The organism is Mucilaginibacter sp. KACC 22773 (assembly GCF_028736215.1).
GTDB lineage: Bacteria > Bacteroidota > Bacteroidia > Sphingobacteriales > Sphingobacteriaceae > Mucilaginibacter.
In genome coordinates this window covers 1153431-1614803 of sequence record NZ_CP117883.1, presented here as the reverse complement: position 1 = coordinate 1614803, position 461373 = coordinate 1153431, and the positions used below count along the sequence as shown (strand labels likewise).

General features: G+C 43.1%; 390 protein-coding genes and 4 tRNA genes (2 of these 394 running past the window's edge). 195 read left to right on the top strand and 199 right to left on the bottom strand.

All coding sequences use genetic code 11. The annotated features are described in order from the left end of the window. Nucleotides 1-239: the end of an AraC family transcriptional regulator gene (locus PQ469_RS07055; RefSeq protein WP_274212314.1), read on the top strand. It extends 688 nt beyond the left edge of the window; 239 of the gene's 927 nt are visible here — the last part of the coding sequence; its start codon lies beyond the left edge, outside the window; it ends in the stop codon at nt 237-239. 100 nt (nt 240-339) lie between these two features. Here the strand turns inward: PQ469_RS07055 and PQ469_RS07050 are convergent, their stop codons facing one another. Then, on the bottom strand, nt 340-576 hold the full coding sequence (locus tag PQ469_RS07050; RefSeq protein ID WP_274212313.1) for a helix-turn-helix domain-containing protein: 237 nt from the start codon (nt 574-576) through the stop codon (nt 340-342). A gap of 247 nt (nt 577-823) precedes the next feature. Here PQ469_RS07050 and PQ469_RS07045 point away from each other — a divergent pair, with 247 nt between their 5' ends. Then, a complete protein-coding gene (locus PQ469_RS07045) occupies nt 824-3223 on the top strand; it encodes an ABC transporter permease (protein ID WP_274212312.1) in 2400 nt (799 codons plus the stop codon). A gap of 153 nt (nt 3224-3376) precedes the next feature. Here the strand turns inward: PQ469_RS07045 and PQ469_RS07040 are convergent, their stop codons facing one another. From PQ469_RS07040 to PQ469_RS07005, 8 genes are all read right to left on the bottom strand, one after another. Continuing rightward, complete coding sequence (locus PQ469_RS07040) at nt 3377-4849, bottom strand: hypothetical protein (RefSeq protein ID WP_274212311.1); 1473 nt, start codon at nt 4847-4849, stop codon at nt 3377-3379. Continuing rightward, nucleotides 4834-6405, bottom strand: coding sequence for a VPA1262 family N-terminal domain-containing protein (locus PQ469_RS07035; RefSeq protein WP_274212310.1), 1572 nt, complete (start codon nt 6403-6405; stop codon nt 4834-4836). The genes PQ469_RS07040 and PQ469_RS07035 overlap by 16 nt, the downstream gene beginning before the upstream one ends. 399 nt (nt 6406-6804) lie before the next feature. Further along, nucleotides 6805-7395 carry a cysteine hydrolase family protein gene (locus tag PQ469_RS07030; protein ID WP_274212309.1) on the bottom strand — a complete coding sequence of 197 codons (591 nt, stop codon included), beginning with the start codon at nt 7393-7395 and terminating at the stop codon, nt 6805-6807. Nucleotides 7396-7566: 171 nt separating this feature from the next. Next, nucleotides 7567-8418 carry a helix-turn-helix domain-containing protein gene (locus tag PQ469_RS07025; protein ID WP_274212308.1) on the bottom strand — a complete coding sequence of 284 codons (852 nt, stop codon included), beginning with the start codon at nt 8416-8418 and terminating at the stop codon, nt 7567-7569. Between the two features lie 161 nt (nt 8419-8579). Continuing rightward, entirely contained in the window at nt 8580-9227 is a 648-nt protein-coding gene (locus tag PQ469_RS07020; protein WP_274212307.1) for a class I SAM-dependent methyltransferase, read from the bottom strand. A gap of 97 nt (nt 9228-9324) precedes the next feature. Further along, nucleotides 9325-9945 carry a helix-turn-helix domain-containing protein gene (locus PQ469_RS07015; RefSeq protein ID WP_274212306.1) on the bottom strand — a complete coding sequence of 207 codons (621 nt, stop codon included), beginning with the start codon at nt 9943-9945 and terminating at the stop codon, nt 9325-9327. Between the two features lie 346 nt (nt 9946-10291). Next, nucleotides 10292-12511, bottom strand: a complete 2220-nt coding sequence (locus PQ469_RS07010) for a tetratricopeptide repeat-containing sensor histidine kinase (RefSeq protein ID WP_274212305.1) — start codon at nt 12509-12511, stop codon at nt 10292-10294. A 337-nt stretch (nt 12512-12848) separates the two neighbouring features. Next, entirely contained in the window at nt 12849-13718 is an 870-nt protein-coding gene (locus tag PQ469_RS07005; protein WP_274212304.1) for a winged helix-turn-helix domain-containing protein, read from the bottom strand. A 132-nt stretch (nt 13719-13850) separates the two neighbouring features. Here PQ469_RS07005 and PQ469_RS07000 point away from each other — a divergent pair, with 132 nt between their 5' ends. The 8 genes from PQ469_RS07000 (at nt 13851) to PQ469_RS06965 (ending at nt 24258) form a co-directional block, all read left to right on the top strand. Next, the gene (locus tag PQ469_RS07000) at nt 13851-14465 is read left to right on the top strand and encodes a YceI family protein (protein ID WP_274212303.1); all 615 of its coding nucleotides are present in this window, start codon (nt 13851-13853) and stop codon (nt 14463-14465) included. A gap of 236 nt (nt 14466-14701) precedes the next feature. Beyond that, a complete protein-coding gene (locus tag PQ469_RS06995) occupies nt 14702-18631 on the top strand; it encodes a response regulator (protein ID WP_274212302.1) in 3930 nt (1309 codons plus the stop codon). Between the two features lie 158 nt (nt 18632-18789). Next, on the top strand, nt 18790-19749 hold the full coding sequence (locus PQ469_RS06990) for a bifunctional helix-turn-helix transcriptional regulator/GNAT family N-acetyltransferase (protein ID WP_274212301.1): 960 nt from the start codon (nt 18790-18792) through the stop codon (nt 19747-19749). A 39-nt stretch (nt 19750-19788) separates the two neighbouring features. After that, entirely contained in the window at nt 19789-20736 is a 948-nt protein-coding gene (locus PQ469_RS06985; RefSeq protein WP_274212300.1) for a ketopantoate reductase family protein, read from the top strand. Nucleotides 20737-20812: 76 nt separating this feature from the next. Beyond that, the gene (locus tag PQ469_RS06980) at nt 20813-21703 is read left to right on the top strand and encodes a helix-turn-helix domain-containing protein (RefSeq protein ID WP_274212299.1); all 891 of its coding nucleotides are present in this window, start codon (nt 20813-20815) and stop codon (nt 21701-21703) included. An 80-nt stretch (nt 21704-21783) separates the two neighbouring features. Further along, nucleotides 21784-22521 carry an SDR family oxidoreductase gene (locus PQ469_RS06975; RefSeq protein ID WP_274212298.1) on the top strand — a complete coding sequence of 246 codons (738 nt, stop codon included), beginning with the start codon at nt 21784-21786 and terminating at the stop codon, nt 22519-22521. A 294-nt stretch (nt 22522-22815) separates the two neighbouring features. Beyond that, complete coding sequence (locus PQ469_RS06970) at nt 22816-23691, top strand: diacylglycerol/lipid kinase family protein (protein ID WP_274212297.1); 876 nt, start codon at nt 22816-22818, stop codon at nt 23689-23691. Nucleotides 23692-23706: 15 nt separating this feature from the next. Continuing rightward, nucleotides 23707-24258: a protein-tyrosine phosphatase family protein gene (locus PQ469_RS06965; protein WP_274212296.1), complete on the top strand. Its 552-nt coding sequence runs from the start codon at nt 23707-23709 to the stop codon at nt 24256-24258. Between the two features lie 244 nt (nt 24259-24502). Here PQ469_RS06965 and galA read toward each other — a convergent pair whose 3' ends face one another. From galA to PQ469_RS06945, 4 genes are all read right to left on the bottom strand, one after another. After that, entirely contained in the window at nt 24503-27355 is a 2853-nt protein-coding gene (gene galA / locus PQ469_RS06960) for a beta-galactosidase GalA (protein WP_274212295.1), read from the bottom strand. A 398-nt stretch (nt 27356-27753) separates the two neighbouring features. Beyond that, nucleotides 27754-28188 (bottom strand): VOC family protein, encoded by a 435-nt coding sequence (locus tag PQ469_RS06955; RefSeq protein WP_274212294.1) that lies wholly within the window; start codon nt 28186-28188, stop codon nt 27754-27756. A gap of 43 nt (nt 28189-28231) precedes the next feature. Next, the gene (locus tag PQ469_RS06950) at nt 28232-28723 is read right to left on the bottom strand and encodes an SRPBCC family protein (RefSeq protein WP_274212293.1); all 492 of its coding nucleotides are present in this window, start codon (nt 28721-28723) and stop codon (nt 28232-28234) included. After that, complete coding sequence (locus PQ469_RS06945; RefSeq protein WP_274212292.1) at nt 28720-29040, bottom strand: ArsR/SmtB family transcription factor; 321 nt, start codon at nt 29038-29040, stop codon at nt 28720-28722. The genes PQ469_RS06950 and PQ469_RS06945 overlap by 4 nt, the downstream gene beginning before the upstream one ends. A gap of 172 nt (nt 29041-29212) precedes the next feature. On the opposite strand from PQ469_RS06945, the gene PQ469_RS06940 reads away from it, so the two are divergent. After that, nucleotides 29213-29719, top strand: coding sequence for a VOC family protein (locus PQ469_RS06940; protein WP_274212291.1), 507 nt, complete (start codon nt 29213-29215; stop codon nt 29717-29719). Between the two features lie 304 nt (nt 29720-30023). Here PQ469_RS06940 and PQ469_RS06935 read toward each other — a convergent pair whose 3' ends face one another. Continuing rightward, the gene (locus PQ469_RS06935) at nt 30024-30845 is read right to left on the bottom strand and encodes a class I SAM-dependent methyltransferase (protein WP_274212290.1); all 822 of its coding nucleotides are present in this window, start codon (nt 30843-30845) and stop codon (nt 30024-30026) included. A 757-nt stretch (nt 30846-31602) separates the two neighbouring features. On the opposite strand from PQ469_RS06935, the gene PQ469_RS06930 reads away from it, so the two are divergent. The 5 genes from PQ469_RS06930 (at nt 31603) to PQ469_RS06910 (ending at nt 36688) form a co-directional block, all read left to right on the top strand. Further along, entirely contained in the window at nt 31603-32421 is an 819-nt protein-coding gene (locus PQ469_RS06930) for an SDR family NAD(P)-dependent oxidoreductase (RefSeq protein WP_274212289.1), read from the top strand. A gap of 69 nt (nt 32422-32490) precedes the next feature. After that, the gene (locus PQ469_RS06925; RefSeq protein ID WP_274212288.1) at nt 32491-33381 is read left to right on the top strand and encodes a helix-turn-helix domain-containing protein; all 891 of its coding nucleotides are present in this window, start codon (nt 32491-32493) and stop codon (nt 33379-33381) included. Nucleotides 33382-33387: 6 nt separating this feature from the next. Beyond that, nucleotides 33388-33963, top strand: a complete 576-nt coding sequence (locus PQ469_RS06920; RefSeq protein ID WP_274212287.1) for a Crp/Fnr family transcriptional regulator — start codon at nt 33388-33390, stop codon at nt 33961-33963. Nucleotides 33964-34030: 67 nt separating this feature from the next. After that, on the top strand, nt 34031-35053 hold the full coding sequence (locus tag PQ469_RS06915) for an NAD-dependent epimerase/dehydratase family protein (RefSeq protein WP_274212286.1): 1023 nt from the start codon (nt 34031-34033) through the stop codon (nt 35051-35053). A gap of 372 nt (nt 35054-35425) precedes the next feature. After that, nucleotides 35426-36688 (top strand): dipeptidase, encoded by a 1263-nt coding sequence (locus tag PQ469_RS06910; RefSeq protein ID WP_274212285.1) that lies wholly within the window; start codon nt 35426-35428, stop codon nt 36686-36688. Nucleotides 36689-36744: 56 nt separating this feature from the next. Here PQ469_RS06910 and PQ469_RS06905 read toward each other — a convergent pair whose 3' ends face one another. Together PQ469_RS06905 and PQ469_RS06900 are read right to left on the bottom strand one after the other, a co-directional pair. Further along, complete coding sequence (locus PQ469_RS06905) at nt 36745-38694, bottom strand: tetratricopeptide repeat-containing sensor histidine kinase (protein ID WP_274212284.1); 1950 nt, start codon at nt 38692-38694, stop codon at nt 36745-36747. Nucleotides 38695-38942: 248 nt separating this feature from the next. After that, nucleotides 38943-40808 (bottom strand): PAS domain-containing sensor histidine kinase, encoded by a 1866-nt coding sequence (locus PQ469_RS06900; protein ID WP_274212283.1) that lies wholly within the window; start codon nt 40806-40808, stop codon nt 38943-38945. A gap of 698 nt (nt 40809-41506) precedes the next feature. Between PQ469_RS06900 and PQ469_RS06895 the strand changes: the two genes are divergently transcribed. The 5 genes from PQ469_RS06895 to PQ469_RS06875 all read left to right on the top strand — a co-directional run bounded on the left by PQ469_RS06895 (nt 41507) and on the right by PQ469_RS06875 (nt 49047). Next, nucleotides 41507-42088 carry an RNA polymerase sigma factor gene (locus tag PQ469_RS06895; protein WP_090644191.1) on the top strand — a complete coding sequence of 194 codons (582 nt, stop codon included), beginning with the start codon at nt 41507-41509 and terminating at the stop codon, nt 42086-42088. A gap of 65 nt (nt 42089-42153) precedes the next feature. Beyond that, complete coding sequence (locus PQ469_RS06890) at nt 42154-43233, top strand: FecR family protein (RefSeq protein ID WP_274212282.1); 1080 nt, start codon at nt 42154-42156, stop codon at nt 43231-43233. 131 nt (nt 43234-43364) lie between these two features. After that, the gene (locus PQ469_RS06885; RefSeq protein WP_274212281.1) at nt 43365-46778 is read left to right on the top strand and encodes a TonB-dependent receptor; all 3414 of its coding nucleotides are present in this window, start codon (nt 43365-43367) and stop codon (nt 46776-46778) included. Between the two features lie 26 nt (nt 46779-46804). After that, complete coding sequence (locus PQ469_RS06880) at nt 46805-48247, top strand: RagB/SusD family nutrient uptake outer membrane protein (protein WP_274212279.1); 1443 nt, start codon at nt 46805-46807, stop codon at nt 48245-48247. 359 nt (nt 48248-48606) lie between these two features. Then, a complete protein-coding gene (locus tag PQ469_RS06875; protein ID WP_090644174.1) occupies nt 48607-49047 on the top strand; it encodes an Hsp20/alpha crystallin family protein in 441 nt (146 codons plus the stop codon). Nucleotides 49048-49196: 149 nt separating this feature from the next. Here PQ469_RS06875 and PQ469_RS06870 read toward each other — a convergent pair whose 3' ends face one another. From PQ469_RS06870 to PQ469_RS06860, 3 genes are all read right to left on the bottom strand, one after another. Continuing rightward, complete coding sequence (locus PQ469_RS06870) at nt 49197-50534, bottom strand: histidine-type phosphatase (protein WP_274212278.1); 1338 nt, start codon at nt 50532-50534, stop codon at nt 49197-49199. A 95-nt stretch (nt 50535-50629) separates the two neighbouring features. Continuing rightward, nucleotides 50630-52012 carry a hypothetical protein gene (locus tag PQ469_RS06865; RefSeq protein ID WP_274212277.1) on the bottom strand — a complete coding sequence of 461 codons (1383 nt, stop codon included), beginning with the start codon at nt 52010-52012 and terminating at the stop codon, nt 50630-50632. Nucleotides 52013-52023: 11 nt separating this feature from the next. Beyond that, nucleotides 52024-54801: a TonB-dependent receptor gene (locus tag PQ469_RS06860; protein WP_274212276.1), complete on the bottom strand. Its 2778-nt coding sequence runs from the start codon at nt 54799-54801 to the stop codon at nt 52024-52026. Between the two features lie 299 nt (nt 54802-55100). On the opposite strand from PQ469_RS06860, the gene PQ469_RS06855 reads away from it, so the two are divergent. The 6 genes from PQ469_RS06855 (at nt 55101) to hppD (ending at nt 62349) form a co-directional block, all read left to right on the top strand. Beyond that, complete coding sequence (locus tag PQ469_RS06855) at nt 55101-56822, top strand: HAD-IIIC family phosphatase (protein ID WP_274212275.1); 1722 nt, start codon at nt 55101-55103, stop codon at nt 56820-56822. Between the two features lie 6 nt (nt 56823-56828). After that, the gene (locus PQ469_RS06850) at nt 56829-57071 is read left to right on the top strand and encodes an acyl carrier protein (RefSeq protein WP_274212274.1); all 243 of its coding nucleotides are present in this window, start codon (nt 56829-56831) and stop codon (nt 57069-57071) included. A 189-nt stretch (nt 57072-57260) separates the two neighbouring features. After that, complete coding sequence (locus tag PQ469_RS06845) at nt 57261-58574, top strand: MBOAT family O-acyltransferase (RefSeq protein WP_274212273.1); 1314 nt, start codon at nt 57261-57263, stop codon at nt 58572-58574. Nucleotide 58575: 1 nt separating this feature from the next. Beyond that, on the top strand, nt 58576-59487 hold the full coding sequence (locus PQ469_RS06840) for a hypothetical protein (protein WP_274212272.1): 912 nt from the start codon (nt 58576-58578) through the stop codon (nt 59485-59487). 404 nt (nt 59488-59891) lie between these two features. Continuing rightward, the gene (locus PQ469_RS06835) at nt 59892-61049 is read left to right on the top strand and encodes a homogentisate 1,2-dioxygenase (RefSeq protein WP_274212270.1); all 1158 of its coding nucleotides are present in this window, start codon (nt 59892-59894) and stop codon (nt 61047-61049) included. A gap of 175 nt (nt 61050-61224) precedes the next feature. After that, complete coding sequence (gene hppD / locus PQ469_RS06830) at nt 61225-62349, top strand: 4-hydroxyphenylpyruvate dioxygenase (RefSeq protein ID WP_274212269.1); 1125 nt, start codon at nt 61225-61227, stop codon at nt 62347-62349. A gap of 142 nt (nt 62350-62491) precedes the next feature. On the opposite strand, the gene PQ469_RS06825 is transcribed toward hppD, so the two are convergent. The 5 genes from PQ469_RS06825 to PQ469_RS06805 form a co-directional block, all read right to left on the bottom strand. Then, nucleotides 62492-63100: a hypothetical protein gene (locus PQ469_RS06825; protein WP_274212268.1), complete on the bottom strand. Its 609-nt coding sequence runs from the start codon at nt 63098-63100 to the stop codon at nt 62492-62494. Nucleotides 63101-63178: 78 nt separating this feature from the next. Beyond that, entirely contained in the window at nt 63179-63778 is a 600-nt protein-coding gene (locus PQ469_RS06820) for a hypothetical protein (protein ID WP_274212267.1), read from the bottom strand. Nucleotides 63779-63930: 152 nt separating this feature from the next. Next, a complete protein-coding gene (locus PQ469_RS06815; protein WP_274212266.1) occupies nt 63931-64548 on the bottom strand; it encodes a hypothetical protein in 618 nt (205 codons plus the stop codon). Nucleotides 64549-64601: 53 nt separating this feature from the next. Continuing rightward, nucleotides 64602-65306 (bottom strand): ATP-binding cassette domain-containing protein, encoded by a 705-nt coding sequence (locus tag PQ469_RS06810; RefSeq protein ID WP_090644134.1) that lies wholly within the window; start codon nt 65304-65306, stop codon nt 64602-64604. Nucleotides 65307-65607: 301 nt separating this feature from the next. Then, on the bottom strand, nt 65608-66276 hold the full coding sequence (locus tag PQ469_RS06805) for an FAD-binding oxidoreductase (RefSeq protein ID WP_274212264.1): 669 nt from the start codon (nt 66274-66276) through the stop codon (nt 65608-65610). Nucleotides 66277-66751: 475 nt separating this feature from the next. Here PQ469_RS06805 and PQ469_RS06800 point away from each other — a divergent pair, with 475 nt between their 5' ends. The 3 genes from PQ469_RS06800 to PQ469_RS06790 all read left to right on the top strand — a co-directional run bounded on the left by PQ469_RS06800 (nt 66752) and on the right by PQ469_RS06790 (nt 69654). After that, the gene (locus tag PQ469_RS06800) at nt 66752-67177 is read left to right on the top strand and encodes a hypothetical protein (protein WP_274212263.1); all 426 of its coding nucleotides are present in this window, start codon (nt 66752-66754) and stop codon (nt 67175-67177) included. Nucleotides 67178-67590: 413 nt separating this feature from the next. After that, nucleotides 67591-67836, top strand: a complete 246-nt coding sequence (locus PQ469_RS06795) for a hypothetical protein (RefSeq protein WP_274212262.1) — start codon at nt 67591-67593, stop codon at nt 67834-67836. A gap of 336 nt (nt 67837-68172) precedes the next feature. Then, nucleotides 68173-69654 (top strand): glycine--tRNA ligase, encoded by a 1482-nt coding sequence (locus tag PQ469_RS06790; protein WP_274212261.1) that lies wholly within the window; start codon nt 68173-68175, stop codon nt 69652-69654. 330 nt (nt 69655-69984) lie between these two features. Here the strand turns inward: PQ469_RS06790 and PQ469_RS06785 are convergent, their stop codons facing one another. Next, on the bottom strand, nt 69985-70992 hold the full coding sequence (locus PQ469_RS06785; RefSeq protein ID WP_274212260.1) for an ABC transporter ATP-binding protein: 1008 nt from the start codon (nt 70990-70992) through the stop codon (nt 69985-69987). Between the two features lie 176 nt (nt 70993-71168). Here PQ469_RS06785 and PQ469_RS06780 point away from each other — a divergent pair, with 176 nt between their 5' ends. Further along, nucleotides 71169-71381, top strand: coding sequence for a hypothetical protein (locus tag PQ469_RS06780; RefSeq protein ID WP_090653067.1), 213 nt, complete (start codon nt 71169-71171; stop codon nt 71379-71381). 2 nt (nt 71382-71383) lie between these two features. Here PQ469_RS06780 and PQ469_RS06775 read toward each other — a convergent pair whose 3' ends face one another. Then, nucleotides 71384-72307: a ChbG/HpnK family deacetylase gene (locus PQ469_RS06775; RefSeq protein ID WP_274212259.1), complete on the bottom strand. Its 924-nt coding sequence runs from the start codon at nt 72305-72307 to the stop codon at nt 71384-71386. A 203-nt stretch (nt 72308-72510) separates the two neighbouring features. On the opposite strand from PQ469_RS06775, the gene PQ469_RS06770 reads away from it, so the two are divergent. Next, entirely contained in the window at nt 72511-74109 is a 1599-nt protein-coding gene (locus PQ469_RS06770) for a PAS domain-containing protein (protein WP_274212258.1), read from the top strand. Nucleotides 74110-74193: 84 nt separating this feature from the next. Here PQ469_RS06770 and PQ469_RS06765 read toward each other — a convergent pair whose 3' ends face one another. Beyond that, nucleotides 74194-75444 carry a DUF2130 domain-containing protein gene (locus PQ469_RS06765; RefSeq protein ID WP_177183952.1) on the bottom strand — a complete coding sequence of 417 codons (1251 nt, stop codon included), beginning with the start codon at nt 75442-75444 and terminating at the stop codon, nt 74194-74196. Nucleotides 75445-75560: 116 nt separating this feature from the next. Between PQ469_RS06765 and PQ469_RS06760 the strand changes: the two genes are divergently transcribed. Further along, a complete protein-coding gene (locus PQ469_RS06760) occupies nt 75561-75953 on the top strand; it encodes a hypothetical protein (RefSeq protein ID WP_090653071.1) in 393 nt (130 codons plus the stop codon). A gap of 203 nt (nt 75954-76156) precedes the next feature. Then, complete coding sequence (locus PQ469_RS06755) at nt 76157-76378, top strand: hypothetical protein (protein WP_274212257.1); 222 nt, start codon at nt 76157-76159, stop codon at nt 76376-76378. Between the two features lie 63 nt (nt 76379-76441). On the opposite strand, the gene PQ469_RS06750 is transcribed toward PQ469_RS06755, so the two are convergent. Next, nucleotides 76442-77017, bottom strand: coding sequence for a YceI family protein (locus PQ469_RS06750; protein WP_274212256.1), 576 nt, complete (start codon nt 77015-77017; stop codon nt 76442-76444). Nucleotides 77018-77476: 459 nt separating this feature from the next. After that, nucleotides 77477-78304, bottom strand: a complete 828-nt coding sequence (locus PQ469_RS06745) for an N-acetylmuramoyl-L-alanine amidase family protein (RefSeq protein WP_274212255.1) — start codon at nt 78302-78304, stop codon at nt 77477-77479. Between the two features lie 234 nt (nt 78305-78538). On the opposite strand from PQ469_RS06745, the gene PQ469_RS06740 reads away from it, so the two are divergent. The 7 genes from PQ469_RS06740 to PQ469_RS06710 all read left to right on the top strand — a co-directional run bounded on the left by PQ469_RS06740 (nt 78539) and on the right by PQ469_RS06710 (nt 86989). Beyond that, nucleotides 78539-79366, top strand: coding sequence for an alpha/beta fold hydrolase (locus PQ469_RS06740; protein ID WP_274212254.1), 828 nt, complete (start codon nt 78539-78541; stop codon nt 79364-79366). Nucleotides 79367-79495: 129 nt separating this feature from the next. Beyond that, entirely contained in the window at nt 79496-79960 is a 465-nt protein-coding gene (locus PQ469_RS06735) for a mobile mystery protein A (protein ID WP_274212253.1), read from the top strand. Next, nucleotides 79951-80547 carry a mobile mystery protein B gene (locus tag PQ469_RS06730; protein WP_274212252.1) on the top strand — a complete coding sequence of 199 codons (597 nt, stop codon included), beginning with the start codon at nt 79951-79953 and terminating at the stop codon, nt 80545-80547. Before PQ469_RS06735 ends, PQ469_RS06730 begins: the two co-directional genes overlap by 10 nt. A gap of 221 nt (nt 80548-80768) precedes the next feature. Beyond that, the gene (gene rhaT / locus PQ469_RS06725; RefSeq protein ID WP_274212251.1) at nt 80769-81848 is read left to right on the top strand and encodes an L-rhamnose/proton symporter RhaT; all 1080 of its coding nucleotides are present in this window, start codon (nt 80769-80771) and stop codon (nt 81846-81848) included. Between the two features lie 159 nt (nt 81849-82007). Further along, a complete protein-coding gene (locus PQ469_RS06720) occupies nt 82008-84128 on the top strand; it encodes a bifunctional aldolase/short-chain dehydrogenase (RefSeq protein ID WP_274212250.1) in 2121 nt (706 codons plus the stop codon). 193 nt (nt 84129-84321) lie between these two features. Continuing rightward, a complete protein-coding gene (locus PQ469_RS06715; RefSeq protein ID WP_274212249.1) occupies nt 84322-85596 on the top strand; it encodes a sugar isomerase in 1275 nt (424 codons plus the stop codon). A 1-nt stretch (nt 85597) separates the two neighbouring features. Next, nucleotides 85598-86989, top strand: coding sequence for an FGGY-family carbohydrate kinase (locus tag PQ469_RS06710; RefSeq protein ID WP_274212248.1), 1392 nt, complete (start codon nt 85598-85600; stop codon nt 86987-86989). Between the two features lie 249 nt (nt 86990-87238). On the opposite strand, the gene PQ469_RS06705 is transcribed toward PQ469_RS06710, so the two are convergent. The 6 genes from PQ469_RS06705 to PQ469_RS06680 all read right to left on the bottom strand — a co-directional run bounded on the left by PQ469_RS06705 (nt 87239) and on the right by PQ469_RS06680 (nt 91178). Further along, complete coding sequence (locus PQ469_RS06705) at nt 87239-88102, bottom strand: alpha/beta hydrolase (RefSeq protein ID WP_274212247.1); 864 nt, start codon at nt 88100-88102, stop codon at nt 87239-87241. Nucleotides 88103-88198: 96 nt separating this feature from the next. After that, nucleotides 88199-89041, bottom strand: coding sequence for a ThuA domain-containing protein (locus PQ469_RS06700; RefSeq protein WP_274212246.1), 843 nt, complete (start codon nt 89039-89041; stop codon nt 88199-88201). 505 nt (nt 89042-89546) lie between these two features. Beyond that, nucleotides 89547-89765, bottom strand: a complete 219-nt coding sequence (locus tag PQ469_RS06695; RefSeq protein ID WP_090651090.1) for a hypothetical protein — start codon at nt 89763-89765, stop codon at nt 89547-89549. A gap of 106 nt (nt 89766-89871) precedes the next feature. After that, nucleotides 89872-90144: a YciI family protein gene (locus PQ469_RS06690; protein ID WP_274212245.1), complete on the bottom strand. Its 273-nt coding sequence runs from the start codon at nt 90142-90144 to the stop codon at nt 89872-89874. A gap of 22 nt (nt 90145-90166) precedes the next feature. Further along, nucleotides 90167-90538: a VOC family protein gene (locus tag PQ469_RS06685; protein WP_274212244.1), complete on the bottom strand. Its 372-nt coding sequence runs from the start codon at nt 90536-90538 to the stop codon at nt 90167-90169. 49 nt (nt 90539-90587) lie between these two features. Then, the gene (locus tag PQ469_RS06680; RefSeq protein WP_090651093.1) at nt 90588-91178 is read right to left on the bottom strand and encodes a TetR/AcrR family transcriptional regulator; all 591 of its coding nucleotides are present in this window, start codon (nt 91176-91178) and stop codon (nt 90588-90590) included. A gap of 94 nt (nt 91179-91272) precedes the next feature. Here PQ469_RS06680 and PQ469_RS06675 point away from each other — a divergent pair, with 94 nt between their 5' ends. The 3 genes from PQ469_RS06675 to PQ469_RS06665 all read left to right on the top strand — a co-directional run bounded on the left by PQ469_RS06675 (nt 91273) and on the right by PQ469_RS06665 (nt 94485). Next, nucleotides 91273-91605, top strand: a complete 333-nt coding sequence (locus PQ469_RS06675; RefSeq protein ID WP_090651094.1) for a YnfA family protein — start codon at nt 91273-91275, stop codon at nt 91603-91605. Between the two features lie 221 nt (nt 91606-91826). Continuing rightward, nucleotides 91827-92033, top strand: a complete 207-nt coding sequence (locus tag PQ469_RS06670; RefSeq protein WP_274212242.1) for a hypothetical protein — start codon at nt 91827-91829, stop codon at nt 92031-92033. Between the two features lie 217 nt (nt 92034-92250). After that, nucleotides 92251-94485 carry a tetratricopeptide repeat protein gene (locus tag PQ469_RS06665; RefSeq protein WP_274212241.1) on the top strand — a complete coding sequence of 745 codons (2235 nt, stop codon included), beginning with the start codon at nt 92251-92253 and terminating at the stop codon, nt 94483-94485. Between the two features lie 117 nt (nt 94486-94602). On the opposite strand, the gene PQ469_RS06660 is transcribed toward PQ469_RS06665, so the two are convergent. Beyond that, nucleotides 94603-95106 (bottom strand): lipocalin-like domain-containing protein, encoded by a 504-nt coding sequence (locus PQ469_RS06660; RefSeq protein ID WP_274212240.1) that lies wholly within the window; start codon nt 95104-95106, stop codon nt 94603-94605. Between the two features lie 152 nt (nt 95107-95258). On the opposite strand from PQ469_RS06660, the gene PQ469_RS06655 reads away from it, so the two are divergent. After that, the gene (locus tag PQ469_RS06655) at nt 95259-96098 is read left to right on the top strand and encodes an AraC family transcriptional regulator (RefSeq protein WP_274212239.1); all 840 of its coding nucleotides are present in this window, start codon (nt 95259-95261) and stop codon (nt 96096-96098) included. Between the two features lie 174 nt (nt 96099-96272). On the opposite strand, the gene PQ469_RS06650 is transcribed toward PQ469_RS06655, so the two are convergent. Beyond that, nucleotides 96273-96635, bottom strand: coding sequence for a helix-turn-helix domain-containing protein (locus tag PQ469_RS06650; RefSeq protein ID WP_090651098.1), 363 nt, complete (start codon nt 96633-96635; stop codon nt 96273-96275). 180 nt (nt 96636-96815) lie between these two features. Beyond that, nucleotides 96816-97127: a hypothetical protein gene (locus PQ469_RS06645; RefSeq protein WP_274212238.1), complete on the bottom strand. Its 312-nt coding sequence runs from the start codon at nt 97125-97127 to the stop codon at nt 96816-96818. Nucleotides 97128-97376: 249 nt separating this feature from the next. Here PQ469_RS06645 and PQ469_RS06640 point away from each other — a divergent pair, with 249 nt between their 5' ends. After that, nucleotides 97377-97715 carry a hypothetical protein gene (locus PQ469_RS06640; RefSeq protein WP_090651100.1) on the top strand — a complete coding sequence of 113 codons (339 nt, stop codon included), beginning with the start codon at nt 97377-97379 and terminating at the stop codon, nt 97713-97715. A 206-nt stretch (nt 97716-97921) separates the two neighbouring features. On the opposite strand, the gene PQ469_RS06635 is transcribed toward PQ469_RS06640, so the two are convergent. Beyond that, the gene (locus PQ469_RS06635; protein WP_274212237.1) at nt 97922-98332 is read right to left on the bottom strand and encodes a hypothetical protein; all 411 of its coding nucleotides are present in this window, start codon (nt 98330-98332) and stop codon (nt 97922-97924) included. A gap of 108 nt (nt 98333-98440) precedes the next feature. Beyond that, nucleotides 98441-98635 (bottom strand): hypothetical protein, encoded by a 195-nt coding sequence (locus PQ469_RS06630; RefSeq protein ID WP_274212236.1) that lies wholly within the window; start codon nt 98633-98635, stop codon nt 98441-98443. A 193-nt stretch (nt 98636-98828) separates the two neighbouring features. Here PQ469_RS06630 and PQ469_RS06625 point away from each other — a divergent pair, with 193 nt between their 5' ends. Continuing rightward, nucleotides 98829-99530, top strand: a complete 702-nt coding sequence (locus tag PQ469_RS06625; protein ID WP_274212235.1) for a S24 family peptidase — start codon at nt 98829-98831, stop codon at nt 99528-99530. Nucleotides 99531-99576: 46 nt separating this feature from the next. Here PQ469_RS06625 and PQ469_RS06620 read toward each other — a convergent pair whose 3' ends face one another. Next, on the bottom strand, nt 99577-99873 hold the full coding sequence (locus PQ469_RS06620; protein WP_274212234.1) for a hypothetical protein: 297 nt from the start codon (nt 99871-99873) through the stop codon (nt 99577-99579). Nucleotides 99874-100353: 480 nt separating this feature from the next. On the opposite strand from PQ469_RS06620, the gene PQ469_RS06615 reads away from it, so the two are divergent. Both PQ469_RS06615 and PQ469_RS06610 read left to right on the top strand, forming a co-directional pair. Continuing rightward, nucleotides 100354-100857, top strand: a complete 504-nt coding sequence (locus PQ469_RS06615) for a GNAT family N-acetyltransferase (protein ID WP_274212233.1) — start codon at nt 100354-100356, stop codon at nt 100855-100857. Nucleotides 100858-101098: 241 nt separating this feature from the next. Further along, nucleotides 101099-101443, top strand: coding sequence for a hypothetical protein (locus PQ469_RS06610; RefSeq protein ID WP_274212232.1), 345 nt, complete (start codon nt 101099-101101; stop codon nt 101441-101443). 68 nt (nt 101444-101511) lie between these two features. Here PQ469_RS06610 and PQ469_RS06605 read toward each other — a convergent pair whose 3' ends face one another. The 6 genes from PQ469_RS06605 to PQ469_RS06580 form a co-directional block, all read right to left on the bottom strand. Beyond that, nucleotides 101512-105084, bottom strand: a complete 3573-nt coding sequence (locus PQ469_RS06605) for a T9SS type B sorting domain-containing protein (protein WP_274212231.1) — start codon at nt 105082-105084, stop codon at nt 101512-101514. Between the two features lie 281 nt (nt 105085-105365). Next, nucleotides 105366-105668, bottom strand: a complete 303-nt coding sequence (locus PQ469_RS06600; protein WP_090651108.1) for an RNA recognition motif domain-containing protein — start codon at nt 105666-105668, stop codon at nt 105366-105368. A gap of 155 nt (nt 105669-105823) precedes the next feature. Next, nucleotides 105824-106417: a hypothetical protein gene (locus PQ469_RS06595; protein WP_274212230.1), complete on the bottom strand. Its 594-nt coding sequence runs from the start codon at nt 106415-106417 to the stop codon at nt 105824-105826. Between the two features lie 192 nt (nt 106418-106609). Then, on the bottom strand, nt 106610-107860 hold the full coding sequence (locus tag PQ469_RS06590; RefSeq protein ID WP_274212229.1) for a BamA/TamA family outer membrane protein: 1251 nt from the start codon (nt 107858-107860) through the stop codon (nt 106610-106612). 90 nt (nt 107861-107950) lie between these two features. Then, nucleotides 107951-108415 (bottom strand): RES family NAD+ phosphorylase, encoded by a 465-nt coding sequence (locus tag PQ469_RS06585; RefSeq protein WP_274212228.1) that lies wholly within the window; start codon nt 108413-108415, stop codon nt 107951-107953. Between the two features lie 134 nt (nt 108416-108549). Then, entirely contained in the window at nt 108550-109053 is a 504-nt protein-coding gene (locus PQ469_RS06580) for an Xre family toxin-antitoxin system antitoxin (RefSeq protein WP_274212227.1), read from the bottom strand. Nucleotides 109054-109346: 293 nt separating this feature from the next. Here PQ469_RS06580 and PQ469_RS06575 point away from each other — a divergent pair, with 293 nt between their 5' ends. The 20 genes from PQ469_RS06575 (at nt 109347) to PQ469_RS06480 (ending at nt 132201) form a co-directional block, all read left to right on the top strand. Further along, entirely contained in the window at nt 109347-109805 is a 459-nt protein-coding gene (locus PQ469_RS06575; RefSeq protein WP_274212226.1) for a terminase small subunit, read from the top strand. Between the two features lie 115 nt (nt 109806-109920). After that, nucleotides 109921-111177 carry a PBSX family phage terminase large subunit gene (locus tag PQ469_RS06570; protein WP_274212225.1) on the top strand — a complete coding sequence of 419 codons (1257 nt, stop codon included), beginning with the start codon at nt 109921-109923 and terminating at the stop codon, nt 111175-111177. 100 nt (nt 111178-111277) lie between these two features. Next, nucleotides 111278-111985, top strand: coding sequence for a hypothetical protein (locus PQ469_RS06565; RefSeq protein WP_274212224.1), 708 nt, complete (start codon nt 111278-111280; stop codon nt 111983-111985). Next, the gene (locus PQ469_RS06560; protein WP_274212223.1) at nt 111928-112125 is read left to right on the top strand and encodes a hypothetical protein; all 198 of its coding nucleotides are present in this window, start codon (nt 111928-111930) and stop codon (nt 112123-112125) included. Before PQ469_RS06565 ends, PQ469_RS06560 begins: the two co-directional genes overlap by 58 nt. Nucleotides 112126-112228: 103 nt before the next feature. After that, nucleotides 112229-112669, top strand: coding sequence for a hypothetical protein (locus PQ469_RS06555; RefSeq protein ID WP_274212222.1), 441 nt, complete (start codon nt 112229-112231; stop codon nt 112667-112669). Between the two features lie 39 nt (nt 112670-112708). Next, entirely contained in the window at nt 112709-114784 is a 2076-nt protein-coding gene (locus PQ469_RS06550) for a hypothetical protein (protein WP_274212221.1), read from the top strand. Nucleotides 114785-115026: 242 nt separating this feature from the next. Continuing rightward, nucleotides 115027-117102: a hypothetical protein gene (locus PQ469_RS06545; RefSeq protein WP_274212220.1), complete on the top strand. Its 2076-nt coding sequence runs from the start codon at nt 115027-115029 to the stop codon at nt 117100-117102. 606 nt (nt 117103-117708) lie between these two features. Continuing rightward, on the top strand, nt 117709-118335 hold the full coding sequence (locus tag PQ469_RS06540; RefSeq protein ID WP_274212219.1) for a hypothetical protein: 627 nt from the start codon (nt 117709-117711) through the stop codon (nt 118333-118335). A 58-nt stretch (nt 118336-118393) separates the two neighbouring features. Then, nucleotides 118394-118684, top strand: coding sequence for a hypothetical protein (locus PQ469_RS06535; RefSeq protein ID WP_274212218.1), 291 nt, complete (start codon nt 118394-118396; stop codon nt 118682-118684). A gap of 67 nt (nt 118685-118751) precedes the next feature. Then, nucleotides 118752-119330: a hypothetical protein gene (locus tag PQ469_RS06530; protein ID WP_274212217.1), complete on the top strand. Its 579-nt coding sequence runs from the start codon at nt 118752-118754 to the stop codon at nt 119328-119330. Nucleotides 119331-119503: 173 nt separating this feature from the next. Beyond that, entirely contained in the window at nt 119504-122206 is a 2703-nt protein-coding gene (locus PQ469_RS06525) for a hypothetical protein (RefSeq protein ID WP_274212216.1), read from the top strand. A 175-nt stretch (nt 122207-122381) separates the two neighbouring features. Next, the gene (locus PQ469_RS06520; protein ID WP_274212215.1) at nt 122382-122612 is read left to right on the top strand and encodes a hypothetical protein; all 231 of its coding nucleotides are present in this window, start codon (nt 122382-122384) and stop codon (nt 122610-122612) included. 474 nt (nt 122613-123086) lie between these two features. Beyond that, nucleotides 123087-124283 (top strand): head maturation protease, ClpP-related, encoded by a 1197-nt coding sequence (locus PQ469_RS06515; protein ID WP_274212214.1) that lies wholly within the window; start codon nt 123087-123089, stop codon nt 124281-124283. Nucleotides 124284-124516: 233 nt separating this feature from the next. Further along, entirely contained in the window at nt 124517-125725 is a 1209-nt protein-coding gene (locus tag PQ469_RS06510; protein ID WP_274212213.1) for a hypothetical protein, read from the top strand. 190 nt (nt 125726-125915) lie between these two features. Continuing rightward, on the top strand, nt 125916-126503 hold the full coding sequence (locus tag PQ469_RS06505) for a hypothetical protein (protein ID WP_274212212.1): 588 nt from the start codon (nt 125916-125918) through the stop codon (nt 126501-126503). Between the two features lie 172 nt (nt 126504-126675). Further along, nucleotides 126676-127959 (top strand): hypothetical protein, encoded by a 1284-nt coding sequence (locus tag PQ469_RS06500; protein WP_274212211.1) that lies wholly within the window; start codon nt 126676-126678, stop codon nt 127957-127959. Nucleotides 127960-128335: 376 nt separating this feature from the next. Continuing rightward, on the top strand, nt 128336-128950 hold the full coding sequence (locus PQ469_RS06495) for a DUF6712 family protein (RefSeq protein WP_274212210.1): 615 nt from the start codon (nt 128336-128338) through the stop codon (nt 128948-128950). Further along, nucleotides 128950-129843, top strand: coding sequence for a hypothetical protein (locus PQ469_RS06490; protein WP_274212209.1), 894 nt, complete (start codon nt 128950-128952; stop codon nt 129841-129843). Before PQ469_RS06495 ends, PQ469_RS06490 begins: the two co-directional genes overlap by 1 nt. Nucleotides 129844-129847: 4 nt before the next feature. Beyond that, nucleotides 129848-131218: a hypothetical protein gene (locus PQ469_RS06485; protein ID WP_274212208.1), complete on the top strand. Its 1371-nt coding sequence runs from the start codon at nt 129848-129850 to the stop codon at nt 131216-131218. A gap of 2 nt (nt 131219-131220) precedes the next feature. Then, on the top strand, nt 131221-132201 hold the full coding sequence (locus tag PQ469_RS06480; protein ID WP_274212207.1) for a glycoside hydrolase family protein: 981 nt from the start codon (nt 131221-131223) through the stop codon (nt 132199-132201). A gap of 57 nt (nt 132202-132258) precedes the next feature. Here PQ469_RS06480 and PQ469_RS06475 read toward each other — a convergent pair whose 3' ends face one another. Continuing rightward, complete coding sequence (locus tag PQ469_RS06475; protein WP_274212205.1) at nt 132259-133341, bottom strand: acyltransferase family protein; 1083 nt, start codon at nt 133339-133341, stop codon at nt 132259-132261. A 129-nt stretch (nt 133342-133470) separates the two neighbouring features. Between PQ469_RS06475 and PQ469_RS06470 the strand changes: the two genes are divergently transcribed. Both PQ469_RS06470 and PQ469_RS06465 read left to right on the top strand, forming a co-directional pair. After that, on the top strand, nt 133471-133704 hold the full coding sequence (locus tag PQ469_RS06470) for a hypothetical protein (protein WP_274212203.1): 234 nt from the start codon (nt 133471-133473) through the stop codon (nt 133702-133704). A gap of 15 nt (nt 133705-133719) precedes the next feature. Further along, nucleotides 133720-133971 carry a hypothetical protein gene (locus PQ469_RS06465; RefSeq protein WP_274212202.1) on the top strand — a complete coding sequence of 84 codons (252 nt, stop codon included), beginning with the start codon at nt 133720-133722 and terminating at the stop codon, nt 133969-133971. Nucleotides 133972-134049: 78 nt separating this feature from the next. Here PQ469_RS06465 and PQ469_RS06460 read toward each other — a convergent pair whose 3' ends face one another. The 8 genes from PQ469_RS06460 to PQ469_RS06425 all read right to left on the bottom strand — a co-directional run bounded on the left by PQ469_RS06460 (nt 134050) and on the right by PQ469_RS06425 (nt 146651). Then, nucleotides 134050-135123 carry a glycoside hydrolase family 76 protein gene (locus PQ469_RS06460; protein ID WP_274212201.1) on the bottom strand — a complete coding sequence of 358 codons (1074 nt, stop codon included), beginning with the start codon at nt 135121-135123 and terminating at the stop codon, nt 134050-134052. 61 nt (nt 135124-135184) lie between these two features. Further along, entirely contained in the window at nt 135185-136345 is a 1161-nt protein-coding gene (locus tag PQ469_RS06455) for a glycoside hydrolase family 76 protein (protein ID WP_274212200.1), read from the bottom strand. Between the two features lie 62 nt (nt 136346-136407). Beyond that, complete coding sequence (locus tag PQ469_RS06450) at nt 136408-137544, bottom strand: SusE domain-containing protein (protein WP_274212199.1); 1137 nt, start codon at nt 137542-137544, stop codon at nt 136408-136410. 41 nt (nt 137545-137585) lie between these two features. Continuing rightward, nucleotides 137586-139217: a RagB/SusD family nutrient uptake outer membrane protein gene (locus tag PQ469_RS06445; RefSeq protein ID WP_274212198.1), complete on the bottom strand. Its 1632-nt coding sequence runs from the start codon at nt 139215-139217 to the stop codon at nt 137586-137588. A gap of 10 nt (nt 139218-139227) precedes the next feature. Further along, nucleotides 139228-142617, bottom strand: a complete 3390-nt coding sequence (locus PQ469_RS06440; protein ID WP_274212197.1) for a TonB-dependent receptor — start codon at nt 142615-142617, stop codon at nt 139228-139230. Nucleotides 142618-142826: 209 nt separating this feature from the next. Beyond that, nucleotides 142827-143783, bottom strand: coding sequence for a FecR family protein (locus tag PQ469_RS06435; protein ID WP_274212196.1), 957 nt, complete (start codon nt 143781-143783; stop codon nt 142827-142829). A gap of 128 nt (nt 143784-143911) precedes the next feature. Further along, nucleotides 143912-145627 carry a tetratricopeptide repeat protein gene (locus tag PQ469_RS06430; protein ID WP_274212195.1) on the bottom strand — a complete coding sequence of 572 codons (1716 nt, stop codon included), beginning with the start codon at nt 145625-145627 and terminating at the stop codon, nt 143912-143914. A 433-nt stretch (nt 145628-146060) separates the two neighbouring features. Next, nucleotides 146061-146651 (bottom strand): RNA polymerase sigma-70 factor, encoded by a 591-nt coding sequence (locus PQ469_RS06425; protein WP_090651140.1) that lies wholly within the window; start codon nt 146649-146651, stop codon nt 146061-146063. Nucleotides 146652-146809: 158 nt separating this feature from the next. On the opposite strand from PQ469_RS06425, the gene PQ469_RS06420 reads away from it, so the two are divergent. Then, a complete protein-coding gene (locus PQ469_RS06420) occupies nt 146810-148114 on the top strand; it encodes a hypothetical protein (protein WP_274212194.1) in 1305 nt (434 codons plus the stop codon). A gap of 69 nt (nt 148115-148183) precedes the next feature. On the opposite strand, the gene PQ469_RS06415 is transcribed toward PQ469_RS06420, so the two are convergent. The 4 genes from PQ469_RS06415 to PQ469_RS06400 form a co-directional block, all read right to left on the bottom strand. Continuing rightward, nucleotides 148184-150721 carry a phosphocholine-specific phospholipase C gene (locus PQ469_RS06415; protein ID WP_274212193.1) on the bottom strand — a complete coding sequence of 846 codons (2538 nt, stop codon included), beginning with the start codon at nt 150719-150721 and terminating at the stop codon, nt 148184-148186. A gap of 138 nt (nt 150722-150859) precedes the next feature. Then, nucleotides 150860-151981 (bottom strand): TIGR03364 family FAD-dependent oxidoreductase, encoded by a 1122-nt coding sequence (locus tag PQ469_RS06410; RefSeq protein ID WP_274212192.1) that lies wholly within the window; start codon nt 151979-151981, stop codon nt 150860-150862. 15 nt (nt 151982-151996) lie between these two features. Then, nucleotides 151997-153331 (bottom strand): DUF5690 family protein, encoded by a 1335-nt coding sequence (locus PQ469_RS06405; protein ID WP_274212191.1) that lies wholly within the window; start codon nt 153329-153331, stop codon nt 151997-151999. 192 nt (nt 153332-153523) lie between these two features. After that, nucleotides 153524-154102 carry a helix-turn-helix domain-containing protein gene (locus PQ469_RS06400; protein WP_274212190.1) on the bottom strand — a complete coding sequence of 193 codons (579 nt, stop codon included), beginning with the start codon at nt 154100-154102 and terminating at the stop codon, nt 153524-153526. Nucleotides 154103-154370: 268 nt separating this feature from the next. On the opposite strand from PQ469_RS06400, the gene PQ469_RS06395 reads away from it, so the two are divergent. From PQ469_RS06395 to PQ469_RS06365, 7 genes are all read left to right on the top strand, one after another. Beyond that, complete coding sequence (locus PQ469_RS06395) at nt 154371-154955, top strand: phosphonate degradation HD-domain oxygenase (protein WP_274212189.1); 585 nt, start codon at nt 154371-154373, stop codon at nt 154953-154955. 180 nt (nt 154956-155135) lie between these two features. Beyond that, complete coding sequence (locus PQ469_RS06390) at nt 155136-158414, top strand: SusC/RagA family TonB-linked outer membrane protein (protein WP_274212188.1); 3279 nt, start codon at nt 155136-155138, stop codon at nt 158412-158414. 14 nt (nt 158415-158428) lie between these two features. Next, nucleotides 158429-160003, top strand: coding sequence for a SusD/RagB family nutrient-binding outer membrane lipoprotein (locus PQ469_RS06385; protein WP_274212187.1), 1575 nt, complete (start codon nt 158429-158431; stop codon nt 160001-160003). Nucleotides 160004-160075: 72 nt separating this feature from the next. After that, entirely contained in the window at nt 160076-162826 is a 2751-nt protein-coding gene (locus PQ469_RS06380; RefSeq protein WP_274212186.1) for a bifunctional YncE family protein/alkaline phosphatase family protein, read from the top strand. Between the two features lie 61 nt (nt 162827-162887). Further along, nucleotides 162888-163703 (top strand): glycerophosphodiester phosphodiesterase, encoded by an 816-nt coding sequence (locus tag PQ469_RS06375; protein WP_274212185.1) that lies wholly within the window; start codon nt 162888-162890, stop codon nt 163701-163703. Nucleotides 163704-163931: 228 nt separating this feature from the next. After that, nucleotides 163932-165323, top strand: a complete 1392-nt coding sequence (locus PQ469_RS06370) for a Gfo/Idh/MocA family protein (protein ID WP_274212184.1) — start codon at nt 163932-163934, stop codon at nt 165321-165323. A gap of 95 nt (nt 165324-165418) precedes the next feature. After that, nucleotides 165419-166588 carry an ATP-binding protein gene (locus tag PQ469_RS06365; protein WP_274212183.1) on the top strand — a complete coding sequence of 390 codons (1170 nt, stop codon included), beginning with the start codon at nt 165419-165421 and terminating at the stop codon, nt 166586-166588. 48 nt (nt 166589-166636) lie between these two features. Here PQ469_RS06365 and PQ469_RS06360 read toward each other — a convergent pair whose 3' ends face one another. The 6 genes from PQ469_RS06360 to PQ469_RS06335 form a co-directional block, all read right to left on the bottom strand. Then, nucleotides 166637-168946 (bottom strand): glycoside hydrolase family 3 N-terminal domain-containing protein, encoded by a 2310-nt coding sequence (locus PQ469_RS06360; protein ID WP_274212182.1) that lies wholly within the window; start codon nt 168944-168946, stop codon nt 166637-166639. Between the two features lie 349 nt (nt 168947-169295). Continuing rightward, nucleotides 169296-171317, bottom strand: coding sequence for an HRDC domain-containing protein (locus PQ469_RS06355; RefSeq protein ID WP_274212181.1), 2022 nt, complete (start codon nt 171315-171317; stop codon nt 169296-169298). A 452-nt stretch (nt 171318-171769) separates the two neighbouring features. Continuing rightward, the gene (locus PQ469_RS06350; RefSeq protein WP_274212180.1) at nt 171770-174952 is read right to left on the bottom strand and encodes an error-prone DNA polymerase; all 3183 of its coding nucleotides are present in this window, start codon (nt 174950-174952) and stop codon (nt 171770-171772) included. 3 nt (nt 174953-174955) lie between these two features. Beyond that, nucleotides 174956-176458, bottom strand: a complete 1503-nt coding sequence (locus PQ469_RS06345) for a Y-family DNA polymerase (protein ID WP_274212179.1) — start codon at nt 176456-176458, stop codon at nt 174956-174958. After that, on the bottom strand, nt 176451-177179 hold the full coding sequence (locus PQ469_RS06340; RefSeq protein WP_274212178.1) for an ImuA family protein: 729 nt from the start codon (nt 177177-177179) through the stop codon (nt 176451-176453). Before PQ469_RS06340 ends, PQ469_RS06345 begins: the two co-directional genes overlap by 8 nt. Nucleotides 177180-177184: 5 nt before the next feature. Then, nucleotides 177185-177562: a hypothetical protein gene (locus PQ469_RS06335; protein WP_090651156.1), complete on the bottom strand. Its 378-nt coding sequence runs from the start codon at nt 177560-177562 to the stop codon at nt 177185-177187. A gap of 394 nt (nt 177563-177956) precedes the next feature. On the opposite strand from PQ469_RS06335, the gene PQ469_RS06330 reads away from it, so the two are divergent. The 8 genes from PQ469_RS06330 to PQ469_RS06295 all read left to right on the top strand — a co-directional run bounded on the left by PQ469_RS06330 (nt 177957) and on the right by PQ469_RS06295 (nt 184489). Then, nucleotides 177957-178565 carry an alpha-ketoglutarate-dependent dioxygenase AlkB family protein gene (locus PQ469_RS06330; RefSeq protein WP_274212177.1) on the top strand — a complete coding sequence of 203 codons (609 nt, stop codon included), beginning with the start codon at nt 177957-177959 and terminating at the stop codon, nt 178563-178565. A 456-nt stretch (nt 178566-179021) separates the two neighbouring features. Next, nucleotides 179022-180185, top strand: a complete 1164-nt coding sequence (locus tag PQ469_RS06325) for a metallophosphoesterase (RefSeq protein WP_274212176.1) — start codon at nt 179022-179024, stop codon at nt 180183-180185. A 14-nt stretch (nt 180186-180199) separates the two neighbouring features. Then, nucleotides 180200-180886: a DUF2461 domain-containing protein gene (locus tag PQ469_RS06320; RefSeq protein ID WP_274212175.1), complete on the top strand. Its 687-nt coding sequence runs from the start codon at nt 180200-180202 to the stop codon at nt 180884-180886. A 347-nt stretch (nt 180887-181233) separates the two neighbouring features. After that, nucleotides 181234-181671: a VOC family protein gene (locus PQ469_RS06315; protein WP_274212174.1), complete on the top strand. Its 438-nt coding sequence runs from the start codon at nt 181234-181236 to the stop codon at nt 181669-181671. Nucleotides 181672-181727: 56 nt separating this feature from the next. Further along, entirely contained in the window at nt 181728-182084 is a 357-nt protein-coding gene (locus tag PQ469_RS06310; RefSeq protein ID WP_274212173.1) for a VOC family protein, read from the top strand. Nucleotides 182085-182153: 69 nt separating this feature from the next. Next, nucleotides 182154-182765, top strand: coding sequence for a hypothetical protein (locus tag PQ469_RS06305; protein WP_274212172.1), 612 nt, complete (start codon nt 182154-182156; stop codon nt 182763-182765). Nucleotides 182766-182861: 96 nt separating this feature from the next. Beyond that, entirely contained in the window at nt 182862-183446 is a 585-nt protein-coding gene (locus PQ469_RS06300) for a Crp/Fnr family transcriptional regulator (RefSeq protein ID WP_274212171.1), read from the top strand. 71 nt (nt 183447-183517) lie between these two features. After that, a complete protein-coding gene (locus PQ469_RS06295) occupies nt 183518-184489 on the top strand; it encodes a quinone oxidoreductase family protein (protein ID WP_274212170.1) in 972 nt (323 codons plus the stop codon). 139 nt (nt 184490-184628) lie between these two features. Here the strand turns inward: PQ469_RS06295 and PQ469_RS06290 are convergent, their stop codons facing one another. Together PQ469_RS06290 and PQ469_RS06285 are read right to left on the bottom strand one after the other, a co-directional pair. Further along, nucleotides 184629-185102: a carboxymuconolactone decarboxylase family protein gene (locus PQ469_RS06290; RefSeq protein WP_090651166.1), complete on the bottom strand. Its 474-nt coding sequence runs from the start codon at nt 185100-185102 to the stop codon at nt 184629-184631. 295 nt (nt 185103-185397) lie between these two features. Then, nucleotides 185398-187131, bottom strand: coding sequence for a glycoside hydrolase family 13 protein (locus PQ469_RS06285; RefSeq protein WP_274212169.1), 1734 nt, complete (start codon nt 187129-187131; stop codon nt 185398-185400). Between the two features lie 210 nt (nt 187132-187341). Between PQ469_RS06285 and treF the strand changes: the two genes are divergently transcribed. Continuing rightward, entirely contained in the window at nt 187342-188934 is a 1593-nt protein-coding gene (gene treF / locus PQ469_RS06280; protein ID WP_274212168.1) for an alpha,alpha-trehalase TreF, read from the top strand. Between the two features lie 119 nt (nt 188935-189053). Here treF and PQ469_RS06275 read toward each other — a convergent pair whose 3' ends face one another. Further along, nucleotides 189054-191096: a kojibiose hydrolase gene (locus PQ469_RS06275; RefSeq protein WP_274212167.1), complete on the bottom strand. Its 2043-nt coding sequence runs from the start codon at nt 191094-191096 to the stop codon at nt 189054-189056. Nucleotides 191097-191110: 14 nt separating this feature from the next. After that, nucleotides 191111-192436 carry a vanadium-dependent haloperoxidase gene (locus tag PQ469_RS06270; protein WP_274212166.1) on the bottom strand — a complete coding sequence of 442 codons (1326 nt, stop codon included), beginning with the start codon at nt 192434-192436 and terminating at the stop codon, nt 191111-191113. 276 nt (nt 192437-192712) lie between these two features. Between PQ469_RS06270 and PQ469_RS06265 the strand changes: the two genes are divergently transcribed. The 3 genes from PQ469_RS06265 (at nt 192713) to PQ469_RS06255 (ending at nt 195547) form a co-directional block, all read left to right on the top strand. Further along, the gene (locus PQ469_RS06265) at nt 192713-193477 is read left to right on the top strand and encodes an SDR family NAD(P)-dependent oxidoreductase (protein ID WP_274212165.1); all 765 of its coding nucleotides are present in this window, start codon (nt 192713-192715) and stop codon (nt 193475-193477) included. A gap of 65 nt (nt 193478-193542) precedes the next feature. Then, entirely contained in the window at nt 193543-194508 is a 966-nt protein-coding gene (locus PQ469_RS06260) for a helix-turn-helix domain-containing protein (protein ID WP_274212164.1), read from the top strand. Nucleotides 194509-194617: 109 nt separating this feature from the next. Further along, nucleotides 194618-195547: a GyrI-like domain-containing protein gene (locus PQ469_RS06255; RefSeq protein WP_274212163.1), complete on the top strand. Its 930-nt coding sequence runs from the start codon at nt 194618-194620 to the stop codon at nt 195545-195547. Nucleotides 195548-195554: 7 nt separating this feature from the next. On the opposite strand, the gene PQ469_RS06250 is transcribed toward PQ469_RS06255, so the two are convergent. The 6 genes from PQ469_RS06250 to PQ469_RS06225 all read right to left on the bottom strand — a co-directional run bounded on the left by PQ469_RS06250 (nt 195555) and on the right by PQ469_RS06225 (nt 210183). After that, the gene (locus PQ469_RS06250; protein ID WP_274212162.1) at nt 195555-198833 is read right to left on the bottom strand and encodes an FG-GAP repeat domain-containing protein; all 3279 of its coding nucleotides are present in this window, start codon (nt 198831-198833) and stop codon (nt 195555-195557) included. Nucleotides 198834-198901: 68 nt separating this feature from the next. Next, nucleotides 198902-202204: a VCBS repeat-containing protein gene (locus PQ469_RS06245; protein WP_274212161.1), complete on the bottom strand. Its 3303-nt coding sequence runs from the start codon at nt 202202-202204 to the stop codon at nt 198902-198904. 73 nt (nt 202205-202277) lie between these two features. Next, entirely contained in the window at nt 202278-203816 is a 1539-nt protein-coding gene (locus tag PQ469_RS06240; protein WP_090651177.1) for a RagB/SusD family nutrient uptake outer membrane protein, read from the bottom strand. Between the two features lie 11 nt (nt 203817-203827). Continuing rightward, on the bottom strand, nt 203828-206842 hold the full coding sequence (locus tag PQ469_RS06235) for a SusC/RagA family TonB-linked outer membrane protein (protein WP_274212160.1): 3015 nt from the start codon (nt 206840-206842) through the stop codon (nt 203828-203830). A 504-nt stretch (nt 206843-207346) separates the two neighbouring features. Beyond that, nucleotides 207347-208957, bottom strand: coding sequence for a SusR family glycan utilization regulator (susR, locus tag PQ469_RS06230; RefSeq protein ID WP_274212159.1), 1611 nt, complete (start codon nt 208955-208957; stop codon nt 207347-207349). Between the two features lie 236 nt (nt 208958-209193). After that, on the bottom strand, nt 209194-210183 hold the full coding sequence (locus PQ469_RS06225; protein ID WP_274212158.1) for a LacI family DNA-binding transcriptional regulator: 990 nt from the start codon (nt 210181-210183) through the stop codon (nt 209194-209196). Nucleotides 210184-210507: 324 nt separating this feature from the next. Here PQ469_RS06225 and PQ469_RS06220 point away from each other — a divergent pair, with 324 nt between their 5' ends. The 9 genes from PQ469_RS06220 (at nt 210508) to PQ469_RS06180 (ending at nt 223209) form a co-directional block, all read left to right on the top strand. After that, the gene (locus PQ469_RS06220; protein ID WP_274212157.1) at nt 210508-211278 is read left to right on the top strand and encodes a DUF6377 domain-containing protein; all 771 of its coding nucleotides are present in this window, start codon (nt 210508-210510) and stop codon (nt 211276-211278) included. A 43-nt stretch (nt 211279-211321) separates the two neighbouring features. Then, nucleotides 211322-212674 carry an MFS transporter gene (locus PQ469_RS06215; protein ID WP_274212156.1) on the top strand — a complete coding sequence of 451 codons (1353 nt, stop codon included), beginning with the start codon at nt 211322-211324 and terminating at the stop codon, nt 212672-212674. Between the two features lie 51 nt (nt 212675-212725). Next, the gene (locus PQ469_RS06210) at nt 212726-214672 is read left to right on the top strand and encodes an alpha-amylase family protein (RefSeq protein WP_274212155.1); all 1947 of its coding nucleotides are present in this window, start codon (nt 212726-212728) and stop codon (nt 214670-214672) included. Between the two features lie 156 nt (nt 214673-214828). Continuing rightward, entirely contained in the window at nt 214829-215683 is an 855-nt protein-coding gene (locus PQ469_RS06205) for a universal stress protein (protein WP_274212154.1), read from the top strand. 606 nt (nt 215684-216289) lie between these two features. Beyond that, on the top strand, nt 216290-217498 hold the full coding sequence (locus tag PQ469_RS06200; protein WP_274212153.1) for an acetate/propionate family kinase: 1209 nt from the start codon (nt 216290-216292) through the stop codon (nt 217496-217498). After that, entirely contained in the window at nt 217480-219864 is a 2385-nt protein-coding gene (locus PQ469_RS06195) for a phosphoketolase family protein (protein WP_274212152.1), read from the top strand. The genes PQ469_RS06200 and PQ469_RS06195 overlap by 19 nt, the downstream gene beginning before the upstream one ends. Continuing rightward, a complete protein-coding gene (locus tag PQ469_RS06190; protein WP_274212151.1) occupies nt 219852-220271 on the top strand; it encodes a hypothetical protein in 420 nt (139 codons plus the stop codon). Before PQ469_RS06195 ends, PQ469_RS06190 begins: the two co-directional genes overlap by 13 nt. Before the next feature lie 2 nt (nt 220272-220273). Continuing rightward, nucleotides 220274-221926: an alpha-glucan family phosphorylase gene (gene glgP / locus PQ469_RS06185; RefSeq protein ID WP_274212150.1), complete on the top strand. Its 1653-nt coding sequence runs from the start codon at nt 220274-220276 to the stop codon at nt 221924-221926. Nucleotides 221927-222054: 128 nt separating this feature from the next. Further along, nucleotides 222055-223209, top strand: a complete 1155-nt coding sequence (locus PQ469_RS06180) for a L,D-transpeptidase scaffold domain-containing protein (protein WP_274212149.1) — start codon at nt 222055-222057, stop codon at nt 223207-223209. Nucleotides 223210-223250: 41 nt separating this feature from the next. Here the strand turns inward: PQ469_RS06180 and PQ469_RS06175 are convergent, their stop codons facing one another. From PQ469_RS06175 to PQ469_RS06150, 6 genes are all read right to left on the bottom strand, one after another. Next, nucleotides 223251-224435, bottom strand: coding sequence for a chromate transporter (locus tag PQ469_RS06175; RefSeq protein WP_274212148.1), 1185 nt, complete (start codon nt 224433-224435; stop codon nt 223251-223253). A gap of 54 nt (nt 224436-224489) precedes the next feature. Beyond that, the gene (locus tag PQ469_RS06170; RefSeq protein WP_274212147.1) at nt 224490-225575 is read right to left on the bottom strand and encodes an efflux RND transporter periplasmic adaptor subunit; all 1086 of its coding nucleotides are present in this window, start codon (nt 225573-225575) and stop codon (nt 224490-224492) included. Continuing rightward, the gene (locus PQ469_RS06165) at nt 225572-228736 is read right to left on the bottom strand and encodes an efflux RND transporter permease subunit (RefSeq protein WP_274212146.1); all 3165 of its coding nucleotides are present in this window, start codon (nt 228734-228736) and stop codon (nt 225572-225574) included. Before PQ469_RS06165 ends, PQ469_RS06170 begins: the two co-directional genes overlap by 4 nt. Beyond that, nucleotides 228733-230130: a TolC family protein gene (locus PQ469_RS06160; RefSeq protein ID WP_274212145.1), complete on the bottom strand. Its 1398-nt coding sequence runs from the start codon at nt 230128-230130 to the stop codon at nt 228733-228735. The genes PQ469_RS06165 and PQ469_RS06160 overlap by 4 nt, the downstream gene beginning before the upstream one ends. A 90-nt stretch (nt 230131-230220) precedes the next feature. Further along, nucleotides 230221-231060, bottom strand: a complete 840-nt coding sequence (locus PQ469_RS06155) for a chromate resistance protein ChrB domain-containing protein (protein ID WP_274212144.1) — start codon at nt 231058-231060, stop codon at nt 230221-230223. Nucleotides 231061-231225: 165 nt separating this feature from the next. After that, nucleotides 231226-231918, bottom strand: coding sequence for a TapB family protein (locus tag PQ469_RS06150; RefSeq protein WP_274212143.1), 693 nt, complete (start codon nt 231916-231918; stop codon nt 231226-231228). 419 nt (nt 231919-232337) lie between these two features. On the opposite strand from PQ469_RS06150, the gene PQ469_RS06145 reads away from it, so the two are divergent. The 3 genes from PQ469_RS06145 to PQ469_RS06135 are packed head-to-tail and all read left to right on the top strand — an operon-like array spanning nt 232338 to nt 233239. Then, complete coding sequence (locus PQ469_RS06145) at nt 232338-232775, top strand: Hsp20/alpha crystallin family protein (protein ID WP_274212142.1); 438 nt, start codon at nt 232338-232340, stop codon at nt 232773-232775. A gap of 58 nt (nt 232776-232833) precedes the next feature. After that, complete coding sequence (locus PQ469_RS06140) at nt 232834-233025, top strand: hypothetical protein (RefSeq protein WP_143065473.1); 192 nt, start codon at nt 232834-232836, stop codon at nt 233023-233025. Between the two features lie 4 nt (nt 233026-233029). Continuing rightward, complete coding sequence (locus PQ469_RS06135) at nt 233030-233239, top strand: SHOCT domain-containing protein (protein ID WP_090651198.1); 210 nt, start codon at nt 233030-233032, stop codon at nt 233237-233239. Between the two features lie 232 nt (nt 233240-233471). Here the strand turns inward: PQ469_RS06135 and PQ469_RS06130 are convergent, their stop codons facing one another. Together PQ469_RS06130 and PQ469_RS06125 are read right to left on the bottom strand one after the other, a co-directional pair. Continuing rightward, nucleotides 233472-234236: a PRC-barrel domain-containing protein gene (locus PQ469_RS06130; RefSeq protein WP_090651199.1), complete on the bottom strand. Its 765-nt coding sequence runs from the start codon at nt 234234-234236 to the stop codon at nt 233472-233474. Between the two features lie 225 nt (nt 234237-234461). Further along, nucleotides 234462-234989 carry a DinB family protein gene (locus PQ469_RS06125; RefSeq protein ID WP_274212141.1) on the bottom strand — a complete coding sequence of 176 codons (528 nt, stop codon included), beginning with the start codon at nt 234987-234989 and terminating at the stop codon, nt 234462-234464. A gap of 309 nt (nt 234990-235298) precedes the next feature. On the opposite strand from PQ469_RS06125, the gene tal reads away from it, so the two are divergent. Together tal and PQ469_RS06115 are read left to right on the top strand one after the other, a co-directional pair. Further along, the gene (gene tal / locus PQ469_RS06120; RefSeq protein ID WP_274212140.1) at nt 235299-236408 is read left to right on the top strand and encodes a transaldolase; all 1110 of its coding nucleotides are present in this window, start codon (nt 235299-235301) and stop codon (nt 236406-236408) included. 247 nt (nt 236409-236655) lie between these two features. Beyond that, nucleotides 236656-237045: a response regulator gene (locus tag PQ469_RS06115; protein WP_274212139.1), complete on the top strand. Its 390-nt coding sequence runs from the start codon at nt 236656-236658 to the stop codon at nt 237043-237045. A 35-nt stretch (nt 237046-237080) separates the two neighbouring features. Here the strand turns inward: PQ469_RS06115 and PQ469_RS06110 are convergent, their stop codons facing one another. Then, on the bottom strand, nt 237081-237788 hold the full coding sequence (locus PQ469_RS06110) for a Crp/Fnr family transcriptional regulator (RefSeq protein ID WP_274212138.1): 708 nt from the start codon (nt 237786-237788) through the stop codon (nt 237081-237083). A 98-nt stretch (nt 237789-237886) separates the two neighbouring features. On the opposite strand from PQ469_RS06110, the gene PQ469_RS06105 reads away from it, so the two are divergent. The 3 genes from PQ469_RS06105 to PQ469_RS06095 are packed head-to-tail and all read left to right on the top strand — an operon-like array spanning nt 237887 to nt 240843. After that, on the top strand, nt 237887-238546 hold the full coding sequence (locus PQ469_RS06105; protein ID WP_274212137.1) for a methyltransferase domain-containing protein: 660 nt from the start codon (nt 237887-237889) through the stop codon (nt 238544-238546). A gap of 4 nt (nt 238547-238550) precedes the next feature. Further along, nucleotides 238551-239204 (top strand): class I SAM-dependent methyltransferase, encoded by a 654-nt coding sequence (locus PQ469_RS06100; RefSeq protein ID WP_274212136.1) that lies wholly within the window; start codon nt 238551-238553, stop codon nt 239202-239204. 4 nt (nt 239205-239208) lie between these two features. After that, complete coding sequence (locus tag PQ469_RS06095) at nt 239209-240843, top strand: SulP family inorganic anion transporter (protein WP_274212135.1); 1635 nt, start codon at nt 239209-239211, stop codon at nt 240841-240843. Between the two features lie 90 nt (nt 240844-240933). Here the strand turns inward: PQ469_RS06095 and PQ469_RS06090 are convergent, their stop codons facing one another. Together PQ469_RS06090 and PQ469_RS06085 are read right to left on the bottom strand one after the other, a co-directional pair. Next, the gene (locus PQ469_RS06090) at nt 240934-242829 is read right to left on the bottom strand and encodes a PAS domain-containing sensor histidine kinase (RefSeq protein ID WP_274212134.1); all 1896 of its coding nucleotides are present in this window, start codon (nt 242827-242829) and stop codon (nt 240934-240936) included. A 209-nt stretch (nt 242830-243038) separates the two neighbouring features. Further along, the gene (locus PQ469_RS06085) at nt 243039-243989 is read right to left on the bottom strand and encodes a helix-turn-helix transcriptional regulator (RefSeq protein WP_274212133.1); all 951 of its coding nucleotides are present in this window, start codon (nt 243987-243989) and stop codon (nt 243039-243041) included. 98 nt (nt 243990-244087) lie between these two features. On the opposite strand from PQ469_RS06085, the gene PQ469_RS06080 reads away from it, so the two are divergent. From PQ469_RS06080 to PQ469_RS06070, 3 genes are read left to right on the top strand one after another with little or no spacing between them, the layout of a single operon-like run. Next, complete coding sequence (locus PQ469_RS06080; protein ID WP_274212132.1) at nt 244088-246187, top strand: TonB-dependent receptor plug domain-containing protein; 2100 nt, start codon at nt 244088-244090, stop codon at nt 246185-246187. A 36-nt stretch (nt 246188-246223) separates the two neighbouring features. Continuing rightward, nucleotides 246224-246832 (top strand): HmuY family protein, encoded by a 609-nt coding sequence (locus PQ469_RS06075; RefSeq protein WP_274212131.1) that lies wholly within the window; start codon nt 246224-246226, stop codon nt 246830-246832. Nucleotides 246833-246879: 47 nt separating this feature from the next. After that, on the top strand, nt 246880-247803 hold the full coding sequence (locus PQ469_RS06070; protein WP_274212130.1) for a DUF6607 family protein: 924 nt from the start codon (nt 246880-246882) through the stop codon (nt 247801-247803). Between the two features lie 155 nt (nt 247804-247958). Here PQ469_RS06070 and PQ469_RS06065 read toward each other — a convergent pair whose 3' ends face one another. From PQ469_RS06065 to PQ469_RS06040, 6 genes are all read right to left on the bottom strand, one after another. Next, nucleotides 247959-248747 (bottom strand): HAD-IIA family hydrolase, encoded by a 789-nt coding sequence (locus tag PQ469_RS06065; RefSeq protein ID WP_090651211.1) that lies wholly within the window; start codon nt 248745-248747, stop codon nt 247959-247961. 246 nt (nt 248748-248993) lie between these two features. Continuing rightward, nucleotides 248994-249542, bottom strand: a complete 549-nt coding sequence (locus tag PQ469_RS06060) for a prolyl hydroxylase family protein (RefSeq protein ID WP_274212129.1) — start codon at nt 249540-249542, stop codon at nt 248994-248996. Nucleotides 249543-249673: 131 nt separating this feature from the next. Next, the gene (locus PQ469_RS06055) at nt 249674-249967 is read right to left on the bottom strand and encodes a hypothetical protein (RefSeq protein WP_274212128.1); all 294 of its coding nucleotides are present in this window, start codon (nt 249965-249967) and stop codon (nt 249674-249676) included. 196 nt (nt 249968-250163) lie between these two features. Continuing rightward, nucleotides 250164-250733 (bottom strand): dihydrofolate reductase family protein, encoded by a 570-nt coding sequence (locus PQ469_RS06050; RefSeq protein ID WP_274212127.1) that lies wholly within the window; start codon nt 250731-250733, stop codon nt 250164-250166. Between the two features lie 71 nt (nt 250734-250804). After that, nucleotides 250805-251680, bottom strand: a complete 876-nt coding sequence (locus PQ469_RS06045) for an alpha/beta fold hydrolase (protein WP_274212126.1) — start codon at nt 251678-251680, stop codon at nt 250805-250807. A gap of 417 nt (nt 251681-252097) precedes the next feature. Further along, nucleotides 252098-255778 (bottom strand): ABC transporter permease, encoded by a 3681-nt coding sequence (locus PQ469_RS06040; protein WP_274212125.1) that lies wholly within the window; start codon nt 255776-255778, stop codon nt 252098-252100. 351 nt (nt 255779-256129) lie between these two features. Between PQ469_RS06040 and PQ469_RS06035 the strand changes: the two genes are divergently transcribed. After that, nucleotides 256130-257458 (top strand): site-specific integrase, encoded by a 1329-nt coding sequence (locus PQ469_RS06035; RefSeq protein ID WP_274212124.1) that lies wholly within the window; start codon nt 256130-256132, stop codon nt 257456-257458. Nucleotides 257459-257520: 62 nt separating this feature from the next. Here the strand turns inward: PQ469_RS06035 and PQ469_RS06030 are convergent, their stop codons facing one another. The 11 genes from PQ469_RS06030 to PQ469_RS05980 all read right to left on the bottom strand — a co-directional run bounded on the left by PQ469_RS06030 (nt 257521) and on the right by PQ469_RS05980 (nt 263845). Then, on the bottom strand, nt 257521-257667 hold the full coding sequence (locus tag PQ469_RS06030; protein ID WP_274212123.1) for a hypothetical protein: 147 nt from the start codon (nt 257665-257667) through the stop codon (nt 257521-257523). 50 nt (nt 257668-257717) lie between these two features. Then, entirely contained in the window at nt 257718-257891 is a 174-nt protein-coding gene (locus PQ469_RS06025; RefSeq protein WP_274212122.1) for a thioredoxin domain-containing protein, read from the bottom strand. Nucleotides 257892-258019: 128 nt separating this feature from the next. Further along, nucleotides 258020-258433 carry a hypothetical protein gene (locus PQ469_RS06020; RefSeq protein ID WP_274212121.1) on the bottom strand — a complete coding sequence of 138 codons (414 nt, stop codon included), beginning with the start codon at nt 258431-258433 and terminating at the stop codon, nt 258020-258022. A 3-nt stretch (nt 258434-258436) separates the two neighbouring features. Then, a complete protein-coding gene (locus PQ469_RS06015) occupies nt 258437-258823 on the bottom strand; it encodes a hypothetical protein (protein ID WP_274212120.1) in 387 nt (128 codons plus the stop codon). Between the two features lie 21 nt (nt 258824-258844). After that, nucleotides 258845-259258 carry a hypothetical protein gene (locus PQ469_RS06010; protein WP_274212119.1) on the bottom strand — a complete coding sequence of 138 codons (414 nt, stop codon included), beginning with the start codon at nt 259256-259258 and terminating at the stop codon, nt 258845-258847. Further along, on the bottom strand, nt 259227-260273 hold the full coding sequence (locus tag PQ469_RS06005) for a DUF6965 family protein (RefSeq protein WP_274212118.1): 1047 nt from the start codon (nt 260271-260273) through the stop codon (nt 259227-259229). The genes PQ469_RS06010 and PQ469_RS06005 overlap by 32 nt, the downstream gene beginning before the upstream one ends. Before the next feature lie 12 nt (nt 260274-260285). Then, nucleotides 260286-262130: a bifunctional DNA primase/helicase gene (locus PQ469_RS06000; RefSeq protein ID WP_274212117.1), complete on the bottom strand. Its 1845-nt coding sequence runs from the start codon at nt 262128-262130 to the stop codon at nt 260286-260288. A 56-nt stretch (nt 262131-262186) separates the two neighbouring features. Further along, complete coding sequence (locus tag PQ469_RS05995; RefSeq protein ID WP_274212116.1) at nt 262187-262948, bottom strand: conserved phage C-terminal domain-containing protein; 762 nt, start codon at nt 262946-262948, stop codon at nt 262187-262189. 7 nt (nt 262949-262955) lie between these two features. Continuing rightward, nucleotides 262956-263306: a hypothetical protein gene (locus PQ469_RS05990; protein ID WP_274212115.1), complete on the bottom strand. Its 351-nt coding sequence runs from the start codon at nt 263304-263306 to the stop codon at nt 262956-262958. Between the two features lie 75 nt (nt 263307-263381). Next, entirely contained in the window at nt 263382-263651 is a 270-nt protein-coding gene (locus PQ469_RS05985; protein WP_274212114.1) for an excisionase family DNA-binding protein, read from the bottom strand. Next, nucleotides 263648-263845: a hypothetical protein gene (locus PQ469_RS05980; protein WP_274212113.1), complete on the bottom strand. Its 198-nt coding sequence runs from the start codon at nt 263843-263845 to the stop codon at nt 263648-263650. The genes PQ469_RS05985 and PQ469_RS05980 overlap by 4 nt, the downstream gene beginning before the upstream one ends. A 2026-nt stretch (nt 263846-265871) precedes the next feature. On the opposite strand from PQ469_RS05980, the gene PQ469_RS05975 reads away from it, so the two are divergent. The 8 genes from PQ469_RS05975 (at nt 265872) to PQ469_RS05940 (ending at nt 273780) form a co-directional block, all read left to right on the top strand. Beyond that, a complete protein-coding gene (locus PQ469_RS05975; RefSeq protein WP_274212112.1) occupies nt 265872-266045 on the top strand; it encodes a DUF5681 domain-containing protein in 174 nt (57 codons plus the stop codon). Next, nucleotides 266042-266455 carry a hypothetical protein gene (locus PQ469_RS05970; protein WP_274212111.1) on the top strand — a complete coding sequence of 138 codons (414 nt, stop codon included), beginning with the start codon at nt 266042-266044 and terminating at the stop codon, nt 266453-266455. The genes PQ469_RS05975 and PQ469_RS05970 overlap by 4 nt, the downstream gene beginning before the upstream one ends. Further along, entirely contained in the window at nt 266448-266663 is a 216-nt protein-coding gene (locus PQ469_RS05965) for a hypothetical protein (protein ID WP_274212110.1), read from the top strand. Before PQ469_RS05970 ends, PQ469_RS05965 begins: the two co-directional genes overlap by 8 nt. A 3-nt stretch (nt 266664-266666) precedes the next feature. Beyond that, nucleotides 266667-267116, top strand: a complete 450-nt coding sequence (locus PQ469_RS05960) for a hypothetical protein (RefSeq protein WP_274212109.1) — start codon at nt 266667-266669, stop codon at nt 267114-267116. Nucleotides 267117-267140: 24 nt separating this feature from the next. Further along, the gene (locus PQ469_RS05955) at nt 267141-269279 is read left to right on the top strand and encodes a hypothetical protein (RefSeq protein WP_274212108.1); all 2139 of its coding nucleotides are present in this window, start codon (nt 267141-267143) and stop codon (nt 269277-269279) included. Between the two features lie 21 nt (nt 269280-269300). Next, nucleotides 269301-272477 (top strand): hypothetical protein, encoded by a 3177-nt coding sequence (locus PQ469_RS05950; RefSeq protein WP_274212107.1) that lies wholly within the window; start codon nt 269301-269303, stop codon nt 272475-272477. Between the two features lie 22 nt (nt 272478-272499). Further along, on the top strand, nt 272500-273180 hold the full coding sequence (locus PQ469_RS05945) for a hypothetical protein (protein ID WP_274212106.1): 681 nt from the start codon (nt 272500-272502) through the stop codon (nt 273178-273180). Between the two features lie 162 nt (nt 273181-273342). Then, nucleotides 273343-273780: a hypothetical protein gene (locus tag PQ469_RS05940; RefSeq protein WP_274212105.1), complete on the top strand. Its 438-nt coding sequence runs from the start codon at nt 273343-273345 to the stop codon at nt 273778-273780. 335 nt (nt 273781-274115) lie between these two features. On the opposite strand, the gene PQ469_RS05935 is transcribed toward PQ469_RS05940, so the two are convergent. Together PQ469_RS05935 and PQ469_RS05930 are read right to left on the bottom strand one after the other, a co-directional pair. Next, nucleotides 274116-274421: a helix-turn-helix domain-containing protein gene (locus tag PQ469_RS05935; protein WP_274212104.1), complete on the bottom strand. Its 306-nt coding sequence runs from the start codon at nt 274419-274421 to the stop codon at nt 274116-274118. A gap of 4 nt (nt 274422-274425) precedes the next feature. Continuing rightward, a complete protein-coding gene (locus tag PQ469_RS05930; RefSeq protein WP_274212103.1) occupies nt 274426-274704 on the bottom strand; it encodes a helix-turn-helix domain-containing protein in 279 nt (92 codons plus the stop codon). Nucleotides 274705-274832: 128 nt separating this feature from the next. Here PQ469_RS05930 and PQ469_RS05925 point away from each other — a divergent pair, with 128 nt between their 5' ends. The 3 genes from PQ469_RS05925 to PQ469_RS05915 are packed head-to-tail and all read left to right on the top strand — an operon-like array spanning nt 274833 to nt 275862. Then, the gene (locus tag PQ469_RS05925) at nt 274833-275150 is read left to right on the top strand and encodes a type II toxin-antitoxin system RelE/ParE family toxin (RefSeq protein WP_274212102.1); all 318 of its coding nucleotides are present in this window, start codon (nt 274833-274835) and stop codon (nt 275148-275150) included. 8 nt (nt 275151-275158) lie between these two features. Then, entirely contained in the window at nt 275159-275452 is a 294-nt protein-coding gene (locus PQ469_RS05920; protein WP_274212101.1) for a HigA family addiction module antitoxin, read from the top strand. A 26-nt stretch (nt 275453-275478) separates the two neighbouring features. Beyond that, nucleotides 275479-275862 carry a helix-turn-helix domain-containing protein gene (locus PQ469_RS05915; RefSeq protein WP_274212100.1) on the top strand — a complete coding sequence of 128 codons (384 nt, stop codon included), beginning with the start codon at nt 275479-275481 and terminating at the stop codon, nt 275860-275862. A gap of 89 nt (nt 275863-275951) precedes the next feature. On the opposite strand, the gene PQ469_RS05910 is transcribed toward PQ469_RS05915, so the two are convergent. From PQ469_RS05910 to PQ469_RS05900, 3 genes are all read right to left on the bottom strand, one after another. Then, nucleotides 275952-276326, bottom strand: coding sequence for a hypothetical protein (locus PQ469_RS05910; RefSeq protein ID WP_274212099.1), 375 nt, complete (start codon nt 276324-276326; stop codon nt 275952-275954). Between the two features lie 155 nt (nt 276327-276481). After that, nucleotides 276482-276889, bottom strand: coding sequence for a helix-turn-helix transcriptional regulator (locus tag PQ469_RS05905; RefSeq protein WP_274212098.1), 408 nt, complete (start codon nt 276887-276889; stop codon nt 276482-276484). A gap of 217 nt (nt 276890-277106) precedes the next feature. Then, nucleotides 277107-277394 carry a helix-turn-helix domain-containing protein gene (locus PQ469_RS05900; protein WP_274212097.1) on the bottom strand — a complete coding sequence of 96 codons (288 nt, stop codon included), beginning with the start codon at nt 277392-277394 and terminating at the stop codon, nt 277107-277109. 135 nt (nt 277395-277529) lie between these two features. On the opposite strand from PQ469_RS05900, the gene PQ469_RS05895 reads away from it, so the two are divergent. The 4 genes from PQ469_RS05895 to PQ469_RS05880 all read left to right on the top strand — a co-directional run bounded on the left by PQ469_RS05895 (nt 277530) and on the right by PQ469_RS05880 (nt 280286). After that, nucleotides 277530-277916, top strand: a complete 387-nt coding sequence (locus PQ469_RS05895; RefSeq protein WP_274212096.1) for a hypothetical protein — start codon at nt 277530-277532, stop codon at nt 277914-277916. Between the two features lie 85 nt (nt 277917-278001). Beyond that, nucleotides 278002-278448 (top strand): hypothetical protein, encoded by a 447-nt coding sequence (locus PQ469_RS05890; RefSeq protein ID WP_274212095.1) that lies wholly within the window; start codon nt 278002-278004, stop codon nt 278446-278448. Between the two features lie 50 nt (nt 278449-278498). Beyond that, entirely contained in the window at nt 278499-278693 is a 195-nt protein-coding gene (locus PQ469_RS05885) for a hypothetical protein (protein WP_274212094.1), read from the top strand. A 1089-nt stretch (nt 278694-279782) separates the two neighbouring features. Next, a complete protein-coding gene (locus PQ469_RS05880) occupies nt 279783-280286 on the top strand; it encodes a DUF8453 domain-containing protein (RefSeq protein WP_274212093.1) in 504 nt (167 codons plus the stop codon). A 438-nt stretch (nt 280287-280724) separates the two neighbouring features. Here the strand turns inward: PQ469_RS05880 and PQ469_RS05875 are convergent. The 3 genes from PQ469_RS05875 to PQ469_RS05865 all read right to left on the bottom strand — a co-directional run bounded on the left by PQ469_RS05875 (nt 280725) and on the right by PQ469_RS05865 (nt 282108). Next, nucleotides 280725-280797: transfer RNA gene (locus tag PQ469_RS05875), tRNA-Lys, on the bottom strand. 95 nt (nt 280798-280892) lie between these two features. Next, a tRNA-Lys gene (locus PQ469_RS05870) sits at nt 280893-280965 on the bottom strand. Nucleotides 280966-281100: 135 nt separating this feature from the next. Beyond that, a complete protein-coding gene (locus PQ469_RS05865; protein WP_274212092.1) occupies nt 281101-282108 on the bottom strand; it encodes a WD40/YVTN/BNR-like repeat-containing protein in 1008 nt (335 codons plus the stop codon). 116 nt (nt 282109-282224) lie between these two features. Between PQ469_RS05865 and PQ469_RS05860 the strand changes: the two genes are divergently transcribed. The 4 genes from PQ469_RS05860 (at nt 282225) to PQ469_RS05845 (ending at nt 283853) form a co-directional block, all read left to right on the top strand. Then, nucleotides 282225-282308 (top strand) — tRNA-Leu (locus PQ469_RS05860). An 85-nt stretch (nt 282309-282393) separates the two neighbouring features. Then, nucleotides 282394-282477: transfer RNA gene (locus tag PQ469_RS05855), tRNA-Leu, on the top strand. A 105-nt stretch (nt 282478-282582) separates the two neighbouring features. Continuing rightward, the gene (locus tag PQ469_RS05850) at nt 282583-283518 is read left to right on the top strand and encodes an alpha/beta hydrolase (protein ID WP_274212091.1); all 936 of its coding nucleotides are present in this window, start codon (nt 282583-282585) and stop codon (nt 283516-283518) included. 62 nt (nt 283519-283580) lie between these two features. Further along, nucleotides 283581-283853 (top strand): hypothetical protein, encoded by a 273-nt coding sequence (locus PQ469_RS05845; RefSeq protein WP_274212090.1) that lies wholly within the window; start codon nt 283581-283583, stop codon nt 283851-283853. A gap of 48 nt (nt 283854-283901) precedes the next feature. Here PQ469_RS05845 and PQ469_RS05840 read toward each other — a convergent pair whose 3' ends face one another. Beyond that, nucleotides 283902-284267 carry a nuclear transport factor 2 family protein gene (locus PQ469_RS05840; protein ID WP_274212089.1) on the bottom strand — a complete coding sequence of 122 codons (366 nt, stop codon included), beginning with the start codon at nt 284265-284267 and terminating at the stop codon, nt 283902-283904. A gap of 325 nt (nt 284268-284592) precedes the next feature. Here PQ469_RS05840 and smc point away from each other — a divergent pair, with 325 nt between their 5' ends. Next, nucleotides 284593-288132 (top strand): chromosome segregation protein SMC, encoded by a 3540-nt coding sequence (gene smc / locus PQ469_RS05835; protein WP_274212088.1) that lies wholly within the window; start codon nt 284593-284595, stop codon nt 288130-288132. A gap of 391 nt (nt 288133-288523) precedes the next feature. Here the strand turns inward: smc and PQ469_RS05830 are convergent, their stop codons facing one another. Genes PQ469_RS05830 through PQ469_RS05815 form a run of 4 tightly spaced genes read right to left on the bottom strand, consistent with a single transcriptional unit; the run spans nt 288524 to nt 291664 of the window. After that, a complete protein-coding gene (locus PQ469_RS05830; RefSeq protein ID WP_274212087.1) occupies nt 288524-290035 on the bottom strand; it encodes a S41 family peptidase in 1512 nt (503 codons plus the stop codon). A gap of 54 nt (nt 290036-290089) precedes the next feature. Then, on the bottom strand, nt 290090-290698 hold the full coding sequence (locus PQ469_RS05825; protein ID WP_274212086.1) for an HAD family hydrolase: 609 nt from the start codon (nt 290696-290698) through the stop codon (nt 290090-290092). Further along, on the bottom strand, nt 290688-290996 hold the full coding sequence (locus PQ469_RS05820) for a hypothetical protein (RefSeq protein ID WP_274212085.1): 309 nt from the start codon (nt 290994-290996) through the stop codon (nt 290688-290690). Before PQ469_RS05820 ends, PQ469_RS05825 begins: the two co-directional genes overlap by 11 nt. A 14-nt stretch (nt 290997-291010) precedes the next feature. Next, on the bottom strand, nt 291011-291664 hold the full coding sequence (locus PQ469_RS05815; protein WP_090651223.1) for an ABC transporter ATP-binding protein: 654 nt from the start codon (nt 291662-291664) through the stop codon (nt 291011-291013). Nucleotides 291665-291840: 176 nt separating this feature from the next. Here PQ469_RS05815 and PQ469_RS05810 point away from each other — a divergent pair, with 176 nt between their 5' ends. Together PQ469_RS05810 and sucC are read left to right on the top strand one after the other, a co-directional pair. Beyond that, nucleotides 291841-294945 (top strand): sensor histidine kinase, encoded by a 3105-nt coding sequence (locus PQ469_RS05810; protein ID WP_274212084.1) that lies wholly within the window; start codon nt 291841-291843, stop codon nt 294943-294945. Between the two features lie 63 nt (nt 294946-295008). Further along, nucleotides 295009-296202: an ADP-forming succinate--CoA ligase subunit beta gene (gene sucC, locus PQ469_RS05805; protein WP_090651225.1), complete on the top strand. Its 1194-nt coding sequence runs from the start codon at nt 295009-295011 to the stop codon at nt 296200-296202. A 295-nt stretch (nt 296203-296497) separates the two neighbouring features. On the opposite strand, the gene PQ469_RS05800 is transcribed toward sucC, so the two are convergent. From PQ469_RS05800 to PQ469_RS05790, 3 genes are all read right to left on the bottom strand, one after another. Beyond that, a complete protein-coding gene (locus tag PQ469_RS05800; protein ID WP_274212083.1) occupies nt 296498-297688 on the bottom strand; it encodes a winged helix-turn-helix domain-containing protein in 1191 nt (396 codons plus the stop codon). A gap of 138 nt (nt 297689-297826) precedes the next feature. After that, on the bottom strand, nt 297827-299722 hold the full coding sequence (locus PQ469_RS05795; protein ID WP_090651227.1) for a DNA topoisomerase IV subunit B: 1896 nt from the start codon (nt 299720-299722) through the stop codon (nt 297827-297829). Nucleotides 299723-299827: 105 nt separating this feature from the next. Continuing rightward, complete coding sequence (locus PQ469_RS05790; protein ID WP_274212082.1) at nt 299828-300493, bottom strand: hypothetical protein; 666 nt, start codon at nt 300491-300493, stop codon at nt 299828-299830. 255 nt (nt 300494-300748) lie between these two features. Here PQ469_RS05790 and PQ469_RS05785 point away from each other — a divergent pair, with 255 nt between their 5' ends. The 6 genes from PQ469_RS05785 (at nt 300749) to lspA (ending at nt 307176) form a co-directional block, all read left to right on the top strand. Continuing rightward, nucleotides 300749-301042, top strand: a complete 294-nt coding sequence (locus tag PQ469_RS05785) for a GNAT family N-acetyltransferase (protein ID WP_274212081.1) — start codon at nt 300749-300751, stop codon at nt 301040-301042. Between the two features lie 701 nt (nt 301043-301743). After that, on the top strand, nt 301744-302508 hold the full coding sequence (locus PQ469_RS05780; protein ID WP_274212080.1) for an ABC transporter ATP-binding protein: 765 nt from the start codon (nt 301744-301746) through the stop codon (nt 302506-302508). Between the two features lie 154 nt (nt 302509-302662). Continuing rightward, entirely contained in the window at nt 302663-303781 is a 1119-nt protein-coding gene (locus PQ469_RS05775) for an ABC transporter permease (RefSeq protein WP_090651232.1), read from the top strand. A gap of 504 nt (nt 303782-304285) precedes the next feature. Further along, nucleotides 304286-305020, top strand: a complete 735-nt coding sequence (locus PQ469_RS05770) for a DUF2490 domain-containing protein (protein ID WP_090651233.1) — start codon at nt 304286-304288, stop codon at nt 305018-305020. A gap of 186 nt (nt 305021-305206) precedes the next feature. Beyond that, nucleotides 305207-306502 (top strand): phosphopyruvate hydratase, encoded by a 1296-nt coding sequence (gene eno, locus PQ469_RS05765; protein WP_090651234.1) that lies wholly within the window; start codon nt 305207-305209, stop codon nt 306500-306502. Between the two features lie 143 nt (nt 306503-306645). Further along, nucleotides 306646-307176, top strand: coding sequence for a signal peptidase II (lspA, locus tag PQ469_RS05760; protein WP_274212079.1), 531 nt, complete (start codon nt 306646-306648; stop codon nt 307174-307176). Here the strand turns inward: lspA and PQ469_RS05755 are convergent. Further along, nucleotides 307173-307589 (bottom strand): hypothetical protein, encoded by a 417-nt coding sequence (locus PQ469_RS05755; RefSeq protein ID WP_274212078.1) that lies wholly within the window; start codon nt 307587-307589, stop codon nt 307173-307175. The genes lspA and PQ469_RS05755 overlap by 4 nt on opposite strands. A 236-nt stretch (nt 307590-307825) precedes the next feature. Between PQ469_RS05755 and PQ469_RS05750 the strand changes: the two genes are divergently transcribed. Continuing rightward, on the top strand, nt 307826-309163 hold the full coding sequence (locus PQ469_RS05750; protein ID WP_274212077.1) for a DEAD/DEAH box helicase: 1338 nt from the start codon (nt 307826-307828) through the stop codon (nt 309161-309163). 126 nt (nt 309164-309289) lie between these two features. After that, nucleotides 309290-309613 (top strand): FtsB family cell division protein, encoded by a 324-nt coding sequence (locus PQ469_RS05745; RefSeq protein WP_337993758.1) that lies wholly within the window; start codon nt 309290-309292, stop codon nt 309611-309613. A gap of 123 nt (nt 309614-309736) precedes the next feature. Here PQ469_RS05745 and PQ469_RS05740 read toward each other — a convergent pair whose 3' ends face one another. The 4 genes from PQ469_RS05740 to fabG form a co-directional block, all read right to left on the bottom strand. After that, nucleotides 309737-310168, bottom strand: a complete 432-nt coding sequence (locus tag PQ469_RS05740) for an endonuclease domain-containing protein (protein WP_274212076.1) — start codon at nt 310166-310168, stop codon at nt 309737-309739. A gap of 107 nt (nt 310169-310275) precedes the next feature. Next, on the bottom strand, nt 310276-312366 hold the full coding sequence (locus PQ469_RS05735; protein ID WP_274212075.1) for a vWA domain-containing protein: 2091 nt from the start codon (nt 312364-312366) through the stop codon (nt 310276-310278). A gap of 76 nt (nt 312367-312442) precedes the next feature. Further along, a complete protein-coding gene (locus PQ469_RS05730) occupies nt 312443-312877 on the bottom strand; it encodes an energy transducer TonB (RefSeq protein WP_274212074.1) in 435 nt (144 codons plus the stop codon). Nucleotides 312878-313115: 238 nt separating this feature from the next. Further along, nucleotides 313116-313859: a 3-oxoacyl-[acyl-carrier-protein] reductase gene (gene fabG, locus PQ469_RS05725; RefSeq protein ID WP_274212073.1), complete on the bottom strand. Its 744-nt coding sequence runs from the start codon at nt 313857-313859 to the stop codon at nt 313116-313118. A 244-nt stretch (nt 313860-314103) separates the two neighbouring features. Between fabG and purH the strand changes: the two genes are divergently transcribed. The 6 genes from purH to rodA all read left to right on the top strand — a co-directional run bounded on the left by purH (nt 314104) and on the right by rodA (nt 321600). After that, a complete protein-coding gene (gene purH / locus PQ469_RS05720) occupies nt 314104-315633 on the top strand; it encodes a bifunctional phosphoribosylaminoimidazolecarboxamide formyltransferase/IMP cyclohydrolase (protein ID WP_274212072.1) in 1530 nt (509 codons plus the stop codon). A 216-nt stretch (nt 315634-315849) separates the two neighbouring features. Continuing rightward, on the top strand, nt 315850-316872 hold the full coding sequence (locus PQ469_RS05715) for a rod shape-determining protein (RefSeq protein ID WP_090651245.1): 1023 nt from the start codon (nt 315850-315852) through the stop codon (nt 316870-316872). 100 nt (nt 316873-316972) lie between these two features. Continuing rightward, complete coding sequence (mreC, locus tag PQ469_RS05710) at nt 316973-317797, top strand: rod shape-determining protein MreC (protein ID WP_274212071.1); 825 nt, start codon at nt 316973-316975, stop codon at nt 317795-317797. Continuing rightward, a complete protein-coding gene (locus PQ469_RS05705; RefSeq protein WP_274212070.1) occupies nt 317797-318315 on the top strand; it encodes a rod shape-determining protein MreD in 519 nt (172 codons plus the stop codon). The genes mreC and PQ469_RS05705 overlap by 1 nt, the downstream gene beginning before the upstream one ends. Continuing rightward, nucleotides 318312-320324 carry a penicillin-binding protein 2 gene (mrdA, locus tag PQ469_RS05700; RefSeq protein WP_274212069.1) on the top strand — a complete coding sequence of 671 codons (2013 nt, stop codon included), beginning with the start codon at nt 318312-318314 and terminating at the stop codon, nt 320322-320324. Before PQ469_RS05705 ends, mrdA begins: the two co-directional genes overlap by 4 nt. Nucleotide 320325: 1 nt before the next feature. Beyond that, nucleotides 320326-321600, top strand: coding sequence for a rod shape-determining protein RodA (gene rodA / locus PQ469_RS05695; protein ID WP_274212068.1), 1275 nt, complete (start codon nt 320326-320328; stop codon nt 321598-321600). A gap of 121 nt (nt 321601-321721) precedes the next feature. Here rodA and arfB read toward each other — a convergent pair whose 3' ends face one another. After that, entirely contained in the window at nt 321722-322132 is a 411-nt protein-coding gene (gene arfB / locus PQ469_RS05690) for an alternative ribosome rescue aminoacyl-tRNA hydrolase ArfB (RefSeq protein WP_274212067.1), read from the bottom strand. A gap of 431 nt (nt 322133-322563) precedes the next feature. On the opposite strand from arfB, the gene cmk reads away from it, so the two are divergent. Continuing rightward, a complete protein-coding gene (cmk, locus tag PQ469_RS05685) occupies nt 322564-323241 on the top strand; it encodes a (d)CMP kinase (protein WP_090651251.1) in 678 nt (225 codons plus the stop codon). A 45-nt stretch (nt 323242-323286) separates the two neighbouring features. On the opposite strand, the gene PQ469_RS05680 is transcribed toward cmk, so the two are convergent. Both PQ469_RS05680 and PQ469_RS05675 read right to left on the bottom strand, forming a co-directional pair. After that, complete coding sequence (locus PQ469_RS05680) at nt 323287-323742, bottom strand: deoxycytidylate deaminase (protein ID WP_177183861.1); 456 nt, start codon at nt 323740-323742, stop codon at nt 323287-323289. Between the two features lie 89 nt (nt 323743-323831). Continuing rightward, nucleotides 323832-325487 (bottom strand): MFS transporter, encoded by a 1656-nt coding sequence (locus tag PQ469_RS05675; RefSeq protein WP_274212066.1) that lies wholly within the window; start codon nt 325485-325487, stop codon nt 323832-323834. Between the two features lie 168 nt (nt 325488-325655). On the opposite strand from PQ469_RS05675, the gene PQ469_RS05670 reads away from it, so the two are divergent. Then, entirely contained in the window at nt 325656-326312 is a 657-nt protein-coding gene (locus PQ469_RS05670) for a LysE family translocator (RefSeq protein WP_090651254.1), read from the top strand. A gap of 699 nt (nt 326313-327011) precedes the next feature. Here the strand turns inward: PQ469_RS05670 and PQ469_RS05665 are convergent. From PQ469_RS05665 to PQ469_RS05535, 27 genes are all read right to left on the bottom strand, one after another. Continuing rightward, complete coding sequence (locus PQ469_RS05665; protein ID WP_090651255.1) at nt 327012-328919, bottom strand: amidophosphoribosyltransferase; 1908 nt, start codon at nt 328917-328919, stop codon at nt 327012-327014. A gap of 146 nt (nt 328920-329065) precedes the next feature. Continuing rightward, complete coding sequence (locus PQ469_RS05660; protein WP_274212065.1) at nt 329066-329431, bottom strand: hypothetical protein; 366 nt, start codon at nt 329429-329431, stop codon at nt 329066-329068. Nucleotides 329432-329629: 198 nt separating this feature from the next. Continuing rightward, nucleotides 329630-331609: an amidohydrolase family protein gene (locus tag PQ469_RS05655; protein WP_274212064.1), complete on the bottom strand. Its 1980-nt coding sequence runs from the start codon at nt 331607-331609 to the stop codon at nt 329630-329632. A 208-nt stretch (nt 331610-331817) separates the two neighbouring features. After that, on the bottom strand, nt 331818-332438 hold the full coding sequence (locus tag PQ469_RS05650; protein WP_274212063.1) for an alpha-ketoglutarate-dependent dioxygenase AlkB family protein: 621 nt from the start codon (nt 332436-332438) through the stop codon (nt 331818-331820). Nucleotides 332439-332673: 235 nt separating this feature from the next. Next, entirely contained in the window at nt 332674-333981 is a 1308-nt protein-coding gene (locus PQ469_RS05645; RefSeq protein ID WP_274212062.1) for an ammonium transporter, read from the bottom strand. Nucleotides 333982-334083: 102 nt separating this feature from the next. Then, nucleotides 334084-335583, bottom strand: a complete 1500-nt coding sequence (locus PQ469_RS05640) for an NADH-quinone oxidoreductase subunit N (protein ID WP_274212061.1) — start codon at nt 335581-335583, stop codon at nt 334084-334086. A gap of 5 nt (nt 335584-335588) precedes the next feature. After that, complete coding sequence (locus PQ469_RS05635; protein ID WP_274212060.1) at nt 335589-337598, bottom strand: DUF4139 domain-containing protein; 2010 nt, start codon at nt 337596-337598, stop codon at nt 335589-335591. A 6-nt stretch (nt 337599-337604) separates the two neighbouring features. Next, nucleotides 337605-339209 carry a complex I subunit 4 family protein gene (locus tag PQ469_RS05630; protein ID WP_274212059.1) on the bottom strand — a complete coding sequence of 535 codons (1605 nt, stop codon included), beginning with the start codon at nt 339207-339209 and terminating at the stop codon, nt 337605-337607. Nucleotides 339210-339214: 5 nt separating this feature from the next. After that, nucleotides 339215-341326, bottom strand: a complete 2112-nt coding sequence (gene nuoL, locus PQ469_RS05625; RefSeq protein ID WP_274212058.1) for an NADH-quinone oxidoreductase subunit L — start codon at nt 341324-341326, stop codon at nt 339215-339217. After that, nucleotides 341319-342104 carry a hypothetical protein gene (locus PQ469_RS05620; RefSeq protein WP_274212057.1) on the bottom strand — a complete coding sequence of 262 codons (786 nt, stop codon included), beginning with the start codon at nt 342102-342104 and terminating at the stop codon, nt 341319-341321. The genes nuoL and PQ469_RS05620 overlap by 8 nt, the downstream gene beginning before the upstream one ends. Next, nucleotides 342104-342409, bottom strand: a complete 306-nt coding sequence (gene nuoK, locus PQ469_RS05615; RefSeq protein WP_274212056.1) for an NADH-quinone oxidoreductase subunit NuoK — start codon at nt 342407-342409, stop codon at nt 342104-342106. The genes PQ469_RS05620 and nuoK overlap by 1 nt, the downstream gene beginning before the upstream one ends. Next, complete coding sequence (locus PQ469_RS05610; protein ID WP_274212055.1) at nt 342406-342954, bottom strand: NADH-quinone oxidoreductase subunit J family protein; 549 nt, start codon at nt 342952-342954, stop codon at nt 342406-342408. Before PQ469_RS05610 ends, nuoK begins: the two co-directional genes overlap by 4 nt. Further along, nucleotides 342951-343541 (bottom strand): 4Fe-4S binding protein, encoded by a 591-nt coding sequence (locus tag PQ469_RS05605; protein WP_274212054.1) that lies wholly within the window; start codon nt 343539-343541, stop codon nt 342951-342953. Before PQ469_RS05605 ends, PQ469_RS05610 begins: the two co-directional genes overlap by 4 nt. 165 nt (nt 343542-343706) lie before the next feature. Next, nucleotides 343707-344777: a complex I subunit 1/NuoH family protein gene (locus PQ469_RS05600; RefSeq protein ID WP_274212053.1), complete on the bottom strand. Its 1071-nt coding sequence runs from the start codon at nt 344775-344777 to the stop codon at nt 343707-343709. Between the two features lie 503 nt (nt 344778-345280). Continuing rightward, a complete protein-coding gene (murI, locus tag PQ469_RS05595) occupies nt 345281-346126 on the bottom strand; it encodes a glutamate racemase (RefSeq protein WP_090651267.1) in 846 nt (281 codons plus the stop codon). Nucleotides 346127-346191: 65 nt separating this feature from the next. Continuing rightward, entirely contained in the window at nt 346192-346704 is a 513-nt protein-coding gene (locus tag PQ469_RS05590) for an OmpH/Skp family outer membrane protein (RefSeq protein WP_274212052.1), read from the bottom strand. A 58-nt stretch (nt 346705-346762) separates the two neighbouring features. Continuing rightward, nucleotides 346763-347293, bottom strand: coding sequence for an OmpH/Skp family outer membrane protein (locus tag PQ469_RS05585; protein ID WP_090651269.1), 531 nt, complete (start codon nt 347291-347293; stop codon nt 346763-346765). A 15-nt stretch (nt 347294-347308) separates the two neighbouring features. Then, nucleotides 347309-349861: an outer membrane protein assembly factor BamA gene (bamA, locus tag PQ469_RS05580; RefSeq protein WP_090651270.1), complete on the bottom strand. Its 2553-nt coding sequence runs from the start codon at nt 349859-349861 to the stop codon at nt 347309-347311. Nucleotides 349862-349924: 63 nt separating this feature from the next. Continuing rightward, complete coding sequence (gene uppS / locus PQ469_RS05575; RefSeq protein WP_090651369.1) at nt 349925-350665, bottom strand: undecaprenyl pyrophosphate synthase; 741 nt, start codon at nt 350663-350665, stop codon at nt 349925-349927. 400 nt (nt 350666-351065) lie between these two features. Further along, nucleotides 351066-351587, bottom strand: a complete 522-nt coding sequence (locus PQ469_RS05570; protein ID WP_274212051.1) for an ExbD/TolR family protein — start codon at nt 351585-351587, stop codon at nt 351066-351068. Nucleotides 351588-351714: 127 nt separating this feature from the next. Then, complete coding sequence (gene porG / locus PQ469_RS05565; RefSeq protein ID WP_274212050.1) at nt 351715-352503, bottom strand: type IX secretion system protein PorG; 789 nt, start codon at nt 352501-352503, stop codon at nt 351715-351717. A gap of 9 nt (nt 352504-352512) precedes the next feature. Beyond that, nucleotides 352513-353394 carry an NAD kinase gene (locus PQ469_RS05560; protein WP_090651273.1) on the bottom strand — a complete coding sequence of 294 codons (882 nt, stop codon included), beginning with the start codon at nt 353392-353394 and terminating at the stop codon, nt 352513-352515. 163 nt (nt 353395-353557) lie between these two features. Then, nucleotides 353558-354220, bottom strand: coding sequence for a CBS domain-containing protein (locus PQ469_RS05555; protein WP_274212049.1), 663 nt, complete (start codon nt 354218-354220; stop codon nt 353558-353560). A gap of 2 nt (nt 354221-354222) precedes the next feature. After that, nucleotides 354223-354987 (bottom strand): alpha/beta fold hydrolase, encoded by a 765-nt coding sequence (locus PQ469_RS05550; RefSeq protein WP_274212048.1) that lies wholly within the window; start codon nt 354985-354987, stop codon nt 354223-354225. A gap of 160 nt (nt 354988-355147) precedes the next feature. After that, nucleotides 355148-355597: a GatB/YqeY domain-containing protein gene (locus tag PQ469_RS05545; RefSeq protein WP_090651276.1), complete on the bottom strand. Its 450-nt coding sequence runs from the start codon at nt 355595-355597 to the stop codon at nt 355148-355150. A 236-nt stretch (nt 355598-355833) separates the two neighbouring features. Further along, on the bottom strand, nt 355834-356592 hold the full coding sequence (locus tag PQ469_RS05540; protein WP_274212047.1) for an SDR family oxidoreductase: 759 nt from the start codon (nt 356590-356592) through the stop codon (nt 355834-355836). Between the two features lie 180 nt (nt 356593-356772). Continuing rightward, the gene (locus PQ469_RS05535; protein WP_274212046.1) at nt 356773-357237 is read right to left on the bottom strand and encodes a T9SS type A sorting domain-containing protein; all 465 of its coding nucleotides are present in this window, start codon (nt 357235-357237) and stop codon (nt 356773-356775) included. 474 nt (nt 357238-357711) lie between these two features. Here PQ469_RS05535 and PQ469_RS05530 point away from each other — a divergent pair, with 474 nt between their 5' ends. Further along, nucleotides 357712-359661, top strand: coding sequence for a KUP/HAK/KT family potassium transporter (locus tag PQ469_RS05530; RefSeq protein ID WP_090651279.1), 1950 nt, complete (start codon nt 357712-357714; stop codon nt 359659-359661). 256 nt (nt 359662-359917) lie between these two features. Continuing rightward, a complete protein-coding gene (locus PQ469_RS05525) occupies nt 359918-360526 on the top strand; it encodes a phosphatase PAP2 family protein (RefSeq protein ID WP_274212045.1) in 609 nt (202 codons plus the stop codon). 409 nt (nt 360527-360935) lie between these two features. Here the strand turns inward: PQ469_RS05525 and PQ469_RS05520 are convergent, their stop codons facing one another. Next, nucleotides 360936-361349 (bottom strand): DUF5655 domain-containing protein, encoded by a 414-nt coding sequence (locus PQ469_RS05520; protein ID WP_274212044.1) that lies wholly within the window; start codon nt 361347-361349, stop codon nt 360936-360938. An 11-nt stretch (nt 361350-361360) separates the two neighbouring features. Next, nucleotides 361361-363295, bottom strand: a complete 1935-nt coding sequence (locus tag PQ469_RS05515; protein WP_274212043.1) for an amino acid permease — start codon at nt 363293-363295, stop codon at nt 361361-361363. 80 nt (nt 363296-363375) lie between these two features. On the opposite strand from PQ469_RS05515, the gene PQ469_RS05510 reads away from it, so the two are divergent. Continuing rightward, complete coding sequence (locus tag PQ469_RS05510; protein WP_274212042.1) at nt 363376-364038, top strand: phosphatase PAP2 family protein; 663 nt, start codon at nt 363376-363378, stop codon at nt 364036-364038. Between the two features lie 3 nt (nt 364039-364041). Here PQ469_RS05510 and PQ469_RS05505 read toward each other — a convergent pair whose 3' ends face one another. The 8 genes from PQ469_RS05505 to yihA form a co-directional block, all read right to left on the bottom strand. Next, nucleotides 364042-364707 carry a hypothetical protein gene (locus PQ469_RS05505; protein ID WP_274212041.1) on the bottom strand — a complete coding sequence of 222 codons (666 nt, stop codon included), beginning with the start codon at nt 364705-364707 and terminating at the stop codon, nt 364042-364044. A 228-nt stretch (nt 364708-364935) separates the two neighbouring features. Continuing rightward, entirely contained in the window at nt 364936-367155 is a 2220-nt protein-coding gene (locus tag PQ469_RS05500; RefSeq protein WP_274212040.1) for an alpha-galactosidase, read from the bottom strand. Between the two features lie 533 nt (nt 367156-367688). Then, the gene (locus PQ469_RS05495) at nt 367689-369392 is read right to left on the bottom strand and encodes a M3 family oligoendopeptidase (protein ID WP_274212039.1); all 1704 of its coding nucleotides are present in this window, start codon (nt 369390-369392) and stop codon (nt 367689-367691) included. A gap of 164 nt (nt 369393-369556) precedes the next feature. After that, on the bottom strand, nt 369557-370489 hold the full coding sequence (locus tag PQ469_RS05490) for an NAD-dependent epimerase/dehydratase family protein (protein ID WP_274212038.1): 933 nt from the start codon (nt 370487-370489) through the stop codon (nt 369557-369559). 227 nt (nt 370490-370716) lie between these two features. Beyond that, nucleotides 370717-371322, bottom strand: a complete 606-nt coding sequence (locus PQ469_RS05485) for a Crp/Fnr family transcriptional regulator (protein ID WP_274212037.1) — start codon at nt 371320-371322, stop codon at nt 370717-370719. Beyond that, nucleotides 371310-372164, bottom strand: coding sequence for a UbiA-like polyprenyltransferase (locus PQ469_RS05480; protein ID WP_090651286.1), 855 nt, complete (start codon nt 372162-372164; stop codon nt 371310-371312). Before PQ469_RS05480 ends, PQ469_RS05485 begins: the two co-directional genes overlap by 13 nt. A 77-nt stretch (nt 372165-372241) precedes the next feature. Further along, the gene (locus PQ469_RS05475) at nt 372242-372655 is read right to left on the bottom strand and encodes an endonuclease domain-containing protein (RefSeq protein ID WP_274212036.1); all 414 of its coding nucleotides are present in this window, start codon (nt 372653-372655) and stop codon (nt 372242-372244) included. Nucleotides 372656-372753: 98 nt separating this feature from the next. Beyond that, the gene (gene yihA / locus PQ469_RS05470; protein WP_274212035.1) at nt 372754-373377 is read right to left on the bottom strand and encodes a ribosome biogenesis GTP-binding protein YihA/YsxC; all 624 of its coding nucleotides are present in this window, start codon (nt 373375-373377) and stop codon (nt 372754-372756) included. A gap of 139 nt (nt 373378-373516) precedes the next feature. Here yihA and PQ469_RS05465 point away from each other — a divergent pair, with 139 nt between their 5' ends. Next, a complete protein-coding gene (locus tag PQ469_RS05465) occupies nt 373517-374008 on the top strand; it encodes a VOC family protein (RefSeq protein WP_274212034.1) in 492 nt (163 codons plus the stop codon). A gap of 102 nt (nt 374009-374110) precedes the next feature. Here the strand turns inward: PQ469_RS05465 and PQ469_RS05460 are convergent, their stop codons facing one another. From PQ469_RS05460 to PQ469_RS05445, 4 genes are all read right to left on the bottom strand, one after another. Next, nucleotides 374111-374851 carry a hypothetical protein gene (locus tag PQ469_RS05460; protein ID WP_274212033.1) on the bottom strand — a complete coding sequence of 247 codons (741 nt, stop codon included), beginning with the start codon at nt 374849-374851 and terminating at the stop codon, nt 374111-374113. A 195-nt stretch (nt 374852-375046) separates the two neighbouring features. Beyond that, on the bottom strand, nt 375047-375532 hold the full coding sequence (locus tag PQ469_RS05455; protein ID WP_274212032.1) for a hypothetical protein: 486 nt from the start codon (nt 375530-375532) through the stop codon (nt 375047-375049). A 38-nt stretch (nt 375533-375570) separates the two neighbouring features. Next, on the bottom strand, nt 375571-376308 hold the full coding sequence (locus PQ469_RS05450) for a 3-keto-disaccharide hydrolase (protein ID WP_274212031.1): 738 nt from the start codon (nt 376306-376308) through the stop codon (nt 375571-375573). A 47-nt stretch (nt 376309-376355) separates the two neighbouring features. Then, a complete protein-coding gene (locus PQ469_RS05445) occupies nt 376356-377729 on the bottom strand; it encodes a Gfo/Idh/MocA family protein (RefSeq protein ID WP_274212030.1) in 1374 nt (457 codons plus the stop codon). Nucleotides 377730-377941: 212 nt separating this feature from the next. Here PQ469_RS05445 and ubiE point away from each other — a divergent pair, with 212 nt between their 5' ends. From ubiE to PQ469_RS05395, 10 genes are all read left to right on the top strand, one after another. Beyond that, nucleotides 377942-378673 (top strand): bifunctional demethylmenaquinone methyltransferase/2-methoxy-6-polyprenyl-1,4-benzoquinol methylase UbiE, encoded by a 732-nt coding sequence (gene ubiE, locus PQ469_RS05440; RefSeq protein WP_090651292.1) that lies wholly within the window; start codon nt 377942-377944, stop codon nt 378671-378673. Beyond that, on the top strand, nt 378670-379404 hold the full coding sequence (gene porT / locus PQ469_RS05435) for a type IX secretion/gliding motility protein PorT/SprT (protein WP_274212029.1): 735 nt from the start codon (nt 378670-378672) through the stop codon (nt 379402-379404). Before ubiE ends, porT begins: the two co-directional genes overlap by 4 nt. A gap of 112 nt (nt 379405-379516) precedes the next feature. Further along, entirely contained in the window at nt 379517-380128 is a 612-nt protein-coding gene (locus PQ469_RS05430; RefSeq protein WP_274212028.1) for a fumarylacetoacetate hydrolase family protein, read from the top strand. 252 nt (nt 380129-380380) lie between these two features. Further along, nucleotides 380381-382102: a M23 family metallopeptidase gene (locus PQ469_RS05425; protein ID WP_274212027.1), complete on the top strand. Its 1722-nt coding sequence runs from the start codon at nt 380381-380383 to the stop codon at nt 382100-382102. A 14-nt stretch (nt 382103-382116) separates the two neighbouring features. Further along, entirely contained in the window at nt 382117-382578 is a 462-nt protein-coding gene (gene bcp, locus PQ469_RS05420; RefSeq protein ID WP_274212026.1) for a thioredoxin-dependent thiol peroxidase, read from the top strand. Nucleotides 382579-382634: 56 nt separating this feature from the next. Further along, entirely contained in the window at nt 382635-383480 is an 846-nt protein-coding gene (locus PQ469_RS05415) for a transketolase (protein ID WP_274212025.1), read from the top strand. A 138-nt stretch (nt 383481-383618) separates the two neighbouring features. Then, nucleotides 383619-384584: a transketolase family protein gene (locus tag PQ469_RS05410; protein WP_090651298.1), complete on the top strand. Its 966-nt coding sequence runs from the start codon at nt 383619-383621 to the stop codon at nt 384582-384584. 27 nt (nt 384585-384611) lie between these two features. Beyond that, nucleotides 384612-385166: an RNA polymerase sigma factor gene (locus tag PQ469_RS05405; RefSeq protein WP_274212024.1), complete on the top strand. Its 555-nt coding sequence runs from the start codon at nt 384612-384614 to the stop codon at nt 385164-385166. A gap of 61 nt (nt 385167-385227) precedes the next feature. Then, a complete protein-coding gene (locus PQ469_RS05400; protein WP_274212023.1) occupies nt 385228-386181 on the top strand; it encodes a hypothetical protein in 954 nt (317 codons plus the stop codon). A 12-nt stretch (nt 386182-386193) separates the two neighbouring features. Then, nucleotides 386194-386673: a hypothetical protein gene (locus PQ469_RS05395; protein ID WP_274212022.1), complete on the top strand. Its 480-nt coding sequence runs from the start codon at nt 386194-386196 to the stop codon at nt 386671-386673. Between the two features lie 151 nt (nt 386674-386824). Here PQ469_RS05395 and PQ469_RS05390 read toward each other — a convergent pair whose 3' ends face one another. From PQ469_RS05390 to PQ469_RS05380, 3 genes are all read right to left on the bottom strand, one after another. Then, the gene (locus PQ469_RS05390) at nt 386825-387391 is read right to left on the bottom strand and encodes an L-threonylcarbamoyladenylate synthase (RefSeq protein WP_090651302.1); all 567 of its coding nucleotides are present in this window, start codon (nt 387389-387391) and stop codon (nt 386825-386827) included. Further along, nucleotides 387384-388511, bottom strand: coding sequence for a glycosyltransferase family 4 protein (locus PQ469_RS05385; RefSeq protein ID WP_274212021.1), 1128 nt, complete (start codon nt 388509-388511; stop codon nt 387384-387386). The genes PQ469_RS05390 and PQ469_RS05385 overlap by 8 nt, the downstream gene beginning before the upstream one ends. A gap of 96 nt (nt 388512-388607) precedes the next feature. Beyond that, on the bottom strand, nt 388608-389423 hold the full coding sequence (locus tag PQ469_RS05380; protein ID WP_090651304.1) for a 2,3,4,5-tetrahydropyridine-2,6-dicarboxylate N-succinyltransferase: 816 nt from the start codon (nt 389421-389423) through the stop codon (nt 388608-388610). A 322-nt stretch (nt 389424-389745) separates the two neighbouring features. On the opposite strand from PQ469_RS05380, the gene PQ469_RS05375 reads away from it, so the two are divergent. From PQ469_RS05375 to PQ469_RS05365, 3 genes are all read left to right on the top strand, one after another. Further along, nucleotides 389746-389904 (top strand): hypothetical protein, encoded by a 159-nt coding sequence (locus PQ469_RS05375; protein WP_274212020.1) that lies wholly within the window; start codon nt 389746-389748, stop codon nt 389902-389904. A gap of 72 nt (nt 389905-389976) precedes the next feature. Further along, nucleotides 389977-390930, top strand: coding sequence for an ADP-ribosylglycohydrolase family protein (locus PQ469_RS05370; protein ID WP_274212019.1), 954 nt, complete (start codon nt 389977-389979; stop codon nt 390928-390930). A 3-nt stretch (nt 390931-390933) separates the two neighbouring features. Further along, nucleotides 390934-391341 carry an RNA-binding S4 domain-containing protein gene (locus PQ469_RS05365; protein WP_274212018.1) on the top strand — a complete coding sequence of 136 codons (408 nt, stop codon included), beginning with the start codon at nt 390934-390936 and terminating at the stop codon, nt 391339-391341. 135 nt (nt 391342-391476) lie between these two features. Here the strand turns inward: PQ469_RS05365 and PQ469_RS05360 are convergent, their stop codons facing one another. Next, nucleotides 391477-391956 carry a nucleoside deaminase gene (locus PQ469_RS05360; RefSeq protein WP_274212017.1) on the bottom strand — a complete coding sequence of 160 codons (480 nt, stop codon included), beginning with the start codon at nt 391954-391956 and terminating at the stop codon, nt 391477-391479. 129 nt (nt 391957-392085) lie between these two features. Next, complete coding sequence (locus PQ469_RS05355) at nt 392086-392682, bottom strand: OmpH/Skp family outer membrane protein (protein ID WP_274212016.1); 597 nt, start codon at nt 392680-392682, stop codon at nt 392086-392088. A gap of 482 nt (nt 392683-393164) precedes the next feature. Here PQ469_RS05355 and PQ469_RS05350 point away from each other — a divergent pair, with 482 nt between their 5' ends. From PQ469_RS05350 to gyrB, 3 genes are all read left to right on the top strand, one after another. Beyond that, nucleotides 393165-393848, top strand: a complete 684-nt coding sequence (locus PQ469_RS05350) for a hypothetical protein (protein WP_274212015.1) — start codon at nt 393165-393167, stop codon at nt 393846-393848. A gap of 11 nt (nt 393849-393859) precedes the next feature. Next, complete coding sequence (locus PQ469_RS05345) at nt 393860-394594, top strand: hypothetical protein (protein ID WP_274212014.1); 735 nt, start codon at nt 393860-393862, stop codon at nt 394592-394594. Nucleotides 394595-394714: 120 nt separating this feature from the next. Continuing rightward, the gene (gene gyrB / locus PQ469_RS05340) at nt 394715-396673 is read left to right on the top strand and encodes a DNA topoisomerase (ATP-hydrolyzing) subunit B (protein WP_274212013.1); all 1959 of its coding nucleotides are present in this window, start codon (nt 394715-394717) and stop codon (nt 396671-396673) included. A 55-nt stretch (nt 396674-396728) separates the two neighbouring features. Here the strand turns inward: gyrB and PQ469_RS05335 are convergent, their stop codons facing one another. The 3 genes from PQ469_RS05335 to PQ469_RS05325 form a co-directional block, all read right to left on the bottom strand. Then, entirely contained in the window at nt 396729-397169 is a 441-nt protein-coding gene (locus tag PQ469_RS05335; protein WP_274212012.1) for an aspartyl protease family protein, read from the bottom strand. 115 nt (nt 397170-397284) lie between these two features. Continuing rightward, on the bottom strand, nt 397285-399570 hold the full coding sequence (tamL, locus tag PQ469_RS05330; RefSeq protein WP_274212011.1) for a translocation and assembly module lipoprotein TamL: 2286 nt from the start codon (nt 399568-399570) through the stop codon (nt 397285-397287). 4 nt (nt 399571-399574) lie between these two features. Beyond that, entirely contained in the window at nt 399575-404749 is a 5175-nt protein-coding gene (locus PQ469_RS05325) for a translocation/assembly module TamB domain-containing protein (RefSeq protein WP_274212010.1), read from the bottom strand. 282 nt (nt 404750-405031) lie between these two features. Here PQ469_RS05325 and dnaE point away from each other — a divergent pair, with 282 nt between their 5' ends. From dnaE to PQ469_RS05300, 5 genes are all read left to right on the top strand, one after another. Beyond that, the gene (gene dnaE, locus PQ469_RS05320; protein WP_274212009.1) at nt 405032-408616 is read left to right on the top strand and encodes a DNA polymerase III subunit alpha; all 3585 of its coding nucleotides are present in this window, start codon (nt 405032-405034) and stop codon (nt 408614-408616) included. Nucleotides 408617-408674: 58 nt separating this feature from the next. Next, a complete protein-coding gene (locus PQ469_RS05315) occupies nt 408675-408911 on the top strand; it encodes an addiction module protein (RefSeq protein WP_090651314.1) in 237 nt (78 codons plus the stop codon). Then, nucleotides 408911-409210: a type II toxin-antitoxin system RelE/ParE family toxin gene (locus PQ469_RS05310; RefSeq protein ID WP_274212008.1), complete on the top strand. Its 300-nt coding sequence runs from the start codon at nt 408911-408913 to the stop codon at nt 409208-409210. The genes PQ469_RS05315 and PQ469_RS05310 overlap by 1 nt, the downstream gene beginning before the upstream one ends. A 168-nt stretch (nt 409211-409378) precedes the next feature. Continuing rightward, nucleotides 409379-409699 carry a thioredoxin gene (trxA, locus tag PQ469_RS05305; protein WP_090651316.1) on the top strand — a complete coding sequence of 107 codons (321 nt, stop codon included), beginning with the start codon at nt 409379-409381 and terminating at the stop codon, nt 409697-409699. A gap of 107 nt (nt 409700-409806) precedes the next feature. Then, nucleotides 409807-410727 carry a DUF58 domain-containing protein gene (locus tag PQ469_RS05300; RefSeq protein WP_274212007.1) on the top strand — a complete coding sequence of 307 codons (921 nt, stop codon included), beginning with the start codon at nt 409807-409809 and terminating at the stop codon, nt 410725-410727. On the opposite strand, the gene PQ469_RS05295 is transcribed toward PQ469_RS05300, so the two are convergent. After that, on the bottom strand, nt 410728-412068 hold the full coding sequence (locus tag PQ469_RS05295; protein ID WP_274212006.1) for a sensor histidine kinase: 1341 nt from the start codon (nt 412066-412068) through the stop codon (nt 410728-410730). Nucleotides 412069-412079: 11 nt separating this feature from the next. Further along, on the bottom strand, nt 412080-412757 hold the full coding sequence (locus PQ469_RS05290) for a response regulator transcription factor (RefSeq protein WP_090651318.1): 678 nt from the start codon (nt 412755-412757) through the stop codon (nt 412080-412082). 183 nt (nt 412758-412940) lie between these two features. Between PQ469_RS05290 and PQ469_RS05285 the strand changes: the two genes are divergently transcribed. Together PQ469_RS05285 and PQ469_RS05280 are read left to right on the top strand one after the other, a co-directional pair. Beyond that, nucleotides 412941-414410: a glycoside hydrolase family 130 protein gene (locus tag PQ469_RS05285; protein WP_274212005.1), complete on the top strand. Its 1470-nt coding sequence runs from the start codon at nt 412941-412943 to the stop codon at nt 414408-414410. Between the two features lie 61 nt (nt 414411-414471). After that, nucleotides 414472-415332 carry an alpha-1,2-fucosyltransferase gene (locus PQ469_RS05280; protein ID WP_274212004.1) on the top strand — a complete coding sequence of 287 codons (861 nt, stop codon included), beginning with the start codon at nt 414472-414474 and terminating at the stop codon, nt 415330-415332. Between the two features lie 9 nt (nt 415333-415341). On the opposite strand, the gene PQ469_RS05275 is transcribed toward PQ469_RS05280, so the two are convergent. Next, the gene (locus tag PQ469_RS05275) at nt 415342-416241 is read right to left on the bottom strand and encodes a hypothetical protein (protein ID WP_274212003.1); all 900 of its coding nucleotides are present in this window, start codon (nt 416239-416241) and stop codon (nt 415342-415344) included. A gap of 407 nt (nt 416242-416648) precedes the next feature. Between PQ469_RS05275 and PQ469_RS05270 the strand changes: the two genes are divergently transcribed. Beyond that, on the top strand, nt 416649-417050 hold the full coding sequence (locus PQ469_RS05270) for a hypothetical protein (RefSeq protein WP_274212002.1): 402 nt from the start codon (nt 416649-416651) through the stop codon (nt 417048-417050). Nucleotides 417051-417135: 85 nt separating this feature from the next. On the opposite strand, the gene PQ469_RS05265 is transcribed toward PQ469_RS05270, so the two are convergent. The 3 genes from PQ469_RS05265 to PQ469_RS05255 form a co-directional block, all read right to left on the bottom strand. Then, nucleotides 417136-418143 (bottom strand): glycosyltransferase family 4 protein, encoded by a 1008-nt coding sequence (locus PQ469_RS05265; protein ID WP_274212001.1) that lies wholly within the window; start codon nt 418141-418143, stop codon nt 417136-417138. Continuing rightward, nucleotides 418144-420420: a glycosyltransferase family 4 protein gene (locus PQ469_RS05260; protein WP_274212000.1), complete on the bottom strand. Its 2277-nt coding sequence runs from the start codon at nt 420418-420420 to the stop codon at nt 418144-418146. It abuts the gene before it with no gap. A gap of 294 nt (nt 420421-420714) precedes the next feature. Then, nucleotides 420715-421905: an aspartate aminotransferase family protein gene (locus PQ469_RS05255; protein WP_274211999.1), complete on the bottom strand. Its 1191-nt coding sequence runs from the start codon at nt 421903-421905 to the stop codon at nt 420715-420717. 398 nt (nt 421906-422303) lie between these two features. On the opposite strand from PQ469_RS05255, the gene PQ469_RS05250 reads away from it, so the two are divergent. The 5 genes from PQ469_RS05250 (at nt 422304) to cysN (ending at nt 427853) form a co-directional block, all read left to right on the top strand. Continuing rightward, a complete protein-coding gene (locus PQ469_RS05250; RefSeq protein WP_274211998.1) occupies nt 422304-423710 on the top strand; it encodes a CCA tRNA nucleotidyltransferase in 1407 nt (468 codons plus the stop codon). A gap of 49 nt (nt 423711-423759) precedes the next feature. Further along, a complete protein-coding gene (locus tag PQ469_RS05245; RefSeq protein WP_274211997.1) occupies nt 423760-424413 on the top strand; it encodes an IS1096 element passenger TnpR family protein in 654 nt (217 codons plus the stop codon). A gap of 145 nt (nt 424414-424558) precedes the next feature. Next, the gene (gene miaA, locus PQ469_RS05240) at nt 424559-425479 is read left to right on the top strand and encodes a tRNA (adenosine(37)-N6)-dimethylallyltransferase MiaA (protein WP_274211996.1); all 921 of its coding nucleotides are present in this window, start codon (nt 424559-424561) and stop codon (nt 425477-425479) included. 141 nt (nt 425480-425620) lie between these two features. Then, the gene (gene cysD, locus PQ469_RS05235; protein ID WP_090651329.1) at nt 425621-426526 is read left to right on the top strand and encodes a sulfate adenylyltransferase subunit CysD; all 906 of its coding nucleotides are present in this window, start codon (nt 425621-425623) and stop codon (nt 426524-426526) included. 73 nt (nt 426527-426599) lie between these two features. After that, the gene (gene cysN / locus PQ469_RS05230; protein WP_274211995.1) at nt 426600-427853 is read left to right on the top strand and encodes a sulfate adenylyltransferase subunit CysN; all 1254 of its coding nucleotides are present in this window, start codon (nt 426600-426602) and stop codon (nt 427851-427853) included. A 153-nt stretch (nt 427854-428006) separates the two neighbouring features. Here the strand turns inward: cysN and PQ469_RS05225 are convergent, their stop codons facing one another. From PQ469_RS05225 to rfbC, 7 genes are all read right to left on the bottom strand, one after another. After that, nucleotides 428007-429092, bottom strand: a complete 1086-nt coding sequence (locus tag PQ469_RS05225; protein ID WP_274211994.1) for a mannose-1-phosphate guanylyltransferase — start codon at nt 429090-429092, stop codon at nt 428007-428009. A 191-nt stretch (nt 429093-429283) separates the two neighbouring features. Beyond that, entirely contained in the window at nt 429284-430558 is a 1275-nt protein-coding gene (locus PQ469_RS05220) for a DUF1501 domain-containing protein (protein WP_274211993.1), read from the bottom strand. Between the two features lie 21 nt (nt 430559-430579). After that, the gene (locus tag PQ469_RS05215; RefSeq protein ID WP_274211992.1) at nt 430580-432478 is read right to left on the bottom strand and encodes a DUF1800 domain-containing protein; all 1899 of its coding nucleotides are present in this window, start codon (nt 432476-432478) and stop codon (nt 430580-430582) included. A gap of 156 nt (nt 432479-432634) precedes the next feature. Further along, nucleotides 432635-433852, bottom strand: coding sequence for an L-2-hydroxyglutarate oxidase (lhgO, locus tag PQ469_RS05210; protein WP_274211991.1), 1218 nt, complete (start codon nt 433850-433852; stop codon nt 432635-432637). Between the two features lie 136 nt (nt 433853-433988). Beyond that, on the bottom strand, nt 433989-434849 hold the full coding sequence (gene rfbA / locus PQ469_RS05205) for a glucose-1-phosphate thymidylyltransferase RfbA (RefSeq protein ID WP_274211990.1): 861 nt from the start codon (nt 434847-434849) through the stop codon (nt 433989-433991). A gap of 18 nt (nt 434850-434867) precedes the next feature. Continuing rightward, on the bottom strand, nt 434868-435731 hold the full coding sequence (gene rfbD / locus PQ469_RS05200) for a dTDP-4-dehydrorhamnose reductase (protein ID WP_274211989.1): 864 nt from the start codon (nt 435729-435731) through the stop codon (nt 434868-434870). Between the two features lie 42 nt (nt 435732-435773). Further along, the gene (gene rfbC, locus PQ469_RS05195; RefSeq protein ID WP_274211988.1) at nt 435774-436328 is read right to left on the bottom strand and encodes a dTDP-4-dehydrorhamnose 3,5-epimerase; all 555 of its coding nucleotides are present in this window, start codon (nt 436326-436328) and stop codon (nt 435774-435776) included. A 496-nt stretch (nt 436329-436824) separates the two neighbouring features. On the opposite strand from rfbC, the gene mnmL reads away from it, so the two are divergent. Beyond that, entirely contained in the window at nt 436825-437778 is a 954-nt protein-coding gene (gene mnmL / locus PQ469_RS05190) for a tRNA modification radical SAM protein MnmL/YtqA (protein ID WP_274211987.1), read from the top strand. A gap of 31 nt (nt 437779-437809) precedes the next feature. On the opposite strand, the gene PQ469_RS05185 is transcribed toward mnmL, so the two are convergent. Then, entirely contained in the window at nt 437810-438682 is an 873-nt protein-coding gene (locus tag PQ469_RS05185) for a hypothetical protein (protein WP_274211986.1), read from the bottom strand. Nucleotides 438683-438846: 164 nt separating this feature from the next. Between PQ469_RS05185 and PQ469_RS05180 the strand changes: the two genes are divergently transcribed. The 4 genes from PQ469_RS05180 to PQ469_RS05165 are packed head-to-tail and all read left to right on the top strand — an operon-like array spanning nt 438847 to nt 443647. Next, nucleotides 438847-440079 (top strand): acyltransferase family protein, encoded by a 1233-nt coding sequence (locus PQ469_RS05180; protein ID WP_274211985.1) that lies wholly within the window; start codon nt 438847-438849, stop codon nt 440077-440079. Next, on the top strand, nt 440054-441412 hold the full coding sequence (locus PQ469_RS05175) for an acetylxylan esterase (protein ID WP_274211984.1): 1359 nt from the start codon (nt 440054-440056) through the stop codon (nt 441410-441412). Before PQ469_RS05180 ends, PQ469_RS05175 begins: the two co-directional genes overlap by 26 nt. Nucleotides 441413-441422: 10 nt before the next feature. Then, complete coding sequence (locus PQ469_RS05170; RefSeq protein WP_274211983.1) at nt 441423-442310, top strand: hypothetical protein; 888 nt, start codon at nt 441423-441425, stop codon at nt 442308-442310. A gap of 26 nt (nt 442311-442336) precedes the next feature. Then, nucleotides 442337-443647, top strand: a complete 1311-nt coding sequence (locus PQ469_RS05165) for an acetylxylan esterase (protein WP_274211982.1) — start codon at nt 442337-442339, stop codon at nt 443645-443647. 385 nt (nt 443648-444032) lie between these two features. On the opposite strand, the gene PQ469_RS05160 is transcribed toward PQ469_RS05165, so the two are convergent. Both PQ469_RS05160 and PQ469_RS05155 read right to left on the bottom strand, forming a co-directional pair. Beyond that, nucleotides 444033-445769, bottom strand: a complete 1737-nt coding sequence (locus PQ469_RS05160; RefSeq protein WP_274211981.1) for a thiamine pyrophosphate-dependent enzyme — start codon at nt 445767-445769, stop codon at nt 444033-444035. 94 nt (nt 445770-445863) lie between these two features. After that, complete coding sequence (locus PQ469_RS05155) at nt 445864-450126, bottom strand: hybrid sensor histidine kinase/response regulator (protein WP_274211980.1); 4263 nt, start codon at nt 450124-450126, stop codon at nt 445864-445866. A gap of 211 nt (nt 450127-450337) precedes the next feature. Here PQ469_RS05155 and PQ469_RS05150 point away from each other — a divergent pair, with 211 nt between their 5' ends. Both PQ469_RS05150 and PQ469_RS05145 read left to right on the top strand, forming a co-directional pair. Further along, on the top strand, nt 450338-450655 hold the full coding sequence (locus tag PQ469_RS05150; RefSeq protein WP_274211979.1) for a hypothetical protein: 318 nt from the start codon (nt 450338-450340) through the stop codon (nt 450653-450655). Between the two features lie 126 nt (nt 450656-450781). Further along, nucleotides 450782-451177: an energy transducer TonB gene (locus PQ469_RS05145; RefSeq protein ID WP_274211978.1), complete on the top strand. Its 396-nt coding sequence runs from the start codon at nt 450782-450784 to the stop codon at nt 451175-451177. Nucleotides 451178-451235: 58 nt separating this feature from the next. Here PQ469_RS05145 and PQ469_RS05140 read toward each other — a convergent pair whose 3' ends face one another. Both PQ469_RS05140 and PQ469_RS05135 read right to left on the bottom strand, forming a co-directional pair. Beyond that, nucleotides 451236-451967, bottom strand: coding sequence for a LytR/AlgR family response regulator transcription factor (locus PQ469_RS05140; RefSeq protein WP_090651348.1), 732 nt, complete (start codon nt 451965-451967; stop codon nt 451236-451238). Further along, on the bottom strand, nt 451942-453075 hold the full coding sequence (locus tag PQ469_RS05135) for a sensor histidine kinase (RefSeq protein WP_274211977.1): 1134 nt from the start codon (nt 453073-453075) through the stop codon (nt 451942-451944). The genes PQ469_RS05140 and PQ469_RS05135 overlap by 26 nt, the downstream gene beginning before the upstream one ends. 240 nt (nt 453076-453315) lie before the next feature. Here PQ469_RS05135 and PQ469_RS05130 point away from each other — a divergent pair, with 240 nt between their 5' ends. Then, on the top strand, nt 453316-453627 hold the full coding sequence (locus PQ469_RS05130) for a hypothetical protein (protein ID WP_274211976.1): 312 nt from the start codon (nt 453316-453318) through the stop codon (nt 453625-453627). A 565-nt stretch (nt 453628-454192) separates the two neighbouring features. Here PQ469_RS05130 and PQ469_RS05125 read toward each other — a convergent pair. From PQ469_RS05125 to PQ469_RS05115, 3 genes are all read right to left on the bottom strand, one after another. Beyond that, entirely contained in the window at nt 454193-455110 is a 918-nt protein-coding gene (locus PQ469_RS05125; RefSeq protein WP_274211975.1) for a helix-turn-helix domain-containing protein, read from the bottom strand. Between the two features lie 9 nt (nt 455111-455119). Then, the gene (gene ispG, locus PQ469_RS05120; protein ID WP_274211974.1) at nt 455120-457195 is read right to left on the bottom strand and encodes a (E)-4-hydroxy-3-methylbut-2-enyl-diphosphate synthase; all 2076 of its coding nucleotides are present in this window, start codon (nt 457193-457195) and stop codon (nt 455120-455122) included. A gap of 140 nt (nt 457196-457335) precedes the next feature. Continuing rightward, the gene (locus tag PQ469_RS05115) at nt 457336-457947 is read right to left on the bottom strand and encodes an RDD family protein (RefSeq protein WP_274211973.1); all 612 of its coding nucleotides are present in this window, start codon (nt 457945-457947) and stop codon (nt 457336-457338) included. Nucleotides 457948-458189: 242 nt separating this feature from the next. Here PQ469_RS05115 and PQ469_RS05110 point away from each other — a divergent pair, with 242 nt between their 5' ends. The 4 genes from PQ469_RS05110 (at nt 458190) to PQ469_RS05095 (ending at nt 460942) form a co-directional block, all read left to right on the top strand. Then, nucleotides 458190-458756 carry a pentapeptide repeat-containing protein gene (locus PQ469_RS05110; RefSeq protein ID WP_147053016.1) on the top strand — a complete coding sequence of 189 codons (567 nt, stop codon included), beginning with the start codon at nt 458190-458192 and terminating at the stop codon, nt 458754-458756. A 42-nt stretch (nt 458757-458798) separates the two neighbouring features. Further along, nucleotides 458799-459797: a M23 family metallopeptidase gene (locus PQ469_RS05105; RefSeq protein ID WP_274211972.1), complete on the top strand. Its 999-nt coding sequence runs from the start codon at nt 458799-458801 to the stop codon at nt 459795-459797. Next, entirely contained in the window at nt 459794-460558 is a 765-nt protein-coding gene (locus tag PQ469_RS05100; RefSeq protein ID WP_274211971.1) for a DUF4846 domain-containing protein, read from the top strand. The genes PQ469_RS05105 and PQ469_RS05100 overlap by 4 nt, the downstream gene beginning before the upstream one ends. Before the next feature lie 120 nt (nt 460559-460678). Continuing rightward, a complete protein-coding gene (locus PQ469_RS05095; RefSeq protein ID WP_274211970.1) occupies nt 460679-460942 on the top strand; it encodes a hypothetical protein in 264 nt (87 codons plus the stop codon). Between the two features lie 160 nt (nt 460943-461102). On the opposite strand, the gene PQ469_RS05090 is transcribed toward PQ469_RS05095, so the two are convergent. Beyond that, a protein-coding gene (locus tag PQ469_RS05090; RefSeq protein WP_274211969.1) for an aldo/keto reductase crosses the window boundary here: on the bottom strand, nt 461103-461373 show its 3' end. 749 nt of this gene lie beyond the right edge of the window; only the last 271 of its 1020 coding nucleotides appear in the window; its start codon lies beyond the right edge, outside the window; its stop codon occupies nt 461103-461105.

Here is a 461373-nt window from a genome sequence, read left to right as displayed (position 1 = left end):
GCAAGGCCAGTTTTTTCAGGGCATTTAAACACGAAATGGGAATTTCGCCGGTTGATTATATTATTAAGGAGCGGATACAGTTTGCTAAACAGCTATTGCATAATCCTTATTGCAGTATTGCCGATGCCTGTTTTAAAGCCGGATTTAACAACCAGCATTATTTCAGCCGGGCATTCCGTAAAATTGCCGGTACAACGCCAAGTTTTTATAAGGCGGGGATTGTAAGGGAGATGAATTAGACTTTGCACTACCCAAGCCCCGGGCTTTCGGTATTCCAGATATAAGACGGCAGACTTTTTCACGACCTAACCCACTGTTATGGATGACAAGGATAACAGCTTACGCTGCCACGCCATCAGCATTAATAATGTCGACCGGATCGATCTCCAATACGCGGCAAATCTTAAAAAACCTTTCTAAGGTCAGTTTAACATAGCCCAATTCAATTTTGCTATAGGTATTTTGCGATACATTCAACTTGGCAGCAAGATATTCCTGCGAGTAAGCCAACTGTATCCTGGTATTACGGATATTTTGGGCTATGGTTTTTACGCTGTGGTTTGCTAAGGCACTCATTGGTTATGGTTTATTATTTATTATATAAACGCAGTAAACAATAAGTTGGATTTTTTTAATGTTAACTTATTTCAATAAAGAGTAACCCTACGGGTTGTACTCTTTTTAAGAGTATCAATAAGTGTATTGTGGAGCTACCTGACGCGCCACTTTGTTTCATAAGCGTACGCAGCTGTACGCTTATGAACGTTTAGGCCGAAATTAAACACACACAAACAACTACTATTCAGCAAGTTATAAAAACGGCATGATTTTACTGCTTTACAACTTCAATTACATTGTGGCTATGCTTAAAAATTACTTTAAAACCGCCTGGCGAAATTTGTTTCGCAACAAGTTCTATTCGTTAATCAATATTGCCGGCCTTACTGCCGGGCTGGCCATTGGCATTTTGATATTGCTTTGGGTACAGGACGAGTTAAGTTTTGATAGCTTCCATAAAAACGCCGACAACATTTACCGCGTAGAACTTTTTGGCGGTACCGGCGCCAGTAAACAAATCTGGCAAACCACTGTAGCGCCTATCGGCCCATTGGCTAAACAGGAACTTACCGACGTGCAGGACCAGGTCCGCCTTATCCCCAACTGGTTCTACTCGTTATATAAATACAAGGAAAAAGTTTTTGGCGAACAAAACGTAGGCTTTGCCGATCCTTCGCTGTTTAGCATCTTCGATTTCCCGCTGATTGAGGGCAATACCGCTAAGCCTTTTTTGAATGATAACTCGGTTGTCATCACCAAAAAAACGGCTCAAAAATATTTTGGTAACGAGAGTGCCCTGGGCAAAGTGATTGTGGCAGAAGGCAAGGAAAACTTTACCGTGAGCGGGGTTATTAACGATTTTCCGCTTAACTCCAGCATCAATTATGATATGATTATGCCCATGAGTTACCACATTAAATATATATTGGAACATGGTAAGCAGGATGCTAACACCGATTTTAATAATTATTCTTATCAAACCTATTTTAAATTAAAGCCCGGCGCATCGTTAAAAAAGCTCTCGGCCGATTTGTTCAAAATCCACATTAAACACCGCGCCGAGGATACCGATGCCGACTACCTGTTGCTGCCCATCAATAAAATGCACTTGTACAACGCCGACTTAACCGATCATGGCATCCAAACGGTACGCATTTTTATTATTATAGCCTTGGTTATTTTACTGATAGCCTGCATCAATTATGTAAACCTTTCTACCGCCCGCGCGCTATTGCGTGCCAAAGAGATCAGCATGCGCAAAATTATAGGGGCTGGCAAAATACAGCTGTTTATGCAATTCCTGGCCGAGACGGGATTGCTGTTCCTTATAGCTACGGTATTTGCCTTGTTTACCATATACCTGCTGATGCCGGTATTTAACCAGCTGGCCGGCAAGCAGTTGGTATTTAACCTGCTCGATCCGCATATCTGGCTCATCATAAGTATAACAGTGGTAGCAACCCTGGCCCTATCAAGTATTTACCCGGCCATGCTGCTATCGTCTTTCGAGCCGTTGAAAGCCCTGAAGGGCAAAATAAGCGGTAGCATTGGCGATGCCCTTTTCCGCAAAATACTCGTGGTGGTGCAGTTTACGTTTTCGGTAGTGCTTATTGTGAGCACGCTGGTTATTACGCGGCAACTAAAATACATCCAATCAAAAAATCTGGGATACGATAAAAGCCATGTTTTTGGTGTTTGGATGCGCGATGCATCAAAACATTATGATGCCGTACGTGCCGAACTTTTAAAGCAGCCCGGTGTAGAAGATGTAACCCGTGCAACCGGCAACATTATCAACAGCGGCGGCATCTCGGGCGACAACTCCTGGGATGGCAAGGCTCCGGGCCAAACCTTTATCCTACATCCTATGGGGATAGATAAAGATTTCATCTCGTTTTTTAAGCTTAAAATGCAGCAGGGCAGCAGCTTCAGCGGAGCAGTGGCCGACTCCACCCATTTTATCCTTAACGAGGCCGCCGTAAAAGAGATAGGCCTTAAAAACCCGATCGGCAAGCGCTTCCGCTTTCAAAGGACCAACGGCACCATTATTGGCGTAATTAAAGATTTCCATTTTGCCAGCATGCGCGAAAAAATTGCACCGGCCATCTTTTTTTACAGACCCGCCGTTTACCAAACCCTATACATAAAAACCAACACCAAAAACGCCGCTGCAGCTATAGCCGCGGCGGGCGACCAGTTTAAACAATACAACGGCGAGTTCCCTTTTAGCTATAACTTCCTGGACGATATATTCAACGACCTTTACCAGGGCGAACAACGCGAGGGCACACTGTTTAACTACTTTGCCGGCATGGCCATACTAATCTCCTGCCTGGGTTTGCTGGGCCTTGCAACGTACACCGCCCAGGTGCGCACCCGCGAAATTGGCGTACGCAAGGTATTAGGCGCATCGGTTGCCGGCGTAGTAAGTCTGCTGGCTAAAGATTTCATCAAACTGGTACTTATTGCCATCGTAGTAGCCTTCCCGCTGGCCTGGTATGCCATGAGCAACTGGCTCAATGGTTTTGCCTACCGCATCCCCATCCATTGGACAGTTTTTGTATTGGCGGCGTTTATCGCCATCGTTATCGCTTTTGTTACCATTAGTTTTCAATCCATCAAAGCAGCGCTGGCCAACCCGGTGAAGACTTTGAGGAGCGAGTAGGGAGGGTTACTATGTATTGGTTGTGCAAATCCCGGATGTTTAATAGTGAAACACCCTGGTACTGGGTGCTACGCCTTCCTCCAGCTGCCGCAAGAGTTTTCGCTGCCGCGAGGCCGGACCTTGCGACAGCGAAAGGTAGTAGACACATACTACCTAAAGATGATGGTTAAAATTCTCAGCGATCTCATTCAAATACTTAAAGTACTTTTCATTCGTAATATATTCGGATAGCGGCGGGTTACCTTTAAGCTTGTCAAATAGTTTTAACGCTTCTTCATCGATCAGCTTCTTATTTTTATAAGCATGGCTTAACAGAAATAACAGGGAAAAATAAAGGTAGAATCTAGTTATCTGCTCCGATTCGTTCTTAACCCACTCGCTATCGATCCAGACAAGTTTTTTCAATGTCAGATTTAATAGCTCCTTGATTTTTGACACATCCTTTTCTTCAGAATAGTAATGGATTATGAAATTGCCGTAACTTGTCATAAATAAATCATTTAGAAATTCTTCGGATTTGAACAAGCGGTCAAATTCCGCTTGCCATCTCAGACGTGCGGTGTTCAGTACTAATTGATATTGGTCATCTGAAGTGTGCAGGCTAATTGAGGTTAGTAATTTTGTTCGCGTCTCCAACAAAGAATTATACCGGTCTATCGGAAGCGAATGTTTCATAACTTTAATCAAATCTTCTTCAGATAGAAATTGCATCTGTTCTCCCAATGCAACATTGAAAACGCTGTTGCTATGGAAAAACGGGATAGCTTGATGATAAATTTTTTCATCTCGAAGATAAAGTTGCTGCAGCAGTAACGCTATTGCCTGGCGACCTTTAATTGCTGGCTCATCGTCCATTCTGTATTTCTTTAGTAACTGCCTGGTCAATTCGAATATTACCCATGGGTTTGATAGCTGTTCTGATTTTTTAGCCAGGATGACCAAAGCACGCTCCGGGAAACTTTGGAGGTAGAAGATATACTCCTCAATAAGCTTCAGGTTGTTTAATCGGAAGATGAATGCCTTTACATTGAGTTGAAATAAAAAAAAGACCAGGTTTTCTAAGTAAAAATTAAAATGAAAGCCTTGCCCGCCACGCTCAATTGCCAAGACGAAATCGTAGATTTTTTTTACTGAATTTTCTTTTGTTCCCTGGTTGGCTACCCTTTCAAGTTCTTTTTCATAGTAAGATCCATTCGCGCGAACACTCACACTCATATTGACAGCGCTCAGGATTTTTTGCACTTGTGTGATTCGTTGATCCTTTGTTGTTTTTGGAAAGGACATGCCTTGTAGAAAATATTTAAGATCGATCTTAAAATAACTATTGACCATTACAAAAATGACAAGGGCGCTTATGTCGCCACCTAAAATAAAACGGTCGAGAAAAGGCTTGATCGTAACAATTACAGAAGCCAACTTATGGTATTCATGGCCTGACATCGCGTTCATTGTTGTAGAACTCAGTTGTTGCGCGAGTCTCCCCAATGCAGGATTATTCTCCCGATTGAAGAGCAGTTGTTCTACATCGTAGTTACTCAACTCCAGTAGCAATTTATCCAGATCATTATTAACGAATATGCCAACGAGGCTAAAGGCCTTTTTAATTAGCGTTACTTCGATCTCCATACCAAACAGTCTTTATGGTCTAACTTTTCCCACAATTCATCAAAAGCGTCGATGACCCTCTGGGGATGAGATACTTCCAATAAAATATGATGACTTAGACCAATGGAATTAATGGAAGTACCGATGGAATAAACCTTTGGTTTCGTGCGCTTGCTCCCAGGGAAAATCAGAAATCGATCATGGAATGACCAGCCATGATTACTATGTTGTAAACGAAATTCAAGCTTCAGTCCATAATTGTTATTCCCCGGATCTTCGAGAATAGCGGATTCCTGCCGGATAATCTGATCTGTGGTATAACCTGTTTTTGACAATATCTTTTTCGAACTCTTTTCAATCGCACCTATGGCCTTTATCTCGACCCCGGCAGTTGGAGAAAAGAATAAGGTGTTCAAGATATCACCTGACCTTAAGTAAGGATCCCATAAGCAAACCCCGTTTTGGTCATGCTGGTTGATCAATTTTCTTAGATCTTGTAATGCCGTCAGTGAACTGCCACTAAAATACTGTTTAAAAGAAAGAGAGGATTCCAGTCTCACTTTTTCGGCGTCATAAAGTGTGTTATGTATAAAAGTGGCGTAATCCTGCACGTCCGAATCTCCGCTGCGCATGCCTTTACTTACAATTTCTACTTTATGCGTCACTCCACCAATTGTAAAAACACGAGGTTCGTGACTTCCTATACTGGTGTTGAGGCTCATACCCCTAAAATATGTTCCGCGAAAATTGGAAAGCAAGAGATTCGGCTCATTACTCCATATCCTGATATTTGTTACCTGGTCAACATGGCCGGTGGTAATCAGCTGAAGTTGTGAAAGATTATAGGGAACATTTACACTGCCTAAGTAATTGCCATCTAAAATAGAATCGACCATTATGGTGCATGCTTTTGGTTCGACTAAATCGAGGTGCCATTTGAATTGTGCCACAACCCCGGTATGATCGGTTAATGATTGCGATGTGGTTTTTAGGATGGTGACCGGGAATTGAAAAATAACATTTCCTAACCGGTCCCTGACCAGCGACAGGTCGATGGGGACAATCTCTTTGATTTGTTCGGTGAGTTTATTAAGTGATTTTACGGCTTTAACATCCAGCAAAAATTCAAGCTGTTGTTTTGATTCGTCAAAAAACTCCAATATATAAGAGCCGTTATGGAAATTATTTTTAAGGACGTGGTTCAGTCTGTTGCCCTCACTCGCCGGGATAAATTGTTTAGCTAAACCGCTCAATTTGCCCATAACTAATTGATCATTTTCGCTGAAGTCCCATTTGTGTTTGTTTACCAATTTTCCAAAAACAGCCTGCGCCTCATTCGGAGAAAGCCAATAACGCTGTATTCCAACAGCAAGTTCTTTATTAACCGGGAGCAATTTGGTCAAATATCGATGGGCAGTGCCTTCAAACTGCTTTTCTTCAAACGAGGCGAGAATAAACAAATTGGTAACTGTTTTATTCTTTTTATGCTGGATAAATAATTGAGTGACCTCGCAACTGTAAAAGAAACCAACATTACCAGGGGCAATCAGGGTTTCAAAATCTTTAAATAGCTGCATGCGGTGTGGTTTAAGAATCTAAGGTACTATCCTATGGTCAGTTAATCAAATGAAGAAATATAGGCAAACGCCATGCTAAGTAATAAATATGCAACACCCGGATGGTTAATCTCATCCGGGTGTTTTTGTATACCCGCAGTTAGCGTTAAGGATTGCAGTGAAAAGCCCACAGCGCGGGCAGGCCGGGGCGGTAATGGCAAAGCGAGGACTTGCAACGAAAAGCCTGACCGCCGCTTCTACCAGCGGTGGGAACGCCCGGGAAAAGAATCAAGAGATTAGAGTCAAGAATCAAGACAGAGACAGCGCTGCCCCTATTTTAGCCATCCTAACAATCACTTCATCACCGACAGCACCTGCGAAACCTGCAAGTACGGCGCCATTAGTTTCCTGATTAAATTGCTAAAGAAAGTCATCGTTTTTTTTAAAAGCCTGGAGTACTTCGTCGGTATTTAAAACGGTGGCAAATTCGTTGTTAATTTGTGCCAGTGCGGTTAAATGGATGGTTTCGGCGTCGTAGTGTTCGCCTTTTATACCGGTTTTGGCAAAGGCGGCGGTAGCATCGGCCACTACAAAGGTGTGGTAGCCAAAATTGCCGGCCATACGGGCCGTGGTAGATACGCAATGCTCGGTGGTAAGCCCAACTATAACCATGGTATCGATGCCCGCAGCATCCAGCTGTTGCTGCAGATTGGTGCCGATAAAGGAGCTGTTTACCGATTTTTTGATCACCGTCTCGCCGGGCAAAGGTTTCACAATCTCTTTGTGCGCATTGCCGGGGTTACCTTCGGCCAGCAGCGAGTTGGGGTTGGCCGAGCAGCGCTGGATGTGGAATAGTGGCAGGTTATTTGCCCGCCAGTAATCAAGCAGTTTGCGGGCATTAACTTCGGCATCGGGGTTATTGCGCTGGCCTCCCCAATAAGGGATATTATCAAAACCCTGCTGTATATCAACGAGTATTAATGCAGGGTTGGTGTTCTGTAATGTTTTCATACCTCAAATTTGCAGCTTTGCAAGGGCCGCAATTTTGCTGTGAGGCTTTATTTGTTTGTTTTTATAAGGCCGGTTAAGTCTAAAGTACTAAGTCGTAAGTCTGAAGTTATTTTTTTGACTTAGAACTTAAGACTTTGGGCTAAAAACTATCCGTCAAATTTATGGATGACACTACACCAGTTCGTTACGCGCACTTTTAGGCGAAGCGCCGAATTTTTGCTTATAAACTTTTGAAAAATGCGAAATATTTTCGAACCCGCTGCTATAAGCTACCAGCGATACCGGATCGTTAGAGTGTTTTAACTGGTACTCGGCATACTCCAGCCGGCGGTTAAACTGCCATTTTACGGGCGTGGTATTAAAACGATCGGTAAACTCTTTTTTAAACGCGCTTACACTCCTGCCGGTGAGTTTGGCCATATCGGCTATGGATAGTTGCCTGTTAAAGTTGGTTTCCATAAAGTAAGCCAGATCAACCTTTTTATTACTTACCAGGTCTTTCAAAAACGAGGCGAAGGTTTTTGATTGATCGCCCGACAAGATTTGCAACAGCACCTGGTGGGCCGCAAACTTAACAATGCACCTGGAGTAGTTTTGTGGTTGTACAATATGCTGCATAACCTGGGCTACGTTGGCCTTTATAAATTCGGAAGTTTTAAAGGTAAACGGCGGCAAATCGGCACTCAATTTTTCCTGTTTAAACTCGGGCACATGGCTTTCTAAAAAGTAATCAACAAACTCATTTTCCATAAAAATAAGCAGGCTGGTATAATCATCAGATGGGAAAAGCTGGTAATTGCCCCGCCGCCTAAACTGGATATCGCCGGCCATTAAGTGCTGTACATAGCTGCCATACCTAACATCAATGGTACCCGTTAAAATTACCTCCAGGCAATGCGCGGTTTGCAGGGTATCATCGCACCTGAAAGGGCGCTTTTTATCAATGATAATTCCGTACATATCAGACAATCGAAGCTTGATATGCGCATGATGATCAAGCAGGTCTTTAGGGATTTGTATCATCGGTACACATTAGTTTTTACTAAGCTACATTTTGAAATTTATCTTTTTTACTTTTTTGATTAATTGTAACAAAGGAATGATAAAAGCCCATGGGTGTTTACCTTAACAAAACAGACGCGCTGGCCAAACAGGTTAATCTGCTGTTTGATAAGTTGGCTTTACTATTTTGACGTTAAAGGCTTCCGGCCGACAAATCTTATCACTAATCCTTTGCCGTTGTGGTAAATACTTTCGTTTAAAATATACTCTTCTTCTTCCAGTAACAGTATCTCGTAATCTTTAAAATCGGCTATAAGATCTTCTTTTGAAAACAGCATATTGATGTCCTTTGGGCCGCCAATATGGGGATTGTTTAACGTAAGTTGAAGGTGATTTTTGCTAAAAGCCTCAAATATAACTACCCCGCCGGGTTTTAGGCACCTATCCAGTTTTTGGTGAAACTGAGATTTTTTTTCGGCAGCAAAGTGTGCAAATATTAACCCGATGGCATCAAAACATTGCTCATCAAAGGCTAATTGCTCCAAATCGCCCACAAGGTAGGCCAGGTTTACACCGCGTTGCTGTGCCAATTGTAAGGCCTTGGCTTTGCCTTCGGCACTCAGGTCAAAGGCAGTTACCTGCCAGTTCAGGGTAGCGGCAAAAACCCCGTTTCGGCCTTCGCCATCGGCAGGCATGAGTATTAGCCCGGGTTCAAATTTTTTAAGCCATTGCTCAAAAAAAGCATCGGGTGCTTTTCCGTAAGCATACTCTTCTTTTTTATAGCGGTCGTCCCATAGTTGTTTGTATTGTTCGTCCCAGGTTGGTTCCATCGTTTTTTATTTTGTTACCCAATTATTTTATTGTGCAGTACAAATATAATTTGTGCGATAGCGGAAGAGATAGGACAAAAACTCAGTTGTGTGGTACTTAACTAAAATTATACCTGAAAGCCTCGGGCGATTGCCCGGTGTGTTTTTTAAAAAACCTGATAAAATAGGAAACATCATCATAGCCAAGCAGGCCGGCAATTTGATTTACCTGGTTGGCAGTGGCCAACAGGTACCGCTTAGCCTCGAGCACGATGTGTTCATTAATAACTTGCGAACAGGTTTTACCCAATGTTGTTGTGGTAATGGTGTTAAGCTGATAGGCGGATAAATTGAGTATATCAGCATAATAGGCTACCTGTTTGTGTGTAAAAACATGGGTATCTAAAAGCGCTAATAATTTTTCAAGCTGTTGCTGCGTGTACAGGCTGGCACCACTGGCAGCATCGGCTGGCTGCTGCCTTACCAATTGTATAAAAAAGATATCCATGTTGGCGCGGATTGCCTCCTGGTAGCGCGGCTGTTTATCGGTATACTCCTGCAGAATGCAACCCAGGCTATTGTACAATTTTTGAAAACCTTTGTCGCCGGGTTGATAATGGTATATACTGCCGGCGCTTTGCAACATAAGGTCAGCTGCCTTACCATTCGCGAAATAAAACTCGCCGCTGAATTGCATTAGGTACCCCGTGCTGCCGGCCTTTAAAACCAGTTTATGCACCTGCCCCGGCCGCATAAAAAAAACGGATTTGTCGCAGATTTCATAATCGGTAAAATCAATATAATGCTGGCCACTTCCATTTTTTAGAGCAAGAACGTAAAAAAATCATGCCGGTGAAGTTCTTGTATCATATCTGTGCCGGCAAGCAAATTATCAAGCTCCCATACATTGAATAAAGCGGGAGTACCGGATTTTTTTTGTGTGGTACTGATTTGTCTTACCGGAATTCTGTCCATTTTGATGATACCAATGCGAAGGGATGCTATTTAACAAATGTAATTACATTTTGAGGAAAATAGATCCAGGTAAAGGCTATAGCTTGCAGTGCAGGCAGTTGTGAAATTTGCTAACCGGCCTCGGTTGTTTCAAGGGTAGCCGCCGGTTGCAGCGGGATAACAAAAAAGAATTTAGTGCCAACGCCTTCTTCGCTGGTTACCCAGATGCGGCCGTTACATTTCTCTACCAGGTCTTTACAAAATAGCAGGCCCATGCCTGTGCCCGATTCATTGAGCGTACCGGTTTTACTGGTCATCTGGCTTTTAAAAAGTTGGTTTACACGCGCAGGCGGCATGCCCATACCTGTGTCGCTTACCGTTACCAGTACGTTGTCGCCCTCCTTAACGGCCGATACTTCGATAACATCGCCCCCGCCCGAAAACTTAATAGCATTGGTAATTAAATTCCTTACAACTATCCTTACCGAGTTAGGATCGGCAAGGGCAAATAGTTCTTTGTTGCCGCCACAAATCATGGTAATACCCTTTCTTGAAGCCTGTTCGGTATGGTTTTCAGATTCTGATTTTACAATATCGTAAATTAAAAAACTTTGGCCCGCGGTGTTGAAGTTTTCCAGCTGGCTGTTGATCCAGAACAGGAGCGTATCCAGAAAATCGGATGTATATTCAAGCTTTTGTATTACAGAGGGGATCATCCGGAGCATTTCCTCGTGGCTTATAGATTCGTCTGACAGCAGATCGAACAGGCCGCGCAATGTGCTTAGTGGCGACCGAAGGTCATGCGCCAATATAGATATCAGCTTGTCTTTTAATTTATTAAGGTCATTCAGCTTTTCGGCCTGTTCATCTATACTAACTTTTTGCTCTACAACTTCCTGGTTTTTGTGTTTAAGCTGGGTATTTATTTTTAACTGCTGCTGCTTTTGCCGGTAATACTGGTATGCTATTAACAATACTGCGGCTATAATGATAAAAAATATGAGGTTTAACAAGTCCTTATCGTGCAGCTTTTGCTGATACAGTAAGGCGCTTGCTTTTTGCTGCAGCATTTGTTGCCGCTGCTTTTCGGCATAGTTATATTGGGTAATATACAGGGTAAATTTTTGAACGCTTTCATCCTTCCGGAAGGTGCGCTTCATTTTGTCGAAATCCTTTTGGGCAACAAATGCTTCCTTGTATAATTTTAAGCCGCCAAGCGTTTCAATCAATTGAACTGCGGCGTTTGTACGCAGCAAAACGCTGCCAAAACGGTCGGCAAGCGTTTTGGCCTGCAGGGCAAAACCGTATGCTTTGGAGTAATCATGGTTTACATTGTAAAACAGGGCAGTATTAATTAAAGCGATGGTTTTATCGTAATCCATTTGATTATCAGTAGCAACTTTTAAAGCCTGCTGCAGGTAACTTAAAGCCTTTGGATTTTGCTTTTTATAAATATAACATACCGCCAAATCACTATAACATGTACTTATACCATCTTTATCATCCTGCTTTTGATTAATAACAAGGGCATCTGTAAGGTATTGAATAGCCTTGTCATACTTTCCCTGGGCCATTAATACTTCGCCAATGTTTTGTTTGGCTACGGCAATCCCACCGTCTGATTTCATTTGTGTCCACGTCTTCAGCGCCTCGGTAAAATAGGATAAGGCCTGCGGGTATATCTCCATACTTTGCAGGATAACACCGATGTTATTATAATCGGCCGATATTTTCTTTTTGTTGTGAAGCTTTGTATCGATATTAAGGGCCTTAAAATAATAATCAAGCGCGGTAGACGGGTGCCCAAGATTATCATAATTATTGCCCATGCTTAAATATAAGCGCGATAAGCCGGGTAAATCATTGGCAGCAAGTTTAATTGGCAGTGCCTTTTTGTAATAGGTTAACGCCTTTTGATAATCGCTTAACTGGTAATACAAATCGCCGTAAAGCCGGTAACAGTTACTAATGCCCAACTGGTTATTAACCCTGGTATAAAGGGCCATACTCTCCTCAAGGTTTTTTATTACCGTTTTGTATTTAGATTGACTGATGTATACTGCAGTAACAGCCAGCAGCCCATCGGCAATGCCGGTGCTGTAGTTTATACGACGCGAAATTTGGGTTGCCTTTTGCCCGTAATAAATGGTACTATCGGGATAGTATGAGGTATAAACGACAGCCAGTTCATTCAAATAGTTTATAAGAGCCGTATCATTTACCTGCTTTTTGGCCGCGATAGATTTGAGTAATTCGTTACGCAGGCTATCCGGTTTTGCTTTATGACGATAGGCCTGGCAAAAATTGCACAAAAAAAGCGACAAAATACTAAGCCATATTTTGGTATTCATTCAATCAAAAAAAAATATAATCAGGGTTATGCAGCAAAGCCATTTTAAGCGGTATTACAAGCACCATTATCTTATTTAGACAGTTGCTTATTAGGTTTTTACGATTAAATGACTTTTAAGTTATAAATATATAATTTAAATTTATTAATTAGTTGGCATTGGCACTATTTGGTTGCAGATAAATAGCTTATAAATGTCGCCGCGAAGGGAGATGGCAGGTAACGGAAAAACGCTGCGCTCCTGACGGCCGTGGCAAAACAATAGCCGCCGCAGCGTAAATTTGCAGTTTTATTTAATATAAATACCTGGGAAAAATGAAAGGAGCCGCAGTATGTAATTACTCACCAATTTCCAGTTTATACCCCCTGCCGTGGATATTTGTCAGCTGGATTGAAGAATCATTTTCCAATTTCTTTCTCAGCTTTGATATAAACATATCCAGGCTTCTGCCTACAATTACGCCCTCGTCTTCCCAAATTTCTTTTTGAAGCCGGCCTCTTTCAATAATTACATTTGGCGACCGGGCGAAGATCAGCAGCAGCTTATTTTCTTTTACGGTGAGTGCGGTTGTAACTCCGGCAGCTATAATTTGCCGGTTACCGGGGTCAAAAATGGAATTGCCAAGTTTAAAACTATCAACACCGGCAAAAGTTGCTGTAACTTTATTTTTCCGGGTTTTAACCGATTGCGAAAATATCAGCCCTATAAAGGCCAGGAAAGGCAAACCGCCTAATAAATAAGCTTTTTGTGCGGCTGTAATACGCCGGCCCTCAAATTTCAGGTTAATAAGGTAACAGCTTTTGGGTTGCCTGCGGCCCAGGCAGGGCACAATATTATCCTGCCGGTTACCAGATATCATATAGCCAAATATGACATCCTTTCCGGTACATTTTAATACAGTCACAATGTAGTTATGTGCCAGCTTATCTTTTGCCAGCGAGCGGCTTATTATTTTTACAAGCGAATCGGGCTCAAAGGCAAACTCGTTTTCAAACCTTACCTGGTATTCGTTTTCGGCTATTTTTTTAACAGGCAACACCCGTGACGTGCTATCGCCCGAATGCAAAAGTACCTCATGCCCTATCTTGCGGAGCATTACCTGCTGCCTGGCCAAATCAAAATCGTCATTACCGGTTAAACTAAAAGCCGCACAAATAGCGGTTGTAAATAGTAGTACCGTAAACCCCAAAAGATACCTGGTTTTCATATTCAAGCTTGTTTTATAACCGGCCATATCCATAAACGGTTGAATTTACAAAGTTTACGCTTTTATTTACAATGTTTATAATCATAAACTTACTGTACGTGAATAGGTTTGCAGCATCAAATTTATAATGCTATGATCAATAAACCCGCAATTATCCTGTTCCTGACTATGTTTCACCTTGCTGCTTACGCGCAGCAAACTTACCAGTTGGACGCTAAGAAAAGTAAAATTTTATGGAATACCCGTAATACCATGGGCGGCCACAACGGCTACCTGCTTTTTAATACCGGCAACCTCAATTATTCGCCCGCGGGCGAACCAACGGACGGCTCCTTGAATATGGATATGAACAGCATACGCAGCGTTGACCATGCAGTTGCAGCCGAAAACCAAAAAGTAGATAAGGAGTTAAGAAAACCGGGATTTTTTGATATAGAAAAACATCCCGGCGCTATCATGAACGTCAGGCAAGTTAACGCTACCGGTAAGGCCGGCATTTATAAAGTATCTGGCAACCTTACCATAAAAGGCATTACCAACCCCATTGAGTTTGTGGCAGCTATCCGGAAAAAAGGGAATACTGTTATTGCAAAAGCCGACCTTGAAATACACCGGCTAAAGTGGAATATCGACCTTCAACCCGAACCCAAAGCATGGGATTTTTTCTCGGCCGTTAAAGATAAAATGATTGCCGATGAAATTGTGGTGTCATTAAACCTGGTATTTAATAACATTGCAGGTAAATAAAAAAATATCCGGTCCAGGTCGGGTTTCTATCCGTAGCCCGAGCTTTTTTTTCTGGTAGCCCCCGGGTTGATGGGCGCCTATTTGGGTATTATTAAATAAAGAAATTACTATAGATTTCACTTATTTAGTTAACCCGCAGCCGGCTTGCCTTCAAATTTAAACAAATGACCTACAGCTAAATTTAGTATTTTTGTCATAGATTTATTGGACGAAAACTACTAAACTTGATAACCGGCATGCCGAATCCCGAACTTAAAAAAGAACAATTGAACAGCCCGGCCCATGATCAGCTGTTCCGTTCTTTTAGCGAACCGGGATTTGAATCTATCGCCCGCCTGGCTTCCATCACGTGCGGAACGCCAATAGCGCTGATTTCTCTGCTCGACGAAAACAACGATTGGACACATGCCAAAACATTCCCCGGGTCACCCGAGGGCCTGGGTTACTTGGCCTTTTGCAACCATATCTTAAAGGAGCAGTCGCTGTTTGAAGTTCAGGATACCCAGCACGATGAATGTTTTAAATCAAACGCGCTGGCAGATGGCAGCCACCCAATCAGGTTTTTCGCAGCGCAGCCTTTGATCGGTCCCGAAGGCAAAACCCTGGGTGCTTTAAGTCTGTTAGGATACGAACCGAAACAGCTTTCGGAGATACAACAGGAATCATTACGCCTGTTGGCGCAAGAGGCAGCCACGTTAGTAACAGACCGCCTGCAAAAACAGGAACTTCAAAGTTTTGAAAAGCTGTTTAATTTATCGGCCGACCTGATTTGCATCGCCGGAACAGATGGATATTTTAAAAGGATTAACCCCGCTTTTGAATCAACTTTTGGATGGGACGATGCCTATATTTTAGCTACCCCCTACCTGGATTTGATCCACCCGGACGACCTGAAAGCCGCGGAAGAAGATGTGACCGGGATGATATCGGATAAAAAAGTACGACAGGTAACCTACCGTACCAGGACTAAATCCGGAATATACAAATCCATCCGCTGGGAAACCACGCCCGACCCCAATACCGGCAACCTGTTTTGCATAGGGCGCGATGTAACCGACGAAGAATTAAAAGAGCAGCAACTGGCCATCAGCGAGGAAAGGCTGCGCGTTTTTTTTGAAAACTCGCAGGGGCTCATGTGCACCCATGACCTGTCTGGCCGTTTCCTGTCGGTAAATATGGCCGGGGCTTCGCTTTTGGGTTATACGCTTGCCGAAATTTTAACTTTAAGTTTGTTTGATATTGTACCACCTAATCGGCATCCGCAGTTAACCGCGTACTTAAAAGAAATAAAGGAAAAAGGGGGCGCCAGGGGCCAGATGGTTACCCGGCACAAGGATGGCAGCCCCCGGATCTGGATGTTTAGCAACATACTTGAACAACAGGGAGACCAACCATACGTAATAGGTAATGCCATTGATATTACCGAAAAACACTTCCTGGAAAGAAACCTGGAGCGCACCCGGCAAATGCTGGAAGAAACCGGCAAGGTAGCCCGTATTGGCGGCTGGGAATATAATGTGCAGCGGCAAAAAATTGAATGGACAACAGTTACCAAACAGATATATGGCGTGCCCGCGGATTATGAACCTGATTTGAGCGGCATCATCAATTTTTATAAAGCAGGCGAAAGCCGGGATAAAATTTCGGCCGCTGCTAACCTTGCCATGGCCGAAGGCCCACCCTGGGACCTGGAGATACAAATTGTAACCCCGGCCGGCGAAGAGCTTTGGGTAAGGAGTTTAGGCCAGGCCGAATTTGCCAACGGCGTTTGCCAGCGGCTGTTTGGCACCATCCAGGATATTGAACAGCAAAAAAAAGCCGAGACCGAATTACTGAACGAAAAAGCCATTTTATCGGCCTTTGTTGAACATTCGCCTTCGCCTATTGCTATGGCCGATACAAATATGCGGTTTATAGCCGTGAGCAGGCAATATTTGCAGGATTATGGCTTAGGAAACCGTAACATTATCGGCTTAACACCCTATGAAGTATTTGGCCCTGCCAGCGAAACAAACCGGGCAACACACCAAAGGGTTTTAAACGGCGAGGTAATAAGGCGCGAGGAAGTGCGGGTTAAATTGCGCGGGATGCCGGAAGAACAATACCTTAACATTGAAATGCGGCCCTGGTACCGGTTTGATGGGGCAATAGGCGGCATCATGACCTCGTCCGAGATTATCACCTCCATTGTGAAGCAAAGGGATGAACTGAAGGAAGCCAAACAACTGGCAGATGAGGCCAGTATTGCCAAATCGGAATTCCTGGCCAATATGAGCCATGAAATCCGGACGCCGTTAAATGGTGTTATCGGATTTACCGACCTTGTTTTAAAAACGCAGCTGAACGAAACCCAGCACCAGTATCTTTCCATTGTCAACCAATCGGCCAATGCCTTATTAAGCATTATTAATGATATCCTGGATTTTTCAAAAATCGAAGCAGGGAAACTGGAACTGGACATCGAAAAATGCGACTTGTACGATATCGGTTCGCAATCAACAGATATAATAACCTACCAGGTTCAAAAAAAGGGGCTGGAAATGCTCCTGAACATATCTTATAACCTCCCCAGATTTATGTGGGTAGATTCGGTGCGGCTGAAACAAATCCTGATTAACCTGCTCAGCAACGCCGCGAAGTTTACAGCAACGGGCGAGATTGAGTTAAAGATAGAGGAAGTAGCACCAGCAACACCGGTACCCGGTACTACGTTACGCTTTAGTGTAAGGGATACCGGTATTGGGATAAAACCCGAAAAACAGGAAAAAATATTTGAAGCCTTTTCACAGGAAGATGGGTCGACCACCAAAAAATATGGCGGCACAGGTTTAGGCCTCACCATTTCTAATAAACTCCTGGGGTTAATGAACAGCAAACTGCAGCTGGAAAGTTCACCGGGTAAAGGCAGCACTTTTTATTTTGATATCCATGTACAAACCGAACAGGGCGAGCCCGTTAGCTGGGAAAACATTGGTCTGATTAAAAAAGTACTTGTTGTTGATGACAACGACAACAACCGGCTAATCATCAAACAAATGCTTTTGTTGCGGCAAATTTTAACCACAGAGGCAAAAAATGGCTTCGAAGCCTTACAGCTACTGGCGGCCGGCGAGTGTTATGATGTAATTGTGATGGATTACCATATGCCCTATATGGATGGGCTGGAAACTATCAAAAAAATTCGCGAAAGCTTTAGCGATTCGCCAACCGGCCAGCCTATTATTTTATTACACAGTTCATCTGACGATGAAAAGATGATCAGGTCGTGCGAAGAATTGAAAGTGAACCACCGGATGGTGAAACCCATCAAAACCGAGGATATATATAACGCCTTATCCCGTTTGCATCAGAAAACTACCATCGAAACTAAGCCTGATGGACCCGCTGAAATTGTTGCAGAATTAACCGGCAACCTAACCATCCTGGTTGCCGAGGATAACGCTGTGAATATGTTGCTTGCCAAAACTATCATCCGCCGGATTGCCCCGAATGCCCTGATCCTGGAAGCGGGGAATGGCATGGAAGCCCTTGCCTGTTGCCGGTTACACCGGCCCGATTTAATTTTAATGGATGTCCAGATGCCTGAGATGAATGGGTACGAAGCCACCCGGCAAATCCGTGCAATACAGCACGGCCGCCAAATACCTATTATTGCCTTAACGGCTGGCAACGTAAAAAGCGAAAGGGAAAAATGCCTGGAAGCAGGGATGGACGATTTTGTTGTTAAGCCAGTAGTTGAAGAAACCATATTGGCTGTGTTTCAAAAGTGGCTGCATTCCTTTGGCTCCTCCGAAGCGCCCGAACCAGGTCCGGATTTACCGGTTAGCACACCTGTACACTTTGACGTACAACATGTAAGGAGCTATTTTGGTGATGACGATGAGATTTTAAAGGAATTACTTAGCCTGACAAAAGTTGAGTTAACAGAGTCAATTTCAATGTTACAATTAGACTTAAAGGCTGGTGATTTGAAGAAATTAAATTTACATGGACATAAACTGTACGGCACCGCGGTAACTGCCGGCTTAAACCACCTGGCCAAACTGGCCAGGGAACTGGAGCATATGCCTGTTTTTATACTGGAAAACACACAAACCCTTGTAAACGAAATTGAGGAAGAAATTAGGCTGATTATTGGCTTGTTAGAGAAGGAAATAATCAGCTAAGCACAATTTCATCTACGCATCCTGTAGGGCGATATGCTCCCCATTTTACAGACGGCCTGATTAAATAAATCTATTTTAAAACTTTATTTTGATACCAGTTAGTTTTCCGTTTTAATTACAGTTTGCAAATTACGTAACTAATTACGTAATTTGTTTTAATGGAAAATTCATTCTTTAATTCAGTTGGGAAAGCGGGCATTGGCAGCAGGCTGCGAATGCTCCAGGAAAAGATTACAGACGATGCCGCAAACATTTACCGGATGTTTGGAATTGACATGCAGCCCAAGTGGTTTCCTGTTTTTTATACCTTATCACAAGGGAGCTTCAACATAACCGAAATTGCCCAGCATATCGGGCACTCCCACCCTTCTGTTAGCAAAATTGTATCCGAGATGGTGAAGAAGGGACTGGTAACGGAAGGCAAAGACGCCAATGACGGCCGCAGGAATGTACTCTCGCTATCTGACAAGGGGAAACAAGTTAATGAAAAACTGCAGTACCAGTTGGTTGATGTCAAAAACGCGGTAGAAGGCATTTTGGATAATACGCGGCACAACCTGTGGGAGGCCATCGGCGAGTGGGAATTTATGCTCGAACAAAAATCGCTGTTAAAGCGGGTTCAGGACGAGAAAAAATTAAGAGAGGGCCGCGACGTTACGATTGTACCTTTTGAAGAGCAATATAGTAAGGCATTCCGCGAACTTAACGTGGAGTGGATAAGCACCTACTTTAAAATGGAAGAAAAAGACTACCAATCGCTCGATCATCCGCAGGAATACATTTTAAACAAGGGCGGCGAAATACTGGTTGCCCTGTACAAAGGCGAACCTGTGGGCGTATGTGCACTGCTTAAAATGGACGATCCCGAATATGATTATGAATTGGCAAAAATGGCGGTTTCGCCCAAAGTACATGGCAAAGGCATAGGTTGGCTGTTGGGCAAGGCCATTGCCCAACGCGCCAAAGCCCGGGGTGGCAACACACTTTATCTTGAAAGCAATACCATGCTTAAACAAGCCATCAGCCTGTATCAAAAATTAGGATTTAAAAAAGTGGTTGGCCGGTTTACGCCTTACGAGCGTTGCAACATCCAGATGGAATTGCAGCTAAATAACTAAATGTGGGTGGTCTGTTAAAACTATACAAATTAAAACGTTATGGAATCAGTATCTGAGCAAACTATAAAGGTTGATACAAACATATACATTATAGGTAATGGCGTTGTTGCCAAGGCTTTGGCAGTGGCCCTAACCCTAAAAGGCAAAAAGGTTACCATACTGCGCGGCAGCGTAGATGATAAGCCCGCCAGCCGCGAATTGCTGGAGATAGAAACGGAAAACAATACACTGCAGGCCGAAGTAACCATCAGCACCCTAAATAATTATAAGCAGCTTGATGGGCTTATCCTGTTAACCAACAAATCATTCGGCAACCAGGAACTGGCAGAAAAACTCAAATTTAAAGCAAAACACTCGCCCATCGTGTTTCTTCAAAACGGCCTTCATATTGAAGATAGTTTTATCGGCGCGGGCTTTACCGAATTATACCGGTGTGTACTGTTTGTAACCAGCCAATCGGTTTCAAACAATAAAGTAAAGTTCAGGCCGGTTGCATCATCACCCATCGGGGTTATTAAAAGCTCATTTGATAACCTGGATAGTATTGTTGATGAACTGAATACCGATGTATTTTCATTTAGGGCCGAGGCGAACATTCAAACGGTGATCTGGAAAAAAGCGATCAGCAATTGCGTATTTAATTCGATATGCCCGTTGCTCGAGATTGATAATGGTGTATTCCACCGCAATGAAGCAGCCTTACAGATAGCCAAAACGGTAATTGCTGAATGCGTTGAGGTAGCCAACCAGAATAACATCCAGTTAACAGAGCACGATGTATTGGAAAACGTGCTGATGATAAGTAAAATGTCCGACGGGCAAAAGATATCTACCTACCAGGATATCCTCAACAAACGGGAAACAGAGATTGAAACGTTAAATTTTGCAGTAGCCAAAGTAGCACAGGTGTCTGGCAGCGCTAAAGTTCCGGTTACCACTTTATTAGGCGAAATGACAAAACTTAAGTCGGAGCTGTTTAGGATGTAGGGCTTGCCTTATCAACATGTGCATAGCTAATATCGCTTAGGTTTGAATTTCATAAATTAGTCAATAGCTTTACATCATGAGCAAAACTAAAATTACAACCCAGCCCTTTAGTGATTTTATCCCCGCTTTGAAAATAACCGACCAGTTTACCGTGTATGAACGTAAAGAATTTGCGCGAAAAACGGTACCGTATAACCGCAGGGACTTTTATAAAGTATCGCTCACGCTAAGTACCGGCACGTTGTACTATGCAGACAAAGCGGTTAACATAGACAGGCCTGCCCTAATATTTTCTAACCCGAGGGTGCCTTATGCCTGGGAAGGAATTTGTGAATCGCAGGAAGGCTTCTTTTGTTTATTTAGCGAAGATTTTTTAAAAGGAAATAACCGAGATTTAAATCTGCAGGATACGCCGCTGTTTAAAATTGGTAGCGACCCGGTTTTCTTTGTCGACTCTGCGCAGCTCGAATATATCAGCGGGATATTTCAAAATATGCTCCGGGAGTTCAAATCAGACTATATTTATAAAATAGATCTGTTACGCAACCACTTGAATTTGTTATTACACGAGGCCCTTAAAATGCAGCCATCGGTTAACTATTTTAAGCCGCAAAATGCATTGGTGCGCGTCGCTTCTCTTTTTATGGAATTATTAGAGCGGCAATTCCCAGTTGATACTCCCCAGTGCCAGTTAAAATTGCGTACCGCCAATGATTACGCGCTGCATTTATCCGTACATGTCAATTACCTGAACCGCGCCGTAAAAGAAGTAACGGGCAAAACAACAACTGAGCATTTAACAGAACGGATGGTGATGGAAGCCAAAGCGCTGTTGCTGCATACAGACTGGAGTATTAATGATATTGCTTACAGCCTGGGTTACGAGTACCCTACTTATTTTAATAATTTTTTCAAAAAGCAAACCAGGGTAACGCCAAGCTCACTAAGGCAGCCAAATTTGGTTTGAATTTCTTAGTTTCTGGTTTGATAACCTTTAACACACCCGCTTAATTAGTGGCGACCTTTGTATGATCAAAACAAAAAATAATGGATCATATTAAAGGAAAAGTAATTGTAATTACCGGTGCAAGCAGCGGCATAGGGCATGCAACCGCCCTGTTGCTTGCCCAAAAAGGCGCCATTGTTGTTCTTGGCGCTCGCAGCCTTGATAAGCTTGAGCAACTGGTCAGCCAAATTAAAGCCGAAGGAGGCCAGGCCACTTATGCAGCTATCGATGTAACCCAACGGCAACACCTGGAAAAACTTGTAGCCCTGGCACTTGCTACCTACGGCAAGCTGGATGTACTTATAAACAATGCAGGCATAGCACCCATCTCCCTGCTGGATGAATTACAGGTTGAGGATTGGGATATGATGATAGACGTTAACATTAAAGGCGTGTTGTACGGCATAGCGGCGGCGCTGCCCGTTTTTCGTAAACAGGGCTTTGGCCATATTATAAATATAGCCTCGACGGCCGCACTAAAAATTACGCCCGCCGCAGCTGTTTACTCCGGAACAAAATTTGCCGTGCGCGCCATCTCGGAGGGATTACGCCAGGAAGCCGGCCCCAATTTACGTGTCACTATAATTACACCTGGAATCATAAAAACCAATCTTGTTGATTCGATAGCCAGCCCCGGCATCAAAGCGCAAATAGCCGAAGCAATGGATAGCATCGCCATCTCGCCGGATGCCATTGCGCGGGCTATGGCCTATGCCATAGAGCAGCCTGCCGATGTTGATATAAGCGAGATTGTGGTGCGCCCCACAGCACAGGTTTAAGACGTTTACAGCAGCAGTTGAAATTTAAAGCATGTTACAAAAGGATAATAGAAAAGGGTCGTTACAAAACCATCCTCTTCTATTACCTTCTATTGTGAAAATTTTACCTAAGCTTAAGCCCAACATTTTTATTGCAGGTGGATTATTGATAGTAATGAGTAGCTTTTACTACTCAGGCCGAATAGGAGATTGAAAAATAATTGCATGGCGTTTTTGATAGCATTCCTTCACTGCTTCCGTCAAATAAATCAAACTATTACCTATCTTCCGTGTTGAAAAGCCGAAGGTTAAGCAATGAAATTTAAACACATCCACTTTATTATCAACCCGGCATCAGGTAAGGAAGAGCCTATACTCAACTACATAAACCAGGTTTTTGATGGTAGTACCACCAAATGGGATATATCCGTTACCCAGCGCCACAAAAACCCCGGCGATATTGCAAAAAAACTTATCGGCAAAACTGATTTAATTGTGGTGTATGGCGGCGATGGGTCTGTAACGGATACGGCCGGCGCTTTACATGGAACAGATACACCAATGGCCATTATTCCTGGCGGCACGGCCAACGTTATGGCAAAACAGCTGCAAATTCCGTTGGATAGCATTTCTGCTCTCGAACTCATAAAAAGCCACCACAAATTAAAAGCCGTTGATATGGGACTGGTAAACGGCCATCCTTTTTTATTACGGGTTAACCTGGGTATTATGGCCGACATGATTTTACAGGCAGGCCGCGGGCTGAAAGATACCATTGGCCAGCTGGCCTACGGTTATACCGCTATTAAAACCATGGTAAATGCCACCCCGGTAAAATACAAGCTGAAGATAGATGGTAAGGAGATAGAAGAAACGGCCGTTTCGCTCACGATAACCAATTCAGGCAATATTGGCATTGCCGGTTTAGATATGCTGCCCGGCATCAGCATAACAGATGGTTTGCTGGATGTAATACTCATGGGCGATAACGATTTAACATCGGTATTAAAAATTGCAGGCAATACCTTGCTGCAAAACCAAACCGAAGCTTTAAAGCATTGGCGGTGCAAAAATATAGTTATACAAATGGATGCCGAACAGGCATTTATCCGTGATGATTGCGAACAAAAGGCAAAAAAGTTAGCCATTAAAGTTGTTCCGGCAGCTATCAATATAGTAGTGCCGCGTTAAAAACAGCAAAACAATATGCTTGCAAAAATTAAAAGTATTTTAAAGGTGGTTTATTTATCGGCCCAAATGGCTTATGATAATGCTTACCGCATAATAACCGGGCTCCCTCAGCTTAAGCGATGCCAGATAACCGCTAACCTGTACTTAGGCAGCCAATATAATTTGGTGGGTTTGCGCAAACTGAAATCTTTGGGTGTTACAGCAATTATAAATATGCGGATGCATTCCATCTATACCGGCGCCCAATATAAGGGTTTTCGTTACCTGCATTTACCCACACCCGATAATACCCCACCGCCACTTGATGTATTAAAGGAAGGCGCCAATTTTGCCGATGCAGCCATAAAAAGCGGCGGCAAGGTATACATCCATTGCCGCCAGGGCCTTGGCCGCGGACCAACAATGACTATTGCCTATTTACTTAAAACGGGGTTAACTTTTGACGATGCCCTTGCGATGGTAAAAAAAGTGCGCACCTTTATTAACCCCCGTAAAAGCCAGGTTGAAGTATTAAAGCAACTGGAACAATTTTACCAGGAGCACCCGGCTGAGCAAAGCATTATTTAAGTAACACAGCCCTGCAAGAGCGTCATCGCGAGTGCCCCATCAGGTGAAATCGTTATGAAGAGCATTTGAGTTAAACCAATGTTCTAACCTACCGTCATTGCGAGGCACGAAGCAATCCCCTACATGCTAAGTCCCACATACTTCGAGATTGCTTCGTACCTCGCAATGACGGATATTAGATATTGATAATAAGATACTTATAAACAAACACTCAGCACTCAAGACTCCCGACTCAAAACTATCTTTACTTATCTGCATTAATAACTATTTTCTTTTCTTTTAACCCCACCGAGGTAGCGGTTAAAGTGATTGGCCCAGCATGGCTTCCGTCTGATTGGATAATAACCTGGGCCAGGCCATTGAACAGCTTTCTTTTCCAGGTGGTAGCAGGGGCCTTAAACTGAATTACGCCGGGGTCTTGGTTAGGGTTATCCCAGGGGTGCAGTTTTTTGATAGGTAAGGCAACAATAACTATGCTGTTTTTCCCTGGCTTTAAAAAGGCTTTGCTGATGTTAAACACATCCTGGTCTTTATGATAATCGACATTGGCAGCCAGCAAATGGCCATTAAAATATATCGATTGCTTGCGGCCAATGCTTTTATAAAAAAAGGTGAGCGGGCTTCGCGTTAAATCATCGGTTAAATTAATACTGCCGCGGTAAACCCAGGCTTTTACGCTGGTATCACTTATATTGGTAAATGCCTTTTTCCAGCTGCTATCATCAAAGGTTTCGGCTGTTTCGTTTTTGCGGATGGTATCGGGTACCGGCAATTCTTTCAAGGCCTCAATGGGCATATTTACAATCGTTTCCAGGTACTTATCGGGCTCAAGCGAGGTCGGGTTGCCATTGCCTACCCCTATAATTCTGCCGGGGCCTTCAATTTTAAAACTTATTTCATTATTGGCATCGGGCACCGCCAGTCCTTTTTTGTCAAGCAGGCTAACCTTAATTACGGCTACATCCTGCGCATCGGCTTTCAGGGTATTTTTATGCGCTTCAAGCGCGATGGCTTGTGGGGTACCGGTAGTTTGCACGGTTTCGGTTAATACCTGTTTGCCGCCGGTATAGCCAATTGCCTTTAGCGTTCCGGAACTGTACGGAACCGTCCATTCCAGGTGCCCTTTTTTGGCCATGGCTTTTTTGCCCTGGGTTTTACCGTTTAAAAACAGTTCCACTTCGTCGCAATTGCTATAGGCCCAAACGTTTATGGGCTGGCCTTCTTTACCTTTCCAGTTCCAATGCGGCAACAGGTGCAGCACCGGCTTGCTGCCCCACCAGGCCTGCAGGTACCAGGCATCATCCTTGGCAAAACCGCACTGATCGAGCATCCCAAAGTACGACCCGATAGATGGCCATCCATAAGGTGTAGGCTCGCCCCGGTAATCAAATCCCGTCCAGATAAACATACCTGCTAAAAATGGCCGTTTGGCATAGTATTGCCAGCCTTCTTCAATGCTATAGGCATTCGGCCTTGGCTTGGCATCGTACGCAGATTTATAATGGAGCGAATCGTTAGAGAAGTAAACCCCACGGGTAGCAAAGGTCGATCCTTCCTCGGTGCCCCAACCCTTTTGCTGCGGGAATTTCTGGTGCTGCGCGTCGGGGTTTTCCTGTGCTATGTAGTTAAAGCCTATTAAATCCATCACACCCGATAAGCCCTGCCCCCAACCGCCGCTAAATGCCGCCGTAACCGCGCGGGTGGTATCCAGGCTTTTTACAAAGGCTTGCATGGTGGTAGCAATCCGTGCGCCTGTCTCCGAGTTTTCTATCCCCCATTCCTCGTTACCTACCGACCAACTGATTACGCTTGGATGGTTGCGGTCGCGGTCAATCATTTTTTTAAGGTTGCCCAGGTGGTAATCATCTATACCCATCAGCCGGTTCTCATCAATCACCAGCATGCCCAAACTATCGCAGGCATCCAGCAATTGGGGCGCTGGCGGGTTATGCGAACAGCGGTAAGCGTTACTGCCCATTTCTTTTAAACGGGCAATTCTATAGTACTGCAGTTCGTCGGGTATGGCTGTACCCACTCCCGCGTGCTCCTGGTGGTTATTGGTGCCCTTTATTTCCAGCCGTTTAGCGTTCAGGTAAAAGCCGCTGTTGGCGTCAAAACGCAGGGTACGTATGCCAAAGCGTGTTACATATTCATCAACAGGTACATTATTTACCAAAATGGTGGTAACCAACCGGTGCAGGTAAGGCGTATCAATCGACCATAATTTAGGGTGCGCTATTTCCAGCTGGCTGCTATACTCTCCCGTTTTAAAAGGTTGCAGGCTATTGCCGTCAGTTTGTTTGGTAGTCAGCAAACGGCCTTGGCGGTCATAAACTTTTTGTACGATGGCAAAATTGTCTGCCCCGGTATCGTAATTGCTTATATTAGTTTTAACGGTTATTTGCGCCTTGCCGTTACCAACAGTGCTGCTCACAAATGTACCGTTGGCGGCAATATGCAGCGGCGATGTTTTATTGAGCCATACATGCCTGTAAATGCCGGCCCCTTCATAAAACCAGCCCTCTTCCATAGTGGCATCTACCCTTACGGCGATGGTATTATCGCCGCCGTAGTTTAAAAGCTGGGTAATATCATATTCAAAACCGTTGTAGCCGCTTAGCTCGGTACCCAGGTAGTGCCCGTTTACCCAAACTGTCGAGTTGCGAAAAACGCCATCAAAAGCAATGGTGATATGCCGGCCATAATCCTCCTTTGTTACAGTAAACTTTTTTCGGTACCAGCCAACGCTGCTTTCCGGAAAATTCCGGCCCAGGGCTTTGAAGCCATGGCTATAGCTCCCTTTTTCGCTAAAGCCAAGTTCGGTGGCCCAATCGTGCGGCAAATCAAGCTTGCGCCAGGGCCTATCATCAAAGTCAGCGGCGGCAGCACCATCGCCATAGCCAGCTTTGGCAAAATAAGAGAAATAGCCGGTGCCGTTGTTAAAATCCTTAGCGGCATCAAACGGATGCCCATAGGCAAACCGCCAGCCGGTATCTATACAAATATGCGCCCTTGATTTTTGCCCGCTGCCGGCTGTTTGTGCTGACACAATAAAAGGGCAAACGGATAACAACAGCAAAAGGCGCAACATTTTCATATATCTATTGGATAAACACTAATTTTTTGAATTGAGGTTGATAATGTGCCCTAAAAATAATTGTTAAAAGCACAGCTATCTAAAAAATGTGCTCTGGTGATATTATTTGAGTATATTTTGGTAAAATAGTATCGATGGGGAGAAGCTAAATGCAAAATGCAAAGCTTAAAGCTACCATATTAATTTGCAATGTGGCAACTAACGTGTTTACACATTTTTTATTAAATGAACCGAATGCCATACGAACGAATAGAGGCGGAAAGAAGTAGTTTCTCCCCGCCCCTTACTTTCCCATACGCCTGCTGGTTCGTATAGCATTTCATAACATTGAAGGGCCCCTGGAGGAACGGCGAACCTCCATGCGACATTGCAAAACAACGGGGTTTTCCCGCCTAATTTTACCCGTTATTACTTGCGTCAAATTCCACAATCCATTCAATACCATATTTGTCCCTGAACATGCCGGCATATGTACCCCATGGGGTATCGCCAATAGGACCTTCCACGTCTCCGCCTGCCGACAGGCCGTTAAATATTTGCTCGGCCTCTTCCCGGCTATCGGCGCTCACATATATTTTCGACCGGTTTTCGGCTTCGCTCACCCGACCCATAAAACCGGGAACATCATTGGCTATTAGCACATTGTTTTTACCCAATGGTAAACCAATGTACATGATTTTATTGGCCTCATTTTCTGCTATCGGCATTTCGGGGCCCGATATGTCTTTGAAACGGATGATCTTTGTAAACTCGCCGCCAAAAACCGATTTGTAAAAAGTGAATGCTTCTTCGGCATTTCCATTGAAGTTGATCCAGGGATTAATTGCTCTCATGATTTTTATGTTTTAATTGTTAATTAGTACGGTTTATAAATTCTTAGGATAAAGTTGATAACAGGTCTTCCAGGTTTTTTAATGTCATGGTAAAGCCTATTTTGAAGCCTTCCAATAATTTCTCCATGCGTTCAAACGATTCATTAAAAATGGTGATGTTCACTTTTGTTATCCCGTTTTGTTCGCTGAAATTGTAATCCCATTCAGAACCCGGCAGTTCGCGATTTTCGTCTTTATCAGCAAACGCGTTGTACATCTTAAAATTGGTTTTCGGGGTAATGGATGTAAATTCCTGCACAGACCAACGCTCCTGCCCATCGGGGCTTATCATCGCGTAAAATCGCCGCCCGCCTACTTCAAAATTCATATACTTAGTTTTGGCGCGCATGGGTGCAGGCGCCCCCCATTGATCCAGTAATTCGGCTTTGGTAAAGGCATCCCATACTAAAGATTGCCCGGCGTTGAATTCCCTGGTTATAAATACCGTTTTCGCTGCTTTGTCAACGTTAAAATCAAATAGCAAATCGTTGTTCATTTTTCTGTTTTTTTAATTGTTGATAATAGTTGGTCCAGTTGATTGAATTGAGTTTCCCAGCTTTGCCTGAACTGGGCTAACCAGTTGTCGAATTCCTGCATTTTTTTTGCGTTAAAGTGATAATAAATCTCCCGGCCACTCTGCTCGGGTTTAATTAAATCACATTCGTGTAATACTTTAATATGTTTTGATACGGCCTGCCGGGTCATATCAAATTTTTGGGCCATGGCATTTGGCGTTAATGCCTGTATGGCAATTAACGTTAAAATAGCCCTGCGTGTCGGGTCGGCTATGGCCTGGAATATGTCTGGTTTCATTTTACAAACGTTCAAATAAGCAACCTACTGGTTGCAAATATATGTGCAACTTTTGAGTTGCGCAAATTTATTTGCTTTTATTTTTTAAAGGGGAATAAATGCAGAGGTTTAGTGATTTGCCATAGGTTCCGATTCGTACAATTTAGTGCGTTTAACTTCATTGAAGTTTGTTATGAACAATTATTTGATGAACATCGTTACTTTTAATTTACAAAGAGATAAAACCATGGCAGAAAACAAATTAATAAGAATGGACAATATGGGCATCGTTGTAGAATCCCTCGATAACGCCATATCCTTTTTTACAGAAATAGGCCTGAAGCTTGAAGGACGGGCTACCGTGGAAGGCGAATGGGCGGGCCGCATTACCGGGCTTGGTTCGCAGCAAGTAGAAATTGCCATGATGGTTACCCCGGATGGTCATAACCGCCTCGAGCTTTCGCGGTTTGTTACCCCTCCTGTAATTTCAGATCATCGTACAGCCCCGGTGAACGCGCTGGGCTACCTGCGTGCGATGTTCACTGTTGAAAACCTCGACGAAATGGTGTCCAGGCTCAGCAAGCACGGCGCTCAGCTTGTAGGCGAGGTAGTTCAGTATGAGAACTCATACCGGCTCTGCTACATTCGCGGAACCGAGGGGCTTCTTATCGGCCTGGCGCAGGAACTGGGGAGTCACTGAGTTTCTCCGCTCTTGTTGAAGGTGACAACATAGGTGTTCGGAAGACTTTTTAGTTCCCTCCCCACGGGAGGGGTGCGGTCGGAAATGAGCGCAAAGGCAGGGAGGGGTCTATACGAGCGGCGAGTTGCAAAGCTGCTTGAACGGCTGATTTAACCCCTACCTCCCCTTCCCCAGGGAAGGAATCGCACATCCCTGCGCTTTTTTTATTTCTTCCGAACACCTATGGAGGTGACAACACCAACAACGGCGGGTACCAGCAAACTAAACCACCTCCGATTTTCTTTCAAACAAAGTTGTTCCCTGACTATTTCCGCGCCTGGCTGATTACAGCACTTATTGGAGCAACCATGGGAGCAGCTCCGAATTTCTCGGCAAGTTCTTTTTCCACTTTAATTTTTATCTCGTCTACCCAGGCCGGGTTGCGCTTTTTAATGTCCTCATAAACAGGGCCCCATGCTACAAGACCATCTGCTGCTTCTTTTGCCGTTGGACTAACGGCAAAAAGTTGTACTTTTTCTATTGATATTTTTGCAAACCCGGCATGCTGTAATAATGGTGTTATTACAGCTTCATCACTCATCGAGGTAGCAAGATTATAAGATTCGGGCAATGGCTCTTCCAGGTATTGCTGTGCGATAGTTCTGCAGGAATATGACGCAGCGTTGTTCTCCAGCTTATCCCATGTTGTAAATAAAAATAAGCCACCCGGTTTTAGCACCCGGTATGCCTCTGCAAACGCCTTTGGCTTATCCGGAACAAACATATACCCGAAGCAACATATAACCATGTCGATGCTATTGTCATCAAAAGGAAGTTGTTGGGCATCTATATTCTGCCAGTCGATATCAAGATGGCTTAATTTACTTTTGGCTACGGCCAACATATCCTCGCTAATATCTGAAGCGATTAGTTTTGCCGCGGGTGGAATACGTTCCCGGATATGGCGGGTAACACGGCCTGTTCCGGCAGCAATTTCCAGTACAATAGAAACCCGGGCTGGGTCAATTCGTTTTGCAACTTCGATGGCATATGGTTCAAAATATAACGGACCAAAAAATTGATCATATTGAATCGCAGTTTCTCCCGGCAAACCAGGGGAAGGTGCTTTAGTCGATATATCATTCATGAAACATTAATTTTATATTTTAAGAAACAGCACAGCCGTTACCTCCGGTTACCATTCCATTTGCATCATTTTCTGTCCCAACGGAATCTCTCCAATGGTATAAAGTTAAGGCAAAACACAGGTAAATAATAATGAATTTCTGTCTTCGCGGGGACAGTAAAGGGCCAAAACATCCCCCGGTGGCAATCTCAATTTCGGTGATCTCGTTGTTCCATCGTGGCTGTTTACTACAAACTGTTAAAAAACTACAGTGATAAAAAAGATTAGGCAGCACTTCATATAGTTATAGGTTGAAGCTAAGTTAGATATTAACTGAGGTTATTATCACCTTAATAAGACGCAATTTTTATCATGGATGAGCAACAAATAAAGCTGCTTTGGTACAACAAATATACTCTGCTTATTGCCGCAGTTTATCAATTATCACGATAAGAAGATATACGGCCCCACCGCCGGTAAGGATTACATCTAATATTACGAACAGGTTACCCAATACAGGTCCAAGCGAAGCATGTGTCCATGCATAAAGAAAGAGGAAATTACCCAACCCGATGATGGCTATTGCAAGTAAAGTCTTATATCTTGTTTTCCAGTTGCGCATTAGCGAATGTACAATATATTGCTTTTCTCCTCATCATGACACTCCCATTACCATCCTCCCCCATCTACGTTAAAATGTATCATTCTTCCCCACTTCCGTATAAATGGTGCGGCAAAAGGCGCTCTACATTTGTGTCATAATTAAAACAACAAAACAATGGCAAAAACAATTTTTATTACCGGCGCCTCACGTGGTTTCGGTAAATTATGGGCCGAAGCATTACTGCAACGCGGCGATAAAGTAGTAGCAACAGCCCGCGACCTAAGTACCCTTGATGACCTGGTAACCGAATACGGCGACAATATTTTACCCCTGCAACTGGATGTTAACGACCGCGCCGCCGGCGTTGCAGCCGTCAACAAAGCAAAAGCACATTTTGGCAGCATAGATGTACTGATTAACAATGCCGGCTACGGTTTATTTGGTACTATTGAAGAAACTACCGAGCAGGAAGCCCGCGGCCAGATAGAGACCAACTTTTTTGGTTTGCTGTGGTTAACCCAGGCCGTATTACCTGTAATGCGCCAGCAGGGCCATGGCCACATCATCCAGGTTTCGAGCGTATTGGGCCATGCTACCCTGCCGGTGCTGGGTTTATATAATGCATCAAAATTTGCCGTGGAAGGCCTGAGCGAAACGCTGGCTACTGAAGTAAGAGGCTTTGGCATTAATGTTACCCTGATTGAACCTAACGGCTTTGCAACTGATTGGGCCGGCGCCTCATCTGCACAAACCGTGGCTATGCCCGAGTATGATGCCGTGCGTGCCGCTTTCCAGGCCGGCATAACCGATGACATTTTTGGTATACCCGAAGCAACCAGCGACGCCGTATTAAAGCTTATTGACAGCGAAAACCCGCCGTTGCGTTTGTTATTGGGCAGCCAGGCTTACCCATGGGTAAAACAGGTTTATGATGGCCGCATTGCCGAGTGGGAAAGCTGGAAAGAGATATCGGCCGCCGCACAGGGCAAATAATTTTAATGGTATTACACTGACATAATTTACGCCGGTTTTCGGCGTAAATTTGTTTTGTTATTTAACGTTATGCAGCATTTTAAAAATTTAGCCGATATGCACCGTGCCAACGGTTACGCCCCGCCCGAGAACCCGCTTATCAGCATACAGCGGTGCACGCAAACCTGCAGCCTTGGCGACAGGGAGTTTACATCCGATTTTTATATGATAGGCTTTAAAAAGCTAAAGTCGGGTATTATCAAATATGGCCGTACCAAATACGATCATGATAACGGCAGCATGATGTTTGTAAAACCCCGGCAAATCATTGAATTTAGCAGCGTGGAGTATGAGGACGATGCTTTTATCATCTTCATCCATGAGGATTTTTTGAACGGCCATGTGTTGCATACCGAGATCAACAAATACCCTTTTTTTGATTACGAAACCAACGAGGCGCTACACCTCTCGCCGCAGGAAGAGCAAATCATCTGGGACCTTTTTTACAAAATAGATACCGAATACCGCAGTAATACCGACGAGTACAGCCGCGATATTATGCTTACGCACATCGATTCGATGCTTAAATATTCGCAGCGGTTTTATAAGCGTCAGTTTATCAACCGGCGCGAGCTATCGGGCAAAACTGTTTCAAAATTCAATGATGCACTGGCCACGTACTTCAAAAAAGGCTTATTAGTTACCCAGGGACTGCCTTCGGTAAGCACGCTGGCATCACGCCTCAACCTGTCGCCACGTTACCTGAGCGATCTGCTGAAACAGGAAACCGGTAAAACAGCCATCGAACTAATCCATATTTACCTGGTAAACGAAGCCAAAAACCGGCTCATGGGCGATGATCAAAGCGTATCTGAAATAGCCTACCAACTCGGTTTTGAAAACCTCCCCTATTTTTCGAGGCTTTTTAAAAAAGAAACGGGTATTAGCCCCAACCAGTTTAAAAAGCAGCTGGTTAACTGATGTGGTATGCACAAGCACTTGCTAAATATAATATCTCAAAAGGGACCGCTAACAGAAGCTGATAATGATTTATGCAAAGCATGTTTTGAGCCGGTGTTGTTGCCTAAAAACAGAATTGTTGAACAAGCCGGATACATACCCCAATACTTGTATTTTGTTGTAAAAGGCTTTATGCGTATTTTTCATTACAATGAAAATGGCGACGAAGTAACAACTCATATTAATTGTCCGCCCGGCTTTTTAACTTCTTACTTTCATTTCATCAATCAAACTAAAGCTGATGAAAGTGTAGAATGCATTACCGAATGTGAATTGCTTAGGATCACAAAAACCAATTTAGACAGGCTAACCAGTAAAAGCGCAGCGTTTAAAGATTTCAGTATTGAAGTATTTCAGCAATCTATAGCTTACAACGAGAACCGTTCAAAAGAACTTGCCACATTAACAGCAGAGCAGCGATATAAAAAACTTATCGAAAACTATCCGGCTATCATTCACCATGTACCGGTGCAATACATAGCTTCGTTTTTGGGCATGAAACCCGAAAGTTTGAGCCGTATCCGCAAACGGATGCTTTCCTAACATTTGTCAAGTGGATTAGCTTTTATTGTCGGCAGATTTGAACCATTAATTATTAAAAAATAAGCAAATGGAAAATCAGCAGCTATCATTGGTTAACGGTGCAAATGGGCATCTCGGCAACAATTTAGTACGACTCCTTATCAGCAAAGGCATTGCGGTACGTGCGTCGGTAAGGAATATTAATGATAAAAAAACTTTTGAAGGATTGGATTGTGAGGTGGTTCAATCAGACATTACTGATAAGCAATCGTTGGTAAGGGCACTGCAAGGTGTAGATACCTTTTATGCAGTAGGCGCTGCGTTTAAGCTTTGGGCCCGAGATCCCCAAAAAGAAATTTATGATGTAAATATCCGGGGCACCAGGAACATGATAGAAGCAGCCGCAGAGGCTGGGGTTAAAAGAATTGTATACGTGAGTTCAATAGCCGCGCTAAATTATACCACCACCCCGGCAAAGGAAAGTTACGGTTATAACCCGGACCGCAGGGATGTGTACTATAACTCAAAAAACGACGGCGAACAACTGGCTTTTAAACTTGCAAAGGAACTTAATATAGAGTTGGTAGCTGTATTACCGTCGGCTATGATAGGAGGTGAGGCTTTTGCGCCATTAAATGTATCGTACAATATTCTCAGGTTAATTCTGCAAAAAGAAATTCCGGTAGAAACAAACATAGCGCTTAACTGGGTAGATGTAAAAGATGTCGCCGAAGGTTGTTATTTAGCGGCAACAAACGGGACCAACGGAGAACGGTATATTCTGGCAAATGAAAAATGTACATCTATTAAAGATACTACCAAAATGGCACAACAGCTTTTCCCCGAATTAAAAATCAAATTACCGGTAGCAGTGCCAAAACTTATTTTATTTGTTATTGCCTGGTTAATGGAATTAGGAAGTAAAATGAATGGGAAAGCACCATTATTGAGCACTAAAGACATTGCTATGTTTTCGGGATTGCAACAGGACTTCTGTTTAACAAAATCGAGAAAAGAATTAGGCTTTAATCCCACAAATACCGACATGGTTGTAAAAGAATCAATGCAATATTTGATCAGCAATCAATTGGTGCAATTAAAGATCTCTTAAACCCGCTCCGCCCTTGGTGGAGTTGTCTCCATAGGTGTCCGGAAGACTTTTTAGTTCCCTCGCAACGGGAGCCGTCGGAAATGAGCACAAAGGCAGGGAGGGGTTTATACGAGCGGCGGGTTGCAAAGCAGCTTGAACGCCTGATTTAACCCCTACCCCCACCTTCCCCAAGGAAGGAATCGCACACTCCCTCCGCTTTTCTGTCCCCGCGCAAGTCATATCCCGAAAGCCGCGTTTATGCGCGATGATTATCTTTATCGGCTCTATCCGCCAATTCGTCTATTCATCCCGGCCAAACGACGATTATAGGAGGCGGTACTCCGGGTAGTTACTACCTTTAAACGATATAAAACAGCCATCCTGTAATTTAAAATGATGAAGAAGTTTCAACCAACCTGGTCGCGGCGGGAATTCCTGGCCGCGGTTACCCTTGCCGGAGCCGGTACCGCCATAATGCTGAACCCACTGGCCGCCTGGGCAATTGATGAGGTAGACCCACGCGTAGCCAAAATAGTAGCCGATACCCTGGGTATTGACACCCACAATCATATCGACCTGCCACTAACAAGCGCAGATGTACCCGGCCCGGATATCAACCTGGCGGGAGAAATGAAAAAGTCGGGCTTAGCCGCCATCTGCATGACATTCGCCGTTGATTATCAAAAACTGCAAAACCCCGGCGATGCCTACGAGCGGTTTAAAAACGGCCTGGCTTCAATGGACAAGCAGCTGGCCCGTAACGGTATGAAGCGCTCCCTGAACATGGCCGATCTTAACTCTGCCCATAAAAAGCACCAGCCCACAGTTATCCAATCGGTAGAGGGTGGTCATTTCCTCGAAGGACACATCGAACGGCTTCAAGAAGCCTATACCCGCGGCCTCAGGCACCTGACACTCCTGCATGACAGCGATGCCGCGGTACCGCTGGGCGACGTTTTTACCAACCCTGCACGCTGGGGAGGCCTTACCGCTTTTGGTGCCGACGTTATCCGCGAGTGCAACCGCCTGGGCATCCTGGTCGACCTGGGGCATGCCAGCGCCGAAACAGTGGCCGCCGCACTTAAAGTGGCCAAACACCCGGTAATCATTTCGCACACCGGCCTTGATACCCAATTGGGGCAAAACGAGAACATGGCCCGCATGATGCGCCCCCGGCTCATCAGCAAGGAGCAAGCTAAAATCGTGGCAGATACCGGGGGCGTTATCGGCGTTTGGACGCACCTGGCCGACTCGGCATCTGAGTATGCCCAAAATATCCGGGCGCTGGTTGATGTTGTGGGGATAGATCATGTTTGCATCGGTACCGATACCAAACTAACCCCGGCTTACAGACCAGCGGGCGGCGGTTTCGGCCCCAAACCGGGCGAACAAGGCCCGCCACCGGGCGGCATGCCCGGCAACCGTCCTGATGGCCCACCTGCGGGCGATAAACCCCATGATGGCCCTGGTGGCGGCCCCAACCGTGGCAAAATGGACGGCGGTACCAACCAAACCTGGCCCGATCAAAAGACAGGGTTTTATTACACCGTAGTAGAGGCGATGCTGAATACTGGTTTTAACGCAGATGAAATAGGCAAAATAGGCGGCGGCAACTTTTGCCGGGTGTTTGATGCAGCCACGGCCGGCAGCCACTAACCTGCAGATGACTGGCCTGGAGCAAAGTACTTAACTTATTGGAAGGCCCTGGGCGGCTATAGTGATGGTAGGCTAAAATAAAACGAGCTGCCAATACCTGCCTTACTTTCAAACCATATGGTACCGTTGTTTTTTTCGACCAGTTCTTTACATAATAAAAGTCCGAGCCCGCTTCCTTTTTCGCTGGCTGTACCATAAGTTGTGTACGACGAAAATTTATCAAATATTTTTGCCTGGGCTTCTTCGGGAATGCCTTTCCCGTTATCTTTTACAGTTATAACGGTAACAGCATCCTTATTTTGGGCGCTCACTGTAACGGTATCACCTGCTTTCGAAAATTTCACGGCATTCTCCACCAAATTCCTGATCACGATATCAATCATTGTTTCGTCGCCATAAACAGTTCCGGGCGTGGTACCCTCCACCCCGGTTACCAGCACTTTCTTTTCGGCGGCCCGTTCTTTCAGCAGGGTTATATTTTGTTCAATTACCTTTTGCACATTAAAGTCGGCGGGATTAGCCTGGATACCATCCATCTGGCTTTTTGCCCAATACAGCAGGTTTTCGACCAGATGTGCGGTTATTGTAAGCGTATCGGATATTTTCTCAATCCAATACTTACCTTCCTCTTCCGATAGGCCATCCTCTTTTATCATATCTATCATATGGCTGATGGTATGGATAGGCCCCCGCAAATCGTGCCCTATAATAGAAAACAGCCTGTCTTTTACATGTACCAGTTCTTCCAGCTGCAGGTTTTGCGCCGATATATCTTTGTTTTGCAGGGCCAGTTGTTCGCTAAGCTTTCGTTTCTGCGCGTAATTTCTGAACAGCACAAAGGCAAATATGAGTAACGAGATAGCCCCTGCCGTTAATAAATCGCGCCTTAGTTTTACCCTTTCCAGCTCTTTTTGCCCTATAACCTTATCTTTACTCAGCAAATCAATTTGCCGTTGCTTTTGTTCCAGTTCATATGACGATTGTATATTCCGGATAACTTTTTCTTTTTCTGCGGTTTTCAGGCTGTCGTTCAAAGCAACTTCAAGGTTCCTGTAATATAGCGCTTCCTTATAACTGCCTTTTTTTTGATTGGTTAGGTACAGTACCTTATAAGCGGTTGCAATAAGTTCAACAATACCCGATTTTTTGCTTTCTTCCAATCCCTTTTGTGCATAGGTCATACTCGCATTGTAATTACCTGTATAATAACTGGTAAGCGCCAGGCCGTTATGGCAATAAGCAATATCCTCATCGTCGCCGTTTTTTTGCGCAATAGCAAGTGCCTTATAAAAATAAACCTGCGCCCGTCCGTACTCTTTTTTGGCAACATAGTTTTCGCCAATATTATACATTGCAACGGTTGTGTTTATAGGATTTTTGCCTCTTTTCGCAATAACCAGCGCCTGGGTATTATATAGTATGGAAGAATCGGGCTGGCCTTTTTTCTTAAAAATTTCGCCTAAGTTTATCAATAAGCTCACTACCCCCTCATGTGTAGGGTCATTTTGTTTCAGGGCTATTTTATACGCTTGCCTGTTGTAATAAAGCGCTTTTGAATAATCCTCAATACTAATGTACATGCCACTGATGTTATTATATTCATTGCCGGTTAATCCTTCCATCCCCAGTTTTTGGCTAATGCGTAAAGACTGAAAATGGCATTCCAGCGCTTCGGGCCACTTGCCTTTGTATCCCAGGGCCACCCCTTTTGAAACATAGGCCAGGGCCACACCTTTTTCAAAATGAATTTTTTGTGCAAGGTCAAGCGATTTTTGCGCCATTAGAAGGGCGCTGTCGGCATTTCGGCCCCAGTATTGCCTGGAAATAGAATAATAGGTATTTACGCGGTCGGTATCGTGTTTGGCTGTTTTTAGTTTCTCAAATAAAACCTTTAAATGATCGGCCTGGGCCAGGCTGGTGGATGGGGCCGCAGTAACCAGTAAACTGCATATAACCAGGTGCCATATATAAAAATACAGGTTATGCGTAAGTAAAGGTTTTCCCATACAGTATAATTTAAATTAATTGGAACTGTTAATATAACGTTAAATGAGCAATCTTAATAAGATATACAGAAATAAGATATTACCATATTTATTAAATATAGTATCATACCAAATGCTTTCATTTATGTATATACTACGGTGGTATAGGAGCGGGCGTTGTCCTTTATCTATACGATATTTCGCTACTGCACCAAATGTGGCTACAATAACAGGAGTGCAAATACGAAATTTCAATATTTATCCCGCTTTCAGTCGCCAGGTTTTGTAAAGGGAAATTCTAAAATAATTTCGGTACCTTCTGTTAGTTTGCTTTTTACTTTTACGTTACCGCCTAAAGCCTCAACCTGGGTTTTAACCATAAAAAGCCCCATGCCCTTGCCTTCCATAGTGGTATCAAAACGTTTGTACAAGCCAAACAGGCTGGCGGCATTTTTGTCAAGATCAATCCCCTTGCCATTGTCTTTAAAAGTCAGTCTTATTTTATCTTTATGCTGATGGCTTTCGATATGAATAAGCGGCACAATGCCAGCCCGGCGATATTTGATGCTGTTTGAAATAATATTGTAAAAAATACTGTACATGAAACTTCGTATGGAAAATATGGCGCTGGCCTCATCAAAAGCGCATTCAAAATAAACGTTTTCATCTGCGATGATATGCTGCATATTAACCTTAATATCATTTACCAGGTTGTTAAAATGCACTGTTTCTTTTTGTTCGTTTACCACCTTGCGGGTTTGCAGGATATGGTTAAGGTCCTGTATAACGGTGTCGATATCTTTTGCAGATTGGGCGGCTTTTTCAAGCACTTCACGCATTTCAGTCAAGGTGCCATCTTTTTCATCAACCAGGTACGAGAGTCCTATTATATTGGCCACAGGCGCGCGCAGATTATGCGATATGATATAAGTAAACTGCTCCAGGTCTTTGTTTTGCTGGATAAGATCGGCTGTTATCCTTTCGCGTTCAAGCCCGGCAATTTTATGCGCGGTAATGTTTTTGTTAGCCACCACAAAACCACAGGGATTTTGCTCACTGTTTTTTATAACAAACCATTGAATATGGTACCATTCAACAGTGCCGTCGTTTTTTGGATAACTTAATTCATACTCGGCGCTTCCGTTCCTGACAACTTTATCCAGCATTTCTTCCATAAAAGCCATTCTTTCTGCCGGAAAATAACCTTTCATGGCCTGGCCTGTCTTCAGTGTTTTATTTCGGCGTTCTTCAGAATACTTTTGCGCCTGCGCGTTAAATGAAACGATGTTCAGCTCGTCATCAAACAGCACATAAGCTATATCGGTGTTGTCGAAAATGGCGCGCAGGTTTGCTTCCGATTTTTGAAGCGCTTCCTGATCTTGTTTACTCTGGGTAATATCTGTAACCATGGCAAGGGCGCCTTTATACCTGCCTGTTTTATCAAAAATTGGATTGGCAGATATATTTGTCCACACATCTTCCCCATTTTTTTTAACGTACCTGATATTTAAATTTTCTTTGGCCCCGTTTCTTCGCCTTTCCATGCAGGCTATAGCGTAGGCCTTCCCCTCTTCGTCCATAAAATCATAAAGTTCCTTTCCCATCATTTCTTCTGCGGAGTAGCCCAAAATTTCGGCTATTTTGATGTTTACAAAATTTGTTTTTTCGTTTTCATCAATTGTCCAGATGCCTTCCTGGGCGGTTTCAACAATTTGCCGGTACAACTCCTCACTTAACCTTAGTGTTTCCTTTTCGGCTTTAACCGAAGTGATATCCCTGATAATCCCCTCGGCCCTTATTAAACTCCCCGAAGGATTCAGTATGGGGATAGTCTTTTTTTCCACCCAGCGCGTCGTTCCGTCTTTATGGATAATGCGGAACTGGCTGCTTGCCTGCTCGCCTTGTTCTAACTTTTTTTGTTCATTAACAACGATGTCGTTATCCTCTGGGTGCACCAAATTAAACCACAGCCCGTTAGCGGCAATAAAATCGGCGGGTTTATAACCGTATAGTTTTTCGCATGCCTGCGAAATTTGCAATACCTGCATATTTACCATATCAACAGAAAAGAAAACTTCATCCATGGCATTAAAAAATGTCATTAAATTATCATGGTTGCTTTCCTGTGTTTGCATCTTGCGGGATGTAGGTTTATTAGGTAATATGAAAGTAATAACGTTTGGTTTAAAAAATACAACTGTATACTGCCCCGGACCTGAAAACGCAATTTTCCGTTTGTTAATCTACGTTAAGTAAAAAAGGCCCGTCATAATTAAAAAGTTCTTTAGCAATAAAAACGAGTTTCGTATTATTTAAACGTGATGGGTGTTATCCATACCGAATGTAATATACGCATATTACAAAAACATATAAAAAGCTATTTTTAAATATATTGTCATCGCTACAAGGCAATGACACTATTACAAGTTACTGATTTTCAATAGGTATTAAAATATTCACTGGTTACCTTACTCGTTTTTCGCTGCCGCGAACCAGTCTTTCGGGAGCATTGGGGCCGGCAGGTCAATATTTAATTAAGCAAAATTGGCTAATCATTCAGCATAATTACCATATCCTTTATTTTTTTAATAAGTTTATTAATTCTCTTTTTTGAATCATCCTGGTTCATTTTACAGGCCAAGTAGTGGAATTGGAAGTGTTTTTTTCAAAATATCCATTGATTTCCGTCTATATAGCATATTAACATATTGTGCCCTGGGTAAGCCCGATATGTAAATGTCATTAGTTTAATACAAATATTTTATTTTAGTTTGTATCATTGGATACCGGTCTTGTATCGCAATAAACCTAATTTAATTATAAGCAATCAAAAATGTCGTGCAATTTGTCTGACTTAACGGATATTGTAAAAGAAATAGCTGTGCACGACAGTTATTCCGCTTACAAAAAGTTATTCGGATTGCTATTTCCACCAATAAAACGCTTTTCATACAGCCTGTTAAAATCACCGGAGCTTGCAGAAGAGGTAGCATCTGACGTATTGATTACTTTGTGGCGAAAGCGGGATTCTATTACCTCCATCAATAATATTAAAGTATATGCTTTTGTAATTGCAAAAAACCTGTGCTTAAATATTTTAAAAAAGAATTCGGGCGGCAGAATAGTTTCACTGGATGATATTGCAGTTAATTTACGGATTGATAACACAACCCCCGAGTGGATCCTGATTAACGACGAATTGAGGATAAGCCTTAATAATGCTATCAACGAATTGCCAACCAGGTGTAAAATAATTTTCAGGCTGGTAAAAGAAGATGGCCTGAGTTATAAAGAAGTTTCTGAAATACTTGACATATCTATAAAAACAGTTGATGCTCAACTTGTTATTGCCACCAGGCGCCTGTCTGTTTCTATTAAAAAGGAGTTTAACCTTAGCCCGGTAAAAAAATATTAAAAATTTTTAGGGAGAATTTCTGGTTTTGTTGTCCTTCGGCTTAATTACCCAACATTTAGTTATTAATGGAGCAGAAAAGGATCATTCAGTTATTAACCAGGAAACTTGCCGGTGAAGCCACCAGCGAGGAACTACTGGAACTGGACGAACTGCTTGCGCTATTTCCCGAAGCCCTGTATTACGAAGAGGTGCTAAACCAAATTACCTTTAAAGATGAACTTCAGGAAGAAATTGATATAGATGAAGCTTTTGCCTTGCATGAGCAAAAATACGCGCATGAGTTTGCCGATGATAACCAGAAAGGCCCAGCCACCAATTTAAAAAGGAGGCTTGTTACACGCTGGCTGGTGGCCGCCTCGCTGATAACGATAACCAGTTTTGCCGTATTCCTGTTATATCGCAATAAAAAAAGCAACAATGTTTCATACACACCAGATACAGAAATTGTATGCGGCAAACGGATGCGCAAAAAAATAGTACTGCCTGACGGCACAAGCGTTTGGCTTAATACCAACAGCAAGCTCCAATATGATGAAGCCATGCTGAATAAGGACCGCCGGGAAGTAAGGCTGTACGGCGAGGCCTTTTTTGATGTAGCTAAAGATAAAAAGCATCCGTTTATTATACATACCGAAAAAATAGCTGTCAAAGTTTTAGGTACGGCTTTTAATATTAAAGCCTATCCTGGCGATGCTGTTACCGAAACAACGCTCATCAGGGGATTAATCGAGCTATCGCTTAACAGCGATCCGCAACGGAAAATATTGCTGCGTGCCAAAGAAAAACTCGCGTTAAATGAAAGCGTGCTAAATGAGCATAACGATAAAAGCGCCGCCCCGCCAATTCATAACCAGTTGGTAATAGAAAACATTGAACCGGTTGAAATATCAAACAAGGATTATATTGAAGAAACCTCATGGCTGCAAAACAAACTGGTTTTCAAAGACGAATCTTTTGAAGAGCTGGTACCCAAGTTAGAAAAATGGTATAACGTAACCTTTAAAATTAATAATAAAACCGCGGCCGGCTATAGGTTTACCGGCATTCTTGAAAACGAAACCCTAACCCAGGCATTAACAGAAATGCAAATTATAAGACCATTTAAATTTAAGATAACCGCCAATGACGTAGTGACCATTAACTAAAGAGAGAAGAGGGTTGCAATAAAAAAGCGGGAAATGCTCGAATATTCCCCGCTGTATTATCGATCCATTAAATCAGTAACAGGATGTTGCTGATAACTAACCGATTGTTTAATTACTAACACCGTAAAATTATGAAAAAAGAAATACTTCATGATAAAGTATTTTCTGTGCCCCATTACCGAAAATTTTTATTGATGCTTAACTGGACTTTTGTTCTCACTTTCCTGTTTTGTTTGAATGTATCGGCAAACAGTTATTCGCAAAACGTTAAGGTTAGCCTTAACCTTAAAGACGCGTCTTTGAGGAAGGCTATTAACACCCTTGAGCAAAAAGGGAAAACCCGTTTTTTATACAGCGAGCAGCTGTTGCCGCAAGACAAGCAGGTTACGCTTGATGTTAACAACGTGCCCCTGCTTGATGTATTAAACAGGATACTTGAAAATACCGGCCTTGATTACCAGACAACTGATAACGGGTTGGTGATTATAGCCCTGAAGGGTTCTGTCATTAAAAACATACAGGTAAAGGGCAGGGTGCTTGATGATAAAGGCAGCCCATTGCCGGGGGTAAGTGTAAAGGTACTTGGTACAAACGGCGGCGCCGTAACTAATGGCAATGGCGAATACGATGTATCGGTGCCCGAAGGGGCTTCCCTGGTATTTTCGTATATCGGCTATCTTACACAAACGGTTGAAGTTGGTACAAAAACACAAATTAACGTAGTTTTAAAAACAGATGAGGCCAGCCAGAAACTGAGCGAAGTAATTGTGGTTGGATACGGCACGCAACGCAAAAGCGATCTTACCGGATCAGTAGCCTCCATAAGCGGGAAAGATTTGGATAAAACGCCGGTACTGGGCGCCGACCAGATGCTGCAGGGAAGGGTTAGCGGTTTGCAGCTTACTCAATCAGACGGGCAGCCGGGCAGTGCCACATCTATCCGCATACGGGGCACCAACTCCATCAACTCGGGTAACGAGCCTTTGTATGTTGTTGATGGTTTTGCAGGTGTTGGCAACCTTACCTCCATCAACCCTAATGATATACAATCTATCGAGGTTTTAAAAGATGCGTCGGCAACCGCAATTTATGGTAGCCGCGGTGCCAATGGGGTAATACTTATTACCACCAAAAAGGGAAAAGCCGGGCAGCACGCTATAAATTTTGAATCGTACGCGGGTGTACAGCGTATAGCCCGCAAACTCCCCCTTATGGACGCCACACAGTTTGGCAAATACCTGAACGAATATTATACCGAATATAACGCAGCTAACCCAGCCACAGCCAAAGCTTTACCTTACACCGACGACCAGATTGCCGGGTTTGGCAAAGGCACCGACTGGCAGAACGCGCTATACCGCACCGCGCCAATACAAAATTATCAGCTTAGCTTTAACGGCGGAACCAACGAAGCTCGATACTACCTCAGCTTAAACCACTTTGACCAGGACGGTATCATGAGGGCCACGGGTTTCAGGCGCGAACTGGTGCGTTTAAACCTGGACAGGAATATAGGCAAGAAGATTAAGATGGGCTTTTCTTCGCAGATTTCCTATAATGTACAGGCGGTTGACCCAAGTATAACCGGGGTAGGATATGGCGCTGCGGGCGGCGCGTTAAGCATGAGCCCAATTACACCATTACGCGATGCCAGCGGGGCATATACATTTGCAAATGCGCCTGCCGCGTATGTTGGCACATATGGAAACCCGGTTGCCGCTGTTGAATTGGCCACAGACCGTATTGCCAATTCGCGGGGGCTTATTAATACTTTTGGCGAGTATGAATTTATCCCCGGCTTTAAATTTAAAAGCAGTTTTGGGGTTGATTATAATACCGCAAACGAAAATTCATACCTGCCTACCACTATTTACATAGGGCAGCAAACCGGCGGAACGGCTTATTCGTCCAATAATACAAGCTATAGCTGGTTAAATGAAAATACATTATCCTTCAATAAACAATTCAACAAAATATACGTAATTGATGCGGTAGCCGGTGTTTCATTACAGGAGTTTAAAACCAAGGCATTCAGCAGCAGTGCACAGGGCTTTTTTACAGATAATTTAGGCACCGACAACCTGGCTTTAGGCGCCAATGTTTTAACGCCCCAATCCAACAAGTACAGGAATACTATTGCCTCCTATTTTGGGCGGATTAATTACCGGCTGATGGAAAAATACCTGTTTACTTTCACCATGCGTTCTGATGGGTCTTCCCGTTTTGGTGCAACAAGAAAATGGGGGTATTTTCCATCCGGAGCGTTCGCGTGGCGGGCATCGGAAGAGAAATTCATTAAAAACATAAAACAAATATCAGACCTGAAAATCAGGGCCAGCTACGGGGTTACCGGTAACCAGGAAATAGGATCATATCAATCATTATCTCAATATGGCATAAACAGCTACACTTTAGGCACGTCGGCAACACGTGTGGTTGGCGTACAGCCAAATAATATTGCTAACCCTAAATTGAGTTGGGAGTCTACAGCTTCTTTTGACGTAGGCGCCGACATGGGATTATTTAATAACCGCATCAGCCTTACTGCCGATTATTATCATAAAACAACCAGCGATCTGCTGCTTAATTTTTCGATACCTCAATCGTCGGGTTTTTCAAGCATCTTGCTTAATGCGGGAAAGGTTGAAAACCACGGTATCGAATTTTCTTTAACTACAAGAAATATTGAATCGCGGAATTTCAACTGGAATACCACCCTTACCTATGCCGCCAACCGGAACAAAGTATTGGATATGAATGGCACCAACAATATACTGGTTGGTAATACCGGTCCATACATTGCAACCAACGGCCTTGCACCTTCTATTTTGCGGGTTGGCCAGCCTATAGGATCGTTTTACGGCTATCATTTTGATGGCATATACCAAACCCAGGCGCAAATTGCTGCAGCAGGCATATCAGGCGTAGTACCGGGCGACGCCATCATTCGAGATGTTGACGGCAATAAAATAATTGACGGTAATGACCGGCAAATTATCGGGCAGGCAGCTCCAAAATTTATTTTCAGCATAAACAATACTTTATCTTACAAAAACTTCGATCTTTCCATTTTTGCCCAGGGGGTACAAGGCAACAAGGTGCTAAACCTTACCAGCTATGCACACAGCAGCGGTACTACAGCAAACGTGTACAGCTATATGGCAAATGCCTGGAACGGCGCCGGCAGCACCAACACCGTTCCAAGGGTACTCAGCACGTCTATACGCAACGCCGGCGTGGTAGATAATTACCTGGAAGACGGGAGTTATTTGAGGATACAAACCATATCGCTGGGATACAATATACCTGTTTCGCCCACATCACGGGTATTTAAAACCTCAACGGTATATGTCACAGTCCAAAACGTACACACTTTCACAAAATACACCGGCTATAACCCCGAAATAAACAGCTTTGGCGCCCAAAACTTAAATGCGGGTACGCAGAACCTGAACCCAGGCAGCCAGAACTTAAACCTTGGGGCCGACGTTAACTCATATCCGCCGCCAAGAACCTTTTTATTGGGAGTGAAAATAGGATTTTAAACAAAAACATATTTAATATCATTCATATGAAGATAAGAATTTTAATGGCTGTGGCGATAGTTACTATCAGCCTTACCTCGTGTAAGAAATTCCTTACCGAACAGCCATATAGCTTTTTAACGCCCTCCAATTTTTATAAAAACCAGGGCGATGCGGTTGCGGCTTTAAACGGAGTTTTCAGCACGATGCAACCTCAAACCTTTTATCAGCGTACGGTTTACATCGTATCTGATAATGCATCGGACCTGATGTATGCGGCACCTGGTTCTTCAACCGACAGGAACTCGCTGACCAACCATACTTTTGCCGCGGTTAATGGCGAAATTGGCAACTGGTACATCAATGATTACAAAATGATCAAGAATGCCAATGATGTTATCAAATACGTTCCGCCGATTTCGATGGACCCGGTTGAGAAGGCAAATATTGTTGGTAATGCCCGCTTTTTGCGTGCATTAGGCTATTTTAATCTGCTTACTGCTTTTGGGGAAGTGCCGCTTATTACAGAACCTGTTACCGCAACCTCGCCCGATCTGTATCCAAAAAAAGCTTCACTTGCGGCTCTTTATGACCAGGTGATTGCCGATCTTCAGTATGCCGAAGCCAATTGCTATGCCGAAAAAAATATTACTGCCGGCAATAAGGGAAGGGTATCTTCGGGCGCAGCATCTGGCCTGTTAGCAAAGGTACTGTTAACACGCGCTAAATCAGGGGCAGCAAAAGCTACTGATAGCCAGGACGCGCTTACCGAATGTAATAAAGTAATTAACGACGGCGGCTCATACAGCTTGCTTACCAATTATGCCAGTATATTCAGCTCGGATAATAAATATAACAAAGAGATAGTTTTTGCGGTACGCTTTGGCACAGCGCCCAATGTTGGTAATATTATATTGCGGATGTTTTATCCAACTGTTTTAGGCGGGTACGGCTCATTTTTTGCCCAGAACAACTTTTTCAATAATGGCTTTCCCGATGGCGACAGAGATATACGCAAAACCTATAGCATATCTAACCAGGCGGTTGATAATAAAGGTGTAACCCAAACGGTAACCCCTTTTATTTATAAATTCAGAGACAGCCAGTGGAAGCAGGATAATAATTCACGGAGTGATTGGTTTGTATTACGCCTGGCCGAAATTTACCTGTTGCAATCAGAGGCCATGAATAACATCAATCCAGCTGACCCCGACAAGTTTAACGGGATAAATATAGTGAGGGCACGGGCGGGTTTATCATTGCCAACAGACCAACTAAATATTACCAATACCCCCACCCCTGATGCGTTTATAGATGCCTTACTGGCCGAACGGGCGCGTGAACTTTGCGGAGAAGGGCAACGCCGCTGGGACCTTTTACGTTTGGGACGGCTGAAAGCCGCTATGGCCAAAGTTAGTGTCACTGTTGATGATAACCATTTACTATTCCCGATTCCACAATCTGAACAGGATGCCAATCCTAATTTTTAATGACATAACCCCCTACGGCGCCGCCCCGATAATTATCGGGGTGCCCTGTTGGCAAAGTAGTTAATATACAAGTCCCGGATGTGGTTTCATCCGGGATTTTGTGTTTTTAGGAGGGGCTATTGGGATAGGCTCCTAATATTTGATTTAGATTATTTATGGACGGTAATGAATAACCCGCGTTATATTTGAATTTGTGACAGCCATAACCTGCAATTTTTTCACAGAATATGAAATTTTTTCAGTCGGTTAAGCCGCTTTAGCTTCTGGCATTTTACTTGTTGGGTTATTATCAGAACGCGAAGTTCTGAAGTTTAATTAATTACAAGTTCAATCATTAAATTTATTTAGGAGGACAACCTATGACATTGGTTAAATTTAATCCCGAAAAAAGGAGCAACTCATTACTGCCAGGCTTTAATGACGTTTTTGATTCCATTTTTAACGACACTTTTTTAAACGACCGTATGGTGGCCCGCGTGCCTGCCGCTAACATTAGCGAAACAGCCGAAAACTACCATATTGAACTGGCTGCACCCGGCTTAAAAAAAGAAGATTTTAAACTAAACCTTGACCGCAATGTATTGAGCATTTCTGTTGAACAATTGTCAGAAAGCAATAACGAGAAAAAAAATTACAGCAAACGCGAGTACAGTTATAGCTCATTCGTGAGATCATTTACCCTTCCTGAAAGCGCAGATGACAATCGCATTGAAGCTACTTACACCGATGGCGTACTTAAGGTAAACATTGCCAAAAAAGAAGAAGCCAAATCTGTAAGCAGGCAAATTGAAATTAAATAACATGTTCTGATTTATAGTTTAAGAGCCTCCTGGATAAGGGGGCTTTTTTGTACTTGTAATTTACCCGCAGGCCAAAAAGGACATAAAAAAACTGAAGAAGTTAACTTAATCCCTGGGGTAACGGCTGCGGGTACCGAGCGTACAAAAAGCTATTTTAACTCCTTTAAAAACGCAGCAGCATCGTCGCCCGGTTTGTAATTTAGCATGGCAAGTTTGGTCATATACAATTGGCGTATATCGGCCCATTTGTAATATGGGAAACCTGTTTTTAACCCGCTGATATGCGCTTCCTTCTCGTTTAGTAGTATCTTGACAAGGTAACTTGCCGATCCCCTTTTTTTATAAAATATCCATTGGATATTTGAGCTTAGCGGGGCTACGTTTGAAGCCCGCCAATTGGCATCAAACTGGTTAATGTTTGGCGATACCTTATCGGCGCCTTTAATTACCAACAATGCCGCAAAAGGCGAAATAGTTTCGGCATGGGCAAAACGGAGGTTGGCGCTAATTGCTCCGGTTTTTATAAAATCATCGCTGGTGGTTATAAAATTGGCTAATAAAGGCGCAGCTATACTTACCTGGATGCCATTGGGTTTTATACCGGGGCCTTTTACCAAAAAATCTTCAGCGGCATCGGCGCGCCCCAAAGCTTTTAGCTCATCACAGGAAAAAAAGTGGGTAAAGTCAAGATCTTTGGGATCGATGCCCTTTTGGTTGATTTCTTCCTTTAACGAATATACTATAGTTGCAAACCCCCAGATATCACTTACTATTTTATCAGCCCATTTTTTATCCTGTACTTTCACAAAATCAGGCGTGAAAAATTTGGCGATAATATTTTTGTTGATCTCTTCAATATGTTCGGCTTTGGCAATAATAGCTTTGTATTTTTCCCAATCGTCGCCGTCTTTATAAGCTGTATAAGCCGGCGATTCATCGTAAAACCGCAGGTTTAAGTCATCATTGGCCTCCGTTATCTGAGCCGAATCTTTTAAACCCGCCTTCAACCCCGACAAAAAAGCATCGGCGCTTTGTTTAGTGCGTACCTCTTTGGTGATTGTTACTTTTAATTTGGGATGGCCGGCAAATATGTTGCTGTAGTTTCGATACATCCTATCCCCTATTTGCTGTAATTCGGTACGGCCCTCGGCAGATATGGATTTGGTGTTTCCTTTCTCTACCTTTTGCAGGTTAAGCACCATTTGTTTAAGCAACCTGCCTTTTTCGGTAAGCATGCCTGCGCTATCGGCCTTTAATAAAATGACGTATATAGCAGTGGTATTTACATCCTTAGTTAAATGCCTTGCCCCGTGCCTGCCCACGTGATTAATAAACACCGGCCGGTAACCTTTTGGCGCAGGTGTATATTTGGCAAGCGGCACTTTATACAAGGTTTTGGTGCCTAAAAAAGCGGTACCACAATCCTGGGCATGAGCATTGAAAGCTGATACAGAAATGAGCAGAAGATATAAGAAAGCTTTTTTCATGGGTTCAAATTAACAAACCCTCCCTAAAAGGGAGGGCTCAGAAATACTAATTAACAGTCTCCCCAACCGGGGGGAGATTTAGAGGGGCTTTAGGCTTAATGCTGGTTACCTGTAAAATCATTCTGATAAGCGCCGGCATCTTTACCCGGAGGGGTAATATTCGTACCGTAAGTACCGGTTGCAGTTACCGCGTGCATTGGTGTAAAATCAGTTTTGCCCGCTTTAAGCGCTTTCGATGTCGATTTTAACCTGAAGTTTGATGTACCAACCATTACCGCGGCCGGTGTCTGTAATGACACCGTCATCGGGCCAGGGTTGGCTGTATAATCAAAAGCACTAAGATCATAGCCATAAAATGAGGGATCATTATCTTTTGGCGTGGTTGAATGCACATCAGCCGATTGAAAAGTGGATACGCCATCAGCTGCATTAAACAGGTCGACTATTTTTTGGGTTTGTCCGTAATAATATTGATTGTTGTACTTAATGTTAATTAAATCCGCATCGCCGGTTAAACGCAGGCCGAACCGGCAGTTGGCAATAATGTTATTATAAACTGTTCCCCGTGCCGCCTTTTCAAAATTGATAGAGCCCCCACGGCCAGATTTTGTTTGCCTGAAACCGCAGTTAACCAGGGTATTGTTGTACATGTTAACATTGGTTTGAGTGCCCGAGCTACCGGCATCAGATGCCTTTAAAGCGTTGGTAGCAGCACCTATCATAAAGTTATAAGCCAAATCGCCCACGGTGCCGCTTTTCATATTAAAAAACTCGCCTCCTGATTGTCCGCAAAGTTCAAAGGTATTTCGCATTACGCTAATCTTGCCGCCTGCTACCCTGATGGCATCATCCTTCGCGCCAAACACCCATGAATCTTCTAAAATAAAGTTCCTGTTGATGTTGGCAAAATAAATGATATACCTGGGGTCGCCGCTGGAGTAAATGCCAGTTTCGTTACCGCTTGCAGGGCCACCCGCAAATTCAAGGTGTGTCCATTTAATAATCAGATCGCCGCCTGGGGTAGCGCTTTTCGATGAAGGGTCGGGCCAGCAAACAATACCACCCCAGTATCCTTTAAAAACGTTGGTATAGTTTTGCGCGTTCGCCTCGGTGTGATAGGTATCGGCATTTTGTACGGTTATATAGTTGGGTTCATCCTTTGTACCCAGGCTGATAAAAGTACCGTGCATGATAATTTCGGGCGCCGTTTGGTAGGTTTTACCATCGCCTATGGCTATCAGCTTTACACCGGCCTCCATTTGCAGGGTGTCGCCCTCATTTACAGTAATATCGCTGCTGAAGTAATAAGTTTTACCGCTGAGCATAGTGCCTTTTACGGCCCCTTTAAGGGTATCAGAAGTGATACCGTTACTCACCTGGTGCAATGGTGGCGAAATAATTGCCAGTTCGGCTTTATGGCATGCACTTAGCGCTAACAGCATAAGGCATGCGGAAAATATTTTGTTTAAGCTTTTCATCTGTAATGTCATTATAATTTATACCGTAAACCAAGTATGTAATATTGTTTGTAAAGGTCTTTACGTACAGCTGTGTTTTCGCCCGCTTTTTGCAGTTCAACATTTACCGCATCTGTTGGGTAAGGCCTCCTGATCTCTAATTCATAGGGGGTATTCAACAGGTTGGTTGCCTTAGCATATACGTACAGGTTGCCAAACAAGCGTTTATCGGCCGATAGATCAAGCGTTGTAAAACCTTTTTGCCAGATATCGTTATTAAGATATGGCGATACGGTATTTAACCTTGCACCGGTGTATACAAATGACAACTGTGCATTAAGCCCGTTTTTAACGCTGCGATACAGTAATGAAAGGTTACCAATATTTTTTGACTGGCCCTGTAACGAACGCGTTTGTTGCACAGTACGGTGTGTTACCTGTCCCTGGTCGTTACGATAATCTTCTTCTTTATCTGTTGTTATTTTAGAGTTGGTGTAGGTGTAGTTTGCACGGATACCAAAACTTCTGAAATATTTGGTGTAATCAACCTCAAAGCCGTAGTTGTGGGCATTGCCAAAGTTTTCCGGCCTTAATACGTAGCTTGTTCCCGATTTTTCGATGGCGTATTCAACCGGGTTGTTTATTGATTTGTAAAACACACCAACCAATAACTGGTCAAGCGCTTTAGGGAATAACTCGTAACGTAAGTCGAAGTTTTCGGCGGTGATACGTTTCAGGTTCGGGTTGCCTAATTCGTCATAAAGTGCATCCGGGTCGCCGGCTGTATGCGGCACCAGCTCATAAAAGTTTGGACGACTGATGGCCGAGTAATACGACAGGCGCAGATCCTGCTTTTCATTAAACTGATATTTAAAGTTTAGGCTTGGTAGTAAATCATAATATCTGATTGTTCCGTCTTTACCTTCTACCGAAGCGTCAGCCTGCGTATGCCAGGCCTGGCTGGTATGCTCATACCTTAAGCCGGCAATAGTTAATAATTTACCTGTGGTAAACTTAACCTGGCCATATCCGGCGCCAACCTTTTCGGTAAAATCGTAATTAAGCGCATTGGTTGGCGTGCCCTGGGTGTTAAATAAATCGAAAGTGTTTAAATCAACATTGCCGTTAAAAGTTTGGGCCGTGTTTGCGGCGCCTGGCCTCAGGTCGTACTCATCGTAGCTGCTGTGCCTTGTTTTATCGCGGTACATACCACCTGCGCTTAATTCAAATTTAGTATCGAACAAAGTTGGTGTATAAATAAAGTTCAGGAAGCCTGTTTTGTCCTCATCAGAGTTTTTGGTGAATGTGCGGCTCTGGGCTTTATTGGCATCAAAAGTAAAAGGGGCCTGTACAATAGTACCGTCTGATTGAACGTTACGGCCGGTATTCAGGTTAAGTTCGGCCCTATCGGGCTCATTGGCGGTAGCTTTTGAGTAAACAGCCGTCCAGTTAATGCTGAAGTTATCGTTTAGCCTATGGTCGCCATGTAAATTGCCGTTTTTTATGGTTTGTATTGTCCTGTCGCTGCGGTAGGTTTGGCCTACACGGCCGGTGCCAATACCTGCGCGGCCAAGTTCTAAACTGGTATCCGAGCTAAACCTGTAGGTATTTTGGGCAAGGTTGATATAATCCAGGTCGAGGGTAATCTTATTGGCATTGTTGATACGGTAATCAAACTTGGTAATAACACCCGTACGCTGTTGCTGGATGTTGTAATTACGTTTTTCAATATCGGTAACCAGCGGCTCGTTATTTGCGGGGTTAACCTCGGTACTAAAAAATGTACCATTGGTTTGCCTGTACGTATTTTGATAGCTTAAAGATAATAAGGCCCCAAACTTTTTATTGGCGCTGCGGCCGCCTATGCTTAAGCCAGCTATAGTAGCTAAAGGCACCTTGTTTTCGCTATAATGAAATGGAGCGGTTGTAAAATCGGCACCGGTAGCTATGCGGCCATCGGCACGTGGCGAGGTTTGTAAGCTACCGCTATGATCAAATTTGGTAAAGCCTTTGTTAAAAAAGTTGGCCGCCAAACCCGTGCCCAGGTTGGCACGAACGGTAAAATCATCCGGCGCGTCTTTCAACACCAGGTTTATGGCGCCGCCAATAGCATCGCCTTCCATATTTGCCGTAAGCGATTTGGAAACGTCTAAACGGTCGACAATATCTGCCGGGAAAATATCAAGCGGTACATAACGGTTTTTATTATCGGGACTGGGGATTTTAACACCATTTACCAATGTATACTGGTAACGCGCATCCATACCGCGAATGATAGCGTATTGTGCCTCGCCGTTGGTGCTGCGGTCAACCGATACACCCGATACACGTTGGGTAACATTAGCTATGGTAATATCGGGTGATGCTTCAATGGTGCGTGCCGATACCACATTTAACAAAGCCGGCGACCTGCGCTGGGCAGTGGTGGCCGACTGATCTGTACTTTTATCGGCGCGGCCATTTATGGCTACTTCGTTTAAGGCGTGTTCTTTTGTTTTTAAAGATAATTTAACGTTTGTTATACCGCCATCCTGCACGGTTACATTGGCTTCATCATCTTCAAAAGAAATGTAGTCTGCCTCAACTTCGTAATTACCCGCGGGTACATTTTTAAATACAAAAGTACCATCAAGGCCAACGCCGGTTGACGCTTTGAAACCTTTATCTTTGCTTTTTAATTTAACGGTGGCACCAACCAGTGGCTCGCCTGTTTTTCTGTCGGTAACGGTTCCTTTAATCGTTCCACTTGCAAAAGCAAAACTGCTGATAGCAAACTGGAAGATAATTAATAGGGGTAGGAGTTTCTTCATTATCATGGGGGATTAAAAATCCCTGCAAAGAAACCCCGGCGGTTTAATGATTAAATAAACCTAACGTTAACATATTGTTAGGCAAGGTTAAAAAACCAATAACAAATAGCTTTTTACGTAACAAAGCTGTTTCAATTTTAAAAAACACAAATTTGCTACAGAATTATTTATCAGCAATAAATTGCTTATGGAATTAGTAAGTAACCATTTATATCCATGAAGCCTTAAAAGCATTATTTAGCAAAATAACTATTTAAAATAAGTTTTTATATTTAGCAACGCTTTATCAGGCATCGTAAATGAAGGTTTTTTCGGAGTTAAAAAAAAATTTAAAGAATAACATTTCAACGTTACCACCTATTAAAGTTGCGTTATTGGGCGACACCGCGACCCAATTTTTATTAACAGCCTTACGCGGCACAGGGTTTGACCAAGGCTTTGACCTTCAAATGTGGGAGGCCGATTTTAACCAGGTGGAGCGCCAGGTTTTTGACCCAACATCTGAGTTGTATCAATTTGCCCCCCAGGTTATTATAATATTTCAATCGGCACATAAGTTACTTGGCAAATACGGCAAATTAAACACACAACAATACCATTGCCTTGCCGAAGATCAGATGGCATTAATTGATAAACTACACTCGGCAATAAATAACAACTCGAAAGCCCGGATTATTTATTACAACTACACCGAAATTGATGATGCCATATTTGGCAGTTATGCCAATAAACTGGAGCAATCTTTTTTGTTTCAGTTGCGTAAGCTGAATTATGAGTTGATGATATACGCCGCAGAAAACGTCAACTTTTATTTATGCGATATGTCGGCCATTCAAAACCAGGTGGGCAAACCGGCCATGTTTCAAACATCAGTGTATATTAATACCGAGATGGTTTTGAGCATTGACGTTTTGCCATTGGTTGCCGCCAGAACAGTTGATTTGATAGGAGCGATATGGGGGAAATTTAAAAAGTGCCTGATTGTTGACCTTGACAATACCATGTGGGGTGGCGTCATTGGCGACGATGGGTTAGAAAATATCCAGGTAGGCAATATCGGCATCGGCAAGGCATTTACAGAATTTCAATATTGGATAAAAAAGCTTAAAAACCGCGGAATAATCATTGCCGTTTGTAGTAAAAACACGCAAGAGACAGCGATGGAGCCTTTTGCAAAACACCCGGACATGGTATTGCACCTGGATGATATTGCAGTTTTTATGGCCAATTGGGACAATAAAGCAGATAACATCCGAAAGATACAGGCTGTATTGAACATTGGGTTTGACACCATGGTTTTTTTAGATGACAACCCATTTGAAAGGGCCATGGTGCGGGATAATATCCCCGGCATTACTGTACCCGAACTGCCCGAAGACCCTGCCGATTACCTGGAGTATTTATATGCATTAAACCTTTTTGAAACGGCATCCTATTCAAATGAAGACATAGAGCGAACAAAGAAATACCAGGTTGAGGCTAAACGCACAGTAGCACAAGCAGGATATACCAATGAGGCTGACTTTTTACAGAGCCTTGATATGGTTTCGATAGTTGAACCTTTTAATAAATTTAACACGCCCAGGGTTTCCCAGTTGTCGCAACGATCAAACCAGTTTAATCTGCGAACGGTGAGGTATACCGATGCCGATATAGCAGCAATGATTGGGCATGAAAGCATTTTTAGCTTCTCGTTTACCTTAGCAGATAAATTTGGGGATAACGGCCTTATAGCCGTAATTATACTAAAAAAAGAAAGTAACGATGTGCTGTTTATTGATACCTGGCTAATGAGTTGCAGGGTGTTAAAAAGGGGGATGGAAATTTTTATATTGAATACCATTATTGTTTTTGCAAGGCAAAATGATTACACATGGTTAAAGGGAGAATATTTACCTACACCCAAAAACGCCATGGTAAAAGATCATTATCATAACCTGGGTTTTGTGCCGGAAGGAAGCCAATGGATGGTCAACGCAAAAGAATATACGCCCCAAAACTGCTTTATACAAAAAAAATAAATTGAAATGGAAAAATCTGAAGTGTTAAAACAACTAAATGAAATTTTTATAGACGAATTGGATAATGATCGTATCGTTTTAAAATATGAAACAACGGCAAACGATGTTGAGGACTGGGATTCGCTAAATCATATCCAGTTAGTTGTAGCTATCGAGAAAAAATACAAGATCAGGTTTTCGACGCAGGAAATACAAGGCTGGAAAAATATTGAGGAGTTAATTGATTCAATAAATGCGAAGCTTAGTTAACCACAATGTTTTCGTACACCATACATTTAAAAAATAGTAGGTGCTACTATTCTAAAAATACATAAATGCAATATGCTATTTAACTCCTTCGAATTTTTAATTTTTTTTCCTGTAGTAACTGCGCTGTATTTCTTATTTCCTTATAAATTCAGGTGGCCGCTTTTACTTATTGCAAGCTGTATTTTTTATATGCTCTTTGTGCCAATTTATATCCTTATACTGCTGGTAACTATTTTAATTGATTATGTAGCTGCCATATATATTGAAAAGACGGAAGGGCACAAGCGGAAGTTTTATCTCGTCATAAGCATTATATCTACTTGTGTAGTGTTGTTCATTTTCAAATATTTTAATTTCTTTAACGATAATATCCGGCTTTTAGCAGAGGTTGCACATTGGAATTATTCCGTTCAGTCGCTAAAAATATTATTGCCTATAGGGCTATCATTCCATACATTTCAAAGCCTTAGCTATGTTATTGAGGTTTATCGGGGCAACCAAAAAGCCGAAAAGCATTTTGGAATTTACGCGCTGTACGTAATGTTTTACCCCCAACTGGTGGCCGGTCCAATTGAGCGGCCGCAAAATATGCTGCATCAGTTTTATGAAAAGCATAATTTTAACTACGATGACGTCACCTACGGACTAAAAAGAATGCTGTGGGGTTATTTCAAAAAGGTAGTAATTGCCGATAGGCTCGCAATTTATGTAAACGCGGTATACAACAACTCCAGCCACCATAATGGTACTACTCTGTTTGTGGCTACTTTATTTTTTGCGCTCCAGATATATTGCGATTTTTCGGGATACTCCGATATTGCCATTGGCAGTGCCCGTGTAATGGGATTTAAACTCATGACAAACTTTAACAGGCCTTTTTTCAGTAAAAACATATCCGAACTTTGGCGGCGCTGGCATATTTCATTATCAACTTGGTTTAACGATTATCTTTTTACGCCCATAGTAGTTGCATTAAGGAGCTGGGGAAAACTTGCAGTAGTGTTTGCAGTATTGGTAACTTTTGCGGTGAGCGGCTTGTGGCACGGCGCCGGCTGGCCGTACGTGGTTTATGGTTTACTACATGGCATTGCTGTAGCGTATGAATTTTTAACAAAAAAAATACGCAAAAAAATATTCAAAAACTTACCAGAACTGGTAGTAAAAGTAACCTCTACCTTTTTAACATTTACGTTTATCTGCTTCACATATATCTTTTTTAGGGCTGCCACATTTACACAGGCCACCAGCATTGTCCACAAAATACTTTTTGATCATGGCAAATTATTTATTGCCGAAAATAATTGGTTAATGATTTACGCTTCAGTATTTCTATCGATACTATTTATAAGCGATTTTATAGAAGAGTACGGGAGTTTGAAAAGCCTGGCCTTTTATAATAACAAGAACTTATTTATAAGACACTTAAGCTATTGCTCGCTGGTGATCATCATATTGCTTTTTGGTGTATTTGATAAAAATCAATTTATTTATTTCCAGTTTTAACATGCAAGATCACCCAAATAGCGATTTGAAAAGGTTTTTTAAAAAGTTTGTCCTGCTTTTGCTGGTGTTGATCATTCTTGATTTTGCTGTTGGCAAAACGCTTAAATTTCTCTTTTTTAAAGAAAAACTCAACAGCACCACCTATGTCATGAATACAACCACCGCCGATTTTTTGGTATTTGGTTCATCAAGGGCCAGCCGCCACTATGTGCCGGCTGTATTTGAAAAAAAGTTTAATACAACTTTTTACAATTGTGGGCGCGATGCTTCTAAAATGATATATAGCCTGGCCGCCATGTCGGCCGTGCTGGAGCGGTACAGGCCCAAACATATAGTGCTTGAGCTGGATCCTGATGATTTTGCCAACTCCGAAGAAAATAGCTTATCAATGTTGCTTCCTTATAGGGATAATCCGGCGGTTGCCAACTTTATAAAATACAACAGCCGGTTTGAGCGTTTTAAATTAATGTCACAAATTTATCCCTACAATTCAATGATAGGCGATATTATTATGGGTAACCTGTCATCGCATAAAGCCGGCTTTGGTATTGATGTGGAAGGATATCTCAAATTTGATGATATGATGGATAACCAACCCGTGAAACCATTTAAATATGAAAAGTTAATACAGCAAAGAGTTAACATTTTAGATGATTTTTTGAGCCAGCTTCATAGACGGGGCATTAAAATAACCGTGGTTATATCTCCAATCTATTTTACCTTTGCCCCACGCAACCAGGTAGTGACCATCATGGGTTCTTTTTGTAAAAAATATTCTAATGTAAGCTTCGTCAACTATGAAAACGACCCGCGTTTTTTTGACCATACCTTATTCCATGATGATTTACATATGAATGATATAGGAGCGCATAAATTCTCCGAAGATTTGGCCGATAAACTAATCAAAAACTGATTTGATATTTATTCCGCACCCCTCCTGTTTACTTAATAAATAAAAGGTTAAAGAGAGGAATTAAAATTGAGATGTTATAAAACAAACCCGTTCTTTTTCTCCAGCTAAAAATTTGCTTTGCAATAATAAACCACCTAACTTCGTATTAAATAAACCATGAGCATACAAAAGCACTTTTATTTTTCCCTGGGGCTTACCTCCATGAGCGATGCATCATCGTTTAGGGATGCTATGCTTGCCAAAGCTGTGCTGGCTCAATACTAACTCCCTTTTCCACTCTTCTTTTTTAATTATTGCCAAAGCCGGTTTACAGCCATATGGCCCATTTGCGCTATAAGCATATTTAAAACTTCCGAAACTATCCTGGTACTTTAAACGTTTTATTATCAACCAATTAAAACACAATGCCTGTATATCATTCATTAGGAGCAATTCCGCCTAAAAGGCATACGCAGTTCCGTAAGCCCGATGGTACCTTATACGCCGAAGAGCTGGTTTCTACCGAAGGTTTTTCGAGCCTTTATTCGTTGGTTTACCACGTATACCCACCTACCATTGTTAAAACCCTTGGCGAGCCGTATAGTGTTGAGCCACAAATAGCCCGCGAAAAACACCTGAAACATACCAGCCTGATAGGCTTTAATGTACCGCCCGAAGATGATTACCTGCAAAGCCGCAAACCTGTACTGGTTAACAGCGATTTGCATATTTCACTGGCCGCGCCACGCCAAAGCATGACCAATTATTTTTACAAAAACAGCCAGGCCGACGAGGTGGTGTTTATCCATGAAGGTACAGGCACTTTAAAAACCGGGTTCGGTAATATTAAATTCGGCTACGGCGATTACCTGGTAATACCACGTGGTACCATTTACCAGATGGAGTTTGATGGCACAGCAAACCGCCTGTTCATCATCGAAAGCTTTAGCCCCATACGTGCGCCTAAACGCTACCGCAACCAATACGGGCAGCTGATGGAACATTCGCCTTATTGCGAGCGCGATATTAAACGCCCGGCCAACCTGGAAACCCATGATGAGCACGGCGATTTCAAAATCCTGATTAAAAAACAAGGCCTTATTTACCCCTACATTTACGGTACACATCCCTTTGATTTTATTGGCTGGGATGGTTTCCATTACCCATGGGCGCTATCTATCCATGACTTTGAACCGATAACAGGCCGCCTGCACCAGCCACCGCCCGTACACCAAACTTTTGAGGGTAACAACTTTGTGATATGCTCATTTGTGCCCCGAAAGTTTGATTATCACCCCCTGTCTATTCCCGCCCCTTACAACCACAGCAATGTAGATAGCGACGAGGTTTTGTATTATGTAGATGGCGATTTTATGAGCCGCAAAAGCGTGGTTAAGGGCCAGATAACCCTGCACCCGGGCGGTATCCCGCATGGCCCGCACCCAGGATCGGTAGAGAAATCAATAGGCAAAGAATCAACCGACGAGCTTGCCGTGATGATTGACCCCTTCAGGCCGCTGATGCTTACCGAAGATGCTATTAAGATTGAGGATGAAAATTATTATAAAAGCTGGCAAATGTAGGTTAGGCGAAAGGTAAAAGCTGAAAGGCAAAAGGTAGCTGCAATCAAGTTAAAATGGGTGAAAGGTTAAAGGCAAAAGCTGCAAGGACTCTCCCCCTTTCAATTCAATAATTCAGGATTAAGCCGCCGCCCTTTTCAAATCAATAATTCAATAACTCACTAATTCACTAATTAAAATGCATACACAAACCATAGATAAACCAACAACCTCAACTGATTTTTTGCCCCTTAACGGTACCGATTATGTTGAGTTTTATGTGGGTAATGCCAAGCAGGCCGCCCATTATTATAAAACCGCCTTCGGCTTTCAAACGCTGGCTTATGCAGGCCCCGAAACCGGTGTGCGCGACAGGGCATCATACGTGTTGCAACAGGGCAAAATAAGGCTGGTGTTAACCACCCCCCTTCACTCCGATCATCCTATTGCCGAGCATATCAAAAAACATGGTGATGGTGTAAAAGTATTGGCCCTTTGGGTTGATGATGCTTATGATGCCTTTAAACAAACCACCAGCCGCGGCGCCGAACCTTACCAGCAGCCACAAACCCTGCGCGATGAATATGGCGAAGTACGCACCAGCGGCATTAAGCTTTATGGCGAAACCGTTCACCTATTTGTAGAGCGTAAAAACTACAAGGGCTTATTTTTGCCCGGCTACCAAAAACTGGAAACCGCCTATAACCCAACCGAGACCGGTTTATTGTACGTAGACCATTGCGTAGGCAATGTTGGCTGGCATAAAATGAACGAGTGGGTTAATTTTTATGAGGAAGTACTGGGCTTTAAAAACATTTTAACCTTTGATGATAAAATGATATCTACCGAGTACTCGGCACTAATGAGTAAGGTGATGAGCAACGGCAACGGTTATGTAAAATTCCCTATCAATGAGCCGGCCGAGGGTAAAAAGAAATCGCAGATTGAAGAGTACCTGGAGTTTTATGAGGGCGAAGGCGTGCAGCACCTGGCACTGGCTACCCACGATATTGTAGCTACCGTTACCGAACTGCAAAATCGCGGGGTAGAGTTTTTAACCGTACCCACCTCCTACTATGATGAGCTTACAGACAGGGTTGGCCACATTGACGAAGACCTGGAACCACTTAAAAAACTGGGTATACTGGTTGACCGGGACGACGAAGGTTACCTGCTGCAAATTTTCACCAAACCTATTGAAGACAGGCCTACCCTTTTCTTCGAGATCATTCAGCGTAAAGGGGCAAAATCATTTGGCGCCGGCAATTTCAAGGCACTGTTTGAAGCCATTGAAAGGGAGCAGGATTTGAGGGGGAATCTTTAAAAGCTGAAAGCAGAATGCTGAAAGCCTAAAGCCACTAGAGCGATCTGTGTCCTCACAGATCGCTATTCTGATTGCAAGCGTTTTAGTCCGGTAAAGGGCGCCAGATAACAGCCGGGATATTTAAAGTATTGAAAACCCAAAATCAATAGCCTATGCTAAAAACTGCGTGTACCGCTATTTGATTGTAACTGCCATAATTACTAAACTCATGAAGCTGGGAATCTTCGGGTCGGGTTTCGTAGCCCAGGCTTAAATCCAGCCCATATTTTTTTGATGTTTTAAACCTGAAGGAATAACCAATATTAGGGGCTATAACCAGGGCCACTTTTTTGCCGGTGTAATTACCGTGGTTTTCATTTAAATTAAACGATACACCGGCGTTGCCTTCGACAAAAAGATTACTCATATACACCCTCACTCCTAATTCCACAGGCGCAAATGAAGCGATATGAACATCGCCGTCATCGACATCATTGTCATTGTAATTATACCTATTTGTGTTGTAAGCGGCCCTTGACAACATAAAAGTATAAGCCCCCGAGGCCATGATACTAACCGGGGTTGATTTGATAGGAAATTCGAATTTAATACCAAAACCACTGGCTACAGGGTATTCATTGCTATGCGGACCTACTGTAGCCCCTAAACCAAAGCCAACCGCTACCCGCGAAAGCGGATTAACATCGGTTTGCGCCATTGCGGTAAAAGTGATAACCGTTAAGAACAATAGGACAAGTAAAGTTTTTTTCATGTGACAGGGTATATTCAAATTTCGCCCTTATTAGGGAATTTTCAGGAAGGCAAAACCATGCCCTGGTTGCAAATACTTTTAAAAGGTATATTTATAAGCAAACCCAATACCCAGCTGCGCCATCTTAAAATCCGAATCGATGTTTTTATAACCGCTTTCGTAACGCACACCAATATCCAGACCATGATGAACACCAAAGGGAATTGCGGCACCTATGCCTCCCGAATATATAAAAGACGATACAGCCTGTTTTTGAACTTTAACCGCGTCGCCAGCCTCTGCAGCTATATAAAGATACTTTGAGTAGTAATAACGCAAACCCACTTTTAGCGGTATATACTTATAAGGCGGCGGGCCTGCCGGGGCCGATGAACTATTAATAGTACCTTGCCAGGGCGTTAAATAAAAATACTTTACATTGGAGTGGTAAACCACATAACCCACACTTGCCGTCAGGTGTAAACCTACGGTGATAGGCAACTCGGCCCTGATGTTACCGCCCAAACCATCCTGGTAAATATCGCGGGTATGCACCTGATAGGTGTGTTCGGTATTAAAGGGAATACCAACATCCGGCCCTATGCTGATATTAATTTTATTACCCGATTGTGCTTTAACCAGGGTGGATGCCCCGCAAAGCATCAATAATAAAAACAAACGGATTGATTTAGCTTGCATACAGATTTGAGGTTATACAACAGTTACGTACCCCGGCAGTTAAATGCGACAGCCTGAGGCCAATAATTTATATTTAAGCCCGGTAAATTTATTATTCAATAAAAAGCCCCGGCAAATCAATCGCCGGGGCCGTTCATTAAATCATTTCGATATTATAATCCTAAGCTGAATGCCACGTGAAAGGCTACCAGGTTATAGCTGCCGTAACCGCTGATATAAGGGCTAACAACCGTAAGATCGGAAGGTGTTTGTGTTTTTTCCAGGCGGGTTTCGTACGACAGGCTTAAATCGAGCCCAATTTTTTGCGACGACCCGAACCTGAAACCATAACCAATACTTGGCGAAAGTATAGGTGCTACCTTTTGGGCTGTGTATGACTTACCAGAATTAAGGTTGAAAGATGCACCAACATCGCCTTCAAAAAAAAGCTTGTTAACATATACCCTTGCGCCAGCCATTACAGGAACAAATGATGCTATAGTGCCGGTGGTGCTTTCACCATAGTTACTATTGTAGCTGTAGTTATAGCCATCGCTCGATACGTAAAACTGGTATGCCACCGATGCTGTAATACATACCGGGCTGCCGGCTATTGGGTATTCCCCTTTTAAGCCAAGGCTGCCCGCTGCCGGAAACCCCGAATGTTGGGGGCCGGTTGTAACGCCAACACCAAAACCTGCGCTAAACCTTGGTAAAAGTTCATCGTCCTGTGCTTTAACAGTAAGTACGGTGCCAAATAAAATAAAAAGGGCGAGTAATGTTTTTTTCATGTTTATTATGATAAGGTTAATTATTGAGGCGAAAATAAAAATATTTACGCCAATTAATTGGTAAGACTGATAAATATTTTCTCCAACGTTTTATTGTTATTACCGGCCCGCAACCCTTGCAGGGTGTCATCAGCAACTATTTTGCCTTTATTGATGATGATCACCTTATCGCAAACGGCTTCAACCTCCTGCATAATATGGGTAGATAGGATGATGGTTTTGGTTTTACCCAAATCGGTAATTAACCGGCGGATGCCTATGAGCTGGTTAGGGTCAAGTCCCGAGGTTGGTTCATCTAAAATCAGCACATCGGGATTGTGCAGTATAGCCTGGGCAAGGCCAACGCGCTGACGATAGCCTTTAGATAGCTGGCCAATTTTTTTATGCTGCTCGGGGCCAAGGCCGGTTTGCTCAATCACTTCGGCAATGCGGGCTTCGGGTTGGGCCATTTTGTGGATGCCTGCTATAAACACCAACGATTCCTTCACGTACATATCCAGGTATAGCGGGTTGCTTTCGGGCAGATAGCCAATACGCCTGCGCACATCTAACGATTGTGTTACCACATCAAACCCGCAAACCGATGCCGAGCCCGATGTTTGGGGTATAAAGCCCGTAAGTATCTTCATCGTGGTTGATTTACCGGCCCCGTTAGGCCCCAAAAAACCCAGCACGCCCGTTTCGGCAGTAAAGCTGATGCTATCAACTGCCTTTTGCTCGCCGTAAATTTTTGTCAATGCTTCTACCCGGATACTCATGCGGTAAAAATAGATGTTAGATATGAGATTTGAGATAGGAGATGGAAGAATTTGTTAGTTGTTCATGGTTCATAGATCATGGTTCATGGTTTTACCGGAATCGGGTATTTCGATTTAGTTTTTTTTGGGTGTCCGTCCGTCCGGAGGTGACCAACACTGCGGACAGATTGTTCATTGGTTAATGGATCATAGTTAATGGTTCATAGCCTAAGATGGCAGGAAATAAGCAACAGTTTCAAACTCCGCCGGGGCCATGAAGCATGAACAATCAACCATGATCCATGATCCATCAACCAAAAACCTACCGCTCAAACACCACCGAATCGGCATCTGCACCCATGCTGGTTAAAATACCGTTAATCTGCTCTACCATCGCATCGGGCCCGCAAACGTAAAAATGTTTGGTAAAATCGCTTACTTCGGCTTTTAAAAAGGCCTCATCTATACGGCGGGTGTCGTGAACGCTATCCTTTTGGCTGCTTATTAAAAACAAGGCATCGGCGCCAAGCATACTTTTCAGCTCATCGGCAAGAATAATGTCGCTATCTGTTTTGTTACTGAAAAACAGTTTGTTTCCTGCCAGCTCTCCTTTCCTGTTCAAATCCCTCAAAATGGCAATAAACGGGGTAATGCCAGCGCCACCCGCTATAAAATAACCGGGGCCTTTATACTCAATGGCACCCCAGGCATCGCGGATAATAAGTTCATCACCAACGGCTAATTTGCTTAATTGATTGGTTACGCCTTCCTCGCTATCGGGATATATTTTTATCGTAAACTCCAGGTAAGGGTCATCGGTTAGGCAGGTAAACGTGAAAGGGTTCTTCTTATCCTTCCAGGTCTGTTGGTTTACAGATAGTTCGGTGGCCTGTCCGGGGGTAAAAGTATAGCCCGCAGGTTTTTCGAGCCTAAACTGTTTTACATTATGGGTTACATATTGGGTTGATATGATTTTTACTATGGTTTCCATGGCAGCAATTAGTTGTATATAGTACAATAAACTTTTGCCCGATAAGTTTTAGCAAATACCCTGTTTTAGTGTCATTTTAAGGGCGTTGCCCACACTGGTAGAAGTGTGGGCCAGGCCCATACACTCATACTGCACAGGCCTTATTCACAGGCCGGTATCCGTTTCTGTCCTTAACGCAAGCTTCCGTTAATCAAAAAGCCCGTCCGTCCGCACAGGTGTGCCGCTCTTTAACGGACAAATCCGGACGGACATGGTTAAAACCAGTTTTGCCAAAAGTTTGCCTGTCCGCCCCTGTCCGTCTTTGCTCTGTTCCCCCTTGCGGACGGACGCTACAAAAGGGCAACCAATGTTTATTTAAGGGCAAAGGAATTTACACAGGCACTGGCAGTGTGTTTATTACGCAGGCAATCAATCGGTCAAACATCCATATATTTGTTATTGGCTGCACTTTAGTAAATTAGCAGCACTTATCGCAATGAAAATAAAGTTTAAACTAACACAGGCTATCCATGTTGCCCCTCGAGTTGTAATTGACAACATAGTATCCCTGTTAGAGGGTGAAGAATACAGGGTTAACAACTTAACAAGCAGTGTTGTTGAATTTGACGATAATCCCTGGAAATTAAGGTGGAGGCACCAAGCTGCAGCACGGCTAAATGGAGGAAAGTTTGAGCTCAGCTTTACGGGAGATGAGGTTTTGGTAACCTTTAGTTATTACACAAGTTTAACTGCACCGCTACTTATATTTATTGCCCTTGCAATAGGCTTAATAAGCCAAGAACAGTATTATGGTATTTTGTTTTTCCTGGTATTTTACATTTTTGCCATATCAATACAATTAATTACCCAAAGAGGTACAGCAAAAGATATGTTAAAGAGTATATTGAGCAACTTACCCTGATTTTTTACTGCCCTTGTTTTTATAAAAACCGAGTTTTTTAAAAATACCTCTCCTTACCTTAAATTTATTTAAAGTGGGGAAAGCGGGCGGGTGCATGCTATCTGGTGTGCTTATGTGGTTGGTTGTGTTTCCGTCCGTCCGCTTTAGGGTCCCGGTACATTTCGGACAGGGCGGACAAGGTGGTGAGGGCCTGTTGTGGTGTCCGTCCGCCCACAGGTGTAGGACAGTATCGGACGGAAGCGGACAGTTTTAGTGCTTTTAAAACAGAACAAGCCCATTACAAATATACAGAAATTTCTTTAAAATAAAGAATAAGGTAGTAAAAAAATGCTTAACCGTTAACATCTGGCCCATTATTTTTTATTTCCAAATTCTGCTTATTTTAGGCTGAAGCTTACGACATGAAAAAAACAATGCCAAAATGGCTCTTAATAATTAGCAATACAGTATTTGCTTATGTATCGGCATCGATGATAGTTAGGCTGTTAATTTTTATACTAAAATCATGCTGGGGTGTTTCGGCAAAACTTTTTGTCGGCAACGACATTAACCCGGTACAACTGATTTTAACATTTGTATTTATATCGTTACTGGTATTTAACTACTGGCTGTTTTCTAAAATAACGCCACGCGTATGGTTACGGCTTAGCAGGCGATAGTTTCTGCCAATTTATGACGGTGAGTATCATTAAAAGCGTCCGCTTTTGTCCGAAATAGAGTGAGGGCACCTGTGCGGACGGACGGCCTCTATCGCTTCCGGGTTTTGCGTTAGGGACAGAAACGGATACCGGCCCGCGCCTAATGCCCTGTGCGCGTATGAGTGTATGGCCCGGCCCGCAGGGAACGCCATTACGAGTAGTAAGTATCAAGACAAAAGTAGATGGTCATTAACCTTTACCTTGACTCGCCGAAAAAAATCTTACTACTTACTACTTACTACTTGCTACTATTCTCCCCTTTCAGCTTTCTGCCTAAATTGTATCTTTGCAGCTATTATGAGCAAATCAACCGACGAACTTTTTAAAAATGTTATATCGCATGCCAAGGAGTATGGCTTTGTTTTCCCATCGAGCGAAATTTATGATGGGTTAAGCGCTGTTTACGATTACGGCCAAAATGGTGCTGAACTGAAGAACAACATTAAAACCTACTGGTGGAAAGCCATGGTGCAAATGCATGACAACATTGTTGGTATTGATAGCGCCATATTTATGCACCCAAAGATCTGGAAAGCCAGCGGCCACGTTGATGGTTTCAGCGACCCGATGATTGACAACAAGGATTCGAAGAAGCGTTACCGCGCCGATCAGCTTTTGGAGGATAAGATTGACCGTTACGATAAAGACGGTAAAACTGATAAAGCCGAGCAGTTACAGCACGATATGGACGAGGCCCTTAAAAATGAGGACTTGCCACGTTTAAAGGAGCTTATTATTGAGCATGAAATTGCCTGCCCGGTAAGCGGTACCCGCAACTGGACAGATGTGCGCCAGTTTAACCTGATGTTTAGCACCCAGATGGGCGCCGTAGCCGATGATGCCGACCTGATTTACCTTCGCCCGGAAACCGCGCAGGGTATTTTTGTGAACTACCTAAACGTGCAAAAATCGGGCAGGATGAAAATTCCTTTCGGTATTGCGCAAATAGGTAAGGCTTTCCGTAACGAGGTGATTGCCCGCCAGTTCATTATCCGCATGCGCGAATTTGAGCAAATGGAAATGCAATACTTTGTACGCCCTGGCACACAAAAAGAATGGTTTGAAAAATGGAAAGCTGCCCGTTTAAAATGGCACCTTGCCCTGGGTACCGATGCCGCCAAATACCGTTATCATGAACACGTAAAGCTGGCCCATTATGCCGATGCCGCTTTTGACATTGAGTTTGAGTTTCCGTTTGGATTTAAAGAGGTAGAGGGCATACACAGCCGTACCGATTTTGACTTGAGCCAGCACGAGAAATTCTCGAACAAAAAGATGCAATACTTTGACCCCGAGGTTGACCCAGAAACAGGCAAACCTTATGGCAACTATGTGCCTTACGTTATTGAAACTTCGATAGGGTTAGACAGGATGTTCCTGCTAACCATGATAAACGCTTTTGAAGAGGAAGACCTGAGCACCGACGAGAAACAGGACAGCCGTACCGTGCTGCACCTGCACCCTTGCCTGGCCCCGGTTAAAGCGGCTATATTCCCGCTTACCAAAAAAGATGGCTTGCCCGAGAAAGCCCGCGAGATTATGGATCGCCTGAAGCTTGACTTTAACATACAGTACGAAGAAAAAGATGCCATTGGCAAGCGCTATCGCCGCCAGGATGCTATTGGTACACCTTTCTGTATAACGGTTGATCACCAGAGTTTGGAGGATGATACCGTAACCATCCGCTACCGCGATACCATGGCCCAGGAACGTGTGGCCAGCGCCGACCTTGAAAAAATCATCGGCGACCAGGTAAGCTGGAAGAATTTGCTGAAGTAAGTCGCCACTCCTTTGATTTAGAACGAGGTACGAGAAAAATCTTATGCGCCCTGTATTCAAAAAAACTATCGAATTGCAGGGCACATAAGCTTTTTCGCTACGCTCAAGAGATAGTTTCTCCTGGCCCCTTCGCTTACATCCACTTCTGATTTGGTAGAAATGGCACCTCCTTTGTTTAGTGATACGTGTTTAAAAACCGTGCATACACGGTAGCCAAACGAGAGGACTTTTGATTTGCAGGATAGATAATATTATTAAGGCTTTAACTTCAATATTTGCTTTAATTTTCAGAACCCTACCACTTTTTTGGTCTTGATTCTTGCCTCTTCATCAATTCTCCCATTTCCCAAACTCGAAGTACCTGGTTATTTTTATGCTCACCTTGCTGCCTACTTTGTATTTGCCCCTCTTGTAATTCATTACACGCAGGGTAACATCATTATGATCAATAATCAACTCTTCAAAAAAACCTTTAAACAGGATCATTTTTATAAGCCATTTTTTGCCAATAGCTGCAATTTTCACATGTTCGGCATATACAACAACAATACCACGCTTGCTTTTAATTCCGCAAACTTTGGCCTTGGTTGATGTAAGCACACTGCTGCTGGCCAGTATTTGCGAGGTATATAGCAATTTGGGCGAGTGGTATAATTTATCGGGCGGGCCATGTTCAACAATTTCGCCTTCTTTTATTACAATAAGTTCATCGGCCATTGATAGTATCTCGGCCGGATCATGCGATACCAGCACCACGGTTGTTTTCCACTCCCGTACAATTTGCCTGATATCGTGCTGCAGGGCTTCCCGGTAATAGGCGTCAACCTGGTTAAAAGGTTCGTCAAGCAGTAAAACCTGCGGCCGGCTGATAAGGGCTTTGGCAATTGTAACCCGCTGCTTTTCGCCCCCGCTTAGCTTACCGAAGGGGTAATCTTTTAGCGGATAAATATTAAGCATATTAAGGGCTTCGGTAACCAGCTTTATTTCGTGGCTGTGGTCTTCAGGAGGCATGCCATCACGCACAGTTTCCCAAACAGTCGATTTGGGGTTCATATCAACACCGTTTTGGGTAACCATCCGCATTACCTGGTGTGCATGTTGTATACCGTGTTCCCGGCTCAATACCCGTTCCTCTTTAAAAAAAACCTCGCCATGATCGGGTTGTAGGGTACCAAACAATAAGTTCAGGAGTGTGGTTTTACCACTGCCGCTTTCGCCAACTATAGCGGTTATCTTCCCTTTGGGCACAAATATGGTTATGTTGTTTACCCCGGTTGATTTATCGCCAAAAAAGTTTTTGGTAACAGATATGGTTTCGAGTATCAAATCATCTTGCATTCCTGTATACTTTTTATTGCTTAAGTTTTGATGAAGGCAAATAACTATGGCCTTAAAAGTACCTAATCTATAAAAAGTTTGCTACCCGCAAAAGCTAAAGCTTATATTTTGTATCCCCGCAAACAATTTACAACTCTGGTCATTCCTATTAAAAGCGAAACATTAAAACTACAAACATGAACAAAACCATTGGTATAGCACTTATCGTTATAGGCGCTATCATGCTCATCTGGACGGGCTTTACTTATACCAAAAAGGAAAAAGTTATTGACGCCGGTCCACTCCAGGTTTCTGTTGATAAGCAAAAAACTGTTAACTGGCCCCCGTATTTAGGCGGCGCATTAATTATAGGAGGCATAGCTGTAATTGCCTTATCAAAAAGTAAATAAGCCTATTTATTATCAACAGCTTTAAGTATGCTTATATCTTTGCCAGCCAATAATTGTGCGTAATTAATCATCCTGAATTTTTTTCCATCCATCGCCCTAAATTCCGGCGATAGCAACATGTTCAGTTCTGTTTGGCGATGAAGGCTGGTGAGGGGTTTACCCTCTTTAGTATTCATCATGTTGCTGTTCATATCTACCAGCGCATCCATTTCGGGGCTGGGCGTGGCTGTATGAATAACCACCAGATTTGGCTTGTTGGGGTTAAGTTTGGTGCTCACGTAATTCAAAAAAACCTTTTTCTTGGTAGCTATCGGTTCGCCCCACATTTCCATATAGGTTTCGCCAAAATAAGTAACACTACTTAGGGTTGATATAGCTAATTTATATTTATGCGCCAGTTTTTCGGTCAGCGCCCGAAGCTCGGGTGTCGAAAGTGCTATGCCCATGTGTGGATCGATATAGGTAATTTTAAGCCCCGAGGCCAATGCACGTTCAATTTGTGCCGATAGTTCTGTTTCTACCTCTTCTATTTTATAACCACTTTTAGCAAATGCCGATGTTGAATGCGGAAAATAGCCAACTTCATCAACCAGGCCCGGCACCGCAGTGCGCCCTGTAACAGGCCCCCAGCGATAGTTTTTCCACTCAGATGTTAAGGTTAAGTGTACCCCTACACTCACGTTTGGATATTTTTTTAAAATCTCCACAGCTTCCTGGTACCATGGGCAGGCAAACTGTAACGATACTGAAAAAGGTAAGCCTGTTTGGGCCATTTTTTCGGCGGCCATATTTACAGAATGGTTCATGCCAATATCGTCAAGTCTTATCAGCAATTGCGGCAATTTATCAACTTGTTGTGCGGCCACCGGGTTCAACCAGGTAACCATCATTAACCCAAACAGGTACCAGAAACGCGTATTTTTCATCAAATCAGGGATTTATCAATAAAAGATTAAACTAAAAATAGCCCGAAAAGGGCAAAAAACCATCGTTAATGGCAATAATAAAATGTAAATATTATAAAAAATCACCCGCTGGGTACATTTATTCGTGTAGTTTTTACGTTTATTTAATATCTTGTCACTCGTAATGCCGGCCCTCCCCTAAATACCGGCATTAACCGCTATTGATGCAATATATATGGCAATACTATAAAACCCTGGTTAACCGCAACTGTTTAGGAAACACCGAACAACTGCATGGACTACCCTACTGGAGCAACAAACTATTTGCAGCAATAATGACTTACCTGCTGCCGCTTTTCGTTATCGCCCTGGTTCCCGGCGGGTACATTAGTATTTCAAATCATTTTTACACGCTTGCTGTTTTTGATTTTTCAATTGTGTTTGCCATTTCGGCCGTAGCATTATTGCATGGTATAAGTATACCGGCCCGTAAATTGTTGCTTATTACATTATTGTACCTGCTTGCCGTGTTTTTGCTTTACTATCTTGGCTGGTACGGGCCGGGTTTGCTTTATTTATTGGGAATAACCATTTTTTGTTTACTTATATTTCCTGGTACACGACCATTTTGTACAGTTTACATCAACATAGGTATTTGCATTTCGGTAGGTATTTGCATTCATTTTAAACTTTTATCTGATGGTATTGCCTTACAATACAGTCTTGGCTCGTGGATAGCGGTATCAGTAAACCTTATTATTTTAAGTGCTGTTACTGCGCAACTTTTACCCACGCTTTTTAACGGGCTACAGCAAAGTAACAACAGGTACGAAACGGTTGCCCAGGCCACGAGCGATACCATCTGGGACTGGGATATCATTAACGACACCATTCAGTACAACTATGGTATGAACCAGGCCTTTGGGTACAAATTAAGCGAAGTTGCCAATGTAACCAACTGGTGGAACACCAAGCTGCACCCCGACGATGCCGAAAAAGTTACCGGGGGCCTTACCCGGGCGTTTACAGGCAAAAACAATCACCTACAGCTTGATTACCGGTTTTTATGCGCCGATGGCAAATACAAACATATACTTGACCGGGCTTTGATAATCAGGGAGGCAAACGGCAAACCTATACGGGTTATTGGCGCCATGCAGGATATTACACGCCAAAAAGAAGAAGAACAATGGCTTCGCCTTACCGAATCGGTGTTGAATTACGCCACAGATGCGGTTTTGATTTTTGAGGCCGAAGCCAATGAAAACCTGCAAAGAAAATTAGTATACGCAAACGAGGCATTTACCAATATTACCGGCTACACCCGGCAGGAAGCGATTGGGGCTGTAACCGATATTTTATGGGGTAATAATGCGGCGGCGGCTGGTCAAACCAACTTAATAAATACCTTCGATCTGCATGCAGCATTTGAAGTTGAGGTAATTAACTTTAAAAAGAATGGCGAACGTTTCTGGAGTAGTAAGTCGGTATCACCAGTTAAGGACTCAGCGGGCAAAACAACCCACTGGATCTCTATCGAGCGCGATGTTACCCAAACAAAAAACCACGTAAATGCTATCGAAAAACAAAATATAAAACTCAAAGAAATAGCCTGGACCCAGGCCCACACTGTACGAACCCCGGTTGCCCGGCTCATGGGCCTGCTTGATTTATTGGTTGATGAAAATACCCAATCAAAGGATTATCATCAGGTACTCCATTTTATTTCCGTATCGGTACATGAACTCGATAGCATCATTTTAGGCATCATCAGAAAATCGGAGGATGAGCAGATAGATTTAATACCTAAGTTGGGCACTTAAAAATCTAATGGCCAAATAAATACTGAAACTATCTTTTTCACCCTGAAAGGTCCTGATAATCTGGCAAATCGCCAAATTGCGTCCCTAATCCAACAACAAAGTATCCTCATCATCTGTAAGGCTTAGCTGAATGCTATCTGCGCCGGCAATACCTTCAATACTGCCTTTAATATGCGCGGCGTTTAACAATACCTTATCCAGCTGCTTCTCGCGCGATTTCCACATTTTTTCCATCGCGTCGCGTTCTTTTTGGATGGATAGGCGCATACTCATATAACCTTCTCTGATGGCCTTCCATTGCTCAGAAAATTCACTGCTGGTTAGGTAATCATACAACAGGTGCATTTTATCGCCTTTATTATCCTGAGATTTGATGAGGTTTGACAGTTTGATTACGCCATCGCGCAGGATATATGATACCGCTTTCACCTCGTCAAAACTACAAATCCAAACTCCATCCTTTTCGCCAAAACAATCCATTCCCTTGGGGTAGCATTGCGTAACAATAACTGCTACATCTACACCAACGCTGCGCATATCTTTTTTGAGTTTGTCAATCCAGTCGGCGCCAAAGGTAGCGGTACGTTTACTTTCGTAAATAATTTTACCGCACTCCTGCCCAAACTGATTACGAACGGTTTGAATACAATCGGCACCGCGAACGCCTTTGCCAACTTCACTTATTAAATCGAAAGGAAAATAATTACGCAATAACTCCTCCAGTATCAGTTCCTGCACTTCGCCCTGTAATTGCATTGACCCCTGCTCGGCCTTGCGTTTCATTTCTTCGGCAAGCTTCTTTTGGTCGTCCAGTTGCTTCTCCAGTTCTTTTACTTTTAACTGGTACTCAATATCCTTTATGCTATGCCGCTCGGCTTCCTGGCGGCGAATCTGCTCGCCCAGTTCATTTCGTTGCTCCTGCAACTTACGTTGCAATGAAAGCTCCATTTCCTCTTCTTTTTGCTGAAGCTGTTTTTCGCGTTGTAAAAACTCAAGCTCTTTCTGGCGCGATAGCTTTAATTTTTCTTCGCTTTCCTGCGCCGAATTTTTAAGCATCAGCACCTGGTTTTCATAATCCTGGCTTATGGATTTACGCAGGTTTTCCTCCAGCACCAGCTGCAGTTGTTTTTTTTCGGCATTCAGGCGCTGTTCAAACTCGGCTTTTTGCTGCCGCTCTTTACTTAAAAACTCCTCGTCTTTTTTACGGTATTCCTCCTCTTTTTGGCGGGTATAATCCTGCATTTTAACCCGGAGCTCTTTTTTATACTCCTCGGCCATCACCTCCTCTATCGGAAAACCAAAACCACAACTGGGGCACTTAACTTCTGTAGCCATACTTTTTATCACGCGAAAAACATTTTCGCACCTCAAATATAGGAATTTATACAGCGCCAAATTTTGACGAAAATGTAATACTTGCAGTTATCAATTATTATTTATACATTACATCAATGCAAATTTTACAAATTGGCAAGGTCTTGTGGAGCTACGATTACGAAATCGCGGCGCTTACACTGATCGACGAAGCCGGAGCCCTTTTTTCGCTAACTCCGCCTCCCCACCATCGTGAGGGTGAAATTATATTGACCCCAACAAGCCTGGTTATTGATGGCTACAACTACTTAAATATCCCTTTAAACAAGCTTGAACAAGTATATCTTGGATTTGATGACGTTTACAAAAGATCGTTGGTCAGAAACAAGGGCCTTTTTTGCCAACCCTTAAGGTTACGTTACAAACAAGGCGACGATACTGCCATAGTTTACCTTATTGTGGATCTTCGGTTCTTCGGCACCAAAAACCAACTTTGGTTTGATACTTTAAAACACCTCCTGGCCGACTGATCCTGCTTTCCCGTCGAAATACTGCCATCTAAAACGGATACCACATGCCAAAACACGTAGTTTAAAATACCAAATTGTGGGTATTTTTTACTAAGTATCAATTTGCCACATTTGTCACCACAAACCATCACTAAAACCTTTATCTCCTGGCCCCCATTTATTTGGCCACCTGTAGCAAAGGCTTACATAATTTAATAATCATTATGAAAAAACTCGGACTACTGCGGTTATTTATTTGTTTACCACTCATCGCCCTCATTATCCCAAACGTTACCGAATCACTAATCAACCCCAATTACCAGGTACCCGTTATGCACATTATTGCCGGTGCGGCATTGGTAGCAGCAATTGCCATATGTACCGTTATCATTTATTACCTGCAAAAGCAGCAGCTTAAAGTACAATACCAGCGCAACAAAAATTAATAAAAAACAAACGGCGTACCCATTTTAACAGGTACGCCGTTTGCACTTTAAACAATATTGTAATTATTTTGCCTTAGCAAATTCGCCATTGGCTTTAATAGTAACTTCATCGCTTAACATAGCCGAACCAAATTTGCTGCCAAAGCCAAAATCAGCACGTTTTATTGTACCTGTTAACTGGAAACCAGCATCATCGGCTTTGCTCATTGGGTTTTGGATAGTGCCACGATACCAAAGGTCAAAAGTTACCGGTTTGGTAACACCAGCTAAAGTAAGGTTACCAGTAACCGCATAATGTTTATCAGATGTTTTTGTGATACCAGTGCTTGTAAAGGTAATTGTTGGCTTATTGGCAACATCAAAAAAATCGGCCGATTTTAAGTGATTATCGCGGTAATCATTATCTGTGCTTACAGATGCTGTTTGTACAGTAAACGCAACTTTAGCGTCGCTAAAATCTGGCTTAGCAGCAACGATGGTGGCATCATAAGTTTTAAAGGTACCATCAACATCATTTACTAATAAGTGGGTAACTGTAAATTTCACATTTGAGTGCGCTTTGTCAACAGTCCAGGTAGTTTGTGCAGATGCAGCAGTATACAAAAATGCCGATGCCAACAGGATAAAGATTTTTTTCATTTTTTTAAATTTTTTTTGAGACTTGATTTTTTCTATGACCCAAAAGTATACAAAGAATTGGAATAACAAGCGATTAAATGTTTAAACATTTAATTATTAAATTGGGATGACAAATCACGACTGATTTAGTGGGGTAAACAATATTTTTGGCGTAACAAACACGTTAAGAGGACTAAGCAAATAACGATAATTTACTTATTGCCAAATACATAAAATAATGAAAGGCCTACATTATTACTAATGAAGCTGGCGTCAATGGTATTTAGTGCTATAATTGTTTGCGGATCCGTCATTACCTTTTGAATGCTGGTAAAAAATATTAGATAGTAATAATAATTTATTGAGCATTTGCAATGGCTTTTACTTGCCATTATTTTGCCAAAAAGTCTATTATGAAATAAATATTTTTCGCGATAATATAAGGTTATAACCGACGTTTAATTTGATTTTAGCACCAAGTTATCTTCCCTCCAAACTATCCCTATACCCCTTAAGCGCCCTTAATATCGAAGTAGCGATGGTGAACTGACCATCTTTTGAGTTCAGGTATTCTTCGTCGGCCGGGTTATTGATAAAGCCTGTTTCAACCAGCACCGCCGGCATACCGCTTTGGGCCAGTACCAGTACACCCTGTTCCTTTACGCCAAAGGTATGGCGGCCATCTGCTTTTTTAACCTGGTGAATAATCATATCGCCAAAATGAATACTTTGCTTACGGTACTTTTGCTGAAAAGCGTTCAGCACAATGGTATTCACCACATTATCTTCGCCGTAACCATTGTATTTGTTTTTGTAGTCATCTTCAATAAAAATGGAAGCGTTCTCGCGCAATGCCTCACGCTGTTCCTGGCTGCGGTGAAAACCATAAACCAATACCAGGGTACCGTGCTCTTTGGCTCTTTTTTGGGGCGATGAATTACAATGGATAGAAATAAACAGGTTACCGTGGTTGCTGTTGGCTATTTCGGTGCGCCGGTGCAACTCAATAAAGGTATCTGTACTGCGGGTCATGATGGTTTTAACACCAGGCATTTCGTTATTTACCAAATCGCGCAGCTTTTTGGCTATGCTAAGCGCAATATCTTTTTCTTTTGAAGTAGCGCCGTGCGCACCGGGGTCTTTACCCCCATGGCCGGCATCAACGATAAGTGTTTTAAACTTAAAGTGATTTGTAACCGGTTTTGATGCGCCGCCTTCTTGCCCGTATAAACTGTTAACAGAAAGTAAACCGAAGAAAAAACAAGTAAATCCAAGTATACGCGTACTTTTTAGGTAGATGGAAAACATGAAGAATTTTGTATATAGGTACTTTAAATATTTTAACTATAAATGCCATAATTAAGATATTGTTTGGCGTACTTAGTTTAAATGTATGTTTAATTAAATTCTGCAAAGGTAGTATTAGTTAACATTTTAACGTTATTTGGGTTCAAAAAATGCCAAAATCACAAAGCGACAAGAGATGTAATGGATATCATGTTTAATTTTTATATTTATGTTTTACTAATTACTATTTGATTTATGCCATTTAAGAAATTGTTGTTTGCCTTGTTCGTTTTCATCTTTCTTGTACAAACCAGTTATAGCCAGGAAAAACAAATACCTTATGGCGACAATGCATTGGTGGGCAAATATTACAACATACGTGGTATTAAGCTGTACACCGAAACTTACGGAAGCGGCAAACCCTTGCTGATGATACACGGCAACGGCGATAAAATGAGCGCTTTCAAAAGCAACATTCCATATTTTGCAAAAAAATATAAAGTTATAGCGGTAGATAGCCGGGCGCATGGCAAATCAACCGATCCTGCCGACTCATTGAGCTTTGAGCAAATGGCCGATGATTTTGCTGCCCTGCTGGATGCCATGCATATCGACTCGGCGTATGTTGTTGGCTGGAGCGATGGTGGCATTAACGCGCTGGAACTTGCTATGCGCCATCCTGATAAAGTCATAAAACTGGCGTCGACAGGTGCAAACCTTTGGCCCGACTCAACCGGGCTAATACCCAGTTTATGGAAAGATATGCAGAAAAACTACGCGGCACATAAAAATGAGGTTTGGAAAACTGCTAAAGAAAAGAATGACTGGAAAATATTCATGCTGGATTATGATCAACCGCACATCAAATTGACCGAACTACACAAAATCAAGTGCCCATCGCTTATTATAGGCGGCGACCACGACCTTATCCCTGTTGAGCATACGGTAATCATTTCCCAAAATATCCCGAAATCCTATTTATGGATTGTACCCAACTCAGGTCATCCTACACTTGTTGAACATAAAGACGAGTTTAACAAATTGGTGGATGACTTTTTTGAACAGTCTTTTAATAAACGATAAAAATCGATTTTAAAAATATCAGCCTTAAGACTGATAAATAATTGTTTTTTTTAAGTCTATAGTCTGAAATAAGTTTGTTTATTTCAGACTATAGACTTAACTTTGTTTGGTAGTAAAGCGACAAAGCGTATGAAAAACAAAAAACAACAGTTGGTTATTGAACAAATGGATAAAAAGCTTATCGTTTTTAAATCAGTTGAGAATGTTATTATACCGTCAAAAGGCTGGTTAAATGCTGTGCGGGTTTCCCTTAAAATGACTTTACAGCAATTGGGCAATCGTTTAAATATTACGGCACAAAGCGCAAATGACCTGGAAATGCGGGAAGCCCTGGGCACTATAAGCTTAAACCGCCTGCGGGAGGCTGCTAATGCTTTAGACATGAAATTGGTATATGGGATAATACCCAAGGATGGCTCTATCGAATTGATGATTGAAAAACGAGCTAAGGAACTTGCCAAAAAGATTGTGCTGCGAACATCTAATTCAATGAAACTGGAAGACCAGGAAAATTCGGGAGAAAGGATAGAGAAAGCTATAAACGAGAAAGCAGAAGAAATCAAAGCAGAGTTGCCCAAATATTTATGGGAATAAATTTCGAATACGAGGATGGGCAAACCCCTTTGGACGAAGAGGAAAAAGAGGGCTTGCTCATTACTACCATCACTACACGCGCAGAACTGGATGAGTTTGAGCAATTGAACATTCAAAAAGCTGTAGAGTGGACCTTAATCCGGAAATTCAAATCGGATAAAGTGTTAACGGAGGGGTTTATTAAAGAACTACATTACCGGATGTTTGGGGATACCTGGGCATGGGCAGGCAAATTCAGAAACACAAATAAAAACCTGGGAGTGGATTACTTTAAAGTGGGCGTAGAGCTTAGAAATCTATTAGATGACACAAGATTCTGGGTAGATAAAGCAATTTATCCACCAAACGAAATAGCCATCCGCTTTAAACATCGAATAGTTAGCATTCACTGTTTTGCAAACGGCAACGGCAGACATTCCAGATTATTAGGCGATATTATAGTTGAACACCTTTTTAAGCTGCCGGTGTATTCATGGGGAAGTTCAAACCTAATAAAAGCAGACCAGAGTAGAAAATTTTACCTAACTGCCATAAGAGCCGCCGATAAAGGTGATATTGAACCGCTTATACGGTTTGCACGTTCTTAAGTCAATACCATTCTCCCAACTTCATTGAGGAAAGCATTAAAAAATTAATTTCGCGCCAAGATGCCAGGACGCTAAGATAAAACAAGCAAATCACTTTGCGTCTCTGCGTCTTTGCGCGAAAATCCTCTACATTGCCGCCCCGCCTAACTCATGACAGTCCATGACAGTTCCCGGATTACTATTGCCTACATTAGCTTTACCAATTTAAACCAGTTAAGAGTATGCAAATTATTTTTGGAGTCTTTTTCCATTTTATCGGCGGGTTCGCTTCGGGGAGTTTTTATATTCCCTACAAAAAAATTAAGGGCTGGGCCTGGGAAAGCTACTGGATAGTAGGTGGCATTTTTTCCTGGTTTATAGTTCCGCCGCTGGCCGCATGGTTAACCATACCTGGCTTTGCCAATATCATCAGCCATACAAGCACATCCGTTATCGGGTGGACTTACTTAATGGGCTTACTATGGGGCATTGGAGGGCTCACCTATGGCTTAGGTGTACGATACCTTGGGGTATCACTGGGCAGTACTATTATATTGGGGCTTTGTTCGGTATTCGGCGCTTTAATACCATCGGTATATTATGACCTGGTTCCAAAAGCGGGCAAGGATACGTTTAGCATGATGCTGCATAACCAATGGGGGCAGCTTGTACTATTAGGCATATTGCTATGCGTTGCAGGTATAATTATATGCGGTAAAGCCGGCATGATGAAGGAGAAAGAGCTATCGTCCGATAAAACCATCGCCAACGAAAACAAAGACTACCGTTTTGGGCTGGGTATCCTGGTAGCTGTAGTATCGGGGGTGTTAAGCGCTTGCTTTAACTTTGGCATCGAAGCGGGTAAATCAATGGCCGATACCGCAAACCACCTTTGGCAGGCCGGGCATCCCGGGCAAGGTAACTTTCTGTACCAAAACAATGTAACGTACATTATTATATTATGGGGTGGTTTAACCACCAACTTTATCTGGTGCATGGTGCTAAACGCCCGCAACAAAACGTTTGGTAATTATACCGATAAAAAAACGCCGCTGCTTAAAAACTACCTTTTTGCTGCACTGGCCGGCACCACCTGGTTTTTACAGTTCTTTTTTTACGGTATGGGCGAAAGCAAAATGGGCAACGGAGCCAGTTCATGGATTTTACACATGGCCTTCATTATCCTGATAGCCAACACCTGGGGCCTGGTGCTAAAAGAATGGAAAGGCGTTAGCAAAAAAGCCTTTACTACGGTTATAGCCGGCATAGCGGTAATTATATTATCTGTGCTTGTGGTAGGCTACGGTAACTCGTTAAAATAATGACTGAATTAGTGAGTTAGTGAATTAGTGAGTTGAACGGCAACGCGGCTTTATCAATAATTGTTAAACAGTAAACATTCACTAACTCAATAATTCAATAAATCACTAACTCAATAATTCAACAATTCACTAATTCGATAATTCAATAATTAAATACATATGTCTGTCAAAACAACACAATTTAAGCACGTAAGCTACCTGTGGGATGATGCCAAAGCAGCCGGGCTCGCCGGCGACGAGGTAGCATTATTAATATACCGATCAAACTTATTAGGTGCCGATTTGCGCTTAACCAATTATGGCGGAGGCAACACTTCGTGCAAAGTAATCTCCAAAGACCCTTTAACCGGCAGTGATGTTGAAGTAATGTGGATTAAAGGATCGGGCGGCGACATTGGCACGTTGAAAAAAAGCGGTTTGGCGGCCCTGTATGTCGACCGGCTGCGCAGCCTTAAAAATGTTTACCGCGGTGTGGAATATGAAGATGAAATGGTGGAATTGTTTAACCATTGCATTTACGATCTTGCCTCCAAAGCTCCGTCTATTGATACTCCTTTACATGGCTTTTTGCCTTTTAAACATATTGACCACCTGCACCCCGATGCAGCTATAGCTATCGCAGCAGCAAAAGATGGTAAAAAAATAACACAAGAGCTTTTTGGAGGTACCATAGGCTGGGTAGAGTGGAAAAAACCGGGCTTTGAGCTGGGCTTGCAATTGAAGCAATGTCTTGACGAAAACCCAGGCATCCGTGGCATCATGTTAGGTTCGCACGGTTTGTTTACCTGGGGCGATACGGCTTATGAAAGCTACGTAAACACATTAGAAGTAATTGAGCGTTGTGCCGAATACCTGGAAGAAAACTATGGCAAAAAAGCCTCTGTTTTTGGCGGTCAAAAAATTGAAAGCCTGGACGAAGCCGCCCGAAAAAAACAGGCTGCCGCTATTGCCCCTATCCTGCGCGGTTTTTGCTCAAGCGAGCGCCATATGGTTGGGCATTTTACAGATGATGCCCGCGTGCTGGAGTTTATCAACTCCAATGATCTTGACCGTTTGGCGCCGTTAGGCACCAGCTGCCCTGACCACTTTTTGCGTACAAAGATTAGTCCACTGGTATTGGATCTTACACCCGGCGAAGATTTGAGCGACGTTAAAGCTTTACAGGAACGCCTGACGCCGGCGTTTGAGGCCTACCGCCAAATGTATACCAATTATTATAATACCTGCAAGCACGACAACAGCCCGGCCATCAGGGATACCAACCCGGTAATTATCCTTTATCCGGGTGTTGGCTTATTCTCCTTTTCAAAAGATAAACAAACCGCCCGTGTTGCAGCAGAGTTTTATACCAACGCCATCAACGTAATGAAGGGTGCCGAGGCAGTATCGGAATATACTTCGCTGCCTCGCCAGGAAGCATTTGACATTGAATACTGGTTATTGGAAGAAGCCAAGCTACAACGCATGCCAAAACCAAAGGCTTTATCGGGCAAAATTGCCTTAATAACCGGCAGCGCCGGCGGCATAGGCAAAGCCATAGCCAAAAAATTTGTTGACGAAGGCGCTGTTGTGATCCTGAACGATATGAATGCCGAACGTTTGGAAAGCGCAGGCGAAGAATTTAAAAAACTGTACGGCAAAGACTCATATGCTACCGCCGTGCTTGATGTTACCAATAGCGAACAAATTGATTCGGCTTTGGCAGTTGCCGCCCTGGCTTTTGGCGGGGTGGATATTGTGATTAACAACGCAGGTTTATCCATCTCCAAATCCATTGGCGATCATACCGAAAAAGATTGGGACTTGTTGTATGATGTTTTGGTGAAAGGCCAGTTCTTTATTACGCAGGCGGCCGTGGCCATCATGAAAAAGCAAGCTATCGGTGGCGATATCATCAATATTGTAAGCAAAAACGCCTTAGTTAGCGGACCGAACAACGCAGGCTATGGCTCTGCCAAGGCCGCGCAACTACACCTGAGCCGCTTAAACGCTGCCGAGTTAGGTACCGATCACATTCGTGTAAACGTAGTTAACCCGGATGCAGTTATCAGCGATAGCAACATATGGGCTGGTGGCTGGGCCGAGGGCCGTGCAAAAGCTTACGGCATCACCGTAGCCGAACTGCCTGCCTACTACGCTAAACGTACCTTATTAAACGAGGTAATTTTACCAGCGGATATTGCCAACGCCTGCTTCGCCTTTACCGGCGGCCTGCTCAACAAATCAACCGGCAACGTGTTGAATGTTGATGGTGGGGTGGCAATGGCGTTTGTTCGTTAAGCAAATGGTTCATAGATCATGGTTCATGGTCTTTAGAGAACTATGTCATTGCGAACGATAGCGTGGCAACCTCGTCGCCAAATGCATTCCGGCCATGCAATCGGCACATGTATGGCTACGAGGTTGCTTCGTCGTTCCTCCTCGCAATGACATAGTTTAGTTTACAAGAGAAGAAAATTATAACCGATAAATAATGCAATTAGAGAAGAGCATAATCGAAGAAACTAACCATCAGCAACAAGCCGCGCACCAGCGTAAGTTTAATTTTGTTGCTGAAGATATAAAAGGGTTGGACACCATCCTGAAAAAACTGGTTGATTTTAACATAGCTATCCCAAGCTGGGCTTTAGGTACCGGTGGTACACGCTTTGGCCGTTTCTCTGGCGGTGGCGAACCACGCAGCCTGGAAGAAAAAATTGAAGATGTGGGTTTAATTCATGCATTAAACCGCAGCAGTAATTCTATTTCGCTGCACATTCCCTGGGATATCCCTAAAAATGCGGATGCTATTAAAGCACACGCCGCACAACTGGGGCTGCATTTTGATGCGGTTAACTCCAATACTTTCCAGGACCAGGCAACGCAGGAGCTGAGCTATAAATATGGCTCGCTCCACCATGTAGATAAGGCTGTGCGCAAGCAGGCTATTGCCCACAATATTGAAGTTATAAAATACGGTGTTGAGCTGGATTCAAAAGCTTTATCGGTTTGGTTATCTGACGGATCAAATTTCCCGGGGCAGCTAAACATGCGCGGCGCTTTTGAGCGTACGCTGGAAAGCCTACAGGAAATTTACGAGGCCCTACCTGCCGATTGGAAAGTTTGGGTGGAATATAAACCTTACGAGCCGAATTTTTATTCGACAACTATTGGCGATTGGGGCCAATCCTACCTGCTGTCGTCCAAATTAGGCAGCAAGGCACAAACCCTCGTCGATTTGGGGCACCATCTGGGCAGCACCAATATTGAGCAAATTGTTTCTTTATTGCTGATGGAAGGCAAGCTGGCCGGTTTCCACTTTAACGACTCTAAATATGGCGATGATGACCTTACTGTTGGCAGCATCAATCCATACCAATTGTTCCTGATATTTAATGAACTGGTAGAGGGCATGGACGCCCGCGGCATGAACCATGCAACAGCCATTGGCTGGATGATTGATGCATCGCATAACGTGAAAGACCCTATCGAGGATCTGATCCAATCGGTAGAAGCCATTAAAATTGCCTACGCACAGGCCTTATTGGTTGATGTCACTGCACTAAAACAAGCGCAACAGGATAATGATGTAGTTAAAGCACAGGAAATATTACAGCATGCTTACCGTACTGATGTACGCCCGTTATTAGCTGAGGCTCGTTTACGCGCCGGTGGGGCGTTGGATCCTCTTGCCTTGTACAGGACACAGGCGGTACGTAACCAATTGATTAAAGAGCGCGGAGCAAAAGCTGTATCAACCGGATTATAACATGGCGCAAATACCTGTCATAGCTATTTTTGATGTGGGTAAAACCAACAAAAAGCTGTTCCTGTTCGACGAGAACTACAAGATAGTTTTTGAACGAACAGCCCGCTTCACGGAAACCCACGACGAAGATGGCGACCCATGCGAAAACCTCGATAGTCTGCGCCTATCAGTATTTGACTCGCTGCGCGAGATTTTTAAGCATAAAGAGTTTGACCTGAAGGCAGTGAACTTTTCAACCTACGGCGCCAGCTTTGTTTATGTAGATGAAGACGGCATGCCCTTAACCCCATTGTATAATTATCTTAAACCATATCCGCCGGAATTAGGCAGGCAGTTTTACCAAACCTATGGCGATGAAGCCCGGTTTGCACGTGAAACCGCCTCGCCGGTTTTGGGTAACCTCAATTCGGGTTTGCAGGTGTACAGGCTTAAATACCAGCAGCCGGAGGTTTTTAAAAAGCTCAAATACGCCCTGCACCTGCCCCAATATATGAGCTACCTGTTAAGCGGCCAAATGGTTACCGATTTAACCAGCATAGGCTGTCATACTGCCCTTTGGGATTTTGCTGCAAATGACTACCACAAATGGGTAAAAGATGAGGCCATACTGCCTAAAATGGCCCCGCTAAAACCGGCAGATAGTGTGCTGCCATCGGTATTTCCGGGTACTACTTTTTGTGTGGGTGTTGGCCTGCATGATAGCTCGGCAGCGCTTATCCCCTACCTGGTAAGTTTTAACATGCCCTTTGTGCTCATATCAACCGGCACGTGGTCTATTAGTTTAAATCCATTTAACCAGACACCCCTTACTGCTGATGAACTAAAAAACGATTGCCTTAACTACCTGCAATACAAAGGCAGCCCGGTAAAAGCATCGCGCCTGTTTACAGGGTACGAATACGAACAACAGGTAAAACGAATAGCAGACCACTTTAGCCGTGATGTTATTATTTACCGTACCATTAATTACGATGCAGCGATTGCAGCAAAGCTAAACCTGCGTAACAATGCCTTAACGAACAGCAAGCAAGATGGAGAACTGCAAAAGTCGGTTTTTCAACAGCGGAATCTAAATGATTTTGCCGATGATATTGAAGCATATCACCAACTGATGATAGATATTGTTAATCAGCAAAGCATATCAACTAACTACGTACTGCAAGGCTGTAAAGTGCAAAGGATTTTTGTAGATGGCGGTTTTAGTAAAAACAGCGTATTCATGCACCTGCTGGCGCTGGCCTACCCCCAACTGGAGGTTTACGCCGCGTCAATGGCCCAGGCTACGGCTGTTGGCACGGCTTTGGCTATCCATTCATGCTGGAATAGTAAAACGCTGCCGCATGATTTGATTGAATTAAAATATTATTCGGGGGTACAAAATGAAGTTGCTTAACACTCCATATGTCATTGCTTACTTATAATGACACAATTGTAAGCTATTGACTATCAATATCAAATATCCGTCATTGCGAGACACGAAGCAATCCCGAACAATGTGGTATTTAGCATGTAGGGGATTGCTTCGTGTCTCGCAATGACGGTAGTTTTGAATATTTGTTTAACTATATCCCTTGCACGTCATAACCATTTTTTTCAGGTTTTACCTGATAGTTCCTCGCAAAAACATATTTTCAAATCTCTTTCACCTATTTTTAATACCTGTCACCAATTCAACAATATCCGCCACAACCCCGGCATCTTTAATAATCCTTTCGTGCCCAAGTCCAAAATATTCGTGCGTAACAATATCCGGGTTAAAGGTCAAAAACTCCTGCAGATAATCATATGGCGATACTTTATCTTCCTTATCAAAAGCCAGCCAATGCTTTAGCGCCCCGGTTATGTGCTTATTGTTGATATCAAAGTAAGAAGCATCCAGTTCAAAAAGTTCCCTAAAACTTTCAAAAAACTTTTCCTGTGCCGATACCGGTACTTCGGCGGCATTCATGGTGGCTTTAAAGTTTTCTTTTAGTTTAATTAACGGGGCAATGCTGATCTGCAGGGCTGGTTTAATATTAGTTTCGTTTATGGCTATAACATTGGCCATAGCGCCCAACGAATGGCCTATCATAACATCCGGTGCGCCATATCGGCTAATAATAGCCTCGGCAGCTTTTGCAAATAATATCAGGTTGGATAGTTCTCCTTCCGAACTGCCATTGCCCGGCGCATCAAAGACGATGATCTGGATATCGTCAATTGCTTTTAACCCGGCTATCACCTCATCAAAATCAATGGCCTTTGAACCCCAGCCATGGGTTATCAAAACCTTTTTACTACCGTTGCCCCAAATAAAACCATTAAAGTTTAATACCAATTTTGCAAAATGCGGATCATCAACCGGCAATGTAAACTTTTGGGCTTCATCTAACAATTGCTGTTGCTGTAACCTTGGCGACATTTTGGGCGAATAGCAGATGAGTTGCCAAAGCATATCGGTTAAATTAACATCTTCTTTATTTTCTAAAGCGAGGATGTGGCGGTGCAATAGTTTTAGTTTTTTCATGAAGTGGGTAGCATGCTCAGAAAGCGAATGTAATAAAAGTGCTGCGGTGATCAGCGTCCTGAAAAGGTTAAACTTCCGCTTTAGGAGACCGAGAAGCTACTTCCCTCGGCCCAGCCACAACAAACTATTAATAAGCAACTGGTTTTGTGTATCGTTATCAAAGGTGTAAGATAAGGTACGGTCGGTGCCCCCGTCATAGTCCATATCATTATGGCCCATATTGAAGTAAACCATGCGGTATTTTTTGTTTGTCCATACAACAGGATAATAGCCGCTGTGCCAAATCTCATGTGGTTTAGGACCATTACCCAGCGGGAAACTGGTTGAATCCACGGATAATAAAATATCGATATCCGGATTTTTACGCAAATCATGCTCCCAGCGATACCACTCGTTGGGTTGTGTTTTAAAAGTTACCGGTATGCCTTTGGTTACCGGGTGTTTGGTATCCTCAACCCTTAAAATAGCGGGTGTAGGGTGCCATGTATTGCTTGCATACTGCCCAGATCCCAGGAACTCGTTGTGATACCAGTTCCAGTTTTGAGGATAATCTGATGGTGTAAGCGCAAAGGCCGAGAAATGAAACCCCATCCAGCAGCCGCCGTTTTTCATATATTGTTCAAACGCGGCACGTTGCGCAGGATCATCCGGCCGGGTATCTAAAAACAGTACTACCTGGTATTTTGCCAGGAAAGCAGCATTCATATTGCTCCAATTGCTGGTAGAATCGTAGGTAAAATTGTATTTTTTACCCATTTCGGGGAAACGTTTATTGGCCTCGTGCATAAAACTGATGTGTGCCTTATCGTTACGGCCGGTATAAAAAGCTATTACTTTAAAAGGCTTGTTCTTTTGCGCGTGTGCCGCATAAAAACCAAGGCAAAATATACAAAGCACAGTTGCCTGTACAGCAAGTTTCGACATACTGCGGATAGTCATGGTTGATGTGTTGGTTTACTACCATAAAACTAATCATTTTATTTAAAATGAACAGACGCCTGCATACTAAGATTTAAAGTAGCCATGCATCAAACCGGTGAAATCTGGTACAATCGCTAAAATATAAAACAAAAAAACAGCCGCTGCATTACTGCTGGCGGCTGCCCCTAAGCTATTGTCCCTGATTACATAACTTATTGTTCAAAAGTATCCTATCTGTATGTTAAAACAATCAGGAATATTACGGATTTACCATGCGGGTTTTACGGTTTTATAACCGGGGAATTTACGTGCAAACACGGATACACCAAATAAAAATGCCTGGCTTTCCGGGCAACCAGGCATGGGATATTAAATATAGGTTTACGGGTTAGTATCTTAGTTACAAGATACTAATTTTTCAATAAAAATCAATTATCATAAGTAAAAAGAAAATATATTTTTAATTATAGTTAATTAATCATCTCCAAATTACCCAAAAAGGGTTATTAAAGCATAATATTAACTATAAACCAAAATAATCGTCGATACGTTTGCCTATTATTTGCAGGGGAATTTTATGATTGCCAAAGCGATGCTCAACCACCTCCCAGCAATCGGCGCCAACCTTAGTTATGGTATGAAATGAAGAGTGGTTAAAGACGCTAAAAACTGTAGTTTTTCCTATAGCCGACTGTATAACCTTATAGGTTCTTTGATCAACTTTTAATTCAAATGACTCCATTGTATAGTTTACCAAAACTATCACCGGCAGCGTTCATATGCAAGTGTAATTACCCCGTGTTTTAACCCATAGCACAATAGGTGTTTTAACGGGGTGCCAGGATAGATTAAAAAGGCATGGCCCGCACCAGCTTTAAAATATTTTGCTTTACCGCCGGGTCATTATCAATAATTTGCTCCAATTCCATGTCAGATGCTACGTGTACAATCACAAAATTACGCGCCTGGTTCCAAAAGTTGCCGCTGAGCAAAACTTTCCCGGCGTTTTTAAGGCGCTGATAATAAATAATGCGCTCGGCCATGCAGGTATCATTAACCTGGTTTTCTTCAAAAAACAACATTACATGGTGTGGGTTCTTATAGTCTGATGCTGGTGTCATAAATGATGAATCGCTTTTTTTATTAAATATTATTACAGGCCACCTCGGTAAGTATATTGCCAGGGGCATTAAAATAAAACCCATAGCCGCCGCGCATACTGGCCGGGGCCTGCCCTACTTCAAAACCACCTTGCGAAAGCCGGTTATGTATCGCTGTCACCTTTTCCCGGCTATCTACAAAAAAACCAATATGAAATGCATCCGGAAATACGGAATTGCCGGCGCGGTTAAAACTATTGGCCATTAATACCAGCGTAAACCCATCGGTTCCCTGCAATATGGCAATCTGGTTGTCTCCCTTTTTGCTGGTACATTCAAAATCAAAATATTGCTCAAAAAAAGCGCAGCTGGCGGCAACATCGGTAACAGGCAGGTTGATATGGTTAAGTTTCATAGGTATTTAGCTTCTTTTTTTGAATATTCTTCTTTAACAAGTCATTTTTTTAGGGCTTAAGCGCTTTTAAAACCAATTGAAGCGTTTGCAACATCAACTCGTCGCTGAGTTTAAAAGTGCTGTTTACATAGGTACGCCCCTGGAAATGGAATTTTATCAGTTGATATAAAGGTGCAAAAGCAATTGACCAGTACACCTCAAACGGCAGCGAAACAAGCTGTTTCTTTTTGATAGCATTTTGCATAAACGGTCCCAACACCGATCCGAAGTTTTTTGTGATGGTTTTAGTTGCCTCTTCATAATACTGGGTATAACGCATAATTTCGATAAACTCCATCTCGAGGGGGAAGTTTATAAAATATGCCATACGGTTGCGCCATTGTATTTGTAATCCTTCGGCAAAATCCATTTCCGGGCTAAAATCTTTAAAGCTGTAATCCATCATTTTGCCGGCAACTTCTATACCCAATTGAACTATTAAATCGTCTTTATCTTTATAATAAATGTAAATGGTAGCCGGCGACACACCCGCAGCCTTAGCAAGTTTATTTACACCAAAACCGTCAACACCATGTTCAACTATCATTTCTATAGCTTTTTGGCGTATCAATAACTCCTTGTTTTCATCGCGCGGTCTCATACAACAAATATAAGTGAGCGTTCGCTTATTTAAAAATATATTTTTCTTTTTTCCAAATATCAAAATCCCTATTCAAAAACTATTATTTTGCACTATGAACATCCTGCGTTCCCTTGTAGTTTTCGTACTTGCCGGTTTATGCGAAATTGGCGGCGGCTATCTTATCTGGCAATGGTTAAAACAAGATAAACCACTTTGGTATGGTATTTTGGGCGGCATTATACTGGCGGGATACGGTATAGTGGCAACATGGCAATCGGCTGGCTTCGGCCGGGTTTATGCTGCCTATGGTGGTATTTTTATACTAATGGCGCTGATATGGGCCTGGCGGGTTGATGGGTTTAAGCCCGACAAGTATGACATAATTGGCGCCATGATAGCTTTGGCAGGCGCCTGTATTATAATTTTCACACCACGCGCTAAATAAATACCGGCAACACCTTTCAAAACACCGGCAGCATACTTTAAGCTGATTAAATTAACGGCATACGGTACTTGTTGGCCGTCAAAAAAAATATTTCATACAAAATGCAACCAACAGGCAAACAAACCTTGGTTTGATTTGTACTACAGTTAAATTTTAATTTTTATTTAAATCATAAAGAAATAATCACTACCTTAGTATTATCATACTAAATGTTAATAATTATGGAAAAATTAATAATATTGAGAATGTTTTTTTGCTTCCCGTTATTCGGGTTGCTATTGCCGGACGCGGGCATTTTACTGACAAAAAACACTGGCAGCATACCTTTAAGCCACATTGGTATCGAAATCGGGCTCATTTTTTGCATCCTGATTTGTACTGCTATCATCAGTTATGGTAAAAAAAGAGGTCAAATATTGGAAGAGTAATACAAAATAAGCCTCTTTGTCCTTAAAAACTACCGGCATCAATTTGGTACAGTCCACGCCGCACAGCTACAAATGGGGCTATTATGCCCCAAATTTCCTCCCCACTTTATTTCCATGGGTATTTTAGCATGAATTTTAATGAATCGGCTTTCGGTATGGCCTTTGCTCTACCGATATCGGTATTTTTGTCGATATTTGATTAGCAGCCATTTCTTAAATGAAAAAAGTCCTATTCCTCTTACTTTTACCTATTACTACATTTGCCCAAACGGCCGGCACCTATATTCAAAACGGAAACGCCAGGGCTAATGAAAAAGATTATAAGGCGGCTGTTCAGAATTTCACCCGTGCCATCGAATTAAACGATAAAAGCAGCGATGCCTATTTTTATCGCGCAAATGCAAACGGCAACCTCCGTGATTTTAAATCGGCCATTGCCGATTACGCCAAAACCGTTGAATTAAAGCCAGATTTTACAACCGCTTATTTTTATAAAGCTAATGCCGAAAGTAATATACAAGATTACCAGGCTGCCATCGACGATTTTAACAAGGCAATTGCATTAGGACCAAAAACGGCCGAAATGTTCCTCTATCGCGGCAACGCAAAATCCAATCTGAAGGACTATGCCGGCGCCATTGCCGATTTTACAATAGCGTTACAGCTATCGCCCGATAAGGCCGAAATTTACGAATACCGCGGCCTTGCTAAAAACAACAAAGGAAACTATGCTGCTGCCATTGACGATTATGATATCGCTATTAAATTAAATCCTAAAAAAAGCGCCGTTTATGGGTACCGGGCCGGCGCAAAAGCCAGCATAGGCGATCAAAGCGGGGCCGTGACCGATTATACAACGGCCATCAGCATGAACCCTCAAAACGCCGAGGCCTACTTATATCGCGCAAACGCCAAAGCCAATTTGCAGGATTTTAAAGGGGCTATTGAAGATTATAAAATGGCCGCATCTATAAACCCCGAGCTCAAAAACGTTTTTCTTTACCTGGCCAACGCCCAAAGCAAAATGGGCGACAACAAAGGTGCGCTTGATTATTTTAATAAATCAATTGAACAACACCCCCGGTTTGGGCTACTATACCTTTACCGCGGTATTGTTGAAAGCAACACGAAAAATTATACCGCTGCTATGGATGACTTTGACAAATCGATTTTGCTGGGTAACAAGACTGCCGAAACCTACCAAAGCCGCTCATACGCAAAGCTATCTGCAGGCGATGCTTCGGGAGCTAAGCTGGATGCCGATACCGCGATAGCTATTGACCCTAAAAATATTAATGGCTACATAAGCCGCAGCAAAGCAAAACTGGCCATGAAGGATACAACCGGCGTAATGGCCGACCTGGCCCTGGCAATAACAATTAACGGCAAAAGCGACGAAGCCTACCTGGTGCGCGGCGATACCCACCGCGATCTTGGCGATATGACAGCCGCCATAAATGATTATACAAAAGCCATACAGGTAAACCCCAATTACACCTACGCCTATTTAAACCGCGCTATTGAAAAGGATAAAATGAATGATAAAAATGGCGCGGTAAAGGATTTCGAAAAACTAATAAACATAGCGCCTAAAAAAGAAGAGGCTTACGTACGCCTGGGCAAGGTGACCGATTTTTATAAATATACAACTAACGGCGTACAACTATTTACAGCAGCCATTGCCTTAAACCCGGCCAACTCAAATTTTTACCTGCACCGTGGCGAGGCCAAAGCAACTGCCGGCGATATTGCCGGCGCCATGGCCGATTATGATACCGGCCTGGCCAAAGATCCAAAAAACACAGCCATATTGCTTAAACGCGGGTTGGTTAAGGCCGGCAAGGAGGATTATACGGGCGCCATGGCCGATTTTAATACATCGTTAAAAATCGATTCTATATCTGATGCTGCCGCGTTACCTTATCAAAACAGGGGTTATATAGAAACCAAGCAGGGCAACTATAAAGCCGCGATGAAAGATCTTGATAAGGCAGTTTCTATATTTTCAAACGAGGAAACATTTTTATTCAGGGGCGATTTAAAACTCATTTTAAAAGATTATACCGGCGCCGCTGATGATTATCATAACGCGGTTTATATTAACCCCGCCTATGTAAAGGCACTGGCCCATAGCGGTATTGCCAAAAGTTACCTGGGCGATGCACAAGGCGTTACCGACGATTTTACAGCAGCCTTAAAAGCCGACCCAAACAACGCAGATACCTATGCCGACCGTGCCGCGGCCAAAGTAAATTTAAAAGATGCCACCGGTGCCGTTGCTGATTGTAACCAGGCCATAAGGCTTAACCTTAAACACGCCCGCGCCTACCTGCAACGTGGCCTGGCCGAAATAGCCCTTAACGACAAGGCTGATGCCTGCGCCGACATGAACAAAGCCGCCGAATTTGGCTCGAAAGACGCGCCTGCCATTATAGCTAAATATTGCAAATAGTTCATGGTTGATGGTTCATTGTTCATGGCAAAAGTTTAAGATAATATCAATTTGCAAGGCTTGAATTGACTTCGGCCTGAAGCTCAAAATAAAAAAGAATGGCTTTTAACCTGTTTATTACAACCTGCGCCAGGCAACCTCGGCAATAACAGCCTGCCCGCCCTGGGTAGTGTGCGTTACCACATATTTAATTTGACTGCCCGTATAGGTGTATGAGCGCTTTTGTACAGTACCCTCCCAATTAGGGAACGATGCATGGGCTATGTTAAAAACAATGGTTTTGCTTTTTTCATCAACCAAATACCTGCCGAAATGCGCGTTGCTACCCTGTACCATTGCCGCATTTTCTTCGGGTGTACTCTTATTTTTATCACCCGATGCAACCTGCGTCCGTAATGCTTTATAAATCTGGATGGCGTAGTTTCCCTGAGCATCAAATATCAGCAGCCCCTGCGGGTTATCGCCATAAGGATGTACCCTGCTGCCATCCGGGTAAATGTTATCAACAGATAAAAGCGTCCAGGTACCTGTTAACTCTTCGGTTAACGGCTTCTTATTTTCCTGGGCATGCAAGTTAGTTGCTGCAAAAACAACCAGCAGCATAAATGTTATTTTTTTCATGATTTTTGTTGATTTTTTATCTCTTAATGTTCTACTTGTATAGCTCAAATGTTTCCGTAGTACATCTAAATTCATTCTGATGATGCAAATTTATACAGACATTGGTATGCATCTCCTGTAAGTTTTTTCACTAATTCTGTATTTTTGAATTGATGAAAAAAGAAAATTTATATCGTCCGTTTGAAGTTGATTTTAAGGTATTGGAGCATTTCCCCAAGGTAACAAGGAGCAACAACTTTTTTGAGCTGATCTATATTGTAGACGGCACGGGCGTGCAATTCATCAATAAAAACAAGTTCAATTATCGTAAGGGTAATTTGTTTTTATTAACCCCACAGGATACACATTCTTTTGAAATAAATACGGTAACCAAATTCTTTTTCCTGCGGTTTAATGAATACTACGTGCAAGGTAATGCATCAAAAGATAAAGCGCTGATACAAAGGATGGAGTATATCCTTCAAAATGCAAGTCACCGGCCGGGCTGTATTTTAAAAAACAAAGTTGATAAGCCCTTTATAGCCAGTTTGGTTGAAAATATTATCCAGGAACAAACAAATCAACAAATTTATTGCGATACCATTATTACCCAGATAGTGAATACCATTATCACGATAGTTGCCCGCAATATAGCACTGAAACTTCCTAAAAACATTAAGGAAAACACCGGCGAAACGGTATTGGAGATTTTGCATTACATACAGGAAAACATATTCGACCCCAAAAAGCTGAGGGCCGAAAACCTGGGGCGGCACTTTGGCATCTCGTTAAGCTACCTGGGCCGTTATTTTAAGAAACAAACCGGCGATACGTTACAGCAGTACATTTCGATGTATAAAATAAGACTGATTGAAATGAGGTTGTTACACAGCGATATGCGTATAAACGAAATTGTTAACGAGCTCAATTTTGCCGATGAAAGCCATCTTAACAAAATATTCAAAAAATATAAAGGCCTGAGTCCCACCGAGTACAAAAAGCAATTTTGCTGATAATGTATAGAAGCTAAAAGCAGAATGCACAAAGCTTAAAGCTAACTCATTGATTTCTATTTGATAAAAGAACATATGTGAAATTAATTAGGAGATCTTATATACTACAGAATATAAAATAAAAAAGCCGGGCATCTTCACGAAGCCCGGCCACTATATTTTTAATTTTACTTGTTAACCCGCTTTTCTATCATTGCCCTGCAGCTGTTGGCGCAATTCTTTTAGCTCCATTTCATAAGCGCGCATCCTGGCCTGAAGAATATCTACTTCGGTGCGCATCATTTGTATTTCGGTAATTAGCTTGGCCGACTCGGGTTTATTGATTTTTTTTTCGCCTGTGCCAAGGATGAGCCATTCGGGCGAGTATTTAAGCTGAAAACAAAGTTTGCGAATAAGGTAATAACTGATGTCCTGTTTTTTGTTTACCACCTTGCTGATAAAACCCTGGTCTACACCAATAGCAGTGGCCAGGCCCATTTGGCCGCCATGCTCCTGTACAATTACTTTTAGCCGTTTTATGATTGCTTCGTCAGACATATTATGCCTGCAATAATAAACAATTTGTTTATTAGTTCATTGGTTCACTGGTTCATTAGTTTATTGGTTCATTGGAACGCGGGTATAGTGAACAAAGGGCTTTTTGGCTGAATGCCTTGTATCTATCTTGCAACCCCGCCAGAAAAGACCAATGAACTAATGAACCAATGAACGAACAAACTAATGAACTTCTAACGTGCGCAGTAATTCGCTAAGATGTTTATTGTAGGTGGTAATATTTATCCGGCCCGATTTATAATCAGAAGTAAATTTATGGAGTTGTTGTTCGATATTTACGGGTGCAGCAGTTTTATTGAGAGCATTATTTAACCTATCCAGCTTTTGGCCGAGGCTTTGCATCAGCAGCAATGGTTCAACATCGCTGGTTTGATGTAGTATTTTATTTACTTTACGGCGTTGTTGTTTATCAAAATGTAATATTAAAAATACAGCAGCCGATCCCAGGATTACGAAAAAGTAAAAAGCGTCCATAACATTAAAATAAATTTGAATACTACTGTTAATACGCTTAATTGAAACTATTGGTTACGGCTTATTTAATAAAAGTTGTTAACAGCTTAATGAATGGTTAAATAAAGGCCCGGCTTTTGACACTTTATAATTGTTTTATTACGCTGTAATTTAGCCCGGGTGCTTTTAAAATTTGATTTAAAAAGCAGTACTTTGTATCGTACTTAATATGGCGAAAACAAAACACCATTTTAAAACGCTTATAACGATATGAAACCAGGAGACAAGGTAATTTGCATTAACGATAAGATAGATCCCGAAAAAAGCGAAGAGATACGCCGCGATTTTGAGATTTGGATAACCCGGGATAAGGAATATACCATTCGCGAGATACTGGATAATAATGGCATTGTCACCGGCGTATTACTGGAAGAAGTGCACAATTTCCCCAAATTTTTTAAACTGATAAATCGTTTCCAGGAGCCCGCATTTGCCCAGTGGCGTTTCCGCAAACTCAATTATGCCAGCCAGCCGGCAGAGGCACTAAGCGAAGTAGAGGAATTGATAGAGCAACTGGAAAAAGAACAACAACAGGTAAAAGTAAAATAAGCCCGCAGAAATCACCTATTACTGGTGATCAAATTATTAAACCGGAAGCGAATTGATGGCAGTTAAAATCAGCACGATAAATGTTAAACGTGCTGATTTTAATTCATTTTTTGGTGCACACTGAAGAATAAACCTCGATAATAGCGTACCGTATTCAAACCGGTTGATGCCATTTTCAATATGTATATAATTCCAAATGGCATAAATCAATCATAGGTACCAGCAGCCTCTGTTTCTACAAGTTGAGTAAGTATAGCTTTTAATGTTGCTTCGCGCGCCCATTGTTGCTCAACGCCCGAAGCATCTTCCTGGTACCATTTAAGCGGGCTGTTAATTTCAATACGGGCTTTGTAAACAAAGTTTTTTGTGGGGTGCATTTTGCTGCCTTCATAGCTGTTAAGATTCTCGGCCCTGATTATTTTTGCAAAATCACGGACCCTTACATCCAGCAGCAAACATTCATCCAGCGAGTTTTTAAAATCCTGTTTGTCCTCCAGCCATAAAACCAAGGCATCATCGGTAAGTTCGTGATCGGCAATAGCTATGCGGCTATAATCATAATCAACAGATATAATCATCCACCATAGCTGGTCTTTTAGTTTTTGTGTAATTTTCATTTTTTGATAGTTTATTGGTTCACTGGTTCATTAGTTCATTGGTTATTATGCCGTTATCGTGTAAACTATTGCAACTTTGCTAACTGCAAACCGGCAACGGCAAGCTGCTTAACGGAAAGCGGGCAGCCAGCCGGGGTTGTATTTTTGAATGGCAATAATTTCTTTGCTTAGCTTTTGGCAGGCGGCCAGGTAAGCCTGGTAACGCAGCAGCGGCTCGGGCAAATCGATATTATCATTATTGGAGTCTGGTGAAAATACCACTGTTGTATTTGGTTGATTTAGTGCAGAGTAGGCAATGTGCATATGTGTAGATTTTGGTTTATTTTAGATTTTCTGTAATTAATCGATTAAATATTTCTGTATTATATTTCTGTAAATTCCACGTAATTAAATTTGTTTTTGATTTAATTTGTTTTAAATTAGCAAAAGAGAACAGGACAAATATAAAGAATTATCTTTAATATAATCAAGAAAAATCTGTAAAAAAATATTCACTATGGATGATGCATTAAAACCAAACAAAATCAAAACCATTCGCCCGGAGACGCTGGAGTTTATTATATTATATACTCAATTGAAGGGGAAAGCATTTGCAGGCAACGCGCAACTTGCAGAAGCGTTAGGTTTTAACTCGCCCAGTTCCATCACCGAAATTGTAAAGAGCAGGCAAAATATCGACCCGGATAAATTCAGAATTTTTAAAGAAAAATACAAAGAGTTTATATCAGGCGAACATAAGATCATAAATAAAGAAAAAAATACAGAAAATAAAGCAAAGGAAGGCATTCCAATGTATGAAATTATTGCAACCGCCTCGGGTGTCGAGGTCTATAATGATATAAATGATTCCCAACCTGTTGGGCGTATGAACTTTCCGGGTATCGAGGATTGCGATTTTGCATTGCCCGTTTGGGGGCACTCCATGTACCCGTACCTGGAGAACGGATGTTGGGTAGCCTTAAAAATTATTCACGATAAGAAAATATTACCCGGAGAGGTATATTACATTGAATGGGGCGATTATCGCATGTATAAAAGGCTGCTGGCCGGCGATAAGCCGGATGAGGTGATAGCACACTCAGATAATACTACCGAGATGGTTGGCAACCGCCTGAAGTACGCCCCCTTCCCTATCAACGTTACCGATATCAAAAAGCTTTGCCTGGTAAAAGACATTCATAAAAAACATAATCATTAATAGGGAAATAATATATATGGAGATTTTGGGTATACAGATATTGCATTCAAGCTATTGGAGCACTCATCCTGAAAATGATACAGTCGAGATCTGTTTTCACGCTCTCAACCAGTTCGTCAACTTCGGCCTGGGATAGGCCTTCCCTGAAGTCATTCCGGCTGGTATCACTCAAATATTGCAGGTAAGGGGCAATCATAAGGTTGTGCTTTTTATTTAAACGATTGCCATCGTAAGCCACCATTTTAAACATCTTATCAAGGTGCGCAAAATAGTTGCGCTTAGTTAAGCCCTCGATATCAGCCGATTCCCTTTTTATTTGCTTCAAAAATTCTTCGGGAATCATATTTTATTATTTACCTTTAATGCCCGCTATTTATATACCCCGGCAAAGATATAAACAAACGGACTACTACCCTGCAATAATCGATTTATATTGCACCGGTATTTGTATTAAAATAAAAGCTTAAACCCTTATAAAATTCCTAAAAGTTGTATAACAATTTAATAAGCACTTCGTTTATCTAATATAGCAACACATTATGGCAAGCAGGGCATCACAATTTATCTCCCACCAACTCAGCGTTGGCAGTGCCTTGCAAAACATTCTCTTTTACGGAATGCTGGCTTTTTTAGTTTGCCTGGTAATAGCGCAGCTGCAAACTAAGCATGCACATGGTCGGCACCGATCAATTTCAAAATAAAACAACAACTATCATTTGCGTGGCGATGGCAATTATCCACTGTAAATTTATTGTGGTGTTTATTCCATATAAGTGTATTAATTTTAATTTCACCAATTAATCTGCCATGCTTAACTTTAATTATGCTTATCAGGCTCGCTACCTTTAATGACATTCCTTTTATAATGCAGCTTATTGCCGGCGTTATCCCGGGCATGATTGCTTCGGGCAACCTTCAGTGGGACAATGCCTACCCCAATACCGGCGTTTTCACCGATGATATAGCACAGGGATGCCTTTGGGTGGCCGAAATAGATAGCCTTATTGCCGGCGTTGCCGCCATAACCACCAACCAGGAGCCCGAATACGCTCAGGCAGGCTGGGATATTACCGAAACTGCAATTGTTACCCACAGGCTTGCAGTACTCCCCCGGTATCGTGACCGGGGTATAGCCGCCGCTTTATTACAACAGGCCGAACTGGAAGCGATTAGCCGCGGTATAAAAACACTACGAATTGATACCAACATGCATAACCAGGCTACACAAAAGCTATTCCCTAAATTAGGATACATTTTTGCCGGAGAAATTAACCTGGGTTTCAGGCCGGGGCTAACATTTTATTGCTACGAAAAAAGGCTTGATTAAAGCATTTGTTGTCACGTAAAAAATTACCGGCAAACGCCAATAAATACCGGAATTATCGGCTATAAACCACTTAATAACTGGCGTTTGCCAAATAGTTATTAACATTTGACCAATTTATTAACACATATTAAACATTCATACACAATAGCCATATATTTATTTCAGCCAATGCCACAGCTAATACTCCAAAGCCGGGCAAACTAAATTATAAACGAAGAGAAGAATAAAGATGGATCCTGTAATGTCGCTTTTAATTAGTGGTATCGTTGCCGCAATTATTTTAGTAATGTTCAACAAACAACAAGTTAGTAAAGTAAGTAACAACATTTATACAGATGATGTGCAACAACTTTACCTGCTTACCGCTGCCGAATATAAAATCAACGCGTTGGAAAATCAGCAACAGCTTAGGCAGGGTACACCAGAAAACAAATCCAACGTTTTGTCAGACATCGAATTTGACATAGCGCAACTGACCCAAGCCTTTAACGAAGGTAAAATTCAGTTAAATGAGCTAAATAGCAAACTCGATAACTTATTGGATAAATTCGGCGTTAATAGTGCCGAATTATCGCAGGCCTGCTAATTTACTTTACCCAAATAAAAAACGACTTGCTTTAAGCAGCGGGCTTTGCTTATTTTGCTTTTATCCTGTTATCTTATAACAACTACATACCCGGATAATTTTGCGTGCCCTTTTTGGGGCTCGATGATATAATAGTACGTTCCGGATGGTACAATACCGCTATTGTAATTTCCGTTCCAGGCCTGTTTATAATCTACCGATCTGAATACCGAAATACCATGACGGTTAAACACGTTTACTATGCATCCCGGATAATTTGCCAGCGCCGGTATGCTCCAGGTATCATTACGGCCATCGCCATTGGGCGTAAATGCATTGGGTATAACTATGGGCGCTATGATACAACCAGCTTCGGGCTTAAGGCTTACATCGATGATGTTTGATTGGGCCGGCGTGGGGGCAACACATTTGCCATACGTAGTCATAACACAATACACCTGGTCGCCATCAGCTAACATCTTAGTAGTATAAGTATCGCTGTTGCTTACCAGTGCGCCATTTAAATACCATAAGTACGTTGGCACACCGCTACCGGTTTGATAGTTTGCCGGTGTAGGTGTAAAAGTTATTTCTTTACCCTGGCATACAGGCATAGGCACTGATGCCGCTATAGTAACCGTACTCACCTGAACAGGATCGGCAATAATATTTGCAACTTCAGATATCGGCGAGGAAACAGGTGTGCAACCATCGCTATTTACAACCACGCACGTTACTTTATCGCCCCCGGCCAACGTACTGGTGGCATACACACTGCCCGGATTATTAATTTGCTGCCCGTTTACCATCCATTGGTAAGTTGGGTTACTACCCGCGTTAGTGGCCATGGCGGTGAAAGAAAGCGCAGCTCCCGAACACGAGCTGACTGTACCGTTCGGATTAATACTAACCGTTGGCAAAATAACCGGCTTTATCAGCACTTTAATTATGTTTGATTGAACAGGTGCAGGCGTAACACATTTACCATACGTAGTCATAAGGCAATATACCTCGTCACCGTCGGTAAGGGTATTAGTTGTATAAGTATCGGCACTGCCAACCGGAGCGCCATTCAAATACCAAACATAGGTAGGTAAGCCTTCAGATGTTTGATAATTGGCAGGCAACGGGGTAAAAGTAACCGTGCTGGCTGCACATATGGGTATAGCAACCGATGAACTAATGGTTACGGTACTTACCTGTACCGGTGTTATAATAATATTTGCCGGTGCCGATACCTGTGAAACAATTGGTGTGCAGCCATCATTGTTGATAACCACACAAGTTATCCTGTCGCCGTTGGCCAAGGTATTAGTGGTATAAGTTTTGCCGGCGTTGTTAACAACCGGCAAGCCGTTTAAAAGCCATTGATAAGTTGGATTAAGGCCTTCATTTACTGCTATAGCCGTAAACACAAAACTACCGCCCGAGCAGCCGCTAATGTCACCTGTCTTATCAATACTTACCGTTGGGGGGGCGGCGTCGGGCTTATAAGATACCCTGAGTGTATTTGACGTAGCTGGTGCACTGCAAAGCAAGTCCGCAGCCGTTACGGTACAGGTAACTGCGTCATTGGCCTGTAAAGTACTACTGTTGAAAACTGCGTTATCGGTTCCTGCATTTGCCCCGTTTACCTGCCATTGATATGCAGGATTGGCACCTGCATTGGCTGCCGTAGCATTAAAAGATACTAACTGACCGGCACACGGTATATTAACCTGGTTGATGACAACCGTTGGCGTTGCCGCGGGGTTAACTTTTATGGTAAAAGTAACCGGTTTACCGGCACACATTGAGCCTGTGGCAGAATTTGGTGTAACCGTTACAGTGGCGATTAAAGGCAGACTGGTTTTATTAATAGCTGTAAAAGATATATTTCCTGTACCGCCAGCCGGCAGGCCAATGGCCGGGTTATTATTTGTCCAGCTATAAACATCGCCGGTACCCGTAAAAACTATGGGCGAAGTTACCGCGCCTTCGCAATAAGGCTGCGGGTTTATAACCGGCTCAACTACTGGTAATTTATTTACCTGGGCGGTAAGCGGCACATTAACATTTTCTGCACCAACTGATGATAATATCAAATTGCCTGCATGTGTTGCGGCAGTCAGATTTTCTTTTAATTTCAGATAAAGTGTTATGGGCTTAACTTTATTGCTCTGCAATACCAGGAACATAAAATCATTATAACCCGCCGCAGGACTTGCGGAAACCTGGAAACCGGCCGGAGGCGCAACATCTATATTTGAAGCTAAATTTGTACCCTCAACCGTAAACTGCAAGTAAGGTGAAGGTGAGCCCTCGCAAATATTTATATCACCGGTTACTGCCGAAGCCGTAATGTTGCCCACAAATTCCCTTACTTCAATGTTTAGCGTAAAGCTGCTGCTCCCTCCGGCGTTGTAAGCTGTAACAACATAATCGGTAGCTGGCCATATCACTGTTGGCGTTCCAGTTATAATGCCCGTTTTAGGATCAAACACCAAACCTGTTGGCAGCGCCTTATCAATAGTGTAGCCAGTAGTTATTACTTTTTTTAAATAATTGCCGTCAAATTCAGATACAATCAAATTCCCATCGGGGCCCAAAGTTATGCCTGCCGGGCTACTAAAATAAACACCTGTTCCAACCCCACTCTGGGTGCCCCTTGGCCCTCCGCCTGCAATGGTAGTAACCACCTGGTCGGGGGTTATTTTCCTTATTGTACCATTACCCCGGTCGGCTACGTACAGGTTTCCAGATTTATCAATTGTGATACCGGTTGGGAAAGCAAACTTTGCTGCCGTACCCGTACCGTCGCCGGCACCAAATGTACCGCTGCCGGCAAAAGTTGTTACATCGCCAAAAGGGCTTACTTTTCTTATAACATTACCTCCTTGTTCGGCAATATATAGGTTGCCTGTAGCATCAACCACAATCCCTGCCGGTTGTTTAAAGCTTGCTGTATTGTATTTTCCATCCACGGTGGCTGCCGTACCGCTACCCACAAATGTATATACATAGCCTGTAGGCGAAATTTTACGAATAAGGTTACTACCGTCAGATACATAAAGGGTACCGGCAGCATCTATAGCTATGGCATTAGGGTTAATAATACTGGCAGCCGTACCTTGCCCATCCAGGGGCGTACCAATTAGTAAGCCGCCTGCAAATACGGTTATTGTACCATCAGGTACTATTTTTAATATATTATGGTTACCATAATTGGCTACAAATAAATTACCGGCGGCGTCCCTTACCACGCCATACGGGAGGTTAAATTTGGGAGAAGCAAAATTTGGCCCTCCCGGAATTCCATCAGGCGCCAGGGTTGACACCATACCCTGCGGGGTAATTTTACGGATACGGTAATTATCGGCATCGGCAAGGTAAATATTGCCTTCAGCATCAGTCGCCATTCCATACGGCTCTGTAAACTGTGCCTGGTTGGCGCTGCCATCCTGCGCGCCATGTAAACCGGTGCCGGCCAGCACATCGGTTTGGCCGTAAATGGTCGCGGGCACCTCGCCGCCGGTATTAGTTGGCTTCAACGCCGTTATAACTGTATTAATCTTGTAAACATTTGGTGTTGGATAACTGATATCCGGGGCCTGGCCAAAAGATATGATTGCCGTAAATAACAGCAAAACTAAAATAGCCGATACTTTTACAGACGCCTGCACTTGTTTAGGCTAATTTGTAAAACAACCAAAGCACTAAGGGCTTATAAGTGCCAAATTTAAAAGATTTGTATAGGTTAGGCATATAATATAATTTAAATATGAAAGCCGAAGAAATTGGTATTATAAGTAATACTAAATTAGGCATTTATCTATCAGATAATCAAATTTAAAACCTTGCATTTAAACAAGAAAAACAGGGCGGGCTTAACCCCAATTTTCGGACACAAAAAAGCCGGACATAGCCCGGCTCATATCTAAAAAAAGAATAAATTTTAAAGCTCTTAGTTGCGCCTGAAACCGCCTTTTCCACCACCAGTGTTGCCACCGCCGTTAAAACCAGGCCCTTTGTCTTCGGCTATGTTAACTGTAATCCTGCGTCCATAATAACTTGCGCCATTCATACACCTTATCGCTTCCTTCGCTTCGTTATCGTTCACCATCTCTACAAACCCAAAACCCTTACTCTCTTTTGTTTCGCGGTCTTTAATGATCCTGAGCGATTTAACCGGCCCAAAATCACCAAAAACTGCTGTTAATTCGGCCTCATCTACTTCTAAAGGAAGCCCTGCAATAAATACTTTCATCAATGTCTTTAAAATTTGCATAAAGGTACAAAAAATAAGGGGTATTTTACCCGCTACCTTTGTAAATAGCTTGGTTGCAACGGCTTTTTTACCTTTAAATTACGCAAGCAATATTAACTCACAATATAAATAAAGGCTATTAAAAGAAATGATAATTATTTAAGCTGGAGCTCGAAACTGCCTTCTACACGATAAAATGGCGAGTTTTCTTTATCGTCTTTGGCCAAAAAGGTAAAGAATGTACCTTTTGCTATCATATTATCCTTGTTGTATTTATCAATAGTTATCTTGCCCGAATCATCCTTGCCAACAAATTTGGTTAGCGTGTATTGCAGCAGTGGCTTTTTTTCATCAACCGTAAACAAAAACTGGCTGCCAGCAACCTTGCTGTTAATATTGGCAGAGGCAAAACCTTCTGAGCTTATTCCAAAACTCATGGTATGCGCCTTGTTGATGGCTGTAATGCCAAAATACTTGTTATCGCCGTTATGTACGTTGATGAATGCTATCGAATCTGTTGCGGCATCAAAAGTATAGGTAGAATCCTCTATGGTTACTTTTAATGTTCCCTTTCCGGCCAAAAAATTACCCGGGTTATTAATAATACCTAAGGCTGTGCTATCAGCAGCCGTTGCCGGTTTGGCAGTCTCCATATCCTTAACACTCTCATCTTTCTGACATGATGAAACCACCACCGAGATAAGTAAAGCATATAAAACAAACCATTTAGTAAACCGGATCCTATTCATAGGTTATTTGATGTATAAAGCTAACAATAAAAATTCCAAATATTTACCAACCGGAATTAATTTAGTAAATATTTAACTTTTTTTAACGCCCATATGATACATAAACACCGCTACGATATTATTTTTCGGAATATTATATATTATACCCATATTTAACTAACAAACACCCTTAAAAAGCTTTGGGGTGGGGCGTTAAAAAACTTCGCCTACATTAATGAACAATCCCCTGGAGCCCTGCCTGCCGAAGCCATAATCAATAGCGATATTTGTTTTTGATACTTTATTAAGCTTGATACGCAAGCCCGGTCCATAGCCAGGTTGTGGTGCCTGCAATCCAGTACCTGGCCCGGCAGAAAACGACTGGCCATTTACAAACAATACACCGCCCAATAAACCGTTACGGATAATTTTAAACCGATACTCCCCTTCAAGATATATCATCTGGGCGCCGCGAAAACGGCCCTGGATATAGCCACGACCGGTAGTAAAATTTTGATCGTTGGCGGTTGAAGGCAATTCCAGGTAAGCCGGACGGCCATTAAGTATCAACCAGTTGTATGACCATATGGCAAAAACATTTTCTGAATTGCCGGGTAAATGATAGTACTTTCTGATATCAATAATAAGCGAACGCCAGGGCCTTGTGCTACCCAAAAAAGTAAAATTATCCCGGTAGGTTATTGCTGTATAAAAACCCCGCGCCGGGTTTATAGAATTATCGCGGCTATCAAATAGTGCATTAAATGTTAAACCGGTTGATATTGCGCGCGGTACCGGGCCATATTTTTCATAATCGGATACGCCGCCATTTAACTGGCCTTTTTCCTGCATGTTCCAGCGGTCGTCAAAAATATAGCCCAGGCCGGCAAAAAAGTTGCCGCCAATATTACGCAAAACCGTTTCATTAATCCTGAAAAAAGAGAAATCAAGCGGATTTTCGTTTACCATGTTTGAATGGCTGCCTAAACCAAAGGTGCTCTGTGGGTATTTAAAATACCTTAAATCGCTGATAATATTAAACTGGTTATTCTTTGTCCAGATGCTGGCCAGCAGTGGTACAATAACTTGTTTTTTTTGAGTATAGGCCGGGTTTATGGTGATGGTAGAGATGCGGGCCTTTGGCGCTGTGCGAAAAGCAATGTTGCCGGATATGGTAGCCGCCAGGGATGTTTGCAATGTGTAGCCGAAAGCCGGCAAAATAGAAAGTACAGGTTTTGTGCCGATGGAATCGACTTTTGCATTTTTATCGGCCTTAACAAAAACTGAGCTGATAACGTCGATAATATCCTTTTCATTGGCCGTATCAGCCGGGGTGGCAACAATAGTATCTTTAAGCTTAGAGTGCCCAAGCGGAATATACCTTTTATCCTGCGCGTATAATACCGAGCAACCAAACATCAGGACAATGAGCGCAAAACTAAAAGTGAATATTTTGCCAGGCATTATTATTTGGCATTTTAAAGTTTGATAAAATTACAAGTATAGCATAATTATACCATTTACCTATTTATATCAATTTAAATACCAGGGCTTTTATTGCGCCTTCAACCTTGGGTCGAAAGTAAATTTGTTTACGCTGCGAATTTTTATTTTTTCAAAATCCGGGTGGGCCGGGTTAAGCAGGTAGTTATATTCCAGGTCAATAATTGCCGATGGTACTTTTAAAATCGCGGTTTCCATTTTATGCAGCCATTCATCGCCCAGCTGTTGGGTAATGGGGTAATTAATCACCTTGGCCCATTGTTCGTTGAGCTTGGTAAGTTGGCTGATCGTTATTTCGGCGATGGGTAGTTTATCCGGAACTTCGATAATGATCACCGAGAAATTGCCGCTTTGTAACGACGTACCAACCGAATGGGCAAGTTTTTCTAAACAGGAAAGCGCCAGGGAACCACCCGTGTAAATAACATACTGGCCCGCCGAGTTCCATCTCCCGTCGATCCCCGAACCTTTACGGTCATGGGCATATTTGGTTTGGCTTATGCGGTAGGTGAGCAAGTTTAATTATTTAATTATCGATTTACTGAATTATTGATTTACTGAATTGTTAATTATTGATTTAGTCGGATTATCTAAATTTGAGGCAACCATGCAAAATCAGTAATTCAGTAAATCGATAATTCTATAATTAATTAAGCCAAAACCCCGTAATCAATACGGATAAGCTGAGCTATCACAATGTTGATACCGGTGATGGTATCGAGCAAATCAAAGGGGATGGCATCAATGCCGGGGTTGTAATGCTTTAACCAGCTTTTAAATTCATCAAGCGTGCCAAAGGTATCAAGGCCTTTATTAAAAAGTTCAAAAAGCTGGATGATGTGCTCGCTCAGGCCCTGGTTTAAATCCCTTGCGCCCTGGATGTGTTTACGCAGGGTTGGCTCGGTGATATCAAGCCATTTGGCAACATCAATTTGCGTTGCGCCCGTAACACGAATTAAATCGGTGAGGGCGGCAGATTGCAAACCGTGTTTTATGGCACCAAGCTTGGCCAGTGGCGATTTAAAATAAGTTTCGTAAGGCACAAACAAATCATGTAACATAAATGCCGATGCATCATGTTCAGGTATTACATACGGTTTTGAAGGCACCTGCTTGGCGCTTGTTGTGGTATACTGCCCTTTTACTGATTTCATACACAAATGTAATTATTTTCTTTTTAAAAAGAAAATAATTTAGTTCACTTTAGTTCATTGGTTCATTGGTTCATTGGTTCATTGGTAAACGCGGGCGTAACGGATACAAGGCTTTAAACTCTCGCTGCCGAACTCCCCTGCCCGGTATACCGCCAGACAAGACCAATGAACTAATGAACAAGTGAACCAATGAATCAATGAACCAAAATATTTTACCAAAAAAATTAGCATAATTAAAAAAATATCCTTACATTTGATTCTACTTTATGCCAATCGGCATTTTAAACATAACAATGAAAACTTCTTATAAATTCAAAAACGCCCAACAGTTGGGCGAGTTGATAGACGATTATTTTTTATACATTAAAGGAGAGTATGAATTAACGCAGCCAAAAGGACGCTCAGCAAAACCAATTCAGAAAATTTATAGCCGTGAGCCAGAATTCCCTACCATTAGCAGCCTGGCTTTATTCCTTGGGTTTGATAGTATGATAGATTTTAAGCAATATGAAGAGATGCGAAAATATTCAAGGCCTTTTAAACATGCCCGATTGCGTATTGAAGCCGCATACCAGCAATTACTTTTTGAAAAACCAACCGCTACCATATTCGCACTGAAAAGCATGGGCTGGAATGACAAGCCAGGAGCAACTAAAACATCAACCGAAACCCACAAAACCCTCAAAGTCGAGATGACCAGCACCGGCCCGAAACCTGCATCTACCGAAAAGGAAGTGGATGTTTTAATTTGAGGATTTTTCGAATTTGAAAATTTGAGGATTTGAAAATTTGAAAATTGATTGCCCGCCATTCAATGACCAATGACAGCACAGCGAAATGACCAATGACCAATGACAGCGTAGCGAAATGACTAATGACCAATTAACCAATGACCCCAAATTTGAAGTATCTATCCTGTTTGGGCAAAATTACAATACCGATGCCCATGTTGTGGTAAACCAGGGCGGCACAAGCTCGGGTAAAACCTACGCCATTGGGCAGGTGCTGTTTTGTATAGCTTGCCAGGCGCCAAAACAGGTTATAACCATAGTAGGCCAGGATATTCCCAACTTAAAAGCAGGCGTGCTGCGCGATGCGTTAAGTATTTACAATAGCTCGGTTGTGTTACAAACAGCGGTAAAAAGCTATAATAAAAGCGACCGGATATTTGAGTTCCATAACGGCACTTTAATCGAATTTAAAAGCTATGCCGATCCGCAGGACGCCAAATCGGGCAAGCGCGATTACCTGTTTATAAACGAAGCCAATGGCATAAGCTACGCGGTCTATGCCGAGCTGGCCTTGCGCACCCGCAAACGTATTTATATAGATTATAACCCCAACAGCACCTTTTGGGTACATGAACAGGTAATAGGCAGGCCGGGAGTGCAAACCATCATATCCGATCACAGGCATAACCCCTTTTTGGATGATACTGTCAGGGCCAAAATAGAATCGTTAAAAACCGAGGATATCGAATTATGGAAAGTGTATGCCCGGGGCCTTACCGGTAAAATATCCGGGCTCATATTCCCCAACTGGTATGTTTGCGAACAAATTCCGCCCGAAGCCAGGTTAATTGCCACCGGCCTGGATTTTGGTTTTACCAACGACCCAACCACCTGCCTGCAGGTTTACCTGCAAAATGGCGAGCTATGGATACACGAATTGATATACCAAACCGGGCTCACCAATACCGATATAGCCACCAGGCTAAAAGCCGAAGGCCTGAGCCTTAAAACCGAGATTATTGCCGATAGCGCCGAGCCAAAATCGATAGAAGAATTTAAGCGCATGGGCTGGTACATCACCGGGGCAAAAAAAGGCGCCGACAGTATCAATAATTCTATTGATATACTTAAACGGTATAAAATAAACGTAACCCGCGCCAGCGTCAACCTGCGCAAGGAGCTCGACCGCTATAAATGGCGTGTTGACCGCAGCGGCAAAACCATCAACGAAGCTGTAGATTCCTACAACCACTTGATAGATGCCCTAAGATATGTGGCTTTAAATAAACTGGCAATAAACAACCGCGACAACAAATTAAGATCGAGGCTGCCGTATAACCCTAAAATAACCAGCCGCAGCATGTTTGATGAACTAATCGGCTCACGTTTTTAACCGACCATTAAAACACCTCCTTCAGGGGGCTAACCAATAACACTATCCCTGTAAATTAACCAATCAAAAACTCCCCCTTCAGGGGGCCGGGGGGCTCATTATGATAGAAAAAACACTAAAAACAACTACGGGCAAACTGCCCATCAAAATCCCCACTCAATTAAGCGATGTCACGCTTGGGCAAATGATGGCCATGCAGGCCAAACCAAACTTAAATGATATTGAAGCCATCAGCATTTTATCGGGCATACCCGTCAGCGAGCTTCAGCAGGTAAAAGATGCCAATGATTTTCTTGTTTTTACTGATAGCGTACTGGCATTGGCTTACCAGATCAAATATCTGTACAACAGCGACGTGATACCCAAACAGATTAGTTTCCTGCTGCCCGGCGAAAACCGGCCAAAAACGGTAAAGGTGTTAGATAACTTATCGGTTGAGCCGGCAGGCGCTTTTATGGCCGCACGGGAAATTATTGCCGATGAGGTAAACAACCACATTAAAAAATTTGGCGAAGAGGACTGGAAAGAAAACTTTAACCCATCATTAAACGCCTGTTGCCAGGTACTGGCCCACTATTTTTATTGCCGGGCAACAGGCAAACCCTATAACGAATACCAGGCCGAAGAATTTAGCAACCATATAAAAAACATGCGGGTAACGGAGGCACTGCCCATCTCAAAGCATTTTTTTTACTGTTATCCCAGCTTATCGAAACCGAAAACAAACTTCTGGCATCGCCTGCAACAATTTTGGAAAAACGGGCTGGCATACAATCGTTCGAAAAATTTAAATACATCAACACCATAAATGCCCTTGCCGATGGCGATATCACCAAATGGGATACTATCCTGAACATGCCCTACGAAAGGGTACTCACCAAACTCCTGCTCAACAAAACCGAAGCAGAATACCAGAAAAGGTACGGCGAAATCAGTCGGGAGTCTTAAGTTCTGAGTTTTGAGTCTTAAACTCTTTGGTTTAACATAATCTCACTCGCAAATTACTTTAAAATCAATAATTCACTAAATCACTAATTCAATAATTGCCTCCATGCGTAACCAAATAGAAACCATCGTACAATCATTAACCGGCGGCCCAACATTTGCCTACGGTACCCAAAACGAATTAAACACCCTGGCAGATGATAAAATTTTTCCGTGTGTGTTTATGTACCCGCTGCAGCCCATCGAGGTATCGCCACAGGTAAACGGATCTGTTGATAACACTTTTACCATCTATCTTGAATTTTTGTTCAAAACAGATTTCGGGCAGTTTACTGCTGATAATGAAACCTTTGTGCAGCAGGCGCTGCAAATGGCCAACCAGTTTATAGTAAAAGCATCAAAGTATCGCGAAGGCGAAGGCAGGTACTTCCGCATCAAGGCTGGCATCAAGGCAAAATGCCTACCGGTATATAATAAGTTTGATGTAAATACTACAGGTGTCGGATTAACCATCACCCTGCCAACCATGTACTACGATACATTTTAAGCCAACTTTTGACCACCTAAAAATCAAAACAATAAAAATATGGCTATAGTAGCAAACATCACCATTACCAACACAACCAGCCCCAGCGAAGACCAGGTTTATGGCGACGGGCACATTTTTTTAACCGATTCTGAAACTAACCAGCCCGTAAACGGCAACAACGTTGTTGTAACCTTTACCCAGAATATTAATGGCAACATTTCCACACGATCGGTAACCATACCAGGGCAAAGCATTAAAATATTCTCGGGCCTTATTGCCGATAAAATAACCGGTTATTTTGTTACTTTCAGCACGCCGCAGCTGGGCACCGTGCCCGATCCGGAGCCACCGGTAAACACTTGCGACCTGAAGATCAATTTTATCCACATAGATAAGCCCGAATCGGCGCCCGGGGCAGCCGACGCCCAGGTGACGGTTAATGCATCGTCAACCTATGGCCCTATCCTGTACAGTATCGACTTTGGCGATACGTGGCAGGCTTCGGCTACATTCTCAAACCTCAGCGGTGGCATACTTTCGGTAGTCGTTAAAGATGCCAACAGTTTGGGCTGTACAGCTAATGGCTCAGTAAACATCCCTACCCTATCCGACTTGCTGATTAATGATCCATCGGTAACCATCGGCGGCAATACCTCCCGCTGGAACGCGGCATTTAATCCCGTGGTGTTCACCTATCAGCGTAAAGACTTTAGCGTATCGGCCGTTACTGCTAATTACGAAGCCGGCTACGCCTGCGTCACGTTAAACACAAACCTCACCAACCTGGCCGGTGACTCCCTGGTAAAAACCGGCGATAAAGTTTACATAAACGCCGGCTCTTACAAAGGTGTTTACGAAATAGTAAAACCCTATACGTATAACCAATTGGTGATTAAAACGCCATTTGTTGGCGATGCAACGGGTTTTATCAACATTAACAATTTGCGGCCCTATTACAAGGTAACTACCCAAATAACCTACATAGATAAACTCACCGGTCGCCAGGAAACCATCACCTCAAACAACCGCCCCGATGGAACGGGGCTGGTAAAGGCCGACCTATCCAACTTTTTGCAAAGCCTTTTATTACCTGCCGATAACAGCGATTATACCCAAACCAATCATCGCGACGACAACCTGAGCGCCAGCTACCAAATACAATATGCCCAGCACTGGGACGATGGCACATCCGAAGGACATACCTCGGAATATGTAAACCTTGTGAACCCTTATTACGTGGTTTACGCGGCAAAGCAATTAGGCGAACAATATGGTGGTAACCTGGCCGCATATGTTCCCTTTGCCCAGGCTAATGATGCTAACCAACGCGCCCGCTGGATAACCGACTTTACCGAACCAGCCTACTCCATCGGCTACCCATTTGATATTGGTTTTATTTACAGCGAAGAAATGGTTGGCCGGCAATTATATTGCGAATTAACTCCACTGGATATAAACCGCCAGCCTTTAACAGGTGAGTCTGGGGTGACAAGCAGCCTGCTTAACGAAGATGGCTCATGGCTATTAAACCAGGATGGCAGCAAATACATTATTGCCGGGCAAAACCAGGTAAGCTTCCCTGTCCCCGGCCAGTTAGGCTTAAACCGGTTGATGATTAATAATAGCTTCCCGCGCGGGGCATTTTACTTTAACCTTACCCTTAAGTATGACGATGAGCATGGCACACATACCGTTACCCAAACACAAACAATAAGGATAGACGATGCGGTTGACGACCAGTCGGTTTACCTGCGCTGGATAGGACTGAGTGGTTCCTTTAACTACTACCGTTTTGTTTTTAACCAGGAATTAAGCCTTGATGTCCAAAATGCCACCATCATCAAAAACTACGTGCACGATTGGGAAAACCAGCAGGGTATTGAAGAAGTGATAAGCAAAACGGCAGGCCAAAAAATGAAGATAATGGCCGAAGACCTGTCGGTAGCTGATATCAAAGGCCTCCAATCCATCAAGTACTCGCCCAAAGTACAAATGCTGGTTAACAAAAACCCGGTTAAGTGGCAAACCATCGTCATCAACACCGCCACCTTCAGTGAGTACGAAACCCGCAACGGCCAGGCCCCATTCAGCATCACGTTTAATATGCCGTCTATCAATATACAAACGCAATAGAATTTGGGATTTCGGATGTTCGATTTCGGATTTACTTTGCCTTGCAAATCATCCAATGACAGCGAAGCGAAATGACAAGCGAAGCGAATGACCAATGACAAGCGCAGCGACAATGACCAATGACAAGCGCAGCGATAATGACCAATGACAAGCGCAGCGATAATGACAAGCGCAGCGACAATGACCAATGACAAGCGCAGCGACAATGACCAATGACAGCGCAGCGATAATGACTAATAAAGATGAACGATTTACAACTATATATTAATGACCAGCAGGTTGATCTGAGCGATGACAGCCCCATCGCGCTTACCTTCCAGATTAACAACCTCGCCGAGGTTAAAAACCAGCAGGGCAATACCAGCAACCAGTTTAAACTGCCGCTTACCCAGCGCAACCGGCAAATATTGGGTTTCCCGGATGATGTGACCTTTACTACCGCCCAACCCTACAGCTACTACGATGCCCGCATTATACAGGATGGGTTAGAGATTGTGCCCTACGGCATTGCCCAGTTAAACACCATCGAACAAAATACAGCCAGCATAACCGTGCTAAGCGGCAATGTTGATTTTTTTGATGCTATTGAAGGTAAAATGTATGATATGGGCGATAGCACTACACCTTATGGCGTAAAACAGCCATTTAAACCATTTCAGCACAAATGGACGGTAGAAAATGCGGCAAAATCGCAGGTAAAAACAGATGGCTGGATTTGGCCCGTTGTTGATTATGGCAGCCTGGTTTACCAAATTACCGGCAATAACGAGATCAATGTACGCCAGCTAAGGCCGGGCTTTTTTATAAAAACAGCTATTGATTTGATGCTGGCGAGTAATGGGTATAAGGCAACGGGCTCGTTACTTAAAAACCCGGTTTACCCGCTGCTGATAGCGCAGTTTAGCAATGATAATTTTGACCATGGCAGTGATTACCAAAATCAGCCGGCAACCAACGGAATCAGCTATTACAACGGAATGGACATTTTTGTGTCGAGGAAGAAAAATTCAGGGGAGGAACCTGGCGGCCCCATTATATTTCCAAACCTGCAATCAGACCCCAACAAACATTATATCGACGGAAAATATACGGCCCGGGAAACCATTACGGTTGATGCTACACTCACCATCCCCACATTTCATTTTCACGGTAGCGGCGGCGATAACAAAAGCGATGTTGAGATCAGCATTGTTTTAGATACGCCTGGCCAGGAAAGAATTACCATGGGAATAAAGAAATTCGACTTTAGCGACGGATTTGATGAGTACGATCATAATACCAGCGGCAAAGGCCTAAAAGTTAGCAAAACCTACACGGGAACGGTTATCACAGCGCCAGATATTGAACTGGCCGAGGGTCAACAACTTTCGGTAGAATATGATTTCCACGGCGCCGCCCCTTACGATTTTACTCTATATGCCGGGGCTAAATTTGAAGTAGCAGTTCAAAACCAAAAAGTACTTTACGGCCAGGACGTGCAATGCGAGCGTATTTTTCCGGATATCAGCCAGAAAGATCTGCTGAAGGACACCTTACAGCGTTTCGGTATCATTTGCCAAACCGACAATACAACCCGTACCATTAATTTCGCGTCGTTTAAGGATATTGTAGGCAATATTCCCAACGCCAAAAACTGGACCGGTAAATGTCTTGATCAAGGCAAAACCGTAAGCTTCCAGCTGGGTGGCTATGCACAGGTAAACAACATGAAATACAAAACCGACGACAATGTGCTGCCCAAAAGCTTTGCCGATGCGCAGATAAAAGTAGCCGATAAAACCCTGCCCGCCACTGCCGATTTGTTTGAAAGCCAGTTTGCCCCCACCCTTAACCGGCCTTATATTGGCGGCACCGTAGCCCAGATAAAAATGATTGACGATACATCCGACGATAACAGTTTCAGCATTGGCGTTACACCCCGGATATTGATAGATCAAAAAGTACGGCTGGCAGGTAAAACCATCAAATTTACAGATGGCGATGCAGCCAACGATATGTTTGTGAACGATTACATATCGGCCCCGTATTTTTACAAGCCCGACGGCGAACACAACCTATGTTTTACTGATATGCAGGGCAACGGCCAGGGCAAAATGCTGCCAGGTTTAAAAACACTGTATTATCCCGAACTGGAAAAAATACTACAACAAACCAAAAAGGTAGTGCGCTACTTTTTACTTACACCGCGCGACATCCTGGATCTTGACTTGCTGATACCCGTTTACCTGGAGCAGGACAGCTGTTACTACTACATCAATAAAATTGACAGCTGGCGCAAAGGGCAGCCAACTAAGGTGGAGCTGGTGAAGCTTGGGTGATGCCTTACGTTTAAGAGAACCACCCATGGGTTATCATTTCAGTCGCTGAATCTGAATAGAAAAAGAGGGTATATCGATCACTACTAACGTTTGTAAAAATATTAGTAATAGATAAAATATCTTCTTTTTTGATGTTATTCTCATTTATAAATTGAGTGAGTTTATCGGCGCTGGAAAATACCGATGACTTTAATATTATCATGATAATTAGGGTAAGTGTTAGTGAAAATGTTAAAATAGCTTTTTTTTTAATAATTGAGTTGTATCTGTATGTCGTTTTGCATTATACTACTGGTTGATGTTTTCAGGCTGATCGAGAATTCAAATTCAATAGTAAAGTATTCGGCCAGGTTTCTGAAACAAATTGCTTTTATGCGATTCAGCCTCTGGTCGGTGTTTTCACCGTACCAGTTCTGCTTTGTTTTTTATTTTATAACCAATAAATCAAATTTGCAATTGATACTTCTGTTTATTATTTTTACCAATAAAATTAGCAAAACATCAATTAACCAAGGCAAAAAAAAATCAAGTATCACTTTTGAGCAAAAGTGAAGAATACATTTCAACCTTTTATATTCAGCAACAAAACCGAAAACTTATATGCACATGAATACCGATAAAGAATCAGAACTAAAGAAAAAGAAACCACGCCGGAGCAGAGGCTGGATCATTGCAGGCGGGATCGCTTTATTGCTATCATGTCTGGTTACCCTTAATTGGAATTTAGTAACCTTAGGATATTATTACATTTTCACTGCCGATCATTTTAACGAAGGTGATAAAGTATACATATCAAAGTCGATGTTCGATGTCCACGTAGATGGTTTCTCGGCGTTTCGGCTTATCCGCCCTTCAAAGCGAAGTGATATTGATACAATGAATGTAGGAGAATATATGAAAAGGGATCTTATAAAAGGTATGGATACAACTTTACAATCATTCGCAAAACCTTTTAATATTACTTTTGACAGGCAGGATATGATCAAACAAAAGTCGGCGTTCATAGGTACATTTGTTAAAACCAGTTTCGTAAACGTTAAAAGTCCGGAGGGCGAGATCTTTTTGACTATGATGTATGTTATTAAGCCCAACAAAAAAGTTTTTCATGTCGAAGATGCTGAGTACAAGCGGCCAATACAATTACCACAAACCTATAACTTAGCCAACGATAATATCTACATGTATCCCCCGTCAGTATCGTCAAAAGAACTCAAAACATTTTCAACTCAATAAAAAGCATTCGCTTTTTATTGAGTTGAAAATATGCCAAATAGCATTTAAAACATAAATAATGTCAGATCAAAAAATTAACGTTGATATAAATATCAATGCCGATAGCCTTAGGCAAATTCCAGAATATAAAGCTGCTTTCGATAATTTAAGCGGCGCTATAAATAACCTTAACAAGGAGGTTTTAAAATACAACACGCAAAATAAAGAATCCGTTAACTGGGGAACCAAAATCAAAACTACCGTAAAAGATCTGGTAGATACCTTTAAGAGCTTTAACGATATCGACATTGCTATAGATACTTTTCCGAGTTACATTTTTTTCTTAACCGAAAAATTTAATTTGCTATAGATAATCTCATTTATTACCTTTACCAATAAAATTAGCAAAAAAAAACTAAACGTTCTAAACCTTAAATATGAAATTACCTTACATTCTTTTTTTATCGATTTTACTTGCCAGTTGCGACCAAAGCTATATGAATAAGCCCATTGATAATCGACCGGCTACCGAGCTATCCCTGATCAAAAGACTGAGTATAGCTGATTCAGCATATGACGCGAGTGAAAATGAGATAAAAAAGACAGAGGCAATTGAAAAAGGAAAGAGTGACATTGCAAAATTCATTATAGATACGCTGCATTCCGATGTAAAGGAATGGCCCGCAATTGTTCACGAAATAAGAGTGGTACAGTATCCAATCAATTATATCGACGTTACATTATTAATCTCAAAAGGAATTACATTAGATGAAAAATATCCAAATTTTAATGCCGTTGTATTGAATGCCAAAGTTGATCAAACAGACAGCGTACTGAAAAATTCGCTTAAAGAATTATTGCGCGGCGATACAGTTTTAGTTAATGGGTTCTTTGAAAAAGATGTTAATGAAAATATTGACTTTACAGGTTATTCAATAGGGCAAGGCGATAAAGAGGCGTTCTCTAACCCATCATTTAACTTTACCCTCAAAAAAATAACAAAAAAAGGCAAGTAATAATATCAAATGGCCGTTAATTGGCCGTTTTTCTTAGACCCAAATATGCTAAATGGCATTTAAAACATATTGCTTAATTGAGCAATATTTGACCCTTTTTACTCTCAATCTAACATTCTCACAATTATTAAATCACACTTCATATTTATTTACAAATAAAATAACTACCAATAATGGCCGATGATAACAAGATATCCATTGATGTTAATATTAACGCTGATGGTCAGAAACAACTTGATCAATACATACAGGCGTTTGATAACCTGCGTAGCTCGATCACAAATCTTTCAAAACCTTTAAATACAATCTCCAACAATTTAAATTCTCTAAGTAATGACCTGTCGAAATTTACCGGTTCGATGGATAAGCTTAATGCCAAAAACCAGGAATTCATCAACTCTGGAGATAAAGCTACAAATAAGCTGGCTGATCTTTCGGGTTCCTTTGCCACGTGGGGCAATATTATAACACTGGTTACCGAAACCTTAAAAGGCTGGCAAATTGCCTTAACTGGAGGACTGGCCGTAATAACAGCTTTTGGTCCCGAAATAATTAAGTGGGTTTCAGCTTTACTGAAAGGAAAAGACGCTATTGACCAAGCTAAGCTTAGTTTGAGTAGCCTAAATAAGGGATTGTCATCTACTGATTATTCTAACGCGATAGAAAATCTAAATCAACTTAAGATAAAAGTAGATCTTGCGAAAAGAGGTATGACTGATAAATCGGAGGTGGTTAAGGAGTACAATAAAACGATTGGGCAAGCCATTGGGCAGGTAAAATCTTTGGACCAGGTTGAAACAATGTTAAAAGATAATGCCAGCAACTACGTAAAAACTATGCTTTTTAAAGCTGCGGCAATGTCGACAATAAAAGAAGCCGCAGAAAATCAAATTTTAGCGCAGAAGGAACTGGCAAAATCGGATGAAGAAAGTGTAGACTATTTAACCAGCGGTCTTGCAAATGCCACAGGAGAGGCCGAAAAAAAAATGTATCAACACAACGCCGCACAAAATAGAAAAAATGCGGCGAAACCATTTGAAGAAAAGGAAAAATCATTGTTAAAAGTTGCGGCTGACTATATGGAAAAAGCTGCTGACATAGAGAAAAATAGCCCCATAAACAAAACCAGAGCCGAGATTGAAAAGTTAAAAAAAGCAACCGATGCCGGGGTTATTGGTTCAAAAACTTTTAAAGAAATTGAAAAACTACAACTAAAGCTCGATATGCTTAATGGCACAGTTCGTGATGTTACGCCGCCAGAAAAAAAAGACCACACAGATTATCTATCCAAGGCCGAAAAACTCCGTAAGGATTCACTTGCGCGGCAGCTCCAAACTATTTTTGACGGTTATGGTGCCGAAGCACAGGCAGAAAACAAGAGATACGAACAGGAACTGGGAGCACTGAGAACACTTTTATCTAAAAAGAAGATCAGCCAGGAAGAGTTTAATAAAGTAAGTAAGCAGCTTACGGCCGAGCACAACGGCAACTTAAGCAAACTTATAGACAAATATAACCGTGAAGACGCCGCCAAAGCAGAACAGGCCCAAAACGAGTTGATTGACCTGCAAAACAAAGGAATGCAGGAGGGCGCCGAAAAACAAAAAAAAGTCCTGATACAGCAGCAGAAAGAAAACTTGCAACAAATTAAAAAAAGCGACGATGAAATAATTGCACAGCAACAAAACCTACAGATTCAGATGGCATTGGCAATAGCTACCGGCGACACCAAAGATGCGGGCCTTTTGGCCCAAAACATAAGTGCAAAGGAAAAGCTACTGGCAACAAACGCAGCTAAACGTATTGAAATTGAAAACCAAACACAAGCGGAATTAGCCAGAATTGATAAAGAAACCACCCAAAAAGAAAAGCTAAAAAAAGACCAGGACAATATCGATGACGACCAATCAAAAGTTGATAACGCCAATAGCCCATCAGCAAAACTAGCCGTACAAAAGAAACTAATATGGGACCAGGCCCAATATGAAATTGATGCGGCTAATGGTAACAGCGTAAAAATATTACAAATTGAAACGAAACGAAATAAAGCCATTGCCGATTTGGATAAACAAAGCCGAAAGCAACGCCAGGACCAAGAGATACAGATAGCCCAGCAAGTTGCCAGCGCCGCTTTCTCCCTCATCAGCAACAGCATCAAATCATCCAGCGAAGCCAAAATACAGGCTTTAGAAAGTGATAAGGCCAAAGAATTAAGCAATACCAACCTCACCAAAAGCCAGAAAGCAGCCATTGAAGCCAAATACAAAAAAAAGGAAAACGACGAAAAAGTAAAAGCCTTTAAAGCCGAGCAAAAGATGCAAATAGCCCAGGCGGTTATTAACGGCGCCATCGCCGTTACAAAAACATTGTCGACCATGGCCCTACCAGCCGCCATTCCTTTTATAGCAGCAGATGTAGCCATGACGGCCATGCAAATAGCAACCATAGCATCGCAAAAGCCGCCAAAATTTGCACGGGGTGGCCAGTTTATTTCTGATGGCCGTGGCGCATTATTACCCGGTTTCAGCCGTACAGATAATACCAACGCGTACTTACGCTCAGGCGAGGCGGTTGTGGTATCCGAAGCCATGCGCAATCCCTGGGCCCGCAACCTGGTAAGCGCCATCAACGTGGCCCATGGCGGCCGCGATTTCTCGGCACCAAACCCGGGCAATGGCTACGCTATCGGCGGCATATTTACCGATGGCGGCAACGCCAACCGCTACTATAACCAACCGGTGAATGATGTAAAAGAGCTGGCCAACACGGTAGCCTACCAGATGATTAACAACTTCCCCCCTATTTATGTAGATGTGAAAGACGTTAACAACCAGCAAAATATACTGGCACAAACGGTGGATAGGGTTAACTTATAGTAGCAAGTAGTTAGTATCAAGTAGCAAGATTTTTTTGTTATGCGGATACTTAAATTACGTCTACCCCAAAAGATACTTACTCTCCTATTCCTGGCGGTCATATCCTGGTAAACTAACTACTTGACAACCAAAAACCTGTCTTGATACTTGATACTAACTACTTGATACTAAACTCATGAACATTAAAACAGCAAACACATTATTTGACGATGGCGTATTTTCGGCCATGTACAAGGCGGGGTTTATCACCACTAAAATTTTCACTTACCGCGAAATTTACCTTTGGATTCACGCGCAGATGCAGATCCGTGATATCACCAAGAACCAGGCAGTGCTGGAAGCCGAAGTAAAATTTGGCAAGGATGAGCGTACTATTTGGCGGGCTTTGAATTGCTTTACGGAATGATCAGTTGCGGCTGTCCGAACCGGAATTCATCGAATTAAAGAATTAACAGAATTTCAAAATTCGAGAAATTCAGCTAATTCGTTTAATTCGAGTTCAGAAGAATTCAACTACTGACAAAGTAGTGTCACCATCAAACTAAACTATTGTACCGATATTTGTATTGTTCAATCGTCAGAATCAGAATTTACAGAATTCAAGGATTAACAAAATTCAAAACCCTGCAAATCAAAATCCAAAAAAATCTGATAAATCCGAAAAATCCCGGTTCAGAAAAAAATCAACCACTGACAAACTACTGTCACCACCAAAACAAAAAATAATCACGATCTTTGAATTATGCCAATCGGCATTGAAAACATTAGCAATAATAATCGAATTCAGGCTTATCTACGCCAAACAAAACTTCCGGACTTTCCGACTTCCCGGACTTCCGGACAAAAAAATCTCATATCTAACATCTCAAATCTAAAAAAGATGAGCTACAAAATCTACTTATACGATACCGAAACCGATTGCATTGGGTCGGGCAGTTTATCATCGGCATACATACAAACGCAGCTGCAGGAGGCCGCCGGGCAGGACCTGGAAGTGCACATCAGCTCGGTAGGCGGCAGCGCGTTTGATGCCATTGCCATATATGATCTGCTTAAAAAATATCCGGGCAATGTAACCACGTATATTGATGCCCTGGCTGCTTCGGCAGCCTCAATAGTGGCTATGGGTGGCAAAACCATTGTGATGAGCAAATATGCGCTGCTCATGATTCACAAACCCATTGTTGGCAGCGGCGGCAATGCCGATGAACTTTTAAAAGATGTGCAGATGTTGAATGTAGTACAATCGCGCCTGGCGCAAATCTACATGGACAAGTCCGGGTTGGACGGAGTAACAGTAAACAGTTTAATAAACTCCGTCACCTGGATGACTGCCGACCAGGCCCTTGACATGGGCTTTATTGACCAGGTAGAGGATTATAGCCTGGCTATTACCAACAGTGCCCTCATTAAAAAATACACCAGTACCGCCCCCGCGGTTTACCAGCGATGCATTAACAAAATCTTAAACAATAAAAACAACATGAACATCGAAAACAAAGAACTTATCGAGAAAACCACGTCGGTTTTGGATAAGATTATGAACTTCTTCAAAAAAGTGGTCAACAAGCAAACCATTACCGACAAAGGCACGCTGCACCATGCCGGCGAACTGGCCGAAGGTGCCGAAGTGTACAACGACGAAGACATGAGCACCCCGGCAGCAACCGACACTTACACCACCGCCGACGGTAAAAAGATTGACGTTAAAGAAGGCCAGGTGCAAAAAGTAGCCCCCGCGCCCGAAGCCGACCCTGAGGCCGAAGATGAGGACGATGATGTACCAACAAGCAAACTTACCCCGGCAAAAAAAGCTACCGAAATTCAAAACCGCCTGCAGCAACTGAAAGCCCGGCTGCATGCCCAAAACGCGCTGTTAACCGAAGCCCGCACAGCACTTGAAGAAGCAAGCAACCGCCTGCAAAAAACCCGCACCGAAGTTAAAAACGAAATAAAATCAACCTACAGCCCCGAAGGCTCCAAACGCAGCAACAAAGCAAAAACCGAAACCACACCCTTCTTCGCCCCGCAAAGCGAACTGGCTAAAAATGCGGTGAAAAGGGCGGTAGCGAAATAGTAGCAAGTAGTTAGTATCAAGTATCAAGACTTTACCTAAATCTGCTAAAGTCGCTTTGATCCTAAATTTTGATACTAACTATTTGACTCTTAAAACATTTAAACAGCAATAACAATACAACCATCAGGTTGTAAAATATCATCGATCAAAAATATCTCAACCTAAACCACTCTATCCGCTCTCCGCAGCTTACTTGATACTTGATACTTACTACTTGATACTAAACAAAAAACATGGCTCAATTTACATTCACCAACAACACCTATGCCGGCGAAGCGCTGGCCGGGTTCATGGCAAGCACGCTGCTGGAAGCCGACTCGGTAAAGCGTGGACTGCTCACCGTTATTAACGACGTTAAAGCCCGCAAAATAATCCTTGATGTGGACGACGACGTGGTACTGCAGGATCCCTCGGGCATTTTCCACGACCAGGGTACCACCACCATGCAAACCGAAAGCTACCTTGACCCTGTAGTTTACGAATTTATGAAGCAGGAACAATGGGACAAACTGGCCCAAAGCTGGGAGGCCCAATCCCTTAAACCCGGCGCCTTTATGGATTACGAAGGCATTGTAGACTTATCCGACTTTATGGTGCAGCGCTATTTAACCAAAATACAAGTAGCCAACGAGCGCCTGTACTGGTTAGGCAAAGGCTCAACTAAAGAAGCCACCTTTAGCGCCCCATTTGCCGGCTTACTGCCAACCATTGCAGCGGCATCGGGCGTGTACAAAGTAGGCCTGGGTAAACCAACAACATCTATGAGTGCTACAGCCATCAGCGCTTTAGGCGTGGTTACCGTGGCCGATACATCAACCTTAGCCGATGGCGATGTAGTAACCATTACCCAGGTTACCGGTACCAGCAAGGATACCACCAACGGCGCGCCGGGTATCGATTTAACCGGCCAGTCGTACTTTATCCAGATGTTAACGCCTACCACCTTCAGGCTGGTGCGCAACTACAACGAGGTTAACAGCCGCAAGCCGGCAACCTTCCTGAATACCTCATCTGCGGCAACCATCAGCTACATTAACGTAAGCAACGTGTTGCAGGTATTGGGGAGCGTTTACGCCCAGCTTGATCCCGCCGACCGGATCCAGGAAGACTTTAACCTGCAAATTCCGTTACACGTAGGTTATGCCTACGCACAGGCACAGGCCAACAAGGCGCTAAACGTTATCAACGCCTTTACGGATATGAAAAAGATGGATTATCTGGGAATCCCATTACAGATCATGAACCACTGGCAGGCTAATACTATACTGGGTGCCCGTTCATCAAACCTGTTTTTAGGGGTCGATTTACTGGGCGATGCTTCCGAACTTTCAACCGTTTACATGAAGCCCTACACCAACGATAACGTAGTACGCATGAAAGCCCGCATGAAAGCAGCCGTAAACTTCAAATTTGCCAACGAGCTGTTTTACCTGAGCGCTTAATAGTAGTGAGTGGTTGATTGGGTTGATTTGGAGAATTGTTTGAAATCTTTACCTTATTGCATAGCCTAACCTGATATCACGTCAGTTCATCAAACAACTCAATCCAACTTAATCAACTCAATCAAACTACTCACTCATTCAACTTAATCAACCCAATCAACCACTCACCTAATCAACTAATAACCAACACATGTCAATTTACAATAAAATAAACGCGGGCTTTAAACTGGGTACAGACGAGCCTGTAACATCGGGGATAGAGGATGTTATTTACATTTTTAACCAGGATGATATCACCCTTACTTACGATGTTACCAATCCCTTGATCATTACCGGCCTGGCAGCGGTAGGCAGCGCCAAAATTTACAAGTTTGAGGGTACCAACAATAGCTTCAACACCATGAGCAAGCTCACCAAAACACAGGTGGGGCCACGCTATACCGAGGAGATAGATTTTAATATTGCCGGCTTATCGGTTGATATTAAAGGCCAGCTAATGGCAATGGGCTACGGCCGGTTACGCGCCATAGCGGTTAACAACTACAAATCGAGCGACTCGGCAATCGAACTTTTTGGCGCCGTGAACGGATTGATCCTTACAGATGCCGAACGCAACGCAGCCGACGAAACGCTGGATGGTGGCTACAAACTAAAATTAACTAATCCGGATAAATTAAAAGAGCCCTACCCTCCCCGCGCCATCTCAATCGCACCCGAATCAGGTTCGGCCACTTACACCAGCACTATTGCAGCAATCGAGGCGCTGTTGGCGGCTTAATTAGTGAATTGGCGAGTTAGTGAATTAGTGATTCATTGAATTATGACTGATTATAAATCCGAGCACTCCATTCACCCTCCCTTATCAATCACTAATTCACTCATTCAATAACTCACTAATTACCCCCCCTTATCAATCAATAATTCAATAATTCACTCATTCAATAATTAAAATGAAAACCTACTTACCGCAAATTGAGCGAAGAATATTGGTAAGGCCCAACCAAACCTACGGGATATTAAATTACGACCTGGATAACGCTTACCCGCAGCGGATGCTGGAACTGGTTGCCGGATCGCCAACGGCTAAGGATTGCTGGAACAAAAGGACCAAATTTATAGGCGGTAATGGGCTTGAAGCCACTGGTTTAGGCAAGCAGATCATCAATCCCAAAGGATTGACCCTGGCTAAGCTTTTGAAAGCGCTGGCAACAGATAAAGCCCTTTTTACCGGCTTCGGCATTCATGTAAATTACAATGCCAACTTTAAAATAGCTTCGGTTAATTACATCAAGTTCGAAGACATCCGCATGGGCGATACCGATTGCCCCGAAACGGCCAATAAGTTTGCCATTTATAACGATTGGGGCCGCAAAACCTGGAAAAACATTATGCGCAGCAAGGTTATATTTTTAGATAAATATGACCCCAACCCCGCGGTTGTGCAGCAGCAGGTTGACGACGCCGGCGGGTGGGACAAATACAAAGGACAGCTGCTTTATTTTAACCCCGAGATTGATGATTACCCCCTGATAGAAGCAGATTCTGTTTGGGAGGATTTTGAAACCGAAGCCGGTATCAAGATTTTTAACAACCGCGAGGTTACCACGGGCTTTTTGCCGTCAACCATGTTGTTCATGAAATCGCGCCGCGAAGAGGCCGATAACAGCAAGCCTGATGCTGACGAATTTGCCGGAATAAATACCCCCTCGCAGCTGGAACAGGATTTAGGTGCTTTCCAGGGAACCAAAAGCGCGCAAAAAATTATTGTTATTGAATATGAGGACGAAAATTCAAAACCGGAGTTTAAAGCCTACCCTATCCAGAATAACGATAAGCTTTTTGAAACAACCGAACGATCTGTTGAAGCCCGCATCATCAAAGGATTTTCGGTACCCAAAGAACTGGTGAACGCCGAAAAATCATCCGGCTTAACCAACGGCGGCGAAAAAAAACAGGCCATCATCGAATTTAACGACAATACCGCGCCCGACAGGCTGGAGCTTGCTGAAACCCTTGCCGAAGTATTCAGTCATTTTTATACCAATATCAATCCGGCCGGTAATTGGGCTATTACACCAGTGCCTGCCATAGCCGCCGATGATAGCCCTGGGATTAAAGCGGGTAATGCTATCAACGAGCTGCTTGCATCTGCCATCCCGTTGCAAAATAAAATAGCTACCCTGGTTTATGCCTATGGCTTTAAACAGGCCGAGGCGGAGGCGATGTGTAAATAGCAGTCAGCCCCTCCTAAATCCTCTCCGAGGAAGGACCATATGTGTTCGGAAGACTTTTTAGTCCCTCCCCACGGGAGGGGTGCGGTCGGAAATGAGCGCAAAGGCAGGGAGCGGTTTACACGAGCGGAGAGTTGCAAAGTGGCTTGAACGCCTGATTTAACCCCTACCTCCTCCTTCCCCAAGGAAGGAATCGCACACCCCGCCGCTTTTTTATTTCTCGCGGACACCCGTGAAGGGAGGAGTTAAAAACAACTATTAATCCATCGGCCAAAAGTCTCCCCTAACGGGGGAGATTTAGAGGGCGGTTACAATTAACTTATCCATTAACATAATCAAAAAGTCTCCCCCTTCAGGGGGAGATTTAGAGGGGGCTACTATGATCTATCTCATCAATCAAACCACATTTCAGCAATACGAGGATATTACTGTAAATATAAAACCCGAACGCCTGAAGGTATTCGTCAAAAAAGCGCAGGAACTGGATTTAAAACCTTTTTTAGGGCATGCCTTGTACTATGATTTTTTAAGCCACTTTAATGAAGATGGCACCCTGCAGGATGATACCCCGCAACCCTACAAAGACCTTTTGAATGGCACTGAGTATCTTGACGATTACGGCCATATTGTATTGTACGAAGGCCTGGCCCCTACGATGGTATACTTCACCTTTGCCCGCTTTATTGAAAACGATGCGGTGCACTATACAGCAACCGGCCCGGTAATTAAACGCCATGAAAACGGCGATGCGCTTACATCGCCCGAAGTGGTAAAACTGGTACAGCAGCAACGCAGCATTGCCAACGCTTACGCCAACGACATTGAAAAGTTTTTGTGGGACAACAAGGCCGACTTCCCGCTATGGCGATATAATGCCAAAAACAAAACCAGCAGGCAGGCCGGCCCCCGGATAAGGGGTGTGGATAAAAATGACTTTAACTACCCTGGCAGCTACAACAATTACAATTTAACCATTACCGAATTTTTAAACTGATGGCAACCGACAAAAAAATAACCGACCTGCCGGTAGCATCCGCCATCGCCGAGTCCGACAGCTCCATCCTGGTAAAAAACGGTACCGATTACCAGTTTGCATTCAGCACCCTGCTGGAGTTTATCGGCACCGGGTTAACCTTTGGCGCGGCCATCTCCTTCGGCACTACCCTGCCCGCCAATATATCGGGCAAAAATGGCGACGTTTTTATTAACACCGCCGCGGGTATCATGGCACAAAAAATAGCAGGCGCCTGGGCAGTGGTTTACACCTTCCCCACCGGAAATGCAGCCGACAGTACTGTTTTGTACGGCACCAGCATCCCGGCAACCGCCACCGGCAAAAATGGCGACACCTATATAAACACGCTCACAGGCATCTTCTACAAAAAATCGGCAGGCGCCTGGGCGCAGGTATTTTCCATGCAAACGGGCCCTGCCGGGGTTGCCGGTCCGCAAGGCGCTACCGGCAACCCCGGTGCCAATGGCAAAACCATTTTAAGCGGCATCACCAACCCATCCAATTTGTATACCGGCACCGATGGCGATTATTATGTTAACACCGCAACCTACACCTTTTTCGGCCCAAAGACAGCCGGTGTTTGGCCGGCCGGATTTTCGTTAGATAATACAGATGCAGAAGCGATAGCCAATGAAGCTGAGTTGAGAAGTGCAGCGGACGAGGAATTGCAGGGGCAGATAGATGCGTTGGCAGGCAGCTTTGATATGCGGGCATTTATATCAACTGCCCCGGTTTGTGCAGATGAGGCAGCAGCGACAACAGCAGGATTGACGGCTTATACATTGTACAAAACCGGCACAGGCGAACTGCGCTATAAACTGCCTGCAGAAGGTGAAGGATTTACTTACACATTACCCCTAATATTAAGCTAAAGACATGGCAAACAACACAGTTGCAACCAAAAACACCGGCGATACCCTAACCGCCGCCGAAATTAACGATATTGCCTCAAAGGCGAACACTAAACAGGAACCTTTAGGCTTTACCCCCGAAAACGTCGCAAACAAAGGTACAGCCAATGGCTATGCAGGGTTAGACGGCACGGGGAAGGTTCCTTTAACGCAATTACCAGCCACAGGCGGCGATGTACCCGACGGTGGAACAACAGGGCAGGTACTAACCAAAGCCAGCAACACAGATCAAGACACCACCTGGGTAACACCATCTGGCGGCGGTAGCGGCTCATTACCCGTCAGTATTGCAGATACTAATAGTATTCCTTTTAATAATATGCTTACCGTGGTTGGCGATCATACCATGAGCGGAGCATTGGTTATAACACCAAATACTGTTGGTGCGGTAGCGGGGTGTGGGGCGGTGCAGAGGATAATCGCAAATGGAATCAATACGCCAGATATCTCGGCATTTAAAAAGTTATCAACATCGTATGAATTTGACCCAACTACAGGTGTGGTTAATATTTTCATGTACTTTTTTGACGGCATTTCTTACAATGTCGGTATTACCCAAAATGGTGAAGCAATTGAACCTCCAGGTCCGGTATATGGGGGCGAAGTTGATGCCTGGGAGGCGAGACTAAACGCTGCGGGTTACATATTACCGTCCGACAGAAAGACGGCTTATCAGAACTTTATAAGCACTTTGCAAACAGATGGATTATACGATTTAATTGAGGAGATGTACATGTTTGAAGGTGGATTAGCTGCTACAAGTAGGTTGGGTTTTAAGGCTTCTCATGATGGCACTTTATCAGGCGGCCTAACACACCTATCCACAGGCATGAAAGGTAACGGGTTGTCCGGGTATATGGATTTAGGGTTTACTATTGATTCCTTTACAAACGGCGGTGACTTGCACCTTGCTGTTTTGTTGCGTGACCCTACAAGCGTAGGTGATGATGTGATTGGTGTTCGGACGCCGCATGAAACTTTCATCTCACCACGTTACGGAGGCCCCAGTTATATAGTTATGGATTCAGCAGGTTGTAACGTATCCGCAGCTGAATGGCCTACGGTAGATGGTAGATATATAACTTCCCGTTTTGGTAATCAATTACGGGTTACAAGAAATGGTGTAGCGCCGTCTACCCTTAACTCAACGCAGCCGCTTACACTGGTACCATACACCGACCCTCTGACAATATTAGCGTCTTATGATGGTGGCCCTCATGATGCATTCAGCACGCAGGAGATAGGGTTTGCCTCTGTAGGAAAGGCTTTGGATGATTCACAAATAGCCGCATTTGATTCGGCTTTAAGTACATTATTTACAGCATTGGGGAGGTAGTTATGAGCATTGTAAAACATTTATTAACACTTGGTTTACCAGCCAAATTGAGATATAAATTCAAGCCATTGGCTGGTTTGCCTAAATTGTTGCCATTGAATATCGACGAAAGTACGCATGGTGTTTTAGAAGCCTCTGTGGTAGTAGAGGATGATGGGAGTGTAAAAATATATTTCACTAAGTGTATGGGGGACACCACGAACGCTATATGTATGGCTACAGCCGCGAGTGTAGACGGTGAATGGACAGTAAATCCAACACCTATTATAGGCTTAGGTGCAGGCGGTGCACCTGCTGACAGACAAGCGCATAGTTCGTACGTTTTTAAAGCCAATGGATTTTATTATTGCACGGCTACCAATGGTTACGGGTTCGGTTCGCCTGGTGAAGATAGGTGCCTATATCTATACAAGTCTGTTGATGGGATAACTTTTACCGATATGGGTAAACTTATTGATAAATCTGCAATTCCAGGTAGTTCTGGTTTTGGTAATAGTTGTGTAGAGCCGATTTTGATTAATGGTAAATATGAAATGTTACTGGAAGGTAACGGGGGAGGTGTGTGGAATGTGCATCGTTTCAATTCGGATAATATTGAAAGTGGGTGGACGCATGTTAATGCACTTCCGGGATTACAAGTAGTAGCAGGCGCGATGTATGGCGGTACCGATTTATTTTACAAAAACGGACTTTGGTATATTTTTTATCATTATGGAGCTGCGGAGGGTAATTTACCCACTTTATTGGGATTTGCAACCAGCACCGATCTCGTATCTATTACAAAAAAAGAAACGCCGCTATTTGGAATTGAGGCTAAGCCGTACGGCGATGCTACTGATCAGATTGCAGATCCATTTATAATTGAGAATAATGGCAAAGTGTTTTTGCTTGCTGAGTACGTTACTAACTCTCCTGTTGTCAAATCAGAGATTTGGATTTGGGAATTTAATGGTACGTTGAATCAATTGTTCGCTAATATTTAAAATTAAGAAATATAAAGCCGCGTTTTTTTACTCGTATTTGGCCGGTTTAAAGCATGTTTAAAGGCGCTCTTTAATTAACTTCCTTCCAACTTTTTGCATAGGTAGTTCAATTGTATAATAAAGTATCGTTGATAATACAATGCTTAATATAAGTACCCAAAAATAGTTTAAGAGAAAGTTGGCAAGTGCCAGCGGTTCATTTTTCGAAGGTAAAAGATTAACGATTTTAAATTTATTGATAAAATAGATCACCGCCCAATGTGATAGGTACAAAGTATAGCTGATAGTCCCGATATAATTAAAAGCTCTATTAAATAATAAACGAGGCTGTTTATCATGCAAAGCCATAACGAATACTAGAAAGGCTAAGCCAAAGTAAAATATTTGTGGCAATAACTGCGCTTGCGGGATTGAAAGCCCAATAATCAAAACAATGAAACATAGAAATAACTGTTTTGATGAAATTTTAATCTTTCCTTTGTCATAGATAAGGTAAAATAACACTACGCCCAAAGCGAACACTGGCAACTGATTGGGGAGGTATAAAAACAAATACTCACTCCATAATCTATAATCGCTTATCATGCAATAGCGGCTAAACAAGAAGAGCAATGCAAATCTTATTGCCAAAGTAATGAGTGTAAAATTTATTGCCTGTTGCATGCTTTTAATCCGCATAAACAAGAGTGGCAACAGGCAATAAAATGCCACCTCAATAGCTACAGACCAACCACCCGGCACAATGCTGGTAATCCAATAAGGGTTAAAACCATTTATAAAAGCAAAGTTAGATAGAATGTTGGCAGTTGAAATGTGCTGTGCATCACCCAGCCAATAACGCGGGCCAAAACCATCTTGCCATAAATAATAAACTATAGCAACATAATACAATGGTGCTATCCTGAAAAAACGCCTAACAAAGTATTGTCCTAAATTGACACCACGTTGGCTAAACGATAAGAACAAAGTAAATGCACTGAGCATGTAGAACAATTGCACACCTCGCGCCCCGTTGTCCATTATTGATAATATATATGGATGAAGGTGTTCTGTGCCTGCCGATTGCTGTTTTACATGTACGACTATAACAGATAATATAGCTATCGCTCTTAAAATAGTGATATAGTCCAGTTTTTTCATATTTAATCGTAAATATCAAATTTTAAGTTCAAAGTATTAAGAGTTGAGTTTTATTTTTAGCAAGCGCTTAAATAATCCCATTTCCCTAATAGCCTATTTTAAAACTAAGGCTATTAAACCCACCCAACCATGGAAAAGAAATATTCGTTCTGGGAACGTATCACCAATGATACGCCTTCATTTTTTAAAAAAGTTCAAATTTTAGGTGCCGGCCTTGTGGCTATTTCGGTTTCACTTACCGGAGTTGGCATTATTCCGGTTACCGTTACGGGCATAATAGCTGCCGTGGGCACAACCATGGGGGCAATTGCCCAGCTTGCAGTAAAACAATCCGAACCCTATACTACAGCTTCGGAAAAATAATTAATTCAACCAGTTATGACAACACTCGATCAACGTGAAATCAGGGGGATTACCCTCAAAAACATCACCGTTACTATTATCAGCACGATAAGTATAGTTGTTTCGGTGATGACAACTTACTTTCAATTAAAGGGGGATATACGCGATGTCCGCTCAACCCAGGAAACTCAAAACAGGGTTAACGAAATCCGCCTCAAAGTTCTCGAGGGGGAAGTGGCTATCCTGCAACAGGAAGTGCGGGAACTAAAAGATAATAAAAAATCGTGACCATGAAGTGGACGCAAAATAAACACATGTCCATTTTTATTAAAAAAATGAACATGTGCTGAACATAGTTGGCTGTAACTATAATTTCAGATTATCCAGCCGGGAATAAATCTCGAGCATAGCGGCCTGGTCTATCAATGATTTTACCTTTTTAGGGCCCAAAAGGTTTTGATCATCTTTTTCCTGGGCCCAGATACGGTTGGCATCGTTTATCATGAACTGCAATTGGGCTTTGTTTTTGTCCACTTTATACAATTCAATGTATCCCCTAAGCAGTACAGCGTTAAACCAGTAGTTGCCCGGTAAGCGGCCGTTCCGGTAAAAATGTTGTTCGGCAGCTTTGGCTACACTTTGTGCATCATTGAGGTACTTTTTGTTTTTGGTAATATTATATAGCATCACACCCGATTGAAGCATTGTCCCCGCATTGTAAGTATAATACGCCGAATCAACTTTCATCGATGGTACCCTCACCGCGTCGTAATAAACGCCATTAGATGATAACAAATGTTTTTTTGCCCAATTGTAAGTTGCGATTGCGGTATCCAAATAAGCTTTTTGATGGGTAGCCTGGTATAATTGCAATGCCACCAATATAGCCGGACCATTAGAACAAGTGTTTTTCCCTTTCTTATCGCCCTCCACCCAATAAAAGCCGCCACCGCCAACCATGTCATGGCCGGAAAGCAGAAAGTGATAGATCATTTGAGAGGTTTCCAGGTATTCCTTTTTATGGTTACGTGCATAAGCATCCAGTAAAGCAATGGCAATCCATTCGTTATCATCATAAAAACGTGAATCAACTTTTTCTTTAACTACCATAGCCTGGTAAGCCGGCACCGGCTGCCTGGCAGAATAGTACTGATCAATAGCTTTCATAACGGGAGCTATGTGATTTTTTGAAGGGTTGCCAGCCTCCATTTCATTGGCGGCCTGCACCATTGCGCACAGGGGCCACAAAAAGGAGTGATTACCTTTATTAGCCGCACTATCATTGGTTTCGAAGTACAGATTTGCCTTGGCATCGTAAAACCCATCATAGACGTTTTTATTAATGATGGAAATACGTTCTTTATAACTGGCAGTAGTTTGAGCGGTAGCATTCAAAACTATTGCCAGGCAAAAGCTGATGGTTAATATTATGTTTTTCATAGGTATATGCAGGGTGATAGAAAATATCTTCCGGTATGAATTCCGGAAGATATTTTCAAAATTAAAACTTACCATCGGCTTTTAAGGCTGCGGCAGCTTCTATCATCATTACGCCACTTAATTGTGTGGTTAAATCTGTGGTGCCCGATGGCAGGCTTTTCCAGTCGGGACTTACAAAAAGCGCCGGCCGGCTAATGCCTTTGGTGTATAAAGTTTGGGCATTAAATTTCAAAAATTTAACAAAGGCATCCCTGTCGGTCGAGCTTACAGCCGGCTCTTCAATCAGCAAAGTAAGATACCTCACCAAAATACCTTTAAACAACCCTCCGTCGCCCTGTCCTTCTGATTTCAGTAAACCACCCGGCGAAATATCCGTGTCGTTAATGGTAGCTTTGGCATTGCGTACGGCGTCGGCAAGGTAATCGGCATTATTAGTCACATGGTAAAGTTCAAGCGCCGCCCCCATATAAACACCCTGATTATAGGTGAATTTATTCTTGCTGATTTGCCCGTCGTGGTTTCCATTAATGCCATCCCAAATTATCCCGCTCGAAGGGTCAACCAGGGTGGCGTTCAGCCAGGTGTAAAGACTTTTTGCTATTGTAAGGTCTGCATCGTTCTTTTTTAAAGTATACAAACGGCAGGCAAATATAATAGCGGGCGCGTTGGCGGGGGTATTCTTATAATCCAGCTGCGATTTGCGCCAGGCTATGCCACCGCCCTGGTTGGTGTTTTGGCCGGTTTTAATATCGGCCCAAAGTGTATTTGCGGCATCAAGGTAATCATTATCATTGGTTGCAGCGTAGGCGCGCAGGCTTGCCAGGGCCAGCCATTCCATATCGTCATAATATTCGTTTTGATATTTATTACCGTTGGTAACGCGGGTACCATTTAACAACGATTTCATTCGTTGTTTATAAACGTCGTTTTTGGTACGTAAAAAGGCATCGGTAAAAATATCCAGCGTATGTGCCTGGGGCCAGTAGTTATAATTGGTATTACCTGCGTTATTTTGCACAAAATAATTTCCATTTGCCGACAGATAGGTGCTGTAAGTTTTTTCCTGCAATGAGTCGGCAGTAGCAGCATATTTATAATCAACGGTTGCCGTTTTATTGTTAGGATAAAGCGGAAAAGGCTTATCCTTTAAGCACGATGTGAGCACAAGCGGTATCAATGCTGCAAATGCCCATTTCTGTATATGTTGGGTTATGATCTTCATAAATTTTATTTTAAATTCTGTACCGGTAAAATGATGCCGGTACAGAATTGATGGTTTATTTATTACTTAACGGTAACAACATGGGTATATGCAGGTACGTCTGCGCTCCAGATAATTTTAATATCCGCTTTACCATTATCGGCACGGTGATCAAATTTAAAGCAGTAATCATATTGCGAATTGTTAACCGGCACCATATAATAATAGGATGCGGCAGTGGTTGCGGTAGCCGGGCTGTTATCTGAATTGGTACTGCCATAGTACTGCGTTGATGTTGTTCCTGCAGCATCTTTAAGCGTAAACATAAACTTGTAACGCTCATCCCTGCCCCATGATTCCTGGTGGAAAACGATGGATGCATTATCAATTTCCCAGCTGCTGCCACCAACGTATGGAAGGTTAAACCAGATTTTGTTATCGGCAGCGAACCATAAACCTACCGATACAACTTCTGTCATCGATGCCGATGCTGTAGTAAAATCAACCACTATCCGCTCAACTTTGGTAGCGCCAGCAATGGTAGTATTGCCATCCTTTAATAGTTTAACGCCATCAATAGAATAAGTTGCAGGTGTACCGGTGTTCCGTTCGGCAAAATGAAGTGCTCCTGCTTTTAATGAAGTATATGCTTCAAAAACGCCGGTTGATGTTTGTTTTAAATGTATGGCCTTGCTCAGATCATCACCACCTTCGGTAGCTGTTCCTGTAATATACAAATCGGCAGGAATTTCGCTAAATCCAGGCGCGCGCTGCACTTCAATAGTGCGCGATAAACTACTTTTTTGTACGTTGATCCCTTTTGATGACATTACCGTCCATTTTAATTTGCCGGTTTCCTGTGGCTGGATGCCTGCCAGGTCGGCAATTTTGTTCAGGTCTTTAAAAGAGATGGTCAGCTTATTATACAAACCATTACCATCGGATGGCAGGGTATAAACCGGCTTTGAAAAATCGCCGGTAGCTTTATCAAAAGCAACCTCGTACATCACCAGGCCGTTATCTTCGGCCTGTGCCTGTTCCCACTCAAATGAAGCCGATCCTGAAGCTGGCTCAAGCTTGATGAATTTGTTATCGACCGGGGCAAAAAAGTTTTTCACTGGCGATACCTGGGTATGCTGTAAGGTTTTATCTTTTTTACATCCCGAAACAATAATAAGTGCCAATATGCCTGCCATGAGGCAGAAAGTAATTTTTTTCATGATCTTAATTGATTATAATTTCTTTATAAATAATTATTGAACTACCAACCTGGGTTTTGTGTAAGATTTGGATCCACAGCACGTTCGTCTCTCGGAACCGGCCATAAATAGGCTTTGCTTTTATCAAAACTGCGTAAATCGGCCCTGATGTATCCGTTATCTACAGAAGCCGGCCCGAATTTGGCACCATGCGACCAGCCGTTTAATACCACTTCGGCAGTTTTCCACCGGCGGATATCAAAAATGCGTAAGCCTTCCATAGCCAACTCGGTACGACGCTCGTTACGGACAATGTTACGCAGATCGGCCTGGGGAGCGCCACTGAAAGTAAGCGCGGCGGGGTCGGTAAAACCGGAACGGCTCCTTAAAGCTTTGATAGTTTTATCCCATACGCCGCCATCCAACTGGCCCAATTCATTTTTAGCTTCAGCATACATAAGTAAAACATCAGCATAACGAATGAGGATAAGGTTTAAACCCGACTGGAAATTTACGGCAGATGTAGGGTCGTAATATTTGCGGATGTAATAACCTGTTGGCGAACTCACTTTACCGGGTGCATATTCATCCAGTTTATCCGTACCAGGATCAGATCCGGGTTTGGTATAAATGGTTTGGGTACTGCCATCCGGTTTTTTCCATTTGTATAAATTGTAAACCAAAGTATTGGTCATCCGCGGATCGCGGTTTACATATGGGTTGTTCTCATCGTAGCCCGATCCTGGATCGCTGATCTTTTTACCATTGGTCATCAGGTAACTGTCTACCAATTCCTGTGTGGGGGCAAGTGCATTAAGGCGTGCACCAACTGCAAGCGGGGCAAAATCAAAAAACTGGCTGTATGTTTTAATAAGCGGTACAAATTCGAGGTCGAGGATTACTTCGCTGTTATACTCGTTTTGCGGTAAAAACACGCCTTCGTACGATGGGAACAGGCTATAGGTGCCATTGCTGTTATCATTTATCAACTTTTCGCAGGTTGTTGCTACATCCTGCCAGCGGCTGTCATAAAGATAAACCCTTGCTTTAAGCGCAATAGCAGCGCCTTTGGTAATACGGCCCCTGTCTGCAGCGGCATAAGCTGTGTTTACAGGTAATGCAGTGGCTGCATCGTCCAGTTCCTTCAATACAAAATCAATCACCTGCGCTTTTGGCGTACGGGCAATGGTTTTGGCATCGGCTATCGAAATATCCTTATCAAACAACGGTACATCGCCAAACCAGGTAGCCAGCTGAAAATAATGATAAGCACGAATAAATTTAGCCTCGGCCTTCATGCGGGCTTTAAGGGCGGCGTCCATTGAGGTTACCCTGTCTACATTCTCTAAAAAAATATTACAGGTTTTGATACCTGAATAATGATATTGCCATTCCTCTTTAATACGCCCCAGCGAAGGATCATAAGTTCCGGCTGCAAGTGACGCCACTCCATTGGCGTCGCCGCGGCCATTGTACGCATTGTCGGATGCGCCTTCATTGTAAAAGAAATAATCTGAGCGAAACATTTGCGAATACGCGGTATTTAATACGCTGTTCGCTTTTTCGGTAGTTGTCCAGAAGTTGATATCGGTAAATTTATTTACCGGTGCCAGATCGAGCTTTTTACAGGCTGAAACCATAACAGTTAACAGGGCTATAAAAAACACGGTTCTATATGTCGTTAATTTCTTCATGTATAATAAATTATAATGTTACATCAATACCAAACCCATAATATATCGGCGTTGGATAGGCCCTGCCGCTATTAGCACCCCGAGCCTGTACATTACCATCAAACTCCGTCGACTCAGGGTCAAGGAATTTTATGCCCGAAAAGGTGAGGATGTTTTGACCTGAAACGTAAGCCCTTACTTTATGAGTGCCTATGGCCTTAGCTACGCTTTGCGGTAACGAATAACCCAGCGTTACGTTTTTAACGCGCAGGTACGAACCATCAAAAATGTACATATCAGATCCGCGCCTGAAATTATTGGTATTTGATTGACTGCCGGCAGCTGCCAGACGCGGATAACGGGCATCAGGATTTTGAGGTGTCCAGTAGTCCAGTTGGTGCTGATAGATCACCTGCGAATAGTTGAAATGGAAGGGCTCAACTTGTTCGCCACGAACAAACATGCTGCGTTTGCCTACGCCCTGCATAAACAGGTTGAAGTCAAAGCCCTTGTAAGTTACGTTATAGGTAAAGCCAAATGTTAAACGCGGGAAGCCATTGCCTAATACAAACCTGTCGTTATCGTCAATTACGCCATCCTTGTTAACATCCACATAACGGTTATCGCCCGGCGACACTGTTAAACCGGCCGGTTTTGGCCCGTTAACAATATCGTTAAGGTTTTGGAAATATCCATCGCGTTTTAACCCAACGTATGAGCCAATTGGCAGGCCAACTTTGTTAATAACCTGCAATTCGTCGTAGGTTTTAATCTGATCGCCACCTTCAAGCGATAATACTTTATTTTTAGTATCGGCTACGTTAAATGAAAACGAATGGTTAAAGTTTTTGCCTGATAAGCGGTAGTTAACAGTCAGTTCCCATCCCCTGTTTTGCACCTTACCGGCGTTATAATCAGGCAGTCCGGCGCCAAACACACCTGGCACTATTGGTGGCAGCAAAATATCCTTTGTTACTTTGTTAAAATAATCGGCAGATATGGTGAGGGTATTTTTTAAAAAGCCCGCATCTATACCTGCATTAAATGTGGCAGCACGCTCCCAGCGAATGTCCGGATTGGCAAATGATATGGCTGCGCCGCCAACGCCGGCATTATTAAACCCATAAGCATTCTGGAATGGGCCGTAAGTACGTTGATATTGGTAATCGCCAACGTTCTGGTTGCCCAAAATACCGTATGATGCACGCAATTTTAAATCGCCATAGTTATCGCGGTAGCTTTGCATAAAATTCTCTTCGGTAACGCGGTAACCTACCGATCCCGATGGGAAGAAAGCGTTGCGGTTTTTTGTATTAAACTTTGATGAGGCGTCTATCCTGAAATCAAACTCACCATATATCTTATTCTGATAATTATAACTTGCTCTTCCAAAAGCTGAGTTCAAACTCGTTTCTGTGGTGTTATTATTGGTGTTTGACGATGCAGGGTCAATTATGGTACCTGTTGTAGGCGTACCCAACTCTGGGTCGGTATATTTCAGGTAAAGGCTGTTGCCCTGGTTAGTTGTCGATTCATTGGCCACTCCCACCAGCACATCTACGTTATGCGATTTATTGAATGTTTTGGTATACTGTGCAATTACCTGTGTATTTAAAAACAGGTTCTTGTTGTTCTCATCATTCGTATTCCTATCTGCACCGTATGTACCTTTCGGGAAATAATCAACTTCTATCACCCTGCCAAACATGTGGTTTGATAATAGGGTACCCCCGAAAACACCTTTCAACTTAAAGTCTTTGGTAATGGCCAACTCGGCATTTAAATTACCGAAAATGTTGTCGTTGTCACGCTTGCGGTAGCCGCCTGCTTCTAAAATCCCAAGTGGGTTAAATTCTGTTAATACATCATTGGTCAAATACCGTCCCTGGTCGTCTTTAATTTTATAATAAGTTGGCGTTCTGCCGGCATCAACTATAAGGGTTGATGTGTTGTAAGAATGCTCTTTAATTTCGGTACGCGAATAAGACAGGATACTGGTCAGTTTCAATTTACCATATTCGGTGCTCAGGTTCATGCGGTAATTGTAACGGCGCAAGCCATAGTTAGGTCCAACAAGGTTACTCCGTTGATCTGTCACTCCGGCCGAAACCAGGTATGATGATGAGGAATTACCACCAGTTAGTGCCAGGTTATGGTTTTGCAGCACGGCATTTTTTAAAATGGCATCTAAAAACCATTGCTGATCGCCTGCCTGTTGAAAATTTCGGATATCCTGCGGGCTGTAAATTGGCTGCAAACCTGCATTTACCACGGCCTCGTTCCTAAGGATGGCGTTTTCATAGCTGTGAACTGGCTTATAACCCACATGTGGTTCCTGTACACCGCCCTGCCCGTTGTAGGTAAGCTGGGTGTTGGAGTTCTTCTTTCCCTTTTTGGTAGTAACCAATATCACACCATTTGCCGATCGTGAACCGTAAATGGCCGCGCTGCCGGCATCTTTCAAAACAGAGACACTTTCAATATCCTGCGGATTAAGCAGGTTAATGTCACCGCCGGTAATACCATCTATAACTACCAGCGGGCTGTTATCGCCTAAAGTACTTACACCACGAATGTTAATGTTTTGATAAGCACCAGGCTCGGAGTTAGTTTGCTGGATGATAAGATTGGGCGATGTGCCCTGTAAAGCCTGTGTTAAATTTACGGATGGTTTGCCTTCAATAGCTTTTGACGAGATCTGATCGACCGCGCCTATAATATTGGCCCGTTTTTGTGTGCCGTAACCAATCACAACTACTTCGTTTAATGAAGTACGCTCGGGCGATAGCTGCACGTTAAAGGTAGTTTGATTATTTACCGGCACGTCCTTTGGTGTGTAACCAATAAAGCTGAATACCAGTACATCGTCGCTGCCTACGTTAGGCAAAGTAAAAGTTCCGTCTACACCGGTAATGGTGCCGGTGGTAGTTCCTTTTATTTTGACGCCAACGCCAGGAAATGGCTGGCCTGTTTCGTCGGTTACTTTACCTGTAATTTTAATGGGGACCGGCGGGGCCTGCTGTATGCCGCCTGTGCTGCTTTCTACCTCGGCTTTTTCATCAATAACAATTACGTCATCAATAATTTTATAGCTAAGGTTAAATGGAGTTAACACCTCATTAAGCACAGTTTTGATGCTTTCATTTTTGGCATTCAAAGTTACCCTGAAATCTGGCTTTAGCACATTATCCGCATAGGCAAATTTAATATGTTTATCGGCCGAGATCTTATCGAGCGCGTCGGTAAGCCTTGCGTTCTTGAGCTTCAGCGTAACCGAAATCTCCAAAAAGCGTTGGCCAAATGAATCATTTGCTACCGCCGAAAGGCACATGAAGCAAACAACAAAGCAGGCGAGCGAGGTAAATTTCATTAATATTAATACATAACGAACTACTCCATTTGAAAATAGAGATATATTCATAGATTTGAGATAATTAAAGTGTTTGAAATTGAGTGCTTTGTTCTGAATTGGACCTCGAAACGTTGCACTTATTAATACGCTGCATTTTAGTAACCCTGTTCAAATCCCTTTGATCAGGGTTTTTTGTATGTATTTATGTTGTCATGCTCTTCTATTTAGGTTAGCTAATAATTGGTTATAATTTTGGATGAATTGGTTTATTTTATTGGTTAACAGCCTTTGCCTTTAAGACGGTAGCCGCCCTTATCCTGTATGGCTTTACCTTTAACAATTTTTGATAAAACCTTCATTACGGTTTCTAACGATTTATTGGTCAGGTCGGCTGTTATTGAACATCTCACAAGATTGATATCTACGTCAACTTTAACATTGAAGCGATGCTCAATTGTACTTATAACCTCCGGCAGTGGCATCCGTTTAAATACCAGGTCGCCGTTTTTCCACCTAACCAATATATCAACGTCAACCATTTGGGTTTTAACGACCTGGTTATTATCCTTGTTAAAAATTACTTCCTGGGCAGGAGTTAAGAAAACGGTTTGCGATTTTTTGGCATTGTTAGCCGCCGCTATTACCCCTACCTTACCGCTCAACACATCTACCTTCACAAAATGATCTTCGGGATAGGCTTTTATATTGAAACTTGTACCCAACACCTGGGTGCGTACAGCGCCGGTATGAATAATGAATGATTGATGATCATCATGCGCTACATCTAAAAAAGCTTCACCTGCTAAAGTGATCTCACGGCGGTCGCCACGGAATTTATCGGGATAAGTAAGTTTACTGCCGCCGTTGAGCCATATCTTGGTTCCATCGGCAAGGGTTATATTAACAATTTTGCCGTTGGCCGCTGCAATTTGCCTGGTAGTTATTGGCGAAACGTAATCAAGTATATTATTGCGGTATATATAAGCCGACAAGCACAAGCCTGCCAGTAGCGAAGCCGCTACCAGCCATTGTTTTTTAAAGGTTTTGATTTTGCCGCCGTCAATTTGCGCGGTAATGCGGCCATATACTTTGTCGCTGTTAAATTCAACACCATGATCGTTTGCTTCGGGTAATTTTCCCAAATCCAAATCATCAAAATACCGATTTACGATTTCCTCCTGCAAAGATTGATCTTTCGCAGAAACTTGTTTTCTCCTGAAATTAAACTTTCTCATGGTTTATATATGCAGGATGCATTGAACATGTCCTACCCCCCAAAGCAGCTGAATTTTTTTTTGAGAAATTTATTTCAACGTGTAAAAATCTAACTACAACAAGTCAAAGTGCCGCCTATTATCACATCTTATTCCATAAAAACCGAACCTGTTGGCACAACATCCGCGTGCGAGAACGAGCGAAGAAAGCCCGATTTATATTCGGCCAGGTTTTGTTTGCGATTTTGTGCTTTAATGCTTTGATACAACCCCAATAACGACCAGCCATTGCCAGGATTACGTACCAGGTCGGCCCGGTAAACCTGCTCCGCCCGGATATTATCATCGTTTTTTAAAAGGTAAGCGCCCAAAAATTGCCTGGCGGGGATGGGCCATTGGGCAGGCTCGGAGTAAATCATGTGATCTTCAACTGTTACGGCTTTGTTAAAGCTGGCTATACCGCTTTCATATTTATTTTGTGCCAATAAAATCGCACCTTCCAATATATTTTCGGCTATGGTAGCGCCTTCAAACGGTGTATTGAAAGGGATATCTCTTATTTTTAATACCGGGGCATTAATTTTATCACGTATTAACCCCAGCTGGCTATTTGCCGAATCCGGCCTACCGGTATAAATAAAGGCCAGTCCTTTTGCAAAATCATGGAGTACTTGCGCGTAAGTCCAATCGGCGGCCGGCGGGTTATTATCCTTCAATATTTCCTCCCATTTACCAAGGCGTATCATCGTGAGCACGGGCATCATATATAAATACTGAGCATAACTATCTGTAGTTGTTGGCTTAACGCTATTGCGGCAACGCAGGGCAACTTCCCGCGCCTTTTCGTACATCCCTCCGCTAAAGGCGCAGTAGGTTTCTACAGCGTACACATGAGGGATTGACTTGGCAAGGGATAGATTCTTCACCATCGAGGCATACAAAATGGAACTTTTGCCCGACTTTTCGTTCGCATCTACCCCCTGAAAATATAGCCCGTTCCGTTGATAAACATGGCTTGCCATATGTACCATATGCCCTACCGCCGGGAAAAGCCGCTTTAAGGCCTCGGCATTGGCTATAGCCACCTCAGGATTATGGGATGCTTCTGTAAGATGAATATAATAATGCAACGCGGCCGGATTATCCGGTTTTGCTTTCAATACGCCTTTACATAAATCCACCAGTTCGGGCGTCCATTGTTTTGCCAGTCCATCAGTAGTCCAAAAATCCCAGGGATGTATCAGCATCATGGCATCTATATATAACATTTTTATGTCCGCGTCATCAGGATATGCCGATACCAGTTTCCGCATGCCTTGCGCATAAGCCTTTTCATCATGATTAGTTTGATCTTTTATCAACGGGTATCTCAGGTTCATGACACTGATAAGTGCTTTTTCTTTCTCAGACGCGTTACCGGCAGTTGTATTTAACCGCTGCAAAACGCCGGGTAGCCCTTGCGGCACTTTATAAAGGTGAACCGCGTTGTAGTACGGGCCCATAGTTAAAGCCTGGCCCCAATAAGTCATTGGCGAAGCCGGGTCAAACCGGGCAGCTTCTTTAAATGATGCCAGCGCTTCCTTCATATGATAGCTATAATACATGGTTAAGCCCTGGTTAAAATAAAACTGAGCGCTATCGTTATGGGTTGATATGGAGTAGCTATAATCGCCCCGTCCGGGTAGTCTTATCATGTATTTTCCATCGGCCGCAGTATCGATATTGTTGGCAGCAAATGATCCACAGGTAACCGGGTAGCTTTTCTTTATAGTTTTTTCACCGGTTGAATTATGCAAATTGAACGCAAGCAAACAGGTCCCCGTTAATATAACAGGGAACACCACAAAAAGCGATACCTTTTTCATTGTAGTTTTTTTAACAGACGTGAACTATAAACAGGCAACCGGTAAAGTTTGTAATTGGAGGCCGATAAAAAGCCGGGCTGCTATCGGTACTAACAAATTTAAATAATAGTTTTTAAATACCCGCCGGATGAATAATCCCTACCAGGGCAAACGCATCTAATTGGGTTAACATAACTTAACACATTTCAAATAAAATACCAATAAGTACCTAATAATCAATTTATTATATTTTACCATGGTTAACACTAAACTGATAGCACAATTTAGGTACATCCAAATATTTGTGCCTGTTGCTGGCCAATAAAAGTCCCTTCGGTACTTCTATCATTTAACCATTATCAGGCAATAAAACAAAGTATCGTTTGATGCATATATCTTCCCGACGACATAAACTCATTCCATTAGCTATTTAGATGTGTCTGCGCTATAACCTCTACCGCATCATATAAACCATTAACAGGGCAACAACCGATGGCAGGTAATCTGTTAACCCGGTACGCAGATAGCGCAAGGCAATGGTCATCTGATTTTCGACGGTTTTGATAGAGATATTTAGCCGAGAGGCTATTTCTTTGTTGGATAGATATTCTTTACGGCTTAGCGTAAAAATCTGGCGGCATTTTTCGGGCAACAGGGCCACATTGTTTTCAAGCAGCTGGCTGATGTCGCTCTGTAACAGTTTGCTGTCTGCCGTATATTTTTCAATCAGCTCTTCAACAACTTCCAAATCAAGCGTGGCTTTTTTGGTGCGGATATAATATATAACGCGATGACGGATGGCCACTTTCAGGTATGACTCAAGCGAGGTGATGTTGAGCTGGCTACGTTTTGTCCATAAATCAATAAACAATTCCTGCACCAGGTCTTCGCAAACATCGCGGTCGCGAAAAAGGTTGTAAGCAGCGTGGAATAGCTTAGCCGAATATCTTTTGTACAGCAATTCAAATGCCTCACGGTCATCCAGCCTTAGTAAATCTAACAATTTAGCATCGGGCCACATTTGATATTCCTCTCCTGGAAGCATAAATGGACGGTAAAACGGTTTCTGAATTGGACAGACATAATTACAAGATTATTTTTAAATAAAAAATTCTTTTTTGTTTCAGGCAATTTCGCGGGCAGCCAAATGACATATCTGTCACTTTTAAATTACTTTTGGGTTGCACGCTATTTTATATCACTATGACTAAAAAACACTACCCTTTGTTCTTGTTGATGATGCTGATTTTCGGCATGATGCAGGTAAAAGCCCAAACCAGTTTAAATGATATCAAAGCCACCCTCCAATCGCCATATTTTGAAAAGCTGTACTCCAACACCTATTATAGCCTTTTGGACAGGATGAGGAAAGATGGCTTTTTACCCGAATCATTAACCGGCGCTTACGAGGGTATGTATTGCCGTACAACCGGAGCCATGGTATCATTGCTGATAGAAACCGGGCGGTTAAAGGAGGCTGAATTAAACATTAAATGCGTACTTGATGCCACCACCCAGAACCATATGGAACGCATACCCCATGTTATAGGGATAAAAGACAATAAATATACCATCATCAGCGATGAGCACCAGATTGATGGGCAGGCACATGTACTACTGGCCTGGGCAAGGCTGGCACTTAAACGGGGCCACACAAATTTTGAAGATAAAACCTGGCCGCTGGTAAGTACGATTATGAAACGTACCTGCGATCGTACATTTTTTCAGCATGGCTGGTGGTCGGTTGAACCAGGCCTGATACGCAATATCTCGTTTGAACATTCAAGGGAAGGCCGACGCTGGGATGTTTGGGATTTACTTACCCAAAGTTTTGTTGGCGCAGCTTTGAATGATATGGCGACCGTAGCCGAACGCCGCAGCGAAACCAAGCTGGCTGCGGACTGGCGTAAAAAAATGGAGATACTGCAACAAGGCATCCGTAAAAACCTGACCACGGTACGTAACAGCGATACCACTTACCTGGAAATGCGGCTGCCCGATTCAAACGGAGGTACACCTTATTTAGGGATGGGATGGGTAACCCTATCGCCTGTTGCCGCACAATGGGAGGGTTTAAACCACCAGGTAATGCGCAATACCGCAAAAGCTATGCAACAGGGCATGCTTAAAAAAACAAACGGACTGGCCTGGATGCCTACAGATAGTTACCCGGACGGCACAGTATCTAACGAAATTATTGGCAAAGGGCAAGCCTGGGAGATGGAATTTGCCCGTACAGAAAAAGATTACAACCGGATAAAAGCAATCCTGGACCTGATAAAAATTGTTAATGCCCCCAAACCAGTGTACATGGAAGGCGGCTGGCTTGACGGCAACGGCCATAAACAATCTGAAAAGATAAGTGATACCGACCTTGCAGCTATGAACAACGCGGTATGGAAAACCAAAGATGCCGGTAATGGCGAACAATGTGCCTGGTGGTGCTGGGCCATGGCACGCCTTAGGGTTGCCGCTGGCCTGCCTGCCGAACCTGCGAGAGTTAAATAAACCCGCTAATAAAAAAGCCCGACAACTTAACAAAGTCACCGGGCTAAAAATAAACGTACAAATGAATCTTTAAACCATTTTGCCCATCAATGGGTCGCTAAAGCTATGTTTACCACTTTCCACCCGGCCGGCATATCTTTTTTCGAAAGCGTGCGACCCGGTTACTTTTATGCTGAAATCGTACCATCCGTGGCTTTTGGAAAGGTCAAGAACTAACGTGCTTTGGCCTTTTTTATTTACTACAACTTTATGATTATTAGTTTTATAACCATGATCGGTTACCTGCACACTGTAGGCCTTATCGTGGCTTAAATTGGCCAGTTTTAAGGCGATATTGGCTTGTTGGTAATCGCAGGTTACATCCAGCAGCGGATCGGCCGCATTGCCTTTATATTCGCGATAGAAACCATTTGGTCCGTACACCCGCAGGTGGTATTCGCCATTTTCAAATTCGTGTAAAGGCCAAATATCTGCAAAGCTATCACCAGCGGTTAGCGCGTATGCCCAGGCGCGCAAGGGCTCCATTTTTTGCGGATCCTTAAAACTGGCGTATTTGCCGGGCGCATATACATTGAACGGCGAGCCCAAAGCTTTATCGCCAAATAATTGTTTGCTCGCATTAAATTTTATCGCGAATGATTTTTTATCGGCACTTAATTTCCCATCAGCATACAACTGGTAAGGCAGGGCCGATGATGGTTTTATTCCCTTCTCCTGCTGTGGCATATAAGGTGAAATATGCGGAGTTTTGTTAATCAGCGCTATCTCTTCGGCTGTCAGCAACTTATAATCTGTTGGTAGCTTTTTAAATTGTGCTTTATGGATGCCTTCTAAAAACACCTCCCTGGCTACAAATTCAGGATTGGGAAGGGTTTCGCCATTGTATGGGCGGAACGTGGTTGAAAGATCGCCACAAACCGTGCGGCGCCAGTTGCTTATATTGGGTTCAACAACCTTTTTGCCGGTTTTATGACTCAGGAATTTTTCTAAAAACTGCAGGGTTGATGTATGGTCAAAAACTTCCGAGTTCACCCAACCTCCCCTGCTCCAGGGTGATGCGATAACTAATGGCACACGGAAGCCAAGGCCAACAGGGCTTTCGCGATCAAAAACTTCGGGGAAGTTGTTTCGTGCTTTTTCCTGTTCGTAGGTTACAAACTCAACGCTGGTATCAATCCCGTCCGATACCTTGCCTGTTCCTGCTTTATGCGGATGCGGGGCAGTAAAAGGTGGCACATGGTCGAAATAGCCATCATTTTCATCGTATGCTAAAATAAAAATGGTCTTTTTCCAAACCTCGGGGTTTTGGGTTAGTATATCCATTACTTCGGATACATACCAGGCGCCATACCAGGCCGAGCTGGGATGATCAGAAAAATGCTCCGGTGCTGATAGCCAGGAAACCGTTGGCAACTGACCACCTTTTATATCTTCCCTAAACTGATGCAGTACATCGCCTTTAGGAACCAGCAATTCGCGTTCGGTGCCGTTGTCGTCATATTTTAACGGGCTTAAAGTACGATAATGCGGATCGGCGGTATTGGTTACAAAACCCTTCTGGTGAAGGTTTTTTTCGCGTTGTGATAATGTGGCAAACTTACCCGGATCAAGGCTGGCCATGTCTTTTTTTACATTCTCCAGGTCGCGACGTTTTTGTTTAAGCTGTTTTTTTAAGTGATCGATATGTGCATCGCCCACTGGCAAAGCGGCAATTTGCTTTTCAATAGCATCTATTTCCCCGGGCAAATCTGTTGATTGTTTTTGCAGGTGGGCGATGTGCCTATCATACAATTTAATATTATACTGGCCAAAAAACTCCAGTGGATTATCCTGGAAGTTGGATAGCCAGGGGTCTTCCTCGCCAACCAAACCGGTATCTATAGCAATCTCGTTTTGGTAATGTTTCCAGGAGATGTTATGATCTTCCAAACGCTCGGGGAATGTGCCCCAGTTGAGCGTGCCGTAATCCATATCATCATTCCAAACGTGGGCTAAGGAATTTTCATGCTGCTCGGCGCGGATGGTGCCCGTAAAAAAGAAAAGCCTGTTGGGATTTGTACCCGTTAAAGCCGAACAAAAATTCTGGTCGCAAACGGTAAAGGCATCGGCAAGGGCGTAATAAAAAGGAATATCCTCGCGGCTGTGGAAACCCATTGTTAAAGGCATATCCGAGTATTCTTTAATACTGTTGCGTTTAACGTTCAGCCATTGATCAAACTTACCATCGTTGCGGGCATTTACCTGGTTGGCCCAGGAATGCGGCAACGAACTCATCCACGTGGCTTTGGTGTTTTTAATATCCAGGTGAAAAGGCACATAAGTTTCGCCTGTATGGTTTGATTGCAGCCAAACTTTGTTTTTATTGGGCAGATCGATAGCCCTCGGATCGTTATAACCACGCACACCTTTCAGCATCCCGTAGGTATGATCGAACGAGCGGTTTTCCTGCATCAGGATCACGATGTGTTCTGCATCAAGGTAAGTGCTGCCGGGTGCAGGGTTAATGGCCATGGCCTTTTGAATAGATTCGGGCAAAAGGCTTGTTAAGCCGGCGGCCCCGGTTAGCAAAGCCGCTTTTTTAAGAAAATCCCGTCTTGAATCGAGCATAATTATTAGGTTGTATGTTTTACGTTATACGTTGTACGTGAAATGGTAAATATAGTATGGTATACCATCTATGGACTATAGACGATGGACCATAGATGATGCACTATCGTCCATGGACTATGGTCCATCAACAATGATCTACCTGGCGGCTATCACCTGCTCGCACAGGCCTAATGAAAGGGTCATCCCGTTACCGCCAAGGCCATTAATAATAGTTACACCCGGCTCCACGTCAACAATAAGTTCGGTTGCACCATTGGTCATCTTTGGTAGTATTCCGTGCCATGATTGCAGCAATTGCCAGTTTTTAAAATTAGCAAAAGTATGTAAGTAGCCTGTAATCATTTCATTAATAAACACTTTGTCAAATGGATCATGCACCAGGCCATATTCGTGCGAATCGCCGATGGTTAGTTCGCCATTGCCGTTTTGGGAAGCCATTACATGGATGCCCCATTTCAAATGTGTAGCGTATTGTTCCTGGTAACGTGCGCGCAAGGCCGGTAGCGAAGCAGCAACCTGGAAGCCGGGATAATGTATCATAGATAAGCCGCCACAAAGCGATGGCCCAATGCGCCAGCCATCAGGCTGACTCACCAGCCGCATCATTTGCAGCTTGCATTTGGTAATATCTGTTTGCGCAAATAACTCCGGATAAAGCGTTTCAAAATCGGCACCACTGCAAACGTAAATTTCATCTGCCTCCCAGGTGCTTTTTCCCGAATATACTTTTGGATGCTCAATACGGCTGATAGCGGTATTCCAATGGAATTCGACGCCATATTTATCGGCCAGGTATGCTGCCACCTGCCCAACAGCTTCCCGAGATTCGATGATCATTTCTTCACCGCTCCATAAAGCGCCTTTTAAACCCTCGGTATTAATTGCCGGTGATTTTACAAATGCCTCGCCTGGGCTTAGCAACGCGCAATCACGATGGGCCTGGTTGGCTTCTACATATTCCTTTATCACCTGTAGTTCATCATCATGGTAAGCCAGGTGCAGGGAGCCAACTTCATCATGCCATATTTTAGCCTCGGTACAAATGGTTTTCCAGATGCTGCGCGATAGCATAGCCCGCTCATACATGGGCCCTGTAGCCTGCCCTATTGGCCATATCATCCCAAAATTGCGGATGGATGCACCAACCGCGCGTTCATTGCGTTCAAATACGGTTACCTTATACCCACGCAAAGCCAGCGCCCGCGAAGTAGCCAGGCCAACTATGCCCGCGCCTATTACTATAGCTTTTTTGTTCATTGGTTCAATGGTTCATTAGTTCATTGGTCCTGTCACCAGGTCAACGCTTTCATTTTGACTTTTTAATTTTGAATTTTGACTTGATTTAGCGCTTTGTAAAAAATACAGCAGCGATAATACACCACATATGCCGCCTACAATCGCCACTATCATTACGCCTTCTTTAAAAAAAGTGCCCCAGCTGATGGTAGGGCGGCCAAGTTCTTTTATAAACAGAATACTTACACTACCAAGGTAACCCATCGAATCGGCTATGTACATGATAAAGCCCACATTGCTGCGGTAATTAAAGGTAGCTATCATCCTGTCGAAAAAGATGGCATTATAAGGTACATAACCCATGTAAAGACCAAGGCCGGCCATCGTCATCCATGTTACAGGGCCAATTATTTTAAGAGAGAAAAGTAAAGTGGCACCACCCACCAATACGCATCCGCCTATGATAAACAGGTGAATGATGCTAAACGCCCTCAAATTCTTTTTAACCAATATCAGCAAGCTTATACCTACCAGTACTATCACCGAGATTATAGAATCAATTCCTGTATAAATGCTGTTGCTTTTGATGCCAAGGTCGGCCCATATTTCCACCTCAAAATTGTCGCGTACGTCGCGCATAATGGTCAGCAATACATAAATGATAATGGTGAGGATAATACCGGGCAAAAAACGCATCAAAAAAGCTTTGCGTTCGGCGGCGTTCATGGGGCTGCGCTCGGCCCGCAGGCTGATATCTTCAGGCGTTGGCGCGGGCATTAACTCCATAAAAAAAACAAACAATAACAGGGGCAAAACAAATATGGCACCCGTTAAAAAAGGCATATGAAATTCGTTTACATGAAATACGGTAAGCAGCGTGCGCCCCACCGTTTTTACAAAACCCGATGCAAATATGAGGCTGATAGATAATACAGCCGCCATAAACTCGGTAGACCGGCGCCCTTCCAGGTAACCGAAAACAAGTCCCCATATCAACCCTAAAGGAAAGCCATTAATGAAAAGGAAAACGATATTCCATGGCGCAGGCACAAAAGCAAAGCAAAGCAATGCCCCCCATGCTATGCCAATTAATGTTAATATGTACCGGCCCCTGTTTTTAGCATTTACCTCGGCAATAAACCTGATGCCATAAAATTTGCTGAAAGTATAACCCACTACCTGCGCTATAACCAGCCAAACCTTATAATCAATATGCAGATATTGCTGCCCGGTAAAAGTACCGGCGGCAAAAGCTTTTCGGAACGCATACATTGATGTATACAACCCAAACGCAGACACGGCCGCCATTACCGACAACAAGGAATAAGGCCATTTGGCAACTTTGCCCCTTAACTGTTCTATTAACACCATGCCTGCTTATTGATTAATTGAATTACAAACTCAAATGTTTAGCAATACTAAACTTATTTCATTAATAACAAACTAAGTTTATGTTAAGGTTTAGTTAATATCAATTTGAGAATTTGAAGATTTGAGAATTTGAAAATTAAACCCAATTATGCAATTTTCAAATCTTCAAATTCTCAAATTTTCAAATCAACCCTATTTCTTTTCCTCAAAAAAATAAACAACCAGCATACTCGCTGTGGCAGTACCCGGATTTTTAGGTGTATGCGGTAGGCGGCCGTCAAACAGCATTGAATCACCCTGTTTTAACAGCACCTTGTAGTCATCAAAATGATACTCCACATCGCCGCTTAAAATATATTTGTATTCAAAGGCTTCGGTGGTAACCATTGGCCGCGATGAACCGGGCATCAGATCAAGCACCACGATATCAACCGTTGACCGGTTAATGGATTGTGTAAATATCCTATGATAATGAAAGCCCGATGCATGCTCTTTTTCAAAATGCTCATACTCGTCTTTACGTTTAATAAGCACAGGAAAATAATTACTTTTCGACCGGATATCTTTAAAAAATTCGTTCATATCTATCTCAAGCGCTTTAATAATATCTATTAATACAATAAGCGATGGTATGGTACGGCTATTTTCAATTTGCGATATCAGTCCCTTACTTACATTAGCGCGTATGGCCAGTTCCTGTACGGTTATATTTTTTTCGCGGCGGCGTTCTTTTATCCGGTTACTGATTTGTATCAGTATATCTTGTTCCATTTTGTTTAGTATTGGTAAACACTCGCAAAGTAAAAAAAAATGTCAAGCCCCCCAACCCCCTGAAGGGGGAGTTTTTGATTTGCATGGTGCTTTGCCCCCATTATTATAATAAACCTGACTGTTCACTTTTTGGTATCTTATACATAAAACAGATAAAAAACGTATCATTCAAAATTTTCCCCCTTCAGGGGGTTAGGGGGCTTTTTTCACAAACATTTAATAATATAGTAACCTCAATCGGCTTAATTTGCACTAAAAACCTACCAACATGACTTATTCTGCTTATGACCCACAGGCTGTAGTGAACGAAATATTTTCACTATATGAAAAATATGGCGACGAAGATTATATAGGCGAACCTGTTTCACAATTGGAGCATATGTCGCAGGCTGCTGCCCTGGCTAAAGCCGAAGGCTTTGACGACGAAGTAGTATTGGCCGCTTTTTTTCATGACATTGGCCATTTATGTGCCGAGGCCGGCGAAACCGAAAGCATGGATGGCATGGGCAATGTAGACCATGAACAAATTGGCGCCGATTTTTTACTGGAACGCGGTTTTTCCGAAAGGGTTGCCAACCTGGTACAGGGCCATGTAATTGCCAAAAGATACCTCACTTTTAAATACCCGGAATACTATAACCGCCTGTCGGACGCCAGTAAAGCTACCCTTAATTTCCAGGGCGGGGTAATGACTGCTGATGAAGCCGCCAACTTTGAACTAAACCCTGATTCTGAGCTGATTATAAGACTCAGGTACTGGGATGATATGGCCAAAGAAATGAATACACCTGTTGATAATATCGACTATTTGAAAGGTATTGCACTTGCTCATTTACAACAGGTTAACCCTTAATGGCCATGTGTTAATTTTCCATAAAGAAGATGTGATATTTTCGTTACAAAAACTACCTGCTTAACACAGGGTAAACAAAAGCTTAAGTATAGCTTAATACTAAATTGGTTTACTAATAATAAACAAAGTTTAGCATTGCTGTATGAAAAAACTACATGTTTCACCCTTAAATTTTAGCAGATGAATAAGTTTTACCAGAGACTAAAAACCGTTATTACGGTTTTGTTATTTTGTATTGCGCCATCTATATTATTAGCTCAAAGCAAAATAAGCGGTACAGTTACCGACGAGAACCACTTACCAGTACCCGGTGTAAGTGTACGCATTAAAGAACAAAACAAAGGTACGGTTACCGATATTGAGGGCCGTTACATTATTTCGGCAAGTGCAGGTCAAACACTTACATTTTCGTTTATTGGCTACACCCCACAAAACATTGTGGTTGCCGATAAAAATGTAATTAATGTAAGCTTAAACGGCGACAACAAGGTATTAAATGAGGTAGTTGTTACAGCCCTTGGTATTAAAAAAGAAACCAGGCGCATTGGTTACGCTATACAAACTGTACAAGGCGACGCCTTAACAACTGCCCGCGATCCTAACCCGATCACAGGCTTAATAGGTAAAGTTGCCGGCGTATCTGTTGGCCCATCTGCCGAGTTATTAGGTAACCCTAACGTACTGATCAGGGGTAGCCAGGTATCATTATATGTTGTTGATGGTTTCCCTATCAATACAGATACTTATAACATTAGCCCTGATGATATTGAAACTTACACCGTATTAAAAGGCCCTGCCGCCGCTGCACTTTACGGTAGCCGCGCACAATATGGTGCCATTTTAATCACCACAAAAAAAGGTGCCAAAAACAAAAAAGGTTTAACTGTTGATATCAACAGCAGTACTGTATTAAACAGTGGTTTCCTTGCTTTCCCACGTACTCAAAATTCTTTCGGGCCGGGCGAAAATACCTTTTACGAATTTGTTGATGGTAAAGGTGGTGCACCAGGCGGTGTAGACGGCGACTACGATGTTTGGGGCCCTTATTTTAACGGCCAGTTAATCCCGCAATATGATAGCCCTATTGTTAACGGTGTGCGCCAGGGAACGCCCTGGACAGCACGAGGTAAAGACAACCTGAAAAACTTTTTGAAAGTAGGTTCGCAAACCAATAATAACGTTGCATTAGGCGTTGTTGGAGATACTTACACAACTCGTTTTTCGGTTTCACAGCAACACCAAACCAGCTACATTCCATCGCAATATCTGAATATCGCTAATGCCAATTTATACGCGTCATTTACGCCAACTCCTAAATTGACTTTTGAGGGTAACGTTGATTTCAACAGGCAATCAACAGATAACTTCCCAGACGTTCAATATGGTCCTAATAGTATCATTTATAACATCTCGATATGGACAGGTGCAGATTGGGATATCAACGCACCAGACATTAAAGCCATTTGGCAACCTGGTAAAGTTGGTGTTCAATCGCAATTTGAGGAGTATCAGCGTTACCATAACCCATATTTGTTAACTCAAAAATGGACCCGTGGCCATTACAAAAATGACACTTACGGTTACCTGGGTGGAACTTACAAATTCAATGATAATTTGAATTTAAGGTTACGTTCACAAATTGACACCTACAATATTTTACGCACAGAAGACCTGCCTTTTAGCGCCCACCCTTACGGACGTGAAGGCAACCAGGGTGACTATCGTGAAGATCGCCGTAATTTGTTTGATAACAACACCGAGTTAATTTTAAACTACAACTACACGGTTAAGAATTTTTTAAATTTATCTGGTTTAGTAGGTTCAAACCTGCGTACCATGAGCTACAATTCAAGCTGGGTATCTACAGATTACTTGAACGTACCTGAGGTTTATGCTTTCAGCAACTCAAAAAATCCAATCCAGGCCACCAGCTTTAACGCATCTGAAAGAGTATTGAGTTTTTATGCGTCGTTAGATATGTCGTTCGGTAAATATGCCACCTTATCCGGAACTTATCGTAGAGACAAATCAAGCGCTTTCCAAAACGCAACTACTTATAATTATCCAAGTGTATCGGCAGCAACTGTAATTTCTGATTACCTTAAACTGCCCGAAGCCATTTCATTCCTGAAGGCACGCGGATCATACGCCAATGTAAGAGCCGATGTATCAAGCCCAACTATTGGCCCTGCTCCATTTAGCTCAATTACCGCTTTCGGTGGCAGTACCGGCCCATCATTGTTTAATAATCCGCTGGGGTATGGTTCTACTTATACTTCGCCATACAATGGGCCCGATTATTCGCTAAACCCATCTTATTCAACAAGCAAACCATACAACAATACAACGGCTGGTTATGCAACCAATTCGTTATATATCAATAACATTAAAACATCTACCCGCGTAAACTACGAGGAAGGTTTTGATATTAAATTTTTGCAAAACAGGTTGGGCCTAAGCGCTACTGCGTTCCAGTATATTGATGGTCCAAGAGTATTCGCAAGCCAAATTTCTACCGCCACAGGTTACACCACACTATACTTAAACGCTTTAAAAACTAAACGTTCAGGTTATGAAGGATCATTAGAAGGTACACCTATTAAAAATCTGGGTGGCTTTACGTGGAATGTGTTGGTTAACGTATCGAACAATAAAGAAGTATACAAAGAATTGCCTCCGGGTCAAAACGGCACCTACTTAAATTACTACAGCGTAGGCGATCGCACCGATATATTACGCGGCAGCAAATTTTTAAGAACAAAAGAAGGCCAGATTATTAATGACGCAGCAGGCAAACCACTATCAGTTGGTGGCCAGGTATTAGGTCATGAAAATGCTAATTACAACTGGAGCATTGCCAACAAAATCCGTTACAAAAATTTCAGCATGGGCTTCCAGTTTGATGGAGCTGTTGGTGGTGTTATTATCGATTATATGCACAATAAAACTATGCGTGGTGGCGCTAATATCGAAACTGCAACAGGCGCCCTTGGCGATGCCCGTTACCAGGATTGGAAAAACTTTGGTGTAGCTGGTTACAACGGTACTTATGTTGGTCCGGGTGTAAACGTATCAAACGGTACAGCAATCAACCTTGATTCAAAAACAGGAGCTATCTTAAACTATTCTGCCTTGCAATTTTCACAAAACAAGCAAACAGCATTGGTGCAGGATTATGTAAGTAAATATTACAACGTAGACGAATCAAACCTGATGGATAAAACCTTCAGCAAACTGCGCGAAGTAACTTTTAGCTACGATTTCCCTAAAGCCTGGTTGCAAAAATCGTTTATCCAAAAGATCTCTGCATCGCTTTATGGCCGTAACCTGTTGTACTTCTATAAAGATAAACGCTTTAAGGATGTGGATCTTGACCAATACAACGGCGCTCAGGCTCAAACTGTATTGCAATCGCCAACAGTACGCAGCTACGGCTTCAACTTAAATTTATCATTCTAAAATAACAGATGAATATGAAAAAGATATTTAGAATTTATTTACTGCCGGTATTCATGATACTTACAGTAACCAGCTGTAAAAAGAGTTTCCAGGAGTTATCTGTTAACCCAAACGTACCAAATGCGGTTCCGGCTTCGCTTCTTTTTAATGGCATATTGAATACCATGGCAGATTTTCCTGATGGTTCAAATGAAATTTATGCCCAGTATTATATTTACAACTACGATTATTACGGTAACAACCGTTATGATTTTGGCAGCGGCGACAACTACTACACTACCTTAAAAAACGTGTTGGCCATGGAAAACCAGGCTGTTAAAGCAGGTGCGCCCGCAGTTAACCCATACAGCGCTCTGGGGAAATTTTTCAGAGCATATTTTTTCAGTAAGATGAGTATGGAAGAAGGCGATATCCCAATGACTCAAGCATTACAAGGTCTTTCTAACTTAACCCCGGCTTATGATTCGCAAAAAACCGTGATGACCCAATCATTGGCCTGGTTAGAGAGTGCCAACACCGATTTAGCTGCTTTGATAGGCAAAGGCGATAACACCCTTGCGGGCGATATCTACCTAAGCAATAGCTTAACAGCATGGCAAAAAGTGGTAAATACTTTCCGGATCAGGTTATTGGTCCAATTAAGTAAAAAGAATGGCGATATTGATGTTGCTAATCAATTTGCCACTATCGTTAATAACCCAACTAAATATCCGGTTATGACAAGTGCCGCTGATAACCTGCAATACACTTTCTTGAGCCCAACAAACTATTACCCACAAACACCGGATAACTTTGGCCAAAATGGTTCAAGGCAAAACACATCGGCTACTTACATCGGTTTATTAACCAGCTTAAAAGACCCACGTGTTTTTGTAACTGCTGAACCTGCACGTTACAACGTTGATAACCTGCATCAAAGCCCTGCAGCGTTTTCGTCGTTCATTGGTGCCGATCCGGGTTTGGACTTAGGTGTAATGTATAACAACGCAGGCTTACAGAAATACTCATTCCTGAACAGGAAACGTTATTACTCAACCTACACCGGCGAGCCGGCTATTCAAATAGGTTATGCCGAATTGATGTTTAACATTGCCGAAGGTATTAACCGTGGCTGGGCAACAGGTAACGCCGAAGATTATTATATCAAAGGCATCCAAACTTCTTTTGCTTATTATGGCATACCTACAGGTGCTGGTAGCTTTACCGCATACTTTTACCGCCCGGGTTCAACCAGTACAGCAAATTTAGCTAACTATGATACTTATCCCATCAATGTTGATTGGGCTACCTACTACGCACAATCAGGTGTTAAGTATACTGCTGATGCGGCTGGCCTTACCAAAATTTTAACACAAAAATACCTGGCATTGTTCCGTCACTCAGGATTGGAATCTTACTTTACCTACCGCCGTACCGGTGTACCTAACTTTACAACTGGTCCGGGTACGGGTAATAGCGGTCGTATAGCATTGCGTTTCCAGTACCCTGGTTCCGAGCGTACTTCAAATGCTGTTAATTATAACAAAGCATTAGCCGATCAATATAGCGGCAATGACGACATTAACGGTAAAATGTACATTCTTAAATAAAAATTATTAACCTCAACTTTGCAAAGGCCCTCATCAAACGGGGGCCTTTATTTGGTTAAAAACAATTTATCTATGCCAGTTAAAAACAAGTTTCTTTTATCATTCGCAATCGGCATTGGGCTTATGCCATGCGCCTTTGCCCAAAAGCAGCAGGTAAGCATTTTACAGGTACCAGGGATTAATCAATACTGTAAAATAGATACTGCCGGCGCATCTGTTTTACCCAGCGGCAGGTTAATAACACCAGCCGGCCAAACCATCCGCATAACGCATGATCCTTTCGGGTTATCCATATCTCCCGACGGCAAAAAAGCGGTAACGCTGCATAACGGTGTTATCACCCTTATTGATATTGCCACCATGGGCAGCTCAAGGGTACCATCATACGATAAAAAGATCGCTTCTCCTTTATTTAATGGTTCGTTTTTGGGTGTAGCCTTTTCGCCCGATTCAAAAACACTGTACCTGAGTGGTGGCGATAATGGCGCCGTGATTATTTACGATGCTGAAAAATTTATAAAAACAGATTCGCTATCGTTAAATGGCCGCGTTGGCAATAAAGATTATGACGACAGCTTCACATCCGATCTGCTTTTTAATGCGGATAAAAACGAGTTATTGGTACTGGATAGGGGAAACTTCCGCATGGTGCGGATAGACCTGGCAACAAAAAAAATAACCGCATCTATCAATGTAGGCCGCCAGCCTTTTGGCCTGGCTTTAAGTCCTGATAAAAAGACCGCCTTTGTGGCCAACGTGGGTATGTATTCCTATCCATTAATAACCGGGGCTACCCCCAAAAATGCCGATTCGATCATGATCTCGCGGCACCCTTATGGCGATAACACCAAAGAATCGCGCGAGGGAACTGTTGTTGAAGGCCGAAAGATTCCCGGTGTTGGCAGCCCTTCATCGCCCGAGGCTATGAGCGTTTTCACCATCGATCTGGCAACCAACAAGGTGATCAATAAATTTAAAACCGGCCACCAGGTTGGCCAGATGCTGGAAGATGCCGAAGTAACCGGCGGCGCAAGCCCAAACTCAATAGCTGTTGGCAGCCAATATGCTTATGTTACCAATGCCACAAATGATAATATCACCATTATCGATTACAAAAATCATAAGCTGCTGGGCGACATCCCAATTAAAGTTGATGCCCGTATCGATAAATTCCGAGGACTGTTACCTTTCGGCATTAGCTTAAGTAAAAATGAAAAAACACTTTACGTAGCGCTTTTAGGTTTCAATGCCGTTGCGGTAATTGATATCCCCACCCAAACCACCAAAGGCCTTATCCCAACCGGCTGGGGAACATCAAGGGTAAAGTTATCTGCCGATGAAAAAGAACTTTATATTACATCGTGCCGTGGTTACGGCGCCGGGCCCAACGGTGGCCATGGTTTTGTTGCCCCGCCGCAGGGCACCTACATCGGCGATATTCAGTTAGGCACCTTTCAAAAAGTTACCATGCCCGATAATGCGCAGCTGGCCGGGTACACTCAACAAGTAATCAGCAATACATTTATAAGTAAAACTATTGATGCTGCTACCAACAACCCATTACCTGTACTGCCGGGCACATCGCCCACGCCTATCAAATACATTGTTTACATTACCAAAGAGAACCGCACCTACGACGAAGTTTTAGGCCAGTTGCCCAACGCCAAAGGCGACAGTACCCTGGCCCGCTTTGGTGTACATTGCGAGTATACTTTGCCCGATGCTACCCGGATGCAGTTCCCTAACCTTAATGTATCGCCCAACCATATTAAGGTAGCCACGCAGTACGCTTTCAGTGATAATTATTATTGCGATAGTGATGCATCTATCCACGGCCACCATTGGATGATGGGTGTTATCCCCAACGAATGGGTGGAAGCAAACTCCAACGTGAGCAAAACCGCTAAACTATTTTCAAACGCCCCCGGTCGCCGTTTTCCCGGTTCAACAGGCAGTATGGACCCTGAAGACTATGCCGAAACAGGGGGCCTGTGGGAAGCCCTGGAGCGCAAGCATGTAGACTTTTACAATTTTGGCGAGGCCAACGAAACCGCACACGTGCGCGAAGAATGGGAAGATACCAACACCGGTGCAGCCCATATTGTTATGGTGCCTATGCAAAAGGCTTTATACACACGTACCAGCCATAACTACGCCGGCTTTAATACCAACATTCCCGACCAATTCCGTGTTGAGCAGTTTAAAAGCGAGTTTACCAAGATGTGGATCACCGGTAAAAAGAAAATGCCTTCGCTGATAACCATGCAGGTCCCTAATGACCACGGAGCCGATGTAAGGCCTAAAGACGGCTACCCGTACAGGCAATCGTACATGGCCGATAACGACCTTGCTGTTGGCCGCATGCTCGATTTCCTGTCGCACACTAAATACTGGAAAAACATGCTGGTAATTATTACCGAGGATGATCCGCAGGGCGGGGTTGATCATATAGACGCCCACCGGTCTATCCTGATGCTGGCTGGCCCGTATGTTAAAAAAGGCTATGTAAGCCACACTCATGCCAATTTTGGTTCGATATTAAAAACCATTTATAACGTGCTGGATGTGCCTTATGTAAACCAGTACGACGTTACCGCATCGTTATTACAAGATTTTTTTACCGATAAGCCCGACTATACCCCATATACTTTTATACCAAGCGATACGCGCATATTTGATACCAAAAAGGCAATGGCGCGTTACAGCAAAAACACCAACTGGCGCAAAATTAAAAAAGGTGTTGATATGGACGATGAAGACCGCGAGCGCAACGACCATTACAAGCAAAAAGGTAAAAAAACATCGGGCACAATAGTTAACTAACACTTATTAGCCAAAAAGCCCGGTTAAACCCGGGCTTTACTATCTTACTAAATCAATAATCATGAATTTTTCGTTTATCACCATTATAGCCTTCATAGCAGGCCTAACTTCGTTTGCGCCTAACCCGGCCCCAAAATCAAAACATAAATTTATTATAGCGGCCCACCGCGGAGACCATGTTATTTATCCTGAAAACACCTTAGCAGCCTATGAGGAGGCCATCAGGAACGAGGCTGACTATGTAGAGATTGACCTGCGCACTACTAAAGACGGCGAGCTGGTTAGCATGCACGATGGCACTATCAACCGCATGACCGACGGCAAAGGCAACGTTAAAGATTTTACCCTTGACGAGCTGGAACAGCTAAAAGTAAAAAGCAAGGATACCACAGATAAAACCGTATACCATATCCCTACCTTTAAGCAGATACTTACTACATGCAAAAACAAGATCAATATTTACCTTGATTTTAAAGCCGCCGACCAAGAGCAAGCCTACCAGATGATAAAACAATACGGCATGGAAAAACAAGTGCTGGTATACATCAATAGCGCAACCCAGTTTACCGGCTGGCGCAAGGCCGCGCCAAAAATGCCCCTGATGCTGAGCATGCCCGATAGCGTTAAAACGGTAGCGGCAATGGAAAGCTTTATTAATAAATATCAGCCCGATATCCTTGACGGCTCATATAATCAATACACCAGTGAGATGGTAGCCCTTGCAGCCAAATACAACATCCCCGCCTGGCCTGATATCCAAAGTGCAGGCGAGGGTCCGGCCGATTGGAACAAAGCGTTAGACAAAGGCTTAAAGGGCCTGCAGACAGATCATCCGGCCCTATTAATAAAATTTTTGAAGGAGAAAGGGTTGAGATAAAAGGCACCAAACGTGATTGAAAAGCTCACAAAAAAACGACAACAAATACAGAAGTTTATTTGTTGCCGTTTTATCATTAACCACCATCGATTTTCAGCCCTCCCTACCGATTTAAGGATTAAATAAATTTTGATTGCATTTTAGTTTTGGTTTGCTAAATTGCCTCTCGCAAACCTATGTAACCGCCCCTTGCGGTTTGTGCCAACATTATTTAAAACTTAATTTACCATGTCAACCGACCGCAGAAAATTCATTAAGCACCTGGGTGCTTCCGTTTTGCTTACTTCGGCTACGCTTAATAGCCTGGCCGCCAAAGAAGAAAATGAACTCCGCATCCTGAGTGCCGAAAAGCGCGTGGGGCCTAATGATAAAATCCGGATTGCTACCATAGGCATGGGCATTATGGGTTTTGCCGATACCAGGGCCGCATTAACAGTACCCGGTGTTGAGTTGGTGGCCTGCTGCGACCTTTACAAAGGCCGCCTTGACAGGGCTAAAGAACTTTACGGATCTACCCTGTTCACCACCGGCGATCATCGCGAAATACTGGCCCGCAAGGATATAGATGCCGTGATTATAGCAACCAGCGATAACTGGCACAGCCAGATAGCCATTGATGCCATGCGCAGCGGCAAAGCCGTTTATAGCGAAAAACCCATGGTACACCAGATAAGCCAGGGCCTGGCCGAGATTAAGGCGCAGCAGGAAACAAAAATGGTTTTACAGGTTGGCAGCCAGCGGGTAAGCAGCGTTACCTATAAAAAAGCAAAGGAGTTATATGAAGCCGGCGCCATAGGCAAAATCAACTCTATCGAGGCATCGTTTAACAGGCAAAGCGCGCTTGGGGCCTGGCAATATACCATTCCCTTTGATGCATCGCCGCAAACTGTAGATTGGGCAAGGTTTCAATCAAACGCCAAATCGAAATATGATTATGATAGCAAGCGCTTTTTCAGGTGGCGTAATTACCGCGAGTATGGTACCGGGGTTGCAGGCGATCTTTTTGTTCACCTGCTAAGCGGCATTCACTTTATAACCGGCTCCAAAGGCCCCGAAAGAATCTATTCCATCGGCGACCTGGCGTACTGGAAGGATGGCCGCAACGTGCCGGATGTAATGAGCGCGGTAATCCATTATGGCGAAACCAAAGAACATCCTGCTTTCCAGGTAACGCTACGGGTAAACTTCATCAGCGGCGAGGGCGATCATAGTACTACCAAAATAGTAGGGTCGGAAGGTGTTATGGACCTGATGGGCGATGATAGTTTTTCCATCCGTAAAAACAAAATGCCGGTGGCTACGGGTATCGGTGGCTGGGATTCGTTATCAACTTTTACCGAAGCCCAGCAAAAAGCGTTAATGGACGATTATAACAAACGCTTTTCGCAGGCCGATCAGCAGCAGCCCACTCTCCCTGGCGAAAGCTACCGCGCCCCGGAAGGGTATAATGCGTCAAACGATCACTTTGCCAACTTCTTTGACTCCATACGTACAGGTAAACCTGTTGTAGAAGACGCCGTATTTGGTTTCAGGGCTGCGGCACCTTGCCTGGCCTGTAACGACAGCTATTTTGAAAACAAGGTAATTAAGTGGAATGCAGAAGAGATGAAGATAGTGTAGGTATAATTTTGCTTACCAAATAATTTAGCCAAGCATTTTACCATGAAATATTAAAGTTTAATTTTAATATTTCATGGTAAATACTAACTTTGAATATGATTAAACGTAGATTAGAAAAGGAGTTAAATCATTTATTAGCAGAATTTCCGGCAATTGCTTTATTAGGACCCAGGCAGGTTGGCAAAACTACACTGGCGAAAGAACTGGGTAATAAAGAAGATAAAGCCGTTTTGTATCTCGACCTTGAAAATGATGAAGACATAGCGAGATTACAGAATGCTGCATTTATTTTTGAGCAATACACCGATAGTTGCATTGTTTTGGACGAAGTGCAACGCCAGCCTGATATATTCAGGCAATTAAGACCTGCGATAGACAAGAACCGCCAACCAGGCCGTTTTATCCTGACGGGGTCTGCATCACCGGCATTGGTTAAAGGCGTATCTGAGTCACTTGCCGGCCGGGTAGCTTTTGTAGAATTATCTCCGATAAATTTACTGGAAGCTTTAGAAAGTGGCATCGGCCAGGAACAACATTGGTTTAGGGGAGGATTTCCAAATGCGCTCACAAGCAAAACTGACCACGCTTTTAGCCGATGGGCAGAACATTTTATCCGGGCTTATATCGAACGCGACCTTGCCTTACTGTTTGGCTTCAATCTTTCAGAAAAGCTTATTCGCAATTTTTGGTACATGCTGGCATCAAATAACGGAGGTATCTGGATGGCAGAAAGCTATGCAAGAGCTTTAGGTGTAAGCGGTGTGACGATAAAAAGGTACCTTGACTTTCTGGAAGGCGCTTTTATGATAAGACAATTATCTGCATGGTACGTTAACGTTAAAAAACGTGTAGTAAAAGCACCTAAAGTTTATATACGGGATAGTGGATTACTGCATGAATTAAATCGCATTAGAAATAGCCACGAATTGCCATTACATTTAATTGTGGGTAGTTCATGGGAAGGTTATGTAATCGAACAAATTTATCAATTGAAACCCAGGCACATGGACATGTATTATTACCGCACCCATAATGGTGCAGAATGCGATCTGGTACTTGTAAATGGCATCAAACCACTGGCCGCCATCGAAATTAAATATGCAACTACTCCGTCCCTTTCTAAAGGTTTCTATAATGTGCTTGATGACTTGCAGGTAACCAGGGCTTTTATAATAACTCCTGGCGAAAAGCATTACAGCCTGGATGAAAAAACAATTGTTAGTGGCTTACAATTTTTTCTGGAAAATATTTTGGGTGAGTTATAAAACCTCCTAAAGGCATTTTTAATAAGCTTTCGGCTTAACCTTAAATGGTTATCTATATTCCAACTGCTTTTTCAGCACCACGTTATCGGCAGCTTTTGCTATCATTACATCAAAAGTTCCCGGCTCGGTAACCAGGTTCATTTGCCTGTTCCAAATTGCTAAATCCTTATAGCTAATGGTAAAACTCACCGTTTTTACCTCACCCGGGGCAAGGGCTATTTTGCTAAATCGCGTTAAGCTCATTTCGGGCGTACTTACTGAGTTAATTTTGTTGCCCAGGTACAATTGCACCACCTCTTTGCCCACAACTGCACCTGTATTTTTAACATCTACCGAAACAGTTACCTGTTCATTTTTACTAAATACGGGTTTAGATACCTTTAAGTTATCGTATTGAAAAGTGGTGTAACTTAAGCCATACCCGAAAGCAAACAAAGGATCGGTTGACGAATACACATAATCCTGCCCTGGCTTTTCAACGGTGCCATGCTGGCGGTTAATTCCTTTTGATGAATTAACGTAGTTATAAAATATCGGGATATGTCCAGTTGATTGTGGCACGCTCATGTTTAACCTGCCGGATGGGTTTACTTTCCCGAAAAGAATATTAGCAATGGCAGTCCCGCCTTTTTCGCCAGGGTACCAGGCTTCTAAAATAGCCGGGATACTCTCCTTTTCCCAGCTAATACTCCACGGGCGGCCGTGCACCAACACCAATATTACCGGCTTACCGGTTTTATAAACGGCCTGCAACAACTCACGCTGAACACCTTGCGGGTTAATGTCGGTTACATCATAACCCTCGCCGCAGGTAAAAGGATCTTTAGGCTCGTTACCCGGAGCCTGCCCGTTCCACCCCACACCCGACCATACTACACTTGTAGTACCCAACACCACAACAACCGCGTCGCTTTCATTGGCGGTTTTTACAGCTTCATCAAAGCCGCTTTTATCCAGGCCGGATAGCTCGCAGCCTTTAGCATAATTTACTTTTAAGTTATTCCCTGCAAATTGCTTTATCCCCTCCAAAACGGTTACGCCCGATAAGTTATCGCGGGTAAAGCTATAATCGCCGTATTGCACTTTATTAGCATTGGGGCCAATAACAGCTATCGATTTCAACTTACTGATATTTAAAGGCAACAGGCTTTTTTCATTTTTTAACAGGATGATAGACTCCTCGGCTATTTGCTGCGAGAGTTTGATATGTTCCCCGGTATGTAACCTGCTTTTAATGCGTGCAGTATCGGGCAGCGGCTTTTCAAAAAGGCCAGCTTTAAATTTCATGGTCAGGATACGCGCTACAGCAGTATCTATCTGTGCTTCTTTAACTTTACCTGCTTTTACCAATTCAACCAAGTGGCTGTATACATCGGGGCGCGAAGCTTCCAGGTCTACCCCGGCTTTGATACCCAAAAGTGCCGCATCTGAGGCAGTTTTGGCCACCTTGTGGAAATTATACAGTTGACTTAGGCCGCCATAATCCGAAAAAACATAACCTTTAAAATCCCATTCCTTGCGTAAAATTTGTTTTAGCAAAAACTCATTACTATGGGCCGGAATGCCGTCAATCTCGTTATATGATGGCATAATAGCCGCCATATTGGCCTCTTGTACCGCTGCTTTAAACGGTGGTAAAAACATTGATCGCAGCTCACGCTCACCAAGCTCAGATGGGGCAAGGTTAATACCGGCAATTGGCTTGCTATAAGCCGCAAAATGTTTGCCTGTACACATTACTTTATCAAAGGCAAAGCTTGTTTTTGTTTTGGCCGGATCGCCTTGCATGCCCCGTACAAATGCCGAACCCAACTGGCCAACCAGGTAAGGGTCTTCGGCAAAACATTCCTCAACCCGGCCGTATCGGGCATCCCTGATCAAATCAAAAAGCGGCGAAAGCGCTTCATCAACACCCGATGTTGATGCCTCGTAAGCAATGGTAGCGCCCATTTGCTCAATCAGTACCGGGTTCCAGGTGCTTCCCTGCGCTATGGCTTGCGGGAATGTAGTAGCGCCGGCCGACAATTGCCCATGCAGGCATTCGCCAATTTGTATAGGTGGGATACCAAGCCGGGTATGCTCGCGCGAGTATTTCTTGGCGGCAATCGATTGTTGGGCAATATCATAAACATTGGTAAAAGGGCTCTCCAATACACCGTAAGCAATCTTGCTTTTGCTTGCCTCGCTTAGCGACGACATGCTCATCTGCCCAACTTTTTCTTCCAGTGTCATCCTTTTTAACAAATCGGCTACGCGAGCATGTACCGGCGCTTTAGGATTTTTATAAAGCTGTGCCTGAACACCGGCAGATAAAATTAAAGCAATAGGAATAATGGCAAATATTTTTTTGCTGACCATCTTTTAAAGAAGTTTGTTTTTATAGATGTAGTATTGAAATATGGTATTTTGTATCATTTTTCAATAGTCTAAGATACTTTAAACATTATAATCCGGCGGAGTGTTTTGTCAGATTTCAGGGACATCTCTTGTAAATTCCTGTAGGCGAAATTTTGCTAAAGCCATCCGGCTCTTATATGTGAACCGTTGGCTGAAGCCAACGGCAATGAAAAGTTTAATTTTAACTGAATTATCAATTCATTGCCGTCCCATTTATGGGGCGGTAAAATGCACAAAACATGCCGGCTTTAGCCAAAATGAGTCAAGGGTTTTAAATCGATTTCTTTGAGTCAGCTCTTCAATTACATCTCTAAAACAAATTCCCCTGCTCCATTTCAGCACCCATTGTTTCCTGCAGATATGACCGGATCATGGCGATAAGCTGCGGGCCATATTGTGTCGCTTTTTGCGGTCCCACTCCTTTTATACCCCCCAAAGCTTTGATGGTAGGTGGCAATTTTTCGGCAACAGTGGCAACCGTCTTCTCTGATAATACCATTCCCGGCATTATATTTTCCCTCTCAGCTGCGGTATCGCGCCAAATCATCAGTTGGTCAAAAAGTTGCTGATTTGGCTTTTCGTTCAAAGCCTTAACGTAGGAGTTTGATTGGTTTGAACCAGCCTGATCTTGTGCCTTCCGCTTTTCTTCAAGATATGTAGTTGCGGTAAAAGTATTTCCAGAAAAATGGTCCATTAACGCGATTCGGGTCATCATCCATTGAATCAGTTTATCTGCTTTAGCTGCTTTGGTTTCTTTATCTTTAGATAAGCCCATAAGCACCGGGATTTGCTGATGGAGGTTTCCGGTGGCTTCAGCCAGCTTATCTTTGAAATAGAGGGCCGCTTTTTGGATGCGTTCGGGCTGATAAGTGGCTAATTGCTGGGAAAGCTTTTCGGACACGTTAAAAATATCTTTTTCCATGTCTGGCGTCGCCTCTTCAAACCCGGTAACCCGGTTTTGTAAACCGCTGAAATTGAACAACTCGGCCAGTAACGATTGGCGATATAGCTCGCGATCGCGTTCCAGTCTTTCCTCATCCGGTTTAAGGGACTTTGCCTGCTCATTAAAACGGGCAACGGCGGGGTCGCCAATAATATTATTTGCAGCAATAGGGTTACGCAATACCATTCCCGACAAGGTTCGGCAACGGCTGAGCGCTACGTATGCCTGCCCGTGGGCAAAAGCCTCGCTTACATCAATAATGGCTTTATCAAAACTCAGGCCCTGGCTTTTATGAATGGTGATAGACCAGGCCAGTTTAAGCGGGATCTGGGCAAAGCTGCCTGCATTGGTCTCGTTAATTTGCTGATCTTCCAGCTGGTATTTAATATTGGTCCACTCCAAAGCCTGTACGGCAATTTCGCGTTCTTCCTGCCCGCAGCGCACAAAAACAGTATCGGGTTCTATCCGGGTGATCACCCCTATTTTGCCATTATAAAAAAGCTTTTCGGCCGAGCTATCGTTTTTCACAAACATTACCTGTGCACCTATCTTAAGCTTCAGGTTGGTTTCAGTTGGATAAGCATCCTTAGGGAACTCGCCGCGGATAGTAGCCGCAAATTCAAACTCCTGCCCCTCCAATGCTTCCACAAATTCGTTGTTCAGTTGCTGGGCAATGGAGTTATGTGTAGTAAGGGTGATGTAAGGCTCTTCGGCCGTTGGCCGAAAGCCGGGCTGGTGCCGGGCATTCAGCAACTCCAGGTTACCGGGGCTGATAGTTTGGTTACGCACTTCGTTCAAGATATCAACAAAGGCCTGTTCTTTTTGCCTGTACACATGATCCAGTTCAATTTTTACATAGGGTGCTTTTTGCATCACCAGGCTGCTGAAGAAATAGGGGGTACTATAATACCGCCCAAGCATCATCCATTCCTCATCGCGGATGATGGGGCTTAGCTGCGACAGATCGCCTATGAGCAAAAGCTGTACACCGCCAAAAGGTTGGGTGGTACCTTTCAGGTTTCGTAGTATGAGGTCTATCTGGTCAAGCACATCGGGCCGAACCATACTTACTTCATCAATGATAAGCAGCTCCAGGCTGGAAAGCAATTCCTTTTTTTCCGGGCTATAATGCATCTCGGGCCGGGTATTCCCTGCCGGGATGATGGGGCCGAAGGCGATCTGGAACAGCGAATGAATAGTCATGCCGCCCGCATTAATAGCAGCTACGCCCGTAGGCGCTACAACAGCCATTTTCTTTTTTGATTCCTGCCGTACCCGCTGCAAAAAAGTGGTTTTACCCGTGCCTGCCTTACCCGTTAAAAAAACAACCGTATTGGTTGTTTCCAGGTAATCAAAAGCCATCTGCATTGCCGGGTTTGTCTCGTTCATATTTTCGGTTGCAATGTTAATATAAATTTTATTTGAGCCGGATATTAAAGTCATGAATTATGGCAAACGCATATAAATTGGGTTAACATAACTTAACACATTTTTAAAAAATTAAATTATAAATAATTGATAATTAACATATTATAAATATCCATGGTTAACACTCAACTTCAATTAACAAACAGCTTTTTCAGGAGCATTTAGTATTGGTAGCAATGGCGGTTTTGAACGCCGGTCACGACTCACCCCGGTTACGCTGCGCTGGCCGGCCCTATTCCCGCGAGGTTAGCGCAGTGTAACTCGTGAGTATACCCGGTGCAAGTTTGTAGCTTGCAGAGTTCAGCTGAAAGCTGAAACCAGCCTTTTATCACGGGTTATAACCCCGCGATGGTTTAATTTTCATGCTTAGGCATTTTTTGTCTTGAATCCTGATTCTTGCATCCTGACTCTTCCTATTTAAAATTCCTGCCTTTGTGAAAAACCTCCTTGACCGGCGTAACCGGCGAGGTTATCTCATCGCTGCGCGATAAGGTTAATACCGGCAAATCTTCGGTATTGGCGGCGGTAAGGCCACGCAATAAGGGTGACAGGTTAAAAAACCGGTGCGCTATCACGTGGATCACCAAACCCTCTATCTGCAATTTACCCTCTACCATCAGCAGGCGCGATTGTAAGATCTCTTTACGATATTTATCAAATACCTTTTCAAAAGCCACCAGGTTGGCAAACCCGGTTTCGTCTTCAATCGTTATAAACAAAATGCCTTTGGCCGTACCGGGGCGCTGACGTACTGTTACCAGGCCGGTAACTTTAACGGCATCGCCATCTTTTAAATTTACCAGTTGGCCCGTGGGGGTTACTTTCAATAAATCAAGCTTCTCACGTACAAAACTAACGGGATGCGCTTTTAATGATAAACCGGTAGATGCATAATCCTGTACCACATGCTCGGCCTGGCTCATTAAGGGTAACGTAACCTGGGCTTCCATCGCGCTTTCGGATGGCTGGCCGGCAAACAGGCCGATGGGTTTATCATTCAACGCGGGTACTTCCCATAAAGCTTCGCGGCGATCAAGTTTCAGGGAACGGAAGGCATCGGCATCGGTAAGCTTTTCAATAGCCGCTTGTGGCACACCGGCATCGCTTAACCGGCTAATGCTGGTATAACCGCCCCCGCGACCGGCTATCAGCGCCTGCATGTCGTCCTCACGCAGGCCGTTCACCTGCCTGAAGCCCAAACGTACGGCACAAAACTTACCATCTTTTTCTTCGAGTGTGTTATCCCACATAGAGTGGTTTACATCTGCCGGGCGTACAACTACCCCATGCCTTTCGGCATCTATCACTATCTGCGCCGGCTGGTAAAAACCCATAGGCTGGCTGTTAAGCAACGATGCTGCAAATACATCCGGATAATACCACTTAAGCCATGATGAGATGTATACCAAATGGGCAAATGAAGTAGCATGGCTTTCGGGGAAGCCATAGCTGCCAAAGCCCTCCAACTGCTTAAAAATACGCCTGGCAAAATCTTCGGTATAGCCTTTACCCATCATACCGGCCACCAGTTTATCACGAAAGTTACTTACTAATCCTTTGGCCTTAAACGTAGCCATACTGCGGCGTAACTGGTCGGCTTCGGCAGCGGTGAAATTTGCCGCCACCATGGCAATCTCCATAGCTTGCTCCTGGAATAAGGGAACACCTTTTGTTCGTTCCAGTATTTTTTTTAATTCTTCCGAAGGATATTCAACTTTATCTATCCCATCGCGCCTGCGTAAATAAGGGTGCACCATATCGCCCTGTATGGGGCCGGGGCGTACAATGGCTACTTCTATCACCAGGTCATAAAATACCCTTGGTTTCAATCGCGGCAGCATTGACATTTGTGCGCGACTTTCTATCTGGAAAACGCCGAGTGTATCGGCATGGCAAATCATTTCATATACCGCCGGGTCGTCTTGCGGCACGTTTGCCAGGGTCAGCTCTTCCCCATAATGCTGCTTAACCAGGTCAAACGCCTTGCGAATGCAGGTAAGCATACCCAAAGCCAGTACATCTACCTTTAAAATGCCCAAATCTTCCAGGTCATCTTTATTCCATTCCAGTTGGGTGCGGTCTTCCATGCGGGCATTCATTACGGGGCAAAGGTCTGAAAGCTTGCATTGGGTAATCACAAAACCGCCGGTATGCTGCCCCAACTGTCGGGGAAAGCCCATCAGTTCTTCGGTTAGTTGCAGTACTTTTTTCAAGAGCGGATCATCAGGGTTCAGCCCCTGTGCAATAATACACTCACGGTCAAAATCATCATCCGAAAAGTCACGGATAGCGCCCGAAAGCCTGTTAATGGTATCTACCGAAATACCCATAGCCTTACCCACATCGCGGATTGCGCCTTTATGCCGCTCCTGTGTAACCGTGGCAACAATAGCCGCATGTTCCCTTCCATAGGTTTCATATATCCATTGAATAATTTCCTCCCGGCGCTCATGTTCAAAATCAACATCCACATCGGGCCATTCCTCCCGCGAATCGGACATAAAGCGTGAAAACAACAAGTTAGATTTAGCAGGATTAACGGGAGTTATCCCCAGGCAAAAACAAACCGCGCAATTTGCCGCCGAGCCCCTTCCCTGGTGCAGAATTTTCAACTCCTCGGCCTTTTGGGTATATTCAAAAATCCGTAAAAAATAAGGGGCCAGTTTTCGCTTCTTAAAAAAATCAAGCTCAAACTGAATCTGTTTCTTTTGTAATTCAAATTCCGCATCGGTAAACATTTTTTTGGCACCGGCCCAGGTATGTGATGCCAGGTGCTCATCTGCCGTGCGCCCATCGGGACTAATCCACTCCGGCTCCAGGTATTTTAAAGTATCTAACGAAAAATGACAGGCATTGGCAATTTCCTGGCTACGTGCCAAAGCATCAGGGTATTGCTTAAACAAGCGTTCCATCTCTTCAATAGGTTTCAGGTGTCTTTCAGCATTGGCATGCAGCCGGAAACCGGCGTTATGAATGGTGCACTTTTCGCGTACACAGGTTACTATATCCTGTAACTCGCGTCTTTCGGCCTCATGATAATGCACATCATTGGTAGCCACCATAGGGATAGTTAATTGCGAAAGCCGGTAAAAGCGTTTAGCATCATCGCCATGGTATGAGCGCGTTGCGGCTATATACAAATCATTACCCAATGCAGCTTGGTATTCCTTTAACTCCTGCTTAAATGAATCGTCAAAATCGAACCGGGAATTTAATTCATCAGGAGGGATCACTATAAATTTAATGCTTCCGGCATGCTCAAACACATCGTTTTTATACAATTCGCATTGCCCTTTTTCGATACGCAGGTTACCCTTGGTTAGCAAAGCGCACAAACGCCCCCAGGCTGTAATATCGGTAGGATAAGCCAGCAGACTGGGACCATCAACCAAATCGAGCCGGCAGGCGGGGATAAAACGGATACCTGTATCTTTTGTAGCGGCATACCCACGCACCACACCGGCCACGGTATTACGGTCAGTAAGGGCAATGGCAGTATAACCCAGCTTAACTGCGGCCTCAACCAGCTCGGCAGGATGCGATCCGCCGCGCAGGAAGCTAAAATTGCTGGTAACCTGTAATTCCGTATACTCCATAACCTATGCAAAAAAGCCATGAATAAACCATTGATTTGTTTCACCGGCCACATAGGCCCCCAGGCGAAAGATCCAGTAACGCTTGCCATCCATATCTTCAACATGGTAATAATCACGGCGTTCGCCGTTTTCAAGCCACCATTCGCGCTCAATGCGTTCAGGGCCATCTGCCTTTTTAATGTTGTGCACCTTATCCTGGTAAATAAAAAGCATGGGGGGATAATCGGGCACCAGCGAAGTTACATGTACAGGCTGCGGCCGGGCCAAAAGCTGTGTGGGACGCGGCCTGCTGATGCGCCAGGCGGTAGTTGGTTTCTCCAGTATAGTAGCCGCTTTTCTGACAGATCGCTCGGGCCAGTAATGCTCATCAGGCAGGTAACGGTGAATAACATTGGTATTTATTTTACCGGCAATCCTGTCCAGCAGCTCGGCTACTCCTGTATCATCCAGGCCGCCAACCTCGCCCCAAAGGCGCTCCTGTACCGGATCGGCATCATCTACTTTGGGGGCATCCAGTACAAAAAGCTCGATACCCAGGGCAGGCTCTATCGTGGCTATTTTAAGCTCGAATAATTTAAAAAGGTGCTCCACATGGTGCGATGCCCGGTTGGTGCCTATCTGTACCTGCTCTACCTTACCATCCACCCGGTAGCACCTCAGTACACCCGTTCGTAACCCTTTGCCATCCTGTTGCAGCCGTTTACATATACTTTCCAGTAACCGCCTGATCGCTATCTCTATCCCGGTGGCGGTATTGATGGGTTCCATGCAGGGCAGGCGTTCCTGGTAGGGTTCAACGGGCTGTAATAATTGCATCGGTTCATTCTCGTTGCCCAAAGCCTGGTTAAGTCGTAGCAGCAAATGCTCCCCAAACCGGCGGCGCAGTACCGACCGTGGCATGCGGATAAAACTGCCGATGGTACGCAGCCCCAGTTTTTGCAAACGTTCGGTAATAACCGGCTCCAGCCGCAAGGCCACCGGCGGTAGCGGCAGCAATGCCGTTGCCTGCCCATAACTTTCAATAATGGGGCTCAGCCTGCCAAAACGCGCAATGGCCCAGGCCGCGCCAATGCTATCGGCCATGGCGGCGCGGGCATCGTAGCCCTTGCTCCGTAATTTCAACACAATAGTTTTCAGGTATTCCCGCTCGCCGCCCCAAAGATGGGTACAGCCGGATACATCAAGGATCAGCCCATCGGGCAAATCAATGGCGATGGTGGGCGTATAGCGGATGCACCACTCGCCTAAGGCATGTAATAATTTGGCGGCCCTATCAGGTTGTTCATCTATCACCTGCAGGCCAACTATTATGGCTTTGGCATCGGCAGCAACCATGCCTGCTTTTACTCCATGCACTTCGGCGGCACGGTTGGTGGCGGTTATTAGCATACGGCCGTGATCTTTTATCGCAAAAACAAAAGGCACATCTTTCAGCTCCGGCTGCTTCAAGGTAAGCCAGTCGGTAGTTAAATGACGGAACCATATGGACATGTACCGTTTAGGCATATTGATGGTATGCTATTTCTGTTACCGCCTTCTCTTCAACAACCAGCGTAAAGCTGCCGGCCACCCATTCCACCTGCCAGCAGCCGGGGTTGCCGTTACGCACCTTTAAAAGTTCCACCTGCCAGCGCGGGAAGCCTACGCCGGGTAAACCATCTTCCAACTCGCTGGGCAGGTGCGTTATTTGCCAGCGGGATACACAGGCGGTGGTACTTAGCTTTTTAGCATCGGTGCGTAAAACAAAGCCGGTAACCTTACTACTTTCAACCGCCAGCTGCAAACGGCGCGACTGGGTAAAGTTGATGCCCGGCAATTCGGCAATAACGGCTGCCAGGCCATCGCATTTCAGGGCTTCTTCGGTTGCCCAAAGCAAATCTTTTTCGCGCTGCAGGTCTATAAATATCACCCGCTCGGGCGGTACTCCAAATACCTTAAGCGCGGGCGGGAAAACCGTACGCGCTTTGCTTATCCACAAACAAACCCCATTGTTACGCATCAGTTGGGCCAGTATGCCGCCAATAAAGCCGTTGGTAGCCGCGGCATGCTCCGGCTCGGTAGTTAAAAACTCATGCACTGCCCCTACCGGGAAAATCCCATTTGGAAAAGCAGCCTCAATAGGCCCCAGGCCAAAGCTATCGTCGGCCCCGGCAATGGGCGCTTTAAAGCCCTCCCACAATAAAATATCTTTTTTCAGCTGGCTGATAATATCCTTTTTTGCTTCCATGAATTTCAGTTTAAAGTTGGTTCACGAAAAACAGGTATAAATAACCCCATATAAACCGTTAGGTGCACTACCATGTGCCTGCTGATAGCCTGCCCAATTTCATGGATGGCCTGTACACTTAACGGGCTTTCATAATCGGCATTACGCGGGTCGGGCACAGGCTCAAAATAACGCTGTATATCGTCATCCTGTACACGGGCGTTACGGTCGTACCACTCACCCTGTTCCAGTTGCAGCATCATGGTGATAAATTCCCGGCCATTATAAAACTCGATGATAAATTGCGGCGCATAGGGCAAATCCCATTGCTCAGGCGGCACCTCGTCCACCTGTATCCGGGTCATGCCCCGGCTGAGCTCCACATCGATATAAAATTCTTCCATCAGAAACAGATTACAAATCTAATACTAAAAATATTAGCATTTTAATATCTTTGTAAAAAAAATTTAGCACTGAAGGGACAATGACGTATATCGCATGGCGGTGAAGACTCACCCGGCGAGGCTGCGCCCGCCACCCTCTCTTCGGCTTCGCCGGAAAGAGGGACTTGAAATTTTATCACTTGTTTTTTTGATAAACTTTTGATATTCAACGTTCAAACCCCTCTTTCCACCGCAGGTGAAGAGAGGGTGGCCAGCGTAGCGTACCCGGGTGAGTCTTAGCCAGCGTTCATGCGAATGTTTATGTAAATTTTAGTGCGCAATGGATAGGGACGAAGCAATAACGGTCTGTTTTATATTTTTAGACAGATCTTCTTAGAAAAAATTGGAGGTTGATATGGAACAGCTATGTTTTTTTCCCGATGCCGGGCAAAGTAAGGGCCTGCCCACCCATTTATTAGATTACCGCCCCGGCCTTTTTAGTGAGCAGGAAAGCGACAGCCTGCTCCAAAAGTTTATTGCCGAAACTCCCTGGAAACAGCGCATGCAAAGGATTTATGATAAAGACGTGATTACCCCACGCCTCACCGCCTGGTACGGCGACCCGGAGGTTTATGATTATGCTTCCCTAACCCAAAGCACACCCAATTACTGGACGCCCGAACTGCTGATGATTAAAAATAAAATAGAACCATTGGCCGGCATCCAATTCAACAGCGTATTGCTCAATTATTACCGCGATGGCAACGACTCGGTAGCCTGGCACAGCGACAGCGAAGATGTACTGGGTAAAAACCCCGTCATTGCATCGGTAAGTTTTGGGCAGGTACGCAGCTTTGATATCCGCAGCAAACAGCATCACCATGAAAAATATTCTGTACGGCTGGAGCATGGCTCATTTTTGCTGATGAAGACCGGCCTGCAGGAGCATTGGGAACACCGCATAGCAAAATCGGTAAAACCGATGAAGGCCAGGGTTAATTTGACGTTTAGGGTGGTAATATGATCCGTTTTTTTGTGGAGACGTATAATTGCGTCTGCCTGAGTTGTAAAATTTCGCAAAATTCTGAAAGTAAAAATGGCGTATATCGCATGGAGGTGAAGACTCACCCGCCGGCGCTACGCGCGGCACCCTCTCTTCGGCTTCGCCGGAAAGAGGGGCTTGAAAATTCATTATTTTTTTCTCTATAATATATTGATATTGAGCATTCAAGCCCCTCTTTCCACCGCAGGTGAAGAGAGAGGGTGGCGGGCGTAGCCTCGCCAGGTGAGTCTTAGCCCGCATGCAAATCACACATGCAAGGTCCGACCTGTAAATCCGACCATGAAAATTCTGAATATCCTACGGGAGACGCAATTATGCGTCTCTACAATTTTAAAGGAATAAACCCCTTTTGTCATCTTAACGCAATGAAGTTTAAATGGTTAAAATCTTTTTGATACTTGTTCGTCTAACCTAAGTATGAAGAAAAGAGTACTTGCCATTGTATTGCTATGGCTTATTATTGATGTTTATTTTTTTGCGGCGGTACAAACGCTTACCGCCAATACAACGGTTTACCTGGCCTACTGGCTTTTTGATGGCTTGCTGGGCGCCACTATCGTTTTAAGCGCCTTTACCGGTAAAACCAAAGTTATATCGTGGTTAATGGCATTAATGCTGTTATCATTTGTGCCTAAACTTATTGGCAGCATTGTTTTATTACTGGAAGATGTTACGCGCCTGTTCCGTGGCTTTCCGCCGCATAGCGTGGGCGTAAGCCAGTTTGTGCTCATCATAGCCGGGGTGTTTTTCCTGCTGCTGTTGTTTGGTGTTACCCGCGGCCGCCACTATTACAAAGTAAGGCGCGAGACGTTGTACTTCCCCGACCTGCCCGAAGAATTTGATGGTTTTACCATCACCCAGTTATCTGATATTCATTCCGGCAGTTTCAGCGATGCCGAGGGTGTGCAAAAAGGCCTCGACCTGGTGAACGCCCAACAGAGCGATATGATATTATTTACGGGCGACCTTGTAAATAACCACGCTGCCGAAATGGATCCCTGGATACCGGCCTTTGCCAAACTGGAAGCCCCTTATGGCAAATATTCGGTATTGGGCAACCATGATTATGGCGATTATATGCGCTGGGATAATGTGAACGATAAGCATGACAACCTTGTACGCCTGAAAAATGTGCATAAGGAAATAGGTTTCCGCCTGCTTTTAAACGAATCGTTAACTATTGATAAAAATGGCGAGTCGCTGGCGCTTATCGGCGTAGAGAACTGGGGCAAGGGCGGTTTCCACAAATATGGCGATTTGGAAAAAGCCGCCGCACGCGTGCCCGATGATGCATTTAAAGTACTGATGTCGCATGACCCATCGCATTGGGATGCGGTAACTATGGGGCATCACCAGCATGTTCACCTTACTTTATCCGGCCACACCCATGGTGCGCAATTTGGCTTTGAATTGTTTGGCTTTAAGTGGAGCCCCATTAAGTATGTGTACAAACAATGGGCGGGCCTGTATGAGCAAAGCGGCAAATATTTATACGTAAACCGTGGCTTCGGTTTCCTTGGGCTGAAAGGCCGTATAGGCATCTGGCCCGAAATTGCAGTGCTTACTTTAAGGCGTAAATAGTTATTTTTGACGGCATGAGCCAACCTGTATTGCCCCTTTCTGCTATCAATTTTTTAACCGACCTAAAAAATAACAATAACCGGGAATGGTTTACCGCGCATAAGGAGTTTTACCAGCAACAGCTTGGTTTTGTAGAGGGTTTTGTAGATGCCATGCTGGCCAACTTAAACCTGCACGATGTTATTGAAACACCAACCGGCAAAAAAAGCATGCACCGCATTTACCGCGATACCCGGTTTGGTAAAGATAAAACGCCTTATAAAACCAATTGGAGCGGCAGTTTCAGGCGTGCCACCAAATACAGGCGCGGCGGGTACTATTACCATTTTGAGCCCGGGAATGCCTTTATTGCCTGCGGTTTTTGGGCGCCTAATCCGCAAGATTTAAAACGCATCAGGGATGATATTGCTTTTGATGCTAAGCCCTTGCGCAATATCCTCAACAGCGCAGCTTTTATCAAAAGCTTTGGCACGCTGCGTGGTGAAACTGTAAAAACCGCACCAAAAGGTTACCCTGCCGACCATGAAGCTATCGACTTGTTGCGGTACAAGCAATACCTGGTAGTGCACCACTTTGCCGACGAGGAATTTTTGAGTGCCGGCTTTTTTGAAAGCATTTGCCAGGCATTACGGGATATGCGCCCCTTTTTAGATTATATGAGCGAGGCGCTGGTGACTGATATTAATGGGGTGATTGATTAGGGCGGGTGTATTCGCCCACTTATTTAGTGTCAATTTGGCTAAAGCCACCTCGTGTATTCAGCTATCCGTCGACTAAAGTCGACGGCAATGAATTTCAATTCTATCTATTTCAATCTTCATTTTCGTCGACTTTCGGCATCATTCCTGAAGAAGAATTAATTTCACCTCCATTTATTCCTGGCTCATTGCCGTCGACTTTAGTCGACGGATAAATACAGAATCACAATCTGGCTTTAGCCTAAACAGGCGGTATTTCAATAAAGTTATGTTGATTTGATTAAAAATACTCAACCATAAAATCCCACACCTTAACTTTGTGATACACACCTCAATTAACCATCCCCGCTATGGCCAGTCAAACCACCAAATCCCAAAACATTACACAAGCGGTACCTTTTTTCATGATTACCGAAATGGAACGCTCATTACACTTTTATGTGGAAGGATTAGGCTTTACGCTGGTTAATCAATGGGTACCAAAAGATAAAATAGAATGGTGCTGGCTTCAGCGCGGCGGCGGTGCCCTTATGCTGCAAACCCTGCATAAGGACATGCCCGTGCGCGGTTTGGGGGTATCTGTTTGCTTTCAGTGCCAGGATGCGCTGGCATTGTATCACGAGTTTGTGGAACATGGTCTTAAACCCAATGAGCCTTTTGTTGGAAACAATATGTGGGTAGTTACCATAAAGGATCCCGACGGCTATAACCTGGATTTTGAAAGCCCGACAGACGTACCGGAGGAGACTAAATATTCGGACTGGAGCAAGAGTAATAACACGGTATGATGCGGTTGGCGCTCTATCGATAAAACATAGTATATTTATATACATATCCTTTCCTCATGAAAATAGAATCCGTTATCCCCGTGCTTTATTCCGACGATGTTTCGCGCAGCCTGGCTTATTATACCCAGGTATTGGGCTTTGAAGAACAGTGGACATGGGACGATATCCCTACATTTGGAGGTGTACTGGTTGGCAATACCACCATCTTTTTTTGCAAAGGCAACCAGGGCCATGCCGGAACATGGCTTTGCCTCAATGTTGATAATGTGGATGAATATTATGCAGCTATTAAAGAAAAAGGCGCTGTAATTTTATCGCCCCCCGAAGATAAACCCTGGTTTATGCGCGAGATGCTGGTAAAAGATCCCGATGGGCACATTTTGCGGGTAGGCCACAATATTGAGTGCGATTAGCGAAGGATCTGAAGGCAGAAAGCAGAAAGCAAAAAAACAGACTCTTTTGGTAAATTTCAATTATTTAATATGCTGCAAAACCGTGTAAGCCCTCATGGCGATATTATCAAAACCAGTGCACGTGGTGCCTGGATAGGTAACCGTGGTCAGCTGCATGGTAATACCAAAACCATACTGCGCCCTTTTAAGCTTAAAGCCTGGATTACCTGCCTGCTGCAGTTTAAAGGCAGGCATCGCGAGGTGATGTCGCCGGGGTTGTGGACAGAACTGTTCTTTTTGGATGAGGCCACCGCTTTTGCCGCCGGTCACCGCCCCTGTTTTGAATGCCGCCGCGATGATGCCAACAAGTTTAAAACAGCCTGGCTTAAGGGCAATCCCGAATATGGGTTCGACAAAAAAACGGCTATCGGAAAAATTGACGAGATTACACACCAGGAAAGGATTGATAAAAGCGGCAACAAAGTAACTTTCGATGCCGATGTACAGGGCCTGCCCAACGGTACTTTTATACAAGTTGACGGCGAATCCTACCTTGTATCCAATAGTCAACTTTATCATTGGACGCCTGCCGGCTATGAAAAACCGGGCTTATCAATAAAGGCGGGGCAGGTTACTGTACTTACACCCCGATCAACAGTCAACGCGTTTAGTGCGGGCTATCTGCCGCAAATCGCTCTTTAAGCCTCTTGATCAGTAATGCCGGGTTTCACACTTCGTTTTTTTAATATCCCTGTTTTATAGGAAGGGGCTTATCTTAGCATATTAATTATACAGGTTATGATTTTCCATTTCAAAAATAAATTCCCCCAATTGAACCCTTTTTGGGATAAGTACCTGGAATATCAGAAACGGCTGGAGGTACCTGCTAAAACAATTTTGCTGGAAGAAGGAAAGGTATCGCAGCATTATATTTTTATTGAGAAAGGCTGTGTGCGCGCGTTTTTTTATAACAAGGGGGATGACAAAACTGTACAGTTCTTTTTTGAGGATGAAGGCCTCGCTTCGCTCGAAAGTTTTGTCAATAATACGCCAAGCGCGTTCACTGTTGAAACGATAGAGCCTTCCATAGTTTATTTGCTTCCCAAACAATACGTAACTCAATTGATGGATGAACTAAGCCGGGAACCCGATTTTTCACAATTGACCCTTCGGCTATCTGCCGCCAGGCAATCCCATTACATCAATGAACTTGTTTCTTTCATCAGGGATACGCCCGAAGAGCGTTATCAAAAACTGCTGAACGAAAGACCTCATATTGTGCAGCGGGTACCGCAACATTACATCGCATCATACCTGGGTATCAGCAAAGTACACTTAAGCCGTATTAAAAGCAAGCTTGCAAAAGGCAAATTACATTTCTGAACTTGATAACATATGTTATCGTTGCGGTGCTACGTTGCGGGCTAATTTTGTCTTAACAAAAAAATAAAAAGATGAAAGCAGCAGTAATGTATCAAAAAGGGGAATTACCTCAATATGTTGATTTTCCGGAGCCGGCAATTCAAAATAGCGATGAGCTATTGGTAACGGTAAAAGCCGTGGCCATTAAACACTTTGATAAGGGGCGTGCCGCCGGCAAACACTATTCAAGTGATGCGCCTGCGGCAAGCGGCCGGGTAATTGGAGGCGATGGCGTTTGCCTGTTGGAAGATGGAACCCGGGTTTATGGCATGGGTGTGAGTGGTATGCTGGCCGAAAAAGCAACCATTAACAAAGACCGGATAGTAAAAATACCCGAGGGACTTGATGATACGGCAGCAGCAGCCTTGCCTAACGCCGTAATAGGCGCGGCAATGGGTTTACGGTTTAAAGCGGGTATTAAGCCGGGCGATGTGGTACTGGTAAATGGCGCTACCGGTTTTACAGGCCGGGTGGCCGTGCAAATTGCCAAACATTATGGCGCAAAAAAGGTGATTGTAACCGGCAGAAATCAAAAATCGCTTGATGACCTGCTGACGATGGGTGGCGATGAGGCGGTTTCTGTTTTGCAGGATGATGAACAATTTAAGGCCCGTATTAAAGCCATCCATTCACAGACACCTATTGACATTATTATAGATTACCTGTGGGGCCACACCGCCGAAATGATACTTGCTTGTTTAAAGGGCGATGGTTCATTTACAAACAAGGTACGGTATGTATCGGTTGGCAGCATGGCGGGCGATATCATACAGCTCTCCGCCGCCAATTTAAGGAGCGTCGATCTCCAGCTCACCGGGTCGGGGCTTGGCGCATGGTCAAAGCAGGAGGTTGGCCAACTTTTTACCACTATACTGCCCGAAATGTTTGCCCTTGCGTCCGAAGGAAAACTCAAAGTAGATACCATCGCTGTTAAACTGGAAGACATTGCCGAACTTTGGAATTTAGACGTTCCGGACGGGCAGCGCCTGGTTGTAACCATTTGATGCTATCCCGTTGATACAGAAGCCCAAACAGGCAGAACGCCTGTTTGAAATTGTATTTATAAGCCCGGATATTTCAAAAAGATAATAACCGGGCTTATTTAATTAAGGTGTTCAATTTGTTACCTTATGCTTTGCCAATTTATTGAACGGCGTGCGCGCCAACTTTGTACGTACCAACAGCAGCCACATTAGGGAATGCAAGGTTAACGCGGTTGTAGCTGTTAATGGTGATAACAGCCAAAGTTAAATCAACCAATTCTTCTTCAGTAAACTGTTCGCGGGCTGCCACGTAAATTTCGTCGGGTACGGGACCACCTGCAATTTTTGTCAAAGCTTCGGCCCATGCAAATGCAGCGCGTTCCCTATCGGTATAAAATGGAGCTTCCCGCCAGGCATTTAACATATACAGGCGTTGTTCGGTTTCGCCGTTGGCACGTAAATCTTTCGAGTGCATATCCAGGCAATAGGCGCAACCGTTAACCTGTGATACCCGGAAATAAATTAAATTTAAAAGCCTTTGCTCAACCGGCGACTTAGCCAGGTAGATGCCCAAACCATACAAAGCTTTCATAGCGCCCTGGCCTTTTTCAAAAACATTGAGTCGTTGTTTCATGGTGTTATTTATTGATGTTTTACTTATGCCCTAATAGCGATTGAGATGTGCGGAATAGGACATATGCTTAAAAAAATATGGCTATCCCCAATTAATTACATCCACCTGTTTTCCAATACCTGGACCTATAATCATGACACCGGCAAAGGCGACGGTGATTATCCAATAAATTTTTGTGGAGTTTATAGATCTCTAAAGGGCTGCAACGGAGACCCTGCCATTAGGTATAATCACATAAAATCCATGGCCGCCATAATCGCAGCCATGGGCAATCAAATAACTGATTTCAAATACTTTATTTCAGTTCGTAAACTACTGCTTCATAAGGTTTAAGCGTTCCGTTTGTTGAAGATTGGGGATAATTACCCAATAAAACACTGGCTTTGCTAAAATCTACCCCGGTGTTGGTTGTGGCCGCCTTGCTTGTAAAATTTAATAATACCAGCAATTTTTTACCATCCAGTTCCCTGGTATAGCTGTAAGTATCGGGGTTTTGGCCATCAAGCAGGGTGTATTTGCCATATACAAGCACCAGGTTGTCTTTACGCAGTTTTACAACCTTCCTGAAATAGTTAAGGGCACTATTGGGATCCTTTTCCTCGGCAGCCACATTAATGGTGGTGTAATTAGGATTTACCGCAATCCATGGTTTTCCGGTCGAAAAGCCGGCATTTTTGCGGTTGTTCCATTGAAAGGGTGTGCGGCTATTGTCCCTGCTTTCAAAACTCATACGTTGTAAATACTTTTGCATATCGGTGCCAAGATTTTTCTGGCGCTGGTATTCGTTCAGGGTTTGCACGTCACGATAGTCTTCTGCTTTACTAAATCCGGCATTGGTCATTCCCAGTTCGTCGCCATTATAGTAATAAGGGGTACCGCGCATGGTCATTAAAAACGTGGTCAGCATTTTTGACGATACCGCCCTAAACTCCGGGCTATCGTTGCCAAACCGGGTAACCAGCCTTGCCTGGTCATGATTGGCCAGGAAAATGGAGAGCCATCCTTTTGCAGCAAACGCGCTATCCCATTTGGTAAATATCTGCTTTAAATGCAACACGCTATAACCATCGGGTTTGGCTATGTCTACTGCTTCAAACGCATAAGCCATATTCAACTCATTCCTGTCGGCATCAACCAAATTGTGTGCATCTTCAAAAGTATTGCCGGCCCCTTCGGCTACGCTCATTACATTGTATTTGCTTAAAACCTGCCGGTTCATCTCCTGCAGGTAACCATGCAGGTTGCCCTGCATGCCGTAATACTGGGTAAAGTTTTTTTCGAACCCATTCGGGAAAGCCGGGAAGGTGGTATCTTTTGCCGCAAACTGGAAAGCATCCAGCCTGAAACCATCGATGCCTTTGTCGCCCCAAAACTTCATGATATTGTATACTTCCTGCCTTAGTTTGGGGTTTTCCCAGTTAAGATCCGGCTGCTTGCGCGAAAAATAATGCAGGTAATAGGCATTGGTAAGCGAATCATACCGCCACGCATCGTGGTTTACATCAAAAAGGCTGTAACGGTAAGGCGGCTTGCCTTTTTCGGCATTCCACCAATGGTAATATTCGCGGTAAGGGCTGTTGCGCGAGCTGCGGCTTTTTTTAAACCATTCGTGTTCATCGCTGCTATGGTTTACTACCAGGTCCATCACCAGTTTTATTCCGCGGGCGTGCATGCCCTTAAGCATGGCATCAAAATCGGCCATGGTGCCAAAATCTTTCATAATATCGCGGTAGTCGCTTACATCGTAACCGTTATCGTCATTTGGCGACCCATATATCGGGTTAAGCCAAACCGCATCAACCCCTAAACTTTTGATGTAATCAAGTTTGGCAATTATTCCCTTTAAATCGCCAATGCCGTCGCCATCTACATCATTAAAACTGCGCGGATAAAGCTGGTAAACCACAGCCTCTTTCCACCATTTACGAACAAGGCTATCTTTACTGGGCAGGTTGTTTTGGGCACAGCTGTAATTACTGCCCAATAGCAAAAAGGCAGCACTTATGATAAGCGTGTTAAAAATTTTCATGATGAGCAAATAACTAAACAGCAGCAGGTTAAATTGGCGTTCCTGGTAATAATGTTCAAGTTATAACATTTTATGCATGCTACAAAATATGTTTAAAAAACACAGCAAATTAATAGTGTTAACAATACACATTTATCCTTAAAAACATTAAATTTATACATTATTATAAACCAATTGCCTTATCCTAAAAAAGGCACATCAATACGTTAAATGAGAAGACTTTTTTTACTCGCGTTTTTATTTTTCAACCTTGGCGTTAAAGCACAAACGCTAACACCGCGACAGCAGTTTCCGGGCTTGTTTGAAGCCGTTCAGCTTGGCCAGATTTTTCCGGACAATAAAACTTTTGTAGATGCTGTGCCCAAACAGGATCCGGCCATGATCATGAAAGCCTACCAGGACGAAAAGGATAAACCTGGCTTTGATATTAAAACATTTGTACTGGCACATTTTGATATGCCGGTTAGCCATAGCTCGTTCCAGACCGATATTGAGGCGGGTATCCGCAAACACATTGATACCTTATGGCATGTTTTACAACGCCATCCGGATGAGGCCAAACCATTTTCGTCATCACTGGCTTTGCCAAACCCATATATAGTGCCGGGTGGCAGGTTCAGGGAAATTTACTACTGGGATTCGTACTTTACCATGCTGGGCCTGCAGGAAAGTCACCAGGTAAAGGTAATTCACAATATGGTTGAGAATTTTGCTTACCTGATTGATAAATATGGTTTTATACCCAATGGTAACCGGGCTTATTACCTCACGCGGTCGCAACCGCCATTTTTTGCCATGATGGTAAACCTGCTGGCAAAAAACGAAGGAGAGAAAGTATTGGTCCATTTCAGGCCGCAGTTAATCAAAGAATATGAATACTGGATGCGGGGCTGGGAAGGTTTGGCCGCTAACCAGGCCTCGCACAGGGTTGTGAAAATGGCAGGCGGCGAACTTTTGAACCGTTACTGGGACGAGAGCGACCAGCCACGCGAGGAATCATTTGTGCAGGATGTAACCGCCGGTAAAGAAACCCAACAACCGCTGCCACAATTTTACCATAACATCAGGGCGGCAGCAGCCTCGGGCTGGGATTTCAGCACGCGTTGGTTTGATGCGTCGGGCAAGCTGCCAACCATACAAACAACCGACCTGGTACCGGTCGACCTGAACTGTTTGCTGTATAACCTTGAACTTACCATAGCCCGCAGCCTTAACCAAATTCAAAACGCCAAGCTGGCCAAGCTATACAGCAAACGCGCCGCCCGCCGTAAAGCCGCCATTTTAAAATACTGCTGGAACCAGAAAACAGGCTGGTTTGATGATTATAACTGGCAGCTAAACCAGCTATCAACCGTACCTACCCTGGCTGCCGAATTTCCGCTGGAATTTAAGATTGCAACTGTTGAACAGGCCCGCCTGGTAGCCGAAGGATTAAAGAACAACTTCCTGAAAGCCGGTGGATTGGTTACCACCCTTAACTTTTCGGGTCAGCAATGGGATGCACCAAATGGCTGGGCGCCATTACAGTACATGGCCATTGATGGTCTGGAAAACTACCACTACAACACCCTGGCCAAAGAAATTGCCACACGATGGTTAAGGCTAAACATCCGGGTATTTAAACAAACCGGCAAGCTGCTTGAAAAATATAATGTAGTTGATACCAAACTTACCGCCGGCGGCGGCGAGTACCCCCTGCAGGATGGCTTCGGCTGGACCAACGGCGTGCTGCTGCACCTGATTAACCGGTACCATATTGATACCGAACATGAAAGCAAAGATTTGCCGGAAAATCAGAATTGATGATCTTACGATACCTGTTGCTAATCGATAATTATGAATGTAGCTACAAAGTGATGAAAGACTTACGAAGTTTTAAAAACTTCGTAAGTCTGCTAATTTTTGCAATCTAAAGTTGTCTTTTACTTTATTGTATAAGTCGCCTTGTTAACTCCAACGCCGGTTATCTTTAGCGATTTCCAGTTGGATGGCAGCTTGCTTTTTAACTGTGTAATACCTGTGGGGGTTATATCCAACCCGCCAAAACCCATGAGTAAGCTTTGGATAATACCGCCAGCGCCTGTTGCAAAATAGGGATTGGTACCTCCCTTGGTTTCGGCAATTACTCGGAATGGCGGGTTAAGGTTTGGCTCGTAAGCATCCTTAAAAAAATGATATGCTTTATCACCGTTACCCAGGCGGGCATATAGCAGGGCAAAAACAGCCTGGGTCATGGCCGGGGTCCCTTCGTTGGGTACACGGGTTTCGTAGTATTCCAGGTCTTTTTTAATCTGCCCGGCATCGGTTATCGTTTTCAGCGGATAGGCCAACAGGTTAACATCTGCCTGTTTAATACCTTCGCCGTTATAGGTGGCATGTTCGCGGGTTACGCCGTTATCCATTTTCAGGATAGGGATATTTTGCGCTACCAGCTGCCAGTCGGCGTCCGCTTTTTCTCCCAATATTTTGGCAGCGGCGGTTGCGTTTTGCAGGTTGGCAATGGCGGCAGCATTTGTAAAGGCATTGTTATCAATATTTTCGGCCCACTCATCGGCGGCTACCACATTTTTGATATCGTAATGGCCAGTGCCGTTACGCTCAACCCGGCTTGCCCAAAAATCGGCAGTTGCCGATAGTATGGGCCAGCCTTTTTCGCGCAGCCATTGCTTGTCCTGGGTTACGCAATAATAATTCCAGGCAGCCAGGGCAACATCGGCAGTAATATGGTGCTCAAACGGCCCACTCAAGGCCCAAACGGGGGTTTCTTCTACCCCGCTATCGGCACTTTCCCAGGGGAACATAGCCCCTTTATAACCATGCGAAAAAGCATTTTTACGGGCGGCATCCAGCCGCTCAAAACGGTATTCGACCATAGATTTGGCAATCTCGGGGTGCAGCACCAGCATGGCGGGATACATCCAGATATCGCAGTCCCAAAAAATGTGGCCGTTATAGCCCAAACCCGAAAGCCCCATTGGCGACGGCGAGTAAGCAGTACCCGCGCGCGAAAACGAATACAGATGATACAGCATGCTGTGTACATCCTGCTGCGCCTGCGCGTCGCCTTCAATCTGGATATCGCTGGCCCAAAGGTCGTCCCAGGCTTTGTTGTGGAATTTGATCAGGCGGTCGCGGCCTTCCAGTTTGGCAAAAATAGTGAGGCGCTCGGCCTCGTTTAACGGATCAGCATGGTGTACCGACGTTATGGATGAGCCCGTAACCGCGTATTTATAAGTTTCGCCGGCGGCAACGGCTTTGCTGAATTTCATCAGGTGCATGTTATTATCCCACATTTCGTGAATAATACGCGGCTCCTGGCCGTGCGGCTCGTTAAATAAAAACGAAGTGGATGCACATAACTGCATTTTACCGGTGGGACTTTTTGCTGTAGATGTTAACAGGCTAATGGTTACATGCGGCCTGTCAATCTCGTTATAATAGTTTTGAACTTCCTTTAAGGCATCCGGCGCTTCCATTACGCTGGCCGATGTAATGTTGATGGCCTTTTTGGCTATAACGGCCACGTCCATCAATACGGTAAATGGCAATTGTCGCAGGGAATAGTAAGTGTATTTGATAGTTGCTTTATCACCATAATCAAACGTGGTGGTAAAGGCGGCATGCTGCATATCCAGTTCCTGCTTAAAATTGCTGATATTTTTGGCATCAATACGTCGGCCATCAATCTCCAGGTACATGTTCAGCAGGTTAAAACTGTTTAAAAAATTGCTCACCCTACCCCTGCCGTACAGGTCATATGCCCCTGCAAGCACCACATTTTTCACCTTAAAAGGCTCAGGTGCCGATACAATACCTATCATCCCGTTGGCAACGGTGATGCCGTAATAATTTGCCGGGTCTATTTTATCTGCTTTAACCGTCCATGGGTCGGCACCCTGGGCATTTGCTGCAACAGGAACAACAAAGGCCAGTAACATGAGCCATTTTGATAGCTTATTCATCATCAATATCGTATATATTATTTTTTTAATTGCAGTTTTTTTACCACCAGCTGCCCAATTTCGGCACCTTGTTCATTGCCCACAACACAGGCGTTTTTAAAGTGGATGCCACCCAACACCCGAGACATGGCTGCTGACTTTGCGGCTTCCCTGAATGACTTGAAGGAGAGCGGCGCTATCCCAAATTCCATCTCCGACGAATCGGTATAGGCAAAATTATCGCCAAACTTGCTGGTGAGTACCTCAGCAGCGGCCGATGATATTACCGCGTGCCCGCTGCTGTATTCGGGAAAAGGTGGGGTTTGGATATACGGCCGCCAATCAGCATTAATGTATTTGGTGATAATAGTTTCGGGGCGTACGTAGTTTGAGCGGTATTTTAAATACCAGCAATTGATAAAACCATCAAATAAAGCAATGGCAGTTTCGGTGTAAACACTCACTGTGGTGTTAAAATCAAGCTTTTTGGCGCGGGTAACTGTTCCGGTAATATTCATCCAGTGGCCTCCCGGCGAAAACTTTTTGGTGGCAAATGAGGCATGGCCCACTACGTTCAGCTTAAATGCGTTGTCGTCCCAAAAATCGGCCTGGTGCTTTTGTTCGGTGGTAAGGCTGTCGACAATGTTTTTCACTTCAAGCGCCTGCAGGTAAAACCTTCCGTTTTTGTTTTTAACGTCAAAAGCCGGGGGATCCGGCGGGATTAATTGCGACGCAGAATCCAAAACCATTGGCCTTATCTCGCCCCAGTGTGCTTCCAGTGCCTGGGCATACATAGGCGGCGTCGGGATCCAGCGGCCATCCTGCTGTTTCACCGTAAATTTACTTGCCGACCGGGTTTTTAAATAATTATCGCCTTTGCTCCACTTCATGATAGATTTGGCCACTTTATTGGCATAATTTACCGATCCTTCAAACAAATCATCGGGCATGCCGGCATCTTTTGCTTTTTGCTTAAGCCCATCTACATACTGGTCCATACTGCCTTCCGGAAACGTTACCGCATTACCCACAAAGCAAAATGCCAGCAGCGATGCAAACTGGTAATCAACCGTGGTATCTTTTGAAGGTTTTGGTGTTGGCGGCAAATGTTTGATTTGGCCGGCTAACGACCTGAAATGCGCCGGATCGCCGGCCGCGATAACCTGGTAGGCTGCGATATTGGCATACACATAATTACGTGAAGCAGTAACCGGCGGAAAGTTGTTCTCCAGCACAATATCGTTTAATTTCTTTACGGTAACACGATACAGTTCAGGATCGTGCATTATTTTTTGGTACTCGGGCTTTTTGCAGGAGGAGAGTAAAAATAGCCCGCCCGCAATACAAATTAGAAAGGATCTCATAAATTATAAAATAGGTTGAAAAACAAGCCGGACAAAGAGGATAATCCTGCTGTTTTTTGCATTGATTGACAGCTAATATAGGCTTTTATATCCTATACTACGCTATAAAAAGGGGGTTTTTATGTGATTTTTTGCTGGAATTTAAGCTACCCAAATTTAATTAACCATTACAAAGCTGCAGCATCAATATCATTTGAATTGTACAAGTAACGGATTGATTATTACAAACGATTGCAATACTAATAATGGCAATTTTGTATCATAAAAATTATCAAAATGGAGAGTAAAAATAAAATAGCCTTAGTTACCGGTGGCAGCCGGGGCTTAGGTAAAGATATGGCGCTTCGGCTTGCCGAAAAGGGTATTGATGTGATACTTACCTACAACAGCAAACTGGCAGAGGCGCAAGATGTGGTTAACCAAATTCAACAAAGCGGCAGAAAAGCGGCAACGCTACAACTCAATGCCGGCGACATTAAAAGCTTTGCCGCTTTTACTGATCAGGTTAAAGATATTTTAACCAATACTTTTGGTGCAAACCGCATTGATTTTTTGATTAATAACGCCGGCATCGGGGGATATAAATTGATTGAAGAGGTTACCGACGAGTTTTTTGATGAGCTGCTAAACATTCATTTTAAAGGCGTTTATTTTTTAACGCAAGGCTTAATCCCACTGATGAATGACGGCGGGGGCATTGTTAACATATCCAGCGGTTTAACCAGGGTATCTTTTCCACGGTCGTCGGTTTACGCTGCTATGAAAGGAGCCGTTGAAGTATTTACCCGTTACCTCGCCAAAGAGTTAGGTTCAAGGGGCATCAGGGCCAACACTGTGGCACCCGGCGCGGTAATGACAGATTTTGGCGGCGGGCACTTCCGGGCAAGTGAAGAAACACAAAAACAAGTAAGCTCGGTAACGGCATTAGGCCGGCCGGCTGTGGCCGAAGATATTGGCGGCGTAGTAGCCTTTTTATGTACCGAAGATGCGCGGTGGGTAAACGGGCAGCGTATTGAAGCTTCGGGCGGCATGCTGGTATAATAAAACTGAGTAAAAAGCAGGGCAGTACTTGATTGAATGGTGCGTCCTGCTTTTACCTGCCGCTAATGGCAATTGCTGATAACAATGCATTAATTGCTAACTTTAAATTTCGGAAAAGCAGTATGATTACCAATACATCTCTCGAAGATTTTTACCACCGGAACGGCGCGCCGTTTCATGGTGGGACGAGTAAAGAGCTTGGCCATTTCAATGTATTTGAAGCCGAAAAGTTGTTTGATAAAGCGACCGGAGAAAGAATAATGCCTTACAGCCGCAGGGCGTACTACAAAATTAGCTGGTTGAGAGGCAAAAGCAAGGCCGAGTATGCCGATAAGGTAATAGATATACAGAAAAACGCCCTGCTGTTTGCCACACCAAAAATCCCCTATCGCTGGCTGCCCAAAGATGGCAACCAAACCGGTATGTTTTGCATTTTCACGCCCGATTTTCTTTCGCCAGGCAAGTCGGCGGTATTGTTGGATGAATTGCCCATATTTCAACCGGGGCAGGTACCGGTTTTCCAGGTTTCCGAGACAGAGATAAACGAAATTGAATACATTTTCAGAAAGATGCAGCGGGAGCTTGATGCCGATTACCAGTACAAATATGACCTTTTACGCACCCTGGTTTTAGAGCTTATACATTACGGGCAAAAATTACAGCCGATGCTGGCCATAAGTACCGCGCAAAACGCGTCTGAACGGATATCTTCCCTGTTTATCGAATTGCTGGAACGGCAATTCCCGCTTGAGCCCCCGCACCAAAAACTTGGTTTGCGAACCGCCAAAGATTATGCCGACCGCCTGGCTGTGCATGTTAATCACCTGAACAAGGTACTAAAAGAGGTTACAGGCAGTACCACAACCGAAATTATTGGTAACAGGATAATACAGGAGGCTAAAATATTGTTGAAACAAACCCATTGGAGCATAAGCGAAATTGCCTATGCACTGGGTTATGATGACCCTGCCCATTTTTCTAAATACTTTAAAAAACAAACATCGTTTACCCCTGTGGCGTTCAGATCATAGGGAAAAATATTTGCCTGCTTTTTATTTGGGTATACCATCGCTTATTTGCGTTTCGAATGCCGCGCATTGGTCCATTATATTTAAATTTGGACGCCCCTTTATAACCCAAATGAAGAAAACCGTACTGATAATTTTTGCCGCTGTTGTAGTTATTGCAGCCCCTATATATTTTATAATCCCATCTACTCTAACCGTAAGCAACCAGCTAACCATCGAAGCATCGGATGGCGTGGTGGCCAAATTCCTTACCCATCAACAACGTTGGGACAAATGGTGGCCTGGCACAAAAATCAATGAAAACCAGTTTGCTTATGACGGGGTACAGCTCACCATCAATAAAACCACCAACGGCGGTGTAAATGTAGATTTGCAACAGGGCAGTTTTAAAATTAATGCTGATATTAATTATTTAGCGGGAGATTTTTCGGCAAAAGTAACTTTGGGGGGCAAAAAACAAAGCAGCATGAATCCGGTACAACGGGTAATGAATTATTTTGCAGCACGCGATCTTCAAAACAAAACAGGGCAGGTTTTAGCCCGCTTCAAAACATTTTTAGAGGATCAGAAAAACGCCTACGGTTATAAAATTTACATAAATAAAGTTACAGACCCGTTTTTACTGACAACAACGGCAAGCGCCGCTACCTACCCCGATATGGAAAGTATATATAGCAGTATTGAAAACCTGAAAAAGGAAGCTATAGCTAAAGGAGCCAAAATGACTAATTTCCCGATGTTGAATATCACCCAGGTGGGCAGTAAAGAATACCAGGTTAGCTATGCTATCCCCATTGATAAAAAAATAACGCCGGGTAAAGGATCGATTATCAACAACCTGGTAATGGGTGGCAATTTACTGATAGCCGATGTAAAGGGCGGCCCCAATACGGTAAACGATGCCTTTGAAGAAGTAAGGATGTATATGAAAGATCATAAACTGGTAGCTCCTGCCATGCCTTTTGAATCGATGGTGACCGATAGGTATCTTGAAAAGGACACCTCAAAATGGGTTACCAAAATATACTACCCCATATTTTAAAGGATAATTATTGAGTAACCAGCATCAGCCTGCCATCATAAGTGACGATGAGGTAATTGTTGGATGTGGCCCTTTTTATAGTACTGATGAACGGGAGCTCCTGGAAATTAAAGGCCGCATTCACCATATAGCCGGGTGCCGAAAACTTTTTTTGATTTTTATCATAGTGCAGACCAACCAGGCCTAACGCATCGTACTTACCTTCGTAAGGTACCACGCCCCAAAAGTTGCCATTCAACAGCAAATCCCCGGCTTTATTATTCGCACGCATAATTGACCGAATGGGCGCCTGCTGGTATTGATAAGGCAAGGGCTCAAATTTGGTGGCATGCAGCACATCGCTCACAAAAATACTGCTGAACTGATTGGCGGTTAAACGGTTTTCTTCATCCAGTTTATCTTTAAATATTTCGGCGGTGGTTTTATCGGCCATTTTTTGGTAGCTCAGCCATTCCTTTTTCAGATAAGGCAGCTCCTGCTCCAAATCGTTTTTAGGGCGAAATGGATAGTATTGTCCTTTTACACAATAGGATAGTATCAAATCGTTTTTACCATCTTTATCCAAATCGCTATTGTAAGCATACAAGGGCTGTTCGGGGGTTACATTGTATTTATTGTTGGTTCCCCAATTACCTGCTACGAGGTCGGCTTTGCCATCGCCATCCACATCGGCCACCATTACCGATTGCCACCAGCCTTTTTGGGCTTCCAGCACCGGTGATGAAAATTTATTCAGCTTTTTGCCATCATTCAAAAATAGCTGTACGGGCTGCCACTCGGCGGTGATTACCAAATCGGGTTTACCATTGTGGTCAATATCGGCTGTAACTATATCCGTTACGTACTGAATGGCAGTAATATCATTGTACTGTTTATCATGACTCACCTCGAAATTTCCATTACCCTTGTTAATCAAAATGGTCGACGGGCGCGGTGCGGTATAGTTGGTATAAGAAATGCTGCCCGTTAATAAAACATCATTCCGTCCATCTCCATTAAAATCAAACACGGCTATTTTAGCAGTTTGATTAACTATTTTGGGTAATGCCTTATACTCGAACCGGAAATTTCCTTTGTTAATGTACAAACGTGGCGGCAGCAGTTTATCACTTTCCTGTAAGGGGTGATTGGTGCTAATCACCAGTAAATCGGGTTTGCCATCATTATTAACATCGGCCCAAACAGCCTGTCCATCGCCGTAATCTTTAACCTGGTTAAATTGCGGCACCAAAATTTTGGTATAGCCACCGTTTTTTTCGCCTGCCAGCAGGTATTTTTCTTCGCCGGCAAAGCCGCCCACGTAAATATCATCAATACCATCGCCATTAACATCGGCCACGGCAACAGCAGGTGTATGCGGCAAATAAGTATGCGGCAACAATGAATAGTAATTAAAATCGGGCGTATCAAAAGGCTTTAACCTTGCCAATAACTTAGCCTGAACCGGCGTATAATCAAAGGGTTGCTTATTACTGATAAATGTATTTATTACCGAGGACACATCGCCGGTTGATTGCGTTTGGTCGCTGTCAAATTTTATTACTGTTTTAGTGCCCGGCTTAAAATCCCTTATCAACTGCCAGCTGTTATCCGGCCATATTACCAACATTTCCTGCGGCTTATCGCCCGGCAGAAAGGTAAAAAGCAACTCGCTGCTCAGGTTGCTCGCATAAGCATTACTGGTTTGAATTTCCTGGTGGTCCAGTTGCTTACCCGATTTCAGGAAAAACCTGGTACCAATACCATCCGGATTAGCTTTGGTATATTTAACAGCATATTTTAAATAAGCCGGGTTATCTTTCCCCCTACCTTCCATGGTGGTGTTATTGTAAATGTAAGCCTGCTCATCCATGTTGTTGGTCACAATTTCCAGGTCGCCGTCATTATCCAGATCGACGGCTACCGAGCCCGCCGAGATAGAGGGCTTTTGCATATCGTTGTTAAAAGATGCATCGGTGAATTTTAGCAGGTCATCACCGTGGTAAAAAAAATTGTGCACTGCACCATCAGGCATCATATTAATTTTATCCTTATCAAATACCCGGCTGGTTTTGTATTCCTGCATCACTTCAGGATTGCCCAGGTATTTCAGGTAATCCATATCGTTAAGGCGTTTTTTTATCCCGTTGCTAAAAAACATATCCTTGCGGCCATCCATATCAAAATCCTGCACCAGGGGCGACCACGTCCAATCGGTAGCCGATACCCCACCGTATAAGCTCATATCAACAAACTTATTGCCATTGCCAACATTAAGCTGCAGGCAATTTTTTGAGTACTGGTAATAATACCCGGCATTAACTTCCTGGTTGTAAATATCCAGTGGCTCGTCATTTATGGTCGACCGCAGTGCTTTCAAATCCTCGGGCAACATATCGGTGGTGAGCACGTCCAGGTGGCCGTCCTTATTGATATCGCTGATGGTGTTACCCATCGAGAAGAGGCTGGTATGGCCAAAAGCACTTTTTAGCTGTTCCTTAAAAGTGCCATCGTGCTGGTTGATGTAGTAATAATCCTGTTCAAAAAAATCGTTGCTTACATAAATATCGTCCCAGCCATCATTGTTCAAATCGCCAATGCTAAGGCCAAGGCCATAGCCTATCGGGGCGCTGTAAATGCCCGATTTGGCAGTAACATCGGTAAAATGCCCGTTATCGTTCCTAAAAAGATGGTCGCCTGCATCGTGGCTGTACTTAAACCTTAGGGTAGAATCGCCATAGGTATCGTTGCTATGTACCGATGAAGTAAGCAGGAACATATCCAGATCGCCATCTTTATCATAATCAAAAAAAGAAACCTGGGTGGAGAAGCCCGCAAAATCGAGCCCGTATTTGGCGGCAGATTCGGTAAACGTCAAATCGCCGTTGTTAATGTAAAGCTGATTTTTACCTTTAAAGCCTTTATAGCCCGATACTACCGATACATAAATATCTTTAAGCCCATCGCCATTGATATCAACAACTGTTACGCCGGTTTTCCAGTTACCTGTACCCGCTACGCCCGCTTTGGCGGTAATATCCTGAAACTTTAATTTCCCTTTGTTAAGGTAAAGTTTATTGGAACCCTGGTTAGATACAAAATACAGATCCTGCAGGCCATCGTTATTAAAATCGGCAGCAGCTACGCCAGCGCCGTTATAGAAATACAGGTAATCAAGAATGTTAACAGAATCGGAAACGATATTTTTGTTTACAAAATCCAACCCGGTTTCATTAGCAGGTAATAACTTAAAAACGCCCTCGCCCGCCTTTTTAGGTTTGCAGGCCGATAAAAAAACCGTCATCATAAAACAGTTCCACAACAAAAACCTCGCCGGCAATGATCTGTATATTTTGTAAAACAACATTTTGAATATTAACGGAGTTTATAAGCTTTTAAAGGTTCGTCATTGATACCAAACAGGTAGTATTTGCTTCCCACTGAATTTTTAATAACCAGCGACGACCGTACCTGCCCGCGCAAATCAAACCCTGTTTTTGCCGGGGGCAGATAGGTAAAGCCATTTTTGTTATATTGATAAACCAGGCCGCGGTTGGCATCAAGCCGGCCTATCTCGGGCTTAAAGCCATAAAAATTGCCGGCCAAAATTATTTTAGTGTTACCGGCGCTACCCATATCATCGCACAAAATGGTGTTCACCATAGATAACTGTGCGTCGGCAGGCAGCAATTTACAGGTAAATTTTTTGCCGTTATTTAAAAATACGGCCGATGCTAAAAAGTTCATCTCATGGGTTTCGGCACCTTCCAGCATCTCGGGGGTAAATACTTCATTAAAAGGTTTACCGGCATAATCCACATATTGCAGGAAGCGTTTTTTCAATATCGGCAGTTGCCCAACCAAATCGGGCTTCATATGAAAAACATAGCTGATATCATCGCTGCGGTACATGGATGTTACGCATTCTTTTGTGCCATTGTTATCAAAATCTTTAATATAAATCTTCATCGGCTCGGTAAACGATGCCCTGAATTTGGAGTTTAACCCGATGTTGCCGCCAATAATATCCAAGTGGCCATCACCATCTACATCGGCTACTTCCAGGCTGCTCCACCAACCTTTGTAATTTGCCAGTTGCGTATCTTCAGTAAATTTGCCCTTGTTGTTCCTGAAAATGCGGATGCCCATCCAGTCACCGGCTACAATTAAATCGGGGTAACCATCTTTATCCAGGTCGGCCCATTTGGCCGATGTAACCATGCCCAGTTTGGTATCCTTGCCTAATACCGAAGCAGATACATCGGTGAAATGGCCATTACCATCGTTATGAAAAACATATGATTGTGGTGAACAGCCGTAAAGCCCGGGCACACTCCTGCCGCCAATAAATAAATCGGGGTGGCCATCGCCATCATAATCTGCCGATACAATCATCGACGCATTAACCGCTGCATGTAATGTACGGCTTGCATCACGATGGAAGTTCCCTTTGCCATCGTTTTCATAAAACCGGGGGAAATATACAGGTGTACCTGCTTCATCGGCATTGCCCCCTACCCCAATGATGAGATCCTGGTCGCCATCGCCGTCAAAATCGGCAAATACGGCACCGGCATTTTCAAGGTAGCTTTGTTTAGCTAAATCATCGGGGATGGTTTGTTTAAAACTGCCGTTTTTTTGTTGTATGTAGATGGCCGCAAATCCGTTTTTCGAACTGCCAAAATAAAAATCAGTTAAGCCATCGCCATTCACATCGGCACTTGCCATGTAAGGATTTTCGGTAGATAGCATTTGCAGCATCAGCCGCTCGTTATCAAAATCGATAAAATCATCTTCCTTGTGTTTGGGGATGCTATCAAACACGGCTTTGGTTACATCGGCAAATAATGATTTAATTACCGGCTTGTTCCAGTTATAATTCAAATTTGCGTTGACTTGTTTGCATGTATAAACGCTATCGCCTTTAAGATTTTTAATGAGCTGGTATTTACCGCCCGGCCAGATTACCTGAAGCGAATCGACCTGTTTATACTTCCCTATACCAATAGTAAGCAAATTGGGCGATGTGCAGCTTTGAAAACCACGGGTGGGCTGGTTATAATAAATAAGCGCGCTGCCTTTCATAAAGGCTTTGATGGTTGTGCCCACACCAAAAGTATTTAACCCACTACCTTTTAGTTTTAATTGAATAAAGTGGTTGCCGTTCCTTTCGGCGTTGCTTTTATACACATATAAAGGCATGTTTACGTTATTAACCACCAGGTCATTATCGCCATCGTTATCCAGATCGGCATAGGCAGCACCATTACTGAAGGAAGGTTTATCTAAACCAAAATCGGCAGCTTTATTGCTGAATGTAAGGTTGTGGTTATTGAGGTAGGCGTAATTTGACAAAGGCGTTGATACCATTTTATCTGTAAAATCCTTAAAATCGAACTTTTTACGCCCCGCGGCTATTTTGGCCATGTTATCCCGATTGCCCAAAAATTCGATATAATCCTGGTCGGTAAGGTCTTTGTAAATCCCGTTGGAGATAAAAATATCTTTCCAGCCGTCGTTATCCATATCAAACATAAGCGCGCCCCAGCTCCAGTCGGTAGCGGCTATGCCCGAGTAAAAGGCCGTTTCGGAAAAAGTTCCATCGCCGTTATTTACCTGCAGGCAGTTTTGCATGTACTGGTTATAATAGCCATCGTGCTGTTTGGCCTTGATCACATCGTACGATTCAAACGAGGTCATTTTTTTAAGGCGCTTATCACCTTCGGGTAGCATCTCGGTAGTAAAAATATCATACTGCCCATCGTTATTAATATCGGCAATGTCCGAGCCCATAGATGCCAGGCTCAGGTGGCCGGTCTCGTTTTGGATATCCTCTTTAAAAGTTCCGTTTTTTTGGTTGATGTAGAGGTAATCGCGTTCAAAAAAATCGTTTGATACATAAATATCCGGGTAACCATCCTGGTTAACATCGGCCACGGATACCCCAAGGCCAAAACCTATATCGCTTGAAAAAATACCGGCCTGTTGGGTTACATTAGTAAAATGGCTGCCATCATTACGGTACAAACGCGCGCCACCCAGTGGGTCAACTACCTCGCGCAGGTTCTTGCTGAAATCAAAAGAGCCAATTGGCCTGAACGAGTTATTCAACACAAAGCAATCCAGGTCGCCATCGTTATCATAGTCAAAAAATATGGCCTGGGTTGATAAGCCATTATCTACCAGGCCATATTTTTCGGCCTCCTCTTTAAACGTGCCATTGTGCTGGTTAATAAATAATTCGTTCCCTTTTTCTTTACCACGGGCGTTGCCGCTGTGGCAAACATAAATATCCAGCCAGCCATCGCCATTAATATCAACCATGGTTGCGCCGGTGCTCCAGTATTTGGTGCCTTTTATACCTGCTTTGGCTGTAACGTTTTCAAATTTCCAGTTGCCTTTATTTATAAAAAGCTGGTTACCCCCGGTATTTGAAGTAAGGTAAACATCATTAAGCCCATCGTTATTAACATCGCCAATGGCAACGCCGCCGCCGTTATAATAGTTGCGGTAGCTAAATACGTTGGTGCGGTCCTGATCGGTTAACTGGTTTATAAAAGTTATGCCTGTTTCATCGTTGGGTTGTAATGAAAACAACGTGTTTTTTCCACCACCGTTACAACTCCATAATAACACAACTCCTGCAAAAACAAAAGACCACTTTTTAAATAGCATCATATCATCAGCAAAAAACAAACGTAGCGGAAAATTTCCGCTACGTTCTGTTATAAATCAAATAAACCCCAATATATTAATAACCTGGATTTTGTTTAAGATTAGGGTTGGTATCCACAGCACGCTGAGGGATAGGGTACAAAGTTTTTGATTTATCTGTCTTTAACGGACGCTGATCAACCGGATCATTGAATTTTTCAAAACGGATCAGGTCATTCCTTCTCCAACCTTCGTAATAAAGTTCGCGACCACGTTCGGCCAGCATAGCTGCAGCATCAACACTTGCCAATGGAGTAGCTCCGCGCGGTACGCGAATAGCGTTTACGATAGCCAGTGCAGTTTGCCCGCTTGGATCGGTACCACCACGCATAATGGCTTCTGCTTTCTCAAGCATAACATCGGCGTAACGTAATATTACATAGTCATTATCTTCGCCGCTGTCGGTAACTGTTCCATCAGCATTCGGGTGCGGAAAGTATTTGAATACCCTGATACCTTGTGCTTCTGTTGAATAATTAAGATTTACATCGGGAGTAAAAACAAGTGGTTTTCCACCGCGTTGCTTTAAAGCTACGCCCTTAGGGCCATATTGCTGGCCAACAGCAAACCCTGCTCTTAAACCAACTTTGTCGGTAAGTCCCGGATAATCAACACCTCTACGCTCGTCTGTAGCTTCAAATGATTTGTAAAAATCGGCCAGCGTAGTAAAGCCATTCCATCCATCTGGTGTTTGGTTGTAATGCAAGCCCATCTTCCAACGATTTTTGGCCGAGCCTTGTACTTTATCTACTGTATTATAGATACCAAAGATGTTTTCATGCGATTGAGTAGTGTTATCCCAGGCAAAGTCCTGGAAGTATTTGCCGGCCGGTTCCAAAGAATAACCAGCAGCAGTAACTTTGTTTGCATACTCAATAACTTTATCCATATCGGCTTTTGCAAACGTAAAGGGCCCGCCAACTGTAGTTGCTGTATATACAGCTTTATTTAAATAAACTTTGGCTAAAAGCGCCTCTGCTGCGGCTTTGCTGGCAATGCCGATATTGGCAGACGCACCTAATTTTGATTCCGCAAACTCCAGGTCGGCTATAATAAATGCGGTAGCTTCTGAGCGGCTGTAAACTTTAGGAATAGACGAGTTTGAAGCATTGGGATCGCGAAAAGGGGCCTGGCCATACAAGTCAACTATCTGGAACATAAAGTATGCACGCAAAAAGCTGGCTTCAGCCTTAATCTGGTCTGTAGTTGCTCTTGAAATAACCTGCGTAGCACGAAACACACCGATATTTAATTGGTCCCAGGTATCATTAACCTGGTTGTGCGATGGTGTCCAGGTATGCGTGTGAAGTTTGCGCCACGTACCAAAGTCTCCCCAATCGGTACCACGTGTCGGCCCCATCATTTCATCTGTAGGATGCTCTTGTAGAGCATAAGTATTTGCCTGATCTGATTGTCCGAATAATTGTGAATAAACGCCGTTAAGATCGGCAGCGCTTGCCGCTCCGCCATTGTCAATAGACTTGGAACCGTAAACGGTCTCGTCTAACTTTTTGCAGCCCATAGTGCTCAAAAGTAGGAGACTACAGGTAACTGCTATTGATGTAATTTTTTTCATACTAATTTATATTAAAAACTTGCATTTAAACTTAATGTAAATGTGCGTGCGCTTGGATAAGAAGTATAATCTATCCCTCTTGAAGGCACACCATTTCGTTCCTTATTGGTATTAATTTCCGGGTCAAGGCCACTATAACCGGTTATCAGGAAAAGATTTTGGCCGGTGACTGCAACACGCAGTGATTTGATTGCCATTCGCTTAACCGGGAATGTGTAACCCAGAGACGCGTTGCTCATTCTTAAAAAATCGCCTTTTTCAAGGAAGCGTGATGATACTTCGCCAGAGTTTAAAGGATTTTCATTGGTTGAAGCAACTGCTTTTGTCACGTTACGGCCGCTAACAAGGTTACCTTTGTAAAAGAATGCGTTGGCTGTGTTATTGTAAATATAAAAGCCTGTTTGTGCATTCAGGAAGAAACTTAACATCCAGTTACCATATGTAAAAGTGTTATTGATACCAGCAAGGAAGGTTGGAAGCGGGCTACCATGAGGTGTTGCCGCATCAATACCATTTGGATAGATACCAAATCCATTAGCGTCCAAGCCATTATACTGAGATACGTTAAACTCATACAACGGATATCCGTTTCCGAAAAACTGTGCATATGCACCAGATAAGCCCTGGCCATCTATGTTACCGGTTATTACGTTGCGGTTACCAAAGTTTTCAATGCGGTTTTTAACAAACGTCATGTTATAATTAATATCCCAGCTGAATTTTTTACCCTGAACAGCTTGCAAAAGCAAACCTACTTCTACACCTGTGTTACGCACGTTACCTGGCAAATTAACCCAATACCTTGTACTGGCAGCTGGCTGTGCTAAATCCTGTAAGAAAAGGAGGTTTTTTTGAGATTTATTAAAATAATCAACCGTACCAGATATCCTGCCGTTAAGTATGCTGAAGTCTATACCGGCGCCATAGGCTGTTTGGGTCTCCCATTTCAAATCGGGGTTTGCAGCATTTAGTGGCGTGCTTGACGTACCGTAATAATTAAGTTGCCTTAAAGCAAGCGATGCATATGACGGAAACTCCTGGTTACCTGTTTGTCCATAATTCAGCCTAAGGCTTAAATCGTCAAATATACCTTTGGGAGCAAAGCTTTCATTGCTGATACGCCATTTTGCTGCCAACGCCGGAAAATTACCATATTTATGATTGTTGCCAAAACGGCTTGAACCGTCTCTTCTGAGTGTACCTGTTAAGATATATTTATCTTTATATGAGTAGTTAACACGTGCAAAAAACGATTGTAACCTGTAACTACTACTATCACCAACCGGGTAAGCTAAATGATTTTTGAAATCATTGTAGTTTTTAACAAACTGGCCAGAAGTTGCAGTTCCCCAGCCAAAATCGTTACGGCTGTAGTTTTTATAGTTTGAATATGAATAACCGGCCAATGCAGTTAAACTACTATTATCAGAAAACTTCTTTTCGTAGTTTAACGTGTGTTCGGTAATAATACTGGTAAGTTCGGTATGCTGCAGAATACCCCGGCCATTACCGGTAGCAGACGGTACATTAAAATCCCTGATGTTGGTTTGATCTGTAAAACCAACTATTGTTGGATCATAAAATGTTTTTCTTAAACCACGGGAAAGATCCAGCCCTATATTTCCCTTATATGTTAAGCCCTGTACAAGTCTTACAGTAAGCGTTAGGTTGTTAAGAAAACGGTTAATATTGTCCCTGTCATCTATCTGGTTAAGCATTGATACAGGGTTTCTGAAACTGTTATTTTTCGGAAATCCCTGGTCATCGTATCCGTTGATATCAAAATACCTTCCCTTATCATCATAAACAGGGATAGTAGGGTTAGTTTGCAAAGCAGCACCTATTAAGCTTCCGTTAAAACCGGCGTTATTGGTGATAGGCGCAAACTGATCCTTTACATTTGAATACAATGATTGCAGATCGAACTTGATACGGCCGCTAAATAATGATTGAGAAGCATTTAAACGTGCATTAAAACGCTTTAAATCGGTTTTTTTAACGATACCTTGCTGATCATCATATCCTGCAGAAAAACGGTAATTACCTGTGTTATTAGCCCCGCCAAATGCTATGTTATAGTTTTGAGAAATAGCTGTTCTCAAAATTTGATCTTGCCAGTTGGTGTTGCCTTTGTAATCAACCGAAGTAGCGTCCGCACCAACACTCGCAACGGCTGTCAGGAAATCTTCCCTGCCAAGCAAGTCATAACGTTTTGCCGCATTGGAAACGCTTGTACTTGCGCCAAATTGAATACCTGCACCTTTACGGCCCTTACGGGTTGTAATTAAAATAACGCCGTTTGCACCGCGCGAACCATAAATAGCAGCAGAGGATGCATCTTTTAATATACTGATATTCTCGATATCGGCAGGATTAATAAAGGCTAAAGGGTTACGGGCTGAAGAACTACCTGCGCCGCTATCATAACCACCTGCTGTGCCACCGTTATCAAGAGGAACACCATCCACTACGTATAACGGATTATTACTTGAACGAATAGAACTTGCGCCACGGATGTTAATAGTTGCACCGGCACCTGGCTCGCCACTTGAAGGGGTAACCTGTACACCGGCAATTCTACCTTGTAACAATTGTTCAGGTGTTGCAATAACACCCTTGTTGAAATCCTTAGTGCTTAACGAAGCAACAGAACCTGTTGCATCCTTTACTCTTTGCGATCCGTATCCAATAACCACAACCTCGTTTAATGCTTTACTGGAAGCATCCATCGTAACATTAACTGTTGTGCGGCCATCAATATTAACAGTTTGACTAACATAGCCAACATATGTTAGTACCAAAACGGTAGCGTTCCCGGGAACTGAAATACGATATTCGCCCTCGGTGTTGGTTATCGCGCCACCCGGGGAGGTTAATGAAGTTTTAACTGATACCCCTATTAACGGAGATCCATCTTTCTTGTCAGTTACTTTTCCGGTAATTATCTTATTCTGGGCCATAACTGGCACCGAGAAAAGATAAATTACGGCAAAGAAACATACTTTGAGTAAGTGTTTAAATTGCATAATTACAGAGATTTAGTTGAATTGGTTTAATTAACTGGTTTAGACTTTTTGGGCTGATAAAAATGACCTTTCAAATTAGCAACCGGTATATATTGTAAGTATTTTCAATTGAGATCTTGAAAAAAAAATACTTAATTAAACGTTAAAAATTCTCGTTTAAAACCAATTCAAAATGGCATCACCGAGAACTTAACTAACAATACTGGTTACTGAAAATGTAATGGTTTATAATATTACACCTAAAAATCTTATGCAATTTAGTTATTAAAGCAGTAGAAAAATGTGATGTAGGACACAAGATTGGTAAAACGCGGATAATTTTAAATTTATATAAACATTTTCGCTGTTTTTATTTTTTATATTCCTTATTATCAGGAATTTAAAAAACAATGCCCCGATAAAAATATAAAGTTTTTATTACCTCTATTTTAACAAATTTTGGTACTAAATTACCTGATGAGCGGTTTTTAAACTTCATAAACACCTATTAAAGCTTAAAAAAAATTAACTGATGTCAAATGGTTTGATGTTCATGATGCGCTGCTCAAATTGTTCGGGGTGCAGCGATTTGGCTTTGATACGCATTTTATAAACGTAGATGGTATTCACAGAATATTCTAATATTTTGGCAATAGTATCGTTATCAGCAATACCCATTCTGATAAGCGCAAATATTCTTAAATCGGTATTCAATAACTCATCTTCCTGTGGCCAAATCTGATCTTTTTCGTCAAACAGGCTGTTAAATACATTAATAAAGTTTGGAAATATTTTCACAAAAATATGGTCAAAACTATAGTATAAATTCTCCCGCTCTTTTTTAATATCTATATTATTGATGAGTGAGGTAATGGCATCGTACTTTTTCATCGAGATTTTAGCCTCGATAGATACCTTCAGGTTTTCGAGCTTTAGTATATATCCCGATATCGCTTTAAAAAACTGCCCGATATATTCTTCTTTAATCTTTGCATCTACAAGGAGTTTGCCATTTATATCATTAAGCTGTGCATTTTTCCCTTCTATTATCTTTTCCTTAGTTTTCAGTTTTCTAAGCTGCTTAACAATCATCACCAGGAAAAACACCACCAGTAAGGCCAGGGCCGTTAGCGTAATCAACAGGATGAGAAAGCGGTTTTTCTGATGTTCGGAGTTATTGAGTTCGGCGGCGGCAATAATTGGCAATATTGATCCTATCTGGATTTTTCGTTGCCTTGCTCCATAAAAATCGGCATCTTCTTTGGCCAATTGTATAAAACTATAAGCGTCTTTTATATTTCCTTTTTTATATAAAAGGTCGGCAAGGGTATAAAGGGCAACGGTTTCGCGCGTAGAAGATTTGATATCGGCGATGGCCGATTGGATCATCAGGTTAATGCCCTCCTCTTTTTGATTTTCCTGTAAGTAAATCATTCCCAATGAGCAGGAAACCATTGCCCTTAAGTGCATGGTTATTACCATGTTTTTTTCGAGCAGCTTACCAAACCAAACTTTGCCCTGAACGTAGTTACGTTCCTGCAGCTTTTGCAAACCCAGCAGATAATTACGGCTCACAAAGTCATCGCCGCAAAAAGATATGGCCGAATCGATAGATTTATTGCCCGCTGTAATGTAACCGGGCGTAAAATATTTGTCGTTGCTATAATTAGCTATATCGTAATAACACCTGCCCAAAAAAAAATAATAATCAATTTTGGCCGGGGTCTCCAAAACCTTAACATCAACCTTATGCAAATAATCAAAAGCTTCGTGAAACATGCCCGATGACAGCAGGATAAAAGCCATTTTAACGTAGCTGTAATATTCGCCTTGCTTATCGCCACGTTGTTTACTTAAGGCTATCATCTTATCCACATAAACATATGCCGAATCAAACTGGTAGCCTTTATATTCGCTGTAGATACTGTTTAATGTAGAAAACTGCCCATCATAATCATTTTTGGATAGCCTTGCCCTATATACTTTCAGCCTGTTAATCCGCGACTCCTTAATACGCTCGTAAGCACCTTTTTTTCCAATCTCCGTTTTTAATTCTTCAAGTAAATTATTTGTTGCATCAGATGCAAATGTTGATAAAGAACTTAATAACAATAAGAAACAGAAAAAATACTTCATGCTTATATAATTCAAAGGTTTAAACACATTAACTAACCCGCCCTTCACAGAACAATATTCAAATAAGCTGCAACGATAAAAACAGCGTCCGGTACAGATCTTCTTTTATTTTACTACTATGAAATTGAAATTACGGGTTTATATCTCAAAGATATATAAAGGAGCAGTCTTTATGGCTTACTTTATTAACATAATTAAACCATACGGGCATATTGCGGTGCTGCCCGTGCAGCATATTAAAGCGAACCACCTTCTACAAGGACAGCGTTAATTTTTATTTCCTGCATACCGGTACTTCCGGCTATGCAGGCCATCATTTTTACAAAAGCGCTTTTTGCCAGCTTAAAGCCACTGGTTTCAATAAAGGTAATTTGCGGGTAATAAAATGTAGGTACCTGGCCCTCGCTTATAGCTATAACACCAACATCGCCGGGTATACGTAACTGCAGGGTTTGTATAGCTTTCATTACCCCTATCAGCACCTCGTCGCTCATGCAAAAAATAGCGTCTGGCTGTTGATGCGTTAAGGCATTCATTACAACATTAAAAGATTCATTTATTGAGCTTGCATGATGAATGGTTAACCTGGCCCCCGGATTATCCGCCTCCAATGTTTCGGTAAAAGCGCTTAGCCTTTTTTTGGTGATGGATAACTCTTCATTTCCAAAAACGCCCAGGATATTTTGTTTGCTTTTAGCCATTAATGTTTTGGCGGCTATAGTTGCTGCCATTACATCATCAACACATATTTTAATACAATTTTCAAACGCGGGCACCTTATCAAAAAAAATAATGGGGATAGGGTGGTCGCCTTGTTTAAAAAAGCTGCTGATATCTGTAGTTTTAGTAGTTATCGAAATAAATATACCCGAAACCCTCCCCTGCCTGCACCGCTTCAGGTTTTGCTGCTCAATAAGCGGATCGTCTCCGGATTGCAGCATGATCAACGAATAACCATACAACCGCACTTCTTCTTCAAGCGAACTGATGAACGACTGGTAAAAATCATTGGCTATTGTTGGTATAATTACTGCCAATTCCTTGCTTTGGTTGGTCCGCAGGTTAATGGCGTAGGTATTAGGCTCATATTCGGCAACGGCAGCAAGCTCTTTAACCTTTTGCCTGGTTTCTTTTGAGATGTCCGGATGGTCTTTAAGTGCCCGCGAAACCGTAGAGATACTTAAATTAAGCATTTCGGCAAGTTTTTTCAAAGTTATATCGGGCATAGCATTGGTTGTTTATAATCGATTATTAAAAGTAGTACATTTTTTTGTTTCAATTCAGGTGCCTGCTTTTAAACCGTGCCGCTTATTGCTATTATCCTGTTAAACAACACCCATATTCAATTTATCACTCCATTTAGCCAACACTTAAAACGGTATTTCCTTAACTATTTTTCAACAACAAACATTATCGCAAACGTTTGCAGGTTATTACAAACCTTATTTTGTTTGCTATGCGTATAAAACATGAAAGCTAAAGCCTACTTTTAAAAAGTATTACCAATTATAACCCAGTTTCCTTTTTTGTCAGTCAAAATTACCAAAGAGATGAGCATACACCATACTGCCGCCGTTTTTGTATTTTTTTGCTATACGTATCTTTTAGAGATAGGCGGAACATCTTTTTTAAAAGATATTCCAGCACTTATGTTTCATGTGCCGCAAATAAATACCGGCATCGCTATAACCCTGGCAATATCGGTATTGGTATCGGCTGCCTGTATACTAAGAGCTTATGCATTATCAAAACAAATAAAGTTTCAGCAGGATATTATAGCGGAGCAGCAATCGCGCTTGCTTAGTTTAAATGAAATAATAGAGCAGAACGGGCAAAGCAAGGCCGATCATATAGGGCACTTTGTTTGCCTGGTATCAAACTATATTACCAAATTTGAAAAACTACACAGGAGCATAAAACGCCACTTAGCTGTAAAAAACTACCGCGATATACTTCCCTGTTTTGACGACATAGACGTTAAATACGAACGCAAATCGCTTTGCCGCGACTTTGACAAGTACTTTTTAAAAGCCTTCCCCAATTTTGTTATGGAATTTAACGCGATGCTGAAAAAGGAAGACCAGATATGGCCCAAACGCATCGGGCAGTTAAATACCGAACTGCGCATTTTTGCCCTCATGAAACTGGGCATTACCGATTGCGAAACCATCGCCGGTATTTTAGAATATTCGGCCAATACCATCTATGTTTATAAAATGCGCGTTAAGGCCAGGCTTAATATGCCTGCCGATGACACGGAGGGGGGTACTTTGTTTAAAGCTTCATTTGATGAAGCCGGCCGTTATGTGAAATCAGCTTAAATATACTATACGTTCTTAACTCATCACAATTTAACAACCATCCATGTCCGTTTTAAAACCCCGTTTAAGTTTCTGGCAAATCATTAACATGAATGTCGGTTTTTTTGGTATCCAGTATAGTTTCGGGCTTCAGCAAACGGCTATAAACCCGTTGTATACTTTTTTGCACGCCCGGCCCGAAGACCTGCCACTGCTCAATTTAGCAGGGCCAATGACAGGTTTGCTCATCCAGCCACTTATTGGTGCACTGAGCGACAGGACATGGCACCCGCGCTGGGGCCGGCGTAAGCCTTTCTTTTTAGTAGGCGCCATTTTTTGCAGCCTTTGCCTGTTTGCATTCCCCTTTAGCCGGGCGCTATGGATGGCGGTTGGTTTACTATGGATATTAGACGCAGCCAATAATACCGCCATGGAACCTTACCGGGCTTTTATTGCCGATAAACTGCCCGAAAAGCAACGGGCCTTTGGCTTTTTAACACAAAGTTTTTTTACCGGCCTGGGTATTACCCTGGCCAACTTATCCCTTGGCTTTTTTAAAAATATCATATCGGGCAGTACAAAAACCAGCGATGGGCAGTCAGGTATCCCCTACTGGGTTTTCGGGTCGTTTTTTGTGGGTGCCATCTGCTCTATCGTTTCGGTCATCTGGTCGGTAACCACTACGCCCGAGATCCCGCCTACCGAAGCAGAATTGGCCGAACTAAGGAGCAGGAAGAGAGGCCTTTTCGAACCGGTAAAAGAAATTTTTGCAGCTATTAAAGATATGCCTGGCACTATGTGGAAACTGGCATTGGTGTACCTGTTTCAATGGTATGCCATGTTTTGCTACTGGCAGTTTGTATCGTTAAGTATAGCTAAATCGGTATTTCATACCACGCCCGATGGTAACAAAGAGTTGTATGAGCAGGCCGTAGTATGGGCGGGCAAGGTAAACGGATTTTATAATATAGTTACCTTTTGTTCGGCGTTTGGTTTGGTTTGGCTTGCACACAAGTTCAGCGCCAAGTACGTGCATATTGGTTGTCTGCTGATGGCCGGTGCCGCCTTGCTGATATTCCCGCACCTTACCGACAGAAATTTGCTTTTTGCACCAATGGTGGGTTTTGGCATAGCCTGGGCCAGCATGATGGGCGTACCTTACATTATGGTAATAGGCAGCATCCCCAAAGAGCGTTATGGCGTTTACATGGGCATCATCAACATGATGATTGTTATACCTATGATATTACAAACCATCAGTTTTGGCTTTATTTATAAAAATTTCCTGGGCGATAACCCCTTAAATGCCATCACTTTTGCAGGGGTGCTATTATTAATTGCAGCCGCAGCAACCATACGCATTAAAAAAGATACCATTACAGATGATGTGATAGTACCAGCCGGAGCAGTGCATTAACGATATGGACAACTTCTTTTATCAACCCATTTTTGGATAAAAATTATAATCGTGTACAACCATCAATTACATCAGCAGGTTAACAGTATTTTAAACCAATACAAACTTGATATAGCCGGCACCGACAATGCATTTTACATACGGCTGATGACCAGCGCCGATACCATCCAGGACCTTTATAAGGAGATCTACGGCAGCCACCCGGCCGCTGCACCTGTGTTTGAACAACTGTTCTTAAATATCATCAAAGCCTATTCAAAAAGGCCGGCGGCGTTTAAAAATAAAGATGAAGCAAAAGCTGCAGAGGGCAACTGGTTTTTAAGCAACCAAATTACCGGCATGAGTTTATATGTCGACAGGTTTTGCGGCACATTAGGCAACCTGGGCAATAAACTGGCCTATTTTGAAAAACTGGGGGTAAACTTTTTGCACCTGATGCCCCTGTTTGAAAGCCCGCCGGCTGCAAGCGATGGCGGGTACGCGGTATCCGATTTCAGGAAGATAGATGAACGGTTTGGATCATTGGCCGATTTAAAACGGCTGCGACGGAAGATGGACACCAAACAAATGTACCTCATGACGGATATTGTGCTTAACCATACATCCAACCAGCATGAATGGGCGTTAAAGGCAAAAAATGGCGACCCTAAATACCAGGACTATTTTTACATGTATGATGACAGGGCAATTCCAGATCAATACGACCAAAGCATGCCCGAAATTTTTCCGGAAAGCTCACCCGGGAATTTTACTTACGTGCCGGAGTGTAATAAATGGGTAATGACGGTTTTTCATCACTACCAATGGGATTTAAATTATGCCAATCCGGCTGTGTTCCTGGAGATGCTGGATATCGTACTTTTTTATGCCAACCTGGGTGTAGATATTCTGCGGATTGACGCACCCGCGTTTATCTGGAAGCAATTGGGCACCAATTGCCAAAACCTGCCGCAGGCACATGCCTTGTTGCGCCTTATTAAGCAATGCGTATTGGTAGCCTCGCCCGGGATGGCGCTGCTTGGTGAAGCCATTGTGGCCCCCGCCGAGATTATGAAGTACTTTGGCAGTGGCCGGTTTGCCGCCAAAGAATGTGATTTTGCTTATAACGCCACCCAAATGGCACTACAGTGGGATATGCTGGCCACCGGCGATACCCGTGTAATGCTTGCAGCGCAAAATCAATTGCAACAAAAACCATACGGCGCCTCTTGGATTACTTATACCAGGTGCCATGACGATATTGGTTTAGGTTACGATGATGAAATGATCAGGAGGGCTGGTTATGACCCGTACCGCCATCGCCGGTTTTTGCAGGATTATTATACAGGCAATTTTGTATCGAGCCCATCCGCAGGCGCTTTATTTTCGGCCAACCCCCAAACCGGCGATGCCCGCATCAGCGGTTCGCTGGCTTCATTATGCGGCCTTGAAAAGGCAATACAACGTAACGATACAGGAGCAATAAACACGGCCATTCAAAAAATTTTACTGATGCAGGCGCACAGCTTTTTTCTTGGCGGCATACCCATGATTTTTTATGGTGATGAAGCCGGCTATACAAACGACTACTCCTATTTAACCGATGAGACTAAAAGTTATGATAACCGGTGGATGCACCGCCCGGTAATTGACTGGCATAAAAACGAGCTTATAAACACCCCCGGAACAGTTGAAAATATTATTTTTTCGGGCACTCAAAAGTTAATCTCCATCCGCAAAAAATTACCGGCCGTGGCCGATCATAATAACCTGGCTTGGTTTAAGCCATATAACATTCATGTGGCAGGCTACGCCAGGACTTATGAAAACAAAACCTTTTACGGTGTATTTAATTTCAGTAACGAGGTATGCTATCTTGCATGGGCGGCTTTCGGGTTAAATGAGGGTACTACAACACAGCTAACTGACCATTGGACCGGCATTGAATACGACATCGCCGGTAGTGGGGGATACCTGATTATCGAGCCCTTTGGTTTTCATTTAATGGAGGTTTTATAACCCCGATCCATCAATATTTTTGATAGTTATTGGGCGGCCTATGTTCCAACCATTTGTCCTTTTCATTTTGTAGCACATATCATTTTGTGCAGTGACCATCGTCATACTTTTGCCCGGGTACTTTAGCCAATTTTACTCCCGGTTAAACGGCAAAAAATGAAAACATTATTAATTCCTACCGATTTTTCAGACAGCGCCCGGCATGCAGCCGAATATGGCTATTACCTGGCTAAACAAATGAGGGCAAATGTATTGCTGTGCAATGCAGTAATTGTACCGGCAGAAATGCCGCAAGCGGGATTTACAGGCTGGCCGATAGAAGAAAATGAATTGCTGATAGATGATAGTACCGTTGAATTACAGCGTTTAAAAGCCCATCTTGAACTTACTGACCAAACAGACACCTTCAGGCCCGAGGTTGGTTATGTAAATGAAGCAGGCCGGGTTACTGATGTAGTGAACGCAAACTGCGCAACCGCCGATGTTGGCCTTGTTGTTATCGGCAGGCATGGTAATAGCGGGTGGGGCGGCTTTTTATTAGCAAACCATTGCAGCGCCCTCATTGATGCAGCTAAGAAGCCACTCTTGGTCGTTCCGCCCGAGGCGGGTGTAAGGATGGTGAAAAAGATCGCTTTCGCTACTGATTTTAACAAAATCGGGAAAGACATGAAATCTATATATAAACTTATAACATTGGCCAGGCAGCTTAATGCCGAAATTCTGTTAACCCATGTTTATACCGATAAGCACCATTCTGCGGCACTTCAGTTGCTGATAGATCAGTTGCTCACCGAACTATCTAACAAAGCCGATTATCCCCACATTTATTACCGTGCGCTGGAGGATACCAATGCCGAAAAAGGCCTTACCTGGCTATGTGAGCATGGGCAGGTAGATATCCTGGCTATGAACCATGGCCCCTATAGTTTTATTGATGATATTTTAAGCTTAAGCCATACGAAAAAAATGGCTGCCCACCTTTCGGTCCCTTTACTGGTTTTCCGGGCGTAATTGATTTGGAAACCAGCTAACTAAACAAAACACTGCCTGCACTCCAGGCTGCGTTTTGCTATTTATGGTAAGGAAAAACAACTTCTACCGCCAGCGCAAATGCGTTTACTTGGGTTAACATAACTTAACACATTTCAGATATATTTTTTATAAGTATTTGATAATAAATATTTTATATTTTAACATGGTTAACACTAAACTGATCGTGCAATTTAGAAGCATCCAATATTTGTGCCTGTTGTTGGTCAATACAAGTCCCTTTGGTACCTGGATCACTTAACCACGATCAGCCAATAAAAACAAGGTATCGTTTGATGCTTATATCTCTCCGACCCCATAAGCTTATACCGTTAGCGATTATTAAATGACAGCTTATTGCCGTTAAGTATTAAGATGCGTTTGCCCTACTTCTACCTCCTTAATATTTACCACAAAATTCTATCACAAATACACCGGGAAAATTCAAAACATTTTAATACCCATCGGGTTGTGCCTAAGGATATGATATACATCACTATTTATGGTCATGAACGTCATTCCCCGAGCCGGTAGTAAGCTATAGCTTCGCATTGTAGTCCATTTTTAAACTACACGATTAAAACAGGTATGGCGGTCTCCTTAAATACTTTTCTGTTAACCATTAATTGCGGTTCATCAAGCCTTAAATTTAGTTTGTACCATACGGGTTCGCTGCAGCAGGAGTTATTGGGCAGTGTAAACGCTATTGGCAGTGCATCAAGCAAACTTGTGATAAACAAGCAGGAACAAGCGCTGCCCGACCACCCCGCCGGATTTAAAAACCTGGATACAGCAGTAAAAGCCGTAATCCGTTGGGTTAAAAAAAGCCCATACAACAATAGGCTGCTGGCCATAGGGCACCGATTGGTGCAGGGCGGGCCAAACCACCGGGCACCGCAACTCATAACAGACGATTTACTGAAAACCCTGCACCAATATATTTACCTGGCGCCTAACCACCTGCCCGATGAAATAAAAGCTATCAAAGCATTCCAACAAGCTTTTGCGCAGTTGCCACAGGTAGCCTGCTTTGATACGGCCTTCCACGCTGATATGCCGGATGAAGCTAAATATTACCCCCTGCCCGATAAATACCGGGAACAAGGCCTGCTGCATTATGGCTTTCATGGCCTTTCGTACCAATACATTATGCAAAAACTGGCCGCCGATGGTATTAATGTGAATAAACAAAATATCATTATAGCTCATTTGGGCAATGGCGCCAGCATGGCCGCTGTAAAAAATGGTATTAGCGTAGAAACTACCATGGGCCTTAGCCCTATTGGCGGCCTGGTAATGGGTACCCGTTCCGGTGATCTTGACCCCGGCGTTGTGCTGTTCCTGCTGAAACAAGGGCGGCTCACTACTACACAGCTGGATACTTTACTTAGTAAACAATCTGGGTTAAAGGCCATTGCCGGCAAAAACGATGTGCAGGAATTGCTGGGCCTGGCTGCCCATGACGCCAAAGCCCGCGCGGCCATTACCACATTTTGTTACCAGGCACGCAAGTTTATCGGTTCGCTGGCAGCGGCGATGGGCGGGTTAGACCTGCTGGTTTTTACCGGCGGCATAGGCGAGCATTCGGCCGCTATCAGGGAACGGATTTGCCGCGACCTGGATTTTTTAGGCATCCGCATCGACGAAAAATTGAACAACCATCACAACGAAAACATATCGTCACCAACAGGCAAGGTAAAGGTTATGGTACTAAAAACCAATGAAGAAGCAATGATTGCACAACATACACAAACCATTATTTTAAAACAAAACTCACCATGGAAACCGAAATTTTAGATATAGAACAGGCTGAATTATCGCCCGAACTATTAAGAAAAATACATGCCTACTGGCGCGCTGCAAATTACATATCGGTAGGGCAATTGTACCTGCACCACAACCCATTGTTAAAAGAACCGCTTAAGCTGGGGCATGTAAAAAATATGCTGCTGGGGCATTGGGGCACTACGCCGGGGCAAAACTTTATTTATACACACCTAAACCGTATCATCAATAAATATGATCTGAATATGATCTATGTTTCTGGTCCGGGGCATGGCGGGCCGGCTGTTGTTGCCGGCACCTACCTGGAAGGAACATACACAGAAGTTTATCCTGATATTACACAAGATGAAGACGGCCTGCGCAAACTGTTCACCCGGTTTTCATATCCCGGCGGCATATCCAGTCACGCTTCGCCGCAAACCCCGGGCTCTATCCACGAAGGTGGCGAACTGGGTTATTCCTTAAGCCATTCATTTGGCGCTGTGCTGGATAATCCCGACCTGGTGGTTGCCTGTGTTGTAGGCGATGGCGAAGCTGAAACCGGCCCTTTGGCAACAGCCTGGCATTCCAATAAATTCCTGAACCCGCTTACCGACGGAACTGTACTGCCTATACTGCACCTGAACGGTTATAAGATCTCGAACCCAACGGTTTTAGCCCGCATCACCCATGAAGAGTTGGAGCAACTATTCCGCGGCTACGGCTGGAACCCCATTTTTGTAGAAGGCGAAGACCCTGAGCAAATGCACAAGGACATGGCGGCCGCGCTTGACTATGCGGTTGACCGCATTAAACAAATAAAATATGATGCCGAACAACCCAATACCGAACGCCCGCGCTGGCCGATGATCGTGTTACGGTCGCCCAAAGGCTGGACAGGGCCTAAGGAAGTGGATGGCCATAAAATTGAAGGCAACTTCCGTTCGCACCAGATCCCGCTGGCAGTTTCCGCCTCGGCACCGCCCGAACATTTACAAATGCTGGAAGACTGGATGAAAAGTTACCAGCCCGAAGAATTATTTGACGAACAGGGCAAACTGGTGCCCGAACTGGCCGAGCTTGCGCCAAAAGGCGACCGCCGGATGGGTGCCAATCCGCATACCAATGGCGGTAATTTACTGCGCGATTTGCGACTGCCCGATTTTAGGGACTACGCCACCACGGTGGAAAGCCCCGGCGTTAACGGCGAAGGTGATACTTACGTAAGCGGGCGCTTTTTACGCGATGTGATCAAGGCAAACCAGGAAAAACGAAACTTCAGGATATTTGGCCCGGATGAAACGGTATCAAACCGGCTGGATGCAGTGTTTGAGGTAACCAACCGCCAATGGGACGCGCCGATAATTCCGTACGATGAATTCCTGGCAGCAGATGGCAGCGTAATGGAAATGCTGAGCGAGCACCAATGCGAAGGCTGGCTGGAAGGCTACCTGCTTACCGGAAGGCATGGCCTGTTTAACTGTTACGAAGCCTTTATTCATATTGTCGATTCGATGTTTAACCAGCATGCCAAATGGTTAAAAACAACGCTCGAACTGCCCTGGCGCAGGCGCATAGCATCCCTTAATATTTTATTAACATCTACCGTTTGGCGGCAGGACCATAACGGCTTCACTCACCAGGACCCCGGCTTTATTGACCATGTGGTAAACAAAAAAGCCAACATTGTGCGGGTTTATTTACCGCCCGATGCCAACTGCCTGTTATCGGTAATGGACCATTGCCTGCGCAGCTATCATTATGTAAATGTTATTGTAGCCGGCAAACACCCAGCGCCGCAATGGCTTAATATGCAGCAGGCGGTTGAGCATTGTACCCGCGGCATAGGTATCTGGGATTTTGCCAGCAACGACCAGGAAGCCGGACCGGATGTGGTGATGGCCTGCAGCGGCGATGTGCCAACTTTAGAAACACTTGCAGCGGTATCGATTTTAAGGGAACACATGCCCGAGCTAAAAATAAGGGTTGTTAACGTTGTAGACCTGTTTAAACTTCAAAAAAGCACCGAACATACGCATGGCCTCAGCGATAAAGATTATGACGCGTTGTTCACCATTGATAAGCCCGTGGTGTTTGCTTTCCATGGCTATCCATGGCTGGTACACCGCTTAACCTATAACCGCGCCAACAATGCCAATATGCATGTGCGGGGTTATAAAGAGGAAGGCACCATCACCACCTCTTTTGACATGACCGTACTTAACGAAATGGACCGCTTTCACCTGGTAATGGATGTTATTGACCGCCTGCCGCAAACGGGCAGCAAAGGCGTTTATCTTAAACAGTACCTAACAGATAAGCTTACCAAACACAAGCAATATATTAAAGCCAACGGCAAGGATATGCCCGAAATACTTAACTGGAAATGGAAACAATAGAACAAGAGGTAGTTGTAAGGCCCGATATGCATACCTATTACCGCAGCTATCGCGTTGATAAAAATGACACCGGAATAAAAATGATACCGGCAAATGACTTTAGTCTGGTTGGTGCCCGATTGACAGACCGGCATAATGTTATTTATACTTTACAGCCGGATTATGAGCAATATTATCAAACAACCAGTTTGGTAAAAGCTATGGAAAAAGCCAAGGAAGGTGCCCTGACATCCATAAATGAGTTAATTAAACGCGGCGACGACGGTGTGGCCGCATTATTGCAATACAGGATAGACCATTACGAAGATTTACATGTAAATCTGGTTGATGCCAATATCCAATTGGTTGAACAGCAGATAGTGGAAGATAGGTATTTTAAATGGACACCTTATAGGATTAAAAGTTAAATATGCTGAATAAACAAGATATTTTTGGCTATGAGCCGGATCAGAAATACAAAACATCCGTTGCTTATTTTTCAATGGAATTCGCGGTTGACCAGGCTTTAAAAATTTATAGCGGCGGATTGGGTTTCTTATCCGGCTCGCATTTAAGAAGTGCTTATGAGTTAAAGCAAAACATGGTAGGCATAGGTATGCTGTGGAAATACGGTTATTATGACCAGGTGAGGGATGGCAACGCCTTTATGAAGCCGGAATTTATTGAAAAGCAGTATTCCTTTTTACAGGATACCGGTATAGTTTTTACTGTACAGGTGCATGACGCGCCTGTACATGTTAAAGCCTGGTTGTTAAAACCCGAAACATTTGGTACGGCGCCCATATTTTTATTGAGTACCAATGTTCCGGAAAACGATGAAGTTTCTAAGTCGATTACCTATAGGCTATACGATTCAAACGAGGCAACCCGGATAGCGCAAACCATTATTTTAGGCGTTGGCGGCGCTATGTTGCTGGACATTTTAGGCTTTGAACCGGATATTTACCACATGAACGAAGGGCACTCGGTATCATTAAACTTTTACCTGTACGCTAAATATAAAAGCCTGAAAGAAGTGAAGAAAAGAGTGGTTTTTACCACCCATACTCCCGAAATGGCCGGTAACGAAGCACATAGATATGACCTGCTAAAAAAAATGTCGTTTTTTTATCATTTACAGGAGCACGAGGCAAAATCGTTGTTAGGGATGGACGGAGATAGTTTTAACTACACCCTCGCGGCGCTTAAGTTCTCGGGTAAAGCAAATGGCGTATCTAAACTTCATGGCGAAGTAGCGCGGCAAATGTGGGGCAATAATCCCGGTGTTTGCGAAATTATAGCCATTACCAACGCACAAAATAAAGCCTATTGGCGAGATGTCGCTTTAGATGAGGCCATCGCTGCGAATAATGCAGAAGCTATTGTTGCCCGTAAAAAGGCGATGAAGCTTGATCTGTTCCGGGTGATAGCAGACCAGTGCGGAAAATTGTTTGACCCCAATGTGCTGACTATTGTATGGGCCCGCCGTTTTGCCGGCTATAAACGCGCCGACCTGGTAATGCAGGACTGGGAAAGGTTTGTGGCCATGGTAAATAATGCTAAATATCCTGTACAAATCATTTGGGCGGGCAAGCCCTACCCGGAGGATGAAGGCTCTATCGCCTTATTCAACCAGATCATCGCACGTACGCGGGCATTTGCTAACTGTGCGGTGTTAACCGGTTACGAGCTGCATTTATCGGCCTTGCTAAAAAAAGGATCGGATGTTTGGCTTAACAATCCGCGGATGTACCGCGAGGCATCGGGCACCAGCGGCATGACTGCGGCCATGAATGGCAGCATTAACCTCTCCCTGCCAGATGGCTGGGTACCTGAGTTTGCCAAAGACATGAAAAACTGTTTCCTGGTTCAGCCCGCATCCAACGAGCTGCAGGCGCATGAAAAAGATAACCAGGAAAACAGGAACCTGATGGACGTACTGGAAAAAACGGTACTGCCCATGTATTATGGCGCTCCAAAAAAGTGGTTAGGCATCATGAAACAGGCAGCCGCAGATGTGGTACCCACATTTGAAGCCGGACGGCTGGCAGCCGAATATTACGAGAAAATGTATAGCCTGTAACAAGGTATCTGTATATTAGTTGTTAATTGATTGGCCGTTTTGTGCCCAATGTCAGTTTTTTCCATGACGGCCATCATGAACAATGGCAGGTTTTAGCACGATCTTTATAAAGCTAAAACCAGATAAAGATGCAAAAATATCACCGCTTGTTTTTCTTTTCGGCAGGAGTAACTTTGTTGTTATTGTTAATCGGCGCTGCACCAGAGGCCGCGGCATACAGTGCCCGAAAAGATACATCCATAGCAACAGCTATAAAAGCCCAGCTGGCGATACACCGCAAAGAATTATACTTCCCAAACAGTGTTCAGCGCGTTTACCGGCAAACCGGCTTCAAGCTGGCCTGGATAGCGCCAGACACCGTTAAAACTCATGCTACCGATGCTATGCTGTTGCTTGATTGTGTGGTTACCTACGGGCTAAAACACGCCGATTATCATCCAGATCAGTTATTATACGATAAGTTGAAGCTACTCAGATCAAGCTCAAGCCCGGTTAGCAACAGGCAAAAAGCGATGTTCGACATCCTGTTAACCGATGCCATAATTGCTTTTGAAAACAACCTGCATTATGGCCGGCTTAACCCGAATTACCCTACCGCAAAAATCGACTCGGGAATTAAAAGCGAGTTTAATGCCGAAAAGGTGCTGATCAATGCACTTAAAAGCCAGCAATTTGAAAAAGAGATCAGCAAGGTGCAACCTCAATCCAAAGCTTACGCGTCCCTGAAACATCAAATGTATTTGATGAAAGGACTTTATGAACTGGATTGTTACGAGTTTAGTGAAGCCGACGTGCAACGGGTAGCCATCAATATGGAGCGCCTGCGCTGGTACAGCAACAGGAAAAAAACACCTGTTGATATCAACATCCCTTCAGGTATATTAACTGTGCATACCAAAACCGGCGATCAATACTTCAAAATAAAAATAGACAAACCGGGTATGGATCTGTTGGCGACAGGCCTGGATTATTCGGCAATCAACATCACCACAGCTAAAGGGCATGTATTTTTGCAGGTAAGCAGGCCGGGCTATCAAAAGCAAGGAGAACCGGTTATAATAACACCCGTTGTTGGCCAGGATACAGCCATTATCCAGGTTAATGTTGTCCGCGGCGCTAAGCTTTTGGCCTTGCTAACAAACATCGGCAAAAAGCAGTCCATTCCAGTCTCGCTTACTTACCTCACCTGCGATATCCGGAACGGGCAGCTGGTTACTTATAAAGATATTTTTTATGCCGATCAAAGATTGAAAAAAGCATTATACAAGGTTAGCAAGCCTTGATCACGCCACCTCACCGAAAATTTGATACCGGTTTTAGCATTTTAACTACTGATTTTGATGATTAACCCAATAACGGCAGCTATACCAATAATATAAGGTTCCTGTATTTTTTTGATATAAATAAGTGCAACTACGGTAGCTAAAGCAATCAGCGCTGTAGGGATATCAACAATTGACCGTAACCCGATAATAATTACCGACCCTACCAGGGCGCCTATTACCGATGCGGTGATGCCCTCTACAAATGCTTTGATGCTGATATTTTTGGCGATCTTTTTAAAAGATGGCGCTAAAGCGACAGTGAATAAATAACAAGGCAAAAAAGTAGCTAACGCGGCCACACATGCTCCCGGAAAACCGGCAACAAGATAACCGATAAACCCAACCGTGATAACCACGGGTCCCGGCGTGATCATAGCTACGGCAACCGCATCTACAAATTGATTTTCTGTTAGCCAGCCAAACTCCTTTACCACACCGCCATGCAAAAACGGCACAATGGCCAGGCCGCTGCCAAATACAAACGCACCCGCTTTTGCAAAAAACCAGGCAATCTCCTGCAAAGTCTTTCCGTCATATTTCCAGAAACCGGTACTTATCAATATTCCGGCCGGCAGTACCGCCGGCTTTTTGACCCACCGGGGCGGCGCTTTGATAACCATATACATGATGCCGCAACCCAGGAACAATAATATTTCTTCTCTTTCGGTAATAATCGTAATTACAACACCGGCTATATAAAAAAGCCACAACAGCCATTTGGATTTCATGGCAGCCGGTTCAAACTTGCTGATAGATTTAACAGTTAGTTTATAGGCGCTCATGGCGATGATACCAATAACCGCTGCACCTACTCCATAAAATACTGCCTGCATCCAGGTTAAGCCGCCATAAAGCTTGTATGCCATGCCTAACAGCACCACCATGATAAAGGAAGGCAGTACAAAAGCCAGGCCTGTAAGCGTTGCACCGATAAGGCCATAGTGAACAAAGCCTATATAGATACCCAACTGAGCCGCTAAAGGCCCGGGAGCCAGCTGCGCTAAAGCCAATCCTTCTTTATATTCTTCGGCCGTTAGCCAGTCTTTTTGCTCAACAAGGTCGCGTTGCATATACCCTACCAAAGCTACCGGGCCGCCAAAACCCCAGGTGCCCAGTTTTAAAAAGTATTTTGTAATATCCAGCAATGAATAAGCCGGTTGTTGTTTGGTTAATTGCTCTTCCATGGGTATTTCTCCTCGTTGTGCATATTTGCCAGGCTACAATATTTGCCTTTTTAGCTAATGCTTTACCTGCACCGTTGTGCCTTCTTTCAGTTCCTCATTGGCCTGTGCCACCAGCTGGTCGCCAGGCATCAAATCGCCGGCTATCTCGGTCTTTTCCTTGCCGGTAAAACCGGTCTTTACATCTACCCATTGGGTTTTTCCGTTTACCACCCTGATCACAAACTTGCGTTCCTGGGTAGATACCACTGCTTTAAATGGCACCAGGAAGCCCTCTTTGGGACGGCTGACCGGCAATACGATTTGGGCGAACATGCCGGGTTTAAGTAAACCGTTTGCATTTGGAAAGGTAAGCTCCCAGGTTTCACTTCGCGTTTGCGGGTCAATGGCATCTGATTTTCGTGCCAGTTTGGCTTTAAACACCTGGCCGGGATTGGCCGATACCGTAAAACTTGCTTCATTATCTTTTAGCGTGGTGGAATTATATGCCTCCGGCACGGCCACATCAACCCTTAACGACGAATTATCCTCAACACGGAACAGCAACGTTTTACCGGTATTATCTACAAAATCTCCTTTAAATATGTTCCTGGCTGTAACCACACCGTTAAAAGGCGACCGGATCACCAGGTAATCTTCTATCGCTTTATTGGCCTGGGTAGCCGAACGGGAAGCCTGGTAAACAGCACTATCTGTCCGCATTTGGTTGTGTGCAATTTCCAGTTCGTTATCGGCAACAGCGCCGGGCGTTTGCGCAGCCTTTAACAACCTTAAATAAGTTGATTTGCTGGATTCATATTTTGACTTTGTGCCCATGCTGTTACTTTGGCTTTGCGCCTGTGCCGCTTTTAATTCGGGAGCATCAAGGACGCATAAAACCTGGCCTTTAGTAACTTTTGAGCCGATATCAACCTTTACTTCCTTCACATAGCCCGGTGTACGGGCATAAATATTGGCGCGATCGAAGGGGATAATTTCACCGGTGAGGTTCAGTTTGTTGGCAATGGGTTCTGGTTTCAGGGTTAACAGTTTAACCACCGGCTTTTCCGGCAAGCCCTGGGGGGCTGCTTTTTCGGCCTGGTTGCCACCACAGGCCGCCAAAAGGCAAACAGGGACTAAGAATATATAATTGATAGCTTTCATGATTGATTTTCGGTTAGGGGTTGATATTTGCTTTGCGGATCATCCGGATCTAAAGAGATAACAGGCACCGGCCGGTTACCTATGGAGAACTGGTACATTAACGGCAAAATAACCAGGCTGGAGAAGATGGAAAAGATAAGGCCGCCTATTACAGCTGTACCTAAGGGCGATGTTTGGTCGCCCCCCTCGCCTAAGCCTAAGGCCATTGGCACCATTCCGGCAATCATCGCTAAGCTGGTCATCAGGATAGGTCTTATCCGGTCTTTAATTCCCTGCAAATAGGGCTCCTGTAATTTTTCACTTCTATATTTTTCTGCCTGCGTCACAAACAGGATGGCATTGGCCACGGCCACACCTACAGCCATGATACAGCCCATATAGGATTGTATATTCAGTGTTTTACCGCAGATCCATAGCAACAGCAGGCTCCCAGCTAATATGCCCGGTATAACCGAGATAATGACCAGCGATAACCTGAACGACTGGAAGTTTACTGCTAACAAAAGGAAAATTACCACGATAGCCAGCAAAATACCATTCTGCAACTCCTGAAAAGTTTGTAAAAAAACTTCGGCCTGGCCCGGCTGCTGTATTTTCATGCCTTCGGGCAGTTTGCCGGTTTCACTGATAATCTTATCGATATCGTTAATGGCCGAACCCAGCGCTTTGCCCTGCAAATTGGCAGTTATGGTAATAAAGCGTTTTTGGTTTAAGCGGTCAAATTCGCCTTCGGTATTGCCCATTTTCCAGGTTGCTACATCGCGCATGTAAACCTGTTTGCCATTATTGGAGCTCAACAAAATATTATCCACCTGCGCTGGGTCGTTCATCACCAGCTCCGGTATCTGCACCTGTACCTGGTAAGCTGTTCCGGCTGTTTTATCTACCCAATAATTGGGCTGCGTAAAACGGCTGGATGAAGTTGCTGCAGCCAGCGATTTCCCGGCATCCTCAACAGTTAAGCCTAACTGACCCAGCTTTACCCGGTCAAATTCAATTTTCATGGCCGGGTAACCTTGCGGGGCGCTATAAGCCACATCGCGCAGGTAAGGCAGGGTTTTCAAACGCTCAACAATCTTTTTTCCAAACTGGCGGTCCTGTGCCAGGCTTTTACCTAAAACCTGTACCTGTATAGGGGTGCCCGTTCCCTGGCTCATCACCTGGCCCACCAAATCTGCCGGCTCAAAAGAAATATGCGCCCCGGGCATTTGCACACTTACCGCCTGGCGTACCTTTTCCCTGAAATCATCTATTTTGATGCCCGAACCTGAGATAAATTTAACTTTTAACAGGGCCTCCTCGGGCCCACTCGTCCACAAGTGGATAACGCTCACCGGGTAACTTGAACCCACTAAACCAACATAGGCAGATGATATCGCAATTTTATTGCCACCCGACAGGCTATCAACCAGGTGCAGCAGTTGTTTTGTTTTTGCTTCTGTCCGTTCAATACGTGTTCCTTCGGGCAACCTTAGCCTTACCTGGAACTGCCCGGCATCAACTTTCGGAAATAATTCTTTACCAACTGTTAAAAAAAGCAACGCCACCAGGCCAAATGAAAGGACCAGGTAAACGGGTATTAGTATGTTTCTGCCGGGCGAAAGCCGCAGGATCAGCCTTCCATGTCGTTCTTTAAAACGGGCCATGCGCTTGCCTTCTTTTGCGGTTTCGGCCGGCTGGTCTTTAAACAACCAATTGGCAACAACCGGCACAAATGATTGTGACAACAGGAAAGAAGCTATCATGGCAAAACCAACAGCCAGCGAAAGCGGCAGGAACATGGCTTTAGGAATACCCGACATAAAGAAAGCCGGGAAGAATACCGCCAGGATACAAAGAAGGATTAACAATTTAGGCAAGGCAATTTCTTTACAGGCTTCTAAAATGGCGCGCCCCTTCAGCTCGCCTTTTTCCTGGTGATGGTGGATGTTTTCTATTGTTACGGTGGCTTCATCTACCAAAATACCTATGGCCAGTGCCAGGCCGCCAAGAGTCATAATGTTGATGGATTGCCCAAAAAGTTTGAGGCAGATAACCGCCGAAAGCAAGGCCAGCGGGATAGTTAAAACCACGATGAGCGAACCGCGCCAGTCGCGCAAAAATAGCAGTACCATAAGGCCGGTAAGTAAAGCGCCTAAAATGCCCTCGGTCATTAAGCTTTTTAATGAATTGATAACATAGCCCGATTGATCAAACTCATAACTTACTTTGATATCTGGCGGAATGGCGGCCTGCATATCGGGCAAGGCTGCTTTCACCTTTTGTACCACATCCCAGGTGGAGGCATCGGCCCTTTTGGTAACAGGGATATAAACAGAACGTTTGCCGTTAATTAACGCATAACCTGCTGTAATATCGGCTCCATTATCCACCTGCGCCAGGTCATGTACGTAAATGGCCGGACCGCTGCCCGTTTTTACGGGGATGTTGCCCAAATCCTGTATATTATCTACAACCGTATTTTGGGGGGCAATGAGCATCTGATCGCCCACACGAAGGTTACCCGCCGGGAGGATGGTGTTCCCTTTGGCAATGGCCGTTACCAGTTCCTCGGGACTGACACCATAACTACGCAATTTATTCGGATCTGCTTTAATCAATACCGAACGTTGATTACCGCCAAACGGCGGCGGCGCCGAAACACCGGGCAGGGTGGAAAACATGGGTCGTACCTTAAATAAAGCCAGATCTGATACCTCGCCTAATGACCTGGTAGGGCTGCTGAAAACCAGCTGGCCGACCGCCACGCTTCCCCCGTCAAAGCGGGTTACAAATGGCGATACCGTGCCGGGAGGCATAAATGCCCGCGCGCGGTTTACCATTGATACAACCTCGCCGGTGGCCTGCCCCATATCGGTGCCCTCGTAAAAATTCAATTTTAATAAAGTAACCCCCTGGATGGTTTTGCTTTCTACAGATTTAATGCCGGTTACATACAAAAAGTGGTACTCATAATAGGAGGTTACAAACCCTTCAATCTGTTCGGCTGATAGCCCGCCGTAAGTTTGCGCCACATAAATAGTGGGGGTACCCAGCTTCGGGAAAATATCTACCGGCATGGTACGTATAGATACCACCGCGAAAAAAACGATGGCAATAACGGCTACAACAATGGTGACCGGTTTTCTTAATGAGGCGTATAAAAACTGGATAATGTTCATTTGCCGTATTGATTTAAAAACAGGTTGAGGTTGCCACTGTAAGCCGCTTCACTTAATAATGCCCGCCATGTACTGTAATAGGCGATGCTGACTGTAGCTGCCGACTGAAATAATAATTGCTGTGCCTGGATCACATCGTAATAATTAATAAGGCCCGACTTATATCTTGATTGAATACCCTTGTAGGTATACTCGGCGGAGTGTAATTGCTGCGGTGCAAGCTGCGCCGATTGCAGCGCCCTTTTAAAATTGGATGCTGCAATTTCTTTTTGGGTATTAAGGTGTAATTCGGTTTGCAAAAGTTGCTCACGGCTTGATGCGGTGATAAGTTCCTGTTGTTTCCATACGGGCTCGTGCCTGAAAACTTCCAGTATCGGAAAAGCAATTTGTGCCCCCACACCATAATTATAACGCTGAAAGCGCCAGCCGTCGCCGGAGTTTACCGAACCATCTGCGGCAATGCCCGATCCCCGACCGTAACCGGTGCTCCATAAGGTTAATTTGGGCAGGATACTTCGCTTTAATGATTTTAACGCCAGTTCATTGGCATTTAGGTTGGCCTGTCCCAATTGCACTTCGGGGTGGCTGGTTGTTATAGTATCGCTTAAAGCAATTACGGGGAGAGTTTTAAAAAGTGAAGTATCAACCACTAGGCCGGCTGGTAGCGTACCACCTACCAGTTCCTTAAGCGCTATCAACGTGGAATCCTGTTGCCTTTCAAAAGTAATTAATTGCATTTGGGCCCGTGTATACTCCGATTGAAAGGACGAAGAGTCGGTTCCGGGCCGCAAACCGCTTATTACCAGGGTTTGGGCCTGTTTTAAATTAAAAGCTGCTCTATCAATATTTGACCGGTAAACTTTAATCAACTCGCTAACCAGCAAATAATTTAACCAGGCGCCAATTACATTTACCTGGTGCTGAAACAGGGTTAAGTTCTCGTCTGCCTGCCCGTATTTCAATCTGCCCTTAGCCAGGTCAACTTCGGCACGGCGCTGACCAAAAGTAATGGGTTCCCATTGCAGGTTAAGTGCGGCCGCGCTGCCCGGCACGCCGCTATAATCATTACCCTTGCTTGGCGGACCGCTGATAGGTGTAATAAACTGCGGATAAACCATGCCGGTTATATTATTGGCGGTTGCATAATCTACCTGGTACGATGCGTTAAGCAACGGAATAATGCCATTCTGCTTATACTTCACAGCATATTGTAAAGATTGTGTTTGCAATCTCTTGGCTTTTATCAAGGGATAATTAGCTGTTGCGGTATGCAGCAGGGAATCAAGATAGGGCTTACTTTGCTGCCCCAAAGTTTGCCTGGGGAATAAAAAACAAAGAAGCACACCTGCAAGCACGCTGATTTTTGGAAGGGCGGGTAAGTCGGGATATTTCATAGCTGGAAATCCAGTGCTGTATATGTAAGCGCAATACTATGGCAATTTACTATTTTAAAATAGAACAGATTTTACCGAATAGAATCTGCTTTACTTTTTTACCACGTTTTTTTTGTACTCAGACGCCCTCATCCCCATTTGTTTTTTGAAAATCCGGTTAAAATGGCTTTGGTCCGAAAATCCGGTGAGGTAAGCAATCTCCGTTAAAGAGTAGTCGGTGGTTTCCATCAGGTTTATTGATTTTTCGATGCGCATTTTACGGATATAGTCGCCGAAGGATAAATTTTCGAAGTACCTTGAAAACTCCCGCGACAGGTAGGCCGGGTTAATCTTTAGTTCTTCCGACACCTGTTGCAAGCTTAAGCTCATATTGGTATCAATTTGGTCCTGAATCATCTCCTTAATCTCTTTTGCCCATACCGGTGCTTTTTTTGATCCCTGCTGCTTCAGGTATTTATTAAAAACCTCCAGTAAAAGGAATTCTACAGGCTCCTGTATATGTTTTTGCTCGTACAGATATTTGGCCCAGGTGTATAAGCCGTCATATACTTTTATACCCAGTTCCAGCAGTTCGTGGTCATCAGGGATATTTTTTGATAACCCTAAAAAAATGGCCGACAAACCCGATGCCTGAGGGGCGAAATCATGTCTATCCGTATCGGCCCCCCGAACAATGGCAGCTATGCGGTCGAGCGCGATATCCTTGAGCTGATGCTTTTTTATAAAATAATCAAAGGTACACTGGTCGTCGTAGTGCGTGTACTCCACACCCGGAAGGTCAAAGGGAATAGCATTCAAGGCTGCGGCCTGCGAAATCACCTGGTCTACCGGTACATAAATAATCTCAGCCTCGGAATCGATAAAGCGTTTGATTAGCCAGGGACAGGCAATACGGTCTATCTTCGGATGTTCGCGGGTAATCCATTTCATTTCGTTACCAAAGTTAGAAATCTAATCCTTTTTATGGCAACGAATTCCTTGGCAGCTGTCCATAGGTAATCGTAACAAATTTGTTCAAGTCAACAGAGATAGGCTAAGAAAGCGGGTAACGTTTATTCCCGAAATTTGTAAAGTAAAAAAGCCACTAATGTTTGATCAGTTAATAGACTCCAGTGTCATGGTGCCCATTAGCTTGCCATTTTTACTATAGGTTTCCGACTTTACAAAACGCCCCAGTTTTGGCGCGAACCACTCGATTACTTTCATCCTGAAAGGTATACTGATCCCCATCATCTTCATCGTGGTTGTAGCATCGTACGTTATTTTAAAGCAATCAAAACTACCGCCCCCCGTGGTTACTGTTTCGGTTGCTTCTACTTTACGGTTAACAATGTCCATTTGCATCTCCCCTTTTGCCGCGCCGCCATTATTCAGGCTGATAGTTACCGATCCATCATCAAGCGTTTGCCCGGCTTTAATATCGGCAGGGTAACTAAGGTACCTGGCTTCGCCATTCACCTGCATGTCCCCGTATTGTTTCATAGAGGCGGCCGGGATAAACGATTTCATATCAATCTTAATCGCGTCCCCACTGCAAATCATCTCCGAATCGCCGGTGCCCATAACCTTGCCATTATGGTCGCTGATAACGGCATGTACCGCCACGGTCGACGCGTCTTTTTTGGTGCTGGTATAAACAGCGGTCATTTGTGGCTGTCCCTTGGCATCGTGGTTAATATAACTGAGTTTTTTGCCGTTGACGTTGTTAACAAACTGGTTACAACTTTGGGCGTTAACTGCATGCCCGCCAATAGCAGCGCATAGCAGCAGGATGATCAATTTTTTCATAACGTTTACAGATGATTAAACCGGGAGTAAATATCCTGCCTAAAGCACAGATATACAATCGTATAAATACGTCATCATGATGCGGCAGTTACGTAATCTGAAATGTTAAAAACGAGGGATATTTTAAAACAAGGGGTAAGTTCGGATTTTACAATACAATTCGGCCCCCAAAAACCTAACATGGTAACTGTATAATGCTTATTGACAAGTAGCCGTGAAAGTACATGTTAATAAGCGGGCCTGCAAAATCATGGTTTAAATGATTTCCCGGCATCAATTCCTTATTGGGCTTTTGACATACAATTATGGGAGCATTTAGTTGGGTCAAAATAAAAAAATGACAAACCACCCGCATTCCCCTTTGTTGTAACAGTAAGCCGGATATTCCGGCAGATCAAAAATCAAGAGGAGGAAGCATCATGACACTTGTAAAGTTTAATGACGGCAAAAGCAATATGCTGCGCCCGGGGTTCGACGACATTTTTGAATCTATCATGAACGACACTTTTTTATCCGACCGTATGGTGTCGCGCGTGCCGGCGGTTAACATTTCAGAAACGGATGGCTATTACCATATTGAACTGGCCGCGCCGGGGCTAAGCAAAGAAGATTTTAAAGTAAGCCTTGACCGCGACGTACTCACCATTTCGGCCGAAAAACAAAGCGGGCAACCGGCTAACGACAAAAAGTACAACAAATGCGAATATAATTATACCTCATTTGTACGCTCATTTACACTGCCCGATTCTGTGGATAACGAGGGTATCAATGCGGAATACACCGACGGCTTACTGAAGGTTAATGTGGCCAAAAAAGAAGAAACCAGGACGGCCAGCCGCCAGATAGAGATTAAATAAGCCACAACTGCGGCAATTGTTAACAGGCGCCGTACCAGGCGCCTTTATTTTTTTAGTTATGTTGGCCAGTATAGATCAAAGCAAGCAAAATGATGCCGGGCAACCGGCACCCGAGCTTAAAACGGAAGGTCCGCTTGCCGAAAAAGATCAGCAGGGACAAGCGGCAGAGCGTGCCAGGAAACTCGCGCAGGAAGCGCTGGCAAAATGGCGGCGTTTGCAGGAAAAAATTCAACATCCATTTAAAAAATAAAGTCATGTGGTATTATCAATATTACTGGGGAATGAACTGGATTTGGTGGATAGTTTGGGGCCTGATAGTCATTTGGATATTTGCCCTGCCTATTGGCATACCCGGGCAGCGGTATCAGCGGGAAAGACCGCTGGATATCCTAAAAAAACGTTTTGCCAGGGGCGAGATTGACCAAAAAGAATACCGGGAAAGAAAAGCGGAACTGGAAAAGTAAATAGTTTTTATAGTTTTTAACCAAAAAATTGCCGGGCCGGGGATTGGCCCCGGGGTTGTTATTCCTTGCCCGGCAAGTGATGCATGTACAGTTGTTTATAAGGAATGTCCAATATCGGGTAATGAAGGAAAAAACTTCGGTGTTGGGCATTCAAAATTCAATGTTCAATATTATTTATCTTTCTGCTTTTTTTAACTTAATGATATTAAGCCCGATGGGGCAATGTGATGAATCAATAGCTGTTTTCTGCCTCGTTACCGTAGTGCCTGTAAAATTCATTTTCATTGGTTTCGGGCAGCGGCACCGAGGGGTCGTATTCAGGACTGTTCTTTACGGCGTTAACCGTGATATCTACATAAACCGCGTCTTCTTCCCATTTTACATGGGTGATCCATTTGGGTGATACCAGCACCTTTTTTCCCGGAAACCAATGACCGGTATCCACTACCAGGAAATGGATGCGCCAACTTTGATCGTCAACAATAAAATCTTCCACATCGCCAATTTCGCCGTTAGTGGCATGAATGCGGTAACCTGTAACTTCGCGGGTGCTGCGCAGATGTGGGTTGACGTGCTTATCGCCGGTTGTTGTTGCCAAAATGCTTTCTTCAAACGGTACCCGGGACTCCATCATGCCCGACATACCCATGCCCCCATAAAATCCTGCTCCGGCGGAACCCATGTATGGCCAGCCGTAGTGACTATACAGGTCGATTTCCTGCTGCCGGGAAACTGTTCTTTCCGTATCAATATCAGGGCTGTGTTCAATTTGCTTTTTGGTTAGGTTCACCGGGAAAACTTTATTTTCCCAATCGGGCGTTTTTAATGCAGCAGGCGAAATCAGCACCCTGCGGCCAAACAGCCAACCCCCCGTTTTAACAATCAGGTAACGTATAGTCCAGGTTTCATCGTCAAAATAAAACTCTTCCAGTTTTCCAAATTCACCATCGGTTGCCCCCATACTGAAGCCAGCCAAACTTTTTACATTCCGTTTCATGATTTTTTCGGTTTATCGCAGCATCTGCTTCTTAATTACCCACAAAAATCATGCTGAAAAGCGGAATATCTGCGGGATAATCCATTGTTAAGTCAACAGTCTTTAGCCGGAAGTCTCAAGTCATATTTTGCTTGTCTTTTATTTAGAAGCTGTTTAAAAACAGCCTCATGGAACTTAAGACTTTCGACTCAAGACTAACCCTCACCTAATCATTACAGGACACTTTTACAGATACTGTACACCACTTGCCGAAGTAAAACTCCTGTCGTCTGCCGAAGGCCCATATATTGATGGCACCTCAATATCGTTCAGGCGCATATAAACTGTTAGTTGCCCGCGGTGGTGCACCATATGGTTAATCGTCGATTCTACCTGCTCTTTTTTGGATGACCGGAGCAATTCCCGGCCACCTGTTTTAAGATAAAAGGTTTCTGCCAATTCACCTTCGCCGACATTTAACAGGGTTGCTTTAGCCCCTGCCACGTTTTGTTTAAAATAATTTACCAGGCCTTGCGTATCATCCGGTTTAAAATGCTGAAAGGTAGCAAAGTCGATCTCGGAATGTTTGATGATATGTGTAATCCATAAGGGTATCTCGGCCACAAGCAACGCCAGGTAACCCATTTCCATAGATCTTTCATGCGGTTTCCAGCCAAACAGCCGGAGTGGGATCCGCTCCAGGCATTTGAGACTGGCCGGCGATTCGGCCTCCAGTTCCCTGGCAAATTCACTTGCAAACAATGTGTCGTTCATGAGCTTGAATTTTATTGATGACCAATAACTCAAAAACAAGTGTGTTTTAAAAAAGTTTAACCCAGGTTTCGTTTTTTCAATTTGGTTGAAATTTTTCCCTGTCAATTAAAAAAAATGCAAACCAATAAAAATGAGCTTTGTTCTATAAGTATTGTATAGGGACCTGTTAATTAATTTCACCACATAACACCTTTATAAATCGAAAGCCAAGGCATAGTGTTTAATCCTTGTGCATCTCATTTTCGGCTTCTATATAATACCATACTGACGATAGCGGGCCCAGGGTCCCGCTGTTTAAAATATTGAATTATGGAAACTAATAAAATCAAACAAATTCAGGAGTTCGGCCAAAGCATTTGGCTGGATTTGCTGGACAGGGGGCTCATCCGCTCGGGCAGGTTAAAAAAAATGATTGAAGAAGACGGCCTGCGGGGCATGACCTCGAACCCGGCCATTTTTGAAAAAGCCATTAGCGGTAGCGCTGATTACGACGAGCAGATCAGGGAACTGGCAGAAAAGTACCAAAACAACGAGGCCATTTTTTATGAGCTGGCAATTACAGATATCCGGGAGGCGGCCGACCTGTTCGAACCCGTTTTCAGAACCGGGCATGACGGTTTTGTCAGCCTGGAGGTTTCGCCACACCTGGCGCGGGATACCAGCAGGACCATAAGGCAGGCAACGGAACTTTGGCGAAAGACGGACCGGAAAAACGTAATGATCAAAATACCCGCCACCGCCGAAGGTTTACCCGCCATCCGCAGGGCTATCTGCGAGGGGATTAATATCAATATCACGCTGCTGTTTGGGCTGGATCGCTATGAAGCCGTTACCGACGCTTACCTGTCGGGACTGGAAGACCGTTTGGCCGATGGCCAGCCAATTGACCAAATTGCTTCGGTAGCCAGCTTTTTCCTAAGCCGCATTGATGTACTGGTAGACCCTATGCTGGAAAAAAAGGGCTATCCCGAATTAAGGGGTGAAATAGCGATTGCCTGCGCCAAACAGGCTTACCAGATATATAAAAGGGTTTTCGGCAGCGACCGCTTTAAAAAATTGCAGGAAAACGGCGCCCACCCGCAACGCGTGTTATGGGCCAGCACCGGCGCCAAAGATCCATCTTTCGCGGATACCAAGTATATAGAGGCCCTTATTGGCCCCGAAACCGTGAATACCGTGCCACTGGAAACGCTGGACGCCTACCGCGATCATGGGCAGCCGGAAAGCAGGTTGGAACAGGGCACAGACGAAGCTGTGCAGGCGCTGGCCCGCCTGAAAAAGATAGGGATCAATATTGATGAGGTTACCGCACAATTGGAAACCGAGGCAATCGAAAAGTTTAACAAGCCATATGACCAGTTATTGCAGGCTATCGAAGAGAAAAAAGCACGGTCCCGGGCCAGGTCTTACGCTCTTTAAAGCTCGTAAGGGAAAAACTATTCAGTAGCAAGTTTAGTAAGATATGGCTATTTAAGTTATTAACAGGATGCATGGACGGGCATTCGACAGTTTAGCGCTTTACCCGGTGGTTGCTAATTTAATACAGCAAAAATTAAAAAAGCACCATCGGGGAAAGCACAATTTATGCTTAACTTTATTTACCTTTTTGCTGGCTACTTATACGTTTGTTCCGGTTTCTATCTTTTCATCTAAAAATTAAAAGTTTATGGAAACAATTATGGTACAAGAAGCGGATGCCGCTACCCTGGATGTGGTAGCCACTGCTTTACAAATGGAAGGCTACCGGGTTTGCAGCCTGGACGATACGAACGAAAATGCGTTGGAAATGATCAGGCGCCATCACCCCAAACTGGTTTTACTTGACTGTTGGCTCAGCCACAATTCGGCGGGGCAGGTTAGCCAGTGGATAAAAGCGCATTTCCCACACCTGCCGGTAATCGCTTTTAGCTGTGATAACCAAATTGAAGCAAAATACCGGCAATTTGGCTTTGATGATTATATCCAAAAGCCGTTTGAGCTGCATAAACTATACCAGGTAATCAGAAAATATTTACCCCAACGCCATAAGCGCCGGGAAACTACCGACCACGCTTAACCCGTCAGCATAAAGCAACCGGTTAGGTGGCCGGCTTATTTATAGTTTGATTTTTTGATCAGCCGCTGTAAGTCTTTAACCCATATTTTACGGCCATCAGTTTCTACGATGCCTTCTGCTTTAAACTCCTTTAATAAGCGAATTACGTTTTCTTGTGCAATGCCCGCCATATTAGCCAGATCGAGCCTGGTGATATTTAAAACAATATTTTTTTCATCGGCACCTTCTACTTTATATTTCTCCCGGAGCACGATAAGGGCTATGGCCAGCCGTTCTGAGGCTGTGCGCTGCGCGATTACCGAAATACTGTTGGTTAATACTGTAAATTCATGGCTTAACGCCTTGAGCAGCCGCCAGGTAAAAGCCGGTGACCTGTGTAAAATGCTGATAAAATCTTCCTTGGGTATAAAACTTATCAGGCTATCTTCAATAGCCGCCGCCGAGTCTGGGTACCGTTCATCAGACAGCACTGCGTGGTAACCGAATAACTCGCCCTGGTTGGCTACATAAAAGATTTGTTCTTTCGCGGTATTATCAACCTTGTATTTTTTGACTTTGCCCCTTTTAATTAAAAATATGCCCGAGGGTACGGTACCTTCCCTGAAAATCACGTCGCCTTTCTGGTAATGCTGATCGCTGTGGTGCGCAAGTAAATCTGCATGGTCGGCTTCGGAAAGCACATGAAGCGTTGATTGCGTGGTAAAATTCCACCTGTCGATTGGAAAAATTCCGGATAGGCTCATATGCTAAGGTACGGATTTTTTAAAAACTGATAAATATCAGTTCCTGCGTTGATCTGGTACGGAAAACCGGGTTACCTAAGCATTTAAATTTACCGGCAATGGAAGCTTACCCTTTTTTCCCTTTCTTCCCGTCGGCAGATGACGTCAACAAAGGCCTGGTAAAACAAAAAAAAATTAATCCGAATGCGGGCTTGTTCAGTAATGATGCCGCATTTGACTGGCTGTACCCTGAACATTTTCAGCTGCTATCGCCGAAACATTGGACACCATTGGCCATTGCGCATACCGCTGCCAATTTTTTGGCCGAGCCTGGCGCCCGGGTACTGGATATAGGCAGTGGCGCCGGTAAATTTTGCCTGGCTGCAGCCTACCATTTTCCCGAAACCTATTTTTATGGCGTTGAACAACGGCACGAGCTGATATGCCTGTCTGAAGAAGCCAAAGGATATACCAAATTGACCAATGTAAATTTCATCTATGCCAATATTACCCAGGTGAATTTTAGGGAGTTTGATCATTTTTATTTCTATAATTCCTTTTATGAAAATATCGATTCCGAAAACAAAATAGATGATAGCCTGGAATTATCGCAAAGCCTTTATGCCTACTATAACCAGTACCTGTGCGCCGAACTGGATAAAAAGCCATTGGGAACAAGGCTGGTTACCTTTCATAGCCTGGAGCAGGAAATACCATCCGGCTTCAGGCTGGCAGATATAGCCTGCAATGGCCTGATGAAAATGTGGATTAAAGCCTGACCCGATGGAAACTCCAATTTTTACCCCCGTTTTTAAAAATTTTTATCCTTCCAAAAATAAAAGAATGCTTAATGAGCTATTAAACCCATCCCTGTTTTACCATGACAGTGCTTTTGACGAGTTGTATCCCGAACATATCCGGAAGCTGTCGCAAATGCACTGGACACCCGTGGAGATTGCCAAAATAGCGGGCAATTTCCTGGCCATTCCTAATACCAGGGTTTTGGATATCGGCAGCGGCGTTGGCAAATTTTGTATCACCGCCGGTTTTTTCCATCCCGAAACAACGTTCTCGGGTATTGAACAGCGGCGCGAACTATACAATTTTGCCGAGGCAGCCAAAGCCGGGATAGATTTGCCCAATGTAACTTTTACACACGGGAACCTGACTGAACTGGAATTTAACAACTACGATCATTTTTATTTCTACAACCCATTCTACGAAAATATTGAACCCGATAGCCGCATAGATTATGCTGTTGAAACTTCCTTTGAACTGTATGACCAGTATAGCAGGCTGGTTTACCAAATGCTGGCCGAAAAGCCTTCAAAAACGCGGCTGGTTACCTTTCATACCCCCGGCGGCCAGGTTCCGCCTGGTTATCAGCTGGTAAACAATTCCTACAGCAGGCTATTAAAAATGTGGATTAAAGAATAAGCCGATGTTTAAGCCCAAACTCATAGATACCCTAAAGCATTACCGGAAAGAACAATTCTTTAAAGATTTGATTGCCGGGACCATTGTGGGCATTGTGGCCCTGCCTTTGGCTATAGCGTTTGCCATCGCCTCCGGCGTATCGCCCGAGAAGGGAATTTTCACAGCCATTATCGCCGGGCTAATCATTTCGGCACTGGGTGGAAGCCGGGTACAGATAGGCGGGCCAACAGGGGCTTTTATCGTGGTAGTTTATGGCATTGTACAGCAATTTGGCATCAACGGACTAATCATCGCCACTTTTATGGCCGGTGTATTGTTAATTGTTATGGGTGTTACCAAATTAGGCAATGCCATCAAATATGTCCCCTACCCCTTAATTACCGGCTTCACTACGGGCATAGCGCTCATTATTTTTTCCTCGGAGGTTAAGGATTTCCTGGGACTGCATATGGGCAGCGTTCCCGCCGATTTTATCAGCAAATGGCTGGCTTTTGGCCAGCATATTTCTTCGGTCAATCCATACGCGGCCGGTATCGGGGTGGTTACCCTGGGCCTGGTTTTGCTTTGGCCCAGGGTAACACACAGGGTGCCTGGTTCGCTGATTGCCATCCTGGTTACCACCTTTGCCGTAAGTTTTTTTCATTTACCTGTCGAAACCATCGGCAGCCGTTTTGGCGCTATACCGTCATCCCTGCCCCGGCCGGTAATTCCCGGTGTCAGTTTCGCTACCATTCAGCAATTAATAAGGCCGGCCATTACCATTGCATTGCTGGGCAGCATCGAATCCTTGTTATCGGCAGTAGTGGCCGATGGCATGACCGGCGGAAACCACCGATCCAATACAGAATTGATTGCCCAGGGGCTGGCCAATATTTGTTCATCGCTGTTTGGGGGGATACCTGCCACCGGGGCTATAGCACGGACGGCCACTAATATAAAAAACGGCGGCAGAACGCCGGTGGCCGGGATTGTTCATGCACTCACTTTGTTAATTATTATGCTGTTTGCGGGCAAATGGGCTGCCTTGATCCCGATGCCGACATTGGCCGGAATATTGGTTGTGGTTGCCTGGAATATGAGCGAGCTGGAGAGTTTCAAATCGGTACTTAAGGGCTCCAAAAGCGATGCCGTAGTTTTAATTACCACTTTTGCGCTAACTGTATTGGTTGACCTGACAGTGGCAATCGAAATCGGCATGATCCTGGCCGCGTTCCTGTTTATGCGGAAAATGATGCAGGCCAGTTCTGTACAACAAGCGGATGTTTTGCCAGGCGAGTTATTTAATCAGGATGATATGCCTGAAGGCCTGGATGTTTTTGAGATTAACGGCCCTTTATTTTTTGGCGCGGCTTATAAGTTTAAGGATGCAATGAAGGTTATTGAAAACCCGGCCCGTGTGCTGATCATCCGGATGCGGAACGTGCCGGTTATTGATGCTACCGGCATCAGGGTGTTGCACGAAGTACATGCAACAACAAAAAACAACGGAACAAAACTGGTTTTAGCCGAGGTTGCCAGCGGACAGGTTATGAATGAGCTGAAAAAAGCGCGTTTATTATTTCAAATTGGTAAGGGAAACGTTAAAGATACTTTTGAAAACGCATTAAAGCGCGCCAACAGTATTTTGGAAGCCGGTTAAAATCAGCAATAAGGGCCGACCTGTGTTTGCTAAGATTGTAAAACCTATCGGGTATAAAGGCACGCTAAAACAAAAACTGTTATTATTTCCTTAGGCCAGCGGCAGCGTAAAATAAAACGTAGAGCCTTTGCCGCTTTCGCTTTCTGCCCATATTTTGCCATCATGCCTTTTAATAATTTCGGCGCTTAGATACAGGCCGATGCCGAAACCGGAAATATGACGTAAATCGCGATTTTCAACGCGATAGTACCTGTCAAATACCCGGTCAATTTCTGATGCTTTAATGCCTATCCCTTCATCTTTTACACTCACAACCACCATTTTTCCTTCAGTTTGGCATCGAATGTCAATTAATTTTCCCCGGGGCGAATACTTTACCGCATTGCTGATGAGGTTGGAGATAACAGAACTGATTTTATCGCGATCAGCATTCACCGTGATATCGTTACATTCATTGAGGCTAAAAATATGACTGCTCACGGTGAGTTTAGTTTCTTCCAGGGTTTCGCGCAGTAGTTCATCAAGCCTGAAAGGTTCTTTTTCGATAAGCAGTTGCCCCGATTCCAGCCGCGAAATATTCAGAAAACTATTGATCATACTGGTCATCTTTTTAACCTGGCGGCTGGCGTTTTCCATGGCGCCGGATAAAAATTCGTCCTCGCTGTTCCTGAGCTTAGTGGTGCCCATTTGGATGATAGCACTAAGCGAGGTGAGCGGTGTTTTAAGTTCATGGCTAACCATCCCGATAAAATCATTCTTCCGCTGCTCTTCCTGTTTTTTTTCGGTAATATCCCGGGCTATTTTAGATAAACCAATAATATTGCCCTGCGCATCTTTAATGGGAGAAATTGTTAATGAAATATCCAGTAAGCGCCCGTCTTTGGTTAGGCGTTTGGTTTCAAAATGATCTACCCGCTCTCCTTTTTTTAAACGGGCCAGTATTTGAGGCTCTTCATCCTGGCGGTCAGAAGGGATAATCTTATAAATTGTCTGGCCTATCATCTCGTCTTCCGTATAGCCAAATATCCGTTCGGCTGCTGCATTCCAACTGGTTATCACGCTTTCCAGTGTTTTGCCAACGATAGCATCGTCAGATGATTGGACGATTGCGGCCAGCTTCGCGCTTTTTTCTTCGGCCTGCTTAATGCCGGTAATATCAAGGGTAATGATCAGGCCGGCATCTACTTCGTTTCGTTCGTTTTTTAACGGTACAAAATGTACAATATAAAATTCGCCGTCCTCAGTTTTCCATTCAATCGAAAACTGGTCGCCGTTTATCACCCTTTCATATAGGTGGCGGGAGGCTTCATAGCGTTCGGGCGAAACCTCCGAGGGATGCCTGCCTTCATATTTCTGCCGGTCAAAACCCATCTTTTCCATGATATCGCCCTCAATGGTTATATACCGGTGGTTCCTGTCAATCACCATAATCAGCGACCCGGGAATATTCAGGGCAATTGACCGGAACAATTTCTCGCTCCGCTGAAGGTTGGCCTGGGTTTCAATCAACGCGTCATTGGTGGCCGCCAGCTCTTCATTAGCCGCGGCAAGTTCTTCATTGGCGGCAGCAAATTCTTCGTTGGTAGCGGCCAGTTCTTCATTCAGTCCGTGCGCGGTATTCTCCAGCAGCCATACAGCTAAGCTGGTAACACTACCTTTGCTGTTTTTTATTGGAGAGTAAACAAAACTAACCATTACCATTTCTTTCTCACCGTCATGTAACTGCAGCATCTCCCTTTCCCTGGCGGTATATGGGCGACCTTCCTGGACGGCTTTATTAAGGATCATTTCATCCTGATCAAGCCTGTCCAAAGGAAATATTTCCCGGTAATGCTTCCCCAAAACCGCCTCTTCCGGCTTACCGGTCAATTTCAAAAAATGAGCATTAGCCATTTCGACCACCAGGGTGGCTGCATCCACTATGCAAATACCTACCGGCGCATTTCGCAATATATAGGATAAATTGTATTCGTTGATGATTTGCATAAAGTCACAACATTTTCCTCAAAAATAAAGATAAGTGAATATCAGTTAGATTATTCTTAAATAATTTGCCAATCCGTTAACTAATAACAAATTCTGAATACCTGACGATATTTTACCGCCAACGTGGCCGGTTTAGATAATATCATCGCATTTTTTGCATTCGGAGTTCTTTTTGTTTTTGCTGCCTGACACCCGGAATGGCTGTAACATTAATCAGTAAGCGAAAGCATAAAAACCAACAGCCCCAAAAGCTTATTAATTTTGCTGGGCAGGTAACCAAACTTCTTTTTAAATGCCGTTGTAAAATGATGGGCATTTTTATACCCCACCTCAAAAGCCACTTCCCTTACCGGCTTTCCATCTTTTAAAAGCAATTTCGCTTTGTCCATCCGTAAATCATATAAATAGCCAAAAACCGTTGTCCCAAAAACTTCTCTAAAACCTTTTTTTAGTTTAAAATCGTTAAAGCCTACCTTGTGCGCCAGTTCAATAAGCGAACAGGGGTTTAACAAATTTTCCTCCACTATGGTTTTGGCCTGGTTAATGCGCTCCAGGTCGTGCATTTTCAAAAATGAATTGGCCGGTTGTTCCGCTAAGGCAGCTACCTGTTCCAATTCAAGGAAAAGTAACTCCAATGCCTTCGCTTCAAAATAAATGTGATGGTTCCCCTTTTTTTCAATATTAGCCATTATACCCTGAATAGCCTGGCTCATTTGCAGCGTGGTTGGCCTGTTTACCTGCAGCAACTCCAGCTGTTCGGGGCTCAATGCACCCGGTAAACTTTTTTTCAAACTATCTCCAAGGAAACAGACCACAAACAGCAATAAATGGCCCTGAAGGCGGGTCTTAAATTTTAACTGGCCGGGCGAAAAAAGGCTATTGTGTTCTCCTTCACTAAATGGGAAGCCCGCTAAACCTGGTTGTGTTGGCCCTGATAAGGTAAAGCTCATCATCAGGCATAAGGTATCAATCTCCACCGTGACCGGGGATATTTTATCACCTTCGAAATCGATTACAAAGAAACAGATATCAGGCAGTTTTACCGTGATGATGCTTACACGGCCCCAGTTCCCGGTTTGATTAAACGCGGCTTTATCCCTTAAAACATCATCAAAATGGTAAACATCATCATCCAATAAAGCAGAAGTAATTCTGATCATTATTAATCCGTATCGCGTTTATTAAAATCCCGCTGGCGTTATCATACTGTTAGTAAATCGCTCAAATTTGCATCATTATTTTTAATTAGTCTAAATAAATGCAAATAAAATATATCCTTTGCGCTTTTGCCACGTCATTTACATTACATATGGCCTATGCGCAAAAGCGGGATACTTTAAAAAAGGATACAACAAATATTAAGCAGCTGAAAGAAGTGGTGGTTACCGGAACCCGCACCCAGAAAAGCCTGCAACAGGTGCCAATACCAATTACCCGCATCACAGCCGACGAAATAAAGAAAAAAGGCCTGGTACGGCTGAACGAGATTTTGGCCGAGCAAACCGGGATGACCATTTTAGATGACCCGCACGGACAAGGCATACAGATTCAGGGCTTTGACCCTGCCTATACCATGATTTTGATAGACGGGCTACCTTTAATTGGCCGCAATACGGGTATCCTGGAGCTTTCCAGGATCACCATTAATAATATCGACCGGATTGAGATTGTAAAAGGCCCAACATCTTCCCTGTACGGCAGCGAAGCGATGGCCGGGGTTGTAAATATCATTACTGCCGATCCGGTAAAGGGAATATCGGGCGGGGCGGCAGCCAGGTACGGTACCAATAATACCGCAGATATTAGCTTAAATTCGGCCTATAAAAATGACCGGTTCTACATTTCGGGCTTTGCCAACCGTTACAGCAGCGGCGGTTATACATTGCAGCCTTCATCAGGCCTGCCAACTGTTTCCCCCTTCGCAGGCTATACGCTTAATGGTAAAACATCCTACAGAATAGACGGTAGGACAACAATCAAACTTTCGGTAAGGTATTATACTAATGATCAGGACAGCAGGTATCTTGTAGAAAACCGGTATGCAGCCGGAACGGGTACCGAAAAAGATTTTAATATAGCCCCGGTAATTACGCACCATTTCACCGATAAACTGCTTTCTACCTTGCAGCTTTACCGCTCAACCTATAAAACCAAATCGGACGTAAGGTATGAGGATGACCAATCAGTATACGACCAGACCTATTTTAACCAGGCCTTTAACCGTGCCGAACTGCAAAATGATTATGCTTTAAAGGATAACCTGAAACTAACCGGCGGTGCAGGTGGTCAGTATGAAACGGTTGAGGCTACACGCTACACCAAACTACAATCGTTCACATCCGGCTACAGCTACTTCCAGGCCGACTGGCTGCCGGTAAAAAAACTGGATATTATTGCCGGTGGCAGGTATGATGTGCACAGCGTTTATAAATCGCAGTTAAGCCCCAAACTGGCGGCAAGCTATGCACTTAGTCCAAAATTTACAGTATTAGGGTCGGTTGGTAAAGGTTATAAGGCCCCCGACTTTCGGCAGCTTTATTTAAACTTTACTAATGCCGAGGTTGGCTACAGTGTTTTTGGTTACGAAGAAGCAAGTGCAGGCATAGAGCGCTTACAGCAGGCCGGGCAAATTGAAACCATATTGATAGATCCCACTACGCTGAAAAGGTTAAATGCCGAAAGTTCCACCGCTTTTAATTTAGGTTACCGGTACAAACCAACAGGCAAACTCTATTGGACAGCCAACCTTTTCCGCAACAACATCACCAACCTCATCGAAACAGCGGCCATAGCTATAAAAACCAATGGTCAATCTGTTTTCTCTTACTTCAACCTCAATAAAGTTTACACGCAGGGTGCTGAAACCGATCTGAGCTACCAGGTATTTAAGTCGCTACAGTTGGCAGGCGGCTTTCAATACCTGGAAGCATATGACCAGGAAGTGCTGGACCAGATAGTCGCGGGTAAGGTTTTTACCAAAGATCCCGAAACCAATCTTACTAAAGTTATTAAAAGAAGCGACTACGGCGGGTTGCTCGGCCGGTCAAAATACACGTACAATATCCGTGTAAACTACCAGGAAAATAAAACAGGCATCAACGCCTCCATAAGGGCCATCTATCGCGGCAGGTACGGCTATAAGGATACCGATGGAAATGGCATTGTAAACCGCGATGATGAATATACAAAAGGATACGTACTGATTAACGCATCGCTATCAAAGCCTTTCCTGAGCGATGCCATCAGGGTACAGCTTACCGCGCAAAACCTGCTGAACTATAAAGACACCCAGGTTGTCCTTAACCTGCCGGGCAGGCTCATTTACGCCGGGGTAGCCTACAATTTCAATAAAAAATAACACACAAATCAAATAACAATTCAAACAATAAAACACATGAACAAATTTGCAACTTTATTATTGGCATTAAGCAGCGCTATCATTTTACTAACATCATCGTGCAGTAAAAACGGCGATGACGTTACTCCGGCAGTAAGTAAACTCACCACAAAAACAGTTACCGATCTTGACGGTTCAACTGCCACCGTTTATTACAGCCTTTCAACCGGCGCGCAAATTACCGGCGCCGATACAGCCACAACCAAATGGGATATTAAATTTAAGGGGACAAGCATATTTATAAACGGCGGCACATCGGGCGCCGGAACTACCCAGGCCCAAATAGTAAGCAGCACCTTTGAAACTTTGGCTACCGCGCCAACCGCCGGTTATAAAACAGATGCAGCGGGCGCACCTGCCATATCGGGATGGTACACCTACACGGCCACCACCGAGCCACAGCACGCCATCCTTACTGTGCCAGGGAAGATCATCGTGATTAAAACATCGGCGGGCAACTATGCCAAGGTTGAAATGATAAGTTATTACAAGGGTAACCCAAACACAACAACTGCCGAATTTGCCAACCTGGCCACCAGGCCGGCATCGCGCTATTATACCTTCCGTTTTGCTTACCAGGGCGATGGCACAACCAGTTTACAATAGGTATTGAATAACCTGATTAAAAAACAAATAAAACACTTCAAATCATCATGAAAAAACAAATATGTTTAACATTTGGCCTGCTGATACTGGCTACAGCCGGCCTTTACGCGCAATCAAAAATGGAGCAGGACCGCGCGGCCATCCGTTCGCTCGGCGGTTTTTATAAAGTAACCTTTGACTATGCGGAAACTTTTGCGTCCGATACCGCTTACAAAAACCATCCTAAATATCATTCATCCGGTTATGAGTGGGCTGTGGTTGAGGATGAATCGCCAAAAAAAATTGTGATCCAGCATATCCTGGTTACCGGCGATACTTCTGTAATTAAGCATTGGCGGGAGGATTGGGTTTATGAAGAAAGCACCCTGGTAACGTTCGACAAGGATAATACCTGGAAAAAAGTGAACTTAAAACCAGCCGAAGTAAAAGGCCGCTGGGTGCAAAAAGTATTCCAGGTAGATGACAGCCCACGCTATGAAAGTATAGGCACATGGGTACATGCTGATAGCAGGCATGAGTGGCACAGCGAATGTGATGCGCCCCTGCCCCGCCGGGAGTTTACCAAGCGCAACGATTATAACGTACTCAGGAGGGGAAACCGGATTTACCTGACAGCCAACGGCTGGATGTTTGAGCAGGATAACCAAAAAATTATCCGCTCGGTCACCGAAGATAAATTACTGGTACGAGAAAAGGGCTACGAAGAATTTACCAAAGCGGATGAAAGTAAATTTAATTATGCTAAAGGCTGGTGGAAAACCCGGAAACCTTATTGGACATCAGTCCGGCAGGTTTGGGACCAGGTTTATGCGCAGCATGCACAGGTAAAACTAAAAGGAAAAACTGATGGAAAGCTCCTGTATGAAAGGCTGTTTGATCTGGCCGACCAGTCGGCAAAAGAAAAATGGGATACCGCCAAAAATAAATTGGAAATCAGCAAGGTGATCGAAAATTATTTAGCGGCAATTTAAGAAACAAAGCCCTGGGCTTACCGCCAGATTTATCCGGAAAATGCGGTAAGGCAGGCACTAATTTTTCAAATTCGGCAGCATAAACATCAGCTATTCCTTACCAAAAGCAGGCATCGGGGGTTCATGATTAAGCCCCCGATGGCATGCACCAATATTTAACCGGGAACTTTATCCCACCATTTTAACGGGAATTTTATTTCGTCGACTGAACTTGCAACCATATCCGGCTTAAATGCATAATGCGCAAGCCTGTCTTTAGTAGATATCCCCGACAAAACCAGGATTGTTTTGTAACCCATTTGCACGCCCCCCTGTATATCGGTTTCCATCGTATCGCCTATTACAGTGGTTTCGGCTGTTTCCAACCCCAGGAATTTACGTGCAGAGCGCATCATTACCGGGCTTGGCTTGCCTGTAACAAAAGCTTTCCGGCCGGTTGCCTCTTCAATCATGGCGGTAGTTGCCGCAATCCCTAAATTGTTCCATCCTGGTTTTTTGGGAGAGGGGTCGCGGTTGGTGGTAATAAATTTGGCTCCCGCCAAAATCATATCTACCGCACGCTGAACCATCTCCAGCGTAAAATTGCGGCCCTCGCCCAAAACCACAAACTCCGGATCGGTATTTACCAGTGTAATGCCATTTTCATGCAAACTGCTCAATAAACCTCCTTCGCCCAAAACGTAGGCTGTTCCGTTAGGGCTCTGATCGCCCAAAAACTTCCCGGTAGCCATAGCACTGGTATAAACATGCTTGTCCTGAACCTCAATTCCCAAACCTTTCAATTTACGCACAACTTCCAGGCTTGTCCGCTGACTGTTGTTGGTCATAAAAGCAAAAGGTATATCGCTGTCAATTAAATATTTGATAAATTTATCCGCCCCGTATATCAGTTCCTCGCCGCTATAGATAACACCATCCATATCGATTAAAAGTCCTTGTTTCATATTATGTTTTTTAAATTATAAGTTGTAAGAAGACCGGCTTCTACACATCCAAATGTACGACATTAATAACAAAATGAATATTTTATTAAAAATTCAATAACGATTTTCTTTATTTATTAACAATTTATCAATACGGTTAAGGTTTAGAAAAACACTCCAGGCATATTAAACCTTCAATGCCACAAAACTTTGGGACATTGATTAATTGCATGGCCAGGCTGTTTTTCTGACTTAACAGGTCAGGTTCTATTCGTCCAGGCGAAACATGATGTCTGTACGTAAAACATACTTTGTACCTTTTGTTACCGGCCTGCCTTCGTGTTCTAAACTGTGTAAGAAAACGAGTGCCAAACCTTTTTTTGGTTGAATAACCAGGTTACCAAAATTTGTTTCCCCTCCTTCATAATCTTCATTCAAATAAATCATAAAGGTGTAATAGCTGGCTTCACCATCACTCCTGATGTAACTTTGATCTCTGTGACGTTTAAATTCCTGCCCTGGCTGATATTTGTAAAATCTAAAAAGTTCATTTAATCCGACGGCTTTACTATAACCAATCTGTTTCGGCGCAAATGGTTTTAGTTGCAGCCATAATATATCGGCAAGCTCATAGTCTTTATAAATAACCCTGTTATTATTACGAACACTTGTAACAACTTTTTGCCCGCCTTCTGTTTCAATAGTCGCAGGTTCGTAACCAATGGCTTCACTTTTAAAAATAAAGTCGTCACATTCTTCGAGATTCCAAAAATCTTCAATTATGAAAATATCATTTGTCAGAACGCGGAGTTGCATCACGTAGTTGTTAAATCTCGGCTTATCGTTTATGGTTTTTGTAGCGGGACAGCATTCCGCCCGTCAAATATAGTACAAAAGCTCGTCAACACCTTACTGATTATAACGGTTCCCTTCTGGCGGCTCCTGATTTATTTATTAAGAAATTGTAATACCAACCGTTCCCATTCCTCTTCCAAAGACAGGTCGGGGCGCATTTGCCGTGCTTTACGATACCAATAGTCCGCATTCGAAATATCCCCTTCTTTACGATGCAGGTAAGCATGTACCAATGCCGATGCCTCATCGCTTAAATGATCAACCTGGGCATGCGCCTTTGGCCAATCGCCTTTGCCATCATACCAAAGGCTTTTTAACTGCACAGGCAACCCGGTAGCTGGTTGTGCTAAGTTTAATGATGCTTTAAAGTCGGCTAAAGTTTTCATAGGTATCATTTTGGGGCTCAAAATACAAAACATTATCTTACGCTTAATAACAGAAAAGCCACCTTTGCGTTAACAAGGTGGCTACAGAATTATTTGTATCACGGCTTTTACTTAAAGAATTTGGTAATATAGCGGCCAGACTGAACAAGCTACTAATAAAAATACAGAAAGCTCAGCCGACTAAGCCGGTGAAATATTAAGATTTTAGCGGACCAACATGCCGGTAAGTGTTGATGAGCAAGCCCGTGGGCGTAGTTTTCGAGTCAACAAAAGCAAGCTCCCGGGCGTCAATACTATCCGACAATAAGCGTTTGCCCCGGCCAAGCAAAACCGGGTAGGTAATGAGTACAACCTCGTCAGCCAGTCCCTGGTCAAGCAACACGGAGGTTAGCGTCGAACTCCCCACTACGATCAGATCGGGCCCTTCTGTTGACTTGAGATCACGAATCGCCTTTATAACGTCCTCGCCCAAATTCTCTATAGGGCCCCATTCCAGGCTGTCGGGCCTGTGGGTTACAATGTATTTGGTTGCAGCGTTGATAGCATTTGCCATAGGGAAATTTCCGGCATTAGGCCAAAAATTACTAAATATATCGTAGGTGTGGCGGGCAAGCAGCAGGTCAAATTTCGGCCCGTATGCCTCCAGGAGGGTTGCCGCGCCGGCAGGGCTGCGATAGGGTGTTGTCCAAGCGCCATAGGTGTAGTCTCCGTCATGTTCTATCACGCCATCCAGCGAGATGTGTTCAAAAATTCTGATTTTTCTCATTTTTTTATAGTTAGTTCATAGATAAATCTGACATTAAAATTCCTCTCTTAAAAATACCAGGGTCGATTTGGTTACTTTAAAAAGTCGTCCAGGTAACCTGCTATTGTTTTCGTCTGCATCATCAGGCTCACGTGACTCTGCGCAGGCACAATGGCTAAATGTGATTTTGGCATCGGCCCCAAATCGGCAGATACGCCACCTCCCAGTAACTGGTACGTTTTCATCAACTCCACTTTGTCCAGGCCATCATTGTCGCCCGAGATAAGCAATACCGGCGATGTGATTTTTTTAATATTGGCTTCCCCCACGTCAAATGGAACGGCGGCAAAAGCAATCATTTGTTCAATAAACTTTCTCCATTTTGTTTTGTCGGGCGCTACTGCATCATATGCGGTTTTTATAGGCGTATTGTCAAAAAAATCAGGTTTAAAATCTTTAAACCCACTATTGATAACCGGCAGCCAGCCGTTAGTTTTGTAGGTGGAAGATATGATCACTAATTTTCGTACCCGTTTAGGGCTTTTCGCCGCCAACTGGTAAGCTATAGAGCCGCCCATGCTATATCCTGCCACATCGGCGCTATCAAGTTTTAAAAAATCCATTACCCCTTCCACATCACTTGCCAGGGTAGCAATGTCTAATTTCCTGTCCGAAAACGGGGTGTGCCCATGTCCCTGCAATTCTACGGCAATTACCTTTCTTGTTTTTGACAACTCGGGTATTAATTGCCCCCAATTCATCTCAATGGTATAAAATGCACCATGCAGTAAAACAAGGGGCTTACCCTCACCATATACCTCATAGTAAACTTTAATGCCATTAACAGGCGCATAGCCACTTTCGGCAGGTTTAAGCTGTTGGCCCTTAGACTGAAATACCGTAAAAAAAAGCATAGCGATTATTAACACCAGGTTTAGGACATTATATCCTTTAGATACTCTTTTCATGATGCGTTATTTAAATTATTGATTTTAGTGATAAAACAAAGATAGAAGGCATTTCAGGATTTTGGGCTGTGTAAAAAAGACATTTTGAGGGGCGGATCGCGACAAAAGCATTACCGTTATATGGGATTAAGACCGGATCAAAACCATCCCCGCCGGAAAGGAAACTAAAGCAATTCAGCTGATTAGCAGGAAATTACAATGCAAAAAAAATGGGGCAACCGATTTTCTTCTCAGTTGTCCCATCAGGTGATCCCTACTTTACAAATTTCGAACTATTTCCCATCTGATTTATGCTTATTTGCGGATTTAGACTTCTGGCCTTGATGAACATCGCAGCAAAGAACGTAAGCTCATAAAGAGTGATATAGAACTAATTTGGTTTCAAATAATATGTTAATTAATGCTGGCAATATAAATTTATTCATTTCGCAAACTCTTCACCGGGTTGGCCATACCAGCCCTAATTGTTCGGAAACTTAAGGTAAATAATCCTGTTAGCAGCATCCCTACGCCGCTGATAACAAATACCCACCAGCTAATAGCTACGTGGTCGGCAAAGCTTTCCATCCATTTATTTACGGCGTACCATGCAATCGGCGTTACGATGATAAAAGCCAGTAAAATAAGCGATATCAGTTCGGTTGATAGTAGGGTTACTATTTGAGCAACGCTTGCGCCAAATACTTTGCGTATGCCAATTTCCTTTGTTCGTTGATTGGTGGTGTAAATGGCAAGCCCTAACAGCCCGAGGCAGCTAATCAATATCGATACACTTGTTGCCCAGGTGAGCAGGGTTGATGTGTGTTGTTCCTGGTCGTAAAATCTGGCTATCGTGTCATCATAAAAATGGCAATCGAAATCATCGTCGGGATAAGCCTTCTTCCAGGCCTTTCCCATATTTGTAATTGCGGTTTTCCATTCGTTGCCGCCTGCGGTTTCAGGTTTCAGGCTAACATGTAACGTCATCATTGGCCGGGGGATTGGACTGCCCGATGTTATGATTAATGGATAAATGGCGGAATGCAGCGACCGCTGATTAAAATCGGCAACTACGCCAATAATATTAATATTTCGGCCACCAAACCAATTCAACTGCTTCCCGATAGCTTCATGAGGGTTAGTAAACCCTAATAATTTAGCGTAAGTATTGTTAATGATGATGGCTTTCCCGGTGTCGGCTTCGGTTATGTTTCTGCCGGCAAGTAATTTTAGCTGATATATTTTAATGTAGTTCTCATCGCCAGACTTAATTATTATTTCTTCTGTTGTAATTTGTTTTTTTCCATCGTTATAAGTAATGCGCGTCCTGTTAAATGCATCAGCCGAAGGCGGGTCATTACCTAAACCCACAAGGGCAACCTGGGGCATTAGCCTGAATTCGTTCAGCAGTACCTGGTTGGTGCTGGCCTTACTGGTTTGCCAGGGCGTATTAATAAGCAGGATGGCATCCTTTTTAAACCCGAGGTTTTTATGTAAGGCGTAATAAATTTGCTGACTTACCAAAATGGTAGCCATTATAAAAAATTGGGCTACAACAAACTGCGAAACCGTAAGCGACTTACGCAGCCACGCATTTCGCGTTTTATTACTATTGCCCTGCACCTGGTTTTTTAGCACCGATGCGGGCTTGTAGCCCGATAACACAATTGCTGGATAAAAACCCGACAAAATACTTATCACAATAGTTAAAATCAACAGGAAGATTATGACATCCGGCCTTAGCATATTGGCATGAATATCCGGGGATATAACATCGGCAAACATTTTTAAAATAACTGGCGCAAGCAATATCGATATGCAAACCGCGAAGAATGTTATAAAAAATGTTTCGCTTAAAAACTGAACTACTAATTGCATCCGGCTGCTACCCAAAGTTTTGCGGATCCCAATTTCTTTTGCCCTTTGTGCGGCATGGGCGGTAGTTAAATTCACATAATTGATACATGCCAGCAACAACAAAAAGATACCGGAAGTCAATAATCCGTAAAGAGTTGTTTTGCTGGCCGGCGATGAGAAATAAAAAATATTATAGTCGGGATTGAAGTGAATATCATCTAAGGGCTGCAAGGCCAGGTCTACAATGGGCGCAGGCATTTTTTGTTCGGCACGCGGCAGATTATTTTTTCTGAAAATGGTAGTGATCTGTTTTACAAGCCCGGATGCCACGGTGCGAGGCGCCAGCTTTACAAAAACCTCTGATGCCGAAGATATTCTGCCCCAATTATTTATATGCAGATCGTCAGCTAACCGTTTATTAGTTGTGGCGGTACTAAAGGAAATAAAATCATGAAAGGTAAAGTCGCTATTCTCGGTAAACGTTTCAACTACGCCGCTAACGGTTGTCTTAAGGGTATCATAGGTAACTACTTTGCCAATCATTTCATGGTATGATAAAGACGGGAAGTAAAGCCTGGCTTGTTGGGATGTTAATACTACCTGGTCGGGTGCATCAAGCGCGTGTTGCGATGAGCCGGCAAGCCATACATAATTAAAAATTTTAAAATATTGCTGATCGGCAAGAGTTATCCTGTCCGGGTCTTTAAACCGCTTTTGTGCCTTTTTGTCTTTGTCGATATAGACAAAATGTGGTGACAACGTGTATATAGGCGTAATTTCCTCTATTCCGGTGGCCTGGCTTTTAATCGCCTCAGCCAGCGGGCCGGGTCCGCCACTCGAATAGATTTTATGTCCCTGAGATGATATGTTCATCACAACGCGGTAAATCCGGTCGCTGTCCTTGTGGAATTTATCAAAGGTAAAATCGTAGTGTACAACAAGGTAAATGACCAGGAAAGCGCTTATACCGATGGATAAACCGATAATATTTATCAGTGTAAATAGTTTATGCCTCCAAAATCCGCGGAATGCAATTTTAAAATAAGTTTTAAACATACGACTACCGGTTAATTTTTCATGCGTCCACCCCGGAGGGTTTACATGGCTCAATATTAGCGGCATAGTTTGGGTAAAACCTCTCAAGTTATAAGATGGGAGAACTTTTTGAAGGTGACTTTTATATTCTAAAGGGGTTTTGCCTGTAAATTGCTTAAAAATACGATGAAAGCTGCTTTGTGAATTAAAGCCAGATTCATACGCAAGACCAAGCAGCGTGATATGATTATAGGACGGGTCCTGCATTTTGAGCGCAACTTCGCGAACCCGGTATTCATTGATAAAATCGTTGAAGCTTTTTTTGAAAACTGTATTAATAATCCGGGACAACTCATGGGTAGTAAGTCCAAGTTTTTCAGCAAGAGAGCTCAGGCTTAATTCCGCATCCCGGTAGTGCCCTTTTTCCTTTACTTCCATTTTTAACCAGGATCCTTTTTGCTTCAGATCTGCCGGTAATAATGGTTTTAAGATCATATGGGGCCGTTCAACATATTCTGTTTTTATATGGCTTTTTGCCGCTATCCAAATGATCATGGATATTAAAAGAAGGTACAAGGGATAATAATGTTGTACGCTTAATTCATAATGGTAATAAAAATAGTCTATAGCTGTAAACGGTATCCATAATAACCACAACATGCCCAGGCCGGCAAGCAAGCGATCTAACCAAAGCAACTCGTTCCTGTAACGGTCGCTCCCGTGGAATTTTTTGCTTCGGTAAAAATTGTCAATCTGTGTATAGGAAAAATATAAATAAATAGCGACCGACAGGAATGCGGATAACTGCAATACGGGATTAGATTTGTCATAAATAGTGTTGCCTGTAGTTATATTTTGTATTGAATTAAATAACTGAAAGCTTATTTCAAGCAGCGCAGGTATGAAGTGTAGCAGGTCTTTGCGACGGAAGATATCCTTCGGCTGAATTATTTGACGTACGTAAAAGTAAATCAAGGGACCGAATCCCATTGAAAACCGTAATGGCAGACGGTTCAATAATGGATTATATTTTGTCAGACCGATATCGGCCGATAAAATCTTGAACATCCACAAGGCAGCAATGATCATTAGGATAGCCAGCAAACGATTAGCAGAGCGGTTCTCTTTAGGGGCGATCCATAAAAATAGCGATAGTGTTAAGCTGATAATTGCAGCAGCGAAGAACACGATATCGTAAAAAGTAATATGGAATGTAAGTGGTGTCAATTGAGTTTAGGTGCTGTGCCCCCATCCCAAACCTAAGAAAATCCTGGTACAAATTCAAAGATCACCTTAGTAAAACACCTAAATTCGGTGTGATTCGAAACATTTCTTGATGCTCAGGTATACCGGTTTGTTATGTGCGAAGTCATAAAAAAAGTTGTCAACTTAGTTGACAACTTGCCTAAAAAAGTGATCCCGCTGGGATCATAACCTTTTATATCCCGATATATTTCTATGATTATTTAATCACAAAACGTCGATTTTGAATTGCCAATATGCTTTAATGTATTTTAAAGTGTTTTTTATCCTTACAAAATCCTTACAGATTAGTATATTTGATGTAAATAAAAGCACATGGGCAGGTTAAGGCATAATTACAGCTTCAGGTTAGAGCAAAAAACAGAAGATGTTGAAACAGCGATCAGGGTTTGGTTTGTGTATAACAATAAAACCGTTGCTATATCTACCGGCGTTAAAATAAGGCCGAAATATTGGGATGAAGAGAAAAAGCCTAAGATCAAAATACTCAACAAGCCTAAAACGGTAGAGTTGACAAGCGCCATTGAAACCCTGGGTAAAATAGAAGTTTGGATTATTAAGGCCTTTGACGAAACGTGCGCCGAGGCGGCCGGGTTCCCCGCTCCCGAAGATTTCAGACAGCGGTGCAAGGAATATATCACCGGAAACGGAAAAAGGCCCGAGAAAAAGAAAGAGGTAAGCAAAATTACCCTGTTCGATTATATTGAAAAAATGATCGAAGATACCAAATCCGGTGCACGGGTTAAACCAGACGGCTCCGGGTATGCAGAAGATAGCCACAAACCTTATAGTAGCGCGTATGGGGTTTTAAAACGGTTTGCCACTTACAATAATAAAAAATCTTTAGTCTTTGAAGATGTAACAATGGCGATGTACCTGGATTTAAAAGAATATTGCTATGAGATAGAAAAACTTTCAGATAATTATTTTGGCGCGGTCGTAAAATTCATAAAAACCGCCATGAATGAAGCTAAAGAAGAAAAGCTTCATACCAATGAAGAGCATAACAATAAAAGGTTTTTAAAAATTCAGGTTGATGTGGAAAACGTTTATCTGGATGAGGGCCAACTGGTAGAACTTGCCGAACTTGATTTATCCGAAAATACCAAACTTGAAAGGGTCAGGGACCTGTTTTTGGTTGGATGCTGGACCGGGCTGCGATTCAGTGACTTTAACAATATAAAGCCAGAAAACATACAGGGGGATTTTATAGAAATCAAAACACAAAAGACCGGCGAACTGGTTTCGATACCAATTCATAAAACGATATTCGAAATAATGGCCAGGTATAAAGGCAAAACAGTAAACAGCCTCCCGCCGCCAATCTCAAATGTAAAATTAAATGAATACGTCAAAGAAGTGGGAGAGAAAGCCGGGTTTAAACAATTGGTCAGCCTCGAAAAATCAAAGGCCGGCAAAAAGATAATTCTTACCGTGCCCTTAAAGGATCTGATCACTACGCACACAGCGAGGCGGGCCTTCGCCTCCAACATGTTTAAGGCAGGAATACCAAGTATAATAATCATGGGTATTACTGGACATACAACCGAAAAATCATTTTTGAATTACATCAAGGTCACATCACGTGAAAAAGCTATTATCATGAAAGAAATGTGGGCGCGAAAAGAGATGAAAGCGGTTTAGGTTTGGTTAAACTTTTGGATACCTAAAAACTCACGAATTATTGTTTTTGGCCGCATAGTGTCTTATAAGTCGGTCCTAAATGTTTGCATGGTAATTTGCGAATAAATTTTTTTAAGTATTTTCCTGGTCGCTGCATGGCGGCCACCGTGGTGTATGGCGTGGTAAAGCTTGTGATCCAAAGTAAATTTCCATTTCCTTGATATGGCCATGATTTAAGTTTTTTTAGTGTGAGGTGGTCCGAAATGCTGGTATGGTAATATTAACGTTTTCGGTAACTTATAAAGTTGTTCCATGATGAAAAATCAGCCTGTTTGGCAACGATATCTAACGCATCCCTATAAACTACTCCCTGTTCTTTTTGTACGGCCTTAGCTACCTTTTTAAGATACTTAGGTGTGTGCCCTCCAATAATCACGTGTTTTGATTTTGCCATAATTTTAACTCTTTTTTATAGTGTAAGAAAACCCCGGCACCATTCTTTTTATGGACTCGGAAAACTTCGACCTATCCCTTTTTTATGGCGGCGGAAAACCTACCTAATTTAGTTTCTAACAAATTGATTTATAAATAGGTGTTATAGGAATACAGCCGGTATATTTCAATTAATTTTTCGATTTTTTTTGTTGATTTATCAAGCCGCGGGATCAACTCATAAAACTCACATTCAAGGGCAATATCCCTGATGTCCTTAATTAATTCGTTAATTGATTCACCGGGGTACCCTTTTTGTAAATACTCCCTAACCTCAAAAAATACACGGTGAAGTGTTTTCTTTCGGTCGGCAACGTATCGCCTAAAATGAAAATCAATAAAATCCAGATGACAACAAAGGCTTTGTATTTCGCCCTGGTTTTCCATGTATACCGCAACGTCCAGCCTTTTAGGAATGTAATCAATGAAATTTTTAATAAACTCTTCAGGATTGTGTTGCGTTTCGATACCCAATTTTTTAAGTGTGCTTTGTGATGCTCTCATATTTTAGCTAACTACTTTTAATCTTACTGGGGGCCTTTCATTAAGATCGTAAACAAAATAATACCATTCAATTTCGCCTTCTTCGTCGGTTTCTTCTTCTTTATACAGCTCTACGTATAAAAACGGGCTGCTAACGTCCCATTTCCCGCCTTCCGGGTAAAAATCGAATTTCGTTTTTATCAGTAAATCCTTTTCGATTAATCCAGGCACGCAATCAGTCGAACAATACAAATCATTTTTTTGCGCGAAGTGTTCAAATTCAAAATGCCTGGGGTGCCCTTCATCAAAAGGGTTTACAGGTCGGCCGGCCATTGCTGGCCCGCCATTAATCAACCTGATATTGTAGTGTGTAAACTCGTCTTCTATTTTTTTTCTTATTGCTTTACTCATTTTTTGATTTTAAAATTGGTTTTAATTTTTTTTTAACGGCCATTCGCCGGTAGCTTTTTTATATTGATTTAATTTGTCGAGTACCTGATCGTTACTCAACATTTCGTGTGTGTCTTTAAAACCAAGAGCCTTAGCAACACCCTCTGCACACATAGAAATTTCGTCTGTTTTTTTATCCTTTTTGAACTTCATTAAATTACCCTGGAAGTAGCCTATTCCCGTGGTGTGGGTTTCTGTGTCTTCAATAATTTGCATGACTGATGTAGCGCCCGTACTATCAAAGATTCCGTTGAGGTATCCCATAGGGGTCGGCACTATCTGAGAACCTTCAATTGTAATAAAATGGCCATTTACCAGAATTTTAGCTAACTCTTCCATGTCGATATCGATCTCATATGCTAATTCAATTATTCTTTCTGCTGCGCTTTTGATCATTATTTTTGTTTGTTTTAAGTTGTTTGTTTTTTAAAATCGTCATCAGGTCAATTAGCCTGTCTAAATATGGGAGGTAAGCCGGATTACCGTCATTGGAGTTTATTATTTCCAGGTGACTGCCTACCATTAGCCTTACATCGATAACTTTAATAGCCCTATTCATTATAACACTGGGCGGCAAGTCGGCTGTTTTAAAAAACGTTTCGACCTCTGTTATCCCCCATGGCCTGAACGGACCACGGTTTATATTTCCGATAGGGGGGCTTTTCCGACTGATAGGGATGACTTCGGTATTCGTCTTGATAGTAACCCTGTCTTTTTTGTTAAACTCAACCAGGGAGAATTTAACAAGGTAATCGGCGAGATCGTGGCCATGTTGCCGTTCCTGGTCAGAGGCGCACCGCTCCAACAATTCCGAAACAGTAAAATTACCCGTGTCTTTTAGGGCAGCGGCTACCGATAGGCATTTATCATAATGGTTGACAGCTGGGCATAAAATAACATTTCGGCCTTTAAGGATCCTGTAATTCGATATCGAAAGGTTTTCGAAATCCCCGATGGCCAGCCAAATAAACTCAGGCATATAAACGGTTGCTACCAGCGCGGATTTTTCGTTGTCAACTATTGCAACATTTTTATTGTTGCCCGTAAGCAGGTGTTCACCAAAAAAGCACTGCTTTAAGTTGAAATTTACCGTTTTTAATTTTTTATGTACAAACTCCGTATGCTCTGAAATATATTTACCGGTTATCGGATCGAAAAGCATTATTTTACCAGTTCTGATCCGCGATGAAGTATCTATTTGCCAAAATATAGAAGCGCCCGGCCAGTGTACAGATGTGCCAACATTGTAAGCGGCAAACACCTGCAGCATTGTATTTTCATCGAAAAGCTTCAAAAAATATCTTGCGAAATTATTTTGTTCATAGAAACCCAACGTTTTTTCCATCAGGTCGCCGCCAATATAACTTGGCTGAAAAATGTCTTTAGTTGGCACTTCTATTAATTCAGGCATAGTAAAAATATTTTAAAAAGGGGGTTTGTCTCGCTCTGTAGCTGTCAATTCAGATTGATCTTCAATCTGACGCTGGCTAAAAAATAATTCGTTTTGATTTTTTTTCTCGTTTGGCGTTTCACCTATACCAGGCAGCCAGCATTTAAAATCATCGGAGCCGTGCCCGGCTGAAATTTCGCTTTGCTTGGTTAGTTTCGGCAACAGCCTGGTATTCTCAGGGCAAAAACGCAGCTCAAACATTCCCTTTTTACCCAAATGCTCCCACTTTACTTTTTGGATATATATTTCAGTATAACCAGTTTCGTCATTCCTAAAAACAGTAAGTCCGTTTTGTGTTAAATTAAAAAAATGAGCAGAGCCCGAAATGCTATAAAGGTTGGGCACCTGGTAATTTATGCCGCCCGCATCTTTTTGCATCTTAGTTGGATGGGCTACCAAAAACACATGTACCCCGCAGGATTGAGCGAATTTTGTAATCTTGATAAGCTGCTCAATAGTGTATTTACCTTCATTGTAGCCGTTTGGTATGCCCGATTCAATTCTATTCCAGGGGTCGATTATAAGCCCCTTAATGCCTTTGCGTAATACAAGCTGTTTGGCCTTTTCAAGTATGGTGTCAAGTAAAAAATTTTCTTCGTCCGGTGAAATGATGTAAAAAACGGAGTTTAGATAATCCAATATCCTGTGTAAATCAGGCTCGGTTATGTTTTTCGGTATAGCCGGCCGGCCGAATACTTTTTTAATCAGCCTCATTAAGAACATCGTTTTTGGGTATGTTTCCGGCGAAAATGCCGCAAAGGACCAACCCGCATTTATGCATAGCATTAAACTAAGCTGCTCCAGGTAGATTGATTTTCCGTGTGATGGTACACCGGTAACCATCGTCATTTCACCCGGCATAAAACGCAGGTGTTCGTCCAGTTGTTCGTCTCCGGTGCGGTCGCCGTCCGGCAAGCCATTGTAATAAATGTCTAATATGTCGGTGCGCAGGTCATCAACGGTAAAAACGCCGGTAATTTCAAACTCTTTTGCTTCGCTGATCCTGGAAAAAAGTTTTTCGGGACCATGCGCTTTTAAGTAGTCATTAGCATCTTTAAGCCCTTCAAGGTCGATTTTTAAGCAACGCTCAATACCGAGACGCCGGGCCAGTTCATCGCGCAGGGCCCGGCCGGGGATGTCGTCATCATTTGAAATGTAAATCTTCGTTTTGTTGTCAAAATATTCGATACAGTTGTCAAAGTATTCAAGTTTCTGGTTTGGGCTTGCGCCGTTGGGTACGCTTAAAACATATTTGTAACCGGCTTCATACCATGACAAAGCATCTGGTTCACCCTCGCAAATCAAACACTCTTTACTATCCTTTACGGCGTCCAGGTTATAAAAAATTAGCTCCGCGTTTTTAGCAAGCTTAAAATTCTTTTTTGCGTCCCTATATTTTACGTTTATAAGATCGCCGTTCCTGAAATAATTAAATTGAATTGTATTGACCTTGGCCCCCTGGTTGGCTTCGGCCCTCGCAGCATCTTCGCTTTTTCCTTGTTTAACCAACTTATCAAATATCTCACTGAATACTTGCGGCATCCATTCAGGCCCTTCGGTTACTTTAAAATCGATGAGAGTTTGCTGGCTTACGCAGCGGGTGGCGAACCAGTCAACTGCCTTTTTTGATAATTCGGTTCTGTTATTGAAAACAGGTTTTATGTAAGCCTTTTTTTCATATATCGGCTTTTCAAACACCCTGCCTTTCCAACCGCAATTATGGCATTTGTAGGTACCATCTATGACATTTACATTTAAACAAGGTTCGTTTTTCTTTTTTCGGCTCGCCGAACATTTGGGGCACGTTTTTTTGCCCATTATTTTTATCCCTTTTATGTCAATTCCCAGGGCTTCTAAAAGTTGTTTTATCTCGCTCAATATACCATCCTCCCTGTTTTTTTCACCTGGTTAGCGGGCACCTGATTTAAATAACCTTCGAATTTGGTCCCAAAAAGTGTTTCAGGACGCAAAAATTTATTTTGGTCGGCATCATTTAGCCATTCGTTTGTTTTTACGTCGATGACCTTTTTAAAATCCTCAATGGAAAAGCCCTCTTTTGCTCTTGCGCTAATTAGTTGCAAGGTTTTTGGCGTTGTAGGTAAGTAAGCCTTGGAGGCTTTCAGATTCAAATAAAGGATAACATCTGTGGCCAAATCATTATTATTGTTTTTATCCTTTACTGTAATATCCTTTACTGTAATATCCTTTACTATATTATCCTTTATAGCATTGCCATCGCTATCCGTTTGCAATGCGAACGCATCTTCATTTGATGCGTTCGCATCTTCCTGCCCTTTATCCCATCTTTTATTAGCACTTGCGGCGGCCTTTTTAGACTTTTCAGCGCGTGCGTTCAATCTTCTATTTACGCTTTCTGACCAAAAAAAAGTGCCGTCATTTTTAAAAAGGTCAAAGTCTGTTATAAGCTTGTTTATGCATTCGGCATCCGCCCGCAATGCGAACGCATAATTATCAATTTCAACCATTTCTAATTTACCACCTTGCTCATATAGTAATTCGATTAGGTCCCAGAAAACTCCCTTTCCAGCTTGGCCTAACACCCGCAATACTTTGATAAGTTTCGGATCGTTACGCGCTCCGTAATCATGTGAGAAGTAAAAAGTTTCTTTACTCATAAAGAGTTTATAATGCGTTAAAAAGATTAGGAGTTTCCGATATTCTGAGCATACCGGTGCGAAGCTCTACAGGCAGCAATATTGGCATAGACCGAAGATTCAAAGTTAACTTGTTATAGTCAGCCACAAGTATATTTAACTGTTCTACGTATGCCATAACATTGCTGTTATAGATTTGGATATCCTGCGGAAATGTATACTGGTTTTCGTCAGAAATGGTATGAAGCTCGGTTAATACCCTGGTGATTTTTCCAATTGCATCAACAGCGCGGGTATGTGTCTGTAATGCAGTTGATAAATCAATCTCTTTTTGAGAAAACAATAGTTGTTTCTCCTTTAAATTATTTAAATTTGCCATCGCTCTCCAATAAAGTATTTGAAAAAGCCAGTATGTTTCCAACCGCACTGGTTTTTTCTTTTTTATAAAATTTGGTTAGTTGGATTTTTTATTGACGAACGCTTCCAGGTCGGTCCAGTTGATCCGTACACTTCGGCCAATATTAAAACTTGGTAGTTCGTTTAACCGAAGTAGTTCGTTTAACTTAGATAGCGAAATGCCCAAATATGCAGCTGCCTCCTTTTTTTTCGCTGGCTGCTTAATGGCCGGAAGGCTGCTAAATGGTGTGATTTGCCCGAAAACGTTTTTAACTGCCTGCTCAAAGTAGCCAACAATTTCCGCTTCAGTTGCTAATATCATTTTCATGCTGTGACTGTTTGGCTTAATAATTTTTCCCTATTTTCTATTACCATGGTGAGTGCCTTTAAAACCCTTTGATGGTGTGGGCTTCCTTCCCTCATAAAGGCGTTTCTTGCGTTTGCACTGGAAACCCCGACCAAACGACCTGCCATTGCAAAATCAGCCCAAATAAGCTTTATTTTGATTTCTTCTATTCCCATGAAGCTATGTTTATACTTTTAACAAAGATATAAAAATATATTCCACAATAGTCAATGAGGGATAAATTTTTTTTAAAACTTTTGTTGCCAAGTCTTTTGTATCCCCAAAAAGGACCGGGCATAAACAAGGCTTTTTAATTGTTGACGGCTATTGCTGTTGCCGGTAAACATTCAGTGTCACTGTCTGCCTTTTATTCGATCATTAAGTAATTTAAAGCTAATAAACAGAATAGTACAACTGTTAATTTCAAAGCGCTTTGTTATACAAAGCTTATACTGCTTAATAGCTGACTAACTTCGGGTTAGTCAGCTGTTAAGCAATTGCCCGGCTTAAAAGATTTCCACCTTTTGGTGGAAAAGTTGAAAACCAATGAGTTAAAAGCGTCATTATTTTTACGTGGCCAGCCAAACACTATTCTCCTTCATTTTGGGGATAATAACCCACTTAATTTTCAGGACGTTACTTTGTGTCATTTTTGACGTATAGTTTTATTTGGTCCCCTTAAAATTGAGGAAGTCTAACAAATTATTAACTGCCTATAGATCAACGAAGTCGATTTTCCGCCTATCGGTCTCCTGAAAATTAAGGAGACGTTCAACATTGTGTTGACCTCTAAATTTCGCAGCTAAATTTTAAGCCGCCACATTCCATAAAATTGTGGAGCAGGTATTTGAATTCATTGAACGCAATTTTGCGTTGATACTGATAGACAGCAACTTAGGCGATGGCTCAAAATTGAGCTGTGGGATTTCCCCATAGGTGGCCAGCGCTCAATCCAAAATTGGACCACCAAACGGGCTAAATTATCCGCTGGTTAACCATGGTAACATTTCTTGATAACTTCATCAAAAAGTGTTTTGGACAGCTTCAAAATCAGCCGTCGCAATCTCGCTCCTCAAAATTGAGGAGCGAACAAACCAAACAGTCCCCATGCGCTGGCGGGGAATCCCCCGGCTGATATTTACCTTACAAAACTAACAGTCCCTAAAAGGCTGCAAAATCCGACCTTTCCGACTACTATAAAAAAGGCCGGTATCCGAATAGCGGACACCGGCAGGACCGTTTTTTATAACTTTTAACCAGGCTGTAAAGCAAAATCATACAAATCATACCCCCCCCTCTGCATCTATAAAATGTTAAAATAGTATATAAAATCTTACTTTTCTTACTCCTATAAAAAAGGCCAGAATAACATAATCTGACAAATCTGACAACCCCATGAGCGTAATTTAGGCAAAACACCCCCTTAAAAAGGCTCAAAAGTGCGAAACCTTGCAATAATTTGGTAAAATCCAACGAATCCGACAACCCCCTGAGCTTAAAAAGTGACCAAGGTAACCCCTTAAAAAGAGCGAAATGTCCGAAAATCCGACAAATCAGACAACCCCCTGAGGGTTATTTATAGCTAAAACCTGACTAATCTGACTCCTATAAAAAGGGGATTATAGCTAAAAGTTGACAAAAGTTGACATCTGTCATTTTTACTGACACATAAAAATAAAAAAAACTAACCTTTGGCTCCAAAAGCAGAAATCTGCCTTTACAAATGGCCATTATAAATATTGTTTAATCAGATATGGGAGAAAATCTCCCATATGCCTGCAATCCTTATGAAATTTAGCACTATCCCAAGTGGCTTTTTCTCACTTCGGGTCTTTGTTCTGTGTAAAACCTTACTAAACCTTACCTGCGTTAAGCCCTGGATATAACAAAACTTAACATCTATCCGATTTTCGGATATAACAAAACTTCACAAAACTTCACCCTCGACATAATGTCGAACCTCACAAAACCTCACCTGCGATCATCGCCGACTTAATAAAACTTAATATGCGATCAGTTGAAAACCTTATAAAACCTTATATGCGTTTTTTGTAAAGCCCTGATAATGGCATTACTGTCATTTTGGGAACCTGACAAAACCTGACATGTATTTACCTACTATGGGCAAATCGAAAATATTTCTCATTGACTATTGCGGAATATTTCTATCTTTGTTAAAAACAATCATAATCAAGAAAAACAATGGCATTTAAAGCAGGTCAAAGCGGCAACCCTAATGGCAGGCCGCCAGGAACAAAGAATAAGCCTAAAAATCAGATCAGCGTTATACTGATAGGCGAATCCATTGACACGATATCACCCGAGGTCTTAAAAAACGCTATAAATTCATTTCAAAATAAATTAGCTAAGGCATGAGGCAGATATTAAATTTTGAATATCAACTTAATGGCTTTAAAAAAGCGGCTGAAAAGCACGGATTAACCCCGAAAACAGTTGATTTCGAAATATATCAGGACTTATTAAGGGCAAATCGGACGCATCAAAATACAGATTTACAAATCGACCTAAATATCATAGCTAAATCAGTTGGACTATCAGCGGACCAGGTTAAACAGCGACTGTACGCCATGGTCCAGGCTGACGTTTTCGAGAATCTTTATATAGTAAATGGGGTGTTTAATATCTCCCTAAAAATGCTTTATGATCCCCGGGAAATGGAGTTTATCAAAAGCGCCGATAAATCACCACAAAGATTTTTACCACATCACTACACGCACGCGTTGGTCCCTGAACTGGATGGAAAAAAATGCAATTACAATGCTTAAGAGTACTATAAATGTTATTCACGAAGACGGTACTTATTACCTTAAAATAACCAAGCGTTTTTTGGGTGTTGAAATTTATACGTTAAAAGAGGAGCTATTGGAAATCAACCTCGACGAAGGTTTTTCTAACATCATTATACACGTGCGTGCGCATACAGTAAAGGATTCTTGCAGACCTGAAGTACTAAGGCAAGTAATTAATAATTAAAAAATGAAAAGATTAACACTATCAGACCTTAAAAAAAGGGGATTGGAATTAACAAGAGAGGAAACAAATTGGCTACTCCCTAAAATAAGCCAGCATTCACAACACCACCCCGAGCACGGAATTGTTTTTACAGGAGAAGATCCCGGCGAAGATGACAGCAGCTTAGACGAAGATTTGGACCAAATAACGGGAAGTGATTTTGAAAATGCCGCGGATAATACCGAAGGTACCGCCGCCGCGAAAAGCCAGCCGCCCGCGAAAAATTTTGAATTAGCTAATGAAAATAGCAATGTTAATAATGTGGTCCCGGTCGACGACAAGCCTGTTAAACCTAATACTGCATCCCTTATGGCCACGACAAATAAACAGCCAAAAGCAGCCGCACCGGTTGAAAGCGCCTATATGAGGAAAAAGCGGGAAGCGGCAGAGGCGGCAACTAAGGGTAATTTATAGTAGTTCGTAAGCACAAAATTACAGATGCAAAATTTACAGCTTTATATCGATGACCAGCTGGCAGACCTGCCAGACGAACCGCTGCAATTTAGTTGGCAGGTAAACAACCTGGCAGACGTTCAAAATCAGAACGGCAGCTTTTCTAAGCAGTTCAAACTCCCGTACTCACAGAACAATAAAGCAATATTAGGGTTTCCCCAGGTTATCCAATTAAAGAGCAGGGCACCTTACAGGCGCTACAGTGTAAAATTAATTGTAAACGGTATCGAAGTATTGCCCGCGGGTTTCGGAGAGCTTCAAGCCTCGAATAATGACGGCTTTGATTTCATAATCTTATCAGGCAACACCGATTTTTTTGAATCAATCGGCGGCAACATTTACGACATGGGCGATAGCTCGAGCGTTTGGACTGATTACGGTAAATCATTGGTTTGGGATCAATACAGCATGCCGTACCCGGAAACCCCGCTGCATCCTGATAATTGCATTTTTGACCTATCACACGTTGCAAACTCACAAGAGAAAACCGAGGGGTGGATATGGCCCGTTGTTGATTATGGTCACGTTGATCTGGCAGATTTTAGCAAGTGGATAAACGTGAGGCAATGCCGGCCGGGCTTTTTCTTACATAGCGCCATTGATTTACTTATTGAATCAACCGGCTACACAGTAGACACCGAACGATCAACATTGATACGTGACCCGATGTACAATAAAATGATTGTGCAATTTGCTAACGATTCATTTGAACATGGCGCCGATTACCAGAACGCCCCGGATAATTTGGGAATGTATGCTATTATGGCCGCCAATACTTCAGCATCTCATACATCAATCTCAGACACCTACGGCAAAGGGGTTTTTTCTTTTGCCAATATCCAAAGCGATCCATCACACCAATTTAACGGGCAATACTTCACAGCGAAGCAAAGAATGTCGGCGGTGGTTACTGTAGTGATCCCGAAGCTCTACTTTAAGGGCAAGGTATCAAGCCCTATGTCAAATATCAAGCTGCAAGTAAAATATCATTCAGTAGCCGGCGATCAGCTTGATATTGCAGAACAGCTATATGACCTAACTGATTTCAACAACCGAGAAGGTGACGGCGGGCACCTGTTTGGCGATTATGTGTTTGCAAAAAAGACGCTATCCGGAACGGTAGAATTACAACCTGGTGACCGCATAAATTTAGCGTGGGAATTTTTTGATTCGAGACCCGAATCGTTCATTTGTTATGCCGGTGCGTCACTAATGATTAAAACCGACACCGTAAACGTTCTTTACAGCCAGCCTATTCAATGCGAAAGGATCCTGCCCGATATCAGCCAAAAAGATTTCCTAAAGGACACCCTGCAGCGCTTCGGGATCATCTGCCAAACCGATAACATTAAAAAAACGATAGCCCTTTTTAGCATGCGCGATATTGTCGCCAACATTCCCAAAGCGTTAAACTGGACATCTAAAATTTTAGATCAGGGATTTCAGGCCACCTATGTTTTGGGTACCGGGTACAGCCGTATTAACTGGATGAGATTTCAGGATGACCCGGATATCCCCCGCGAGATATTGCCTAAGTATTTTGCAGATGACAAAATTATTATTGATAGCGATGTTATCAACCCGTCAAACCCTCAAACCGATATAATCACCTCAATATACGGCCCAAGCCCCAACAGGCCATACTACGGGGGCACCATTGCACAAATTCTAAAGATCGATACTACTTCAAGCCTAACGGATTTTAGCATCACCACAAAGCCCCGCATCCTGATTGATCAGAAGCTTGATTTGCGCAAGATCGGCGGCAAGACGGTTGTTTTCGCGGACGGTGACCAGGATCAGCCCGGCACAAACACCATATCGGTTAACGGCATTATTTCAACCCCTTACTTTTGGAAGCATGACGGGGAATTTAACCCCGTGTTTTGCGATAAGGAGGGCCAGCCGGGCATAAGGACGAAGTATTACCCCGAGGTCGAAAGGATATTGCAGAATACCCAAAAGATTGTCAGGTACGCGCTATTGACCCCGCGCGACATTTCAGGACTTGATTTTACTATACCCATTTATTTGGAACAAGACAGCTGTTACTATTACCTAAACAAAGTTGATTCATGGTCCCCGGGCAACCCCTGTAAAATCGAGTTGGTTGCATTAGCATAATTATTTAATACCCCTATAAAAATGGCAGATTCAGAAGATTTTCAAAAAAGAATATTACTTGAAGTTACGGCGAAGACCGACACCCTTAAACAGGACGCGGCAAATCTAAACATTGAACTGGATAAACTTAAAGCCGGGCTTAAGGCGGTCGAGGTAGAAAACACGAAGGGTTCAAAGGCTTATGTTGAACATGCGTCAAAAATTAGGTTAACCGCTGAAGAACTAAGGAAAACCAATAAGGAAATTGACAATGCGACAAAGGCTCTAAAGGCCGAATCCGGGTCAATGGATCAAAATAAAGCTCTGGTGGCAACCCTAACGGCTGAGTATTCAAAACTTAAGCAAACAGAGGGCGAAACGTCACAGGCTACCAAACAGATGGAGGCCGACCTGAAAAAGGTCAATGAAACCTTAAAGGACCAGAAAGAAAAAATCGGTTCCACATCAAGACTATTCAAGGACCTTGAATCAAACCTTAAAAATGCCCTGTCATCATTAGGCGGCGCTGTACCGGGCCTGCAAGGTGTTGGCGGCGCAATGGGGCAAGTGGTTAAAATTGGCGGGTTTTTAGGTCCCGTTTTGAAAGTTACCGAATCGGCGTTTGGTGGTGTTGCTAAATCAATAACAAACCTTGTGGGCAATTCTGGCCGTACTCAGGTAGGCGGTTTCTTTGAAGGTACAGCAGCGGCGGCCAAAACGGCCACGGTTGCCACCGAAGAAACAGCAGTAGCGGTTGAGGGTGTAGGAGCTGCAGCCGGCGAAGCAACCCCGGCAATCGGTGGCCTCGCCGGGGTTGTTAGCGGCGTTGCCATTGCCTTTGTTGCGGTTGCCGCCGTGGCCATTGGTGTTGCCGCCTGGTTTGCAAAGCTAACCCCAAATGCAGAATCGTTAAAACGTGGCTTTGCCGGTGTTGGTGGTGCGTTCACGGCCTTTATGTCTGATATCGGGAAAGGTGTTGGTTTTAGTGAGTTGTTTAGTGATATGGGCAAAGCCTATACAGAGGCAAAGAACCTAACTCAGGGCCTGCAAGACCTTGCCAGGGCGGCCGATGTGTTGGCGGTATCTAACACCAGGGTTGACGCTGAAATACAGCTATTGCAGCTTAAATTAAGGAACAAGTCTAACACCGCCGAACAGGAAGCATCCTATTTTAAGCAGATCGAAGACAAGCTGCAAAAGAAATACCAGGTAAATAAGGATTATGCTGATAAAGAGTATGATTTAGCGGTCAAGCAGGCCGTCAACGGGCGTAAATTCAGTGAACAGGAAATAGAGCTACTGCGTAAAAATGGTATTGAACAGGCTGTTATTTTAGATAAAAAGTACGGTTTACACGGTGGTGATGATGCGCTAAAGGCTATTATCAAAGCGCAAAACGACCAGATACAGGCGCAAGCATTCAGGGACCAAAAAGAACAAGTAGCGCAAAACAAAAAAGATGCGTTTGATGCCAGGCAGGAAAGGAAGCAACAGGCCGCCGTCGATAAAGCCCAAAGATTAAAGGAGCAAGCGGATCACGACAAGGCTGAAGCTAAACGCGCCTATGATGAAGCGCTAAGCGAGCGGCAAGCATCCGCCGCCCGGATGCTGCAATTTCAGGCCAATTCCTTTGCAAATGAACTTTCAGCCAATGACGAGCATTACCGCCAGCTGATTTTTAAAGAGCGCACCTTTATAGCCAAACAGGAGGAATTAAGGAACAAGTCTAAAAGCCCCGAGGCCAAAGCAAATTTCAATAAGGCTATTGGTATCGCCCACGGCAATATAAAAGAGCTACAGGACGAAAGGGGCCTTTCAAAGCTTCAGCTTATTGAAGACAATAACAAAAAGACCGCCGACCTGATTGAAAAATCAAACAACGAATTAAAGGCGCTTGAGATTGCCAATAATAAAGACACCCTTTCCCGCCAGATTGCAGAAATAAACCAGCACCACGAAGCGCAATTAGATGCAAACCAAAAGGAGCGTGAAGATCTGGCCATTAATATTAGCAGGCTTAAAGCGGCCCGCGATGCAGCGCACGGCCAGGAGAAAAAAGATTTAAGCAAACACCTGTCAGACCTCGAAAATCTGGAAGACCTGGCCGGAAAAAAAGCCCTGCAAATCAATAAAGCGGCGGCGGATGCGATTAAAAAGGCTAAACAGGATGCCGCTAACGCTGAAATAAAAGCCATTGACCAGGCGGCTGTTATTGATACCGGCAAAGGTGGTGAGCATGAAAACGCTAAAAAACACAGGGACGCCCTGCTTGCCCAGGAAGATGATGAATTTTCAATTGCAATAAATCAGGAGGGGCTAACCGAGGCTGCAAAATTTCTAATCTATACCTCGCACCTGGCTAAACGCAAGGCTATCACCCAAGCGTACAATAAGGAGATTATGGGCGAAGCTATCCAGGTCGAGCAGTTGTTACAAAATGCCGCTGAAAAGATTATCAGCAATTCAATACAACATTCGTTACAAAGCAAGCTTAGCGCCCTTGATAAACAGCATACAAGCGAGTTGCGAAATACTTCTTTGACAGTTACCCAAAAACAGGTAATTGAAGACAAATACCAAAAAAAGGTACAGCAGGCCAAAATAAAGGCATTCAAGCAAGAGCAGGAAATGGCAATTATTAAAGCTATAATTAATACCGCTATCGGGGTTACCGAGGCCATTCCAAACCCTTTTTATATGGCCTTCGCCCTTGCGTCTGGTATTGCAGAAACGGCCATTATAGCCTCACAAAAACCGCCTGCAGCATACGCCACCGGTGGTTTATATCGATCAGACAACAAGGGGGCAATATTGAACGGTCCTGGTACCGGTACATCTGATTCAATAAATGCCAGGTTGAGCCACGGAGAGGCCGTTATCAATGCAAAATCTACTGCTATGTATGCACCATTGCTTTCAGCTTTAAACGAAGCTGGCGGCGGCCGTGCTTTTGCCAAATCAAGCAACGGGCAATCAGCATTTGCAACAGGCGGCGTATTTTCTAATAATATGTATTTACCAACAGCTGATAATGGCTTAAGGCCCGCCGGTATCAGTATTCACAATAACGTCGATTTAAGCGGCATAGAAGGCACCCTAAATAATTTACCTGGCCATATATCAAATGCAATGTCAGGGGTTAGTCTGGCAGTCGATGTAAAGGACATAAACCACGCCCAGGGCCTTATCTCAAAGGTTGAAGACAGATCAATACATTAAATAAGTATCTTTAAATAACATTATGAACCAAATAACACTAAGTCACATCGATGGCCCGATATTAATTAATTTCCCCTCAAACGCAAAAGAAATAACTTTTGGACAGTTTATTGACCTTAGTGGGCATAATTCCCCATTAGAAAAGTTGTCAATCATCAGCGGGCACCCGGTCGAATATCTTTATGGATTGACGGACCTGCATTTGGGCTTGCCTGAGTTGGATGACTACTATAAATCGTTAGAGTATCAAATGACCATGACGCTTTATACCTTGCCGGCAAGGGTTAAATTTTATTATGCGGGCAAAAACTGGAAAATAAATCTTGTTAACAACATGGAAATTATACCGGTAAGTAATTTTCTTGAAGTTCAAAATATGATAACCGCCAACAGAAATGCCTATATCGACCTTTACGGAGAGGAGTATTTTGAAAATTACTTTTGGCCCCATTTGGATGTTATAAGCGCCGTGGTTGACAGGTTTATCTATTCAAAGCATCATAAAAAGGTAAAGCAAAACCAACTATTTTTTAATGATGCATGCAGGGCGCTGTCTGCTTATGATGCGATAGCCATTGGAAAACACTTTTTTAATGTTTATCCGGATTTAAACAAGGCCTGTATACCTGGCTTTTGGGATCAGGTAAAGCACAATATCAGGCTATATAAAAATAAAATGCCCGGACGACTTGCCCGAGCATAAATAACTTCGAATTGTTCATTAAGTCCAAAGTCGGAATTCCGACTTTGGACATTCATTTGTTTGTTGGAATCGCCCGGGTTAGAAGGACTGGGCGATTATTTTTTTTTGATAGGCAATAATTGGACAGATATTTTATATTTTGCCCCCCTAAATCAATCACTTATGAAAAGCACTCTATTCTTTATTTTATTGGCTACCATTGGCCTCATTGCATGTAAAAAGGAGAATACCAAGGTAACTCAAAGCTCTGCGATTGTGGGCCGCTGGAGCTATATAAAGGATACTGTTTGGGTGTATAAAAATGGAGCCACCTCGTTTATGGAAGGCTATAAATATACATCAGGGGAATATGTTCAGTTTAACGCTGATGGAACCGGTAGGGATTATAGAACAACTTTTACCTATTTATTTGCAGGCGATAAGCTAACTATCAAATACGCTTCTTTCACGAAGGGGGGCACGCCATACGATGCAGAAACGGAAGTTTCGCAGGTTACCGGTATTACTGGCAACAATATGGTATTATTCTACGACTATAGAAACTACAGCAATGGAAAATTAACAGACGGTAATAAAGTCATTGAGTATTTGTCAAAATAACATTATAAAGAACCATTTAAATTATGGACAAAGCACGTCGGCACGAACTAAAAATGTTAAAATTTAAAAGGAGAATAACAAATCGGGGGTATAAACCAGGGCCATCCGTAAATTTATTCAGCTTCCGAACAACAGGAAAACCATGTTCATGTTATCGCTGCAGTATCGGATCCTATAAGGAAAATGGACAAAAGAAAGCTGAATTTAAGATTATCAAAGAACACTTGGCTGAATTATCAGCCGACTAAACACTTTCGCCAAAACCCAATTTATTAAACTCCTGATCACACAGACATATTGATCCATTGTAGCATCTCAAAAATGCAGCATGAACATTAATGCAATTTTGCGCCACCTGTAATCTTGCGCCCGCTTCTCACCCATGCTATTAAATCTGACTTAAGGAAATACAATCGCTTTCCCGGCTTGCAAACTGGTATCTTTGATTGATTCACCAAGGTATACATGGTTGAAACTGGAAGATTTAAGTATTCTGCGGCTTTTTGAATGTTTAAAGGCTCGTCTAAGGTCGCGCCACCAATGTTTTCTATAACGGATGCCAGCTCATCACGTATCACCGGCCTGAGCCTTGCTATCAGCTCTGTTAGGAAGTCTTGCTCCCATTGTTGGAGTGGATGCATAAACTTAATTGCCTTTAGAGTTTACATAAGCCTCGATGTCACGCCATTTAAAGCGCACCTTCCGGCCGATCTTAAAATACGGGATGGTGCCAACCGATATCATGGTGTTAAGGGTTGATTCGGAGATACCCAGGTAAGCTGCAGCTTCCTTTTTATTTGCTGGCTGGCGAATAGTGGGTGTGCTTTGGTTACCTAAAGCAGCGGCCAATTCCTCACGGATTAACTCCCTGAAGATTTCCTTTAGTTCAGCCAGATCGTATTGTTCTAATATTATCTTTTCCATCGCTTATTGTTGATGTGAGTGATTATAAAAACTTATACCTGTCAAATGACTAACGATTTTATTTTAGCTTAATTTATCAAATTTTGATAAATTAATTATTTTATCTACTTTTGATAAAATTAATAACAATGCGAATCATTATTGAAGATGATTATTTGAAAAGCTTATATAAGAATGGCGAAACCGTGGGGAAACCCAAATTTGGCCCCTTAATAGAAAGGGCGTTTATCAAAAGGGTACTTCAAATAGAGCAATCTTTAGACACTAATTCGTTAAGAAAAATAAAATCACTACATTTTGAGCAGCTCAAAGGAGACTTAAAAGGTAAACTATCGATCAGGGTTATTGATGGCTTCAGGTTAATATTTAGAATTGAAAATGACGGGGCTAACAACAGAGTTGAAATAATTGCAATTGAAGAACTTAGTAATCACTATTCAAAATAATTTATATCATGGGAAACGTATTTGACAAAGAGGGTAATCAGCTGAGAACGCCGATAGCCTTCCACCCTGGAGAATTACTTTTAGAGGAAATTGAGGAAAGGGGGTTGAAGAAAATAGATTTCGCCAAAGCCATAGGCCAGAAGCCTGGTAATTTAAGCGATTTGTTTAAAGGTAAACGTCATATCAGTGCGCAAATGGCCATTAAGATTGAAAAGGCATTGGATATCAGCGCTGAATATTGGCTGGGGCTTCAATCGGCCTATGATTTAACAATTGCCCGTAGGCTTGAGCACGCGTGTTGAATAACACCGAAAACTATAACTAATTAATGGGTACCAACACAATAATAGTATCGCCCGAATCGGGCAAGCGCGTAAAAGCGATAAGGGAGGCCTTAGGCCTTACCCAGGTTGAATTGGCTAATGAATACAAATGCGGACAATCAACCATCTTCAGGTATGAGAATGGGGTAAGGGAGCCCAGCGGGGCGTTTATCAAATTCCTGCATGATAAATACCGGGTAAGCCTGGAATATTACACAACCGGTAAGGGGCCAAAATTTGAAACAGGTAAAAAAACAAGCGGACCAACAGATGTTATCTCCCTTAAAAATACTATCGAATTACAAGAAGGCAGGATAAACGAACTGGAACGCAAAGTAAACGGTCTGATACGTGAGGTATATGTTTTAAAGCATGGGGTTAAAGAATAACTTTAGCCACTATAAACTTTATTAATTAAAATATCCTTTTTGAAATAAACCCGTTTCATTCAAGCCCAGGCGCCATGTCGTGGTCTAAATTAATTCATGTTCAAATTACCAGGTATATCACTTATAATGTTGTCATAAAGCCTGAATTTTGAGTCATCGAAGGATGGATCCTTTAATTTCAATTCCCTTGCTTCATTGGATAAAATAACATACTCAACCATTTCGCCAAACAACTTATTAAGAGCCTCGTTTTTGTCAACATGGTCCGGGTTGGTCGATAAGTTCTTATAAATCAACTGCACAGCGTCGGTAAGTTTCTGGTCCGATACCTCGATCAGGTTTGCCCGCGGCATTGCAGCCAACTTATTCAAAGTTTTTAAAAAAACCTTGTTATTTTGATTTTCCTGATCTGAAAAAATCAGCATCTGTGTTTTTTCTATATAGCTATTTAATAATTCTCTCATAGTCTGTTTTTGCTTTATAATTTACTTTACATTTTCTAACCATCCACCAGCGGCTAATTTTGAATAACCCGGCGTAACTGTTGCAAAACAAATGTGACCCTGAGAAGGTATATTTATTCAGTTACGACCGGTAGTATTTTTAATAAAAAGCCAAGTTAAGACATAAACCTGCCGCTGCTCGGCTGTTCATAGATAAAATGACCCTGAAGCTTTTCGTTCCATCCATCCGGAGCGGTGCCATTTTTATCTAAAGCTATATTATCATTCAGCCATTTTTTCAAATCAGCCCTTTTAAAAAGCAGTTTTTTAGGACCTTGTTTACTGTATGGTATTTTATTGGCACCAACCATTTTATAAATTGTGGATTTTGACAGCCCCAATACCTCGACCGCTGTATTTATATCTACAAATTCATTTTCGGCCGGCAATGGCCTGTTTTGCCCACGTGTATCTAAATCCTGGACACTTACGTTAAATCCGGTTGATTGCATTGACAAAGTTACTTCATCCCTTATAATGGTCCGTAACTCGCTTACGGTTAAATCTGCTACTTTTGTTTCCATGGTCAAATGTAAATAATTCCACAAAAAGAAACAATAGGAAATAAAAAGAAACAAAAATATTATTTAACAGCCTAAACACTTCGATCTGGACATAACCTATTTTAACGACCGCGCTAAAAAATAAAATCCTTATTCACTACCTTTGTCGCTGACCAGGGGGGCGTTTTAGAAACGCATTTGAAAAAGTGTAATATTTTTTTGGGTTTGCATCCCCTGGTTATTTTTGTTCCCCATTGCCTTGCAATAGCCACGCGTCCAATTCCGATTTTTTGAACAATACCCGTTTCCCGTTTTTGTAAAACGGTATTTTATTTTGTGATACCAAATTATATAGTGTGCCCGGTACTATTTTTAAAAGGTCAGCAGCTTCTTTTATTCCTATGTAACCTTCGTCAACATTTACATAAGGCAGGCCCGGAACCCCGTTTAAAACGTTTTGTAACTCTTCTCTAACTAACTGCCTAAATTCTAAGTCGGTGTAACTGGTTTTTACTGTCTTTTTCATGTGATTGATTTTTGTTTCGACAAATATAAAATTAAATATCATTAAATAAGAATGAAATATAATTAAATAAAATTTGCATTTATTGTTTTTTGTTGTACCTTAGCTGATGCAAACCCAATACTAAATATTAATTTTATGAACACTTTATCAAACACCACTGCCGCCACATTGCTACCTTTAGCAGGGGGCCTTTTATTACCAGTATTTAACAATCAGGTTGTAAACAAACCAGCCCGCACGATCTATTACGTAGATGCGGCCATTTTCTGCGGGGATAGCATCGAGGTTGATTATACCTTAAATGATGAATGGTTTAACACCTCAATTGAATTTCAAACATTACGCGCCTTTATTTTATCTGCCGGCCTTAATGATTATTGCTTTGATAGCTCTGATCATGCCGGTGAGCACGTACAAACCAGCGGATCAATCGATCTGGACATTTACACCGATGTTTATTTAAATGACGCTGTAAAGGCTTATTTACAGTCAATCAAAGCAGGTCAATACAACCTGAACTAAGCATCAATTTTAAATTCCAATTGGCCCGGTATCTTCCGGGCCGTTCTTAACCAATTTCCCTACACCAATTTTAAAGACTAAAAAAATGAACTTACCTAAGTATACCACCGCCGATATGCAAGCAGTTAAAGGCTTATATAATGCTTTTCAACACGAAGAAAAATCAATAAGGGACCACGAAAACAAAATGGCAAAACAAGATCCTACTTACCACGTAGGTGATTTTCATATAGAAAATATAAATCTGGAAGACCTTTTTTCAAGTTTAGAAGACATCATTAATACCTGGTGCCCGAACAGTATGTCAAGCCCTCTAACATTCTATACCCTGGAAAACGTTTTTCTAACGTATCTAAAGCATGAACCTAACCACGCGGCGGATGCCTTCAAGTTATTTTCAACGCTTATGGAATTGGTTGCAAAACTATTGGAACATAAAAACCTGGTCATTAAACAACTGGTTAAATATCAAAGGTTAAATGAGATAGTTGACGGAAACGAAAACGAAATAGTATCAACCAACGCAGCGTAAAAAAACAGGTCGGCGGCTTAAATGTCGCCGACCTTCAAAATTAACACACCATGACATCGATTAATATACAAGCCATACAGGCCACCACAGCAACACCGGAAATGCCAATGATCCTAACAACTCAGGTTAAAGCTAAAAAGCTACAAAAAGCCTTAAATGAGTTAGGTGACAAGTATCCGGGCGAAATTGGGTTATTCCTTGCCAATCAGTTTTTTCAGGTATGGTTTAGCGAGGAACTTGAATAGTAAAAAAAATGCCCGGCTAAAAACCGGGCTTAATCACAAACCGCCCCGCCTAACACGCGGGGTTTTGGCGGTATAAAACAAATAGAGTTTGGTGTTATTTTACATCAGCCAGGCAAAGAAGATACACTATTCAGCGTATCGTTAAATGACGCGAAGGAATTAGCCAGGGCGATACTGGGCCACTGAGTAAGCAGCCCTTACTTAGTCAAGAGGATATTTGTCCTCTTGCTTTTTAGTGCACCATGCTTTTTAATCCCCTCCGTAAGTGACTGATATATAACGAGCCCTGAAAATTAAGGGCTCGCAACTCGTCATTACACTCAAGGTTTTTACGCCACTGACCAAGTTGAACTTAGTCAGTGGGAGAGCCAAAAGCATCCAACTTAGTGACCGAAGTGATAAAAAGCACTTCGGTCACTAAGTTACTGTCTGTCAACTTTTCACCTTTTTGGGTGGAAAGGTTATTTCCCATTTGGGAAAAAACCCCTTGCCGAATTTAGCAGGTCTGATAATCAACTAATTGCCCGTTTTGGTCAAATAGGTCCGTCTTTATGACGAGCGGTTAGGCTACAAAGAATTCTCGCGGCTCAAAATTGAGCCGCGAGAATACATAGACGGCAGAGGGAAAATATACCCCGAATACATCATTCTACAACCAGGGTTAGCCACAAGAACAAACGTCCCGGTAGGACAATTATCCTACCGGCTATTCCCACTTAGTGGGAGTTTGCAAGTAAGTACAGCTTACCAGCAATTTAGCGAGTCTGATAAGTAGGCTCTTAGTCGATATTTGGCCGAAGTCCGAAAATCGGACTTCGCTGGCCATAAATAAAAAATATCGCCCTCGGGCAGCCCTGACAGGCAAGGCGAAGCCATAAAAATACCGAATTAAGCCACGGGTATAAATTCATTTAATAAAAGGCTGCGAAGATTTTTCCGACATCATCTACGCGCGTGCGTGCGTGAGTAAAGCGCCGTTTTGCTTTTTGCCATCAGGCCGGTGTATGGCGTTGCGTACTTGCTTTTTTATTTGGGGTTGGTTACCTTGTTATCCATTAGAATTATGTTTAACATTTTATTTCAACCATTATGGCAATTAACAACTTCGGCCCCTTTCAGTCTGATGTTTGGGGTACTGTTTCCGATTGGATAACAATTTTAGTTTATTTGATAACGGCATATTTTATCTACAAAACATTAAGATCACAATTAGCAATTCAACGCATAGAATCTAACAGAGCATCACGGGAAATAAGGCCTTATTTTTCACTTGAAACGCGTATCGATGAAAATAAAACCGGGCTAAAGCTTGTTTGTCATAACCATACTGCGTTTGATGTATATACAGGAGTGAATATCGATGCATCTTTAAACCCTACTGGTGATTTAAACCTGCAATCAAAAAATTATTTCCATTTTATCAAACCAGGTCAAGACAGTTGGTATACTAACCCAATGTGGGGTAACCCTTTCGTTAATGGGTGTTTACAAATTAATTATAAAGATGAAGATGGCCGGGAATACGAGCAGAAAATTTACTTCTCAGACGATTATTCTGTAAAAAATGACCTGCCAACTGTTTTGCAAGGCTGATCTGCCGGCAAGTTGATCCGTTACCTGGATTACTGGTAACGTGCGAGGCCAGCAAGGTTTTTACGACCTCATTTACGCGGGCGTGGGGATAGTTTTCCGAAGTCATTAACGCGCGTGGCGGGACCAACATTTTAAACGACACTTACAACCGGCAGTTTAATAAAACGGCCTTAAGCCCGGTTAAATGGCCCGCAATCGACTGCCTGCCGCGGGGATATCATAGGCCTGTAAGGATTTTGTAAGGGTAGCAAATGAGCTTATTTAAGGCCTGGATTAGTGGTAAGATTGGCAGACGCTAAGAAAAAATATCATTATTGGCCCGCATCGACTAAAAACGAAAAAAAAGTAGTTGAAATACTTAGCACTATCCTTTTCCTTTCAGAATCCTTACAGAAAAAATAAAAAACCCTCTCTGTATTAAACAGAGAGGGTTTTAAGTGATCCCGCTGGGATTCGAACCCAGGACCCCAACATTAAAAGTGTTATGCTCTACCAGCTGAGCTACGGAATCATACTTTTTAACTTTACCGGTACTGCTACCGTTTCTGTTTAAAGAGATTCAATTATGGTTTAAAATAAGAAAAGCCTTCTTTCAAAGGCTTTTCGTGATCCCGCTGGGATTCGAACCCAGGACCCCAACATTAAAAGTGTTATGCTCTACCAGCTGAGCTACGGAATCATTACTTTTCAACTTTCCCGGTACTGCTACCGTTTCCGTTTAAAGTGGTGCAAATATAGGGCGATTAATTATATGATGCAAGTGGTATTTACAATTAATTGTAAAGTATTTGTTAAGCTATTAATTGCCAATAAACTACATTTTAAATATCGCTATTTTACCCTTGTCGCCAGCCAATAAAACCAGCTTTCCGTGTTTAGCCCTGCGGCAAACATTAAAGCTGGTGCTATCAATTTTTTTCCAGGACTCGCCGTAGGCTGCCGATAAGCTGGTGCCAGATGTCCCTGTTGATAAATATGTCCGCCCTTGTATGCGCTCCACACATGACTGAAACCCGGTATCGCCTGCAGGCAAAACCTTATATAAGTTGCTTTTTTTGTCGTACTTACAAATTACAGAATCCGTTGCTTTATCTTTTGAATAGTTACCACCTACAGCCACCAGCAAATCATCAGATATTGAAAAAGAGCCTTTACTGCCTGCATTTTGTGCAAGGGGTAACCTTTTTGTTTGCCATTGCGGTTTATTGCAATTACATAATTGTAAAAAACGGGCTGCCATGCCGCCGCTTGCTATAACCACACCCAAATCTTTATTAACCCTTAAGCAGGTACCGCTTGCTGCAAAGGCGGCCTCGCCGGGTAAGGCATCGGGCGTGTTTTGCATCTCGGCCCAGGTTTCGCCGCCATCGTTGGTTTCCATCAGCAGGAATTTATTTTTTATAGGGTCGCCTAAAATATAGCCGTGTTTGGCGTCGGCAAAGTCCATAGCATCAAAAAAGTATATACTATCGGTTTTGCGGCATTTTTCCTGCCAGGTTTTACCGCCATCAGTAGTTTTTAAAACCAAGGCGGGAGTACCCGAGCTCATAATCACAGCCTCTTTATCATTAAATGCTTCAATATCCCTAAAATCGGCTTTTTCATAGCCGGCAACCTGCTGCCAGGCCCAGGTTATGCCGCCATCGGTAGTAATAGCTATGTGTCCTTTGCTGCCGCTTATCCACGCGGTTTTATCATCAACAACCGATAAACCACGAATGCTGGTTGGCTTATCCTGCTGTAAAATGGTGATGGTTTGCGCTGCCGAAATAAATGGCGTAAACAGTAAAACTGTAATTATTAGCTGGTAAAAACGTTTCATGAAGCCTAAATTAAGCCTAAACCGGGCAAGTAACAACTGCCCGCCAATTTTTTAATTTATTATAAGGCTTTTTGACAGAAACGCTTATATTTGCACGCTTGTTAATAAAACAACAGGCCCGGATGGCGAAATTGGTAAACGTTGCGGTCTCAGAAGCCGTTGAGAATTGTCTCTTGAGAGTTCGAGTCTCTCTTCGGGCACGCCGGAAATGAAGTTGAAAGTCTTAAGTCTACAGTCTAAAGTGAAATACTTAAGGCTTAGAACTTAAGACTTTAAACTTAAAATGCCCAGGTGGCGAAATTGGTAGACGCACCATCTTGAGGGGGTGGCATTCGTAAGGATGTACGAGTTCGAATCTCGTTCTGGGCACTTCGCAAAAATTCAAATCATTTCCTTCACAACCCCAGGTTATAACAAGCGTGCTTGCAAACATCTGATGATATTGGTTGTAACGTATATACGTTAAACAAGCAAATGTATAAATACACCCTATCTATTTTCATTATTATAGCAGTTGCCTGCAACCTGCGGGCGCAAAACCAGCCTATCTATCAATATAAAGATCATGTTTTCCCTAATATCGACATAGCAGAAAACTTAACTTATAATCCCGCTGCAAAGCCTGCCGACGCTATTTCATACCTCTTCGATCTATATCAGCCCAAGGGTGATCATGCCGCAGCCAGGCCGCTTATTATCTGGATGCATGGCGGTGGTTTTAAATATGGCTCAAAAGCCGACAAGGGCATCAAAATATGGAGTAATGATTTTGCTGAGCGTGGCTATGTATGCGCGGCTATTAACTACCGGCTAAGCAAAAATAACCCGGTATTCCATTTTGATGAATTGCAAAAAAGCTGCTATTACGCCGTACAGGATGTAAAAACGGCTATAGCTTATTTTAAAAAGCACCGGGCAGAATATCATATCGACACCAACAAAATAATTCTTGCAGGCAATTCTGCGGGCGGCATTATAGCCTTGCAAGCCGCTTATAGCAGCAACGCCGAACTATCAAGACGTACAGGCGTAGTTGACTCGACAGCCTTACTTAAACCCGACGATAGGGCTAAAATTGCCGGCATCATTAACTTTTGGGGAGGCATTCTTGACATCCGCTGGTTAAAAAATGCGCGGGTACCTATTGTAAGTGTCTATGGCTCGCATGACCGCATTTTAAACCCCATACAGGCCGATACAGGGATGTATGGCAGTATCACCATCCATCACCGCGCGGATGACCTGCATATTAAAAATAGCGTAAAAGTATTTGAGGGATTCGGGCACGAATTGCAAAGGCATTTCAATCCGCTTTTTGATGCCGGCAAACCCACGCAGAAAAGATGGCTTGAGGCAGCACAGTTTGCATCCGTTTTTTACTACGAACTATTATTTAACAAACCCGAGTAAACAATTGTTGCTTTTTGCAGTTATAATGTTGAAATTGCTTTGATCCAATTAATTACAAGTATATGAGAATCACAAAAATTATCACGATTGCAACCATAGCGTTAATGAGCTTTGAGGCTTTTGATGCCACAGCCGAAGCATTACCCGCTGTTGCGGCAACATCTGTTTTACAAATCAAGCTTCCGCCACCGCCACCACGTCCGCCTGCACCGCCAAATCCGTTCAGGAGGCGTCACCGTCGCATCCACAGGCACCGCAGGCTGCATATCAAATTGCCGCCGCGTCCGCCTGCACCGCCAAACCCTTTGAATTTGCCAACGCCGCCGCGCCCATAATTAAAAAGCCCTCCCGATAGTACATCCGGAGGGCTTTAACGTTTAGGTTTATTGCGGAAGGTTATAAAAAAATGTTTCGGTTACAATTTTACCGGCTTTAACTTCGTAAACGCAAACTTCGCTCATCATGCTGCGGCCCTGGCCTTTATAGGTTACATCCATATCCATGGTTACTGCAAAAAAGTTACCGCTTACAATCGGGTCAGATACCTGGCCGCTGTGAACCTCTTCAACCATATCATACCATTGCTGGTTTTTGGCTATCGCGGCTTCCTTACCCTCTGAAAGCTCCATGTGCGAACCTTTTGGTTCGTGGCTTACCACATCATCAGCATACAGCTCACTTATGGCATCTAAATTTTTGCCTTCGCGGCAAAACTCAACTAATTTTTCAGCTACTTCCTGTGTGTTCATCTCAATTGGTTTTATTGGTTAATGCTGATATAAAGTTACTCAGTATTATAAAAACTATGGCATTATTTGTTTTAAGTTTAGGTTAAGCTTTATTAAGTTTCTGAGGTCGGATATCTGGGGTCTGGGCTCAGAGATCTGAGGCTGGAAGCCTGGGAGGCTGAAATCTGTCATCTGATTACAGAGTACAAACCTGTTAAAAGCTAAAAACTCTGACCTCAGACCTCATAACCCAGCCCTCAGACAATTCGTCTAAAAAAGTTTAATAAAATCATTTTTTTATGATTACTTTGAAGGTTAAATTTTTGCAAGGGATACAACAAATTAAATGCAGCTTACCCGCTTAGAAATCAAGGGCTTTAAGAGTTTTGGAGATAAGATCACCATTAATTTTAATGAGGGTGTAACTGCTATTGTTGGGCCCAATGGCTGCGGTAAATCAAACGTCGTCGACTCTATCCGCTGGGTACTGGGCGAACAAAGCACCAAGATGCTCCGGTCGGAGAAGATGGATAACGTGATATTTAACGGTACCAAAACCCGTAAAGCAGCCAACCTTGCCGAAGTTTCCCTTACTTTTGATAATACCAAAAACGTACTGCCCACTGATTACTCGCAGGTTACCCTTACCCGCAAGCTTTACCGCACCGGCGAAAGCGAGTACCGGTTGAATGATGTGCAATGCCGCTTAAAAGACATTACCGATCTTTTCCTGGACACGGGTATCGGCTCAGATTCGTACTCCATCATCGAGCTGCGGATGATTGACGAGATCATCACCAACAAGGAAGGCTCTCGCCGCAATTTATTCGAGGAAGCATCCGGCATATCTAAGTACAAACTGCGCAAAAAACAAACTTTTAATAAGCTAAAAGATACCGAAGCCGATTTAGAACGTGTTGAAGACCTGCTTTTCGAGATTGAAAAGAACCTGAAAACACTGGAGAACCAGGCCAAAAAAACCGAGCGCTATTACCGGATAAAGGATCAGTATAAATCGCTGAGCATTATGCTGGCCTCATTTAGGATAGTATCTTTCAGCGAATCGTTGGCAAAAATTCAGGACCAGGAGCAAAAGCAAAAAGCCGATAAAGGCGGCATTGTTGCCCAGATAGATACTTTGGAGGCTGCCCTGCAACAACAAAAGCTGGATAGCATTACCAAAGAGAAAAACCTATCGGTACAGCAAAAAACCACCAACGAGTTTGTATCGAAGATTCGCGCTTACGAAAGCGAGAAAAAGATTAAGAACGAGCAGCTAAAATTTCAGCAGGATAAGGAAGCTCGGTTAACCGAGGAACTTGACAAAGATAAAAACCAGTTAAACCACGTTTTTTACAACATCAAACGCCTGTCAGAAGAAAAGGCGCTTGAAGATGAAACCCTGCAAACTATTAAAACCCGCCTGGCCGATTTAAAAGAAGCGGTTGACGAGTTACGCCTGCAGCAAACATCGGCCCGAAACGAATTGACCGAAATAACCGGCATTAACACCCGCCTGCAAAACCAGGCCTATAAGGCAGAAAAGGATATCGATATCCTGCAAATTCAGCAACAGGCGCTGGAGCAGGAAAGCCAGCGCAACATGGAAGATACCACCAATAAAGAGGTGGAACTTTCGCACTTTAACCAGGTGGTTGCCGAGCTGCAAAACAGGAAGGAAACGCTGGATTTTGATTACCAGCAGGCCCTTGATTTTGAAAACAAGTTAAAGGAGCAGATAGCCGAAACGGATGCCGAACTGAGTTTGGTAAAAGATACCATCATTAAAGAAAGCCGCAAGCTGGATGCCAAACAAAACGAGTACAACCTTACCAAAAGCATGGTTGATAACCTGGAAGGTTTCCCTGAGTCTATCCGCTTTTTAAAGAAAAATACCGACTGGGCAAAAAATGCCCCCTTGTTTAGCGATGTACTGTTTTGTAAAGAGGAATACCGCGTAGCTATTGAAAACTACCTGGAGCCGCTGATGAACTACTACGTAGTTGAAAATTATGATGAAGCTATAAAGGCTATCCAGCTATTGAGCAATTCGTCGCGTGGCCGCGCGCATTTCTTTATCCTTGAAAATTATAACGAGATAAACCCGACTAACCCTGCTTTTGAAAATGCGGGTGCGGTATCGGCCCTTAAGGTTATCGAGGTTGATAAACGCTACATTAACCTGTGCAACCATCTGTTGAAAGATGTATTCCTGGTTGATGACGATAAAGACCAGCAAATTAACAACGCTGCCCTGCCCGATGGCGTGGTGCTGATTGGCAAAAGCGGCAAATTCAACAAATCCAGGCATACCATGGCCGGCGGATCGGTAGGTTTGTTTGAGGGGAAAAGGATTGGGCGCGCCAAAAATCTGGAAAACCTGGCTAAAGAAATTAAAGGCATCGAAAGCCTGGTTAACACGCAGAAAAGCAAATCCGACGAATTACAGAGCAGATTATCTGCCTTAAGATCATCAACTAAAAACACCGAGATCAATGAGCAGCAAATGATCATCAACCGGCTAAATACCGAACTGATCACGGTAAAAACCCGGCAGGAGCAGTACCAAACATTTATTGAAAACAGCCTTAATCGTAAGGATGATATAGCCCGCAAAATTGAAGGCATTAAAGCCGAAATGGAAGCCCTGCACCCACAATTGGCCGATTTAAAAGCCCAGAAGCAAATTCAAAGCGAACTGCTGGTTGACAAACAGGCCGAATTTAACGAACTGAACGAATATGTATCGGTACAGTCAAACGCCTTTAACCAGGAGAATATCCGTTTTCACCAACAGCAAAACAAGGTATCAGGCCTGGTAAAAGACCTGGAATACCGCGATAATCAGCAGGAAAACCTGGAGGCCCGCATAAAACAAAACAGCGCCGAACTGGAAAAAGTAAAAATTGCCATCCAGGATAACCTGAAGCAATCTGACAACTCCGACGATGACCTGCTGGAGATGTACGAGCAGAAGGAAAACCTGGAAAAAGCCACCCAACAGGCCGAGCAGGAATACTATCAATGGCGTGGCATCATTACCGAAAACGAAAACGAGATAACCGCGCTTCGCCGTAAAAAAGACAACCACGAGGTGATTGAAAATGAGCTTCGCGATGAGCGTAATAACCTGAAACTGGAACTAAACGCGCTTAAAGAACGCCTCTCGGTTGAGTTTAATATCGATATTGAAGACCTGCCGGAAACCGAAACACCGGCCGAAAGCGAACAGGAACTGCGCGAAAAGGCCGAAAAACTAAAAAAACAGCTGGACGATTTTGGTGCCATCAACCCTATGGCGGTTGAGGCATACAATGAGATGAATGAGCGTTACACCTTCATCCAAGCCCAAAAGAAGGACCTGAGCGAAGCTAAGGCATCGCTGCTGGCCACCATCCAGGAGATTGATGATACCGCTAAAGAAAAATTTATGCACGCCTTTGTCATGGTGCGCGAAAACTTCATCAAAGTATTCCGCTCATTGTTTAATGACGAAGATTCATGCGATTTGATCCTGACCGACCCAAGCCACCCGCTGGAATCGGACATTGACATCATCGCAAAGCCAAAAGGGAAACGCCCGTTATCCATCAACCAGCTATCCGGGGGAGAAAAAACACTTACAGCAACAGCCATACTGTTTTCACTTTACCTGTTAAAGCCTGCCCCCTTTTGTATTTTTGATGAGGTGGATGCCCCGCTTGATGATACCAATATTGATAAATTTAACAACATCATCCGCACCTTTTCCAAAGATTCGCAATTCATCATTGTATCGCACAATAAACGCACCATTGCCAGTACCGATGTCATTTATGGCGTAACCATGGTTGAGCAGGGAATATCGCGCGTAGTCGCTGTTGATTTGCGGGAACTTGCTGATTAAATGTATTTCGCTAAAAGTAGGCAGGGCAGTTTGTTTCCCCCAAACATATAGCACCAACGGCGCACGCCGCTATCGCTTTATCCTCCCCTCCACCGTGTTTACACCTTTGGGTATATTATGTAAGAAATAGTTATCATTTCGACGGGCGAAGGTGACCATTGGGTAGGGTATGAAGAAATTCTATACGAGCGATATGCACAGTTGGGTATGGCATAGAAGATTTCTCACCATTACCCCCGAACGGGTCACCCCTCCAAGGAATTCGAAGTTACAGAAGATACTAAACATCAATGCCGCAAATTTTGTAAAAGCAGATATTACAACTTAAATTAAAAAGGGGCAAAAGATAAATATCCCTTGCCCCTTTTTAATAAGATTCAATGCTTTCCGCTTATCTATGGCGAAGTTCCTTCTTTCCTCCTACCATTCCTTTAAACTTACGTTCGTCCAGTTTTAGTGTCATGTCTGAAACCTGCTGTGCCGACATAGTTTTAGTTTTTGACAAGCTTTGAACTTTCGGGCCAGACACGTCATAAACGCCCGTAGTAATATAGTTTAGGGCATGTTGCAATAATACTTCTGTACTATCGCCAAAATCCTTGGTAACATCATCATAATCAAGTTTACCCGGGTAATCTGTTGAACCTGGCGTCATCCCCGAATAATACCCACCCTGGTTGGCCGAGTTTTTGGTTTCAAACTGCGGCACATATAATTGGTATTTATTGATATCGATAGCAAAAAAACCTACCGGTTTACCGTAACTGGTGCGACCTATAAGTTTAACTTCCATTTCGGGGCGCAGGTTATTAATAGTTAGTTCACTTGCCGATGCAGTTGAGCCGGTTACTATAAAAAACACTTTACTTACATTCAGCGAACCACTTTTGGCGAAATTAACCCGGTTGTTAGCCGGTAAAAAATCGCCTTTATTAATATCATATATAGCGCTTAGCAATGGGTGGTTATCGGCTTGCAGCTTATTATTATAATAATAAGTAAACATCTGGGTGCCGCTTTTTGCAGCAGGTACAATCAGGTTATCCAGGTATTCGGCTGTTTCAACACTTCCACCGCCATTATAGCGCAGGTCAACAACCAGGTCAGTAACACCTGCAGCGCTAAAGGCATTAAAGGCTTTTAATAATTGGGGGCGGGCGTTAGCTATTACTGTAAAAGTATTAAAAACAACATACCCTATTTTTTTATCACCCATAGTAAAAACCTTGTATTTTAAAACCGGGTTAATGGTATAATCGGCCACACTTAACGACACGTCAGCTGTAGTATTGTTGGCCTTTTTAAGTGTCATAGTAATTGGGCTGGTGCCAAAAATCGCATTTACTACAAAGTTTACATTGGCGCCGTTATCATAATCCAAACTGGTGCGGCTATTAAGTTTTACTATCTGATCGCCCCTTTTTATGCCTGCACTATCAGCAGGCGAACCAGGATATACATATTTTACGCGCAGATCGTTGGTTTCCTGGTACAACACCGAGAATCCAAAATCGCCGCTTACACCGCCCAGTTCTGAAGAAACAGACCCATCATCAATAAACGAGTATTTAGCCGAGCCAGGATCGGCCGCATAGTATTCATATGGAAGGCTTGTTGCCGGGTTAATTTTATATTGCGATAGTTTATCCACCTCGCTGGTAAGTGCGGCTATTTCGTTAGTTCCCGTGAATGAACGTGGAGCAAATGTTTTATAATCCGGAATAGCATCATACCATAAATAGGTTTCTTTAGTATACAGGTAAACCGAATCCTTGATCAGGTTAGATATTTCTAATTTGATTGCGGTAGAATCGGTACCGTTGACGATTATTTTTTTATCCTTATGACAAGCTGATAACAAACCGGCGGCAAGGATGATGATCAAGTATAATATTTTTTTCATGTACAACAAATATAATGTGTTAACGAAATAAAAATAAGTATGTTACAACAGGTGTTACAAAAATTTGTCTACGCTTAAATAGTCAATTCCAACAGTTTCGGCGCATAAGCTATCTACCTCAGAACTGCCTATCATCAAAATATCCCTTCGTTGCAGGTTATGCTCCTGCATTAACAGGTGTATTACATCTGGCTCGGGTTTTGGGGCGGTTTCATCGGCCAGGTAGCAAATTAGGTATGGTTCAAGTTTATGCCACTCTACCTGCCTTATCTTATTTACCTGCTGCGTAACTTTCCCGTTGGTTACAATGAATAGCTTTTTACGGTCGACAACAATTTCCTGAAGTAAGGTAAGCATATTCTGGTACAAAAGCAATTTCAGGGGCAGCTTCGCGGTATCAAAAAGGTTGTAAAACTTGTCCCGGTACTGCGCCGCGACAGGAAATTCCTTTTCAAGCTTATCAAATACAAAGTCGGGCCCTTCGGCAACATAGGTATCTGTCATCAAGCTAATTACTTGTTTGGCATCAACCAGTTCAACATACTCCAGCATGTTTGCAAACAGGTAGTAAACCTGGTATATATAATCTTTGGCCGGGTATAACACATCATCCAGCTCCAGTACAAACGCGGTTTTGCGCTTATCAATATCCTTATACTTCATCGTTGCCGGCAATGATTGTTATATTATATTCGTTAAATAACACTTCCGATTGTTTTAACAGGCCGGTTTCCTGTTCGCGGAAAAGATAAACTTTGTCTACCCCCAAGTCAAGGCATAAAGCCAGCATTTCATGCGTGTAACTGGGCGATGCAGGATTAGGCAGGCGAATGAGTTGGCCGGGCTTCAACATAAAATCCGGCAATTCCATATAATCGCCCATAATAATATCGGCGCCGTTTAATTTATTTTTTTGCTTATAAGCTTGTGCAGCAGTTGCTGCTGTTATCAGTATCTTCAATTTAATAGCTAAGCTTATGGTACAATTAAACCGTCTTTCATAATAACCGTACGGTCAGATAGGTCGGCAAGTTCTTCATTATGAGTAACAATAACAAAAGTTTGATTAAAATCATTACGCAACTTAATGAAAAGTTCATGCAACTCCAGCGCGTTTACTGAATCGAGGTTGCCCGATGGTTCGTCGGCAAATATTAATGCAGGGTTATTAATAAGGGCACGGGCAACGGCTACCCGTTGTTGTTCGCCGCCCGAAAGTTGGTTGGGTTTATGGCTCAGCCTATCGCTCAATCCCAGCAAATCCAGTAACTCTTTGGCTTTTTTTTCGGCATTTGACTTTGATACACCAGCAATAAATGCCGGTATACATACATTTTCCAGCGCCGTAAACTCGGCCAGCAAATGATGAAACTGGAAGATAAAGCCAATTTTACGGTTTCTGAAATCGCTTAAGTTTTTATTATTAAGCTTGCTTAACTCAATATCGTTAATATATAACTCCCCCGAATCCGGCCTGTCTAACGTGCCTAAAATATTAAGCAGGCTACTTTTGCCGGCCCCTGATGCGCCAACGATAGTTACAATTTCGCCTCGTTTAACCTCCAGGTCAACACCCTTTAATATCTGTAACTGCCCGTATGATTTATAAATGGATTTAGCTTTAAGCATAACGCAAAGTTAATATTTTGGTTGATTTTATCGGGGCGCTACAAACCTGCAGAATATGATTAAATTTAAAGCTGATAATGTTAAAATAGTATAACAAAACAGTTAATATGCCGTATACACCCCTGTGAAATAAAACCTTAAGGAGTAATATTATTGCAATCACCTAAATATAAAATATGCGCCTTCTGATAGTTTGCTGCATTTTACTTATCAATGTACCGTTTATTAATGCCCAGCAGCTATTTGTTGAAAAATATCCCATGAACGTTTACGGCGCCGGCATACAAAGCTGGACGATGGCACAGGATAACCAGGGGGTATTATATATTGCCAATAACGATGGTGTTGTTAAATACGATGGCCTTACATGGGATTTAATGCCCATTGCCAACCAAAACTATGTGTTTTCGCTGGGCCTTGATTCAAAAAACAAGATTTTTGTAGGCTCCTATAACGAGCTCGGTTACTTCAGGAAAGATAGCGCAGCAAATTATAAGTATCATACTTTATTGCCCCTGCTTCCCAAAACGTACAAAAACCTGAATGATATACGCCAAACAATAGTTTTTAATGACGAGGTATTTTTTAATAACAACAAAAACATTTTCCGGTACAGCCAGGGCACCCTTAAAATACTCAATATTACCGATAACTGGTTATTTCGGCTAAAAAAGCAATTGTTTTCGTTAGGTAGCAATGGCTTGTTAGTATATAAAAATGACCGATTTGCAGATGCCGGTTTTGGCAAACAAATAGCCGGGCTACATTTGAAACGAATTGCCGACTACGAAAATGACAAATACCTTTTGCTCGACGATAACAACCGGATATGGTTATTAAACCCGCTGGAGGCAGACAGCAATAAAAAAATGCTGCTCCTCACCAAAAATCCGGTTACCACCACCAAAAACGTTCCTGTACGAAGTCTGCTTTACCTGGATATGGGAAAAATAGCCCTGGTTGCCGAAGAAGGTGTTTATCTTTTAAACAAAGATGGCGAAACGGTAAACTTTAACTCAAAAGATATGCTGGGGCTTAACCTCAACACAGGTTTTTGTTTCCTGGATAAGGCCCAAAACATTTGGCTTGGTGCTGATACCTATATTACGCAACTGGTTTCAAGTTCGCCCTTATCTATTTATGACAATAATAATGGCCTGGACGGTACCATATTGTCCCTTGGTAAAAAAAACAACGATTTATATGTGGGTACCGATAAAGCGCTTTTTTATAAAAATGGTAATTCAACTTTTTCTGCCATCCCGGGAACCGAAAGTGAAAACTGGAATATGTTTAATTTTGGCAGCAAACTATATTTAGCTCATCGTAAAGGGGTTTTTGAAATACAAGGCAAAAAAGCTATTCCGCTCATTCATCATTGGTTTATCCAAACCCTTGGCGAGATAAAAAACAAGCCCGATTGTATGATCATGGGCACCTATAACACGGGCATCTGGCTTTTATCAAAAGAAGGCAATACCTGGCACGAAAAAAAGATCAGGGGCTTTGAACAGGAAACCCGCTATATACAACAAGATGATGAAGGTAACGTATGGATAAGCCACTACAATAAAGGTATTTATAAACTAAGGCTAAACGCGCAAATGGATTCAGTAATCAGCACGGCCTTTTATGATACAAAAAACGGATTACCATCAACCCTCAACAACCGTATTTACCGGTTAAACAACCGCATTGTAGCCACCACCACCAACGGTTTTTATAGCTACAACAAAATAAAAAACAGGTTTGAACCCGATGCCATACTTGGTAAGGTGAGCCGGGGCGTTTGCATTTACACCGCTACACAAACTACCCGGGGCGATATTTACTTTTGGGGAGCCCCATCAAAAAAAGTGCAAAATGCTGGTGTCTTTATAAAACAAGCTGATGGTTCGTTCAGGTTGTTGTTTACTCCATTTAAAAAAATCGGGCTGGCTACACATGGCCTGTTACCTGTTGACGTAGATGCACCAGTACTTGCAGCAGGTACCAATGAAATATGGATTGGCAATTTAAAGCGGGTTGTAAATTACAGCCCCAATCAGCCAACCTATTATCATAAACCATTGCCGGTATACATCAAAACCGTAAAAGCGGCAGATTCAACCATTTTTGCTTCAGGCGCCGGGCTGCCACAAAACGATATCCCCTTTTCAAAAAACAGGTTGAAATTTATTTTCACAAGCCCGTTTTTTGAGGATGCTGACAAGATGCAATACCAATATCAATTAAACGGATTTGAAGATAAATGGTCGGGCTGGAGCCATGACCGCGAAGTTTCATTTACCAACCTTGCCGATGGCGATTACACCTTTTTTGTACGGGCCAAAAACATTTACGGGCAAATAAGCAGCACAGATGCTTATTCGTTTCATGTTAACGCCCCCTGGTTTAAAACCTGGTGGGCTTATTTGTTTTATGCATTTACAGGCTCGTTATTGTTTTACCTGTTCAGTATATTTAACAATGGCCGTATTAGAAGGCAAAAACTGGCCCTTGAACGAAAGGTAACGGAAAAAACCAGGGAATTACGCCAAAAAACCGACGAAATTTTGGCGCAAAGCAAAGCGCTGCAAGAGTCAAACTTAACCAAAGACAAACTTTTTTCCATCATATCGCACGATTTAAGAGGGCCAATAGGCCAACTCAAACAAACCCTTGATCTGGTAAAATCCGGTTCGATCTCGCTGGAAGAACTGGAGGAGCTTATCCCGCATCTCGACGAAAATATAGGCTCTGCGTTTAGCCTTACAGATAACCTGCTTTACTGGGCAAAAAGCCAGATGGACGGCATCCAGGTGCACCAGGTTTTGTTTGATGTAATGGAAATTGCCGACGAAAACTATCACCTGTTTAAACTGAACACCGATAACAAACACATCGAACTGGTTAACAACATCAACAAAAGCATTGGTGTTTACGGCGATAGGGATATGATAAAGCTGGTATTGCGCAACCTGATTGGCAATGCCACTAAATTCACACCTGTTAACGGCAAAATAACCCTGGGATACAGTACTAAACCCGGCTTTGTTGAAGTGTATGTAGAAGATACCGGCGGCGGAATGTCTGCCGAGGATATTGCCAAAATATTCCGCAGGGAAAATTTTCATAAAGATGGCACTTCGGGCGAAAAGGGCTCGGGGCTGGGGCTCTCGCTTTGCCAGGATTTTATCGAAAAAAATGGGGGTAAACTAACCATCCAAAGCCAATTGGGTAAAGGAAGTAAAATTTCTTTCTGGCTTAAAAGCGATGATAAAATAAGTCCTGTCAAATAAACGCTACAATCCTCCCCTACTTTAAACAAAAATTGTAGATTTACCGCAAATTCTTCAAAAAACATGAATATCCACGAATATCAGGGCAAAGCGATATTAAAAAGCTTTGGCGTACGAGTACAGGAAGGCATTGTTGCTGATACACCCGAAGAGGCTGTTGCAGCTGCCCAAAAATTGAAAGAAGACCTGGGATCAAGCTGGGTGGTTATAAAAGCCCAGATCCATGCCGGTGGCCGTGGTAAAGGCGGTGGCGTAAAGCTGGCCAAAAATCACGATCAGGTTAAAGAAATTGCAGGCAATATTATTGGCATGCAACTGGTTACCCCACAAACCGGCCCCGAAGGTAAAAAAGTAAAAAAAGTTTTAGTTGCCCAGGATGTTTACTATCCTGGCGAAAGCGAAACTAAAGAGTTTTATATGAGTGTACTGCTTGATAGGGCCAAAGGCCGTAACATTATCATGTACAGCACCGAAGGCGGTATGGATATCGAAGAAGTTGCACACTCAACCCCCGAACTGATATTTAAAGAAGAAATTGATCCTAAAGTTGGGCTGCAGGCTTTCCAAACCCGCAAAATTGCTTTCAACTTAGGCTTATCGGGCGAGGCATTTAAGGATATGACCAAATTCATCGCGGCATTGTACAAAGCTTACGATGCAACCGATTCATCGCAGTTTGAAATTAACCCGGTATTAAAAACATCTGATAACAAAATTTTAGCTGTTGATGCCAAAGTCAACATTGATGATAACGCCCTATACCGTCACCCGGATTACGCTGCTATGCGCGATACCGACGAGGAAGACCCTACTGAAGTTGAAGCCAGCAAATCAAACCTTAACTATGTAAAGCTTGATGGCAACGTAGGCTGTATGGTTAATGGTGCCGGCTTAGCGATGGCCACCATGGATATTATTAAAATTGCCGGCGGCGAGCCTGCCAACTTCCTTGACGTTGGTGGTACTGCCAATGCCGAAACCGTAAAAGCAGGTTTCAACATCATCCTGAGCGATCCGAACGTTAAAGCCATCCTGATCAACATCTTTGGCGGTATCGTTCGTTGCGACCGTGTTGCACAGGGTGTTATTGACGCCTACAAAGAAATTGGCAACATCCCTGTACCTATCATTGTTCGTTTACAAGGCACCAACGCCGCCGAAGCAAAAGAATTGATAGATAACTCAGGTTTAAAAGTATACTCGGCTATCTTATTAAAAGAAGCTGCTGAAAGAGTGAAAGAAGTATTGGCTTTGTAATTAAAGTCGATTGAAATATAAAAAGAGGCGATGGGTGTAAAACTCATCGCCTCTTTATTTTCTTACAGAGGCGCATCACATGCGTCTCCCCCATGCAATTCATGCATCATGTTATATCCACAAGCATCATTTAAAACAAAATGTCATTTCGAACGAACCAGCGGTGGAATTGCGAGGGGGTGAGGAGAAATCTTTTACGCCCTGCATTCCAAGGTGCTTTCGTAATGCAGGGCGTAAAAGATTTCTCCTCGTACCTCGTTCGAAATGACATTTTTTTAGTTTTACCCCTCCCCCATCAAAAAGCAGCCCCAATAACCTCCATATAATCCGCCCTGTTGCATTTTTTAAAAACAATATCCCGGCAGTTATTAAATAGAATAAATGCTTTTAGCGCTGCTGTTATCTTCCCTATCATGGCCTCGTCAAGCTCTACCTCCTCAAAATGCAGGTTGTGTACAATCAGTACTTTTTGTTTCCTGTCGGCTTTGGCATCCATGCGGGCTACAAAGGTGTCGCCTACCAGTACCGGTAAACAGAAATAGCCGTACTTGCGTTTGGGCGCGGGCACAAAGCATTCAATCTGATAGTCAAAGTCAAAAAAGTCCCTCAAGCGGTGCCTGAATACATTCAGGATATCAAAGGGCGAAAGGATAAAAGCATCACCCGCCAGTTCAACCTCGGTTTGCTGGCCAGGCAACATATAAAGCGGGGCGCTTTTTAACCCTTCTACCTGTACGATGCGCACTTCGCCTGTGGCTACCATTTTCTCCAGTTCTTTTTTAACCAGGTTGCCCTTTACATAACGGGCGCGCCAGGCCATTTCTTTAACGTAAGCTATCCCCAATCCACCCAGCGTGCGCCTGATAACGAAGCGGGCAAATTCTTCTGCAGTGGGCATGGTTAAATCCGTATCCGGCGGAATTAAATTCATCGGCACATCATATACTTTATGAAAACTTTTAGTGCGGGTGATGGTCAGTTTGCCATCCAGGTACAACCGTTCGAGCGCCACTTTGGCCGGGCGCCAATCCCACCAGCCCGAGCTGGCCTCCAGCCGGTCGTTCTCAAAATCGCCAACCATCAGGGGGCCTTCACGTTCCACCCGGTCAAGCACCTGTTTCATGAGGCGGGTTTCTGCTGGTGTCAGGGGCTTCCGGTTTACCGAAAACCCTTCCTTAACAGGCAACGAAAAGCGAAAATCCCTCATTGGGATATAACCCGCGTCGGAAGTAAAATATTCAAATATCCGGCCGTCGGCTACCAGTTCGCTCAGCCAATCCGGCTCATAATCCGGCACCCGCGCGGCCATCACGTGGTGGTGCGCCCTTTCAACCACGTAATTGGTATCCAGCTGCACAAAACCCAGGTGATCAATAAGCCGGTAAACTGCCTCAATCCCCGATCCAAACTGCGCCTTTCTGGCTAATCCGGCTGCGCGAAGGATGATTTTTCGGGCCTGTGGTTTTGATAGTATCAGAGGTTCCATACCAATTCGTTTTTCAGCAGAGGCACATCACATAAACCTCCGCAAAAATTCCGTTCGCAATTAGGTCATTACCATTTTTCGGCCTGACGACATTACCCGCAATGGGGCGTGCATTATGTATTATGATAACAAATCGGGTTAAACTGCAACCGGCAATGCCACCCCATCGGCCTCTTCGGCAACCAGCGGGTTAATGCTTTCATCATCTTTTTCAACCCGCAGGTTGTTTACAATGTGCATCTGGCGGGTTGGCGTGTTTTTGCCCATAAAATATTCCAACAGACCTTTAATATTGGCGTCTTTCAGGATCACGGGATCAAGGCGGATATCTTTACCTATAAACAAGCCAAATTCATCGGGCGAAATCTCGCCCAATCCTTTAAAGCGGGTTATCTCGGGCTTGTTGCCTAATTTGGCTATGGCGTTGCGGCGTTCCTCGTCGCTGTAGCAGTAAATGGTTTCCTTTTTATTTCGTACCCGGAATAATGGCGTTTGCAGGATAAAAACGTGACCAGCCTTTACCAGGTCGGGAAAAAACTGCAAAAAGAAGGTCATGAGCAGCAGGCGGATGTGCATACCATCCACATCGGCATCGGTGGCTATTACAATATTGTTATAGCGCAGGGCATCCAGGCCGTCCTCAATATTAAGGGCATGCTGCAGCAGGTTAAATTCCTCATTTTCGTACACCACTTTTTTGGTTAGGCCAAAGCAGTTAAGCGGTTTACCTTTCAGGCTGAATACAGCCTGGGTCATTACATCGCGCGATTTGGTGATGCTTCCGCTGGCCGAATCACCCTCGGTAATAAATAGGGTGGTATCCTGGCGGCGCTCGTGGGTATCTTCAAAATGCAGTTTGCAATCGCGCAGCTTGCGGTTATGTAATGATGCTTTTTTGGCGCGCTCATTGGCCAGCTTTTTGATACCGGCAATATCTTTACGCTCCCGCTCTGATTGCAGAATGCGTTTTAATAATGCATCGGCAGCAGCCGGATTTTTATGCAGGTAATTATCCAGTTCCTTTTTCAGGAAATCGTTGATGAAACCACGCACCGATGGCCCTTCGGGGCCAATATTTTGCGAGCCCAGTTTGGTTTTAGTTTGCGATTCAAAAACCGGCTCCTGTACCTTAATGGCTATAGCCGCAACTATAGATGCGCGGATATCGGCAGCATCAAATTCCTTTTTATAAAACTCGCGGATGGTTTTAACAACTGCCTCGCGGAAAGCAGCCTGGTGGGTACCTCCTTGTGTAGTGTTCTGGCCGTTTACAAACGAGTAATATTCCTCGCCATATTGTTGCCCGTGGGTCATGGCTATTTCAATATCCTCGCCTTTAAGGTGGATGATAGGATAGCGTAATGTTTCTACATCCGTGTTACGGGTAAGCAAGTCATATAGCCCGCGTTCCGAAAAATATTTTTGACCATTAAAGTTTATAGTAAGGCCCGAGTTAAGGAACACATAATTCCATATCATACTCTCAACAAACTCCGGGATAAAACGGTAATGCCTGAAAATGGTATCGTCGGGTATAAAGTTAATAGCCGTACCGTTGCGTTGCGTGGTTTCCTTTTCGGGTTCGTCCCGAATCAGTTCGCCTTTGGCAAATTCGGCCAATTTGGTACGGCCGTCGCGGTATGATTGTACAATGAAATTGTTCGACAGCGCGTTTACCGCCTTGGTACCCACACCATTTAACCCTACCGACTTTTGGAAAGCCTTGCTATCATATTTACCGCCGGTATTTATTTTACTTACGCAATCAATAACCTTACCCAGCGGGATACCGCGGCCATAATCGCGCACCGATACTTTATGATCGCTCATATTTACCTCAATGGTGCGGCCGCTGCCCATTACAAACTCATCTATCGAGTTATCAACAATCTCTTTAAGCAATACATATACCCCATCATCATAAGCCGAGCCATCGCCCAGTTTACCAATATACATACCTGGGCGTAAACGGATGTGCTCCTTCCAATCGAGCGAGCGGATACTATCTTCACTGTAATTAACTGGTTCTGCCATTTATAAAGTAGAATTTTAAAGCAGGTGTTACTATGCACCTATTTGCAAAAATAAAGTTTCGGTAATGAATTGAGTATCCAAAACTGTTAACTTACTAACATAATGTTAATGAATCTTAAACTTAAGGCAATTGCTGGCCCTATCGGCGTTCCGGAAAAATTCGGGATCTTTTTCGTTGGTAAAGCAAACCGCCATAATTGTACCGGTATGGTTACGCTGCAAAATAATGAGTAAGGCGTATTTGTAGCTTTTGGTTTCGGGCATGTCCATTAGGGTTAGCAGGTACGATTTACCGGCATCGGCATTATAACGCGCCAGCACATTGGCCGGAATGGGCCTTACAAAATTGTCCTGTTCGCCAGAAAAATTAGTTGCCTGTGCTTTACCAACCTCCAGGTATGACGAATCGGGATTTTGCTGTTCATGGTTGCGCTCCAAACTCAGCCAGTTTTGTTTTAAGGATTTTACCTGGAACCATATCTCAAACTCACGCCCTGGAATTTCCATAGCATAGTCAAACGAAAAATTCTCGTTATTTACGGCCGGAATCTCTCTGAAACCTTTTGGGAAGGTAAAAGTAACATTGGCATTGGCCAAAATTTTTGAAAACTCGCGAAATTCCGCGCTACCCTTAACCGGCTTAACCGTTACAGCAGGCAGGGGCTTTTTCCTGTGTGCGGCCAAATATAACGGACGCTTTGCCTGTGCAAAAACATCTGTAATGCATAGCAATAGTATAGCCTGAAGTAAAATACATTTAAGCTGCTTCACAATAGTTTTCATTAACTCGAAACCAGGGCTGTTTCTTTATGTAATTCTATAAAAATAGAACCACAAATCAAAATTAATTATAATTTAAAAACACAAACAACTAAGTTAATATCAGCTATTTGCATTAGTTAAATGCATCTTACACCACTTTCCTCTTTTTATTTAGCCGGATAAAAAATCAGCCAAAAATACTGCAACAAAATAGCTTTATAAATTTTGTTACTAATTTAGTTTCGGCACAAATTTAAAAAAAACATGAAATACCAGGACATCCCACTTATTAATAACGAAGCCATACACAATTTTGAACTTATGGTAGATGGCAATAGGGCCTTTATTGATTACAAATTAAAGGGCGATAAAATTTACCTCATACATACAGAAGTACCCGTAGAAATGGAGGGCAATGGTGTTGCTGCCGCCCTTGTTGAAAAGGCCTTTAATTATATTGAAGAACACCACCTGAAAATTGTGCCGCTTTGCGCATATATCATTGCTTATTTAAAACGGCATCCCGAGTGGAAGCGTTTACTTGCAATAGCAGAATAAGCTTAAACAAACCGCCTGGAAATATCAGGTTTCCGGGCGGTTTGTTTTTATGGCTGCAGCCAACCTTTTTAAAAATCGATCGGCAGCCAATTACCCGCCGCTTTTATTATTTAAACTCTCACCGACTAACCGCCGTTTCAACTCCTCATTCATCGGTAATTTTCCGCCGTTTACCGGAAGTTTGCTTTGCTTCGCCTAATAACCATAGTTAAAAGGCCACTCTGTTTGCATTTTTGAATCAACAAACGCAATCACCATGAAAACTTTACTTGCTATACAAATCATCCACCTGATAGTTAAAGCTGCCGAACACGCCGAAGCTATCATTAATTCCATCGGTCACCTGATAAAATAAGCCCCCCAGCCCCCTTGAGGGGAGCTTTTGATTGTCAGGTTCTATATATATATCAACGTTACTCCCATAATGCTATTAATAAACGGCAACGCCATGCAAAAAGGGAGATAAAACAAACGGGAACTGGGCAAAATCGGCAGCCGAAGATAAAACGGTTAAAAGCACGATGAGCCCGTAACCCCAAATATAAAGAGCCTCACCCTGCCTTCTGCAAAGGAGAGGGTTCTGAAAGCCAGCGCTTTTAGAGCTTTTTTTGATGTATAAAACCCAACCCTCTCCTTTGGAGAGGGTTGGGTGAGGCTAAATAATTCATTGATATTTCATTATTCTGTTGCATTTTTACCCTATGGCAAAACCACCCATTATCACTGTAAAAAACCTGGTAAAAAACTACGGCGATTTTGCAGCCGTAAAAGGCATCAGCTTTGAAGTTTATGAGGGCGAGATCTTCGGCTTACTTGGCCCCAATGGCGCCGGGAAAACTACTACGCTTGAAGTTATTGAAACCCTGCGCGAAAAAACATCGGGCGAAATCACTGTTGACGGCTTTAATATTGATACCGATAAAGACAGCATTAAACAACGCATAGGTGTGCAGTTACAGGCGGCCGGTTATTATCCCAACCTTAACCTATCGGAGTTGATAGAACTGTTTACCGGCTTATATGGGGTTGACAAAACACCCACCGAAATGCTGGAAAAAGTTGCGCTTGTTGATAAAGCCAAAGCAAAATATAAAGATCTTTCAGGCGGGCAAAAACAGCGGTTCTCTATCGCCACCACGCTTATTAATAACCCAAGGATCATTTTTTTGGATGAGCCCACAACCGGCCTTGACCCGCAAGCCCGCCGTAACCTTTGGGACCTGATCCGCGAAATACGCGACCAGGGCACAACCATTGTGATAACCACTCATTACATGGACGAGGCCGAGGTGTTATGCGACCGTGTTGCCTTTGTTGATGGCGGCCACATCATTGGCATAGATACCCCCGATCACTTTATTGACCAACTGGTTGAAACCGGTTTCGAACGTAAAAAACAGGTAAAACTGGCCAACCTGGAGGATGTTTTTATTAACCTTACAGGTAAAGAATGGCGGGAAGGGTGATCAGTTGGCAGTTTTGAGTTTGCAGTTATCAGTTAATACCGGCCGATAACTTAAGCCACCCTCCAAACAATGACCTAATGACGCCGCAGGCAAATGGCTCAATAACCAATAACGCCGCCAGAAAAGACCAATGAACTAATGAACAAGTGAACTAATGAACCAAAAGAAATATAGCAATACTAAAGCGACCCTGGCGATTGCCAAAGCAAGTTTCAGGGCCATACTGCGCAGCCCCTCGGCGGTTGTGTTTACGCTGGCCTTCCCTTTAATATTTATAATTGTTTTTGCCAATATTGGCGGCGGGGCCCCTTCTGTTGATGTTGGTGTTGCCAAAGGCTGCGATACTACCGGAAAACTTTATCAGCAACTTAAACAAAAGCAGTTGATAAATTTTATTACCGATCAGTCGGCTGATGAAATGAATAAGAACCTGGCAAAAGGGCAAATAGATGCTATTATAGATATTAAACCGCTGGTGCCTATGCAACCCTTGAATATAAAGGTGCAATACAGCAAGGCTTCAAACAAAGGAGGCATTTTACGATCGATACTGAACAATGCTTCTTATAACGCGCAACTGGCCGAGTTAGCCAAAATACAATCGGTATCGGGCTTTAAAATACCCGAGGCTGTGCACCTGGAGGAAACTACCGTATCAGGCCGCGCTTATAAATACATCGATTTTATTTTACCCGGGCAGTTAGGTTTTTCCATTTTAAGCAGCGGCGTTTTTGGTACTGCCTTTGTTTTCCTGAGTTTACGTTTAACGTTGGTTATCAAGCGTTTTTTTGCTACACCGGTAAAACGATCAAGCATTGTTTTGGGTGAGGCTTTGGCCAGGATAACCTTCTCGTTACTGGGTGCGTTGTTCATCATTTTAGTTGGCCATTACCTGTTTGGCTTTACACTAATTCACGGGGTTATCACAGTTGTAAATATGCTGGTACTCTCGGCTTTCGGTCTCATTATATTTATGGGCTTTGGATTCATCATTTCGGGCATTGCCAAAAACGAGGGTACGGTACCTCCCCTGTCTAACATTATTACCATGCCGCAGTTTTTACTGTCGGGCACTTTCTTTTCAGTAACAGCTTTCCCTAAATGGCTGCAGGCCATCAGTAACGCTTTGCCTTTAACACATTTAAACAATGCTATGCGCAAGGTGGCTTTTGAAGGTGCGGGCCTGGCAGATGTAACACATCAACTCCTGATCCTTTTAATTTGGTTTGTGATTGTTTATGCTGTGGCGATTAAAACTTTTAAATGGGAATAGTTTTTTAGTAGCAAATAGTTAGTATCAAGCAGTAAGATTGATTGCCCCCAGAGCTAACGCATCTTAGTTGGGTTAACATAACTTAACACATTTTAGATTATTTTCTTATAAGTGCCTAACAATCAATATTTTATTTTTTTCAAGGTTAACACTAAACTGATATCTTCTGCTCATTCTTTAAATCCGCAAACGGCGTAGCCTTCTTGAACACCTCCTAAAAACAAACAAAAGGTGAAAAATGCTGATTCAGACAATTCGCGATAGGGATAAAAGCGGATACCGGCCCGCGCCTAATGCCATGTGCGCGTATGAGCGGTTAGCCCGGGCCGCAGGCATCGCCTTAAATCGACAAATTTTAAATCTCACTACATTAACAAAATAAACTTTTCTTTTCCATCGGTCCTCTTATTGATAAAATTTAACATTAACTTAACATTAAGGCGCTGTAACTTAACACTAACGTAACATTAAGGAAATATATTTGCACAATTAAACCCCTAAGTTATGTTCAAAATCAACATTGGTGCCGTTTTAGTTTTTATTTTGTTAACAGTATGTTCATTCGCCGTTAAAGCCCAGGACACCAAAGTAGGTACATGGGGCATAGCCACCGTGGTATTACCGGGCGATAGCGCTCATAAATGGGGCGGATACTCCGAAATTCAAACCCGAACAAACGGCGCGTTTACACAGTTTCAGTACTACGAGGCAAAAGCGGGCGTAAGTTACGATCTGGATAAAAATTTTACCGCCCTGCTTGGTACCGGAACTTACCATACTTATGATTATACCGATCTCGACAAAGGCCCAACAACCAATGAATTCAGGTTTTGGGAGCAAATGACGGTTAACCAGTTTCTGGACCGCTTTAAATTCGAACATCGTTACCGTATAGAGCAGCGCTGGGTAAATGGCGATTATCGCAACCGCTTCAGATATCGCCTAAACATGTTTATCCCGTTAAATCACAAAAAAATTATTGCCAACACCTGGTTTATCTCAGTTTTCGACGAGGTGTTTTTTAATAACAGGGTACCCAATTTCGAGCGCAACCGAATATCTGCTGCTTTGGGTTACCAGGTGGATAAAAGCTGGATAGTACAAGCCGGCTGGATAAACCAACGTAATTATACAACCATACAAAGCAGCGCCAAACACAATATTATGCTCATGTTGATGTATCGTATTAACCGCAAAAACGCTGTGCAGCGTGAACATGTGCCTACCACGACCGATTAAGGCCGGAATTTTTCCTTTTAAAGACAAAATCAGCATAAAAACATTTTAATTTCATGTTAAATTGCTGTTACCCTTTGGCATTATTGATTAATAATGATAACAAATACAAAATTTCGATTGTGATTTCTTGATTTTGCTGTTAACTTAGCCGCCGTTTACAATTTACAAATATCTGACAATAAAAAAATGAGCTTAATAATTGACGTACACGCCCGCCAGATTTTAGATTCGCGCGGTAACCCTACTATCGAAGTAGAAGTATTAACTGAAAATGGTGCGTTCGGTCGCGCTGCGGTACCTTCTGGTGCATCAACCGGTGTGCACGAAGCTGTTGAACTTCGCGATGACGATAAAACAAAATACATGGGTAAAGGCGTGTTAAAAGCTGTTGCCAACGTAAATGACATTTTAGCTCCCGAATTAAAAGGCATTGATGTATTTGATCAAAACAGCATCGACGCCCTGATGATTGAAATTGATGGTACCGAAAATAAAGGCAAAATTGGCGCCAACGCTATATTAGGTGTTTCATTGGCCGTTGCAAAAGCAGCAGCACAGGAAAGCCGCCAGCCTTTATACCGTTACATTGGCGGTGTAAATGCCAATACTTTACCTATCCCGATGATGAACATCATCAACGGTGGTTCGCACTCTGATGCACCTATCGCTTTCCAGGAATTTATGATTATGCCGGTTGGCGCCCCTTCTTTCTCTGAGGCATTGCGTTGGGGTACCGAAGTATTTCATAACCTGAAAAAAATTCTGCACGACCGTGGCTTATCAACAGCTGTAGGCGACGAAGGTGGTTTTGCTCCTACTTTTGAAGGTACCGAAGATGGTGTTGAAACCATTTTAAAAGCTATTGAAAAAGCAGGCTACAAACCAGGCGAAGATATCTTTATCGCTTTTGACTGTGCTGCATCTGAATTTTACAAAGACGGCAAATACGACTACACCAAATTTGAGGGCGAAAAAGGTGCTATCCGCACCAGCGCCGAGCAGGTTGAATACCTTGCCGAACTTGTTGCCAAATACCCTGTTATTTCGATTGAAGACGGCATGGCCGAGGACGATTGGGATGGCTGGAAATTATTAACCGAAAAACTGGGCAAAACTGTACAGCTGGTGGGTGATGATTTATTTGTAACCAACACCAAACGTTTACAACGTGGTATTAACGAGGATACTGCAAACTCCATCCTGGTAAAAGTAAACCAGATTGGTTCATTAACCGAAACCATCAACGCTGTAACTTTAGCACAAACCAACGGTTATACATCAGTAATGAGCCACCGCTCTGGCGAAACTGAAGATGCTACCATTGCCGATTTAGCTGTAGCATTAAATTGCGGTCAAATCAAAACCGGTTCGGCTTCACGTTCAGACAGGATCGCTAAATACAACCAATTGCTTCGTATTGAAGAAGAATTAGGCGCAAACGCAAAATTCATTGGTAAAGATTTTAAATTCTACAAAAAATAATTTCGACCGATATAATGAGCCATCTGTAAACAAACGGATGGCTCTTTTTTATAAATGACCAATATTTGGGGCCGCAATTTATGTGAGCCTACAACTTAAGTAACGCCTGTTACGTTATAAACAAATACCAGTACTAAATTTTGATGGATAAGAAAAGGGTTTCGAGGGGATTGTGGTTGTTATTGCTTTTAGCATTAGTTATTGGGGCCGACAGGATCAGCAAGATATATGTACGTGATCATATCCATTTTTCCATTGTTATTACGGTTGTGAAAAACTTTCTGACCATTACCAGGGTAGAAAATACAGGTGCATTTTTAAGTATCGGCGATAAGCTGGCCAATCCATGGCATTTTATCCTGCTTTCGGTTTTACCAGCCGCGGCATTGGCCTGGGGTTTATTATACGTGCTATTAAAACGTGGTTTAACACTGCTTAACCAGGCCGGCATTATTGTAATACTGGCAGGTGGCATAGGCAACCTGTATGATAGGGCCGTTTATGGCAGCGTAACCGATTTTGTACACATGAACTTTGGCATTTTTGAAACCGGCATATTCAACATTGCCGATGTAGCCATTATGGTTGGTGTAGGCATGCTGCTATTGAACGCCTTTATGCGCGAGCGCGAACAGAAAAGGCAAGCGGCCGCCGGGAAAGCGGTTACGGCTTAATCCTTGATCTCTATTTTATACTTCAAGCTATCCAACTGCCCTACTGTTAAATCAATTCTTTTATAGATGTTTTTATAGGTAAGTGGTGTATTCTCCGGCAATTGCTGAATATCTCTTCTATAAAACAAAAAAGTTAACCCACCCTTATCCACTGCCTTAATTTTCCAACTCGAGGCGTTAATTGCAGGGTGGATGGTATCATGAGGTAATAACTGATTACCATTAATGTTATAAGCTATATCATGCCGCCTTTTAGCTGTATCATTTGCTGCTATTGAATCATAAGCAAAGTTAAAAGTATATTCATTTTCTGATTGATAACCATGCACATAATAATATAATGAGTCGGTAGTGTTGTTAATGATAGTGATGTCATTATTTCCGGGATCATAAATGCATGAAAACATAAACATAACGAAACAGCTAATTGTGACTACGGTACATTTTTTCATTTTTAGATAACTGAGTTATTATTGATACCATTTTATTAGCAAAGTAACCTTTGGTTTGTTCAAATTAATCTTAATATAAAAAGCGTATCTTTGCAGAAATTAGTGTGCTGTTACAAATAAGTGCATTAATAGTCTATAATAATATTACAAGCATATCTGCACATCTGAAATTTGCACATCTGCACATTCAAACAAACATGTCATTCGAAAATTTAAAATTAATTGAGCCTATCCTCAAGGCCTTAAAAACCGAGGGATATACAACACCTACTCCTATCCAGGCGCAAGCCATTCCTATTGTACTAAATCACCGCGATTTATTGGGTTGCGCACAAACAGGTACCGGTAAAACCGCCGCCTTTGCGCTGCCTACGCTGCAGTTACTGTTCCAGGACAGGATGGCCCATAAAGAGCAAAAAGCTATTAAGGCGCTTGTGCTTACCCCAACCCGCGAGCTGGCCATACAGATTGCCGAAAGCTTTACAGCTTATGGCAAACATACCGGCTTAAAAAACCTGGTTATATTTGGCGGTGTATCGCAAAACCCCCAGGTTGATGCCTTACGCCGTGGTGTTGATATTTTGATAGCAACCCCGGGGCGCCTACTGGATTTAATGAACCAGCGTTTTGTACACCTTGACCAGGTTAGAATGCTGATACTGGACGAAGCTGACCGCATGCTGGATATGGGCTTTGTAAACGATGTAAAAAAGATCATCGCCAAAGTACCATCAAAAAGGCAAACGCTGTTTTTCTCGGCTACCATGCCTGCCGAAATAACATCATTAGCCAATACCATCTTAACCAATCCCGAACGGATAGAAGTAACCCCGGTATCGTCTACAGCCGATACTATACAACAGGCTTTGTATTATGTAGAAAAAAATGATAAAAAATCATTGCTGATCCACATACTTAAAGATAAAGGAATTAAAACCGCGCTGGTATTTACCCGTACCAAACATGGCGCCGATAAAGTGGTTAAAGACCTGAACAAGGTTGGCATCACTGCCGAGGCCATTCACGGCAATAAATCACAAAATGCGCGCCAGCGGGCTTTAACCAACTTTAAAAACCGTACCACCCGCGTGCTGATAGCTACAGATATTGCTGCCCGTGGTATTGATATTGATGAGCTTACACACGTTGTAAATTACGAATTGCCTAACATCCCCGAAACTTATGTACACCGTATCGGTCGTACAGGCAGGGCCGGTGCCGACGGCATAGCCATGTCGTTCTGCGATTCGGAAGAGATCCTGTTTTTACGCGACATCCATAAACTGATAGGGAAAGAAATCCCTGTTGAGGAGGGTCACCCTTACCCGATGAGCCCTGTGGCGATGGCAGCAAACTTAGTGGCAGGCCAATCCAAAAAAGGATCGGGCAGCTTTAAACGCGAAGGCGGCCGTGGCGGTAGTGGCCGCAAACCATCCGGCGGCGGCAGATCAGGTGGCGGTCGCTCGGGAGGCAACAAATCAACCGGCGGCGGCAGCGGCATGAGCGGAGCCAGCCGTTCATCGGGCAGGAGATAGTTGATTAGGTGAGTGGTTGATTGGGTGAGTGGTTGATTTAGTTAAACGTCAACCACTCACTTAATCACCCCAATCAACCACTCACCAAAAATATTTGCAACCTTCAAGAAAAATAAATAGCTTTAAATGAAATTCAAAGAACCCATATCGATGAAACGCCTCATTAACCTTTTTAAGAATAAATTCTTTCTGGTTACACTGGCTTTTGTAGTGTGGATGATTTTTTTCGATAAAAACGACCTCTTCTCGCAATACGAATACCGTACCCAGGTAAACAAGCTTAAAAAAGAACGCGATTTTTATAAAGCCCAAACAGACCAGGTTACCAAAGAGCTAAACGAACTAACATCCAACCGGCAACAATTAGAAAAATTTGCCCGCGAAAAATACCTGATGAAAAAGGACAACGAAGATGTTTATCTGATTGTCCCGGAGAAAAAGGAAAAATAGAGGCAAGATATTTGATAGCGGTGAATTGTTCATCGCTATTTTTTTGCAGCAAAAACTGTGGGCTCGTGCGATTCCCTCCCAACGGGAGGGTGCAGGGAGGGGTTGCTTCACACTAATAAAGCACTATGTAGTTAGTAACTCCAGATCAAAATCCTTCGGCAATTTAATAGTACTATAATTTTTGATAATCTCAATTACAGTAGTTTCTATTGTTCTGAGCACGTTAAACATATCATTTTTCATTTCGGCCTCAGTAAATCTCAAAAACTTTATCCCGAAGTTCTCCAATTTTTGCTGACGTATTTGGTCTTTGACAAAGGCCACCTCGTTGTTATTCGACATGCCATCAATTTCAATGGTCAGCATTAAATCTCGACAATAAAAATCAACGATATACTCGTCTATAAAACGCTGTCTGTCAAAGTCGAATCCCAGTAGTTTATCACGTTTCAATTCATTCCAAAGCAGCAATTCGCCATCGGTCATGGTTTTGCGTAGTTTGCGAGCTAAGGCTTTTAGCGCCGGGTTGTATGGAATGATCTTTCTGTTCGCCATTTTGTCGCTTTAATTTAATAAACCCCTCCCTGCACCCTCCCGTTGGGAGGGAATCGCACAGCCCGCCGCTTTTTTTAATTCAATATGCAACTATCTTGAGTCTTTCCCTAAACCTCGCCTTCTCTTTTCCTTGAAAACCATTCGCCACTTAATAGCAACAATATCAGCACAAACAGCCATTTTACATCAATGACATCGCTGTAGCGCTTATCTTCATAAACCACAGTCTTAATATTGTCGTTCTTGCGGATCAAATCTGCAAGCTGGCTGATTTGCGATGGATACAGCATTTTCCCGCCGCTTTGTTGGGCAAGTGTTTTTAACAACTGGTGATTGGCGGCGCTTTGGCGGGTTTCCAGGTTCAGGGCTTTAACGGTAATCTGGCCGGATGCCTTAAACTGGCTTTTCCCGTTTTGGGTTGATGCAGTATAGCTATACTCGCCAACAGGTAAGGCTCCGGCATCTAATTGGTAACTTGGTCCGCTGCGACTGAAAAGGAAACTGTAGTTTTTACCAGAGCTGCTTTTCAGGTCGATTTTCACATCTGGCGTGTTAATCAATTCAAGCGCATCATTGTATAACTCGGCGTTCAGGATCACGTTTTCGCCCTCGTCAAATACGTTGCGGGCCGGGTAAACGCGGAAGCGCTGCCTGTTGGTGTTGGCCGTTAAATACTGTACCGTTTGGCTCAACAACTCATCCGTAGCATTTCGGTTGCCGAAGTTTTGAAACTCGGATAGCTGCCACCGCCAGATGCCTTCGCCGGTTAAAACAGCGGTGCGGTGGCCACCTTCATCACCAAAAGCCAGTAAGGGGTAGCTTGTGCCAATAGCGCCAATTTTTTGCTTTAATAAAATGGAGGTGCCTGCCGCCGTTCCGTAGCTACCAAACGGCGCCAGTAATGGAGGCAAATTACTGATCTTTTTACGCGACGAATCAGACAAGGTAAAAGCGGCAAAACCCGCTTCGGGCAAGGCATAAACTTCCTGCGTTTCGCTGCGGCCGGCACTTATTTTCACAACGCCTTGCTCAGTATTAAATGCCGGCAAGTCGCTTTGCGAACCTAAGACGTACCAAACCGGGATTTTGCTTTGGGCGATGAATTTTTTCCCGGGTGCAAAGGTGCCTGCACTAATTTGATATAATATGATAAGGCTGCAATCGGGCAGTTTTATGCCGGTCATGTCGGCCAGTAGCGCTGTTTTTACCTCATAATTTTTATTTGTCTCGATGGCTTGTTTGATGACCGTGATATCGGGGTGCGCACTTTGATAAAGCACCAATACCTTTTGGCGGGCATCCAAAACATCTACATAAATAACTTCGGTGTTATTTTGGGTTGATAGTTCGTTTTTAACCGGGGCTATGTTGATGGTGAATTTACGAACGCCTTTTTTATCGGCCGTTAACTTAACAGGCACAAGCTTTTTAAAATCGGTGCCGGTTACCGGGATAGTTTGCGAGAATACTTGCCTGCCATCTTCGGCGACAGATAGATGAATGTTTTCGCCTTTGCTTTGGTAGGCGGCGGTTAAAACCTCCACCTCAAAATCGTTACCTAAAAAGGCGGTTTTGTTATAGTTTACATTGCCAATCAACAGGTCGCGTTTGGCCACCGTGTCACCAAGGGCAATGGTATAAATACTCGTCTTGATGTTTTTAGCCTCATATTGCGGGTCGTTCCCCTGGTTGTATAAACCATCGGTGGCTAAAACCAGTGCGCCAATGTTTTGGTTTACAAATTTATTGTTTAGCTGGTGGAGGGCATTTGCTAAATCGGTTTGCTTACCGTTGAATTTATTGGACAGCCCATTGTACAGATCTTTATCAAAATTAAACGCCTGCACATCGTATTTATCGCCCAGCTGTTCCTTAAGTTTAGCAAGATCAGTTACCAGCATATCAGCATTAAAACCCGGAGATTTAAATGTATTTACGGATGATGAATTATCCTGCGCTATCAATACCAATGGTTTCTGAGGATCGTATTTGATGGACTTCACCAATGGAGATACCAGCAGCATCGCTATAAAAAATACCACCGCCGCGCGGATAACCGACAGCCCATACCTGAAATATTTACCAAGGTTTACCGGTTGCCGGTAAAGCAGCCAGGCGTATACAATTCCTAACAGCAAACAGGCGGGTACCCACCATCCCGAAACCGAACCCCATGTAAGTGAAAATAGAAATAGCATATTGTAAGTGATACGTATTACGTTGTACGTGTTACGTTATGGTGCAATATCAGAAAATATGCCGAATTGCAGGGAATTAATCATCACTTCCCAGGCAGATTGTAAGCGGAAGAGAATACCGGGTAGCTACCGGTTTGCCGTTCATCTTGCCAGGTGTCCACTTTGTTTTTTTGACTATATCAAACAGTCTGTTCGAAAGTAAATGTTCGTTACCGCAGGGATCTCTTACAACGGTTTCATTATCAATTGTTCCGTCTGCCTCGACAACAAAGGCAATAATTATCCTTCCGCCGGGTAATTCACAGCTATCGGGATAATGCAGCTTCCTGGCAATAGTACCGACAAGGTTTTCTACTCCACCCTTTGGCCTTGGCATTTCCTCTACAGACTCGTAAATGTGTCGTTGTGGTATTGGAAGAACTACCTTCTTATGCGCCACCACCTTTTTACTTTGGGCATGGCTGCTTGCAAAGGCAAAACATGTGACTAAAGTAAGCAGGAATATCTTCACGGTTTAAAGCATGGTTGGCGATATTTAAAGTTAACTACTTTTTATCACCAAATTGCATGAGGGTGGCATAAAACAAATAAGGCAAGCTAAATGCCTGCCTTATTAAATATGAGTTGTCATTAGTCCCTTTGCTATCGTCGAATTCCAGACTTACGAAGTAAACACTTCGTAAGTCTCCCGTCGTTTAATTCCGACGCAAAAGCTTTTTGACTTTTAACTTTTGAATTTTGACTTACAATTATAGCATCCCCCCATCAACCGGAATAACCTGCCCGGTAATATAGGTTGCCATATCTGATGCCAGGAAAACGCAGGCATTGGCCACATCTTCTGTTTCGCCGGCACGTTTAAGCGGGATGGCTGCAGCCCAGCCTTCAACAACTTTAGGATCTAAAACTTCGGTCATCTCGGTTCTGATGAATCCCGGTGCAACAACATTGGTACGGATATTACGTGAACCCAATTCTTTAGCCATTGATTTGGAGAAACCAATGATACCTGCTTTTGAAGCGGCATAGTTACCCTGCCCGGCATTACCCTGCACACCTACAACCGAACTCATGTTGATGAATACCCCGTTACGGTTTTTCATCATGATTTTTGAAGCAGCTTTGGTTACGTTGAAGATAGATTTCAGGTTAACGTTCATTACTTCGTCCCAGGCTTCTTCGGTCATGCGCATCAGTAAACCGTCTTTGGTGATGCCTGCGTTGTTAACCACGATATGAAGGGTGCCAAAATCGGCAATGATATCAGCTATCAATTTTTCGGCTTCGTCGTATTTTGAGGCATCGGAGCGATAGCCTTTAACCTGTGTGCCAAAGCTTTGCAATTCCTGCTCTAAAGCCTGCCCTTTTTCAACAGACGACAGGTAAGTAAAAGCTACATTAGCGCCGTGCTCGGCAAATTTTTCGGCTATTTTACGGCCTATTCCTTTTGATGCACCGGTGATAAGTGCGGTTTTTCCTTCTAATAATTTCATTTATGTACTATTTCGGGCGGTGAAGTTAGTTGTTTTAGTATCAAGTATCAAGTAGTTAGTATCAAGACTGGTTAGCGGCAGGTAACTGATGGATAACAATGGTGTTAGGGCAGCTTGCCATTCAATTTAAGCCACTAAAAATGAGCATAGTTGTGCCCTACATCTTTTTTTAATTTGTCTTGCTACTTGATACTTACTACTTGATACTATTTCACTACCTTTGCGGCTTAAAAAATCGCTGTAAATGAGCCAGTCTGTTCAAATAAAAAATGCTTTAATTTCTGTTTACTACAAAGACAATTTAGAGCCAATAATTCTCGAGTTAAACCGCCTTGGTGTTAATATATATTCTACCGGTGGTACCGAAACTTTTATCCGCAATTTAGGGGTAAATGTAATACCTGTTGAAGACCTTACCTCGTACCCGTCTATATTAGGCGGCCGTGTTAAAACCCTGCACCCTAAGGTGTTTGGCGGCATTTTGGCCCGCCGTAGCTTTGATAGCGACGAGAAACAGCTGGCCGAATACGAAATTCCTGAATTGGATTTGGTTATTGTAGATCTTTACCCGTTTGAAGAAACTGTACAATCTGGCGCAGGTGCCGAAGATGTGATCGAAAAAATTGACATCGGTGGTATTTCCCTGATCCGTGCCGGTGCAAAAAACTTTAAAGATGTAACCATCGTTGCTTCAAAAGACGACTACGGCATACTGGAAGACATCCTGAAAACACAGGACGGCGTTACCACTATCGATCAGCGTAAATCATTTGCGCAAAAGGCATTCAACATTACTTCAAACTACGATACGCACATTTTCCAGTATTTTAACCAGGAAGAGCCGCTGCCTGTATTTAAGCAAAGCATCCTTACCAGCCAAACCTTGCGTTACGGCGAAAACCCGCACCAGAAAGGCACTTTTTATGGTAACCTGGATGCCATGTTTAACAAACTGAACGGTAAAGAGCTTTCATACAACAACCTGGTAGATGTTGACGCCGCTGTTGCGCTAATTGACGAGTTTACCGGCGAGCCAACCATCGCCATATTAAAACATACCAATGCCTGCGGTATTGCTTCCCGCTCGTTCATTAAAGAAGCCTGGATAGATGCATTGGCTTGCGACCCGGTTTCGGCTTTTGGTGGTGTAATTATCGCTAACGATGAGATAGACGCCGCTACCGCTACCGAAATTGACAAGATATTTTACGAAGTGCTGATTGCGCCTGCCTATACAGACGAAGCAGTTAAAATATTGCAGGCTAAAAAGAACCGTATTATCTTAGTTCGCCAACCGGTTGAATTACCTGTTAAGCAGTTTAAAACCTTGCTGAACGGTGTTATTGAGCAGGATAAAGACGCAGTTATTGAAGGCCCGGCACAAATGACCCCGGTTACCAACCGCAAACCAACTGAGCAGGAGCTGAAAGATTTGTTTTTTGCCAATAAAGTGGTAAAACACACCAAATCAAACACCATCATATTTGCCAAAAACGGCCAGCTGATGTCAAGTGGCGTTGGGCAAACCTCAAGGGTTGATTCATTGAAGCAGGCTGTTATTAAAGCCAACAGCTTCGGCTTCGATCTGAATGGTGCAGTGATGGCGTCTGATGCGTTTTTCCCGTTCCCTGATTGTGTGGAACTGGCTGCCGAAGCTGGTGTTACTGCTGTATTACAACCAGGCGGATCAATAAACGATAAACTATCTGTAGCCATGTGCGATGAAAAAAACATCTCGATGGTAACAACAGGAGTGCGTCATTTTAAGCATTAAAGTTTGAGTTGATTAGGTTGATTGAGTTGGATTAAGTGAGTGGTTTAAAAAAAACAAGAGCGAGTATAACAACTCAATCAACCTAATCAACCCAATCCAACTTAATCAACCCACGCAAACAATAAATATTAATTTTTAACGCTTTTAATTGCAAGTATGTAATTTTATTAAGCGTATTTTTATAAACTTTGCAGATTATTTCAAGGGAAACATTAGATGGGTTTATTTAACTTTTTTACACAGGAAATTGCTATAGATTTGGGTACTGCCAATACCCTCATTATACATAATGATAAAGTTGTTGTTGACGAACCGTCCATCGTGGCGTTCGACAGGACTACCAACAAGGTTATTGCCATTGGGCGCCAGGCCATGCAAATGGAGGGTAAAACACATGATAATATCCGTACTGTTCGCCCGCTTAAAGATGGTGTAATTGCCGACTTTAACGCTGCCGAACACATGATACGCGGTATGATCAAAATGATAAACCAGGGTAAAGGATGGTTCTTCCCATCGTTGCGTATGGTTATCTGTATCCCATCGGGTATTACCGAGGTTGAGAAACGCGCGGTGCGCGACTCGGCCGAGATTGCAGGCGCCAAAGAGGTTTACCTGATACATGAGCCAATGGCTGCCGCGGTAGGTATAGGCATTGATGTGGAAGAGCCTATGGGTAATATGATCATCGATATTGGTGGTGGTACTACCGAGATTGCGGTTATCGCGTTATCGGGTATCGTGTGCGATCAGTCTATCCGCGTAGCGGGTGATAACTTCGACTCGGATATTGTACAATACATCCGCCGCCAGCACAACATCATGATTGGCGACCGTACTGCCGAGAAAATTAAAATTGAAGTTGGCGCAGCACTGCCCGAACTGGCAGATCCACCGGCTGATTTTGCAGTACAAGGCCGCGATTTGATGACCGGCGTGCCAAAACAGATCATGGTATCGTATACCGAAATTGCACATTGCCTTGATAAATCTATCTCCAAAATAGAAGAAGCGATATTAAAAGCGCTGGAAATTACCCCGCCCGAGCTTTCGGCAGATATTTACCAGACTGGTATTTACCTAACTGGTGGTGGTGCCCTATTGCGCGGCCTTGATAAACGTGTAGCAGCCAAAACCAAACTGCCCGTTCACGTAGCCGAAGACCCCCTACGGGCCGTAGTACGTGGCACAGGAACCGCCCTTAAAAACATAGGTAATTTTAAATTTTTAATGCAATAGTTGATCAATGACTGAATTATTGAGTTAGTGAATTAGTGATTTTTAATTGCTTTTTCAATTCAATAATTCAGTTATTCACTAATTCACTAATTATAAAGCGATGCGTAACCTCTTGATATTTATCACTAAGTATAACGCGTTTTTTTTATTCCTGATTTTTGAGGTGAGCGCGCTGCTTATCTACATCAAATACAACTCTTTTCAAAAGGCTACTTTTATCAGTTCGCAAAACCAGGTTACCGGCAGTTTATACGGGCAGGTAAGCGAGTTTAAGGGATATTTATCTTTAAAGGACGTAAACGACAGTCTTGCACGTGAAAATGCAAGATTACGGGGAATGCTTAAAACATCATTTTATGTTGATACTACCGAAAAGCATAAAGTTGTTGATACTGTTTACAAGCAGCAATATACTTACCTGGTAGCCCGTGTTATCAATAATTCAACCAATCAATCCAATAATTACATCACCATAAACAAGGGCAGCAGGGATGGCATAGCCAAAGATATGGGTGTAATTTGTGGTGCCGGTGTAGTGGGTATGATAGCCGACGTAACAGACCATTACGCTATTGTAAAATCATTGCTGCATTCAAAAAGCCAGTTTAGCGCTATGCTGGTAAAAGATAAATCTGTTGGCTCATTTATATGGGGAAACGATCTTAATCCGCGTAAGGGTTTACTAAGCCTGCAAAATGATGCCAAACCCACCCTGGGCGAAATGGTAGTAACATCAGGTTATTCGCTTTTCCCAACCGGGATCCCTTTTGGCAAGGTAACCAACCTCCATGCCAAAGAAGGTGGCTTGCTGCTTAATGTAGAGGTTGGCCTTTCGGTTGATTTTAGCAAACTGCAATACATATACGTAGTAGTTAACAAATACGCACAGGAACAAGCCGGATTGGAGGCCGCAGAAGTCAAATAATGGGCCGCACTATCATCATCAATGTAATCCGCTTTTTGTTATTGGTGTTTATGCAGGCATTCCTGCTCAAAAACATCACTTTTTACAACCTGTCTACTCCTTACTTTTATATCCTGTTTATATTGCTGCTTCCGTTCGAGACACCGAATGTGTTGCTGTTTGTATTATCATTCCTGTTAGGCCTTACAGTAGATGCATTTTACGATACTCCCGGTCTGCACGCCGCCGCTTGTGTGGTGCTTGCCCTGGTGCGCATCCTTTTCATCAATATAACCGTGCAAAAAGAAGGGTTTGACAACGAGCCTGAACCAACCCTGAGCATTATGGGCTTCAGGTGGTTTTTCACTTATGCGGTGATACTTACGTTTGCCCATCATTTTTTCCTGCTAACCCTGGAAGTATTCCGGTTTTCTGAAATACAATACACACTAAGCCGTGTTGTTTTAAGTTCAATATTTACGGTATTTTTGATACTTGTTTCGAGCCTGCTATTTTTCAAAAGGAAAGAACGTAAATGAATAATTTTTTCGAGCGTCGCTACGTTATAACCGGCATTTTTGTTACTATAATTTTTACGCTGCTGGCCAGGCTTTACTATATCCAGATAGTTGACGACCGCTACGCTATTTACGCTACCAAAAACGTTATCCGTAGTTTTATCCAATACCCGGCCCGCGGGCCCATTTTAGATAGAAATGGTAAAATACTAGTACAAAACGTGCCTATTTACGATATCATGGTAACGCCCAAAGATGTAAAGCCCTTTGATACCGTTGCATTTTGTAACCTGTTGGGTATTGATAAAGCCGGCTTTGACAAGCGCTGGATAAAAGCCATCAAATATTCGCCAAATAAAGACTCCCCTTTTGAAAAACAAATATCGGCCGAGCGCTTTGCTTCGATACAGGAAAAAATAAATGATTTTGTTGGCTTTTATGCCTTGCCCCGCACAGTACGTACCTATCCCGATTCGGTTGCAGCGCAGTTTTTAGGTTATATTGGTGAGGCACAGGACCGCGATATCAAGCGCTCAAATGGCTATTACCGGCTGGGCGATTATATTGGTATAACCGGTGTGGAGAAAGCTTACGAAAATGTTTTACGCGGGCAGCGCGGTGTTAAAAACATGATGGTTGATTCGCGCGGCATACAAAAAGGCTCTTTCGCAAATGGCGCTTTTGATACGGTAGCCCGTACCGGCGAGCGGCTTACGTCCTCGTTAGATATAGAATTACAAAAGCTGGGCGAACAGCTGATGCAAAATAAGCTGGGCAGTATTGTAGCCATTGAACCATCAAGCGGCGAGATCCTGGCTTATGTAAGCAGCCCCAGTTACGACCCTAACCTGATGGTTGGCCGTGAGCGCGGTAACAACGCTGCTAAAATGTATAACAATCCGTATAAGCCATTTTTCATCAGGCCTATACAGGCTCAGTATCCGCCAGGCTCATCATTTAAGCCGTTAAGTGCTTTGATAGCTTTGCAGGAAAATATCATCTCCCCCTCAGAAACATACTATTGCACCGGGCATTACAGGGCTGGCAACCGGCTGGTGCCATGTAACAATGGCGAAGCTCACGGTACCGTTAACATGGGCAGGGCCGTAGCCGAATCCTGTAATGGTTATTTTTCGATGGTGTTTCAGCGGATATTGGAACGCAGCGGAGCAAAATATACTGAAGCCGAATTTACAAAATGGAGGGCCAACGTGATGAAATTTGGTTTAGGTGCCCGGCTGGACCTGGATATGCCTGCCGAAAGCCGCGGAAACGTACCAACACCCTTACATTACGACAATGTTTATAAAAAAGGTGGATGGCGTGCCAGCACCATCATTTCTTTAGCAATAGGCCAGGGCGAGCTATTGGCGACCCCATTACAAATGGCCAACCTGGAGTGTACCATTGCCAACCATGGTTTTTTTTACAAACCACACCTCATTAAAGCCATTGGTACCGAAAACGTAATTAAGGCCGAGTATACCAAAAGAAACTATGTGGGCATAGATTCGCAGTATTTTGAACCCGTTATTAACGGGATGCAGGCCGTGGTTGAAGATGGAACCGCCCGCCGGTCAAAAATCCCTGGCATTATCATGTGCGGTAAAACGGGTACAGCGCAAAATCCCCGAGGCGAGGCTAACTCGGTATTTGTGGCTTTTGCACCTCGCGAGAACCCTAAAATAGCCATTGCCGTTGTTGTAGAAAACTCGGGCGAGGGAGCACACTGGGCTGCCCCTATTGCCAGCTTTATTGTCGAAAAATATTTAAGAGGTAAGATAACACCGCGTGAATCAGGTATTACGGTTGATTATTTTGCCAATGCCAACCGCATGCCCGATTTGACGCTTTACGCCCTGGATTTGAAAAAGGAACGCATGCGCGATAGCATCCGCGCGGTGAAGGCCGACTCGATAAAAAAATTCAAAGCCGATTCCATAAAAAAGGCAGCGCGCTTAAAAACGGCAAACAATAACAAACCGAATAGCTGGGGCAGTTTATTAGCAGGCAGGGGGGCTGGCAAATAGCATGAACAACAACAATAATAATCAGCGCAGCTTCTTTTTTAATGTTGATTGGGTAACGGTGTTCCTATATCTTATCCTATGCACTATAGGTTGGTTCAACATTCATGCCGCCGTTTTTGATGAAAGGCATCCAAGCATAATAGATGGGGCCACTAATTATGGCAAGCAATTTATATACATCATTGTGGCTGTAGTAATTGGTATGATCATCCTGCTGTTAGAAAGCCGCTTTTTTAGCGCCCTGTCTCCGGCTTTTTATGCCGTAACTGTGCTTTTGTTAATAGTTGTACTGGTTGTTGGCCGCAATGTTGGCGGTAACCAGGCCTGGATAAGCCTTGGCGGTGGTTTCAGGCTTCAGCCGTCGGAGTTTGCCAAGTTTGCTACCTGCCTATTATTGGCCCGGTACCTGAGCGGGCCGAATATCCGCGTTACCGATCCAAAATCTTTTATGGCGGCGGGGGCTATCATTGGCTTGCCGATGATATTGATTATGCTGCAGCCGGATACTGGCTCAACACTGGTATTTTGTTCGCTTATCTTTGTACTCTACCGGGAAGGTTTATCACCGTACTTCCTCATCGTAACCGGTTTGCTGATCACACTTTTTGTGGTGGCCCTACTGTTTAATCCCTTGCATATCATCATTGCATTGGTGGCATTTACTGCCCTGGTTATCTTTTTATTCAGGCGTAACCGCAAACTCATCAGTACCATGCTAATAGGGCTTGCTATCTCCATCACGTTTGTATTTAGCGTAAAGTTTATTTACACCAATGTTTTAAAACCCCACCAAACAGACCGTATCAATATCATTTTGGGCATCACTACCGATTTAAGGGGCAAAGGATATAATGTAAACCAATCAAAAATTGCCATAGGGTCGGGTAAAATGTGGGGCAAGGGTTATTTACATGGTACCCAAACCAAATACTCGTTTGTGCCCGAGCAAAGTACCGATTTTATTTTTTGCACCATAGGCGAGGAATGGGGCTTTGCGGGCTCGCTTGTGTTATTAGGCCTCTATATTTTCCTCATTCTCCGGGTTATCTTTATCGCCGAGCGACAGCGATCTCCATTTTCGCGCATCTATGGTTATGGCGTGGCATCAGTACTCTTTTTCCACGTGGTGATCAATATTGGTATGACAATAGGGATAGTGCCGGTTATAGGGATCCCGCTGCCATTTATAAGTTACGGGGGGTCGTCGTTATTAAGCTTTACCATCCTGCTTTTCGTACTCATTAAGTTCGATTCCAACAGGATGGGGATTATTTAAACTGCAAAAAAAGCGTTTGGATAACGAAAGCGTACTAATAACACATATTTTCAGTATTCTTAAAATTTCTAATCAAAAAACATCTGCACACCTGAAATTTGCATATCTGTACATCGAAAAACTATTCTTCATAATTTTTTCCCCTGTTTTCCTTTTTTGCCGATTGTCTCTTTTTGTTGTCAAGGCGGGCGGCTTTGGCGGCCTTGCTTACTTTGGTGGGTTTACGCACTTTTTGTACCTGCAGGGCGCGACCTAAAAGGGCAATCAGCCTTTCAACCGCTTTTTCTTTATTAAGGTATTGGCTGCGCTCTTCATCGCAAATTACTTGCACCAGGCCATCTTTATTTGATCGGTTTTGCAATTTGCCCGTAAGCAACGCTTTCTCATCTTCAGTAAATAATGCCGAACTGGCAACATCAAACAAAAGTTCAACCTTGCTTGATACTTTGTTAACGTTTTGGCCCCCCTTACCCCCGCTGCGTGACGTTTTGTAGTTTATTTCTTTTTGTAAATCGGCTTTATTCAGGTTCATTTTTCAAATGTAGCTTTTTTAGGTTGATTAGGTTGATTAGGTTGATTAGGTTGATTAGGTTGATTAGGTTGATTAGGTTGATTAGGTTGATTAGGTTGATTAGGTTGATTAGGTTGATTAGGTTGATTAGGTTGATTAGGTTGATTAGGTTGATTAGGTTGATTAGGTTGATTAGGTTGATTAGGTTGATTAGGTTGATTAGGTTGATTAGGTTGATTAGGTTGATTAGGTTGATTAGGTTGATTAGGTTGATTAGGTTGATTAGGTTAGAATGCGCCAAAGCCGGCATTGTTTTAAATTTTTGAACTTTTTTAACTTAGTCAACCATTCACTAAATCAACTCAATCAACCTAATCAACTACTCACTCAATCAACTTATTCAACCATTCAACAACCAACAATCAACAAAAATCGTTATTTTAGCCACTCTTATGAACAACAATATCGTAGTAGCAATTGATGGTTATTCATCATGTGGTAAAAGCACTTTAGCAAAGGCTTTAGCAAAAAAACTTCATTTTATTTATGTAGATAGCGGCGCAATGTACCGTGCCGTGGCTTTGTATTTTCTGCGTAATAACATCGACCTGACCAATCATGAACAGATTGCCGAAGCGCTGAACAACATCCACCTTAACTTTCACTCAAGGGATTACAAAACACATATCACCCTTAACGATGAAGAAGTATCTGACGAGATACGCCAGATGCATGTGGCCGACAAGGTAAGCACCATAGCGGCAATACATGAAGTGCGCGTTGCTATGGTAAAACAACAGCAGCGCATGGGCAAATCAAAAAACATCATTATGGATGGCCGCGATATTGGCACCGTTGTGTTCCCGAATGCGCAGGTAAAGCTGTTTATGACTGCCGACCCAAAGATTCGCGCCGAGCGCCGGTATAAAGAACTGTTGCCTACCAACCCCGAAATAACCTTAGAAGAAATTTTTGATAACCTGGCCCACCGCGATTATCAGGACACCACCCGCAAGGAAAGCCCGCTGACACGTGCCGAAGATGCTATTATTTTGGATAATACAGACCTGAGCCCAGACGAACAACTACTGTTTGCCCTGAGCCATATTGAGCCTTTCCTGGCCGATTAAATATTGACATTAGCATTGTCCGGAACAAAAATTGGCCGGGCAATGCTAATCTTCTGTAAACCTCACCGTTGGTACCCCAAAACGGTTTAAAAAATCAACGCCTTCGTCGCTGCCAATGCCTTTATATTCGGCGTACGATTTATCAAAATAAACCTTAGTTATGCCCGCCGAATAAATAAGTCGCGCACAAGCAATACATGGCGATAGTGTGGTATACAACGTTGCCCCTTCCAGCTTTGCGCCGCTTTTAACGGCATATAAAATCGCATTTTCTTCGGCATGCAACGCCAAGGAGCAACTTCCTTTTGAATCGCGTGCGCAGCCTTGTTCCGGCCATTCCTCGTCGCAGTTATGCGTACCCGCAGGCGGGCCATTGTAGCCTATGGATATAATACGGGTATCACGGGTTAAAACAGCGCCCACGTGGGCTTTAACGCAGTGTGAACGCTTAGCCAGATCGGTTGCCAGGTTCATGAATATCGAATCGAAACTTGGTTTCATAGTTAAGTCATTAGGTCATTAATGCCATTGGGTCATTAAATCATCTGAAAATGACTTAATGACCCAATGGTTTATGACGGTTTTAAAAATTAGTGGCCTGCTGCAACCTCAACATGGTCAAGGTCGATACCCTGGCTACGCAGCTCGCGGCTTACTTTCCAGGCAAAATAAGCAAGGTAAGCAAAGCCTAACACAGGTACAATATAGGAGAAGTGAATACCGCTCATGCCCGGTATAACGTTACCTGCGCCATCAGCTACTTTGCCTTGTAGCGGAGGGATAATAGAGCCACCTAAAATCATCATGATCAGGAATGCAGATCCCTGACTGGTGTATTTTCCTAAGCCGGTAATAGCTAAAGAGAATATGGAAGGCCACATGATAGAGCAGCACAACCCACCGCTGATGAAAGAGAATGTTGCAACTTTACCCGTTGTAAATAACCCAACCAACATAAATGCAACGCCTAATAAACCTAATACAGACAGGGTACGTGTAGGTTTTTGCTGACCGATAAAGAAGGCAACAATCAAGATGGCTACACAAGCCGCATAACCATACAGGTTGCTCACATTTACACCAGTGGCGGCATTTACTAATAGTACTATACCAAATGCTATAAAAGGAATAAGAACTGTTAACACATATTTAACCGTTTTAGAAAGGTTAAACGCGCCTATCGCACCGGCGAAACGGCCGATCATTAAGCTACCCCAGTACAATGAAATATAAGGCGCAATGTCCGATTCTTTGAACGATCCAAACTCAGGTGTTTTTAATAACGATCCCATATTGCTTTGAATAGTAACCTCGGTACCTACATAAGTAAATATAGCCAGCATACCCAAAATCAATTGCGGATACTGCATAGCGCCCCAGCCCTCTTTACTTTGTTTAGCGGCAAAAATAGTCCCCACCAACGTCAATACAATAATAGCCAATGAAGCATACACAAAATACTGACTTTTTATATAATCTGAAGATAGCAGCTTATTAAGATAGGTACTCAACGGATCGGCGGCTAAAATTAAACAGAATGCCAAAAACATAATTAAAAGCGGTGTATTTGCCTTGGGGCTTGCCTCAATTTTTTCATCGCTGGTAACCTTTGGCAAATTTGAAAACCAAAAGAAGATAGCTACAGCAATAAATAAACCGGCAAGCATGTAGTAAAGGTTGTTCACAGAAGAAATTTGTACATTCTTTGCCTCTATTTTGGCCGCTGCCGAGCCAAATAAAATAATACCCACTACTACGGGGCCTAATAAACCACCAATGTTATTAATACTACCTGCAAAATTTAACCGGTTTGAACCTGTTTCGGGCGGCCCCAAAGCAACTACAAAAGGATTGGCAGCTGTTTGCTGTAATGAAAAACCAACCGCTATAATAAAAAACACCGTTAATATTAAACCAAATGATCCCGATGCAATAGCCGGAATCATGCCGATTGCGCCAATCGCAGAAATTACCAGGCCTAATATGATACCATTTTTATACCCCATTTTATTCATGATATCAACTTTGCTGAAAGATGAAGCAAAGTACAGGATCAATGAACCTATGAAGTAACCACCATAAAATGTAAAATCAATCAACTGCGATTCAAATTGGGTTAAATGAAAGTGTTCTTTACAAAAAGGTATGAATACACCGTTGGAGGCAGCTAAAAAGCCCCAAAAGAAAAATACAGTTATAAGCGTATAAAGAGCCGAACTGTAACTTTTAGCATTGTTTTGTTCCATTTTTAAATTAGGTTATACAGAATAGATTTTGAATCGTTAAACATAATTGATTTTTTGTAAAACTGGTCATACTATTTTAAATTAAAATAAATCACAATTTTAAGTTTCGTTGTTTATGAGATAAAATTGCATATTCGCATTGTTCAAAAATGAACAAAGCCTAACTTAATGATAAAAGCCATTATTTCGGGAATTGGGTTTGGATTGGTGTTGACGGTTATTACTGGCCCGGTCTTTTTTGCTCTTATTAAAACCAGCATCGAAAAAGGTTTTCATGCGGGTGTAGCCCTTGCCCTCGGTGTTGTTACCAGCGATGTAGTATTTGTTGGCGCCTTACTTTTCGGTTCGCAATATATAGATGTATCTGATCATACTAAACTGATTGCAGGCGTTGTTGGCGCCGTAATATTGTTTACCCTTGGTTTATACTATTTGTTTAAAAAGGCCGAAGTAAACTACGACAATAAAGTACCAACCGGCATCAACCGCGCAGGCTACTTTTTAAAGGGCTTTTTGATGTGCATCTTTAACCCCACCCTGTTATTCCACTGGACAGTTGTTATCGGCGCTGCCAGTACTACTTTCCTGGTTGGCACCCCCCACCGCTCATTCCACATAGCCGTTATGTTTTTAACTATCCTTATTGTGCAGTTTGGCATGGATACCACTAAAGCCTTTTACGCCGATAAGCTGCGCGATAAAATATCGGTTAAACTCATCCACCGCCTCAACGAAGTGGCCGGCATAGCGCTTATAATAGCCTCGCTGGTATTGATTGATAAGTTGGTTACCCACTTTGTTTTCGCGGCACCGCCAGGGTCGTGAAGCCCCCCAGCCCCCTGAAGGGGGAGTTTTTGAATTGCGAAGTGTCCTATCAAACACCATTACCGGGGCAATTCAAACACTGAAAAATATCCTTGAACTCTTGCCGGTTACTAAATGGCTCGAAACCAGCATTTTTAATATCCATGGAAACGATATACCGTTTCAACTCCTTGTAGTTACTGTGATAGAACTCGGAAAGCTTCGCTATTTTCTTAGAACCTACCATCAAATATAAGTACTCATAACTGCCGCTTTTTGAGGATAAGATCGACGTCTTAAAACCGGAGATATCACCCAAATCAAAGCGTCTGCTGGTTCCCAATCCCAAATATCTTTTTATAACAAAAGTTCGGCCCTTTATTTCAATACTTATTGTCTTAGTCCGTAATTCACCAAAAATCAACCAAACCCATACGAATACAAAAAACGAACTGAAAAATATAAATGGGATTAAACTCATCGTTGAATTTAATACTTTCCCAGATAGCACCATAACCACGAGAACTGTAGACAGCGGCCCCAAAAAGCCTAACAAGTAGGCTATGAATCTAAATTTTGATTTCATTAAAAATTCAATTCAATAAATAGACCACAATATAGATAATTAAGATTTAACGCCTTCAACAAAAAAAGGCGATGAATCTAAACTCATCGCCTCTATTATATTTCCTCCCCCTTCAGGGGGCCGGGGGGCTGCTCTTACATATAAGCCCTTTGGTTTTTACCTTCCATCCAGTTAACAAAAGCGCGGTTAACAACTTTATTGCCGCCTGGGGTTGGATAATCGCCGCTAAAGTACCAGTCGCCGGTATGGTCGGGGCAGGCAATATGCAGGTTATCTAAAGTTTGATAGATAACTTTCACTTCGCATTTTATTTCTTTAGGAGTAATGATCTGCGCTATACGGTCAGATACCTGCTGATCGGTAAATAGCTCGTATATCGCCTTTACGTGGTTCTGTACTTTTTCTTTCGGCAACTTAATGCTGTCTTTACATTTCTGGTAAACGTCAAGGATAACATCTTCCCTGTCCATTTCCTTTAACAAGCTGATGGCTGCTTCAAAAGCAACAAACTCACCCATGCGCGACATATCTATACCATAACAATCCGGGTAACGGATTTGCGGCGCCGATGATACCACTACAACCTTGGTTGGGCCAAGCCTGTCCAATATCTTCAGGATACTTTGTTTAAGTGTAGTACCGCGAACAATCGAGTCGTCCAGAACAACCAGGGTATCGGTGTTACGTTTTATTAAACCATAAGTGGTGTCATAAACGTGGGCAACCATTTCGCTGCGGTCGGCATCCTGGGTAATAAAGGTGCGCAGCTTAACATCTTTAATAGCAATTTTTTCAACCCTTGGGGCCATTGCCAGTATTTCGGTAAGCTCTTCGTCGCTAATTTTATCCTCGCGGCTCAGTAGCTTGTCGCGCTGGTATTTTTTTACGTATTTGTGCACGCCCTCAACCATGCCATAAAAGGCAACTTCGGCAGTATTGGGGATGTAGGAGAACACGGTATTTTTGATATCATTGTTAACAGCGTCCAATATTTGCGGGCAAAGCAGCCTGCCTAATTGTTTACGCTCACGGTAGATAGATGCATCGCTGCCACGCGAAAAGTAAATACGCTCAAACGAGCAGGATTTCTTCTCTTTAGGCTCACTAAACATAGTCTCGGTTATCTTCCCGTTCTTTTTAACAATAAGCGCGTGGCCAGGTTTAATCTCCCTGATCTCCTCCATAGGCACGTTAAATGCGGTTTGGATAGCAGGGCGTTCTGATGCTGCTACAACAATTTCATCGTTGTAGTAATAAAATGCCGGGCGAATGCCAACCGGGTCGCGCATTACAAAGGCATCGCCATGGCCCAGTATACCGGCTATGGTATAACCACCATCCCAGTTTTTGGCCGATTTTGTTAAAATTTTGGCAACGTCCATGTCATTAGCAATCAGTTTGCTAATCTCCACGTTATCGTCTAATCCTTCGCGTTTGTACTGGTCAAACAAGCCCTGGTTTTCGGTATCAATAAAGTGGCCCATTTTTTCGAGCACTGTAATGGTATCGGCTTGCTCTTTCGGGTGCTGGCCCAGGTCGTAAAGTTGCTGCAAAAGCTCATCAACATTGGTCATGTTAAAGTTGCCTGCAATAACCAGGTTCCTGGTTTGCCAGTTGTTTTGGCGCAGGAACGGATGGCAGCTTTCGATAGAGTTTTTACCATGGGTACCATAACGCAGATGCCCTAATAAAACCTCGCCGGTAAAGCTTACATGTTCTTTGAGCCACTCGGCATCCAACATTTTTTCGGGGGTTTCTTTCTGAATCTCCGCGAATTTCTTCTGGATGTATTCAAAAATATCAGCAACGGCGTTTGAAGCCATTGACCGGTGACGACTGATGTACCGCTTGCCCGGGGCAATATCTAATTTAATGGTAGCAACACCTGCGCCATCCTGGCCGCGGTTATGTTGTTTCTCCATTAAAAGGTAAAGCTTGTTCAGGCCGTACAGCGCAGTTCCGTACTTTTTCTGATAAAAAGATAGTGGCTTTAATAAGCGGATAAATGCCACACCGCATTCATGTTTAATCTGATCGCTCATGATTCGGAATGAGGCTGCAAAGGTATCATTTATAATGGACTCTTTATAAAATCATTTGTCATTAAATAGTAGTTTAAACATCTTTTTAGATGTGCAGATTTTAGATTACAGATGTGCAGGTGTTTTTGGCTGATTATTCGTCAGAATCATTCTTTTTCAGCAGGGTAAAATGATTGCGTGACCTCAATCAACCCTACAATATGATCGTTAAATTCTTCCAGCTCTTCGGCAGGCACCCAAAGTTCGTTATGGATTGGGCCTCCAACATTTTCAACATTATATTTTGCCAGGAATACGGCAGGTAAACTAAACTTAGTTACAAAACCCGAACCGGATGCGGGTACATTCCAATCCCTTGCTATCTGAATAGCATAAGCTTCATTCATCACCGGGTAAAAAATAGGCTGCTGGGCCAATCGCTTCGGAAACCTCTTAAATCCTGATTCTTCTATCAGCTTTAATTCCCTTGGCCCCACCGGACGCCATAATGTTGCGAGTTCTTCTTTTTGCACAAGGTAAATTTAGGGAATTTTGTCTGAATCAGAATTTACAGAATTTTAGAATTTTCAAAATAACGCGGCATTCTGTTAATTTTTTAATTCTGTAAACGGCGTAGCCCTCTTGAACTCCTTAAAAAAAAATTAAATGTGAAAAATTCTGATTCAGACAACATCCGCACATCTAAAATCTGTAATCTGCACATCTATCATCTACCTCGAAAAACCTACCATCCTATGTAAAGCCACCGGGTCATAAACCCTGCCAGCTTTAATCACAACCGATACTTTGCGGATATCGCTGATATTTTTTAAAGGATCGCCATCTACCAGTATAATATCCGCCTGCTTACCCGCTTCAATTGAGCCGGTTTGTTTATCAATGCCCATGGCCTGGGCAGGTGTAATGGTAGCTGTTTTAATGGCCTGGGCGGGCGTTAAACCCGCCAATGCGTATAGTTCCAGTTCCCTGTACAGGCTAAAACCAGGGAAACCCATATCGGTACCAGCTACGATAATAACGCCTGCATCATACAGTTTTTTTACAGATGTAACCATGCCTTGCATCACAGGCCGAAATTTTGTCGCATTGGCCGGTTCCATCCCCATGTTTTTAAACAGCGTTTGCAATGGGGGCGGTAATGTGTTGTATGCCGGCTCCAGGTTTGTGATGCTATCTTTTACATTTCGAAAGGCAAGTTCAAAGACACCCAAAGTGGGGTCTATCACCACATGATGGTCTTTAATAAATTTGATTGCCGCCACGCTTACCGAATCATCAAAATCTACAGATCTGTCTTTATTTCTTTTTAAAATGGCGTAAACATATTGCTCGTGGTTTACCATGTTCATGCCCGAGTCTACCCCCTGCTGCAAGGTCATTCCGTTAGGGATGTGGCCGGTTACTGTTAAGCCCACTTTATGGGCTTCATCGCAAATAGCCTTTACTATTGAAGGTTTTACCGAGCTGTAAATTTTTATCTGCGCAAATCCATTTTCTTTATAACGGTCAACCGCTTTTATGGCTTCTTCCTTTGTATCTGCCTGTATAATACCCAGCGACATTGGACCCTTGCCGTCAATAATACCTGCTTTCAGGATATTTGGCCCAACACCTTTGCCGCCATCTATGGCACTTTTTATAGCATTAATATATTCAAATTCGTTGCCGCAGTCCCTAACCGTTGTTACACCGGCTGCCAGGTAGGCCGGGCCCCACTCTGCCTGTTCAAAATGCGAATGCATATCCCATAAGCCAGGTAAAATACTTTTACCGTTGGCGTTTATTACTTTGGCGCCGGCAGGTATTTTAACACTGCCCGCTTTACCTGTCATTTTTATCAGGCCATCTTCTATCAATACTACTGCGTTGGGCATACTGGTGCCGGTATTTACATCAACCAGGTTCCCCCCGGTAATGGCAATCACCTTATTAACCACCCCCGTAGGCGCTGCTGCCTTAGCGAAGATCTGCATACCGTAAACCGCCGCTTTGCTAATCAGTTCGGGCAACAGGCTCTCATATTCCTTACGCACCGACTCCAGTTTGTCGCCTTCGGCATCATTGGTGATGAGGCAAATGAGTTTACCACCGGCATCCGCCCAAATCAGTTCGTTGCCCCAAACCAGGCCGCTTACGGTATATCTCTCAAGCAGCAATTGCTTACCGTTAAAAGTCAATTGATCTGTACCGTCTTTCTTTATTTGTACCGAGCCAAAGGGCAGGGTTTTCATAGTTTCCGGCTGCTTATTCTTTTTCCAGTATTGCAGCATTGCTTGTTGTACCAATGTAGGTGAGTAACCGGCCACGGGAAAGCTAAGGCGCCGATGCGTTTTATAGCTGGTAAGTTTTTCATCAACCTTAAATACAACACCGTCATTTAAAACCCTTACCGAATCGTCAATTGTCGAAAACCTGGATGTTTTTCCTTTTACAACCAGTTCGAGCGGGTTACCTGTAGCAGTTAACTTTAAACTGGCTTTCAACGGCACAGGGGAACCCCGGTCGACAAACTTAAAATCGACGGCATACTTAATGGAGTCCTTATATTTAGTTACCCAATAGGTTTCTTTACCAATATGCTGCGCAAATTTATGCAGGAAGAAAGTCCCGCTATCAGTTGGTAAAACAGTTTGAGCCTTTACATTAAAAGCCAGCGCTAAAAGCGGGACAAACACAATGTTTTTTTTCATACGGCAGGTGGATTCAGATAAACTAAGTTATTACTTAATCCCTGATGTTGCAATGATTGAAAAGCAATACAGATGTGCAGATGCCCCGTCTGTCATTTATTTCTGAATCAGAATTTACCGAATTTTAGAATTTTCAAAATAACGCTGCATCGTGCTAATTTTAAAATTCTGTAAATTCTGATTCAGGCAACATCTGTAATCTGCACATCTAATACTTAATATCCCTGAAAGTTATATTGATCCTGGGCCCTGGCTGCCTAGCAGTTTTGGGTACCTGGTGCAGCCAGTTATGCTGCGTAGCGCCCTGCATTATAAGCAAGCTGCCGTTATTAAGGGCGATAGAAACTTTAGCGCTCTTTTGTTGCTTGTGTTTAAATTGGAAAGTGCGGGTAGCACCAAACGATGCCGAGGCTATAACAGGATTGCCGCTCAATTCTTCTTCATCGTCGCTGTGCCAGCCCATACTGTCGCCGCCATGGCGGTAGTAGTTAAGCAGGGCCGAGTTAAATTGTTTACCGCATTGTTGCTCAGCAGCCTCCTTTATCTGCCTTAACAATGGCGTAAATGGAATGGGTGTATTTACTACGCCGGAGTAGGTGTATTCCTGGTCGCCATCGGCATACCAGGAAGTAAGCCGCGGGAAGTTGACCATTTTACCATAGATCTTCATCTTGTCCTGCTTCCAAAGGATGCTGTGTTTTAGCTGTTCAAAGATATCGAGGCTACCCTCCTCTTCATAAAAATTGGGATACAGATAAACCTCACCATCAAAAGGTAGCATATTTTGATGAGCCGCTGTAAACATTCCTAATTGATTATCTGAAAACATATTTTTAAAATTGAGTCAAGAGCTAAGAATCAAGAGTTAAGACAAAAACACGTATTAACACCACTTTATAGACAAGTGTATTGTCAATACGTTTAATAACATAATATTTTTATGACTACGCGGCAATCATCGCCCCCTGTGTCTTGACTCTTGACTCCCTCGCCGCCACTAAATAAAAAAAATCCGGCTTCTCAGCCGGGCTTTCGGGTTTATAGATTTGGTTTGAAATTCAAGATTAAAGTTTTTCGCCGTGCTGGCTGATATCCAGCCCCACAATTTCATCCTCGGCAGATACCCGGAGAGGCGAGATCATATCTGTTATTTTAAGTAATAACAACGATCCGAAAAACGCGAAGACAGATACGCCTACCAGCGCTAATAACTGCACCAAAAACAAGTGCGTTTCGCCAAAGAAAAGGCCGTTGCCGGTAGTATTTGCAGCATTTACGTGCTGATTGGCAAAAACACCGGTTAGCAGCATACCCACCATACCACCTACCCCATGGCAAGGGAATACATCAAGTGTATCATCAATGGTAGTGCGTGTACGCCACTCCACAACCAGGTTACTGATTACGGCCGATATAATACCGATAGCCAGCGAATGGGGAACAGTTACATAACCTGCAGCCGGTGTAATGGCCACAAGGCCTACTACCGCTCCTATACAGGTACCCATAGCCGATGGCTTGCGGCCAAGCAGCATATCAAAAAATATCCAAGTAATACCACCCGCAGCCGAAGCTGTTGTGCTGGTTGCTAAAGCGGTTACTGCCAAAGCATTGGCACCAAAGGCCGAACCGGCATTAAAACCAAACCAGCCAAACCATAAAAGCCCGGTGCCTATCATTACATAAGTAATACGGGCAGGCGAATGATTGGCCTCATTGCGGCGTTTTAAATATAATGCAGAAGCCAGGGCGGCCCATCCGGCCGACATGTGGACTACCGTACCGCCAGCAAAGTCAAGCACGCCCAGTTTGGCCAGTATTCCATCGGGATGCCAGGTGCAATGCGCCAGCGGCGAGAATATTAAGATGGAGAACAATACCAAAAAAATAATGTACGAGTTAAAACGGATCCGCTCGGCAAAGGCACCGGTAATTAGCGCCGGGGTAATAATGGCGAATTTTAACTGGTACATAGCAAACAATAACAAAGGTATGGTTGGCGCGGCTTTCCAGGTGGCGTTGCCCAGCATCCCCTTCATCATAAAATAAGTAGCAGGGTTGCCAATCAGCCCATGAAAACTCTCGCCAAAGGCCAGGCTAAAACCAAAAATGCCCCAAAGTACCGTGATGATAACCATACAAACAATGCTTTGCAGCATGGTCGAGATCACGTTTTTTTTGTTGACCATACCGCCGTAAAAGAAAGCAAGCCCCGGTGTCATGATCAAAACAAGCGCTGTCGACATCAACATCCAGGCTATATCCCCGGTATTAAAATTGGGGTTTCCGGAGTTTTTAAACTCGACTGATGGAAATAGAAAAGTAAGCGTAAGAATTATAAGTATAATTAGAAAAGGAATATACCGCTTCATTTAATTTAAGACTTGTTAAAAAACAGCCTAAATTAATATTTTTCCGCCTATAAAAAGAAGATTATGTTAATTTTATATTAAATAGATAATAAAAAATTAAGTTTACAGGTATTTTAAAACGAAATCCGGAAAAACTCCCAGCAAAATCAATATAAAGCTTATAATTACAACTAAAATGAGCAGATTATAGGATTTTCTATATTCAATATCCTGATTTTCTGACCTTTTCAGGAATAAATTAAGCGGAATTTTAATGTAGTAAAACAAGCTTACTACTGTTGTTAAAGCCCCGGTAGCCATCATCAGCATCAGCCAGATGCTATGATTTTGCTGATATAGCCCGTACACCGCCGAAAACACAAACACCTTACCTGTAAAACCGGCACTCACCGGCAAACCTGTAAGCGATATTAATATAATAGTGAAACAAACACCGGCAACAGGGTACTTTAAACCAAGGCCTTTATAGTCGTCCAGGTTTTCGGCGCCCATTACATTGGTAAAATAAGTTGCCAGCACCAAGGCGCCAATATTGGCCAATGCATAAACTAACAGGTAATAAGTTAAAGCCGAGATCCCTTGCTGGTTAAGTACCACTACTGCCATCAGTGCGAAACCGGTATGGCCAATGCTGGAGTAAGCCAGCATCCGTTTAATATTGCTTTGCAATACCGCGGCAAAGTTCCCCGCTATCATGCTGATAATACCCGCCGCTGACAGCACAATAACCAGATCGAACCCAGTATTGGTACCCAATAGCATAAAAGGAGGTAAAAGGTTGACCAATAAAGCAAACGCGGCAATTTTGGGTAAAGTTGACAGGTATGCCGTAACCGGCGTTGGTGCGCCCTGGTATACATCGGGCACCCAAAAATGAACAGGAACAAATGACAGTTTAAACCCTATGCCCACCAACACCAGCACAATTGCAAAGGCCGAACTGAGGTGATTAACCTTTAAAAGCTCCATAACGGTATTGTGCTGCAAAATATCCAGCGAACCGCTAAACGCATATAACAACGACATACCATAAAGCATAATGGCCGACGATGCTGCCCCAAACAGTACATATTTTAAGCCCGCCTCGGTACTAAAGGCGTTCTCGCTACGATAAGCTACCATCAGGTATGATGCGATAGAAACCATCTCTATCGCGAGGTAAACCGACAGCAGGTTTACCGCCATCACCATTAAATGCAGCCCGAATATGGATGCTATGGTGATGGAATACAAATCTGATAAGCCTTTTTGGTGGCTTTTCAGCTTCTCATCCCACGTAAAATATAACAGCAGGATAAAGGCAAGCAAATCGATGATTACTTTAAACCACAGTCCGCTCCGGCTAAGGAGCATCATTTGGCTAAACAGCAGGTGCGGGCCATCCAATATCAGCCCAAATTGCTTTAAATCGGCAAATACAACCAACAGTACGCCTGTGACGGCTACCATGCGGCAATAACCGGCAGATGTTTTACCAAACAGCAAATCGGTTATCATCACAAACACAAACAGCAAACCCAGGTATGCTTCGGGCATAAAATAGTGCAGGCTGATAATTACCTGGGTTAGCTGTTCGGATATGTTACTGAGCAGTTGGTGCATTTATATTATTGAACTATTACTGATTGATTTTTGGGGTACTTAACCTGGTACTTTAACTGCACCTTTTTATCATCCTGCGAATTTAACACGAAATTCCATGAAAGTTTGCCCGTATGCGCATCCAATTTTGCACCGGATGTTTCCTGCACATCCACCTGGATATCGGAATTTTGCGAAACGGGCACCTGGTCTTCTACCAATAAATTAACCGGCTGGCTTTTGCGGTTTTTAGCTTCAATGAGCCAGTTGCGGGTCTCTTTTTTGTTAGATCCAAATACCTGCCTGCCGGCCATTTCTTTTTGCAGGGTCCGGGTAACCACTATATTTTTATCGTTACCCAACGAAAGATTAAGCGTATCGGTAGTGGCTTGAGTGTTAATTAACGATTTACCGATGAAAGTTCCTTCAAAAAACAAACTGGCTTCGCCGGATAAGAAATTGTATTTATTCCAGTTGGTAAGCTGAGCGGTTAAAAACACATCGGTGCTTATTTTGGGTGCAACGTAGTACTGGTAACTGGCTTCCAGGTCAAACTGGCCGATCTCTACCATATATTGCTTGCCATCGGTTGGCACGGTGTACAGGTTGGCGATGGCAAATTCTACGTTGGTTTGGTTTTCGATTTTTTGAACCTCTATCGGTGTAGTAGCGTAGGTAGCTGCGCCCCTGATCCGTAGTTTATCCTTTGATCCCGGCGTAACACTCACTCCGGCAGCCCGTCCCTCAAGGGAGTTTGAAACACTGCCATACCCAACAACCACAACTTCGTTCAGCGCATTATTGGCAGGTTTTAGCGCCACACTTATTACTGCCGCATTAGCCTGCCGCTCCATTGTTTCAAAGCCAATGTAACTATAAGTAAGCGTTGGGTTACCGGCCGGTACCTGGATATCGTAATTACCGTCTTTATCGCTTATCGTCCCTATCGATGTTCCTTTTACTCTTATAGCTACACCAGGCAAGGGTTGCCCACCATCCTGCTCAACAATTCTGCCCGTTACTTTAGTAATATTGCCGGCAGCGCCTGAATAATACATGCCAAAATTTAAATAATCCGGACTAAGCTCAGGCTTACTGCCGCTCAGGGTCGGGTTACCTGTTGACAGGGTGATTTTGATGTTTTTCCATTCTTCGCCGCTTTGCTGCGATACATTGGCTTTATAAGTTATGCTGATAGGGCTGTTTACATTTTTGGCCCTGATATCATAAACCGGGTACCAGCTGGCGGTATGTACCACATAGTTGATGGTAAATGCAGACTGCAGATCGGTTTTAGACGATACCGTAACCAACACATTACTGGTAGTGCTGCGGCGGCCTTTAACAATATCGACAATTTGCTTATCATATTTTTGAAGCTCGAGGTTTAGCAGTGCAACCTGGTCGGCCACAGCTTGTTGTTTTTGTTTGATCTCGGTTAGGCGGGCTGTTTGAAAATCAAGCGCCTGTTTGAGTTTTATAATGTCGAGCCCATTTTTTTCTCCGCTGCCAACTTGGTTTTTTGATAGCATATCGGCCTCTTCCTGGTAAATAGGGAGCAGGCTGTTTTGTAGGGATATTTTATCCCTGATGAGTTTTTGCTGGGCTTGCAGGTCGGTAATTTGTTTTTGCTTTAGTTCTTCGTTTAAAAAATCAAGCTCGTGCTTAACCGAAAGGATGGTAAAGTTGCCACCGGCGCTCACCTGTAAGCTTTGCACATCCATATCTGCCGATAGGTTGTTGACTACCAGGGTAGATGTGCCCGCGCTTATGTTTACCTGCGCGGTACGTCTTACCTGCGCACCGCTTAAAAACACGGTAACTTTTTGAACTTTCGAGGCAATTTTTTGCCCTTCGTCGGCTTTGGAGGCAATAGCTATAAATAAAAAAATAGCGGTTGATAGTTTTTTTAACATAACGTCTTCGGTTAAATGGATACTTGCTGTTAGTTTTCCCCCATCAGCCTCAAAGGGCGTTGGGTAAACTAAAGATGCAGCGGTATGCATTTTTCCATAAAAGAATTTATGCTGATACACTATCAATTATTTGGTATGTAAAAATTGTATAAAAGCCAATACCGAATCGTTGATCTTATCAAAAACCAATGATGGCATTATACCCAATGTCAGGGCGATGATGGCCAGTGGGGCAAGGGTAAGTTTCTCCCGCAGGTTTAAATCTGTAAGCGCGGTCTTCCAAACGGCCCCGCCTTTTAATGATTCTTTACCTAAGAACATGCGTTGCAGTGTCCATAAAAAGTAGGCCGCGCCAAACAGTATGCCCAGCGTTCCAAAAACGGCCATCCAATAAGGTAATAAACCATTTTCTGAATGCGATTTAAATACGCCGGCTAATGTAAACGCCTCTGCAACAAATGCCGAAAAGCCCGGCAGCCCCAACGAGGCGAAAAACGCGATCATGACAAAGGCCGTATATTTTGGCATCAGGGTAGCCAGGCCACGGAAATGGTAAATATCCCTATCGTGCACCCGGTTGTAGATAACCCCTACCAGGAAAAACAGCATGGTTGATAAAAAGCCGTGGCTCACCATCTGCATTACTGCGCCACTTACGCCCTCGGCAGTTTGCGAGGCGATGCCCAGCAGCACAAAGCCCATATGCGATACTGAGGAATAAGCGATCATCCGTTTCAGATCGCGCTGGGCAAGGGCATTGAACGCGCCATATAAAATAGAAATAACGCCAAGTAAGCCCAGCCAGAACGCATGCGCCGTAGCAACCTCGGGGAAGATGCCTATACAGATGCGGATAATACCGTAGCCACCTATTTTTAACAGGATACCGGCCAGGATAATAGATACCGGCGTAGGTGCCTCCACGTGCGCATCCGGCAGCCAGGTGTGTAAGGGCACTACAGGCACTTTAATAGCAAAGGCGATAAACAATACCACAAAACCCACGGTGCGCGCAGGCATGCCCAAAATGGGTTGGTGGCTTGCCAGTGAAAATACCGAACCTACATTGAAGTTGGCCGGGTTCATCATCTGCACCATGTTAAAAGTATGGTTCCCGGTGGCCGGGTCGGTAACCGAGAGGTATAAACCCACCATCACCAATAACATAAATACCGAACCAAAGAGGGTATACAAAAAGAATTTGATGGAAGCATACTCGCGCCTTGCACCGCCCCACATCCCGATCAGGAAGTATAGCGGTAGCAGCATCAGCTCATAAAACATGTAAAACAAGAAGAAATCCAGCGCGCAAAACACACCGATAACGGCCATATCCAGCAATAAAAACAACAGGAAAAAACCTTTAAGGTTGCTCTTGATTTCCCAGCAGGCCAATGTTGCTATTACCAATACCAGCGATGTCATGACCAGCAGGGTGATGGAAATGCCATCTATCCCCACAAAATAATCAATCTGCATTTTGCCAAGGCTGCCCAGGTTAAGGCTTATCCAGGGTAGTTTTTGTACAAACTGAAATTGTTCTTCGTGGTTAATACCTCCAAAACCGGCGCCTGTTTTAAAGTTAAGGTACATCCAGATGCTGATGCCCAGCTGGATCAAAGTAGCGCCAAGGGTAATATATTTAAAGCTGTTACGCATGCTTGATGGCAACAGCATAATGATAATGCCAAACAGTACAGGTATAAATATGAGTAGCGTTAATATATTCATCAGGTTTATATCAGTATTTTTAAAATAAACAGCAGCAGCACAATGGCCAGCATGCTAAACAAATAATATTGCACCTTACCCCCCTGGAATTTACGTGCAAAATTGCCAATACTTTGTACAATGGCCGCCACCAGGTGCAAAAATCCGTCGACAATATATTTATCGGCCCAGGCGGCAAAGCTTGCAACACATCTGCTCATAGTGGCAAGCAGGTGGATGAAGCCATCAATAATATTTTTATCAAACCAGTACAGGAATTTACCCAAACCCAACACCGGTTTTACGAATACACGCTTATATATTTTATCGAAATACCATTGGTTGTAGGATAAGCGGTACAAGAGCCCGGTTTGCGGGAATGCAAAACTGCTTTGCTTTATATAGATGGCATAAGCAGCGTAAATGACCAGTAGGCTGAAAATATTTACCAGCGCCGGGATGGTAAGGTGATAAATGCTCTCGAACTTGCTGATCGGCGAAATATTGGTTCCTTGAAATAACCAGCTTTTTTGGTAAGAAAACGGGGTAAACGAGAACAGCGGAAAAAAGCAGCAAACTGCCAAAAGTACCAAAGGCAGTTTGTATTGCCAGCCACCATCTGCCATATGAAACTTTAAGTTCGGGTAGGTTTTGCTCAGCCTGAATTCGCCAAAGAAAACTTTGAAGATCAGCCGGGCCACATAGAAAGCCGTAAGCCAGCTGGTTAATAGCGCCATGATCGGGATTATCTTAAACCAGGCAGCTTTGCCGTCGCTCCATTCAAAAGCCTGGATCAGGATACCATCTTTAGATAGATAGCCCGATGTAAGCGGCAAGCCTATCAACGCCAAACCACCAATAAGGGCGACGACGAAAGTTAGCGGCAATTTTTTTCGCAGGCCACCCATTAACGAAATATCCTGCGGATCGATATCAAGGTTGTTTTCTTCTTTAACATGCTGCATTTCGTGGATCACGATACCGGCCACCAGGAAAAGCAAACATTTAAAAAAAGCATGCGTAGCCAAATGGAACAGCGACGATGAGTAAGCACCTACCCCCATACCCAAAACCATAAAGCCTAATTGTGATATGGTAGAATATGCCAGCACCCGTTTTAAATCATTTTGCGTAAGCGCAATGGTAGCCGCCATAAAAGCAGTAAAGCAACCAATGCAGGCGAGTATGGTAAGCTCTGTTTGAGTAAACATTGGATATACCCTGCCTAACAGGAACACACCTGCCGCAACCATAGTAGCAGCGTGTATTAACGCCGATACCGATGTTGGCCCTTCCATAGCATCGGGCAGCCAGGTGTGCAATGGAAACTGTGCCGATTTAGCAGCGACTGCTAAAACGATACCTGCGACGGCGATGTATTGCCAGATGGCTGGCAGTGACCCCGAGGCCCCACCGGATAGCCATATCGACCCGTAAGACGTTGGCAGCAAATCGGGCTGTATAGCCCATTGCCCATCCCTTATGGCAGAAATACTGAGCATGCCCTGATGCCCAAACAACGCATTAATATCAAAAGTGCCATAAACGGTAAACAGGATAATAATAGCGCTTAGCAAGCCAATATCACCTATCCTATTCATGATAAAGGCTTTTTTATTGGCCTGTACCGCTTTATCTTTTGTAAACCAAAAACCGATTAAAAGGTACGATGAAAAGCCCACCAGTTCCCAGAAAGCGTAAAACAGCACCAGGTTATCCACCACTACCAAAGCCAGCATGCTGAAACAGAAGAAGCTGAGGTAGGTAAAGTAGCGGCTATACCTGTCATCATGCTTCATATACGCCGTAGAGTAAATATGCACCGGCAATGCAATAACCGACACCAGCAATAACATCAAAGCCGATAAATTATTGAGCAGAAGGCCCGCATAAACTTTAGTATGCCCAATAGTAAACCAAACCTGCTTTACATGTACCTGCGGATTATTCCATACCCCGGCGAATACTTTGGCCGCCAAAACACAGCTCAACAAAATAGCCACGGCAGATACCCAACCCGCAACCTTGCTTTTTACCGGCAGGCAAAAGTTTACCAAAGCAGCAAGCAAGGGCAACGCTACCGCTGCGAGGGTGCAGGCGATGAGGGTGAGATTGGTATGGGATAGTTGGTTAATCAATCTTTTTAGTTGTTATAGATAATACCTTGGGTTTCCAACCTGCGGCGTTTGGTGCTCTCGGAGAAAAATCAACCTTTACAATATCATCTACAGATAATTTATAAAGAAGATTGATACCATCTTTTGTCAGTTGCCTATATTCAATACCATTTACAGTATTCATATAAACGATATTGCTGTCATTAAAGTGATTAATCTGGAGAAAGGCATTGTATTCTTGTGAAAACTGGCTTAACTTTTTCTGATAGCTATCAATTGCAGCACGTTTAGTTAAAACTACAACTAATCCATTTTTAGGTACTGTGTTAAATATTTCAGCGACTTTAATCTTACCAATGCTATCCCGACTAAATATATCCCCGGCTTGCAGACCATTTAGATTCTTATCAGAAATTAATCCATCCAAAATATATAAAATGCTGTCGTTGGCGGGTAATTTTTGTTTGGCTAACTTTTTGATTAAACCATGATTATACTGTTTAGTATAAATATTCAAAACACAATTGTCGGCTCGGCTACCATAAACTGCTAAAGCTGCTACACCTGTAAATACTTGAATTGACGCTATATTTTTAGGGTCGAGGTTTTTAATATCTGCACTATAAAGTTTGTCATTCACTACTATTAATGTTTTGTAGAAATTACGTTTCGTACTGGCGCAGATTAATCTATCGACATTTTTTGTAGAATCAGCAGGCACCCTCTGGGCAGACGCTAATCCAGCTAAGAAACTTAATGGAAAAAAAAGCAAAATTATCATCACCAACCTTCTCATCATTAATCCCTCAAATTATTAATCTTACCCGGATCAATAGTTTTATACTTCCTATACACGTTCAAAATAATAGCCAGCGCAACCGCAGTTGTGGCCGCAGCCAGTACAATGGCAAACAGGGCGAAAACCTGGCCGCTGTTGTTGGCAGCATCATGTTTACCAAAGGCAACCAGGTTTAATATGGCGGCATTTAATATCAGTTCGATGCCGATCAATATCTGGATGGCGTTACGTTTGGATACGATCATGTACAGGCCGATGCAAAACAGCATTACACTCACAATCAAAAAATCGGTTAAGGTAATCATGCGTCGGCCTCCTTACGTGACAGGTGTGCTGCGCCAACCAGCGCCATCAATAGTAAAATGGAAATAGCCTCAAAAGGCAGCAGGTAGCGGGTCATTAAGTTAACACCAATATTATCAATCATCACCGCGTTTGGGGTAATGGTATTATTATTGGCGATGGAATCCTTTACCCAGCCCAGGTTATCTACATCAGCCTTTAAGGCTACGTTAATCATCACGATAAAAAACAAGGCAGCAAGTAGTATTGCGGGCAATTTGCCTATGCTGAAGAATTTACCTTTTTGTTGCTGCAAAACATCCAACGTTTCTTTACCGGATAGCATAAAAGCAAATAATATAAGTACCAATATTCCGCCTACATAGATCACCACCTGCGTAACAGCCACAAAATCGGCCAGGGCCAAAACGTACAGGCCGGCCAGGGCAAACAGGGTGACAAAAAATACAAATATGCTGCGCACCAAATTGGTGGTTGATGCCGCATAAAGCGCCGAACCCACCGCTATAAAACTCATCAAATAAAACAGCACACGGACTAAGCTCATGCCCCGCCCTCCTTTTTTTGCATGGCGGCGAGTTTGGCAGCTTGCTTTTCGGCCTGTTGCTTATCAAACAAGGCACGTTTTTCGGCAGCAACTTCGGGTGGCATGTCCGAGAATTCGTAAACCAGGTCACTCAGTTCAAAAACGGTTTTATCATATTGGTTGGTCATTACAATGCACTCGGTTGGGCACACGATGGTGCACAGGCCGCAGTACATGCATTTGGCCATATCAATATCAAACTTAGCTGCGTAAAGCCGTTTGGTGGTGCCATCAGATGTTTGGCCAATGGCTTCCGTAGCTTTTATGGCTTCAATATCAATACAATCTACGGGGCATACTTTGGCGCATAAATCGCACACAATGCAATCGTCCATCTCCACATCCAGCTGGTACCGGCCAATTTCGGGCACCGGCAATTGCTGCGTGGGGTACTGGATGGTGTTGGTGCCTTTTTCCAGTTGTTTAAAGTAGTTACTATCACTTACGGTTGTTATCTTCCGCGCAGAATTATTGGCAAACAAGTGCTTCACGGTAAGGCTTAAACCTTTCCATGCCGTTGTAAAACCGTTGATTAACTTAGTTAACAAATCTAATACTGTTGAAATTCTAAACTCTAAATTCTAAACTCTAAATTCTAAAAAAATCGTCTGAACCGGGATTTATCAGATTAAGGGATTTACCCGATTTTGACTTTTCGATGTCCGAAATTGCTTTGTTCCTTTTACCTTTCGCCTTTAACCTTTCATCCCAAATTACATCAGCCACACTCTCCATACACCCGATATCAGCACACATAAAAATGCCAGCGGGGTGAGTACTTTCCAGCAAAGGTTCATCAGTTGATCTACCCGGAAACGGGGCAGTGTCCACCTGATCCACATTTGGATGGCTACCAACCCTAAAGTTTTTAGGCTTACCCATAAAATGCCCCACCACATGCCGGTTGTCCATGTTGCCAAATGCACCGGGCCCATATTTGGTAACGGTGTATTCCAGGCGCCTAAAAAAAGGATCACCCCTATCATGCTCACCAAAAACATCATCGAATATTCGGCCAAAAAAACCAGCGCGAACCGGATGCCTGTAAACTCGGTATGGAAACCTGCCACCAGCTCTGATTCCGCTTCGGGAATATCAAAGGGCGCGCGGTTACTTTCGGCCAATGAGGCTATAAAATAAATTACAAAAGCGATGATGAGATGTGGAGCACGGAATATATTCCAGCTCAACAAACCGCCTGTCGTAGTTACATCCCAAAAACCGGCAAATTTTATTTTCTCTGGCGATAACACACCTTGCTGCATGGCCACAGCCTGCAGATCCAATGTTTGAGCGATCATCACTACGGATATAATGGCAAATCCGGCAGGAATTTCGTAAGATATGATTTGCGCGGCGGAGCGCATGGCGCCTAATATTGAATACTTGTTATTTGATCCCCAGCCAGCCATCAGGATCCCCAATGTTTCGATAGAGATAATGGCGAAGATATAGTAGATGCCTAAATTTATTTTTGATGGGATGAGTCCCGGTCCCCAGGGCAGGGCGGCGAAGCCCATATATACCGCTATAAATATTACAGCAGGTGCCAGCATAAACAGCCATTTATCGGCAGCAGCCGGGATAATGAGCTCTTTTTGGATCATCTTCATAATATCGGCCAGGGTTTGTAGCGAGCCGAATTTACCCGTTTCGGTAGGGCCAAGCCTGTCTTGTATAAATGCCGAGATCTTCCGCTCGGCATAAACGCCAAACAACGCAAAAAAGGCCGAAAAACTGAACAACCCTATAGCAACAATAAAATATGTGATATAATAATTCAAGCGCTTTTTTGATGAAGCTGCAAACTTACTAAATGTTGAGTTATTTTAGACGACAAGTTTGGTATATTAAATTGGTTAGCGGTTGATTGGGTGGCATTAGGTTGAATAAGTTGGATTGGGTTGATTAGGTGAGGGGTTGGTTATACACTTAACCGTCATTGCGAGTAATCACCAGCTTGGCTGGAAAAAACAGAAATGACATTGCTGCAAATAGGGCTGTTGTAGAGACGCATAATTGCGTCTCCCGCAGGACATTCAGGATTTGCAAGGTGCGATTGCAAGGCCGATTTGCATGTGTGATTTGCATGCGGGAGACGCAATTATGCGTCTCTACAAAAAAACAATATTGATAATCAATAATTTACAATGATGTCATTATAAGGCACGAAGCAATCTTTGACATGCTTAAGTCCCACATAGTTCGGGATTGCTTCGTACATCGCAATGACGATTGTATTTTACGATTTCGGCTCACCAACCACTCACCTAATCAACCCAATCACTCACTTACACGTAACCAAATCATTGGCCGAAATAAAAGTCGACTTTACCGGCTGCGAGAAAAACAGCGAGGCGTGATGATCAAAATCGGCGGTATCATCTGTGGTGGTGAAAAACTGGTTGGTGCCGTTTTTACTGAGCCTGGCCTCCATTTCGGGGTGGCGTTGCAGGTAATCGACCAGGCTTCTGGCTACAATATCGCCCTGGGCTATCACTTTAACATGGGCAGGCAACAGGGCTTCAATTTTATCCTGAATAATGGGATAGTGCGTACAGGCTAATAAAATGGTATCAATTGCCGGCGACTGTGCCATCACTTCATCAAGATATAACTTTACAAAATAATCGGCACCAGGCTGATCATACTCGCCATTCTCTATCAGCGGTACCCAAAGCGGGCAGGCCTGCTGGTAAACTTTTACATCCGGAAAAAAATTTTGGATCTCGATAAGGTATGAGCCCGACTGTACCGTTCCTTTGGTGCCCAGCACCCCTATTTCCTTGCTTTTGGTATAATTACCAATAATTTCGGCAGTAGGTCTTATAACGCCTAATACGCGTTTTGTAGGGTCGGCGTTTTTTAAATCCTGTTGCTGAATGGTACGCAGCGCTTTAGCTGATGCTGTATTGCAGGCCAGCACTACCAGCGGGCAACCCTGTGCAAACATCCATTGCACACACTCCCAGGTATACTCATGAATGGTTTTAAAAGAGCGGTTGCCATAAGGGGCGCGGGCGTTATCGCCCAGGTAAAGATAATCGTAACCCGGCAGCTGGCCGATGATTGATTTAAAAACCGTAAGGCCCCCAAAGCCCGAATCAAAAATACCTATAGGTTGATTGTGCATATACAAACATAAAAAAAGCGCCCCGTAGTACGGAGCGCTTTTTTATAAATGACTAAAGGTTGATATTATTTTAAACCTAATTTTAATTTTACAGCTGCCATCAAATCGTCAGCATCTGGTGATACCAACAGGCTAACCTGTGATGAATCCAATACATAAGCGTAACCTTTTTCTTTGGCAACAGCTTGTACTGCGGCAGTAGCTTTGTCAAAAAGCGGTTTGCCCAATTCATTCTTTTTAGCTTCAACTTTTTGCTGAGCGTCTGTTTGATAATCAGACATACGTTTTTGCATATCCTGTAACTCTGCACCTTTTTGGCTACGTATAGCATCGGTCATAGTGGCCTGGTTTCTTTGAAAATCAGTGCCTTTTGTAGTGTACTCATTGTTCATGTTGGTAAGTACATCAATAAAGGTTTTCTGGTAAGCCTGGATTTGGGCCGAAACGGTTTTGGTTTCGGGCATAGCATCAATAACCGCATTAAAATTAATATGGCCAATTTTGGTCTGCGCATTGGCAAAGTTGCCGGCAAATATCATTCCTACTGCAACTAAAGCAACTTTAAATAGTTTTTTCATTTTTCTTGTCCTGTGTTTAATAATAGTTTTGTTCTGTTCTTATTTTTATTCAAAAAATTTATTTGGCTAATACACCGGGTTTAAGCCCTAATTTGGTTATCACCTCTGCACTTTTGTCAAACCTTGGGTTTGCGTACAGCATAATTACCTCACTGTTTTTATCAAAAATGATATCTAAATCATTGCTTTCGGCTACAGCCTGTACAGCTTTAGATACTCTATCCTGAATTGGTTTAACCAACGAGGTACTTTTTTGTGAAAGCTCGCCATCAGGTCCGAATTTTTGACGCTGAAAATCCTTGGCTGCTTTTTCCTTATCTACAATTTCGGCCTCGCGGCGTTTCTTCATATCAGCTGTCATCAGCACCTGGTCGGCCTGGTAGGCTTTATATAAACGGTCAATTTCCTGGAAACGGCCATCAACCTCTTTTTGCCATTGATCAGACAAAGCGGCCAGTTGCTTTTGCGATGATGCGTATTCGGGCATATGTTTCAATATATAATCCGAATCTACATATGCAACACGTTGCGCATATGCCCCTGCAAATGCAGTTAACGTTAAAAAGGCTACTAAAATTATCTTTTTCATATATCGCGGTGCAAATTAATTAAATCCGCCGGATAAACTCTGAGAAATTGTAAAATGGAACTGCCCCCTGTTTGCATCAGGCGCACCCGGTATTTTATCAAATCCGTAACCATAATCTAATCCAAGCAAGCCAAATATAGGTAAAAATATCCTTGCACCCACACCTACAGAGCGACGTACGTTAAACGGATTGAACTGGCTAAAATTGTTCCAAACGTTTCCACCCTCGGCAAATGCTAACAAAAATATGGTTGCCGACTGGCTGGCGATAACCGGATGGCGCAGCTCCATGGTGTACTTATTATAGATGGTACTACCTGTATTAGTGTTTTGATTTTCATTTGATCCTTCTGGCACAATTGAGAAGTTTTGGTAACCCCTTAAGCCGATGATCTCGCTACCCTGTAAAAACTGGTAGCTCTGCATACCATCGCCGCCTAATTTAAAGCGCTCAAACGGTGAAGGGCCCACTTCTTTATTATACATACCCAGGAAACCAAACCTTACCTGGCTCATCAGCACAAATTTACCCACAATTTTGTTGAACCATTGCGCGTCGTATTTGAATTTATAGTACTCAACAAAGTGGTAACGCTCCTGCGGGGTAGCTACTTTATAGTTCACGTTGTTAAACATAGAATACGGAGGCGTAGCCTGTACCGTAAATTTAATGTTTGAACCCTGTGTAGGGAATATAGGCGCATCAATAGAGTTACGTGTTAATTCCTGTGTTAATTTGATGTTGAACGATGTACCATTGCTAAACAGGTAACCGGTATAGTTGTCCAGGTTATAGTGGTCAAAGTTTAATGAGTAGTTAAGCTGGAAATAGTTATCCGGCCATTTTAAACGTTTACCCAAAGTAATACCAACACCGTTAATACGCAGGTTATTGTAGTAAGGGCTTGTTTTTGCATAATACTGGCCTGTTGAACTACCTTGTGTATAGGCCGATAAAGCAAAGTAAATTGGCTTTTTACCGCCCAACCATGGCTCACTGAATGTGAACGAGAAGTTTTGATAGGTACGGCCGCTTGACTGGCCTCTTAAGCTTAGCTTTTGTCCATCGCCTTTTGGCAGCGGCTTGTAGGCTTTAAGATTAAAGATATTACGTAACGAGAAATTGTTGAAAGTAAGCCCCAATGTGCCCACCAACTGCCCGCCGCCAAAACCGCCCGAAAGCTCGATCTGGTCTGAAGGTTTTTCAACTACGTTATAAACAATATCTACCGTACCATCCTGCGGATTGATGTTGGTTGGCTTAGGCTCTGTCTTCTGCTCGTCAAAATTACCCAGCTGGCCAATTTCACGCGCACTGCGAATCAGCAACTCTTTATTGAATTTTTGGCCTGGCTTGGTCTGGATTTCGCGCAACACAACCTTATCGTTGGTTACATCATTACCTTTAAGGCTTACACGGTTAATAGTGTATTGCGGGCCTTCGTAGATACGAATATCCAGGTCAACAGTATCATTATAAACCCTTGTTTGTACCGGGTCGGCGTTGAAAGTTAAATAACCATCATTCAGGTAAAGCGATGAAACGTCGTCATTACTTGGTGTTGGGCCGCTTAAGCGTTTGTTTAACTCATCTTCGCTAAACACATCGCCTTTTTTAATGTGCAGGATCCTTTCCAATATATCGGCCGGATACTTGGCATTACCGCTCCACTGTACTTTACCAAAATAGTATTTAGGGCCTTCGTAAACTTTTATTTTTACATTAACTGTTTGATCGTCGTGTTTCCAAACAGAATCGCTTACCAATTCAGCGTCGCGATAGCCCTTGGCCTGCATTTTTTCGATAAGGTTTAACTTATCTTCTTCGTATTTATCCTGTTTAAATTTCTTCGATCCAAAAAGATTATACCAATGTCTTCTGCGGGTTTTGCTTAAATAACCACGCAAATCACCTTGCGAAAAGGCTTTGTTCCCCTCAAAAGTAACGTCGTTAATTTTAACTTTGGTTTTTTTATCAATTTTAACATCCAATATCACACTGTTAGCATCTCCCGGGTCTTTACGCTGGGTCATGGTTACGGTGGTATTTAAAAACCCTTTTTCGTTAAAATGTTTTTTGATAATGGCCGATGTTGTGCTCAGTAAATTTTCGTTTACTATTTTACCAGTTTTATCTGTCAGCTTTTTCTGAACGTCTTCTATTTCGCCTTTACGGATACCTGTAATATGCAGGCGCGACAAACGTGGCCGCTCTACAACAACAATCTCCAGGTAAACGGTATCCATGTTAATTTTGGTGATATTTAACTGTACATCGTCAAATAAACCCTGCTCGTATAATTTCTTTATTACCTCGGCATTACGCTCGCCCGGCAGGTTAATACGATCACCTTTGGTTAGTTTAGATAACAATATCAGGTTGTCTTTATCAAGGTATTTTACGCCACTTACACTAATACCACCAATAATATAATCGCGCGGATTGAGGTAACTTAAACTATCGGCCGGTATCTGTTTGGTGAGCTGTGGCCTTGGCGCATTTGAAACCTGGGCCAGTGCAGCAGTACCAAAAACAGTGAAAAGAATAGCAAAAAGAAATTTATACATTCGAATATTTTAGTGGGCTAAAATTAATTTATACAGTTGTTAAAATTTGTTAAAAGAAAAAATTTAGTTAACCTGCTCACTGGTCTTACCAAAACGGCGTTCGCGTTTTTGATAATCAAGTATAGCTTCGTACAAATCTTCCTTCCTGAAATCGGGCCACAGCTTGGTTGTAAAATACAATTCGGCATAGGCAATTTGCCATAATAAATAGTTGCTTATCCTATACTCGCCGCCGGTACGTATCAATAGTTCGGGGTCGGGCATATCATTGGTAAATAAGTTGCGTTCAAAAACAGCTTCGTCAATATCTTCAATCTCCAGTTCGCCGCTTTTTACCTGCGCTGCTATATTTTTGGCAGCATGTAAAATTTCGCGCCTCGAGCCGTAGCTTAAAGCCAGTGTAAGAATCACTCCGGTGTTATCCTTTGTGGTTTCCATGGCGTTGTTAAGTTCTTTTAAACATTTGGAGGGCAGCAGATCCAGATCGCCAATGGCATTAAGCTTAATGTTGTTTTTCATAAAGCCGGCTATCTCTTTATGGATGGTGCTTACCATCAACTCCATAATGGCCATTACCTCAAACTTAGGGCGGTTCCAGTTTTCAGATGAGAAGGTATATAGTGTGATATATTTTACACCCAGTTTATCGCATCCTTCAACAACATCCCTTACAGATATTACACCATTGTGATGACCAAATACGCGTAATTTGCCTTTTTCTTTGGCCCAGCGTCCATTGCCATCCATAATGATAGCTACGTGCTTAGGTAGTTTCAACAAATCAATCTGATCCAAATATTCCATATTGCTCATTATCAAAAGCCGGTGTTATGGCTATAAAAAAGACATGCTTGTTTTAAATGTCGTCAATGCTATGTCTAATAAATATTTGTTTTTTAGACTAATCCGCTTTTACTAAATCAGCCGTCAACAGCAATAGTTAAATGCCACGTTGCCGGTTTTTTCAGGGTACAAAGGTAAAACTTACTTTGTATTTTTTTAGTATGCCGCAATAAAAGAAAATGTTATTGTAAATAATGTTAATAAATGTCATAAAAAACACATAAATGGCATTTTATACCGCTGTTTATTTTCATTTATAAATCAACAAAACGCAAAAAAGGGCATCAACGATCAGTTAAATGGTCGTGATGCCCGTCAAAAGTATATGTGTAAGGTTAGGTGGAATTACTTGAATATCATTTTAATAAATACCTTTTTGCTTTAAGGCATCTATATCGGGTGTGGCAATATCAACAATCGAATATCTGTCTGTTTTGGTGATGGTAAGTTCGTCCAACGTACTCACCAAACTGCTGTAAACAGAATGGTTACTGGGTTTAACTAAAACAATCATGTCTTTACCATATTTATCATGGATCATTTTATTGGTTTCGATAAGCACTCTTCGCAAGCCGTTGTGTCCAAAGCCTGCCACCGTGGGCGCTATTACAGGATTCTTAAGTTCGCCCAGGTAATACACAACCTTATCATTTTTTCCAAGGCAAATGGTAAGGCTTCGGCTGGCGGGTACAGGCACGTCTATCTCGCCTACCGGCATGGCTAAATCCATTGCCTTTGGCTTGGCCAGTGTTGTGGTCATAATAAAAAAGGTAATGAGCAGGAAAGCCAGGTCGACCATTGCGGTAAGATCAACCCTGAGGTTTTGTTTTTTGCGCCCGCGGGCTGCGCCTGATTTTTGGGGAGAAGCAGTTAATTCGGCCATGACATTATAGATTAAGGTTAAATTTAATACCAGTATTAAATACTGATTTTAATATCAAAACGAACTATAAGATCATTTATTGCGATAATAACAAAATTTAATTTGTTAAATTCTCTTAAATTAAAATTTAATTTTGAAAATAACAGCGCTTGGTAACAAAGGTATACGAGATGGTAAGCCCAACTATAAAATAACTGTCGCGTGGCTTAAGGTCGCCACGCTGGGTACCGGCCGAGCCAATGTAGATACCGGTTTTCTCGCCCGACCGATCAGATAATGCCCGGGCGACACCGGTTAATTTACTTTTATCGGCATACATACCGCTTACATCATCAAGGTAGTCGGTAAAGGTGTAGCGGTAGCCCATATCTGCCGCCAGGCTAAACTTTCCGCCGATATTGTATTTTATGCCTATCCCGTACGGAATTACTATCGTATTATCGCCATACTGGGTATTCTGCCCTTCGGTTTTCAATTGCCTGAGCGATCCGGCACTGCCGTTATAAACCGTACGCGGGTCATAAGCAGTGATGCCTACACCTGCGTATATAAAAGGCGTAAATTTATTAGGCCCGGCATCTGGTATATATTTCAGGAAATTAAACTCGCCGATAACGGCAAGCTCCATCACCCCATCGGTAAAACTCAGGTTACGGTCACGAAATTGCTGGCTGGAAGATGTACTGTCGGCCGCGCCAAATTTAGCGTAACTAAAGTTTAGTTTTGCCGAAAAGTAACCATCAAAATTGCGTTTAACATATAAGCCTGCAGATGCCCCGCTTACTTTAACCGGATTATCGGGGTTTAAATCGCCAATATAACCTGCCCCGCCAACAGAGCCGCCTACCTCCCAGGTTTGGGCCTGTACATGATAAGAAAATAGGAAGAGTAGTGCAAAAAGTACAAATTTGGGCATCAAGCAAAATTAATAATTACGGGCATCCAATCCCCATAATAGTTTGTTTCTTAACGTGGTTAAGTAACTTTCATTATTTAACCTGATTAAATTTAGCTGGAAGTTTGCTTTTTGCACCAGGAATTTCATGGTTTCGTCCATAACAGCCATCCGCGAATCGCACGATACCAGGTATTTAGAGCTGCGGGTTTCGACCTCGAAACATAGCTTGCTGTTATCGGGCAGTATAATTGGCCGCACATTCAGGTTATGCGGCGATACCGGGGTAACCACAATACTGTTTGATTGCGGGAATATAATTGGGCCGCCGCAGCTTAGCGAATAAGCGGTTGAGCCGGTGGAAGTTGATATAATCAATCCATCGCCCCAATAGGAGTTTAAAAACTCGTCGTTTAAAAACACATGGGTGATAATCATTGCCGCATCATCGCGTTTATGGATGGTTACATCATTAAGCGCGAAGTTATCATTGCCAAACACATTGGTTTTTGAATCGATGCTGAGCAGTTCGCGGCAATCCAGCGTAAACTCCCTGTTTACCACGGCGTGTATAGCCGCGTTAATGTCGCTTTTATTTACACTTGCCAAAAAGCCCAGCCTGCCAAAATTGATACCGATGACTGGGATGCCGGAGTCGCGGATAACGGTTACCATATCCAGCAAGGTGCCATCGCCGCCAAGGGTTATAAAAATATCTATAAAACCCTTTAATGAGTCAGTGGCTTGCAGTATGTTATATTTTACCCCGTTTATTTTATCCTGCAGATACTCATGAAGTTGGTAGTGCACATAAATATCTACATTGTGCAGCGCCAGGTTATCAAATACCTGCTGTATATAAGGTATAACCGAAGGTTCATTAAATGGCCTGCCGTAAACTGCTATCTTCATGCTTTACATTTTGGGTGGTGAATTTGTTCATGGTTCATAGATCATGGTTCATGGCCGGTTTTCAAATGATATCATGTTATGCCAATAACTTTCTGCTATGAACTATGAACCATGAATTATGAACTTTTTATAATGATCCATGAACCCGTGAACCAATGAACGATCAAAGATTGAGATAATTCATGAGCGAATCGTACCGGTCGCGGGCGTTATCGTTGTTGTCGGTATGGTTAAAGGTTGCTTTAATATCATACTCATAACGGAGGAATGTGGCTACAATGGTTGATATATCCTGCTTGTTTATTTTTAACGTTACCTCCATCCGGGTTGAATCGGGGAAGGTTTGTACATATGAACTTAGCACCTGGGCATTATCCGATTCGACAATTTGCGACATGTGTGCCAGGGAATTATTTTTATTATTGATTTCGAGCACGATTATACCACCCGGCTGCGATACCGCTGTGATTTTAGCAAAATATTCGGTAATGGCATTTATAGATATCATGCCCAGGTAATTATGCTTGGCATCAAGCACGGGCACTATGGTAAGCTGGCGTTCATAAAACAGGCGGATAACATCATAAATATGCTGATCTTCCAGCACATAAGGGTTAACCAACGATAATGCCAATGCGCCAACAGGCACCTGGTTATCACTTTCGTTAACCATATCGTCCTCGGATATAAGGCCCAGGAACTGCTCTTCGTTTACAATTGGCAAATGGCGCACACGAAACTCCACCATACGGTCATAAACCTTCTGTATCGGGTCAGAAGTGTGTACCGGTGGTATCGCGTTAGCTATCAACTCAATTGCAACCATGTTTACTTATCCTTTACTTTCTCTAAAAATGCGCCCAGCAACACGTTAAACTCTTCGGGCCGCTCCATCATAGGGGCATGGCCACATTTATCAAGCCAGTGCAACTCGGCATTGGGTAATAATTCGTTAAACTCCACCGCTACCTCGGGCGGGGTTATTTTATCGTCCTTGCCCCATATTAAACAAACCGGCATTTGCATTTTATGAAGGTCTTTTTTCATATTATGCCTGATAGCCGATTTTGCCATAGCCAGTAACCTTATAACGCTATGCCTGTCGTTTACTAACTTGTATACGTCATTAACCAGCTCATCTGTTGCAATAGCAGGGTCATAAAATGTATATTGTACCTTTTCTCTTACAAAATCAATACTCTCGCGTCTCGGGAACGACCCCCCAAAGGCGTTTTCATATAAACCCGAGCTGCCGGTTAGCACCATGGCCTTTATATTTTCGGGATGAGCCAAAACATATACCAAAGCCACGTGCCCGCCAAGCGAGTTACCAAGCACAGTAATATTGCTTAGTTTTTTAAACTTGATAAACTTATGCACAAATTTCGACAGGCTTTTAACACCTGTAGTAATAAGCGGCATATCATAAATAGGCAATATAGGTATTAATACGCGGTATTTTGATTTAAATTGATTAACCACGCCATCCCAGTTGCTCAACGAACCCATTAAACCGTGCAGTAGTAACAGCACCTCGCCTTCGCCCTCATCGATGTAACTAAAACCGTGTTCCTCTTTAAGCACGAAATCCATATAAATAATTAGTATTAATTTTCAATTAACTATACCAAAACCCGTTTTAGTATATAAAATGTGTTAATCCGCTGTAAAATTAGTTTACTGCGAACGAGTTGCAACAATTATAGCAATAATTTATTAATGTAGATGTTAACGTTATATTGATTAACCGTTACTATCCTAATAATTGGCGTACAACTTCTGATATAGTTTTGCCATCGGCCTGGCCCGCAAGCTCCTTATTGGCCATACCCATAACACGGCCTAAATCTTTTGTTGATGTGGCACCTATACGGCCTATCAATTCTTCTAAGTAGCCTTCAATTTCAAAACGGGTCATTTGTTGTGGCAAATAAGGTTCAATTACGCGCATTTCTTCCATCTCAATCTCGTACAGATCTTCGCGGTTTTGCGTACGGTAAATATCTGCCGATTCTTTACGCTGTTTTATCAGTTTTTGCAGCACTTTAATTTCAGCCTCTTCGGTAAGTTCCTCGGCGGCACCTTTTTCAGTTTTGGCTAATAACAAGGCCGATTTTATAGCCCGCAGCCCCCTTAAACGATCTGGCTGTTTGGCCAGCATAGCCAGCTTTATATCCTGGTCTATTTGTGTGATTAGTGACATTATTTAATTAATGAATTATTGAGTTAGTGAATTATTGAATTTTGATGTGCAGCCTGGTTAGATGTGCAGATTTCAAATGTGTTTCCAGATGTGCAGATTTCAGATGTGCAAATGTGCAGATTAATATTTATATGATTGGATGATTAAGTCGCTGAGCGTAATCTGAACATTTTCAAATCTTCAAATCCTCAAATTTTCAAATCAATTAATCATCTGCACATCTGAAATCTGCATATCTACTTCCTAAATATATTCCCGGCCGTGGCTTGTGCTGTTGGCATAATTACCAGGTCGTTGATGTTTACATGGGGCGGGCGCGATGCTACAAACCAAATGGTTTCGGCAATATCCTGTGCTACCAGGGGTTCAAAGCCATCATACACTTTTTTGGCCCTTTCCTTATCCCCTTTAAAGCGCACTTCCGAAAACTCGGTTTCTACGGCGCCGGGATGCACTGCTGTAACCCTGATGCCGTGAGGCAGCAAATCAATACGCATCCCTTTGTTTAAAGCATCAACGGCATGTTTGGTAGCGCAATATACGTTTCCGTTAAGATAAACCTCTTTGCCCGCTATCGAGCCTAAATTAATGATATGGCCTTTACCGTTTTCAATCATCCAGTTTGATACGATGCGGCTTACATATAATAAACCTTTAACATTGGTATCAATCATGGTTTCCCAGTCATCAATATTACCGTTTTGTATCGGATCGAGTCCCTGGCTTAGCCCGGCATTATTAATCAATACATCAACATTTTTCCATTGGGCGGGTATGCCATCAAGGTTTTCCTGCACCTGGGCACGGTCGCTCACATCAAATGACGATATGGCTATCTCCGTATCATATTTTTTATTTAAATGACCGGCCAGTTTCTCCAGTCTTTCCAGTCTGCGGCCGGTAAGTACCAGACTATATCCTTCGCGGGCAAATACGTGTGCGCATGCCTCGCCTATGCCCGATGTTGCGCCTGTGATTAATGCAATTTTACTCATAATAGAAGTATAACTATGAGTGCGAAATTATGTTTTTTACTTTGGATTATTGTCGTGTGTGGGTAAGGATAGTTTTGGGAGGGAAAGCTGCAAAACGCACCCGGCGAGGCTACGGACTCTTCGCTTCGCAGAAAAATAAAACAATAAAAGGCGTGGTCAATTCCCGCTGATCAGCAATGATTATAAAACAGAAATCCGCTTGATAACCGATTCGGTACCGGCTACTACACGTACAAAGTAAAAGCCGCGGGTAAGCTTGTTGTTAATCTGATAGTTAATATTATGGTCGCCGCCCTCAACACGCTGGTTAAATACGGTGGTAATATCGTTGCCCAAAACATCCATTATTTTAACGGTAACATTGGTGTTACGGCTAATTGTGTATTTGAGGTTAAGCTGATCAGTTACCGGGTTGGGATATAATTGCACATCATTTAACAATTTATCATCGGGCCGGGATACATTTACTTTTATGGTTGATGTTACCGCAGGCTTTAACGGCGGCAGCGCCAGGTGAAGCCCGTTTTTTAAATAGGAAGGTTTACCGCTCTTAGTTTTGGTTACGTGGTATACGGTGTCACTTTTAAATTTGTTAGCATCGGCTTTTTGAGGAGACCTGATCCCTTTGGCAAATGCAAAATTCATAAAAATTGCTATCGCAATTAATACGGACCACGCATAAGTGTAAGTAAAAGGGTAAGTAATTTTTCGCCTCATTTTTAAGTTTCCGTACAAAAGTATAAATAATGCCCTCACGGCCTAAGTAATTGACGTTTTTGTTAATATTTTTAACAAAATTTAACAATGAGGACTGTTTTTATAGTATAGACTGATTAATTGGTTATACGTTTAATGCTAATTTATGTTTGTATGGATTATTGTTTTTTTTACATTTATTAAAACTAACCAAAAGACGGCTCTTTTACAGCTTGTTTAACTTTATTTTTTATTATTTATATCAATACATGTCATTGGTTTTCAATTAATTCATTTATATTAACTAATTGCTTGTAAAATTTACGTTATTTATAAAAAACCTTCTAATTCTTCATGAACTCTTAATAATTTGACTTTGAAATGTAAAAAATTAATATTTTTGCCGTCTCAAACTAACACATAGTGTCAAATCATAAAGATCTGCAAAAACTGTCGGCAGCCGGCCTGCTCATCAGTTTAGGAATAATTTACGGTGATATTGGTACCTCGCCATTATACGTATTTAAGGCCATTGTTGGTACCAACCACATTTCAGAAACATTAATACTGGGAGGTGTTTCCCTTATTTTTTGGACTTTAACGCTTCAAACCACCCTGAAATATGTGGTAATAACGTTACGGGCAGATAACAAGGGCGAAGGTGGCATTTTCTCGCTGTTTTCATTAGTACGCCGTAAAGCCAAATGGCTGATAGTGCCTGCGGTGATAGGCGGCTGCGCACTGCTTGCCGATGGTATTATTACCCCACCCATTACTATTTCGTCGGCTATTGAGGGTTTACAAACGTATTACCCCAATTTGCCAACCGTAAAAATTGTTATAGCCATTATTACAGCGCTGTTTATTATACAGCAGTTTGGCACATCGTTGGTTGGTAAGGCATTTGGGCCAATAATGTTTATCTGGTTTACTATGATGGGCGTACTTGGTATCTCCTATATAGTGCATTCGCCTGGTATAATCAGGGCGCTTAATCCTTATTATGCTTATGAATTATTAAGCTCAACCGGCAGCCACAACGCTTTTATCATATTAGGCGCCGTATTTTTGTGTACTACCGGGGCCGAGGCGTTATATTCAGACCTGGGGCACTGCGGAAAATCAAACATTCGCATCAGCTGGATTTATGTTAAGGCGTGTTTAATCTTAAACTACCTTGGCCAGGCGGTTTGGTTACTGCAAAGTAACGGATCGGTAATGGACCTTAACGTGAACAACCCCTTTTATAAAATAATGCCGGAGTGGTTTTTGATATTCGGTATCGGTATCGCTACCGTAGCTGCTATTATTGCCAGCCAGGCTTTAATATCCGGGTCGTTCACACTAATTGCCGAGGCGGTTAGGCTTAACCTGTGGCCAAAAGTAAAAATCAATTATCCATCTGAGCAAAAGGGGCAATTATATGTGCCCAGCGTTAACTGGCTGCTTTGGGCCGGCTGTTTAGGTGTGGTGCTAATATTCCGCCATTCGGATAAAATGGAGGCGGCTTATGGTTTAAGTATCACCGTAGCCATGTTGATGACCACAATACTGGTATCAAAATTCCTGAAACGTAAAAAAGTGCCAAACTACATCATCAATACATTTTTGGCAATTTACCTGGTTATTGAAGGCACCTTCCTTACAGGTAACCTGGTTAAGTTTTTGCATGGCGGCTGGTTTACACTTTCGATAGGCTTTTTATTGTTCACAGTGATGTGGACATGGCATACTGCCCGTAAGATCAGGAACCGGTATGTTAAATTTGTTGGAATTGATGATTATTACAACATCATTAACGAGTTAAGCGCCGATGAAAGCGTGCCCAAATATGCATCACAGCTGGTGTATTTAACCAGCGCCAACTTCAATTCTGAAATTGAGTCAAAAATTGTTTACTCAATTTTACAAAAGCAACCCAAACGGGCCGATGTATACTGGCTGGTTCACGTTGATGTAGTGGACGAACCTTACAAACGCGAATACGAAGTAGACTTTTTGATCCCTAACAAACTGATCCGTATCGATTTTAAACTGGGTTTTAGGGTTGAGCAGCAAATTAACCTGTTGTTCCGTAGAGTGGTTGAAGACCTGGTGAAAAAAGGCGAAGTTGATATCACCAGTCATTACAAATCATTGAATAAGCATAAAATTGTTGGCGATTTTAGGTTTGTGGTTATCGAGAAAATTTTCTCCCGTTCGCATAGCTTATCATTTTATGAGCGCTTTATCATGGATTTTTATGTTTACCTGAAACATTTAAGCCTTTCGGAAGAACGTGGCTTTGGTTTGGATTTAAGCTTTGTCACGGTGGAAAAAGTACCGTTGATGTTATCGATACCTGATGCCATTGAAATTCATAGGGTAAATTAGCTTTCACCCCGCCCTTTCCAAAGGAGAAGGGGCCAGATATAAGATATTTTTACGTAAGTGGAAATTAAATAAGGCCCCTCCTATTGGGGTTTTATTGTTTTACACCTTTTAAGCTGATTTGCGAAGTATTATTATCGCGAGGATACCTGGCGCACATTTTTTTAACGGCCTCCTTTAGAGCGGACATAGCGAGGCAAATAAATTCAGTATTACTACAGATTGTTTTCACATATTTACAACGCTGAAGTAATATCCTGTGAAAAAAAAATTACAATTAACCCTGTTATCTCTGCTTTTTGCCACGGGTTTATTTGCCCAGGGGGCCGATCTTAACCTGCTTAAAAGTATTAACGGGCCACCAAACGGTGCCGATAGTAAATGGAAGTTTATAAGCGATAAAGCTGTTATAGTAAACGTGGCGGCCCCTATAAGTTTAGTTGTTGCCGGCTATATTAAACACGATGACAACCTCAAAATAAGCGGTTTACAAACAGCCGCGTCATTTATTGTTGCCGGTGGTGCAACCTTCGTAGCTAAAAAGGTATTTAACCGCGAACGGCCTTTTGTTACCCATCCCGACGTAATATATGCCAAAGAATATCCAACAGACCCGTCATTCCCATCAGGACATACTGCTTTTGCGTTTTCAACGGCCACATCGTTAAGTTTGGCTATTCCTAAGTGGTACGTTATAGCGCCATCGTTTGCATTTGCCGGCGCGGTAGGCTATTCAAGAATGTATCTGGGCGTGCACTACCCCAGTGATGTTTTGGGCGGGGCAATAGTTGGCGCCGGCTCGGCATACCTTACCTGGAAGCTGCAGAAATGGATTGTGGGGAAAAAGCCTAAGGAAATGGTTCATTAGGAGCCATAATGAAACGCGTCATCGCTTCGTTCCGACTCACTATTTATAATAAACTCTGATGCGTAACGCCTGTTAGTCTGAGCTTGTCGAAGACTCGCGGGGAAGGCCTTGCCTAAGATACTTCGGTAAGCTACCCATAACATGTTCAATTTTCCTGTCATGCTGAGGTACGAAGCATCTATTAGCTATGTATGATAGATAGAAAAGTTTGCGAATAGATACTTCGTACCTCAGCATGACAATCTTTTATTTCTGAATGTCATTACCCTTCAGAATTTCGTGAAATTTTACAACTCAGCATGACAGCACTGTTAGTAGGGCATTCTCATTTTCAGAGGCAATTGGGTTTTACATTTCGTAACGGCAATCTATAGGTTACATAATAATAACACATCTTAGGCGACAAGTGCTATCTCCCATTTGCTATTGCAAGGAGTATATACTTTCTCACCTCTTCATTAATATCACCCTTCAAATACATCCTGAAGTAATGGTTGTGCTGGTTAGTACCGGGTACGGTTTTTATTTTGCTGAAACAGAGGTTATCGGCATGTATTTCATTAAACGGAAAAACCACATCAATAAAGTTTTTGCCTAATTGGGTTACGTAGGCAAAATTGGTATGCAGACCAAGTGCTATCATACTTTTAGTAGGATAAACTTTGATGGGCGCCATGGCTAAAAACTCTTCTACCAGGTAATCAAACAACTCAACCGTTTGGGCAGATTTACCATTCAAAAAATCGCCCAGGTTGCGTTCGCGACAGGAGTGTACCTGGTTGGTATTTGTAAATTCGCGGCTGCAAATGGGGCATATCCACATAAAGTTATTAGTTAGGCCGTTTTAACCTCCCTGCCTAATACACTGTTTTTGTAGCTGTAGGTAAAGTAGATAACCAGACCTATTACCAGCCATATCAGGAACCGGAGCCAATTGGTATAACCAAGCTCGGTCATTAGGTAAAAGCAGCTCATGAGCCCTAAAACGGGTATCAGCGAAAAGTTTTTGAGGAAACTATATATAGCAATTATAATAATGAGGATAAAGAACAGGTAATTAGGAAAATTGTACAGGAAGCCATCAAAACCAAGATGGTATTTTTTAAGCTCACTGATTGGTGTTAACCGTAAGGCGCTGTTAAATTTATCTTCTTCCAGATCTTTAAAATATTTTTTTTGCGAAGCAGTGTCAGCCAAGGCGGGTGTCCCGGCGTTGAGTTTAACTACAGAAGCATATATGGCCTTTATTTCGCCTGCGTTAAGGGCGTCAATTATGACAGGTTTTTCTCTCAGTTTTTTAAACTGCATCATTTCAACCTGGGGGGCAGGTTTAAAGTAAACTATCGAGCCCAGGATAATGATAGTTATCAATGGCACTATGTATTTGCCATTGGCGTATGGCAAATGAAATTTGCCTTTAACCGCCTCTTCGCGCGGAAGCAATAAAACACCGCCGCAAACCAGTACAAAGGCAAACAAGGTGCCTATGCTTGTTAAATCAGTCACCTCGGTAAGGTTCATGAATAAGGCAGGTATTGCCACCACAAAACCTGTAATTACTGTAGCAAAGGCAGGTGTATGATATTTGGGGTGAATGCGGGAAAACGCTTTTGGTAATAAACCATCGCGGCTCATGCTCATCCAGATACGGGGCTGCCCTAACTGGAATATTAATAATACACTTGCCGTTGCAATTACCGCGCTTATGGATATTACGTAGCTTACCTTATGCAAGCCAACTTTGGCAAATACAAAAGCCAGCGGGTCGCCTACCTGTAAGTCTTTATAACTTACCATCCCGGTAAGCACCAATGCTATCAGGATATATAAAACCGTGCAAATAATAAGGGAATATATCATGCCGCGGGGTAAGTCGCGCTGCGGTTTTTCACATTCTTCGGCCGTGGTCGAAATAGCATCAAACCCGATATAAGCAAAAAACACACCCGAAACGCCCTTCATAACACCGCCAAAGCCATTAGGCATAAAAGGGTGCCAGTTGGCCGGGGTAACATAAAAAAAGCCCACTACAATAACGGCAATAACAATCAGTACCTTTAGGATAACCATGGCATTGGTGGCCTTTTTTGTTTCGCGGATACCAATATAAACCAGATACGTAATAATAAAAACAATACCCAGGGCCGGCAAATTGGCTATCAGCTTTAAATTACCTACGCCGGGCGCATTATCCCAGGCAATTGCCCCGGCTTTTAGCCTGTCGGCAATATCTGCAAGTACTGCCCCATGTTTGGTTACAGCTTCGTGCCCCCTTAGTGCCGAAACGTAATCCATGGTAAGGTATTTAGGTAAATGAATATTAAAGCCTTCAAGCAGGTTTACAAAATATTCGCTCCATGATATAGCTACAGCGATGTTGCCAATAGCATATTCCATTAATAAATCCCAGCCAATTATCCAGGCTATCAGTTCGCCAAAAGAAGCGTATGCGTAAGTATAGGCGCTGCCTGCTACCGGTATGCGCGATGCAAATTCGGCATAGCATAGTGCCGAAAAACCGCAGGTAACGGCCGTAACAATAAATAACAGAGAAACGGCCGGTCCGCCGTGAAACGAGGCTTCGCCGATGGTGCTGAAAATGCCCGCGCCAACTACGGCGGCTATCCCCATCAGGGTTAAATCTTTTACGTTTAATTCTTTTTTTAGTTGGGAGTTTACTGTGCCGGGATGTTCACTATCGCTGAAACCGCATTCAACATCATGTAATATTTTCGAGACTGATTTTTTACGAAATATGCTTTTCGACATTTAATTTAAATAATAAGTGCAACCTATTCCCAAACATAATCATTTTTTTGCATTAGATAAGTATATGCTTACTTTGCATCATGAAGATAGGGGTACGAGATGTTTTATACAGGATAAGGCCATTTTTTTTACTTTACCTTATTGTTTTGTGCGCCTGTTTGGTTATCAAACTGATATATACCCGCGAGCAGATTTTTTTTGCGGTAAACGGGTGGAACAGCCCCTGGGGCGATTATATTGAACCCTATATGACCGACCTTGGCGACGGCCTTACCGCGGTTACACTTTCATTGGTTTTTCTGTTATTTAGCTATCGTAAATTCCTGTTGCTGGCATCAAGCTATCTTTTAACCGGGTTTGTGGCCCAGGTAATTAAATATTTTGCCGATGCACCAAGGCCGAGTTTATATTTTAAAGACCAATGGGCGCCGGTACATACAGTTAAAGGAGTAGAAATACTAACGTATAATAGTTTCCCTTCAGGACACACTACCAGTGCGTTTTCGGCAGCGGTAGTACTGGCTTACCTGGCAACAAAAAAAGGCTGGGGTATCCCAGCCTTACTCATAGCCATATTAATTGGCTATTCAAGAATGTACCTTACCGAACACTTTTTTGAAGATGTTATAGGTGGCTCGGCCATCGGGGTTATCGTTACTGTTTTGTGGATTACCTGGCTGGAAAACAAGCAGTTTATCCATACCGAAAAATGGCGTACCGGGTTAATTAAAACAGTTTTTTAATAATTACCCTTCGGCAGCAAGTCTTTTTTTGCGGCGAATGGTTACCAGTACAATAATAATAATGAGTGGCAGCCCGCCATATAACCCAATTTTTACCGGGGTTGATAAACCTTTCGCGTTTGAAATATACTGATCGTTACGTTTCAAATCGGGCGCTACTTTAATCGAGTTCGAAAATTCGTTCAGCTCGGCTTTGGCAAGCTCGGTCCTGGCTTCGGGGTAGTAATATTCAAAAGTATAAGTTACATCCTGCGTGTAAAGCAAAATAAACTTTCTTAACTGGGCCGCTTCACCGGTCGATCCACTGTTATCAATCCTTAAGGTAAATACCCTTGCTTCAAGGTTGCCAATGGTAGTGTCGCGCGGGTTCATAATACTACCGTTGCGCGATTGCTTCCTGATACCATCGGCAAAAGTATTAAATACCTTTTTCAGGTCTTTTTCCTTATTTAGCGGTTTGTTGTTGGCTGCATTTTGAACGCGTATTACACTTATAAAGCCAAGGGAGGCTGTACCCTGGAAAATTTGTTGACCTAATGTATCTTTCTTGGTAAAGTTTGCAGGTAAAGAGACCGTAACCAAACTATCAATCTTGACTGGCTTAAGTACCTGACTAAAGCCTAAAGTTGCAAACAGGATGAAGCTTAAACTTAAAATTGTCTTTTTCATAGATTGTTTAACTCTAAAAAGAGCAAACGGTTTTAAAAAAGAATCGAAAGAGAGTCTTTTGCTGATTATAAAAGAATGATAATTGCTTGTTTTTTAACAGGTTGATAACTGGTTGATTAACTATTCAATAAAGCTATAACGATAATTGCCTGTTATTGTATAGTGTTTTTAATTGTACATGGCCAGATATATTATCGATTTTCCTGTTGCTTTGTGCTAATAGCATGGCTACTCCACCAAAAACCAGGTATAGCTTTCTGCATCTATTGTAAAGGTTAATTTGGCGGTATAATCGCGGTTAAGTTTTACGTTGATTTTCGATTTTCCCTGCTCCAAAAATGTTGCTGATTGCGTAAGCCCCGTGTAATAAAGCGGTACTTTGATAGTCCGCGTTATTTTTTGTTTCAGCGGATTATACAGCATAACAAGCCCTTTAACGGGTAACTGCGGGTTAACATGCATGATGCCGTCCCAATCACGTCCATCGGCGCGCCTTAAATGAATGATATCTGAGTTAAGAATATCGCGGTACTTTTTATACCAGTTAATTACCCCGGTTACTGTTTGCTTGGTTGCCGGGCTATCATACAAACGCGGGCCGCGGTAGCAAGCCTGTACACCGGCGCCATAATATTGCATCATTAAGGCTTTATAATCCTTTAGATGATCTTTTAGTGGTTCAAGCACGGCCTCGGGGCCGCCTCCCTGGTATTTTGTAAGCGGCACAAATCCCCACACCATTGATGGAATTTCGTTCCAAAGGCCATCAAAAATGTTTTGCCTGTTCAATATCACCTGCTGCCCGCGCGAAAGCGAAAAATTCACTTCGCAGTAGCCAATGGCAATTTTGTTGGTTCCATCTAAAAAATACCAATCAGGCGCGTTAATGTAAACACCCCGGTTGTTTAGCCAGTGGTACAGTTCTTTCTGAATAGCCATTTGCTGCCATTGGCTATCTTCTAAACCTTTATGCCCCGGATGAGTGGTTGATGCACAAACATCGCCGGGGTATGGACCATCGTTTTCCCAAATATCAAAGCCGGTTGTGGCATAAAACTTTTTAATTTTATCGCGGTAGCCCAATCCCCATTTGCTGCCATAGCAAGGTGCGTTCCCAAAAAGCGCACCGCCCGGTTTGCCGGTTTTAGGGTCGATAACATCATCCGAATCGCTGATGCGACGGGAGCTGAATAACGAATAGCCGCCAATTTTAATATTTTTACTATGCGCGTAATCGGCGAGTGTTTTCCACCGGTTTAAATTTTGCACGGTGGTATCTTCCTGGTTTACCTGGCTGCCAAAACTTATAATCAAAGCTTCGTACCCGGTGGCGGCGCATTGATCAATAGCACTCCGTACCTCATCGTCGCTTTTGCTTACCAGGTGCATAAAAATTGGATTGGCGGTAACCCAGGGTGCAATGGTACGGTACATTTTGCGTATGGCCAGGCCGCGGCGCTCGCGGTCATAACTATCCATCAGCAATTCATAGGTTTGTATCGATGTAAAATCTTCGCCGGGCCTTAGCTGTAGGCCCAATACCCTTTCTGGATATACCTCAAGCAGGCAAGGTGTTTGATAATCATAGTTAACCTGCGATGTGTAGACTGGGTCGGCTTTCCAGTGCGTGGTTTGGTCGCTAAGAATATAGCGCATGGCGTTGTTAAACGCGTAATTGCTTTCAAAATAGATACCGCGCGGCGGCTGCATTTGGGTTGTGCTGCCAACTACGGCGGTTTCTTCTTCTACCATGCCCAGTATTTCGTTAGCCACCTGGCCAATTGTTATGCTGCCTGTTGACTGGTTTTGAACGCTAACCCATTTACTGATAAGCGGCAGGCCATCATAAATGCTGTAATGTACGTTTACAACAATGCCTTTTAAATCATGAAGTGCCGATTGGTAAACAAAAGTAATTGTTTTGCCGGTAGCTTGTTTTTTATTAGTGGCCCACCAGTCATCACTTTTCCAGTTGATAATAGTTTTTATAGGGCCTACCTGGTAGTGGCTGAATTTGAAATCGCTATCATTGACTTTAAGCTCGTCCAACTGTCCGGGAACCAGGTAGGCATTTTCCTTTTGACCATACAAGCCGCCAACGTTATAGCTTTTACCATTTACCTGGATGCGCGCTTCGGGTTTTACCGAACGTAATAGCTGCTGATGGTTTTGCAGGTTAATAAAATCGTAACAGGCAACATTGGGCGTAATGCGGAAACTTCGCTTTAGCAAGCCATTGTATAAAATAATGTTTTTGCCATCGGCACTTTGGTATATGGCAGCTTTTTCAAGTGCAGGCTTAACCAGCCAATCTGCCGGTTCATCCTGCCTGGTTGCGGTATTCCAAACGGGCAATGATTGTGCATACAATGGGGCGGTACTTTGGAAAGTGCCGATAAGCAGGAATAGCGTGATTAACCTACCCCAAAATGAGTTAGCTGATTTCAAGTGTTTAGTAATTGGTTGCCATAAAAATAAGACATGTTTAGCGCATTAAGCAAGCTGCTTGCTTTACAAAGAGGTATTTAGATGCTGTTGCGCTTCAGGCGCGTTAATCTTGCCCGGTTGTATTGCTGCAATAGTATAGCGCAAACGTTGTATGATTTGTACGAAGGAGACGCAATTATGCGATTTCTACCTTGGGAGAGATAAATTTGACCATCAATACCTCGCAATGATACATTTGTAAGTTATTGACTGTCAGTATAAAATATCCGTCATTGCGAGGTACGAAGCAATCCCCGACATGCTAAGTCCCATATAGTTTGGGATTGCTTCGTGCCTCGCAATGACGGTAGTTTAGAACATTGTTTAACTATATCCGTTGCGCGTCATAACGATTTTTTTCAGGGATATCCTGATGGGTACTCGCAATGACGGTAGTTTAGAACATTCGTTTAACTATATTCGTTGCACGTCATAACGCTTTTTTCAGCTTTGCCTAATGGATACTCGCAACGACGGTTTTAATAAGAACTCTTTTACCCAATCTTATCCATTTCGCCCTTTACAAACTCCGCCAGTTCCTTTACATATCCGGCGCTGAAATCAAACTTAATTCCGGCGGTTTCGTAAATTTCTTTGATGGTTTTGGTATAGCCAAGTTTCAGGGCATCCAGGTATTGCTGTAAGCCTTTTTCGGGGTTTTCTTTATAGTTTTTCCACACCGCTATGGCGCCTAATTGGGCCATGCCATACTCAATATAGTAAAACGGCACTTCAAAAATGTGCAATTGCTTTTGCCATAGGTTTGCTTCAGCATCGGGATGTTCGCTCCAATCTACAAAGCCTGCACCAAATGGCTCATAAATTTCCATCCAGGCGGCACGTCGGTCGGCATCGGTATGGTTGGGGTTGGTATAAATCCAGTGCTGAAACTGATCGACCACGGCCACCCACGGCAGGGTTTTCAATACGTCAAACAATTGATCGCGTTTGGCACGTTTCAGGTCTTCTTCGTTATCAAAAAACACATTCCAGTTATCCATCGAGATCAGCTCCATCGACATAGAAGCCAGCTCGGCAACTTCGGATGGGCAATGTTTAAAATCGTTTAACTCCAGGTCGGCAGTAAGGAAGGTATGTACCGCGTGCCCGCCCTCGTGTACCATGGTGGTTAAATCGCGGAAGGTATTGGCCGAATTCATGAAAATGAAAGGCGCGCCGGTTTCTGATAGCGGGTAGTTGTAACCGCCCGGTGCTTTGCCTTTGCGGCTTTCCACATCAAACAGGTTATTATCTTTCATGATCTCTAAACGCTCGCCCAGGTAACGGTTGATGTTACTGAAACACTGGATTGATTTTTCGATCAGGTCATTACCATTCTGAAACGGTTTTAACCCCGGTTTTCCCGATACATCAACATCCATATCCCAGGGTTTTAAAGCAGGTAAACTAAGGGCTTTCTGCCGTTTTTCGGCCTGCTCGCGCAGGATAGGAACAATCTCCTTTTCAATGGCCTCGTGGAATGCATAGCAATCCTGCGGGGTATAATCAAAACGACCTAATGCCTGGAACATGTAATCCCTGAAGTTTTCGAAGCCCGTGTTTAGCGCTACTTTATGACGCAATTTGCGCAAGTGGTCAAAAAGCGTATCCAGTGTGTCTTTTTCCTGCAAACGGCGATTGGTTATCTTTTCCCAAACCTCCTGGCGCTTAGCGCGGTCTGTTCCTTTTAAAAACACCGATGCCTGCTCCAGGGTATATTCCTTATCGTCAATATGAACCGACATAGCGCCCGTTATCGACTGGTATTTTTGCTGCTCTACCTGGATTTCGGTTTGTACCGGGATATTCTCTTCGCGGAAAAGCTCTAAGCTTTTTTTGATCGCCCGTAAAAACACGAAATATTTTTCGCTATCCAACTGATCGATATAAGGACTTGCAACCAGCTTTTTGTTCAACCCGTTATCATAAGGCGCGATTTTTGGTGAAATTTCGGTTGCAAAATACTGGAAGCTTTGTAGCAATTCTTCGCTGGTGGTATCGCAGGTCATGCGAATATAGCGCCAGGCCGAATCTTCTTCTAAAGCGGCTTCCAGTTCACTCCTGTCATGCAGCCATTTTTCCAGTTCCTGAACCGAGTTTATGGGGCGGTCCAATAATTCTTTGTAAAACGGTTCAAGCGTTTCCCAGTTAATGTCAAGCGTAGCCGGGATATATTTTCTTGTTTTTTTGTGGATCATAATTTTCAGATGTACAGATATGCAAATATGCGGATTTAGTTGGAAAGACCGGAAGTCGGAAAGTCCGAAAGTCTTGGAGTTGGAAAGCTGGAAAGACAGGGAGTCCGAAAAGGCCAGAGAAGCTACTTTCGGACTTTACTGACTTTCCGGCTTCCGGACTTTCTCTACTTCGCCTTATACAACGTTTCAGACAATTCTTTTAACCCCTGTTCATAGCTTGTAGGTTTAAAATTAAAAGCCCTTTCAAATTTGCTGCTGTCAAAAATATAGTCATGATCGTATTGGTAGTACATCTCCACAGTACCCATCACCACTTTTTGAAACAGGCCTATCAGCCACAACATATACTTTCGTAAAACAAAGAATTTAGGTTTTACACCATAAACCCGGGCGGCAATAGTCATAAACTCTTTGCCGGTTATAGCCGGCGGGGTGGGCATGTGCCATACCTGGTTATCACTATCGGGGTTTTGGCCAAGCAGGAACATCGCTTTGCCGGCATCGGGAATGTAAATAAAGTTGTGTTTTTTGTTTGGATTGCCAATCCACTGGGCGGTTTGTTTAGCAGCATACTTGGTTATCACCATCATATCCACAAAGCTGTTTAACGAGTCGGTGCCATAAAAATCGGGGGCACGGGCAATGGAAGCGCGGATAGTGCCAGCCTTAACTTCATCCATCAGCATATTGGCAATGCCTGCGCGTACCTGCCCTTTTTTGCTGCAGGGGTTGTAAGGGGTATCCTCTGTCATGGGGCCATCAACCAGGCCATACATGTATACGTTATCAAAAAATATTAATCGTGCCCCGGTGGCTTTGGTAACGTTGATGACATTTTGCATAATAACCGGCCATTGCGCCTGCCAAATAACTGCATCATAAACAATGCCCGCCACCAGGTAAATAACTGTTGATCCCTGGGCAGCCGCCAAAACTTCGTCATAATTTAACAGATCGGCCTTTTGCCAGGTTACATTTTTACCTGTAATGTTTACCGGTTTGCGGCTCACCAAACGAACGGTTTGGTTTGCGTTAATCAATTCGCGGGTGAGTACGTTTGCTACTGTACCGCCGGCTCCTAATATAGTGTGCATCATCTTTTCGTTTTTGTTTATCCAAAGGTATGGTGGCTATGAATATCAAAACGTTAACAAAAGATAATAAAAACACGATTTGAGGATTACACAGGATTGACAGGATTTGATGTGCAGATTTCAGATTAACTGCGTTGAAGGCTGCGCCGTTTCAGATGTGCAGACGATTTATGTATTTAGCTGAATTGCGGAACTTAGCTTTTGGCCTTAAGCCTTCCGCTTTAAGCTCATCAGGCGCTTATCTTCATAATCCTTCTCCTGATCCGCGAAAGCGAAACCGGGGTAATGCCTAAAAAGTTGGCTATATAATGTTGCGGGATGCGCTGCATTACTTCGCCGCCGGTTTCAAGTAATTTATGGTAGCGTTCTTCGGGCGTTTGGGTGATGAAAGAGGCTACACGGTCTTCATAGCAAATAAGATAGTGTTCTGCCATTAGCCGGCCAAAGCGCTCCATTTTGAAACTCATTATTTGGTTGGCGCAAACTTCCTGTAGGGCATTATGGCTCAAGGTAACAATTTGCGAATCTTCCAAAGCCTGGATATAGAATAAACCTGGTTGGCGGGTAAGGAAACTTTTGTAGGAGCTGAGCATCTCATCCTCGAAACTAAAATAACCGGTTATTTCTTCGCCATCTTTAACATGAAAATACCTTACTGCACCCTTTACAACCAAACCAATGTGGTTGCATACTTTTCCCGGCTCGGCAAAGTTTTTTTTCTTTTTTAGGGCGGTTACTTCCAGGTACCCGGAAAGTATACTCCATTCGTCATCAGTAAGCACTACATATAAATGAAAATGCTCCCTGAATTTGTTGAGGGCCGTTAGCGCGTCCATATTCTATCTAACAGGAATAACACCGCAAATACAACACTGGCAATGCCGTTGGTAGTCATAAAGGCAAAGTTTACCCGGCTCAAATCGTTTGGTTTTACCAACAGGTGCTGGTAAATTAACATGGCGCAGAAAAACGCTATGCCTACGTAATATAAGATACCAACATGGGTAAATAACACCGGCATCATTATAAATAAAGCCGACAACACATGCAAAAACGTTGACAGCCGTAATGCATTTACTTTACCCAGATAAGCGGGGATAGAATGCAGGTTTTGGCTGCGGTCGAAATCTTCATCCTGCAGGGCATAAATAATATCAAATCCGCTAACCCAGCATAAAACCGAAAGTGAGAAAAATATGGGTGTTAACGCAAATTCGCCCGTCACTACCAGGTAAGCGCCGATGGGAGCTAAGGATAAGCCCAGGCCTAAAACCAAATGGCATAATGCTGTAAAACGTTTGGTAGCACTGTAGCCCATTACCACAAATAAAGCAACTGGCGACAGGTAAAAGCACAAAGGGTTGATAAAAAATGTGGCTGCTATAAACAGGCCGCAGTTGATCAATGTAAAGGTTAAAGCCGAGGCCGCGCTGATACGCCCCGCCGGGATATCCCGTTGTTTAGTGCGTGGGTTTTGGGCATCGATATCTCTATCCAGATAGCGGTTAAAAGCCATGGCCGAGTTGCGGGCGAAGATCATGCACAGCACCATTAACACCAGCTTGCGCCAATCGAAAGTGTGTTGCGTAGTGGTTACCGCCAAAAAAAAGCCGATAAATGCAAACGGCATGGCAAAGATGGTGTGGGTAAATGTTACTAATGAAAGGTATTTTTTCATGTTATATGTATCCCTTTTTATGGGGTTATTTTCGATGTTTATTTTAGATGTACACTGCGTTTACAAATGAAAGCAGATCAAAAAAGCGCTGGCCCCGTGCGATTCCCCTCTTGAGAGGGGGGAGGGGTGTGTTCTGCAACATAGCTCTCAATTGTTCTTAAAACATTAGCGATATCTTTTCTTACTTCCTGTTCGGTAAAACGAATTACTGTTAAATCATATTTTGCAAGTTCCTGGTCCCGTAAATTATCTGCCTCAGCTTTTTCTTCGTGATTATGATAATGTCCGTCAACCTCAATCACCAAATTTAACTCACTGCAATAAAAGTCTACAATATAATTTAACAACGGTTTTTGCCTATGAAAATCAAAACCAAAGCCTTTTCCCTTTATTTCATTCCAAAGCAATACTTCGCCCAGGGTACTATCGTTTCTTAGCTTGCGGGCTAAGTCTTTCAGGTTTGGGTTGTATGGTGTTATTTTGCGTGGCATAAATACGTATCGCTTTGCTTTAATGGCGTACAACACACCCCTGCAGCCGCACTTTCTTTCGCGCCCCCTCTCGAGAGGGGATTTAAAAAAGCGACATTTTAATCCCTCGGTTCATAATGTGGTACCACAAAACTCTTATTAATATTATCTATAAAACCCAAAATCTCATCCCTGCCCGTTTGTAACTCGGCCGAGGTGATGAAGTATTGCGGGGCTTCTTCAAAAGTTTCCAGCAGGGCTTTTTTAAATTTGGCTATGTTCTGGTCGGTTTTAACGCTCGATTGTTTGTCGGCTTTGGTAAAAACCAGTACAAACGACAGGCCTTTTTCGCCCAGCCAGTTACAAAATTCGATATCTATTTTTTGTGGTTCCAGGCGGCTATCTATCAATACCATAACGCATTGCAGGCTTTCGCGCTTATCAAGGTAGTTATGGATAAATTTATTCCAGTTGGCTTTATTTGTTTTTGAAGCCCGGGCATATCCGTAGCCGGGTAAATCAACAATATACCAGTTGTCGTTAATAAAAAAGTGGTTTATCAACTGGGTTTTGCCTGGTGTTTGCGATGTTTTGGCCAATCCTTTTTTTTGCGTGAGCATATTGATCAGCGAAGATTTGCCTACGTTTGAGCGCCCTATAAAAGCATACTCGGCCTTAATGGGCGGCGGTAGCTTCGAAATTTGGGTATTGCTGCAAATAAATTCGGCCGTTTTAACAATCATGCTGTAAAGGTAATTATTTTTAACTGCAAGCACGTGGCAGCCTTAGGCTTGATGAACCAATGCACTTTAGCTTGTTTACAATAGGTAAACAAATGTAAATGCAATAATACTTAAATTTGATGTTTAAACATGTAAAAAAATGAGCGATTATAAAATACCAGCCCAAACCCGCATTGGCCATGTACATTTAAAGGTAAGCGACCTGCAAAAATCCCTTGATTTTTATTGTGGTTTGCTTGGTTTTGATAAAATGGCGATGTATGGCGACCAGGCCGCGTTTATATCTGCCGGGGGGTATCATCACCATATCGGTTTAAATACCTGGCACAGTAACGGCGCTTCGCCCGCGCCGGAATATGCACCCGGTTTATACCATACTGCTATACTTTACCCCGAACGTAAGGATCTTGCTGCAATTTTGCAGCGGCTGATTGATGCCAAATACCCCATCACCGGCGCATCAGATCATGGCGTATCCGAAGCCATCTACCTGAATGATCCCGACCAGAATGGTGTTGAACTTTACTGGGACAGGCCAAAAGAAAACTGGCCACTCGATGAAAATGGCGACCTGACCATGTTTACCAGGAGGCTGGATATTGAAGGGCTTTTGGCTACAATTAAAGGGTAAGCTGCAAGGCCGCAACTACCATTTAGCACTTGTACTTGATATATTTTGAATGTAACAGGCCGGATAATATTTGACCTGTTACATTTAAATCGCTTTTCGTTGTTATTTTCCGGCTGTATTTTTTGAATTATATTCGTTAATAGCAGCTACCAACGATTCCCATTGCATATGCGAGTAAGTGGCTTTTTTGGCCATGTTCATCATTTTTGCAGCAAAGCCTTTTTTTTCCGAGATAGGCTCGTTACCATATCCGCCTTTTTTATACTTTTCCCATATTTCGGGCGTATCGCCAAAAAGTTTTTGCAAATCGTAATCAAATGCATCCCGGTACTTTTTTTCATCATCTTTTTGCGTGAGCATCTTCCAATGACTTAACAGATCGTCGGTGTTATTCTGGATTTGCTTTTTTACGTCGTCTTCGGTACCAAAGGTTACGTAAACATCCTGTGGATAGGCATAAAACCGGTAAGCCTTAATTCGGCCTAATGCCAGCACTTCCAGCATATGATCGTTTGAGCCAAGGCTTTTTGCCTGTAAATTTTCTAAATCAACATAATGGATCCTGGTAAAAGTACGGTCGCCAACTTTATAGTATTTAAGGTCATCGGCCACGTATTTTTTTGATTTTACGTCTTTACCCGGGTTAGCGGCAACAGTCGCCGAATCTTTTAGGTAAATAAAGCGCTGATTGTACCATGGCGCCTTTTCATATAATGATATCAGGCCGCTTACCCGTGTTCCGTCGTTCAAAATGGCAAAACCGGGTTGATAACTGTCCTGGGCTTTTAAGCCAACCGCTGTAAAAAGCAAAAAGCATATGACAAGCAGATTTTTTCTGTTCATGTGAAAAAGATTTAGTGTTTGTTCACAAACTTATCATATTCTTGCTGGTAATACAAGAAAAACCTAACCTGCAGATAATATTTAAGTTGGAGGATTGAAGCGGTAAGCGTTTAATGTGGGGAGGCCGGTAATATTAATAAAAGTCAATTACATCCCTATAGCCGGCGGTTATTAAATTTTACATTCAATGGGATATCACAAAACATTGAACAGATTTTTTATGCCGGCATCATCGGGCGTTTCGGTTAGAATGATAAAAACGCTGGTACCAATTTGTAAAGGTTTAAATTTGATATAGACCTCTGATAAAGAACTGCGCTCGTTTGATTTAAGATACTTAAACACTTTGTTGGCCAATGCCTTATTTTGATAAATGAATTCGCTTACCCCAAGGTGTTGATTTTTGGGGATGGTGGTAAAATTACAGCATCTAAATGCATCATACTTATAAAGTAGTTTGTTTGTTAAAGTTTGTTTGAAAAAACCGATCTCGTAGCCGACAGAGAAGCTTCCATTTTTAATTTCCTTTGTACTATACCTCAGTTTAGCGCGACAAGTATTTAGTATCCGGTCAATCCTACTCCCGGCATGGTTGGTTACCCGCACACTGTCGTATATAACCTGTGCGCGGGCATTGCCAAAACCCAAACCGAGGCAGCAAATCAGAATCAACTTCCTCATTATGTTAAACTATCAATATTGCAAATTGCTAAAACGTTTTATAACTCTTTTATCCTGATGTTCCGGAAATAAGCCTTATGCCCATGGTCCTGCAGGGCAATTAAACCGGTTTTAGCGGTGCCGTAGTCGGGGTAATCTTTCCATTTACCTTCGGTTTTTTTCTTGTTCCATTCGTCGGTCCAGGCCTCAAAAGCAATTATTTTCGATCCGTTTAGCCAATGTTCTACATGCCCATTGTTGAATACTATTTTGCTGATGTTCCATTTACCAACGGGCTCCAGCTTTTTAAGCGTGTTAGGCAGGTGCATGGCATAATCGCAGCCCGTTTTTTGCCACTCTTCCAATTTGTCGGGCCAGCCTTCATCGTCGATGATCTGGTATTCGGGACCGGTGTTATAGGTAGCATGATATTTGGGGTCTTCAATTACGTGGTATAGTACGCCGCTGTTACTGCCTTTATCAATTTTCCACTCCCACTCCAGTTCAAAGTTGGTATACGCTTTGTCAGTTACAATATCGCCGCCGGTATCGCCTTCGGCCGCGCCCAGGCAAACCAGGGCGCCATCAACTATGGTCCAGTTTTTAACCTCGCCTTTTTTGTTGAAGCTATGCCAGCCATTTAAAGTTTTACCATCAAAAAGGTTTACCCATGGGCCCTTTTTAACAGCCGCTTTTTTTACGTGCGGCGGTACTTTCACACTAACCGCCGATGTTTGCACACAAACCAAAGCCGCCGCAGCCATTACCAACCCCAGTTTTTTCAATTGTTGTTTCATTAGATTTGATTGAATTTTCTTCCGTCTTGATTCTTGACTCTTGAGTCTTAACTCTTCTTCGAAACCTGCATTTTCTCCGGATCCCAAAACATGGGACTATTATTATAATAGCTATCGTTGCATAACAGGGCGGGCGCGGCAGCGCGATAACCAAATACGGCATCTTCGGTTACCTTGCCATTATTACGGATGGCAGTAAAAAAGTTGACCATGTGATCATAAGGACCGCCCATATAACCCTTATCGGCATCATACGTAATTTCTTCAGGCGGCAACATCTTTTTACGTTCGGCATACCCAACACCGGCTTTCTTCAATTTATCTAAATAAAAGGGATCGTCGGATGCAAAAGTTTTGTTGCGTTTAAGGGTTACCTTGTCCCAGGTAATATCCATCGAGCCTTCGCTGCCTACAAGTTTTAAATAGGTAGTGCCGCTGGTGCCATCCACAAAATTGCAACGCAGCGAAAGGTTAAACGCGGGGTGTGCTTGTGTTTTGCCGTAATCAAAAGTACCTAATAATACATCGGGCACTTCGCGGCCATCATTCCAGAAACGTAGCCCACCCGATGCATAAATTTTATTCGGCCCCATCGAGTCGGTTATAAAGTGCAGGCTCGAAAACAGGTGCACAAATAAATCGCCGGCCATGCCGGTGCCATAGTCGGTATAGTTTCTCCAGCGGAAAAACCTTTTTTCATCAAACGGGCGTTTTTTGGTATTGCTGATGTAGGTTTCCCAATCCAGCGTTTGGGGCGATGCATCTGCCGGGATGGGGTATTGCCAAACCTCCAACGGTTCGCGGCGCGCCCAAAATCCTTCTGCATAATTCAGCTGACCGATAGCGCCGCTTTTTAACAGTTCATGCGCTTTCTCGTTACCTAACGATGATACGCCCTGGCTGCCCACCTGGAAAATTTTCCCGGTTTCCTGTTGGGCTTTTATCACTGCCGGGCCCTCGGTAATGGCATGTACCATGGGTTTTTCGCAATATACATGTTTGCCGGCATGCATGGCATCAACAGATATTTGCTGATGCCAATGATCGGGCGTGGCAATTATTACGGCATCAATGTCTTTACGGTTCAGGATTTCTTTATAAACCCTGGTGGTAAAAATATCGGCCCCGTATTTGGCTTTGGCATCTTTAAGGCGGCCATCATACAAATCGCAAACAGCTACCAGCTTTACGCCGGGAACTTTTAGCGCTGTATCGGTATCGCTGTTGCCCATACCACCGGCACCTATCAAGGCAATGTTAATCTGATCGTTAAGCTCATAACCCAATTGCCTTTTTAATATGGCGAAGGGTTTAACGGTACTTTGCGATGCAAACAGGCTGTTGCCAACCGCAACGGCGGCAGTGGTTGTGGTTAATTTTCTAATAAAACTCCGGCGCGAGGATTCTTGTTTTTCTTTCATAGATAAGGGACAATCAATTGATGTATAATTTTAATTTAAAGAAAGCCTGAAAAATTGTTCTCCTTTTAAAGGATAGCCTTGCTGCATTTGCTTAACCTTAAATTGGTTTTTAAAATTAGCGAATTGACTTAACATTTACACAAGCCTGTCAACTTAATCCAACCAGATAAAATCAATCAACATACAATCATTATCTTTGCGCACATTATAAAATGAGCAAAACCATAACTCCGTACAATAATGAGCAGGCCACCAAGAAAGAACAGGTGGCTGATATGTTCAATAATATATCAAAAACTTACGATTTTTTGAACCATTTCATGTCGTTAGGCATCGACATCATCTGGCGCAAAAAAGCTATCAACGAATTAAAAAAAGATCGGCCCAAACTGATCCTCGACGTGGCTACCGGCACCGGCGATTTTGCCTTTGAAGCTTTGAAAATACTGAAGCCCGAAAAAATTGTTGGTGTAGATATTTCACGGGGAATGCTTGACATTGCTGAGCAAAAAATTGCTAAACGTGGTCTGGGCGATAAATTTGGCGTAAAACTGGGCGATTCGGAGAAGCTGCCTTTTGCCAATAATGAATTTGACGCAGTTACGGTAGCATACGGTGTGCGCAATTTCGAGAACCTGGAAGTTGGCCTGGCCGATATTCAACGGGTTTTAAAACCTGGTGGCAAAGCGGTGGTATTGGAGTTTTCAAAACCGAAAGCATTCCCTATAAAACAGTTGTACAATTTTTACTTTAACTATATAACGCCGGGTATTGGCAAGTTATTCAGTAAAGATTCCCGCGCATATAGCTACCTGCCTGAATCTGTCGCGGCCTTTCCCGATGGCAAAAACTTTGTGGCTTTAATGGATAAAGTAGGTTTTAAAAATACCAAACACAGGCCGTTGGCGTTTGGAATTTGTTCGATATACACAGGCGTTAAATGATCAAAAAACGGTACCTCTTACTTTTATGCCTTTTATTTTGCAGCAAAATTTCGCTGGCACAATACGTACCGGCATGGGGCGGAGGTGCCGATCAGCAGGACCTGAGCTTTGGTTTTAGCTTTAGTTATGTAAGCAGCGACCTGCGGATAGTTAAAAAGCCCGACTGGCGCAAACCCTTTTTTGATGCTTCCACCAACAAAAACATCACCGACTCGGTAAACAGCATAAGCTCGAAAAGCCAGCCCGGCTTTGCTATTGGCTTTTTAACCCGGTACACCTTAACCGAACATTTTGAAGTACGTGTAACCCCGTCACTGGTTTTTGCCGACCGGAACCTGAGTTATACTTACGCCAATCCCGACCAGAACCAGGTAAAACAAATTCAGACCACCTCGGTAGAGGTGCCGCTTTCATTCAAGCTAAAATCTGACAGGCTGGGCGATTTTCGCGCTTATATTTTGGGTGGAGTAAAATACACCAAGGCTATCGGCACCAAAAAGGATGAAACCAATCTTGACCCTTTAGATAAGATGGTAAAAAACGTTGGCGGGTTTAGCTCCTACGAAGCGGGCCTGGGCTGCGATATCTATTTCGAGTTTTTTAAGTTGTCGCCACAAATCAAAGTATCCAACTCCTTTGGCAATATCCTGGTGCCCGAAAATCACCCGTTTTCGGCACCTATCAGTAAGTTGTCGTTACATACGGTAATGTTCAGTTTGTTTTTTGAGTAAAACCGTTTATTGCCCGGGTGGCTAAAACCCGCGTACCGGCGCCCTCATCTACACGCGAAGCAAACGAACTCAACCTTTTTTTTTAGCTTTGGCGTTTAAGCATATCGTATATATGAAAATTATTGCCATAGGCCGCAACTATGCCGAACATGCCAAAGAGTTAAATAACCCGGTGCCAACTGTCCCGGTTATTTTCATGAAGCCCGACACCGCACTTTTAAAAGATAATAAGCCATTTTACCATCCAGATTTTTCGGAAGATATTCACCACGAGATTGAACTGGTGCTCAAGGTGAGCAAGGAAGGCAAGCACATAGGCGAAAAATTTGCCGCCGGTTATTATGACGAGATAGGCCTGGGAGTTGATTTTACCGCCCGCGATATCCAGGCCCGCCATAAAGAAAAAGGGTTACCCTGGGAACTGGCCAAGGCTTTTGATGGCTCGGCGCCTATCAGCAGCTTTGTACCCAAATCAAAATTTGCCGATATTTATAATATTAATTTCAAGCTGGATATCAACGGTGAAACCCGCCAGCAGGGTAATACCAACATGCTGATTTTCAGCTTCGAGAGTATTATCGCCTTTGTGTCCCGCTACATCACCCTAAAAAAGGGCGACCTGATATTTACCGGCACACCTGCAGGCGTAGGCCGGGTAAAGGTTGGCGACAGGCTTGAAGGATATATCGGGGATGAAAAAATGCTGGATTTTTGGGTGAAGTAGGATCCCTCCTGTCATTCTGAATAGTAAATCCTGCGGACTCTGAAGGGGAAATGACATGCAATTAAAAACTGTCATGCTGAGGTACGAAGCATCTATTCGCGAACTTTGTGGGCTGTAAGCATGGTGAAAAATAGATCCTTCGTTCCTCAGGATGACAGAGAGATTAAACATGTTATAGGTAGAAACTCAGCATGACAGGATTATTACGATGTCATTTTATATTATCTAATTAAAATTATTCCGCTATCAAGCATGGTAAAAAAAACAATTGTCCTCCTCTCGATATTATTTTTAGGCATATACACACAGCTACCGGCGCAAACAGCCACCATTCAAAGCAGAACTTATCCTCAAAATTATTTCCGCTACCCGCTCGATTTATTGCCGCACACTACCGCTGGCTCATTTGGCGAACTAAGGCCCGCACATTTTCACTCCGGGCTCGATTTTAAAACTAACCAGCGTACGGGCTACCCGGTATACGCTGTAAACGATGGGTATATCTCGCGGGTGCGGGTTCAATTTGGCGGCTTCGGGCGGGCTATTTACATTACGCACCCTAATGGGTATACAACAGTATACGGTCACTTACAAGCTTTTACGCCTGCCGTCGCGGCGCTGGTTAAAGCCTATCAATACGAGCATCAAACTTACGAGGCCGATTTTAAATTGCCCCCTGCCCAGGTTACAGTTTGCAAAAATGATGTAGTGGCTCTCTCCGGTAATGCGGGCGCATCTGCCGGCCCGCATGTGCATTTCGAAATCAGGGATACCCAAACGGAAGAAACTATCAACCCACAATTGTTTGGATTGACAATTCCAGACCAGGTACCGCCTACCATTAGCTCCATCGGCATTTATCACTTAAATGGCAATCCGTTCAGCGAAAAAACACCGCGCGAGTTTATAGCGGTAAGTGGCGCTGCCGGTAATTACCACCCGACTAAACCACAAGTGCTCCATTTAAGCGGCAACATCGGTTTTGGCATCAATACAACCGACATGAACAGTACATCGGCCAACCACAACGGCATCTATTCACTGGAATTAAAGCTGGATGGCCAAACGGTGTACACCTTCGCGGTCGAGCGCTTCGCGTTCGATCAAACACATGCCATTAACGCATATATCGATTATCCATCATATACGCTGGAGCGACGATGGATGCAAAAATGCTTCATAATGCCGGGCAGCCATATTTCGCTTTATCCGCAATCTGTTAACAGGGGCATCATCACCTTTAATGATAATTCACTACACGAGGTTGAATACATTGTTAAAGATGTTGCCGGCAACACATCAACCTTAAAGTTAAAAATACAGGCAAGCCCTTTTAATGCAGTGGCCAATAAAGTAGCAGGGACGCTTTTTCACTATGATACAAAAAGCGAGTTTGGTACCGATAAGGTAAAGGTTATTGTAATGCCCGGCAATTTGTATGACGACCTTGATTTTATCTACTCCATTTCGGCAAAGCCAATGGGCGCCTACTCGTCATTACATCATATCCATAACCGCCTTACCCCTATTCATGAAAATTATGAGTTGTGGATAAAACCAGAAGCCGACCTGGGCAAGTATGCTGATAAGGCCGTTATTGTAAGCACTACCATGGGCTGCGTAGGCGGTTACTACCAGGACGGCTGGGTAAAAAGCCAGACCAGCACCTTTGGCGATTATTTTATTAAACTGGATACCGTGCCACCGGTTATCCACCCGCTTAACATCCGCGATGGCAGCAATATGAAAGCTGCCCGTACCATCAGCTTCAGGATGAGTGATAACCTATCGGGCATCAAAACTTACACCGGAACCATTGATAATAAGTGGGTTTTAATGGAATTGGATTATAAAACTAAAATTCTAAATTATACCTTTGGCGGCGATATCGCACCGGGTAAGCATACATTTAAATTGGTGCTGGTAGATAACAAAAATAATTTTACAGATTTTACCGCGAATTTTTACCGATAACACTTCAAAAACTTATGTCAACATTAAAAGAAGGCGATAAAGCCCCGGATTTTACAGCAAAAGATCAAAACGGAAATACCGTATCGTTATCTGATTATAAGGGCAAAAATGTGATCCTATATTTCTACCCTAAAGATGATACCCCTGGCTGCACGGCAGAATCGTGCGATTTCAGGGATAACTACCAATCATTACTTAGCAAGGGTTACGAAGTGATTGGCGTAAGCACCGACGACGAAAAATCGCATAAAAAATTCGAAACCAAGTATAGCCTTCCCTTTACCCTTATTGCCGATGAAGAAAAATCTATTGTAGAAGCCTACGGGGTTTGGGTAGAGAAGAACATGTACGGCAAGCAATATATGGGCACCGCCCGCACTACCTTCATTATTGACGGCGATGGCAATATTAGCCACGTTATCAGCAAGGTAGACACCAAGAACTCATCACAACAAGTACTCGACTTAGTAAAATAAGTGTTAAAAGAACAATAATTATTTTTACTTTAGCCGTTCAGTTTCCTAAATTTATAATGAAATCAACAATTCAAGACTTAGAAAAAACCGCGTCGCAAATCAGGCGCGACATTGTACGTATGGTACATGGTTGTCAATCGGGCCACCCTGGTGGATCATTAGGTTGCACAGATTTTTTTACCGCCCTATACTTTGAGGCGATGAACCACGATCCTAAATTCAACATGGATGGTATTGGCGAAGACCTTTTCTTTTTATCAAACGGCCATATTTCGCCGGTGTTTTACAGCACCCTGGCACATGCCGGTTATTATGATAAGGCAGAACTGGCAACTTTCCGCAAACTAAATACACGCTTACAAGGTCACCCTACCACCCACGAGCACTTACCGGGAGTACGCATTGCATCGGGTTCATTAGGCCAGGGTTTATCTGTTGCCATCGGCGCGGCTTTGGCCAAGAAACTGAATGGAGATAAATCGCTTGTATATACCTTACATGGTGATGGCGAATTACAGGAAGGACAAATTTGGGAAGCAGCCATGTTTGCACCGCACAACAAGGTTGATAATTTAATTTCGACCATTGACGTTAACGGACAGCAAATTGATGGGCCAACCAACTTAGTGTTGTCGTTAGGCGATCTGCATGCCAAATGGGTAGCTTTTGGATGGGACGTTTTGGAAATGAAAGGTAACGATATGGCCGATGTTGTTAAAACATTGGAATTGGCTAAAAGCCGCACAGGCCAGGGTAAACCTATTATGATATTGATGCACACCGAAATGGGTTACGGTGTAGATTTTATGGCAGGCAGCCACAAATGGCACGGTATCGCACCAAATGATGAACAGCTTAAATTAGCTTTAGCACAATTGGAAGAAACTTTGGGCGACTATTAGGCCGTGCATGCTTTTTTAGGTTGTACGTTGGACGTTTTACGTTCTACGTTTTCCGGGAAATAAGCACATCAGAAGCACACCATTCAAAATAACACGCAGAACGTAAAACGTACCACGTAAAACCCTATCTCAACTCAAATGAAAAAGTATACTTATACAGATAAAAAAGATACCCGCTCGGGCTTTGGCGCCGGGTTGCTGGAAGCCGGCAGAAAAAACGACCAGGTGGTTGCACTTTGCGCCGACCTTATCGGATCGTTAAAAATGAATGATTTCATAAAGGAATTCCCTGAGCGTTTTGTTCAGGTTGGTATTGCCGAAGCAAACATGATGTGTATTGCCGCAGGTATGACCATTGGCGGTAAAATACCTTTTACCGGTACTTTTGCCAATTTTTCAACAGGCAGGGTTTATGATCAAATTCGCCAGTCGATAGCTTACTCTAACAAAAACGTTAAAATTTGCGCATCACACGCCGGCTTAACTTTAGGCGAAGACGGTGCCACCCACCAAATACTGGAAGACATAGGCATGATGAAAATGCTGCCTGGAATGACCGTAATTAACCCTTGCGATTATAACCAAACCAAAGCGGCCACCATGGCTATTGCCGAATATGAAGGTCCGGTTTACCTGCGTTTTGGCCGTCCGGTTGTTCCTATTTTTACCGATCCAGATCAAAAATTCGAGATTGGCAAAGCGTGGATGGTGAACGAAGGCGCAGATGTTACTATATTTGCTACTGGTCACCTTGTTTGGGAAGCTATTTTAGCCGGCGAAAAACTGGCAGAAGAAGGTATTGATGCCGAGATTATTAACATTCACACCATCAAACCTTTGGATGCCGAAGCTGTATTAAAATCGGTAGCCAAAACAGGCTGCGTGGTTACTGCCGAAGAGCATAACCGCCTTGGTGGCTTGGGCGATAGCATAGCGCAATTGCTGGCTGTTAACAACCCTACCCCACAAGAATTTGTAGCGGTGAACGATAGCTTTGGCGAAAGCGGCACACCTGCGCAATTGATGACTAAATATGGTTTAGATGCAGAACATATTGTGCTGGCGGCCAAAAAGGTGATCGAAAGAAAAAACAAAAATGCTTAAATAGCATTTAACTATAAAAATTATAAAATGTTGGTGCAGGTAGAAGATTCAGAGATTTTAAGCAAATTCCAGGACGAAAAAACGCGTAACGAAGCGTTTAACCTGTTGCTTAAAAAATACCAGCAAAAAATTTACTGGCACGTAAGGCGTATGGTTATTGATCATGACGATGCAGACGACCTTACCCAGGATGTTTTTGTAAAAGTTTGGAAAAACCTGTTAGGCTTCAGAAATGACGCTCAGCTGTATACCTGGATGTACCGCATAGCATCCAACGAATGCATTACTTTTTTGAATAAGAAAAAACTTAAAAATAATGTTTCGTTGGATGATGTTGCTTATGAACTTGCTGATACGCTGGCCGATTCAACCTATTTTAACGGAGATGCGGCACAGCGTAAATTGCAGGAGGCTTTGCTTACCCTGCCCGAAAAGCAGAAGCTTGTATTCAATATGAAATATTATGAGGATATGAAGTATGAAGAAATTTCGGCAGTATTGGGTACAAGCGTAGGTGCTTTAAAAGCCTCTTTTCACCTGGCAGTCAAGAAGATAGAAGCATATTTAATCTCGAAAGATTAAATTCAGAATTAATTCAGAATTACGTTAAACCTTTTAGCACTTTGTTCATCTATAGTTATGTATGAAAAGCGATATGGACAATAGGGAATGGCTGGATGACTATAAGTCACTAAAGCAGGTTGGCGCAAACAACCCGTTTTTAGTGCCTGCTGGCTATTTCGACGAATTAGCGCAGCACATAACATCACGCATCAGGCTGGAAGAGCTTAAAAGCTCATCCGAAGGGTTTACTATTCCTGAAAATTACTTTGAACAATTAAACAGCAACATACAAAGCCGCATTAATATCCAGGCAGCTTTAGATACTGAAGAGACTGGTTTTACTACGCCCGAAAATTTTTTTGACGAACAAGCCGGCCAAATCCAAAGCAGAATTGCCATTGAGCAGTACGTGAATAATGAAGCTGAAAGCTTTAGCGTTCCCGAAAATTATTTCGAGGAATTGAATAATAACATCCAAAGCAGGGTGGCCATCGAAGAATACCTGGATGGCCAGGATGAAGGTTTTGCTGTACCTGAAAATTATTTCGACGAGTTAAGCAGCAACATCCAAAGCCGCATAGCGGTAGAGGAGCTGATGAATAATGATGCCGAAACCTTTACCGTGCCGGCAAATTATTTTGAGCAGCTAAGCCAAAACATTTTAGATAAAACAGTTAACGAGGTTATAACGGTTGAGATTGAAGAAACCGACAATGTTATCAGCTTTAAACAAACTGTTGACAAACGCAGTATTGTGCGCAAGATGCTGGCATCGGGCACTTTCAGGTATGCCACCGCTGCCTGTTTTGCGGTTTTAATAAGCATTACTGTTTTGCTTAAAGGCAATTCTGTGCCAGATCATAACCACTCGTTTTTACATGAGCAGGTTTCTTCTGTGCCTGTAGATGAAATAAAAAGCTACCTGGAATTGCACAGCGACGCAAGTGACACCCGCACATTGATAGATGCCAACCAAAAAAGTAACAGTTCAAACGTGGACGAAAATCTGTCGGATTATATAGATGCTAATTAATAAGGAGTTTTAATGGTTAAATTGATCAGGCATATTTTTATAGTACTCTTTTTTATAGCGGTGGGCTATCAATCACGTGCGCAAGCACAACTGGTGCCGGGCGGACGGGTTACCCCTAATACAAAGCTTAAAAAAGGAACAGGTGCCAAGCTTGAGGCAGCCCGTAACAACTACATTAGCAGGCAGCTTGATTTAAGCGACGAGGAAGGCCGAAAATTTTGGCCACTATACCGCTCGTATCAGCAGGAATTGACAGCTGTACGCATCTTAAAACGCCTAAATAACTCCAAAGCAGCATCAAACGGTACCGAACAGATAGACAAGGAAATTTATTACGAAAGTCAACTGGTAGCTATCCGCAAACGTTACAGAGATGCCTTTGCCAAAATTCTGCCCCCCGAAAAGGTGAGCATGCTTTACAAAAGCGAGCAGGAGTTTAATGACGAGCTGATTAAACGCCTAAGCGAAAGCAGCGAAAGAGCGGGGAATTAGTCATTAGTCATTAGTCATTAGTCATTAGTCATTAGTCATTAGTCATTAGTCATTAGTGGGAAATACTTTTGGGAATCTTTGGTTTGATTATTTTTCAAAAGTCTTTTCTAAAATCTTGACGCCTGATACTGATTACTTGATACTATCCCCCCTACCTGCGTATAAACTCAAAACTCCCGTCGGGTGCCAGCTTCATGATGGTTGATGGATTGCGGATCTCTTTGCTGTGTTGTTCCAGGTCAACTACGTAGTCTACCCCATCAATGATTTCCTGGTCAATCTGCGAAAAATATTGAGGCGATGGCTTACCGCTGATGTTGGCCGATGTAGATACCAGGGGCTTGCGCAGCCGCTGTATGAGTTGCTTGCAAAATTCATGATTGCTTACCCGGATAGCTACGCTCCCATCGGCAGCTATTACCGCTGGCGATAAGTTTTTTGCACCGGGCATCACCAGCGTTAGTGGATTTTCGGCATATTCAATCAGGTCATAAGCCAAGGGGTTAACTTCCTGTACATAGCTTTCCAGCTTATTTTCGGTATCAACCAATATCACCATACTTTTGGCCTCATCGCGTTGTTTCAGGCGAAAAATTTTTTTGATGGCTTCGGTATTGGTGGCATCGCAACCTATGCCCCAAATAGTATCTGTTGGGTACAGGATAATGCCTCCCTCCTGCAGTACTTTAAATGCGTTGGCAACTTCGTCTCTAAGCATTGTTCAATATATTAGTGTACAGCTGCTGCAATTGCAGCGCCAGTTTATCATCGTTAAAGTTGGCGGCATGCTCGATGCCACGGTTAATCATTGTATGCCTTAAAATATCATCGCCAAGTATCTGGTTCACCTCTTTAGCCAGGCCAACCGCATCATCAGGATCGACATATCGGCTGCCCGGCCCGCCGGCCTCTTCCAGGCATGAGCCGGTTGCGGCTATAACCGGGGTGCCGGAGTTTAAAGCTTCCAATACAGGGATGCCAAAACCTTCATACCTCGACGGATAAATAAATACCGATGCTAACTGATAAATGACCGGCAGTTCATCAAACGGAATATCCCTTAAAAAAATCACACGGCTGACTAAATTACCGGCAGTAATGTAGGCGTTTACTTCGTCTGCGTATTTTGTTGGCTTACCAATTACCACTAAAGGGATCTCGCCATCAATGTTTTTTAAAGCTACTACCGTTAATAATAGGTTTTTGCGTTCTTCTATAGTGCCTACGCTCAACAAAAATTTATCGGGCAGGTTGTATTTTAGCTTTACTGCGGCTTTTTGATCGGGCGTTTTTGTAACGTCAAATATAACGTCGCAACCCTGGTAAACTATTTCTATTTTCCGGGGATCGATATCAAGCAGCTCTACCAAATCGACCTTGGTTTTCGCACTTATGGCGATGATTTTATCAGCTACCTTGCAGGCGTATTTTACTTTGGCCAGGTAAATACGGTAATTAAACCAGCCAAATTGCTTAGGGTAGCGCATAAAGATCAAATCATGTATGGTAACAACCGACCGTATGCCACTATCGGCAATGCCCGAAGGCAACTCATGGCTAAGGCCATGATACAATTGGATACCATCGCGCAATAAATCCTTAACAATACCTTTGCTACGCCACCAGGAAGTAAAAAATTTGCTGGCAGGCGTTAAAGTAAAAACATTGCCATGATCACCCAAAAACTTAAGCCTTACATTTGGTTTGGCCTTTGGCGTATATAAAAAATAGGTGTTTTCGGGATGGAAATATGCCAGCGTTTTAATAAGCCAGCGGCTGTAGTTGCCCAGGCCCGTGTTATTAAAAAAAGCCCGCTTGGCATCGTATCCTATTTTCATGTTGTAGATGTAAGATGTGAGATATGAGATATGAGATGAAAACAGCCGCGTTTGAAGCTATCTCAAATCTCATATCCAACAGCTCATATCTAATCTTTAAACCGCTACATTATTTTCTCTCAACGCATCGTTTAGAGAAGTTTTTTTATCAGTCGACTCCTTACGGGTACCGATGATAAGTGCGCAAGGCACCTGGTAATCGCCGGCAGGAAATTTCTTGGTATATGAACCTGGTATAACTACCGAACGGGCAGGCACACGGCCTTTATATTCAACCGGGGTCGATTGGGTTACATCAATAATTTTGGTTGATGCGGTTAACACAACGTTGGCGCCCAACACGGCTTCATGCTCAACGTGTACACCCTCAACAACAATAGCCCTTGAGCCAAGGAAGCAATTATCTTCAATGATAACAGGAGCAGCTTGTAAAGGCTCCAAAACGCCGCCAATACCTACGCCGCCACTTAAGTGTACATGCTTACCAATTTGCGCGCACGAGCCCACTGTAGCCCAGGTATCAACCATGGTCCCTTCATCAACGTATGCGCCAATGTTTACGTACGATGGCATCATGATAACACCTTTTGCAAGGTATGCGCCATAACGGGCAATACCGTGCGGAACTACGCGAACACCGTTTGCCTTATAATCGGTTTTCAAATCCATTTTGTCATGAAAAACAAAAGGACCAACCTTAATTTCTTTCATGCTGCGGGTAGGGAAATAAAGGATAACAGCCTTTTTTATCCACTCGTTCACATGCCAGCGGGTACCAATCATTTCGGCCACGCGGATCTCGCCTTTATCTAACCGTTCAACTACGGTTTCAATAGCGGTGATATATTCGTTATAATTCAGCAGATTCCTGTCTTCCCAGGCATCTTCAATCATTTTTTTAAGATCTTGCATCGGTAAAATTAACTTTTGGCAAATTAAAGGATTTTTAGGGGAAAAATACAGGATTAGCTTCAATAACTTGTTAGCCCATTGCTTTTGCACCAGTCCAGTAAACCTATCTTCAATTATTAAAAAATAAACCTTAAGGAAAAAATATATTAACTATTACAACCAAAGTTAAATGCACTGATTTTTAATAACATAAGTTATATAATTATGATAAATTAAATTTATCATTGCCATTATAAAACACAAATACACCAACCTAATCTCCCCCCTGATTATGAACATTATGGCTTTCTTTTGCATCGCTTTGCTGACAATCTCTTTCCTTATGATTTCCGGAATCGCATTTTTTAGCTTCTTAAAGTGGATCAAAAAGACTTATTATCCAAACTGGAAATTCCCGGATTATATCAGCGTTGGTTATGCCGAATATCTGTATCACAAATTCATTAAAAAGGACCTGGAGGCCTGGCAAAACAACCAGTAGCATTATTAGTTGGATTGCTTAATTTTGCGCAAGTGCCGGCCAAAACTATAATAACTGGACCAGTGTAAATTAATGTCCCATCATCTCAATTTTTGTAAAGATATACTGTTTGGCGTTGCTGTCGGCGATGCCATAGGCGTTCCTGTTGAGTTTAAATCACGAGAAGAAATTGCAAAAAAACCGGTTATCGACATGGTCGGGTTTGGTACTTATGACCAATTGCCGGGCACATGGTCTGACGATAGCTCACTTACTTTTTGCCTTGCCGAATCGTTAACCAATGGTTACGATATACATGATATTGCCAACAATTTTGTAAGATGGCGTTGCGACAATTATTGGACGGCCCGGGGCGAAGTTTTTGATGTTGGAATTACTACCCATGAAGCTATTGAAAGAATAGTAAGGGGTGTGCAACCAAACCTTGCCGGCGGATTTGATTCATGGTCGAACGGGAATGGTTCGCTGATGCGGATTTTACCTCTGTTGGCTTACATTAACGATTTGCCTGTGGCAGAGCGTTTTGCTATAACCAAAGATGTATCCTCTATTACCCACGGCCATATCCGGTCGGCAATTGCCTGTTTTTATTACCTTGAATTTGCGGCGAAACTGCTAAAGAATAATGATCTGCGGGTTATTTATGACGAAGTAAAACAAGAAGTAACCGCCTTTCTGGATACAACCAGTATCAGCAGAGATGAGCTTAAACTATTTGACCGACTTTTAGTGGGCAATATTTATGAAGCTGCAGAAAGTGAAATAGATAGCAGTGGCTACGTATTACATACGCTGGAAGCAAGTATCTGGTGCCTTTTAAATACAAAAACGTATAAAGAAGCTATACTTAAAGCTGTAAATTTGGGGCAGGATACTGATACCACCGGCGCGGTAACCGGCGGCCTTGCCGGTTTATACTATGGGTTTGAAACAATACCCGAAGACTGGGTGCTTAAACTTGCCCGTAAAAATGATATAGATAATTTAGCCGCCCGGCTGGCTAAGCATTGGAGTGTAATTGAATAAACAATGGCCGAAAAAGAAAAACTAAGAATTGATAAATACCTGTGGGCTATTCGCGTTTTTAAAACCCGTACCCTGGCATCTGATGCCTGTAAAGCCGGACGCGTAAAGCTTGACGGCAAAAACATAAAACCTTCATACGAGGTAAAAATTGGTGATACCTACCAGGTAGCAAAAGGTCCCGACCGGAAGGTGATTCGGGTAACCGGCTTGCTGGAGAACAGGGTTGATGCAAAAAAAGCGGTTGATTATTACCTGGATATAACCCCGGTTGAACAAACCCCGGCTTTTAAATCCATGTTCCACGCTCCAATACTTAAGCGTGACAGAGGCACCGGCCGTCCCACTAAACTTGATCGCCGCGAGATAGACGATTTAAAAGATAATTTTTTTGAAACGGAGGAGGAGGAATGATTTGAAGATTTGAGAATTTGAAAATTTGAAAATGAAAAAGACAATTTGAGAATTTTAAAAAACCAATCTAAAAATAAGTCAAATGAGCCTGGCCAGACAAGCATTTTCAAATTCTCAAATCTTCAAATTCTCAAATTAATATTTCGTCTTATTCTCCTCTATTTCCCACAGCTTAAAAACAGCCATCGCTTCATCGCGGAGTAATTGAACAAAAGGCAACTTCCTGTCGGCCATGGGGCTTTCCAGTTCATCGTATATATCATGGTCATCGAAACCGATAGCTGCGGCATCAGCTTTGGTGTTGGCATAGTAAACTTTATCAATGCGGGCCCAATATATGGCGCCAAGACACATAGGGCAGGGTTCGCAACTGGTATAAATTTCGCACCCGGATAAGTCATATGTCCCTAACTCCTGGCAGGCCAGGCGGATAACCGATACTTCGGCATGCGCGGTTGGATCATTGGTAGGCACAACCCGGTTTGCACTACGGGCCAGGATCATGCCATCTTTTGTTATAACGGCTCCAAAGGGGCCACCCATCCCCTGCTTTACATTATACTCGGATAGTTCAATTGCTATCCGCATGAATTTTTCGTGTGCCGTATTTTCCATAGTCCTCTAAATTAAAAAACCTCAGCCGGAGTTGAGGTTTTATTTGAAATTTGAGAATTCGGCAATTTGAAAAATTTGAAGATGCTTTTCATTTTCAAATCTTCAAATTCTCAAATTTTCAAATCGATTTTATTTTTTCTCTTTCGCGTAAGCGTCGTTAAGTCTTTTAACTACGTCGGTGGTTACATCTAACGATGGATCGCCATATAATACAGTTGGATTTGCTTTTGAGTATAACAACACCAGTTTGTACCCTTTTTCTTTGGCGTAAGCTTTGGCAAAGTCTGCAATTTTATCGTACTGCTTAGTGGCTTCAGTAGACTGCAGGTTTTGGAACTCGGCAGTAGCATTTTGCTGGTAACCTTGTAACTCTTGTTGTTTACGTTGTAAGCGTTGCTCGGTGGCCTGGCGCTGGTCGGCTGATAGTGTAGCCTGGCTTTTTTGATATTCGGCAACTTCACGCTGAAATGCCTGGCCTTTGTTTTGTAAATCGCCTTGCGAGGCTTTGCCTTTTTCTTCCAGGCGTTTGTTCATATCTTTTGTATACTCATATTTACTTAATAAGGTATCAGAATTGATATAAACAATTGCTTCTTTGCTATCACCCACAGTAGTAGCGGCTGTGGCTGGTTTATCACCAGTTTTATTTTGGTTACAAGCAGCAATGCTGCCCGCAATTAATATCCCGCAGGCGAATTTTGTTAAAGTTGAAACAGTAGTTTTCATTATCTCACGTAAAAATTTAAAAAAGTTTGACAAAGATAAACTTTCATTGCAAGTATCCTAATGGATGTGTATATTAACTTCGATGAGGGCTTCGCTGTTTTAGATTTCGTATATGCTGATGCGTTTCGCAGACGTTCCGTATTGACTGTAAAAGTTTGGACGCCCATTAACGGCCCAAGATAAACTAAGCCGCATTGCGGTACTGAAACAAACCAGTATCCAATAAACAGCACTGCTTTTTGAATGCCTTTGCGAATTAAAAGTGGCGCAAATGCATTTATGTGTAAACCCAGGAAACCTTTTTATCCTTGTTTCGTAAAAATCAATTATTATCTATTAATTTAATTATTTTCCTGTAAATAAATAATATCCATCAATCATTTCCGTTACCGAACTTTTAGCTATTGATATATGCCGTTGAAACTCCAAACGCAACTTCTAACCGTAGAAATAATCCCTCTGATTAATTTAAAATTTGCTGCATGAAAAAAGTACTGCTTCTTTCCACATTACTATTGTTTGTATTTATTGCAAGCACCCTGGCACAAATCCCCCCGTTGCAGGGGCCCATTCTAAACCAAAAATCGATACATATTAACGCGGGCACGCAAGGCGCTGGTGCCGAATTTGCTTACGGCATTTCTCAAAAAACGGCCTTACGGCTGGGCATAAACATTATCCCGGTATCGGCCAACAATGTGTTCAGTATCTCGGGGTTTAACTCCACTTCAAAATTTTCGGCCTCGTTTTCAAACATTCATTTACTAACCGACTATTCGCCATTTAAAAAAGCTGCAGGTTTCAGGCTGGTGGGTGGCGCGGCTTATTTTATGAATGCCAACGGCAACATGCAGGTACAATCTGCCGACGGTTATAAATACGGCGATATTGTGCTGAATAAAGATGAGGCCGGCAATCTGAACATGAATGTAACCTGGAAAGGGTTTGCGCCTTATTTAGGTATTGGTTTGCTAAAAGCTTTCCCCCAACGCGCCTTTAATATCAACCTTGACCTTGGCAGCTATTATTTAAGGCGGCCAGATGCCAAAATTACCGGCACAGGTTTATTAGAAGGTAACTCATCACAATCTGCCCAGTTAAAAGAAAACTTAAAAAACTACAGATTTTTACCGGTAGTACAGCTCAACTTCAATTTCAAACTTTAATTTGATTGATCATGAACAACATAAAAATAACATTCCTGATATTGATAATGGCAATTGCGGCCTGTAAAAAACCAACCGAAAATTTAAAAATAGTAGTTGATACCAATATTATTAAATACACCGCCCTGATACAGGTTACCGATGCTGTTAACGGCTCAACAACACCCGCCAACGCAACTTTAACCATTGGTGGCACCAACGCCGCCGATATATATGAAATATCGGGCAAAAAGCAGTTTAAGCTTATCAACGGTATTATAACAATAGGCCCCGGCCCGGCCGCTATGCCAACTGCCGATAAACCTGCAAGTTGTACAATACAAGTTACCGCCCCCGGCTATAATGCCGCCGCGCAAACCATCACCTTTACAGCAGATAAAAAACAGCAGCTAATAAATGTATACCTGGTTAAAACCGGCAGTACAGCTACCGGCACACCAACAATAAAACCGCTGCCTGTTTATGATGCTGTCAGCCTGACCTTTACAGGCACCTGCGCAAACAAGCAAGACCTGGAGATCAGGCCGAGCATGTATGTATTTTATCGTGAAAACGCATCGGGAGACGACTATCGATACCTGGGGTATATGGATAAAGGCGATATTACGACAACAGCGCTTGCCAAGGGCAAAACTTACGATTTTCAACTCACCTATGGCGGCAAAAACTATACTACAACCCAGCAAATCAATCAATCGGGTTATAATTTAAAGGTTGATATGGGCACGGCTTGCAATAGTTTTTAAACACAGATGGGGAATATTACAGATTAACCGCACATCTATCCACACCTCCTTTTTTATCCACAATCATTCGTCATTACCATCAAAATTTCGTACTTTTGAAGGTTGTTGTACTAAATAAATATGAGCGAAGAAAATCAGGACAAATCCAATTATTCAGCAGATAATATACAGGTATTAGAAGGTTTAGAGGCGGTACGTAAGCGTCCGTCCATGTACATTGGTGATACAGGCGTTAAAGGTTTGCACCATTTGGTATATGAGGTTGTTGATAACTCTATCGACGAAGCCCTTGCCGGCCACTGCGACACAATTAAGGTTTTTATACTAAAAGATAACTCGATAAGGGTTGAAGATAATGGTCGCGGTATCCCAACCGCTATGCACACTAAAGAGAAAAAATCGGCTTTAGAGGTGGTAATGACCGTATTACACGCCGGTGGTAAATTTGATAAGGATACTTACAAGGTATCCGGCGGTTTGCATGGTGTGGGTGTAAGTTGCGTTAACGCGTTATCTATTCACCTTACCGCTTTAGTTTACCGCGAAGGTAAGGTGTGGACACAGGAATACTCTGAAGGCAAACCTTTGTTTGAGGTTAAAACTATTGGCGACACGGATAAAAGAGGTACTACCATTATATTTAAACCGGATGCTACCATTTTTACCCTTACAACCGAGTATAAATACGATACCCTTGCCGGCCGCCTGCGCGAACTTTCATTCTTAAATAAAGGCATCCGCCTTAGTTTAACCGATGAGCGCATCCCTAACGAGGATGGATCATTCCCTACCGAAGAGTTTTACTCTGAAGGTGGCTTACGCGAGTTTGTTAAGTTTTTAGATGGCACCCGTACTTCTATCATTCCGGAACCTATCTATTTGGATGGTGTAAAGAATGGTATCCCTGTTGAGCTTGCCTTTCAGTATAATGATACGTACTCCGAGAACGTATTCTCGTACGTAAATAACATCAATACTATTGAGGGCGGTACACACGTAGCAGGTTTTCGCCGCGGACTGACCCGTACGCTAAAGGCATATGCCGATAAATCGGGATTGCTGAAAAATATGAAGATGGAAATTACCGGCGATGACTTCCGCGAGGGATTAACCGCTGTAATTTCTGTTAAAGTACAAGAGCCGCAGTTTGAAGGCCAAACCAAAACCAAATTGGGTAACAACGAGGTGATGGGCGCCGTTGATATGGCAGTAGGCGAAATATTGGGCAACTTCCTCGAAGAAAACCCGAAAGAGGCTAAACTAATTGTAAATAAAGTAATACTTGCTGCTACAGCACGTGCCGCTGCCCGTAAAGCCCGCGAACTGGTACAGCGTAAGAGTGTAATGACCGGCTCTGGCCTGCCAGGTAAATTATCTGATTGTGCCAATAACGATCCATCGTTGTGCGAACTGTACCTGGTAGAGGGTGACTCGGCGGGTGGTACCGCCAAACAGGGCCGCGACCGCGAATACCAGGCTATTTTACCTTTACGTGGTAAAATCCTGAACGTGGAGAAAGCCATGGAGCACAAAATTTACGAAAACGAAGAGATAAAGAACATGTTTACCGGCCTGGGCGTAAGCCGCGGTACGCCTGATGATGATAAGGCGCTTAACTTAACCAAACTACGTTACCACAAAATCATCATCATGACGGATGCCGACGTGGATGGATCGCACATTACCACACTGATACTTACGTTCTTCTTCCGTTATATGAAGGAATTGGTTGAAGCGGGTTATGTTTACATTGCATCGCCGCCATTATACCAGGTTAAAAAAGGTAAAGAGTTTGAATACTGCTGGAATGATGTACAGCGCGACGCCGCTATACAACGCCTAAAAGGTGCCGGTAAAGAAGATAGCGTACACGTACAACGTTACAAAGGTTTGGGCGAGATGAACGATATCCAGCTTTGGGATACCACCATGAACCCGGCCACCCGTACCCTAAAACGCGCCACCATCGAAAACGCCGCCGAGTGTGATCATACCTTTAGCATGCTCATGGGCGATGAAGTAGCACCGCGCCGCGAGTTTATTGAGCGCAATGCTAAATACGCCAAGATAGATACATAGGAAGATGTGCAAATTTGCAGATTACAAATGTGCAGATGCCATTTGAAGATAAGAATCAGCCTCGCTTAACGCGGGGCTTTTTCAGTTTAATAACCTGTTTACCATAGTCAATCACCGCTCTGTATTTCATCAATATATCGCCGCCTAAAACGCCCAACACCTGCGGATGCCCCAGCTGGCCGTAAGCTATATTGATAGTGGACAAATCCAATACGGCAACTTCAAAATCAGCAACCAATACACTGCCGATTTGCATACCGCTGATTAAAGCGGTGAACGACTGCATAGTATTGGTACCCAAACCTGTTGATAGCCTGTCGCTCTCGGATATAAAAGTTGCCTCACTTGCTTCGGCCAGCATGGTTTGGTCAAAGGCGGTTTTTGATGCGCCGGTATCTAAAACCATAATAAATGCTTTGCCAAACAGGATCACCTCAATTAACGGATGGTAACCATCGTCATGCAGGTCGATGATCTGGAGTGGAATGGATGTCATTTTAGATGTGCAGATTACAGATGTGCAAATATGCAGATTATAATTATTGATAACTGAATTAGTAGGTTTTCAACTACCCTTAACTCAATAATTCAGTAAATCAATAATTCAATAATTAAAAAGGATATCCTATTGCCAGGTTAAATACGCTCCTGTGCCAGTCAAGGTTCCATTGGGGCTCGCCGGGGCGAACGTATGGGGTGCGGAGCGGCACGCCCAGGTCTGTACGCAATACCAGTACCGTAATATCAAAGCGCAAACCAAAGCCAACATCAACCGCTATATCATTAATAAATTTCTTACCAAAAGCCCCACCAGGCTGGCCTCTGTTTGAATTGAGCAGCCAGATATTACCGGCATCGGCAAACAATGCGCCGCGAACAATACTGAATAGTTTTGGCCGGTACTCAATGTTGGCTTCAAGCTTAATATCGCCAGATTCATCGGGGAAGAAATTGTTCTGCGCCACGGTTGCTGTTAGGTTAAAGTGACCCGGACCAATTGACCTGGCCTGGAAACCCCGCAAACTATTAGGCCCGCCTATGAAAAACTGCTGACTGTAAGGAAGTTGGGTGGAGTTACCGTAGGGCAACCCTACACCAACAATAACCCTGGATGCTATGGTACTACTGGGCGCCGTTTTATGAAAATATCGAATTTCGTTTTCAAATTTTACATACTGATTAAAAGTGGCACCGAATACCTTACGCACTTTACCTGCAGTTGTATCGGCACCGGTAATTAATCCGTACAAATTATTGGATAAACTTACCTTTCCGTTATAGTACATGGTGTTGGTTCGATAGTCGTCGGTGGTGTTGGTATAGGTATAACTATAGCTTGGCCCCAATATCAATTGCTTATCAATAACATGCTTTAAAGCCGGGTTTGGCAATACTCCGGGATGCTTCACACCGCTTATGCTATCAAGGTATAGCTGGGATACACTCAAGGGGTTTACAAATGTAAAATTCAATACATTCAATTCATGGGTCCGATGCGCGTTTTCTTTCCAGTTGTAGCCAAATGTGGCATTGTATGAATTTAGGTTATAAAGCTTTTGCCTGTTAACAATGGTATAGCCCAAAGTTAAATTGGTATGCGGTATATAGGCATTATCGGCCCGGGGCTCAATAGGGCTAATAAATCGCGGCCACGACAAAGTGGTTTGAATACCAAACTGGTATACGTTAAAACCATTGTTGCCCCCTCCTACCTGTACATCAGAGCTACCAAAAAGTGTAACGCCCAACGCCTCGGCCCCCATAAAGGCGTTCCGGTGTTTCCAGCTCAGGTTTACCTGGGTACCGGTATAATTGGCAGATGTAGTGCGGCCCAGGATCTCAAATTGTAATGATTTACGCTTGTACGGCGTTAAAAAATAATACACATCCAGCTTAGGCGAATCGGGGGTTACATCTTCAAACCTGTTTTTTACAAATTTATAAGGCCCCAGGTTTACAAACCTGTTCAGGGAGTTATTATGAACCGTCCGGCTGTAAACATCATTAGGATGCAGCAATACCGTATTGGCAAATGCAAAGCTGCTGATGGTTTTTCGTCTTTCTACTATGTTATACCAGCGGTAATGTTTTGCTTTGTCGAGCATCAGCGAAGTATCTGTTAACGAATAATTGGGATACACATAAATATTCCGGATGGTGTAAACCTCCTTAGCCCGTTCAACGGTGCTGTTTTTTATTTTAACAAACAAGTCAACCTGGTGATTAGCAACTGTACTATCATACCTTACAATAATATCATCGGGCGAAAAAAAGAAAAAACCCTCCTCTTTCAATTTCGCGTCAATCCGCAGGCGCTCGTTTTTTATAACATCAAGGTTAAACTTATCGCCCGGTTTCAACAATGTTTTGGCGGCCGTTCCGGCAATGGCCGTATCGGCATCCTCGCCTTCTTTAGGAAATCCCACTTTCCTGATCTTATAAGAAGGGCCTGCATACACGGTGTACACTGCCTTAGCTGTTTTGCCTTTGCTAACCGTATCACCATTAACCTGCGCCTGAAAATAGCTTATATTTTGCATACGGTTTTGGAGTATGCTGCCATTTTTATCGACATCTACCGCGCTTATCAAAACCGGCGGCTCGCCAAATTTGGTATTAAGCCAATGTGCAAGGCCTTTTGTTTTTTTTGTTTTGGTGATGTTGTAGATATATAGTTTTACCCTCAGTCCTAAAACAGATCCATTAGGATAAGGTCTTAGCAACGATGTTAAATCGTCGGTAATTAAGTCCCGGTCACTTTTGCTGATCGAATCTTTATCGGCAATTTTAACCTCGCTACCCGTATACAATTTTTGACCAGGCGCAAGGTATTTTGTATTACTACAGGCGTTTAGTAAAACAGTTAATATCAATATATATCTTAAATGTTTGCTCATGGGCTTAGCTTGTAGGTGTATTTTGTGCTTTTTCGGCGGCTGCTTTGTCGGCCGCCTCTTTGGCTTTATCTTTTTCCTTTTGTTCCTGCTTATATTTGCGGCGTAGTTCTTTTTCTTCCTCGGTACGCTTACGGAAGATTTCCCTGAAGCGGTTATAATCTACGGTTAGCGTAAAGCCCAAACCTGTTTCAATAACCTGGCCCTGTATCACAATAAATTCGTCCTTACGGTAGGCGCGTAACGCATAACGGCCATCCTTGCTCAGTTTATAACCCACCGAAACATCACCGGCAATGTTGGTGGCTTTTTGCCCCTGCTGTGCGCCTTCAAGGTTAAAATTATTACCTACGGATACCGTGAGCCTGTCGTTCAGGAAACGTTTGGATAGGCCAACGTTTAAATCGGTACGGTTTGTTGCCGTACCTGATGAATAATCCTCGCCCGATGTTAATCCAAAATTCAGGTCAACGCCCGAGATCAGGCTCCCGGCCAATTTATTCAGCTGGTCTGATAACAAGCTGCTCACGCTATTGCGGATGGCACCTTCAACGCCACCACCGCCACCCTGGCTTTGCAGTGGGTTATCCCCAATAAAGTGGCCCAGCACCAGTACACCCAATACTTGTTTATTAAGCTCGTTAGGGTCCTGCCTTACCTGGGCAAGCCGCGTATTAACGTTGTTTACTACATCTGATGATACCGTGTAATTACCCTCGGGCAACACAATATCAAAGCTGATATCTGGCGTTAACAGCTGGTTTTTAAGGCTCAGGTTAACATTAAATGGCAGCTTCTGCTTATACATCACCGAATTATCATTTGCTGATAGTTGGTTTTCTACCAGGTCTATCGGGGGCACGTTTGCTACATATACCGCGGTCAAATCGATGTTGGCGCTGGTGGGGTCACCTGTCCACACAATAGTGCTGCCCTTTTTAAACTGGAAGGTGCGCTTTACAGTAGCATAAGCCAGGTTGTATGAACCCGAATTAACCACATAAGTACCTGTTAAATTTATTTTCCCACTCGGGTCAATACCACCGTTTAAATTGGCTTCGCCCTTCAAATGCACTATATCGCCATTGCGTTCGTCAACCACAATAGTGAAAGCTGCGTCCTTATCTATTTTTATATTGGCCGATACATCCAGCCCTTTTACATCCGCTTTTTTGAGCGAATCCAGCTGCCTGGCCAACAGTATCGAATCCAGCTTCGGCGCATTTTGATCAATAGCTTCAACTACGCCCGCCCTGTCCTCAATACCCGGATCGGTAGTTGGCAGCACAAAGGTCATATCCGTTTTGGGGTTTACGGTAAGGGTGGCATCAACCACGGGCTTTATCATATTACCGCGAATTGTGATGCGGCTGTCAACGTAAAGCTTTCCGTAAAACAGCTTATTATCTGCCTGCGTAGAGTTTACAGCCCTGAAGTTGGTTGAGTTGATATCCAGGCCGAACGCAAAGTCGGTATAGGTTTTGGTGTACACGCTGCCGGTAACAATAGCCTTGTTCCCGGTTGAATCAACCAGTGTAAAATCATTAAAGCGGATACCCTGGTCATTAAAAGTAATGCTCTCCTTAGGCATAGTAAAATAGGAGTTGAGCATAGCAACATTAAAACCCACTTTGTTAAAATTAACATCGCCGCGAATTGACGGAGCTGTAGTTGTTCCTGATATTTTTAACTGACCGCTGATGATACCGGATGCGTTGCGGATACTACCAAATGCAAAACCTTCGATGCTTTTCATGTTTAAGGTTACAATGTTCAGGTTAAGATCAAACTTACTTTCCGGATTGGTATAGTAAATGCCATCTAATTTAACCTGGTTCCCTTTGCCCGTAATATCCACATTGGCGGCATAAGCATCGGCCGTTTGGTTATTTACCTTTAAGGCAATATTACCTACGGTATCTCCTTTAAAATTAAAATCGTTAATGTTGATTGCTGCAGTAAATACCGGCGAAGCCTGGAAATTACTAATCTCCGCATCTCCGTTAATAACGCCCCCTACCTGCAGGCTATCCTGTTTGGCCATCTTGGCAAGGCCCTCTATTTTAAAATTGCTGAACTTAACATCAACCGGCGCATTCATTTCCTGCGTTTTGCTATTAATACTAAGCACCTGGTTATTGTTGGTTATAGTAAAATTATGGGCTAATATTCCTTTCGGCCCATATTGCAAAAAGTTATCGGCATTAACCGCCCAGGGCATATAATCCAGCAGCAGGCCATCCTGGTTAAAGCTAAACCGGTATTCATCCGGCAAAACACTCAAGGCGCCTGCTACACGAAAACGCTCTTTTTTTGCAACATCCTTTACCTGTAAGCTTACGCCCAGCTTATTGTTTTGGGCGCTGCCAGATAGGCTGGTATACAACAGATCAACCGACGAGCCAACTTTAACTTCATCTACAGATAGATTATAATTAAGCGCATTGTTGCCTGTATTTATTTTTAGGCTTCCCTTGTTAATGGTATTGGTACCGTAAACCACTTTTGGTATCGATCCGTTTACAATCAGTTCGCCGCTATCGCTATTAAAACTACCTTTTAACAGTACCGGGTCAAGTTGTTTTAAATCGGGGGCAAACTGGGTAAGCAAAGGTGTTTTAACCAGTTTAGCATCAAACACAAATTGCTGCGGCGAATATTTGGCGGCTACGGCAGGTTTAACTTTGCGTGTTTTAACCAATTTACCTTTTGCATCCTTTTTGGTAACGGCGACCTGCTGCCCACCTGCAATGGCGGTGTTAAAGTATTTATTAATTACATCCTGCACAGCATCGCCAACCTGGGTTAGCTTGTATTTACCGGCCATGTGGGCACTCAATACGGGCGTTGTCAAGCGCAGGGTGCTGCTATCGGCATTAGCGGTAGATATAAGGCTTATGGTATCCAATTTTATGCGTTGGGTTCCGTTAACCACCAGCAAATCGGTAGCCTCAACATCGGCGTTCAGGTAATCAGGATCGGCGGTTGGTACATCAGCCACTATCTTGCCATGAAAGCGCATTTCGCCCGTTGTAAAATTAAGTTTCTTAAGGTTGATGCTGTCAACGGTTAACGTGCCCGAAGCCGAAGGATATTTTTTATTCAGATTGGCTTTGGCATCCAGGCTAAAATCAATATTAGGGTCCTTCATCCGGGCTACAGCGGTGTAAGCCCCATTGTGCGAACTGCCTTTCAAGGCCAGGTTTTTATAGGTATAACCTTTTACGTACGCATTGGCCAGGTTACCATCAAACTTAATATTGGCCGTTTTAGGGTCAAGGCCATAACCATCCACATTAGCGGTTAAAGTAATTTTACCTACGGTTTGTGGTTGTTTGGTAAGCGCGCCTACGTTTAGCTCGTTAACTTTAATATTGGCCTTATAACTCGCCTTTTGCTTGTTTTGTAAGTTTTTTACCGACGCAATAACATCCGCGGCACCAAGGCTCGATCTCAAACCAAGTTTGGTGTTAAAAGTATACATCCCCCCCTTAAAGTTCCCTTTAAGGTTCATATTTTCGGGGATGGTTATGTTTGCCGGGATGCTGCCTGCCGGTGCCAGTTTGGCAATATCGGCACTGCTGGTGTTAAAATCGTTTATAGTAACATCAAAATAAGCCTTGTTGATATCGGGCAGGCCTTTAAGCTTTGCCGATGCCTTAATGCGGGTGTTACTTAGGCCGGCAATATCCAGGCTGGGGATATCCAGGTTATTTACCTGCCCCCTTACTTTGCCGTTTATTTTAAATACTGCCCCCGGCGATGATTTAAATGGTTCCATAGCAGCCATTGTTGGCATCAGCAATAACACATCTTTTAATCCCAGGCGGCTGCCATTCAAATCGGCATTAATACCTAACGAGCCAATGTTTTTACTGATAGCAGCGATAGAAGGGTACCGCACCTGCACCGACTTTTGCAGTGTGGTTTGTGGTGTTTGCAATAACAAATCATTCATGTAGGCGTTGGTTGGCCCATAAAAGAACGCGGTATGGAATTTATTGATCTTCAATCCGCTTTTTTCGGCGAAAGAAAAGTCGTTTATTTTACCAGAGATAGTATCCGATGTATAGGCAATATTCTCTGCTTCAACATTCAGATCGCTAATGTCCATGTGGGCATAATCCAGGCCTTTGGCAATAGCCTTTTGCGCGTTATTATCAAACTTAACATTATTGTTATTTAAGCTGATTTTACCCAGCGTAACGGCCCACCGCGACGATTGCGGAGCGGCCACAAGGGTATCCAGCTTTTTGGCAGTTTTAACAATAGCTTTTGCAACCGTTTGAGGTTTGGCAAAGCTTAGGGCAGCTTTGGTATCATTCAATTCGATATCCTTAATACCCACCTTTTGATGTTTCAGGTCTATCTTATCCATATTAACCAACAGCTTGTTGAGGTTAATATTGGCTGTCATTTCGCTGCTTTGGTAATCAACTTTTATTTTAGACAGATCTATCTGGCCTAAACTCAAATCCAGGTTCAGGGGCTGCACCGCGGTATCAACTTTGGCTGCCTGTGCTATTGATGATCCTGCCGGTGTTTGAATGATACGTGCATTTACGCCCGACAAAGTAATTTTAGGTATGGTAAACTTCATTTTATCCATATCAAAATCCTTTATCCGGGTATCAAAATGGCCGAGGAGGAAGCTCACATCGTTGCCTGTAGTTAAATCCTTATATTTTACATTAATCCTGTCCAGGTTCACCTTATCAACAGAAAATTTCATGGTCGAGGTTGTATCCTCAGGCGTAACTTCCTTTTTTTGTTCGCCTGCGAAAGCCTTGATAATGTAATCGAAATTAAAAACGCTGTCGGCGCCACGGTTTATGTTGGCTGTGATACCTTGCAGGTTAATTTCGTTAACCTCTACCTGGTTGTGCAGCAGCTTAAGCATGCTGATATCAACCTTTAATTTTTCGCCTGCTATAAGGGTGTCTTTCTTCTGGTCTTCAAAGTATACATCTTCCAACACCAGCAGCTTGGGAAGGCCGAGGCTGATGTGGCCAATTTTAACTTTAGTATGGATTTTGTTTTGCAAAAAAGTTACCGCTTTATCTTTTGCAAAATTTTGTACGGCAGGCACCTGTATCAAAATAACTACAAGAATAACCAGTAAAACTACACTCACCAGTATCCAAAGTATCGTTTTGAGGGTTATTCGTAGTATTTTTTTCAATTGTATTAATTTTTCAAAGGTGAAGATCGATGCGCTTAATATAGTCAAATAATGTGCTAAAGTCAGCCCGGCCCCCTCTAAACGGCGAAGCCTTCATTAGTTCCTTTTAAAAAAAACAACACTAATAATCTCCCCCGGTAGGGGAGACTTTAATGAAATGCGTTAGAAGCCCTCCCTTCCGGGAAGGGTTGGGAGGGGCTTTTGTTTTTTCAACACTCAACCCAGCGAACTTGTTTTTTAATAACTTTGTATTTCTACAGATTTTGTTGAAACGGATTTACTATGCCAGATTTTTCTCACTTACACGTTCATACCCAGTTCTCATTACTTGATGGTGCCGCCGACATCTCTAAACTGTACAAAAAGGCCGCAGCTGACGGGATGAAAGCCCTGGCCATTACCGATCATGGAAACATGTTTGGTGTATTTAAATTTGTGGCCGAGGCTGGCAAACACAACGTAAAACCCATTGTGGGCTGCGAGTTTTATGTGGTTGATGATCGGCATAAGAAAACTTTTACCAAGGAGAAAAAAGACATCCGTCGCCACCAGCTGATGCTGGCCAAAAACCCCGAAGGTTATAAAAACCTGGTTAAGCTATGTTCATACGGTTACATGGAAGGCCTGTATAGCAAATGGCCCCGTATTGATAAAGAGCTGATTTTAAAACATCATAAAGGCATCATTGCCACCACCTGCTGCATTGGCGCATCGGTGCCCCAGGCTATATTAAGGGATACCCCCGAAGCCGCAGAAACCGAGTTTAAATGGTGGCTTGATTTGTTTGGCGAAGATTATTACATCGAACTGCAGCGCCATGATATCCCCGACCAAAACACCGTAAACAAAGTGTTGCTGGAGTACGCCAAAAAGTATAATGTAAAGGTAATTTGTTCCAACGATTCGCATTACGTAGATCAGCAGGACTCCAACGCTCATGATATTTTGCTTTGCGTAAACACCGGCGATATGCAAAGCACCCCGATAGCTACCGACGAAGAGGGTGGCCGTGGCTATCGGTTTGGGTTCCCTAACGATCAGTTTTATTTTAAAACCCAGCAGGAAATGAGCCACCTGTTTAGCGACCTACCCGAATCATTGGATAACACCAACGAGATTGTGGACAAGGTGGAAGTTTTAAAGCTTAAACGGGATATCCTGTTACCCAATTACGTAATACCCGAAGAGTTTAAAATTCACAATACCGGTGATGCCGATACGCTGAACCAGTGGGAATACCTGAAGCACCTTACCTTTATGGGTGCCAAGGAACGTTACATTGATATATCGCCCGAAACTGAGGAGCGCATTAACTTTGAGTTGTTCACCATCAGAACGATGGGCTTTGCCGGCTACTTTTTGATTGTGGCCGACTTTATAAAAGCAGGCCGGGATATGGGCGTATTTATAGGTCCGGGCCGTGGTTCGGCCGCCGGATCGGTAGTAGCGTATTGTACCGGGATCACCAACATCGACCCGATGAAGTACAACCTCCTGTTCGAGAGGTTCCTGAACCCCGACCGTAAATCGATGCCCGATATTGATACGGACTTTGACGATGCAGGCCGCCAGAAGGTTATTGATTACGTGGTAGATAAGTATGGCAAAAACCAGGTAGCACAGATCATCACTTACGGCTCGATGGCTGCCCGTACCAGTATCCAGGATGTGGGGCGTGTATTGGATATGCCGCTATCCGAAATGAACTTAATTAAAAAGCTGGTGCCCGATACCCTTGGCATTACCCTTAAAGATGCCATTGAACAGGTACCCGAACTTAAAGAAATATTAAACGGCAACGACCTGCGCAGCCAGGTGCTGCGCGAGGCAGCCAAGCTGGAAGGCTCGGTGCGTAACACTGGCGTACACGCGGCGGGCATCATCATCGCCCCTTATGATTTAACAGATATTGTACCCGTTGCCGTTGCCAAAGACTCCGACCTGCTGGTTACCCAATATGATGGCCGTGTAATTGAAGATGCAGGTGTAATTAAGATGGACTTTTTGGGCCTGAAAACCCTGACCATTATTAAAGATGCGCTACGGATGATCAAACAAAATCATGGTGTACACATCGATATTGATTATATACCGCTTGATGATTTGCAAACTTATGAGCTTTACCAGCGTGGCGACACCAATGGTACTTTCCAGTTTGAAAGTGACGGCATGCAAATGTACCTGCGCGAGCTTAAGCCCGATAAGTTTGAAGATTTAATTGCCATGAACGCCCTGTACCGCCCGGGACCAATTGAGTATATACCAAACTTTATCAGCCGTAAACACGGCCGCGAACCTATCGTGTTCGATTTACCCGACATGGAGGAATACCTGGGCGAAACTTATGGTATTACCGTGTACCAGGAGCAGGTGATGCTTTTATCGCAAAAACTGGCCGGCTTTAGTAAAGGCGATGCCGATGTTTTGCGTAAAGCGATGGGTAAAAAACAAATTGAGGTACTTAATAAGATGGAAGCCCAGTTTATGGATGGTGCCATGGCCAAAGGCCACCCCAAAGATAAACTGACTAAAATATGGACCGACTGGAAGGCTTTTGCGCAGTACGCCTTCAATAAATCGCACTCTACCTGTTATGCCTTTGTGGCCTATCAAACGGCTTATTTAAAGGCACACTATCCATCCGAGTACATGGCAGCGGTTTTAAACAACCAGAACAACATGGAAAAGATTACCTTTTTTATGGAGGAGTGCCGCAGGATGGGTGTAGAGGTGTTAGGCCCGGATATCAATGAGTCGGACATGGCGTTTGCTGTGAACAAAAAAGGCCAGGTACGCTTTGGATTAACCGGCGTTAAAGGTGTGGGAGATAAAGCGGTTGAAAGTATTATTGAGGAACGGGCTGCCAACGGACCTTACGTATCTGTTTATGATTTTGCCCGCCGGTCGAATACCCGCAGTGTAAACCGAAAATCATACGAGAACCTGGTTTACGGCGGCGCCTTTGACGAGTTTGGCTATAACCGCGCCCAGTTTTTTGCAAAAACAGATGTTGGTGTATTAACTGGTATTGAACGCCTTACCAAATACGCCAATGATTACCAGAATGTGCAAAGCAGCTCACAATCATCGCTATTTGGTGGCTCGGTAGCATCATATGTACCTGAACCGGCCATGCCCGAGGCTGAAGAATGGCCATTGATAGAGAAGCTGAAATACGAAAAAACGGTGATCGGAATTTACCTCACCGGCCACCCGCTGGATAACTATAAGGTAGAACTGGACCGCTTTTGCAACAGCACCATCAGCGATTTGAAACTGATGCAAAAAGCACGCTCGGGCGAAGGTGGCGAAGAGATCATGGGTGCCTTTAACGAGTTACGTAAACGCGGCGAAATCCGGATAGGCGGGCTGGTAAGCAGTGTTCAGCATAAAATAACCAAAACCGGTAAACCCTTTGGCACCTTCGTGTTGGAGGACTACAATGAATCGTACGAGTTTGCCTTGTTTGGCGATGATTATGTGAAATTCCGTAACATGATGATGGATGGTTATTTTTTACATATCAAAGGCACCATTGAAGAAAAATTCCGCCAAAAGGATAACTGGGATCTGCGCATCCTGGTGATGGATTTACTGTCCGAAATGCGCGATAAGCTCACCAAATCATTAACAGTTTGTATAGATGTGAGCATGCTCAGCAGTAAATTACTTGACGATATACAACACATCATCGACGAGAATAACCAAAAATACCCGGTAAAAAACTGCAAACTACGCTTCAAGATCAATAACCGCGAAGAGGCCATGCATGTGGAGCTATCATCCAAAAATTTTAAAGTAAACCCAAGCGATGATTTGATTGAGGGGATATTTAACATTACGAATACGCAGCCTTTGTTGGGGTAAGGGCTCTTGTAATATTTGAATTAATAAGTTAAATTTGATTGACAACATAATCGTTATTATGGAAACGGAAGTAATCAGAGAAAGACTACAGGAGTATATTCGCTTCGCTGAAGATAAAAAAGTGAGGGCAATATATACTATGGTGGAAAGTGAGATTAAGATGGATATTGATCTGTGGGAAGACGAAGACTTTTTGAACGAGATAAATGCTCGTGTAGATGATTATGAAAGCGGAAAGGTACAGGGTATATCTTGGGAAGAAGTTAAGAAGCGGGCGAGAAATCATCGATCATAGTGGAATACGATATTGAATATTTGCCTAAAGCGCAAGTTGAATATCTTGAAGCCTATTTGTGGTACGAAGAGCAATTGGCCGGATTGGGAAGTCGTTTTGAGACGGCTGTAGAAAGAAAATTAAACCGCATTAGTAAATATCCACTGTTATATCCCAATAAAAACAAAAACTTACGTGAGGCTACAATAGATAATTTTCCTTTTTTAATTATTTACAAGGTTTACCCTCAAAACAATGTGATATTTATTTATGCTATTTTTCACACAAGCAGGCGGCCGGGAAAAAAATACGGAGCATAATCAGTTGCCAATAACTATTTTGATTTGATCTCTTGTTAAAAACTTACAGTCACGCCAGCGTTAAGTGGATAACTTATATCAATATAATTGTCACATTGTCAGGTGTGGTTTGTGGCAAGCTATTTGAATAGTATATATTTGTACAACAAAATTTAAAAAATAGAAATCATGGCTTTAGAAATAACTGATGCAAACTTTGACGAACTTGTCCTGAAATCAGACAAACCCGTACTTATTGACTTTTGGGCTGAATGGTGCGGTCCGTGTAGGATGGTTGGTCCGGTAGTTGAAGATATTGCAAAAGAATACGAAGGCAGAGCTGTTGTTGGTAAAGTTGATGTCGACAACAACCCAGGTATATCTGTAAAATTCGGTATCCGTAATATCCCTGCTTTATTGTTCTTTAAAAATGGCGAAATAGTGGATAAACAAATTGGTGCAGTTCCAAAATCAGTATTAACTGATAAATTAGCTAAGCAATTAGCTTAATCCGTACAGGCATAAATTAAGTTTATTAATAACTTAATCAACCATATTTTACTTTAAAAAGCGTTGCTAATGTTGGCAACGCTTTTTTTATGCCCTATATTAGCCCTATGCCCAAATTAAACGACGATCAGCAAATACGGCAGTTAGCCAACCTTGAACTGTTGGCCCGGCAGGTAGTTGAAGGTTTTATAACCGGCCTGCATCAAAGCCCTTTCCATGGCTTTTCGGTCGAGTTTGCCGAGCATCGCTTATACAACAACGGCGAATCGGTAAAAAACATCGATTGGAAGTTGCTGGCCCGTACCGATAAACTGTTTGTAAAACAATTTGAGGAAGAAACCAACCTGCGCTGCTACCTGCTGCTGGATACGTCGTCGTCCATGAACTTCCCCGAAAAAGGGACCAGCAAGCTGCAGTTTTCTATCTATGCCATTGCATCATTAATGCATTTGTTTAAAAAACAAAGAGATGCGTTTGGGCTCTGCCTTTTTTCGGACAAGGTAGATTGGCTGAGTTCGGCAAAATCAACTACAACACACCTGTTTCATTTATACGCCGAACTGGAGAAGGCTTATAATAATCCCAAAGCCAATACAGTTACCAACATAACACAGGTATTGCACCATGTTGCCAACGAGATTCATCAGCGATCCATGGTCATTATTTTTAGCGATATGCTGGAAAATAGCCTTAACCCCGATAAGGTGCAAGCCTTGTTCGCGGCAGTTCAGCACCTGAAGTTCAGCAAACACGAAGTAATTATTTTTAACGTTAGCGATAAGCAAAAAGAAGTAGACTTTAACTTTGATAACCGCCCACATCATTTTATCGATATAGAAAGCGGTGCCGAAGTAAAGGTGCACCCCGGCAAAGTACGGGATGCCTACAAAGCAGCCTTAACCGAATATCGGCACCAACTTGAGCTTAAATGTGCCCAATACCATATTGACCTGGTTGATGTTGATATTAATGAAGGCTATGATAACATGCTAAAAACTTACCTGGCTAAAAGAAATAAAATGGTGTAGTTAATTGGTTATTAAATTAGGATTAGGTGTGTTAAAGACAAGTGTAACCGTAGTGCCCTCCCCTTTTATCGAATTTATTTGAACCTTGATATCATGGAAACTGGTTATACTTTTAACTATAGCCAAACCTAAGCCGTAACTTTCCTTTTCGTCCGTATCCAGTTTTTCGAAACGGTTGAAGGCATTTTCAATTTGCTTTTTGTCCATACCAGTACCTGTATCAGAAATAATAATTTTGTAGATACCGTCCTTCAGTTCATCATTAATACTTATCAGCCCGCCTGCATTATTATACTTTATAGCGTTATTAATTAAATTAAACAGCAACGTATGCATAAGCGGCCGGTTGCCCTGTATGGTATAAATGTATTTGAGATTATTGGTAAACTTCAACTGCTTTTCTTCAATACGATCTTCCAGTTCCTCCCGTATTTCCATAACTATGGCCGCAATCATTACCATATCCGCTTTATCATACTGGTTGTTTTCAACTTTCGATATTAGTAACAAACTATTGATGATAGACTTAAGCCTGTTAAGCGTTTTTAACGAGGCATGCATTTTATTTTCGCTGCCCTCACTTAATTCCTCATGCAATAAAATATTCTCCAGCCTTGAACTGATAATGGATATCGGCGTAAGCAATTCATGCGATACATTGGCAATAAATTGTTTTTCGAGGATGAAAAGGTTCGAGATCTTTTTCATAAGCGAACTGATACTGTCATCCAGCAATTCAAAATCCTGCGTAGTGGTCTTTATTTTTCCATAATCAAAATTCATCGGATCGTTCACCTTAATCAATTTCCGGTCGATGATCTGGTAAAAAGGCGCCAGCAGGAATTTGGTGAACACAAGGTCGCTTAACAGGGTTAAAACCAATGCTATAATCAACACCACAATGGTGAATTTTTTAATGATGGATTTTAATTCCTCAACCGATTCAATGGCCACCCCAACCTCCAGCATGTAAGTATGGTTTTTAAGATTAAAACGGTGCGATAACACCCGGTAATCCTGCATATTGCGGTCTATTTCGCGTCGCTCAGTGGTAAATCCGCCGTTGGGGGCCAATACGGGTTCATATTTCACAGGCTTAATAGAGATAAACTCCTCCTTAAGAATGTTATAATCGGTATAAATTTTTTGAGTGCTCAGATATCCGCTGATTTCTTTGGATGACAGGCTTCTTAATATTTCCCGCTTATCATTCTGCAGCCGCAATTCAATATGGTTATAAGAGATCTTCTCGATAGATAACAGGATGAACAACCCTGTAAACAGGATGATAGCTACCTTGGTTAAAGTATTATACAGGGCCAGTTTTACCTGCAGTTTCATTGGCGGTTTGTTTAAATATTCACGCGGTAACCTATACTCCGTACCGTCTCAAACCAATCGATAGAGATGTATTGCGACAGCTTTTTGCGCAGGTTTTTTACGTGTACATCAACAAAATTCGAGTCGCTGTTTATTTCAAGTACATCGCCCCAAACATGTTCGGTAAGATTGGTACGGGATATCACCCTGTTTTTATTGAGCACTAAATAATTCAAAATCTCAAATTCCTTTTTGGTGAGGTTTATACGTTCATCGTTAAACATTACCGTGCGGTTTTGAATATTTATTTTAAGGCCTTTTATATTAATGTCGTTACTCTCCAGCCTATGTTTTCGTCGGGTTATGGCGTGCATCCGGGCCAGCAACTCGTTTAATGAGAACGGTTTGGCCAGGTAATCGTCTGCGCCTTGCTCCAGGCCCGATACCCTGTCGTCAACCGCCCCACGGGCGGTTAGGATAATAACAGCATCATCGCGCTTGTCAAGCCCTTTCAGCATTTTTAACAGGTCGAAACCGTCGCCATCGGGCAGTCCGAGATCAAGCAGGATAAAATCGTAATTATTAACAAAGATCTTTTCTTCGGCCGATTTTTTAGTGCGGGCGTGCTCAACAGTGAACCCTTCGTGACTTAAAAATTCGTCAACCTCAAGGGCTAAGCCCTTTTCGTCTTCAACAATCAAAACATTCATAAGTGTGCAAGTTACGAGATTTTAGAGTCAAGAGCCAAGAATCAGGAATCAAGACAAAAAATTTACATTCAGGCCTATCAATGAAAATTTGTTTTAATTCTTAACCCTTGATTCTCTTTTTAAAAAATAGCTAAATCAATTTCTGCTTAATGGTGTTACCAAATAAATACTACTATTGTATATATGAGACTTTCCATCGAACGAAAACCAATAAGAGTTAACCCCGATCCTAAACGCGTTATTGCCAGATTTTTTTTCAATGGGAACGATCGTGCAAAAGAAGTAATTGAACGCGTTATGCAAATAAGCGAAGAGGTAGCCTTCGGCATTGTGTCGCCGCTATTGCAGGAATACTCCAAACGGCACCGTAATATAACCAGGGTTTTAAACCGGCACTGCAGCAAATTAAAGCCGCTTTTTTTAGAGTTAAATATCGATTACGATACATTAACTATTAACCGCAAGCTGCTTATAGGCTCCTATTTTACCCATGAGTATTCTATTGAATCGGCTGCTTTTTTCAATCCGTCTATCGTGGAAGATCCCGACCAAACCGAGTTGGAAGATGGGCAGCGCAGGGTAATTATTAGTTTCAGGGCCGTGGGCGAAGGGCATATCTCGTCCATTACCTTTCGCAGAGGGATGATAGATAAATATAACAACATCACCATTTTACCTGCCGGCAGTTATATTGACGAAGCCGAAATTGTAAGGAACGCGGTATACAATAAAAAGCTATTTTTTGATAAAGCCGCCGTCACGCAGATCAATATTGATATTTTACACGAACTGGAATCCAAGCTGGATCACCATTTTGAATACGCCAACCTGCGCCGCATCATTATCGATTCGCAAAAACTGCAGGAAAGCGATATGAAGAAACTGGAGTACGACAAAGTATTGTGGCTGGCCGACTCGTACTACGAAATAGTTTTTTCGCTGGATACAGATATCTCCGACAGGGTAATATTCCCAATATCGGAGTATGAGCGCAAAGGTATTGAGGATGCCCGTTTTGTACAGTTCAGAAACGACGACGATACTTCGGTTTATTATGCAACTTATACGGCATATGACGGGGCGCTTATTATGCCAAAACTGTTACAAACCACCGATTTTTATAATTTTAAAATAATGCCATTATATGGTGCGGGGGCCCAAAATAAAAACCTGGCATTGTTTCCGCGTAAGGTGAATGGCAAGTTTGTAATGATTTCGCGTATTGATGGTTGTAATAATTATATCATGTACGCCGATAAAATTAATATTTGGGAAAAACCAATTATATTGCAACAACCCCGCTTTAGCTGGGAGTTTGTACAGATAGGCAACTGCGGATCGCCGATTGAAACCAAAGATGGCTGGCTGATGATAACCCACGGTGTAGGCCCCATGCGCCGCTATGTACTGGGTGCCAGCTTATTAAAACTGGACGACCCTGCCATCGAAATTGGCCGTCTGCGCGAGCCCTTGCTTATCCCCAACAGTGACGAGCGCGAGGGCTATGTGCCCAATGTGCTATATTCATGCGGGGCGATAATTCATAATGAAAAACTGATAATACCTTATGGCGTATCCGATTCATCAACCGCGTTTGCAGAGGTTTGCTTGCAGGAGTTATTAGATAAATTGAAGAACGATCAAAGCGAATAATGCCGCTTTTGTTATCAGCTTAAATAATATTAATTTAACCACTTAAATAAAGCGTTATTAGGTGGTTATTATTAAACGGATAAATGGCCAGCTGGCCAACAGGCTGCACTTTCTGTCATACTTTATAGCCAACAGTAAGGCTTACAGTTATCCATTGCTTGTAACATGTTTCCCGGAGTATTACAACTGGTTTACCCCTGCCGGTGATGACGCGCTTACTGTAACGTTTACAAGGCCGGGAATAAAGCAAAAAGCGTTAAATAAAATTTTAGATAAGCTTCATGCGCTTGTTTTAAAACTCAGGATTAAACTGCCGGGTATTATCTTTCATTCAATCGCCGAAAATGATCAGAGGCTTTCGCAATACGATATCAACAATCCCGAATTTGTTAAATTGGCACAGCACCAGGTTGTGATACCCGAAGGCTGGGTTTACCGCGATTACGTTAATTTTAAAAAATACCTGCCGCAAATTAAAAATCTATTTTCGCCCAAACAGGAATTCAGGGATGCAATACAACAGGAAGTTAACCGTGCACGAAACATGGGCGATATCCTGATTGGCGTACACATCAGGCGTGGCGATTACATTGATTTTAACGGTGGCAAATGGTTTTACAGCAACGAGGTATATATTAACAAAATGCGGGAAACAGAACAGCTTTTCGGAGCGAGACAATGTGTGTTTATGATATGTTCGCAGGAAAAACTGGGTACCAACGAGTTTAGCGGTTTTAAAACTGTAGTTGCCGAACGGCCGGCAATTGTAGATTTATATTTACTTGCCGAATGCAACTATATTTTTGGCCCGCCAAGCACGTTTACAGCCTGGGCATCCTTGTACAATACCGTACCTGCTTATTACATCGAGTCGGCCAACGAAAAGATAACGATCAATTCTTTTAAGGAGTTTTTTGATTAGCAATAAACGCTATCGCCAACTGGTGCTGATTTTTTTAAGAGTAAACTTTTCAAAAATCCTGACAGCAATTTCTTTGTGATCACCCTTTTCTGATTTACGTACGTAATTAGTTAAATTCAGGAGCTTTAGCTGCGATGTATTATTGTTACCGCTGATGTTCAGGCTGGCATACATCGTTTTTAAAACTATGGTATCCGCATTTTTTACCCGTTCATAATCAATAAGCATGGCCAACGTATCTCTTTTGTTTTTGATCAACGACGAACTGTAATAGAAAATATTGCTCCTGCTGTCAAAATCAACCCTTGCAGTATCTTTGTAAAGCGCGCCGTAACTGTGTTTATTATTGTCCTGAACGTATTTATTAAAATCATGAACGTAATTAAGTTGCAGGGCATTAATCCTGGAAACCAGTTCACGCTTAGAAAAATTGAAGGTGTATACTTTATTGATATTATTAAACCTCATATAAGTACCCGGAGGCATGGTGGTAGCTATGAAAGATACTAAAGAACATACCATCAACATATTAAGGATTACCGGTTTGAAGTGATATTCTGCCTGCTTGTTAAACTGATAAAAAGACACAGGCAAAATGAGCAGTGCTATATAATCGGTATAATCAATTGTGCGGTGAATTGGCACGCCGGCACCATTTAATGTATTGATAACAGGCTGCATTAAAGGCGATTTCCAAACTATAAAAAACAGTAATGTAAAAAAGTAAACCAGCTTTATTTTCCGCGGAAATAAAGCACTCAACAAAAATGGCAACGCAAACAAGCCGGCAAAATCAGAAAGTTTGCCGGTTAAATCGTTATGAAACGTTTGTTTAAAGTACCAATCGTTTACAATTAGCAACAAAACCGCGGCTATAAATACCGGGTTACCTAATTTATGCTTTGCCATTGCTGCAGGTTAATTAACAGCAAGTTATGAAAATAATTAATTCAGGTGTCCGCCAAACTTATTAAGTTTTTGAAACTTCCTAAGTTTCTCTGCACTACCGCCAGGGCATTTTTATAAAATGTTTATTGAAGCTGTATAAACTGCCCCATAAATCTGCTTGTTCGTCATTTTATTGGCCTCCAATAAACGACAAACCGTCCTAAATAATAAGCGAATTATTTGGCGCTCCATTCCTGTTTCTCTGTGGTTCATATGCAAAAAGAGCCGTTGCGAATTAATACAACAGGTTATTAAAAAGATTTGAAAAAAAAGGAGTCTGGCATGTCCATTGAATATAAATAATTTAGTATATTTAATTGGTATAATGAACGTTACAAATTATTATATGATAAAAAACTTATAAAGCCATGGATCATTTCAGAGAAATAAAAAACAGCTTAACCTGGCACAATGAGGGCAAATTTGAAGTTGAGCTGATTAATGGTATTATTACCAAACTTAATTTTTGTGAGCCGGGCAAAGGCCCCGAAGATGTAGGCAAAAGCCTTACGTCAACCAACTATAAATATTTACAGTCGGTTTATTCGTGCCTTGGCGATTTGTTTAATTTTATTGAGGAAGAAAACAAAAGGTTAGGCTATAGCTATGCCCGCGCAAACGAGGTTTTACCACAACAGCAGGAAGAAGTTACTGAGAACACTTACCCGCTGCTTGGCGAAACCAAAATAAGACCGCTAAGTGATTATGCAAATCAGCCGGAGCCAGGCAATTCTTCCCAGGAAAACGAATTGATAAGGGATGCCGGCTGATAGCTTCGGGCAAGAAGCTGATGCCTTTTCGGTGTTGTGTGGTGCTTAAAGTACCGCATAGGCTTCTTTATGTGATTACTCTCAGTTATCTATCCAGTATCTTCTTATATAGTTTTAAATAGTCTTCAACCATTTTATCTCTCGAAAATTGCGAAACCGCCCAGTTACAGCAATTAATTCTGTTAATTTCGGCTAACCTGCCCACAGCCTCAACAGCCTCATCAACACTATCTACCAAAAATCCGGTTTGGGCATCTTTAATCAATTCCGGCATCGATCCCTTGTTAAAGGCTATTACAGGCGTTCCGCAAAGCATGGCTTCGGCTACGCTCATACCAAAAGGTTCATTAAACCTGATGGGGTGTAGCAAGGCAATAGCGTTGCCTAACAATTTTTTCCGCTCATCGGGTCCGGCATGGCCAATATATTTTATTTGATCTGATAAAAAAGGTTCAACTCGTTCACGGTAGTAATTCCCATCCTGGATAATACCTGCAATTAACAGCTTCCGTTTACTTTTTTGGGCTATATCAATGGCTTCGGCAGTGCCTTTATCGGGATGGATGCGGCCAAAGTACAAAAGGTAATCTTCCGGCTGTTTATAAAACTCAAAATCGCGGGTATCCAAACCGTTGTAAACAGTAGCCAGGTAATCCAGCTGGGGGCTGCGATCTGAATTACTGATGGATACATAATACCCCCTGTCGTTATATTTTTTATAAACCGGGATAATCTTCTGCGACGAAAAACCATGTATAGTGGTGATAACAGGCGTTTTAATGAGCCCGGAATAAGTGAGCGGCAAAAAATCGAAATTATTATGAATAATATCAAACTCAGCTGCTTTCTCCATCAGGTTACTAATGTGCAAACATTCCAACACTTTGGCATCCTGGCTCCGGTCTTCCTCGTAGCCGGTTGCACAAATTGCATCCAGTTTACCGGTGGTTGTCGAATCGCCGGTAGCAAAGAGCGTTACCTCAATACCCAGTTGTACCAGGCCTTCGGCAATGTTAGATGCAATTTGTTCCCACGGACCGTAATGCCGGGGTGGTGTACGCCAGGCTACGGGGGCTAAAACAGCTACCTTCATTTAGCAGATCTCCAGTTTCTGACCGTATTTATTGTACTCGTATTCCAGCTCAAAAGCCTTCAATACCGTCAAATGCGAAATCAGGTAAGCCAGCGTGCTTTCGGCGCCCTGGTTGCGGTTAATGCCGCCAGGCAACAAGCCATCGCAACAACCTTTGGTTTCGTGGTCGTAAAGCGGGGCACGCAGGGTATTTTCGCCCAGGAACCATTTGTAGCACAGAAACATTTTCTCCACATACTGTGGCACCCTGAAAATGTGGTAAGCCTGAAAATGCATCAATACCATAGCCATGGTTTCGATAGCCTGCTGATCGAACATTGGGAAAGTGCCGCCACGGTGGTACCAGCCATCGTTGCCCACAGGGCTTAAATAACCATTTGATAAAGTCAGCTTATCTAAAAACGCCATCGAAGCCAGGGCAATCCGTTTGGCATCCTCGTTCCCGGTTATTTCGCAGGAGTGTAATAAGGCCAGGGGAAGTATCGCGTTGTCATAAGTCATCTTATCTTCAAACCATTGCCAGTCATCCGATTGTGTTTTTTCAAATGCATCGATCAGTGGTTGGGTTAAATCATTTAAAATCCTGATCATGCCGTCATCGGTAGGTACAGCCTGCAGGTAAAGGCTAATACCTATAATTGTGTTTGCTATGCCCCTTAGATGTTTTAAAGCAGCAAAATGGGGTACCGATTTGTGAAAAATCTCTAAGGCAAACTCCCTGTATGAGTTACTGGCAGCGCACCCAATCAAATGCCCTAACGACCAGATGGTTCGCCCAAATGAATCCTCAGAACCAACCTCATCCAGGTAACGCCTGTCAAAACTCAAAAAGTTACGGAAGTTACCGTCATCAGTTTGCATATAATGAATATAGCTGAGGTAAATGGGCAACAGTTCAAAGGCCTCCTTGCTTCCGCTGCGCTGGTAAGCCATCAGGGCCATGATAAGCGCGCGGGCGTTATCATCCAGGCAGTAACCCTCTTTTAAATTAGGAATGCCATATTTGGCGTGTTGAACAATCCCCGTATCGTCAGTTAGCCGCAAAACATGTGTCAGGCTGAATTTTGGTAATACCTCGGGGTCAACAATGCTGTTTTTTAATATCTTATCACTAAAATCAAACCGTAAAATAGCCTCCTTGGCAGCTTTTATAAATTCGCCCCCAACTACCGGCCATCGCAGGTGCAGGCCGTATTGGTAGGCATTTTCTTTCAATTCCTTTAAAACCCTGTCTTGATCAAGCAGTTCAATTACCGTATCGGCAAGGGCATCAGAATTTTTAAAGTCGAACAGTCTGCCGCGGCCATCTGCCAACAATTCAGTAGCATGCCAGTAAGGTGTTGAAACAACTGCGGCACCCGCGCCAACGGCATAAGATAAGGTACCACTGGTAATTTGAGCCTCGTTAAGGTAGGGGGTTACGTAAATATCGCAGGCCGTAAGGTAATCCACCAGCTCCTGTTCAGATACAAATTTATTAATGAACGATAGGTTTTTAGATACCCCCAGTTGCGCAGCCAACGATTTCAGGTGATCGCGGTACTCCTCTCCCGAATTTTTTATAACGCCCGGGTGAGTGTTACCTAATACAACATACATTACGTCGGGATGCTTTTCAACAATTTTGGGCAAAGCTCTAACTACGGTTTCCAATCCCTTATTACGGCTGATCAGTCCGAAAGTAAGCATCACCTGGTGATTTTTAAACGAGCTTAACGTTTTTACGGAATTTTCTTCAGAAGCTTCAACATCAGGTACACCGTGCTCTATAATCTGGATCTTATCAGCAGGAATTTCATAAATAGTGGTTAAAAATTCCACCGCACGCTGGCTCATCACGATAATCTTTGATGATTGTTCTGCAATTTCGCGGATGATAATGCGCTGCACGTAGCTGGGGTCTTTTAATATAGTGTGTAATATTGATATCAGTGGTTTTTCCAGCCTGTTTATCAATGGCAATATGTAAATACCGCTCTCGCCACCATAAATACCAAATTCATGTTCCATAATACAAACATCAGCGGCACTGGTGTTAATGTAATTGGCCGCGCGGATATAGTCCTTTTGATGGTTTTGGCGAATAACATATTTTACTTCATCCGGGTATTCGTACTCATGCAGGTCTTCAGAGTCATTAAGCGCTACTACAAAACCACCTTGCAATAATGATTTGCGTTCAGGATAATTAGCACTGATAGCGCACATTAAATTGTAATTGAATGTGGCTAAGCCGCACTCGCGGGGCGGGTAAGTTGATATATAAGCGATTTTCATAATTCGATAGAAATATTAAAACCCGTAGTTGTATAAGTAAACAGCAATATGGAGGCACTTGTTTAGTCAAACGACCACAAAAAAGTGCATTTGTATGCAAATTCTTCTGATTAAAGGCCACTAAGACACTTTCTACTACGGTTATGTGATAGTTGCATAAACCATACCAGTTTAACTAAAAATAAATATTATGAGATATTATTTAATACAGATACCGTAAAAGTTACATAACAGCACCTGCAAACCTGGTTATTAAGATAATTTCGGACGCTATCTCTGCAAAATTTTGTCAAATTATAGGGTGTAGTATCCTATTGCTTCGATGATCACCGCGCAGGCCTGCTCTATCTCCTGGGGTTGGATAATGAGCGGCGGCGCAAGCCGCATGGAGTTGCTGCAATGTAAAAACCAATCGGTTATTACACCGCTTTCAATACAGCGGTCTATTATTCTCTTGTTCAGGTCGAAATTTTCCAGTTCAACGGCCAGCATCAAGCCTTTACCGCGCACCGCTTTAATAGCCGGGTGCACCAGTAGTTGCCGGAACAAAGCCTCTTTTTGGGCTACACCAGGTATAAGGTTGTCATTAATCAATACCTCCAATGCTGCTAAGCCCGCCGCGCAGCATACCGGGTGGCCCCCAAACGTGGTTATGTGGCCAAGTATGGGATTATCCTTTAACGCACCCATAATTTGGGTTGATGCTATAAATGCCCCTATCGGCATACCACCGCCCAGCGCCTTGGCCAGCAACAAAATATCGGGTGCTATACCAAAGTGATCAAAAGCAAACAACTTCCCGGTACGGCCAAATGCCGCCTGAATTTCATCCAAAATTAATAACGCACCCGTTTCATCACACCGCTTACGCAAAGCTTGCATATAGGCGATGTCAGGTACCCGCACTCCGGCCTCGCCCTGCACGGTTTCTATGATAACGCATGCGGTTTGGTCGGTTATCAATTGCAGGTCATCGGTGTTGTTAAAGTTGATGAACCCTACCCCGGGTAGTAACGGGCGATAGGCTTGCTTAAACTCCTCGTTACCCATTACGCTTAAAGCGCCATGGGTACTGCCATGGTACGAGTTGTGGCAGGCGATGATCTGTTGCCTGCCGCTAAATCGTTTAGCTAACTTCAACGCGCCCTCCACCGCCTCGGTACCCGAATTGGTAAAATAAACCGATTGCAAATTATCTGGCAACAACGATGCAAGTTTCTGTGCAAACATTACCTGCGGTGTTTGCACAAATTCGCCGTAAACCATCAGGTGCATGTATTTATCAACCTGCTGCTTAATGGCCTCTTTTACATAAGGGTTACCATGCCCAAGGCTGCTTACGCCAATGCCCGATATCAGGTCAATAAACGCCCTGCCTGATGCATCGTACATATAAATACCCTCGGCGCGCTCAAACTCCAGCATTAAAGGAAAGTTGGTAGTTTGCGCGTTATTAGCCAAAAAAAGCTGACGGAGAGTAGGCATGGGAAAGTTGTATGTTATGAGTTATAAGTTGTATGTATGGCAATAGCGCAAAGATAATGTTAATGCCGCAAAATGATCATTTTTCAAAAATCAGGAATTATGTGTTTTCAAATTGCGATGAGGTCAAACAGGCACAAATATTTTGATGCGCCTGAATTACACTATACATCAGTTTTCATGTTAACCATGCAAAAATACAAAACACTGATTACAAGATAGATACAAAATAAACATCTGAAATATGTTAAGTTATGTTAACCCACTTTAGGTGCGTTTGCCCTGCAGCTTTTAACGTTTAAAATTTAGAGTTTAGATTTTAGCATTACCTTTGTGTTTACTTAACGGCCATCTAAACAAAACACTGTCATTGCGATGGCCGATAAGAATTTTATTACACTATGAAAGATCACCTGCGGCATCCTGTATTTTCTGTTATTTCAAAACTTGCTGCGCAGCATAATGTTCAGGTGTATGCTATTGGCGGCTTTGTGCGCGATATTTTTTTAGATCGCCCGTCAAAAGATATTGATATTGTAATTATAGGCAACGGAATTGAATTTGCCGAGGCCGTAGGCGCCAAGCTGAAGGTGAAAGTTGCTGTTTATAAAAATTTTGGCACTGCATCGCTCAAATACCAGGACCTTGAGGTTGAGTTTGTGGGCGCCCGTAAAGAATCGTACCGTCGCGACTCACGCAAGCCTATTGTTGAAAATGGTACACTGGAAGACGATCAAAAACGCCGCGACCTTACCATCAACGCGTTGGCCATATCCCTTAACCCGGAAACCTTTGGCCAACTGCTTGACCCATTTGGCGGCATTACCGATTTGCAAAAAAAATTGATCCGCACACCACTGAACCCGGTTGAAACTTTCTCCGACGACCCTCTGCGCATGATGCGTGCCATCAGGTTTGCATCGCAGCTTAATTTCAGGATAGACGACGAGGCCGTTACCGCTATAAAAAACAATGTAGATAGAATTAGCATTATATCGCAGGAGCGTATAACCGATGAGCTGAATAAAATCATCCTGTCGAAAGTTCCTTCCATTGGTTTCAATTATTTGTTTGATACCGGCTTGCTGCATAAAATATTCCCGCTGATGGCCGGCCTTTACGGCGTTGATTATATTGACGGCAAAGGCCACAAGGATAATTTTTACCATACCCTGCAGGTGCTTGATAACATTTGCGAAACCACCAACGATCTTTGGCTGCGCTGGGCGGCTATTTTGCACGATATTGCCAAGCCCGCCACCAAGCGCTTTGAACCCGGCCACGGCTGGACATTTCACGGCCATGAAGACCGCGGCGCGCGCATGGTGCCAAAAATATTTGCCCAGTTAAAGCTGCCGCTTAACGAAAAAATGAAGCAGGTGCAAAAACTGGTACAGCTGCATTTAAGGCCCATAGTTTTGTCACAATCTATCGTGACAGATTCGGCAGTGCGGCGCTTGCTTTTCGAGGCCGGGGATGACATTGAGGGCCTTATGTTGTTGTGTAAAGCAGACATTACCACAAAAAACGAATACAAGGTTAAAAAATACCGTAACAATTTTGAGCTTGTTCAACAAAAATTAAAAGATGTTGAAGAGCGCGACAGCATCAGAAACTGGCAACCGCCGGTTACAGGACTGGATATTATGGAGCTTTTTGGTATAAAAGAGGGCCGGGAGGTTGGAATTATCAAAAACCAGATCCGCGAAGCTATACTGGAAGGCGAAATTCCGAACGAACGGGAGGCTGCCATCAACTACACAATTGCCAAAGGTTTAGAAATTGGCTTAAAAGTTGTGGCAAGCTGAAATTGAATTAAAACACTATTTTTGTCCCCATTAAAAATTTACTAACAAAATGGCACTATACAGGTTCAGGGTTACTTTCGAAGATTATGATGATGTGATGCGTGAAATTGATGTAAAATCGAATCAAACATTCGAAGATTTACACCGCGCAATACACCAGTCAACCGGTTATAATCCCGAATTCCCATCGTCTTTTTATATCAGTAACGATCAATGGATGAAAGGCGAAGAAATTACCTATTTGCCAAATCAAAAAAGAAAAGATCGTGGTATCTCGCTCATGACCAATGTAAAGCTCCTGAGCTTTATTGACGATCCGCATCAAAAATTTTATTACACGTTTAACTTCGATCGCCCTTTTGATTTTCATGTCGAACTAATGAAAATCATTCTCGACGAAACACCGGGCACTACATACCCCGCAGTTATAAAATCAGTAGGCGAAGCGCCAAAGCAATTTGGCAATGTATTTACGCCGGCTGCAACAGCTGCTGCTCCTGATGAAGATTTTGACTTTTTAAATGAAATGGCCTATAACCCGGAAGATGCCGAGGATTTTTCGGAAGTAACCGACATTGACGCCGACCTTCCTGAAGAAAAAGCAGCAGAGGACGAAGAAGACGATGAATTTGGCAACGAATTTGCCGATGATGAAGGCTTCGACGAAGATGACAAACCACATCGCGGTGGTGATGATTATTAATTGCTTCGCAGATCATGGTTTATTGATCATGGTTAATGGTCATAACAAACAATAGGGTTGATGGTTCATAGTTCATGGCCAGATCTATAAAACGGAAATGTTTTTTAACCATGATCAATGAACCATGAACTATGATCAATGAACTATGAACTTCCCAAAAACCAAAACCCTAATTGTAATTGCCGGCCCTACAGCGGTTGGTAAAACGGCGGCAGCTATTGAGGTGGCAAAACGTTTCAATACTGTGGTGGTATCGGCCGATTCAAGGCAGTTTTTCAGGGAAATGAGTATTGGTACGGCCAAACCCGACGCCAATGAACTGGCCCAGGTAAAACACTATTTTATCGATTCCCATTCTATAACCGAGCCATTTTCGGTGGGTGATTTTGAGAGGGAATGCCTGATGTTACTCGACGACCTTTTTAAAAAGCACGACTATGTCGTTTTGGCAGGTGGCTCTGGCCTGTACATCAAAGCTATTTGTGAAGGCTTTGATGATTTGCCAACGGCCGATCCGGCCATCCGCAAACAATTAAATCTTGAACTGGAAGAAAAAGGACTAAGTTATTTGCAAGAGAAGTTAAAACAGGCCGATCTCATTTACTATAACCAGGTTGACCTGGGCAACCCGCAACGCATCATCAGGGCGCTGGAAGTTTTTGAAAGCACCGGCAATCCCATTTCATCTTATCGCCAGGCAACGGTTAACAAACGCCCGTTCCATATCATCAAGCTGGCCCTTAACATGCCGCGAGAAGTGTTATATTGCCGCATTAACCACCGGGTTGATATAATGATGCAGCACGGCTTGTTAGCAGAGGCGACTTCATTACTCCCCTACCGCCATTTAAACGCCTTGAATACGGTAGGCTACGCTGAGATTTTTGATTATTTGGACGGTGCCACCACGCTTGATAAAGCAGTTGAAATGATTAAGCAAAATACCAGGCGATTTGCCAAAAGACAACTTACCTGGTTTCGTAAGGATCAACAGTTTATTTGGTTTGATGCCGGAGCGCCAAACCTGACCGAAAAACTGGTTGAGGCGGTGGAAAATGTCTCTTAAAATTCCATCGCCTGCCCCTCTATTGTATAGCTTGGTCAAAATCCATTTAATACCCTCAACATTAGTATAAATTTGCTAATATTGCAGTTTAAATGCTAAGTACTACTATTTAGGTGGATTTAGCGGGTTTTTTAAATTAGCATGCACAAATATTATCTTACCCATCTGCAGGAATTGGAATCTGAAGCCATTTACGTGATACGCGAAGTGGTTGCCCAGTTTGATCGCCCTGCAATACTGTTTTCGGGCGGTAAAGACTCCATTGTTGTTACTCATCTGGCCCAAAAGGCTTTTTGGCCTGCCAAAATACCAATGCCACTTATCCACATTGATACCGGGCATAATTTCCCCGAGACTATGGAGTTCAGGGACCAACTGGTTGAAAAACTTGGTGTACAACTGATTGTAGGATCGGTACAGGAAGCCATAAACAAAGGCCGCGCAGTTGAAGAAAGCGGTATTAACGCCAGCCGGAACGAATTGCAAATCGTATCGTTATTAGATACCATAGAGCATCATAAAATTGATGCGGCTATTGGCGGCGCACGCCGCGATGAGGAAAAAGCCCGTTCAAAAGAACGCTTCTTTTCGCATCGCGATGAGTTTGGCCAGTGGGACCCTAAAAATCAACGGCCCGAACTGTGGAATATTTTTAACGGCCGTAAACGCATGGGCGAACATTTCAGAGTATTTCCGATTAGTAACTGGACGGAAATGGATATATGGAATTACATTCTGCAGGAAAACATTGCTATCCCGTCGCTGTACTTTGCACATAACCGTAACGCCGTTTACCGCGACGGTACCTGGCTGCCTGCATCGGAGTTTTTATCATTACGCGATGGCGAATTTGTAGAAAACAAGCTAATGCGTTTCCGTACCCTGGGCGATATCACCATTACCGGCGGTATTGAATCGGACGCAGACACGCTGGAGAAAATTGTTGCCGAGGTATCGGCCACGCGCAGCACCGAACGCGGTAACCGCAGCGACGACAAACGCTCGGATACATCAATGGAAGACAGGAAAAAACAAGGTTATTTTTAAATTGAATTAACAGGCTTTTTGGCCAACAATATACTACGCCAACCTGGCAACAGGCCACACGTACCTCATTATTATGGAACTATTACGTTTTACAACAGCCGGCAGTGTAGATGATGGGAAAAGCACCCTCATAGGGCGGTTACTATACGACTCCAAATCTATTTTTGAAGACCAGATGGAGGCCGTAAAACAATCGAGCGAAAGGAAAGGCTTACAGCACGTGGATCTTTCGCTTCTTACTGATGGTTTGCGATCTGAAAGGGAACAAGGCATCACTATTGACGTAGCTTACCGCTATTTTGCCACACCAAAACGTAAATTTATTATCGCCGATACCCCCGGGCACATCCAATACACCCGTAACATGGTTACCGGGGCCTCAACCGCTAACTTAGCCTTGGTACTTATTGATGCCCGCAAAGGAGTTGTTGAACAAACCTGCCGTCACTCGTTTATCGCTTCGTTATTAAAAATCCCTCATATCATTGTTTGTATCAACAAAATGGATTTGGTTGATTACTCTGAAGAGGTATTTAATAATGTAGTTGAGCAATACAAAGCCTTTGCCGCCAAAATAGATGTTAGTGATATCCGTTTTGTGCCTATCAGCGCACTTGAAGGCGACAACGTAGTTAACGATTCTGTTAACATGCCGTGGTACAAAGGCGAAAGTTTGTTACACACTTTAGAAACCATTCATATTGCAAGCGATGAAAACCATGCCGATGCCCGTTTCCCGGTACAAACCGTGATTCGCCCGCATGCTGCCGAATACCATGACTACCGCGGCTATGCCGGCCGTATTGCCGGTGGTATATTTAAACCCGGTGATAAAATAACGGTATTGCCTTCAGGACTAACGTCGGCTATTAAATCAATCGATACATTTTCGGGGCCGGTTGAAGAGGCTTTTGCGCCAATGTCGGTGTCTATTACTTTGGAGGATGACATTGATGTAAGCCGTGGCGATATGATTGTTAAAAACGAAAACGAACCATTTGTAAGCCAGGATTTGGAGGTGATGCTTTGCTGGATGGGTACCCGGGGCCCGCGTCCGGGAGCTAAATATCACCTTAAAAATACAACCCGCGAGGTGATGGCCATTATAAAGGAAGTTTATTACAAGCTGGACATTAACACCATGGAGAAGCTTGAAAATGCCGGGGATATTAAAATGAACGAGATGGCCCGTGTACGCTTGCGTACCACTCAGCCACTTGTTTTTGATGAATATCGCAAAAACCGTATTACCGGCTCATTAATTTTGGTTGACGAAGCCACCAATGAAACTGTAGCCGCCGGAACGCTGGCCCCTCCCGCCCTGTAATTGCAGATTTCAGATGTGCAAATTTTTTTAAATTTCAGATGATAAAAACAGGGTCCGGCTTCTTTTGAAACCGGACCCTGTTAAGTTAGCAAGCTATTATCTTATCATTTAAAATCTACACATCTGAAATCTGCACATTTGCACATCTGCAACCTAAATATACTTCGCCCCAAACTTACTCTTCACATCGGCAACTACCTGCTTAACGTTTTGCTCCTCACTTCGCGGGCAAATCATCAGGGTATTATTGGATTCAACTACGATAAAATCATGCAGGCCCTTTAAAATCACCAGTTTTTCGCCAGGTACATTTACCATACAGTTTGAAGAATCGTACATGATCACTTTCTCTGAGGGGATTACTGCGTTGCCTACGTAATCCTTTTCGGACAGGTCGTAAATGGATGCCCAGGTGCCCAGGTCGCTCCAGCCAAATTCCGATGGCAATACATAAACGTTATTAGCTTTTTCCATTATCCCATAGTCAATGGATATGTTAACACATTGCTGATAAGCTTTGTGTATATGATTTTTTTCGGCATCCGTATTATAAACCGGCCTGGCATCAGCAAAAATTTCATGCATTTCGGGCAAAAAGGAATCAAAAGCTTTCACGATTTCCTTGGCCGACCATACAAAAATACCCGCGTTCCATAAAAAATCACCGCTTTGGATAAAAGTTTTTGCTATATCAAGCGTTGGCTTTTCAGTAAAGGTTTTCACCTTGTGGAAGTCTGAATTTATGGTATTATCGGTGTATTGAATATAACCATAGCCGGTATCTGGCCTCGATGGCTTGATGCCCAAAGTTACAAGGCAATTATTGGAGGTGGCAGTCTCTAACGATTTAATGATGGCCGTTACAAAAGCGTCTTCATCTAATATCTGCTGATCCGAAGGGGCTACAACAATTGCGGCATTAGGGTTGAGGCTTTCTATTTTAAAACATCCATAAGCTACGCAAGGGGCGGTATTACGCATAACCGGCTCGGTAAGTATTTGCTGGTCTTCCATATCCGGAAGCTGTGTTTTTACAAGTTTGGTATAATTTTCGTTGGTTACAACGTAAATATTTTCTTTAGGACAAACTTTCAAAAAGCGTTCGTAAGTATTTTGAATAAGCGTTTTTCCGGTTCCAAGAATATCAATGAATTGTTTAGGATGCGATGTGCGGCTTATAGGCCAAAAACGGCTACCTATTCCGCCTGCCATGATGATGGCATAGTAGTTTTTGTTCATGTGTAATTTTAAGAATTAAGCTGAATATATCATAATCGAAAATTAGCAACTTTGAGCACTAAAATACATTAACAATTCAATAAACAAGTAGTTTTATTATAAATTATTTAACAATTAAACTACTTGTTTTTAAGCACAAAAATCCCAGCCAATTTAATAACCAGAACTACTTTAAAAATAAAATGCAATTATCAGGCCTTAAATACACCTATTGGTTTAGCGGTAAAATCAGGAAAGAGGACTTTATCATTGCTGATCCTGAGGTGCTTATCGGCCACTTCGCTAAACACGTTTCTAAAATCAGTTGTAACGGCAAGGTCGCGGCCATCTTCCAGGTTTTCTGTTGCGAGTGGCTGCATATTGCCGTGCACCAGGCCACCGTTTACACTGTTGCCTAAAATAAAGTTACACGATGCGCGGCCATGATCGGTACCGCCAGTTCCATTTTGATGAACGGTGCGGCCAAATTCGGTCATTGTCATTACCGTTACATCATCCTGGTAGGTACTGCCAATGTCCGTCCAGAAAGCCATCATGCTATTGCTCAGATCTGCTACGTTGCGGGCAAATATGCCATTCGCCGTTCCCTGGTTAAAGTGCGTATCCCAACCATTTGATTCGGCAAAAGCTACTTCCATACCCACATTCATTTTTATCAACTGCGCAATTTGCTTTAAAGAATTACCTAAAGCCGAGTTTGGATAAACGGCGCCGTTGGCGGGTACATAATTTTTAATATTGGCCTTTTGCAGCATTTTTAAGGCATCAAAACTCTCCTTGCCAGTATCTTTTAATAAACCGGGAGCGGTTCTGTCATAAAGCTCTTCAAAGCTTTTTGCGGCCAGGTTGGTACCTGCAGGGTTACCACGCATTTGCAATGCAAAATCCTGCAGGTTGCTGATTGCAACGGCCGGGTTATCGCCATAAAAAGAACGGGGCATAGCCGATGTTAAGCTTACTGCTGTAAAAGGTGTAAGCGCATCATGGCCTAACAATCCAACAGCACGGTTAAGCCAACCACTTGCAGTACCTTTATTAAAGGGTGTGCCGCTTTCCATGTAATCCTGCGCATCAAAATGCGAGCGGGTGTTATTTGGCGAGCCGATACCATGAACTATGCCCAGCCTTTTTTCGCGAAACATAGGTTCAAAAGCCTTCATTGACGGGTGTAATCCAAACCTGCCATCGAGGTCTATCAATGGGTTATCGTTACCTGTTTTGGCAGCATCCATAAATAAGCCGGGGCGGGCCTCCTTAAGGTATTGATCGGTAAACGGGGTTACGGCCATCAATCCATCCATTGCACCACGCTGAAAAATGCACACCAGCGTTTTTCCTTTTTTATAAGGGGTTATTATCTTATCCTGCGCGGCAGCTTCGGCTATAAATGCCGGTATGCCTCCCATAAGCCCAACGCCAAAAAGGGCAAGGCCACCTGTTTTTAAAAATCCTCGTCTTGATAACATAATCTTTTGCAATTTATCAAATTAACGTCGTTGGTATTCCGGCGATCCAATGATAATACCAACTACCTGGGCCATCATTGATTTTGCCTCATCGGGTTTAGGCATTACCTGTGTCCTGGCTTTTTTGCCCGTGGTGTCGCCCACCATTGATAAGGCATCTTTAACCGGCGGCGTAGTAATATTACTTGCCTTATCTACCTTTACCACCAGTTGCGGATCATTGAGCATTGGGGTGAGTTGTTTTATAGTGTTATCCAACGGCCGTTCGGGCATAATAAGTTTGCTATAGGTAATAAGTGCTGCCTGGCTGCTTTCGGGCTCGTGGCCTCTGTTTAATTTTAATAAGTCGAATTTTATGCCGGGAATTCTACCTGTTGCAAAAGCCAGCCCAAAATTCATCCGGCTAAGTAAAGCCCCTGTGTTGATCCAGTACTGGCCCTTATCCGGGAAGCCGGTTGGCGCCTGGTAATAATATACCTTTTCGCCCATGCGGTTTATCCAGGTATATAACTGGTATGGCTGTGTCACCTGGGCGTTTAAGCTACGCACTGTATTTATGGCCAGTTCAAACGGCGATTTTGTTTTTTCGCGCAAGGCAGATGCCGACCAAAACTCCGGCGCCGATACCATCGTGATTAACACCTGTTTGATATCACCATCACTGTTTAAAAACGTTTTGGCCATTTTATCAATTAAACTCTGTGGTGGAGCATCGCTCACAAACCTTACCGCCAGCTTGCGCGATATGAATTTTGCGGTTGAGGGGTGATGTGCCAGCATACTCAATAATTGTACACCTTCATCGTAACCGCGATTGGGGCCAAAGTGCCGGCCTAATACAATCTTCTCGCTATTATCATGGCGGCCCGGGGTGAATAAAAAATCGCCGTCATGCACCATTCCCTCAGCAATAATGCCCTTATCTATAACTTTTGATATAATATCGTTTCCCTTGCTAAAATCACCCATAGGGTATACTGACCAACCTGTAAGCACCTTAGCCGCCTGGGTAACATCCTGCTGGCTGTACCCGCCATCAACACCCAGCGTATGCAGTTCCATTACTTCTCGGGCGTAGTTTTCGTTAAGGCCACGTTGCTGCCTTGCTTTTTTTAATTGGTTAAGTGCCATGGCTTGCTTAGTTGTATCAGCAAACACCAATTTGAGTGTTATTTTAGGCTTCTCTGGCAGGGCAGATGCGCTGCTAAAATTATCCAGGTAATACAACATAGCCGGCGATTTGGCTGTGGCTAACAACAAATCATTAAACTTACCCAATGCATCAGGCCTGATAACATCGCGCTCATAATCAGGTATAAACTGGGCGCATTCATTTTTAGTAATAGATACGTTGAAATGGTTAAACCAAAAACTGGTCATTACCTCCTGCAGCTGGTTATTTGTATAGGCTGCCCTTAGTATTTTTTGATTGATGAACTGCCTGAATAGCTCCTGCTGTGGTTTCATGCCCTTTTGAACCATATACTCCTGTAGCATCTTTTTATATTCGGGCTTATTATTTTGAATTGAATCTTTATTGATAATCCCATCTTTTATAGCCCGCCGTGCTACAATCCCCGGCCGGGGATAGGTATCAACAATTTGGCTGTTGCTTAGTTTAAGAGCATCAAAGCTATCCAGCGTATGGTTAAGGGAATCATCCGGTAGTTTGGCATCCAATTGCTCGCTAAACCATTTTTCCAAACCCTCGCGGGCTACGGCTTCAACCTGGCCTGGCGTGGCGCCATAGGTAAAACGGCTTAGTAAATGTGCCGCAGCCTGATTTTTACTCAAACCAGCCTGTTTATAGGGGAACTTATGAATCTCGTTTGGATTATTGCGGTCATAAAACGATGAAAAAAACAGCAAACCGCCAATGAGCGCAAACACCGGCAGCATCAACCCTTTTAATGATTTCATAAATGAATTATTTTTCGTTTACAATTCTATGACCAAGATGAGCAGGGATAGTTTAATCCAAATGTAACGGGACATTGTAACAAATATGTGCAGGAATTGTAAAAACTAAAAAGCCCGCAAATAGTTTGCCGGCTTTTTATGGAAGTTTTTAAAATGCTAATAAAAACCAAACTGCCCGGCAGCCATATCGGCAATTGCATTGCCAATAGCTAACGATGCTGTTGCCGCCGGCGATGGGGCGTTGATAACATGCAGCATATTATCCTTGGCTTCAATTTTAAAATCATCAAGAGTTTCGCCTTCGGCAGATATGGCCATTGCCCTTACGCCGGCACGGCCCGGCTGTAAATCGTCCATAGTAAGGCTGGGGATAAGCTGTTGCAGGCCGGTTAAAAAACGTTTTTTTGAAAACGCACGCCGGTACTCATCAAGCCCAAAACGCCAATGTTTTGTAAACAGGTTCCAGGTTCCTTTAAATTTCAAAGCCTCGATAGTATCGCCTAACGAAAAATCGGTTTTGCCGTATCCTTCGCGCTTAAATACAAATACGGCGTTGGGGCCGCACTCTACGGTACCGTCAATCATCCGCGTAAAATGTACGCCAAGGAAAGGGAACTCGGGATTTGGTACCGGGTAGATAAGGTTTTTCACTTTGCTTTTCCCCTGTTCGGTCAAATCAAAATAATCGCCCCGGAAGCCAACTATATGGGCCTCGCTTGGCGCACCGGCACCGGCTGCCAACCTGTCGGCTTGTAATCCGCCCGCGGTAATTAAATATTTTGTATTAAAGGTACCTTTGCTGGCAACAACTGTGGTATAATCGGCATGGTGTTCAAATGCTTTGGCAGCGCAATTGGTAAGTACTTTGCTTTGGGGGAATTTAGCCTCAAACAGTTCGCGGTATTTACGCGTAACGGCAGCAAAGCCAATAATGCCGGTGCAAGGCACCCAGATGCCTTCAATCCCTTCACAATAAGGTTCAATTTCTTTAATCTGCACACTGTTTATACGTTCAATCCCTTCTACCCCGTTGGCCAGGCCGTTATTAAAAACCTTGTTCATGTGGGCCAATTCCGATTGTTTGGTAGCTACAATGACTTTTCCGCAAATGTCATGAGGTACGTTATGCTCTTTTGCGAACGCAACCAGTTCCCGGCGGCCATTTACGCATAATTTAGCCTTATATGAATTGGGTTTGTAGTAGATACCCGAATGAATAACGCCCGAATTATGCCCCGTTTGGTGGGCCGCCACCTCGCCTTCCTTCTCCAGCACAAGGATTTTTTTATCAGGATTGCGTGTATTGATTTTATAGGCTGTCGCCATCCCAACAATGCCGCCACCTACAACAATAAGATCATATAGGTTTTCCATTGCTTGAGTATTCCATGTTACTTTAATAACGTTAATTTACGCCTAAACTTTTAAGTCCGTCCAAAAATACAAAAAACGGATTGGCGCAGTCAATCCGTTTTCATTTTAAAACCCTATATAATTGGGTACTATGCTGCTATTCTTGTATTCCTTGGATATATTTCCCGTACCCGCTTTTAATATATTTTTGAGCTAACACTTGCAGCTGTTCATATGTTATAAAGCCCATCCTGTAAGCCACTTCTTCAATGCAGCCTATTTTGGTACACTGTCGTTTTTCAATAACCCTCACAAATTCCGACGCATCGCTTAGCGAATCAAAAGTACCGGTATCAAGCCACGCGGTACCGCGGTCCATTACACCAACCTGGAGTTCTCCTTTTTCAAGATAGATCCTGTTTACATCGGTAATTTCAAATTCGCCCCTCGGTGATGCCGGGATGTTCTTTGCAATTTCTACAACCTGGTTGTCATAAAAATACAAGCCGGGCACGGCATAATTTGATTTTGGCTTTAAAGGCTTCTCTTCGATAGACAGCGCTTTAAAGTTTTTGTCAAACTCAACTACGCCATATCTTTCAGGATCAGCAACGGGGTAAGCAAATATAGCTGCACCATTTACGTCGTTAAAACTTTGCAACAACTTGCTAAAGCCCGATCCATAAAATATATTGTCGCCAAGTACCAAAGCTACCTTATCAGTGCCAATAAAATCAGCTCCAATTACAAAAGCCTGCGCAAGCCCATTAGGTACTTCCTGCACTGCAAACTCAAACCGGCAACCAAGTTCGCTGCCATCGCCCAGCAAACGCACAAAACCAGGCTGATCTTCGGGAGTTGTTATTATTAATATCTCGTTTATCCCGGCAAGCATCAATACCGATAAGGGATAATAAATCATTGGTTTATCGTAAATAGGCATCAGTTGCTTGCTGATGGCTTTGGTAATTGGGTAAAGACGGGTTCCGGAGCCGCCTGCCAGGATAATTCCTTTCATATGAGGGTTGTTTAGATTTTATTGTCCAGATTCAAGCGCTTCAATACAAACTTTAAGACTGTCACGCCAGTACGGGATACTAATGCCAAATGTTTTCTTAATCTTTGATTTATCCATTACAGAAAAAGCGGGCCTTGTTGCCCTTGTAGGATATTCGCTTGTACGTATGGGATAAACTTTCACCTGGGTATTTGATATATCAAATATGCCTTTCGCAAAATCGTACCACGAGGTAACGCCTTCATTGCTGTAATGATAGGTACCGTAGTTGCCTTGTCCCGAAGCAATGATATCCAATATAGCGCCCGCCAGGTCAATAGCGTATGTGGGGGTACCCACCTGGTCGACAATGATCTTCAACTCGTCCCTTTCGGCACCAAGCTTAAGCATAGTTTTAACAAAATTATTGGCAAATTCAGAATACAACCAGCTGGTACGGATAATGTAATGCGCCGGCAAAATTGTGGCAACCTCCTGCTCGCCTTCTAATTTTGTAAGGCCATAAATGCTTATTGGTTCGGCAATATCATCTTCTGCAAGTGGGCTGGGTACGTCCCCCCTGAAAACAAAATCGGTTGAGATTTGTACCAATACCGCATCGTGTACCTTACACTGAATTGCCAGGTTTTCGGCACCGGTCTTGTTTATTTTGCGGGCAAGGTCAATATCGTCTTCTGCTTTATCCACAGCGGTGTAAGCTGCGCAATTAATAACATAAGCAGGTTTATATTGTTCAAATACCTTATTTAGTAACCCTGCGTCCAGGATATTGGCTTCAGATTCGGGAGGAAAAAACATGAAAGTGATACCTTTAACGGCGGCTACCTTTTTCAAACACTGCCCCAACTGGCCAGAAGCACCGAATACTACTATATTTTGCATATCGAAATTTTATAATTTAAGTACTGGCGATAAATGTAATTATTAAAAACCCAGCTCACCTGCATCTTTTAAAAATGGCAGTTCAAGGTCCTTTTCAGATACTAACAATTCGCTTGCCGGCATACCCCAATCAATATTCAACTCCGGATCAGCATAATGTAACCCGCCTTCGGCCGCTTTATGGTAATAATTATCGCATTTGTATTGAAAAACCGCAATATCGCTCAATACGATGAAGCCATGTGCAAAGCCACGGGGAATAAAAAGCTGCTGGTTATTTTCTTCAGATAGCCTTACCGAGAAGTGCTGGGCATAAGTGGGCGAGCCTGTGCGCAAATCGACAGCTACATCCAACACCTCACCTTTAGTTACCCTCACCAGCTTTGCTTGCGCATATTCGCCTTTTTGCAGATGCAACCCCCTGAATACGCCTTTTGTTGAATACGATTGATTATCCTGAACAAAATTCACCTCGTAACCTACTGCATTGTTAAAGTTTTGCGTGTTATAGGATTCAAAAAAGTATCCCCGGGCATCATTAAAAATCCTGGGGGTTATAATTATGCATCCTTCGAGCGGAGTGGGTGTGATTAGCATCGTGTATGGAAATGATTATTTGTCGGTTAAAGTTTTATATTTTGTATAATATAAGTAATTATAGCTTGTATCCTTATTAATGCAATATTATTGGTTATTTTGATGTTCGGGATGGCCTTTCAAAATAAGCATTGCCCATTTGTTTATTTATGTGTAACTTCTTTTTAATTTTGTAAAGGTACAAAATCAAAAATTTCAATACGGCTGCTTTACCAGTCCCGGCTGTATATTTAATCACCTATAAATAATTTCAACAATATTTTCTGCCCGCCAGGTGCAGGAGACCACGCCATCGAAATAGCACAATGTGTGTATCAAAATAAATAATCTTTTTTGTCCAAACATCGCAAATACTTTACTTTAAACATCCCCACACAAAAAAATGTTTTTCAGCAGAGCTGGCAGCTATTTCATCCAAGCTATCCAAAAGGATTACTTCCGGGCTAATCAACCCTAAAAAGCACACCTGCAACAAATTCATTATCTTTGCGGCACAATGCAATTAACAGGAGAGAAAACAGCGGTTTGGGAAAAGGGTTATAACAATTATGGCCCCTGGCTTAAGGAAAAATACAAAGGTCACCGGGTATTTAAAGTTATTGTTGATGGCGGCTTTACCTGCCCCAATCGCGACGGCAGCAAAGGCTATGGCGGCTGCACCTATTGCAATGTCGATTCGTTTACGCCATCTGTAAGCCGTAATGCCCCAACCGTACGCCAACAGGTTATAGAAGGCATGGAGCGCGCCCGCAAAGGCAACAAGGCCGATAAATTCATCATCTACTTTCAGCCTAACACTAATACTTATGCTCCCGCGCATTATTTAAAAATGATGTACGACGAGGCGCTGAGCTACGGTACCGAAGACATTGTTGGTTTGAGCGTTGGCACCCGTCCCGACTGTATTGATGCCGAAAAAATTGCCCTGCTTGAAAGTTATACCGACAGGTTTGACGTAGACCTGGAAATGGGTATGGAATCGATATATAACGAAACCCTGGGCCAGATAAACCGTGGCTGCAGTCACGAGGAATTGGTAAAAGCCCTTAAACTGGTTGAGAACAGCAAACTGGATATTTGTGTGCATACCATTTTTGGTTTCCCATGGGAAACCCACGAAATGATGCTTAAATATGCCGATGAGATAAACCGTTTCCCGCAGATAAAATTTGTAAAATTCCACCATCTGCATATTGTAGAAGGATCGGTAATGGGCGTAAAATACAAACGTGAGCCATTTAAACTTTTCGGTATCGATGAATACGCCGACTTTTTATGCGAGCTTCTCCCCCGAGTTCGTCCTGATATCGTAATCCAGCGCCTGTTTGGCTTAAGCGACCGCGAACTGCTGATAGCTCCAAACTGGGGCTTAAAAAAATCGGAGATCCAGTATTATATTGATCAAAGAATTTTGAGCCGGGGTGTGGTGCAGGGGAGTGCGTTAGGTTAAACCTCATCATCATATTAGTACAAGCTCATTGCTATTTATGGTAGTAAAACTTATACATCCTGTCCATCTTTTTGTTGATATAAAAAATCATGGTATACAAAGTGCCGTCTGAGTTGTATATTAGTTTTTCGGTGTATTTGGTTCTCTGCAAACCAACAACTTCAAAACCTATTATTTCAGTACACTGATTATAGCGGTTAAATTTGTAGGTACACCAATAATCCTCGTCTTTTCCAGGTACAATTTTAGATATATTGATGATTTTATCTCCATACGCAGTTGTATCCGTTTTCATATTATAGCTAAAATCAGGCGTAGTTTGTTTGTAGAAGTAGTCTATCACTTCCAGGTTATTATCATCATTATAACTGGCCATATTGGAGACATATGGAGGTAAATTATTTGTCGTCTTTGTAATCCGGTAAAGACGTCCCTTCGTATCATAATCTCTTCTATCGCGGTTTACAAACAATGTATCCTGATTATAACTTACATGATATTGCAACCTGCCGATACTATCATACGCAAACTCATGCGTCATTTTTAAACTTTTGGGATACAACTTTCGCTTGGGGTATTCGTATTCGACCTTTTTACTAATCAAACCAAAATCATAGTAAAAATACACGTATTTTTCGTCTAAATAATTGTCTTTATCAAAGTGAACCTGGTCGGTCAACCGCCCTTCACTGTTATAATTAAAATTTATCGATCCCATATAAGTAGAATCAGCAATACCATGGCGATTCAGTTTATACTCATAGTTGACCCTTCGTACAATCTTGTTTGCGATAATAAATTTATTGGGGAAATTATCAATGCCCAAAAACTGTTCTATGATTTCCTGCCCCCGCAGGTTATTAAAACAAAAAAGCAAAAGCAGCGATAGTAAAAGTTTATGCATAAAGTTTAGTATGCTTCTAAAATATAAAATATTTTCTATTTACAATCTTGCGATTGCTATTTTGGTTGGATAACAAATCTACGGGCATTAAATTTCCCTTTGGTACCAGTTTTGTTAACCCATAGTTGAAAAATCCCGTATAAAAATTTTAACTTAGATACGTTTTGTCACAAAGAGCGCAACAAAATTACATTCCAGCATTAACCGGTGTACGCGCAATGGCTGCTTACCTGGTTTTTATATCGCATTTTGCGTATATTTTTGATGAAAAATTTCCTCACTCTGTGCAACGCTTTTTTAATGAGTTCCACATTGGGGTTACAATTTTCTTTGTATTATCGGGTTTTTTAATTGCTTTCAGGTATTTTGATAGCTTTAAGCTTACTAAAGATTGGTTTAAGCAGTACCTTAAAAACAGGGTGGCGCGCATATACCCCATGTATGCCATTTTAACCATCGGCGCTTTCATTGCCTTTTATTTTACCAATAATCAAATTGTTACCGCCGGGCATAACCCTATAGCCATGTTCCTGATGAACATTGTTTTTTTGCGGGGCTTTTTTGATCAGCTTAAATTTACCGGGGTGGCGCAGGGCTGGTCGTTAACGGTCGAAGAATGCTTTTACTTTTCGGCGCCTTTCATTTTCCTGATAGCTACCAAATACAAAAGGTTTTATATTCAGCCCATTGCTGTTACCGGCCTGGGCGTTGTGCTTGTGCTAATATTCAGCCATGTTAACTGGTATGGCTTTTTTGGCAACTTCACTTTTATGATGTTGTATACCTTTTTGGGCAGGTGCTTTGAGTTTTTTGCAGGCATACAGCTTGCCCTTATAGTACGCAGGCAAAAGCCGGAGGGTAACAGCAAAAAGAAACTTACCTATCTGGGTTTTTTCCTGATTTTCGTTTGCGTATGGATTATGTCGGTACTACCTATTCCGAAAGGCCAGGAAGCCGGCTTGCATAACCCTTTGGGTATTATCACCAATAACTACCTGCTGGCCTTATCAATTACGTTGTTTTTTTATGGCATACTAACCGAGACAACTTTGCTGAAAAAAATCCTGGCCACCCGGTTTGTTGAACTATTAGGCAAAAGTTCGTATATATTTTACCTGGTACACCTGGGCTACATGTACAACTTTTTACATTTTGGTTTTAACTGGCTTAACGATTATACTTTTACACTTTATGACAAATGGGGGGTCGACTGGCATTCGCCGTTTCAGTATGATAGCTTAAACCTTCTGTATGCTTTTATCGTTTTAAATATAATTTCTATCACCTTATTTAAGTTAATTGAGGAACCGTTAAACCATTATATCCGAAAATCAGATTTTCTGATCAAAAACAAATTACCCAAGCCCGAAAATGAACCGGCAAATATCAATGCTTAATGAATATATTATGGTGCGTAAATTAAAAAGATACCTGATTTTAATCGGGGCGTTATTGGCTTTTCAGCAGGTACTTGCGCAGCACGATTCGCCGGTTAACCCTAAAAAAGAAGATGAAGAAAGCGTATCAACTATATTAAATATTAATAACAAAGACGGTATATTTAATTCGGTTGCGTCATTTACCTTCGACGTAAAAAACACCTATGATACCCAACAGGAAGGCACTGTATCATACCTGATTACCGACGAAAAAGGTGTAAAAGTTAAAGCCCTTTCAAAACCTGTAAAAATTGAAAGAAAAAGCACAGAGCACTACAGCTTTGAAATCCCTGCGCTTAAAACCGGGTTTTATAAGCTTAACATGATGATCAATGTATCTGACTATGACGATACCACCCGCCGGGCTTTTGGCATCAGGGCCGATGAGATCAAATCAGCGTATCCTAAGCCGGCAGATTTCGACAGTTTTTGGGCCAATGCCAAAGCCGAGCTGGCTAAAGTAAAACCACAATTTAAGGTAACTGAGGATCCATCCCAAAACACCGATAACCGCAGGGTTTTCCTCATCGAAATGAAATCATTAGATAACCTGACTATCCGGGGTTGGATGACGGTTCCCAAAAACAATAATAAAAACAAGCAATTTTCAGTACTTTTAGGTTTACCAGGTTACCAGGTTAGTTTGCAACCCATTGTAGGGCGCGATGATGATTTAGTAATTATCACCTTAAATACCAGGGGACAGGGTAATAGCCGCGATGTTATACATACCGAACGCGATGCCTTTATATCATACAACATTGAAGACAGGGATAAATATGTAATGCGGGGCGTAATTATGGATTGCGTACGTGCGGTTGACTTTATTTACTCGCGTAAAGAGTTAAGGCACGATCAAATCCTGGCTACCGGCGGCAGTATGGGCGGCTATCTGGCCATTGCCCTTGCTGCATTAGATAAGAGGATAACTATTTGCTCGGCCCAAAACCCTATCCTGAGCGATGTGCACAATTTGGTTGGTACCGTGGAATGGCCAATAAAGGATATCAGAAAATATGTAGCAGGCAGGCCTGGCGTAAACTTTGACCAGGTACTGCATAATATGGAATATTACGACACTAAAAACTTTGCAACTGATATTAAGTGCCCTATTCTGCTGGGTTTAGGCCTGCTTGATCCCTATGTGCCGCCGGGCAACGGCTTTGCGGTTTACAACTCTTTAAATACCAATAAAAAAGTAATGGTGTTTAAAGACCTGGGACACGAGGTAAGCCAAAAATACAAAGATTACGAGGGTGCCTGGATGCGCGATACCTTTGGATTATTTTAACTATACACCTATGGATAAAAACATAACCGCAAACAAAAAATTATTCAAATACCTGCTTGCAGCGGCAATACTCATGGCTTTTTCACCACGCTATAGCTATGCCGATGGCTTTCCGGTAAGGCCGGGCCGGTTTATTTTATCACCGTCGGTAAGTTATTTTTTTGCCAACAAACAATTCGATTCAACAAGCCATAGGCGGGCGTTTGATGATAACGGGCGTTTTCATTCTGTTAGCTACTCGTTTTATAGCGAATATGGTATCAGCAGGAAGTTTACACTATCTGCCCTGGTGCCTTATTCCATGAACTACTTTAATACCGACAGTTTAACACATGCCATCACCACATCGGGTTTGCAGGATATTGAAATTGGCCTTAAATATTACCTGGCCAACATCAACTACAAATATTATTTCAGCATAAAAGCTACCGGTATTATACCTACCTACCGTAATAATGCAAGCCTGGGTTATGGTTATTATGGCTCCGAACTTAAGCTTGCCTTTGCGGGCAGCGGGCATTTATTTGGTAAGCAAAGCTATTTTGTTGCCGAAAATGCCGTTCGCGAATATTTTGGAAGCGAATCTGTTTTCCAGGACAGGTATAACCTTACTTATGGCTTAACACTCGATAAAAAATTCAAGGAGCAGTTCTCGATAAGTATCGGCGGCTTTTACGCAACAAGCAGTAATTCATTTATAAATCCTAATCCTATTATTTCGGCCAATCCTAATACCAGCAAAAACTTTGCGTTTAACCAGGTGTCGGCAAGCTACGGGCATGCTTTTACTAAAAATTTATCGTTGTTTTTAACCGGCGGAACCTTTATAACCGGCCGCAATACAGGTGCAGGAACCAGCCTTTCGGCATCGTTGAATTACCGGTTAGATACCCGATAGTTTTAATACATATTTGAAACAGAATTATGAACGGCCTAAAATCCTTTATCCTCGTGTTACAACTTGTCCTGCTTTTAATAACAGGCAGCGCGAATGCAATAACAACTGTTCATAAGGCTGATCAGGAGATATCAACCACGCTCATAGCCGGCAGTAAAGATGCCATTTTTAATGGCCTCGCCAGTTATACCTTTAACGTAAAAAATGCGACGGATGTGCCGCAAACCGGCACTGTATCGTACATAGCAGTTACGCCTACAGGGGTTACGGTTGCAAAAGAAAGCAGGAAGGTAAATCTATCCAAACATAGCAGCGCCAGCTATGACTTTACCGTACCGGAGCAAAAACCAGGATTTTACAAGATCAATTTTATGATCAATGTATCTGACTATGATGATACAACACGCCGCGTGTTTGGCATCCGCCCGGAAGAGATTCAATCGCAACATGGCCGCCCTGCCGATTTTGACAGTTTTTGGCAAAATACCAAAAGCGAATTGGCCACGGTTAAGCCGCAATTTAAGATGACCGAAAAAGCCGAGCAGGAAACAGAAAACCGCAAGGTTTATTTGATAGAGATGCGCTCGCTGGATAATATCACTGTACGGGGCTGGTTAACAATTCCTAAAACCAGCATCAGGAACAGACGCTTTAGCACCCTTTTGGCATTGCCGGGCTACCAGGTTGATTTAAAACCCATGTTAGGCGAAGACAATGATATCGCCATTATTACTCTTAATGTGCGCGGCCAGGGCAACAGCCGCGATGTAATTCATCCTAAAAGACCAGATTATATTAGCCTAAACGCCGAGGATAAAAACAAATATGTACTTCGCGGCGCCATTATGGATTGTATCCGCGCTATTGATTTCATTTATTCGCGTCCCGAGCTCGATCCTAAGCGTATTGAGGTATCGGGTGGCAGCCTGGGCGGTTTTCTCGCTGCTGCGGTAGCGGGGCTGGATAATCGTGTGCAACTCGTTTCATCACAAAATCCTATCCTGAGCGATATCCGTAATCTTCCCGACCAGGAAGACTGGCCTTTGTATGATTTGCACAAATACGCAGGCGAAAAAGGGATTAAATTTGATAAAATATTGGATAACCTGGATTACTTCGACATCAAAAACTTTGCGCAAAATATTCAAATTCCCATCCTGTTGGGTATCGGTTTGCTTGACCACCTGGCACCGCCCAATAATGAGTACGCTTTTTACAACCTCATTCCCCAAAAGCACCGCGGCATTATGGTTTTTAAAGACCTTGGCCACGAAGTACCAATGACCTACGTGCTGAAAGATGGCCATATGATGCGGGATAAGTTTGGCTTATTTTAAAATGCTGCCGCGGGTTTAACGAAGCGTAACCCGTGGTAAAAATAATATAAGCATCAAACGCTACCTTGTTTTATTACCCGATACTGATTAAATGATCGAGGTATCCAAGGGACTGGTATTGGTCAAAAACAGGCACAAATATTTGGATGCGCCTAAATTGCGCTATCAGTTTAATGTCAACCATGATTAAATATAAAATATTGAATATCAGATATTTATAATATTTTATCTAAAAAGTGTTAAGTTATGTTAACCCAATCAGATGCGCCCTGGGGATTGATTTAATGTTGATTTAAATCGTGTTTATTAATTTAAGCTGGAAGCTTAAATTAAGCCTTACCACGGGTTACGCTTCGCTAAACCCGCGGCAGCTTGTTTTAAAACGTTACAACAAATCCTTCAGATGTTTATAGTTGGCCTTAACGGTGTCCAATACCTCGTCCATATGGCCGTTAAGCATTAGTTTGGTCATGGAAACCGCCATGCCTGCAACCTGTTTCAGTTCAATTTTCGGCGGCATGGCCAGGGCATTAGGGTCGGTAAAAACGTTTAACAACGCGGGGCCGTCAAAAGCAAGGGCATCACTTACAGCCTGTCTTACCTCGCCGGGTTCGGTAACGGTGAAGCCTTTAATGCCCATAGCCTGGGCAACCAGTGCAAAATCGGGGTTGTACATATCGGTTTGCCAATCGGGCAGGCCGGCAACTTCCATCTCCAGCTTTACCATGCCCAATGAGCGGTTATTAAAAACTACAATTTTAACCGGTAATTTATACTGAACGATTGTTGCCAGATCGCCCAAAAGCATCGAGAGGCCGCCATCGCCGCAAAGTGCTATCACCTGCTGCCCTGGCCGCGAAAGCGCCGCGCCTATGGCCTGGGGCATGGCATTGGCCATCGATCCGTGGTTAAAGGAACCTATCATTTGTCGCTTGCCAGTAGCATTAATATAACGCGAGCCCCATACGCACGACATCCCCGTATCTACCGTAAAAATCGCATCCTCGGCGGCGAGTTTATCCAGTACATGAGCCACAAACTCGGGGTGAATTTTGTCGGTTTCGCCGCTATCGTCAACATAAGTTTGCATTTTATCTTTAACATCGGCATACACTTTTAGCTGGGCCTGCAAGAAGATGTCATCTTGTTTTTGGGCGATGAGGGGCAGCAGCGCTGTTAAAGTATCTTTCACAGTTCCGCATAAACCAATATCAACTTTGGCGCGGCGGCCAAGCCGTTCGGGCTTAATATCTACCTGCACTATTTTACAATCTGCAGGCATAAATGGTGTATACGGAAAATCGGTGCCCAGTAGTATCAGCAGGTCGCACTCATGCATGCTGTGGTAGGCCGATGGCAGGCCAAGCAGGCCCGTCATGCCCACTTCATTAGGATTATCATACTGGATATCCATTTTAGCACGAAACGAATAGGCAACCGTAGCATTCAGTTTTTGCGATAACTCCACCACTTCGTCATGCGCGTCGGCAGCGCCGATACCGCAAAATATAGTAATTTTATTATTACGGTTAATTAATTCGGCCAGCTGCTGCAAATCGGCATCTGTAGGGCGGATAATAGGAGCCGGATTAAAGTTTTGGATTGATGTTTCGATATCAACGGCATCCATGCCGGATAAATCGCCCGGCAGGCCAATTACGGCAACACCCTTTTGATGCAACGCGCTTTGGATACCGGCCTGCAGCATGCGCGGCAATTGTTTTGGCGTGGTGACTATCTGGTTATAGTAACTACAATCATCAAACAGCTTAATAGTATTGGTTTCCTGGAAATAGTTTGTACCAAACTCAAAACTGGCAATTGTTGACGCAATGGCTATAACGGGCGCGCCCGAGCGGTGGGCATCATATAATCCGTTTATCAAATGTACATGACCTGGCCCGCTGCTGCCTGCACAACAGGCAAGGCCGTTCAGCTGTGCTTCGGCACCGGCAGCGTAGGCGCCGGCTTCTTCATGTCGGACGTGGACCCACTGAATGCTGCCTTCGCGCCTTACGGCATCATTTACTTCGTTAAGGCTATCGCCTGTTACCGCGTAAATTCTTTTGATGCCGGCATCTACCAGCATCTTTACCAATTGGTCTGCAACTTTTTTTGCCATTGTAATTTTGATTATCTCCGTATAGCTTAACCAAATTACAAGGCAAGGGTTTTCAGTTTATCCCTTATTGCAAATAAAATATTTTAAAGTGCCGTTAGGCTTTTTGTTTATAAGCCACCGAAACATTTTTTAACTTCTCTATAATTTCGTTCAGTTTCATCGGCTTTGCTATGTAATTATCCATACCGGCCTGCAGGCAAATTTCTTTATCTTCGGCCATGGCATTAGCCGTCATGGCTATTATATAAGGCTGCGGCCTGCCGTTTCTCCGGATATGGGAAGTTGCTTCAAGCCCGTCCATGCCGGGCATTTGGATATCCATTAATACTACATCAAAATCATTTTTCTCCATTTCATTCAAAACTTCAATACCATTTTGAACCATTTCGGGCATATAGCCCAGCTTATTTAAAACACGCTGTATCAACTTTTGATTTACAGGATTATCTTCGGCAACAAGTATTTTAAGCGGGTTTTCCGTTGCAAAATCAACCGAAAGCATTTGTTTACTTTTATCTTCAAACAACGGGTTGTTATTATTTAAATTTAAAGCTACCTGCAGGCTGCTAAATAAGTACTGCTGCTTGACAGGTTTTGTCAAAATGGCCGCGAATAATCCCGGGAACTTCTTTCTGCTCTCGTCGCCTATCGAGCTGAGCATAATAACAGGTATTAGCGGATTAATACTTTTTACCGCTTTGGTTAGGCCTACTCCGTCCATTTCGGGCATCTCCATATCCGTTATAACCAGTTGTATGCTATTTTCTGTTAATAATTGGTCAAGGGCATCTTTGGCCGAAGTAGTTGCTGTAACCTTCATACCCCAGTTTTCGAGCTGGTTTTTCAAAATTTTAAGGTTTGTTTTATTGTCATCAACAATCAATACCCGCCCCCCCTTAAAACCCACGGTAGTATACATATCGTCGCGGGGTGCTTTGGCATTACTTACCCCGGCGTTAATGGTAAAATTAAAAACCGAGCCTTCTGACGGCAGGCTTTGAACCCAGATTTCGCCGCCCATAAACTCAACCAGCTTTTTGCTGATTACCAAACCAAGCCCGGTACCCCCATATTTGCGCGTGGTTGAAGAATCAACCTGGCTAAAAGGTTTAAATAAATTTGATAACTTATTTTCCGGAACTCCAATACCGGTATCCTTCACGCTAAAACCAATTGGTATGTTACCCTCGTGAGGTTTAGAGGCAGCAAATACCCTTATAAATATTTCTCCTTTCTCGGTAAATTTGATGGCGTTACTCACCAGGTTTATCAATACTTGTTTAAGCCTAAGCTCATCGCCTACAATACATGCCGGTACATCTGTATCTATTTCATAAATTAAATCAATATGTTTTTCGGCAATTTTGGTCGAGAACACATCCATCACATTTTCTATGCTTTTGCGAAGCACAAAATCCTCATGTTCAATTTCAATTTTTCCCGATTCTATTTTAGAAAAATCAAGGATGTCATTAATCACATTCAACAAGCTTTCGCCGCAATTGATAATCGTATCGGTATACTCGCGCTGCTCGCTGTCAAGGTTGGTTTCGGCCAGTAATGATCCCATTCCTATTACACCATTCATTGGTGTGCGTATTTCATGGCTCATGGTGGCCAGAAAAGTACTTTTTGCCAGGTTGGCTTTTTCGGCTTCTTCGCGGGCCAGGTGCTCCTGGTGTTTTTGTTCGGTAAGCTGCTGGTTAAGTATTTTCAGGTCATCGGCCTGCTCAAGCAGTTTATCTGATTTGATGGTCAATTCAGTATTTAGCGAATGTAATTCTTCTGATTGTGCCTGCAGTTCCTCGGCCTGTGCCTGTAACGCTTCTGATTGCGTTTGCAGTTCTTCGGCCTTATTGGCAATATCGGCAGTCCGTTCTTTAACCTGCTTTTCAAGCTCTGTTTTTTGCTTGTTGATACCGTTGATACGGTGGCGGTAATAGGAATAAATACCAACAATAAAAGTTAGTCCGGCCAAAATCCGGAACCAAAGCGTTTGCCAGTACGGAGGCTTAATAATAACTTGAACCGAAGCAGTTTTGGGGTTCCAAAAGCCATCGTTATTTGACGCTTTTACCCTAAACGTATACGTACCTGGGTCAAGGTTGGTATAAGTGGCTTTTTTTGTAGCATCGGCATTTGTCCAACTGGTATCAAATCCTTCCAGCTTATAAGCATAGTTGTTATTTTCGGGGATTACATAATTTAACGCGTTAAATTCAAACGTAAGTGAAGTTTGCCGGTAGTTTAAATGCAGCTGCTTTGTTAAAGAGATATCGGTTTTTAATATCGAATCCTTTTGCCCCGGAACAATAGTTTTATTAAAAACTTGAAGCCCGGTAATAAAAACTGGCGGAAGAAAGGTGTTGATTTTGATATTTTTAGGATAAAAAGTGGTAAGCCCTTTGGTGCCGCCAAAAAACATTTCGCCATCTTTTGCCCTTAAAAACGAATTGGATTCAAATTCAATCCCCTGCAGGCCATCATGAATATTAAATTTTTTGTAGGTGTGCTTATCCGGATTAAACATAGACAGGCCATCATTTGCGGATACCCATAGGTTGCCAAATTCATCTTCGGTTATGCCTTTAATCACATCATCAAGCAGCCCTGGCTGTTGGCTGTAAGGTGCAAACACATTTTTTTTTGCATCAAAAAGATACAAGCCTGTTTGACCTATCCACAAACGCCCTTTATGGTCGGTAAATATTACCCTTATATCGGGTTTCCTGGCAAATTCATTAAAATAGTGCGAGAAGCGCCTGCTTTTTAAATTATAGCAGTTTAAGCCACCATCGTCGCCGCCAAACCAAACATTGCCGGCTTTATCCTGGTTAATTACAAACACGTTATTGCCCAGGAAGCTGGTAACCCCATCGGGATCTTTGGTAACACGCCTGAATTGGTGAGTTTTAGCATTCAGCAGGTTAAGGCCCCCGCCAAAAGTGCCCACCCACAGGTTGCCCTCGCTATCCTGGAATGTTTTAAATACCATATCCGAACTAATGGTTGTTTTGTCATTCGGATTATTTTTAAAACGGGTAAACCTGGTGCTCCCCGGGCGGAGCAGGTTTAACCCGCCGGCCCAGGTACTTATCCATAGGTTTTTATCCAGGTCTTCGGTAATATCAAGCACTGCGTCCGAGCCAATGCTGGCCGGGTCGGCCTCGTTATATCTGAAATGTTTAAACGATGCTTTTTCCCTGTTAAAAAGGTTTAACCCACCCCCATCGGTGCCAATCCAGATATTGCCCCTCCTATCTTCACAAAACGATTTAACATCGCTAAAACTTAAACTATTGGGATCTTTTTCCTGCCGGTAAACGTTAAACCTGTTGGCAGCAGGCGTGTATAAGCTAATGCCTCCACGGCCCGTACCAACCCATAAGTTGCCCTGGTTATCCTCAAATAAACCCGATGCCGAGGTTTGTGCAAGGCTTGTCGGGTCGTAAAACTTATGGGTATAGTGATAAAAGCTGTCATCAGCCGGATTATAAAGATTAAGCCCTTCGTTTATCGTACCTATCCAAACATGGCCTTCGTGATCAATGAGCAAACCGGAAAGCGCTATCTCGTTACCCGATAGGCTACCCGCCTCGCCGGTGATATGTTGATACTGTTTAAAGGAACCATTTTGCGGATCGAAAACCAGCACCCCCGCGGTTTTAGTGGCCAGCCAAAGTTTGCCATCCCGGGCCAGCTGCATTGATTGTATATTGTTAGCCGCGGATCCGAACTTGTTTTTTATCAGGTTAAATTTTCTGGCAGAGTGGTTGTAAACATTTAAACCAGAATCAGTTGCTATCCAAAGCCTGTTCTGCCTGTCTTCTAAAATATAATGAACGGCTCCTGCACTAATGCTGTTGCCATCCTTCTTGCTGTGGGCAAAATGTAAAAACTGTTTTGTTTGACGGTTAAAAATATCAAGACCACCATCTTCAGAAACCACCCATAAAACATGCTGTGTATCTTCAAAAATGCAGGCAATCATGCTTCCGCTAACGCTATTCTTATCTGTAACATCATGAGTGTAACGTGTAAATGAATTGCTATATGGGTTAAAGCTATTGAGCCCGTTTGCAGTTCCAATCCATAAAATTTTATTGCTGTCTTCGTAAATATACTTGATCAGGTTGTCACTCAAACTATGATTATCGCCCGGTATGTTGCGATAAACAATCATTTGTTGCCCATCATAACGGTTTAAGCCATCCTGTGTACCAAACCACATAAAACCCCGGCTGTCCTGCCACGTTGCAAAAACATAACTGTTTGATAAGCCTTGCTCGATACTAATTTGCTTGAATTTTATTTCGGGCGCTTGTGTTTTACCATCTGTTGGATATAAAAGACACACAAGCACTGCAATCCCAGAAACCCAACATGTAAACCATCTGTGCGGTTTAATCATCACTATATAAAAATTGGTTTAGCTATATACTTTTTTATACGATTGCTTTTAAGTAAAGTTGGCATTAAGTAACATTTTATATATTTATTAAAAAATTGATTCATAGGCATATATCCATATTAAAATCTGTTCATATTATTGCATTAATAAAACCCTTATGGCACGCATAGTTATTATAGCTTACAAACCAAAGCCCGGCAAAGCACTGGAGTTGAAAGAACTCACCAAAACCCATGTACCGCGTTTAAGGGCCGAAGGACTTGTTACTAACCGTGAAGCTGTAATTATGGAAGCCGTTGATGGCACCGTGATAGAAGTTTTTGAGTGGTTATCGGCCGATGCCATCAGGAAAGCGCATGCCAACCCTGTTGTACACCAGTTGTGGGCCGAGTATGCAGAGGTATGCGACTATGTAAAACTAAACAGCCTTGCCGAGGCCGGCAACATGTTTGCAGAATTTAACGCAGTTGATTAACCAGCTAAATAACATACTATCCAATTAAACAAATTACCCGTATGCCAACAAAGCGCGTGTTTTGTTGTTATGGTAGGGTTTTACAGATAAAATATCAATGCAGAATTTACTTTAATACCAGTGAATATGAAATTTAACCTTGCGCCAATCATCACAATTTTTACCTTTTGTCTTATAGCGCAAAACTCATTTGCCCTTGTACAAAAGGATACAGTTAAAACCAACACCGTTACAGTGGCACCAGTTGAAGTGTTGCCGCAATTTCCAGGCGGGCAAGAAAAGCTTACCGCGTTTATTAAATCGAAATTACACCCTGTAAAAGGTGCATCAGGCAAAGTTTTAGTTTATTTTGTTGTGGAGAAGACCGGAAAACTAAACCATATTAAAGTAATTAAAGGGCTGAGCGCCGAGGCCAATAAAGAGGCGGTACGTGTTATCAAACTTTCGCCCAAATGGAAGCCTGGCTCACAAAACGGCGTTGCGCGCAGGGTAGCCTATACCACGCCGGTTACTTTCAGTTAAAAGCTGGTTCATGACAGGCTTTATTAGCGCCGGTAGTCAATACAAAAGTGTGATACCCTTATCTAAAATGAAAATTATCGGCCTTTAACCGCTTCTGCATTTCCTGTTTATAGTTGCGGCCAATGGGCAATTCGTGCCCGTTCACTTCTACACTGTAGGCGTAAAAGGAACTGATATGCGCAATGGCTATAATAAAAGACCGGTGCGCACGCACAAACTTATTTTCAGGCAACATCCCTTCCAGCAGGCTTATTTTTTGTTTGCTGATATAAGCGTTACCCGTAGTTATTACCTTAACATAATCACGCAAACTTTCCACCCATAAAATATCGTTTACATTTATTTTAATGGTTTTACGTTCAACCTTCAGGTACAGGAATGCCTCGGTATCGCCAACGTTTTTTTCATAGTTGTCGCCTGCGCTGGCTTTGTTGCCATTAAGCTGGTAAACCTTATCAATAGCGCGCATAAACCTGTCAAGCGGTATGGGCTTAACCAAATAATCAACCACATTTAACTCAAAGCCATCAAGGGCATACTGGCTGTAGGCGGTGGTAAAAATAGTTTTGGGTGGATTTTTAAGGGTCTTTAAAAAATCAATACCTGTTATTCCAGGCATCTGAATATCTAAAAACATTAAATCAACAGTTTTTTGCTGCAACAACTGGAAGGCCTGGATGGCGTTACTACATTTACCTACAATCTCCATATCATCAAAGTTGCGCAGGTAATTCTCCATCACTTCAATGGCATAAGGCTCGTCGTCAACTATGAGTATACGCAATTTCATGAGTGTTTATTTTAGATGGGCTTTGAGGTGCAAAATTAAGCCTGAGATCGAGCACGGCCAGAAAAGTATCATTGTCATCCATTATTTTAAGACTGTGGGTGATTGGGTATATCAGTTCAAGCCGTTTCCTAAGGTTTTGCAGCCCGATGTTGCCGGTTTTGCCGGCACCTTTATTTGCGCCCGCTGCTTTACTGTTTGATATTTTGAGCTTAAGCTCATCGCGCATAACATATAAATTGATGTTAATCCACGCATCGCCCATTTGCTCGCCGGCACCATGTTTAAACGCATTTTCAACAAGGGGCAACATTAGCAATGGAGCTATCAGCTTTCCATCAGTATCGCCATAAATATTAAAATTGATATCCAGCCTATCTTCATAACGCAGTTTTTCAAGGCTTATAAACTGTTGCAGCATTGTAATCTCCTGGCTTAACAATACCTCGCCGGTATTACATTCATATAACATGTAACGCAGAATATTACTCAGGTTAAGGATCAGCTGCGGCGACTTTGCAGATTGGTTTAAACTTAAAGCGTAAAGATTATTTAGCGTATTAAATAAAAAGTGAGGGTGTACCTGCGCTTTCAGCGCATTTAGTTCTGCCTGTAAAGTAGCCTGTTTACGCTTATACCACATTTTAAAAAGCTTAATGGCCAATACAAAGCCTATTACCAGGTTGGTGCCTTTTAATGCGTTGATCATGTTTTGTAAATCGAACAGCTTCACTAAAAACGGCCGCCGTGAGGCTTCAAAATAGTCGCCTTCGGTAAGGTGCATCATACGAATGGTATAGGGCGTTACAAACAAAATACCAACAATGCGGGTAACAACAACCGACAATACAAACACCCCCAATGCCAGTAAACAAAACTTCAGGTACTTGCCCGGGAACAGGTATTTAGGGATAAGCCAGCCAGCTATAGCGTAATAGTAGGCTATCTGGATAGACATAAAAATAAAATTGTTACGTAGCGATACCATGAAATTGGTTGGTACCGAATACATCAGTGTTATGATAAAGCTCACGATTAGCCAAAACAATATGTGCTGCATGGGCCTTGGCATTTTAAATTGGGCAACATCAAAATCGGCAAGCTGTTTCATATAGCTAAATTACTTATAGTCAATCAAAAGGATGAACCATTTAGTACACTCATCGACGGATGACACGCCGGCGTCGACAAAACGCATTTCAACAGGTTTATCCGGCATGTTTTTGCACATTAATGCAATTTATGTATGCCACAAGGCTGTTTGTATCCGGTATCCTGCTATATGACGCTATTGGTTTATAAAGTGTTACCCGGCCTGTAATTTAGTTACCAGATTTAAAAAATAAACGACATGAAAAAGACCATATTAACACTTGCCATTATTTGTATGGCGGCTGCAGGCAGCATAGCCCAAACAAAAATCAATAACACCGCTACCTGGGTTGTGGAAAGCAACATTAACAACCCGGGCATCCAAACGGTAAGGTTTTATAATAATGATAAGCACCTTATTTACAGCGAAACCATTAAAGCCCGTATAAATGTGAGCAACAAAAAAGTACAACAAAAGCTCAATAGCATGCTGGACCTTTTAATGACAACTGGCAAACCAATAAGCGACGGCAACATGCTTGCTGCATCCTTCAAAGTAAAAAAGAGCTAAACGTGAAAAACAGAATTGAGGGGTGTTCATTTGCACTAAATCAAAAATTATATAAAGATGCTTTTTAATTATACTCAGGGGAGCGCGAGGTGACCCTGTTTATTTTTACAGATGCCATCAATTAAACAAAAAAGGCAAACTTGTTATAAGTCTGCCCCTTTTTTATGTACCAATATATAGTGAAGCCTTTTAACGGCTGCTTGTTTTTGTAGTGTTTGTTACCTATAGTTCTTAATTATCTGATGCCTTAATATATAAACCGCTGTCCCAACAGGATATCGGCTTTCAGCCTTGAGCATTGTGCTTTAAGCTTTACTATTACCTGTAAATGATAGTTAATATCTGGTAAGTACCAAAGTACAATTGCAGTAACCTGCTTTTTATGAGTTCGATGTTTTCCTTTTTCATGACCGTATTGTTTGATTGACATATCAAAGGTACTGCGCTTAGCAGGGCGCATCAATCTCAATAAATCGGTTTTAACAACCAATTTTTCCTGAGGCCGGTTATTACCGTCAGCCGATAGTCATAACGGTGATTTGGGCAAGATAAATTGGAGAGGATTTTATTGAAGCTGCTTAAACTCCGAAGGATTATTACCTGCAAAACGTTTGAAAAAACGGCTGAAATGCGAACTGTTATCAAAGTTCAGCCGCTCGGCAATTTCTTTGATACTCAAACCGGATGACGAGAGCAGGTATTGCGCCTCCAGGTACATCCGGTTATGGATAACATGCAGGGCATTTTGGCCAGTCTCGGCCTTTACAATTTCCGTTAAATATTTTGCTGAAATAAACAAGGCATCGGCATATTCCTGCACCGTTTTAAGGGTGAGAAACTGATCCTCCACCAGTTTTTTAAATTTATAAACCAGCTGATATTGTTTGCTAAGGTGGCGGGTTGAATGCAGCAGGCAGTTTTCGCAAGCCCGGTTCATTTCGTAAAGCAAATCCGTTAACAGCAATCGTAGGATGGGTAAGTGAAAAGCGCCTTTATCCCGACTTTCGTCGCTTATTTTTTCGTAAAGGGCTTTTAGCGAAGCGCAGCTTTTTTGCGACAGGCCATAGATTGGCGGATAATCGGGATTTACTTCCAGCAGGTTATCCAGTATGTTTTCTTTAAGCAGGTTATTGGTCAGGAATTCTTTTTTAAATAACACCTCGTACAATAACAAATCGGGCGAGGCATCTTCATAGGAAGTTATAAACTGGGGCGATACCAGGTGGATGGAATTGGTATACACCTCGAACACAAAATGGCCGATTGTTTTTTTACAGCTGCCCCTTAAACATAAAATCACCGAGTAATAATCTGTTTTAACAGGCAGGCCATGTGTAAGCCCCGGTTGATTATTGAGCACTGCAAAATCGTCCTGGTTCCAGCCATCGTTAATAATTCCAAAATCGGGCGCATGATCACCTGCCGATGCCAGGTGCTTTTTTAGCGTTGATGGGATATCTAAAACGGTGATCTTATCGCTCATACATTAGGTTTATTCCTGCTCAACCCAGTTACCGTCGTCTTTAATGATGCCTATAAGCTCATCTAAAGCGTTTGCTGCGCTGATGTTTTTCTTTACGGCTTCTTTACCACGGTAAAGGGTGATTTTATCTGTGCCCGAACCAACATAGCCATAATCAGCATCCGCCATTTCGCCGGGACCATTTACGATGCAGCCCATAATACCAATCTTCAAGCCTTTAAGGTGACTTGTGCGGCTGCGGATCATCTGCGTAGTAATCATCAAATCAAACAAGGTACGCCCGCAGCTTGGGCAACTGATATATTCTGTTTTGGAAATACGTGAACGCGTAGCCTGCAAAACACCAAAGGCGGTAGAAGTGATCACTTTGGTATCAACCTCAGGTGCCTCAATCCAGATACCGTCACCAAAGCCATCAACTAACAAAGCGCCAAGGTCGGTGGCGGCGTAGAGCTGCAGTTTAGATGTGAGATTTGAGATTTGAGATCTGAGATCAGCTTCACTTTCGGACTTTCCGACTTCCGGACTTTCGGACTCAAATGCATAACTCCTTTTCACAATCACCGGCACATCCAATCCCAGTTCTTCCATTTTGAAGAAGAAGCTGCGTTGATCGGCCATACCATGCAGGGCGTTGGTTTCTAAAACAAACACCAGCGAATTATCAAACGGTAACGAGCCAAATTCTTCCGAATCAATATCTTCCGGAAACAGCGTCACCAGGTTTAACACTGACGTTTTGTTGGTGGCCCCGATATATTCTTTCAGTGTAAATAATGGATGACAAAGGGTTTTATCGGCCAGTTTTAACCAGGTTTGGTAGTTATACAACTGCTTTAAGTTACCGGGTAGGTTAAACGACGGTAACTCATCAGCCAGGTAAACAAAATCAACCGACTGCTCGGCCATGTTATATTTATCCAGCAAGGGCGAGTAGATATAACCGGCATCGGCCATAATACCCGGATCTTTCAGGTTCTTTTTTGACAGATCAAGCACCACCCTTGGCACCATATGCCCGCCAATGAAAGCATTAGCTTCGTAGGTGTGGCGTTTTTTGTATTCGTAGGGATTATGGGTTTGAGGCGAAAGGTGAAAGGTGAAAGGTGAAAGGTTCTTATCGGTAATATTCTCATTGCCTTTTGCCTTTAACCTTTCGCCTTTAACCTCCTTCTCCCTCAAAGAGTAGCGCTTCACCAACTCGATAGCCACGGGCGCTTCTGCCTCAGGTTCTTCGGTTAATGATACGCGGACGGTATCGCCAAGGCCATCTTCCAATAAGGTGCCTATACCTACGGCTGATTTTATGCGGCCGTCTTCGCCGTCGCCGGCTTCGGTTACGCCAAGGTGCAGGGGATAGTTCATGCCTTCGGCAACCATGGTTTCAACTAACAAACGATAGGCCTGCACCATTACCTGCGGATTGCTCGATTTCATGCTGATCACCAAATTATAATAATTCAGCGTTTCGCACATGCGCATAAACTCCATAGCCGATTCAACCATCCCTTGCGGGGTATCGCCATAACGGCTCATGATCCTGTCGCTTAAACTACCGTGGTTGGTGCCAATGCGCATGGCGGTGCCATACTCTTTACAGATGTTTACCAGCGGCGCAAACTTTTGGTAAATGCGTTCCAGTTCGCCCTGGTACTCCAGGTCGGTATAATCAATCTGGTCGAATTTCTTTTTATCGGCATAGTTGCCTGGGTTAACGCGTACTTTTTCGACAATACGGGCGGCCACTTCTGCGGCGTTTGGTGTAAAGTGGATATCGGCCACCAAGGGTACATTGTAACCACGGGCGCGAAGCTGTTTTTTTATCTCGGCCAGGTTTTTGGCCTCTTTAATGCTGGGCGCGGTAATGCGCACGTACTCGCAGCCCGCATCAACCATACGGATAGATTGCTCAACGGTACCCATGGTATCCATGGTATCGGTAGTGGTCATGCTTTGTATGCGGATGGGGTTATTGCCGCCCATGGGCACATCGCCAATATTTACCTCGCGGGTAACAAAACGCGAATATTGGGTTAACGAATTACAATAACGGCCTTGCAGCAATTTAACAGCATCAGTATTCATGCAGCGGATAATTAATAAGCTGCAAATTTAACGATTATGTTGGGGAATAAGTTGTTTGGACGTAAATGATAAATTAATGGGCGGTTAAGTTATGGTGAGGATAAAATTTATATTTTAGGGGGCGAACCAATGCCCCTCCCTCAAAACAACCTCTCCTTAATCACCAGCGTGCCGGCCATCATATCATGTAAACATTGCTGTTTCTTGTTAAAAAAGGCCAGCAGGTAGCCGATAAAAAACGTAAGTACCGAAAATATTTTGCACAGGTTACGGGTTACGGCTTTACCAAAAGTAATGCGTTCGCCATTCATGTCAACCACTTTTATTTTAAGCATCTGCTTGCCGTAGGTGGCCTGGTTGCCCGAGCTCTCCATCACCATATGGTAAATAATTTTGGCAAATGGTACGCAGGCCAATAAGCCAAAGCTGGCAGCCATACGCGTTTCTTTATCCTGCAATATCAATAATACCACCACAAAAATAACCACCACAAATGCGCCGAAAACGATAAACCAATCTAAAAACGAAGCCAGCAATCGCTGGTCGAAACTGCCGAAATATTGCATAAGCAGGGCGGGTTTGGCAAAGCCGAAAAGGTCCCGCAGTTCGGCAATTTCCTGGGCTTCCTTGTAATCGGGCATTTCGGGCGTTTTTACAAAGTCGGCAGGTTTTATTTTTCTGGCTTTTAGTTCATCAATACTGAAAGGCCCTTCGGGCTTACCATTGATCACTAAAATGTAGTTTGGATGCATGTGCAGGAGCTTTTCTGTTAAGAATACTTTTGGTGCGAAAAGTTACAAATAAATTAGTATCAAGTAGCAAGTATCAAGTATCAAGACTTTTAAAAAGTATTGTCATTTAATTCAATTTTCCCCATCAAGCACCTTGCATTTTATTTAAGATTTTGCGCTCGGATATCCAAAAAAATCTTGATACTTGATACTTCTCAAGATACTTCTCAAGATACTTGATACTAAATACTTGCTACTATCCTATGCATTACGAGGACGAAACATTTACCAAAGCCCCTGCCGCGCAGCTTACGGGGCGCAACCATACGTACGAAAATTGTAAGTTCATCAGCTGTGATCTGTCGCATGCCAACCTGTACGGTTTGGTTTTTATCGACTGTGTATTTGATGGCTGCAACCTGGCGCTGGCCGATGCCACTGATACAGGCTTTCAAAACATCAGGTTTAAAGATTGCAAACTAAGCGGACTAAACTTTGGCAAAGCCCGCGACTTTCTGTTCGAGGTGTACTTTGAGAACTGCATTTTAGATAACGCCATCTTCTACAAAAAGAAAAACAAAAAAGGCCGGTTTACCGATTGCTCTATGACGGAGACCGACCTCACCGAAGCAGATTTAACTGAAGCTAAATTCATCAACTGCAACCTTAACCGGGCCTTTTTCAGCCGCACCATATTGAAGGGGGCCGACCTGCGCAGCTCCTACAACTACACCATCGACCCGGATGATAATATGATTAAAAAAGCCATGTTCTCGCTCCACGGTTTGCCTGGCCTGCTGGCCAAATACGATATTAAAATTGAGGGATAATATTCTGGCAGATATTTAGTTATATCTTTCGAGATAAACCTTATGCGAAAAATTGTATTGTTTGTTGGATTACTTTTGTATTGGTATTGCGGTTTTGCGCAAACACATGATACAACTGAATTAAGATACAAATTAACCAGTTGCTGGGCGCGTGAAATAGATACGATGGCCTACCCATCGTTAGTACTTGCCCCTGCAAGGAAACGCAAAAGTGTGTTCCGCAATCCGTGGAACATTCAAAAGATTTCATTTAATTTGGGGGAAGTCAAAAATTACGACCCCTACCCTGTTATATCAGTGCAAGAGGAACAATATGCCGAACGGATGGATACTATTCCAGTTTATCGGAATTTTGACAATCTCAACACCAAAGTTTTGCGTGGAGGCGTAAAAAAAGAGGAAGTTCAAAAAGCTGTCAAACAGCTGACGCACCATATTACACAATGGCTTCTTTTGCGCAGCCAGATAGATGAGTTAAATGACACGTGGATATTTCCGTTAAAGGGATACAATTACCATGCGATTGGAGGCAATGGCGATGGCTATTCAGATAAAGGCTACCATTACCTTGATGGCAACAAACACGGTGCTCACCCCGCACATGATATATTTATAAATGATAAAAACCAGGATTGTATCGACGACCACTCTCATAAACCGGTAGATGTACTTGCCATAGATCACGGTATTGTGATCGCCTGCAGCAACACATGGGAGACCAATAGCGATCTTCGTGGTGGGAAATATATCTGGATCTACCATTTTGTTTATGGTTCCCGTAAAAATGGAAATGCCTCAATGGAAGATTTTTTCGCGAGATCAGGAGTAATTACCTATTACGCACATAACAGTAAAATTTTTGTGTCTCCTGGACAAGAAGTTAAACCCGGCCAAAAAATAGCCGAAGTTGGCCGCACCGGCTACAACGCTTATAAAAAACGCTCGCCAACACATTTGCATTTTTCGGCATTCAGGCTGGTTGATGATATCCCTGTGCCTTTTAACCCCTATCAGCAATTAAAAAAAGCTAAAACATTATGAGAGTTATTTTAATGCTCATGGTATTGGGGTTGATGAGCAGCCCGGTAAAAACCGACAATGTTATTACCCGTTTTAAGCCCCCTGCTGGTTATAAACAAAGTGCAGTGTCACCCGGTAGCTTCAGTGCCTGGCTGCAGACGGTACCGCTTAAACCTTACGGGTCGCAATGCCTCACCTATCAAGGTAAGGTGGCCCGCACCGAAGCTTATACTGCGGGCATAGTTGATTTGAGCGTTGGCCAGTACGACCTGCAGCAATGCGCCGATGCTGTGATGCGCCTCCGCGGCGAGTACCTATATAGCCAAAAGAAGTACGATAAAATCTCCTTCAACTTTACCAGTGGTTTCCGTTGCGATTTTGTGCATTATGCCAATGGCTACCGTTACAGTAATGATCATTGGATACTGAAAGCAAAAAAAGACTATGGCTACGATAACTTTATGCGGTATATGACCCTGGTATTTAGTTATGCCGGCACCCTATCGCTGCAAAAAGAATTAAAAACCGTAAGTAATCCATCATCCTTAAAAACAGGCGATGTGTTTATTAAAGGCGGTTCGCCGGGGCATTGTTTTATAGTGATGAATGTGGTAGAAGATGCGGCCCATCATAAAAAATTCCTGCTGGCACAAAGCTATATGCCTGCGCAAAGCATCCAACTGCTCCAATACCAGGAAAACCCCTGGTTTAGCCTTGATGAACCAGCCTACATCCTTTATGGCGAATTGGTAAGTCCCGGATATTTAAAACGTTTTGAGTGATCATGGTCATTTATTAGTGTATATCCCGGCTGTACTTTTACACGCACTATTAAGGCAATTGCATTTGCAAAAAAGGGGCATGTGTATTGCTATTGAATGTACAGTTAACTAATAATGATCATGAGAGATTTTTTTATAAACGGCCTGCATGTTTTTGTTATTGTAATTGTGGGTGGTTTCTTCATATTCGGGACCATGGCATTAATGGGTAAGTTTGATCATTGGGATTCGCGTTTTATCAAAAAAGCACAACATGCTTTCAATCGCCTAAGGCGCTACCTCGACCGGAAACACACCAGGCAACAAGATGAAAACGTCGATGTGCGTCGTGAGCACCATGCACATCACGAAACTCATACAAACGACAATGAAACCATTAAGTAACCCCATGCTATATTATAAATACCACTAAATTATGGGATTACGAACAATTTAAATATTGAACACTGAATGCCCAATATCGAATAATGAAGGAAAAACTTCGATGTTGGACATTCAAAATTTATTATTCGATATTATTTGGCCATCTGTTTTTGTTAACCTACTACCTTTTCTCCACCTTGTCATAAAACCCGCCAAAGCTGTTATTTTTAACTGCTTCTTCGTTAAAAAAATCGCCGGGGAAACCTAATTCAATGGCGCTGGCATCACTCAGGCGTTTCATCTGATCTGCGTTTAAAACTACATCAACGGTTTTTAAATTATCAAACAACTGATCTACCTTGGTGGCGCCCACAATTGGGATACACGAAAAATATTGCTGGCGGGTCCAGTTCAGGGCAACGTGGCTTTCGGATACGCCCAGTTCGGCGGCA

Excerpts from the sequence above, each read along its gene's own strand:
- PQ469_RS06915 (WP_274212286.1), top strand. The coding sequence starts at position 34,031 with ATGGAAAATCAGCAGCTATCATTGGTTAACGGTGCAAATGGGCATCTC.
- PQ469_RS05935 (WP_274212104.1), bottom strand. The coding sequence starts at position 274,421 with ATGCATCCACTCCAACAATGGGAGCAAGACTTCCTAACAGAGCTGATA.
- PQ469_RS05645 (WP_274212062.1), bottom strand. The coding sequence starts at position 333,981 with ATGAAGCGGTATATTCCTTTTCTAATTATACTTATAATTCTTACGCTT.
- PQ469_RS06895 (WP_090644191.1), top strand. The coding sequence starts at position 41,507 with ATGTCGTGCAATTTGTCTGACTTAACGGATATTGTAAAAGAAATAGCT.
- PQ469_RS06430 (WP_274212195.1), bottom strand. The coding sequence starts at position 145,627 with ATGAAAAAGGTATCGCTTTTTGTGGTGTTCCCTGTTATATTAACGGGG.
- PQ469_RS06475 (WP_274212205.1), bottom strand. The coding sequence starts at position 133,341 with ATGAAAAAACTGGACTATATCACTATTTTAAGAGCGATAGCTATATTA.
- PQ469_RS05545 (WP_090651276.1), bottom strand. The coding sequence starts at position 355,597 with ATGTCACTAATCACACAAATAGACCAGGATATAAAGCTGGCTATGCTG.
- PQ469_RS06015 (WP_274212120.1), bottom strand. The coding sequence starts at position 258,823 with ATGAGTAAAGCAATAAGAAAAAAAATAGAAGACGAGTTTACACACTAC.
- yihA (WP_274212035.1), bottom strand. The coding sequence starts at position 373,377 with ATGATTGTTAAAACGGCCGAATTTATTTGCAGCAATACCCAAATTTCG.
- PQ469_RS06290 (WP_090651166.1), bottom strand. The coding sequence starts at position 185,102 with ATGAAACAACGACTCAATGTTTTTGAAAAAGGCCAGGGCGCTATGAAA.
- PQ469_RS05170 (WP_274211983.1), top strand. The coding sequence starts at position 441,423 with ATGGATAAAAACATAACCGCAAACAAAAAATTATTCAAATACCTGCTT.
- PQ469_RS05540 (WP_274212047.1), bottom strand. The coding sequence starts at position 356,592 with ATGAGTAAAATTGCATTAATCACAGGCGCAACATCGGGCATAGGCGAG.
- PQ469_RS06765 (WP_177183952.1), bottom strand. The coding sequence starts at position 75,444 with ATGGCTACAGAAGTTAAGTGCCCCAGTTGTGGTTTTGGTTTTCCGATA.
- PQ469_RS06165 (WP_274212146.1), bottom strand. The coding sequence starts at position 228,736 with ATGAACATTATCCAGTTTTTATACGCCTCATTAAGAAAACCGGTCACC.
- hppD (WP_274212269.1), top strand. The coding sequence starts at position 61,225 with ATGCATACACAAACCATAGATAAACCAACAACCTCAACTGATTTTTTG.
- PQ469_RS06930 (WP_274212289.1), top strand. The coding sequence starts at position 31,603 with ATGGCAAAAACAATTTTTATTACCGGCGCCTCACGTGGTTTCGGTAAA.
- PQ469_RS06485 (WP_274212208.1), top strand. The coding sequence starts at position 129,848 with ATGGCAAACAACACAGTTGCAACCAAAAACACCGGCGATACCCTAACC.
- PQ469_RS05815 (WP_090651223.1), bottom strand. The coding sequence starts at position 291,664 with ATGCTTAAAGCTAAATCCATTTATAAATCATACGGGCAGTTACAGATA.
- rhaT (WP_274212251.1), top strand. The coding sequence starts at position 80,769 with ATGCAAATTATTTTTGGAGTCTTTTTCCATTTTATCGGCGGGTTCGCT.
- PQ469_RS05465 (WP_274212034.1), top strand. The coding sequence starts at position 373,517 with ATGAGCGATTATAAAATACCAGCCCAAACCCGCATTGGCCATGTACAT.
- PQ469_RS06625 (WP_274212235.1), top strand. The coding sequence starts at position 98,829 with ATGGATGATGCATTAAAACCAAACAAAATCAAAACCATTCGCCCGGAG.
- PQ469_RS06630 (WP_274212236.1), bottom strand. The coding sequence starts at position 98,635 with ATGCACATTGCCTACTCTGCACTAAATCAACCAAATACAACAGTGGTA.
- PQ469_RS06300 (WP_274212171.1), top strand. The coding sequence starts at position 182,862 with ATGATTTTCCATTTCAAAAATAAATTCCCCCAATTGAACCCTTTTTGG.
- porT (WP_274212029.1), top strand. The coding sequence starts at position 378,670 with ATGATCAAAAAACGGTACCTCTTACTTTTATGCCTTTTATTTTGCAGC.
- PQ469_RS05475 (WP_274212036.1), bottom strand. The coding sequence starts at position 372,655 with ATGCCACGCAAAATAACACCATACAACCCAAACCTGAAAGACTTAGCC.
- PQ469_RS06155 (WP_274212144.1), bottom strand. The coding sequence starts at position 231,060 with ATGAAATGGATTACCCGCGAACATCCGAAGATAGACCGTATTGCCTGT.
- PQ469_RS06980 (WP_274212299.1), top strand. The coding sequence starts at position 20,813 with ATGAGCAAAACTAAAATTACAACCCAGCCCTTTAGTGATTTTATCCCC.
- PQ469_RS06060 (WP_274212129.1), bottom strand. The coding sequence starts at position 249,542 with ATGCAACTCCGCGTTCTGACAAATGATATTTTCATAATTGAAGATTTT.
- PQ469_RS06635 (WP_274212237.1), bottom strand. The coding sequence starts at position 98,332 with ATGAAAATTACACAAAAACTAAAAGACCAGCTATGGTGGATGATTATA.
- tamL (WP_274212011.1), bottom strand. The coding sequence starts at position 399,570 with ATGAGCAAACATTTAAGATATATATTGATATTAACTGTTTTACTAAAC.
- PQ469_RS05780 (WP_274212080.1), top strand. The coding sequence starts at position 301,744 with ATGGCAAAACCACCCATTATCACTGTAAAAAACCTGGTAAAAAACTAC.
- PQ469_RS06520 (WP_274212215.1), top strand. The coding sequence starts at position 122,382 with ATGAACATTAAAACAGCAAACACATTATTTGACGATGGCGTATTTTCG.
- PQ469_RS06780 (WP_090653067.1), top strand. The coding sequence starts at position 71,169 with ATGAACAAAACCATTGGTATAGCACTTATCGTTATAGGCGCTATCATG.
- smc (WP_274212088.1), top strand. The coding sequence starts at position 284,593 with ATGCAGCTTACCCGCTTAGAAATCAAGGGCTTTAAGAGTTTTGGAGAT.
- PQ469_RS05450 (WP_274212031.1), bottom strand. The coding sequence starts at position 376,308 with ATGAAACAACAATTGAAAAAACTGGGGTTGGTAATGGCTGCGGCGGCT.
- PQ469_RS05260 (WP_274212000.1), bottom strand. The coding sequence starts at position 420,420 with ATGAAAATCGCTTATATATCAACTTACCCGCCCCGCGAGTGCGGCTTA.
- PQ469_RS06065 (WP_090651211.1), bottom strand. The coding sequence starts at position 248,747 with ATGAAACAAGGACTTTTAATCGATATGGATGGTGTTATCTATAGCGGC.
- PQ469_RS05185 (WP_274211986.1), bottom strand. The coding sequence starts at position 438,682 with ATGCATAAACTTTTACTATCGCTGCTTTTGCTTTTTTGTTTTAATAAC.
- PQ469_RS05350 (WP_274212015.1), top strand. The coding sequence starts at position 393,165 with ATGAAAAAAGTACTGCTTCTTTCCACATTACTATTGTTTGTATTTATT.
- PQ469_RS06655 (WP_274212239.1), top strand. The coding sequence starts at position 95,259 with ATGAAAAAAGAAAATTTATATCGTCCGTTTGAAGTTGATTTTAAGGTA.
- murI (WP_090651267.1), bottom strand. The coding sequence starts at position 346,126 with ATGCACAATCAACCTATAGGTATTTTTGATTCGGGCTTTGGGGGCCTT.
- PQ469_RS05135 (WP_274211977.1), bottom strand. The coding sequence starts at position 453,075 with ATGAAACAGCTTGCCGATTTTGATGTTGCCCAATTTAAAATGCCAAGG.
- PQ469_RS05250 (WP_274211998.1), top strand. The coding sequence starts at position 422,304 with ATGAAAGATCACCTGCGGCATCCTGTATTTTCTGTTATTTCAAAACTT.
- PQ469_RS05650 (WP_274212063.1), bottom strand. The coding sequence starts at position 332,438 with ATGTTTTCAGATAATCAATTAGGAATGTTTACAGCGGCTCATCAAAAT.
- PQ469_RS05925 (WP_274212102.1), top strand. The coding sequence starts at position 274,833 with ATGCGAATCATTATTGAAGATGATTATTTGAAAAGCTTATATAAGAAT.
- galA (WP_274212295.1), bottom strand. The coding sequence starts at position 27,355 with ATGAAAATGTTGCGCCTTTTGCTGTTGTTATCCGTTTGCCCTTTTATT.
- PQ469_RS06620 (WP_274212234.1), bottom strand. The coding sequence starts at position 99,873 with ATGATTCCCGAAGAATTTTTGAAGCAAATAAAAAGGGAATCGGCTGAT.
- dnaE (WP_274212009.1), top strand. The coding sequence starts at position 405,032 with ATGCCAGATTTTTCTCACTTACACGTTCATACCCAGTTCTCATTACTT.
- PQ469_RS06595 (WP_274212230.1), bottom strand. The coding sequence starts at position 106,417 with ATGAATAGGATCCGGTTTACTAAATGGTTTGTTTTATATGCTTTACTT.
- PQ469_RS06460 (WP_274212201.1), bottom strand. The coding sequence starts at position 135,123 with ATGAAAAACATAATATTAACCATCAGCTTTTGCCTGGCAATAGTTTTG.
- PQ469_RS07035 (WP_274212310.1), bottom strand. The coding sequence starts at position 6,405 with ATGCAGCTATTTAAAGATTTTGAAACCCTGATTGCCCCTGGTAATGTT.
- PQ469_RS05770 (WP_090651233.1), top strand. The coding sequence starts at position 304,286 with ATGTTCAAAATCAACATTGGTGCCGTTTTAGTTTTTATTTTGTTAACA.
- PQ469_RS05360 (WP_274212017.1), bottom strand. The coding sequence starts at position 391,956 with ATGGAAAATACGGCACACGAAAAATTCATGCGGATAGCAATTGAACTA.
- PQ469_RS06670 (WP_274212242.1), top strand. The coding sequence starts at position 91,827 with ATGGAAAAATTAATAATATTGAGAATGTTTTTTTGCTTCCCGTTATTC.
- PQ469_RS06905 (WP_274212284.1), bottom strand. The coding sequence starts at position 38,694 with ATGGGAAAACCTTTACTTACGCATAACCTGTATTTTTATATATGGCAC.
- PQ469_RS06850 (WP_274212274.1), top strand. The coding sequence starts at position 56,829 with ATGGAAAAATCTGAAGTGTTAAAACAACTAAATGAAATTTTTATAGAC.
- porG (WP_274212050.1), bottom strand. The coding sequence starts at position 352,503 with ATGCCCAAATTTGTACTTTTTGCACTACTCTTCCTATTTTCTTATCAT.
- PQ469_RS07030 (WP_274212309.1), bottom strand. The coding sequence starts at position 7,395 with ATGAAAACATTACAGAACACCAACCCTGCATTAATACTCGTTGATATA.
- eno (WP_090651234.1), top strand. The coding sequence starts at position 305,207 with ATGAGCTTAATAATTGACGTACACGCCCGCCAGATTTTAGATTCGCGC.
- PQ469_RS06020 (WP_274212121.1), bottom strand. The coding sequence starts at position 258,433 with ATGAGAGCATCACAAAGCACACTTAAAAAATTGGGTATCGAAACGCAA.
- PQ469_RS05345 (WP_274212014.1), top strand. The coding sequence starts at position 393,860 with ATGAACAACATAAAAATAACATTCCTGATATTGATAATGGCAATTGCG.
- PQ469_RS06875 (WP_090644174.1), top strand. The coding sequence starts at position 48,607 with ATGACATTGGTTAAATTTAATCCCGAAAAAAGGAGCAACTCATTACTG.
- PQ469_RS05335 (WP_274212012.1), bottom strand. The coding sequence starts at position 397,169 with ATGACATCCATTCCACTCCAGATCATCGACCTGCATGACGATGGTTAC.
- PQ469_RS06305 (WP_274212172.1), top strand. The coding sequence starts at position 182,154 with ATGCTGCAAAACCGTGTAAGCCCTCATGGCGATATTATCAAAACCAGT.
- PQ469_RS06125 (WP_274212141.1), bottom strand. The coding sequence starts at position 234,989 with ATGAACGACACATTGTTTGCAAGTGAATTTGCCAGGGAACTGGAGGCC.
- PQ469_RS05165 (WP_274211982.1), top strand. The coding sequence starts at position 442,337 with ATGAACGGCCTAAAATCCTTTATCCTCGTGTTACAACTTGTCCTGCTT.
- PQ469_RS06105 (WP_274212137.1), top strand. The coding sequence starts at position 237,887 with ATGGAAGCTTACCCTTTTTTCCCTTTCTTCCCGTCGGCAGATGACGTC.
- PQ469_RS06110 (WP_274212138.1), bottom strand. The coding sequence starts at position 237,788 with ATGAGCCTATCCGGAATTTTTCCAATCGACAGGTGGAATTTTACCACG.
- PQ469_RS06650 (WP_090651098.1), bottom strand. The coding sequence starts at position 96,635 with ATGTCTGACGAAGCAATCATAAAACGGCTAAAAGTAATTGTACAGGAG.
- PQ469_RS05610 (WP_274212055.1), bottom strand. The coding sequence starts at position 342,954 with ATGAGCTTAGTCCGTGTGCTGTTTTATTTGATGAGTTTTATAGCGGTG.
- PQ469_RS06380 (WP_274212186.1), top strand. The coding sequence starts at position 160,076 with ATGCCAGTTAAAAACAAGTTTCTTTTATCATTCGCAATCGGCATTGGG.
- PQ469_RS06815 (WP_274212266.1), bottom strand. The coding sequence starts at position 64,548 with ATGAAAAAAACATTACTCGCCCTTTTTATTTTATTTGGCACCGTACTT.
- PQ469_RS05775 (WP_090651232.1), top strand. The coding sequence starts at position 302,663 with ATGAACCAAAAGAAATATAGCAATACTAAAGCGACCCTGGCGATTGCC.
- PQ469_RS06705 (WP_274212247.1), bottom strand. The coding sequence starts at position 88,102 with ATGAAAAAACTAAAACTATTGCACCGCCACATCCTCGCTTTAGAAAAT.
- PQ469_RS06730 (WP_274212252.1), top strand. The coding sequence starts at position 79,951 with ATGGGAATAAATTTCGAATACGAGGATGGGCAAACCCCTTTGGACGAA.
- mreC (WP_274212071.1), top strand. The coding sequence starts at position 316,973 with ATGCGTAACCTCTTGATATTTATCACTAAGTATAACGCGTTTTTTTTA.
- PQ469_RS05990 (WP_274212115.1), bottom strand. The coding sequence starts at position 263,306 with ATGGCAAATTTAAATAATTTAAAGGAGAAACAACTATTGTTTTCTCAA.
- treF (WP_274212168.1), top strand. The coding sequence starts at position 187,342 with ATGAGAAGACTTTTTTTACTCGCGTTTTTATTTTTCAACCTTGGCGTT.
- PQ469_RS06890 (WP_274212282.1), top strand. The coding sequence starts at position 42,154 with ATGGAGCAGAAAAGGATCATTCAGTTATTAACCAGGAAACTTGCCGGT.
- rodA (WP_274212068.1), top strand. The coding sequence starts at position 320,326 with ATGAACAACAACAATAATAATCAGCGCAGCTTCTTTTTTAATGTTGAT.
- cysN (WP_274211995.1), top strand. The coding sequence starts at position 426,600 with ATGGAACTATTACGTTTTACAACAGCCGGCAGTGTAGATGATGGGAAA.
- PQ469_RS05265 (WP_274212001.1), bottom strand. The coding sequence starts at position 418,143 with ATGAAGGTAGCTGTTTTAGCCCCCGTAGCCTGGCGTACACCACCCCGG.
- PQ469_RS05100 (WP_274211971.1), top strand. The coding sequence starts at position 459,794 with ATGAGAGTTATTTTAATGCTCATGGTATTGGGGTTGATGAGCAGCCCG.
- PQ469_RS06880 (WP_274212279.1), top strand. The coding sequence starts at position 46,805 with ATGAAGATAAGAATTTTAATGGCTGTGGCGATAGTTACTATCAGCCTT.
- PQ469_RS05365 (WP_274212018.1), top strand. The coding sequence starts at position 390,934 with ATGGCCGAAAAAGAAAAACTAAGAATTGATAAATACCTGTGGGCTATT.
- PQ469_RS06530 (WP_274212217.1), top strand. The coding sequence starts at position 118,752 with ATGAAATTACCTTACATTCTTTTTTTATCGATTTTACTTGCCAGTTGC.
- PQ469_RS06175 (WP_274212148.1), bottom strand. The coding sequence starts at position 224,435 with ATGGAAGAGCAATTAACCAAACAACAACCGGCTTATTCATTGCTGGAT.
- PQ469_RS05825 (WP_274212086.1), bottom strand. The coding sequence starts at position 290,698 with ATGAAGTATAAGGATATTGATAAGCGCAAAACCGCGTTTGTACTGGAG.
- arfB (WP_274212067.1), bottom strand. The coding sequence starts at position 322,132 with ATGAACCTGAATAAAGCCGATTTACAAAAAGAAATAAACTACAAAACG.
- PQ469_RS06395 (WP_274212189.1), top strand. The coding sequence starts at position 154,371 with ATGACTTATTCTGCTTATGACCCACAGGCTGTAGTGAACGAAATATTT.
- PQ469_RS06770 (WP_274212258.1), top strand. The coding sequence starts at position 72,511 with ATGCAATATATATGGCAATACTATAAAACCCTGGTTAACCGCAACTGT.
- PQ469_RS06070 (WP_274212130.1), top strand. The coding sequence starts at position 246,880 with ATGAAAAAACAAATATGTTTAACATTTGGCCTGCTGATACTGGCTACA.
- PQ469_RS05840 (WP_274212089.1), bottom strand. The coding sequence starts at position 284,267 with ATGAACACACAGGAAGTAGCTGAAAAATTAGTTGAGTTTTGCCGCGAA.
- PQ469_RS06435 (WP_274212196.1), bottom strand. The coding sequence starts at position 143,783 with ATGAGAAAGTTTAATTTCAGGAGAAAACAAGTTTCTGCGAAAGATCAA.
- gyrB (WP_274212013.1), top strand. The coding sequence starts at position 394,715 with ATGAGCGAAGAAAATCAGGACAAATCCAATTATTCAGCAGATAATATA.
- PQ469_RS06215 (WP_274212156.1), top strand. The coding sequence starts at position 211,322 with ATGTCCGTTTTAAAACCCCGTTTAAGTTTCTGGCAAATCATTAACATG.
- rfbA (WP_274211990.1), bottom strand. The coding sequence starts at position 434,849 with ATGAAAGGAATTATCCTGGCAGGCGGCTCCGGAACCCGTCTTTACCCA.
- PQ469_RS05095 (WP_274211970.1), top strand. The coding sequence starts at position 460,679 with ATGAGAGATTTTTTTATAAACGGCCTGCATGTTTTTGTTATTGTAATT.
- PQ469_RS06990 (WP_274212301.1), top strand. The coding sequence starts at position 18,790 with ATGGAAAATTCATTCTTTAATTCAGTTGGGAAAGCGGGCATTGGCAGC.
- PQ469_RS05680 (WP_177183861.1), bottom strand. The coding sequence starts at position 323,742 with ATGAAACCAAGTTTCGATTCGATATTCATGAACCTGGCAACCGATCTG.
- PQ469_RS06260 (WP_274212164.1), top strand. The coding sequence starts at position 193,543 with ATGGCAATTGCTGATAACAATGCATTAATTGCTAACTTTAAATTTCGG.
- trxA (WP_090651316.1), top strand. The coding sequence starts at position 409,379 with ATGGCTTTAGAAATAACTGATGCAAACTTTGACGAACTTGTCCTGAAA.
- PQ469_RS05945 (WP_274212106.1), top strand. The coding sequence starts at position 272,500 with ATGAACCAAATAACACTAAGTCACATCGATGGCCCGATATTAATTAAT.
- PQ469_RS06565 (WP_274212224.1), top strand. The coding sequence starts at position 111,278 with ATGATAGAAAAAACACTAAAAACAACTACGGGCAAACTGCCCATCAAA.
- PQ469_RS06005 (WP_274212118.1), bottom strand. The coding sequence starts at position 260,273 with ATGCCTGAATTAATAGAAGTGCCAACTAAAGACATTTTTCAGCCAAGT.
- PQ469_RS06575 (WP_274212226.1), top strand. The coding sequence starts at position 109,347 with ATGAAAACTTCTTATAAATTCAAAAACGCCCAACAGTTGGGCGAGTTG.
- susR (WP_274212159.1), bottom strand. The coding sequence starts at position 208,957 with ATGAAGTATTTTTTCTGTTTCTTATTGTTATTAAGTTCTTTATCAACA.
- PQ469_RS06810 (WP_090644134.1), bottom strand. The coding sequence starts at position 65,306 with ATGAGTATCCGGGTAGAAGCATTGACAAAAATTTACGGCGAGCAAAAG.
- PQ469_RS06135 (WP_090651198.1), top strand. The coding sequence starts at position 233,030 with ATGTGGTATTATCAATATTACTGGGGAATGAACTGGATTTGGTGGATA.
- PQ469_RS06535 (WP_274212218.1), top strand. The coding sequence starts at position 118,394 with ATGTCAGATCAAAAAATTAACGTTGATATAAATATCAATGCCGATAGC.
- PQ469_RS06900 (WP_274212283.1), bottom strand. The coding sequence starts at position 40,808 with ATGCAAACACAGGAAAGCAACCATGATAATTTAATGACATTTTTTAAT.
- glgP (WP_274212150.1), top strand. The coding sequence starts at position 220,274 with ATGCTGAATAAACAAGATATTTTTGGCTATGAGCCGGATCAGAAATAC.
- PQ469_RS06970 (WP_274212297.1), top strand. The coding sequence starts at position 22,816 with ATGAAATTTAAACACATCCACTTTATTATCAACCCGGCATCAGGTAAG.
- PQ469_RS06715 (WP_274212249.1), top strand. The coding sequence starts at position 84,322 with ATGCAATTAGAGAAGAGCATAATCGAAGAAACTAACCATCAGCAACAA.
- PQ469_RS06680 (WP_090651093.1), bottom strand. The coding sequence starts at position 91,178 with ATGAGACCGCGCGATGAAAACAAGGAGTTATTGATACGCCAAAAAGCT.
- PQ469_RS06925 (WP_274212288.1), top strand. The coding sequence starts at position 32,491 with ATGCAGCATTTTAAAAATTTAGCCGATATGCACCGTGCCAACGGTTAC.
- PQ469_RS05950 (WP_274212107.1), top strand. The coding sequence starts at position 269,301 with ATGGCAGATTCAGAAGATTTTCAAAAAAGAATATTACTTGAAGTTACG.
- PQ469_RS05880 (WP_274212093.1), top strand. The coding sequence starts at position 279,783 with ATGGCAATTAACAACTTCGGCCCCTTTCAGTCTGATGTTTGGGGTACT.
- PQ469_RS06200 (WP_274212153.1), top strand. The coding sequence starts at position 216,290 with ATGGCGGTCTCCTTAAATACTTTTCTGTTAACCATTAATTGCGGTTCA.
- PQ469_RS05285 (WP_274212005.1), top strand. The coding sequence starts at position 412,941 with ATGAGACTTTCCATCGAACGAAAACCAATAAGAGTTAACCCCGATCCT.
- PQ469_RS06045 (WP_274212126.1), bottom strand. The coding sequence starts at position 251,680 with ATGAAAAGAGTATCTAAAGGATATAATGTCCTAAACCTGGTGTTAATA.
- PQ469_RS06265 (WP_274212165.1), top strand. The coding sequence starts at position 192,713 with ATGGAGAGTAAAAATAAAATAGCCTTAGTTACCGGTGGCAGCCGGGGC.
- PQ469_RS05315 (WP_090651314.1), top strand. The coding sequence starts at position 408,675 with ATGGAAACGGAAGTAATCAGAGAAAGACTACAGGAGTATATTCGCTTC.
- PQ469_RS06995 (WP_274212302.1), top strand. The coding sequence starts at position 14,702 with ATGCCGAATCCCGAACTTAAAAAAGAACAATTGAACAGCCCGGCCCAT.
- PQ469_RS05965 (WP_274212110.1), top strand. The coding sequence starts at position 266,448 with ATGCTTAAGAGTACTATAAATGTTATTCACGAAGACGGTACTTATTAC.
- PQ469_RS05145 (WP_274211978.1), top strand. The coding sequence starts at position 450,782 with ATGAAATTTAACCTTGCGCCAATCATCACAATTTTTACCTTTTGTCTT.
- PQ469_RS06285 (WP_274212169.1), bottom strand. The coding sequence starts at position 187,131 with ATGAAAATTTTTAACACGCTTATCATAAGTGCTGCCTTTTTGCTATTG.
- PQ469_RS06785 (WP_274212260.1), bottom strand. The coding sequence starts at position 70,992 with ATGCAAGATGATTTGATACTCGAAACCATATCTGTTACCAAAAACTTT.
- PQ469_RS05110 (WP_147053016.1), top strand. The coding sequence starts at position 458,190 with ATGCATTACGAGGACGAAACATTTACCAAAGCCCCTGCCGCGCAGCTT.
- PQ469_RS06515 (WP_274212214.1), top strand. The coding sequence starts at position 123,087 with ATGAGCTACAAAATCTACTTATACGATACCGAAACCGATTGCATTGGG.
- PQ469_RS07045 (WP_274212312.1), top strand. The coding sequence starts at position 824 with ATGATTTTACTGCTTTACAACTTCAATTACATTGTGGCTATGCTTAAA.
- PQ469_RS05930 (WP_274212103.1), bottom strand. The coding sequence starts at position 274,704 with ATGGAAAAGATAATATTAGAACAATACGATCTGGCTGAACTAAAGGAA.
- PQ469_RS06225 (WP_274212158.1), bottom strand. The coding sequence starts at position 210,183 with ATGCCCGATATAACTTTGAAAAAACTTGCCGAAATGCTTAATTTAAGT.
- PQ469_RS05845 (WP_274212090.1), top strand. The coding sequence starts at position 283,581 with ATGAGAATCACAAAAATTATCACGATTGCAACCATAGCGTTAATGAGC.
- PQ469_RS05380 (WP_090651304.1), bottom strand. The coding sequence starts at position 389,423 with ATGCAAGATCTTAAAAAAATGATTGAAGATGCCTGGGAAGACAGGAAT.
- PQ469_RS05735 (WP_274212075.1), bottom strand. The coding sequence starts at position 312,366 with ATGCTATTTCTATTTTCACTTACATGGGGTTCGGTTTCGGGATGGTGG.
- PQ469_RS06735 (WP_274212253.1), top strand. The coding sequence starts at position 79,496 with ATGAAAAACAAAAAACAACAGTTGGTTATTGAACAAATGGATAAAAAG.
- PQ469_RS06800 (WP_274212263.1), top strand. The coding sequence starts at position 66,752 with ATGAAAATAAAGTTTAAACTAACACAGGCTATCCATGTTGCCCCTCGA.
- PQ469_RS05740 (WP_274212076.1), bottom strand. The coding sequence starts at position 310,168 with ATGGCGAACAGAAAGATCATTCCATACAACCCGGCGCTAAAAGCCTTA.
- PQ469_RS05395 (WP_274212022.1), top strand. The coding sequence starts at position 386,194 with ATGGTTAAATTGATCAGGCATATTTTTATAGTACTCTTTTTTATAGCG.
- PQ469_RS06500 (WP_274212211.1), top strand. The coding sequence starts at position 126,676 with ATGAAAACCTACTTACCGCAAATTGAGCGAAGAATATTGGTAAGGCCC.
- PQ469_RS06600 (WP_090651108.1), bottom strand. The coding sequence starts at position 105,668 with ATGAAAGTATTTATTGCAGGGCTTCCTTTAGAAGTAGATGAGGCCGAA.
- PQ469_RS06180 (WP_274212149.1), top strand. The coding sequence starts at position 222,055 with ATGCAAAAATATCACCGCTTGTTTTTCTTTTCGGCAGGAGTAACTTTG.
- PQ469_RS06490 (WP_274212209.1), top strand. The coding sequence starts at position 128,950 with ATGGCAACCGACAAAAAAATAACCGACCTGCCGGTAGCATCCGCCATC.
- uppS (WP_090651369.1), bottom strand. The coding sequence starts at position 350,665 with ATGGAATATTTGGATCAGATTGATTTGTTGAAACTACCTAAGCACGTA.
- PQ469_RS06695 (WP_090651090.1), bottom strand. The coding sequence starts at position 89,765 with ATGGAGTCATTTGAATTAAAAGTTGATCAAAGAACCTATAAGGTTATA.
- PQ469_RS05555 (WP_274212049.1), bottom strand. The coding sequence starts at position 354,220 with ATGGTTGCAATTGAGTTGATAGCTAACGCGATACCACCGGTACACACT.
- PQ469_RS06145 (WP_274212142.1), top strand. The coding sequence starts at position 232,338 with ATGACACTTGTAAAGTTTAATGACGGCAAAAGCAATATGCTGCGCCCG.
- PQ469_RS06685 (WP_274212244.1), bottom strand. The coding sequence starts at position 90,538 with ATGAAACTTAACCATATCAACCTGCCTGTTACCGATGTTGCCGCCAGC.
- PQ469_RS06400 (WP_274212190.1), bottom strand. The coding sequence starts at position 154,102 with ATGGAACAAGATATACTGATACAAATCAGTAACCGGATAAAAGAACGC.
- PQ469_RS06865 (WP_274212277.1), bottom strand. The coding sequence starts at position 52,012 with ATGAAAAGCTTAAACAAAATATTTTCCGCATGCCTTATGCTGTTAGCG.
- PQ469_RS05745 (WP_337993758.1), top strand. The coding sequence starts at position 309,290 with ATGAAATTCAAAGAACCCATATCGATGAAACGCCTCATTAACCTTTTT.
- PQ469_RS06025 (WP_274212122.1), bottom strand. The coding sequence starts at position 257,891 with ATGGCAAAATCAAAACACGTGATTATTGGAGGGCACACACCTAAGTAT.
- PQ469_RS05715 (WP_090651245.1), top strand. The coding sequence starts at position 315,850 with ATGGGTTTATTTAACTTTTTTACACAGGAAATTGCTATAGATTTGGGT.
- PQ469_RS05955 (WP_274212108.1), top strand. The coding sequence starts at position 267,141 with ATGCAAAATTTACAGCTTTATATCGATGACCAGCTGGCAGACCTGCCA.
- PQ469_RS06445 (WP_274212198.1), bottom strand. The coding sequence starts at position 139,217 with ATGAAGAAATTAACGACATATAGAACCGTGTTTTTTATAGCCCTGTTA.
- PQ469_RS06415 (WP_274212193.1), bottom strand. The coding sequence starts at position 150,721 with ATGCTCGATTCAAGACGGGATTTTCTTAAAAAAGCGGCTTTGCTAACC.
- PQ469_RS06375 (WP_274212185.1), top strand. The coding sequence starts at position 162,888 with ATGAATTTTTCGTTTATCACCATTATAGCCTTCATAGCAGGCCTAACT.
- PQ469_RS05415 (WP_274212025.1), top strand. The coding sequence starts at position 382,635 with ATGAAATCAACAATTCAAGACTTAGAAAAAACCGCGTCGCAAATCAGG.
- PQ469_RS06245 (WP_274212161.1), bottom strand. The coding sequence starts at position 202,204 with ATGATGCTATTTAAAAAGTGGTCTTTTGTTTTTGCAGGAGTTGTGTTA.
- PQ469_RS06320 (WP_274212175.1), top strand. The coding sequence starts at position 180,200 with ATGAGCCAACCTGTATTGCCCCTTTCTGCTATCAATTTTTTAACCGAC.
- PQ469_RS06420 (WP_274212194.1), top strand. The coding sequence starts at position 146,810 with ATGACTAAAAAACACTACCCTTTGTTCTTGTTGATGATGCTGATTTTC.
- PQ469_RS06835 (WP_274212270.1), top strand. The coding sequence starts at position 59,892 with ATGCCTGTATATCATTCATTAGGAGCAATTCCGCCTAAAAGGCATACG.
- PQ469_RS06950 (WP_274212293.1), bottom strand. The coding sequence starts at position 28,723 with ATGAACAACGATTTGCTATTTGATTTTAACGTTGACAAAGCAGCGAAA.
- cysD (WP_090651329.1), top strand. The coding sequence starts at position 425,621 with ATGCACAAATATTATCTTACCCATCTGCAGGAATTGGAATCTGAAGCC.
- PQ469_RS05430 (WP_274212028.1), top strand. The coding sequence starts at position 379,517 with ATGAAAATTATTGCCATAGGCCGCAACTATGCCGAACATGCCAAAGAG.
- PQ469_RS06885 (WP_274212281.1), top strand. The coding sequence starts at position 43,365 with ATGAAAAAAGAAATACTTCATGATAAAGTATTTTCTGTGCCCCATTAC.
- PQ469_RS06030 (WP_274212123.1), bottom strand. The coding sequence starts at position 257,667 with ATGGCCATATCAAGGAAATGGAAATTTACTTTGGATCACAAGCTTTAC.
- PQ469_RS05655 (WP_274212064.1), bottom strand. The coding sequence starts at position 331,609 with ATGAAAAAAAACATTGTGTTTGTCCCGCTTTTAGCGCTGGCTTTTAAT.
- PQ469_RS05850 (WP_274212091.1), top strand. The coding sequence starts at position 282,583 with ATGTATAAATACACCCTATCTATTTTCATTATTATAGCAGTTGCCTGC.
- PQ469_RS05275 (WP_274212003.1), bottom strand. The coding sequence starts at position 416,241 with ATGGCAAAGCATAAATTAGGTAACCCGGTATTTATAGCCGCGGTTTTG.
- PQ469_RS05885 (WP_274212094.1), top strand. The coding sequence starts at position 278,499 with ATGACATCGATTAATATACAAGCCATACAGGCCACCACAGCAACACCG.
- PQ469_RS07020 (WP_274212307.1), bottom strand. The coding sequence starts at position 9,227 with ATGGAACCAACCTGGGACGAACAATACAAACAACTATGGGACGACCGC.
- PQ469_RS05375 (WP_274212020.1), top strand. The coding sequence starts at position 389,746 with ATGATTTCCGGAATCGCATTTTTTAGCTTCTTAAAGTGGATCAAAAAG.
- PQ469_RS06240 (WP_090651177.1), bottom strand. The coding sequence starts at position 203,816 with ATGAAAAAAATTACATCAATAGCAGTTACCTGTAGTCTCCTACTTTTG.
- PQ469_RS05975 (WP_274212112.1), top strand. The coding sequence starts at position 265,872 with ATGGCATTTAAAGCAGGTCAAAGCGGCAACCCTAATGGCAGGCCGCCA.
- PQ469_RS06115 (WP_274212139.1), top strand. The coding sequence starts at position 236,656 with ATGGAAACAATTATGGTACAAGAAGCGGATGCCGCTACCCTGGATGTG.
- PQ469_RS06000 (WP_274212117.1), bottom strand. The coding sequence starts at position 262,130 with ATGGGCAAAAAAACGTGCCCCAAATGTTCGGCGAGCCGAAAAAAGAAA.
- PQ469_RS06755 (WP_274212257.1), top strand. The coding sequence starts at position 76,157 with ATGAAAAAACTCGGACTACTGCGGTTATTTATTTGTTTACCACTCATC.
- PQ469_RS05705 (WP_274212070.1), top strand. The coding sequence starts at position 317,797 with ATGGGCCGCACTATCATCATCAATGTAATCCGCTTTTTGTTATTGGTG.
- PQ469_RS06250 (WP_274212162.1), bottom strand. The coding sequence starts at position 198,833 with ATGATGACGGTTTTTTTATCGGCCTGCAAACCTAAAAAGGCGGGCGAG.
- PQ469_RS06955 (WP_274212294.1), bottom strand. The coding sequence starts at position 28,188 with ATGAGAGCAATTAATCCCTGGATCAACTTCAATGGAAATGCCGAAGAA.
- ispG (WP_274211974.1), bottom strand. The coding sequence starts at position 457,195 with ATGAATACTGATGCTGTTAAATTGCTGCAAGGCCGTTATTGTAATTCG.
- PQ469_RS05830 (WP_274212087.1), bottom strand. The coding sequence starts at position 290,035 with ATGAAAAAAATATTATACTTGATCATCATCCTTGCCGCCGGTTTGTTA.
- PQ469_RS06255 (WP_274212163.1), top strand. The coding sequence starts at position 194,618 with ATGAAGAAAACCGTACTGATAATTTTTGCCGCTGTTGTAGTTATTGCA.
- PQ469_RS07025 (WP_274212308.1), bottom strand. The coding sequence starts at position 8,418 with ATGATACAAATCCCTAAAGACCTGCTTGATCATCATGCGCATATCAAG.
- PQ469_RS06295 (WP_274212170.1), top strand. The coding sequence starts at position 183,518 with ATGAAAGCAGCAGTAATGTATCAAAAAGGGGAATTACCTCAATATGTT.
- PQ469_RS06615 (WP_274212233.1), top strand. The coding sequence starts at position 100,354 with ATGCTTATCAGGCTCGCTACCTTTAATGACATTCCTTTTATAATGCAG.
- PQ469_RS05505 (WP_274212041.1), bottom strand. The coding sequence starts at position 364,707 with ATGAAAAAGACAATTTTAAGTTTAAGCTTCATCCTGTTTGCAACTTTA.
- PQ469_RS06740 (WP_274212254.1), top strand. The coding sequence starts at position 78,539 with ATGCCATTTAAGAAATTGTTGTTTGCCTTGTTCGTTTTCATCTTTCTT.
- PQ469_RS05140 (WP_090651348.1), bottom strand. The coding sequence starts at position 451,967 with ATGAAATTGCGTATACTCATAGTTGACGACGAGCCTTATGCCATTGAA.
- PQ469_RS06385 (WP_274212187.1), top strand. The coding sequence starts at position 158,429 with ATGAAAAAGATATTTAGAATTTATTTACTGCCGGTATTCATGATACTT.
- PQ469_RS05535 (WP_274212046.1), bottom strand. The coding sequence starts at position 357,237 with ATGAATTTTGCATTTGCCAAAGGGATCAGGTCTCCTCAAAAAGCCGAT.
- PQ469_RS05810 (WP_274212084.1), top strand. The coding sequence starts at position 291,841 with ATGCGCCTTCTGATAGTTTGCTGCATTTTACTTATCAATGTACCGTTT.
- PQ469_RS05105 (WP_274211972.1), top strand. The coding sequence starts at position 458,799 with ATGCGAAAAATTGTATTGTTTGTTGGATTACTTTTGTATTGGTATTGC.
- PQ469_RS05960 (WP_274212109.1), top strand. The coding sequence starts at position 266,667 with ATGAAAAGATTAACACTATCAGACCTTAAAAAAAGGGGATTGGAATTA.
- PQ469_RS05270 (WP_274212002.1), top strand. The coding sequence starts at position 416,649 with ATGGATCATTTCAGAGAAATAAAAAACAGCTTAACCTGGCACAATGAG.
- PQ469_RS06405 (WP_274212191.1), bottom strand. The coding sequence starts at position 153,331 with ATGGTGTTAATAGAACAGTTAAGGGGCAAAGTTGCCAAATGGCCTTAT.
- PQ469_RS06935 (WP_274212290.1), bottom strand. The coding sequence starts at position 30,845 with ATGAATGATATATCGACTAAAGCACCTTCCCCTGGTTTGCCGGGAGAA.
- PQ469_RS05115 (WP_274211973.1), bottom strand. The coding sequence starts at position 457,947 with ATGCATCCAAACTACATTTTAGTGATCAATGGTAAGCCCGAAGGGCCT.
- PQ469_RS06220 (WP_274212157.1), top strand. The coding sequence starts at position 210,508 with ATGAGCATACACCATACTGCCGCCGTTTTTGTATTTTTTTGCTATACG.
- PQ469_RS05410 (WP_090651298.1), top strand. The coding sequence starts at position 383,619 with ATGAAAAAGTATACTTATACAGATAAAAAAGATACCCGCTCGGGCTTT.
- PQ469_RS05175 (WP_274211984.1), top strand. The coding sequence starts at position 440,054 with ATGAACCGGCAAATATCAATGCTTAATGAATATATTATGGTGCGTAAA.
- PQ469_RS05245 (WP_274211997.1), top strand. The coding sequence starts at position 423,760 with ATGGCACTATACAGGTTCAGGGTTACTTTCGAAGATTATGATGATGTG.
- PQ469_RS05495 (WP_274212039.1), bottom strand. The coding sequence starts at position 369,392 with ATGATCCACAAAAAAACAAGAAAATATATCCCGGCTACGCTTGACATT.
- PQ469_RS05370 (WP_274212019.1), top strand. The coding sequence starts at position 389,977 with ATGTCCCATCATCTCAATTTTTGTAAAGATATACTGTTTGGCGTTGCT.
- PQ469_RS06085 (WP_274212133.1), bottom strand. The coding sequence starts at position 243,989 with ATGATCAGAATTACTTCTGCTTTATTGGATGATGATGTTTACCATTTT.
- PQ469_RS05590 (WP_274212052.1), bottom strand. The coding sequence starts at position 346,704 with ATGAAAAAACTATTTAAAGTTGCTTTAGTTGCAGTAGGAATGATATTT.
- PQ469_RS05620 (WP_274212057.1), bottom strand. The coding sequence starts at position 342,104 with ATGATGAGAAGGTTGGTGATGATAATTTTGCTTTTTTTTCCATTAAGT.
- PQ469_RS06855 (WP_274212275.1), top strand. The coding sequence starts at position 55,101 with ATGAAGGTTTTTTCGGAGTTAAAAAAAAATTTAAAGAATAACATTTCA.
- PQ469_RS05385 (WP_274212021.1), bottom strand. The coding sequence starts at position 388,511 with ATGAAAATAGGATACGATGCCAAGCGGGCTTTTTTTAATAACACGGGC.
- PQ469_RS05665 (WP_090651255.1), bottom strand. The coding sequence starts at position 328,919 with ATGAGCGATCAGATTAAACATGAATGCGGTGTGGCATTTATCCGCTTA.
- PQ469_RS06840 (WP_274212272.1), top strand. The coding sequence starts at position 58,576 with ATGCAAGATCACCCAAATAGCGATTTGAAAAGGTTTTTTAAAAAGTTT.
- PQ469_RS06080 (WP_274212132.1), top strand. The coding sequence starts at position 244,088 with ATGCAAATAAAATATATCCTTTGCGCTTTTGCCACGTCATTTACATTA.
- PQ469_RS05550 (WP_274212048.1), bottom strand. The coding sequence starts at position 354,987 with ATGGATTTCGTGCTTAAAGAGGAACACGGTTTTAGTTACATCGATGAG.
- PQ469_RS06640 (WP_090651100.1), top strand. The coding sequence starts at position 97,377 with ATGAAACCAGGAGACAAGGTAATTTGCATTAACGATAAGATAGATCCC.
- PQ469_RS06675 (WP_090651094.1), top strand. The coding sequence starts at position 91,273 with ATGAACATCCTGCGTTCCCTTGTAGTTTTCGTACTTGCCGGTTTATGC.
- PQ469_RS05125 (WP_274211975.1), bottom strand. The coding sequence starts at position 455,110 with ATGAGCGATAAGATCACCGTTTTAGATATCCCATCAACGCTAAAAAAG.
- PQ469_RS07050 (WP_274212313.1), bottom strand. The coding sequence starts at position 576 with ATGAGTGCCTTAGCAAACCACAGCGTAAAAACCATAGCCCAAAATATC.
- PQ469_RS05670 (WP_090651254.1), top strand. The coding sequence starts at position 325,656 with ATGATAAAAGCCATTATTTCGGGAATTGGGTTTGGATTGGTGTTGACG.
- PQ469_RS06160 (WP_274212145.1), bottom strand. The coding sequence starts at position 230,130 with ATGAAATATCCCGACTTACCCGCCCTTCCAAAAATCAGCGTGCTTGCA.
- PQ469_RS06920 (WP_274212287.1), top strand. The coding sequence starts at position 33,388 with ATGCACAAGCACTTGCTAAATATAATATCTCAAAAGGGACCGCTAACA.
- PQ469_RS05570 (WP_274212051.1), bottom strand. The coding sequence starts at position 351,587 with ATGGCCGAATTAACTGCTTCTCCCCAAAAATCAGGCGCAGCCCGCGGG.
- PQ469_RS06090 (WP_274212134.1), bottom strand. The coding sequence starts at position 242,829 with ATGCAAATCATCAACGAATACAATTTATCCTATATATTGCGAAATGCG.
- PQ469_RS05560 (WP_090651273.1), bottom strand. The coding sequence starts at position 353,394 with ATGAAGATAGCAGTTTACGGCAGGCCATTTAATGAACCTTCGGTTATA.
- PQ469_RS06235 (WP_274212160.1), bottom strand. The coding sequence starts at position 206,842 with ATGCAATTTAAACACTTACTCAAAGTATGTTTCTTTGCCGTAATTTAT.
- PQ469_RS06775 (WP_274212259.1), bottom strand. The coding sequence starts at position 72,307 with ATGAAAAATACGCGTTTCTGGTACCTGTTTGGGTTAATGATGGTTACC.
- PQ469_RS07040 (WP_274212311.1), bottom strand. The coding sequence starts at position 4,849 with ATGGAGATCGAAGTAACGCTAATTAAAAAGGCCTTTAGCCTCGTTGGC.
- ubiE (WP_090651292.1), top strand. The coding sequence starts at position 377,942 with ATGAGCAAAACCATAACTCCGTACAATAATGAGCAGGCCACCAAGAAA.
- PQ469_RS06470 (WP_274212203.1), top strand. The coding sequence starts at position 133,471 with ATGGAAAAGAAATATTCGTTCTGGGAACGTATCACCAATGATACGCCT.
- PQ469_RS05290 (WP_090651318.1), bottom strand. The coding sequence starts at position 412,757 with ATGAATGTTTTGATTGTTGAAGACGAAAAGGGCTTAGCCCTTGAGGTT.
- PQ469_RS05750 (WP_274212077.1), top strand. The coding sequence starts at position 307,826 with ATGTCATTCGAAAATTTAAAATTAATTGAGCCTATCCTCAAGGCCTTA.
- PQ469_RS05890 (WP_274212095.1), top strand. The coding sequence starts at position 278,002 with ATGAACTTACCTAAGTATACCACCGCCGATATGCAAGCAGTTAAAGGC.
- PQ469_RS06820 (WP_274212267.1), bottom strand. The coding sequence starts at position 63,778 with ATGCAAGCTAAATCAATCCGTTTGTTTTTATTATTGATGCTTTGCGGG.
- PQ469_RS06940 (WP_274212291.1), top strand. The coding sequence starts at position 29,213 with ATGAACAATTATTTGATGAACATCGTTACTTTTAATTTACAAAGAGAT.
- PQ469_RS06140 (WP_143065473.1), top strand. The coding sequence starts at position 232,834 with ATGTTGGCCAGTATAGATCAAAGCAAGCAAAATGATGCCGGGCAACCG.
- PQ469_RS05520 (WP_274212044.1), bottom strand. The coding sequence starts at position 361,349 with ATGTGGATATGCCCCATTTGCAGCCGCGAATTTACAAATACCAACCAG.
- PQ469_RS06170 (WP_274212147.1), bottom strand. The coding sequence starts at position 225,575 with ATGAAAGCTATCAATTATATATTCTTAGTCCCTGTTTGCCTTTTGGCG.
- PQ469_RS06570 (WP_274212225.1), top strand. The coding sequence starts at position 109,921 with ATGACTAATGACCAATTAACCAATGACCCCAAATTTGAAGTATCTATC.
- PQ469_RS05300 (WP_274212007.1), top strand. The coding sequence starts at position 409,807 with ATGCCCAAATTAAACGACGATCAGCAAATACGGCAGTTAGCCAACCTT.
- PQ469_RS06910 (WP_274212285.1), top strand. The coding sequence starts at position 35,426 with ATGATGAAGAAGTTTCAACCAACCTGGTCGCGGCGGGAATTCCTGGCC.
- PQ469_RS05400 (WP_274212023.1), top strand. The coding sequence starts at position 385,228 with ATGAAAAGCGATATGGACAATAGGGAATGGCTGGATGACTATAAGTCA.
- PQ469_RS05980 (WP_274212113.1), bottom strand. The coding sequence starts at position 263,845 with ATGGGAATAGAAGAAATCAAAATAAAGCTTATTTGGGCTGATTTTGCA.
- PQ469_RS05630 (WP_274212059.1), bottom strand. The coding sequence starts at position 339,209 with ATGAATATATTAACGCTACTCATATTTATACCTGTACTGTTTGGCATT.
- PQ469_RS06270 (WP_274212166.1), bottom strand. The coding sequence starts at position 192,436 with ATGAGATCCTTTCTAATTTGTATTGCGGGCGGGCTATTTTTACTCTCC.
- PQ469_RS06055 (WP_274212128.1), bottom strand. The coding sequence starts at position 249,967 with ATGAAAACTTTAGCCGACTTTAAAGCATCATTAAACTTAGCACAACCA.
- PQ469_RS06710 (WP_274212248.1), top strand. The coding sequence starts at position 85,598 with ATGGCGCAAATACCTGTCATAGCTATTTTTGATGTGGGTAAAACCAAC.
- PQ469_RS05755 (WP_274212078.1), bottom strand. The coding sequence starts at position 307,589 with ATGTTTATGTTTTCATGCATTTATGATCCCGGAAATAATGACATCACT.
- PQ469_RS06205 (WP_274212154.1), top strand. The coding sequence starts at position 214,829 with ATGAAAACATTATTAATTCCTACCGATTTTTCAGACAGCGCCCGGCAT.
- PQ469_RS05985 (WP_274212114.1), bottom strand. The coding sequence starts at position 263,651 with ATGAAAATGATATTAGCAACTGAAGCGGAAATTGTTGGCTACTTTGAG.
- PQ469_RS06310 (WP_274212173.1), top strand. The coding sequence starts at position 181,728 with ATGAAAATAGAATCCGTTATCCCCGTGCTTTATTCCGACGATGTTTCG.
- PQ469_RS06355 (WP_274212181.1), bottom strand. The coding sequence starts at position 171,317 with ATGAACGAGACAAACCCGGCAATGCAGATGGCTTTTGATTACCTGGAA.
- PQ469_RS06550 (WP_274212221.1), top strand. The coding sequence starts at position 112,709 with ATGGCTATAGTAGCAAACATCACCATTACCAACACAACCAGCCCCAGC.
- PQ469_RS05445 (WP_274212030.1), bottom strand. The coding sequence starts at position 377,729 with ATGAAAGAAAAACAAGAATCCTCGCGCCGGAGTTTTATTAGAAAATTA.
- PQ469_RS06540 (WP_274212219.1), top strand. The coding sequence starts at position 117,709 with ATGAATACCGATAAAGAATCAGAACTAAAGAAAAAGAAACCACGCCGG.
- PQ469_RS05510 (WP_274212042.1), top strand. The coding sequence starts at position 363,376 with ATGAAGATAGGGGTACGAGATGTTTTATACAGGATAAGGCCATTTTTT.
- PQ469_RS07000 (WP_274212303.1), top strand. The coding sequence starts at position 13,851 with ATGATCAATAAACCCGCAATTATCCTGTTCCTGACTATGTTTCACCTT.
- PQ469_RS06580 (WP_274212227.1), bottom strand. The coding sequence starts at position 109,053 with ATGAAATCAGTAAAAGGGCAGTATACCACAACAAGCGCCAAGCAGGTG.
- PQ469_RS05785 (WP_274212081.1), top strand. The coding sequence starts at position 300,749 with ATGAAATACCAGGACATCCCACTTATTAATAACGAAGCCATACACAAT.
- rfbC (WP_274211988.1), bottom strand. The coding sequence starts at position 436,328 with ATGCTAATCACACCCACTCCGCTCGAAGGATGCATAATTATAACCCCC.
- PQ469_RS05940 (WP_274212105.1), top strand. The coding sequence starts at position 273,343 with ATGAAAAGCACTCTATTCTTTATTTTATTGGCTACCATTGGCCTCATT.
- PQ469_RS06870 (WP_274212278.1), bottom strand. The coding sequence starts at position 50,534 with ATGAAAAAAGCTTTCTTATATCTTCTGCTCATTTCTGTATCAGCTTTC.
- purH (WP_274212072.1), top strand. The coding sequence starts at position 314,104 with ATGAGCCAGTCTGTTCAAATAAAAAATGCTTTAATTTCTGTTTACTAC.
- PQ469_RS06315 (WP_274212174.1), top strand. The coding sequence starts at position 181,234 with ATGGCCAGTCAAACCACCAAATCCCAAAACATTACACAAGCGGTACCT.
- PQ469_RS06945 (WP_274212292.1), bottom strand. The coding sequence starts at position 29,040 with ATGAAACCAGACATATTCCAGGCCATAGCCGACCCGACACGCAGGGCT.
- PQ469_RS06660 (WP_274212240.1), bottom strand. The coding sequence starts at position 95,106 with ATGAAAAAAATAACATTTATGCTGCTGGTTGTTTTTGCAGCAACTAAC.
- PQ469_RS05895 (WP_274212096.1), top strand. The coding sequence starts at position 277,530 with ATGAACACTTTATCAAACACCACTGCCGCCACATTGCTACCTTTAGCA.
- PQ469_RS06525 (WP_274212216.1), top strand. The coding sequence starts at position 119,504 with ATGGCCGATGATAACAAGATATCCATTGATGTTAATATTAACGCTGAT.
- PQ469_RS06610 (WP_274212232.1), top strand. The coding sequence starts at position 101,099 with ATGTCGCTTTTAATTAGTGGTATCGTTGCCGCAATTATTTTAGTAATG.
- mrdA (WP_274212069.1), top strand. The coding sequence starts at position 318,312 with ATGAATAATTTTTTCGAGCGTCGCTACGTTATAACCGGCATTTTTGTT.
- PQ469_RS06790 (WP_274212261.1), top strand. The coding sequence starts at position 68,173 with ATGAGCAAATCAACCGACGAACTTTTTAAAAATGTTATATCGCATGCC.
- PQ469_RS06495 (WP_274212210.1), top strand. The coding sequence starts at position 128,336 with ATGATCTATCTCATCAATCAAACCACATTTCAGCAATACGAGGATATT.
- PQ469_RS06795 (WP_274212262.1), top strand. The coding sequence starts at position 67,591 with ATGCCAAAATGGCTCTTAATAATTAGCAATACAGTATTTGCTTATGTA.
- nuoK (WP_274212056.1), bottom strand. The coding sequence starts at position 342,409 with ATGATTACCTTAACCGATTTTTTGATTGTGAGTGTAATGCTGTTTTGC.
- PQ469_RS05905 (WP_274212098.1), bottom strand. The coding sequence starts at position 276,889 with ATGGAAACAAAAGTAGCAGATTTAACCGTAAGCGAGTTACGGACCATT.
- PQ469_RS06050 (WP_274212127.1), bottom strand. The coding sequence starts at position 250,733 with ATGAGAAAAATCAGAATTTTTGAACACATCTCGCTGGATGGCGTGATA.
- PQ469_RS06860 (WP_274212276.1), bottom strand. The coding sequence starts at position 54,801 with ATGAAGAAACTCCTACCCCTATTAATTATCTTCCAGTTTGCTATCAGC.
- PQ469_RS05255 (WP_274211999.1), bottom strand. The coding sequence starts at position 421,905 with ATGCCTACTCTCCGTCAGCTTTTTTTGGCTAATAACGCGCAAACTACC.
- PQ469_RS06345 (WP_274212179.1), bottom strand. The coding sequence starts at position 176,458 with ATGCCTAAACGGTACATGTCCATATGGTTCCGTCATTTAACTACCGAC.
- PQ469_RS07010 (WP_274212305.1), bottom strand. The coding sequence starts at position 12,511 with ATGAATACCAAAATATGGCTTAGTATTTTGTCGCTTTTTTTGTGCAAT.
- PQ469_RS06150 (WP_274212143.1), bottom strand. The coding sequence starts at position 231,918 with ATGAAAAAATTGATCATCCTGCTGCTATGCGCTGCTATTGGCGGGCAT.
- PQ469_RS06410 (WP_274212192.1), bottom strand. The coding sequence starts at position 151,981 with ATGAACAAAAAAGCTATAGTAATAGGCGCGGGCATAGTTGGCCTGGCT.
- lhgO (WP_274211991.1), bottom strand. The coding sequence starts at position 433,852 with ATGGAAAACCTATATGATCTTATTGTTGTAGGTGGCGGCATTGTTGGG.
- PQ469_RS05390 (WP_090651302.1), bottom strand. The coding sequence starts at position 387,391 with ATGCTTAGAGACGAAGTTGCCAACGCATTTAAAGTACTGCAGGAGGGA.
- PQ469_RS05920 (WP_274212101.1), top strand. The coding sequence starts at position 275,159 with ATGGGAAACGTATTTGACAAAGAGGGTAATCAGCTGAGAACGCCGATA.
- PQ469_RS05675 (WP_274212066.1), bottom strand. The coding sequence starts at position 325,487 with ATGGAACAAAACAATGCTAAAAGTTACAGTTCGGCTCTTTATACGCTT.
- PQ469_RS06425 (WP_090651140.1), bottom strand. The coding sequence starts at position 146,651 with ATGCTTCCAGGAGAGGAATATCAAATGTGGCCCGATGCTAAATTGTTA.
- mnmL (WP_274211987.1), top strand. The coding sequence starts at position 436,825 with ATGCAATTAACAGGAGAGAAAACAGCGGTTTGGGAAAAGGGTTATAAC.
- PQ469_RS06750 (WP_274212256.1), bottom strand. The coding sequence starts at position 77,017 with ATGAAAAAAATCTTTATCCTGTTGGCATCGGCATTTTTGTATACTGCT.
- PQ469_RS06350 (WP_274212180.1), bottom strand. The coding sequence starts at position 174,952 with ATGGAGTATACGGAATTACAGGTTACCAGCAATTTTAGCTTCCTGCGC.
- PQ469_RS05800 (WP_274212083.1), bottom strand. The coding sequence starts at position 297,688 with ATGGAACCTCTGATACTATCAAAACCACAGGCCCGAAAAATCATCCTT.
- PQ469_RS06505 (WP_274212212.1), top strand. The coding sequence starts at position 125,916 with ATGTCAATTTACAATAAAATAAACGCGGGCTTTAAACTGGGTACAGAC.
- PQ469_RS06035 (WP_274212124.1), top strand. The coding sequence starts at position 256,130 with ATGGGCAGGTTAAGGCATAATTACAGCTTCAGGTTAGAGCAAAAAACA.
- PQ469_RS06190 (WP_274212151.1), top strand. The coding sequence starts at position 219,852 with ATGGAAACAATAGAACAAGAGGTAGTTGTAAGGCCCGATATGCATACC.
- PQ469_RS06555 (WP_274212222.1), top strand. The coding sequence starts at position 112,229 with ATGCGTAACCAAATAGAAACCATCGTACAATCATTAACCGGCGGCCCA.
- PQ469_RS06665 (WP_274212241.1), top strand. The coding sequence starts at position 92,251 with ATGAAAAAAGTCCTATTCCTCTTACTTTTACCTATTACTACATTTGCC.
- PQ469_RS05225 (WP_274211994.1), bottom strand. The coding sequence starts at position 429,092 with ATGAACAAAAACTACTATGCCATCATCATGGCAGGCGGAATAGGTAGC.
- PQ469_RS06370 (WP_274212184.1), top strand. The coding sequence starts at position 163,932 with ATGTCAACCGACCGCAGAAAATTCATTAAGCACCTGGGTGCTTCCGTT.
- PQ469_RS06825 (WP_274212268.1), bottom strand. The coding sequence starts at position 63,100 with ATGAAAAAAACTTTACTTGTCCTATTGTTCTTAACGGTTATCACTTTT.
- PQ469_RS05970 (WP_274212111.1), top strand. The coding sequence starts at position 266,042 with ATGAGGCAGATATTAAATTTTGAATATCAACTTAATGGCTTTAAAAAA.
- PQ469_RS05220 (WP_274211993.1), bottom strand. The coding sequence starts at position 430,558 with ATGTTATCAAGACGAGGATTTTTAAAAACAGGTGGCCTTGCCCTTTTT.
- PQ469_RS05295 (WP_274212006.1), bottom strand. The coding sequence starts at position 412,068 with ATGAAACTGCAGGTAAAACTGGCCCTGTATAATACTTTAACCAAGGTA.
- PQ469_RS05795 (WP_090651227.1), bottom strand. The coding sequence starts at position 299,722 with ATGGCAGAACCAGTTAATTACAGTGAAGATAGTATCCGCTCGCTCGAT.
- rfbD (WP_274211989.1), bottom strand. The coding sequence starts at position 435,731 with ATGCAAAATATAGTAGTATTCGGTGCTTCTGGCCAGTTGGGGCAGTGT.
- PQ469_RS06480 (WP_274212207.1), top strand. The coding sequence starts at position 131,221 with ATGAGCATTGTAAAACATTTATTAACACTTGGTTTACCAGCCAAATTG.
- PQ469_RS05995 (WP_274212116.1), bottom strand. The coding sequence starts at position 262,948 with ATGAGTAAAGAAACTTTTTACTTCTCACATGATTACGGAGCGCGTAAC.
- PQ469_RS06720 (WP_274212250.1), top strand. The coding sequence starts at position 82,008 with ATGTCTGTCAAAACAACACAATTTAAGCACGTAAGCTACCTGTGGGAT.
- PQ469_RS05425 (WP_274212027.1), top strand. The coding sequence starts at position 380,381 with ATGGTAAAAAAAACAATTGTCCTCCTCTCGATATTATTTTTAGGCATA.
- PQ469_RS05490 (WP_274212038.1), bottom strand. The coding sequence starts at position 370,489 with ATGATGCACACTATATTAGGAGCCGGCGGTACAGTAGCAAACGTACTC.
- cmk (WP_090651251.1), top strand. The coding sequence starts at position 322,564 with ATGAACAACAATATCGTAGTAGCAATTGATGGTTATTCATCATGTGGT.
- PQ469_RS06130 (WP_090651199.1), bottom strand. The coding sequence starts at position 234,236 with ATGAAACGGAATGTAAAAAGTTTGGCTGGCTTCAGTATGGGGGCAACC.
- PQ469_RS05150 (WP_274211979.1), top strand. The coding sequence starts at position 450,338 with ATGGCACGCATAGTTATTATAGCTTACAAACCAAAGCCCGGCAAAGCA.
- PQ469_RS05405 (WP_274212024.1), top strand. The coding sequence starts at position 384,612 with ATGTTGGTGCAGGTAGAAGATTCAGAGATTTTAAGCAAATTCCAGGAC.
- PQ469_RS05585 (WP_090651269.1), bottom strand. The coding sequence starts at position 347,293 with ATGAAAAAGATAATTTTAGTAGCCTTTTTAACGTTAACTGCATTTGCA.
- PQ469_RS06690 (WP_274212245.1), bottom strand. The coding sequence starts at position 90,144 with ATGACACCAGCATCAGACTATAAGAACCCACACCATGTAATGTTGTTT.
- PQ469_RS06365 (WP_274212183.1), top strand. The coding sequence starts at position 165,419 with ATGATTAAACGTAGATTAGAAAAGGAGTTAAATCATTTATTAGCAGAA.
- PQ469_RS06985 (WP_274212300.1), top strand. The coding sequence starts at position 19,789 with ATGGAATCAGTATCTGAGCAAACTATAAAGGTTGATACAAACATATAC.
- PQ469_RS05900 (WP_274212097.1), bottom strand. The coding sequence starts at position 277,394 with ATGAAAAAGACAGTAAAAACCAGTTACACCGACTTAGAATTTAGGCAG.
- PQ469_RS06335 (WP_090651156.1), bottom strand. The coding sequence starts at position 177,562 with ATGGAAGAATTTTATATCGATGTGGAGCTCAGCCGGGGCATGACCCGG.
- PQ469_RS06440 (WP_274212197.1), bottom strand. The coding sequence starts at position 142,617 with ATGAATATATCTCTATTTTCAAATGGAGTAGTTCGTTATGTATTAATA.
- PQ469_RS07005 (WP_274212304.1), bottom strand. The coding sequence starts at position 13,718 with ATGAAAACCAGGTATCTTTTGGGGTTTACGGTACTACTATTTACAACC.
- PQ469_RS06095 (WP_274212135.1), top strand. The coding sequence starts at position 239,209 with ATGTTTAAGCCCAAACTCATAGATACCCTAAAGCATTACCGGAAAGAA.
- PQ469_RS06340 (WP_274212178.1), bottom strand. The coding sequence starts at position 177,179 with ATGGAAGCAAAAAAGGATATTATCAGCCAGCTGAAAAAAGATATTTTA.
- PQ469_RS06390 (WP_274212188.1), top strand. The coding sequence starts at position 155,136 with ATGAATAAGTTTTACCAGAGACTAAAAACCGTTATTACGGTTTTGTTA.
- PQ469_RS06975 (WP_274212298.1), top strand. The coding sequence starts at position 21,784 with ATGGATCATATTAAAGGAAAAGTAATTGTAATTACCGGTGCAAGCAGC.
- PQ469_RS05515 (WP_274212043.1), bottom strand. The coding sequence starts at position 363,295 with ATGTCGAAAAGCATATTTCGTAAAAAATCAGTCTCGAAAATATTACAT.
- PQ469_RS06360 (WP_274212182.1), bottom strand. The coding sequence starts at position 168,946 with ATGGTCAGCAAAAAAATATTTGCCATTATTCCTATTGCTTTAATTTTA.
- PQ469_RS06455 (WP_274212200.1), bottom strand. The coding sequence starts at position 136,345 with ATGAAGATCATAACCCAACATATACAGAAATGGGCATTTGCAGCATTG.
- PQ469_RS06275 (WP_274212167.1), bottom strand. The coding sequence starts at position 191,096 with ATGATGAATAAGCTATCAAAATGGCTCATGTTACTGGCCTTTGTTGTT.
- PQ469_RS05915 (WP_274212100.1), top strand. The coding sequence starts at position 275,479 with ATGGGTACCAACACAATAATAGTATCGCCCGAATCGGGCAAGCGCGTA.
- fabG (WP_274212073.1), bottom strand. The coding sequence starts at position 313,859 with ATGAAATTATTAGAAGGAAAAACCGCACTTATCACCGGTGCATCAAAA.
- PQ469_RS05640 (WP_274212061.1), bottom strand. The coding sequence starts at position 335,583 with ATGCACCAACTGCTCAGTAACATATCCGAACAGCTAACCCAGGTAATT.
- miaA (WP_274211996.1), top strand. The coding sequence starts at position 424,559 with ATGAACTTCCCAAAAACCAAAACCCTAATTGTAATTGCCGGCCCTACA.
- PQ469_RS05455 (WP_274212032.1), bottom strand. The coding sequence starts at position 375,532 with ATGAGGAAGTTGATTCTGATTTGCTGCCTCGGTTTGGGTTTTGGCAAT.
- PQ469_RS06510 (WP_274212213.1), top strand. The coding sequence starts at position 124,517 with ATGGCTCAATTTACATTCACCAACAACACCTATGCCGGCGAAGCGCTG.
- PQ469_RS05460 (WP_274212033.1), bottom strand. The coding sequence starts at position 374,851 with ATGAACAGAAAAAATCTGCTTGTCATATGCTTTTTGCTTTTTACAGCG.
- PQ469_RS05485 (WP_274212037.1), bottom strand. The coding sequence starts at position 371,322 with ATGGACGCGCTAACGGCCCTCAACAAATTCAGGGAGCATTTTCATTTA.
- PQ469_RS06760 (WP_090653071.1), top strand. The coding sequence starts at position 75,561 with ATGCAAATTTTACAAATTGGCAAGGTCTTGTGGAGCTACGATTACGAA.
- PQ469_RS06590 (WP_274212229.1), bottom strand. The coding sequence starts at position 107,860 with ATGCCTGGCAAAATATTCACTTTTAGTTTTGCGCTCATTGTCCTGATG.
- PQ469_RS06075 (WP_274212131.1), top strand. The coding sequence starts at position 246,224 with ATGAACAAATTTGCAACTTTATTATTGGCATTAAGCAGCGCTATCATT.
- PQ469_RS06450 (WP_274212199.1), bottom strand. The coding sequence starts at position 137,544 with ATGAAAAAAATTACTTTCTGCCTCATGGCAGGCATATTGGCACTTATT.
- PQ469_RS05355 (WP_274212016.1), bottom strand. The coding sequence starts at position 392,682 with ATGAAAACTACTGTTTCAACTTTAACAAAATTCGCCTGCGGGATATTA.
- sucC (WP_090651225.1), top strand. The coding sequence starts at position 295,009 with ATGAATATCCACGAATATCAGGGCAAAGCGATATTAAAAAGCTTTGGC.
- PQ469_RS06195 (WP_274212152.1), top strand. The coding sequence starts at position 217,480 with ATGGAAACCGAAATTTTAGATATAGAACAGGCTGAATTATCGCCCGAA.
- PQ469_RS06325 (WP_274212176.1), top strand. The coding sequence starts at position 179,022 with ATGAAGAAAAGAGTACTTGCCATTGTATTGCTATGGCTTATTATTGAT.
- PQ469_RS05215 (WP_274211992.1), bottom strand. The coding sequence starts at position 432,478 with ATGAAATCATTAAAAGGGTTGATGCTGCCGGTGTTTGCGCTCATTGGC.
- PQ469_RS06465 (WP_274212202.1), top strand. The coding sequence starts at position 133,720 with ATGACAACACTCGATCAACGTGAAATCAGGGGGATTACCCTCAAAAAC.
- tal (WP_274212140.1), top strand. The coding sequence starts at position 235,299 with ATGGAAACTAATAAAATCAAACAAATTCAGGAGTTCGGCCAAAGCATT.
- PQ469_RS06330 (WP_274212177.1), top strand. The coding sequence starts at position 177,957 with ATGGAACAGCTATGTTTTTTTCCCGATGCCGGGCAAAGTAAGGGCCTG.
- PQ469_RS06845 (WP_274212273.1), top strand. The coding sequence starts at position 57,261 with ATGCTCTTTGTGCCAATTTATATCCTTATACTGCTGGTAACTATTTTA.
- bamA (WP_090651270.1), bottom strand. The coding sequence starts at position 349,861 with ATGTATAAATTTCTTTTTGCTATTCTTTTCACTGTTTTTGGTACTGCT.
- bcp (WP_274212026.1), top strand. The coding sequence starts at position 382,117 with ATGTCAACATTAAAAGAAGGCGATAAAGCCCCGGATTTTACAGCAAAA.
- PQ469_RS06545 (WP_274212220.1), top strand. The coding sequence starts at position 115,027 with ATGAACGATTTACAACTATATATTAATGACCAGCAGGTTGATCTGAGC.
- PQ469_RS05910 (WP_274212099.1), bottom strand. The coding sequence starts at position 276,326 with ATGAGAGAATTATTAAATAGCTATATAGAAAAAACACAGATGCTGATT.
- PQ469_RS06805 (WP_274212264.1), bottom strand. The coding sequence starts at position 66,276 with ATGGAAACCATAGTAAAAATCATATCAACCCAATATGTAACCCATAAT.
- PQ469_RS05130 (WP_274211976.1), top strand. The coding sequence starts at position 453,316 with ATGAAAAAGACCATATTAACACTTGCCATTATTTGTATGGCGGCTGCA.
- lspA (WP_274212079.1), top strand. The coding sequence starts at position 306,646 with ATGGATAAGAAAAGGGTTTCGAGGGGATTGTGGTTGTTATTGCTTTTA.
- PQ469_RS06010 (WP_274212119.1), bottom strand. The coding sequence starts at position 259,258 with ATGATCAAAAGCGCAGCAGAAAGAATAATTGAATTAGCATATGAGATC.
- PQ469_RS06965 (WP_274212296.1), top strand. The coding sequence starts at position 23,707 with ATGCTTGCAAAAATTAAAAGTATTTTAAAGGTGGTTTATTTATCGGCC.
- PQ469_RS06100 (WP_274212136.1), top strand. The coding sequence starts at position 238,551 with ATGGAAACTCCAATTTTTACCCCCGTTTTTAAAAATTTTTATCCTTCC.
- PQ469_RS06645 (WP_274212238.1), bottom strand. The coding sequence starts at position 97,127 with ATGGACGCTTTTTACTTTTTCGTAATCCTGGGATCGGCTGCTGTATTT.
- PQ469_RS06700 (WP_274212246.1), bottom strand. The coding sequence starts at position 89,041 with ATGACTATCCGCAGTATGTCGAAACTTGCTGTACAGGCAACTGTGCTT.
- PQ469_RS05480 (WP_090651286.1), bottom strand. The coding sequence starts at position 372,164 with ATGAAAAAATACCTTTCATTAGTAACATTTACCCACACCATCTTTGCC.
- PQ469_RS06745 (WP_274212255.1), bottom strand. The coding sequence starts at position 78,304 with ATGTTTTCCATCTACCTAAAAAGTACGCGTATACTTGGATTTACTTGT.
- PQ469_RS05865 (WP_274212092.1), bottom strand. The coding sequence starts at position 282,108 with ATGAAACGTTTTTACCAGCTAATAATTACAGTTTTACTGTTTACGCCA.
- PQ469_RS05160 (WP_274211981.1), bottom strand. The coding sequence starts at position 445,769 with ATGGCAAAAAAAGTTGCAGACCAATTGGTAAAGATGCTGGTAGATGCC.